Source organism: Rufibacter soli, assembly GCF_054781795.1.
In genome coordinates, this window is record NZ_BAAGTS010000002.1 from 1,150,572 (window position 1) to 1,611,944 (window position 461,373).

371 protein-coding genes, 4 tRNA genes and 2 other RNA genes (2 of these 377 running past the window's edge) are annotated in these 461,373 nt (G+C 50.6%); 151 read left to right on the forward strand and 226 right to left on the reverse strand.

The window, feature by feature from the left end; all coding sequences use genetic code 11:
* The 8 genes from hrpB (ACYVJQ_RS06750) to ACYVJQ_RS06785 form a co-directional block, all read right to left on the reverse strand.
* A protein-coding gene (gene hrpB / locus ACYVJQ_RS06750; protein WP_460892308.1) for an ATP-dependent helicase HrpB crosses the window boundary here: on the reverse strand, positions 1–561 show its 5' end (the start). It extends 1,878 nt beyond the left edge of the window; the window shows 561 of its 2,439 coding nt (coding positions 1–561); the start codon lies at positions 559–561; the stop codon falls past the left edge of the window.
* A 205-nt stretch (positions 562–766) separates the two neighbouring features.
* Positions 767–1,735 carry a caspase family protein gene (locus ACYVJQ_RS06755; protein ID WP_460892309.1) on the reverse strand — a complete coding sequence of 323 codons (969 nt, stop codon included), beginning with the start codon at positions 1,733–1,735 and terminating at the stop codon, positions 767–769.
* 119 nt (positions 1,736–1,854) lie between these two features.
* Positions 1,855–2,673, reverse strand: coding sequence for a hypothetical protein (locus ACYVJQ_RS06760; RefSeq protein ID WP_460892310.1), 819 nt, complete (start codon positions 2,671–2,673; stop codon positions 1,855–1,857).
* Between the two features lie 19 nt (positions 2,674–2,692).
* Positions 2,693–3,169 carry a hypothetical protein gene (locus tag ACYVJQ_RS06765; RefSeq protein ID WP_460892311.1) on the reverse strand — a complete coding sequence of 159 codons (477 nt, stop codon included), beginning with the start codon at positions 3,167–3,169 and terminating at the stop codon, positions 2,693–2,695.
* A gap of 10 nt (positions 3,170–3,179) precedes the next feature.
* The gene (locus ACYVJQ_RS06770; protein WP_460892312.1) at positions 3,180–3,560 is read right to left on the reverse strand and encodes a TIR domain-containing protein; all 381 of its coding nucleotides are present in this window, start codon (positions 3,558–3,560) and stop codon (positions 3,180–3,182) included.
* Between the two features lie 21 nt (positions 3,561–3,581).
* On the reverse strand, positions 3,582–4,103 hold the full coding sequence (locus ACYVJQ_RS06775) for a hypothetical protein (RefSeq protein ID WP_460892313.1): 522 nt from the start codon (positions 4,101–4,103) through the stop codon (positions 3,582–3,584).
* Positions 4,104–4,196: 93 nt separating this feature from the next.
* Complete coding sequence (locus ACYVJQ_RS06780; RefSeq protein ID WP_460892314.1) at positions 4,197–4,772, reverse strand: TMEM175 family protein; 576 nt, start codon at positions 4,770–4,772, stop codon at positions 4,197–4,199.
* 392 nt (positions 4,773–5,164) lie between these two features.
* Positions 5,165–5,752, reverse strand: coding sequence for a hypothetical protein (locus ACYVJQ_RS06785; RefSeq protein WP_460892315.1), 588 nt, complete (start codon positions 5,750–5,752; stop codon positions 5,165–5,167).
* A gap of 519 nt (positions 5,753–6,271) precedes the next feature.
* Here ACYVJQ_RS06785 and uvrA point away from each other — a divergent pair.
* Positions 6,272–8,815, forward strand: coding sequence for an excinuclease ABC subunit UvrA (uvrA, locus tag ACYVJQ_RS06790; RefSeq protein ID WP_460892316.1), 2,544 nt, complete (start codon positions 6,272–6,274; stop codon positions 8,813–8,815).
* Positions 8,816–9,785: 970 nt separating this feature from the next.
* Positions 9,786–12,581 carry a T9SS type A sorting domain-containing protein gene (locus tag ACYVJQ_RS06795; RefSeq protein ID WP_460892317.1) on the forward strand — a complete coding sequence of 932 codons (2,796 nt, stop codon included), beginning with the start codon at positions 9,786–9,788 and terminating at the stop codon, positions 12,579–12,581.
* Between the two features lie 164 nt (positions 12,582–12,745).
* Here ACYVJQ_RS06795 and ACYVJQ_RS06800 read toward each other — a convergent pair whose 3' ends face one another.
* Entirely contained in the window at positions 12,746–13,618 is an 873-nt protein-coding gene (locus ACYVJQ_RS06800; protein ID WP_460892318.1) for a hypothetical protein, read from the reverse strand.
* 1,468 nt (positions 13,619–15,086) lie between these two features.
* Here ACYVJQ_RS06800 and ACYVJQ_RS06805 point away from each other — a divergent pair.
* From ACYVJQ_RS06805 to ACYVJQ_RS06815, 3 genes are all read left to right on the forward strand, one after another.
* Entirely contained in the window at positions 15,087–17,300 is a 2,214-nt protein-coding gene (locus tag ACYVJQ_RS06805; RefSeq protein WP_460892319.1) for a T9SS type A sorting domain-containing protein, read from the forward strand.
* A gap of 697 nt (positions 17,301–17,997) precedes the next feature.
* Entirely contained in the window at positions 17,998–18,480 is a 483-nt protein-coding gene (locus ACYVJQ_RS06810; protein ID WP_460892320.1) for a hypothetical protein, read from the forward strand.
* Positions 18,481–18,692: 212 nt separating this feature from the next.
* Positions 18,693–21,035, forward strand: a complete 2,343-nt coding sequence (locus ACYVJQ_RS06815) for a TonB-dependent receptor domain-containing protein (protein WP_460892321.1) — start codon at positions 18,693–18,695, stop codon at positions 21,033–21,035.
* Positions 21,036–21,142: 107 nt separating this feature from the next.
* Here the strand turns inward: ACYVJQ_RS06815 and ACYVJQ_RS06820 are convergent, their stop codons facing one another.
* Complete coding sequence (locus ACYVJQ_RS06820; protein WP_460892322.1) at positions 21,143–24,541, reverse strand: DEAD/DEAH box helicase; 3,399 nt, start codon at positions 24,539–24,541, stop codon at positions 21,143–21,145.
* A gap of 273 nt (positions 24,542–24,814) precedes the next feature.
* Here ACYVJQ_RS06820 and ACYVJQ_RS06825 point away from each other — a divergent pair, with 273 nt between their 5' ends.
* Positions 24,815–27,052 carry a M3 family metallopeptidase gene (locus tag ACYVJQ_RS06825; protein WP_460892323.1) on the forward strand — a complete coding sequence of 746 codons (2,238 nt, stop codon included), beginning with the start codon at positions 24,815–24,817 and terminating at the stop codon, positions 27,050–27,052.
* A 175-nt stretch (positions 27,053–27,227) separates the two neighbouring features.
* Here ACYVJQ_RS06825 and msrB read toward each other — a convergent pair whose 3' ends face one another.
* Positions 27,228–27,680, reverse strand: a complete 453-nt coding sequence (msrB, locus tag ACYVJQ_RS06830) for a peptide-methionine (R)-S-oxide reductase MsrB (protein WP_460892324.1) — start codon at positions 27,678–27,680, stop codon at positions 27,228–27,230.
* A 233-nt stretch (positions 27,681–27,913) separates the two neighbouring features.
* Between msrB and ACYVJQ_RS06835 the strand changes: the two genes are divergently transcribed.
* Complete coding sequence (locus ACYVJQ_RS06835; protein WP_460892325.1) at positions 27,914–29,473, forward strand: DUF3943 domain-containing protein; 1,560 nt, start codon at positions 27,914–27,916, stop codon at positions 29,471–29,473.
* A gap of 390 nt (positions 29,474–29,863) precedes the next feature.
* Here the strand turns inward: ACYVJQ_RS06835 and ACYVJQ_RS06840 are convergent, their stop codons facing one another.
* The 4 genes from ACYVJQ_RS06840 to ACYVJQ_RS06855 all read right to left on the reverse strand — a co-directional run bounded on the left by ACYVJQ_RS06840 (position 29,864) and on the right by ACYVJQ_RS06855 (position 35,881).
* Positions 29,864–31,231, reverse strand: coding sequence for an MBL fold metallo-hydrolase RNA specificity domain-containing protein (locus tag ACYVJQ_RS06840; protein ID WP_460892326.1), 1,368 nt, complete (start codon positions 31,229–31,231; stop codon positions 29,864–29,866).
* A 21-nt stretch (positions 31,232–31,252) separates the two neighbouring features.
* Positions 31,253–32,104, reverse strand: a complete 852-nt coding sequence (locus ACYVJQ_RS06845; RefSeq protein WP_460892327.1) for an ATP cone domain-containing protein — start codon at positions 32,102–32,104, stop codon at positions 31,253–31,255.
* A 3-nt stretch (positions 32,105–32,107) separates the two neighbouring features.
* Positions 32,108–34,816: a cation-translocating P-type ATPase gene (locus ACYVJQ_RS06850; protein WP_460892328.1), complete on the reverse strand. Its 2,709-nt coding sequence runs from the start codon at positions 34,814–34,816 to the stop codon at positions 32,108–32,110.
* A 303-nt stretch (positions 34,817–35,119) separates the two neighbouring features.
* Positions 35,120–35,881: a VIT1/CCC1 transporter family protein gene (locus ACYVJQ_RS06855; RefSeq protein WP_460892329.1), complete on the reverse strand. Its 762-nt coding sequence runs from the start codon at positions 35,879–35,881 to the stop codon at positions 35,120–35,122.
* A 316-nt stretch (positions 35,882–36,197) separates the two neighbouring features.
* On the opposite strand from ACYVJQ_RS06855, the gene ACYVJQ_RS06860 reads away from it, so the two are divergent.
* Together ACYVJQ_RS06860 and ACYVJQ_RS06865 are read left to right on the forward strand one after the other, a co-directional pair.
* Entirely contained in the window at positions 36,198–36,629 is a 432-nt protein-coding gene (locus ACYVJQ_RS06860) for a hypothetical protein (protein WP_460892330.1), read from the forward strand.
* A gap of 211 nt (positions 36,630–36,840) precedes the next feature.
* The gene (locus ACYVJQ_RS06865) at positions 36,841–37,317 is read left to right on the forward strand and encodes a hypothetical protein (protein WP_460892331.1); all 477 of its coding nucleotides are present in this window, start codon (positions 36,841–36,843) and stop codon (positions 37,315–37,317) included.
* A gap of 63 nt (positions 37,318–37,380) precedes the next feature.
* Here ACYVJQ_RS06865 and ACYVJQ_RS06870 read toward each other — a convergent pair whose 3' ends face one another.
* From ACYVJQ_RS06870 to ACYVJQ_RS06880, 3 genes are all read right to left on the reverse strand, one after another.
* Positions 37,381–38,307 carry a nucleotidyltransferase family protein gene (locus tag ACYVJQ_RS06870; protein WP_460892332.1) on the reverse strand — a complete coding sequence of 309 codons (927 nt, stop codon included), beginning with the start codon at positions 38,305–38,307 and terminating at the stop codon, positions 37,381–37,383.
* Positions 38,308–38,691: 384 nt separating this feature from the next.
* Positions 38,692–39,039 carry a hypothetical protein gene (locus tag ACYVJQ_RS06875; RefSeq protein ID WP_048919990.1) on the reverse strand — a complete coding sequence of 116 codons (348 nt, stop codon included), beginning with the start codon at positions 39,037–39,039 and terminating at the stop codon, positions 38,692–38,694.
* A 164-nt stretch (positions 39,040–39,203) separates the two neighbouring features.
* The gene (locus ACYVJQ_RS06880; RefSeq protein WP_460892333.1) at positions 39,204–39,905 is read right to left on the reverse strand and encodes a hypothetical protein; all 702 of its coding nucleotides are present in this window, start codon (positions 39,903–39,905) and stop codon (positions 39,204–39,206) included.
* A gap of 322 nt (positions 39,906–40,227) precedes the next feature.
* On the opposite strand from ACYVJQ_RS06880, the gene ppsA reads away from it, so the two are divergent.
* The 4 genes from ppsA to ACYVJQ_RS06900 all read left to right on the forward strand — a co-directional run bounded on the left by ppsA (position 40,228) and on the right by ACYVJQ_RS06900 (position 44,931).
* On the forward strand, positions 40,228–42,660 hold the full coding sequence (gene ppsA, locus ACYVJQ_RS06885; RefSeq protein WP_460892334.1) for a phosphoenolpyruvate synthase: 2,433 nt from the start codon (positions 40,228–40,230) through the stop codon (positions 42,658–42,660).
* A 179-nt stretch (positions 42,661–42,839) separates the two neighbouring features.
* Positions 42,840–43,289, forward strand: coding sequence for an Hsp20/alpha crystallin family protein (locus ACYVJQ_RS06890; protein ID WP_460892335.1), 450 nt, complete (start codon positions 42,840–42,842; stop codon positions 43,287–43,289).
* Positions 43,290–43,510: 221 nt separating this feature from the next.
* Positions 43,511–43,894, forward strand: a complete 384-nt coding sequence (locus tag ACYVJQ_RS06895) for a DUF202 domain-containing protein (RefSeq protein WP_460892336.1) — start codon at positions 43,511–43,513, stop codon at positions 43,892–43,894.
* Between the two features lie 377 nt (positions 43,895–44,271).
* Positions 44,272–44,931 (forward strand): phosphoribosyltransferase, encoded by a 660-nt coding sequence (locus ACYVJQ_RS06900; protein ID WP_460892337.1) that lies wholly within the window; start codon positions 44,272–44,274, stop codon positions 44,929–44,931.
* A 188-nt stretch (positions 44,932–45,119) separates the two neighbouring features.
* On the opposite strand, the gene ftsH is transcribed toward ACYVJQ_RS06900, so the two are convergent.
* Positions 45,120–47,078 carry an ATP-dependent zinc metalloprotease FtsH gene (gene ftsH, locus ACYVJQ_RS06905; protein WP_460892338.1) on the reverse strand — a complete coding sequence of 653 codons (1,959 nt, stop codon included), beginning with the start codon at positions 47,076–47,078 and terminating at the stop codon, positions 45,120–45,122.
* 320 nt (positions 47,079–47,398) lie between these two features.
* Here ftsH and ACYVJQ_RS06910 point away from each other — a divergent pair, with 320 nt between their 5' ends.
* Positions 47,399–49,450: an acetate--CoA ligase family protein gene (locus tag ACYVJQ_RS06910; protein WP_460892339.1), complete on the forward strand. Its 2,052-nt coding sequence runs from the start codon at positions 47,399–47,401 to the stop codon at positions 49,448–49,450.
* 379 nt (positions 49,451–49,829) lie between these two features.
* Here the strand turns inward: ACYVJQ_RS06910 and ACYVJQ_RS06915 are convergent, their stop codons facing one another.
* The 14 genes from ACYVJQ_RS06915 to ACYVJQ_RS06980 form a co-directional block, all read right to left on the reverse strand.
* Entirely contained in the window at positions 49,830–50,174 is a 345-nt protein-coding gene (locus ACYVJQ_RS06915) for a hypothetical protein (protein WP_460892340.1), read from the reverse strand.
* Between the two features lie 7 nt (positions 50,175–50,181).
* Positions 50,182–51,585 (reverse strand): NADH-quinone oxidoreductase subunit N, encoded by a 1,404-nt coding sequence (locus ACYVJQ_RS06920; RefSeq protein WP_460892341.1) that lies wholly within the window; start codon positions 51,583–51,585, stop codon positions 50,182–50,184.
* A gap of 40 nt (positions 51,586–51,625) precedes the next feature.
* A complete protein-coding gene (locus tag ACYVJQ_RS06925) occupies positions 51,626–53,113 on the reverse strand; it encodes a complex I subunit 4 family protein (RefSeq protein WP_460892342.1) in 1,488 nt (495 codons plus the stop codon).
* Positions 53,114–53,122: 9 nt separating this feature from the next.
* The gene (nuoL, locus tag ACYVJQ_RS06930; RefSeq protein ID WP_460892343.1) at positions 53,123–55,042 is read right to left on the reverse strand and encodes an NADH-quinone oxidoreductase subunit L; all 1,920 of its coding nucleotides are present in this window, start codon (positions 55,040–55,042) and stop codon (positions 53,123–53,125) included.
* Positions 55,043–55,054: 12 nt separating this feature from the next.
* Positions 55,055–55,372: an NADH-quinone oxidoreductase subunit NuoK gene (nuoK, locus tag ACYVJQ_RS06935; RefSeq protein ID WP_460892344.1), complete on the reverse strand. Its 318-nt coding sequence runs from the start codon at positions 55,370–55,372 to the stop codon at positions 55,055–55,057.
* Positions 55,373–55,389: 17 nt separating this feature from the next.
* Positions 55,390–56,016, reverse strand: coding sequence for an NADH-quinone oxidoreductase subunit J family protein (locus ACYVJQ_RS06940; RefSeq protein ID WP_460892345.1), 627 nt, complete (start codon positions 56,014–56,016; stop codon positions 55,390–55,392).
* 3 nt (positions 56,017–56,019) lie between these two features.
* Positions 56,020–56,496 (reverse strand): 4Fe-4S dicluster domain-containing protein, encoded by a 477-nt coding sequence (locus ACYVJQ_RS06945; protein WP_460892346.1) that lies wholly within the window; start codon positions 56,494–56,496, stop codon positions 56,020–56,022.
* 5 nt (positions 56,497–56,501) lie between these two features.
* Positions 56,502–57,566 (reverse strand): NADH-quinone oxidoreductase subunit NuoH, encoded by a 1,065-nt coding sequence (gene nuoH, locus ACYVJQ_RS06950; protein ID WP_460892347.1) that lies wholly within the window; start codon positions 57,564–57,566, stop codon positions 56,502–56,504.
* A 12-nt stretch (positions 57,567–57,578) separates the two neighbouring features.
* A complete protein-coding gene (locus ACYVJQ_RS06955; protein ID WP_460892348.1) occupies positions 57,579–58,700 on the reverse strand; it encodes an NADH-quinone oxidoreductase subunit D in 1,122 nt (373 codons plus the stop codon).
* Positions 58,701–58,706: 6 nt separating this feature from the next.
* Positions 58,707–59,183, reverse strand: a complete 477-nt coding sequence (locus ACYVJQ_RS06960) for an NADH-quinone oxidoreductase subunit C (protein WP_460892349.1) — start codon at positions 59,181–59,183, stop codon at positions 58,707–58,709.
* A gap of 12 nt (positions 59,184–59,195) precedes the next feature.
* Positions 59,196–59,771: an NADH-quinone oxidoreductase subunit B gene (locus ACYVJQ_RS06965; protein ID WP_460892350.1), complete on the reverse strand. Its 576-nt coding sequence runs from the start codon at positions 59,769–59,771 to the stop codon at positions 59,196–59,198.
* Positions 59,762–60,112, reverse strand: a complete 351-nt coding sequence (locus ACYVJQ_RS06970; RefSeq protein WP_460892351.1) for an NADH-quinone oxidoreductase subunit A — start codon at positions 60,110–60,112, stop codon at positions 59,762–59,764. The genes ACYVJQ_RS06965 and ACYVJQ_RS06970 overlap by 10 nt, the downstream gene beginning before the upstream one ends.
* Positions 60,113–60,190: 78 nt before the next feature.
* Positions 60,191–61,207, reverse strand: coding sequence for a 2-oxoacid:ferredoxin oxidoreductase subunit beta (locus ACYVJQ_RS06975; protein WP_460892352.1), 1,017 nt, complete (start codon positions 61,205–61,207; stop codon positions 60,191–60,193).
* 2 nt (positions 61,208–61,209) lie between these two features.
* A complete protein-coding gene (locus ACYVJQ_RS06980) occupies positions 61,210–63,063 on the reverse strand; it encodes a 2-oxoacid:acceptor oxidoreductase subunit alpha (protein WP_460892353.1) in 1,854 nt (617 codons plus the stop codon).
* A gap of 173 nt (positions 63,064–63,236) precedes the next feature.
* On the opposite strand from ACYVJQ_RS06980, the gene ACYVJQ_RS06985 reads away from it, so the two are divergent.
* The 3 genes from ACYVJQ_RS06985 (at position 63,237) to ACYVJQ_RS06995 (ending at position 67,718) form a co-directional block, all read left to right on the forward strand.
* A complete protein-coding gene (locus tag ACYVJQ_RS06985; protein ID WP_460892354.1) occupies positions 63,237–63,587 on the forward strand; it encodes a 4Fe-4S dicluster domain-containing protein in 351 nt (116 codons plus the stop codon).
* 148 nt (positions 63,588–63,735) lie between these two features.
* Positions 63,736–67,272: a pyruvate:ferredoxin (flavodoxin) oxidoreductase gene (gene nifJ, locus ACYVJQ_RS06990; RefSeq protein WP_460892355.1), complete on the forward strand. Its 3,537-nt coding sequence runs from the start codon at positions 63,736–63,738 to the stop codon at positions 67,270–67,272.
* Between the two features lie 56 nt (positions 67,273–67,328).
* Positions 67,329–67,718 (forward strand): HEPN domain-containing protein, encoded by a 390-nt coding sequence (locus ACYVJQ_RS06995; RefSeq protein ID WP_460892356.1) that lies wholly within the window; start codon positions 67,329–67,331, stop codon positions 67,716–67,718.
* A gap of 491 nt (positions 67,719–68,209) precedes the next feature.
* Here the strand turns inward: ACYVJQ_RS06995 and ACYVJQ_RS07000 are convergent, their stop codons facing one another.
* Complete coding sequence (locus ACYVJQ_RS07000; protein ID WP_460892357.1) at positions 68,210–68,443, reverse strand: YgaP-like transmembrane domain; 234 nt, start codon at positions 68,441–68,443, stop codon at positions 68,210–68,212.
* A 299-nt stretch (positions 68,444–68,742) separates the two neighbouring features.
* Complete coding sequence (locus ACYVJQ_RS07005) at positions 68,743–69,423, reverse strand: RNA polymerase sigma factor (RefSeq protein WP_460892358.1); 681 nt, start codon at positions 69,421–69,423, stop codon at positions 68,743–68,745.
* A gap of 115 nt (positions 69,424–69,538) precedes the next feature.
* On the opposite strand from ACYVJQ_RS07005, the gene ACYVJQ_RS07010 reads away from it, so the two are divergent.
* Together ACYVJQ_RS07010 and ACYVJQ_RS07015 are read left to right on the forward strand one after the other, a co-directional pair.
* Positions 69,539–69,961 carry a tRNA (5-methylaminomethyl-2-thiouridylate)-methyltransferase gene (locus ACYVJQ_RS07010; RefSeq protein WP_460892359.1) on the forward strand — a complete coding sequence of 141 codons (423 nt, stop codon included), beginning with the start codon at positions 69,539–69,541 and terminating at the stop codon, positions 69,959–69,961.
* A 377-nt stretch (positions 69,962–70,338) separates the two neighbouring features.
* The gene (locus tag ACYVJQ_RS07015; RefSeq protein ID WP_460892360.1) at positions 70,339–71,583 is read left to right on the forward strand and encodes an OmpA family protein; all 1,245 of its coding nucleotides are present in this window, start codon (positions 70,339–70,341) and stop codon (positions 71,581–71,583) included.
* Positions 71,584–71,732: 149 nt separating this feature from the next.
* Here the strand turns inward: ACYVJQ_RS07015 and ACYVJQ_RS07020 are convergent, their stop codons facing one another.
* Positions 71,733–72,551 carry a hypothetical protein gene (locus ACYVJQ_RS07020; RefSeq protein ID WP_460892361.1) on the reverse strand — a complete coding sequence of 273 codons (819 nt, stop codon included), beginning with the start codon at positions 72,549–72,551 and terminating at the stop codon, positions 71,733–71,735.
* A 394-nt stretch (positions 72,552–72,945) separates the two neighbouring features.
* Between ACYVJQ_RS07020 and ACYVJQ_RS07025 the strand changes: the two genes are divergently transcribed.
* The 4 genes from ACYVJQ_RS07025 (at position 72,946) to ACYVJQ_RS07040 (ending at position 77,702) form a co-directional block, all read left to right on the forward strand.
* The gene (locus ACYVJQ_RS07025) at positions 72,946–73,398 is read left to right on the forward strand and encodes a MarR family winged helix-turn-helix transcriptional regulator (protein ID WP_460892362.1); all 453 of its coding nucleotides are present in this window, start codon (positions 72,946–72,948) and stop codon (positions 73,396–73,398) included.
* 84 nt (positions 73,399–73,482) lie between these two features.
* Positions 73,483–74,760, forward strand: coding sequence for a TolC family protein (locus ACYVJQ_RS07030; protein ID WP_460892363.1), 1,278 nt, complete (start codon positions 73,483–73,485; stop codon positions 74,758–74,760).
* A gap of 20 nt (positions 74,761–74,780) precedes the next feature.
* The gene (locus tag ACYVJQ_RS07035) at positions 74,781–75,854 is read left to right on the forward strand and encodes an HlyD family secretion protein (RefSeq protein WP_460892364.1); all 1,074 of its coding nucleotides are present in this window, start codon (positions 74,781–74,783) and stop codon (positions 75,852–75,854) included.
* A gap of 273 nt (positions 75,855–76,127) precedes the next feature.
* Positions 76,128–77,702 carry an MFS transporter gene (locus ACYVJQ_RS07040; RefSeq protein ID WP_460892365.1) on the forward strand — a complete coding sequence of 525 codons (1,575 nt, stop codon included), beginning with the start codon at positions 76,128–76,130 and terminating at the stop codon, positions 77,700–77,702.
* 304 nt (positions 77,703–78,006) lie between these two features.
* Here the strand turns inward: ACYVJQ_RS07040 and ACYVJQ_RS07045 are convergent.
* A tRNA-Glu gene (locus ACYVJQ_RS07045) sits at positions 78,007–78,078 on the reverse strand.
* 292 nt (positions 78,079–78,370) lie between these two features.
* On the opposite strand from ACYVJQ_RS07045, the gene yiaK reads away from it, so the two are divergent.
* Entirely contained in the window at positions 78,371–79,354 is a 984-nt protein-coding gene (yiaK, locus tag ACYVJQ_RS07050; protein WP_460892366.1) for a 3-dehydro-L-gulonate 2-dehydrogenase, read from the forward strand.
* A 10-nt stretch (positions 79,355–79,364) separates the two neighbouring features.
* Here the strand turns inward: yiaK and ACYVJQ_RS07055 are convergent, their stop codons facing one another.
* Positions 79,365–81,968 (reverse strand): M1 family metallopeptidase, encoded by a 2,604-nt coding sequence (locus tag ACYVJQ_RS07055; RefSeq protein ID WP_460892367.1) that lies wholly within the window; start codon positions 81,966–81,968, stop codon positions 79,365–79,367.
* A 174-nt stretch (positions 81,969–82,142) separates the two neighbouring features.
* On the opposite strand from ACYVJQ_RS07055, the gene yjjX reads away from it, so the two are divergent.
* Genes yjjX through ACYVJQ_RS07080 form a run of 5 tightly spaced genes read left to right on the forward strand, consistent with a single transcriptional unit; the run spans position 82,143 to position 86,417 of the window.
* Entirely contained in the window at positions 82,143–82,685 is a 543-nt protein-coding gene (gene yjjX, locus ACYVJQ_RS07060; protein WP_460892368.1) for an inosine/xanthosine triphosphatase, read from the forward strand.
* 16 nt (positions 82,686–82,701) lie between these two features.
* On the forward strand, positions 82,702–83,463 hold the full coding sequence (gene pxpB, locus ACYVJQ_RS07065) for a 5-oxoprolinase subunit PxpB (protein WP_460892369.1): 762 nt from the start codon (positions 82,702–82,704) through the stop codon (positions 83,461–83,463).
* Complete coding sequence (locus ACYVJQ_RS07070; protein WP_460892370.1) at positions 83,453–84,460, forward strand: 5-oxoprolinase subunit C family protein; 1,008 nt, start codon at positions 83,453–83,455, stop codon at positions 84,458–84,460. The genes pxpB and ACYVJQ_RS07070 overlap by 11 nt, the downstream gene beginning before the upstream one ends.
* Positions 84,457–85,230: a LamB/YcsF family protein gene (locus ACYVJQ_RS07075; protein WP_460892371.1), complete on the forward strand. Its 774-nt coding sequence runs from the start codon at positions 84,457–84,459 to the stop codon at positions 85,228–85,230. Before ACYVJQ_RS07070 ends, ACYVJQ_RS07075 begins: the two co-directional genes overlap by 4 nt.
* Entirely contained in the window at positions 85,227–86,417 is a 1,191-nt protein-coding gene (locus ACYVJQ_RS07080) for an NRAMP family divalent metal transporter (protein ID WP_460892372.1), read from the forward strand. Before ACYVJQ_RS07075 ends, ACYVJQ_RS07080 begins: the two co-directional genes overlap by 4 nt.
* Before the next feature lie 244 nt (positions 86,418–86,661).
* Here the strand turns inward: ACYVJQ_RS07080 and ACYVJQ_RS07085 are convergent, their stop codons facing one another.
* A complete protein-coding gene (locus ACYVJQ_RS07085; RefSeq protein WP_460892373.1) occupies positions 86,662–87,261 on the reverse strand; it encodes a DapH/DapD/GlmU-related protein in 600 nt (199 codons plus the stop codon).
* A 93-nt stretch (positions 87,262–87,354) separates the two neighbouring features.
* Between ACYVJQ_RS07085 and ACYVJQ_RS07090 the strand changes: the two genes are divergently transcribed.
* Positions 87,355–87,636 carry a hypothetical protein gene (locus tag ACYVJQ_RS07090; protein WP_460892374.1) on the forward strand — a complete coding sequence of 94 codons (282 nt, stop codon included), beginning with the start codon at positions 87,355–87,357 and terminating at the stop codon, positions 87,634–87,636.
* Positions 87,637–87,697: 61 nt separating this feature from the next.
* Here the strand turns inward: ACYVJQ_RS07090 and ACYVJQ_RS07095 are convergent, their stop codons facing one another.
* From ACYVJQ_RS07095 to ACYVJQ_RS07115, 5 genes are all read right to left on the reverse strand, one after another.
* Complete coding sequence (locus ACYVJQ_RS07095; protein WP_460892375.1) at positions 87,698–90,943, reverse strand: S41 family peptidase; 3,246 nt, start codon at positions 90,941–90,943, stop codon at positions 87,698–87,700.
* A 234-nt stretch (positions 90,944–91,177) separates the two neighbouring features.
* Positions 91,178–92,305: an endo-1,4-beta-xylanase gene (locus ACYVJQ_RS07100; protein WP_460892376.1), complete on the reverse strand. Its 1,128-nt coding sequence runs from the start codon at positions 92,303–92,305 to the stop codon at positions 91,178–91,180.
* 172 nt (positions 92,306–92,477) lie between these two features.
* Entirely contained in the window at positions 92,478–93,236 is a 759-nt protein-coding gene (locus tag ACYVJQ_RS07105) for an SDR family NAD(P)-dependent oxidoreductase (RefSeq protein ID WP_460892377.1), read from the reverse strand.
* A gap of 20 nt (positions 93,237–93,256) precedes the next feature.
* Positions 93,257–95,422, reverse strand: a complete 2,166-nt coding sequence (locus ACYVJQ_RS07110) for an alpha-glucuronidase family glycosyl hydrolase (protein WP_460892378.1) — start codon at positions 95,420–95,422, stop codon at positions 93,257–93,259.
* Positions 95,423–95,582: 160 nt separating this feature from the next.
* Positions 95,583–96,635: a LacI family DNA-binding transcriptional regulator gene (locus ACYVJQ_RS07115; RefSeq protein ID WP_460892379.1), complete on the reverse strand. Its 1,053-nt coding sequence runs from the start codon at positions 96,633–96,635 to the stop codon at positions 95,583–95,585.
* A gap of 618 nt (positions 96,636–97,253) precedes the next feature.
* Here ACYVJQ_RS07115 and ACYVJQ_RS07120 point away from each other — a divergent pair.
* The 6 genes from ACYVJQ_RS07120 (at position 97,254) to ACYVJQ_RS07145 (ending at position 110,349) form a co-directional block, all read left to right on the forward strand.
* Positions 97,254–100,361 carry a SusC/RagA family TonB-linked outer membrane protein gene (locus tag ACYVJQ_RS07120; RefSeq protein WP_460892380.1) on the forward strand — a complete coding sequence of 1,036 codons (3,108 nt, stop codon included), beginning with the start codon at positions 97,254–97,256 and terminating at the stop codon, positions 100,359–100,361.
* Between the two features lie 164 nt (positions 100,362–100,525).
* On the forward strand, positions 100,526–102,328 hold the full coding sequence (locus ACYVJQ_RS07125) for a RagB/SusD family nutrient uptake outer membrane protein (RefSeq protein ID WP_460892381.1): 1,803 nt from the start codon (positions 100,526–100,528) through the stop codon (positions 102,326–102,328).
* A 228-nt stretch (positions 102,329–102,556) separates the two neighbouring features.
* Positions 102,557–104,134: a glycoside hydrolase family 43 protein gene (locus ACYVJQ_RS07130; RefSeq protein ID WP_460892382.1), complete on the forward strand. Its 1,578-nt coding sequence runs from the start codon at positions 102,557–102,559 to the stop codon at positions 104,132–104,134.
* A gap of 136 nt (positions 104,135–104,270) precedes the next feature.
* Positions 104,271–105,443, forward strand: a complete 1,173-nt coding sequence (gene uxuA, locus ACYVJQ_RS07135; RefSeq protein ID WP_460892383.1) for a mannonate dehydratase — start codon at positions 104,271–104,273, stop codon at positions 105,441–105,443.
* Between the two features lie 152 nt (positions 105,444–105,595).
* Positions 105,596–108,526 carry a glycosyl hydrolase 115 family protein gene (locus ACYVJQ_RS07140; protein WP_460892384.1) on the forward strand — a complete coding sequence of 977 codons (2,931 nt, stop codon included), beginning with the start codon at positions 105,596–105,598 and terminating at the stop codon, positions 108,524–108,526.
* Between the two features lie 98 nt (positions 108,527–108,624).
* The gene (locus ACYVJQ_RS07145) at positions 108,625–110,349 is read left to right on the forward strand and encodes a glycoside hydrolase family 43 protein (RefSeq protein ID WP_460892385.1); all 1,725 of its coding nucleotides are present in this window, start codon (positions 108,625–108,627) and stop codon (positions 110,347–110,349) included.
* 227 nt (positions 110,350–110,576) lie between these two features.
* On the opposite strand, the gene xylA is transcribed toward ACYVJQ_RS07145, so the two are convergent.
* Together xylA and ACYVJQ_RS07155 are read right to left on the reverse strand one after the other, a co-directional pair.
* On the reverse strand, positions 110,577–111,908 hold the full coding sequence (gene xylA, locus ACYVJQ_RS07150) for a xylose isomerase (protein ID WP_460892386.1): 1,332 nt from the start codon (positions 111,906–111,908) through the stop codon (positions 110,577–110,579).
* A 27-nt stretch (positions 111,909–111,935) separates the two neighbouring features.
* Positions 111,936–113,417 (reverse strand): xylulokinase, encoded by a 1,482-nt coding sequence (locus tag ACYVJQ_RS07155; protein ID WP_460892387.1) that lies wholly within the window; start codon positions 113,415–113,417, stop codon positions 111,936–111,938.
* A gap of 492 nt (positions 113,418–113,909) precedes the next feature.
* Between ACYVJQ_RS07155 and ACYVJQ_RS07160 the strand changes: the two genes are divergently transcribed.
* From ACYVJQ_RS07160 to ACYVJQ_RS07190, 7 genes are all read left to right on the forward strand, one after another.
* The gene (locus ACYVJQ_RS07160; protein WP_460892388.1) at positions 113,910–114,929 is read left to right on the forward strand and encodes a LacI family DNA-binding transcriptional regulator; all 1,020 of its coding nucleotides are present in this window, start codon (positions 113,910–113,912) and stop codon (positions 114,927–114,929) included.
* A gap of 987 nt (positions 114,930–115,916) precedes the next feature.
* Positions 115,917–116,786 (forward strand): MBL fold metallo-hydrolase, encoded by an 870-nt coding sequence (locus ACYVJQ_RS07165; protein ID WP_460892389.1) that lies wholly within the window; start codon positions 115,917–115,919, stop codon positions 116,784–116,786.
* A gap of 263 nt (positions 116,787–117,049) precedes the next feature.
* Complete coding sequence (locus ACYVJQ_RS07170; protein ID WP_460892390.1) at positions 117,050–117,379, forward strand: hypothetical protein; 330 nt, start codon at positions 117,050–117,052, stop codon at positions 117,377–117,379.
* Positions 117,380–117,736: 357 nt separating this feature from the next.
* Positions 117,737–118,192, forward strand: coding sequence for a CsgE family curli-type amyloid fiber assembly protein (locus ACYVJQ_RS07175; protein ID WP_460892391.1), 456 nt, complete (start codon positions 117,737–117,739; stop codon positions 118,190–118,192).
* 30 nt (positions 118,193–118,222) lie between these two features.
* Positions 118,223–118,651 (forward strand): curli production assembly/transport component CsgF, encoded by a 429-nt coding sequence (locus ACYVJQ_RS07180; RefSeq protein WP_460892392.1) that lies wholly within the window; start codon positions 118,223–118,225, stop codon positions 118,649–118,651.
* A 62-nt stretch (positions 118,652–118,713) separates the two neighbouring features.
* Positions 118,714–120,123 (forward strand): CsgG/HfaB family protein, encoded by a 1,410-nt coding sequence (locus ACYVJQ_RS07185; RefSeq protein ID WP_460892393.1) that lies wholly within the window; start codon positions 118,714–118,716, stop codon positions 120,121–120,123.
* A gap of 69 nt (positions 120,124–120,192) precedes the next feature.
* Positions 120,193–121,695 (forward strand): carboxypeptidase regulatory-like domain-containing protein, encoded by a 1,503-nt coding sequence (locus tag ACYVJQ_RS07190; RefSeq protein WP_460892394.1) that lies wholly within the window; start codon positions 120,193–120,195, stop codon positions 121,693–121,695.
* Positions 121,696–121,843: 148 nt separating this feature from the next.
* On the opposite strand, the gene hrpB (ACYVJQ_RS07195) is transcribed toward ACYVJQ_RS07190, so the two are convergent.
* The 5 genes from hrpB (ACYVJQ_RS07195) to ACYVJQ_RS07215 form a co-directional block, all read right to left on the reverse strand.
* Positions 121,844–124,390, reverse strand: coding sequence for an ATP-dependent helicase HrpB (hrpB, locus tag ACYVJQ_RS07195; RefSeq protein WP_460892395.1), 2,547 nt, complete (start codon positions 124,388–124,390; stop codon positions 121,844–121,846).
* Between the two features lie 167 nt (positions 124,391–124,557).
* Positions 124,558–125,049 carry a YciE/YciF ferroxidase family protein gene (locus ACYVJQ_RS07200; RefSeq protein WP_460892396.1) on the reverse strand — a complete coding sequence of 164 codons (492 nt, stop codon included), beginning with the start codon at positions 125,047–125,049 and terminating at the stop codon, positions 124,558–124,560.
* A 341-nt stretch (positions 125,050–125,390) separates the two neighbouring features.
* Positions 125,391–125,960 (reverse strand): hypothetical protein, encoded by a 570-nt coding sequence (locus ACYVJQ_RS07205; RefSeq protein ID WP_460892397.1) that lies wholly within the window; start codon positions 125,958–125,960, stop codon positions 125,391–125,393.
* Complete coding sequence (locus ACYVJQ_RS07210; RefSeq protein WP_460892398.1) at positions 125,961–127,208, reverse strand: LVIVD repeat-containing protein; 1,248 nt, start codon at positions 127,206–127,208, stop codon at positions 125,961–125,963.
* Positions 127,209–127,482: 274 nt separating this feature from the next.
* Positions 127,483–127,674, reverse strand: coding sequence for a cold-shock protein (locus ACYVJQ_RS07215; protein ID WP_460892399.1), 192 nt, complete (start codon positions 127,672–127,674; stop codon positions 127,483–127,485).
* 413 nt (positions 127,675–128,087) lie between these two features.
* Between ACYVJQ_RS07215 and ACYVJQ_RS07220 the strand changes: the two genes are divergently transcribed.
* From ACYVJQ_RS07220 to ACYVJQ_RS07235, 4 genes are read left to right on the forward strand one after another with little or no spacing between them, the layout of a single operon-like run.
* Positions 128,088–128,531, forward strand: a complete 444-nt coding sequence (locus ACYVJQ_RS07220) for a hypothetical protein (RefSeq protein ID WP_460892400.1) — start codon at positions 128,088–128,090, stop codon at positions 128,529–128,531.
* A 4-nt stretch (positions 128,532–128,535) separates the two neighbouring features.
* Entirely contained in the window at positions 128,536–129,630 is a 1,095-nt protein-coding gene (locus ACYVJQ_RS07225; RefSeq protein WP_460892401.1) for a toxic anion resistance protein, read from the forward strand.
* The gene (locus ACYVJQ_RS07230; protein WP_460892402.1) at positions 129,630–129,806 is read left to right on the forward strand and encodes a hypothetical protein; all 177 of its coding nucleotides are present in this window, start codon (positions 129,630–129,632) and stop codon (positions 129,804–129,806) included. Before ACYVJQ_RS07225 ends, ACYVJQ_RS07230 begins: the two co-directional genes overlap by 1 nt.
* Complete coding sequence (locus ACYVJQ_RS07235) at positions 129,803–130,618, forward strand: hypothetical protein (RefSeq protein ID WP_460892403.1); 816 nt, start codon at positions 129,803–129,805, stop codon at positions 130,616–130,618. Before ACYVJQ_RS07230 ends, ACYVJQ_RS07235 begins: the two co-directional genes overlap by 4 nt.
* Positions 130,619–130,777: 159 nt before the next feature.
* Here the strand turns inward: ACYVJQ_RS07235 and ACYVJQ_RS07240 are convergent, their stop codons facing one another.
* From ACYVJQ_RS07240 to ACYVJQ_RS07250, 3 genes are all read right to left on the reverse strand, one after another.
* Positions 130,778–131,845: a COX15/CtaA family protein gene (locus tag ACYVJQ_RS07240; protein ID WP_460892404.1), complete on the reverse strand. Its 1,068-nt coding sequence runs from the start codon at positions 131,843–131,845 to the stop codon at positions 130,778–130,780.
* A gap of 541 nt (positions 131,846–132,386) precedes the next feature.
* On the reverse strand, positions 132,387–136,475 hold the full coding sequence (locus ACYVJQ_RS07245) for a chemotaxis protein CheB (protein WP_460892405.1): 4,089 nt from the start codon (positions 136,473–136,475) through the stop codon (positions 132,387–132,389).
* A gap of 49 nt (positions 136,476–136,524) precedes the next feature.
* Entirely contained in the window at positions 136,525–138,081 is a 1,557-nt protein-coding gene (locus ACYVJQ_RS07250) for a GAF domain-containing protein (RefSeq protein WP_460892406.1), read from the reverse strand.
* A 539-nt stretch (positions 138,082–138,620) separates the two neighbouring features.
* Between ACYVJQ_RS07250 and aspA the strand changes: the two genes are divergently transcribed.
* Positions 138,621–140,033, forward strand: coding sequence for an aspartate ammonia-lyase (gene aspA, locus ACYVJQ_RS07255; RefSeq protein ID WP_460892407.1), 1,413 nt, complete (start codon positions 138,621–138,623; stop codon positions 140,031–140,033).
* Between the two features lie 445 nt (positions 140,034–140,478).
* Here the strand turns inward: aspA and ACYVJQ_RS07260 are convergent, their stop codons facing one another.
* The 13 genes from ACYVJQ_RS07260 to ACYVJQ_RS07320 form a co-directional block, all read right to left on the reverse strand.
* Positions 140,479–140,952, reverse strand: a complete 474-nt coding sequence (locus ACYVJQ_RS07260) for a hypothetical protein (RefSeq protein WP_460892408.1) — start codon at positions 140,950–140,952, stop codon at positions 140,479–140,481.
* Between the two features lie 272 nt (positions 140,953–141,224).
* On the reverse strand, positions 141,225–142,442 hold the full coding sequence (locus ACYVJQ_RS07265) for a DUF3570 domain-containing protein (RefSeq protein ID WP_460892409.1): 1,218 nt from the start codon (positions 142,440–142,442) through the stop codon (positions 141,225–141,227).
* Positions 142,443–142,451: 9 nt separating this feature from the next.
* Positions 142,452–142,676 carry a DUF4266 domain-containing protein gene (locus tag ACYVJQ_RS07270; RefSeq protein WP_460892410.1) on the reverse strand — a complete coding sequence of 75 codons (225 nt, stop codon included), beginning with the start codon at positions 142,674–142,676 and terminating at the stop codon, positions 142,452–142,454.
* Positions 142,673–143,632, reverse strand: coding sequence for an FAD:protein FMN transferase (locus ACYVJQ_RS07275; protein WP_460892411.1), 960 nt, complete (start codon positions 143,630–143,632; stop codon positions 142,673–142,675). Before ACYVJQ_RS07275 ends, ACYVJQ_RS07270 begins: the two co-directional genes overlap by 4 nt.
* 4 nt (positions 143,633–143,636) lie before the next feature.
* Positions 143,637–144,065, reverse strand: a complete 429-nt coding sequence (locus ACYVJQ_RS07280; RefSeq protein ID WP_460892412.1) for a thioredoxin family protein — start codon at positions 144,063–144,065, stop codon at positions 143,637–143,639.
* Positions 144,066–144,525: 460 nt separating this feature from the next.
* The gene (locus ACYVJQ_RS07285; RefSeq protein ID WP_460892413.1) at positions 144,526–145,341 is read right to left on the reverse strand and encodes a DUF4349 domain-containing protein; all 816 of its coding nucleotides are present in this window, start codon (positions 145,339–145,341) and stop codon (positions 144,526–144,528) included.
* A 205-nt stretch (positions 145,342–145,546) separates the two neighbouring features.
* Entirely contained in the window at positions 145,547–146,851 is a 1,305-nt protein-coding gene (murA, locus tag ACYVJQ_RS07290; protein WP_460892414.1) for a UDP-N-acetylglucosamine 1-carboxyvinyltransferase, read from the reverse strand.
* A 6-nt stretch (positions 146,852–146,857) separates the two neighbouring features.
* The gene (locus tag ACYVJQ_RS07295; protein WP_460892415.1) at positions 146,858–147,526 is read right to left on the reverse strand and encodes a DUF4290 domain-containing protein; all 669 of its coding nucleotides are present in this window, start codon (positions 147,524–147,526) and stop codon (positions 146,858–146,860) included.
* A 206-nt stretch (positions 147,527–147,732) separates the two neighbouring features.
* Positions 147,733–149,973 carry an ATP-dependent helicase gene (locus tag ACYVJQ_RS07300; RefSeq protein ID WP_460892416.1) on the reverse strand — a complete coding sequence of 747 codons (2,241 nt, stop codon included), beginning with the start codon at positions 149,971–149,973 and terminating at the stop codon, positions 147,733–147,735.
* Between the two features lie 207 nt (positions 149,974–150,180).
* Positions 150,181–152,652 (reverse strand): hypothetical protein, encoded by a 2,472-nt coding sequence (locus ACYVJQ_RS07305; RefSeq protein ID WP_460892417.1) that lies wholly within the window; start codon positions 152,650–152,652, stop codon positions 150,181–150,183.
* Between the two features lie 10 nt (positions 152,653–152,662).
* A complete protein-coding gene (locus ACYVJQ_RS07310; protein WP_460892418.1) occupies positions 152,663–153,805 on the reverse strand; it encodes a DUF4249 domain-containing protein in 1,143 nt (380 codons plus the stop codon).
* Positions 153,805–156,585, reverse strand: a complete 2,781-nt coding sequence (locus ACYVJQ_RS07315; RefSeq protein ID WP_460892419.1) for a TonB-dependent receptor — start codon at positions 156,583–156,585, stop codon at positions 153,805–153,807. Before ACYVJQ_RS07315 ends, ACYVJQ_RS07310 begins: the two co-directional genes overlap by 1 nt.
* Before the next feature lie 52 nt (positions 156,586–156,637).
* Positions 156,638–157,513, reverse strand: coding sequence for a hypothetical protein (locus ACYVJQ_RS07320; protein WP_460892420.1), 876 nt, complete (start codon positions 157,511–157,513; stop codon positions 156,638–156,640).
* 328 nt (positions 157,514–157,841) lie between these two features.
* Between ACYVJQ_RS07320 and ACYVJQ_RS07325 the strand changes: the two genes are divergently transcribed.
* Both ACYVJQ_RS07325 and ACYVJQ_RS07330 read left to right on the forward strand, forming a co-directional pair.
* A complete protein-coding gene (locus ACYVJQ_RS07325; RefSeq protein ID WP_460892421.1) occupies positions 157,842–158,252 on the forward strand; it encodes an STAS/SEC14 domain-containing protein in 411 nt (136 codons plus the stop codon).
* A gap of 125 nt (positions 158,253–158,377) precedes the next feature.
* Positions 158,378–158,962 (forward strand): DUF3109 family protein, encoded by a 585-nt coding sequence (locus ACYVJQ_RS07330; protein ID WP_460892422.1) that lies wholly within the window; start codon positions 158,378–158,380, stop codon positions 158,960–158,962.
* Positions 158,963–159,121: 159 nt separating this feature from the next.
* On the opposite strand, the gene accC is transcribed toward ACYVJQ_RS07330, so the two are convergent.
* From accC to ACYVJQ_RS07375, 9 genes are all read right to left on the reverse strand, one after another.
* The gene (gene accC / locus ACYVJQ_RS07335) at positions 159,122–160,465 is read right to left on the reverse strand and encodes an acetyl-CoA carboxylase biotin carboxylase subunit (protein WP_460892423.1); all 1,344 of its coding nucleotides are present in this window, start codon (positions 160,463–160,465) and stop codon (positions 159,122–159,124) included.
* 160 nt (positions 160,466–160,625) lie between these two features.
* Entirely contained in the window at positions 160,626–161,114 is a 489-nt protein-coding gene (accB, locus tag ACYVJQ_RS07340) for an acetyl-CoA carboxylase biotin carboxyl carrier protein (protein WP_460892424.1), read from the reverse strand.
* 4 nt (positions 161,115–161,118) lie between these two features.
* Entirely contained in the window at positions 161,119–161,682 is a 564-nt protein-coding gene (gene efp, locus ACYVJQ_RS07345) for an elongation factor P (RefSeq protein ID WP_460892425.1), read from the reverse strand.
* A 126-nt stretch (positions 161,683–161,808) separates the two neighbouring features.
* Positions 161,809–162,807 carry a beta-ketoacyl-ACP synthase III gene (locus ACYVJQ_RS07350; RefSeq protein ID WP_460892426.1) on the reverse strand — a complete coding sequence of 333 codons (999 nt, stop codon included), beginning with the start codon at positions 162,805–162,807 and terminating at the stop codon, positions 161,809–161,811.
* Positions 162,808–162,844: 37 nt separating this feature from the next.
* Entirely contained in the window at positions 162,845–163,786 is a 942-nt protein-coding gene (gene plsX / locus ACYVJQ_RS07355) for a phosphate acyltransferase PlsX (protein WP_460892427.1), read from the reverse strand.
* A 64-nt stretch (positions 163,787–163,850) separates the two neighbouring features.
* Positions 163,851–164,045, reverse strand: a complete 195-nt coding sequence (rpmF, locus tag ACYVJQ_RS07360) for a 50S ribosomal protein L32 (protein WP_192821236.1) — start codon at positions 164,043–164,045, stop codon at positions 163,851–163,853.
* A 33-nt stretch (positions 164,046–164,078) separates the two neighbouring features.
* Positions 164,079–164,630: a YceD family protein gene (locus ACYVJQ_RS07365; protein ID WP_460892428.1), complete on the reverse strand. Its 552-nt coding sequence runs from the start codon at positions 164,628–164,630 to the stop codon at positions 164,079–164,081.
* 259 nt (positions 164,631–164,889) lie between these two features.
* A complete protein-coding gene (gene pdxA, locus ACYVJQ_RS07370) occupies positions 164,890–165,897 on the reverse strand; it encodes a 4-hydroxythreonine-4-phosphate dehydrogenase PdxA (RefSeq protein WP_460892429.1) in 1,008 nt (335 codons plus the stop codon).
* Positions 165,898–165,900: 3 nt separating this feature from the next.
* Positions 165,901–167,337: a leucyl aminopeptidase family protein gene (locus tag ACYVJQ_RS07375; protein ID WP_460892430.1), complete on the reverse strand. Its 1,437-nt coding sequence runs from the start codon at positions 167,335–167,337 to the stop codon at positions 165,901–165,903.
* Positions 167,338–167,393: 56 nt separating this feature from the next.
* On the opposite strand from ACYVJQ_RS07375, the gene rsmA reads away from it, so the two are divergent.
* From rsmA to ACYVJQ_RS07390, 3 genes are read left to right on the forward strand one after another with little or no spacing between them, the layout of a single operon-like run.
* Positions 167,394–168,176: a 16S rRNA (adenine(1518)-N(6)/adenine(1519)-N(6))-dimethyltransferase RsmA gene (gene rsmA / locus ACYVJQ_RS07380; RefSeq protein WP_460892431.1), complete on the forward strand. Its 783-nt coding sequence runs from the start codon at positions 167,394–167,396 to the stop codon at positions 168,174–168,176.
* Positions 168,166–169,518 carry a magnesium transporter gene (gene mgtE, locus ACYVJQ_RS07385; protein WP_460892432.1) on the forward strand — a complete coding sequence of 451 codons (1,353 nt, stop codon included), beginning with the start codon at positions 168,166–168,168 and terminating at the stop codon, positions 169,516–169,518. The genes rsmA and mgtE overlap by 11 nt, the downstream gene beginning before the upstream one ends.
* Positions 169,519–169,558: 40 nt before the next feature.
* A complete protein-coding gene (locus ACYVJQ_RS07390; protein WP_460892433.1) occupies positions 169,559–170,518 on the forward strand; it encodes an NAD(P)-dependent oxidoreductase in 960 nt (319 codons plus the stop codon).
* Positions 170,519–170,865: 347 nt separating this feature from the next.
* Here the strand turns inward: ACYVJQ_RS07390 and ACYVJQ_RS07395 are convergent, their stop codons facing one another.
* From ACYVJQ_RS07395 to ACYVJQ_RS07415, 5 genes are all read right to left on the reverse strand, one after another.
* On the reverse strand, positions 170,866–172,197 hold the full coding sequence (locus tag ACYVJQ_RS07395; protein WP_460892434.1) for a type IX secretion system plug protein: 1,332 nt from the start codon (positions 172,195–172,197) through the stop codon (positions 170,866–170,868).
* A 162-nt stretch (positions 172,198–172,359) separates the two neighbouring features.
* Complete coding sequence (gene abc-f / locus ACYVJQ_RS07400) at positions 172,360–174,288, reverse strand: ribosomal protection-like ABC-F family protein (RefSeq protein ID WP_460892435.1); 1,929 nt, start codon at positions 174,286–174,288, stop codon at positions 172,360–172,362.
* A 166-nt stretch (positions 174,289–174,454) separates the two neighbouring features.
* Complete coding sequence (locus tag ACYVJQ_RS07405; protein WP_460892436.1) at positions 174,455–174,811, reverse strand: SxtJ family membrane protein; 357 nt, start codon at positions 174,809–174,811, stop codon at positions 174,455–174,457.
* Positions 174,812–174,815: 4 nt separating this feature from the next.
* Complete coding sequence (locus ACYVJQ_RS07410; protein ID WP_460892437.1) at positions 174,816–174,959, reverse strand: DUF5989 family protein; 144 nt, start codon at positions 174,957–174,959, stop codon at positions 174,816–174,818.
* Between the two features lie 8 nt (positions 174,960–174,967).
* A complete protein-coding gene (locus ACYVJQ_RS07415; RefSeq protein ID WP_460892438.1) occupies positions 174,968–176,770 on the reverse strand; it encodes a carbamoyltransferase family protein in 1,803 nt (600 codons plus the stop codon).
* A 50-nt stretch (positions 176,771–176,820) separates the two neighbouring features.
* Here ACYVJQ_RS07415 and ACYVJQ_RS07420 point away from each other — a divergent pair, with 50 nt between their 5' ends.
* Entirely contained in the window at positions 176,821–177,963 is a 1,143-nt protein-coding gene (locus ACYVJQ_RS07420) for a hypothetical protein (RefSeq protein WP_460892439.1), read from the forward strand.
* A gap of 17 nt (positions 177,964–177,980) precedes the next feature.
* On the opposite strand, the gene ACYVJQ_RS07425 is transcribed toward ACYVJQ_RS07420, so the two are convergent.
* The gene (locus ACYVJQ_RS07425; RefSeq protein ID WP_460892440.1) at positions 177,981–178,430 is read right to left on the reverse strand and encodes a DMT family transporter; all 450 of its coding nucleotides are present in this window, start codon (positions 178,428–178,430) and stop codon (positions 177,981–177,983) included.
* Positions 178,431–178,666: 236 nt separating this feature from the next.
* On the opposite strand from ACYVJQ_RS07425, the gene ACYVJQ_RS07430 reads away from it, so the two are divergent.
* Positions 178,667–179,242, forward strand: coding sequence for a 2'-5' RNA ligase family protein (locus ACYVJQ_RS07430; protein WP_460892441.1), 576 nt, complete (start codon positions 178,667–178,669; stop codon positions 179,240–179,242).
* 28 nt (positions 179,243–179,270) lie between these two features.
* On the opposite strand, the gene ACYVJQ_RS07435 is transcribed toward ACYVJQ_RS07430, so the two are convergent.
* The 4 genes from ACYVJQ_RS07435 to hslV all read right to left on the reverse strand — a co-directional run bounded on the left by ACYVJQ_RS07435 (position 179,271) and on the right by hslV (position 183,455).
* On the reverse strand, positions 179,271–180,707 hold the full coding sequence (locus tag ACYVJQ_RS07435; RefSeq protein ID WP_460892442.1) for a pyridoxal phosphate-dependent decarboxylase family protein: 1,437 nt from the start codon (positions 180,705–180,707) through the stop codon (positions 179,271–179,273).
* Between the two features lie 177 nt (positions 180,708–180,884).
* Positions 180,885–181,478: a DUF4136 domain-containing protein gene (locus ACYVJQ_RS07440; RefSeq protein ID WP_460892443.1), complete on the reverse strand. Its 594-nt coding sequence runs from the start codon at positions 181,476–181,478 to the stop codon at positions 180,885–180,887.
* A gap of 368 nt (positions 181,479–181,846) precedes the next feature.
* The gene (locus tag ACYVJQ_RS07445; protein ID WP_460892444.1) at positions 181,847–182,818 is read right to left on the reverse strand and encodes a deoxyhypusine synthase family protein; all 972 of its coding nucleotides are present in this window, start codon (positions 182,816–182,818) and stop codon (positions 181,847–181,849) included.
* A gap of 97 nt (positions 182,819–182,915) precedes the next feature.
* The gene (gene hslV, locus ACYVJQ_RS07450) at positions 182,916–183,455 is read right to left on the reverse strand and encodes an ATP-dependent protease subunit HslV (RefSeq protein WP_460892445.1); all 540 of its coding nucleotides are present in this window, start codon (positions 183,453–183,455) and stop codon (positions 182,916–182,918) included.
* 541 nt (positions 183,456–183,996) lie between these two features.
* Between hslV and nagB the strand changes: the two genes are divergently transcribed.
* Positions 183,997–185,919, forward strand: a complete 1,923-nt coding sequence (nagB, locus tag ACYVJQ_RS07455) for a glucosamine-6-phosphate deaminase (protein WP_460892446.1) — start codon at positions 183,997–183,999, stop codon at positions 185,917–185,919.
* A 394-nt stretch (positions 185,920–186,313) separates the two neighbouring features.
* On the opposite strand, the gene ACYVJQ_RS07460 is transcribed toward nagB, so the two are convergent.
* Complete coding sequence (locus ACYVJQ_RS07460) at positions 186,314–188,038, reverse strand: pyruvate dehydrogenase complex dihydrolipoamide acetyltransferase (RefSeq protein ID WP_460892447.1); 1,725 nt, start codon at positions 188,036–188,038, stop codon at positions 186,314–186,316.
* Positions 188,039–188,153: 115 nt separating this feature from the next.
* A complete protein-coding gene (locus tag ACYVJQ_RS07465) occupies positions 188,154–188,780 on the reverse strand; it encodes a histidine phosphatase family protein (protein WP_460892448.1) in 627 nt (208 codons plus the stop codon).
* A 52-nt stretch (positions 188,781–188,832) separates the two neighbouring features.
* Between ACYVJQ_RS07465 and ACYVJQ_RS07470 the strand changes: the two genes are divergently transcribed.
* From ACYVJQ_RS07470 to ACYVJQ_RS07500, 7 genes are all read left to right on the forward strand, one after another.
* Positions 188,833–189,255 (forward strand): hotdog fold thioesterase, encoded by a 423-nt coding sequence (locus ACYVJQ_RS07470; RefSeq protein WP_460892449.1) that lies wholly within the window; start codon positions 188,833–188,835, stop codon positions 189,253–189,255.
* 79 nt (positions 189,256–189,334) lie between these two features.
* Positions 189,335–190,549, forward strand: coding sequence for a chorismate-binding protein (locus ACYVJQ_RS07475; protein ID WP_460892450.1), 1,215 nt, complete (start codon positions 189,335–189,337; stop codon positions 190,547–190,549).
* Positions 190,546–192,258: a 2-succinyl-5-enolpyruvyl-6-hydroxy-3-cyclohexene-1-carboxylic-acid synthase gene (gene menD / locus ACYVJQ_RS07480; RefSeq protein WP_460892451.1), complete on the forward strand. Its 1,713-nt coding sequence runs from the start codon at positions 190,546–190,548 to the stop codon at positions 192,256–192,258. The genes ACYVJQ_RS07475 and menD overlap by 4 nt, the downstream gene beginning before the upstream one ends.
* Before the next feature lie 106 nt (positions 192,259–192,364).
* A complete protein-coding gene (locus ACYVJQ_RS07485) occupies positions 192,365–192,853 on the forward strand; it encodes a DoxX family protein (protein WP_460892452.1) in 489 nt (162 codons plus the stop codon).
* Positions 192,854–193,265: 412 nt separating this feature from the next.
* Entirely contained in the window at positions 193,266–193,733 is a 468-nt protein-coding gene (locus ACYVJQ_RS07490; RefSeq protein ID WP_460892453.1) for a DoxX family protein, read from the forward strand.
* Positions 193,734–193,832: 99 nt separating this feature from the next.
* Positions 193,833–194,657, forward strand: coding sequence for a 1,4-dihydroxy-2-naphthoyl-CoA synthase (gene menB, locus ACYVJQ_RS07495; protein ID WP_460892454.1), 825 nt, complete (start codon positions 193,833–193,835; stop codon positions 194,655–194,657).
* A gap of 200 nt (positions 194,658–194,857) precedes the next feature.
* Entirely contained in the window at positions 194,858–195,949 is a 1,092-nt protein-coding gene (locus ACYVJQ_RS07500) for an AMP-binding protein (protein ID WP_460892455.1), read from the forward strand.
* Positions 195,950–195,986: 37 nt separating this feature from the next.
* Here the strand turns inward: ACYVJQ_RS07500 and ACYVJQ_RS07505 are convergent, their stop codons facing one another.
* The 3 genes from ACYVJQ_RS07505 to ACYVJQ_RS07515 all read right to left on the reverse strand — a co-directional run bounded on the left by ACYVJQ_RS07505 (position 195,987) and on the right by ACYVJQ_RS07515 (position 200,598).
* Positions 195,987–196,676, reverse strand: a complete 690-nt coding sequence (locus tag ACYVJQ_RS07505; RefSeq protein WP_460892456.1) for a hypothetical protein — start codon at positions 196,674–196,676, stop codon at positions 195,987–195,989.
* 329 nt (positions 196,677–197,005) lie between these two features.
* Entirely contained in the window at positions 197,006–197,662 is a 657-nt protein-coding gene (locus ACYVJQ_RS07510) for a hypothetical protein (protein WP_460892457.1), read from the reverse strand.
* A gap of 269 nt (positions 197,663–197,931) precedes the next feature.
* Complete coding sequence (locus ACYVJQ_RS07515; protein WP_460892458.1) at positions 197,932–200,598, reverse strand: FG-GAP-like repeat-containing protein; 2,667 nt, start codon at positions 200,596–200,598, stop codon at positions 197,932–197,934.
* A gap of 890 nt (positions 200,599–201,488) precedes the next feature.
* On the opposite strand from ACYVJQ_RS07515, the gene ACYVJQ_RS07520 reads away from it, so the two are divergent.
* From ACYVJQ_RS07520 to gldC, 3 genes are all read left to right on the forward strand, one after another.
* On the forward strand, positions 201,489–202,184 hold the full coding sequence (locus tag ACYVJQ_RS07520) for a hypothetical protein (RefSeq protein ID WP_460892459.1): 696 nt from the start codon (positions 201,489–201,491) through the stop codon (positions 202,182–202,184).
* Positions 202,185–202,470: 286 nt separating this feature from the next.
* Entirely contained in the window at positions 202,471–203,595 is a 1,125-nt protein-coding gene (dnaN, locus tag ACYVJQ_RS07525; RefSeq protein ID WP_460892460.1) for a DNA polymerase III subunit beta, read from the forward strand.
* Between the two features lie 243 nt (positions 203,596–203,838).
* Entirely contained in the window at positions 203,839–204,198 is a 360-nt protein-coding gene (gldC, locus tag ACYVJQ_RS07530) for a gliding motility protein GldC (protein ID WP_460892461.1), read from the forward strand.
* Between the two features lie 70 nt (positions 204,199–204,268).
* Here the strand turns inward: gldC and ACYVJQ_RS07535 are convergent, their stop codons facing one another.
* The 8 genes from ACYVJQ_RS07535 to guaA form a co-directional block, all read right to left on the reverse strand.
* Complete coding sequence (locus tag ACYVJQ_RS07535; RefSeq protein ID WP_460892462.1) at positions 204,269–204,640, reverse strand: hypothetical protein; 372 nt, start codon at positions 204,638–204,640, stop codon at positions 204,269–204,271.
* A gap of 321 nt (positions 204,641–204,961) precedes the next feature.
* Positions 204,962–205,498 carry a dCTP deaminase gene (gene dcd / locus ACYVJQ_RS07540; RefSeq protein ID WP_460892463.1) on the reverse strand — a complete coding sequence of 179 codons (537 nt, stop codon included), beginning with the start codon at positions 205,496–205,498 and terminating at the stop codon, positions 204,962–204,964.
* Positions 205,499–205,708: 210 nt separating this feature from the next.
* The gene (locus ACYVJQ_RS07545; RefSeq protein WP_460892464.1) at positions 205,709–206,374 is read right to left on the reverse strand and encodes a formylglycine-generating enzyme family protein; all 666 of its coding nucleotides are present in this window, start codon (positions 206,372–206,374) and stop codon (positions 205,709–205,711) included.
* Positions 206,375–206,411: 37 nt separating this feature from the next.
* Positions 206,412–206,813, reverse strand: a complete 402-nt coding sequence (locus tag ACYVJQ_RS07550; RefSeq protein ID WP_460892465.1) for an acyl-CoA thioesterase — start codon at positions 206,811–206,813, stop codon at positions 206,412–206,414.
* A 151-nt stretch (positions 206,814–206,964) separates the two neighbouring features.
* A complete protein-coding gene (locus tag ACYVJQ_RS07555) occupies positions 206,965–207,663 on the reverse strand; it encodes an SDR family NAD(P)-dependent oxidoreductase (RefSeq protein WP_460892466.1) in 699 nt (232 codons plus the stop codon).
* 169 nt (positions 207,664–207,832) lie between these two features.
* On the reverse strand, positions 207,833–209,131 hold the full coding sequence (hemL, locus tag ACYVJQ_RS07560) for a glutamate-1-semialdehyde 2,1-aminomutase (protein ID WP_460892467.1): 1,299 nt from the start codon (positions 209,129–209,131) through the stop codon (positions 207,833–207,835).
* Positions 209,132–209,261: 130 nt separating this feature from the next.
* Positions 209,262–210,950, reverse strand: a complete 1,689-nt coding sequence (locus ACYVJQ_RS07565; protein ID WP_460892468.1) for an ABC transporter substrate-binding protein — start codon at positions 210,948–210,950, stop codon at positions 209,262–209,264.
* Between the two features lie 26 nt (positions 210,951–210,976).
* Positions 210,977–212,506 (reverse strand): glutamine-hydrolyzing GMP synthase, encoded by a 1,530-nt coding sequence (gene guaA / locus ACYVJQ_RS07570; RefSeq protein WP_460892469.1) that lies wholly within the window; start codon positions 212,504–212,506, stop codon positions 210,977–210,979.
* 205 nt (positions 212,507–212,711) lie between these two features.
* On the opposite strand from guaA, the gene ACYVJQ_RS07575 reads away from it, so the two are divergent.
* From ACYVJQ_RS07575 to ACYVJQ_RS07600, 6 genes are all read left to right on the forward strand, one after another.
* Positions 212,712–213,359: a hypothetical protein gene (locus ACYVJQ_RS07575; protein ID WP_460892470.1), complete on the forward strand. Its 648-nt coding sequence runs from the start codon at positions 212,712–212,714 to the stop codon at positions 213,357–213,359.
* Between the two features lie 176 nt (positions 213,360–213,535).
* An RNA gene (gene ffs, locus ACYVJQ_RS07580) (signal recognition particle sRNA small type) lies at positions 213,536–213,635 on the forward strand.
* A gap of 320 nt (positions 213,636–213,955) precedes the next feature.
* Positions 213,956–214,615, forward strand: coding sequence for a fructose-6-phosphate aldolase (fsa, locus tag ACYVJQ_RS07585; protein WP_048920107.1), 660 nt, complete (start codon positions 213,956–213,958; stop codon positions 214,613–214,615).
* Between the two features lie 84 nt (positions 214,616–214,699).
* Positions 214,700–214,903, forward strand: a complete 204-nt coding sequence (locus ACYVJQ_RS07590; RefSeq protein WP_460892471.1) for a fructose-6-phosphate aldolase — start codon at positions 214,700–214,702, stop codon at positions 214,901–214,903.
* Between the two features lie 88 nt (positions 214,904–214,991).
* Positions 214,992–215,702 (forward strand): cell division ATP-binding protein FtsE, encoded by a 711-nt coding sequence (locus ACYVJQ_RS07595; protein WP_460892472.1) that lies wholly within the window; start codon positions 214,992–214,994, stop codon positions 215,700–215,702.
* Complete coding sequence (locus ACYVJQ_RS07600) at positions 215,692–216,579, forward strand: glycosyltransferase family 2 protein (RefSeq protein ID WP_460892473.1); 888 nt, start codon at positions 215,692–215,694, stop codon at positions 216,577–216,579. Before ACYVJQ_RS07595 ends, ACYVJQ_RS07600 begins: the two co-directional genes overlap by 11 nt.
* A gap of 98 nt (positions 216,580–216,677) precedes the next feature.
* Here ACYVJQ_RS07600 and ACYVJQ_RS07605 read toward each other — a convergent pair whose 3' ends face one another.
* Complete coding sequence (locus ACYVJQ_RS07605; RefSeq protein ID WP_460892474.1) at positions 216,678–217,526, reverse strand: DUF6565 domain-containing protein; 849 nt, start codon at positions 217,524–217,526, stop codon at positions 216,678–216,680.
* Positions 217,527–217,775: 249 nt separating this feature from the next.
* Between ACYVJQ_RS07605 and ACYVJQ_RS07610 the strand changes: the two genes are divergently transcribed.
* The 4 genes from ACYVJQ_RS07610 (at position 217,776) to ACYVJQ_RS07625 (ending at position 221,872) form a co-directional block, all read left to right on the forward strand.
* The gene (locus ACYVJQ_RS07610) at positions 217,776–218,906 is read left to right on the forward strand and encodes a DegT/DnrJ/EryC1/StrS family aminotransferase (RefSeq protein WP_460892475.1); all 1,131 of its coding nucleotides are present in this window, start codon (positions 217,776–217,778) and stop codon (positions 218,904–218,906) included.
* A 72-nt stretch (positions 218,907–218,978) separates the two neighbouring features.
* Positions 218,979–220,004, forward strand: coding sequence for a Gfo/Idh/MocA family protein (locus tag ACYVJQ_RS07615; RefSeq protein ID WP_460892476.1), 1,026 nt, complete (start codon positions 218,979–218,981; stop codon positions 220,002–220,004).
* A 98-nt stretch (positions 220,005–220,102) separates the two neighbouring features.
* Complete coding sequence (locus ACYVJQ_RS07620) at positions 220,103–220,789, forward strand: class I SAM-dependent methyltransferase (protein ID WP_460892477.1); 687 nt, start codon at positions 220,103–220,105, stop codon at positions 220,787–220,789.
* A gap of 21 nt (positions 220,790–220,810) precedes the next feature.
* On the forward strand, positions 220,811–221,872 hold the full coding sequence (locus tag ACYVJQ_RS07625; protein WP_460892478.1) for a glycosyltransferase family 4 protein: 1,062 nt from the start codon (positions 220,811–220,813) through the stop codon (positions 221,870–221,872).
* A gap of 24 nt (positions 221,873–221,896) precedes the next feature.
* Here the strand turns inward: ACYVJQ_RS07625 and ACYVJQ_RS07630 are convergent, their stop codons facing one another.
* From ACYVJQ_RS07630 to ACYVJQ_RS07640, 3 genes are all read right to left on the reverse strand, one after another.
* Complete coding sequence (locus ACYVJQ_RS07630; RefSeq protein WP_460892479.1) at positions 221,897–223,396, reverse strand: lipopolysaccharide biosynthesis protein; 1,500 nt, start codon at positions 223,394–223,396, stop codon at positions 221,897–221,899.
* A 119-nt stretch (positions 223,397–223,515) separates the two neighbouring features.
* The gene (locus ACYVJQ_RS07635) at positions 223,516–224,841 is read right to left on the reverse strand and encodes a polysaccharide deacetylase family protein (protein WP_460892480.1); all 1,326 of its coding nucleotides are present in this window, start codon (positions 224,839–224,841) and stop codon (positions 223,516–223,518) included.
* 82 nt (positions 224,842–224,923) lie between these two features.
* Positions 224,924–226,243, reverse strand: coding sequence for a glycosyltransferase family 4 protein (locus ACYVJQ_RS07640; RefSeq protein ID WP_460892481.1), 1,320 nt, complete (start codon positions 226,241–226,243; stop codon positions 224,924–224,926).
* Positions 226,244–226,457: 214 nt separating this feature from the next.
* Here ACYVJQ_RS07640 and ffh point away from each other — a divergent pair, with 214 nt between their 5' ends.
* On the forward strand, positions 226,458–227,795 hold the full coding sequence (gene ffh / locus ACYVJQ_RS07645) for a signal recognition particle protein (protein ID WP_460892482.1): 1,338 nt from the start codon (positions 226,458–226,460) through the stop codon (positions 227,793–227,795).
* 297 nt (positions 227,796–228,092) lie between these two features.
* Here ffh and ACYVJQ_RS07650 read toward each other — a convergent pair whose 3' ends face one another.
* The 7 genes from ACYVJQ_RS07650 to ACYVJQ_RS07680 form a co-directional block, all read right to left on the reverse strand.
* Positions 228,093–228,578 carry a nucleoside deaminase gene (locus tag ACYVJQ_RS07650; protein WP_460892483.1) on the reverse strand — a complete coding sequence of 162 codons (486 nt, stop codon included), beginning with the start codon at positions 228,576–228,578 and terminating at the stop codon, positions 228,093–228,095.
* A gap of 74 nt (positions 228,579–228,652) precedes the next feature.
* A complete protein-coding gene (locus tag ACYVJQ_RS07655; RefSeq protein ID WP_460892484.1) occupies positions 228,653–229,174 on the reverse strand; it encodes a DinB family protein in 522 nt (173 codons plus the stop codon).
* Between the two features lie 64 nt (positions 229,175–229,238).
* Positions 229,239–231,581, reverse strand: a complete 2,343-nt coding sequence (locus ACYVJQ_RS07660) for a response regulator (protein WP_460892485.1) — start codon at positions 231,579–231,581, stop codon at positions 229,239–229,241.
* A 77-nt stretch (positions 231,582–231,658) separates the two neighbouring features.
* Positions 231,659–232,087, reverse strand: a complete 429-nt coding sequence (locus ACYVJQ_RS07665) for a response regulator (RefSeq protein ID WP_460892486.1) — start codon at positions 232,085–232,087, stop codon at positions 231,659–231,661.
* 41 nt (positions 232,088–232,128) lie between these two features.
* Entirely contained in the window at positions 232,129–232,542 is a 414-nt protein-coding gene (locus ACYVJQ_RS07670) for a response regulator (protein ID WP_460892487.1), read from the reverse strand.
* A gap of 78 nt (positions 232,543–232,620) precedes the next feature.
* Positions 232,621–233,355: a sensor histidine kinase gene (locus ACYVJQ_RS07675; protein WP_460892488.1), complete on the reverse strand. Its 735-nt coding sequence runs from the start codon at positions 233,353–233,355 to the stop codon at positions 232,621–232,623.
* Positions 233,352–234,860 (reverse strand): sensor histidine kinase, encoded by a 1,509-nt coding sequence (locus tag ACYVJQ_RS07680; RefSeq protein WP_460892489.1) that lies wholly within the window; start codon positions 234,858–234,860, stop codon positions 233,352–233,354. Before ACYVJQ_RS07680 ends, ACYVJQ_RS07675 begins: the two co-directional genes overlap by 4 nt.
* 387 nt (positions 234,861–235,247) lie before the next feature.
* Between ACYVJQ_RS07680 and ACYVJQ_RS07685 the strand changes: the two genes are divergently transcribed.
* Positions 235,248–235,964, forward strand: a complete 717-nt coding sequence (locus ACYVJQ_RS07685; protein WP_460892490.1) for a class I SAM-dependent methyltransferase — start codon at positions 235,248–235,250, stop codon at positions 235,962–235,964.
* A gap of 195 nt (positions 235,965–236,159) precedes the next feature.
* Here the strand turns inward: ACYVJQ_RS07685 and ACYVJQ_RS07690 are convergent, their stop codons facing one another.
* The 3 genes from ACYVJQ_RS07690 to ACYVJQ_RS07700 form a co-directional block, all read right to left on the reverse strand.
* Positions 236,160–236,564 (reverse strand): hypothetical protein, encoded by a 405-nt coding sequence (locus ACYVJQ_RS07690; protein WP_460892491.1) that lies wholly within the window; start codon positions 236,562–236,564, stop codon positions 236,160–236,162.
* 123 nt (positions 236,565–236,687) lie between these two features.
* Positions 236,688–237,671 (reverse strand): pyruvate dehydrogenase complex E1 component subunit beta, encoded by a 984-nt coding sequence (locus tag ACYVJQ_RS07695; protein ID WP_460892492.1) that lies wholly within the window; start codon positions 237,669–237,671, stop codon positions 236,688–236,690.
* Between the two features lie 147 nt (positions 237,672–237,818).
* Positions 237,819–239,615 (reverse strand): tetratricopeptide repeat protein, encoded by a 1,797-nt coding sequence (locus ACYVJQ_RS07700; protein ID WP_460892493.1) that lies wholly within the window; start codon positions 239,613–239,615, stop codon positions 237,819–237,821.
* A 125-nt stretch (positions 239,616–239,740) separates the two neighbouring features.
* On the opposite strand from ACYVJQ_RS07700, the gene ACYVJQ_RS07705 reads away from it, so the two are divergent.
* Positions 239,741–239,959 (forward strand): PspC domain-containing protein, encoded by a 219-nt coding sequence (locus ACYVJQ_RS07705; protein ID WP_460892494.1) that lies wholly within the window; start codon positions 239,741–239,743, stop codon positions 239,957–239,959.
* Here the strand turns inward: ACYVJQ_RS07705 and ACYVJQ_RS07710 are convergent.
* From ACYVJQ_RS07710 to ACYVJQ_RS07760, 11 genes are all read right to left on the reverse strand, one after another.
* A complete protein-coding gene (locus tag ACYVJQ_RS07710; RefSeq protein ID WP_460892495.1) occupies positions 239,924–240,976 on the reverse strand; it encodes a glycosyltransferase family 2 protein in 1,053 nt (350 codons plus the stop codon). The two genes, ACYVJQ_RS07705 and ACYVJQ_RS07710, sit on opposite strands and share 36 nt — an antisense overlap.
* Entirely contained in the window at positions 240,966–241,301 is a 336-nt protein-coding gene (locus ACYVJQ_RS07715) for a YbaB/EbfC family nucleoid-associated protein (protein WP_460892496.1), read from the reverse strand. The genes ACYVJQ_RS07710 and ACYVJQ_RS07715 overlap by 11 nt, the downstream gene beginning before the upstream one ends.
* 222 nt (positions 241,302–241,523) lie before the next feature.
* Positions 241,524–243,062, reverse strand: a complete 1,539-nt coding sequence (locus tag ACYVJQ_RS07720; RefSeq protein WP_460892497.1) for a T9SS type B sorting domain-containing protein — start codon at positions 243,060–243,062, stop codon at positions 241,524–241,526.
* A 98-nt stretch (positions 243,063–243,160) separates the two neighbouring features.
* Positions 243,161–244,666, reverse strand: coding sequence for a histidine ammonia-lyase (hutH, locus tag ACYVJQ_RS07725; RefSeq protein WP_460892498.1), 1,506 nt, complete (start codon positions 244,664–244,666; stop codon positions 243,161–243,163).
* A 1-nt stretch (position 244,667) separates the two neighbouring features.
* Entirely contained in the window at positions 244,668–246,044 is a 1,377-nt protein-coding gene (gene hisS, locus ACYVJQ_RS07730) for a histidine--tRNA ligase (RefSeq protein ID WP_460892499.1), read from the reverse strand.
* Between the two features lie 185 nt (positions 246,045–246,229).
* On the reverse strand, positions 246,230–247,501 hold the full coding sequence (locus ACYVJQ_RS07735) for an O-antigen ligase family protein (protein ID WP_460892500.1): 1,272 nt from the start codon (positions 247,499–247,501) through the stop codon (positions 246,230–246,232).
* Positions 247,473–248,594, reverse strand: a complete 1,122-nt coding sequence (locus ACYVJQ_RS07740) for a glycosyltransferase family 4 protein (protein WP_460892501.1) — start codon at positions 248,592–248,594, stop codon at positions 247,473–247,475. Before ACYVJQ_RS07740 ends, ACYVJQ_RS07735 begins: the two co-directional genes overlap by 29 nt.
* 60 nt (positions 248,595–248,654) lie before the next feature.
* Complete coding sequence (locus ACYVJQ_RS07745; RefSeq protein ID WP_460892502.1) at positions 248,655–249,779, reverse strand: glycosyltransferase family 4 protein; 1,125 nt, start codon at positions 249,777–249,779, stop codon at positions 248,655–248,657.
* Complete coding sequence (locus ACYVJQ_RS07750) at positions 249,760–251,064, reverse strand: O-antigen ligase family protein (RefSeq protein WP_460892503.1); 1,305 nt, start codon at positions 251,062–251,064, stop codon at positions 249,760–249,762. Before ACYVJQ_RS07750 ends, ACYVJQ_RS07745 begins: the two co-directional genes overlap by 20 nt.
* Entirely contained in the window at positions 251,061–252,098 is a 1,038-nt protein-coding gene (locus ACYVJQ_RS07755) for a glycosyltransferase family 2 protein (RefSeq protein ID WP_460892504.1), read from the reverse strand. Before ACYVJQ_RS07755 ends, ACYVJQ_RS07750 begins: the two co-directional genes overlap by 4 nt.
* A complete protein-coding gene (locus ACYVJQ_RS07760) occupies positions 252,099–253,382 on the reverse strand; it encodes an oligosaccharide flippase family protein (RefSeq protein WP_460892505.1) in 1,284 nt (427 codons plus the stop codon). It abuts the gene before it with no gap.
* A gap of 270 nt (positions 253,383–253,652) precedes the next feature.
* Between ACYVJQ_RS07760 and ACYVJQ_RS07765 the strand changes: the two genes are divergently transcribed.
* On the forward strand, positions 253,653–254,552 hold the full coding sequence (locus ACYVJQ_RS07765; RefSeq protein WP_460892506.1) for a hypothetical protein: 900 nt from the start codon (positions 253,653–253,655) through the stop codon (positions 254,550–254,552).
* 87 nt (positions 254,553–254,639) lie between these two features.
* On the opposite strand, the gene ACYVJQ_RS07770 is transcribed toward ACYVJQ_RS07765, so the two are convergent.
* The 11 genes from ACYVJQ_RS07770 to ACYVJQ_RS07820 all read right to left on the reverse strand — a co-directional run bounded on the left by ACYVJQ_RS07770 (position 254,640) and on the right by ACYVJQ_RS07820 (position 267,167).
* Complete coding sequence (locus ACYVJQ_RS07770; protein WP_460892507.1) at positions 254,640–256,193, reverse strand: GNAT family N-acetyltransferase; 1,554 nt, start codon at positions 256,191–256,193, stop codon at positions 254,640–254,642.
* A gap of 245 nt (positions 256,194–256,438) precedes the next feature.
* Positions 256,439–257,092: a CoA transferase subunit B gene (locus tag ACYVJQ_RS07775; RefSeq protein WP_460892508.1), complete on the reverse strand. Its 654-nt coding sequence runs from the start codon at positions 257,090–257,092 to the stop codon at positions 256,439–256,441.
* A gap of 60 nt (positions 257,093–257,152) precedes the next feature.
* Entirely contained in the window at positions 257,153–257,512 is a 360-nt protein-coding gene (locus ACYVJQ_RS07780) for a four helix bundle protein (protein ID WP_460892509.1), read from the reverse strand.
* Positions 257,513–257,573: 61 nt separating this feature from the next.
* Complete coding sequence (locus tag ACYVJQ_RS07785; protein WP_460892510.1) at positions 257,574–258,266, reverse strand: CoA transferase subunit A; 693 nt, start codon at positions 258,264–258,266, stop codon at positions 257,574–257,576.
* Positions 258,267–258,383: 117 nt separating this feature from the next.
* The gene (locus ACYVJQ_RS07790; RefSeq protein ID WP_460892511.1) at positions 258,384–258,782 is read right to left on the reverse strand and encodes a hypothetical protein; all 399 of its coding nucleotides are present in this window, start codon (positions 258,780–258,782) and stop codon (positions 258,384–258,386) included.
* A gap of 95 nt (positions 258,783–258,877) precedes the next feature.
* Complete coding sequence (locus tag ACYVJQ_RS07795; protein WP_460892512.1) at positions 258,878–259,804, reverse strand: bifunctional riboflavin kinase/FAD synthetase; 927 nt, start codon at positions 259,802–259,804, stop codon at positions 258,878–258,880.
* A complete protein-coding gene (truB, locus tag ACYVJQ_RS07800; RefSeq protein ID WP_460893585.1) occupies positions 259,801–260,493 on the reverse strand; it encodes a tRNA pseudouridine(55) synthase TruB in 693 nt (230 codons plus the stop codon). Before truB ends, ACYVJQ_RS07795 begins: the two co-directional genes overlap by 4 nt.
* Complete coding sequence (locus tag ACYVJQ_RS07805) at positions 260,493–261,332, reverse strand: undecaprenyl-diphosphate phosphatase (protein WP_460892513.1); 840 nt, start codon at positions 261,330–261,332, stop codon at positions 260,493–260,495. Before ACYVJQ_RS07805 ends, truB begins: the two co-directional genes overlap by 1 nt.
* Entirely contained in the window at positions 261,329–261,553 is a 225-nt protein-coding gene (locus ACYVJQ_RS07810; RefSeq protein WP_460892514.1) for a DUF3098 domain-containing protein, read from the reverse strand. Before ACYVJQ_RS07810 ends, ACYVJQ_RS07805 begins: the two co-directional genes overlap by 4 nt.
* A gap of 12 nt (positions 261,554–261,565) precedes the next feature.
* Positions 261,566–262,465 (reverse strand): cell division protein FtsX, encoded by a 900-nt coding sequence (locus ACYVJQ_RS07815; protein WP_460892515.1) that lies wholly within the window; start codon positions 262,463–262,465, stop codon positions 261,566–261,568.
* Positions 262,466–262,595: 130 nt separating this feature from the next.
* Positions 262,596–267,167, reverse strand: coding sequence for a translocation/assembly module TamB domain-containing protein (locus tag ACYVJQ_RS07820; RefSeq protein ID WP_460892516.1), 4,572 nt, complete (start codon positions 267,165–267,167; stop codon positions 262,596–262,598).
* A gap of 93 nt (positions 267,168–267,260) precedes the next feature.
* Between ACYVJQ_RS07820 and tsaD the strand changes: the two genes are divergently transcribed.
* The 5 genes from tsaD to ACYVJQ_RS07845 all read left to right on the forward strand — a co-directional run bounded on the left by tsaD (position 267,261) and on the right by ACYVJQ_RS07845 (position 274,339).
* Entirely contained in the window at positions 267,261–268,265 is a 1,005-nt protein-coding gene (tsaD, locus tag ACYVJQ_RS07825) for a tRNA (adenosine(37)-N6)-threonylcarbamoyltransferase complex transferase subunit TsaD (protein WP_460892517.1), read from the forward strand.
* 784 nt (positions 268,266–269,049) lie between these two features.
* On the forward strand, positions 269,050–270,543 hold the full coding sequence (locus ACYVJQ_RS07830; RefSeq protein WP_460892518.1) for a M14 family metallopeptidase: 1,494 nt from the start codon (positions 269,050–269,052) through the stop codon (positions 270,541–270,543).
* Between the two features lie 94 nt (positions 270,544–270,637).
* Positions 270,638–271,711: a DUF1611 domain-containing protein gene (locus tag ACYVJQ_RS07835; RefSeq protein ID WP_460892519.1), complete on the forward strand. Its 1,074-nt coding sequence runs from the start codon at positions 270,638–270,640 to the stop codon at positions 271,709–271,711.
* Positions 271,708–272,775, forward strand: coding sequence for a mandelate racemase/muconate lactonizing enzyme family protein (locus tag ACYVJQ_RS07840; protein ID WP_460892520.1), 1,068 nt, complete (start codon positions 271,708–271,710; stop codon positions 272,773–272,775). Before ACYVJQ_RS07835 ends, ACYVJQ_RS07840 begins: the two co-directional genes overlap by 4 nt.
* A 331-nt stretch (positions 272,776–273,106) precedes the next feature.
* Complete coding sequence (locus ACYVJQ_RS07845) at positions 273,107–274,339, forward strand: nucleoside recognition domain-containing protein (RefSeq protein WP_460892521.1); 1,233 nt, start codon at positions 273,107–273,109, stop codon at positions 274,337–274,339.
* 101 nt (positions 274,340–274,440) lie between these two features.
* On the opposite strand, the gene ACYVJQ_RS07850 is transcribed toward ACYVJQ_RS07845, so the two are convergent.
* The 3 genes from ACYVJQ_RS07850 to ACYVJQ_RS07860 are packed head-to-tail and all read right to left on the reverse strand — an operon-like array spanning position 274,441 to position 279,527.
* Complete coding sequence (locus tag ACYVJQ_RS07850; protein WP_460892522.1) at positions 274,441–274,920, reverse strand: hypothetical protein; 480 nt, start codon at positions 274,918–274,920, stop codon at positions 274,441–274,443.
* Positions 274,921–274,940: 20 nt separating this feature from the next.
* A complete protein-coding gene (locus ACYVJQ_RS07855; RefSeq protein WP_460892523.1) occupies positions 274,941–276,404 on the reverse strand; it encodes a SusD/RagB family nutrient-binding outer membrane lipoprotein in 1,464 nt (487 codons plus the stop codon).
* 9 nt (positions 276,405–276,413) lie between these two features.
* Positions 276,414–279,527: a SusC/RagA family TonB-linked outer membrane protein gene (locus ACYVJQ_RS07860; RefSeq protein ID WP_460892524.1), complete on the reverse strand. Its 3,114-nt coding sequence runs from the start codon at positions 279,525–279,527 to the stop codon at positions 276,414–276,416.
* A 381-nt stretch (positions 279,528–279,908) separates the two neighbouring features.
* On the opposite strand from ACYVJQ_RS07860, the gene ACYVJQ_RS07865 reads away from it, so the two are divergent.
* Positions 279,909–280,898 (forward strand): MBL fold metallo-hydrolase, encoded by a 990-nt coding sequence (locus tag ACYVJQ_RS07865; protein ID WP_460892525.1) that lies wholly within the window; start codon positions 279,909–279,911, stop codon positions 280,896–280,898.
* Positions 280,899–281,086: 188 nt separating this feature from the next.
* Positions 281,087–281,323, forward strand: coding sequence for a hypothetical protein (locus ACYVJQ_RS07870; protein ID WP_460892526.1), 237 nt, complete (start codon positions 281,087–281,089; stop codon positions 281,321–281,323).
* Positions 281,324–281,383: 60 nt separating this feature from the next.
* Here ACYVJQ_RS07870 and ACYVJQ_RS07875 read toward each other — a convergent pair whose 3' ends face one another.
* The gene (locus ACYVJQ_RS07875; RefSeq protein ID WP_460892527.1) at positions 281,384–282,646 is read right to left on the reverse strand and encodes a serine hydrolase; all 1,263 of its coding nucleotides are present in this window, start codon (positions 282,644–282,646) and stop codon (positions 281,384–281,386) included.
* A 102-nt stretch (positions 282,647–282,748) separates the two neighbouring features.
* On the opposite strand from ACYVJQ_RS07875, the gene ACYVJQ_RS07880 reads away from it, so the two are divergent.
* The 9 genes from ACYVJQ_RS07880 (at position 282,749) to cphA (ending at position 292,016) form a co-directional block, all read left to right on the forward strand.
* Complete coding sequence (locus ACYVJQ_RS07880) at positions 282,749–283,144, forward strand: thioesterase family protein (protein ID WP_460892528.1); 396 nt, start codon at positions 282,749–282,751, stop codon at positions 283,142–283,144.
* The gene (gene smpB / locus ACYVJQ_RS07885; RefSeq protein WP_460892529.1) at positions 283,145–283,618 is read left to right on the forward strand and encodes an SsrA-binding protein SmpB; all 474 of its coding nucleotides are present in this window, start codon (positions 283,145–283,147) and stop codon (positions 283,616–283,618) included. It begins immediately after the preceding gene.
* Positions 283,619–283,727: 109 nt separating this feature from the next.
* On the forward strand, positions 283,728–284,507 hold the full coding sequence (locus tag ACYVJQ_RS07890) for a C40 family peptidase (RefSeq protein ID WP_460892530.1): 780 nt from the start codon (positions 283,728–283,730) through the stop codon (positions 284,505–284,507).
* A gap of 93 nt (positions 284,508–284,600) precedes the next feature.
* The gene (locus tag ACYVJQ_RS07895; protein ID WP_460892531.1) at positions 284,601–285,110 is read left to right on the forward strand and encodes an HNH endonuclease; all 510 of its coding nucleotides are present in this window, start codon (positions 284,601–284,603) and stop codon (positions 285,108–285,110) included.
* Positions 285,111–285,126: 16 nt separating this feature from the next.
* Positions 285,127–285,531, forward strand: a complete 405-nt coding sequence (locus ACYVJQ_RS07900; RefSeq protein WP_460892532.1) for a hypothetical protein — start codon at positions 285,127–285,129, stop codon at positions 285,529–285,531.
* 435 nt (positions 285,532–285,966) lie between these two features.
* Positions 285,967–287,862: a 30S ribosomal protein S1 gene (gene rpsA, locus ACYVJQ_RS07905; RefSeq protein ID WP_460892533.1), complete on the forward strand. Its 1,896-nt coding sequence runs from the start codon at positions 285,967–285,969 to the stop codon at positions 287,860–287,862.
* 134 nt (positions 287,863–287,996) lie between these two features.
* A tRNA-Cys gene (locus ACYVJQ_RS07910) sits at positions 287,997–288,067 on the forward strand.
* Positions 288,068–288,451: 384 nt separating this feature from the next.
* Positions 288,452–289,333: a cyanophycinase gene (locus tag ACYVJQ_RS07915; protein ID WP_460892534.1), complete on the forward strand. Its 882-nt coding sequence runs from the start codon at positions 288,452–288,454 to the stop codon at positions 289,331–289,333.
* Between the two features lie 43 nt (positions 289,334–289,376).
* Positions 289,377–292,016, forward strand: a complete 2,640-nt coding sequence (cphA, locus tag ACYVJQ_RS07920; RefSeq protein WP_460892535.1) for a cyanophycin synthetase — start codon at positions 289,377–289,379, stop codon at positions 292,014–292,016.
* Between the two features lie 149 nt (positions 292,017–292,165).
* Here the strand turns inward: cphA and ACYVJQ_RS07925 are convergent, their stop codons facing one another.
* Positions 292,166–293,131: a hypothetical protein gene (locus ACYVJQ_RS07925; protein WP_460892536.1), complete on the reverse strand. Its 966-nt coding sequence runs from the start codon at positions 293,129–293,131 to the stop codon at positions 292,166–292,168.
* 107 nt (positions 293,132–293,238) lie between these two features.
* Here ACYVJQ_RS07925 and ACYVJQ_RS07930 point away from each other — a divergent pair, with 107 nt between their 5' ends.
* Positions 293,239–293,856, forward strand: a complete 618-nt coding sequence (locus ACYVJQ_RS07930) for a methyltransferase domain-containing protein (protein ID WP_460892537.1) — start codon at positions 293,239–293,241, stop codon at positions 293,854–293,856.
* Positions 293,857–294,012: 156 nt separating this feature from the next.
* On the forward strand, positions 294,013–294,831 hold the full coding sequence (gene kdsA, locus ACYVJQ_RS07935; protein ID WP_460892538.1) for a 3-deoxy-8-phosphooctulonate synthase: 819 nt from the start codon (positions 294,013–294,015) through the stop codon (positions 294,829–294,831).
* 66 nt (positions 294,832–294,897) lie between these two features.
* Here kdsA and ACYVJQ_RS07940 read toward each other — a convergent pair whose 3' ends face one another.
* Both ACYVJQ_RS07940 and apaG read right to left on the reverse strand, forming a co-directional pair.
* Positions 294,898–295,668 (reverse strand): O-methyltransferase, encoded by a 771-nt coding sequence (locus ACYVJQ_RS07940; RefSeq protein ID WP_460892539.1) that lies wholly within the window; start codon positions 295,666–295,668, stop codon positions 294,898–294,900.
* Positions 295,669–295,696: 28 nt separating this feature from the next.
* Positions 295,697–296,083 (reverse strand): Co2+/Mg2+ efflux protein ApaG, encoded by a 387-nt coding sequence (apaG, locus tag ACYVJQ_RS07945; protein ID WP_460892540.1) that lies wholly within the window; start codon positions 296,081–296,083, stop codon positions 295,697–295,699.
* A 107-nt stretch (positions 296,084–296,190) separates the two neighbouring features.
* On the opposite strand from apaG, the gene ung reads away from it, so the two are divergent.
* The gene (ung, locus tag ACYVJQ_RS07950; protein ID WP_460892541.1) at positions 296,191–296,853 is read left to right on the forward strand and encodes a uracil-DNA glycosylase; all 663 of its coding nucleotides are present in this window, start codon (positions 296,191–296,193) and stop codon (positions 296,851–296,853) included.
* A 51-nt stretch (positions 296,854–296,904) separates the two neighbouring features.
* Here the strand turns inward: ung and ACYVJQ_RS07955 are convergent, their stop codons facing one another.
* The 12 genes from ACYVJQ_RS07955 to ACYVJQ_RS08010 all read right to left on the reverse strand — a co-directional run bounded on the left by ACYVJQ_RS07955 (position 296,905) and on the right by ACYVJQ_RS08010 (position 310,110).
* On the reverse strand, positions 296,905–297,594 hold the full coding sequence (locus ACYVJQ_RS07955; RefSeq protein ID WP_460892542.1) for a polysaccharide deacetylase family protein: 690 nt from the start codon (positions 297,592–297,594) through the stop codon (positions 296,905–296,907).
* 8 nt (positions 297,595–297,602) lie between these two features.
* A complete protein-coding gene (locus tag ACYVJQ_RS07960; RefSeq protein WP_460892543.1) occupies positions 297,603–299,429 on the reverse strand; it encodes a glycoside hydrolase family 9 protein in 1,827 nt (608 codons plus the stop codon).
* Positions 299,430–299,586: 157 nt separating this feature from the next.
* Complete coding sequence (gene lepB / locus ACYVJQ_RS07965) at positions 299,587–300,687, reverse strand: signal peptidase I (RefSeq protein ID WP_460892544.1); 1,101 nt, start codon at positions 300,685–300,687, stop codon at positions 299,587–299,589.
* 10 nt (positions 300,688–300,697) lie between these two features.
* Positions 300,698–301,414, reverse strand: coding sequence for a 4-hydroxy-tetrahydrodipicolinate reductase (dapB, locus tag ACYVJQ_RS07970; RefSeq protein ID WP_460892545.1), 717 nt, complete (start codon positions 301,412–301,414; stop codon positions 300,698–300,700).
* A gap of 4 nt (positions 301,415–301,418) precedes the next feature.
* Positions 301,419–302,063 carry a DUF5683 domain-containing protein gene (locus tag ACYVJQ_RS07975; protein WP_460892546.1) on the reverse strand — a complete coding sequence of 215 codons (645 nt, stop codon included), beginning with the start codon at positions 302,061–302,063 and terminating at the stop codon, positions 301,419–301,421.
* A 1-nt stretch (position 302,064) separates the two neighbouring features.
* A complete protein-coding gene (locus ACYVJQ_RS07980) occupies positions 302,065–302,979 on the reverse strand; it encodes a ParB/RepB/Spo0J family partition protein (protein WP_460892547.1) in 915 nt (304 codons plus the stop codon).
* Between the two features lie 24 nt (positions 302,980–303,003).
* A complete protein-coding gene (locus ACYVJQ_RS07985; RefSeq protein WP_460892548.1) occupies positions 303,004–303,783 on the reverse strand; it encodes a ParA family protein in 780 nt (259 codons plus the stop codon).
* An 8-nt stretch (positions 303,784–303,791) separates the two neighbouring features.
* A complete protein-coding gene (locus ACYVJQ_RS07990; protein ID WP_460892549.1) occupies positions 303,792–304,472 on the reverse strand; it encodes a metal-dependent hydrolase in 681 nt (226 codons plus the stop codon).
* Positions 304,473–305,142: 670 nt separating this feature from the next.
* On the reverse strand, positions 305,143–306,978 hold the full coding sequence (gene yidC, locus ACYVJQ_RS07995) for a membrane protein insertase YidC (RefSeq protein WP_460892550.1): 1,836 nt from the start codon (positions 306,976–306,978) through the stop codon (positions 305,143–305,145).
* 16 nt (positions 306,979–306,994) lie between these two features.
* Positions 306,995–308,617, reverse strand: coding sequence for a CTP synthase (locus tag ACYVJQ_RS08000; RefSeq protein ID WP_460892551.1), 1,623 nt, complete (start codon positions 308,615–308,617; stop codon positions 306,995–306,997).
* A 157-nt stretch (positions 308,618–308,774) separates the two neighbouring features.
* A complete protein-coding gene (locus tag ACYVJQ_RS08005) occupies positions 308,775–309,353 on the reverse strand; it encodes a hypothetical protein (protein WP_460892552.1) in 579 nt (192 codons plus the stop codon).
* A gap of 19 nt (positions 309,354–309,372) precedes the next feature.
* Complete coding sequence (locus tag ACYVJQ_RS08010; RefSeq protein WP_460892553.1) at positions 309,373–310,110, reverse strand: hypothetical protein; 738 nt, start codon at positions 310,108–310,110, stop codon at positions 309,373–309,375.
* Between the two features lie 204 nt (positions 310,111–310,314).
* On the opposite strand from ACYVJQ_RS08010, the gene ACYVJQ_RS08015 reads away from it, so the two are divergent.
* Positions 310,315–311,829, forward strand: coding sequence for a hypothetical protein (locus ACYVJQ_RS08015; protein WP_460892554.1), 1,515 nt, complete (start codon positions 310,315–310,317; stop codon positions 311,827–311,829).
* A gap of 70 nt (positions 311,830–311,899) precedes the next feature.
* On the opposite strand, the gene ltaE is transcribed toward ACYVJQ_RS08015, so the two are convergent.
* Complete coding sequence (gene ltaE / locus ACYVJQ_RS08020; RefSeq protein ID WP_460892555.1) at positions 311,900–312,928, reverse strand: low-specificity L-threonine aldolase; 1,029 nt, start codon at positions 312,926–312,928, stop codon at positions 311,900–311,902.
* 76 nt (positions 312,929–313,004) lie between these two features.
* Between ltaE and ACYVJQ_RS08025 the strand changes: the two genes are divergently transcribed.
* Positions 313,005–313,187, forward strand: coding sequence for a hypothetical protein (locus ACYVJQ_RS08025; protein WP_460892556.1), 183 nt, complete (start codon positions 313,005–313,007; stop codon positions 313,185–313,187).
* Between the two features lie 100 nt (positions 313,188–313,287).
* Here the strand turns inward: ACYVJQ_RS08025 and ACYVJQ_RS08030 are convergent, their stop codons facing one another.
* Positions 313,288–313,785 carry a metallophosphoesterase family protein gene (locus ACYVJQ_RS08030; RefSeq protein ID WP_460892557.1) on the reverse strand — a complete coding sequence of 166 codons (498 nt, stop codon included), beginning with the start codon at positions 313,783–313,785 and terminating at the stop codon, positions 313,288–313,290.
* A 192-nt stretch (positions 313,786–313,977) separates the two neighbouring features.
* Positions 313,978–314,616, reverse strand: coding sequence for an orotate phosphoribosyltransferase (gene pyrE / locus ACYVJQ_RS08035; RefSeq protein WP_460892558.1), 639 nt, complete (start codon positions 314,614–314,616; stop codon positions 313,978–313,980).
* Between the two features lie 113 nt (positions 314,617–314,729).
* On the opposite strand from pyrE, the gene ACYVJQ_RS08040 reads away from it, so the two are divergent.
* Positions 314,730–315,413, forward strand: a complete 684-nt coding sequence (locus ACYVJQ_RS08040) for an NUDIX hydrolase (RefSeq protein WP_460892559.1) — start codon at positions 314,730–314,732, stop codon at positions 315,411–315,413.
* On the opposite strand, the gene coaD is transcribed toward ACYVJQ_RS08040, so the two are convergent.
* The 3 genes from coaD to ACYVJQ_RS08055 form a co-directional block, all read right to left on the reverse strand.
* Positions 315,367–315,846, reverse strand: coding sequence for a pantetheine-phosphate adenylyltransferase (gene coaD, locus ACYVJQ_RS08045; RefSeq protein ID WP_460892560.1), 480 nt, complete (start codon positions 315,844–315,846; stop codon positions 315,367–315,369). The two genes, ACYVJQ_RS08040 and coaD, sit on opposite strands and share 47 nt — an antisense overlap.
* Positions 315,847–316,181: 335 nt before the next feature.
* Positions 316,182–316,919, reverse strand: coding sequence for a response regulator transcription factor (locus tag ACYVJQ_RS08050; protein WP_460892561.1), 738 nt, complete (start codon positions 316,917–316,919; stop codon positions 316,182–316,184).
* 41 nt (positions 316,920–316,960) lie between these two features.
* Positions 316,961–319,069: a sensor histidine kinase gene (locus ACYVJQ_RS08055; RefSeq protein ID WP_460892562.1), complete on the reverse strand. Its 2,109-nt coding sequence runs from the start codon at positions 319,067–319,069 to the stop codon at positions 316,961–316,963.
* A 145-nt stretch (positions 319,070–319,214) separates the two neighbouring features.
* On the opposite strand from ACYVJQ_RS08055, the gene ACYVJQ_RS08060 reads away from it, so the two are divergent.
* The 3 genes from ACYVJQ_RS08060 (at position 319,215) to ACYVJQ_RS08070 (ending at position 323,062) form a co-directional block, all read left to right on the forward strand.
* The gene (locus ACYVJQ_RS08060; RefSeq protein ID WP_460892563.1) at positions 319,215–320,294 is read left to right on the forward strand and encodes a T9SS type A sorting domain-containing protein; all 1,080 of its coding nucleotides are present in this window, start codon (positions 319,215–319,217) and stop codon (positions 320,292–320,294) included.
* A 176-nt stretch (positions 320,295–320,470) separates the two neighbouring features.
* Positions 320,471–322,375, forward strand: a complete 1,905-nt coding sequence (locus tag ACYVJQ_RS08065; protein ID WP_460892564.1) for a M1 family aminopeptidase — start codon at positions 320,471–320,473, stop codon at positions 322,373–322,375.
* 210 nt (positions 322,376–322,585) lie between these two features.
* Complete coding sequence (locus ACYVJQ_RS08070) at positions 322,586–323,062, forward strand: hypothetical protein (RefSeq protein WP_460892565.1); 477 nt, start codon at positions 322,586–322,588, stop codon at positions 323,060–323,062.
* A gap of 104 nt (positions 323,063–323,166) precedes the next feature.
* Here the strand turns inward: ACYVJQ_RS08070 and ACYVJQ_RS08075 are convergent, their stop codons facing one another.
* Positions 323,167–323,595, reverse strand: coding sequence for a DUF2147 domain-containing protein (locus tag ACYVJQ_RS08075; protein ID WP_460892566.1), 429 nt, complete (start codon positions 323,593–323,595; stop codon positions 323,167–323,169).
* A 1,038-nt stretch (positions 323,596–324,633) separates the two neighbouring features.
* Positions 324,634–325,236, reverse strand: a complete 603-nt coding sequence (locus ACYVJQ_RS08080; RefSeq protein ID WP_460892567.1) for a C40 family peptidase — start codon at positions 325,234–325,236, stop codon at positions 324,634–324,636.
* A 123-nt stretch (positions 325,237–325,359) separates the two neighbouring features.
* Between ACYVJQ_RS08080 and ACYVJQ_RS08085 the strand changes: the two genes are divergently transcribed.
* On the forward strand, positions 325,360–327,162 hold the full coding sequence (locus tag ACYVJQ_RS08085) for a M61 family metallopeptidase (protein WP_460892568.1): 1,803 nt from the start codon (positions 325,360–325,362) through the stop codon (positions 327,160–327,162).
* 415 nt (positions 327,163–327,577) lie between these two features.
* Here the strand turns inward: ACYVJQ_RS08085 and ACYVJQ_RS08090 are convergent, their stop codons facing one another.
* Positions 327,578–329,524, reverse strand: a complete 1,947-nt coding sequence (locus ACYVJQ_RS08090; protein WP_460892569.1) for a KUP/HAK/KT family potassium transporter — start codon at positions 329,522–329,524, stop codon at positions 327,578–327,580.
* 375 nt (positions 329,525–329,899) lie between these two features.
* On the opposite strand from ACYVJQ_RS08090, the gene ACYVJQ_RS08095 reads away from it, so the two are divergent.
* Positions 329,900–330,319 (forward strand): hypothetical protein, encoded by a 420-nt coding sequence (locus ACYVJQ_RS08095; RefSeq protein WP_460892570.1) that lies wholly within the window; start codon positions 329,900–329,902, stop codon positions 330,317–330,319.
* A 486-nt stretch (positions 330,320–330,805) separates the two neighbouring features.
* Here the strand turns inward: ACYVJQ_RS08095 and ACYVJQ_RS08100 are convergent, their stop codons facing one another.
* The 3 genes from ACYVJQ_RS08100 to ACYVJQ_RS08110 form a co-directional block, all read right to left on the reverse strand.
* The gene (locus tag ACYVJQ_RS08100; protein ID WP_460892571.1) at positions 330,806–331,429 is read right to left on the reverse strand and encodes an FKBP-type peptidyl-prolyl cis-trans isomerase; all 624 of its coding nucleotides are present in this window, start codon (positions 331,427–331,429) and stop codon (positions 330,806–330,808) included.
* An 801-nt stretch (positions 331,430–332,230) separates the two neighbouring features.
* On the reverse strand, positions 332,231–335,638 hold the full coding sequence (locus tag ACYVJQ_RS08105) for a methylmalonyl-CoA mutase family protein (protein ID WP_460892572.1): 3,408 nt from the start codon (positions 335,636–335,638) through the stop codon (positions 332,231–332,233).
* Between the two features lie 367 nt (positions 335,639–336,005).
* Positions 336,006–336,323: a hypothetical protein gene (locus tag ACYVJQ_RS08110; protein ID WP_460892573.1), complete on the reverse strand. Its 318-nt coding sequence runs from the start codon at positions 336,321–336,323 to the stop codon at positions 336,006–336,008.
* A gap of 386 nt (positions 336,324–336,709) precedes the next feature.
* Between ACYVJQ_RS08110 and lepA the strand changes: the two genes are divergently transcribed.
* Positions 336,710–338,497: a translation elongation factor 4 gene (gene lepA, locus ACYVJQ_RS08115; RefSeq protein ID WP_460893586.1), complete on the forward strand. Its 1,788-nt coding sequence runs from the start codon at positions 336,710–336,712 to the stop codon at positions 338,495–338,497.
* A 292-nt stretch (positions 338,498–338,789) separates the two neighbouring features.
* Here the strand turns inward: lepA and ACYVJQ_RS08120 are convergent, their stop codons facing one another.
* Positions 338,790–339,428, reverse strand: a complete 639-nt coding sequence (locus tag ACYVJQ_RS08120; protein WP_460892574.1) for a carbonic anhydrase — start codon at positions 339,426–339,428, stop codon at positions 338,790–338,792.
* Positions 339,429–339,606: 178 nt separating this feature from the next.
* Here ACYVJQ_RS08120 and ACYVJQ_RS08125 point away from each other — a divergent pair, with 178 nt between their 5' ends.
* The 6 genes from ACYVJQ_RS08125 (at position 339,607) to ACYVJQ_RS08150 (ending at position 345,475) form a co-directional block, all read left to right on the forward strand.
* Positions 339,607–339,768: a hypothetical protein gene (locus ACYVJQ_RS08125; protein ID WP_460892575.1), complete on the forward strand. Its 162-nt coding sequence runs from the start codon at positions 339,607–339,609 to the stop codon at positions 339,766–339,768.
* Between the two features lie 14 nt (positions 339,769–339,782).
* Complete coding sequence (locus ACYVJQ_RS08130) at positions 339,783–340,430, forward strand: TetR/AcrR family transcriptional regulator (protein WP_460892576.1); 648 nt, start codon at positions 339,783–339,785, stop codon at positions 340,428–340,430.
* Complete coding sequence (locus ACYVJQ_RS08135) at positions 340,414–341,781, forward strand: TolC family protein (protein WP_460892577.1); 1,368 nt, start codon at positions 340,414–340,416, stop codon at positions 341,779–341,781. The genes ACYVJQ_RS08130 and ACYVJQ_RS08135 overlap by 17 nt, the downstream gene beginning before the upstream one ends.
* A gap of 20 nt (positions 341,782–341,801) precedes the next feature.
* Positions 341,802–342,842: an HlyD family secretion protein gene (locus tag ACYVJQ_RS08140; protein WP_460892578.1), complete on the forward strand. Its 1,041-nt coding sequence runs from the start codon at positions 341,802–341,804 to the stop codon at positions 342,840–342,842.
* Positions 342,843–342,845: 3 nt separating this feature from the next.
* A complete protein-coding gene (locus ACYVJQ_RS08145; protein WP_460892579.1) occupies positions 342,846–344,393 on the forward strand; it encodes a DHA2 family efflux MFS transporter permease subunit in 1,548 nt (515 codons plus the stop codon).
* Between the two features lie 200 nt (positions 344,394–344,593).
* On the forward strand, positions 344,594–345,475 hold the full coding sequence (locus tag ACYVJQ_RS08150) for a bifunctional 5,10-methylenetetrahydrofolate dehydrogenase/5,10-methenyltetrahydrofolate cyclohydrolase (protein WP_460892580.1): 882 nt from the start codon (positions 344,594–344,596) through the stop codon (positions 345,473–345,475).
* Positions 345,476–345,926: 451 nt separating this feature from the next.
* Here ACYVJQ_RS08150 and thrC read toward each other — a convergent pair whose 3' ends face one another.
* The 3 genes from thrC to ACYVJQ_RS08165 all read right to left on the reverse strand — a co-directional run bounded on the left by thrC (position 345,927) and on the right by ACYVJQ_RS08165 (position 349,728).
* A complete protein-coding gene (gene thrC, locus ACYVJQ_RS08155) occupies positions 345,927–347,246 on the reverse strand; it encodes a threonine synthase (protein WP_460892581.1) in 1,320 nt (439 codons plus the stop codon).
* Entirely contained in the window at positions 347,243–348,205 is a 963-nt protein-coding gene (locus ACYVJQ_RS08160; protein WP_460892582.1) for a homoserine kinase, read from the reverse strand. The genes thrC and ACYVJQ_RS08160 overlap by 4 nt, the downstream gene beginning before the upstream one ends.
* Before the next feature lie 116 nt (positions 348,206–348,321).
* The gene (locus ACYVJQ_RS08165) at positions 348,322–349,728 is read right to left on the reverse strand and encodes an aspartate kinase (protein ID WP_460892583.1); all 1,407 of its coding nucleotides are present in this window, start codon (positions 349,726–349,728) and stop codon (positions 348,322–348,324) included.
* 592 nt (positions 349,729–350,320) lie between these two features.
* Between ACYVJQ_RS08165 and ACYVJQ_RS08170 the strand changes: the two genes are divergently transcribed.
* Positions 350,321–350,902: a 7-carboxy-7-deazaguanine synthase QueE gene (locus ACYVJQ_RS08170; RefSeq protein ID WP_460893587.1), complete on the forward strand. Its 582-nt coding sequence runs from the start codon at positions 350,321–350,323 to the stop codon at positions 350,900–350,902.
* A gap of 9 nt (positions 350,903–350,911) precedes the next feature.
* Positions 350,912–352,840 (forward strand): OmpA family protein, encoded by a 1,929-nt coding sequence (locus tag ACYVJQ_RS08175; RefSeq protein ID WP_460892584.1) that lies wholly within the window; start codon positions 350,912–350,914, stop codon positions 352,838–352,840.
* 215 nt (positions 352,841–353,055) lie between these two features.
* Here ACYVJQ_RS08175 and ACYVJQ_RS08180 read toward each other — a convergent pair whose 3' ends face one another.
* The 4 genes from ACYVJQ_RS08180 to ACYVJQ_RS08195 all read right to left on the reverse strand — a co-directional run bounded on the left by ACYVJQ_RS08180 (position 353,056) and on the right by ACYVJQ_RS08195 (position 358,526).
* Entirely contained in the window at positions 353,056–353,988 is a 933-nt protein-coding gene (locus tag ACYVJQ_RS08180; protein WP_460892585.1) for a gamma-glutamyl-gamma-aminobutyrate hydrolase family protein, read from the reverse strand.
* Positions 353,985–354,995: an amidoligase family protein gene (locus ACYVJQ_RS08185; protein ID WP_460892586.1), complete on the reverse strand. Its 1,011-nt coding sequence runs from the start codon at positions 354,993–354,995 to the stop codon at positions 353,985–353,987. Before ACYVJQ_RS08185 ends, ACYVJQ_RS08180 begins: the two co-directional genes overlap by 4 nt.
* Positions 354,996–355,889: 894 nt before the next feature.
* The gene (gene ligA, locus ACYVJQ_RS08190; protein WP_460892587.1) at positions 355,890–357,941 is read right to left on the reverse strand and encodes an NAD-dependent DNA ligase LigA; all 2,052 of its coding nucleotides are present in this window, start codon (positions 357,939–357,941) and stop codon (positions 355,890–355,892) included.
* A gap of 213 nt (positions 357,942–358,154) precedes the next feature.
* Positions 358,155–358,526: a GxxExxY protein gene (locus ACYVJQ_RS08195; protein ID WP_460892588.1), complete on the reverse strand. Its 372-nt coding sequence runs from the start codon at positions 358,524–358,526 to the stop codon at positions 358,155–358,157.
* A 133-nt stretch (positions 358,527–358,659) separates the two neighbouring features.
* On the opposite strand from ACYVJQ_RS08195, the gene ACYVJQ_RS08200 reads away from it, so the two are divergent.
* Positions 358,660–359,805 carry a DEAD/DEAH box helicase gene (locus ACYVJQ_RS08200; protein WP_460892589.1) on the forward strand — a complete coding sequence of 382 codons (1,146 nt, stop codon included), beginning with the start codon at positions 358,660–358,662 and terminating at the stop codon, positions 359,803–359,805.
* Between the two features lie 99 nt (positions 359,806–359,904).
* On the opposite strand, the gene ACYVJQ_RS08205 is transcribed toward ACYVJQ_RS08200, so the two are convergent.
* A complete protein-coding gene (locus ACYVJQ_RS08205) occupies positions 359,905–360,621 on the reverse strand; it encodes a 3-ketoacyl-ACP reductase (RefSeq protein WP_460892590.1) in 717 nt (238 codons plus the stop codon).
* Between the two features lie 359 nt (positions 360,622–360,980).
* On the opposite strand from ACYVJQ_RS08205, the gene ACYVJQ_RS08210 reads away from it, so the two are divergent.
* Both ACYVJQ_RS08210 and ACYVJQ_RS08215 read left to right on the forward strand, forming a co-directional pair.
* Positions 360,981–361,799, forward strand: coding sequence for an alpha/beta fold hydrolase (locus ACYVJQ_RS08210; RefSeq protein WP_460892591.1), 819 nt, complete (start codon positions 360,981–360,983; stop codon positions 361,797–361,799).
* Positions 361,800–361,893: 94 nt separating this feature from the next.
* Positions 361,894–362,253, forward strand: coding sequence for a hypothetical protein (locus ACYVJQ_RS08215; RefSeq protein ID WP_460892592.1), 360 nt, complete (start codon positions 361,894–361,896; stop codon positions 362,251–362,253).
* Positions 362,254–362,341: 88 nt separating this feature from the next.
* On the opposite strand, the gene ACYVJQ_RS08220 is transcribed toward ACYVJQ_RS08215, so the two are convergent.
* The gene (locus tag ACYVJQ_RS08220) at positions 362,342–363,085 is read right to left on the reverse strand and encodes a TapB family protein (protein ID WP_460892593.1); all 744 of its coding nucleotides are present in this window, start codon (positions 363,083–363,085) and stop codon (positions 362,342–362,344) included.
* A 163-nt stretch (positions 363,086–363,248) separates the two neighbouring features.
* Between ACYVJQ_RS08220 and ACYVJQ_RS08225 the strand changes: the two genes are divergently transcribed.
* The 3 genes from ACYVJQ_RS08225 (at position 363,249) to ACYVJQ_RS08235 (ending at position 364,638) form a co-directional block, all read left to right on the forward strand.
* Complete coding sequence (locus ACYVJQ_RS08225; RefSeq protein WP_460892594.1) at positions 363,249–363,455, forward strand: hypothetical protein; 207 nt, start codon at positions 363,249–363,251, stop codon at positions 363,453–363,455.
* 3 nt (positions 363,456–363,458) lie between these two features.
* Complete coding sequence (locus ACYVJQ_RS08230; RefSeq protein WP_460892595.1) at positions 363,459–363,809, forward strand: hypothetical protein; 351 nt, start codon at positions 363,459–363,461, stop codon at positions 363,807–363,809.
* Positions 363,810–364,062: 253 nt separating this feature from the next.
* A complete protein-coding gene (locus ACYVJQ_RS08235; RefSeq protein WP_460892596.1) occupies positions 364,063–364,638 on the forward strand; it encodes a cytochrome c oxidase subunit 3 in 576 nt (191 codons plus the stop codon).
* 202 nt (positions 364,639–364,840) lie between these two features.
* Here ACYVJQ_RS08235 and ACYVJQ_RS08240 read toward each other — a convergent pair whose 3' ends face one another.
* From ACYVJQ_RS08240 to ACYVJQ_RS08270, 7 genes are all read right to left on the reverse strand, one after another.
* Complete coding sequence (locus tag ACYVJQ_RS08240) at positions 364,841–365,728, reverse strand: DUF3822 family protein (RefSeq protein ID WP_460892597.1); 888 nt, start codon at positions 365,726–365,728, stop codon at positions 364,841–364,843.
* A gap of 364 nt (positions 365,729–366,092) precedes the next feature.
* Entirely contained in the window at positions 366,093–367,229 is a 1,137-nt protein-coding gene (locus ACYVJQ_RS08245; RefSeq protein ID WP_460892598.1) for an FAD-dependent monooxygenase, read from the reverse strand.
* A gap of 50 nt (positions 367,230–367,279) precedes the next feature.
* On the reverse strand, positions 367,280–368,365 hold the full coding sequence (locus tag ACYVJQ_RS08250; RefSeq protein ID WP_460892599.1) for a 3-oxoacyl-ACP synthase III family protein: 1,086 nt from the start codon (positions 368,363–368,365) through the stop codon (positions 367,280–367,282).
* 645 nt (positions 368,366–369,010) lie between these two features.
* Positions 369,011–370,294 (reverse strand): PepSY-associated TM helix domain-containing protein, encoded by a 1,284-nt coding sequence (locus tag ACYVJQ_RS08255; protein ID WP_460892600.1) that lies wholly within the window; start codon positions 370,292–370,294, stop codon positions 369,011–369,013.
* Between the two features lie 67 nt (positions 370,295–370,361).
* Complete coding sequence (locus ACYVJQ_RS08260; RefSeq protein WP_460892601.1) at positions 370,362–372,782, reverse strand: TonB-dependent siderophore receptor; 2,421 nt, start codon at positions 372,780–372,782, stop codon at positions 370,362–370,364.
* A 250-nt stretch (positions 372,783–373,032) separates the two neighbouring features.
* Positions 373,033–373,377, reverse strand: a complete 345-nt coding sequence (locus ACYVJQ_RS08265) for an MmcQ/YjbR family DNA-binding protein (RefSeq protein ID WP_460892602.1) — start codon at positions 373,375–373,377, stop codon at positions 373,033–373,035.
* Positions 373,378–373,451: 74 nt separating this feature from the next.
* Positions 373,452–374,285: an ion transporter gene (locus tag ACYVJQ_RS08270; RefSeq protein ID WP_460892603.1), complete on the reverse strand. Its 834-nt coding sequence runs from the start codon at positions 374,283–374,285 to the stop codon at positions 373,452–373,454.
* A 377-nt stretch (positions 374,286–374,662) separates the two neighbouring features.
* Between ACYVJQ_RS08270 and ACYVJQ_RS08275 the strand changes: the two genes are divergently transcribed.
* Complete coding sequence (locus tag ACYVJQ_RS08275; RefSeq protein ID WP_460892604.1) at positions 374,663–376,480, forward strand: glycoside hydrolase family 10 protein; 1,818 nt, start codon at positions 374,663–374,665, stop codon at positions 376,478–376,480.
* Positions 376,481–376,642: 162 nt separating this feature from the next.
* Here ACYVJQ_RS08275 and ACYVJQ_RS08280 read toward each other — a convergent pair whose 3' ends face one another.
* The 13 genes from ACYVJQ_RS08280 to rnpB form a co-directional block, all read right to left on the reverse strand.
* On the reverse strand, positions 376,643–377,059 hold the full coding sequence (locus ACYVJQ_RS08280) for an SRPBCC family protein (protein ID WP_460892605.1): 417 nt from the start codon (positions 377,057–377,059) through the stop codon (positions 376,643–376,645).
* A gap of 207 nt (positions 377,060–377,266) precedes the next feature.
* Positions 377,267–377,632, reverse strand: a complete 366-nt coding sequence (locus tag ACYVJQ_RS08285; RefSeq protein WP_460892606.1) for a DUF2200 domain-containing protein — start codon at positions 377,630–377,632, stop codon at positions 377,267–377,269.
* Between the two features lies 1 nt (position 377,633).
* Positions 377,634–378,026, reverse strand: a complete 393-nt coding sequence (locus ACYVJQ_RS08290; protein WP_460892607.1) for a DUF1801 domain-containing protein — start codon at positions 378,024–378,026, stop codon at positions 377,634–377,636.
* A gap of 96 nt (positions 378,027–378,122) precedes the next feature.
* On the reverse strand, positions 378,123–378,650 hold the full coding sequence (locus tag ACYVJQ_RS08295) for a DUF4269 domain-containing protein (RefSeq protein ID WP_460892608.1): 528 nt from the start codon (positions 378,648–378,650) through the stop codon (positions 378,123–378,125).
* 183 nt (positions 378,651–378,833) lie between these two features.
* Positions 378,834–381,776, reverse strand: a complete 2,943-nt coding sequence (locus ACYVJQ_RS08300; RefSeq protein ID WP_460892609.1) for an FAD-binding and (Fe-S)-binding domain-containing protein — start codon at positions 381,774–381,776, stop codon at positions 378,834–378,836.
* Between the two features lie 298 nt (positions 381,777–382,074).
* Positions 382,075–384,930, reverse strand: coding sequence for an outer membrane beta-barrel protein (locus tag ACYVJQ_RS08305; RefSeq protein ID WP_460892610.1), 2,856 nt, complete (start codon positions 384,928–384,930; stop codon positions 382,075–382,077).
* Between the two features lie 174 nt (positions 384,931–385,104).
* Positions 385,105–386,100 (reverse strand): alpha/beta fold hydrolase, encoded by a 996-nt coding sequence (locus tag ACYVJQ_RS08310; protein WP_460892611.1) that lies wholly within the window; start codon positions 386,098–386,100, stop codon positions 385,105–385,107.
* 509 nt (positions 386,101–386,609) lie between these two features.
* Positions 386,610–387,725, reverse strand: a complete 1,116-nt coding sequence (locus ACYVJQ_RS08315; RefSeq protein ID WP_460892612.1) for a chorismate mutase — start codon at positions 387,723–387,725, stop codon at positions 386,610–386,612.
* Entirely contained in the window at positions 387,722–388,912 is a 1,191-nt protein-coding gene (locus tag ACYVJQ_RS08320) for a pyridoxal phosphate-dependent aminotransferase (protein ID WP_460892613.1), read from the reverse strand. The genes ACYVJQ_RS08315 and ACYVJQ_RS08320 overlap by 4 nt, the downstream gene beginning before the upstream one ends.
* Positions 388,909–389,802 (reverse strand): prephenate dehydratase, encoded by an 894-nt coding sequence (locus ACYVJQ_RS08325; protein WP_460892614.1) that lies wholly within the window; start codon positions 389,800–389,802, stop codon positions 388,909–388,911. The genes ACYVJQ_RS08320 and ACYVJQ_RS08325 overlap by 4 nt, the downstream gene beginning before the upstream one ends.
* Before the next feature lie 347 nt (positions 389,803–390,149).
* On the reverse strand, positions 390,150–392,735 hold the full coding sequence (locus ACYVJQ_RS08330) for a zinc-dependent metalloprotease (protein ID WP_460892615.1): 2,586 nt from the start codon (positions 392,733–392,735) through the stop codon (positions 390,150–390,152).
* A 230-nt stretch (positions 392,736–392,965) separates the two neighbouring features.
* A complete protein-coding gene (locus ACYVJQ_RS08335; RefSeq protein WP_460892616.1) occupies positions 392,966–393,595 on the reverse strand; it encodes an START domain-containing protein in 630 nt (209 codons plus the stop codon).
* A 280-nt stretch (positions 393,596–393,875) separates the two neighbouring features.
* An RNA gene (gene rnpB, locus ACYVJQ_RS08340) (RNase P RNA component class A) lies at positions 393,876–394,265 on the reverse strand.
* 262 nt (positions 394,266–394,527) lie between these two features.
* Here rnpB and ACYVJQ_RS08345 point away from each other — a divergent pair.
* The gene (locus tag ACYVJQ_RS08345) at positions 394,528–396,411 is read left to right on the forward strand and encodes a pyruvate kinase (RefSeq protein WP_460892617.1); all 1,884 of its coding nucleotides are present in this window, start codon (positions 394,528–394,530) and stop codon (positions 396,409–396,411) included.
* A gap of 146 nt (positions 396,412–396,557) precedes the next feature.
* Here ACYVJQ_RS08345 and ACYVJQ_RS08350 read toward each other — a convergent pair whose 3' ends face one another.
* Positions 396,558–397,520, reverse strand: coding sequence for a Smr/MutS family protein (locus tag ACYVJQ_RS08350; RefSeq protein WP_460892618.1), 963 nt, complete (start codon positions 397,518–397,520; stop codon positions 396,558–396,560).
* 192 nt (positions 397,521–397,712) lie between these two features.
* Between ACYVJQ_RS08350 and ACYVJQ_RS08355 the strand changes: the two genes are divergently transcribed.
* Positions 397,713–398,381, forward strand: coding sequence for an acetoacetate decarboxylase family protein (locus ACYVJQ_RS08355; protein WP_460892619.1), 669 nt, complete (start codon positions 397,713–397,715; stop codon positions 398,379–398,381).
* Positions 398,382–398,384: 3 nt separating this feature from the next.
* Here the strand turns inward: ACYVJQ_RS08355 and ACYVJQ_RS08360 are convergent, their stop codons facing one another.
* Positions 398,385–399,332 carry a DUF2279 domain-containing protein gene (locus tag ACYVJQ_RS08360; protein ID WP_460892620.1) on the reverse strand — a complete coding sequence of 316 codons (948 nt, stop codon included), beginning with the start codon at positions 399,330–399,332 and terminating at the stop codon, positions 398,385–398,387.
* Between the two features lie 410 nt (positions 399,333–399,742).
* Between ACYVJQ_RS08360 and ACYVJQ_RS08365 the strand changes: the two genes are divergently transcribed.
* The 9 genes from ACYVJQ_RS08365 (at position 399,743) to ACYVJQ_RS08405 (ending at position 409,011) form a co-directional block, all read left to right on the forward strand.
* The gene (locus tag ACYVJQ_RS08365; protein ID WP_460892621.1) at positions 399,743–401,155 is read left to right on the forward strand and encodes an anthranilate synthase component I family protein; all 1,413 of its coding nucleotides are present in this window, start codon (positions 399,743–399,745) and stop codon (positions 401,153–401,155) included.
* A gap of 95 nt (positions 401,156–401,250) precedes the next feature.
* A complete protein-coding gene (locus ACYVJQ_RS08370; RefSeq protein ID WP_460892622.1) occupies positions 401,251–401,874 on the forward strand; it encodes an anthranilate synthase component II in 624 nt (207 codons plus the stop codon).
* Positions 401,841–402,887 carry an anthranilate phosphoribosyltransferase gene (gene trpD, locus ACYVJQ_RS08375; RefSeq protein ID WP_460892623.1) on the forward strand — a complete coding sequence of 349 codons (1,047 nt, stop codon included), beginning with the start codon at positions 401,841–401,843 and terminating at the stop codon, positions 402,885–402,887. Before ACYVJQ_RS08370 ends, trpD begins: the two co-directional genes overlap by 34 nt.
* A gap of 51 nt (positions 402,888–402,938) precedes the next feature.
* On the forward strand, positions 402,939–403,754 hold the full coding sequence (gene trpC / locus ACYVJQ_RS08380; protein WP_460892624.1) for an indole-3-glycerol phosphate synthase TrpC: 816 nt from the start codon (positions 402,939–402,941) through the stop codon (positions 403,752–403,754).
* Between the two features lie 224 nt (positions 403,755–403,978).
* Complete coding sequence (locus ACYVJQ_RS08385; protein WP_460892625.1) at positions 403,979–404,614, forward strand: phosphoribosylanthranilate isomerase; 636 nt, start codon at positions 403,979–403,981, stop codon at positions 404,612–404,614.
* Positions 404,615–404,682: 68 nt separating this feature from the next.
* Positions 404,683–405,879: a tryptophan synthase subunit beta gene (gene trpB / locus ACYVJQ_RS08390; RefSeq protein WP_460892626.1), complete on the forward strand. Its 1,197-nt coding sequence runs from the start codon at positions 404,683–404,685 to the stop codon at positions 405,877–405,879.
* Complete coding sequence (gene trpA / locus ACYVJQ_RS08395) at positions 405,866–406,642, forward strand: tryptophan synthase subunit alpha (RefSeq protein ID WP_460892627.1); 777 nt, start codon at positions 405,866–405,868, stop codon at positions 406,640–406,642. Before trpB ends, trpA begins: the two co-directional genes overlap by 14 nt.
* 9 nt (positions 406,643–406,651) lie before the next feature.
* Entirely contained in the window at positions 406,652–407,665 is a 1,014-nt protein-coding gene (aroF, locus tag ACYVJQ_RS08400) for a 3-deoxy-7-phosphoheptulonate synthase (protein ID WP_460892628.1), read from the forward strand.
* 590 nt (positions 407,666–408,255) lie between these two features.
* Positions 408,256–409,011 carry a hypothetical protein gene (locus ACYVJQ_RS08405; RefSeq protein ID WP_460892629.1) on the forward strand — a complete coding sequence of 252 codons (756 nt, stop codon included), beginning with the start codon at positions 408,256–408,258 and terminating at the stop codon, positions 409,009–409,011.
* Between the two features lie 119 nt (positions 409,012–409,130).
* Here the strand turns inward: ACYVJQ_RS08405 and ACYVJQ_RS08410 are convergent, their stop codons facing one another.
* From ACYVJQ_RS08410 to ACYVJQ_RS08420, 3 genes are all read right to left on the reverse strand, one after another.
* Positions 409,131–409,724, reverse strand: coding sequence for a DUF417 family protein (locus ACYVJQ_RS08410; protein ID WP_460892630.1), 594 nt, complete (start codon positions 409,722–409,724; stop codon positions 409,131–409,133).
* A 76-nt stretch (positions 409,725–409,800) separates the two neighbouring features.
* Positions 409,801–410,631 carry a helix-turn-helix domain-containing protein gene (locus tag ACYVJQ_RS08415; RefSeq protein WP_460892631.1) on the reverse strand — a complete coding sequence of 277 codons (831 nt, stop codon included), beginning with the start codon at positions 410,629–410,631 and terminating at the stop codon, positions 409,801–409,803.
* A 229-nt stretch (positions 410,632–410,860) separates the two neighbouring features.
* Complete coding sequence (locus tag ACYVJQ_RS08420) at positions 410,861–411,541, reverse strand: arylesterase (protein ID WP_460892632.1); 681 nt, start codon at positions 411,539–411,541, stop codon at positions 410,861–410,863.
* Between the two features lie 147 nt (positions 411,542–411,688).
* On the opposite strand from ACYVJQ_RS08420, the gene ACYVJQ_RS08425 reads away from it, so the two are divergent.
* Together ACYVJQ_RS08425 and ACYVJQ_RS08430 are read left to right on the forward strand one after the other, a co-directional pair.
* Positions 411,689–412,378 (forward strand): ABC transporter ATP-binding protein, encoded by a 690-nt coding sequence (locus ACYVJQ_RS08425; protein ID WP_460892633.1) that lies wholly within the window; start codon positions 411,689–411,691, stop codon positions 412,376–412,378.
* A 118-nt stretch (positions 412,379–412,496) separates the two neighbouring features.
* The gene (locus ACYVJQ_RS08430; RefSeq protein WP_460892634.1) at positions 412,497–415,034 is read left to right on the forward strand and encodes an ABC transporter permease; all 2,538 of its coding nucleotides are present in this window, start codon (positions 412,497–412,499) and stop codon (positions 415,032–415,034) included.
* 82 nt (positions 415,035–415,116) lie between these two features.
* Here the strand turns inward: ACYVJQ_RS08430 and ACYVJQ_RS08435 are convergent, their stop codons facing one another.
* The 4 genes from ACYVJQ_RS08435 to ACYVJQ_RS08450 all read right to left on the reverse strand — a co-directional run bounded on the left by ACYVJQ_RS08435 (position 415,117) and on the right by ACYVJQ_RS08450 (position 421,121).
* Positions 415,117–416,370, reverse strand: a complete 1,254-nt coding sequence (locus tag ACYVJQ_RS08435) for a sialidase family protein (RefSeq protein WP_460892635.1) — start codon at positions 416,368–416,370, stop codon at positions 415,117–415,119.
* A 129-nt stretch (positions 416,371–416,499) separates the two neighbouring features.
* Entirely contained in the window at positions 416,500–418,797 is a 2,298-nt protein-coding gene (locus ACYVJQ_RS08440) for a TonB-dependent receptor domain-containing protein (RefSeq protein WP_460892636.1), read from the reverse strand.
* A gap of 104 nt (positions 418,798–418,901) precedes the next feature.
* On the reverse strand, positions 418,902–419,309 hold the full coding sequence (locus ACYVJQ_RS08445; protein ID WP_460892637.1) for a hypothetical protein: 408 nt from the start codon (positions 419,307–419,309) through the stop codon (positions 418,902–418,904).
* 351 nt (positions 419,310–419,660) lie between these two features.
* Complete coding sequence (locus ACYVJQ_RS08450; protein ID WP_460892638.1) at positions 419,661–421,121, reverse strand: hypothetical protein; 1,461 nt, start codon at positions 421,119–421,121, stop codon at positions 419,661–419,663.
* 290 nt (positions 421,122–421,411) lie between these two features.
* Between ACYVJQ_RS08450 and ACYVJQ_RS08455 the strand changes: the two genes are divergently transcribed.
* Positions 421,412–423,586, forward strand: coding sequence for a dipeptidyl-peptidase 3 family protein (locus tag ACYVJQ_RS08455; protein ID WP_460892639.1), 2,175 nt, complete (start codon positions 421,412–421,414; stop codon positions 423,584–423,586).
* 117 nt (positions 423,587–423,703) lie between these two features.
* Here ACYVJQ_RS08455 and ACYVJQ_RS08460 read toward each other — a convergent pair whose 3' ends face one another.
* From ACYVJQ_RS08460 to ychF, 3 genes are all read right to left on the reverse strand, one after another.
* The gene (locus ACYVJQ_RS08460; RefSeq protein ID WP_460892640.1) at positions 423,704–424,219 is read right to left on the reverse strand and encodes a DinB family protein; all 516 of its coding nucleotides are present in this window, start codon (positions 424,217–424,219) and stop codon (positions 423,704–423,706) included.
* Positions 424,220–424,304: 85 nt separating this feature from the next.
* Positions 424,305–425,798: an OmpA family protein gene (locus ACYVJQ_RS08465; RefSeq protein ID WP_460892641.1), complete on the reverse strand. Its 1,494-nt coding sequence runs from the start codon at positions 425,796–425,798 to the stop codon at positions 424,305–424,307.
* A 282-nt stretch (positions 425,799–426,080) separates the two neighbouring features.
* A complete protein-coding gene (gene ychF, locus ACYVJQ_RS08470) occupies positions 426,081–427,178 on the reverse strand; it encodes a redox-regulated ATPase YchF (protein ID WP_460892642.1) in 1,098 nt (365 codons plus the stop codon).
* A gap of 599 nt (positions 427,179–427,777) precedes the next feature.
* Between ychF and ACYVJQ_RS08475 the strand changes: the two genes are divergently transcribed.
* Positions 427,778–428,515, forward strand: a complete 738-nt coding sequence (locus ACYVJQ_RS08475; protein WP_460892643.1) for a YoaK family protein — start codon at positions 427,778–427,780, stop codon at positions 428,513–428,515.
* Positions 428,516–428,802: 287 nt separating this feature from the next.
* Here the strand turns inward: ACYVJQ_RS08475 and ACYVJQ_RS08480 are convergent, their stop codons facing one another.
* The 5 genes from ACYVJQ_RS08480 to ACYVJQ_RS08500 form a co-directional block, all read right to left on the reverse strand.
* Positions 428,803–430,236 (reverse strand): TolC family protein, encoded by a 1,434-nt coding sequence (locus ACYVJQ_RS08480; protein ID WP_460892644.1) that lies wholly within the window; start codon positions 430,234–430,236, stop codon positions 428,803–428,805.
* The gene (locus tag ACYVJQ_RS08485) at positions 430,229–433,429 is read right to left on the reverse strand and encodes an efflux RND transporter permease subunit (RefSeq protein ID WP_460892645.1); all 3,201 of its coding nucleotides are present in this window, start codon (positions 433,427–433,429) and stop codon (positions 430,229–430,231) included. Before ACYVJQ_RS08485 ends, ACYVJQ_RS08480 begins: the two co-directional genes overlap by 8 nt.
* Positions 433,430–433,454: 25 nt before the next feature.
* Complete coding sequence (locus tag ACYVJQ_RS08490; protein ID WP_460892646.1) at positions 433,455–434,537, reverse strand: efflux RND transporter periplasmic adaptor subunit; 1,083 nt, start codon at positions 434,535–434,537, stop codon at positions 433,455–433,457.
* 292 nt (positions 434,538–434,829) lie between these two features.
* Positions 434,830–435,120 (reverse strand): hypothetical protein, encoded by a 291-nt coding sequence (locus ACYVJQ_RS08495; RefSeq protein WP_460892647.1) that lies wholly within the window; start codon positions 435,118–435,120, stop codon positions 434,830–434,832.
* Positions 435,121–435,646: 526 nt separating this feature from the next.
* The gene (locus ACYVJQ_RS08500; RefSeq protein ID WP_460893588.1) at positions 435,647–435,979 is read right to left on the reverse strand and encodes a DUF3276 family protein; all 333 of its coding nucleotides are present in this window, start codon (positions 435,977–435,979) and stop codon (positions 435,647–435,649) included.
* A 129-nt stretch (positions 435,980–436,108) separates the two neighbouring features.
* Here ACYVJQ_RS08500 and ACYVJQ_RS08505 point away from each other — a divergent pair, with 129 nt between their 5' ends.
* Positions 436,109–436,507: a septal ring lytic transglycosylase RlpA family protein gene (locus tag ACYVJQ_RS08505; RefSeq protein WP_460892648.1), complete on the forward strand. Its 399-nt coding sequence runs from the start codon at positions 436,109–436,111 to the stop codon at positions 436,505–436,507.
* Positions 436,504–437,421, forward strand: coding sequence for a DUF58 domain-containing protein (locus ACYVJQ_RS08510; RefSeq protein WP_460892649.1), 918 nt, complete (start codon positions 436,504–436,506; stop codon positions 437,419–437,421). Before ACYVJQ_RS08505 ends, ACYVJQ_RS08510 begins: the two co-directional genes overlap by 4 nt.
* An 82-nt stretch (positions 437,422–437,503) precedes the next feature.
* Here the strand turns inward: ACYVJQ_RS08510 and ACYVJQ_RS08515 are convergent, their stop codons facing one another.
* Both ACYVJQ_RS08515 and ACYVJQ_RS08520 read right to left on the reverse strand, forming a co-directional pair.
* Positions 437,504–438,706 carry a hypothetical protein gene (locus tag ACYVJQ_RS08515; protein WP_460892650.1) on the reverse strand — a complete coding sequence of 401 codons (1,203 nt, stop codon included), beginning with the start codon at positions 438,704–438,706 and terminating at the stop codon, positions 437,504–437,506.
* 120 nt (positions 438,707–438,826) lie between these two features.
* Entirely contained in the window at positions 438,827–439,453 is a 627-nt protein-coding gene (locus tag ACYVJQ_RS08520; RefSeq protein WP_460892651.1) for a DNA-3-methyladenine glycosylase family protein, read from the reverse strand.
* Positions 439,454–439,576: 123 nt separating this feature from the next.
* Here ACYVJQ_RS08520 and ACYVJQ_RS08525 point away from each other — a divergent pair, with 123 nt between their 5' ends.
* A complete protein-coding gene (locus tag ACYVJQ_RS08525; protein ID WP_460892652.1) occupies positions 439,577–440,428 on the forward strand; it encodes a hydroxymethylglutaryl-CoA lyase in 852 nt (283 codons plus the stop codon).
* A gap of 4 nt (positions 440,429–440,432) precedes the next feature.
* Complete coding sequence (locus ACYVJQ_RS08530; protein ID WP_460892653.1) at positions 440,433–441,170, forward strand: (Fe-S)-binding protein; 738 nt, start codon at positions 440,433–440,435, stop codon at positions 441,168–441,170.
* 99 nt (positions 441,171–441,269) lie between these two features.
* Here the strand turns inward: ACYVJQ_RS08530 and ACYVJQ_RS08535 are convergent, their stop codons facing one another.
* The 5 genes from ACYVJQ_RS08535 to ACYVJQ_RS08555 form a co-directional block, all read right to left on the reverse strand.
* Positions 441,270–442,223: an alpha/beta hydrolase gene (locus ACYVJQ_RS08535; RefSeq protein WP_460892654.1), complete on the reverse strand. Its 954-nt coding sequence runs from the start codon at positions 442,221–442,223 to the stop codon at positions 441,270–441,272.
* Between the two features lie 32 nt (positions 442,224–442,255).
* A complete protein-coding gene (gene dapA, locus ACYVJQ_RS08540) occupies positions 442,256–443,134 on the reverse strand; it encodes a 4-hydroxy-tetrahydrodipicolinate synthase (RefSeq protein ID WP_460892655.1) in 879 nt (292 codons plus the stop codon).
* Between the two features lie 109 nt (positions 443,135–443,243).
* Entirely contained in the window at positions 443,244–443,876 is a 633-nt protein-coding gene (locus ACYVJQ_RS08545) for an RNA-binding domain-containing protein (protein WP_460892656.1), read from the reverse strand.
* Positions 443,877–443,892: 16 nt separating this feature from the next.
* A complete protein-coding gene (locus tag ACYVJQ_RS08550) occupies positions 443,893–444,750 on the reverse strand; it encodes an SDR family oxidoreductase (protein WP_460892657.1) in 858 nt (285 codons plus the stop codon).
* Between the two features lie 147 nt (positions 444,751–444,897).
* A complete protein-coding gene (locus ACYVJQ_RS08555; protein WP_460892658.1) occupies positions 444,898–445,281 on the reverse strand; it encodes a DUF3127 domain-containing protein in 384 nt (127 codons plus the stop codon).
* Positions 445,282–445,468: 187 nt separating this feature from the next.
* Here ACYVJQ_RS08555 and ACYVJQ_RS08560 point away from each other — a divergent pair, with 187 nt between their 5' ends.
* A complete protein-coding gene (locus ACYVJQ_RS08560; RefSeq protein ID WP_460892659.1) occupies positions 445,469–446,404 on the forward strand; it encodes an isoaspartyl peptidase/L-asparaginase family protein in 936 nt (311 codons plus the stop codon).
* Between the two features lie 42 nt (positions 446,405–446,446).
* On the opposite strand, the gene ACYVJQ_RS08565 is transcribed toward ACYVJQ_RS08560, so the two are convergent.
* Entirely contained in the window at positions 446,447–447,334 is an 888-nt protein-coding gene (locus tag ACYVJQ_RS08565; RefSeq protein WP_460892660.1) for a cyanophycinase, read from the reverse strand.
* 170 nt (positions 447,335–447,504) lie between these two features.
* Between ACYVJQ_RS08565 and ACYVJQ_RS08570 the strand changes: the two genes are divergently transcribed.
* Positions 447,505–448,011, forward strand: coding sequence for a YciE/YciF ferroxidase family protein (locus tag ACYVJQ_RS08570; protein WP_460892661.1), 507 nt, complete (start codon positions 447,505–447,507; stop codon positions 448,009–448,011).
* A 160-nt stretch (positions 448,012–448,171) separates the two neighbouring features.
* On the opposite strand, the gene ACYVJQ_RS08575 is transcribed toward ACYVJQ_RS08570, so the two are convergent.
* The gene (locus ACYVJQ_RS08575; protein WP_460892662.1) at positions 448,172–449,959 is read right to left on the reverse strand and encodes a M1 family metallopeptidase; all 1,788 of its coding nucleotides are present in this window, start codon (positions 449,957–449,959) and stop codon (positions 448,172–448,174) included.
* Positions 449,960–450,246: 287 nt separating this feature from the next.
* Between ACYVJQ_RS08575 and ACYVJQ_RS08580 the strand changes: the two genes are divergently transcribed.
* Together ACYVJQ_RS08580 and ACYVJQ_RS08585 are read left to right on the forward strand one after the other, a co-directional pair.
* Positions 450,247–451,914, forward strand: a complete 1,668-nt coding sequence (locus ACYVJQ_RS08580; protein ID WP_460892663.1) for a L,D-transpeptidase family protein — start codon at positions 450,247–450,249, stop codon at positions 451,912–451,914.
* A 646-nt stretch (positions 451,915–452,560) separates the two neighbouring features.
* Positions 452,561–452,980 carry a helix-turn-helix domain-containing protein gene (locus ACYVJQ_RS08585; protein ID WP_460892664.1) on the forward strand — a complete coding sequence of 140 codons (420 nt, stop codon included), beginning with the start codon at positions 452,561–452,563 and terminating at the stop codon, positions 452,978–452,980.
* Positions 452,981–453,226: 246 nt separating this feature from the next.
* Here ACYVJQ_RS08585 and ACYVJQ_RS08590 read toward each other — a convergent pair whose 3' ends face one another.
* The 3 genes from ACYVJQ_RS08590 to ACYVJQ_RS08600 form a co-directional block, all read right to left on the reverse strand.
* Positions 453,227–453,769 carry a heme NO-binding domain-containing protein gene (locus ACYVJQ_RS08590; RefSeq protein WP_460892665.1) on the reverse strand — a complete coding sequence of 181 codons (543 nt, stop codon included), beginning with the start codon at positions 453,767–453,769 and terminating at the stop codon, positions 453,227–453,229.
* Between the two features lie 341 nt (positions 453,770–454,110).
* Positions 454,111–454,184, reverse strand: a tRNA-Asp gene (locus ACYVJQ_RS08595).
* Positions 454,185–454,405: 221 nt separating this feature from the next.
* A tRNA-Asp gene (locus ACYVJQ_RS08600) sits at positions 454,406–454,479 on the reverse strand.
* Positions 454,480–454,712: 233 nt separating this feature from the next.
* Here ACYVJQ_RS08600 and ACYVJQ_RS08605 point away from each other — a divergent pair.
* The 5 genes from ACYVJQ_RS08605 (at position 454,713) to ACYVJQ_RS08625 (ending at position 458,670) form a co-directional block, all read left to right on the forward strand.
* Positions 454,713–455,660, forward strand: a complete 948-nt coding sequence (locus ACYVJQ_RS08605) for an acetyl-CoA carboxylase carboxyltransferase subunit alpha (protein WP_460892666.1) — start codon at positions 454,713–454,715, stop codon at positions 455,658–455,660.
* Positions 455,661–455,717: 57 nt separating this feature from the next.
* Positions 455,718–456,557 carry an MBL fold metallo-hydrolase gene (locus ACYVJQ_RS08610; RefSeq protein ID WP_460893589.1) on the forward strand — a complete coding sequence of 280 codons (840 nt, stop codon included), beginning with the start codon at positions 455,718–455,720 and terminating at the stop codon, positions 456,555–456,557.
* Positions 456,557–457,324, forward strand: a complete 768-nt coding sequence (locus ACYVJQ_RS08615; RefSeq protein WP_460892667.1) for a patatin-like phospholipase family protein — start codon at positions 456,557–456,559, stop codon at positions 457,322–457,324. Before ACYVJQ_RS08610 ends, ACYVJQ_RS08615 begins: the two co-directional genes overlap by 1 nt.
* 107 nt (positions 457,325–457,431) lie before the next feature.
* Positions 457,432–458,043, forward strand: a complete 612-nt coding sequence (locus tag ACYVJQ_RS08620; protein ID WP_460892668.1) for a hypothetical protein — start codon at positions 457,432–457,434, stop codon at positions 458,041–458,043.
* 78 nt (positions 458,044–458,121) lie between these two features.
* Positions 458,122–458,670 carry a 1-acyl-sn-glycerol-3-phosphate acyltransferase gene (locus tag ACYVJQ_RS08625; RefSeq protein ID WP_460892669.1) on the forward strand — a complete coding sequence of 183 codons (549 nt, stop codon included), beginning with the start codon at positions 458,122–458,124 and terminating at the stop codon, positions 458,668–458,670.
* A 492-nt stretch (positions 458,671–459,162) separates the two neighbouring features.
* Here ACYVJQ_RS08625 and smc read toward each other — a convergent pair whose 3' ends face one another.
* Positions 459,163–461,373 carry the 3' portion of a chromosome segregation protein SMC gene (gene smc, locus ACYVJQ_RS08630; RefSeq protein WP_460892670.1) on the reverse strand. Its footprint extends 1,350 nt past the window's final position, so only the last 2,211 of its 3,561 coding nucleotides appear in the window; its start codon lies off the right edge, out of view; its stop codon occupies positions 459,163–459,165.

Here is a 461,373-nt window from a genome sequence, read left to right on the forward strand (position 1 = left end):
GTATTGCCGGCCCTGGCTCTCTACGGCGGGGGCGTTGAGCAGGCGGGTGAGCTGGGGCATGTTGAGGGTGGCGCTCATGACCAGAATGCGCAGGTCGGGGCGCTGGGTTGACTGGGCCTCGCGCGCCAGGGCCATGGCCACGTCTGCGTGGATGCTCCGCTCATGGAACTCGTCAAAAATGACCAGCCCCACGCCCTTGAGGGCGTTGTCTGAGTGGAGCATGCGGGTGAGAATGCCCTCGGTGACTACCTCCAGGCGGGTCTTCTCTGAAATGCGGTTCTCAAACCGGATGCGGTAGCCCACGGTCTGACCCACCTCCTGGCCCAGCAGTTGCGCCAGCCGTTCGGCAATGGTGCGGGCTGCCAGCCGGCGGGGTTCCAGCATGATGATTTTCTGCCCCTTCAGCCAGGCCTCGTCTAAGAGGGCCAGCGGCAACAGGGTACTCTTGCCCGCCCCCGGAGGCGCGTTCACAATCAGCGTGTTCTGGGCGGCAAGGTGTTCCCGCACGGAAGGGATAATCTCCCGAACGGGCAGGTCTATGGTAAATGGGTCGAAAGGCAAGGGGAAAAGTGTTTGTTAAAGTTAACAGTATAAAAGTCTGCTATTCCAATTGCAAATTTACATAAAGTTGTAACAAGCTAGGCGGAATTAAATATGCCCTTATACTTATAATTTTAATAAACATTATTTTAATGTTTCCTTTTTACAATATAATTTCGGCTAAGTAATTTATTTGTATTAAAACTAAAAGCGTATTACTTAGATACTAAATCCTTTTGTCTTTAACAAGCCTCCAATAGTGATATCCTAGTGCTGTAAGTCTGCATGATTTGGAATTGATTGCTGCATAATACATAAAAGGCTCATCAACTGGTATAACTAATCCTACACTTTGGAATTTTTGAAGGTCTTTAAATTTAGCAACATTTTCAGGTAAAGCAAATGGCTTAATAATTTTGTGTTGGATGTCAGGGGAGTTAGAATCTTCAAATGAAGGGTCTAGTGAAAAATGTTCTTGTGGTGTTGGGAAATATTCAATTAACTTTCTTAATGAATCTAAAGGTACTTGAGGTGTAATATTCCTAATAGATGTAAACCTAGTAATATTTGTTTTAAAAACTGGCCTTTGATCCCATGCACCTAATGCTTGATCTATGTAGGCATATATACTTCCTGGAGTTATATGGCCCCTTAAATCAGCTGCTCCACCTTGCAAAGCATCTAGTAGTAAGTTTGTGAAAACGCCATGGCCGTTTACTTCATAAGAAGGTTCATTGTTCTTGCTAGAAGTTAAAATAGAAATTCCTTCAATTAAATGAGCTTCTCTTCCTCCGATGGACTTTGGTGAACCAAAATTTCCTGAATTACAGCAGTCTAAAATAATTATTTTATTTTTTGCTTTTGAATCATTGGCTAAGATTAAAATTTCATCCATTGATACCCCTTCATCGTTAGGTTTGTAATCAGGGGTTATTAAATAACCCCCTATTTCATTTATAACGCCATGACCAGCAAAATAAAATAAGGCTGTTTCGCAATCGCCTGAAAACAACTCTATGAGAAGTGTCTTTAATTCAGACTTAGTCTCAATGTCAGTTTTTAGTCTTACATCAAAGTTAGGTGAGCCATCGCCATTTGTTTCAATAATTGTGCTAAAGGCAGTTGCATCATTTATGCATCCTTTTAATTCAGCGTTTGGATAATTGTTAATGCCTACTATTAAAGCTCTTTTCATTTTTATTAAGTATTAAATTGTTTTGAAAATAAAAGGTTGGAACCGCAATGGTTCCAACCTTTTATTTTTGCTTGGGAGGCTTTGGGGAGGTAGGCTTTGGGATAGGCTCTTTTATCTCTCTAATTAGTCTTTCTGGTGGAGGCGGAGGAGGTAGTGGTGGTCTTTGGGAGTTTAGAATTATCATAATTTTGCTTTTTATTTTTAGGACCCTTTAATTCGTAAATTTTTATTGAGTCATTTTTTATTGGTGCAATTAGAGTGTCTTGCTCTTTTGGTTGAGTCGATTTTTTATTAAATTGTATTTTTCTTAATGAATCATTTGAAATAGAGTTATTAATCCCTAAGTTAATTGGAATTTTATTTTTAATTTCAATAAAATGAGTTTTATCAGGTTTTGTAAAGTAGTTATAAAAAAAAGGAAAAAAACCAAAAACAAGTAAAGATAGACTAATACTTAGAAGTAGTTTTGTGATATTTAACTCCTTTAATTTAGTGTCATTTATTCTTGTATTAGAAGATGTTTGCTGAATATATAAATCAGTTAAATAGTTTAAAAAAAGAGCCTCTGCTGTAGTGTGTGATAAAGTTTGTAAGTTAGTAGTATAATAGTTATTTAAGCTTATCCTATAATTGTCAAGTTGATTAGCATAGGGAATAGCTCTATATGGGTCATGATTAATACTCACATAAGCTTTAATTAGGTAATAAAGGCCTATTAAAGTTAGTACTGATGCTATTATAACAGGAAGGTAAAATAAAACATTTAAATAAATATTTTCATCTTTATATTCATATTCTGAAAGTAGGAAAAATATTAAAATTGCAACTGCTGTTGTGATAGTGATGGGAATATTAACAGAGTTTTCGATATTTTCTTTTCTTGTGAATTCTTTATCATATAAATCTTTAAAGAAATCGTGCCTCTCTTTATCGTTCATGCAAAATCTGTGAAAAATTTTATCTTATTAATCCTTGAGGCCAAATAATTATTACTTCTTTGTTTAATTTTTTTGCGTATTCTACAATATCTGCAGTTCCTCCTTTTCCTTTCGATCTCTTGCCATCCCAAATAGCAACAACTTTATTACTCAATTCTGCCACTCTTTTCCCAGCTTGTAAAAAAGCTAATTCAGAGGGTTGGTCATAGTCTAATATTTCAACTAGATGAGATCTCTCCTTTAGTGAGAAGAATGAGCGTTTTGATACATCATCTTTAAAAGTAAGTTCGTAATCTTTGCAAGGAATGATTGAATATAGCCTTATGCCTTTATTGAGTGAAGTTTCTGCAAAAAGTTGATCTGCCCCTGCTGCCAATGAAGATAAGGATATATCAATTTTATTTTTATCTAAAATCTTTTCAATTTCAGATTTTATGTATGTATACCCTTCTTGAGGAATGTTTTGATGGCCAGTCACGCCAATAGAATTTTGCATCGACTTAATATTAAAGGCTATTTATGAAAGATGCTATGCCTGCCCAGGTCCAGGGTATGATAGATGTGCCATTTATAAAAACTGGAATTGTTCTGTCATTATTGTATGCCCAGATACCTAGGCACTTTTTGCCTGCAAGTTTAGCTAACCTAAATTCCTCTTTTTGACCTGTTGAAGCTAAAGAGTTTCTGCTTATTAAAAAGATAACGCCGTCTGAACGACGTATCCGTGTTAATACTTTTTGCTGCCAATCATTATCGTAAGCTTCCTTTACGGACATATCAATATATTCAAAAGGAGTGTTGGTATTTAAAGATTGACCTTTTAGTAAGTTTCTTTGAGCTTCATCTTCTATTGCAAATGCAATGAAAATAACTTTTTTGTCTGGCATGTTTAGTTTATGTTTAATTATTTAATCGATTGATTCTGATTCTCTATAGTATCTCTGTCGCACTCTAGCTGCCCATCTTAAAAATACTTGCCTAATTGCATTTGATTGTTCTAAAGAAAGGTCACTATTGGGTAAAGTATGAACAAAAACATCACTACTTCCAACATCGAATATACCCCCCTCTACTCCCTCTTCCCGAAATATTAGCATTGGTAGATTTAATGCGTACATTATTCCTGCTTCTAATTGATTCCATGCTGTTGGAAAACTAACAAGCTCAGTTTGATTTCTTTCTCTTTCTGTCCCTTTTTTCCAAATACCATCCTTTGTTTCAAATTGCCGAAATCCTAAAACGACACCTCCGACACAATGTCTGGTAATACTTAAAACTTCTCTTAAAGGAAGAAGAGTAGGGTAATCACTCCTGCCTAGCGACCTTGGTTCTAAATGTTGGTTAAGAAGTTCGTTTATCATAAAATCAAACTTCACCTTTTGGCCAGCATTTAGGGCAGATGGGTGAGATATGAATACAGGAATGTTCATTTCTAATAGAATGCTGTTATTTAAACTTCTAATATAGTGTATTTTCTATTTAAAATTTGATAGGTAAGTTCTTTAAATAAATTTAGCATTAAATCAGTTTTCATAAACCCGCTCAATCCTTCTATCCGGTATCAACCACATCAACGCTACCAGCACATAGACACCGTTCGCGGCCCAGGGGCTCCAGAAGGAGAGGGCTATGCCGGTCAGGTACAAGAGCGGGGAGAGTTTGCCTTTCAGGTCCTGGCCAATGGCTTTGGCGAGGATTGAGTCTTTGCCGTTCTTTTGAATGATGGTCTGCTCCAGCACCCAATAGGCAATAGAGCAGAAAAGCAGGATGCCGCCATACAGGGCCGTAGCCGCCGGCGCGAAGCTGTTTTCACCCATCCAGCCGGTGGCAAAGGGAATCAAAGACAGCCAGAAGAGCAGGTGCAGGTTGGCCCAAAGCACAGAGCCGTTCACATACTTGGTGCTGTGCAGCATGTGGTGGTGGTTGTTCCAGTAAATGCCAATGTAGATGAAGCTAAGCACGTAGCTCAGGAACACGGGTAGGAGCGGGGCCAGGGCGTGCCAGTCGGCGTGGTGCGGTACCTTAATTTCCAGAACCATAATGGTGATGATGATGGCCAATACGCCATCACTGAATGCCTCTAACCTTCCTTTTTGCATGTTTGTGGGGGAGCGCCCAGGTGGGGTGCATGTTCTGTTCCTGGAAGGGAAGGTACTACTTTTTGGAATACGTAGAAACAGCCCGGTAAATTTCTGGGGCTGGGTTGAACCACCCGTTTCTGTTTCGGGCCCGTTTTCTGAAAAACAGGCTTAAAACGGAAATGAAGTGGTCTTTACTTTTCAGAACCGGGCAAAGGGTAATGTCTTTGGTGGGATCATCAGTAGCAGGCTAGAACGGAAGATTTTTTTAGGCGCAAGCACCTTTGGGGCGTTTTAGAACAGGCCTAAGAAATGGCTAAGGTCCTCTAAAGGAAGAGCTCCCGTTTTGAGCCTGTTTTTCTAAAAACAGGTCCAAAACGGGAGCTCCAGTTTTTGGCTCTTCTAGTGGGTGCTTACGACAGCAGGTCTTTGATCTGCAGCTGCATCCAGAGGTCTTCGTGTTCTTCCTGGCTCAGGATACCCATTTCCCGAAGCCAACCAAACCGCTCTATGAGCACGTCCTGGGGCAGGTGGGGTTCTATCACGCCGTACTTGTTTTTATAGTAGGCCTGAATATGAGCGTGAATAGACAAGATAAAATTGTCTACCTCCATGTTAGAGGGCTTCCCCCGGAACAGCTCCAGCGTCTGGGAACCGCCGGTGAGCAGCACCAGGTCGCGGTTAGTGCGGGAGAAAGCCAGGACCGCCAGTACCATAGAAACAAGCGTGGCGGTGATCCAAAGCAGCGCTACCGGGCCGGCCCCTTCGGTCAGAAACGAGGTGGTAAAGGCGTACAGGCTAAGGCCGGTCAAGAAGGTAAAGGCACAGGCGGGCAACAGGGCAGCCTTCTCGCGTTTCTTCACCAGTTCAAAGCCCAGGTCCTCGTACCTAATGCGGTATTCCAGGTTCTCTTTCCAGGTTTTGGTAATAACCCTAATCCCCGATTTCCGGAGGGTGAATTCTTTACTGCTAAGGAGGTGGCGCTGCTTTAGCTCTTTCATTATTCTTAGATAGAAAACGTAACCGTATATATGTAATGGCTTAATTGTGCAAAAAGGTAAGAAGAAAAAAGTAGCATGCAAGCAGTAGAGGCTAATATTTGTAATTTTCTTTCACGTTATAGTTAAAAATATGGTTTTTCATATTTAACCGTAGGATTGGAGAAAGAGTAGAATTCTTAGAGAGGGTCAACAGGCGAGAAGGGTAAATAGGACCGGAATGGCAGAAGCTCCGTGACGTGTTCAACTGTCCCGGCAGGCAGACGGCTGGGCCGATGGAAAAGGGAGCTGGGTCAGGTTGCAAACCTTCCTGCTAAGGGCCTTCTAATTCATTTATAAAGAGAGTATAATTAATGGTGTAGGGAAGTGCAGTAATCCGTCCCTTTCCAGCTTATTTGTTTTTGGTCAATTTTAGCAGCACAACCCGTCACCGGCCGTCCATAACCGGTTTTGTTTTGTATTCCGTACAACAGCCGCTTTCTGGCTTGCGTAAGGGCAAATACTCCTTTGGTTTACATGAACATGGCAAAAGATACCCACGCACCTGCTTCTTCAGACTTTACCGGCTTTGTGACCGTTCGCGGCGCCCGCGAGCATAACCTCAAAAACGTAGACCTTTCCATTCCCAGAGATGCCTTGGTAGTGTTCACCGGCGTGTCGGGTTCGGGTAAGTCCTCGCTGGCCTTTGGCACGCTCTACGCCGAGGCCCAGCGCCGGTACCTGGAAAGCGTGAGCCCCTATGCGCGCCGGCTGTTCCACCAGATGGCGGTGCCCGAGGTAGACGCCATTGAGGGGCTTCCGCCGGCGGTGGCTTTGCAGCAGCAGCGCGGCACGCCTACTACCCGTTCCAGCGTGGGCAGCGTGACCACCCTTTCTAACCTGGTGCGCATGCTCTATTCCCGGGCCGGAGATTACCCCAAAGGCCAAGGTATCATCTACGCCGAGGCGTTTTCGCCCAACACCCCTGAAGGTGCCTGCCCCACTTGCCACGGCCTGGGCCGCATCTATGAGGTAACCGAACACAGCATGGTGCCAGATCCCAGCCTTACCATTCGGGAGCGGGCCATTGCCGCCTGGCCCACCGCCTGGGGCGGCCAGAACCAGCGCGACATTCTGGTAACCCTGGGCTTTAATGTAGATATCCCCTGGAAAGACTTGCCCCAGAAAGACCGCGACTGGATCCTGTTCACCGAAGAGCAGCACGTGGTGCCCGTGTACCCCGGCTATACCCCAGAGCAAACCCAGCGCGCCCTTAAACGCAAAGAGGAGCCTAACTACATGGGCACCTTCAGTAGTGCCCGGCGGCACGTGTTCCATACGTTTGCCAACACCAACAGCCCCCTCATGAAGAAGCGGGTGATGCAGTACATGCTCCATACAGATTGCCCCACCTGCCACGGCAAACGCCTGAACCCCGCTTCCCTCTCGGTGACCTTTGCTGGCTATGATATCACAGAATTGTCAAGGCTGCCATTAAAGCGGGTGGCAGATTTACTTTCGCCTTACGGTAACGCTCCTGCCGGCAAGCCCTCCCGTCATGATGAAGAGCACCCCGAGCAGGTGATTGTGAAACAACGCATTGCCCAGGATTTGGTGGCTCGCATTCAAGTGTTGCTGGATCTGGGGCTAGGCTACCTTTCTCTGGAGCGTAGCACGCCCACGTTGTCGCCCGGCGAATTGCAGCGCCTGCGGTTGGCCACCCAGTTGTACTCGCATCTTTTTGGGGTAGTGTATGTGCTGGATGAACCGTCGGCGGGCCTGCACCCCAGTGACACGCTAGCCTTGCTTACTGCCCTGGAGAACCTAAAAAAAGCGGGCAACTCCTTGTTTGTGGTGGAGCATAACCTGGACGTGATCGCTAAAGCCGATTGGCTCGTGGACGTGGGGCCGGCGGCCGGGGAGAAAGGCGGCGAGGTGCTCTACAGTGGTCCGCCCCAGGGGCTGCAGCAGGTAAGTGCCTCCCAAACTGCGGCCTATCTTTTTGGGGCTACGCCGGTAATAACGCACCAGCGCCGAACGCCTACTGGTTGGCTTACCCTCAGTGGCGTGACCCGCAACAACCTGCAGAACTTAACCGCCGAATTTCCCCTGGGCGTGTTCACCACCGTGACCGGCGTGTCGGGCTCGGGTAAGTCTAGCCTGGTGAGCCAGGTGCTGGTAGAATTGGTAGCAGAACACCTGGGCCATGAATTGCCCCCCGAGGAGGAAGAAACAGATAGCTTGGACCAGCCTGCCCCGCAGACCACCGGCGGCCGCATAGTAAGTGGCCTAGAGCAGATCAAGCGCCTGGTACGGGTAGACCAGAAAGCCATCGGGCGCACGCCCCGCTCCAACATGGCCACCTACACCGGCTTGTTTGACCACGTGCGCAAGCTTTTTGCGGCCACTCCTTTGGCCAGAAAGCGCCGCTATGACGCTGGTCGGTTTTCGTTTAACGTGGCCAAGGGTCGCTGCGAGAACTGCACCGGCGAGGGTTTTGTGATGGTGGAACTGCTGTTTCTCCCCAGCGTGTACGCGCCTTGCCCGGTCTGCCACGGTGCCCGCTACAATGCTCAGACCCTGGAAGTCACCTACCGCGACCTGAACATTGCCGAAGTGCTGAACCTGACCGTAGATGCCGCCCATGAGTTCTTTGACGAGGAGCCTGCCATTCATAGAGCCCTGTCTGTTTTGCGCGAAGTGGGCCTGGGGTACCTGCGCCTGGGGCAGCCGGCCACTGAACTATCGGGCGGTGAGGCCCAACGCATTAAACTGGCCACCGAACTGCAACGCCTGAGCCGCGGCAACAGTCTGTATATTCTGGATGAGCCTACCACCGGTCTGCACCCATCAGACGTGGAGAAGCTCATGGCCCAGCTGGAGGTTCTAGTAGAGGCCGGCAATACCGTTATAGTGGTAGAACACACCATGCGCGTGGCCGCCGCCAGTGACTGGGTGCTGGACATTGGTCCCGGGGCCGGGGAAGAGGGAGGCACCATTGTGGCCGCAGGCACCCCAGAGCAAGTAGCCCAAGTCAAGAAAAGCAAGACAGCTCCCTTTTTGGCCAAAGAGCTGGGCAGTAAGTAGAAGGTAAGTCAGGCCTTTGCGTTTCAGGGCTGTTTTTCAAAAAACAGCCCTGAAACAGAATTTGAGAAATCATTGGGTATTTCTGGGGCAAGTGGGCGCACTATATTTCAGGTAGTTGAACCTTGGTGGTCTTTGGTGTCTTTGCCTGAGGGCCTCGTTTTCGTCTCCCTTATGGGCTACCGAAGAAGGAGAGGTGATATTAGGGTTGTCACCTAATCCTTAAAAAGGGAACCAGGAGCTGTTGCCTCTAATATCAGTACCTACTACTAGGTAAAGGCTTGATTATCATTTGTTAAGATCTGGTATTTCTAGCAGAAACGTCTTGGAGGTTCAAGGAGCTATATTAAAAAAATGTAATTGTTAAAGTAGGGGGAAATCTAAACTCCTTCTTTGGGGCTACGTTCATAACCATACATAAGGATCTAAAATATTATATAAAATAATAAATTAGTTATATATAAAGTAAGTATATAGCCTTTTACGATACCTATTTGAGGTTTTGCTTTACTCCTAATGCCAGCTAGATGAGGCTGGTAGAACATGGTTTGATGCAAACTTGCTGTTTGTACCCTGTTGCATTCCCCCTTTCCCCCGTTACAAATTTCCTTAACGCAAATGGGAGCGTTTTCTTCTCCTTTGCCGAAAGGATTGTCCCCTCCTTGGCTCTAACGTACTAGTGACTTCTGGTAGGGTGGTGTGCCTTTTTACGGGTTATAACGAACTTACCTATTTTCAAAAGCTTACTCCTTAGGTTGGAAAGGGCTTATTGCATTAGGAGGCCTTAGGCTTTACCAGAAGGCTTTGCCTCCTGGCTGGGGTTTGCCTACAGGTAGCCTTAGATTCTTTCAGTGGGTCCAGCACCATTTCCATTCATGTTTGATCAACCACTCTTCTCCAGGGCGCCCACTGGTGCTCTTGCTGATCACTGTTGCCAAAATATTCATCCTTTCATTCTTAAACACCTTTCATCATGCAAAAGAATTACGATTACACGAGCAGGACAGGATTTGTCATGCCGCGGGATGTAAAGAGTTGTTGGCGGTTTTTTATGGTGGTGATGGCTTTTTTCCTGTTTACAGGGAATGCTTGGGCTCAAATTCCATCAAGTTATTGTGATGGAATTCCTGACACTTACACTAGCCCATTAAGTTACTATTTAGTAGATAAAGCTAATGCTAGTGATGACAGTCAATTTACACAAGGATCCAAAGACGGAAATCAGATCTCTGCAAATGCATGGGCCTCTGGAAATGCTAATGATAAGGGGGATATAACTAATGCCAGTGCCTCCTTGGTACAGAATACATCTGGTCAGTATTGCATTTTAAGATTCTCTGGAGATAGGACTGCCGATAACGGTGACGCCGCTATCGGTTTTTGGTTTTATAAGGACCCCACGGTGAGTGCTAACCCAGACGGAAGTTTTACAGGTACTCACATGGATGGAGATATCCTGATAATAAGCCAATTCACCAATGGCGGTGGAACTAGCACACCAGTAGCATATGAGTGGCAAAATGGCCAACTAGTTCCTTTGACTTCGGCATCAGGCTGCAGCCAAACAAACACTACAACTATATCTGCAGCGCTTACCCCTGATAATTATACAGGTAAATTTGCTCCAACCAATCAATATCGCCCAGGTACTTATTTTGAAGGATACATTAACCTCTGTGGAATTTCAGGTGTTGATCTTTGCTTTAGCAAATTTTTAGTTGAAACAAGAAATTCCCAGTCTATTGATGCTTCACTACAAGATTTTGTACTGGGTAACTTTAATATAAGACCTAACTCTTATGCTTTGACTGGTGGTAGTTATTGCCCTGGCGGATCAGGTGCTGCTGTGACCTTAGCTGATTCAGATCTAGGTGTAAGCTATCAGTTACAGCGTCTGGGTGGGGCCAGTCCGGTAAATGTTGGCTCTCCGATACTAGGTGATGGTGATGATATAAGCTTTGGTGTGCAACCTGCTGGAACCTATCAAGTAGTTGCTACAACTACAGGCACTACTTGCTCCAGCACCTTTGGGAATGCTACTGTTCAACCTTACCAGGCGGAAGTGGCGAATGCGGGGGGTGACTTCACCAAGACTTGTACTAGCAACCCAAATGGCAAAACTATTGGCGAGGCGGCACAAGCTGGTTATACCTACTCCTGGAGCCCTACCGCCGGTCTGAGTGACCCAAATGTGAGTAACCCCACCGCTAACCCAACCGTGACGACTACTTATACTGTCACTAAGACTAATACCACAACCGGTTGCTCTGATACTGATGATGTGACTGTTACGGTGGACAAACCAACGGTTACCGCCAACGCTGGTTCTGGTTTCACCATCTCCTGTAGTGACAACACCAGCGGCGGTTCCATTGGCGAGGCATCGCAAACGGGTTATACATACTCTTGGAGCCCTATTGCGGGATTGAGCGACCCTAATGTGAGTAATCCTACGGCTAACCCAAGCGTGACCACTGTTTACACTGTAACTAAAACCCATACTGCAAGCGGCTGCTCTGATACAGATGAGGTGACAGTGACCGTGAACAAGCCTACCGTAGTGGCGGTTGCTGGTGATGACTTCACCAAGACATGTACTAGCAATCCGAATGGTAAAGCCATTGGTGAGGAAGCACAAGCTGGTTATACCTATTCATGGGTGTCTTCACCTACCGGCTTTACCTCGACAGATGCTAATCCTACTGTGAACCCGACCGTTACGACTACTTATACCGTTACCAAGACCCATACAGCAAGCGGTTGCTCTGATACTGATGAGGTGACTGTTAACGTTGACATTGCTTTACCAAGTGGTACTGTAACAGGTGGAGCATTAGACTGTACTTCTGGAACCTTTACAATTAGTGCTGCAAATGTATCTCCTGCTGGTGCTACCTTTACTTGGTATGGGCCGGCTTCTGTGGGTGGTGCAAATGGAGGCAAAGGTCCAGTTATAAATAATCTTACTGCTAGTCTAACAGTAAGTGCTATTGGTACTTATACGCTCCGGATAACCAATCCTTCTAATGGATGCTCCATTGATGTTACTGCTGTGGTAACTCCAGCTGTAAATTGCAACCCGGTTCAAGGTTGTACTCTAGGCTACTGGAAAAACCATGTGGATAGATGGTGTGATACGTATTCTACTGCCCTGCATCCAGATTTAACCTATGGAGATGTTTTTGCAAGTGCTCCTGCTGAGCTTGAAAACCTTACGCTGCTACAAGTACTCAACTTAGGTGGCGGAGGTATTTACAATCTAGGCCGGCAATCTGTGGCTGCGTTGCTTAATATTTGTAGCTCAGAGGTGAATTATACATCAGCTTATCCTACTACTGCTTCGTTGATAAATGCCGTGAATGCGGCCTTTGCATCAGGAAGCAAAACCAGGATAGCCAATTTGGGAACCTTACTGGATACCTATAACAATGCGGGTTGCCCATTGGGTGGTTCACCTGCCACAACGTCTGCTACATCCAGTTCTTCTTCTTCTTCGCTGTACAGCAATGAGAATAGCCTGAGGCTGCATCCTAACCCATTCTCAGACAAAACCACTATAGAATTCACCAGTGAACAGGGTGGTACCTATGAGTTGGTGCTGTATGACATGAGTGGACGTCTGGTGAAAAAAGTAAGTTCTGGCTTGGCCGAAGCCGGTAAACCGTACAGTATCACCATACGGAGTGCCATGCTTAAAGAGGGCATGTACCTGGCCCGCTTACGCGTAGGAAATGTAACTAGATCTGTGAAGGTAATTCTGAAAAGGTAGTCATTGGCTTCTTTGAACCAGGCATGAAAAAGGCCGGAGCAGTGCTCCGGCCTTTTTTACGTTAACAAAGTATCGTTTTCACTGTCTTTATCCTGTGGTTTAGCCCTACTTTAAAAAAAACGGCCGCAAAACAGAATTCTGACTTCTTAAGGTGTAGCCGTTTTTTAGGCTACCATGGTTGATGCGCCCGTCTTTATCTGGCTGTTGATCACCTCCAGGATAAGGCGTTCAATCACGTCATTGTCAAGCTCTGGGTTGGTACTGGTAATGAACTCAAATACCTTGTGTTGTAGGCGCTGCTTCTCTATAACAGATCTGTCTTGCAGGCCTTCCATTTTTACGTACTGGTCAATCTTGTAAGAGACAAATATCTCCAGGTTCTCTGGTCTCAGGAAAATTTCAGTGAGGTTGTTCAGGCCTACCTGTGGAGCGTGGGAGGGAGCCGCCGGGGTGGCTTCCGTATGAATAAAGTTTTTGAGTGTTTTCACCTCCTCCATCAATTTCTCAATAGAGTCAAGCATGAACTTCTCAGATGATTCTTTTTCAGGTTCAGGTTCTGCTTTTACCGTTTTGTAGCCTTCCAGAATTTCCAGGAAGGTACCGATAGTGGCGTTCTCCCTAATCTGGGTAGCTGTTTCCTCAATTTTGCGCTTTAAGGTTTTCTGAAAGGCCAATATAGAAGTGAACCGCAAATCTCTGGGATAGGTAATGGGTTCAATAGGGAAAGAGTCAAAGGTATAGTTGGTGGCGTCGTCTTTGATAATAATGGTGGGTTTATCAAAGGCCAAACGCATACCTAAGGCAAACATTACATTAGGGTTTTTGCCGCTCACATCAAACACCATTAAAGGGTTGGCGTACATGGTCTGTATGATGTCCTTTTTCATAAGGCAGGCCTCATCTGCGTGGCAGGTTACCTGTGGTGCAAACTCTGAGTCTTTGATCACGTCCGTCACAATAGACAACACCTCTTTCCAGTGCTCAGCGGTAACCCCGTCAATAGCAGAAGAAGGCATGACCAACCCACAATTTTCCATTGTCTTTTCTTTCCCGTTAACTCCTATTTCAACTTGAACCTTAGTGTTCATATTTAATGGGCGATGTATAAATATATTATAATTTTTCAGCCTTAAAGAAAGATCGGGGGACAACGCTTTCTTCATTATTTATAAACAATATCTAAAAAAATATTCAGATTCTGGTATAACCAGGCAAGTTTTTGCAACAAAAAAGCTTCTAATACGTCGGGTAGGAGAAATACCCAGACAAAAGTTGGTTTAAAGATAATAGGCGCACTTTTCTGTTTAGAGCCAAAATATGGCCTCTAGGGATATGGTACTTTTGGATTCTTTACTTTGAATTTTAAAATACTTAGAACTAAGTATTTAAATGCAGGTTGGCCAAATTTATGCGCCAGACAGTATTTAGGAAGTAAGTAATCGTTGCTAAAGAATTATTCCTACTCTTGAATAAATTTTTATAAGTGAATGATGAATCTGATTAATTTGAATAGTCCAACAAATAAAAGGCAAATTTCTACCTTTTACGAATAAATATAAGTGTTTCTTGATATATAAATACCTAACAGAAGCGCTACGATTGAAAGGGCTTTTGATTTCCAGGCTATCTGCAGATTAGGTGACCTAGGAAAGCAGTAAGGCTTTTAACATGCAAGTGCTTGTTGTTAGAGGCCCAATTAATGTTGGGCATTCATCATAGATCTTTGGCTGGCAAGTGTTTAAAAGAGCCAGCCTTTGGTTATCAAATTAATCTGGGTAAATAAAACAAACCTTATAAATCATTAGGTTAAGGAGCACATCAAAGCTTGTGCGTCGGAGGTTCCTATTTTCCCCGAGATGGCTTTTAGAAGGCCTTTATTAATCAGGAAATTTTGAAATGTTAAAAACCGAAAATCTGTCAACATGTTCGCAACACTACCGTACAAACAACATATCCTAATGAAAAACTTATAAAATAAATTTGAATAATTTTATTTTTAGAGCCTTTAAAGTTAACTGATATAGAGTTAGATAGGTTAGTGCGGTTTCTGCCTTTAACAGTTACTTGGTGATAGGATTGTCAATCCCCCCATTTATTCCCCCTCGGTTTTTTTGATTATTACCACTAGTAGTAGCCAGGTTGGCTTACTCAGGCAATAGTGGTATGCACTTTTGGCTCTAAAGAACGCGCTCAGTCTGGCCTAAAGCTGGATTCCTTTTCCTTTACTTACCCGGTCACGTGCAGGTAAGAAAGAATTTGGAGGCCTTGCTTCACGTCTTTCCTGGCGATGGGAAGAGATCGGCTGTCAGATTATTTCTGTCCTTCCATGTAAACACTTACCGTATGTAGCATTTCCTTCTCATATTATGGTTTGTCTTAACCACCAGTTTGCAGGGTTAGGATTTTCATCCTTTTCTCTCGCCAACACGCAAGTATCCATTCACTTTAGTTAAAAACCTTTTTATGAAAAATCATTACCCATGCAAAAGCATGACGGGGATCGTTATGCCTAATTTTTTCGCATCCTTTCTGGGCCGTATTACTTTTGCGGCTCTGGCTTCCTTATTTATGGCAGTAGGAGCTTATGCCCAAGTGGCACCGGTTAATCCACCTATAAATGGTTTCCATATTGATGGCGGGCTAAGGGCGAATACCCCAACCGTGAATGTGGGAGACTGGGTTTTTGGCACCCCTTTGGTACCTGGTACGGGAGGACGCGTGTTCAATAATGATGGTACTATCCTTGACGGGCTAAACGCAGACCTTAAAAGAGACCCTTATAACAGTGCAAGCGATATTATTTTTACGGAGGGCAGTAAATTTAATGCGAACCCTAATTCCTGGGCCTGGACTGCCAGCAGCGCCCCAGATAAGAATGATATTAACAATGCCATGTACCTGGTGACCAAAGGCACCAATAATGATGACTGGTTAATTGTAGGGGGCGACCGCTTGTCAACCAATGGTACTAGTTATATTGACATTGAGCTGTTCCAGAACACGGTTACCCGTAATACAAACAACAATGGGTTTACGTCTTTAGGAACAGATGGAGGTAGAACTGTAAATGACCTTGTCATCTCCATGGAATACAGCAATGGGGGAGGCAAGCCCAATGTAGCCATTTACAAATGGACCTCCATTGGCGGCAAATTTGGGTATCAGTTGATTCCAGGGTCCACAGTTATTTCTCCTGGGGTTACTTTAAATGATATTGCCTTTGCTGAAACCAACAGAACTGGTACTGAAAATGTGCCTTTTGAAGCGTTTGGGAGCACTACGTATAAGCAATTCGCGTTTGTGGAGGCGGCCATTAATATGACCAAGTTAATTGGAGCCTTAGGAGATCCATGTCTGGGTTTGAGCATTAAAACCGTTTTCATCAAAACCAAAGCCTCAGATTCTAACACAGCCGCCCTGAAGGACATGATTGAGCCTATACAGGTATCAATTTCATTTGGTTCTGCCACTATCGCGTATGCGGGTCCGTTTTGCAATACCGGATCAGCCACAGTCAATCAGACAGGGACAGGGGGAGGAACCTATTCTTACGTGCCTAAATCACCTACTCCAAATGGCAATACCCTCTCCATAAATTCAACCACTGGGCGAATAGATCTGGGGGCCAGCATGGCAGGTACATATACCGTTACCTATTCATTTAACACCAATGGCTGTGCCAAAACAGCCACGACTGATGTCACTATTAAGGCAAGTACTTCGCACACCAGCTACGCTACTGAATGTACCAGCTATACTTGGGCCCAGCCTTTAGGAAATGGTAACACCTATACGCAAACAGGAACCTACACCAACCAAACCACCAACGCAGATGGCTGTACCCATACTGAAACGCTGGATCTTACGATAACCGGCTCACCTTTAGGTACTAATACAAGCATGTCAGACTGCCCTACCACGGCGGGAGGAACCACGGCGGTATTTGACCTCACTACCAAGGATGCCACCGTGACTGGCGGGGCGGCCGGGGTAACCGTTGAAGGGTGGTATACAGGATACAACAGCTCCACCAAGGTATTCTCCGGCCTTATTTCCTCGCCTTCCACCTACTCTTCTGGCTCCGGAACCGTGTATGCTAAGCTAGCGAAAGGTACCTGTTATGGTGTAGCCAGTAATGCCCTTACAGTTAATCCTTCTCCCGTTAAACCGTCTGTCACCTATAATGCCCCGGCTTGCGATGAGGTAGTTTTCAGTGTGACCGTTAACTCCCCAACCGAAGGTGCCGTTTATAAAATTACCGACAAGGATGGCCAGAATGCGGAAACCATAACGGCGGAAAGTGGCAAGGCGGTCATCTTTACGGGGAGAGCGGCAGGGTCTGGCTATATTGTCAATGCTAAAATAGGCAACTGTGAATCTGATGCAGAGGTCTGCGGGGTGTCTTCCCTTAAATTGGCACCTGCTGAGAAAACCCTTCAAACGGAGAAAATAAGGACTGAGGAAAAAACCGTGGCGTATCCTGTTCCTTTCCATGACAAGGCAACTATTGAATTTACCGCAGAGCAAAGCGGTAAGTATGTGATCAACCTGTATGACATGAACGGGGAACTGGTGCGCCAGGTAAAAGCTGGAAATGCCAAGGCCGGTGAGAGAAACGTAGTGGAGTTAGATGGAAATGATCTATCTGATGGCATGTACGTGGCCAGAATCTTAAGTAGCTCTGGTAAGAAAACAGTGAAGCTGTTAAAACGGAGATAGCATTTAAAGTCTGCTGAACACAGATGCCGCCGGAGAGTTGCTCTCCGGCGGCATCTATGTTTATAGCCTACTGCGACTTTTTAGCTTTGCCCTTAATCCTTTAATAAGATTATAGTGCACAATGACTTACATTGGATGGGGCGGTAATTTATTGCCGCTTTTCTTAATCTAGACGGATTATATGCTACCCTAGTATTGTATTTTTAAATCATGGTATTGTTAAGTGTTAAAGTGTAACTATGGTAATAAGTGTTTATGATCCCTTGGCCAGATTTAACATTTAGATGCTTGTCTTATAGGATGAGTAAAGAAATGAAGGCGTGGTATTATCTAGTTTTTTAGTAAAAAATGAAAAAAAAATATTACCCATTTGGTTTATGTTAAGTAATTATATAATATTGTTGCATTGAAGGTGCTGAAAGTAGTAAGGTTATAAATGCCAGACGTTATTTTAGTAAGTACTTGATTTAATTCCTCCCCCTATCTTTTTTTCTTTGCTTTGAGTTTTGGTTTTCTGAAATCTCATAGGATAAGAGTGTGCTTATTAAAGCAGATTTTCACTGTACCGCAAGAACTTTTGAATACTTAGGCCTATGGCTTTTAAGGCACATGATGTTGCGTCTTATTTAAGAGAATTTTGTCACATATCCATTTTAAAATTTTTATAAACCTTAAACCATTTCAAAAACAAACCTTTATGAAAACAAAAGTTACTACCCTTGTGATTGCCCTTATTGCTTTTTTCAGTGTTAACTCGGCTTTTGCCCAGAATGCACACCTTACCGATGTACTGGTAGACGGGTTAACTGTTACTGGTAAAGTGGCTGGCCTTGGCAAATTTTCAGGTACTGTTAATGTAAAGTATGTAGCCTCTGTACAGGTTACCAAAACCTGTGTAACTAAAGAGAATCCAGGAAATGGAGGGGAGAAAGTAGTGCCAGGTCAATCTAAAACGGAAACTATTGAAAACCTTGTAGTTGGTATGGTTCCTGGTAGAAACGGCCATGTTAATTTCTCCTTAACTTTAAATGACAATAATGTGAACGTAGAAGCAGATTGCCCTGGTAATTTGGTTCTTAAAGAATCTTCTGTTGTGCCAGGAACAACAAATGGCGTTTATTTCCAATTGGTTCCTAAAAATGGAGTAGCCGGAGAGTGGGTATTCATGCCTCTTCTCTAAGGGTAAATTTCCCGTTGAGGTGACATTCAATAAGAGCAGGGGAAGAAACCTTTCCTTGCTCTTATTTATTTTCTTTGCCCTATTCAAAGGGAAATTTCGTTTTAACAGAAGTAAAAATTATTTCTGATGCCGTAAAATCCATGCGGATTCTGTTTTTGGCCCTTCTGGGCTTTTTTTCTTTTTCGTTTACGTATGCTCAGGCCCAAAAGGCAGTGAAAGAACCGTCTATAAACGTGAGGGGTGTGGTGGTGGACGCTACTTCGCAAAAGCCATTGGGGTATGTGCTGGCGGCGGTGTTTGAGGGGAGCGATAAAGAACCTTTCAAAAGCGTTATAACCGACGGCAGCGGCTCCTTCCTTTTTTCAGGTTTATCTTCCAAAAAACATTATCGGTTACAATTATCCTACTTGGGGTATGAAACCAAAAGCCTTTTTCTTCCCCCGTCTGCTGAATCAGTTCTTGATGTAGGCAAGATCACATTAACTACTAGCACCACTTTCCTTCAGGAAGTACAGGTGGTTTCCCAAAGACAATTAATAGAGCAGGATCATGATAAGGTTACCTATCACGTGGAGGATGACCCAGACAGCCAGACCCTCTCGGCTTTGGAAATGCTCTTGAAAGTACCCCTGCTCTCTTTAGATGGAGAAGATTACCTTCAGCTCAATGGCAAGGAAAGCTACCAGGTGCTCATCAACGGCAAAACCTCCTCTCTGTTTGTGCAAAACCCAGGTGAGGTTTTCAAAACCATGCCCGCCAGTTCCATAAAAAGCATTGAAGTCATCACTAATCCCCCGGCCCGGTATGACGCTGAGGGTGTGGGCGGTATCATCAACATCATTACCCACGGGAAAGCAGTGAACGGTTACAACGGTTCCGGAAATGTGGGCGCATCATCCCCCCAGGGAATTACCGTTACCGGGTATTTGTCCGCGAAAAAAGGAAAGGTGGGGGTGTCTACCCATGTAGGAACCACTTCCTCCACAAGCCCGGTCTCCCGCAGCCAATTGCTAAGGCAGGACCATATCAGGAAAAGCAGGTTAGAGCAGGAAGGGGAAAACAACAGCCAGAACGTTTCTAGGTACCTGAGCACAGAGCTAAGCATGGAGGTCAGCCCTTATGACGTGTTCAAAGTAAGCTATAGAGGGAACGCGAACCTGGGAACAAATAAGTACGGTCAGCAGGTGAGTTTACGCAACCAGGCCAATGAGCTTTCTCAGGCATACTTTAATGCCAGTGCCGGTGAACAAGAAAGGCAAAGCACCGACCTGGGGGCCGACTACCAGCGGAGCTTCAAGAAGAACAGCCGGAAACAGTTGTCCTTCTCCTATAAGCTTAGCACCAGTAATAGCATAAGCTCCTCAGCCTTTGAAGTGCTTCCGCAGTTAGACTACCACAGTAGAAAAAGCCAGACTAGGAATCAAGGCCTTTCCCGTGAGCATACCTGGCAGGCAGATTATGTGCAGCCCATCAAAAAGCATTCTCTTGAAGTGGGGACTAAGTCTACCAGCATGTACAGCCAAAGTAATTATACGGTGCTGAACCAAATCCAGGAAACCGGTGACTTGGTGCAGGACCCAAGGCTGTCCAATAACTTTGATTACCGACTGCGGATCCTGGCCGGGTATTCCTCCTTCAGCTTAACCGGCAAAACCTGGGGCCTGCGGGTAGGAGGAAGGGTAGAGCAAACGGCTGTTGCGGCAGATTTCAGGTCTAACGCTACCCAAACCACCCAAGGGTACCTGAATGTGATCCCTACCCTTAATGTTTCGCACAACCTAAAGGGTGGCAGCAGCTTCAGGGCCAGCTACAGTCAACGGTTAGAGCGGCCAAGCCTGTATCAGCTGGACCCCTATGTGAACGTAACTGACCCCCGAAACATCAGCTTCGGGAACCCGGCGCTGGAGCCTGCCCTCAACCACGTGTTCAACCTGGGGTTTAATACCTATAAAAATAACACGTCTGTGAACACTAGCCTTTCCTATGATTTTACTGGAAACTCTATCCAGCGTTACACTACCCTAGGGGAAGACACGGTGGCGCGCAGTACCTTCGCCAACATTGGCCAGAGGCAAAGCTATTCCCTTACGGCAGGCCTGAATACCACTGTGCTTAAGAAATTAAATATTAGCTTGAACAATAGCTTGCAATACACCAGTATTACCAATGTGTTGCAAGGCAGCCAGCAAACCAATAAAGGCCTTGGCTTGAATGCCGCGAGTAACCTGAGTTACCGGGTGAGCAAAACGTGGCGGGTAAGCGGGCAGGTGAGCTATACCTCCCCGCAGATACTGTTGCAGGGCAAATCCATGGGGTTTATGTCTAATTCCCTTTCTGTGAACAAAGATTTGTTTAAAAAGCAGAACGGCAGTATCAACCTGCTGGTGCGCAACCCTTTCCAGAAATATCGTCAATACCTGACTGAGTTTAATGACCCTGCCTTCTACCAGCGGGTAGAATCGTTTTCAATGATCAGGCAATGGACTCTGGCCTTCAGTTACCGGTTCAATAAAGTGGTGGCCAACCCCGCTCTGCCAAAAGTGACCATTGAGTAATCCATAAACTGAAAAGGAAAAACATTTAAGGCGGTTGCTCATATTAGCCGGAAGCCGCGTTTTGTTTTAAGGCCGTTTTCAAGAAAACAGGCTCAAAACAGAAATGCCTACCCCAATAACCCCAGTAACTCTTGTTTGGTCATAGCCTTGAGAATGGCGCCATCGGTTTTTACCAGGTCTTTCACCAATTCTTTTTTAGTAGCCTGCAGCTTCATGATTTTTTCCTCAACGGTATTAGGGCAGATGAGTCGCACGGCCACCACGTTCTTTTCCTGCCCAATGCGGTAGGTGCGGTCAATGGCCTGGTTTTCGGTGGCCGGGTTCCACCAGGGGTCCACCAGGTACACGTAGTCGGCGCGGGTGAGGTTGAGGCCGGTGCCACCTGCCTTGAGGCTGATCAAAAATACCCGCACGTCTTCCTGCTCCTGGAACTTAGCCACCGCGGCGGCCCTGTTCTTTGTCTGGCCAGTCAGGAGCGAGAACTTGATGCCTCGGGCGATTAGCTCTTTCTGGATGAGCGCTAACATAGACACGAACTGCGAGAACACCAGTATTTTATGGTGGGGTGCCTTGCTTTCAATCTGTTCCAGCAACACGTCCAGCTTGGCAGAGTCACTACTACCTGATGTGGCTTCATGTTCGGGTAAAAGCGCCGGGGAATTGCAGATTTGGCGCAGCTTGGTAAGGCCCCGCAAGACATGCATGCCGTTTCTGGGTATTTCCTCCTCGGCCTGGGCCGATATATATTCCCGGACCTCCCGTTCATGGATGGCATAAACCTCACGCTGCTCTTTTTCCATCTCGCAGTACAAGACCATCTCGGTTTTTTCTGGCAGCTCCTTAGCCACCTGTTCCTTGGTCCTTCTTAACAGAAACGGACTGATCTTGCGTTGTAGCTCGGTGGCCCGCTTGCTGCTCTTGAATTGGTCAATGGGTTTGGCGTAATGGTCTCTGAAATACCGTTTGTTGCCCAGTAGGCCAGGGCAGGCGAATGAGAGTTGCCCATATAAGTCATAGGTGCTGTTCTCCAGGGGCGTGCCTGTGAGCACCACCCGGTTACGGGCCTGCAGCAGGCGCACCGCTCTATACCGCTGCGACTCTGGGTTCTTAATAGCCTGCGACTCATCCAGAATCACGTACTGGAACGTGTAATTTCTTAGAAGCGCAATGTCAGATAAAAGCGTACCGTAAGAGGTGAGTACCAAGTCATAGCTGTCCAATTCTTTAAGAGTCTTGATGCGGCTAGTGCCATAGAGGGTCATGACGCGGAGCGACGGGGCAAACCGGGCGATTTCCTCCTGCCAATTGAATAGGAGGGAAGTAGGCACCACCACCAGATTAGCCGCAGAAACACCTTTGCTTTTGAGGGACAACAGAAATGCCAGGACCTGTAGGGTCTTGCCCAGGCCCATGTCATCTGCCAGGCAGCCCCCAAAGTTGAACTGGTCCAGGAAATGCAGCCAGTTCAGGCCCTGGCGTTGATAAGGCCGAAGCGTGGCATTAAGGTCAAGGGGCACTTCTACTTCTTCAATGGCCTCAAACCTGGAAAGTTTCTTCCGGTAAAGCGCCAATTCCTCCCGTACTTCCTGGCTAAGAACCTCCGTTTCATAAAGGTCCTCAATGCTGGCGAAGTTCATCTTGGGGGTGCGTAGGCGTTCGCCAACCACCTCAGCGGTTTCAAAGAAGGACTTTAGTTTGTCTAGCCACTCTTGCGGCAGAATGCCCTGGGTGCCGTCATCTAGGGTAACAAAGCGGGTCTTGTGCCGAAGGGCTTTGTGCAGGTGCCTTAAAGATGCTTTCTGTGCCCCGAAGGAAACCTCAAGGGAGGTGTCAAACCAATTGATGCCACTGGTGACCAAGATTTTAACGGTGGCTTTGTGCGGGTTGAGGTTCTGCTGTTTCAGGTCTTTGAAACCCAACAAGGTGATGTCCTGTTGGCGCCAGGTATCAAAGGCCTCCAGAAACCAGTCATGGGCCAAAAACCGGTCGCGGTGCAGGTAAAAGCAGTCCAGATGCAGCTGTTCTTTGAAAAAGGGATGCTGCTTCAATATCTCAGCGGTGAACTGCAATTCTGCTTCCTGGTCGCGGGCTACAATAAAGGGTTTGCCCTGCGCATCAGTGGCGTGTATCTGTTTTTTAGATAAGATTGGCACTTCCACGTGCCCATACCGCATCACGGGTGTCAGTAAGATATAATCTTCAGACTCAGAAAGGTAAAGCAGCCGCTCGGTATGCTCGGCAAACCCCTGCTCCTGGAGCTGCCGGGCGGTGGCAGGCTTCAGGAAGGAATAGGAGATCTTAATCCTGGCTTCCAGATTGGCCAGAATGTTCTGCCGGAACTCCTCAAACTTAGACTCGTGTACCAGTACCTGGTGCCCCCGTTTCTGGAAGAAATCTATGACCCGGCGCAAGTCTGGGTTATGAAGCAGATACAAGTGGTCCTGAACCTGCAGGAAATGGCCATACTTCAGTTGCAGGTGCCGCAGCAGAAAGGTTTGGTCTTCTATGTGCAACTGGGCGTGTACGGCGTAAAATTTATCTTGGTAGTCTACCTCCAGCACCAGTTCCAGGTTGGTCTTTTTCAACTGTACCGGCACCACCGAACTGGCCGTAATGTTTGGGGAGACTTCGGTGTTATGCTGGTACACAGACAGTTGGAAGGGGTTCTGCACCAAGGCTTTCAAAGCTTCCAGGTCTGCCTCTGTGGGTTCTGCGTTGTAGTTGTTCTGGAATCTAGCTAGTGCCGTGTAGAATTTCAACTCACTGGGTTGGTCTGTCTGCCAGATAAAATCCAGGGGATTTAAGGCTTTAAGCGGATTCTTGACCTTTCCTGCCTGGGTGGTGGTGGCCTCCAGCAATTCAACGGTAAGGTGCCGGTAGTATTTATGTTCGCCCAGCACCACTATTCTAACGGTGTTGGGGGTGGCCTCGCCACCGTTCCTCCGGAAAGGCAGTCTTTGAGGGGCTATCAGTTTCTCCTGTAACAGGGCCTGCGACTCTGGCGTGATGGGCAATAACTCTGGGTTGCGGGGCGATATCTGCAAGCCTTTGTTCTGGTAGGCCAAGGTGAAATACTGGTCAAGGTTATCTTCCTGGGCCAGGCCATACGTTGCCGCTACCGGCATTATCTTTTCCTTTCGTAAGCCAGCATCAAAAAAGACCCGAAGTTCCGGACGGTTCAGCAAGGTCTGCAATACTTGGGCCTGGTGTTCGCACAAACCTTTTTTAGGGATGGGGCAACCGCAGGCCAGCACTAAGCCCTCTGGCTGCTGCACTACCGTTACCTCAGGAAACCGGCCAAACGGCGAGATGCCCGAAATGGTAGCCTTGTTAAGTTCTATGTGGGAGGGTTGCAGGGCAAAACCAGAAGTGCCGGCCGCCATGGCCTCGGCCGAGGAATGCCGCGCAATAATGGCATATGTGAGCGAAGAAACGGTAACACCGGCCAGGAGATAATGCGTTGCGTGGGGTATTGTCTTGGCCTTTGGTCCTTCTTGCTCCGGCATATTGCTGTCTGGTTACTGGAAAATAAAGGTACGCAGAATCTTTGGGCGGGTAAGCTAGAAGGAAAACACTAGAAAATAGATAATAAAGGTAGTCTCTAGGCTTTTATTGGAAGTACTAGTCTACCTTCTTCTTTGGTTTACAGGTTGATATCTCCTATATATGGTTTATAGAGTCCTTCTTTGCTCCCCCACTATTTCTAAATTTTTACTATCTTTAAGATTGTACCATGAACAGAAGCACCCAAAACTTCTGACACCATTTCTCAAGTTTAAATGAATAACAACATAAAATCCCAAGCCAAGAAACCCAGTATGCTGGTGATGCTGGCGCTAGTGGGCTGTACCTCCTCTCAGCCACAGCAGAGTAACACTAATACCACAAGTTCGCAAGCCACCGAAGCAATGGAAACCAAAGACGTTGACAATACCGCCTTGCCAGTCAACACCCTGTTAAAGGAATGGACAGGCCCTTATGGCGGTGTACCAGCTTTTGACAAGATGAGCCTCACAGACCTGGCCCCGGCCATGGAAGTGGGCATGAAAATGCACCTGGCAGACATTGACGCCATTACCAGCAACCCGGCCGCGCCTACCTTTGAGAACACCATTGTGCCTTATGAAAAAGCCGGCGAGCCTTTGAGCAGGGCCTTTACGTATTATGGCATCTGGGGAAGTAACCTGTCTACCCCTGAGTTCAGGAAGATACAAGGCGAACTGGCGCCTAAGATCTCAGACTTCCGGTCTAAGATCTCGCAAAACAAGGCCTTGTTTGACCGCATTAAAGTGGTGTATGACAACTCGCAGAAGACACCATTGCCCTCTGATCAGCAGCGCGTGGTGCAGTTGATCTATGAAGAATTCGCTATGGAAGGCGCTGGTCTGGACGCTGCCGCCAAAGAGCGGTACGCCGCCATCAACAAAGAGCTGTCTACCCTGTACACTACCTATGGGAACAACGTGCTAGCCGATGAGGAAAAGTACGTGACCTACATTACCAAAGACCAGTTGGGTGGCCTGCCCGAATCCTTTGTGAAGGCCGCCGCCAAGGCTGCCACAGACAATGGCAAGTCGGGTATGTATGCCATCACCAACACCCGTTCCAGCATGGACCAGTTCCTGACTTACTCAGACAACCGGGCCCTACGTGAGAAAGTCTGGAACACCTATTACTCCCGTGGCGACAACGGTGATGCCAATGACAACAACCAAAACATCACCAAGATCCTGCAACTCAGAGATGAGCGCGTAAAACTGCTGGGTTATGATACCTACGCCGACTGGCGCCTGCAGAACCGCATGGCCAAGAACCCGCAGAACGCCATGAACCTGATGAACGCCGTTTGGCCGGCTGCGCTGGCCCGGGTGTCACAGGAAGTGAAAGACATGCAGGCCGTGGCCAATGCCAGCGGGGCCAAAATCACCATTGCCCCCTGGGACTACCGCTACTACGCTGAGAAAGTGCGCAAGAAAAAGTATGACCTGGACTCAGATGAAGTGAAGCAGTACCTGGAACTGGGCAACCTTACGCAGGCTATTTTCTTTACGGCCGGAGAACTGTTCAACTTTAACTTCAAACCGGTACCCGAAGGCTCTGTGCCCGTGTACCACCCAGACGTGAAAGTGTGGGAAGTAACCGATAAAACCACCGGCGCGCATGTTGGGTTGTGGTACCTTGACCCTTTCGCCCGTCAAGGCAAACGGTCTGGGGCCTGGGCCTCGCAGTACCGCAGCTTCTCTACCTTTGACGGTAAGAAAACCGTACTTGCGTCTAACAATTCCAACTTCATTAAGCCCGCCCCAGGCGAGCCCGTACTGGTGTCCTGGGATGATGCCACCACGTTTTTCCATGAGTTTGGCCACGCGCTGCACTTCCTTTCATCAAACGTAAAGTACCCTACGCTCAACAGCGGCGTGCGTGACTATACAGAATTCCAGAGTCAGTTGCTGGAGCGGTGGTTGTCTACAGATAAAGTGATTAACCAGTTCCTGAAGCACCATAAAACCGGCAAGGTAATGCCCCCTGAACTGGTCGCCAAGATTAAGAAAGCCGCTACCTTCAATCAAGGCTTTGAAACCACAGAGTTCCTGGCCTCGGCACTGATGGATATGAAATTCCATACTGTGAAAGACCCAACCGGCCTGGACCCAGACAAGTTTGAGCGAGAGACGCTGGCAGCGTTAAAAATGCCTAAGGAGATTGTAATGCGTCACCGGTCGCCGCACTTCACCCACGTATTCTCTGGGGAAGGCTACGCCACAGGCTACTACGGGTACCTGTGGGCCGATGTACTTACCGCAGACGCCGCTGAGGCCTTTGAGGAAGCTCCCGGTGGATTCTATGACAAGGCAGTGGCCGCCAAACTAGTGAAGTATCTATTCGCGCCGCGCAACTCTATGGACCCCGCTGAGGCCTATCGCCTGTTCAGAGGCCGTGACGCTAAAATTGATGCCCTCATGCGCGACCGCGGCTTCCCGGTACCTGCCCAGAAGTCCCCTAAGGCAAAGAAATAAGCAGTAGTTAGACCTTCTGTTGATTATCAAAATCCCGTTTTGGGCCTGTTTTTCAGAAACTAGGCCCAAAACAGGATTTTTCTTTTGCCCCATGTCTTAATCTCTCAGGAAACAATTAATCAAGTTCCCAGTTCATTCATTCCCCACTCATTCACTCCATCACTCAATCACTCATTCACTCATTAACCAACCGCAGGCTCTCTGAGTTGATGCAAAAGCGCAGGCCATGCGGCGCTGGCCCATCCTGGAAAACATGGCCAAGATGTCCACCGCAGACGTTGCATTGAACTTCAATCCGGTGCATGTGGTGGCTGTCGTCAAACAGGAAGCGAAGGGCGCTTTTAGTAAGGGGCTGGGTGAAGCTTGGCCAACCTGAGATGGCGTGGTATTTTTCCTGGGAAGAGAATAAGGCCTCGCCACAACCTGCGCAAGCATAGGTACCCGGGGCATAAGACCGGCAATAAAGGTTGCGGTAGGGCGGCTCTGTTCCTTTCTCCCGAAGCACGTGATACTGGGCCGGGCTAAGCAGATTCCGCCACTCGGCGTCAGTTTTTTCCACGGTTAAGGGAGGCTCTGGGTTGCTGTATTTGGCATATTTAAGCACGTCAATCCACCGGAGCATAGGCATTTGAATAAGAAGGTTGTTTGTTTCCTCCCGCTGATATGGACCAGTTAAAATCTGTTTTGAGGGTGTTTTTCTGAAAACAGGCTTAAAACAGATTTCCTCTGGTTGGTCAATACAGGACCGTTAATGTACCAGCGCGAGGGTTATCCCGTATGTAGGGCTAAAAACACAGGGCTTGGAGCAGTGCAAGCTACGCTTGCTTTGGGCCGGTCCTGTCAATACCATACCTGTTTTACATGAGATTAGCTTTTACGTTTGTTTTAATTATTTCCCTGGCTTTTGGAGCCCAGGCGCAAATCATTACGGCGCCAGAAACCATCAAGCCCGGCATAGGTACCCGGGAGCAACAGCTAGATAAAATAAAATCGCGCAAAAATCGTCTCTTCACTGATTCTTTGGGCGGAAGCGAGCCCGCCAATGCCGTTCTGCTGGATACCACTTTGTTTAATAAATACGGAGATTTGCTGCATGATGACCCGGTGTACAATCCTCGGCAGCCCCTCTGGAAACCCGCGGCACAGGTAGTTGGCATCAATGCCGTGGTTATGGGCTTTAACCGGTACGTGGCCAAAGCAGATTACGGCTATGTTACCCTTGATACCTGGAAAAGGAACCTGAAATCTTCGCCTGAGTGGGACACCGATGAGTTTGGCATCAACTTTATTGGCCATCCGTACCAGGGCACGCTGTATTTTAATGCCGCCCGATCCCAGGGCTATTCTTACTGGCAATCATTGCCGTTTGCGGTGGGTGGCAGCCTTACCTGGGAGTACTTCGGGGAAAACACCCGGCCCTCTTACAATGATATGATCTACACGCCCTTAAACGGGGCCGCTTTAGGGGAAATCCTCTACCGGGTAAGCTCTAACATTCTGGATGACCGTACCACTGGCCGTGAAAGGGCCGTGCGCGAAATAGCTGCTGGTCTGGTGAACCCGGTGCGGGGCCTGAACCGGTTGTTGCAGGGCAAAACCTTTCAGGTGACCAACAAAGAGGTGTATGAGAAAGAACCCATTAACATTACGCTGTTTGCCGGGGTGCACCGGCAGAACACCAGGCAAGATGATATCTTTGGGGCAGGGACTAGCAACGTGATGCTCAACGTGCAACTGGACTACGGAAATCCCTTTGAGTTGCAGAAGCGCAAGCCTTTTGACTTGTTCAGGTTACGCGCCGAGTTGAGTGAAAGCAAGCAAGACACCGTTTCTGGTATCATAAATAACATTACCGGGTATGGCATTCTCCTGGGGCGCAACTCCCAGATTGGCAAACTGGACCTACTTACCGGCTTTTTCCAGTATTATGATTACTGGAATACCCGCAACTTTGACCTTGGCGCACTGGGGTTTGGGGGTGGTCTCTTTACCCGGTACCCACTGTCTAAGCAAGTGAATTTATACACCAACGCGCACCTGGGCGTCATACCGTTGGCCGGCAACAGCACACGTTTTGCCCCCAATCAAAACGGCCTCCGGGATTATGTATACGCTACGGGTTTGCACGGTAAACTGGAAACAACTCTTAGCCTGGGCAAGTACGCCTCGGCGGCCTTTGTCTATTACCACTACTGGCTCAAGTCTTTTGAGGGACTGGCAGGAAGCAATTCGGTGGGCATTGTGCGGCCCCGCCTTACCGTAAACCTGTTCAGGAATGTAAGCCTGGGCTATGAGCATTTTGGGTATACCACCAACCGCCGCCTGGAAGCTTTCCCCACGCAACGGTCCACTATCACAGACCAGAAAATCTTCCTGCAGCTTTTCCTCCAAGACCCTCAACGGAAGGGGAGGTATAATTAGAAAGCCTGAAAGGCTTCAAGTCCTGAGTTCTGAGTCTGGAGTTCTGAGTCTGCACAATAGTAAAACCCGTTTTGAGCCTGTTTTCTGAAAAACGTGCCTAAAACGGGGGTTTACTATTTTGGGCTAATTTTTCATGGGCTACTAGTAAGAAAGGCACGGAAGTAAATCCGCGCTATAGTTGGGCAGAATAAGTAGAAGTACGTTTTGAGCCTGTTTTCCGGAAAACAGGCCCAAAATGGCTTTCTCTTCTCATTCTGACTCCTCCTCTTCTGTCATCCTGAAAGGACCTTGTGGGCGAACTAGAAAAGCGCTGTAGCAAATGCTATTACCGTTCGCTCACAAGATCCTCCCAGGATGACAGAAAAAAGAAGAAGATTATTTCCACTTCTCTTACAAATCTACTAGTTCATTGCGTTGCGGGATATGGCAGTCCCAACCCAGGTGTTCTTTGATTTTTTCTTTCATGGTTTGGGCGGCGGCTGGTTCTCCATGCACCAGGAAAACCTTTTTGGGTGGGGTTTTTAGATCACTAAGCCAGTCCAGGAGTTCTTTCTGGTCGGCGTGCCCGGAGAGGCCTTCCAGGCTGAGCACCTCTGCCTTAACTGCATAGGTCTTCCCGAAGATCTTAAGTTCAGGCGCCCCTTGCTCAAGTTGCCAGCCCCGCGTTCCTTCGGCCTGGTAACCGGCCAGCAGAATGGTAGTGGTGGGGTTATCCAGGTATTTGGTGAGGTAAGTGAGAATACGGCCGCCAGTAAGCATGCCACTGCCGGCAATCACAATCTTGGGCCCTTTGCGGTCAATGATTTCCCAGGTTTCGCGGTAAGAAGTCACAATCCTGAACTGGGCAAACATCTCCAGACATTCCTCGGCAGAAAGCTTGTGCCAGGCCAGCGATTGGTAGAAAACTTTGAGGGTGTCTGCGCCCATGGGCGTGTCCAGGATAATGGGCTGTTCTGGGATAGCACCTTCCAGCTTTAATTGCCAAAGCAGGTACATCAGCGACTGGGCCCGTTCAACGGCAAAACTAGGAATGAGCAAAGTGCCGTTTCTGCTATGGGTTTGGTTCACCACCTTTTTCAATAGGGTCTTGGTGTCTTCCTGGCGGTGCAGCCGGTCTCCGTAAGTAGTTTCCAGGAGCAGGACATCTGCTTGGTCAGGCTTCTCTGGGGCGTGCAGCAGTAAATCCTGGGGCCGACCAATGTCTCCGGAGAAAACCAGGCGTTGGTCCTCTACCTCCAGCTCAATAAACGTGGCCCCCAGCAGGTGACCATTGTACCGGAACCGGCAACGCACTTTCTCCGCAATAGGAAGCCAGTGGTTAAGGGGTTTCATCCGGAATTGCCGCAGGATTTTTTCCACGTCTTTAAGGGTGTAGAGAGGCAAGGCGGGCCGATGCCTGGAGAATCCCTCCTCATTGGCCTGCCGGGCCTCTACCTCCTGTATTTTGGCGCTGTCTTTGAGAATAATCTCCGCAATATCCAGGGTAGGGTCGGTGCCCCAGACTTCGCCGCGGTAGCCTAGTTGCGCCAGTTTGGGCAGGTACCCCGTGTGGTCCAGGTGGCCGTGAGTGAGCAGAACCAGGCTGATGTCCTTGGGGTCAAAAGAGGGCCGTTCCCAGTTCAACTGCTGTACTTCCTTGAGGCCCTGGAAAAGACCGCAGTCAATCAGGACTTTCTGCCCTTTTACAGTAAGCAGGTACTTGGAGCCGGTTACTGTGCCGGCGGCCCCTAAAAATTGAAGAGAGAGATCTGAGTCCATGGTGGAAGAAGAAGTGATGGGTTAACTGGGTTGGCAAAGGTCATAGGCTTCCCGCATGATGCGGTGCAGGCGCTCAGGGCCAATGCCCAGGTCCTCCAGCAGGGCGGGGTTATGGCAGAGTTCCTTGCAGAGTACCACCTTTTCTTGCAGCAGGTGCTGTTTCTCTCCGGTGGTGAGCGTGGTAAGGCTGGTAATAGGGTGAATGCCACTTTGCTCTACCAGCTCTTTGAGGCCTCGGCCCTCTGGATAATTCCAGCCCAGCAGGTGCAGGCCAGCGCAAGTGCCGTAGGCAATGGCATCTGAGGTGAAGCGGGTATTGGTGACAGCCCAGCCCTGGTATTCTATATTATCGTGGCCATGTCTTTTCTTGAGTTCGGTTTCCATGTCTCTGAACCTGGAGTGGATGTAAAGCGGGATTTTGACGTTGCATTGGTAATTGGCCTGGTTATGGAACTTGCACTCAATGAGGAGCTGCTGATTGCCACGGGTGGCCATGACGTCTATTTCATGGTTCACGCAGTGGCCCTTCATTACCTGTCCTATGGCCACCGTGTACCCCTGCTGTTTAAAGATCTCGCCCACAAAGCGCTCAAAAGGATACCCCGAGGGGCCCAATTCCATTATGGCGGCCTTTAGTTTATACCGTGCTGCCAGGGCCCCTGGCTTACGCTTTAGCAGGGCAAAGGCTTTTTTGTAAATTTTGTGGGTAGAAATGCCCTGATACAGTTGGTCTTCTATCTGAGCGATGATGTCTTCAATGATCCTGGGGCTGGCCCCAGCCGCCGCCAAAGACTTTTTTAGCTTGCTGTAAGAGAAGGGGGCCGTTTCTCCGGATGATTTGGTAATGACGTAGTTGGCTTTCTGCTTTTTCATAGGTTAATAGATGATGTGGAGTTTCCGTAAGGCCAGGTTCAGGAAGAAAGACAGCAGGCTGAACCCTAGGATGACGGCCGCCATCTCTTTGTCAAAGGAACTGAGGCGCAGGGCCTGGGCCAAGGTGGGCACCAGCAATGCCAACGCCAACACAACCAGGCAAAGAAACAAGGCTAGCCAAACGTATTTATTGGTGAAGACCTCATTCCTGTAAAAGGCCCCTTTGGAACTTCCCATGTTAAACACATGCCAAAGCTGGCACATGATAAGCGTGAAAAACAAAATGTTGTTGGAGTGGTTGGGGTCCCAGTTGCTCTGGTCATAGACTACCCAATACCCAAAGGAAACGGCACCTATCACACAGGCAGAGATGACGGCCGCATATACCACCAGAGATATCCAGTGGGCAGTTTTAAGGATTGGTTCTTCCAGGTGCCTGGGCTTGTGCTGCATAACGGTGCGGGTACCCGGGCTCACCCCTAGGGCCAGGGCCGGCAACACATCGGTTACCAGGTTAATGAACAGAATCTGGATGGGCAGCAACTGAAAGTTGAACCCCAGCAAGGACACCATCGTGACCAGGAAAAGCTCACTTAAATTACAGGAGAGCAGGAAAATGACGAATTTACGGATGTTGTCAAAGATGATGCGTCCCTGCTTAATGGCCAGCACAATGGAAGAGAAAGAATCATCCTGCAAGATCATGTCTGCCACCTCCTGCGCCACCTGCGTGCCCCGTATGCCCATGGCAATGCCTATGTCGGCTTTCTTGAGGGCCGGTGCGTCATTGACCCCATCGCCGGTCATGCCTACCACCATTTGGTTGTCCTGCAGCAACGTGACCAGGTCCAGTTTCTGCCGGGGGCTTACGCGCGCGAAGACAGAAGATTGGAGCCATTCTTTTTTCTGCTGCTCAGATAGCTGCTCATACGCCGGCATATTACTGCCATGAATGACCAGCGCCTCCAGCCCTTGAGAAATTCCCACCTGGGCCGCAATGTTACGGGCAGTGGCCGGGTGGTCGCCGGTAATCATCTTTACGTCAATACCCGCCGAGGCGCATTCGGTGAGAGCTTGTTTCACGTCTTCGCGGGGCGGGTCCAGAAGGCCGGTTAGCCCCAGAAACACCAGGTCCTCCAGTAACATGTCTCTGGTCTCCTGGGTATTCTTATAAGCAAAGGCTAGTACCTTGAGGCCCTCCCTGGCCATCTGCTCTTCTTTTTCCTGCCATTCTTCCCGGTCCTGGGGGGTAAGTAGTCTGGGTTGGCCGTCTACCAGCACGGAGGTACAGCGTTGAAGCAGTTCTTCCATGGCTCCTTTGGCATAAATGATGGCCTGGCCCTCTTTTTGGTGCAGGGTACCCATCACTTTGGTTTCTGAGCTAAAGGATTCTTCGGCCAGTTTTGGGTATTGGGCTCTAACTTCCTCTACCGGCAGACCCGCTGCCAGCGCAAATTTCAGGAGTCCCGTTTCCACCGGATCACCTACCTCTTTCTCCTGCTGGTTGACAATCTCGTACCGGGCGGTGTTGCACAGCACGGCGCAGAGGAGCAGCTGCCGGTAACTTTCAGTCTGGGGCAATTGCGGGTTCTCCAAAAGCAAGGTAATGTTTCCCTCCAGGGGAGGAGAGGTAAGATCAGCTTGGGTGCCCGGTACGGCCACACGGGTTACTTCTATCCTGTTTTTGGTGAGGGTGCCGGTCTTGTCAGTGCAGATTACGTTGGTGCTGCCCAGCGTCTCTACTGCAGACAGCTTTTTGACAATGACCTGGTGCCGGGCCATCCGCAGCATGCCCTGGGCCAGCGCCAGCGTGGCCACAATGGTTAACCCTTCAGGAATGGCCGCCACCGCCAGCGCAATAGCTGTACTGAGGCTTTCCATCCAGGGCCGATGCTGGAAAAGGCCTGCCCCAAAGACAATGAAACAGAGAACAATGGTGATTTTAATGAGTTTATGGCTGAATGATTCCAGCTTCTTCTCGAGAGGGGTGGCCGACTGGCTGGCGCTCTGCACCAGGCTGGCAATCTGGCCTAGTTCTGTGCTCATGCCCGTGCCAATCACCAGGGCGTAGCCATTGCCTTTGGTCACGAAACTGCCTTTAAACACCATATTCAATCGCTCGGCCAATGGCTGAGCCGGGGGCAAGACCTCTATTCTCTTGGCTATGGGGATTGATTCGCCCGTGAGGGCAGATTCATTTACTTCCAGCTGCTGGGTCTGGAAAAGGCGCGCATCTGCCGAGATCATGTCGCCGGCCTCCAGGAAAAGCACATCACCGGGCACAAGGTGCTCAGACGAGATTTCCTCCAGACGGCCACCCCGCAACACTTTAGCCAGTACCAGGGCCATTTCCCTGAGTGCCTCCATTGATTTGCGGGCATTGTACTCCATGAAGAACCCAATAAACCCGTTGACCAGGATCACCAGTAAAATGGCAATGCCGTCCAGCCACTCCTGAAACAGAAAGGAGAGACCCATGGCGGCCATGAGCAGAAAGGTGATGGGTCCGGTGAACTGGTGCAGCAGCACCAGAAGCAGGCTTTCCTGCCGCTGCTTCTCAATTTGGTTTGGCCCCCACTGCTGCAAGCGGCCAGCTATTTCCTCGGCCTTCAGGCCCTGGGGCAAGGAACTGCCCAAGGCGGTGGCCAGCTCTTGGGGCGTAAGGGCGTGCGGATTGGGGAGGGAATGCGGGAGCGCGCTAGTGTTGGTCATGGATGTTCTTGCTAACAGCCTGAAGCCCAAGTTTTACCAGAAAGGTTGCCACTTCCTTTCATACGTTTCTGGTGTTTTTATAGGTACCCGTATGGCAGCCTGATTTATGAGGTATTCAGCTACCCTAGCAAGTAGATTTCCAATCTGTAAGGAGCCAATCATCCTTTGCCTTTAAAGGCGTTTTAAGCCTGTTTTTCTAAAAACAGGCCCAAAACGGAAATCTAAACCATCCCTTCAGACAAAGGAGCAAAGACACTTACCGCCAGCCACCCTATGTTTTAAGTACTGAAGCAAACATGCTTTCTACAGGTCTTTCAGCAGGATACCCACCAGGTACGCCAGAGCGGCGGCGGCCCCACCCAGGAAAAGGGTTTCCAGGCCCGAAGTGTACCATGGCTTATACACAAACTTGCTTTTAAGGGCGCCAATCGCGAAAAAGGCCAGGCCGGTACCAATGCTGCTCCAAAGAAACGGCGACTGGAGACTTCCCTTGAAATAATAGCCAACCAGGAAAGGCGCCACCGGAATGAAACCCACCAGGAGAAAGGCCGTGAAGGTGGCAAAGGCCGCTTTCCAAGCCGACATGGGGTTGAGGGACATGCCGTGTTCCTCCTGCAACATGGTTTCACACCAGAGATGCTTGTCTGCCGTAATGGTTTGCACTATCTGTTCCAGCATGTCACCGGTGAACCCTTTAGCCGCATAGATCTGCCTGATTTCTTCCCTTTCCCCATCTGGAAACAACTCTATGTGTGTATGCTCATCGGTGCGGGTTTTTTCCAGGAGTTGAAGGTCAGTGTTGGTACCTAAGTAGTTGCTCACCGCCATACTGAACCCGTCTGCCAGCAGATTGGCCAGGCCCATGATAATCACCACCTGAGGGGCCAGGTTAGCCCCCGCAACTCCAGACACCACCGCAAACGTGGTCACGGTGCCATCTACGGCCCCATACACAAAATCTTTCAGGTAACTGTGCTTTGTCTGCCGCAGGAGTCGCGACTTCACCTGCTCCGGCGTGTGGGAGGCTTCCAGTTGTTGCCGTGTGAGGTCAGCAGATGTGGCCATACATAGAAAGGTGACCGAAGTTAAGAAGGTGGCCTGGTTCTGATCGAATTATCTGTGCCAGCCCCAAGAAACTACCCTCCTTTTTTACTAGAAAGAACGAGGGTGGGTTGTTCTGGAGGCCGCTAAGTAGCTAATTCAGAAAGATTACAAGTTATAGAGCTTAGGAGAAGGCACTTCTAAACAGAGCTTTCAACCGTAAAGAGGGGCAATGACTGGACCAAGTGGATTTCTATCACGAAGTACCCGGCAAGGCCGTATCTTGCGTACCTTTAAGCAACAACGCAGAGGTACCCGCCTTTGCCCACACGGCAGAACCATGAAAGTAGTAGGCAACATTAAAAGCATCACCCCGCAAAGAAGCACCAAAAAGAAGGCCATTGAACTTCACATTGACCGGGTAGAATACGTGACCAGCAAAAAAGACGGGCGCTACTTCCAGGATTTCAACTACATAGAAGACCTGGATACCCCGCTGGTCATAACCGGAGACTGCCTGGCCTTATCTACTGATAAAAAGCTGGAGGAAGGCGAATACGAGTTCCATGTTTATGACAAGGAAGGCGAGGAGTACGTGCTGAACAAAGACAAATACCTGTACCTGAACATGGTGTATGATTTTGACGAGGACCAGGACATTCTAAGCGAGGTAGACTATACCGTCACCCTTGCGCCAGAGGTCTTTGACCAATACAAGAAAGAGCGGGAGAACGAGAAAGCGCTGAAGGCACTGGGGAAAAAGCGAAAATAACGCTGCCAGGAAGTTGAAAGTTGGCCTATGGTGCCACATTATCTTTTACTCATAGGAAGTGGTTTTCCGTTTTAAGCCCGTTTTTTGGAAAACAGGCTTAAAACAGAAGTACGGCTAGCAATGGCTTTTCCGAAAGGATAGGATACGCTTTCTTTTGGCCTCGTTGCTTGGCTACTGGTTTATGAACAGAAAATTTAAGGTCTAGAAACAAATGGGAGAAAGTACCCGGCTTGAAGATTTTAAAAAATGGATTGAAAAGGAGCTATTTAAAAGCTTCGGTTTTAATGAAGAATACTTCCTGGATAAGGAATGTTTGTTTTCTATTCCAACGTCACACTTGTTTCTTGAGACTTTAATACACTCTTCCTATAAGCCAACCTCTAAGTATTCACAAGAAGAAATTAATGAAATAATATTCACTGAAAATAGAAAGGATTCAAACCAAGACTGGGCAATATGGTTTCATGTGCCATATCATGACCAAATTTATTTTGGAGTAACCGATGTGGGGATATACGACTTTGGACTTGGCAATGCACCTGTTCTCTCTCCCTTATATTACCTTATGGAGCATAAAAGAGCAGAGCAAAATGGGATTATCTATGCAGGAATTCTATCAAATGAAAAAAAATGGTGCCTTCTGATGGAATACAATGGAGAGTCGATTGAAATGAATTTGTACAAATAAATAATTACAACTGATTAACTAGGAGCTAATCTAACTACCTCCCCTAGAATTATATAAAGCCCATTACACTTGAGGAAACCCGGCCCAAAGATTCTCTGGGTACACACCGGTTTCTACCAGCGCCGCCAGGTTCTGGATGGTGGTGGGTTTATCTTCTGGGTACGTAACCCCAAACCATTTCTCAGAAGACGGCAGCACCTTTACCCGGGCCTGCCCAGAAAGAATCATCTGGTCTAAGACCGTAGACAGTACGTATTCTTCCTTGAGCGATTGGCCGTGAATAGACAGAAATTTTTTGAAATGTTGTTCCAGGTGTGGTAACAGGCTGGGCTTGAACCCCATCAGGTTCATAGACACTATTTCGTTTCCGGTGAGAGATATCCCGGCCGCTTCCTGGTCCTGCGCCTCAATACCGGTGGCAGACTTTATAATCTGCTTGAGCTCAGTAAGTTTGGTCAGGTAGCCGTCTCGAGAGAGGTCACAGAGCGCGCGGGAGACGGCCCCGAAGTCAGAGAGGGTATTCTGCAGGTGAAAGCCTACCAACGCATGTTCCTGCGGCGCCTGGTTTTCCTGGAAGAATTGGGCCACCAGGTGAAAGGAGGTCCGGCCGTAGAAGTCATCTCCGTTGATTACCGCAAAAGGGCTTTTTTGCAAAGCTGAAACTGCCACCCAAATAGCGTGAGCCGTGCCCCAGGGCTTCTGCCTTCCTTCCGGAACAGTAAACCCTTCGGGTAGAATATCCAGTTCCTGCCGGACGTATTCCACCGGTACATTGGCCGGCAAACGGGGCTGCAGAACAGCTTTGAATTCCGCCTCTATGGCCTCCCGTATCACAAATACCACTTTCCCAAAGCCGGCCTGCAGCGCATCATAGATGGAATATTCCATAAGCGTTTCACCGTGCGGGCCAAAGGGTTCCAGTTGCTTCAGGCGGCCGTAGCGGCTAGACATGCCAGCCGCTAACACTAATAAGGTGGGGCGTTGTTGCATAGTAGTTGTTTTACCGGAAAGTTGGGGGTAAAAGTTCGGTAAGTTTAGGGCAGACCCCATGATGGGTAAAAGTGGGGGGCACTTTATTACAAAAGAATTAGCCGGGAACCGGAAGAGAGGCGAGAAGAAGCCTTAGTCTGTCTGCCGATTTCTGTTTTGGGGCTGATTTTCTGAAAACGGCTCTAAAACAGAAAGGACTGGTACTTAAAAAGGGAAGATTGGGGCAAACAACGCTGTAATGCAGCTACCCTGAAATCTTAGCAGTTTTAAAGAGGGAAGTGAAGCTCTGGAGAAAAGGAGCCTAAAAAAGGCTATTTGGTGTTTTAGGCTTGTTTTAGGAAAAGTAGCCTCAAAACAGGAAAGGGGAGGTAATAGGAAAGAAAGCTATAGTTGCAAGTGACAAGGCAGTTCCATTTCCTGGCCGGTCATGACAAAAAAGAAGTTCTGCAGTTGGTGTACATAGGCCACGGGGGCGCTGGTGGCAATATAGCCGCCGTTAAAGACAATCTCTTTGTACTTAGGGTCCAGGGCCCACTGGCTCAGTTCCGGGAACATGAACTCATCTTCCAGCTCATCATAGTTGGCCCCCGACAGCCATTCATCTGTCAAGGGGATAGGATCATACAAAGCCGCCTCGCCGCTAAGAATAGCCATCATGCGACCTGCATCAATGACCACATAGGTCCCTGCTTCAGAAACTATATTACCAAGCCGAAGTTCATTTGCAAACATGCTGCAATATACGGGTTATCATTTTTAGAAATACACAATTGGCTCCAGTCTTGGGTAGAACCCCAGCTAAAACCAAAAATTAGGGAAGGCAACCGTCTACTAGCCAGTAGATTCCCTTAAAAGAGCCTTTTACAACCGGCCTCAAGGGGAAAGCCAACTTCATTTTAACGGCCTTCGTCTTCGCTTTCGTCTTCGTCAGGCAGGTTTTTTTCTCCTAGCAGCTCGTTTACCAGGTCCTGGTGGGCGGGTTCATAGATGAGTTCGCCTTTGAGCAGGAACTTGTGCACGTCCATCATCACGTCATAAATGGGGGTGTGCACGTGCATGGGTATCTTGAACAGGCGCTCGTCCCGTTTGTCAAAGGGGGTGGGCACCTTGGCGTCATAGAGGTAGGGGAGCAGGGTCTTGGAGCAACTGATGGCCACGCGGTGCACGGAATGGTCTTCAAAATACCGCTGCAGGCGCTCATTGATATTCTCGAAGAATTCCAGGGCTTCGCCCAGACGCACCCGGGAGCCGGCCCTGGACTTGCCCTTGGTCTTGAGGTACTTGATCTGGCTTTTGCCCTGCTTTTTGCGCACCATGTAGGACCGGAACACCTTATGGTCCAGGTTAACCCCGTCTTCAAAGTAGCCCACCGCGCAGTTCCCCGCCTGTATAAGCAGCAGCACATAATGCACTGGTGCGGCCTCCTTTCGGCCCACGGCCGGAAACACAATGGGCAACCGGAAGATCAGGTGCTCCTGGCCCGTAGCATCTAAAAGCAGCAAACGGTGCTTCTCCTGGTCATAGACAAACGGCACGGCCCCGGCCAGAATCTTTTGGAGCAGGTGGGCAGCGGTGTCTCTGGAAAGGTAACGGTTCATAAAACGGATTAGGCCTCTGTGAAAGTAAGCAAAAAGCCGCTCTACACGGCAAGTCACCCACAAGAGCAAAAGTCAAATATACACTAAAAGCCCCACGAGAGCTCCCATATTCCAGAACCTGGCCCTGACAGATACGTTACTAAATATAGTATTAACAATAGAACCCCTGGTACTTTCCCTGCGCCCTGTGCTATTGGGAATCCAGCTTCCGCTTTGCGCCTCCTGCCCAAGATGCCCTCTGTCTGGTGTCTTTACATGATCTGCCTGCCTGTTTCACTACCTCCTTATTGCCAAGGTACTAGTACCTAAAAGAGTCCAAGCCATGGAGCCATTCATCAAGCTGTTTAACGAAATCAGTTACCAAGACCTGGGGAAAGTGGGGGGCAAGAACGCCTCGCTGGGCGAAATGTTCAATCAACTGAACCCGGTGGGGGTAAAGGTGCCCGACGGGTACGCCACCACGGCAGACGCTTATTGGTTTTTCCTGGATAACCAGAACCTGCGGCAACAACTCACCCAGGTATTAAGCAGCCTGGACCTGGACCAATTCTCTAATCTAGCGGCCGTGGGCGAGAAAGCAAGATCCCTTATTCTGCAGGCTACCCTTCCGGAGGAGCTTTGTCAGGAAATTGAGAAAGGCTATGACTTCCTTAAAAAGCAATACGGGGAGGAGATTTCCTTGGCTGTAAGGAGCAGCGCTACCGCCGAGGACCTGCCGACGGCCAGTTTTGCCGGCCAACTGGAGACCTACCTGAATGTGCGCGGCCTGCGCCACCTGCTACTGGCCTGCCACCACAGCTATGCTTCCCTGTTCACAGACCGCGCCATCAAATACCGGGTAGATAACGGCTTTGACCACATGCAGGTAGCTTTGTCAGTGGGCGTGCAGGTGATGGTGCGGTCAGACAAAGCCAGTTCCGGGGTTATGTTCACCCTGGACCCAGATACCGGTTTTGAGAACGTGGTGGTTATCTCGGGGGCCTGGGGCCTGGGTGAAAACGTAGTGCAAGGAGCGGTGAACACAGATGAATTCATGGTGTTCAAACCTTTGCTGGAAACCGCCTCCCAACCCGTGATTTCACACAAACTGGGCAGCAAGGCCAAAACCATGGTCTACGCTGACCCCGCCGAGGGAGAACTGCAGAGCCCGGCCGACGCCATCCTGAACCTGGACACGCTCCCCGAGAAGCAGGAGCAATTAGTGTTGCAGGACCAGGAAGTAGTGCAGCTGGCCAGGTGGGCCGTCAAAATTGAGGAGCACTACCGCCAACCCATGGACATTGAATGGGCCAAAGACGGCCTCACCCAGGAACTGTTCATTGTGCAGGCCCGCCCCGAAACCGTACAAAGCCAACACAAAAATCAGGCGTTTTTCACGGAGTATACCCTGGAGGAAAAAGGCGAGGTGCTGTGCGCAGGCATTGGGTTGAGTAACCGCATTGTGTCCGGAATTGCCAGAATTTTGCACTCGCCGGCAGAAATAGACAAGCTGCAGGAAAGAGAGGTGCTGGTAACCCGTAAAACCGACCCCGACTGGGACCCCATCCTGAAAAAGGCCATTGCCATTGTCACCGAGCAGGGCGGCCGCACCAGCCATGCCGCCATTGTGGCCCGGGAAGTGGGTGCGGTGGCCGTGCTGGGCACCAACAACGCCACCCAACAGATACAGGACGGCCAGGAGGTCACTGTCTCCACTGCCGGCGGGGAGACCGGGTACGTGTACGCCGGCAAACTGAAGTGGTCTGAAGTAAAGACTGATCTCCAGCACCTGGAAAAACCGCAGACCAAAGCCATGTTGATCCTAGGCGACCCAGAGCAGGCCTTTAAATATTCCTTCCTGCCCAATGACGGCGTGGGGCTTATGCGCATGGAGTTCATCATCAACAACTCTATCCAGATTCACCCCATGGCTTTAAAGCATTTTGAGAAAGTACAGGACCCGGCGGCCCGCGAAAAAATTGCCCAGCTTACCCGCCAGTACGCCAACAAGGAAGACTTCTTCGTGGAGAAACTGGCGGAGGCCACCTCGCTCATTGCGGCCGCTTTCTATCCCAAAGACGTGATTGTGCGCATGAGTGATTTCAAGTCTAATGAATATGCCAACCTCATTGGCGGCCGGCAGTTTGAGCCCGATGAATCTAATCCTATGATTGGATTAAGGGGTGCCTCCCGGTATTACCACCCGCTGTACCAGGAGGGGTTTGAGATGGAATGCCGGGCCATGAAAAAGGTGCGCGACGAGATGGGGCTCACCAACGTGAAACTGATGATCCCTTTCTGCAGAACCGTGGAGGAAGGCCAGAAAGTAATCTCCTTAATGGCGGACTATGGGCTTCGGCGGGCCGAAAACCAGCTGGAAATCTATGTTATGGTGGAAATTCCGTCTAACGCCTTGCTCGCCGAAGAGTTTGCCCAGCTGTTTGATGGCTTCTCCATCGGCTCTAATGACCTTACCCAACTTACCCTGGGCGCCGACCGCGACTCTGGGTTAATCAGTGATATTTTCACGCCCTTTGACCCGGCGGTGCAGCAATTGATTGTCATGACCCTGCAAAAGGCCCGGCATACCGGCACCAAAACCGGACTCTGCGGCCAGGCCCCCAGTGACTACCCGCAATACGCCTCTTTTTTAATTGAGAATGGCATAGACAGCATTTCCTTCAACCCAGATGCGTTCTTCAGGGGGCTGGAGAACATGCTGAAGGCAGAGAAAAAACGGGCCCAACAGCCCAGGCATTTAATTGAGGTAGGCTGATGAACCACTTACTAGTTCTAAATACTGGCTTGCCATAGAAAGATAAGCTTTCTTTCAACTTTGGAATTTTGCCAACGTAAAATATAAAATAACATTAAAAATATTATATTTTAAATGTTTACTGCCTAGCTTATAAACGGGAATGTGTTACCTAAAACTTTATTACCATGGCTAACCTAATGAAAAGAAAAGGGGGGATGTCTGCCCCTACCAGGTCTGGTTTTCCAGATTTTTTCTCAGACATGGACCAGTTCTTCGGCATGATGCCTATGCCCATGTCCATGCGGCGCCAAATGGAGATTAATGTACCGTCCGTGAACATTAAGGACCGAGAAAAAGACTACCTGATAGAGGTGGCTGCGCCGGGTATGAAGAAAGAAGACTTCAACATTGACCTGGAGCGGGGTGTGCTCACCATCAGCAGCCAGAGAGAAGATGAGAAAAACGAAGATATGGAGAACTACCACAAACGGGAATACAATTACTCGTCCTTCAGCCGCTCCTTCAGCCTGCCAGAGAATCTTAAGCCCGAGGAGATCAAGGCCCACTATGAGAACGGCATTCTGAGCCTGGTTGTGCCTAAAAAAGAGACGGGAGAAAAGACTAAACAGCGCATTAAAATTGACTAAACCGGTGTAACGGTTCTCTTATAAGCCGAGGTCATTTTATGGCTTCGGCTTATTCTGTTTTGGAGCCCATTGCGCTGATACTTAGTGGCTTCTATGCTGTCTATTTTCCTTTTTTTCCAGTCCCCATTTTCTGAATCTCTGTCTAAATTTGCCTGCGTTTGGGGCGGCGGTTTTGGGTAAATTCTTCATCTTTGAAAAAGGGCTTTCTAACCTTAAGCGCTATGTCTGAAAAGGAAGAACAGGAAATAAAGAAGCTGAAGAAAAAGCTGAAGGTGCAGGAGAAAAAGAACATTGAGATACGGGACAAACTGGCCCTGCAACGCACCATTTTCGCCAACGAGCGCACCCTTATGGCCTACCTGCGCACTGCCCTAACGTTTCTGGTGGCGGGCCTTTCCTTTATTAAGTTCTTTGACATGAAAGCGTTTGATATTGCAGGAGGCATTTTGATTCCTGTGGGCCTGGTGGTCTGCGGCTATGGGGTGTTCAGGTACTTCCAGAAATCAAAGCACATTACCCTGCACCAGGAAGAGTACGCCGAGACCAGCCATATGCACGCCCACATCCATGAAAAAGAAGCCTCGCGCTACGGGAATATAGATTAAGCCACCCTTTCTGGAAAAATTGAAACCTAGAAGCAGTAGTCAGTCCATAAGTAGTCTGTAGGGGTTCATTGTCATTTTCATCTGCTTACCCACTTCTTACAGGCCGGTTTTTATGGCTGAAATTCCTTTATACCGTACTTATAAAGACAGGCGCTCTTTGCCCAAACATAGTGCTTCCTTAGAATGTCAGGTTTTAAACCATTGTAGCGTTTTAAGCCTGTTTTGGCTAAAACGGGCTTAAAACAGGAATTGACCTTGTGAAGTGAGGGAGGTCGTTGTGGGCACGTTTTTCTGAAAACAGGCTTAAATCGGAACCGCGCTACAAAGGCTTCATTCCCTTTGACGGTGGCCTTGCATAACAGGTTGTTTTGGATTTCATGTGTTCACCTCTAACTGCTACTCCCATGTTCAAAGACCGTAAAGACGCCGCCCTCCACCTGGCCAAAGCCCTGGAGAAATACAAAGGCTTAGGGGTAATTGTGTTGGGCATACCCAGAGGAGGAGCTGAAACCGGCTTCTATGTAGCGAAGTATTTAGGGGCAGATTTCTCCCTGCTGGTTTCCCGGAAACTGGGCCACCCCAATAACCCCGAATACGCCATTGGCGCCATTGCCGAGGACGGCAGTTTTTACCTTAATGAGAAGGCGCAGGCGGGTCTCTCGCCGGATGTGCTGGAGCACACCATTGCGCTGCAGAAAAAAGAGATAGCGCGCAGGATTGACGTTCTGCGGAACGGGGAGCCGTTGCCCAAAATCAGGAACAAGACCGTGATTCTGGTAGATGACGGCATTGCCACCGGGTCCACCTTGTTTGCTTCCATTAAAATGTGCCGCAACCAGGGCGTGGGCAAACTGGTGGTAGCCGCCCCCGTGGCCGGGCCCGAGATGAAAAGCAGGCTGTTGCGGGAAGTGGAGGACGTGGTCATTTTGGAAACCCCAGATTATTTCCAGGCAGTATCACAGGCCTATAAAACTTTCTACAACCTCTCTGATGCGGAAACCATAGAATTGTTTAACCGCTGGAAAGAAAACAGATAGACCGCATTTATCCTCAGGCTTTTCAGAAGCCTTTACACAAAAAGGAAGCTCAAACCCTTTTCTGTAAGGTGTAATCATGGGCTTCCCTTTCTTCAATCTAAGCTATATCTCATTAAAAGGGCAATAGTTGCTGGAAAAGCCTGCAGGGGAAATGGGAATAAGCAAGAAAAGGCGGATTTAGAAGGGAGTTACACCTCCTGCAGCACCGGAAGTCCATTTAAGGGAGCATTGCGCTTACCCAGAATTTCCTCCAGGTCTTCCTTGAAAATGACTTCTTTTTGCAGGAGCCGTTCGGCCAGTTTGCCCAGTGCTTCTTGGTGTTGCACCAGAATGTTTTTGGCCTGGTTGTAGGCGTCGTTAATCAGTTTCATTACTTCGGTGTCAATCAGTTTGCCGGTTTCCTCGCTGTAGGGTTTGGAGAGCCGGGTGTCCTGCTGGCCAGTAGAGTCATAGAAACTGATGTTGCCAATCTGTTTGTCAAACCCGTAATAGGCTACCATCATATAGGCCTCTTTGGTGGCTTTCTCCAGGTCATCCAGCGCCCCGGAGGTAACTTCGCCAAAGGTGATTTCCTCGGCGGCCCGGCCGGCCAGAATGGCGCTTAGGTGCTCTGAGAAGGCCGTGGCAGATTTGAGTTGGTGTTCCTCCGGCAGGTACCAGGCCGCCCCCAATGACTTGCCCCTGGGAATAATGGATACCTTGATGAGCGGGTCCACGTGTGGCAGCAGCCAGCTGACCAAGGCGTGCCCGGACTCATGGAAGGCAATGATTTTTTTCTCTTCGGGTGAAATGATCTTGCTCTTTTTCTCCAACCCAGCCACTATCCGGTCCATGGCATCCAGAAAATCCTGGCGGTCAATGTGCTCTTTTTTCTTGCGGGCCGCTATGAGCGCGGCCTCATTGCAGACGTTAGCAATATCGGCGCCCGAAAAGCCTGGCGTTTGGGCCGCCAGAAAAGCCGGGTCAATGCTCTGGTCAATTTTGAGTGGCCGCAAGTGTACTTTAAAGATCTCCTCCCGGTCTTTAATATTGGGCAGTTCCAGGTAAATGTGGCGATCAAACCTTCCGGGCCTGACCAGGGCGGGGTCCAGCAAGTCGGCGCGGTTGGTGGCCGCCAGCACAATCACGCCGCTGTTGGTTTCAAAGCCATCCATCTCGGTCAGGAGTTGGTTAAGGGTACTTTCGCGCTCATCATTTGACCCGGAGAACAAAGCCTGTTTGCCCCTTGACTGGCCAATGCTATCTATCTCATCAATAAAAATGATACAAGGGGCTTTCTCCTTGGCCTGCTTGAATAGGTCGCGCACGCGCGAGGCACCAACCCCCACAAACATCTCCACAAACTCAGAGCCAGACATGGAAAAGAAGGGAACCTGAGCCTCGCCGGCCATGGCTTTGGCCAGAAGCGTTTTACCAGTGCCCGGCGGACCCACCAGAATCACCCCTTTGGGGATTTTGGCGCCCAGTTTAGTGAACTCCTCGGGGTTCTTCAGGAAGTCCACCACCTCTTTCACTTCCATGGCGGCCTCTTCCAACCCGGCCACGTCCTGGAAGGTAATCTTGCTTTTATGCTCCTGGTCAAAGAGCATGGCCTTAGACTTCCCGAAACTGAAAATAGAACCACCACCCATGCCACCCGCCCCGGCGTTGCGAATTAAAAATTGCCAGAACAGAAACATCAGAAAAATAGGGAAAACCCACAGTAGCAGGTTACCAAGCCAGTTACCCTGTTTCATATAGACCACGTCCACCCGCTGGTTTAAGGGCACGCCCTGCTGCGCCTGCTCCAGGTTGTGCTCAAAACTCTCCACAGAGCCTATGGTCATGGTATAATGGGGCCCCGGAAGCACTTGCCTGGTGTTACCCGGTTTCATGACGTCTTTGAAGGGAAGGCTATCGGCAAACTCCTTTTTGATGAAGATGCCGGCCTCCTCGCCATTAAGGACCTCAATCTTATCAACGGCCCTGCGGCTGAGCATGTATTTCTCTACCTCCAGCCAAGAAGTGGTTTCCTTCGCCGAATTGCCGGAGTTATACATCGTGAAAATCAAAATACCCATGAACACCACATACAACAGCAAGGGAGACACCCGTGATTGGGGCGGCTTATTGGGAGTTGGGTTTGTATGGGGTGTAGGATTTGCCACGGCGTTACGGTTAGCCCTATATTCTTTTACTTGTGCAGCCAAGAAGTGGACGTGGCTTTTGGTAAATTATTCTTCCTTTTAGGGTAAGGTTGGCTGAAAGGAATCTTGAAAGAATGGGGCTGATCCTGAATGAGATAGGAGAATAAAAGCATATGAAAATGGTATCCGGGTTTTCGCAATAAGGGATGGCAATGGGTAAAAGCAAAAGGGTGGTGAAATACCTGAGAACCACAGGCCAGGAACTGATTCTTATCAGCTTTTTTAAGCCTCGTATTGCCTTACTTTGGGCTCGGCCTATGGCCCCACCCAATTGCCCAAAAATGATAACAGCCCAACTACTGAACCCCAGCAGCATTGCCATTGTAGGCGCCTCTAATGATATCTCTAAACCCGGCGGCAAAGTGCTGTACAACATCCTGGCCAACGGTTTTGAAGGGCAACTTTATGGGGTGAACCCCAAAGAGCAGGAGGTGCAAGGAATACCCTGCTACCCAGCCTGCGCGGCGTTACCGGAGGTGGACCTGGCCATCATTGCGGTGGCGGCCCAGTACGTGGAGGAGGCCTTGCGCACCCTGGCCTATGAGAAGAACTGTAAAGCGTTTATCCTGTTTTCGGCGGGCTTCAGTGAGACCGGGCCCGAAGGGGAAGCCCTTGAAAAGCGGTGCGTAGACATAGTGAATGCCGTGGGCGGAACGCTCATCGGACCCAACTGTATTGGGGTTTTGACCCAAAAATACAAAGGCGTATTTGCCGGCCCGGTGCCCGAGTTTGATGCCATGGGCTGCGACTGCGTGTCGGCGTCTGGGGCTACCATGGTGTATCTGCTGGAGATGGCGATACCAAGGGGATTGAAATTCAGAGACATTTTCTCGGTGGGCAACAGTGCCCAGATTGGGGTGGAAGACGTGCTCCAATACTGGGACGAAACCTTTGACCCCCAGCAAAGCTCCCGGGTCAAACTCCTGTACATGGAGCAGATCGCGGATCCTAAACGGTTCCTGAAACATGCCCGCTCTCTGGTGCAGAAAGGCTGCCGGATTGCCGCCATCAAAGCCGGAAGCACTGAGGCAGGTTCCAGAGCGGTATCTTCGCACACGGGCGCTTTGGCCGGCTCTAATTCCGCGGTGAGTGCCTTGTTTAGAAAAGCCGGAATTATCAGGTGCTACAGCCGAATTGAGCTGGTGTATGTGGCCGCTATCTTTTCCATAAAACCATTGAAAGGCGACCGTCTGGCCGTCATCACCCATGCAGGCGGACCCGGCGTCATGCTCACCGATATTCTGGTAAAAGGCGGCATGCAGGTTCCCCACTTGGAAGGACCCAAAGCAGACGCCTTGCTCTCCAAATTGTATCCGGGATCTTCGGTGGCCAACCCCATTGATTTCCTGGCCACCGGCAACGCCACGCAGCTGGGAGAAATCCTGGACTTTGTAGATAATGAATTTGACGAGATTGACGGCGCCGTGGTGGTGTTTGGCACCACCGGCATGTGGCGGGTAGACGACGTGTACCAAGTGTTGCATGAAAAAATAAGGACTTGCCGGAAGCCTATCTTTCCCATTCTTCCCTCGGCTATTCAGGCCGCTGAAGAGGTGAGTCATTTCCAGGCCATGGGGCACGTGAATTTCACAGATGAAGTCAGCTTTGGCTACGTGCTAACCCGGGTAAACAAAATGCAGCCCCTGTACCCAGACCCGGTTTTGCCCGCGGTAGATACCCAAAAGATACGGCAAATAGTGGAAGAGAACCCCACCGGGTATTTACCCCCGGCCCAGGTATTTGACTTACTGGCGGCGGCCGGAATCTCTACCGTGCAACAAGCCACGGTCACGTCTAATGAGGCAGCTTTGACGCAGGCAGAGGCACTGGGGTACCCATTGGTGATGAAAGTGGTAGGACCGGTCCATAAGTCAGATATGGGCGGGGTAGTGACCGGGATTACAAATGCGGAAGAAGTGGCCCAAACCTATGATACCCTCATGGGCTTAGAAGGGGTAGAAGGCGTCTTGCTGCAGCAACAACTCAAGGGCATTGAAGTCTACATGGGCGCCAAGGCCGAGGACAACTATGGTCACCAGATTCTATGCGGTCTGGGCGGCATCTTTGTAGAGGTTTTTAAGGATGTGTCTGCCGCCCTGGCTCCCGTGGGCCAGGAAGAAGCCAGCCGCATGATCAGGCGCCTGAAATCCTATCCCATTATTCAGGGGGTGCGCGGCAAGGAAGGAGTGAGCGAAGAATTACTGGTGGCCACCCTTATGAAACTAAGCGCCCTGCTTCAGGCTGCCCCTGAAATAAGGGAAATGGACATTAACCCTTTGTTAGGCACCGCACACTCTTTGGTGGCCGTGGATGCCAGAATCATGATCGGTTGACTTTTATTTCTTGCCTTCAAGACCAGGTTTGCGTTTTAAGCCTGTTTTTAGAAAAACGGCTCTAAAACAGAATTCACCCAGCTCCTGACTAGGTCTATTCTAAATGCCCTCACATAGAAAGAGCCATTTTAGTATGGCCAATAAATAGCTGTGTATAGGCTTGCTCTTGGGTTAATTCCGGTCTAAAGGTCTGTCTGTTTTAGGCCTGTTTTTAGAAAAACAGGCCTAAAACAGACAACCGCTTAAATGGAAAGGTTTAGGCGGACGCTTCTCTCAAAAAAAATCGTTGTTGTAGGAAAAGACCAAACGCGAAGCGCCTGTCAGATAGCTATCTGACAGGCGCTTCCTTAGACAGTAAAGTTGGGTAAAGGGCTAGTTGTCAATTCACATCAAGAGCCTTGTACCTTAGGTTCCAGTATTGCGGTTCGGTGTCCTGGGTTTTCTGTAGCCAGTAGTCTTGGGTTACCTTTCGGCCGTCAAACGTTTTCAGGCGGCGCTCAAACACGTAGGTGGTGGGGTTAAACACCATATCCGTTACGCCCACGGTGTAAAGGGTGGGGTCTGTTTCGGCTTTCTTCTTTTCTTCCTCAATCAGCACCTCAAACCCATTATGCTCCAGCAAGTCTTTTAAAAAGCCTTTCCGACCTTCGTTTACCTGTTTTTCTACAAACGTGACTCTGGTTTCTCCTATGCTTCCAAAAGCATGTTTTCCTTCTAAGGCCATAGCTTTATTAGTTAAAGACGCCGCTTAATTCAAAGATGTAATCATACAATGGGCTGTAAAGCCCTAGCACCAGAATGCCTATCACGGTAATACCTAGACCCAGGCGCATGTAGATTCTGTTCTGGAACAAGGGAATGGGGTTATCGCTTTTGCGAAGGAACATAGCCCGTACCACCAGTAGGTAGTAGAACAGGGATATGGTCACGTTTACCACCGCCAGGAACACCAGTAGGTAATACCCTTGGCTGGCGGCCGCTGTGAATAGGAAGAACTTCCCGAAGAAACCTGCCACGGGCGGAATGCCCGCCAAAGAGAACAGGGCCAGCATCATGACCAGGCTCAGTTTAGGGTTGGTGCGGTAAAGGCCGTTGTAATCATCCATGTTCTCTTTGCCGGTTTGCAGCGAGATGGCCTGCACCACCCCAAAGGCGGCCAGGTTAGAGAAGATGTAGATCATGACAAAGTACACCACCGTGGCAGTCCCTAACTGCGTACCCGTGATCAAACCCAGTAGAATGAAACCTGCCTGCGAGATAGAGGAGAAAGCCAGAAACCGCTTCATGTTCTGCTGGCGCAGGGCAAACAGGTTGCCCAGGAACATGGTGGCCAGGGCCACTACGTAAATCAGGTTTTCCCAAACCGGCATTAAGGGCTTCAGCACCGTGAAGAGCAAGATCATCAAGATGAAGGCCGCGGCTCCCTTAGAGATCACAGACAGGTATGAGGCCACGCTGATAGGGGCGCCTTCGTACACATCGGCGGTCCAGAAATGGAACGGCACCAGGGAGATCTTAAAGGCCAGCCCGGCAAAGAACAGCACAAACCCCAACACCGACAGATGCGCGGTAGTAATGACCTGCGCTACGTCCTTGAAATAGATAGAGCCGGTGGTGGCATAGAGCATGGAGATCCCAAACAGGGAAACCCCGGAAGCCAGGGCCGCCGACAAAATTAGTTTGATCCCTGCTTCACTGGAGCTTCGCTTCATCAGTTCATAAGAAGCCAGGGCAGCCACCGGCAGGGTAGAAAACTCCAGTCCAATGTAGAACATCAGGAAGTCGCCGGCGGAGATCATGAAATACATGCCCAGCAGCGAGAAGAACAGGAGAATGAAAAACTCCGTGCCCCGGTTCTGTTTCACAATTTTTTCCTGCAACCAGTCCGCGGACTGTAACAAGAGTACCAGTACCCCAATGTTCAGGACGTTTTTAAAGAAATGGATGAGGCTGTTGGTCCGGAACATGCCCCCAAACAAGCTGTCCTCGGCTATTGGCAGAAACCCCAGCGCGGTATGCACCCCAAACAAAAGAATGGCTAAATGCACGATACTGCCTTTCCTGTTGGAAGGAATAAATATCTCAGCTATTACCAGGAGCAAGGCGATCCCTAGTAATAATACTTCGTGCCGCATGAGTAAAAGGCTACTTGTATCCATTGCCGTAAAGTTAGAATTAAAGAACTCCCTGAATGAAGGGCTGAATGCTTTTGGTGATCATTTCACTTAGCCATAAAGGAGCCACCCCAATGGCCACGATAGGAATAAGCAATAAAAGAATGCCGGTGGTCTCATACCAGGTAGCCTGGGGCAGGTGCAGGTATTCCTCGTTTTTCACGGGGCCCATGAGCATGATGCCTACTACCCGAAGAATATACACGGCCGTGATCACAATGGCAGAAACAGACAAGATGGTGGCCACGCGGTAGAACATTTCCTCTTGCTGGAACGCCCCCACAAAGATGTTCATCTCGGCCACAAAGCCGCTGAACCCCGGCAAGCCTAAAGAAGCCATACCGGCAATCACGTACACCACAGAGATGAATGGAATTACCTTCAAAAGACCGCCTAGTTTGGTAATGTCACGGGTGTGGGTTCTGGAGTAGATCATGCCAATCAAGGCGAAGAAAAGGGCCGTCATAAACCCATGTGACAAAGACTGCAGAATAGCGCCGTTCCAGGCGGTTTTGTTGAGCATAAGCAGCGCAAACAACACCATACCTAGGTGACTTACGGAGGAGTAGGCATTGATGTATTTCAGGTCGGTTTGCTTGATGGCGGCAAAGGCCCCGTACACCACGCCCGTAGCCGACAGGATGATAAAGAACCAGGACCACTCCATCGCCCCAGCGGGTAACAGGAACATGGCTATCCGGAACACCCCATACCCACCCAGTTTCATTAGCACGCCGGCGTGCAGCATTGATACCGCGGTAGGGGCCGAGGCGTGACCGTCTGGTGACCAGGTATGGAAGGGAAACAAGGCACCCAACACCGCAAAGCCTACAAACGTAAGCGGGAAGAATAATCGCTGCGCCTCCATTGGAATTTTGACTTTGGCAATCTCCAGAATATTGAAAGTTAAGGGGCCGCCGTCTGCGTTGGAGTTGAAGTAAATACCCAGTATGCCTACCATCAGCACCGCAGAGGCGCCCATCAGCATAATGGTGAGTTTCATAGCCGAATATTCCTTTGGACCAGAGCCCCAGATGCCAATGAGCAGGTACATAGGGATCACCGCAATCTCATAGAACACGAGCATGGTAAAGAGGTCTATGGAAATAAAGAACCCGTAAACCCCGGTAGACAAAACCAGCAAGGAGATGAAGAATTCTTTGGGCAGTTCCTCTATTTTCCAGGAAATGAATACCCCCGCCAGCACTATAATAGCGGTGAGCAGAATCAAGGCCACCGAGATGCCGTCTACCCCTATGTTGTAATGGATATTGAATTCCCGGAACCAAACCACATCACGGGTGAAGAGCATCACGCTTCCATTCACCGCTCTTTCCTGAAGGTAAGCATAGAGCAAATTAATGGCCATACCCAGTTGGATAAGGCTGCCCACCATAGACACCAGGCGGGCCTGGGATAACCCTTTGGTGAAAACCAGCGCGGTAATAACCAGGACAGGGAAAACGACGAAGAGAGATAGAATATCCATGGTGATGCGTTAATTAGTCCATAAGTAAATAAACACCGCGGCAAACACGACCACCCCGCCAATGAAGCCGAAAGCGTAATCCTGCAGCCTGCCAGATTGCACGCCCATTATTTTTTTGGAGAGGCTCATGGTCTTGTTGCCAATGCCCTCCATGGTGCCGTCAACCACCTTTTTGTCAAAGAAGGCGATAGGCGCAGAGATGCGTTTGAAGATGATCTGCCGGGTAACAAAGAGGTAGAACTCGTCCAAATAGAACTTGTGACTGGTCCACTTGTAAAACACGCCAAAGGCGTTGGCGAACCGGGTAGAAAGATTGTTTTCCTTTTTGTAGAAGATCCAGGCCAGTGCAATCCCCAGGGCTCCCACCGCCACCGCAATGGCCGCCAAGGGGTAGTTGAGGTGGGCTTCAAACCCGGCTTTATCAGCGGTTACAAATTGGCTGAAGGGAATAAAACCGACTATGACACTCAGGAAAGCCAGGATGACTAATGGGATGGTCATGCTTAAGGGTGATTCATGGGGAGCGTGTTTGTAGGTGGTTTCCTTGCCCCAGAAGATCCCGAAGTACAGCCTAAACATATAGAAGGCAGTGAGTCCGGCCACAAACACGGCCACTCCATAGATGAGCGGGTTGTTGTGATAGGCGGCCACCAGTATTTCGTCTTTGCTCCAGAAACCGGCCAGCGGAGGTACCCCTGCAATGGCCAGGGCGGCAATCAGGAAGGTAACGTTGGTCACGGGCATGTATTTGCGCAGGCCGCCCATGTCTTTGAGGTAGTTGCTGTGCACAGCGTGGATGACAGAGCCAGCTCCCAGGAACAGCAACGCCTTGAACATGGCGTGGGTAAACAGGTGGAACATGGATGCCATGTAGCCCACCCCGTCATGCCCCTCATAGCCAGAGACGCCCAGCGCCAGCATCATGTACCCAATCTGTGACATGGTGGAGAAGGCTAGCACCCGCTTGATATCGGTTTGGGTAACGGCAATCACTGCGGCAAACAAGGAAGAGAAGGCTCCCACATACGCCACTACCTGTAAGACAAAGCCGTCTTCCACAAAGTAGTAGAGCGGGAACAGGCGGGCTACCAGGTACACCCCGGCTACTACCATGGTAGCGGCGTGGATCAGGGCAGATACGGGGGTAGGACCTTCCATGGCATCTGGCAACCAAATGTGCAACGGAAACATAGCCGATTTACCCGCACCGCCCATAAAGATGAGTAGCAGGGCCCAGGTGATCACAGAGAGCCCCATGAAGGAACTGGAGGCCCAATTGAGAATGGCGCTTCCCTGCGGGTTGTTGAGCGTCTCAAAATCAAAGGTGCCGGTGTAGAACCCGATGATCAGAATGCCAATCAGGAAACCAAAGTCCGCGAAGCGGGTGACTATAAAGGCTTTTTTGGCTGCCGCCACGGCAGATTCCTTAGTGTAGTAGTAGCCAATCAAGAGAAAAGAGGAAACCCCTACCAACTCCCAGAAAATATAGATTTGGAACAGGTTAGTGGCCAGCACCAGCCCGTACATAGAGAAGGTGAAGAGGCCCAGAAAGGCAAAGAACTTAGTATACCCGTCATCGCCTTTCATGTAGGCTCTGGAGTAAATGTGCACCATCAAAGAAACCGTGGAGACCACTAGGAGCATCATCACGGAAATTGGGTCAATGAGCACGCCTAGGTCAATGTGCAGGGTCTCGGTGAACTTCAGCCAGACGGTTTTGTTCACGATGGCCTGGTAAGCGCCGTTGACCTTGCCCACCACAAAGAAATACTGGAACGCGGTGTAGTAAGACAGAATAGTGGAAGTCGTTAGACCAGCCACGCCTATGTACCCGGAAACCGCCGGCCTAATTCTCCGGTGAAAAATACCCAGCAGCAGAAATACCGCCAGCGGGATAAGGGGAATAAGAAGGGTATAACCTGTATTCATGATTTCCAGGGTTTAGAATTTCAACGTTTCGGTTTCCTTCACTTCTACAGAGCTTATTTGCTTGTAAAGGTTGAATATGATGGCTACTGCCAGCGCCGTTTCTGCCGCGGCTACGGCAATGATGAAAACAGAATACACCACCCCCTGCAGAATGTCTGGGTACAGGTATTTGTTGATCACCACAAAGTTGATGACCGAGGCATTCAGGATCAGCTCCACCGAGATAAGGATAGAGATGAGGTTTGTTCTGGTCATGAACCCATAAACCCCTATGAAAAAGAGGATAGACGTGACAAGTAGGATTTCAGTAATGCTGATGCCGGGTATCATCTTGGTAAGGAGTTAGGTTAATGGATGGTCTCCAACAGGGTAGACTCTTTGTAGGAAACAGCTATTTCTTTTTCCAGGGGTTCTTCCAATAGCTCTATGGGTAGTTCCTCAGGGGTAGGCGTGGAGATCTCTGTTTCTTCCAGCTGGGCCTTGCCGGTGCGGGCAATGGTAATGGCACCTATCATAGCCGCCAGCAGCAGCACGCTTATCACCTCAAAGGGAAGAATAAAGCCTCCTGCGTCATAACTCAGGAGTTTCATCCCAATGTCACCGGTGGTGGTAGTGATAGCGTTTGGTACTGCCTTGAAAGGATGGGCGATGATGGTAGTGGCAAAGACAGCCAGCCCAGCCAGGCAGGTGAGGGCGGTAAGAATTCGCTTGGTTTTGCTGGGTACTTCCATCTCCATATCAATGTGGTGCACCAGTAACACGGAGAAGATGATCAGCACGATAATCCCCCCGGCGTACACGGTCAGCTGAATGGCAGCCAGGAAGTTATAGTCGGCCATGAAATAGACGCCCGCTATGCCAATCAAGACGAAGAGCAGGTAGACCACGGAGCGGAGCATTTTGCGGCTGGTCACCGAGGCGATAGCGAAGCCGATCATGGTCAGCGCTAACCCATAAAATAGGAACTTTTCCATAGCTTATTCTTCTACTCCTGCTTTTACCTTAGATCCTGGTCTGTTCAGCACCCGGGTAAGCTGGGTTCTGTCATACACTGAGTTTTCAAAATTCTGCGCCCATTCAATGGCGTTGGAGGGGCAGGCGTTCACGCACAAACCGCATTGGGTACACATGCCAAAGTGGTAAATGTGCTTGTCAATCATCTTCTTCTTTTTGCCGGTCTCCGGGTCCAGACCGCGGTCCCAAATGATCTCAATGCTGCCGTTAGGGCAGGCCAGTTCGCATTTCTGGCAACCGGTACAGCTATGCTCGTTGTTTTCATCATGTACCATCACCACCTCACCCCTGAAGCGCTCAAACATCTGGAGTGTGTCTCTATTGTCTGGGTATTGCTGGGTAATGGCACCTTTGCCAGAGGTTAAGAAGTATTTACCGGTGACTCCCATTCCCGTGAGCAGGGTCTTAACTCCTTGATAGATGTCTGAGAAGTAACTCATAGCCGTTACAATTGAATGGTTAGGTTAAGCCACACCACAATGGCCATTAACACAATGTTCATCAGGTTCAAAGGGAGCAGGTACTTCCATTCCAGGGTCAGCAGCTGGTCAATGCGCAGCCGGGGGAAAGTCCACCTGAACCACATCATCAGGAACACAAGCACCAGCGCTTTTGCCAGGAACCAGAACAGGCCCAGCCAGGGGAGAGACTCCGTAATCCCGAAGGGGGAAAGGTAGGCCCCGAAGAAAACAGTGACCGCAATGGAGGCAATAATGAACATGTTGATGAACTCAGCCAGGAAGAAGTAGGCGAACTTCATACCGGAGTACTCGGTGTGGAAGCCGGCGCCCAGTTCAGATTCTGCTTCCACCAGGTCAAAGGGAGCCCGGTTGGTTTCGGCGGTGCCGGCAATCATGTAGATCATGAAGGCAAACACTGCCGGTATGTGGCCTTGCACAATCAACCAGCCGTTGCGCTGTACCTCTACAATCTCAGAAAGCTGCAGAGAGCCGGTAATCAGGATCATGGTCAGCAAAGACAAGCCCACAGACAGTTCATAACTGATGGTCTGTACCCCGCTGCGCATGGCGCCTATCATGGCAAACTTGTTGTTACTGCCCCAACCGGCCAGCAGAATACCTATCACCCCAATAGAAGAAAGCGCGATAATGAAGAGAACCCCAATATTGATGTCAAAAGCCTGGAAATACCCCGCGAAGGGGATAACCGCCAGGGCCATTAAGGCGGTGATGATGACAAAGTAAGGCGCCAGATTGTAAAGGAACTTATCTGCCTTAACCGTACCCGTTAATTCTTTGGACACCAATTTCAACGCATCTGCCACGGTCTGGAACCACCCTTGGAACCCAACCCGGTTAGGACCCAACCGCAACTGGAAACGGGCGGCTACCTTTCTTTCCAGCAGTACCAGAAAAAGACCGGCAATGGCAAAAAAGGCAAGATAGACCACGGCAATAAGAACCATTTCTACTATGCTGGCAACACTAGGTGGCATGAAGCCAGAAAGCAGCTCATGCGTCTTTTCTGAGAGGGTAAGTGATATATTCATCGCCTTAGTGGTTTATCGGTCTATATCAGGGATTACAAGATCTAGGGTGGCCATGGAGGCTACCAGGTCTCCTACTTTTCCGCCCACGGCTATATGGTTTAATAGCGACAGGTTGGAGAGGCCCGGCGAGCGGAACTTGAGCCGGTACGGGTTTTTGGTACCGGTACTGATGATGAAGACCCCCAGCTCGCCGCGGGCCGTTTCTACTTTCTGGTAGAACTCGCCTTTGGGCAGTTTAATGACGGCATCGGTGGCCACCTGGAAATTCCCGTCTGGAATATTGTCTATTAGTTGCTCAATGATGGAAAGGGATTCCCACATCTCTTCAATCCGGACCTGGTAGCGGGCGAAGGTGTCGCCCTCTGTTTTCAAGACTTCATTGAAAGTAACCCTGTCCAGAGCGCTGTATGGGTGGTGTTTTCTCACGTCACAGGAGTAACCAGAGGCACGGCCTACCGGTCCGGAAGCTCCGTAAGAGATGGCGGCTTCTTTGCTTAAAATCCCCACGCCTTTGGTTCTTTTCTGGAAGATGACGTTGTTGGTCAGCAGGGTATCGTACTCCGGTAATTTGCTTCTGAAGTGGGTAATGAAGGCTTTGACTCTGGAGGCAAAATTGGGGTGGATATCAAACATCAGTCCGCCGGGCAAGCTATAATTCATGGTCAGCCGCGCGCCACAGGTTTCCTCAAAGATGTCATTGATCATTTCGCGGTCCCTGAATCCGTAGAAGTAGGTGGTCAAGGCTCCCACGTCCATGCCCAACACGCCCCACCACAAGCAGTGCGAGGCAATTCTGGTCAATTCCCCAATGATGGTTCTTACCACCTTGGCCCTATCGGGTACCTCTACGCCCAGCGCATTCTCTACCGCCAAGCACACCGCCTCATTGTTGATGTGGGCAGACAGGTAGTCCAGCCGATCGGTTAAGTGGATGATTTGCTGGTAGCTGTTGCGCTCACACATCTTTTCTATGGAGCGGTGAATGTAGCCCAGGTCTGGTTCTACCTTCTTAATGACCTCGCCGTCTATGGTTAACAGCAACCTGAGAACCCCGTGGGTGGCAGGGTGCTGGGGCCCCATATTGATGAAGTATTCTTCAGACTTAAAGGTGGTATTGACAGTAGCGGTTTCCATATGCGTTTACTTAACTATCATGTTCACTTCATCTGAAAAATCTTTTCGGAGCGGGTAACCCACATAATCTTCGGTGAGGAAAAGCCGTTTCATGTTGGGGTGGCCGGTGAATCTGATCCCAAAAAAATCAAACACTTCCCGTTCATGGAATTCCGCGGTGCGCCAGAGATCAGATACCGTTTCTAGGGTGGGTGTTTCCCGGTCTGGGGTGGTGACACGTACAGCCAGCATATGGCGGTGAGTGGTGGATTCCAGGTGATAGATTACCCCTAGCTCTTTGCCCCAGTCTACCCCAGTCAGGCAGAACAGGTAATCAAAATGCGTTTCGGGGGTGTTTTTCAGAAAACGCATCAAAACCAGCAGATGGTCTGGGTCAATGCTTACATTCAGAAATTGTGATCCTTCTGTGGAGAACTTAAGTTTAACTGCCTCAGGCTCCGGGAACCAGTCTTCTATCAGGTATTGTAATGCTTCGTTCGTCATAGCGCCTGTAGGTTAAAGGCCTTCATCAAAACCGTCAATAGGATTTTTCTTGTGCTTCATGCTTTCCTGCCTGATCTTGTCTTGCAGCATGAGCATGCCTTCCAGCAGGGCCTCGGGGCGGGGCGGGCAGCCGGGCACATACACATCCACCGGAATAATATGATCGGCCCCTTTTACTACCGAGTAGGAATTGTAGAAGAACGGTCCCCCTGAGATAGCGCAGGCGCCCATTGCGATGACGTATTTAGGCTCGGCCATCTGGTCATAGAGGCGACGGAGCACCGGGGCCATTTTGTTGGTAATGGTGCCGGCAATCACAATCAGGTCTGCCTGGCGGGGCGAAGGCCTGGCCACTTCAAACCCAAACCGGGAATAGTCATGGCGGGCCGCCCCGGTCTGCATCATTTCAATGGCGCAGCAACTGGTGCCAAAGTACAGCGACCATAAGGAATTGGCGCGGCCCCAGTTAATGATCTTGTCCAGGGAAGTGACGACTATGTTGGCCCCATTGCCGGCCGGAATAACCTTGCCCGGAAAATCTGCCGGCATGGTGGGCGCGGCTGGTGCGGTGGTGGTTTCTACTGCCATTTTAAAGCTCCTTTCTTCCAAGCGTACAACAGGCCTAAGCCCAGGATAAATAAGAAGATGAATATCTCCACCAGCGCAGCGGTACCCACCGTTTTGAAGACCACGGCCCAGGGGAATAAAAAGGCCACCTCTACATCAAAAAGGAGAAACAGGATGGCGAACAGGTAATAGCCCACTTTGAACTGCACCCAGGTGGGGCCAATAGTGGTCATGCCACTTTCATAGGGCTCGCGTTTGCGGGGATTGTCTGACTTTGGAGAGATTAAATTGGAGAGGAAGTTGGCCCCGGCCACCAGTACCACGCCGGCCAGAAAGAAAACTATCAATGCTTCTGAACCCATTTCTTTACTGCTTTACTTTTAAATAATATTACCAGAAATGAAGGGGAATAAAACTGATGAAAATCAGTTGCCAGCATGCTATTTTACCTGGTAGGTCTCTCCTGAGAAGAAGAGATCATCGGTTTTGGAAAAGGAAGACCTGGCTTTTACTTCTGCGGTCAACGCGTCTTCTCTTTCTTCCAGGGTAAAGTCCTCGTAGCTTCTGATCACCCCGGTTACCATGGGGTGTTCCAGGCGTACCAGCATCTGGTGGAGGGTAGGGTCTTTCTCCTTGGCATCATGCACCAGAATATCTTCCAGGGTCACACCGTTTTCACCTAGCGTAACTACCTCCAGCTTAAGACCCTTCAGCATCAAGCCCTTTTCTTTGTCCTTTCCAAACAGCATGGGTTTGCCGTGCTCTACAAAGATCTGCTTGTCTTCTTTCACGTCTTTGTTGGTGATGTTGTCAAAGCAGCCGTTATTAAAGATCACGCAGTTCTGCAGTACCTCAATCAAAGACGTGCCTTTGAATTGATGGGCCTCAATCAGGATCTGGGAAATGACTTTGGGGTTGTTGCCGGCAATGCGGGCAAAGAAACGGGCATTGGCGCCCAGGGCCAGCTCACCAGGAGAGAAAGGCGGCTGGGTGTTACCGTAGGGTGAGGATTTTGTTTTCTGGCCCAAGAGGGAAGTAGGAGAGAATTGGCCTTTGGTTAAACCGTAGATCTCATTGTTGAACATGACAATATTAAGGTCCACGTTCCGGCGCAGGGCATGGATGAAGTGGTTACCGCCAATGGCCATGGAGTCTCCGTCGCCAGTCATCACCCACACGCTCAGGTTAGGGTTGGCCAACTTCACGCCGGTGGCAATGCCCGGGGCCCGGCCATGGATGCTGTGCATGCCGTAGGTGTCCATGTAATACGGGAAGCGCGAGGAGCAGCCAATACCCGAGATAAACACCACGTCTTCTTTTCTAACCCCCATGTCTGGAAGCGCCTTTTGCATAGACCGCAGAATCACATAATCATCGCAGCCAGGGCACCACCTTACTTCCTGGTCACTGGTGAAGTCTTTAAAAGTATAGGCCGGTATAGGTGTAGTAGTTTCCATAATTACATGAGCTTTTTAAATTCCTGGATGAGTTCATCATTGGCAAAGGGCAGGCCCTGAATCTTGTTGAACTGCGCGTAAGTATATTGCCCGAAGTTCATGCGCAGGATACTGGCAAACTGCCCGGCGTTTAGTTCACAGACCACAATGGTTTTGAATCTGGAGAAGATCTCAGCGGTGTTTTTGGGCAGCGGGTTGATGTAGTTGAAGTGCGCCAGGCCAATCCCCTCATGTCCTTCTTTGTTCAGTTGTTTCACGGCAGAGTAAAGGGAACCATAGGTGCCTCCCCAGCCTACCACCAGCAGGTCACCGTACTCCGCGAACTCGGTTTTAAGCTCCGGAATATTCTCCTGCACGCGCCGTACTTTCTCGGCTCTGATAAAGGTCATGGTCTGGTGGTTTTCCGGAACGTGTGACACGTTGCCTGTGATGGAGTCCTTTTCCAGACCGCCAATCCGGTGCTCTAAGCCTGGCGTGCCCGGCACGGCCCAATTGCGGGCCAGGGTCTCGCCATCCCTCTGGAAGGGAGCGTTCTTTTCAGAGCAGTCTGTGATCTTGCGGTTCTTTATCTGAGGCATCTCTGCCACTGATTTGATTTTCCAGGGGGCTGAGCCGTTGGCAATGTACCCGTCGGTTAACAGAATGACCGGGGTCATGTGCTCCAGGGCCAGCCTAGCCGCTTCATAAGCATAAGTAAAGCAGTTGGCCGGCGTGCTAGCTGCCAGCACAATCACAGGGCTTTCCCCGTTTCGGCCGTACATGGCCTGCATGAGGTCAGATTGCTCGGTTTTGGTGGGCAGACCTGTAGAAGGGCCGCCCCGCTGCACGTTAATAATCACTAGAGGCAATTCCGTCATCACGGCCAGGCCAATCGCTTCCCCTTTCAGGGCCAGGCCAGGGCCAGAGGTGGTGGTCACTGCCAGGTCTCCGGCAAAGGAGGCGCCAATTGCCGAGGTAATGCCGGCAATCTCATCTTCGGCCTGGAAGGCTTTCACGCCAAAGTGCTTGTGTTTCACCAATTCATGTAGGATATCGGTGGCCGGGGTGATGGGATAAGACCCCAGGAACAGTTCCAGGCCGGCCTTTTCGGCGGCAGCCAGCAGGCCCCAGGCGGTAGCGGTGTTACCCATGATGATGCGGTAGGTTCCCTCCCGCATTTTGGCCGGTGAAATGGTGTAAGAATTAGGAATGAGCTCTAAGGTCTCAGCGTAATAGAAGCCGGCGTTCAACACCTTGGTGTTGGCCTCAATTAAATGGTCTTTATTCTTGAATTTCTTTTGGATGAAGTCAATGGTATGCTCTGTGGATCTGTTGTACATCCAGTAGATCATGCCCAGAGAGAACATGTTCTTGCTTCTGGTAATGGCCGAGTTATCCAGGCCTACCACGTCTTTTACCGCCTCTTTGGTAAGGGAGGTCATGGGTACTTCAATCACCTTGTAGTTGTCCAGGCTGCCGTCATGCAGCGGATTGGTGGCATAAGCCGCTTTCTCCAGGTTCTTGGAGGTGAAGGCGTCTGTGTCTACTATAATGGTCTGCTTGGGCTTAAGGGCATGCAGGTTGGCCTTTAAGCCGGCTGGGTTCATGGCTACCAGCAAATCCACGTTGTCGCCGGGGGTGCTTACCTCCACGCTGCCAATATGTACTTGAAAACCAGAAACCCCATACAGGCTGCCTTGGGGGGCTCTAATCTCAGAAGGGTAGTTGGGGAAGGTAGCCACATCATTGCCAAACATGGCAGAGGTGTCTGTAAACTGGGTGCCGGTCAGTTGCATGCCGTCACCAGAATCGCCCACAAACCGAACAACAACTGCTTCCAGAGCTTCGGGTGGAGTTTTGGTTTTCTCTGTAATCATGGCTGGACTTAATTAAGGTGGAAGGGAAGGAGAGGGGGGTAATTAGATGATCAAATCTCCTTTCATTTAGAATTAATCCAAATGACTATAATCAAATTATAAAGTGACCGTCATCATGTTTTTTGGCTGGATAGAACTCTAATTTCATTCCGTCTAACCAAACAATTAAAGTCATGGCACTAATAATTACCGATGAATGCATCAACTGTGATGCCTGCATTTCTAAATGCCCAAATAATGCTATTTCAGAGCCAGATGCCGAGTGGTCTTTTGCAGACGGAACTACCTTAAGGGGGCTGGTAAAATCATTAACCGGGGTAGATCTTGACGCTGACGCTAAAAATGCGCCCCTCTCAGATGAGTTTTATTTCATTGTTTCTGATAAATGTACCGAGTGCCATGGGTTCCATGAAAAGCCCCAATGCGCCTCTGTATGCCCGGTTGACTGCTGTATAGTAGATGACAGCCACGTAGAATCTGAAGACCAGCTGCTCCAGAAAAAAGTCTGGATGCACGGCGAATAGACAAGCCATAACAGCTACCGCACAGTTGCTTATTACTGTTCTTTAGGGATAAAGAATGATGCTTTTTTATTGCCTTAAATCAGCGAAATACTATTGATATTCTTTCCTTATTAAAGGACGGAATTAGTAGGGTACCAATAAAATTTTCATGATGAAAAAAGAATTCCCAAAACTGATTTGCGACGCTAATGAGGCGGTAGCCATTATAGCGCACAAAACAAATGAAGTGTGCGCTATATACCCCATTACGCCGGCGTCCCCCATGGGGGAACACGTAGATGTATATAGTGCCAATAAAAAGAAAAACATCTGGGGGAATATTCCCCGGATTGTGGAAATGCAGAGTGAAGGCGGGGCGGCCGGCGCAGTGCACGGCTCCTTGCAGGCGGGGGCCTTGACCACCACCTTCACGGCCTCACAGGGCTTGCTGCTCATGATCCCTAATATGTTTAAGATTGCCGGTGAACTCCTGCCTTCCGTGATACATGTGGCCGCCAGAACCGTGGCCACCCACGCCCTCTCCATCTTTGGGGACCACTCAGACGTGATGGCCGCCCGGCAGACCGGGTATGCCATGCTGTTTGCGGGCTCGGTGCAGGAGGCCATGGACTTCGCCTTGATTTCACAGGTGGCAACTTTTCATACCCGGGTGCCCTTCCTGAATATTTTTGACGGTTTCCGCACCTCGCATGAGATCTCCAAAATTGACGGCATTCCAGATGAGGTAATCAAAGCCATGATGCCGGAAGACAAGGTGTTGGAGCACCGGAACCGGTCCCTGGACCCAGATCATCCCGTGATCAGGGGTACGTCACAAAACCCAGATGTCTTCTTCCAGGCCCGTGAGGCGGCCAACCTCTATTACAAACGGGTACCAGGTATTGTGCAGGATGTCATGGATGAGTTCTATGGGCACACCGGGCGCAAGTATGAGCTCTTTGACTACGTGGGCCACCCAGAAGCAGAAAGAGTCATTATTATCATGGGCTCAGGTGAAGGCGCCGTGCGTGAAACCGTTGAGGCGTTAACCGCCCAGGGCGAAAAGATAGGGGCTTTGTTTATCCGGCTTTTCAGGCCTTTCTCCATAGAGCATTTCATGGACAAACTGCCTGCTACCGTTACCAAGGTGGCGGTGCTGGACCGTACCAAAGAGCCGGGCAGTACCGGAGAGCCGCTGTACCTGGATGTGATCACCGCCTTCGCTGAAAGTGACCGGGAAATGCCACTTATTATTGGCGGCCGCTACGGGTTGTCTTCCAAAGAATTCAATCCGGCCATGGTTAAAGCCGTGTATGATGAGCTGGATAAAGACAAGCCCAAAAACCACTTCACCATTGGTATTAAGGATGACGTGAGCTTTACCAGCCTGGAGTATGACCCGGCGTTCAGGGCCAGAAAAACTACCATCAACTGCCTGTTCTACGGCTTAGGAGCCGATGGTACAGTAGGGGCCAATAAGAACTCCATCAAAATCATTGGTGACACCACTGATAATTATGTGCAGGGATATTTTGTGTACGACTCTAAAAAAGCCGGGGCCCAGACGGTGTCACACTTGCGCTTTGGCAAAGAGCCCATCCATTCTACTTACCTGATTGAGGAGGCCGATTTCATTGCCTGCCACCAGTTCAACTTTGTGGAGAAGTATGACCTCTTACGGAAGATAAAACCAGGGGGCACTTTCCTGCTCAATTCGCCCTTTTCCAAAGAGGAAGTCTGGGAACAGTTGCCACAGCATTTACAGGGAATGATTGTAGAAAACCACCTAGATTTCTACGTGGTAGACGCCTCCAAAGTAGCGCAGGCTGCCAACCTGGGCAAGCGAACCAACACGGTGCTGCAAACCTGTTTCTTTGCTATTTCAGGGGTGCTGCCTAAAGAAGAGGCTATCCAGAAAATCAAAGATGCCATTGTGAAATCCTACTCCCATAAGGGTGAGAAGGTGGTGAAAATGAACTTTGACGCGGTAGACGCTTCCCTGGAGAGCCTTCAGAAAGTAGACTACCCAGCCATGGTCACCAACAGCCGCCAGCTAAAACCCATGATGTCTGGCAACAGCAGCGCTTTTGTGCAAGAGGTGTTGGGCAAGATTCTGGCGGGCACCGGCGACGAACTTCCTGTGAGCGCCTTCCCTATAGACGGCACGTTCCCAACGGGTACGTCGCAGTTTGAGAAACGCGGCATTGCAGATTTTGTGCCTGTGTGGGATGACGCCAACCTGTGCTCGCAATGTAACAAATGCGTGGTCATTTGTCCGCATGCCGCTATTAGGGCCAAGGTGGTGTCTAATGATCAATTGCTAGGCGCCCCGGCTTCCTTGAAAACCGTTCCCGCTAAAGGACGGCCATTCAGCGAGGCAACAGAGTCTTACATCTTGCAGGTATCCCCTGAAGACTGTACCGGCTGTGACCTGTGCGTGGCCGTTTGTCCGGTAGAGAGCAAGGAAATCCCTAACTCCAAGGCAATTAACATGCACAAAAAGCTGGAGGTACAGGCCAATGAAAACCTGCACTGGGACTACTTCAACAACCTGCCGGAGTACGACCGCAAAGAACTGCAGCTTTCCAACGTGAAAGGGTCTCAGTTCCTGGAGCCGTTGTTTGAGTTCTCTGGTGCCTGCTCTGGCTGTGGGGAAACGCCTTATGTGAAACTACTTACCCAGTTGTACGGAGACAGTATTCTCATTGCTAACGCCACCGGCTGTTCCTCTATCTATGGCGGTAACCTGCCCACCACTCCTTATAAAACCAATTCATGTGGGCGAGGACCGGCCTGGGCTAACTCCCTGTTTGAAGACAACGCTGAGTTTGGCTTGGGTATGAGGCTGGCGCTTTCCAAAAAGCAGGAGATTGCCGTTAGCCTGCTCAAGGCGGTAGAACCCCTGGTAGGCAGTGACCTGGTAGCAGATATTCTCAACAACCCAGAAGCCAATGAAGCCGAGAAGGCCCAAAAACTGGTGGACATTGAGCGCCTCAAACTGGCCCTGGATGGGGTGGGGGATAACCCTGATGTAGTAAAACTCCGGCACTTCACAGAGCACCTGCGCAAAAAAGCAGTCTGGATTCTGGGCGGCGACGGTTGGGCCTATGATATTGGATCTGGCGGGGTTGACCATATTATGGCCTCTGGTGAAGACATCAATATCATAGTGCTTGACACTGAGGTGTACTCCAATACCGGTGGTCAGAAATCTAAGTCTACGCCGCTGGGGGCTAGTGCCAAGTTTGCGGTGGCTGGTAAGCGAAGCAGCAAAAAAAGCCTTGCCCTCCAAGCCATCTCCTACGAGAATGTGTATGTGGCGCAGGTGGCCATTGGGGCCAAAGACCTGCAGACCCTCAAAGCCATTGAGGAAGCCGCTGCGTATCCAGGCCCATCGCTCATTATTGCCTACTCCCACTGCGTAGAGCACGGCTATGAGCTCAAGCACGGGGTGTCACAGCAGGAGAAAGCGGTAGAGACAGGGTACTGGCCACTCTTCAGATTTGATCCATCTAAGCCCAAAGGCAGCAGGTTCAGGTTAGACTCCAAAGCACCCTCTGCCCCGGTAAGTGAGTTTATGTACAAAGAAACCCGCTTTACCCGCGTGGTAAAAGAGGATGCTGCCCTAGGGGCAGAGCTACTCCAGCGTGCCCAAGAAGAGGTTGAATCTAAATGGGAGAAACTTGATTTTCTGAAGAATTCATAAAAACCATGAAGCCAGCTTACCCCTAAAAAGGTAGGCTGGCCTTAACCTCTACTGTTATGGAACCAAAAGCCAATGCCCAGGCCAGTCAATTATTCTATGAAGCCATTGACAAGCTTAATCGGGCCAAAGAAGAGTATTACAAGCCAGAAGAAGACCTTATGGCTTACATGGTGTGCAAGAATGCCCAATTCTCTATTGAGAAGTTTCTCCGGGGGTTTCTCCTGCAAAACGAGATTAACCCAGGTGAGGGCACCAGTGTGAGTAGCCTGTTTGAGGAATGCAAGAGAATAAACAAAGGGTTTGAACAATTAGATTTTACGGCGCTGCACTGCAAAAACGAGAACCTGGACACCCGGTTCTGCAATGATGCTCCCAGAGCCTGTAACTGCCTGAACGTATCCACCAACCTAGAGACTTTCCTGAGAAAGGAAAACGTGATTGCTTGAAAACACCTTTGGCCTGTCTTAAAATGAAAAGCCCCAGAACTTTGGGGCTTTTCATTTTAAGTGCTCTTCCTATATGTTGGATGTTAATTACATTCTATTTCTACCGATAGAGTTTTGCGCGGCTTAGCTGCAGTTTAGGCGGGTTGGACACAAACGCAGGTTTTGGCAGTAATCTTTTGCCTTTATAATGGTTATTTCACTTTATTCAAGTAGCCGTTGGAAAGCTTGGTAGAAGCCAACGCCCTTTCTGCAGACTTGCCCCAGCAAATGGAATGCTCCGTCTGCAATCGATATAGAAGCCCTCTCTGAACAGACCAAAGCCGGTTGGCCTTACTTAAATCCTCCATGTTTCTAACCCTGAAAAAGCTGTCTTTGCGTTTCGGGCCTGTTTTTCAAAAAACAGGCCCGAAACGCAAAGACAGCACGAATGATGGTTGGGTTACACCAGATCAAGCGCCCCAGCCCTTTGTCCATAATCTTCTAGCGTAAAATTAAAGTGCCAGATTGAACTGATGGGCTTCGGGCAAATCTGGGTTTGTGCTGACATGGGTGGCCGCATAGGCCGGGCAATGGCCAACAGAACTGGTAAGGCCCAGCATAAGGGCAGCGGCCCCTAATGCGTAGGCTGCCCTTGCATGAATTTTATTGGTAGCAATGAAGGCAATGGCCCCTGCCGCTGCAGAGAACCTGATAATGCGGTCCAGACTTCCTATGTTCTTTTTCATCTTATGGGTTTTTAATGGGTAGCGTTCTTTCTTTCCAATAAAGTATCTGCTGGCTGGCGCTTGAGAGATCAAAGGTATAAAAGTGACGCGGGTAGCCTCTTGCAAAAACTTATCTCTATCACTAACGGTTTGCGAAGCTTTGTGTTTCTGGCCAGAACCCACAATTAAAGGCATTGTCGGTTGCTAGCGCCCAAGAAAAGAACGGTCCTGTTTTGGGCCCGTTTTTGGGAAAACGGGCCCAAAACAGGAATATCCTACAAGGCAATTTGTTGTCGCTTTCTTTGTTATTTCCAATGGGGCTATGAAGGCAAGGCACTCAGAACCTTCGCCACCAGGGCATCACAACGGTGGTTACCAAACTCAAATACTTCTTTGCTAAGGGAGAGCCGGTAAAGATTTTCCTTGAGTAGGGCTTTGGCTCGGTGCAGCCGTATTTTTACATTGCTTTCAGAGATACCCAGGCAGGCCATTACTTCACTCAGGGGCATGCCTTCTACTTCCCGCAGGACGTAGACAATTCTGTATTTTTCTGGCAAGTGGCTAATGGCTCCTTCCAGGAGCTTCTTCACTTCGTCTCTGATAGCCATGTTTTCCGGGTTCAAGAGGTTTGATTCGTCGGTAGGGGAAAGGTCTAAATGCCTGAGGTCCCCCTCTGCATCTATGGCTGGGGCAAGCCGTTTGCGTTCCCGCAGTTTGCCCAACGCCACGTTTATTCCTATCCTGATCAGCCAGGTGGAGAAAAGCGAATCTTGTCTGAATTGGTGCAGCTTTTGGTAAGCCAACAGGTAAGTGTCTTGCATGGCGTCCTCGGTGTCCTGTTCTGCTTTTAGGTAACTCCTGAGGGCACGGTAAAGCTTTTGGTTATGCCGTCTCATCAAAAGCTCATACCATTCTTTTTCCCCGCCTAGTACCCGCGCCACCACCTCTGCGTCGGGCACCTGGTTTTTATTGGCAAGGGCTAAATGCGCTACTTTTTCCATGTGGTTAAACTTTAAGGTTAGATGAGATTGGCCCCAAAGGGTTACATATTTTGTAACGGTTTTCTTTTTAATCCATCTAATGGGAAAAACAATTTAACAAAAGGAGGATAAAACCATGGAAAACACCTTAACAACAACCCTAACTGGATCTACCAGAGAAACCAGGGCCACTGGCAGTCGCGTACACACTGTCATCACTTTGCTGCGGTACACCTATGGCCTGGTACCTATAGTAGCTGGCCTGGACAAGTTCACGCACCTACTCACCAACTGGGATAAATACTTGGCCCCGGTTGTAACAGACATTCTGCCAATTCAGGCCCACACCTTCATGTCTGTAGTGGGCGTGATAGAGATTATAGCCGGGTTTCTGGTGTTGGTAAAACCTAAAATTGGCGCATTGGTAGTTGCCCTTTGGTTGGTGGGCATTGCTTTTAATTTACTTTTAACCGGCCAATACTTTGATGTAGCAGTACGGGATGTAGTCATGGCCATTGGCGCTTTTTCGCTGTACCTATTGCTTGACCACCATGATTAAATTCTAACTGATTGACCTTAGGTGAAACGAGGCAACCTATTTTTTTAACTGGAATGCGAATGCAGGAAGGATATACTTAATGTTAATGTGATAATGCGTTTTTAAAAGAGCCTCTTTAGCAACAGTTAAGGAGGCTCTTTCACGTTGAAGGTTACCACGTGAAAGTAATACAGGAAAGCCTATAGGTAGCCCTCGTCAGCAAACCATTATGGTTCCAGACGTAGGAGTAAGTTTTTGATTATCAGTTATAATGATTGAAAAATCCTGATTCAGGTAATTGGATAAGTCGAAAGGGTAACCGTACCATATTTACAACAAAATAATATGGGAGAGGTATATAGTAAAAGGGAATTGGTAAACTTTAACTTAGAAAAATTATGGCAGATTTACTAGAGTCATTAAGGAGATTCATTACTCCTGATCTCATTTCAAGAACCAGCAGCCAGTTTGACGAGAGTGAACCTGCAACGGCCAAGGCATACGAAGGAATTATCCCTACTATTTTAGGTGGATTAATACACCGCGCTTCTGAACCATCTGCGCGGTCATCCCTCTTTAACCTGATTAGGCAGAGTGATGCCAACCAGTTGTCCACCTTCGGGAATACAGTGCCGGGGGCCATGGGCGTTACTCCACCTGCCAGCAACCATTTTCTTTCTGAGATCTTTGGCAACAATTTATCTGCAGTCAGTAATACGCTCAGTAGTTACGCGGGCGTAAAACCATCCTCCATTTCCGCCATTCTTGGGTATGTAGCTCCCTTAATATTAGGCTTCTTGGGCAAAAAGACGCATGATGACGGCCTAGACGAAGGCGGGTTTACTAATTACTTAAGCAACCAAAAGTCAAGTATCATGAGCGCGCTACCTGCCGGTATAGGTAGCCTGTTGGGTTTAGGAGGAATGGGCGCCGCGGCTAAGGCGGCCATGCCCCACATAGACCGGCCCCTCAATACCAACACGGGAGAAAGAATACGTGAAGCAGCGGTGGTCACTGAAAAGAAAACAAATTGGCTTTGGCCTTTGCTGCTTGGTTTGGCGGCTGTCTTGATCCTGTTTTTTGGCCTTCGTTCCTGTAATGATGACAATGATACCGATGTAGCGACCACTGAAACCACCACTACCACTACAGAAACAGAGACCACAGAACCAGCCCCAACAGCTAACGGCCTTACCGAAAGAGAAATCCCGGGTGGCGTGAAGCTAAATATTGCCCCTAATGGCATAGAAAGTAAATTGGTGGCCTTTATTGAAGACAAGAACAAAGCAGTTGATAAAACCAGTTGGTTTAGCTTTGACCGCTTGAACTTTGAAACCGGAAGCGCCAGAATTGATTCTAACTCACAGGAGCAGATAGAGAACATAGCCAAGATATTGAAGGCCTATCCACAGGTTTCTATCAAAATTGGGGGCTATACAGATAATGTTGGCCAACCGGCCTCTAATCTAAAATTGTCTCAAAGCAGGGCCGTTGCCGTGAAGGAAGCCCTCCAGAACCAAGGGATTGATGCCAGCCGTTTAGCGGCAGAAGGGTACGGAGAGCAACACCCTGTCGCTGACAATACCACAGAGGAAGGACGCGCCCAGAACCGACGAATTGATGTACTGGTGACAAAAAAATAGAACGTATTCTTTTATAATGAAAGTATTGAAAGGCTCTCTGCAACAGCAGAGAGCCTTTCAATTTTAATGGAGGCAGCGGCTTGCCCACAGCCAATAATTTACATAGAGAGGTAACCTGTCTTTTTCCCCTTCAGCTAAGTTAATTGTGCTTACGCAGTAGCATTCCCTTGTAGCTTATGCTGGCTTTTCATCATTTTATAGAGGACCCACAGCACCACCAAACTTACCGCAGTTAAACAGACCCAAGCAACCGTGATGATCTGAGGGCTTTCCGGAAGAGTTAACCCTTGGTGTTTTATTTTGATACCGTAAAGGGCCCAAATACCTACTAAGCCCACAATAGGGTTAGACCTGGCCAAGACCACAAATACCACAATGCCTGTGGCCACCAGAATCATAATCATGGTCCAAACCGGCTCGGTTAAGGGCTGGCCATTCCAGCCTAAGCCTACCAAAGCGGCACTTACGTTGGCTACGGTGGCAATTATGATCCAACCAAAATACAGGCTAAGCGGCACCTGCGTGAACCATTTAGAGGCCGCTGAACGACTCTTATTGAAAATGCCCAGCCGCAGGTGAATAGCTAGGAGCGTAGCCAATTGAATAAAAATAAGCCCCACTGAAAGCACCAGCCACTCATTGACCCATGCAAGGGTCCAGGCACCAGTAGCCAGGTTGTTAGCCATGAACAGGTAGCCCATCTTTTGCAGGTCTACGTTTGCCTCATTCCCGGCAGGTTCTTTAAAGGCTTTAACCAGATGGTAAATACAAAAGAGCACCAGCCCCAGGTAAATAAGGCCCCAGATAGCGAAGGTGACCCCCGCCGGGGTAAAGAGAGCCGGGTACTTGGCAGAAACATCGCCAATGGTCTGGTTATTAAATACCTTAAGCTGGGTAAGTTGTGAAGGCGCTAAATGCAGCAGGAAGAACAGCGTGTTCAGTACCGCCAGTGCTTTGGGGTTTTTCATAGGTTTCTAGAGTGGTAACCTGTTTGTACGGTATGCACCAGATTACATATTGACAATAACCATTGACTACGCTTAATGTTGAAACACCCTTCAACTGCTTTTGCCTGTTAACCGGATGAGTAAATGAAACGGGCCTTTTACTGCCACTTTGTTAAGATCTGGTAAGACTTTCCTAATAGCGGCTTTCAGAGTGTACAGGTAAAAGCTTTATAAAAGGAATATCCCCGGATTTTACGAGACTCTGCTAGCTTCTGAGGTTTTACTTTTAAAAGGAGGCCAAACGAAAGTATAAGTCAAGGGGCATTTAGGAAATGAGAACAAAATAAAAGGAACTATTATAAAAGGTTTGGCATTTAACTATTATACCTTTAACTTTGCACGCAAATTCTAGGAAATGACCCCGAGCCAGAAAGAAAACGCCATCCAGTTCCTGCACCAAATGTCTAAGATGACCTTGGTGCTTAAGGGATTCATGCGCCAAAAATTCAAGGCCCATAACATAGACATCACGTTTGAAATGCTGCAGGTACTTCGGTTTCTGTGGCAGAAAAATAGTGTAAACCAGCAGGAGATCGCGGATGCGATCAATAAAGACAAAGCCAGCCTCACGTACCTGATTGACAATCTGGTGCGCCGAAACCTGGTGCAACGTACCGAAGACGGAAAGGACCGCCGAAACAAAATCATCACCCTCACTAAAGAAGGAGAGAATTTGGAAGGCCTCATCTTGCCCTGGCTAGAGGAAATGTACCAACGGGTAGCCGAAAGCGCTTCCAATGACGCTGTGGAAAGAGGCCTTCGCCTTTTTGAGGCAGTCATTAAAAATTTCCAGACCGCAGAAGAATAAATTTTTTTTGCCAAAATAGTTAAACATTTAACAGTAAAAGGCTTTATGATTAAAAGGCAAATGATAGGAGTAATACTGCTCCTAATGTCTATCACAGCAATACAGGCTCAAGACATAAGCCCCAGGGTTCTGTCGCTGGACGAGCTTTTTTCGCTCGCCGAACAGAATAGCCAGCAACTGCAGGTCTCACGCACCGGCATTGAGATAGCCAACCAGCAGCAGGAGGTGGCCAAGACCCAGAAAAGGCCTACCCTTAGCGCCTCCGCCACCGGCAGTTACCTGGGCAACGTGAAAATCCTGAACCCAGATTTCTCAGAGGCCAGGAGCGTGGAGATGCCCCACTTCGGGAACACATTTTCCTTGCAGGCCAGCCAGGTGGTGTTCAGGGGCGGTGCCATCAATAACAGTATTGATCGGGCTGAGTTAAACCAGGAAGTGGCCAAACTGACCTTTGATAAGAACCGCGCCGATATCAAGCTTTTGCTGGTGGCCCGTTATGTGGACCTATACCGCTTAGAACGGCAGCAGCAGGCCTACCAACGCAACCTGCAACTGGCCCAGCTGCGCCTGAAGAACATCCAGAACCTGTACAAGCAGGGAATGGTGACCCGCAATGACCTGTTAAGAAGCGAGCTGCAGATCACCAACCTGAACATGGCCCTGTTGGAGGTGAACAACAATCTGGCTATTTCCAACCAACAGCTGCGCCAGATTGTGGGGTTGCCCTCTGGCACGCGCATTGTACCGGACTCTACCTTCCTGCAGGCCCAACTGGAGACCCGTGACTACCCAACGTACCTTAATCTGGCCCTGAACCATTTCCCGGATATCAAAGCCTCGCAGGTGAATGTAGACATAGCCGGCAAGAACCTGGAAATAGCCAAGGCCGACCGCCTGCCTACCATCACGCTGCAGGCCGGTAACTCCCTGGTCCGGCCGCTCACTACCGCAAACCCGGCCTTGGACCTGTATTCCCGGGGCTGGAACATGGGTGTGGGCATCAACTACAACATTTCCTCGCTCTACAATGCCCGCCATTCTATTGGGGTGGCCCATGCGCAGGTAACTCAACAGCAGCAGGTGTTGGCCTTGCAACGGCAGAATATTGAGAACGAGGTGAACAGCGCCTTCATCAAGCACCATGAGGCCCGGGAGCGGAGCGTGAGCTTTGCCAAGGGCGTGGAGCTAGCCAATGAAAACTACCGCATTGTAGAGAAGAAATATTACGGTAGCCTCGCCCTGATCGTGGATTTGCTGGATGCCACCAACGCCAAGTTGGACGCAGAACTCCAGAAAGCGAACGCAGACGCAAACATCTTCTACACCTATTACCAATTACAACGCTTAGCCGGAAACCTCTAATAAGAAACTATCCTTTTACCATGTCACAGCAAAAAGAACAAGAAGAACATCATCACCCTAAAAAGCGCAAGAAGGGGCCCATCATCATGAACACGCTGTTATTGCTAGCCGTTGCCGGTGGGCTGTTCTGGGTGGCTACGCTCTTCTTTGATTTCAACAAGAATGAGATCACCAATGATGCGCAGGTAGAACAGTTCATTACGCCCATTAACGCCCGCGTGGGCGGCTACATTGAGGAGATAAGGTTCACCGAGCACCAGCCCGTGAAAAAAGGCGATACCCTGGTGATTATCAATGACAACGAGATCAGGATACAACTGGCCCAGGCCGAAGGCGCTTATCTGGATGCGGTAGCCAACAAGACCGTGACCAGTTCCAGCGTGAACACCGTGAGCAACAACGTGGGGGTGTCTGAGGCTAACATTATGGAAGCCAAAGCCCGCCTGCAGAACCTGGAGGCCAATTACAGACGCTATGAGAGCCTACTTAAAGACGAGGCCGTTACCCGCCAGCAATACGAACAGGTGAAAACCGAATATGACGCCGCCCAGGCCCGCTACCGGGGTTTGCAGAAACAGAAAAAATCGGTGCAGTTGTCTACCAAAGAGGTGACTTCCAGATTGGCTGTGAATGAGGCGAACATCAAACGCGCCTCCGCCGCCCTGGACATGGCCAAACTGAACCTGAAGTACACCGTGATCACCGCGCCTTATGACGGGGTGGTGGGCCGGCGCAATATCCAGGAAGGCCAATTAATCCAGCCGGGGCAAGCCCTGGTGCCCATTGTGCGCGCAGACCAGGTATGGGTGGTAGCCAACTACAAAGAAACCCAGACCGAACATCTGGCCATTGGGCAGAAGGTGGAGATTGAGGTTGACGCTATAAAGGGCAAGAAGTTTGAGGGCCAGGTAACCGCTATCTCAGAGGCCACCGGCGCCAAATACTCGGCGGTGCCAACAGATAACTCCACCGGCAACTTCGTGAAGATCCAGCAACGCATTCCCGTCCGGATAGAGTTTTCCTCCAGCAACCAGAAGTCTGATCTGGAGAAACTGCGGGCCGGTATGAACGTGGAAGTGAAAGCCTTGCTGTAGAAGACCAAACGTGGGCCACATTTTCCTTTTCTGGCCTTGAACGCCTTGCCTGCCTCCCCATTTATGGACGGTGCGTTTTAAGCCTGTTTTCTGAAAAATGGCCCTAAAACAGCCGTTCACTACCCTAAGCCCAGAGCAGGATTGCTGAGGCAAAGACAAAAGCAGCCACCAGATAATTTCTGTTTTGGGCCTGTTTTTCCAAAAGCAGGCCCAAAACAGAAATAGCGAAAAATTAAACCTATCGGCCTGGCGCCGAAATTCTAGAAAGAGATTATGTCTGAAGTTAAAAAAGGCTTGTTCCATGACTGGGTTCCCAAACCCGTGGGCCTGTTGGTGATCCTGTTCCTCACCCTGGTGGTATTGACTACCAATGGGCTTTACACCGCCAACATCTCTGACATGGTGGGCGGCCTGGGCACCATGGCGGAATACCTGACCATGGCCAATTTCGCCTCTTCCATTGGCATGGTGCTGGCCTTCCCGGTTCTATTTACCGTAAAGGGCCAGTTAACGGGACGGCAGATTTTATTGATCTGCCTGAGCGCCACAGTGGTGCTTACAATGGTCTGCGCCACCACCACATCCCCGGGGGTGATTATTGGGGCCAACTTCCTGCTGGGGGGACTCAAAATGTTCTGCATGATTGAGGTCATCATTCCCATTATGATGATGATTAGCCCAGACGGGAACAGGGGACGGTTCTACGCTATTTTCTACCCCGTCAGTATTATAGCAGGGCAGGTATCTGGGTATTTCACTACGCAGTTGGCCTATGCCTACAACTGGCAGATGGTGTATTACTTTATGCTGCCTGGTTTGCTCATCAGTCTGGCGTTGGTTACTATCTTTTACCACAACGAACGTACCATGCCCAAAGCCCCCTGGGTGCCCATTGATTGGCTAAGTATGGTGCTGTTAGGTACTTCGCTCATGCTTCTGAACTACCTTCTGTGCTTTGCCCGGGTAGAGGATTATTTCCATTCTTTGCACATGCAGGGTGCGGGTATAGCTATGGTGGTGTTGGCGCTGTGGTTTGTGAAGCGGCAATTTTCCCTGCCCAAACCTTTCCTTGACCTGACTATTCTAAGGCTTCGTAATGTCTGGGGTTCTTTGCTGCTGGTCTTTTTTGTGGGGCTTTTCATGGGCACAGGTTCTATCCAGAGCGCCTTAACCGTGGGTATTTTGAAATTCAACCCAGTCACCAATGCGCAGATTAACCTTTGGATGGTTCCGGGAATTATAGCGGGAGGGGCTTTCCTATTTTTCGCCAACAAATACAACTGGACTTTCAAACAAATGATGTTGGTGGGCTTTCTAGCGTACACGTTAGGGCATGTGTCGCTCTACGTGAACGTGCATCCTGGGGCCGGGGTGCAGGACTTTTACCTTTCCTCTGTCCTTAAAGGTTTCGGGATGGTGACGCTCTTTGCTGCCCTGGGGCTCTACGCCTCTGATAAGCTCCAGATGGTGGAAATGTTCGCCGCCTCCACGTTTCTGATTATCATTCGATCCTTTGTAGGCCCGGCTTTTTTCTCAGCGGTAATCTCTTATGGCATGTACTATGGCCAAATTGACAACCTGAACCAGCTGGCCCAGAACATGGACGCCCTGAACGCGAACGTAGTGGCCAGATCTTTGGGTGCTGGGACCTTGGGTCTCTACGGTGCCGCTACGGCACAGGCGGTTCTACTGACGGCGCAGGAAATGCTGGGCTACGTGGTGCTGGCGGGTATTTGTATCATGGGATTTGTGGGCCTGTTCCGCTTCGGGAAAGTGAACCGCCGGAAACTAGTGAACATCCGCAAGCGGTGGAGAAGCGTGGTAGCTTTCCAGACTATCACCAGCTAAGCCTTTGGCGAAGGAGATTTCTGGTCACTGCCCTGGTTGAAAAGGCCGCTCTTTCGCCCAAGCCATTCTTGTCCTAGATTCAATCAACGGTAGAAGGGCATTAACTTTCTTTGGAAGAACCTTGAAGGAAATTGAAAAGGTTACCTGAGTAAATAGGCACCATGATCTTTAAGCGGAAACATACCCATATCACCAGCCAAGGGTAAGGACCTTTGATTAAAAGAAGGGGAACAGGGAATACCTGTTTTCTTTGGTAAGGACATAAACGAAAAAAGCCGCTCAGTTTTCACTGAGCGGCTTTTTGTAGTCCGTAGGGGAATCGAACCCCTGTTACCAGAATGAAAATCTGGTGTCCTAACCCCTAGACGAACGGACCATTTTCCGTTTTGATGGTGCAAATATAGAAGTCGCTTTTTTATTTGCCAAACTTCTGCCACAAAAAACTTCAGGTTTTTGAAATAATGGGTTGTAAGGCGCAAATAAAGTTCTGGAGTAATCAACCTGTAAAATTATTACCGCTTAAGGGTAAGCGTTTTAAGCCTGTTTTTCAAAAAACAGGCTTAAAACGGCCGTGGGCAAAAAAGATAGGACGCCGCCAGGGTTGGGCCGTATAAAAGAGAAGATTCAACCTTCTAAAGTGGTGGACCTGGTCTTTTATCTTTTTACCCATGCGTATTCCTTACTCTAAACTGAAATCCGAACTGCAACTAATCTTGGAAGCCCATGGCATGGCCAGAGACCGGGCTTCTCTCTGCGCCGGAATATTTGCTGACAATAGTCGGGATGGGGTGTATTCCCATGGGCTCAATCGGTTTCCGGCCTTTCTGCAGTTGGTGAAAGAAGGGGTGGTGCACGCCATGGCAGAACCAGAACGCATAGGAGGCAACAAAGCCATAGAACAATGGGACGGCCATCTGGCCCCCGGCATGTACACCGCCACCCTGGCCATGGACCGGGCCATTGACCTGGCCAAAGAGTTCGGGCTGGGGGCGGTAGCAGTCAGAAACACCAACCACTGGATGCGGGGCGGCACCTATGGCTGGCAAGCCGCCGAAGCGGGTTGCATTGCCCTCTGCACCACCAACACCATTGCCAACATGCCTCCTTGGGGCGGCACCCAGCCTACCCTTGGCAACAACCCCCTGGTAGTGGCCGTGCCACGCGCCAAAGGCCATGTGGTCCTGGACATGGCACTTTCTCAGTATTCTTACGGTAAAATGCAGGAGTATGCCCTTCAGGAACAGGAGCTTCCTTTGGCGGGCGGTTATGATGAAACTGGTGAACTCAGCCGGGACCCCAAAAGAATAAGGGAAGCGGAAAGGCCCTTGCCCATTGGTTTTTGGAAAGGATCGGGCTTGTCATTAATGTTGGATGTGCTGGTGGCCTCCATGAGCGGCGGGCGTACCGTGGCCCAGATTTCAGGTGAGGCCCAGGAGGCGGGCGTGTCACAGCTTTTCCTGTGCATTCACCCGCCCTTCTTAGATGATCAGGTATGCGACCAGATTATAGAATTCACCAAAACCAGCATGCCCGTCCATCCAGACGGTAAAATCAGGTACCCCGGCGAAGGGACCCTGCAAACCCGCCTGGAGAATGAAGCCAACGGCATTCCGGTAGAAGAAGCCATCTGGAACCAGATCCGGAAGATGTGATTTCCTGCCTTTACTTGGTTTTCTGCACCAGCTTCTCGGCTCTGAACAGGTTATCTGCGGCCTGCAGCACCTTGGCTTTCAGCTTAGGGTTATAATTAGGGTTTTTAGCCAGGAAAGCGCGCACGGTGGCCGCGGCCGAAGGGCTTTGGTAAGACCCAAGCGAGGTAGACAGCCACCCGTAAGGGAAGAAAATATCGCCGGTGAGCTGAATCTCCTCCAGCAGTTCCAGGGTTTGGGGCAGGTATTTCTCAGAGGTAGTGGCCCTGAGCGGATGGTGTAGGTACCCCAGCGCCGTGAGCACCCAGGACTCTTTTTCCCGGTTGGCTTCCTGGGCGAGGGAGGCAAAGAAGGCATCACGGACGGCCACATCAGGAGAAAGCGCTGGCTTCAAAAACTCCATTCTGGCTTTTCTATCGGGGTTGGAAATGCGTTGGGTTTGTTTCTCTAGTAGGTTAAGGCCCGGTTTATAATCGCGTACGGCCAGCGCCATAGCCAGGGAAATGTAATCCTCTTCGGTGAGCGTGACTATGGCCGGGGCCTTCTGGGTTTCCCAGATCTGGTACAATTGGTCCAGCGCTGCGGGGGTAAGGGCAATGCTCTGGTAGGTTTTGAAAAGCAGCTTTTTAGAATTTGGCGCTTTGTTCTGCTGCATGGCTAGCCACAATTCCTTTTCTAGAGCCGGGGCCAATTGGGTGCGCTGCTGCGGGGTTAACAGGCGCCAGAAAATGTCAGAGAGGTGCCCGGTGAGCAACTTAAGATTCAGTTCTTCGGGCTCCTGGGTCAAGCCTTTGCGCGAGAATTCCAGTAAGGCCGATGGCGAAACAGAACGGCCGTTCAGCATGTTTTCATACAAGGCAATGTAGGCCGAGGCCCTGGCCACCGGATCTTTGACCTCGTACAGGTGAGACAATGCTTTTTCATCTGTGGGGAAGACACCGTAGCCCTGCCCATTGGTATTGAACAGCACATATAAAGGTGCCGCCGCGCCCTGGGCCTCCGGAAGGGTGATTTCGCGCTGGTTCATGTTCACAGTTAATTCCTGCACCCGGTCTGGGTACACCAAAGATACCTCAAAGAACTGCGGCCAGATACGGGTAGAACCGTCTTCGGCGCGCTGCGAAATCTGCAGCTTCTCAATTTTCTGGTTCTGGGTTTTTAGTTCAAAGTCAAACACCGGCCGGCCCGGTTCATTGACCCACACCTGATTCCAGGCCTGCAGATCAGTGGGAGTGTGGGCGTCCAGGATCTGGATGAGGTCGGGCCAGGTGGCATTGCCGTTTGCGTATTTTTTAAGGTACTCTTGCAGCCCTTTCCGGAAGGCTTCTTCGCCCATGACCCGCTCCAATTGGCGCATCATGACCGGGGCCTTGTGGTAGATAATGTTACCGTACATGGTGCCCGCGTCCTGCAGGTTTTCCAGCGTCTGCCGGATGGGGTTGGCACCGGTGGTGCGGTCCACGCCGTAGGCCGCCGGCAAATGGTCCACCAGAAACTTGAGGTCAAAGTTGGAATTGGCCAGCGAGACTTGGGTGATTTTATCGGCCATGAAATTGGCGAATACCTCTTTCATCCAGACATCATTGAACCACTCCATAGTCACCAGGTCGCCAAACCACATGTGGGCGGTCTCGTGGGCAATGAGGTTGGCGCGGGAAATCTTCTGGTCCTGGGTGGCCCCTTGGTCCAGAAACAAGGTGGACGCCTTGTATTGGATGGCCCCCACGTGCTCCATGCCGCCATACTGAAAATCCGGGATGGCCACAAAATCAAACTTCTGGAACGGGTAAGGAATCTGCGTGTATTTCTCCAGAAAGGAGAGGGCGCTTTGGTGCAGAAGGAAAACGGAATCCTGGCTCAGGGCAATCTTACTGGGGTCAGTTTCGCGGTGCAAGAACGTGAATTTGCGGCCGTTCAACTCCCGGGCGACGGTCTGGAACTTGCCGGCGGCGAAGGAAAACAGATAGGTAGGGAGGATATCTGAGGGCGCATAGCGTAACGTTTTGGCATCCCCCTGCGCGGTTTCTTCCTGCAAAAGGCCATTGGCGATGGCGCTCCAATCTTTGGGAATGGTAAGGGTCAGTTGGAAAGTGGCCTTCAGGTCAGGTTGGTCAAAACAGGGGAAGACGGTGCGGGCACGGTCCGGCACTAGCAAGGTGTAGAGGTAATCCTGGTTGCGGTTCAAGGACAGGTCGCCGGCGATGAATTCAATCTCCACCTGGTTCTTGCCTTTCGCCAGCGCCTTGGCCGGGAGCACGAGGTGCTCGTTTCTAAAATCAACGGCCACCGGCTGCCCGTTCACCTTCAGGTTCAGCAGATGGTCGGCTTTCTCCTTGAAGTCCAGTTGCAGGTCTGAGTGGGTGTCTTTTAGGTCAAAGGAAAGGATTTCCTGGCCTTTGATCGGCGCTTGCTTAGAGGCAGGAATGGTGAGGTTGAGTTGGTAGGTTATATTCTCTAAGCGGCTTTTCCGCTCCTGGGCTAAGGACCTGGAAACCCCGGTTTCTACCGCCACCGCTGGACGGGAAGAGGAGAGGGGTGTTTTCTGGCAGGCCATCGGCGAAGTCATGGCCAATATTAAGGCGGCTTTTAAAAAGCTTTTGGTAATTTTAGTTTTCATGCTTTCCAAAAATACAAAGTTCTCCTTACTTGCCGGCCTCCTTTCTTTACCAAATGAAAGAGAAGGGTATGGGACGTTTTGAGGCTGTTTTTAGAAAAACGGCCTCAAAACAGGATTCGTTGAGAACAGGAAAAACATGGAACAGGCCGTAGCCGGAAAGTAAAAAACAGTACGATGACCGAAACCCAAAGTAAGAAAATAGTAGTAGCCTCTACTAACCCGGTAAAGGTGAGAGCCGCTTTAGCGGGGCTGCAACGCATGTTCCCCGGGCAGATGTTTGTGGCCGAAGACATTTCGGTGCCCTCTGGCGTGGCTGACCAACCCCTGTCTGACGAAGAAACCCTGCAGGGTGCCCTGAACCGGGTGCAAAGAGCCCGCGAACTGCACCCTGATGCCGATTTCTGGGTTGGCCTAGAAGGAGGCGTTCAATCCATGGGAGATGATCTAGCCTCTTTTGCCTGGGTGGTGGTGCAGTCCGGCGAGAAAATTGGCAAAGCCCGTTCCGGCATATTTTTTCTGCCTACCCAGGTAGCGCAATTGGTAGCCGGCGGCATGGAGTTGGGCCACGCCAATGACCAGATCTTCAGCCAGGTGAATTCCAAGCAGAAAGGCGGGGCTGTGGGTATTCTTACCCAGGGCGTGCTGGACCGGCAGGAACTGTACGTGCAGGCAGTGCTGCTAGCCCTGGTGTCCTTCAAAAGTCCCGAGTTGTACTAACCTGAAACTCTTTCCTTTGGACAACCTGCCTTCTTCGCCTAATCAGCAGCCCCTGGACAACTCACTGAAGTACCGGCTTTATCCGCTAGGTGATAGCGCCCTGGTGGTGGAGTTTGGCGAAAAGATTGCGCCGGAGGTGTTTGACCGGGTGCAGGCCTTCTCCAGACACCTGGCCCTCCATCCTTTAATAGGCATGGTAGAGCAGGTGCCGGCATTTACCACAGTTACGGTTTATTATGACCCTCTGGCCTTGTTCAAAACGGGCGCGGTTTCTCCTTACCAGGCAATGGCTCAGGCCCTAGAGCAGTTGCTGCAGGATAAGCCTCCGGCGGCCACTGCTTTTACGCCTAGCCTGAAAGAAATACCCGTTTGCTACGGCGGTATTTATGGCCCCGATCTGGATTTTGTGGCCCAAACCAACGGCCTTACGCCAGAGGAGGTAATCACCTTACATACGTCCGTAGATTACCTGGTGTATATGATTGGGTTTGCGCCGGGGTTCCCGTATTTGGGGGGCATGGATGAGAAAATTTCAACGCCCCGCAAAGCCACGCCCCGGGCGAATATTCCGGCCGGATCGGTGGGCATTGCCGGGTCCCAGACCGGTATTTACCCGCTGGAGACGCCCGGCGGTTGGCAGCTGATTGGTCGTACGCCGGTGACGCTTTTCAGGCCCCAGGATGCATCACCCAGTTTATTGAAGGCCGGAGACACGGTTCGGTTTTACCCTATCACCGAAGAACAGTTCAGGCACTGGAAGGAGGAACATGAGTCTTGAGGTTGAAAAGCCGGGCCTCCTGACCACGGTGCAGGACCTGGGTCGTTGGGGCTTTCAGCAGGAAGGCGTGCTTGTGAGCGGCGCCATGGATGCCGTGGCCCATAGAACCGCCAACCTGTTGGTCGGGAACCCAGAGGCGGCCGCCACGTTGGAATTCACGGTGTTGGGGCCATCGCTTCGGTTTGAGCAGGACCACCTTATCTCCATCACCGGCGGCGCCTTTTCGCCCAGGGTCAACGGGCAGGAAATTGACTGTAACAGACCGGTTTTAGTCCGGAAGGGGGCACTGCTGGAAATAGGGGCCGCTAAAAACGGTTGCCGGGGCTACCTGGCCGTGGCCGGGGGCATTCAGGCGCCCTTGGTGATGGGCAGCGCCTCTACCTATCTAAAAGCGGGAATTGGCGGTCTACACGGCAAGGCGCTCAGCGAGGGTGAGACAGTGCCTTGTCTTTCCCTATCCTCTACCGATTTTCATTATCTTGAGGTGCTGCAAAAAGGCGCTCAGGAAGATTGTTATGCGCAGGCTTTGTGGTATAACACTCCTGCGGCGGTGCCGATGAAGGCGAAAACCCCGATCATCAGGGTGATGAAAGGACCGGAATATGATTGGTTCTCCCAAGAAAGCCAACGCGCGTTTTGGGAACAGCCATTTAAGATAACTGCCCAGTCAGACCGCATGGGTTACCGGCTGGAAGGTCCGGTATTGGTTTTGACCCGGGAGCGGGAGTTGCTGTCAACGGCAGTCACTTTTGGGACGGTGCAGGTGCCGGCGCAGGGAAATCCCATTGTGCTGCTCGCTGACCACCAGACTACCGGCGGATACCCCCGGATTGCCCAGGTTATCACCGCGGATTTTTCGGCCCTGGCTCAGGTGTGCCCGGGTCAGCAGATTACGTTTCAGGAAGTGACCCTGGCGGAGGCGCAGGCCTTGTACTGGGAACAGGAGCAGCACCTGGCGCGCCTGAAATCGGCTATTGCCTTAAAACTTAGAAAATGAAAGAGCAACTTTCCGTAGACCTGAACTGTGATTTGGGCGAAAGCTTCGGCGTTTACCAGCTAGGCAATGATGAGGCCATTCTGCCCTATGTCACTTCTGCCAACATTGCCTGCGGGTTTCATGCCGGTGACCCGGGGGTGATGAAGAAAACGGTGCGGCTGGCCCTGGCGAAGTACGTAGCCATTGGCGCGCACCCCGGCTTCCCGGATTTGGTGGGCTTTGGGAGAAGGGATATGGCCGTCACCCCAGAGGAAGTGTATGACATGGTGGTCTACCAGATAGGCGCGCTCTCCGCGTTTGTACAGGCCGAAGGCGGTCAACTGCACCATGTAAAACCCCATGGCGCGCTGTATAACATGGCCGCGGTAAACCCTGGGCTTGCTGAGGCCATTGCCGAGACGGTTTACAAAGTCCAGCCCTCGGCCATACTGTATGGTCTGGCGGGCAGCGCCCTCATCCAGGCCGGGCGAGGCCTTGGCCTGCGTGTGGCGCAGGAAGTCTTTGCGGATAGAACGTACCAGGCAGATGGCACCTTAACCCCACGCAAATTTCCCAATGCCCTTATCAGTGACCAGCAAACAGCCGTCAAGCAGGTCCTGCGCATGGTGAAAGAAGGCAAAGTGCAGACGCAAAGCGGAGAGGATATTATCATACAGGCAGATACCATTTGCCTGCACGGCGATGGCGCACATGCCCTGGAATTCGCGCGCATTCTGCACCAAACCCTTACCCAGGAAGGCATCACGCTCAAAGCCATGGCCACCGTATGAAAACTTCTAAAAACTGGAGTGTCCTGCTAGGGGCGGCTTTCCTGATGGCCACCTCGGCGGTGGGGCCTGGCTTTTTGACGCAAACTACCGTGTTCACGCAGAAGCTTGGCGCCAGTTTCGGGTTTGTGATATTGGTGTCTATTCTCCTGGACATTGTGGTGCAGCTGAATGTCTGGCGCGTGATTGCCGTCTCTGAAAAGCGCGCGCAGGAGATTGCCAACCTCGTTTTGCCCGGCCTGGGCGTCTTCATCTCAATCTTGATTGTCCTGGGCGGTTTTGCCTTCAACATTGGTAACGTGGGTGGGGCCGGACTTGGCTTTCAAGTGCTGTTGGGCCTTACGCCAGAGACAGGCGCAATTCTGGCCGCGCTCATGGCTATTATTATTTTCCTGGTCCGTGAGGCCGGTAAGTTGATGGACCGCTTTGCCCAGGTCATGGGCCTGCTCATGATTCTGCTGATCATTTACGTGGCCGTGGTTTCGGCCCCGCCGCTGGGGGAGGCCGCCGTAAAGACCATCTTGCCAGACCAATTGGATGTTATGGCCATCATTACATTGGTGGGCGGTACGGTGGGTGGGTACATCACCTTTGCCGGCGGTCACCGGTTGCTGGATGCCGGAATAAGGGGCGAGGCTGCTTTGCCAAGTGTCAATGCCAGTGCCGTGTCGGGGATTACTATCGCCTCTATAATAAGAGTATTTCTGTTCCTGGCCACCCTGGGGGTGGTAAGCAAAGGCTTGGTGTTGGATGAAGCGAATCCGCCGGCTTCGGTGTTTCAATTGGCCGCGGGCGCGGTGGGCTACAAGTTGTTTGGGTTGGTGATGCTGGCCGCGGCGGTGACGTCTATTGTAGGTTCTGCCTATACATCGGTCTCGTTCCTAAAGTCTTTCCATCCGCGCATTGCAACCCATGAGAAGTGGTTCATCATCGGGTTTATTGCCATCTCCACCATCATCTTCGTGCTGATTGGAAAGCCGGTGCACCTCTTGATCCTAGCCGGTTCCCTCAACGGCTTGATACTGCCCATCACCTTGGCCACGATCCTGATTGCCGCCTATAGGTTCAGGATTATAGGCAATTACAAACACCTGCTTTGGCTGACGGTGCTAGGGGCGATTGCGGTGCTCCTGATGGCGTACATGGGCGGGTATACGCTGGTGCAGCAGTTACCGCAGTTGTTTGCCTAAGCATTGATTCTGCCTTGATTAATAATTGCTTAGGTATCAGCTTTTGTTAACTACTATTCTTTAGGCATTGCTTTTATGCTCTGGCTGGGTTGAACCTTGCCTGACCTTTGGTCAACCTGTTGCCCTTTCTCTTTCATTTGGGCAGTAGGCTGCTCAGCTATCATGAGGTTGACTAAGGCTAAAAGAGGTGTGTTTTTCTTACTTCTTATTTGTTGAATTTGAAGGAGTGAGAAGGAATGCCAGATTATGCCTCAATGGTTTTGATGAATTTAGCGGGCACGCCCCCTACAATGGTATTAGCAGGAACGTCTTTAGAGACTACGGCGCCAGCAGCTACAATAGCGTTTTCCCCAACGGTGACACCGGGTAAGATGGTAGCGGCCGCCCCTATCCAGGCATTGCGTTTAATGAGAATGGGTTGGCAGAGAAGGGCTCTCCTATCAGAGGGATTGGTAGGATGGTTTTCAGTAATGAGGTTGACCTTGGGGCCAAGCAGCACATGGTCTTCAATGGTGATACCTCCCATGTCTAGAAAAGAGCAGGCATGGTTGATGAAAACGTGTTCTCCTATCTTGGTAAACCGCCCGAAGTTGGTGTAAAAAGGCGCAAATACGGTAGTGCTCTCTGGTAGGTCAGTTCCTAGCAGTTCACTTAGTTTCTCCCGAATCTGTTCTACCCCAGTGGCGTTGTTTACGCCTACTATAAGCCGTAAGGTACGGGAAACTACTTCCTGTACTTTATGGTATTGCGGGTCGTCTAGCCTAATGGGCTCTCCGGCTTTCATCCTGTCAAAGATGTCTCTATCAGGATGGGTAACACCATCTTCTTTTTCTACCTCTTCCATCGGCTCTGCTTATATGATTACAATACACAGGTACGTAAGCCTTAGGCTAGTGGGTAAAGTGAATTGAACCGGTAGTTTTGAGAAACAAACCTAATGCGTTCGCAGGGCGGTGAGGTTGGTGCCCGTCAGGAGTTTGAAGTAGGTATTGAAATGGGAGAGGATTCTAAAAACAAGGGCGTATGCAATATCAGCCACTATGCAGTTAGTGTGTTGGAGGAGAGCTCTGATTACTGTATTGATGCGTTAGAGATGTGGGAAGTAGTGGTCTTGCCTGTGACCTCTTTTATGGTTAAGGAAGTGCACGTGCCCGTTCAGTTGGGCAGTTTGGTCTTCAGCTTAAGCTGCCGGGCTATGGTTTCAACCAAAAAGGCCTGAGAATTCTCTCAGGCCTTTTCTATCCTCTACAGACAAAATTCTTGCGTCTTATGTCCTTTGTCTATTTTACTTCTTTCAACAACTCTTGCACGGCGGCTTCCAACTGCTGGTCTTTGCCTTTGGCCACCAGTTCGTACTCGTTGCGCACTTTCACGTCTGGCTCGGTCTGCAGGTTCTCCAGGTAGCGGCCCTGCACGTCTTTCACGCCCAGTGGCGGCACACCCCAGCGCAGGCTGTTGTCCTGCAGAGATTCCCAGCCGGCAAACGTACAGGTACCCGGTACCGGCATACCCACTAGTTTGCCCAGTTTCAGGTTCTGGTAGCTAAAAGCGAAGCAATGACCGTCTGAGTAGTTGGCTTCATTGGCCAGGGCAATACTAGGCTTGGTCCACCGGAAGGAAGGTTCAAAGCCAGTAGAGCGATTGTCAGTGGTGTAGTTCAGGAACATTTTTCCGCTCAGGAACATGGCCAGGTCGGCTACCAGGTCACCACCACCGTTATTACGGGAGTCTACCACCATGGCTTTGCGGTTGGCGTACTTGCCCATCACCTCTTCATACACGGTGCGGTAGCTGGGGTCATTCATGCTTGGTATGTGCACGTAGCCTAATTGGCCGTTGCTCAGGCGGTCAACCTCCTCGGCGTTGCGGCGTACCCAGCGCTTATAGAGCAGGGCGTTCTCCTCTCCACTGGAGATAGGTTTTACGGTGATGTCACGGCGCTTTTTGGTGGCGGGATCATAAATGGTAAGCAGGGTGTTCTTGCCGGCCTTGCGGTTCAGGAACTGGGCGTAGTCTTTGTCTGCGGTAAGGGTTTCGCCGTCTATTTTCTCAATCACCATGCCTGGGTTTATGTCCAGACCTGCCTTTTGCAATGGGCCTTCCATTATCACTTCGTCTATTTTCATGCCATTGCCAGTATGGTTCTGGTCAAAGAAAACACCCAAAGAAGCGGTGGCATCGGCGTTCACGGGCACGTTAGAGAAGCTGGCGCCTGAGTGGGATACGTTCAGCTCACCCAGCAATTCGCTCAAAAGCTCAGAGAACTCATAGTTGTTGCTGATGTGGGGCAAATACCGGTCATAATCTGGCTTTAGGGCTTCCCAGTTGGCACCGTGGAAACCGGCCGTGTAGAAGGTTTTCTGCGTGCGGCGCCACACATGGTCCAGCATAAAGGCACGCTCGGCGGCCACGTTCAGGTTCATGTCACCGCTAATAGCCACCGTTTCCTGCTTGTTGGCGGCGGGGTCTAGTTTGATCACCTTGCCGTCTGCCAACAGGAAAATGTTTTTTAGGTCCTTGTCCCAGTCCATGCTGGCGCGGTTGGCGTTGAGCGTCACGGCCATTTTGGTTTCCTTGGTGCGTAGGTTAGTGGTCCAGAGGTTGAAGCCTTTCTCAAACTTGGCCAAATAATACAATGTCTCGCCGTCTTTAGACACCAGGGCGTCTGAGAGGGTAGAGGAATGCAAAGTCAGGCGGGCCTTACGGTTTTTAAGGCCTTCCCAGTCAATAGGCAAGGAGGCGGGCTCGTCCTTCTTCTTTTTGTCTTTGTCTTTCTCCTTCGCTTTTTCCTTTTCCTTAGCGGCTTTCTCATCGGCTTCCTTGATGAGGGCGTAGTCTTCCTTGCTCATCCTGAACTTGTCAAAGGCCTCCTGAGTCAGGAACATGGCGTAGATATCTGACTGGGCCCCGCCGCTGTTGGCCTGGGCACGCATACCCTCCCGCGTACTGTGCCAGATGAGCATCTTGCCGCCCATCATCCACTGCGGCTGTGAGTCCTGGAATCCGCTTTCGGTCAGGTTGATTTTCTTACCTTTGCCGTCGGCGGCGATGATGCCTACTTCGCCATTGGCGAAACCGGGTTCAGAGAACTCAAACGAAAGCCATTTGCTGTCGGGGCTCCAGGTGAAGTACTGGTCGTTCTCGCGCATGGAAAACAGCTCATTGGTGGTTAGCAGGGCCCGCACCTGCTTGCTGGCCAGGTTGTAGATTTTCAGGATAATGCGGTCTTCTACAAACGCGATTTCTTTGCCGTCTGGCGAGAATTGCGGCTGGTAATTGTCTTTGCCGTTGTCAATGAGAGCGGTTTCCTTCACTAGCGTGGAAGCGTAGAAATACGGCTCCTCTTTACGCTCAATTTGGGCCTGCATGATCTTCCAACCTTTGCCACGCTCGCTGGCGTACAGCAAGGATTTGCCGTCTGGCGAGAAGCTCACGTTGCGCTCCTGCTCCGGGGTGTTGGTGATGCGTTTGGTGGCGCTGCCCTCCACGGCAGAGACAAAGACCTCGCCGCGATAGATGAAAGCCACCTCTTTGCCGTTAGGCGACACGGTCAGGTCTTGGACGCCGGTTCCGGCCACAGGCACTATACGCTCATTGTTGGTTTTGGCATCAGAGGCAATGGTCAGGTTCACCTTCTGCGGCTCGCCGTTAGGGGCCTTGGTGTATAGCTCGCCGTCAAAGCTGAAGCACAGCAGACCGTTGTTGGCGGCCGTTAAAAAGCGTACCGGGTGTTTGGTGAATTTGGTGACCTGGGTACTCGCCGAGGTAGGCTGGTCGGCGGCCATGCGGTGCACGTTGAAGGTACCGCTGGCTTCGCTCAGGTAGTAGAGAGTCTTGCCATTGTCTGCATACACGGGGGTGCGGTCTTCGCCGGCATAGTTGGTGAGTTGGGTATGTTTGCCGGTTTTCAGGTCCAACTTCCAAAGGTCACGGGCCACGGAAGACACATGGTGCTTGCGCCACTGGTTTTCACCGCCTTTCTTGTCTTGGTATACCAGGCTCTGGCCGTCGGGGCTCAGGCGAACCTCCTCGGCAGGTGTGGTGAGTACCTGCTGTACGCGGCCGCCGGTCAGGGCTACTTTGTACAGTTCAGGTTGGTAAAAGGCAGGGTACTGGCGGTTACTGGCGGCATCCAGGCGGGCAGATCCGAAGTACACCATCTTGCCATCCGGGCTCACATCATAGGGGAATTCATTGCTGGAGTGGAAGGTCATGCGCTGGGCCTCGCCACCCGTGGCCGGCATCTGGAACAGGTCAAAGTTGCCGTAGCGGTCAGAGGCGAAGACCAGGGTCTTGCCATCGCGGCTCCAAACGGGCATGAAATCATGGGCTTCATGGGCGGTAAGGGCAGTGGCAGTACCGCCGGTGGCCGGCACCCGGTACAGGTCTCCTTTGTAGGTGAAGACAATGGTTTGCCCGTCGGGCGAAATAGATGGGTATCGCAGCCAGGAAGGCGCATTCTGGGCGGTGGCTGCCCCAGCCGCGCAGGCCAGCAAGGCGCCGGTATACAATAGTTTTTTGATCATAGGTTTTGGAAATTGGCCTTAAGTTACGGAGCTGGCGGGGAATAAGAAAATGTTTCCGGTTGGCTTCTTTCTTTGGAAAAAAGGCCGGCTTTCACCCTCGCGTTTTGAGCCTGTTTTCTGAAAAACAGGCTCAAAACAGAAACCCTAACCTCTTAAACACAGCGGTGCCCTGCAAGTGGGCTGTCCTTAAAACAAACCACCAGCTGGGCACCGGAAAAAACCTTGGGCAATTACTTACTTCTTCTTCACGGCCTGCACTATGGCTTGAAGGGCGGGCTTAGGTTGGTAGTTGCGGTCAAAGATGAGGGGATAGCTAGTACGGCCTTTAATGGGCCAGTCATTCAGCCAGGAATCTTTGTCGGTCACGCCCCAGAGGGTGACGCGGGTGATCTTGTCGCGGTGCTTGTGGAACAGCGCGAAAAGGTCTGCGTACCGTTGCGCCAGTTTCTGCTGCACGTCGGCGGGAAGACCGTTGGTGTACACGTTGTATTTCTTGTCAAAAGCAAAGGTAGCGTCAATGTCGGCGCCCTGGCGATTGCTGGGGTTGGGCAGTACGTCAATGTCCAGTTCAGTAAACATCACCTTGCCTACTTTGGAGAACTTGATAATGCTTTCCTCAATCTGCTGGATTGAAGGGCTTACTAAGCCGTAATGGCCCTGCATGCCAATACCGGTTACTTTCAGTCCTTTGGCCTGTAGGCTTTTCACCAGGGCCAGGGCTCCGTCTGCTTTGGCAGGTTTCCAGAGGTTATAGTCATTGTAATACAGTTCGGCTATAGGGTCAGCCTGTTGGGCGGTTTTGTAAGCGTTGGTCAGGTACTCTTCGCCGGTGATCTGGTACCATTTGCTTTTGCGCAGGGTGCCGTCATCATTGAGCGCCTCATTGACCACGTCCCAGCCGTTGATCTGGCCTTTGTACCTTCCGGCTACGGTCATAATGTGTTCTGTCTGGCGCTTAAGAAGCTGCTCCTTGGTGGCAGGTTGGCCAGGGGCCGATTCAAATACCCAGGCAGGGGTTTGCTGGTGCCAGGTAAGGGCATGGCCTACAATGAACTGGTTGTACTTTTTGCCCAGGGCCACGAAATCATCGGCGGGCTTAAAGTTGTATTTCTCTGGCTGCGGGTGCACACTTTCCCACTTGAGGAGGTTCTCTGGGGTAATGGTGCTGAAATGCTTGGCAATAATGGCCTCGGCTTTAGGGTCTTTACCGCTTGCCTGCGCATAATTAAGGGCAGCACCCACGTAGAAATCCTTTTTGAACGCGTCTTTCAAAGAAGGTTCTTCCTGGTTCATGGTGCCGGCCACGCATCCCCAGGAGGCAATTGCCACTCCGGCCGCAAACAAGATTCTGCTCTTTCTCATGAATAAAATATAGGATAATGTAAGTGAGATAAGGTGTTATGCCAACGTTGGCGTAAAGAAAGCAAATTGTGGCGAGACTTTCTAAAAGGAGAGGATGCGCTTTTCCGTTTTAAGCCCGTTTTTTCAAAAATGGCCTTAAAACGGAAAAGCGTTCTGTCTGGAAAAGCCGTGGTTAAAACCCGATGGAGTTGCCGCCATCTACCGGTAACACCGTGCCCGTGATGTAGTTGGCGCCTTCGGTGGCATAGAAATACACGGCGTCAGCTACATCGGCGGGCGCGCCCAGTTTGCCCATGGGGGTACGGCCCAGGACCTTGTTCTTCCGCTCGGGGTCGTTGTCCAGGGCTTTCGCCGACATGTCCGTAGCAATGAAGCCGGGGGCCACGCAGTTCACCCGTATGCCCAGCGGCGAAAGCTCAGTAGCCATGGCGCGGGTCATGCCTTCAATCCCGGTTTTGGCCGCGCTGTAGGCAATCACTTTGGGTAAACCATACTGGGCGGCCATGGAACTGATGTTCACAATGTTGCCCTGGCCAAAGGGGAGCATGGTTTTGACTACCTCGCGGCTAAGGGCAAACACAGCGGTGAGGTTAGTGAGTAGGATATTCTGGAAATCCTGGTCAGTTACTTCCACAAAAGGCTTTTTCTGATTGATGCCGGCGTTGTTCACCAGAATGTCAATCTGGCCATGCTGCTGTACCAGGTCCTGCACCAACGCGGGAATTTCGCTCAGGTTATTCAGGTCAAAGGCTACAGGCAGGCACAGGTCCCCGAATTTCTCTTTTACATGCCGGAGTTTCTGCTCATCGCGGCCAATGACAATGGTTTTGATATTATGCCGGATAAACTTCTCTACTATGGCCAGGCCCAGCCCAGAGGCGCCGCCAGTGACAATAGCTGTTTTGGATGAGGTTGTATTTTCTTGATTCATAAGGTAATAAGCAATGAATTTTAGATGCCGGGCACAAACTTAGGGTCCAGCTGCTGGTAATAGTCTAGGGTATGCGCCGGTTTTTCCAGTCCCGCGGGAAGTGGCCTTTTTGAAAACGTCTGGAAATACAGCAGGCAGGCGTCCCGCCACCATTTGGCGTCATCATGCTGGATCTTGAGAAAGGTAGTGACCTGTTTGTGCCTTTCGGGGTCTACCTGGTTGGCCAGGCCGGCCCAGGTCTGCTGCATGGCTTTCACGGAGTCTACGCCGGCGGTGTATTTGTAGCAAAGCTCGTCCCAGAGTGTCCTCCCGGAGGCCAGCTTCTGGTCCCAGGCCACGTGGTGGAACCAAAGCAGGTATTTCTCTGGGCAGGTTGCCAGGTCTTGCCATTGGGCCTGCACCTCTGGGGCGTATTGCGCCAGGGCATTGCTGCCGGTTTTAGTGCGGTTAAAGCCCAGGCCTTTTTCATCGGCTTTATGGAAGTAAACCGAAGTCCAGTCGGCGCGGGGTTTGTCTTTGATCCAGGGGCCAGGGCCGTAATGGTGGTTCCAGCCCATGAGGTGGTGCAGGCCCAGCGGCGTCATGTAATTAACCACGGCCTCGCGGGAGCCCATCATCATGTTTTTGATGGGGTTGATCAGCTTGGCCTCATTGGAAAACGTCATCCTGATCCACTCATCCGCGATCTGCTCTGAGGAAAGGGAATGGTCCCAGGCCAGCCGCCCGAAGGTATACCAGTTGGCCTGCCCAAAGGGATGGCTGGTCCAGTTGCGGTCTGTACCAATATTGGCCACGCCGGCCATGGCCGAAAGCGAATGGCCGTTCAGGCTGCCGTCAATTACTTTGGCTACGGTAGAGCCCTTTCCTTTGGCGTAGGTGTCTGACTCCAGGGTTTCCTTGAACATAGGGGCCAGGTAAGCCAGGTGCGTGCCTTGCCCCAGGTATTCCTGCGTGATCTGGAACTCCATCACCAGCGGGGTTTTGGGCATGGCCCCAAAAAGCGGGTGAAAGGGCTCGCGCGGCTGAAAGTCAATGGCCCCGTTTTTCACCTGTACCATCACGTTCTTCCGGAAGGTGCCGTCCAGGGGTTTGAACTCTGAATAGGCCTGCTTGGCGCGGTCATCAGGTACGTTGTTGTCATACACAAAGGCGCGCCACATCACAATGCCGCCTTTGGGCGCGAGGGCGTCTGCCAGCATGTTGGCGCCGTCTGCGTGGGTGCGGCCGTAGTTCTGCGGACCAGGCTGCCCCTCTGAGTTGGCCTTCACCAGAAAGCCCCCAAAATCTGGGATAGATTGGTAGATTTCCTGCACTTTGGCTTGCCACCAGGCTTTAACCGCCGGGTCTAAAGGGTCTGCGGTTTTCAATTTGCCAATCTCAATAGGCGAACTAAAACGGGCGGTTAGGTAAACCTTCAACCCATAGGGCCGGAAAGCATCTGCCAGGGCCGTCACTTTCTTTAGGTACTCGGGGGTAAGCACCAGGGAATTGGCGTTCACGTTGGTAAGCACGGTGCCATTAATACCAATAGAGGCGTTGGCGCGGGCGTAATCTAAATAGCGTTGGTCAATATAGTCGGGTAATTTGTGCCAGTCCCAGAGGGAGAAGCCGGCGTAGCCGCGTTCAACGGTGCGGTCCAGGTTGTCCCAGTGGTTTAGGATGCGGCGGTCAATTTTGGGGCTGCTTTTCAGGGAAAGGCTTTTTATGTCTTGCTGGGTTTGCAGCAGCCTAAGGAAGTGGAACGTGCCGTATAAAACGCCCAGGTCTGTATTGGCTACAATGACGGTGTAGTGATTGCCATTGGCCTTGTGGCTGAGGAGCAGGTAACCCTCAGGGCCCACTGCCTTCAGGTCTTTCTCCAGGCCCAGTCCTTTTACCAGGGCAGACCCGGCAGGGGTGCCGGCCAGCAGTAGGTTTTTCTTGCCCGCAGACGCCTTCACTTCCATGGGTTTCCCCAGCAGTCCGACCAAGCCCTTTTGTAACTCGTTCCTTACAATTTGCAAGGTAGGGGAGTTGCCCTGCACCACGGTTTCCTCCAGCAGCTGGCCGTATTGTTTTAACGTCTCAGGATTAGATACTCTTTTATAGCGCTGCCAAAGTTCATACCCGTCTTCGGCTTGCGCGGTTTGCAGGGTAAGGAACAGGCAAAGAAAGAGCAACGAAAAATAAACCGACTTTTTGTGCATGGCGTCAAATTTAAAGTGGGGGCATTTCTTTTGGGGACGTGTCTTCTTCCTTCCCGTTTTAGGCCTGTTTTTGCAAAAACAGGCCTAAAACGGGAAGTGGTTTTTTGTGCTCACGCCGGTTGGCGCAATAGGCGGGCCCCAGCATGCGCAGTCAGTAGGGTTAAGCTACGGCAGACTTTTTCTTGCTCTTGACTTTGCTTTTCAGGGAAGATTCCCGCACCACCAACTCAGACCGCAGATTAATGGTATTGCTGGGAGCGCGGTCACCGGTCCCTTGTATCTGAAGCAACAGAACCTTAACAGCCATTTCACCCATTTCCTGCCCCGGGTAATCTACCGTGGTCAGGTTTGGCTCAATAACCCGTGAAATTGGGTCATTGTTGAAACCAACGACCGCTATATCGCCGGGCACAGAGATGCCGGCCTGCTTGAGGGCCTTGATGCAGCTTACGGCGCAAGTGTCATTGGACACGAAAAGACCATCTGGCAACTTGTCCATGCTCAGGAGTTTCTTGGCGGCCTCCTCCCCGGCTTCCTCGCTCAGGTTGTTGATGATCACGTTGCTATCCTTAAAAGCCAGATGATGGTCAATAAGGGCGTACTTAAAACCTTTGAGGCGGTCTGCGTAGACGTTGCGTTTGAGGTTACCGGTAATATGGGCAAGATTGGTGCAGCCCTGCTCAATGAGATGCGTGGTGGCCTTGTAGGCCGCCTGAAGGTTGTCAATCACCAGGCTGGTGCAATTGCGGTGGTCTGCCACGCGGTCATAGAAAATTACCGGAATACCGCGGTTGATGAAGGGCTCGAAATGGTCCAGGGTGTCGGTTTCATAGGAGAGGGAAACCAAAACGCCGTCCACGCGGCTGTCAAACATGGTTTTGGCGTTGGCTACTTCCTTCTGCAGGGTTTCCAGGGACTGCGAGATAATCAGGTTATAGCCCGCTTCATTGGCCACTTTCTCCATGCCCGCTATCACACTTGACATGAAGTTGCTGTTAAGCCGGGGAACAATCACGCCAATGGTGTTGGTGTGCTGCTTTCTAAGGTTGCTGGCAAAGAAATTGGACCGGTAGCCCATTTGCGCGGCGGCATCTGAGATGCGCTGCTTGGTCTTTTTATTTACGGCCGGATGGTCATTTAACGCCCTGCTGATGGTAGTAGGGGATAAATTCAACTCCCGGGCAATGTCATATATGGTGATATCTTTTTCCATGCCACTTCCTTCGTTTACTAACAAATATATGAAATCGGTTTCATAAAAACCAAGCAATTTATGCGATTAAAGTTTGGGGAATGTAAGTAGGTGAGGGGATTGAAAATAGAGGTAGATTTAAATTTTACGAATAAAAAGGCTAAAATCAAGCCAAATAGGAAGATAATTACCCTGTAAAACAAAATATCAATGAATTCGGCAATTGGTTCTGAAATTTTGTGACGGCCCTTCTAGGTGCTTGCTTGTTAAATTTGGAATTATGATGCAGGAAATAGGCAGGTTTTTAAAAATTATTTATGCAATCGGTTGTAATGATGAAAAATAATTTTCATGTTTGTAAGGTCACCTAGAGCAACGGAAGCCAAGTCCTTGTCTGCAGCGGTGACTACTCCCTGGAAAACTACTGACTCTCCAAAAGCTCAGGGTTTTGTTAAGAAACGGAAGGCGGATGACCCTTGCTTTGTACAGGGTTATTTAGAGGACACCCAAGCGGCCGCACGTAGAGATGGCTGCTCCCGGAGAAACTGATTTTCACATACGTTCTTACCCTTACTAGCACAATTCACCTCAAAAAATTAAAATTTTATGAAAGGTAATTTTACCCAGAATCCTAGATCTATGATTTCGCTCCAGAAAGGAGCTGAGATCCTTAAGCTGGCCCTGCTGCTGGTGCTTGCTCTTGTAGTAAGTGGTCAGGCCTATGCACAGTCTGGTGCCGTGACCATCTCTGGAAAAGTAACGGACAATGCCGGGGTGGGGCTGCCAGGGGTGACCGTACTGCTGAAAGGGACCTCTACGGCTGCACCTACAGACGTGGAAGGAAATTATTCATTAAAAGTGCCTTCCGCCACAGGCACGTTGGTTTTCTCTTACATTGGGTATCTGCCCCAGGAGGTAGCTATCAACAACCGTACCTCCATAGATGTGAAACTGCAATCTGACCAGCAAACGCTGGGTGAGGTGGTAGTAGTAGGGTATGGTACCCAGCGCGAGGAAGCCGTGACCGGTTCAGTGGCCTCCATAAAAGGTGACGTGCTGCGCGAGGTGCCTTCGGCTAACATCTCACAGGCCTTGCAGGGGCGTTTGCCTGGTGTAGAGTTCTCGCAGTCTTCTTCCCAACCGGGTGCCACCATGCAGATTAGGGTGCGGGGCTCACGGTCACTTACCGCCAGCAATGACCCGTTGGTAGTGCTGGACGGCATTCCATTTGCCGGTTCTATTGGCGACATCAACCCCAGTGATATTATCAGTGTTGATATCTTAAAAGATGCCTCTGCTACGGCTATTTATGGTTCCCGCGGCGCGAACGGGGTAATCCTGGTTACGACCAACAGGGGCAAACAAGGGCAAAAAGCCAGGTTAAGCTATAGCACTTTTGTGGGCGCCAAATCTGTGTTCGCTAAATTCCCCATGATGAACGGCCCCGAGTTTGTGGCCCTGCGCAAAGCAGCCGGCCAATACACCAACGCGCTAGATGAAGCTAATGATGTGAACACAGATTGGCAGGACATGTTATATAAAACCGGTATCCAGATGAACCATGATTTGGGTATATCTGGAGGCACCGAACAAGGGAGCTATAATTTCAGCGCGGGATACTACAAAGAAGAAGGAGTCATTCCTACGCAGCAATACACGCGTTATTCTATGCGGGGTGCTCTTGATCAGGGTATTGGCAAAAACCTGCGCTTCGGCTTTACTACTTACAATAATTACAATATTACAGAAGGCAATAACGTGGGCTTGTATGGGGTGCTCAGCATGTCTCCAATTGCCAACCCCTATAACGCAGATGGTACTTGGAAAAGAACCATTAAAATGCCTTTAGATGAGCAATGGTCTTACAACAGAGACATTGTGGAAAGTTTAAGTGACAGCTGGTTAAGCCAATCCAGAGGATTTGGCACGTACAACACCCTTTACGGTGAGGTAAAAATCCCAGGAGTTGAAGGTTTGAAGTATCGTGCCAACCTTGGCATAAACTTCCGCCAGAATAATGGCGGGTCGTACACCGGGAAAGGGATTGGCAGTTCTAACGCCTCTACCATATCTACCGCTTCTATCAGCAATTCCCAAACCACCGATTGGACCATAGAGAACCTGATTACCTATGATCGCACGTTTGCCCAGAAACATATGGTGAACGTGGTAGGCCTTTACTCTGCCTCAGAGAATACCTTTAACCGGTCAAGCGTAGCTGCCAAAGATATTCCATCAGATGCTTTCCAGTTCTACAACCTTGGTCTGGCGGCCGGTGAAATTTCTGTTGACCCAAATAATCAGCCGTATGTCAAGTCTGGCTTAATGTCCTGGATGGGACGGGCCATGTACTCTTATGATGACCGTTACATGCTTACCGCCACCGTGCGGTCAGATGGTTCATCAAGACTTGCCCCCGGAAAAAAATGGCATACCTACCCAGCCGTATCCGTGGGTTGGAATATTGCCAGGGAATCTTTCATGGAGAACCTGAAAGTGGTAGATCTATTGAAACTGCGGGCGGGCTATGGGCAAACCTCCAACCAGGCCATTGACCCCTATGCCACTCTTGGCCGCTTGAGCACCAGACCTTATAACTTTGGCGATACCTATGCCACTGGCCTGTATGTGTCTGAGTTGCCAAATGATGACTTGGGCTGGGAGTTTTCTGAGACCTTTAACTACGGGTTAGACTTTGCTGTGCTGAACAACCGCCTGTCTGGTACTGTGGAGTACTATGTGACCAAAACCAATGATATCTTGCTGAGAGTAGGGCTACCGCCAACTACCGGCGTGGGAAGCTACATTGCTAATATTGGTAAAACCCAAAACAAAGGGGTGGAGCTTTCTTTGAATGGCTTGATCCTGGACAACCTAAATGGATGGACCTGGGAAGCCGGTGTGAACCTTTATGCGAACAGGAATGAGCTGGTGGCACTTGCCGGAAGCCAACCAAGAGACGAGGCTAACTGGTGGTTTGTAGGACACCCTATCAACGTTATCTATGACTATGAAAGAATAGGGCTTTGGCAAGCCGATGATCCGTACAGGACCATTCTGGAGCCAGGCGAGAGTGACCCTAACAAAGCCAACACCATTATCGGCTCTATTAAGGTGAAATATACCGGTGAGTATAATGCAGACGGTACCCCGGTAAGAGCCATCAACTCCTCTGACCGCCAGATCATAGACGTGAATCCTAAGTTTCAGGGTGGTTTCAACACCCGGGTAGGCTTTAAAGGATTTGACTTGAGCGCGGTGGGTGCTTTCCAAAATGGGGGTATCCTGAACAGCACACTCTACGGGACCGCTGGCTATTTGAACATGCTCAGTGGCCGTCGCGGCAACGTGAAAGTAGACTACTGGACCCCAGAGAATACAGACGCCAAATACCCTAACCCTAAAGGGGTAAGAAGTGGTGATAACCCTAAATACGGCAGTACCCTGGGGTACTTCAATGCCTCTTACCTTAAGATCAGAACCATTTCCCTGGGCTACAACTTTGACAATAACGCATGGCTGCAAAACGCCGGTATTGGTAAATTAAGGCTGTATGCCACGGCTCAGAATCCGTTTGTTTTATTCTCTCCTTACCACAAGGAAACCGGTATGGACCCAGAGACCAACTCCTTCGGGAATGAGAATGCGGCAGTGCCCCTGTCTGATAACCTGAGAAGGTTGCTGACCCTGGGAACGAATGCGCCCGCTACCCGCAACTACCTGGTTGGTTTAAACATTACCTTTTAAATTAGACTCATATGAGACGTTTTAATATAAAATCTTTAGTAGGAACGGCCGCATTAACCATGTTCCTGGTGGGTTGCTCTGATATTTTAGAGGAACAGCCGCGAAGCCTTTACGAGCCAAACTTTTTCAAGACTGAAAGAGGGGTTCAGGGGGGATTAACCTCTATGTATGCCCACTTGCGCTACATCTATGGCCAGGCTTATTACTATAACGCCACGCTTACCGGTACAGATGAAGTAACGTACGCCCGTGACGCAGATGAAAACTTTAGGGTAATGGACCTGTCTGGTCAAGGGTTGTTAACGGCTACCAATAGCCGGGCAGATGTGCTCTGGGGCGCAGCTTTCCCTAACATCAACACGGCAAGTGGTGTGATTGAAAACGCAGGTGCGGTAGGTACTATTTCCAACGCTTTAATTGCAGAAGCCCGTTTTTTTCGGGCGTTTGATTACTTCCAGTTGGTACAAACGTTTGGGGGCGTACCTTTGGATTTAGGGGCTGGTGAGCTGAAATTCAATACGGTTGCCATCCGGACCTCTGTACGTAATACGGTTCCTGAGGTCTACACCAAGGCCATTTTCCCAGACCTGATCACGGCTATTAACGATCTGCCTACTACCGGTAGAGTAACCGGGGGTGTTACCAAAACCGCAGCGCGTCTCTTTCTGGCTAAAGCGTACCTGACGTATGGTTGGTGGCTGGAAAACCCTAACAATATTCCAACCTATCCGGCTACTCCCCGGACTGACCCTAACGGTAAAAATGCGCAGTGGTACTATCAACAGGCCTATGACATAGCTACCGAAGCTATTGACAACCCAGGTACTTTCTTCAAGTTACAACCCACCTATTATGATGTAAACGTGGGCTCCAATGACCGTAACAGTGAAATTCTGCTGTACGCTGACCACACTGAAAAAAGCGAGTTCTACAACGCCGGTAGCTTGACTTTTGGTAGTGGTGGTGCCCCAGATAACTTTGTGGGCTGGATGATGACCTGGAACTACACCAACCTCAGAAGTTACCTGAATGCTGATGGTACCGGTGCCATGAGCTCTGTGCAGCGGGAAGCCTCCCAGGACCTAGGCCGTCCCTGGACCCGGATGGCACCCACCATCAACGTAGTGGAGAATACCTTTGCAGATAAAACCAATGACTCCCGATATGATGGTACTTTCACCACCGTGTACCGCGCCAACTGGCCTAAAGCAGGGGGTACCAACATCCCTTCGGTGGTGTACAATGCCAACAACCTGCCGGTGAAGCCGGGTGAACCAGTGCTTACTTTCCTGAATGAAAACATGCCAATTACCTATCCTTCGGGAGCCGGTAAAAGTAACATAGGGGCAGGAGAAGTAGCCGGAAGGGCCGACTACGTGATCGCACCCAGCGGTATCAGCCGGATTGTGTATCCTAAGTTGTGGAAACTGGGCACCTACCGCACCGACAACGCCGGTGGCTTGGGCCAGCCAAACGCAGGCAGCACCCGTCCGTTCAACATCGCCAAATTCTCTGAGCTGTACTTCATCGCTGCCGAAGCCGCAGTGAAAGGAGCCAGCACCAAAGCTGGTAAAAGCGCCCGTGACTTGATCAACGTGATTAGAGCCCGGGCTGGTAAATGGCGCTTTGATAACAACGGCAATGTGGCCAAGGTAGTAGACAACAGCGCCGCAATGGTGGCCGCCACGCCCGCTACCATTGATATTAACTATATTCTGGCTGAACGTTCCCGCGAGTTCTATGGCGAGGGTTATCGCTGGTTTGACCTGGTGCGTACCCAGAAATGGAATGAATTAGCTTCTACCTACAGAATTGCTGGTAATAACTACGGGGAACATACGCCTGTAACCGTGAACCGAACCATTAAACCAGAGCACTATCTGCGGCCAATCCCGCAGGGCCAGTTAGATGCCATGGATATGACCGCTGCTCAAAAAGCTGCTTATCAAAACCCTGGGTATAATTAATCTTTCCTGACGTTACTTAAAAAGATTGGCTGCTCTAATGAGGGCAGCCAATCTTTTTAAGTAACGTCAGGAAATAAAAAGGATTTTTACCCTATCACTACCTGCCAATATACAGGAGTCTAAAATTACCAATACCAACAAAGTTTAAGTGAAAAGGTAGCCTACATTAGGGGCTGTTTTTTCCTAATATTCTTCCGCTTCTCTATCACCAGTAGACTAATAGTAGAGATGAGAAAAACGCTTCTCCTAACCAGTTTCCTTTCCATTTTATGTTTCCTGCTTGCGCTGGCAGCACAAGCACAGAAAGCCCGAAATCCTATTATCTATGCCGATGTGCCAGATGTAGCGATAATACGGGTAGGTGGTACCTATTACATGAGCAGCACCACTATGCACATGAGCCCGGGCCTGCCTATCATGAAATCTAAGGATCTGGTGAACTGGCAACTGGTGAACTATGCGTATGCTACTTTGGACTCACTTGATGAGCTAAACCTTACCAACGGGAAAAGCAACTACGGAAGAGGTTCCTGGGCGAGCAGCCTTCGGTTTCATAAGGGGTTGTTCTATGTGACCACTTTCTCCCAAACTACCGGAAAGACCTATATCTATACCACCAAAAATCTGGAGAAAGGACCTTGGGAAACACACTCTTTTAAACCCTCTTACCATGATCACTCCTTGTTCTTTGATGAATACGGGCGGGCTTTTATGGTCTACGGCGGCGGTACCCTCAGATTGGTGGAACTCAAAGAAGATTTATCCGGACCAAAAGAGGGAACTGACCGGGTACTTATAGAGAATGCGAGCGCACCCGCCGGGCCCAACATCAATCTTCCAGCCGAAGGCTCCCAGCTCTTTAAAGTAAACGGCAAATATTACCTGTTCAACATTGTTTGGCCAAAGGAGGGCATGCGGACCGTTCTGGTTCACAGGGCAGATAAAATCACTGGCCCTTATGAAGGGAAAGTAGTCTTGCAGGACAAGGGCGTGGCCCAGGGCGGATTAATAGATACGCCAGAGGGCAAGTGGTTTGCCTATCTGTTCCGGGACTTTGGAGCAGTAGGGCGCATACCATATCTGGTTCCGGTAAAGTGGGAAGCCGGTTGGCCGGTCCTGGGCAAAAATGGTAAAGTGCCCGAAGAGTTGGACCTGCCCCCAAGTAAAGGCCTTATCCCCGGAATTGTGGCCTCAGATGAGTTTGCCCGGAAAAAGGGAGAGACAAGCCTGCCTTTGGTTTGGCAATGGAACCACAACCCTGATAATGCGCTATGGTCTGTGGCCAAACGGAAAGGCTACCTTAGGCTAACGAATGGGCCTGTAGCCTCAAATTTTCTAGCAGCCAGAAACACCCTAACCCAACGCACCATTGGGCCTGAGAGCACCGGCTCCACCATGCTGGACGTGTCAAATATGAAGGAAGGGGATTTCGCAGGGCTTTCCCTGTTGCAAAAAGAGTATGGGTGGGTAGGGGTGAAATATGAGAATGGCACCAAGTTCCTTGTAATGGTGAACGCCCCATCTGGCAAGCCAGTGGAAGAGGAAAAAGTGCCCCTCCAACAAAAGTCGGTGTACCTCAAGGCAGAATGTGACTTCACTAATCGTCGCGATGTCGCAAATTTCTATTACAGTCTGGATGGTACTTCATGGAAAAAAATAGGGTCGCCTTTGAAGATGGTATACACCCTTCCACATTTTATGGGGTACCGGTTTGGGTTGTTCAGTTACGCTACCAAAACCCCGGGCGGCTACGTTGATTTTGATTACTTCCGCATTCAACCGAAAATCTCTGAAAGGAAAGAATAGCCAATGCCTCGCTTGTGCCAAACAGTTGCATTTGCTGGTTTAAGCTTGAAACTTAAGATAGTCTCAAAATCTTAGAAGTACATTAAATTAAGAATAACACTCATTTTTCTAGTGCCTATTAACTAATTAACCTTTTATGTCATTACTACAAAGCTGGCGGTGGTACGGCCCCCAGGACCCCGTTTCCCTGCAGGATGTGAAACAAGCCGGCGCCACCGGCATCGTAAGCGCCTTGCACCATGTGCCGCACGGAGCCATCTGGACCATTGAGGAAATACAGGAGCGGAAAGATATTATTGAAGCCGCCGGTCTTACCTGGGCGGTGGTGGAAAGCGTGCCCGTACACGAATCCATCAAGACCCGCGCCGCCGACTGTGAGCAGTACCTGGAGAATTACCGCCAGAGCCTGCGCAACCTGGCCGCCTGCGGCCTGAAAACCATCTGCTACAATTTCATGCCCGTGCTGGACTGGACCCGGACCAACCTGGCCCTGGAACTCTGGAACGGCGCCAAAGCCCTGTACTTTGACTGGGCCGACCTGGCCGTGTTTGACCTCTTCATCCTCAAGCGGGAAGGCGCCGAGCAGGATTACGCTGAAAGCGTGGTGCAGAAAGCTCGTGAACGCCATAAGGCCTACTTCTCAAAAGAGCTGGAAGAGTTGAGTGAGATCATCCGGATGGGCGTTCCTATGGAAGGCTACATTCCGTTGGAGCAATTGCGCCAGAGCATTGATACCTACAAGCAGATCGGCCACGCCGGCCTGCGCGAGAACCTCGCCTATTTCTTGGAGTCCATCATGGATGTCTGCGAGGAGAACGGGCTGAAGATGACCATTCACCCAGATGACCCGCCGTACCCCATCCTGGGTCTGCCGCGCATTGCCTCTAACAAAGAAGACCTACTTTACATTATCAACCGCGTGGACCGGGCGCCTAACGGTATCTGTTTCTGCACCGGTTCCCTAGGCGCGGGGCGTCACAACAACCCCGTGGAGATCCTAAAGGAAGTGGGCCACCGTGTGTACTTCGCGCATTTGCGAAATGTGCTCAAAGACCCGGAAGGCAACTTCTATGAGTCTGACCACCTGGCCGGCGACGTGGATATGTATGGCGTTATGAAGGAATTGGTGCAGATCAACGCCACACGCCAGGAGCCTTTTCCGTTCCGGCCAGACCACGGCCACCAGATGCTGGACGACCTGCACAAAGTCACCAACCCGGGCTATTCGGCCATTGGGCGCTTGCGTGGGCTGGCAGAGCTGCGGGGGCTGGAAATGGGCATTGCCCGGTCTTTTCAGGAAATTAAATAAGAAAATCCATGGTAAAGCCTTTCACAAAACCGCCCGCTGGTTTGGACCTGTTTTCCAAAAAACAGGCTGTTTTGGGAAAGGCTAATATAGCCCGCTTACATTAGAAAAAGCCACCCGGTTTATTACTAGAAGGAAATCCCCACTTCATGAACATGTCATCCACTACATTTCATACTCATAGAAATAAGGTCTGGACTACCACCTACCTGAAGGCCATGGTACTTTGTCTAGCCCTGCTGTTGCCGGTAACATCGGCCTTTGCGGTAGAAGATGTCAAATACATTTCAAGCCAGAAAAAGGACAACTCCTTTACTCTGGCGGAGGCTGGAAAAGCGACCTCTTTCTTTATTCATGAGCAAGATTTTCCTGGGGTGATCAGGGCCTTAAAAGACCTGCAAGCCGATGTAAAGCGCGTCACCAGCGCCGAGCCTGCGTTCACTACCGGAAGGAAGGTCCCCAAAGCGGAACGGCTGGTATTGGTAGGTACCATAGGCCAAAGTCCGCTGATTGACCAACTGGTGAAAAGCAAAAAGCTGGATGTGAAAGACCTGGCCGGCAAGTGGGAAACCTTTGTGGTGCAGGTGGTCAAAAAGCCCATGAAAGGCGTAGATGAAGCCCTGGTGATTGTGGGCAGCGACAAGCGCGGCACCATCTATGGCATCTACGACGTGTCGACGCAGATAGGCGTGTCCCCTTGGTACTGGTGGGCCGATGTGCCGGTAGCCCAGACACCCAACCTGTATGTGCAGGAAGGTCGCCACACCAAAGGTAGTCCGGCCGTGAAGTACCGCGGCATCTTCATCAATGACGAGGCCCCGGCGCTTTCCAATTGGTCTAAAGAGCAGTTTGGCGGTTTCAACCATATCTTCTATGAGAAGGTGTTTGAATTGATTCTTCGCATGAAAGGCAACTACCTGTGGCCCGCCATGTGGGGAAGCGCCTTTAACGACGATGACAAGATCAACCCCGAGGTAGCCGATATGTACGGTGTGGTGATGGGTACCTCGCACCATGAGCCGCTCATGCGCGCGCATGATGAATGGCGCCGCTACGGCTCCGGCCCCTGGAACTACAACACCAACCCAGAGAAACTGCGTGAGTTCTGGCGCGGCGGCATCCAGCGCATGGGCTCCAAGGAAAGCATTGTCACGGTAGGGATGCGCGGCGACGGGGACGAGCCCATGAGTGAGCAAAGCAACATAGGCCTGCTGGAACGCATTGTGAAAGACCAGCGCCAGATCATCTCTGAGGTTACGGGAAAGGATGCCTCTAAAACCCCACAGCTGTGGGCCCTTTACAAAGAGGTGCAGGATTATTATGACAAAGGCATGCGGGTGCCAGATGACGTGACCCTACTATTAGCCGATGACAACTGGGGTAACATCAGAAAACTGCCCAAAGTAGGTGAGAAGCAACATTCCGGAGGCTACGGCATCTATTACCACTTTGACTACGTAGGCGGTCCCCGTAACTACAAATGGCTGAACACCAATCAGATCTCCCGCGTCTGGGAACAAATGCACCTGGCCTATCTGCACAAGGCAGACCGCATCTGGATTGTGAACGTGGGCGACATCAAACCCATGGAATTCCCCATAGAGTTTTTCCTGGATTACGCCTGGAACCCTGAGAAGTGGCCCGCTGAGCGCCTGGGTGAATATACCCGGCTTTGGTCTGAGCAGAAATTCGGGACTGAGCATGGGGTGGCCATTGCCGATATCATGGCCAAATACACCAAGTTCAACAGCCGCCGCAAGCACGAGCTTCTTTCCCCAGATACTTATAGCCTCACCCATTACCAGGAAGCGGAGCGGGTAGTGAACGAATACAACGCCCTTACTGCTGAGGCTACCCGTTTCTATAAGGCCTTGCCAACTCAATACAAAGACGCCTATTACCAGTTAGTATTGTTCCCGGTAGCGGCCAGTGCCAACCTCAATGACCTGCACGTGACGGTAGGCCGCAACCGCCTTTATGCTCAGCAGGGCAGAGCCGCCACCAATGACCAGGCCGCCAAGGCCAGAGACCTCTTCGCGAAGGATGCTGAGCTGACCCGCTTTTTCCACAAAGAAATGGCCGGCGGTAAATGGAACCACATGATGTCACAGACCCACATCAGCTACACCTACTGGCAACAACCCGAGAAGGACGTGATGCCTGAGGTGAAGGAGTTGACCTTGCCCATGGCCGCCAGTATGGGCGTGGCCGTGGAAGGTTCTAGCAAGTGGTGGCCCCAGGAAAAAGAGGCGGCGATTTTACCAGAGTTTTCCCCGTACGGGGTGCAAAGCCATTATCTGGAGATCTTTAACCGTGGCCAACAGCCGTTTGATTACACGGTAACTGCCGGGGCTCTGTGGTTGAAGGTTTCACAGTCTACCGGCACCCTAGACAAAGAACAGCGGGTATGGGTGAGCGTAGACTGGGCCAAAGCACCAACAGGCATGCAGCGGGTTCCGGTGACCATTTCCGGGCCTAAAGGAGCCAAAGTGGTAGTTCAAGCCGTGGTACAGAACCCGTCTATGCTTCAGCCCAGCAAGGTAGATGGTTTTATAGAAAGCAATGGCTACGTGTCAATAGAGGCGGAGCACTTTACCAAAGCAGTGGAAGCCAATAATATCAAATGGCAGGTAATTCCAGATTTGGGCCGCACAGCTTCGGCTATGACCACCCTGCCAGTGACTGCGTCCAACCAAACGCCCGGCGGCAACAGCCCGCATTTAGAGTACAAGCTAAACCTGCAGAAGGCTGGTGAGGTGAGTGTACAGGTGATGTTGTCGCCCACCCTGAACTTCCATAACACCCAGGGCCTGCGCTACGCCATCTCCTTTGATGACCAGGCACCGCAGATCATCAACATTCATGCTGGCAAGGGCGAAGGCGAGTGGAACAGGAACGTAGCCAACAACATTAACCTTACCATCTCCAAACACCAACTCGCCCGGCCCGGGGCGCACACGCTCAAGTTCTGGATGGTAGATTCGGGGGTGGTAATGCAGAAAATTGTGGTAGACGCTGGCGGCCTGAAACCTTCTTACCTGGGGCCGCCAGAAAGTACTTTTGTGCCTGTGAAGGAAGCCAAATAACACCTTCTGTTTTAGGTCTGTTTTTGAGAAAACAGGCCTAAAACAGAAATTCACCTACCCTTATGGTAGGCTGAGAACCTGGAAACCAAAATACAGATATGAATAGAAAATTACTGACCAAAGCCCTCACCCTTGCCGCAGTGGCGGTTTTAGGCTTTGCCAGCGTCCTGCCCACGGCGGCCCAGCAAAAGCAGACGTTCCAGAACCCTATCTTCCCGGGATTCTACCCAGACCCCAGCGTGCTGCGGGTGGGGGAGGACTATTACCTCATACATTCGTCCTTCGCCTATTTTCCAGGGGTGCCCATTTTTCACAGCAAAGACTTGGTGAACTGGACCCAGATTGGCAACATTCTGGACCGGCCCGAACAGCTGAACTTAGACGGCCATGACGTTTCCCGGGGGATCTTCGCACCCACCATTTTCTACAAAGACGGCACCTTTTACATGGTCACCACCCTCATTGACAGGGGAGGTAATTTTGTAGTGACCGCCAACAACCCGGCCGGCCCCTGGTCTAATCCCCAGTGGCTGCCAAATGTGAACGGCATTGACCCTTCCATTTTCCATGACGAGGACGGTAAGAGTTATATCATGTATAACTCAGACGCCCCAGACAATAAACCCTTGTATGATGGGCACCGCACTATACGCATGTTTGAGATTGACTTGAAAACCATGAAAACGGTGGGTCCGCAGCACCTGCTGGTTAATGGAGGCGTGGATATCTCCAAGAAACCGGTCTGGATTGAAGGACCGCACATCTACAAAGTGAAGGGCTATTACTACTTAATGGCCGCCGAAGGAGGCACTAGCGTAAACCACTCAGAAGTGGTCTTGCGCAGCAAGACCGTGACCGGTCCGTATGTGCCGTATGAAAAGAACCCTATCTTAACCCAGCGTCATTTGCCCGGTGACCGCCCTAACCCCGTATCCGCCACAGGCCACGCAGACCTGGTGCAGACCCAGAACGGCGATTGGTGGGCCGTATTCCTGGCTACCCGCCCGTACAGCGGCGCCCAGGACCACTACAACACCGGCCGCGAGACGTTTCTGGCGCCCGTGACCTGGAAGGAAGGCTGGCCCATCATCAACCCAGACCATGACCTGGTGCAATACAGCTATCCCGTACCCAACCTTCCGGCCCAAAGAAAACCCGCTTTCCCGCTTACCGGCAATTTCACGTACCATGAAGAATTCAAAGGCACTACCCTGCCCATTTATTGGCTGCAACTGCGTACGCCACGCCACCAGTGGTATAGCCTGGGCAAGCCCCTGGGGAAATTAACCCTGGAGGTGCGGCCCGAGAATTTCTCTGAAAAAGTGAACGTCTCCTTCCTGGCCCGTCGGCAGCAGCATGTGAAGGGGAGCGCCAGTACCGAGTTGGAGTTTACCCCGGCCAAAGAAAACGAATTTGCAGGGTTGGTGGCTTTCCAGAACAGTGAGCATTACTACGCCCTTGGCAAGACCATGAAAGGAAACCAGCCGGTGGTGCAACTGCTTAAGGCAGACAAAACAGTGCTCGCTGAAAAAGTGCTCACGGAGAAAGAAGGCAAAAAACCAATCTACCTAAAAGTGGGCTTTAACGGTGACACCTATGCCTTTTACTACGCTACCAAAAAAGGGAAATGGCAACTGCTACAAGACAACGTAGACGGCAAATACCTGAGTACCCGAGTGGCCGGCGGCTTTGTAGGCGTAACGCTTGGCGTATACGCTACTTCCAATGGACAACCTTCTACCAACAGAGCATCCTTTGACTGGTTTGACTATGAGGGTAATGATGAAATTTTTGAAAAGCCTTCCTTGACTAAAGCAAAATAAGGACAACAAAATGGAAAAGCGGGCTCTACCAGAGTCCGCTTTTTTTGTGCCTGTCAATTCTGTTTTAAGCCTGTTTTTCTAAAAACAGGCTTAAAACGCAAACTTCAAAACCGCCTAACCCGGCCTCCATAAAAAAAAGGCTGCCCCTTGTTGAGGCAGCCTTTCCGTGAACTAAAATGAAAAATATTTTCCAGGGCCCAGCTTTAACTGAGCATTATTTCAAGGGGTTAAATGAACCGGTTAATGAGGTTCTCCAGGTATTCCTGACGACCGCTTTTCACGGCTGGCTCACCTTGCTCAATGGCGTAGGCACGAAGGTCTTCCAGGGTTAGTTTACCTTGCTCGTATTCTTTCCCTTTGCCGCCGTCAAAAGAAGCGTAACGCTCCTCGCGTACTTTCAGGAAGTCTGATTTCTGCAGGATATTGTCTGCCGTGATCAGGGCGCGGGCGAAAGTATCGGCGCCGCCGATGTGGGCATAGAACAGGTCTGCGGGGTCAGTAGAGTTTCTTCTGATCTTGGCGTCAAAGTTCACACCGCCGCCTTGTAGGCCACCGGCCTCCAGGAAAATCAGCATGGCCTCGGTGAGTTCATTCAAGTTGTTCGGGAACTGGTCGGTGTCCCAGCCGTTCTGGTAGTCACCGCGGTTGGCATCTACAGAACCTAGTACGCCGGCATCAGCGGCCACCTGCAGCTCATGCTGGAAGGTATGGCCCGCCAGGGTAGCATGGTTTACCTCAATATTGATTTTGAAATCGCCCAGCAGGTCATGCTGGCGCAGGAACCCGATTACGGTAGCGCAGTCGTAGTCATACTGGTGCTTGGTAGGCTCCATAGGCTTGGGCTCAATAAAGAACGTACCTTTGAACCCTTGCTGGCGGGCATAGTCTTTGGCCGTGTGCAGGAATCTCGCAAAGTGCTCCTGCTCGCGCTTCATGTTGGTGTTGAGCAGGGTCATGTAGCCTTCGCGGCCTCCCCAGAACACGTAATTCTCCCCGCCAAGCGCAATGGTGGCGTCCAGGGCGGCTTTCACCTGAGCCCCGGCATGCGATAACACATGGAAATCTGGGTTGGTTGAAGCGCCGTTCATGTAACGCTCATGCGAGAATACGTTGGCCGTGCCCCATAGCAGTTTCACGCCGCTTTGGGCTTGTTTCTGCTTGGCGTATTCCACCATGGTCTGCAGGCGGCGCTCGTTCTCCACAATGTCATTGCCATAGTCTACCACGTCCACGTCATGGAAGCAATAGTAGGGCAGGCCCAATTTGGTGATGAACTCAAAGGCGGCGTCCATTTTGGCTTTGGCGCGGGTAATCACATCTGAGCTCTCGTCCCAGGCGAAGTTGAGGGTAGGGCCCCCAAATGGATCTGAGCCATTGGCATTGAAGGAGTGCCAGTATGCCACGGAAAACTTGAAATGTTCCTTCAAGGTTTTGCCGGCCACCACCCGGTTTTCATCATACCAGCGGTACGCCAGCGGGTTGTCAGACTCCAGACCCTCAAACTTGATTTGTCCTATGCCTTTGAAAAATTCTTTGTCACCAATTGTAAGATTTGCCATGGTTTTGATTGTATGGAATGTAATGATTTAGTCTTGTAATTGTTTCTGCAGCAGCGCTTTCCAGTCCTGGTAAACGGCTTCATAGGCTTCTGCCTGATTGGGTTCAATGAGCCGGAGGCGTTCAAACCGGCTGAAGGCTTCCTGCGGCGAAGAGAACGCTTTCGCGCCTATGCCCGCGCCTAACGCAGCCCCCACGCTGCCATCGTTCTGGTACAGCTCCACCGGTACGCCCGTCGCATTTACGAAGGCCTCCGTAAACAAGGGACTCAGGAACATATTGGCGTTGCCGGCCCTGATCACCTTTGGGTTCATGCCATTTTCGCGCATAATGTCCAGGCCGTACCTAAAGGTGAAAGCAATGCCTTCCTGCACCGCCCGGAACACGTGCGCCTTGGAATGTAAATTGAAATTGAGGTGATGGAACTGAGCGCCAATGATTCGGTTGTTGAATACCCGCTCGGCGCCGTTTCCGAAGGGGAAAATGCGCAGGCCGTCGCTGCCTACCGCCACTTTCTGGGCCTCAGCGTTCATCTGCGGGTAGTCCAGCCCGTGGCCCAGATTTTCCTTTACCCAGCTGTTCAGGATGCCCGTGCCGTTGATATTCATGAGCACACCCACCCGCTTGGCATTGGGCTGGTAGTTCACGTGCGCGAAGGTATTCACCCGGGACTGTGGGTCATAGGTGAGTTGGTCGCTCACACCGTAAATCACGCCAGATGTTCCGGCCGTGGCCGCTACCTCACCAGGGTTAAGCACGTTCAAAGACAGCGCATTATTAGGCTGATCCCCTGATTTATAGCTCACCGGAATACCCGCTTTCAAGCCCAGGGCTTCGGCTACCGCCGAAGTAACCCGGCCATGCTCTGAGAACAAGGGCTTCACCTCTGGGATAATATCCGGGCTAAACCCAAAGAAGTCCATCACATCTTCAGACACCTGGTCTTTCTGGAAATCCCAGAAAATACCTTCAGACAGGGCAGAGGCGCTGGTAGTAATATCACCGGTCAATTTCATGGAGATGAAGTCGCCGGGCAGCATGATTTTATGGATTTTGTCAAAGGTGGCGGGCTCGTTTTCTTTCACCCAGGCCAGTTTGGCGGCGGTGAAATTACCGGGCGAGTTGAGCAACCCTTCAAGGGCTTTTTCCTGACCTATATGCTCCAGGGCTTTCTGGCCGTAGGGCACCGCCCGGCTATCGCACCAGATAATAGAATCACGCAGCACCTGCTGGTCTTTGTCTACCACAACCAGACCGTGCATTTGGTAGGCAATGCCAATGGCCCCAATTTCCTGAGGGTTAAAAGTCCCGGAAGCGTTCACTTTTTTAATCGCTTGCTTCGTATGCTCCCACCACATCTCCGGCGATTGTTCAGCCCAACCGGGCTGAAGTGAAGTGATTTTTGATTCCGTTTCGGGAAATTGCGCAGAGGCCAGGCTCTTCTGCGTGGCGGCATCCACCACCGATACTTTTACAGAAGAAGTGCCTATGTCTATTCCTAGTAAGAGCATAAAAAGCGTTGTTTGGTATGGTTGGTACAGGAGGCTTTCATAAGGTACGATGGAAGTTAAGGGCTTCCAAAATATTAATCATGCCAACGTTGGCATAAGTTTAGGGTTTTATTCTGAGAATTGAAAATTTATGGCCCTTAATCTATTTATTTTTAAGCCAAGAAAAATTCTCGGGCCTTAGAAAAAAGGAAAAATGTAGGGATGAAAGATTGTCCTTCAGCCTCCAATATAGAAGTGATCCAAAGGAGTAGGTGAACAATTTGATTAGTTTGTTTTAAGCCTTTTTTCCTTAAAACGTACCCCAAACAGGAAACGCAAAAGTAGCCCCTTACCAAGCCCGAAAACAGGGTAGGATGATTGACAGATTGGTGATTGCTGTTATAAGCCTGATTTTCTGAAAACGGGCCCAAAACAGGAGTGCGAAAGAGGCAAGCGTCAATTCCACTTTACAAGAAAGCAATTGCCTATATTTAGGGCGCTAAAGAAGTAAAGTTGAAGAAGACCACCATCCATGATATTGCTCGGGAATTAGACGTGACGTTCTCTACCGTCGCCCGGGCCCTGAACGACCACCCCGCCATCAGTGCGGCCACCAAAGCCGCCGTGCTGGAAACCGCCAAACGCCTGAACTACCAGCAAAACAAGCTGGCTTCGTCGCTGCGTTCCGGTAAAAGCCATGTGATCGGGATTATTGTGCCGAGCTTAGACACCAGCTTTTTCAGTTCCGTGGTGCATGGCATGGAAAAGGTTCTGAATGAGAATGGATACAGCGTCCTTTTGTACCAGACCGGCGAGTCCATTAAGCAGGAACAAAAGGGGATAGGTACTTTCCTGCAATCCAGGGTGGACGGCATCATCTCTTCGGTGTCTTCAGAAAGCGATGGGGTGGAGATTTACTCTGAAATAAGAAAACGCCAGGTACCGCTTCTGTTTTTTGACCGCGCCATTAAAGAACTGGAGGTGCCTTCGGTTACTATCAATGATTACCAGGCGGGCTTTGCGGCTACTGAGCATTTAATCAACCAGGGGTTTACCCGCATTGCACACATTACGTCAGAAAAGAACCTGACTATTTTCAAGGAGCGTTTCAGGGGCTACCGTGAGGCCCTGGATAAATACGGCTTGCCCTTTCACGAAAGCATGGTTTTCAAGGGCACCGTCGGGCTGGAGTTAGGGCAGGAATCTGTGAAGCGCTTGCAGGCGGAGGACATTCCCTTTGATGCCATCTTTGCCGCCGAGGATTACACTGCCATGGGAGCCTTGCAGCAACTACTGGAAAGCGGAGTTCAGGTACCGCAGCAAGTAGGTGTAATCGGGTTCGCGAATGAGGCGTTTGGGGCATTTGTGACCCCGTCGCTTTCTACGGTAGACCAGCAAACGATCAAAATGGGAGAAGAAACCGCGCGTCTTTTTCTAAAGCTCACTGCTACTAAGGATTATTACGGCCACGCGCCGGAGCACATTGTCCTGGATCCTATTTTGATAGCGCGTAGGTCGTCGCAGCCTTTATAAAATTAGCTTTTGATTTTAGAATAGGGATGACTTTACTCAGATTCAGTTTTAGAGTATGGACTTAGTCTGTTGGAAGTTTCTTTCTTTAATGGGTAATGAAGGGAGGACTTTAGGGATAGATAGTTTCTGCTTTTTTTCAGTAGTTTCTTGCTTAACCGCCTTTGTTGGTGTTCCTAAGGGTTAACGATTTAGCCTGCCTTTTAATCTGCAACTGCCTTGTGCACGCCTTTCCGCCTGCTGCTGGCGTGGTGTCCGCTGTCGCCTTAAGCCCTTATGCTTTGAAGTTTCATATTCTCCCTCCGAGCGCTCACGGCCGCGGGGCCCCGTCTTTCCCCCTCGCACTGCCCTTGCGGCCGGGTTGCAGTCTGCCCTTAGTAAAGCCACTGCAGGGCCACAAGCGAGGCGCTCTAAGTAAAGACTGGAACTGGGAAATGCGTGGGAAGGAGTGAAAAGCGTTTTAGGCACGTTTTTCAGAAAACACCCTCAAAACGCAGTAATGCCCTACAATTCTCAGTATCGCTTATTAAGCGCAGACTCCCCCCTTGAGGGGGGCAAAGAGGGGTGTTTACAACAGCAGACATCTCCCTGGTTCAAGTTTTCAACTTGGACCCACCATTCGGGAAGTTTCCAACTTCCCTGAGGCCTTGGCCTTACTCCACGCATTGCATCCCCCTTTGAAGGGTATAGGGGGGGATTACCACTTCTGCAAGCCATTCCCGTTTTAAGCCCGTTTTTATGAAAGTTGCCTTAAAACAGAATTGTTTATCTATAGCAGTCTTCTTTAAACCTATCAAGTCCCTTGCCCAATTAAAGACTATAATTCGGCCCTTTCCCAGATTGCATCATAAGAAGTGTAGAACCTTTTTAGAAAAATTAATGGCCATATCTTAAATAATATGTTAAATAAATTTTGCTCTAAATTAAATAAGACATCTTCTCTCATATAGGAACAAGAGTGAGAAAAACATGTGTTAATTTTGTAGATCTATGGGACTGTTCATCACATCGTTGGCATCGGGGAGTAATGGGAATTGTTATTACATTGGTAATGAGCAGGAAGCGGTACTGGTAGATGCCGGTATCTCTTGCCGTGAAACCGAAACCCGTATGCAACGGCTGGGCCTTCATATGTCTAAGGTGAAAGCCATCTTCATCTCCCATGAGCATTCAGACCACATTAAAGGCTTATCGGTGCTGGCTAAGAAATACCGGCTGCCCGTGTACATTACGCCGGGTACCCGGCAGAACCTGCGCTTCGGACTGGATCTAGAGCTGGTGCGGTCCTTTGAGGCGTATGTTCCGGTGCAAGTAGGGGAGCTTTCTGTACTGGCTTTCCCAAAGTTGCATGATGCCGCAGACCCGCACAGTTTCATGGTTTCTGGCAATGGTATCAATGTGGGGGTGTTTACAGATATTGGGGCCCCTTGTGACCATGTAATCCAGAATTTCAGGCAGTGCCACGCCGCCTTCCTGGAAACCAACTATGATGAGGATCTCCTGGAACGGGGGCATTATCCGTATCATTTAAAAGCCCGTATCAGGGGAAACCACGGCCACTTATCTAACCGGCAGGCCATTAATCTGTTCACAGGCTATAGACCTAGCTGTATGAGCCATGTGCTGCTGGGCCACCTTTCTAAAGACAATAACTGCCCCAACCTAGTACAGGAGCTTTTCTCCACCCACGCCAATGGCACAGAAGTAGTGGTCGCTTCGCGGTACCAGGAAACCAAGGTGTACCATGTGGAAGGCGAGGCCTTGCCCTTACCGGTAACGGCTCCTTTGGTGGTGAAAAAAGTCACGTCGGTTCCTGTTTCAAAACCCAGGATTCAGCAGCTTTCACTTGATTTCTTTTAGCGCCCAATCCAGCGAGACAGTTTAATAAGCAGCCTCTTTGGCTGGGCAAAAATTCCCTTGGCTTTTTAACCTTGAGGAACAGTTAGAAGTTGCTTCTTTCCTGTCTACCAAGGAAGGAGTTACCTTTACTTTAAATAAGAAGTAGGCGTAAAAACCCTGATTTTTACACTGTTCCAAAGATTTACCTGCATTTTTTGCCAACCCTAGAATTACTTCCTACGTTTTCATATCCAAGTATCTCATCTAATAATAAAAATAACACTATGGAAACAAGAGACCTAAAAAACGAAGCTAGAGAATTAAAGAACGCAGCTGATAATTTCAATCCAGAACATAAAGAAGGTCCTGTTGCTAGGACTATTGAAGAGTATACCGCTAAGTTACCTTCAGACTTATTCCTATGGGCAGCCCTGGGATCCATGGCAGTTTCTGCCACCCTCAAAATCATGAAAAAAGATGATGAAGCCTTATTTGTAGGTCAGTGGCCAGCGCCTTTCCTGTTGCTGGGGCTGTATAACAAAATTGTAAAAGTAGAAGGCCATGAAGGCGAGAAAACCGCTGGCAGACGTCCAGCCGGTGCCGGAAACAGATAAGCCTTTCACTTACATAAGTTGAAACAGAAGAGGGAGCCCAGGCTCCCTCTTCTGTTTTCAAGGCTATTCTGTAATGTATAAAGCAAGGTTTTACCATAGGTGATTCTCTTTTAATCAAGGAGTGAGTTGCTCCTTTTGTCCAGATTATCAGTACCCAGAGATGAGTACTTAAAAGTAAGTATCTATAAGGAATTAAATAAAAATTAGTCCTTTATATAGGTTATTTGAAATTTTTATTTTAAATATGTAATACTAACTTGTTAAAGTCTAGTAAATATAGCTAAGGCCACTTACGTACTGCACATGATGGTAATAGGCGCTTTTGGTAGGGTTTGCTTCAACTGTTTCTTTACGGCAATGCTTCTGCTAGCCTTTACCGGGGTGGCGATAGCCCAGGTGGAGACCAAGCAAGACTCCACTTCCAAAAGCCTGGTCAATGAACAGCAGAACCGTTTGACCGAGCAAAAACTAAAGTCATCAGCAGATCTGGAAATAGACGGGCTTATAGTTGATGAAACTGTCACCAAAACCGGACGGACTTTTTATGATATCTTCCACATGCAGTGGGAGGCCCCGGTAGGGGTAAAAAACTTTTCCATTACCATTAAAGAAAAACCGGCCAGGGGCAACTTCTCTCTATTATCTGTAGAGGTAAATGAGGAAAGCATTTTTGAATACCAATTACAGCCCCGGTATGAGATGATTGAAGAAGCGGCTAATTACGTGGTTTCGTTGGTGTATGATTATCTGGTCAATGACCAGTTAACAAAGCTGTTGGAAGCAGAAGGCAAGAAGTTGCGCGAAGTGTATTGAATTCCTTCCCCTAATTTATAAAGCTTGGCTATGAAAAAACTTTACTCTTTCGCGGCGCTCACTTTGCTTCTTTTCCTGTCTCACACCCGTGTATTGGCGCAGGATTTTGTGTATGAGCCCAAGAACCCTGCCTTCGGCGGAAACTCGTTTAATTATCAATGGCTGCAATCCTCGGCTCAGTCACAAGACAAACTCAAGGACCCCACCGCTACCACCCCAGGCTCGGCGGCCAACCAAGACCCTTTAAAACAGTTTCAGGAAAGTCTTAACCGGCAAATCCTTAGCCAATTATCCCGGCAGTTGGTCACTTCCCAGTTTGGCGATGATGGGCTGGCTCCCGGTAAGTATGTGATTGGCAACTACCAGATAGATGTGTCAGAGGGCACAGGCGGCATTTCAGTGGTGATTGTAGACCAGGGCACAGGCAACCAGACCACTGTTACCATTCCTTATTTTTAGCGGGCCGCAGGAAAAGGCGCGTCATTATTTCTTCTCCCTTCATTGAGCATATCCCCCTTTTTATGCTGAATCGCTCCCTTAAGTTCTTTTCCAAGGCCTTTCTTGCGGGCCTTCTTCTTGCGGTAGGTTCCTGCACGCCTTTTTTTAACAACGCCTTTCACACTTCCAGGGCTAAACTAGGAGTACCGGCTCCTGGTAATGAGGCCTTGGTGAACCTGCCGGCGCCGCAGCAAAAAGTGGTGGCAGCGGTGTATAAATTCCGGGACCAGACCGGGCAGTACAAACCCTCTGTGAACGGCAACAACTGGTCAACGGCCATCACGCAGGGCACCACTACCATTCTTTTAAAATCATTGGAGGAGTCTGGCTGGTTTACGCCCATAGAGCGCGAGAACCTGGGGAACCTGATAAATGAACGGAAAATTGTGCGGTCTACCCGCGCCGAGGCTGAGGCCATTACCGGAAGAAAAGAGCCGGTGCTACCCTCCTTACTTTTTGCCGGTATTATCCTGGAAGGTGGCATTATTTCCTATGACGCCAACGTGGTCACCGGCGGGGCGGGGTTGCGGTATTTTGGCGCCGGAGCCTCTGGCCAGTACCGGGAAGACAAAGTCACGGTGTACCTGCGCGCCATCTCTACCAGTACCGGCGAAATCCTGAAAACGGTCTACACCTCCAAAACCATTCTGTCGCAAACCGTAGACTTCGGGCTTTTCCGGTACGTGAAGTTTAAGCGGCTGCTGGAGGCCGAAACCGGTTTTACCTATAATGAGCCTTCAGAAATGGCAGTGAAAGAAGCCATTGACAAAGCGGTGCAGGGCCTTATCATTGAAGGCATTCAGGCCGGTTACTGGAACCTCAAAAACAAAGCCGATCTGGAATCTCCCCTTATCAAAGAATACCAGCAGGAAAAACTAGACGTGAAAAGCACCAATATACACGGGGAGTTAATGGCTGCCAGGCGGGGCCTGGTTGGCGTTAGCGCCGCCGGTGGGGGCATGTACTACAACGGGGATTATACCGGGTCTCAAGTGGAACCCATGGCAGAAATAGGTGTGAAGATTAGCTCCAGAAAAAACCTCGCCGCCGATTTCAAGTTTGGCCGGGGAGCCCTTTCCACCACGGGGGATGTCTACCATAGAACCGTGAACTACGCAGAGCTTAACCTTAATTACCTGCTTTCACCCAAGCTTAAATACTCACCCTACGTGCAGGTAGGGGGTGGTGTGATTGGGGCCAGTTCGTCGGGGAAAAGTGTTTTCAGTGTCTTTGACCAGGAAGGGCTCCAAAGTTACATTAAGGCAGGCATTGGCTATGAATATCTCCTTACCCCACATATTGGTTTGGACCTGAGCGCGCACAGTTCCTATATCCTCAATGACCGCATAGATGGGGTGAGCCAGGGCCGGTTCAATGACTACTTCTGGACGGGTAAACTGGGGGTGAATATTTACCTGGGGGTGTTCAAGTGAGCCGGCCTTCCTTTCGCGGGTGATTTTACTTAAGAGATAGCATATATTCTACATCATATCCTTTTACCCATGCCTAAAATAGCTTCCTTCCTCCGGCTTGCTTGCTTCTTATTTCTAGTTGTTTCCTGTAATGAAGATACCATCAATCCCATTGGTGAGGGCGCTATTGTGGGGGTGGTGCTAGACGCCGAAACTGAAAAGCCTATTGCTGCCGCCACTATTAAAACCAGCCCGGCCACCTCATCCATCATTACTGATACGGAAGGTAAATTTCTCATGACCGACATACCGGACGGGGATTATTCCATCACGGCCAAGAAAACCGGCTACAACTCAGAAACGGTGACCATTGCGGTAAGGGACCAGAAGCAGACCACCGTATACATCCAGTTGGAGCCCGGCACCGGCAATGGCTCTAACCACGCCCCAAGTCCCGCCTTTAACCCAAGCCCGGGCACCGATACCCAAAACCAGCCCATTTCCGTCACGCTCAGGTGGCAGGGCGCAGACCCAGACAAAAGAGACTCCTCCCTTACCTATGATGTGCTCTTATACGAGGCGGGGTCTACCCAAAAAAAAAAGTTAGCTGAGGCTACCAAAGACACTACCATATTGGCCAATGGCCTCATGTATAATACCACCTATTTCTGGCAGGTAATCAGCAAAGACGCCCAGGGAGACAGCACCATGGGCCCCGTCTGGAGTTTCAAAACCATAGACATCCCAGATTTCAGGTTCTTCTTTGCGCGGTCAGAGAATGGCAACTATGATATTTACAGCTCCTCTGGCACAGAGGCTTCCAGTGCCCGTTTAACCAATGCCTTTACCCGCGAGTGGTGGCCGGTTATGAGCCCGGCCCGGGATAAGATTGCCTATTCCTCTAATGCAACCATAGAGCCCCAGATTTTTACCATGAACCGGGACGGCTCCGGCAAAAAGCAGATTACCTCTTTGCCGGTGATCGGGAACCATAACCTGGGCATTGGGTTTGCCTGGTCACCAGACGGCGGAAGGCTGGTGTACGCCAATTATGACCATCTCTATACCATTGACCATGACGGTTTTAACTTAACCCTGGTGGCCACCGCCCCAGCGGGGCGTCACTTCAGAATGGTAGACTGGACCGGCCAGGGCAATAAACTGGTGGTACAAACCATTGGCACCAACATCAATGACTCTGAAATTTACCTCCTGGACGCCGACGGGACCAATATGCGGTTATTGGTGGAGAACTTGCCGGGTCGGGTAGAAAGCCCTACTTTTTCCATTGACGGCAAATACGTCTTGTTTACCCGTGATGTAGATGGCTTTGAGAACAGCACCGGAAGGCAGTTGAATTCGCACATCTTTATGGTAAAGACTGACGGAACCGGATTGGTAGATCTTTCCACCTCTAAACCCAACGGCACCAATGACCTGTTCCCCAGATTCTCCCCAGACGGCTCAAAGGTTATTTTTGTGAACACCAACAATGACGGCCTGGGCGAACGCAGCATCTGGACCCTGGACGTCGCCAACAAATCTACCCGGGTTAAGCTGTTCTCTAACGCAGAAATGCCAGAATGGAAATAACCCAAAGGGCAGGGAAAGCTTTCTGTGCACTTTTATTGTCTAGACAAAAAAAGGGATTGGCGTTTTGGGCCCGTTTTTTCAAAAACGGGCCCAAAACGCCAATCCCTTTTTTTAATAAAATTACAAGCCTTTAAACCAGGTCACAACCTTATTGCGGGCGTTTTTTAGTGCCCCGGGTGGGTGGGGCCGAAAGAGGATCATCTGGCCAGTAATGTTTTGGATAGCGACCACGCAGGTCTTTGCGCACATCAAAATAACCGGAAGCCCAGAAACTTCGCAGGTCTTTGGTCACCTGCACGGGCCGCGAGGCCGGGGATAGCAAGTGCATAAGCACCGGCACTTTGCCGCCGCCAATTCGGGGCGTATCCAGTAGACCAAATACTTCCTGCAACCTAACCGCCAATATTGGTACCGCTGGGTCTGCATAGTCAACGGCAATACGTGAGCCGCTGGGTACTTCCAGGTGGGTAGGCGCCAGACGGTCCATTTCCTGCCGCTGTTCCCAGGAAAAATCTGTGAGTAATATCTCCTGGAAGTTCAGCCTGGCCACCTGGTCCAAGGACCTAAGTCCTAACAGATGTGGCAATAGCCAATCCTCCAGGGTAGAGTCTAGCACAGATTCAGAGACATCGGGCCATTGGGCGGGACTTAGCGAATGCAGAAAGGCCAGCCGTTGCAGAGTACGTTTGGCTTCCTCAGACCAGGGCAGCCGGAAGACGCCTTTTTCCCGCAAAGCCTCCAGCAGAGCCTGAGCCACCAAAGTAGGGTCTGGATTGGGGTGTTGGGCTTCTGCAAGGGTAAGCGCTCCCAATCGGGTTATCTGCCGGCAAACCATGCGCTCAGTGGCGGCATCCCAGCGCACCTCTTCCAGTTGCTCTACCTGGGTTTTGAAATGGTGCAAAATTTCTTCCTTTGAGATAACGGCGGCCGTTAAAACCCTGGGTTTGTTGCCCAGTTCCAGGTGCGCCACGGCGTAGAATTCGGCTTCGCCCAGGAGCTCTGTCTGTAGCGATGCCCGCTGCCCCGAGATGAGCCGTATCCGCCCTGAGGATTCCCGTTGGGCCAGCCGGTCTGGGTAGGCCAGGGCCGTTAATACGCCTATGGCATCTGCCTGCAGTGGCGCCCGCTTCTCCCGAATGCGTTGCCGGAGATTCTGGGCCTGCTCCCGTACTTTTCGCACCGTATTAGCGTCTACCAAATACCCCGGTGTGGGCGGTGACTGCCCGTCCAATATCTCCAACCGAAGGGTTAAATCGGGGAGGGGCTCGGCCCAGGATAGCTGCACGGGTTTTAAGAGGTCGCGGTCCGATAGCAGGGCTGCCAGGTCACAGGCGGTGGTGCCAAAGCCCAGGCCCTGCCCTTTAAGTACCAGGTGCCCCAGGCGGGGGGAGAGACCCAAGGCAGCTAAGGCTTTTCCGTGGGCCGTAGCTTTACCTGTCGTGTCCAGGGCTTCTAGCCGCTGTAAAAGTTCACGGGCCAGGGTGAGGGCCGCAGCCGGGGGCAGGTCCAGCCATTTAAGGGCGGAAGCATCCTGAATGCCCCAGATGGCCAGTTCCAGGGCCAGCCCGGTCAGGTCAGCCTCGCAGATTTCCGGGGTTTGGCGGTCTGCCAGCTGCAATTGGTCGGCGGCGGTCCAGAGGCGATAGCACACTCCAGGCCCCAAACGTCCCGCGCGGCCCCGGCGCTGGTCTGCGGCGGCTTTAGAAACGGGAATGGTGGCCAGGGTGGTGAGGCCAATGCGGGGCACAAATTTAGGGACTCGGGCGTAGCCGCCATCAATGACCACTTTCACGCCTTCAATGGTTAAGCTGGTCTCCGCGATACTGGTGGCCAGCACCACTTTCCGGCGGCCAGCCGGAGCGGGCCTGATAGCGGCCAGCTGCTGGGTAAGGTTCAAATCTCCGTGTAGCAGGTGCAGGTCTACCGTGGCGGGGAGCTTATCTTCCAGGGCCTGGGCTACGCGGCGCATTTCACCCATGCCCGGCAGAAATACCAAAAGGTCTCCTGTGGGCTCCTGGGCCAGGCCCTGCCTGATGGCTTTGGGAACTAACGAATTCAGGCGTTCAGCGGGCCTCTGGCCGGCGGCGGCCACCTCAGCCGGCGACAAGTAATGGGTTTCCACCGGGAATTGCCTTCCCGCACTGGTAATCACGGGGGCCTCCAACCAATTGGCCACGGAGGTAGCGTCTAGGGTCGCACTCATGACCAGCAACCGCAGATCAGGGCGAAGGACCGCCTGGGCATCCAGGGCCAGGGCCAACCCTACATCGGCCTGCAGGCTACGCTCATGGAATTCGTCAAAAATAATGGCGGCAATGCCTTCCAGGGCGGGGTCATTCTGCAGCAGGCGAGTCAAGATGCCTTCGGTGACTACCTCAATCTGGGTTTTCTCAGACACCATGTGCTCCATGCGTACCCAATAACCCACGGTCTGGCCCACGGGCTCACCCAATAGGTCAGACATGCGTTGGGCGGCGGCGCGGGCTGCTAAGCGCCGGGGCTCCAGCATGAGAATCTTGCCCCCGGCGCGCCAATCGGTCTCCAAGAGCGCTAAAGGAACCAAAGTGGTTTTACCGGCTCCGGGCGGCGCCTCCAAAACCGCACGGGTATAGGTGTTTAGGGCTTGGACTAACCGGGGCAGGGCTTCTTTGACCGGCAGATCTGGTAAGGTGGAAAGGATAGGTGAGGAAGGCATAGACAGCCAAAGTTCAGGATTCTTCTTTGTATTTCTTGCGACGGGCAGCAGGAAGTTTTCTCTAACGCTGGCAATCGGCACAGGGAAGAAGCCACACCGCAGAAATTCTGGAAAACAAAAAAGCCTGCCCCGTACAGGGCAGGCTTCTGGTGGTGTTGGTAAATTCTCTACTCGGCTTTCTGGTTGATATACCCTTTGGCGAGTTTGTTGAGGAGCGTATCTGTTTTTTGCTCTTCGGCTAAAGTTACTCTCAATAATTGGGCGGCCTCTACGTGGCCCAGGCGCTCTGCATAATGGGCGGCAGTACCGTAGCCGGCAATTTCATAGTGCTCTATGCGCTGGGCGGAGGCAATGAGGCCGGCGTCTTTTACCTCTGGGGTAGCATCTTCCTCAATGGTTTCCTCGCCTTCCTCTACCAGGCCTTCCATGGCTTTGCACTTTATGCGGCCCGGGCTGATGCCTACCAGTTCGCACACTTTTTCAAGGCGCGCTTTCTGTTCTTTGGTTTCCTCCAGGTGGGTCTCAAAGGCCTTGCGAAGTTTAGCGTCTTCGGTGGCTTTGGCCATTTTAGGAAGCGCCTCAATCAGCTGCTTTTCGGCGCTGTAGAGGTCTTTCAGTTGATGCTCAAATAAATCATCTAAGGTTTTTAATTTAGCCATAGCGGTATAGGTTCTGTTGGTTAGTAATCTCCAAGTCTATACGGGGCGGTCTTTAAAGGGTTAGTGCTTTCAAGGCAGGAAAAAGGGTTTTTTACTCAGCCCAAGGAATAGGGCAAAAGTGAGTTCACTGGACCTAAGTGCTTTCCAACCACTGTTTTTCATCTATTTTCCACGGCCTTTTTTCTGGCCAGAATAGTTAAGAAGGAGAGGTAAGGGCGTAAGAGAGAAGACGTTTTGAGACAGTTTTTAGAAAAACGCCCTCAAAACAGAAATTGCTTTTGTTTAACAAAAGTGGGCTTGTTTGGGCAATGGGTTTTAAGCCTGTTTTTTGAAAACCGGGCTTAAAACAGGAACCCCATTCTGACGGAAAGCCTCTTAAAAGAGTACTCATTGTTAATCAAGGAGCCGTTCCATAAGGTGGTCTGGGTACTGGCATGCTGAAGTTTATATCCCAGGTGAAAAGTGAAGGCGGTCTCATTGCCGGTATTGACCCGGACGCCTAACGCAGGGTTCACCATCCAGCCCCCTGAAGCTTTGCTCTGGTCAGGATTATCATGGAGGAAGGTAGTGCCATAACCGGCATCCAGGCTATAAGTGGGGCTTACGCGCGTGGCAAACAGACTGCCGCGAAGCCCTAAAGCCACAGGGGCTATCAGCACTGCGTTGTAAAAATCCAGCCCTATGGTGGGTCCCACACTCAACATCCGGTGGAACCGGTACCCATTAAAGATAACTAGCGAAGGGGAGGCATCTGAGGTGTTAGGCTGGTTGTTATGGTTCTGTTGCAGCAGGTACCCAATTTCAATCATGCCCATATATTTTTTGGCAGGAGCGGCAGCGGGAATTTCCTGGGCTTGGGTTCGAAAACACAACAATACCAGAAAGGAGAGGAGTAGCGCGTATTTTTTCATTTAGTTGCTTAGGCGGGCCACCGGTATTTTACTGAGCAAAGAAATTTGGGCGGGGTTGCGGTAGTCATATTGGTAAAGACCGTCCTTGCCCACCATTAACAGTGTGAGGCCCAACGGAATCACGTCATAGGCATCCTGATCTTTGTAATGCTTCAGTTGGTTATCTGCCAGTTTGAGCGGGTCTTTGATGTCAAATACTTTGAGGCCGTAAGCACCTTCACACAGGAAAAGCAAGGATTGGTCAATGCCCAGCCCGTGGGGATTTTGCATAGGGAACGTCTTCACCAGTTGAGGGCTGCGCGGATTACTGATGTTGATGAGTTCCAGTTGGTTGGTGAACCCGGCGCAGGCGTTGCCAGACCGTAAGGTTACCCAAGCCAGGTCGCCTTCCACTACCACTGGGTCGCAGGCTCTTACGTGGGCGTAGGTAGACAGGTGCACCGGGCTGGCAGGGTTGCTGTTGTCATAGATGTGCATACCGTTATTAGACCCTATAAAAAGTTTATCCAGATAAGGGAAGATAGTTTCCACGCCCCAGGGAAGGGTAATTTTCTGCCCTTTGGTGGGGTTGGTAGGTTGGGCAATATCAAAGAGCTGCAGCGAGTTGGTGCCTACGGTGTATAGGTGGTTTCCCGTAACCGTGAACCGGGCCATGGACCCACCTTTTCCGCTTGCTCCCCCCGCCGGCATACCCGCCGATGAAAATGTATTGATACCGCTGCTGCGTGCATCAAAGGACCATAACCATGGGCTTGGGTTCCCATTGCAATCTGAGCTATAGGGTTGGGTTACCGTCTTTTCTTCAAACCGGGCCAGAAACGTATTACTGGTCATGTTATTGAAGTAGCCGTACAGGTCAAAGACATTTTCTACCCGTTTCACCAATTGCACCTCTTTTGGGTTGGTAATGTCAATGGCCACCAGGTCAATGTAGTTGTCGGCGTACAGGATATTGTCTTTTACGGCCATGTCTACGTTCCCTGCAATGGCAATAAAACTCAGGATTTGCGGGGCGGCTGGGTTGCGGTTGTCTATGATATGGATGCCCTCCTGTACCTCATTGATGAAAAGGTAATCTCCGAAGGCATAGATTTTTCCGGGTTTGCGCAGCTCGCGGGCCGCCTGCACCTTCACCGAAGAGCGAAGCTCTGCCTTAGTCATGTACACCGGTTCCTGTACCACATAGGTAATGGTAGATTCACACTCATCTTCACAGGAGGCCAGGAAAAAGGGAAGAAACGCGAGCAAAGACAAAAGTGCCCGCCTTTTAAGGAGTAAAAGTTTTGGGTGCATAGGAGTTAGTTTGGAGATGGATTTAAAGGAGCAGGCGAAATCTGCGCATTTATAAGGAAGAGCCTCCTGCTGCCTGAAAGGTTGCACGCCAGGGAGTTAGCGAGAAAATAAATTTGTTTTGGGCCTGTTTTTATAAAAATGGGCCCAAAACAGGAGTGGCGTTAGAGCATAAAAAAAGCCCCTCCTTTGCGGGGAGGGGCTTTTTGTTGATGGTGTTTATGGCGAAAGACTAGGCCAGCTTTACGTTGATGGCGTTTAGTCCCTTTCTTCCTTCCTGAAGTTCATAGACCACCTCGTCGTTCTCTCTGATTTCGTCTACCAAGCCAGATACGTGCACGAAGTACTCTTGATTGGTGTTGCTGTCTTTGATGAAGCCGAAGCCTTTGTCATCATTGAAGAATTTTACTGTTCCTTGATTCATATTGTTGTTATTATAGCTTGAAGACACTCCTATACGGGCAAACGTTCAATAGAGTACCATAAAAATCTTAAAATTTTTCAAATAAGGGTTTAGGGCCGTTAAAGGGTGTTTTAAGCACGACCTTAATTTCTCCAGTGCAGGATATGCAGATAAATTACCTTTCAAACCCTAATTTTTCCTTTGCCTAAGCGACTAATAGGAATGGGAGAGAAACATACTCCTGTACAGCCAAGTTGAGGACAAATTTTCCTTACGCTCAAATTGGGCTTCCTATTGAAAAGTAGGAGGATGGGGTAGTAAGCAGAGGAGGCTGCTTTTTTGAGGTGTCAGACGGCACAGCAAACAGAAATGGTTTCGCGTATACATAGAAAGAAAACGCAGAGTTATTCGTTACTTGTAAAACAGAAAGACTTATGATATTCCTTCTTATATTTTTTATTGGGGCCTTTGCCGGATACCTCTACGGGTTTAAAATCAGACCTGACCAACAGTTGCGCCACGCGCTGCAGGAGATTAGGGAGAAAGGTACCCTATTATTGGAAGATGCCCGTAAAGGCGTCTATAAAACCATTGTCACAGACCAAAACGCTTCCTCTGAATTAGTGGTGGAAGTGAAAGAATTGGCCCTTACCCAAGCTGGGCAGGTGAAAGTAGAGTACTTGAGTGCTTTCTACAAGAACCCGGCATTCAGGACCAGGAAAGGCGAGGCCCTTCTCCAGGAAGTGCAGGGCCTCCTTGGCGATTACCTGCCCCAGAATGAGATTGAATGGTATGATACCTCGGCCCGCCAGGAAAACATAAAAGAATTGATCCAAACCTTAGACCAGGTGCAAACCACCCACCTGGCAACCAAATAAACCTATGGAGAACCAAGAAATCACCCTGTCTGAAAATAAGGAGCTGGTACAGCAGAAGGCGCTGGAAATCTCCAAGACCATAGACCCCACCAAACCCGAAAGCCTGAGCGCCTTCGGCGTGGAAACCCAGCGCAAACTAGGTTACTACTCCAATGAGTTGCTCACCAAAGTGAAGGCCAAAGATTCGGGAGACGCCGGGGCGGCCATCAATGAGCTGTTGGCGCAGATCAACATGATCAAAATAGATGAGACCGAAAAACCCGGTTTCTTCTCGCGCCTGCCCTTCATGAAGAAGATCACCGACAAGTCTAAAAAGCTGGCCAGCCAATACAACTCCGTTTCTGAGAACGTAGATGACGTGGTGGTGAAACTGGAGAAAACTCGTCAGAGCGTCTTAAAAGATACCACCGGCCTGGAAGTGATGTTCAAGCAAGTGGTGGAGTACATCCATGAGGTGCGCGCGCTCATTGCGGCTGGCAAAATGAAGATTGAGGAGATTGACAGCACCATTATTCCGCAGTTGCAGGCAGAAGTGGAAAGCAGCGGACAGGACGAACTTGTGGTGCAGAAACTAGCCGACATGGTGGCCTTTAAGGAGCGTCTGGAAAAGAAAGTGCATGATTTCCTGCTGTCGCATACCATTGCCACGCAGTCTATGCCCCAGATCAGGATGATCCAGACCACCAATGACGTGCTGGCCCAGAAGATCCAGAACTCCATTGTGACCGTGATTCCGGTTTGGCGCCAGCAGGTGGCCATCGCCCTGGGGCTTGAGAAACAGCGCAAGGCCCTGGAAATCCAGAAAAAGGTGACCGATACTACCAATGAAATGCTGATCAAGAACTCCCAGATGCTTAAAACCAACGTGGTAACAGCGGCCCAGGAGAACGAGCGAGGCATTGTGGATGTAGACACGCTCAAGAAAGTAAACAAAGACATGGTGGAAACCTTAGACGCCGTGCTCAAAATCTCTGAGGAAGGCAGCCGCAAACGTGCCGAAGCCGTGAAGGAGCTGGCCCTGGTGCAGGAAGAGCTTAACAGTAAAATAATAGGCAGCCTGAGCAGCGGCACCAAGTCCAAACAGATTGAAACCGAATAATGACCCCCGAACAACCCAATGAAAGTACCAAAGCGGGCATCCTGACGCATGAGCAGGATGCCCTGCTTGATTTATACCTAAGTCACCTTGACATGTATTTTGAGAATCTTAAAACCTCTGAGAAAATTCAGGTGGAAATAGAGACGCTCCACCTTAAAAGAATTTTGTCTGCATGATAGATTTTCTGCGTTCTCTTTTTGGGGTGCAAGACGAGGCTGGCGAACGGATGGTAGTGGGGGCACCCGTTGATTTCGGGCTGAGGGATGTAGCCTACATTAAAGATTCCAACCAACGCTTAACCCAACTGCAGGACCTGGCTGCCCGGTACCATGCCACCCCCCACGAGGCTAAACTGAAGGCGGTGTATGAAAAAACCAGGCATATCCATACCTATCTGGTTTCCAGAAAACGGGTACACGACCTGGAGATTTTCCACCTGCAGAATACAGACCATTTCATTAGCACCTACACGGCTATCATAGACGTGCACCACCGTCCGGCAGACCCGGGGAAAAGTGCGGCGGAATCTCCTCTGCAAGGGAAACCCGGTAAACCGTCACGAGTAAGGTTATCTGAGAAACGGGCCGATTTGCCAGATTTGGTAAAGCCCATCCAAACCTCGGTGCAGAAATATGACGCTGGTGAAGCCAGGGTGCAGGTGCCCCGACTATTGATACCTGATATTTCCATTAATACCTTTGAGAAGGTCACCTATTATACAGAAGACAAGACCGGTAACCTTGTACCAAACCAGGTGGGATTTACCTCTTCAAAGGGAGAGAAAGAAGCCTTTCAGCACTACATGGCAACTACCTTGGGGCTGGAAAATGTGTCTTATGTAGGAAATACTTTAGTTACCATTCCTAACAGCAACGGCATTACGCCTACCGGCTTGGTGCCTGTTCTGCACTGGGAAAGTTTTCTGTACGCCGTAAACCTAAATGACATGCGTCTCTTCCCGGTGCGTATCTACCGCAAGGGTACCTAGCGAAAAGACATTTAGGAACTCTACGCTGTCTTCTTTTGAAGTATAGTTATTGTATTACTAGGCATTCAGTAAAAAGGAGGAAGGCTTTTCAAGAGGGTAAATACTTTTACTTTTGAAGGTGCCTTAGGCCTGAGCCTCTTTGCCACTTTAACAAATTAGTTAGCGGTAACTTTTCTTGAAGGAGGATATTGAAAGATCTTGCTTGGGTGAGTTTTGGGTTAACCGGTGCACTAGCAAAAGTGCCACGGCAAATAACCCCACAGCTACCACTTGGTGCAAGACACCTAACACCACCGGAACCTGCCACAGCAACGTGATTACCCCTAACGCCACCTGCAATAGAACCGTCGCCAATAGAAGATTGCACAGGTTCATAATTCTGACGGAAAGGCTTATTTGCCTTGATTTGCTCCAAAGCCAGCCCACCAAAACCAGTACCACTACGGCTATCCAGCGGTGAATGAATTGCATGAAGGGGCCGTTCTCCATAAAATTCTGTAAAGTAAGCGCTTCCAGTTCGGTATTAGGGAATACCTCTCCGTTCATGAGCGGATAGGTGTTGTAGGAGAATCCGGCTTTGAGCCCGGCCACAAAGGCCCCTAAGGTTATTTGTAGAAGAATAGAACCCAGAACCAGCTTTGAGAGAAAGCGCAACTGCCTGGTATCAGGTTGGTGGGGTTGGGGAAGGGGCCGTAAATCAGTTACTGTCCAGAGAATGACTCCTATTAGCGCTAATGCCAGAAAAAGGTGGGCCGCCAGGCGGTAATGACTCACGTGTGGGTTGTCTACCAAGCCGCTTTTCACCATAATCCATCCCATCAGGCCTTGGCCCATACCCAGCAGTAGCAAAAACAGCAAGCGACGAAGCAGCCAGCCTTTCACCTGTTTTTTAGTCAGGAAATACAGAAAGGGTAAGATAAAGACCAACCCAATCACGCGGCCTAGTAGTCGGTGTAGGTATTCCCACCAGAAAATCTGCTTGAAACCTGAAAGGGTCATGTGAAAGTTGACCTTTTGAAACTCCGGGAACTGCTGGTATTTATGGAAAACCACTTGCCACTCGGCCTCATTTAAGGGCGGGATTGCCCCCGATAAGACTTTCCATTCTACCATTGACAGGCCTGAGCCGGTGAGCCTGGTGATGCCACCTATCACCACCATGGCCAAAATCAGGAAAGCCCCCACCAAAAGCCAGATTATTATTGCCCTGTTCTGTCTGTTTTCCATTGTGTCTTGAAAAATAAAGTAAATCTCTGGAAAACAAACGGACCAAAAGGTGAGCAAAGTCAGCATGAAAAATGACGAAAGTCAGTTTTTCTGGGTTTGCTGTCTGCGTGGTAAGTGTATGTTGAATAAAATGGCCTTAGGTGATAATATATGTTAAGTAGGGGTGAAGAGTTTATGAGTCTATCGTCAAAAAGCTTGAATCTTTAAACCCAGTAACTCATTAAGACCTAATGCTCGTTTACAGTAACCCTACTCGGGAAAGATTAGAGTTACTTAGGTTATTGCGATAGATACCATATAAGTCATGAGCAAAGGAGGGTAGTGTCCAAGGAAAGGAGGTAAGCGTGAAGAAGCCTATCATCCAATTCAGTTAGGGAATTGAGGTGGAGAAGGGAAAGCATAAAAAGTCAGGTGGGATGGACGCATGCCTTTTTAAGAACAATGAATTCCTTAGTAGAAAGTAAAACTCCTGTTTTGAGCCTGTTTTTCAGAAAACAGGCTCAAAACAGGAGTTGGCAAAAAGCGGGAGGGACTGATCTTCCTAATCACGTTTAAAGTAAACGCAGAAAGAGGAGCCGTGATCCAGCTCACTAGTAACCTTTATTTTGGCCCCGGCATTGTCTATGATTTTTTTCACCATGTAAAGGCCAATGCCAGATCCGTCAACGTGGTCATGGAAACGCTTGAACATGGTGAAAAGCTGTTCCTGGTGTTCTTTGCTCATCCCTAAACCATTGTCTTTCACCTCCATTACCACATAATCTCCCTCCAGGTGGCAGGTAAGGGTGATTACCGGCCGCCGGCTGGGGGAGCGGTACTTGATGGCGTTAGACAACAGATTGTAGACAATACTGCGCAAGTTCTTCTTGGAAAAGGAAATAAAGGTCTGCGGCGGAATTTGGACCTCCAGGTGGGCATCGGCTTTTCTGATGCTGCGGTCCAGGTCCAAGGTTACTTCTCTGGTTACCTCCGCTAAATCAACGGTGGTCGCCTCAGGGCTGTTTTCATTCTGGAGCTTGGTGATCTCTGTCAGGTTGCCAATGGTCCGTTTAAAGCGTTCTACGGCCCCGTCCATCATGCCCATTATAAGCTTCACACTTTCGGTTTCCACGTTTTCTTTGGGCAGCTCAATCTGCAGTTCCCGTAGAAGCGCCTCAATGTTGTGGATGGGGGCCTTCAGGTCATGCGAAGCGGTATAGACAAAGTTGTCCAGGTCCTCAATTACCCTAAGCAGGTGGCTGTTGGTATCCTGCAGTTTCTCCTGGGTATCTTTCAGGTCAGACAAATCAATGAAGGAGCCCAGCACCCGGTGAGGGATCTGATACTCATTGTGCAGAATGTAGGCGCGGTTGTAAAGAGAGGCGTAAGAGCCATCGGCGCGGGCCATCCTGAACTCGTCAACCCATTGTTCCTGCCCCTGGTTGATGGCCTCGTAAATACCCTGCTTGATGCGCTCCCGGTCCATGGGGTGCACCTTCTCAAACCAGGCATTAATACCGTTGCCCATCTGGCCGGTGCTGTAGCCCAGAATGGTCTGCAGCGTCTCACTCCACCAAAGTTCATTGGAAATCAGGTTCCAGTCCCAGACCACGTCATTGGTGGCCATAGAAACCAACCTGAAGCGCTCCTGGCTGTCGGTGAGTTCTTTGGTGCGGTCGGCCACGCGGCCTTCCAGTTGGCTGTTGAGTTTAATCAGGTCTTCTTCGGCCCTCTTGAGGTCATCATAGGCCAAGTGGATCTTTTCCTCACTGATCTTTTTCTCCGTAATATCAGCCATGGTAATGGTGAGACCATTGCCCATTTTAGCACAAGCAATCTCATACCAGGCCTTTTGGCCGTTTATGTCAAGGTATTGTTCAAGGTGGAGTGGTTGCCCGGTTTCTACCACCTGAATGAATTTCTTGAATAACCCCGTTTTTTTCAGGAACGCCATCTCAGGTTGAATGCTGGAGTATAGCAGTTGGGCCTGTGATTTGCCAATAAGCTGCTCGGCCTGCTTGTTGAGCAGGGTCCACTTAAAGTCCACAATGACCTGTTCCTCATTCCGCACGGCCTGGAAAGCCATGATGTTGTTCAGAGAACTGTTCAAGACGCCTTGCACCACGTTGCTTAGGGTCTTAAGGGTAGTGATCTCTACAAAGCTAAGCACCACCCCGTCTTTGTTGCCGTTATGCTTGAGGTAGGGGATAATGCGCATGAGAAAATACTTGCCGTCATTGGTCTCCAGTTCCACCTCTACCTCAGCCAGCGAATTGTTCACGTGCTGTATATCTTCCAGTAACCGCGAGTACCTGAAATTATGGGATAAGTGGTGAATGGGCCGGCCCAGGTCAATATCAATGATATTGATAAGATTCCGCACCGTTGGCGTAAACTTACGGATGACCAGGTGGTGGTCCAGGAACAATTGCGCAATGTTGGAGCTCCGGATATAGTTATCCAGGTCTTCATTGAGTTCCTGTAGCTCCTTGATCTTAAGTTGATGCTCAGAGTTAACCGTGTGCAGTTCTTCATTCAGAGACTGCATCTCCTCATTGGAACTTTGCAGTTCCTCATTGGAAGACATAAGCTCCTCATTGGTAGACTGCAGTTCTTCATTTGAGGTACTCAGGTCCTGTACCGTAAGGTGCAGGTTTTCCTTGGCCTCCTTTAATTCCTGCTCCAGGGCAGAGAGCTGTTGGTAATACTCGGTGTCATCTGGGGCGGCAGCGCTGGCCTCCAGGTTTTTAAGCGACGGACTGGCCTGGCCAACCTCCTGCAACAGTACCAACAGCACCTTAGGCAGATCCTTTTCAATAGCAATAGGCTTCACCGATATCTGGACCCGTACGTTTTTCTTGTTCAGGTTTACCAATACCTGGCGACTTACGGTCCTTAGGTGCTTTAAGACCTTTCTAATATCAACACTCAGGGTGACGGCCAACTCTTTGGGCACCATGTGCAGGATATTGAGCTGGAGCCGTTTTTCCGGTAACTTAAGAAAGCGGTTATAGTCACCCAGGCCGTGCAGCAACTGGTAATTTTCATCAATGAAAAGACCAGTAACCTTAAAGTCTTCGGCCAGGGCGTCTACAAACAGATTGTTGTAGCGCGACAGCTGGTTGTTTTTAAAGGAGGCGCTATTGGCCTGGGAATAGGAGCCCCCTTGCTGGGTAACACCAAAGTTCTGCTGAATGCCTTTGCTTTCCTTTATCTTCTGGAAGAGCTTCCACTTACGGTTACGCTCCGTAAAGAACACTTTAAGGTCACCTATGTGCTCACTTGGGCCCAACAGCAAAAAGCCGTTCATTTTAAGGGCATAGGGGAACACAGACAGTACTTTGGCCTGTAAGTCTGGGTTAAAGTATATGAGCATATTGCGGCAGGTGATCAGATCAATCCGGCTAAAGGGCGGATCTTTCTGCAAATCATGCTGCGCAAACACCACCAGCCGCCTTATATGGTCTTTGATGGTGTATTTATTATGGCTGAAGGTGAAAAACTGAGACAGTCTTTCTGGGGAGATATCCTTGGAGATAGAGCTGGGGTAAATGCCCTTTGACGCTTGGGTAATGGCCCGCTGGTCTACATCCGTGGCAAAGAGTTTCACCAATGGCTCACGGCCCAGTTTCTCAAAGTTCTCCCAAAAGAGCATGGCCAGGGAATAGACTTCCTCCCCGGTGCTGCAGGCCGTAGCCCATACTTTTATGGTTTCGTCTTCAGGGGTATTGTTAATGATCTCGGGAATAGTCTCTTTCTCCAGCACCTCAAATGCCTCTTCATCCCTGAAAAACTTGGTTACTCCAATCAAGAATTCCTGGCAGAGAATCTTGATCTCAGCCGGGGTCTCATGGAGGTAATTAAGGTAATCTGTGAGGCTGTAGACCTTAAGGAGGTCCATGCGCTTTTGCAGCCTCCGGTAGATGGTGGCCTGTTTGTAGTTCTTGAAATTGGTCTGGGTATGGGTACAGATCAATTCCAGAATCTCTTCTAGTACCTTCTCGTCTTTTATTTCTCCCTCACTTCGCTCCACCAATTCTTTTACCAGCGGAATCTGGCGGGTGTATTCAATGATTTCATTGGGCATGCGCTCTGGTGTGAACACATAATCTACATACCCGGTCTCAATGGCACTTTTGGGCATGCCATCAAACTTAGCCGAGGCTGGGTCCTGCACCATAACCATTCCGCCGGCCTCCTTGATCTTTTTAACGCCTTTGGTTCCATCTGTGCCGGTGCCAGACAATACTATGCCAATGGCGTAGGGACCACGGTCTTTGGCCAGGGAATCAAAAAAGACGTCAATGGCAAAGTTAGGCTCCCTGGTGCGTACTTGGTCTGTGAGATGAAGGCGCCCGTTTTTAAGGGTGAGGGCCTTGCCGCTGGGCAGTACATAAATGCAGTTAGGCTTGGTGCGCATGTTGTCTTCTGCCTCCTGCACCTGCATTTGGGTGTGCTTGGTCAGCAGTTCCGCCATCAAGCTTTTATGGTCTGGCGAAAGGTGCTGAATGATGACAAAAGAAAAGCTGGAATTGCTGGGGAAATGATCAAACAATCTGTGAATTGCCTCTAAGCCACCGGCAGACGCGCCAATGCCAATGAGGTAATGATCAGTTTTAGGAGGAGTAAACGGCTTATTCTTAGATTGCATGCGGTAAATACGGACATTCTTTAGATTTTGGCTGAAAACGGCCAGACATCTAGTATCTTTCTTTTATTATCTTTTCCAGTACAGCCGCCTTCAAAAGGTCAGCCGCCTCCAGTTCCTCTTGTTTCCAGGGAAGGGAGGTGTTTTGCACAGTCTGCTGGTAGGTGGCGAAGGAATTGCGCGGGTGGTAGGTTTTTCCGTCTGGCTCCATCTGGATGGCATTGTCAGGATTACCTCCCCAGCTTATGGTCTGCAGCACCTCGGGCCTAAAGCCCAGGATATACTCGCCCTGTTCAAAGTTGATGGGAATCACCAACAGGCCACTGGCCACGTCTTTGTAATCTTTGGCCCGTACATATTGGGCCGGCAGCGTGTCTGATGCGAAGATGCGGTCTGAATTATTTCTCTTTAGCCAGTAAAGCAATTCTTTGATCTCCTGCGGAGTGGGAACCTGCCCAGTGGTCCAGACGCCTCCTTCAAAAATAACAGCGGCCCCTGATAGGTTAAAGAGTTCCTGCAAAAGCCCGTTGTCAGACGCCAGCACCTCTGCAAAGTTAGAGGTGGTGTAGATCTGTTCCAGTAGCTTGGCGTGAATGCCCCTCAAATGCGACCGAAGCTCTATGGCCACCTCCCGCTCCTTGGCAGCCAGTTGCACCGACACTACGTTGCACAGTAACTCCATAGCTGCCCGTACTTCAAAGCTGGGGTTCTTGGGTGTTTTATTATGGCAACTGATCAGGCCCCACAAGTGGTCATCAATGATTAGCGCTACAGACATAGAGGCCTGTACTTTTAGGTTGGTAAGATACTCTAAGTGCACGGGGGCTACACTTCGCAGCCTGGAATCAGACAAATCAGTGAATTGGTGCGTGGCAGGGTTGATGACCGGCAGCAGGCGTACCGGCTGGTAATCACGGGCCGGAATTAACCGGTAAGGCGTATTGAAATACAGGTCACGGGCCTGCTTGGGCACGTCAGAGGCCGGGAACCGGAGGTCCATGTAATCATCCATGTCCTCTTCCTTGCTTTGGCCAATCACAATGCCGTTCCAATTAGGGTCAAATTGGTAGGCCAAAACCCTGTCAAAACCGGTAAGCCTTTTAATCTCCTCGGTGACGATCTGGGCAATTTCCTGGGTGCTCCTTGATTGCTTAAAGAGCGAGGTGATGTGCTTGATTTCCTGGTAAAGGGCCATAAACGAATCATGGCCTACGGGTTGCACGTTTTCCTCCAGCTCCAGCAGGATATATTCCGGCTTTTGGTACACCTGGCCAATAAAGTGAATCTCTTTGGAGGCTCCTTTTAAGGTCAGGTGAAAAGGTATTTTATTGCGGCTGTTTTGGGTTTCAAATTTGGCTTGCAGCACCTCAAACTGGCCAGGGACCAGGTAGTCTGCAATGGGGTTGCCAAGAATCTCATTAACGGGAATACCAAGAAACTGCTCCAGATTCTCACTTACCTGCACCAGGCGCAGGCTTTGCTTTTCCAAGACCAGCAACAGCCCGTGCGGCTGAATCAAATTGACCAGGTGCAAAGGAATGCTTCCGCAAAGCGCAGAGTCATAGTTCTTCTCAATATTTACGCCAAGGGAGGCTTTTTTACTTTCCATAGTGGGGTAGGGCAACAGGGCACGCATTCAACAGGGGCTACCTAAACCTAAACAGCCCATTTATAATTTTGTTGGCAGAGCCCTTAGTTGGTTTCCCCGCTTTAAGCTCTTCATCTTACTGGCTATCTTATAGAAGGTAACGGGCAAAATAATAAACAATGTACAATGATATGTTAAATTAAGCAAGTTGGCAGGGAGGAGCAGCTGCCTGCCATCCACACATGCCCACTTCCAAAATCTACTCATGCCTTGCCGGCAAACGCCTGATTAGCGATCACTTATCTGGCAAGGTAAGTGATTGCTATTCCTTAAATACCTTAACCTTCCCTCTTTAAAGAAAAGTATTTGTACAAGGGAAGCTGTGCGTCTTACGCCCCGGTAGCCCACAAGTTTCTGGTTTAGGGCTGTTTTCAGAAAAACGGGCTTAAAACGGCCTGCCGGTATTACGGCAGGCCTTTGCCTGCACCCTAAAACAGGCTACAAAACAAAGTGTGCTAAAAACCGGTATCTATGGCTGTATTCACCAATGGCAATGTGGCATGGACGCACCGTTTAGAATTGAACATGATTTTCTGGGTGAAAAAGAGATCCCCAACACTGTGTATTATGGCGTGCAGACGCTAAGGGCCTTAGAGAACTTCAATATCACAGGCATCACCAACGCCTCTGAGCCCCTCTTTATCCAGGCGTTTGCCTACGTGAAGAAAGCGGCGGCCATGGCCAACTGTGACCTGGGAGTCCTGGACCCTAAGTTAGCTGACGCCATCATGTTCGCCTGTGATGAGCTCATAGCTGGCAAGTACCATGACCAGTTTGTAACTGATTTGATCCAGGGTGGGGCCGGTACTTCTGTGAACATGAATGCCAATGAGGTGATTGCCAATATTGGCCTGGAATACCTGGGTCACCAAAAAGGGGAATATGATATTCTGCACCCCAATAACCACGTCAACTTCTCCCAGTCTACCAATGATACGTACCCTACGGCCTTGATGCTGGCCATCCATTTAAAGCTGGATGCCTACCTCAAAGCCCTCGCAGATCTACGCAAGGCCTTCCTGAGAAAATCAAAGGAGTTTGACCGGGTTTTAAAAATGGGGCGCACCCAACTGCAGGATGCCGTTCCGATGACCCTGGGCCAGGAGTTCCATGCCTTTGCCACCACCGTAAATGATGATGTGCTGCGGCTGCGCGAGGCCCAGCGGAAATTAACCGAGTGTAATATGGGTGCCACGGCCATTGGTACCAGCATCAACGCCCCGGCCGGTTACCCAGCGCTTTGTACCCGTTACCTGGCAGAGATCACCGGCTTCCCGATGGTGTTGGCCCCCGATCTGGTGGAGGCCACCTCAGACATGGGTACTTACCTGCATGTGTCTGCCATGTTGAAACGGAGCGCGGTTAAAATCTCCAAGATCTGTAATGACCTGCGGTTGCTGGCCTCAGGGCCCAGGGCAGGCTTGAACGAGATAAAATTGCCGCCCATGCAACCGGGTTCCTCCATAATGCCCGGCAAGGTGAACCCGGTTATTCCGGAGGTAGTGAACCAGACGGCTTTTTACGTGATAGGCGCCGACGTGACAATCTCCATGGCCGCCGAGGCCGGGCAGTTGCAGCTGAATGTGATGGAACCGGTTATTGCCTTTAGCCTATTCACCTCTCTCAACTACATGACCCGGGCGGTAAATACCCTTAGGGTAAAATGCGTAGACGGAATTACCGCCAATGTAGAAACCTGCAAAGAAATGGTTATGCACAGCGTTGGCATTGTGACGGCCTTAAACCCCATTCTAGGATATGAAACCTGTGCTAGCATTGCCAAGGAAGCATTGGCCACCGGTAAATCCATCCACCAGATAGTAGTGCAAGAGCGCCGCCTGTTGGACCAGCAGAAGTGGGATGAAATTTATTCCTTTGAGAATATGATCCACCCGGTGTTCATTAACAGGTAAGGCCGTTTTTGCGTTTTGAGCCTGTTTTGGACAAAACAGGCTCAAAACGCAAAAGATTAATACATGCAACAGAGAGACTTAAGGGAATCTGGCAGGCAGCTCAAGGCTTTTTTGTTGAAGGGAAAAGCCAAAAGTGCGGGGAGGAATGAATACCATCCTGGAAACTAAAAAGCAGCATTTTGCCTTATGAGAGAACACCGTACTTCTGGTCTCTACCCAAAATAAATGTCAGTACTGGAACACTCTCTTTTTGAAAAGCTTCCCCCCTGGAACCAGGCCGAGATTCTGGCGCAAAAGGGGAGAGAATTAGCGCAACGGCAACACCTGGATTGGCCATTACCCTGTTCTCTTTAGATAACCGTTTGGTAGAGGTGTGGTCCAGACAAGAGCTTAAGATCATCAGTTCCTTTAAAGCTACCGCCCTTCCCCTGGCTATTTATGAGCCTTATCTTAAGGCTATTGAAGTACCTGAAGCCTGAGCCAGTAGTTGAGATTGGCGGCTCTGCTCCATAATCCATTCCTGGGCATCTTCCTGGCTTAAAAAGATGTGGGTTTCCAGTTTTTCCTGCAGTTCTGGCATTTTTTGCACCAGATCACTAATGCGGTAAATATCCATCATGTCATAACTGGCGGGACTAACCACGTACGCAATGGTGAATTTGTCATCCCGGGCCAGAAGAGGGTACACTTGCTGGGCCAGAAAGTTCTGGGAAGAGATGTCCAGGTACAGGATTTTACGGCTGTCTGAAATCAGAAACCGAACCTGATAGTCCTCCAACAATTTAGGCAGTTGTTCTACCGTAGATTTAAACTCACTGTTATCTGGATGTTTAAGCCAGACAAGACTGAGGTATTGATTCGCCCGTGAAACCTCAATAATGACCAGGTCATTCTCTAGGAGCGTAGTGAGCTGAAACATAAAAAAATAAAGAGCCTGGTTAAGGCAAATAAGTAAAAATCAAACCAATTTCTTACTTCTGGATTAGGGTAAATCTTTGGTAATGTGCAAAGATCGCAGGTTATGAAGGATTTAAAAAATAAACAACGAAGTATCTTAAATTTGATGATGTTTTAGGATTAAAACAATGTTAATCTAAAATGATAGAATTCTTAGTCCTATCCCTTTCTTAAAAAAATGAGGCTGGCTTTTCTTCTAGGAGAGCCAGCCTCATTTTTTTAAAGCCTTTGAGTCTATTTAATGGTAGCTGCCAGGGTGAGTGCGTCTGAAACCAACCCGGTGCTTCGGTTATAGTGGCCGTAGCGTAATTCAAGGGTATTCAATTTGCTGATATGGAATATACCGGAGGCAGAATTAAACCTCACGTTAACGCCAAACAAATGGCTGCTGAATTCAGAGAGGTCATAGTCACTGGTATAGAATTCCTCCTGGGCGGTATGCTCCCGGTACGGGGCAAAATAGTCAGCGGCAGTTTGGGTGTAAAACCGGTAAAAGGGACTGACAGACAGAAAAGGGGTGACTTTATAAGGGACTTCCAGTTCTGCGGTATGGGCCGAAATGCCCCAGTCATCTTGGTAAAACCGGTAAAAAGACCTTAGCAGAATACGGTCTGTGGCAAAGAAATTGAACCGGGCCCCAATAGGAAGCTTTGACCGGCTGTCTGGCAGCTTCTCTACATGTACAGAGTTGTCTTGAAAGTAAACGCGCTGGTACGGAGTGGCTAACTGACCCGTTTGGTGGGCCAGGTCCAGGATAAAGGCTACCTGCATGCGCTGGTTAATAACCTGGGCTAAGGTAAAGGAGCCGTTGTAAGAGTTCCGCGGATTGGTGCCATGCGCATCTGGGTTGTCAATACGGCCGGAAGGGGTTTCCAGGGTGCGCAACTCTATAGGATAAATCATGCTCCAACTATCCAGAAAGGCACTTAACCCTATCCCAAATTCCCGGTTACGGTCTTTAGAGTACCGGGTATAGTTGACATTCACTCCCTTTGAAAAGTAATCATATTCAGTAGACACCGAAATACCTGCCCCCACAGCGTAATTCCTGTCGTCATCTTGCATGGTCCAGTTCAGAGAGGGATAAATGCGGTTGTCTGCCGCTGAGGCGGAAGAGATGGTGGTAGGGTCAATGAGATCTGAGGAGGCAGAAGAGTAATGGTCAAAGCCCAGCTCAAACCGAAAGGAGTGCAACCGGTTCCGGAAATCCCCTTTGGTCATGGTGATGTCAAAGGTGGTAGCAATGTCAGTGAGTTCTTCAGTGCCAATACCGCCGGTTACCGCAGAATGGTTACCGTCTTGGGAATAATAGCTGGTGACAAAGTTGATTTCCTCCGTTTTGAGTTTCCGGCTCCTAAAAATGGTGCTGTCAGGCGCTGATGGGGCGGTTTGCGCAAAGGAACTGAGAATGGAAAGGAAGAAGAACGAGGCGGACAGATAGATCTTTTGCATGGGTCAGGGTTAGTTACAGCCGCAGCCACCGCCGGTTTTGCCACCGTTCGCCCCAGAGGCCCCCTCACGGTACAGCAGGAAGTTCATCTCGGTTTTCTGCACCTTTCGGGCTGCCAGGCCCATTTCAGCGTCATTCAGGTACATCTTGTTGTATTCCTTTACGCTCTGGCATGAATAAATGCTCCCTGCTGCTAAAAGCAGAAGCCCTACCATGGCCTTTTTTTTGAAGATCATCTGTTTAACCGTATGTTATGAGAACAATGAACGTGGTTATAGTCATCCACCAGAATGCAGGCAATGTCTCTCATTTGATTGATGAGTTCCAGGCCTACTTTCACCCCCATCACCATGACGGGGGTGGCCATGGCGTCTGCCAATTCAGCATTGGGGCAGATGATGGTCACGCTCTTTATTCCTGTAACGGGTAACCCGGTTTTTGGATTAATGGTGTGGCTATATTTTTTACCGTCAATGACCACGTACTTTTCATAGTTGCCTGAGGTGGCCACGGCCATGTCTGAGATATTGATCTGGGAGAAGGGTGTTTGCTTGGCGTTGGGGTCGGCAATGCCAATGGTCCAGGGCTGACCGTTGGGTTGGGAGCCCCAGGCGCTCAGGTCACCGGCGGCGTTGACAATACCGCTTTTCACCCCCATATGCTTTAACACGGCTTTGGCCCGCTCAGCGGCATAACCTTTGCCAATACCGCCAAAGCCTATGCGCATGCCAGGGTATTTCAGGAAAACGCTTTTCTCTTTGGGATTAAGCAATATGTTCTTGTAATTGACCAGGCGTACCGAAGCTTTCGCTACTTCAACAGAAGGCAAAGCTGTCATATGTTGGTCAAAGTTCCAAAGGCTCTTGTCTACGCCACCGTAGGTGATGTCAAAGGCGCCCTGGGTCAATTCTGAGATGCGGAGCGACCGGTAAATGAGGTCGTAGACTTCGGGGGAGGGGATGACCGGGGCAAGGCCGGCCATGGCGTTAATGTGATTGGTCTCGCTGGTATCTGCGAAAGTAGTGAGTAGCGCCTCAATGCGCTGGATTTCAGCTATGGCTGCGTCCAGGGCCGTGTTAGCTTCTCCTTCAGAGGCGCCTTGCACGGTCAATTCAAAACGATTGCCCATCAGCTTCTGCACCCGCCGATATAAGCGGTTGGTCAGCTCCTGATGGGCAATGGCTGGTGTCACGTATTTATTTTATGGTTTGTAGCTGGGCAATAAAGCCTTGGGCTTCCTTGGCCGGAATGCCTTCCCAGCGCTTCACAACCTTACCATTTTCATCCAAAAGAATGGTTAGCGGGAAAACACCGGTTTTGTTGTACTGTTCGGCTAGTTTCTCATTCAGGCTTTTTTGCTTGGGGTCCAGCTGGTGCTTTTTCTGTCTCGGGAAATCAGCGTTCACTAGCACCAGGTTCTGGGCCGCATATTCCTGAAAAGTAGGATTCTCAAAAATCTCCTTTTCCATTTTGATGCAGGGCCCGCACCAATCTGAACCAGAGAAGTTCACCAGAATGTATTTATGGTTTTCCTTAGAAAGCTTTTTGGCCTGCTCCAAATCTTTCACCCAAGCCGGAGGCCCAAAAGTAAACAAACCACTGAAAATTAAAACAAGTAGGTTCATAGTTTTAAATTTAAGATAAGGTATAAAAAGATTTGGACTGATGGCAAGGTTTGTCAGGCCGCTGCTACTTTACAGACAATTCTACCAATTCTCTAGTTCCAGGGCTGCCTAACTGCTAATGACAATACCGTGCCAAAACCCAAAGAGAGAAAAAGTATAGAGGAGTATATCTAATTGATACTAAACGATTTGATTTGAATCTAGGTCCGCAAGTTTTTCAAATAGACCGCATTCGCCACTGTAAATTTGAAATTGGACCAATTCCAGTTATCTAGACCTCAATACTTGATTCTGAACGAAAGGAAAATGGTTGTTAGAGGCTCACCGTTAGGAGGGTTGTCAGCAAAAGGAGAGAGGGTAAGCCTGGGAGTTGAGATGGTAAAGGAAGACGGCTTTTCCTTTGAAATTTCCTTTTCTGTTTTAAGCCTGTTTTACCAAAAACAGGCTTAAAACAGAAAAGCTACACTAAGCCTTTTTTGCGCAAGGCCCAGAAGCCACCCATAAGCACCCAAGCCGGCCATAGGTAACACAAGCCCACCACCAGGGTGAGAAACAACTCCCAGCCCGTCCCGAAGGCATTGTAAAGGCGGGTACTCAGGCCAATGCGCTCCGTGAAGCTCATGGGCACCAATTGGTAAATACTCAGCCTGATGGTACTGTACGAGGTCTGGTCTTGGAGATAGCGCATTCTGGCCTCTGCACTTTCAATCTCCTCTCTTACCGCCTGAATCTGTTGCTCTACTTCAAAGATTTCTTTGAGGTTCTTGGCCTGAGCCAATAAGGCCAGATATCGTTCCTCTACTTTCCGTTTAGCCTGAATTCTAGCCTGTACATCAACGTACTCAAGTCCCACGTCATCTGAGGTAAGGTTACTGTAATCTAGTTTTACACTTTCCTTTTGCAACTGGTCCAGCAAGCGGGAGAATTGGGCCGGCCTTACCCGTATCACAAAATCGGTTTGCTGTTCGTCGCCGCTACTGGTTTGGCTGGTATTGGTTAACAACGCATCTGTCTGGCGAACGGCCTGCTCAATGCGTTGGGTGCTGCCCTGCAGGTCCTTTACTTTAAACCTCACTTCGGCATTCTTGATGAGCAAGGAAGCGGGCGCTTTTGCTGGATCCTGCTTTTCATTGGTTTCAGGCGAGGCAGAAGCCTCAGCGGTGGCCATCTCCATGTCTTTTGAAAGAGAAGGATTTTGGGAGGATTCACAGCCGTTGAGCACTAAAGTTGTGCAGCAGGCCAGCAAAACAAAATAGTGATTGAATGAAGTTTTCATAGGCAGGTAGGTTTGCCCTTAATCCCCTCAGGTACAGAAAGTAACCCGCCCAGCTGCCAACAATAAACACAGGTGTAAACTCGTTTCGAGCCTGTTTTTTCCAAATCAGGCCCGAACCAGAATTGACTGTTTAGACATAAAAAGAGGGAGCCTGACAGGGCTCCCTCTTTAGAAATTTATGGTCAGGCTTGCGCCAGCCTATGTTTTACAGACGCGTGATTTGCGCACCCAAAGCGTTCAGGCGGCCGTCAATGTTCTGGTACCCGCGGTCAATCTGCTCAATGTTGTGGATCACGCTGCGGCCTTCGGCAGAAAGCGCGGCAATCAGCAACGCCACCCCAGCCCTGATGTCAGGAGAGGTCATGGAGATACCGCGTAACGGCACCTGCTTGTTCTGGCCAATTACGGTAGCGCGGTGCGGGTCACAAAGGATGATCTGAGCACCCATGTCAATGAGCTTGTCCACGAAGAACAAACGGCTCTCAAACATCTTCTGGTGAATGAGCACGGTACCTTTGGCTTGGGTAGCCACCACCAGGGCAATGCTCAGCAAATCTGGGGTGAAACCAGGCCAGGTGTGGTCAGAAACAGTTAAGATACTACCGTCAATGTACGTGTCAATTTCATAGGAATCCTGGGCTGGGATGAAAATATCGTCCCCGTGGAATTCCATGTTGATGCCTAACCTGCGGAAGGTATCTGGGATTAAGCCCAACTCTCTGATCTGCGCGTTTTTGATGGTGATCTCAGAACCCGTCATTCCGGCCAGGCCGATAAAAGACCCAATCTCAATCATATCTGGCAGCATGCGGTGCTCGGTACCACCCAGGCTTTCCACGCCTTCAATGATAAGTAGGTTAGAGCCAATGCCGCTGATCTTGGCACCCATGCGGTTCAGCATCTTGCAAAGTTGTTGCAGGTAAGGCTCACAGGCGGCGTTGTAGATGGTAGTAATGCCTTCGGCCAGCACGGCAGCCATTACAATATTGGCCGTACCCGTTACAGAGGCCTCATCCAGCAGCATATACGTGCCTTTCAGGTTTTTGCCTTCCAGGTGGTAGAAGCTGTCATTGGCGTCATAGGTGAACTTGGCACCCAGTTTCTCAAAGGCCAGAAAATGCGTATCCAGTCTTCTGCGACCAATTTTGTCTCCGCCGGGTTTAGGCAATTTTGCCACCCCAAAACGAGCCAGCATAGGACCCAGAATCATCACAGAGCCTCTAATGGCACGAGCCTGCTCAATGAACTTGTCTGTGGTGAGGTAGTCTAGGTTGACGTTCTCTGCCTTGAAAACATAGGTGTCCGGAGCAGTCTGCTCCACGTCTACGCCCATGTCCCGTAACAGCTCTATCAGCTTGTTGACGTCCCTGATGTTGGGGATATTGGAAATAACTACTGGCTCTGCCGTGAGCAGAACCGCGCAAAGAATCTGTAATGCCTCGTTCTTCGCCCCCTGGGGGGTAATTTCGCCGTGTAAAGTACGGCCGCCTATTACTTCAAAAGACGCCATGCGTTCTTATTTATTCTTACTTCGGTTTTGATTCTGATTCTTGTTGCTCTTGTACTTCTGCTCCCTAGGGTCCCGTTGTTCCCGCTGAAAGGTGTTGTTGGGGCCTTGCTGGGTTTTGATGTTGCTTTCAAACAAACCGCCTTTTTCCACCAGGGCCAGGTCAAGATCCAGCTCCCCTTTAGATAAGTCACGCAGGTTTTCCATGATCACCTGGTCAGAGACGCTGTCTTTGTTGTAGGTGCGGTAAAGCACTTTCATAAGCTTGCCCACCGAGATAATGGCGGCTTCGCGCTCCTGCGGATCATTGATCTGCTTGGCCTTCTCAATCAGGCGCTCCAGGTTAGAGCCGTAGTGTTTGTATTTGGGGGTCTGGCTAGGGTAGTCTACGCGCTGGGGCTTCTCATTGAGGTACTCCATGGCGCTAAGGGTATAAGGCGCATCCACGTCCAGCTTACCGTCAGACATAACATATAAGTGGTTCCAAAGGGTTTGCTGAGCATCCTGGATGTCTTTCACGTTGGGGTTTAGCCTTCCCATCAGGTTCACCAGCAGCTGGGCCAATTGGGTGCGTTTGGTACGATCCTCCACTGTAAGAATGTACTGCACAATGTTTTGCACGTTGCGGCCGTACTCCCGCAGCAATAGCTCTTGTTTAAAAGTGGAACTGGCTACCATTTAGTTAGGTGTTTTGCAAGGTCAAAAATAGGGAAAATTAGTTGTTTGTTGTTAGTTGTTCGTTTTTAGGAGGAAATTAAAGAGAGTGTCTTTAAACCAAAAGGTGAGAGGCTTCTGATTGTTTTGGGCCTGTTTTTGAGAAAACAGGCCCAAAACGGAATATCATATTTATCAGAATCTAATAACTAACAACTAATCGCCGACAACTAAGAAGCGTGTATTTTCAGTTTGGCGAAGCTCAGGAGCAGGGTTTTCTCGCCCACACCTTCAAAATCAATGATGGCCTTGGTAGAGTTGCCCTGGGTGTCCATCTTGGCCACCACGCCAAACCCGAATTTAGGGTGCTCTACGCGCATACCCGCCTGTAGGTTAGACGTGTCACTAGGCGTAAAGTCAGCAGATGGGGTGTAGGACGGGGCCGCGGCGGGTTTGCGGGCCGGGGTGATCAATTGCGCCGCCGGTGTTTTGCGCTGCAGCACTTTCTCAAACGGACCGCGCTCGTCCCCGAACTTGAAGTTCAGGTACGTGGGGTCAATTTCATCTATGAACCGGCTTTTCTCGGCGGCCCGCAGGTTGCCCCACTGGTAGCGGCTGGTGGCGTAGGAGAGGGTCAGCTTCTTTTCGGCGCGGGTTATGGCTACATAGAACAGACGGCGCTCCTCCTCCAGATCAGCGCGGCTTTGCAGCATCATCTGGCTGGGGAACAGGTTCTCTTCCATACCCACAATGTACACGTTCCTAAACTCCAGACCCTTAGCCGAGTGAATGGTCATCATGGTCACGTACTCGCCTTCCTCTTCCTTCTTGGTATCAGAGTCGGTGAGCAAGGCAATGTCCTGCAGGAACAGGGCCAGTGAGTTGTCTTCCTTCTCCGGGTCATCCACAAACTCCTTGATGGCGTTCAGCAATTCCTGGATGTTCTCATAGCGCGCCAAGCCTTCCACAGACTTATCTGAGTAAAGGTCATCTACCAGACCTGAGTGCTTGGCAATGTAGGTAGCGGCCTCAAAAGCGTCCTTCTGCTCGGCCATCACGGCAAAGCTCTTGATCTTGGTAGCGAAGTCCTGAATAGCTACCCCGGCGCGGCCGCCCACCAATTGGTTGGCGTTGCTCACCACCTCCCAAATGGAGTGGTTCATCTCATTGGCCGTAACAATGAGTTTCTCAATGGTGGTGTCCCCAATGCCGCGCTTGGGGTAATTGATCACGCGGCGTAGGGCCTGTTCGTCATTGTGGTTGATGGCCAGGCGCAGGTAAGAAATTAAGTCTTTGATCTCCTTGCGTTGGTAGAAAGACAAGCCGCCCACAATGCGGTACTTGATGTTCATCTTGCGCAGGGCCTCTTCCATCGCCCGTGACTGGGCGTTGGTACGGTACAGGATGGCAAAGTCCTCATAGGAGAGGTGGTGGTTCATCTTTTCCTCAAAGATAGCGTGCGCCACCAGCTTGCCTTCCTCATTGTCTGAACTGGCCTTGATCACGTCAATGAGCTGGCCCTCCTCGTTTTCTGAGAATACGCTCTTGCGCAGCTGCGCCTTGTTGTTCTTGATCACAGAGTTGGCCGCCTTCACAATGTGTTGGGTAGAGCGATAGTTCTGCTCTAACTTAAACACCTCCAGCTCTGGATAATCCTTCTCAAAGTTGAGGATGTTACTGATATCGGCGCCCCTAAAGGCGTAGATACTCTGGGCATCATCCCCCACCACGCAGATATTGCGGTCCTTAGCTGATAGTTTTCTGGTGATCAGGTACTGGGAGTAGTTAGTATCCTGGTACTCATCCACCATGGCGTACTTGAAGATGTGCTGGTATTTGTTGAGCACGTCCAGGTGGTCTCTGAAGAGTACGTTGGTATTGAAGAGCAAGTCGTCAAAATCCATGGCGCCGGCCTTAAAGCAGCGCTCAGCGTAGGTCTTGTAAATCTGCCCTATTTTAGGTCTTAATGCGGCCTCGTCATCGGCCTGGATAGCTGGGTCCCGTAGGTACTGGGCTACGGAGATGAGTTTGTTTTTGGCCGAGGAGATCCGTCCCAATACCATGTTGGGCTTGTAGAGCTTATCGTCCAGGTTCATCTCCTTCACAATGTTCCGGATGAGCGTTTTAGAGTCATCAGAGTCATAGATGGTGAAATGGCTGGGGTAGCCTATCTTCTGGGCTTCTGAGCGAAGGATACGGGAGAAGATAGAGTGGAAGGTACCCATCCAGAGGTTCTTGGCCTCGGGGCCTACCACTTTCTCAATACGGGCCCGCATCTCCTTGGCGGCCTTGTTGGTAAAAGTAAGGGCCAGGATATTGAACGGATCTACCCCTTTGCTAAGCAAATGGGCAATGCGGTAGGTGAGCACTCTTGTTTTACCGGAACCAGCGCCGGCAATAATCATACAAGGGCCCTCAGTATTTAAAACAGCGGCTCGCTGTGACTCATTCAGAAGTTTCAGGTAATCCATGCGCTACTAATCGTTCTTTCTAAGGAAGACTACAAAATTAAGCAATTATGCCCGTATTCACAGACGGTCTCACCAGGTAAAGGAAGCCGCCCCCAGATTTGAGCTAAAATGATTTTTGGGCTTGAAAGGGGCGGGCCCGGGAAGTTCGTTGAAACTTCCCGGGCCCGCCCCTTTCAAGTTCTTCACTCAGGAAGAACATACCAACCGTTAAAGTGGTTTCTTAACCTGGAAGGAAACGGTTTTGCTTCCGGGTAAACCACCGGCGGTGATTCCCTGCACCAGTATGGTATAGGTGCCTGGTTGATCTGCCGTGTAAAAGTGCATACTGGCTTTGCCCTGGCTGTCAGTGTCTGCCGTGGGGTTCCAATACAGTAAGTTTCGCCAGTCTGGGAGGCGGCTATTTTTTTGTTCCTCGGTTTCATAAGTAGGGGCGTAGAACTCGCGTTGCAGTTGAAGGCCGTCATACTCCTGTAACAGGGCTTTAGGGTCTAAAGGGAAATTAGCCAGGTCTCCTTTGTAGGTAGTAAAACTGACTACCCCCGGAGAAGCCAGGGACCCCGTAAAGAAGTTACTGGTTACCACGTCCAATCTCTTTATTTTCAAAGGATCAAAGGCCATGACTTCATTAATATTAAACACCGGTATGGCATCTATCAAGACCAGAGGATCTTCCTGAAAAAACAACTTCCGCTGATGGTCCATCACCCTGAAATGGAACCCGTCTTCCCGCTTTCTCACCATGACGCCTGGCACGTATTCGCGCAGCACCTCTTCCAATACCTTAAACCGGGTGAAATTATCCAGGAAGTATAGTTGATTGGGTGCTCCATAGATAGGTAAGGTGTCTATGGCTGGGGCTTTAAATTGGTTTAGATACTTTTCAAAGTAAATGTTCTGGGCCTGGATGTCTATGTGGCGTAAGGAAAGCGCTTGGCCTAGGTTTTCTGCCACATCAAAGAAGGGAAGGGGCCGGGCCGCATAGGTTTCTGAGAAAGGATTGCTTAACTCAAAGCTATAGGTGCTGTCTTTCCGGAAATTGGTCTGCAGGATTACCTCCCTTGGCCCGTAGAAATCCTTCACATCAAAAAGGACGTTTCCGTCTACTCCGCTTACGTTCGTATTGAATTTTACCTGTTTGCCCGGCGAGGCCAGAAAAGTTCTTATTCCTTTGGCAGGGGCTCCGGTGGCTCTATCCTTGACGGTAGCCTGCACCAGGTGGCCGTTAAATTCTGGGAGAAAGGAATAGGTGGGGGTGGTTTGTCCCAGCACGCTTTGCCAGGTAAACCGGGTCCAACCGTGGGTTAGCATCAGGTTGTCCAGGTCTTGGTCTGCCTGTGGGCCTTTGTTTTCCAGGTAAGCAGCGGCATTCTCAATACTTCCTTTCAGATCAGAACTTAACCATAAAAAGGCCTTTATGTCATTGCTGCTGGCGGGGAGGCTATCTGTTTTGAAAACAGACACCGAAAGATTGGCGGGAGTGGCCATGCCGGGCCGGGCGCTGGAAAGAAGCGTAAGCGTCACTTTTTCCCGTACTCCCACTTGGTTATGCGAGAGGGCGGCGTCAATCTCTAACTGTTCTGTTGGCCTTTTAAAGTATAGACGTTCCGCTACCGGTTTTTTCTGACTGTTAAAAAGGGTGAAGTGGGTGATACCTGCCAACAGGGAATCTTTCTTGACGAAAAAGCGGGTTTTGCCGTTCTCTATCAAACCCGTGGCCGCCAGTACCACCTGTTGCCTGGAGTGGCCCAACAGATACACCTGTTCTGCCTGCTGGGTGTTAGATTGGGCAGAAATAGTGAGCATTTCAGGCGCGTCTGAAGTAACTTCTAAGGTGTAGCCGTACACCAGAATAGCAGGCAACTTCTCCTGCAATACCTTTCCATTGGCAAAACGGGCTATGGCGGTATATTCTTCCCCAAGCACCGGGGTGAAGGTGAAATGCCAAATTCCGTTTCTGGCGGAGGCGAAGGAGGCGATTACTTTTCCCTGGTTATTGAGGATTTCACCCTGACAGTCTGCGCCTTTACCGGTTTTCTGGTTTAGCGCCTGGAAGGCTACCTTGCCCCTCAAACCATTCACCAAATTTCCGCCTTCCGGGAAGAACCGGAGCGAGAAGGCACTGGAATCTTTCTGCTGCCTAAGGCCCAGAGGCTGAAAGGTATTGATAATGGTCACCTGTTGGTGGAAATAAAACTCCGGACTGAAATTTTTCATCCAGTTGGTATAGGCCCGGAGGGTGTAATAGCCAGACGGTAAGGTAACCGGCAGCGCAAAAGACCCGCTGCCCGCTCCGTTCTTAAGGTCAATCTTGCCTTGTAAAACGGGTTTATTAGTGCCATCCAGCACTTCTACATACGCTACCTTGCTCAGATCTGAAGGCCGGTGGTGCGTTCCTTCCACGTTGTACAGCTTCATCCACATGACCTCGCCGCAGACATAAGCGGTTCTATCTAAATGGACAAAGAGTTTTTCCTGGAGGTTTTTTTGCTGGAACGCTTTGAACTGGGGTTCTAAAGAGGCAAATGAGGTGAGTTGCGCCCAGGCAGAGAGGGAGGTTCCGGTTACCAGCAGAAATCCCAGCAGGAGGCTATAAAGGGAGGTTCGGGTGTTGAGGGTCATGGGGAAACGAGAGCAATTAAACTGGGATGGATAATCTGAGGGTTCTTGAGGCAGGCTCATGATTAGATGCTTATTGCCAGTAGGAGGGCCTTGTTTTAGTACCGTACACACGGCAGTCAACGCACATAGAAGCAGCTCCTGAATACCCAATGATGCCGCCTTGCTCAGATACTACTACTGAAACAGGAGTATAGAGTGGGGAAGAGAAGTACTCGCCTAGTTTGTTTAAAGGAATAGTGTCTAACTCACAGTAGGCGGTGTAAGGTCGCCAATCGCCTGGCAGTTCTTTTCTAGCTACAAAGATTCTCTTTTCAGACCCTGCCCCAGCAGTGATAAAGCCAATTACAGGTTCTGCCGGGTCACTTAACGAGGTGATATTGCCCGTTAGCTGAGTTGGAAGCGGATCAAACAGGGTTCCTATATTCTCTGTGTTTTTCTGTAGGGCTTCATAGTATTCATAGGCCTCCTTAGAAAGCGCAAATTGCTTTAGCAGAATGCTGTACTTGTTTTTAATTTTATCTGAGCCGGAATGGAGTTTATGCAGCGGGAATTTGCTTATCACATCCTGGCTTAGTTTAGTGGAGTTGGCAATATAAATCTTATTGCTTTTATCTTCCCGCCAGCACAAATAGATATCATTTTCTATGGTACGAGCCTCCATTTTGCCGTTTTTGTACTCAAACTGAGAGTAATAATAGGGGGTGTATTCCCAGGTTTCTTCAAACTCCCAACGGTAATATCTGGAATTGTTCAGCGGATCTCGGGTATCTACAAAGAACTGGAGACCATCCTTATCTGCCTGCCAGGTAATGTTCTCTATGGGAGGCGTAGTTTTCACGGCCACATATTCTGAGGCATATTCCTTATTGCCTGTTTTTATATACAGCCGGTATCTTTTACTGGGGTTGGCTTGGAACTTAGCCAGTGTGTAGGTGCCCGTCTGGGTTTCCTGTAGGGTGAATTTGGTCCCATTTTCTTCCTCTACCCGTACCACGGCGCCTTTTTCTAAAGCTGGGTTTTTGGTTTCAGAAATATTCTGGGAACGGGAAAGTTTTATGACCGTGGGCCCGTTGGTATTAATAAAGCCGTTCACCACCAGAAATTTGTTGGGCTGGTCAATCACCTCCGGGGAATAAGGCTCTTCACAGGCGGTAAGAAACAAAGTGGCCAGCAGGAAAAGCGTACTCTTCCCATATTTTAAAAAGAGATTCATCAGAATTTGAAGTTATAGGTAATGGTAGGGATAGGTTGTCCGAAGATGGACAACTTGTACCCGTTGATTTTTCCGTTTTCGGTCCTGAAATACACAGAGTAGGGGTTTTTACGACCCGTTAAATTATAGACGGCCAGGGTCCAGGAACTGTGCGCCAGTTTCTTAACCTTATGGTTGCCCTCTATGTTCATAGCGAAATCTACCCGGTAATAATCTGGCACACGGTACTCATTGCGGCCTGAGTAGAAGATACGCATGGCGTTTCCGTCTGTGTATTTGGCTATGGGCAAAGTAATGGGGCGGCCGGTACTGTAGGTGAAGTTAAGGGAGGTACTGAACCGCTGGCTGAACCGGTAATTGCTGATAAGGGTAAAGTCATGCGGTTTGTCAAAGTTACTGGGGTAGAATTTTCCCTGGTTGATCACCTCAGACACGGCAGGGTTGTTCAGGCGAACCAGCGTTCGGGAATAGGTATAACTCACCCAGCCATTCAACTTGCCCGTTAACTTTTTAAGCATGATCTCTGTGCCGTAGGCCTTGCCTTCGGCGTTGGCCACATCTGTCTCAATGGTATGGTTCAGGATAATATTGGCACCATTGCGGTAATCCAGAAAGTCTTCCATCTTCTTGTAGTAGGTTTCAATGGAAAGCTCTATGGTATTGGCCCTGAAATTCCGGTAGTACCCCAAGGAAATCTGGTCGCCCACCTGCGGCCGGATGTTGTTGTCACTTAATTTCCAGGTATCAGTAGGGGAGATGGAGGCAGTATTGGACAGCATATGGATGTATTGCCGCATGCGGTTGTAACTCATCTTAATAGAGGAGTTATCTGTTATCCCCAGTCTGGCCGACAGCCGGTACTCCGGGCCATGGTAAGTGGCAAAAGATGATCCTGACCCATAAGTTCGGGTTTCTAACAGAGTGCTTTCTGCCTTGGGCACATTAGGCGCGTAAAAGTTTACCTGACGAGGGCCCAAAGCGTTAAATAAAGAATACCGCAACCCTACATACACAGAGAACCTGGGAGAGATGTCAATCAAGTCAGAAGCATAGATGGCACTCTCCAGAGCCTTTTCATCCTGTAAGATATCCTGAAGGACTAATGATTCCTGGCCCAGGGGTACTACAGAACCCGGTGAAACATGGTAGAGAATAGAGCTGGCCCCAAAGTCCACGGTATGCTTTGAGTTGAGGTAATAATTGAAGTCGGCCTGCAAGTTGGCTTGTTGCATCTTAAACGTAAGTTCAGAGGCATTGACCGGGTTCCCGTCTGAGTGCATGCCGTAGCCATATTTGCTAAACGCACCCGTTAACACACTATAAAGCTTGTTGTTGAAACTGTGCTTCCACTTGAGGCTGGCGTTTTGGTTGGAGAATTTATAAAGGGTGTCACTGCCCAGCCTAAACTGATCTTTGCTTAGGTACCCAGACAGGTACAACGTATTATTGACGTTTATCTCATGGTTGATCTGGGCGTTGAGGTCATAGAAGGAAGCCGCGCTTTTCTGGAAAGATTTGCCCGGAAGCTCCTTTAAAAGCCAATCTGAGTAAGTGCTTCGGCCGGCCACCAGAAAGGAAGTTTGGTCTTTAAGGATAGGCCCTTCCAGGGAAAGACGGCTGGTAAGAAGGCCTATGCCCCCGGCCCCGGCCAGCTGTTTCTTATTTCCGTCTTTGGTGGTGACCTCCAGCACAGAGGAAAGCCTACCGCCATAACGGGCCGGAATATTGCTTTTATGCAGCTCAACAGATTTGACAATGTCTGGGTTGAACGCCGAGAAAAACCCGAACAAATGCGAAGGGTTGTACACCGTGGCATCATTGTACAGGATAAGGTTCTGGTCTGTGGAGCCGCCCCGTACGTTCATGCCTGTACTGCCTTCCCCTACAGATTTCACCCCCGGTAAGGTGAGGACTACCCTAAGAATATCGGTTTCGCCAAAGGCGGTGGGGACCTGCTTGATGGTCCGGATATCCAGGCGCTCCATGCCCATTTGCATGCCGGCTACGTTCCGGTCTTTTTCGGCTTCCACCAGCACTTCCTTCAAAGACCGCACGTCTTCCTCTACCTCAATATTCAGCTTTCCGTCCGAGTTTAGCAAAATCAGGCGTTTCACAGTCTTAATGCCAATACCTTTCACCAATAGTTCATGCTGGCCAGTGGGCAGGGTAAAAGAAAAATAGCCGTATTGGTCGGTCATGGTTCCCACCGCCGGGGACAGAATATACACCGATGCCCCAATTACCGGCTCTCCGGATTTGACGTCACGCAGGTACCCGGCCAAGCTGGCGGTGCCTTTGGCATTTTCGCCTTTCTGGCCAATCACGTAGAGCCTTGAGGCAGCATTGGTTGGCTTTTTTTCGGGTTGGGCCGCAATGTAGGGCTGGTTGGCTGGGGCTCCGGTAACTGCCGGGGCGGTAGCTTCCCGGTTAAAGAATCCAGTGGGCAAATCGGCCATCAGCTGTTTTCCTTTGGTAATAAACACGCTGCCATCAGGGGAGAGGGCAAAGGAAAGTGCGGTGCCCTGGAGCACCTGTTGCAACACAGTGGCCAATGGTTTCTGGGCCACCTGAACAGAAACCCTGAAACTGTCTACATCAGCCTTTTCAAAGTAAAACCTGATCTTGGCCTGGGCTTCAATGCCGCGGGCAAATTCCTCAAAGGACGCATCATTCAATCGTAGGGTGATAAGTGCAGATGAACTGGACTGGGCATGCCCTCGGGGGGAGAAACCTAAAAGCAAAACTGCCAATAGGAAGACAAAGTGGGGTAAAGACTTCATTATAAAAAGAGATATTCTTTATTAGGAAAGGGCAGAAAAGGGCAGGCAGGCCTTAGTGGCCTAAGGTCTCATAATGGGTCGCCAGCGCCAGAATGGCTTGTTCGCGCTGTTTTCTAAAGTTTAGCTTCTTTTCCCGGGCAAATTGCTTAAGTTCTTTTTTCCTGTCTTCAAAAACGTCCAGCACTGAATTCCGGCTTTTCACCTTCACATACTGCCCTTTATTTTTCAGGAAAAACTGCTCATCCAATACAAATTTCTCCAGGATGAGGTTGGGCTCTTTCTCCATCTTAATTGTTTTGCGGCGCTTCACCAGCATTTTTACGTTCTGGTCCAGCAGCACGTCATAGTACCCCGTGCGCAGGGGGGCTCCGCTTAAAGAGTCCGGCACTACTATTCTTACAAACGTGTGACCGCCTAAGGAAAAGCCTTTTACCTTTTCACTGATGAGTTTCTGCTTAAGGGTGCCCTCCCGCATGATAATGGCTTCATCCAAGTACGCATCATACAGCATAGGCACGTTTTCATATACCCCCCCGTCATACCAGACCGTGGCCGGAGTGGCTACATCTTTCTCATAGTACTGGTGCCAGTCCCGGATGGCTTTGCGGTAGTCCACGTATTCTGGGCCGTTATACAGCGGGGCATCAATGCCAATGGCTTTCTGGTAAAGGGTAATTGGGAATTGGGTCTGATCCTGAGCCGGAAGGGTGGCAGAAGGGCTTTGCGAGAAACCCGGGAAAGCCCAGAAGAAGGCTAGTGCCGAAAGCAATACTAATTTGGCCGGAAAGCCTAACCGCCTTGAAAAGGCAAAGGAAATCACCTTAGGAGATTGGTCATTTTGCATGTCAGAAACCAGGCAAAGGGGGAAGGAAAACGCCGCTGAGGCCGTAGTTGGGGGCGGCTCTTGCTGTAGTAAGTGGGGATGCATTCTCAAGGAGTTGTGCTTTCAATTATATTTAAGCTTAAATTTAGATAATAATCTGAGCTATTCCTCTGTTCTCCCGTATATTTCCTGCCTTGGGTTGGTGATAGTACTTAAATCATGGAAAGTAAGTAGTTTTGCTAAGCCTACTCCGTATTTATGCTAGGTGCGGGCACTTTTTTCCAATCCCTAGGTGTTGACTTCCAGATGATTACCCGCACTAATAAAATTTGGCATTTTATTAGCTTATGGAGTATCACTGAAAGCTTGTTTCCGCCCAAGGTGCCTTTGGCAGAAGGAGTGGGGTACATTTAAACAGACAGCATTTAAAAGAATGGTATACTTTCGTAATGACACCATCACCATTAAGTATGATGAGGAACTTCAACTGGTGAGAACCCAATGGCACGGCTACGCCGGCAGTGAAGAATACCGCGAGATCCTGACCATGTACCTGCAGCTGGTGCGGGAAAAGCCGGTGACCCGCTGGATTGGCGACAACACCAAGGCCAAAGCCATCAGGCCCGTTGACCAGGAATGGACCACCAAAGAATGGGCCCCCAAGTTCTCTCAGGAAGGCAACGTGAAGAAACTGGCCGTGATTGTCTCCAAAGACATCTTCAATAAAATGGCCGTGGAGAACATGATCATGAAAGCTGAAGGCGTGATTGGGTTTGATACCCAGTATTTTAGCAATGAGGAACAGGCCTATGCCTGGGCCATGGAAAAAGAAGTGGAAGCCTGAGCGTTTTACGCCTGTTTTTTGAAAAGTAGCCCTAAAACGGAAAATGTAGGGTAACCTGCCTTCGCTCTTTTTGCGGCCGAACTTAAATAGCGGTACTTTTGTCTTTCTGCTGTAAGAAATAGCTCATGATTGTACTGCAAAACACCGTTTTATCTGATGACCTCAAAGACAAATTCTTTGTCTGCAACCTGGAGAAATGCAAGGGGGCCTGCTGCGTAGAAGGCGACCTGGGTGCACCCCTTGACCAGGACGAACTGCCTGTTCTGGCGGAGGTTTATGAACATGTAAAGCCCTACATGTCTGTAGAAGGCGTAAAGGCTATTGAGGCCCAAGGCCTGTACGTAGAGGAATTCAACGGCGACTTCAGCACGCCCACCATTGGTAACCGCGAGTGCGCCTATGCCATCTATGATGAGAACCTTACGCTCAAGTGTGCCATTGAACAAGCCTACCTGGAAGGGAAAATCTCCTGGAAGAAACCCATTTCCTGCCACCTGTATCCCATCAGAATCACCAAATATGACGGCTTTGAGGCCCTCAATTATGATCGCTGGGAAATCTGCAACGCCGCCTGTGCCTTTGGCGTGGAATTGGGCGTGCCGGTTTATAAATTCCTGCGTGAGCCTTTGGTCAGAAAGTACGGCGAGGAGTGGTTCCAGGAACTGGAGGAGATTGTGGCCACTGAGGATGCTCCCAAGACGTTAGCCTAAGCTTCTAGAATTTTATCTTAATCCCGTTTTGAGCCTGATTTTTGAAAACAGGCTCAAAACGGGATTTGTATTTTAAGCCCCTGAAGTAAAATCAGGAACAAGCCATAAACAGAAAAAGCAGCCATCTGGCTGCTTTTTCTGTTTATGGCTTGTTCCTGATTAAAACTTAGTGAAATCGTAATTGTCCAGGTAGCTGGTGGTGAAGTCGCCCTCGTTGAAGTTTTTGTCTTCCATCATGGCCAAGTGGAACGGAATGGTGGTTTTTACGCCTTCAATCACGAACTCACTCAGTGCGCGCTTCATCTTAACAATGGCCTCCTCACGGGTCTGGGCACTCACAATCAGCTTAGCGATCATGGAGTCATAGTTGGCCGGAATAGTGTAGCCCGCATATACGTGCGTGTCTACGCGTACCCCGTGGCCGCCAGGGATGTGCAACACCGTGATTTTGCCGGGGCTTGGGCGGAAACCTGCCTTTGGGTCCTCAGCGTTGATGCGGCACTCAATGGCGTGCATCTGCGGATAGTAGTTCTTGCCAGAAATAGGAATACCGGCGGCTACCTTGATCTGCTCCTTGATCAGGTCATAGTTCACTACTTCCTCGGTGATAGGGTGCTCCACCTGAATACGGGTGTTCATCTCCATGAAGTAGAAATCCTTGTGCTTGTCTACCAGGAACTCAATGGTGCCCACGCCTTCATACTTAATGGCGGCGGCACCGGCAATAGCGGCTTGGCCCATGCGCTCGCGCAGGTCGTCATCAATGAAAGGGGAGGGGGTTTCTTCAATCAGTTTCTGGTGACGGCGCTGAATGCTGCAATCACGCTCAGAAAGGTGGCATACCTTGCCGTATTGGTCACCTACTATCTGGATCTCAATGTGGCGGGGCTCCTCCACGAACTTCTCCAGGTACATGCCATCATTCCCGAAAGCGGCTTTCGCTTCCTGGCGGGCATCGGCCCAGGCCTTGTCAAACTCATCCGCTGATTTGATGATCCGCATGCCGCGGCCACCACCACCGGCGGTAGCTTTGATAATCACGGGGTATTTGATCTTGGCAGCCAGTTTCTTGCCTTGCTCAGCAGATTCCAGCAGACCCTCAGAACCCGGAATGGTAGGCACGCCGGCTTTCTTCATGTACTCCTTGGCCGATGACTTGTCGCCCATGGAGTTGATCATCTCTGGGGAGGCACCAATGAACTTAATGCCGTTTTCAGCACAGATCCTGGAAAAGTCAGCGTTTTCAGAAAGGAACCCGTAGCCTGGGTGAATGGCATCAGCGTTGGTGATCTCCGCGGCCGCAATCAGGTTAGGGATGTTCAGATAGGACTGGGCGCTGGGCGCAGGCCCAATACACACCGCTTCATCCGCGAAGCGCACGTGCAGGCTTTCCTTGTCTGCGGTAGAGTACACAGCTACCGTCTTAATTCCCATTTCTTTGCACGTCCGGATTACCCTTAGCGCTATTTCGCCACGGTTGGCAATTAGTATTTTTTTGAACATGTAGTTAATGTGCTAATGTGTAAATGTGCTGATGTGCTAATGATTCACAAAAATAATGTGCTGATAAGCCAATTATGGGGTGGTGGGAAGCATAAGAATAAACTTAAAAGAATCCCGCCGTAGCCAAAATAGCACATCAGCACATTAAAGAATTAGCAAATTAGCTAGGATCTACCAGGAACAGCGGCTGATCATATTCTACCGGGCTGGAATTGTCTACCAATACCTTCACAATTTTACCAGACACCTCAGACTCAATCTCATTGAACAGTTTCATGGCTTCAATGATGCAGATCACCTGGCCTTTTTTCACCTCATCGCCCACGTTTACAAACGCCGGCGACTCTGGGTTGGCAGAACGGTACAGGGTACCAATCATTGGGGCCTTAATGGTGAGGTACTTGCTGCTGTCATCCTGGGCAGGAGCCGCGGCCGGAGCTGCAGGAGCATGGGCTGCTGGTAGCTGGGCGGGGGCAGGAGCCGGGGCGGCAGGGGCTGACTGCTGCGGAGCTCCCTCAGACACATACTTTGTTTTTTGGGTGGCTTCGCGTTGCACAGAGATCTTGAATTCTTCTGTCTCAATGTCAACTTTGTTCAGGCCTGATTTCGCAATGAAATCAATCAGATCTTGGATTTCCTTAGCTTTCATAGTTCTATTTTACTCGTTCGGCGTAGGTGTAGGTACGCGTGTCTACCTTTATTTTTTCGTCTTGGCCAATAAACAACGGCACCGAAATGGTGGCCCCTGTCTCTACCGTGGCTGGTTTGGAGGCGTTGGTGGCGGTGTCGCCTTTGATGCCGGGTTCTGTATACGTAATAGTAAGCTCTACATACGTAGGAAGTTCAGCCGTTAAGGGGGTTTCCGTCTCAGCGTGGAACAGGATAGTTACCTCCTGGCCTTCCTTCATCAGGTCTGCAAAGGGTACCATTCTTTCCTCCAGGGTTACCTGCTCAAAGGTATTGCTGTCCATGAAGTTGTAGCCGTAGTCATCTTTGAAGATAAACTGGTGCGGACGCTGCTCTACACGGGCCGTGGTCACTTTTATACCGGCGGTAAAGGTGTTGTCTACTACTTTGCCGGTTTTGATGTTCTTTAGTTTAGTGCGGACGAAAGCGGGACCTTTACCGGGTTTCACGTGCTGAAACTCAGAAATGATCCAAAGGTCGCCGTTAAATTCAATGCAAAGCCCGTTGCGGAAATCAGCGGTGGTTGCCATAGCAGTTGTGTGTGTTTCGGTTTGAAAATGTCTGTCGGGTTTCTCCCAATTTGACATAAAAAAATTCGGCCAAAGATAGCCGAATTTTTTTATTGATTTCAGAAATATGCCTTAAAAACAAAGCGATTACTTAGGGTCATAGGCCCATTTAAGGTACATGGCCCCCCAGGTAAAGCCTCCACCAAAGGCGGCTAAGATCACGTTGTCTCCTTTTTTCAATTGGTTCTCATACTCCCAGAGGCACAACGGAATGGTTCCGCTGGTGGTATTGCCGTATTTCTGGATGTTAAGCATTACCTTCTCTGCACCTACGCCCACGCGGTTGGCGGTGGCGTCTATAATGCGCTTGTTGGCCTGGTGGGGCACTAGCCAGGCAATGTCCTCAGCGGTGAGGTTGTTGCGCTCCATCACCTCGGCGGCCACGTCTGCCATGCCTTTCACCGCGAATTTGAATACCTGCTGGCCTTCCTGGAACGCGTAGTGTTCGCGGCGGGCCAGGGTCTCAGCGGTGGCTGGTCTGCGGCTTCCGCCGGCTTTCATGTGCAGGAACTGGGCACCGGTACCGTCAGATTTAAGGATGCTGTCTTGCACGCCAAGCCCTTCTGTGTTGGGCTCCAGCATAACGGCCCCGCCGCCATCCCCGAAGATGATGCAGGTGGCACGGTCTGTATAATCCACTATGGCTGACATTTTATCTGCGCCCACCACAATCACTTTCTTGTACTTGCCGGTCTCAATAAACTGTGCGCCGGTAGACAACGCGAACAAAAAGCCGGAGCAGGCAGCCTGCAGGTCATAGCCAAAAGCGTTGACCGCACCTACCTCGGCACAGATAATATTGGCCGTAGCCGGGAACACAAAGTCTGGGGTGGTGGTGGCACAGATAAGCAGGTCTACTTCCTCTGGCCGGGTGTTGGTCTTTTTGAGCAGGTCTAGCACCGCCGGTATGGCAATGGCCGAGGTGCCCTGGTCTTCGCCCTTCAGGATGCGTCTTTCCTTGATACCCGTTCGGCTAACAATCCATTCGTCGTTGGTTTCTACCATGGTCTCCAACTCCTGGTTGGTCAACACGTACTCGGGGGCATATCCGCTTACTCCGGTGATGGCGGCGGTAAGTTTGCTCATATTGTTAAGAAGGATTGTCTGGTGAAGGGCCGCGCCATTAGGCGCTGAAATATTTTCTCAATTTCTCTGCCATGTGCGACTCTGCCATCTTGTTAGCCAGATGCAGCATGTTGCAGATAGCGGTGGGGCTGGATACGCCGTGTCCAATGACCGCGTTGCCATTGACGCCCAGAATTGGGCTGCCGCCTACCGCCTCATAGTTGAAACGGTCAAAGAAAGGATCAGTGATTTTTTTCTCTGAGAGGATGTCATAGATAGACTCCGCCAATTTTAAGACCACGTTACCGGTAAAACCATCACATACAATCACGTCAGCCTTGTCATTAAACAGGTCGCGTCCTTCTATGTTCCCGATAAAGTTGATGTCTTTGTTTTCTTTGAGGAGTTTATAGGCGGGTTGGGTCACCATGGTGCCCTTGCCTTCTTCCTCGCCCAGGTTCATGAGACCAACCTTGGGGTTTTTGATGTCTAATAAGAACTCGGCGCAGATAGAGCCAATTTCTCCAAACTGCTCCAGAATCTCTGGCTTGCAGTCAGCAATGGCGCCCACGTCCAGCATAACGGCCAGGCCGCCTGAAAGCTTAGGGACAAAGCTGGCCAGCGCCGGCCGAAGGATACCTTCTACCTGTTTTACGCTGAAAACCGCGCCCACCAGCATGGCACCCGTATTACCGGCGCTGCAGAAAGCATCTACTTTTTTAGTGGCCAGCATGCCATACCCCACCGCAATGCTGGAGTCTGGCTTCTGGGTAAGGGCTTTAGTAGGGTGTTCACCCATCCCAATCACTTGAGATGCGTGAACAACCTTTACTCTGGAACCTTTGTAGTTGTGCTTTTGAAGGAGGGTATGGATTTTGTCTTCATCTCCTATCAGGAAAATCTCAACTTCATCCGTTAATGTCTCAGCCGCCAAAAGTGCGCCTTCTACAACTGCTTCGGGGGCGAAGTCGCCGCCCATTGCGTCCAGAGCTATTTTCATGTAAAGCGTATTACGTAAATTATCCTACAAGTAACTAAAATAAAGCCTGACTTGGCAAGCTTTATTAGGCAACAGAGGTATAATTTTTAATGGCCACTTTACCGTTGCGGTATAAATCGCCGTCTACCACGTATGCTCTGTGGTACTGGTGCACCTCACCGGTGTTAGGGCAGATAGAAATCGCCTTAGGAGTAATTTTGTCGTGCGTTCTTCTCTTATCTCTTCTGGTTTTGGAGATTTTTCGCTTAGGATGTGCCATCTCAGGTAATTATTACAAAATTGGTTTAGAAACTTATTTTAACTTTTTAAGGGCGGCAAAGCGAGGGTCCACCGGACCATCATCGTCTTCGTCATCCTCATTTTCTTCGGCAGGGCCGGTAGAGTAAATCAAAAGGCCTTCTGCCTCTGGGTTGTCCTCTAATTGCTTGTCTTCTTCTACAAACCGGGGGTGCAGCTTTTTCATGGGTATTGCCAGGCCTATGTAATCATACAGGTGTTGGGCAATATTGATATACTGGGTTTCCGGTACTATCTGCAGCACGTTTACGTCTAATTCCAGGTCTTCCTGGCCGTAGCGCACCAACAGGGTCTGTTTCACTTCCAGGGGGTGCTCAAATTCCTCTAAGCTCCGGTCACAGGTCAGGCGCACCGTTCCCGTGATATGGAAGTCAAACTGCAAAAGAAGCTCAGACTTGTGCAGCTCTACCTCTGCTTTCAAGTTGCCGCCCAGGATCAGTTCCTGGTCAAACAACTCAAAGAAGCGGTCATCCAATTCAAACTCATAGCTGTGGCTTTTGTTGCCCAGCTTCACGAGGTTGATATCGTATTTCTTAATCTCCTTCACGTTGCCTCTTTTTTTGCAAGTCGCAAAATTAGCAGAAATATTCGGTAAATAAAATACAAATGCCCTTTTTTGCTACCTGTGGTGAATACCCGTTTTGGGCATGTTTTGGGGAAAACAGCCTCAAAACGGTTGTGGTTCATTTACAGGAATATACCTTTAACCAGATTGTAAAAATGGGATTAAAAGCGAAATGCGTTTTAAGCCTATTTTTCTGAAAACTGGCTCAAAACGCATTTTCTTCCTAATTGCCTGCCAAAGATTAGGCCTCAGCGCGAGCCCTTAAAATGTCTACGGCCGCAAAAAGCGCCTCCCTGAAAGAGGTCTCATCTGCCTTGTTCTGGCCGGCAATGTCATAAGCGGTACCGTGGTCTGGCGAGGTGCGCACAATTGGCAGCCCGGCCGTGAAGTTCACGCCGCGCTCAAAGGCCAGGGTCTTGAACGGGATCAGGCCTTGGTCATGGTACAGCGCCAGGGTGGCATCAAACTTCAGGTAACTGCGGGTGCCAAAGAAACCGTCGGCGGGAAAGGGCCCAAATACCAGGTTGCCCTTGTTCTTGAGTTGCTCTATGACCGGAAGTACGATCTCGGCTTCTTCGGTGCCCAGCAATCCGTTTTCCCCGGCGTGCGGATTCAGACCTAGAACCGCAATCTTGGGTTTCTGAATCCCGAAGTCCTTGCGCAGAGAGGCATCCAGAATGGATAGTTTCCTGATCAAAAGCTCGGCGGTCAAGACGTTGGCTACTTCTTTCAACGGCAGATGACCGGTCACCGTCGCCACTCTTAACCCATCGGCCACCAGGAACATGAGACTCTCCGGTGTGTTAAAGAAGGTGGTAAAGAACTCGGTGTGGCCCGGGAACTGGAAGCCTTCGCCCTGGGTGTTGTCTTTGTCAATGGGGGCCGTCACTACGGCCTGTATGTGCCCGTCTTTCAGGTCCTGGGCAGCCCGTAGCAGCGCGGCGCGGGCCAGGCCCCCGGTGGCTGGGGTAGGGGTGCCGGGTGTAAAGTCAATCTCTTCCTCCAGGCAATTGAGCACGTTCACCTTTTTGGGGTGCAGCTGGTCAAAGGCCGTGATCTGCTGAAAACTGAAATTCTCCAGGTTCAGGAGTTTGCGGTACTTGTTTACCACTGAGGCCATGCCATAGATCACGGGCGTGCAGTAATGCAGCACCCGGCTGTCGGCCAGGGTCTTTAAAACTACTTCAGGGCCAATGCCGGCAATGTCTCCAATGGTGATGGCTATGCGGGGCTTAGTCTTATGCTCCATGGGTTAGGCAGTGGCTTGGGAAGAAAGGAAATGGTACAACAGGCGTACGCTGCTGCCGGTGGCGTGCTTGCCGCGGTAAGAATCTGGGCTTAACAGGTAGGCTGTGCCGGCGATGTCCAGGTGCATCCAGGGGTAGTTGGTGAAGAACTCCAGGAACTTGCCCGCCGAGATTGCGCCTGCTTCGGCCCCGCCGATGTTCTTCAAATCCGCAATTTCAGATTTCAGGTGTTCCTGGTACTCGTCCCACAGCGGGAACTCCACCAGGCGCTCATGGGCCAACTCCCCGGCCAGTTTCAAATCTGTTTTCAATAGATCATCGGCAGTGCCCATCATGGCAATGCCCTCGCGGCCAATGGCGCGGGCAGCGGCGCCGGTTAAAGTGGCGATGTCAATTACCAGCGAAGGGTTGTAGCGCTTGGCAAAGTGCAGGGCATCGGCTAAAATCAATCGGCCCTCAGCGTCTGTGTTCAGTACTTCCACGGTGTGGCCGCTGTGCATGGTGATCACATCGCCGGGGGCGAACCCTTTGCCACTGATGAGGTTATCCGTGGCCGGAATAAGGCCGATCACGTGCAGGGGAATGTTGTTTTTGGCCAGGGCGTACATGGTGCCGGCCACAGCGGCAGCGCCAGACATGTCTGACTTCATGAAATCCATGGAGTTGGGCGTAGGCTTGATGCTCAGTCCGCCAGTGTCGTAGACCACGCCTTTCCCTGCCAAGACAACCGGTTGGGTGTTGGTGGCCTTTTCAGGCTTCCATTCCAGGATGTTGAAGGTGGGGGCTTCGTCAGAGGCCTGGTTCACGGCCAAAAGGCCACCCATTTTCAGCGACTGGATCTGCACCAGGTCCAGCACCTCCAGCTTCACGCCGGTTCCTTCCAATAGCTCACCAATCTGCTCGCTCAGCATCACGGCCGTCTGCATGTTATGGGGCGTATTGATGAGGTCGCGGGTATGGCAAACGGCCTCCAGCAGGTTAGAAAGCTCTGTTACCTGGGTCTGCGAGATGCCTTCCCCGGTAATGCTCACAGTTTTTAGGGTGGGAGGGGTGGCTTTCTCTGTTTTGTAACGCTGGAACGAATAGTTGGTCAAGACCAGACCTTCAGCTACGTACAGGGCGGCCTCGCCGCCGGCACTGTCCAACAATGCCACGTGCTCTACTTTGTCAGCAGCAAGGCGCAGGTGCAGGGCGTTTCCGGCTTTGCGGAGGGCTTCCTGCGTTTGGGTTTCCTTGCGCTGCGGCTCTGTGAGGACCAGGTAAAGCTGATGGGTAAGTCTATTGATAGTGACCAGGGTGCTCTTTAGCTCCAGCTGGCGCGTGATATATTCCTGTTCCTGGGGGGAGAAAAGATCCCCGGGAATTTGCTCGCGGCCCGCCGCCAACACAGCAGTGCTGGTATTTGCGGGTAATGTTGCGGCGTAGGTCAGTTCTGTGCGCATAAGATGTGTATCTTTGAGCTGCAATATAGCCTTAACAAACGGAAAACCGAAAACCAGTGAAGCCCGTCCAGCCCAAGAAACACCTGGGTCAGCATTTCCTGACTGACCTCAATATTGCCCAGCAGATTGTGGGCGCCCTGCGCCTGCCCAATGGCGTAAAGGACGTGCTGGAAGTGGGGCCCGGCATGGGCGTGCTCACCCAGTACCTGGTGCAGCATCCAGAATACCAGACCACTATCGTAGACATTGACCGCGAGTCCGTGGCCTGGCTTAATGAGCATTTTCCGCAACTGGAAGGCCGCGTGCTTTTAGCCGATTTTCTGAAAACCGACCTCAAAACGCTGTTCCAGGGGCCGTTTGCCGTGATTGGCAATTTCCCGTACAATATCTCTAGCCAGATCTTCTTCAAGGTGCTGGACCACCGCGACCAGGTGCCTGAGGTGGTGGGCATGATTCAGAAAGAAGTGGCCGAGCGCATTGCTGCCCCCCATGGCTCCAAGACCTACGGCATCATGAGCGTGTTGCTGCAGGCGTTCTACACCATTGAATACCTGTTTACCGTACATGAGCACGTGTTCAACCCACCGCCAAAGGTGAAATCTGCGGTGGTAAGGCTCACACGCAACGGGGTGGCTCAATTACCTTGTGATGAGAAGCTGTTTTTTAAAGTGGTAAAAGCTAGTTTTGCTACCCGCCGTAAAACCCTTCGCAACTGTTTGAAGCCCTTTAACCTGCCCATAGAGGTAACCCAGGACACCCTGTTTGACAAACGGGCCGAGCAGTTGTCTGTGAATGATTTTATTAACCTGACCCTACTGATCCAGCAGCATGCAGTCTGAAATCACCCGTGAGTTCATTGACCAGATAGAAGACGCCATTGAGCGCCGTGATACGGAGTTCCTTCTCTCCAACATGGAGGAAATGTACGCCGTGGACATCACCACTGTCTTGTATGAACTCAACACCGAGCAAAGCAAATATGTGATGGACGTGCTGCCCTCTGAGGTGGGCGCGCAAATCCTGAGCGACCTGGACGCAGACGTACGCATAAATTTCCTGAAGAACTTCACCACCGAGGAGATTGCCCGCTATATAGGCGAGATGGACTCTGATGACGCCGTGGATTTGCTCAACGAGCAGCCCGTGCAGCGAAAGGAAGAGATCATAGCTCTGCTGGAAGACCAGGAACACGTAGCCGACATCATTGACCTGCTGCACTATGACGAGGACTGTGCCGGCGGGCTCATGGCCAAGGAGTTGATCAAAGTGAACATCAACTGGCGGGTAGGGCAGTGCATTGAGGAGATCAGGCGCCAGGCCGAGGAAGTGGAGAAAGTCTACGCCGTCTATGTGGTGGATGACCGTGACAAGCTGGTGGGTCGGCTGGGCATGAAAACCCTCATCCTCACCAATGATAACACGCCTATCTCAGAGGTATATGAACCGGAGGTAATCTCCATTGAATCCTATAAAGGCGACCAGGAGGTGGCTGCCGTTATGCAGAAATATGACCTGGATGCCATTCCGGTAGTGAACATCCAGGGCCGACTGCTGGGCCGCATCACCATTGATGACGTTATTGACGTGATTCAGGAGCAGGCCGAGCTGAGCCGCCAGCTGATGACCGGTATCACTGAGAACATTGAGGAAGATGACAGCGTGTTCCGGCTGTCGCGCGCGCGCCTGCCCTGGCTTATGGTGGGCATGGTGGGCGGTTTGCTGGGGGCCCGGTTCATTGGGCTCTTTGAGGGCGACATTGCCGTTATCCCGGCCCTGGCCATGTTCACACCGCTCATCACCGCCACCGGTGGGAACGTAGGCATCCAGTCCTCTTCCATCATCATCCAGACGCTGGCCAACAAGACCATCATGTTTGACAACTTCACCTCGCGTATCATCAAGGTGCTGCTGGTGGCGCTCATCAATGGCCTGGTTATGTCTGGGCTGGTGCTGGGCTTCAACGTGCTGTTTGGCGTGCAGCTCACCCTTTCTATTGTGGTAGCGGTGGCCCTGTTCAGCGTGGTGCTGCTGTCCTCGTTTATGGGAACGGTCACGCCCATGATCCTGGATAAATATGGGGTTAACCCCGCCGTGGCCGCTGGGCCGTTTATCACCACTGCCAATGACCTGTTGGGGCTGGGGATCTATTTCCTGGTGGCGCACCTGCTGCTAAGTCTTTAATTTAATTCCCGGCGGCGTTGAGCCCCGGACCCGAAAGCGTATGACCCCATCTGCTGTTTCCCCCTTCCGCTGCCTGGTGGTTGACCTCATGCACGAGAGCCTTATGCCCATGCTGGAGGCCCTGAGGGTAGAGGTAACCTATGTGCCGGACATCAAAAAGGAAGAGGTGCCCGCCCTATTGCTCCCGTACCACATGCTGGTGGTGCGCAGCAAACTGCGCATCACCGCTGAGTTACTCACCCATGCCCCGAACCTGCAGGTACTGGCCCGCGCCGGGGCCGGGGTAGACAATATTGACGAGGGCGTGCTGGAGGCGCGCCACATCACTCTTATAAACGCCCCCGAAGGCAACCGCGACGCCCTGGGCGAGCATACCCTGGGCCTACTTTTAACCTTGTTCCGCAAGATCAACCAGGGCGACCGCCAGATCAGGCAGGGCCTGTGGCTACGAGAGGACAACCGGGGTGAGGAGATAGGCGGGAAGACTATTGGATTGATTGGCTATGGCCACATGGGCAAGGCGTTCGCTAAGCGCCTGATGGGGTTTGACTGCCAGGTACTGGCCTTTGACCACCAAGCCGTGGAGAACCCGTACCCGCATGTGCGGCTTGCTTCGCTAGCTGAAATTCAGGAGAAAGCCCAGGTGCTCAGTCTGCACATTCCCTACACTAAAGGAAACCACCATTTTGTAAACGCGCCTTTGCTGGCCGGTTTTAAGCACCCGCTCTGGCTTTTGAACACCGCCCGCGGCGAAGTTTTGGACCACTCGGCATTGGTGCAGGCCATGCAGACCGGACGCGTTCTTGGGGCAGCCCTGGATGTGCTGGAAAACGAGAAACTGCCCTCGCTTACGCCCCCGCAGAAAGAGCGGTTGGACTATCTCCTGCAACACCCCCGCGTGATATTGACCCCCCATATAGCCGGCTGGACCCACGAATCTTACGTGCGCATCAACGAAGTGCTGACTCAGAAACTGCAGGCCTATTTGGCCGGAAAGTAAGCGACCTGTTTTAGGCCTGTTTTGCGGAAAACGGGCTTAGAACGCTTCTATCCTTTACTTGGTTCAAGTTTCCTTTCCCTAGTTCAAGTTCCAGTCTCCTGGTTCAAGCTTCCAGCTTGGACCTATCATTTTGGGAAGTTCCAACTTCCCAAACGCTCTAGCCTCATCCCACGTATTCCGTCCCCCTTTGAAGGGGGTAGGGGAATGACGCACGCATTTCCTTCCAATTCTAGACTCAGAATTCGGCGCAGCCGTTTTAGGCTCGTTTTCCCAAAAGCAGGCGCAAAACAAAAGTGGTCTGGCGAAATGATAGCATTTCGCCAGACCACTTTTTACAACTTATAAAATTACCGCTGCGGGTTAAAGGTGATAGTGGAGTAGCCGATGATTAGGTCTGCCCGGGTGCCCGGCGGACGGTAATACACCAGCACGTCATACACGTTTTCGGTACTGAAGTGGCTGCCCTCAAAATAGCGGGCATCGGCCTGGCCGTTGGTGCCTTTAACGGCGAAGTAGTAGTTATAGTAGCCTTGCTTTAGGAGCGAGGTACCGGAGTAGAGTTGTTTCTCTGGGTCATAGGTGAGCTTGAAGGGTTCCTGCAGTTGCCAGTCAGAGAGGCCGCCAAAAACGTAAACCGGACCAGGGGCGGGTTCTGGGGAGAAAAGCTGGAAGCTGACCTGCTGGTAGTCGGCGTTGAGGGGGGCGTTGCCGTACTCGCGGCTCCCGAAAAGGAACTTGCCATTAGCGTCTGGCTGGGTACTGTACACCTGCTGCGCCCGGCTTTTGCCGGTAAGGGCCAGGACCCGGTCTGGCGAGGTGGAATTGTCCCGGCGCTCCACGCCAATTCCGCTGAAGCGCTCGCTGCGGGTGTCCAGAGCCCTGAACTCATTGAGCCCCAGGAAGGCCTGCTCTGGTTCAAACAACTGGTACTCCAGGCGCCGCTGCGCTTCCTGCACGTAGGTGGGCCGGTTGAAGTACTTAGCGTTGTCCCAGCGGTGGTTCTGGCGCAGAACTACCTTGATTTCTTGGGAGGGGTTCACCAGAGGATAGTTGGCGTAAAAAACGTTGAAGTCCAGTTGCTGCCGGACGTAGCGATCACCGGCGCCGGGCGTGGCCACGGGTTTAAGGGCCACGTTCACTTGCTCCTCAAACACCACAAAGCGCCGGCTCAACAGGCGGTTGCCACCTTCCTCGGTCACTTCCAGGAGGTAGTTTCCGCTCAGCTTCACGCGCGGCACCTGGAACCGGTAATGCCAATAAGGCACTTTGGTGCCCGCTGAGGGCTCTACTTCCATGATAAAAAACTCATTAAAGTCCTGCAAAAACTGCAAGGGCTGCAGCTGCGAAGGACGCCAATTGATGTCACAGTGCTGCAACTTGACCACCGCTCTCGCTCGCGGCGCCGAAAGCCGGTCAAACTCCAGAACCAGCGGACTGGATTGTTCTATGGAGATCACAGGCGGTGCCAACACATCTCCTACACTATAGTTTCTGGAATACAACTGCACCGATTTTACATCTGCCGCATAGACGGCATCTTCATACCGAAGGTCAGCCGTAGTGCTAGTACTGCCAGTGCCGCCAGTACTAGTGCCCTCAATAGGTACGCAGCCCGTGAGGGAAATGGCCGCCAGGGCCAAGGAGAATAGTGCCTGTTTCCAGGAGGTAGGGTGAATCATAGGGCGTGAATCTGGTAGCAAAGAGGGACTATTTAAGAAACGCGTTGGTAAGGGCCAAAGGCAGTTTAATACCTTCATTTGCGTTTTGGGCCTATTTTCTGAAAAACAGGCCCAAAACGCAAAACCTCACAGATCTAAAGATCCGTGAGGTTTAACTTGATTTTATTTCAGTTGGTTTTCCAGGGCATCGGCTTGCTCCATGAGGGTTTCCCAAGAGGTTTGCTCTTTGTCCAGCTGGGCCTTTATCTTATTGAACTGCTGGGTGGCCTCGTGCAGGGCGTTGGGATCAGCGTAGGTGCTGGGGAGGGCGAGTTTGTTTTCGCAGTTCTTCAGCTTGCTTTCCAGCTCATTTACCAGGCCTTCCACCTGCTTCAGTTTCTGGTTTACCTTTTTGAGTTCCTGCTCCAGTTCCTGCTGTTGGCTGGCGGTGGGCTTAGGCTTGGGCTGCGCCTTTGGGGCGTTGGCCGCCGACGGGGCGTAGCGTTTGCCAGTCTTCTCTTTCTGCTCCAGCCAGTACTCATATTCATGGTAGGTGCCGGGGTACTCCTTCAGTTCATGGTCCTCAATGTACCAGATCTTGTTAGCCACGTTCTCCACGAAGTACCTATCGTGGGAAATGACTACAAACGTACCCTCATACTGCTCCAGGGCCTGGATGAGGATGTTCACCGACTGCATGTCAAGGTGGTTGGTAGGCTCATCCAGGAGCAGAAAGTTGGCCTCTGAGATCAGGGTTTTGGCCAGGGCCACGCGGCTTTTCTCACCCCCAGAAAGCACTTTGATCTTTTTAAAGACCGTGTCACCGGTGAACAGGAAGGAGCCCAATACGCCGCGCAGTTCCATTTCGGTACGGCGGCTGCCGGCCTGTACCATTTCCTGCAGGATTTCATTCTCCACGTTCAGGCTTTCCAGCTGGTGCTGCGCGTAGAAGGCCATGATCACGTTGTGGCCCAGCTGGCGCTCGCCTTTGATAGGCTCATCACCGGCGATGATACGCATGAGCGTAGATTTACCCTTTCCGTTGGCGCCAATAAGGGCGATTTTATCGCCGCGCTCAATATTCACGTGGGTGTTTTTGAAGATCAGCTTCTCGCCGTAGCTTTTGCCCACGTTCTCCAGGCGCAGAATGTTGCGGCCCGGCTGCACCGTGAACTGGAACTTGAAGTTCACCACGGGGGCATCGGCGGCCACGTCTTCAATGCGCTCCATCTTGTCCAGGGCCTTCATGCGGCTCTGGGCCTGCTTAGCCTTGGTAGCCTTGGCCTTGAAACGGGCAATAAACTGTTCGGCCTGTTTTATCTGCTGTTGCTGGTTCTCAAAAGCGCCTTTCTGAATCTCGTTCCTAAGTTCTTTCTCTTCCAGATAGAAGCTGTAATTACCGGCGTAGACGTTCAATTTACCGCCAGAAACCTCTACAGTGACATTGGTGGTTCTATCCAGGAATTCGCGGTCGTGGGAAACAATCACCAGGGCCCCTTCATACGCGGCCAGGTAATTCTCAATCCACTTAATGGAAGGTAAGTCCAAGTGGTTGGTAGGTTCATCCAGGAGCAGGAGGGAAGGCTTCTGCAACAGAATTTTGGCCAGCATCACGCGCATGCGCCAGCCCCCTGAGAAGGTTTTGAGCGGTTGCTGCAGCTCCTCTGTGCTAAAGCCCAGTCCTTCCAGGATCTCCTCGGCCTTTACCTGAATGTTGTAGCCGTCCAGGGCTTCAAAGTGCTCTTGTAGCTTGGCCAGTTTGTCAATGTGCTCGTCCTGGTAATTGGTTTCCATCTCATGCAGCACCTCGTCAATCTTGTGCTGGATCTGGATCGCCTCTTCAAACGCCTGCATGGCCACCTTCAGGATGCTCTCATGGGTGTCATAAGACAGCAGATCCTGGTTCAGGAAGCCCAGGGTAGTCTCACGGCTCATCTGGATGCTGCCGCCGTCTGGCTTGTACTCGCCCACCAGCAGGCGCAGCAGGGTAGACTTGCCAGTCCCGTTCAGGCCTACCAAGCCTATTTTGTCTTTGGGCTTAATGTGCAGGTTGGCGTCTTCGTACAGCGTGCGGCTCCCGAAATGGAATTGGAGGCTATTTATGGAAATCATGGATCAAGGCGTATCAAAACGCAAAGGTACTGATTTTGGATAGAAACTTTAGGATGAAGGAAGTGGGACTGAACTCGCTGATGAGGAAATGCTTTGGATTAAGACTATTAATAGAGCCACTAAAGACGAAGAAAAGCAGTCTTTAAAGAGAAGGCGATTCTTCAATTTAAAAAGTATGCTCAAAGTCCTTGGCCCCAAAGGAATGGTTTCGCTCTACAAAGTTTGACTCCTTTTTCGCGTCTTTTTTTGTGAATAGGCGGTAAACAAAGGCTATAGGGGTAAGCACCCCAAAAAAGATCAGGCCCAAAAGAATCTTAGTGTTTACTACGCCTACACCATGCAAAAACCTCATCCATTGCTTTAAAAGCCAGGGAATAGGAGGCACCGCAAATAAGGCAAGAACAAGAATGGCGGCAGCCAACCATACCAAAGATGAGGCGGGAACCCAAAGTATATAGACAATGAGTAAAAGCAGCGCCATAGAAATGGCGGCCTCCAGGGTTTGAAGCCGTTTTTGGGGCATTTTCTTAAAAAAGGGCGTAAATGAAAGACGCGGCTGGTCCTCCTACCACTACCAACAATCCTAAAAGAAGCAGCAGAAATAAGATAGGGGTGAGCCACCATTTTTTGCGGGCTCGCAGATAGCGCCAAAGTTCTTTAAGAGAGTCCATGAAAGGAATTATGGTTTTGTGACTACAAAGTTACCGATTACCAGCTTATCTATTTCAGTTCCTTTGAAACACCTGATCGCATCTTCTGGCGTAGCTACAATGGGCTCCTCATTAATGTTAAAACTTGTATTGACTAAAACCGGGGTTCCAGTCTGTCTTCCAAAGGCATGTAAAAGCTTCCAGAATCGCTCATTAGTATCTTTGGTTACGGTTTGAACCCTTGCAGAGAAATCTGCGTGGGTAACGGCGGGAAGGGAGCTTTTAGGAGTAGTGAGCTTTGTTGTAATGTCTGCCTCCGAAAAATGCGGGACCACGCCCTCGCGGTGTTCCGGGCGAAGGAGGGTAGTAGTGGTCATATACGGCGAAGGAAAACCATTCTCAAAGTAATCCGCTTTAAATTCCAACGGAATGGCCGGGGCAAATGGCCTGAAGTCTTCCCGGTGTTTGGTTTTCAGGTTAAGGATAGATTGCATTTGGGGATTACGGGGATCAGCCAGAATACTTCGGTTCCCCAGTGCCCTGGGCCCCCATTCCATCCTGCCCTGGCACCAGCCAATTATTTCTCCAGCGGCTAGTGCGATAGCAGTGGAATCAAAAAGTACCTCTGTGTCATCATAAAACTGGAAAGGGAGGTCCTGAAGGACAAGGGCTCTTCTAATATCCTCCTCAGAAAACGACGGACCCAAGTAGGATCCTGACAGAGAATCATAGCCATTGTGGGCTAACCGGGGCGCTTGAAGGTAAAGATGATAAAATGCCAGGGCGGCTCCCAGCGCCCCTCCCGCATCTCCGCTGGCCGGCTGGCTGTATATATGATCAAACAAGCAAGCACTCTCCAACTTGCCGGTAGCTACGCAATTAAGCGCCACCCCACCTGCCAGACAAAGATTTTTGCTACCGGTCAAATTTTTGGCCGTCTTGGCCATCCTGAAAACAATTTCTTCAATGAGTTGCTGAATGGCCAAAGCCAGGTCTGCGTGGTGTTGTTCCGGGGGGGTAGAAGCAGATCGGACCGGAAATCCCCAGAGATGTTCCCATTTCTTTTCCTCAATCATTTTCAACCCGGTAGAATATTGGAAATACTCTTGCCGTAAGGTAATAGAGCCGTCGGGGAAAAGGGTTACCAGTTCCTTTTCAATGCGCACTCTAAATTTATCAGCCTGTGCAGGCCTGCCGTAAGGGGCCAGGCCCATTAGCTTATATTCGCCGCTGTTTACTTTAAAACCCAAGAAATAGGTGAAGGAGGTATAGAGTAGTCCTACAGAATCTGGGTATTTCATCTCTACCAGGGTTTTGAGTTGGGTTCCCTGGCCGTGGTGGATTCCAGCAGTGGCCCATTCACCCACCCCATCAATAGTGAGAACGGCGGCTTCCTCAAAGGCAGAAGGATAAAAGGCGCTGGCGGCATGGGAGAGGTGGTGTTCTGAAAAGTAGAGGGGGCAATCCGTATCTGGAGAGATTTCCTGGAGCGCCTTTTGTATAGTAGTTTTGAGGAAAAGCTTGTCTTTGAGCCAGATGGGCATGGAGGCCTGGAAAGAGGAAAACCCTTGTGGGGCGTGGTGGTAATAGGTCTCCAGGAGCCGCTCAAACTTTAACAATGGCTTGTCATAAAAAACCACGGCCCTTACGTCGGCCAGGGTGATTCCTACCTCAGCCAGGCAGTACCGGATGGCTTTCTCCGGGAATGCGGCATCAAACTTTATTCTGGAAAAGCGTTCCTCCTGCGCAGCCGCCCATATTTTTCCCCCACCCACCAGACAAGCAGCAGAATCATGGTAATACGCTGAAATGCCCAGAACAAAGTCCTTCATTATAATTACCGTCTTAAATTTTACAAATTGCAGGCGGAAAGATAAGGCTTATGTTTAAGAAATGGGTGTCTGGTTATCAGTTCGTGGCGGTGCAGGTGTTTACCTTGCTCTTGCTACTTCTGTTGCTAAACGGGGTTATGGCTGTTTTTTACAACTACAAAGACCAACAACTGAAAGCCACCAATCCCATAGCGCAGAAATACGGTAGAGAAGCTCTGCGAGCCATTTACCCCGGATACTCAGACCAGGAGCAAGATGCCCTACTAACTGAAACCTGGACCCGGAAGCAGGAATATGAGCCTTTTACCGGGTTCAAGGAAGCCGCCTACCAAGGAAAATACTTAAACGTTCACCCGGCAGGTTTCAGGCTAGGGTGGGAACAGGGTTCCTGGCCCTTGGACACGGCCAATGTCAATGTCTTTATTTTTGGAGGCTCCACTACGTTTGGGTATGGGGTGGCAGATACGGAGACGTTGCCGTCTTACCTGCAACAGGCCCTAAAGACACAGAGCAAAAGAGTGAAGTGCTACAACTTTGGCAGGGGGTTCTATTATTCTGTGCAGGAACGCGCTCTTTTTGAAAAGCTACTGCTAGAGGGAGTATACCCCAATTTGGTCCTTTTTGTAGATGGCCTGAATGAGTACGCCCAACCTGAACCGGAGTTCGTGGCCCAAACCCAAGCTTTGTTTTCCCAGAAACCAGGCACTTTGCTTCAGTTTTGGACAAAGAGCCTGCCTATAAGCAGATTAGCCACTTCTCTACGTTACAGGCTATTAGGAATCTCCCCAGAAGCTCCTGAGATGGAGAAGTCCTGTGCTCTTGATTCTCTCCAGATTATACACAACCGGTACTGGCAAAACCGCCAAATGATTGAAGCTGTAGCCGAACAAGCAGGGATTCCCTGTTATTTTGTGTGGCAGCCTATTTCCTGTTTTGCCTACGCAGCTAAGGATGCTTATTTCTTATCCCCCAAAGAAACTGGCTCTTGCTACCCAGCCTGTGGGTACGTTCAAATGCGCCAGGAATGGCAGCAAATGAAAGCAGGGGAAAATTCAATCTGGCTGGCAGATATCCAGCAAGGACATCCCGCCAATAACTACGTAGATAAAGTACATTATACTGCCGCTTTCCACCAGAAAATGGCAGATACTTTGGCCATTATCTTATCTAGAGACAAGGTGTTTAAACAGTAAAGAAAGTCTTGATTTTCTTACACCTTCCGGAGCAAAAACACACCTGCCAGCAGAAGCACTACTCCCAACACTTTACTCCAATTAATTGGCTGCACCGGAAACCCAAGCCACCCGAAATGGTCCAGCACGATGGCCATCAATAATTGACCGGCTACAATAATACCCAAGGTATTGGCTGCGCCGATGCGCGGGGCGGCCAGGATTACGGCTGTTACGTACAGCACGCCCAGAAGGCCGCCTGTCCACTTCCAGGCACTGATGCCCTGCATCTGTTGGAGAGAAGGGAATTCCTGGCGGTAAGAGACTAAAACGACCGTCCCTAAAATGAGGGTGCCAATGCAAAAGGAGAAGAGGGCTGTTATAATGGGGTTGCCTACCGCCAGTTTCAATTCTGAGTTCACGCCCGCCTGAATGGCCACGGCTACGCCCGCTAATAGCGCCAATAAATAATAAAGTTCTTTGCCCATGTTGAAAAAGATAATCTTGGCAAGGTACGCAGATCTGCTTCAATTGCGCGAGCTGGGTTGGGAAAAGTAAAGGAATTGACCAGCCATTTTGCACAGCAGGAGGACTGATTCCTGGAAGGAAAGCAAACAAAACACGCCCTGCCTAGTTTTTTAAGAAAGGTTTCTTTGAATTGAAGCAGTGTGTTTATAGCCTATTTTTTGAAAAACACGTCTAAAACGGTAAACCTTATCTCATTATGGTAGCCATTGTCTCTTTGCTTGACGCAGAACACTCAGATAAATTAAATGAGATCACTTTCCAGTTGGATCGGGAATTTGGGTTAAAGGAAGTGCAGATGACGCCTTTTCCCCACCTTACCTGGCTAACGGTAAATGACGGCAGCCTCCACAACCTACAGGAAACCCTGGGCAATGCCGCCGGAATCTGCTGTAGGCTGCAATTGGTTACCAGCGGACTGGGAATTTTCACGGGGAGTAAACCGGTGCTTTACATTCCGGTGGTACGCTCTGGCTTCATTACTAGGTTTCACCGGCAGTTACATGATGGAGTCAGCCTTATCTGTAATGAAATTGGACAGCATTATAGCCCCTCCATCTGGATGCCTCACCTTTCCCTGGCGCTGGGTGATACCACCCCCGAACTAGTGGCAGAGGCGTTCCTGTATTTAAACAACCGAGATTTCAACTGGAACATAGAACTAGACAACCTTACCCTGCTTACCAAGCACGGCGACCTTTTCCTGAAAGATGGGGTGTTCCCATTGGTAGGGGTAGAGACCAAGGATGCCTTCAAGCAAAGCGCAGTAGATTGAAGCCTTGCGCTTTGCTTGAAAGAAGCAGTTAGGGCTGCGTGAATTCCGCTTCCAGGGCCAAGGCTTTTTCCTGTAACACCTGAAGGGCCAGATCAATAGTGTCTTGGTGGGTCCTGAAGGAGAGAATGGCCAGGCGCAGCATAAAGGCATCGCCTAATTTGGTGGACGAAAGGAAAACCCTGCCGTCTAGCTGTACCTCCTGGGTTAACTGTTGGTTAAAGGCATTGGCGTCTATTCCAGGTTTGGGTAGGTACCGGAAAATGACCACAGATAATGCCGGAGCCACTGGGGTCTCAAAGCCGGGTAAAGCCTGGAATCTGCTATAGGCGTATTGCGCCAAAGAAAGTTTTTCCTCTAAAGCACTTCTAAAGGCTTTCACCCCATGTACCTGTAGCGGGAGCCAGATGCGTAATCCCCTGAAATGTTTGCTGAGCTCCGGGGAGACATCGGCGGGAGAGACTTCACCCATGGAAGAAAGGGTGTCCTGCATGTAATTGGCCTGGTAATGGTGCGTCTCTGCCAGTTGCTTAGAGTTCTTGATCAGTACTGCCCCGGTTCCATAGGGGATAAACAAACCCTTGTGGGGGTCCATCACCACCGAATCTGCTAGTTCAATGCCTTTCAATTTTGCCTTTCCTGAGGGAGCCAGGGCGAAGAATCCGCCGTAGGCGGCGTCTACGTGGTACCACAGGCCATGCTCCTTCGCCAATTGGCCCAGGGCAGGCAAGGGGTCTACCGCGCCCACGTCTGTGGTGCCCGCCGAAGCGATCACCAGCCAGGGCGTTAGGCCGGCTTGCTTATCAGAGAGAATGGCTTTCTCCAGCGCCGCCGCCGACATCTGGTAGGCGGCATCCATTTCTATATGACGGACCGGGCATTCGCCTAAACCCGCAATACGTAAGGCTTTGTCCAGGCAATGGTGGGCGTGGGCGGTCATGTACACCACGGCATCCGGAATCATGCGGGACGTGATTTTCTGGGCATCACGGGCAGTGGCCAAAGCAATGAGGCTGGCAATGCTGCCGCCGGAGGTAAGGTTACCGGCCGTATCTTCGGGGAACCCGATCAGGCCCGCCATCCAGCGCAGGAGCATGTTCTCCATGCGCACCGCCCCTGGGGCGGAAAAGAAAATACCAGCGTATTTGTTGGTCACCGCGGCCAGGTAATCACCCAGGGCAGAGGTATAGAGACTACCCCCGGGAATGTAGCCCAAGTGGTGGCCAGAGGCCGAGGTGATACCAGGGGTATCTACCTGCTTTTGGAGAATCTGCAAGGCCTCTTCTATGGCAATAGGTTCTTCCTGAATAGGAGTTTCCAGCAGACCCGCCCCCATGTCTGGTTGCGCTACAAAGGCTGGGAGGGAAGGTAACTCCTGAAGATAGGTTTGGGCGTATTGTTCAACAGCTTTCTGGAGGCGTAGCCGTTCTGTTTCATCTGGCTCTAATAAGGAGCGAAAAGCATCCATGAGGGGCAATGGTTATAAATAGGTAAATGCGGACCCGAAGGTACAAATAACTAACAAACCTAGCCTTTCTGAAAGAAGATAAAGTTGTCCGAAAAAAGCATAGCGTTTCGGGGCCGTTTTCATAAAAACGGCCCCGAAACGCTATGCTTAAAAAAAGGTAGCCTTAGCCTCTTTACTTTAATTGGCAGTAGAATGCTCTCTTAGGTAGCCTTTCCGGAATACGCGGTATTGGTCAAAGATAGTGCGAACGGCCCGGTTAAGGTAAGCAGTGCTTTCAGAAGTAGGGTCTGCCATCACGCCAGAGGTATAGCCTTGCCAGACGGCATTCTGCTTTTTATGGTCCAGAAGCGTCACCAGCAAGGTGCCCTGGGTCATATAGACTTTAATGGGGCGGTAAGCCTCATGCTCAGCAGTGGGTTCTTCATTGTTCACGAGCCAAATGTCAAACTCTTCCTGCTCATACCCCTTCATGTTGAGGTCATTGTAATAGATGTAGTAGCTAACCAGAAGATCGGGTTTGGTTTCTGAATACTCATACCCCTGTATCTCCAGCCGCTCCCTTATGTACTTTTTAATCACTTCATAGTTCTGCAGGGTAGCAGAATCATTTTCTGAGGCATGGGTAATGAAATTAAAGGTTTTGTACTTGTGGAAAGCCCCTGAGTAACTATAGTCTGAACCAAATTTACGGTTCCCGAATCCCAGGCAACTGCTCATGGTACCTGCCAGGAGCAATAAAAACAGATGTGTTAGAAAGTAGCGATTTTTCATTTTGTCTTCAGTTTTAATGTCCTGTCCCTCCGGTATTTACGGGGTAACATTCTAAGAAGATTTTAAAAATTTATAAAAAAATGAAAAAAAGTATTTCTACTATAAGGTAAGTATTTTATTAGGGGCACTGTGGGCTAAAAGAGCCCTTTAACCAATAAAAGGAAGGTGTTTTATGCAACAGGAACTGTGAATTGCCTCAGAAGGGCATTGGAAGGGTAGTGGGTAACGCTATTTGGTGTTAGGAGAGGAAAGCAATTGCTTGTTAGATTATGAAATAAAATTAAAACGATAATAAATATAGTTATATTGTGTAGAAGCAAAAAAAAGCGGGACAATTTGCCCCGCTTTTCCTATTTTTTTAAAATTCCCTATTTATCCAGCACTATGGCGAAGATCAACGGGGCCACAATGGTAGCGTCTGACTCAATCACGTACTTTGGCGTGTTAATGCCCAACTTACCCCACGTGATTTTCTCATTCGGCACTGCCCCTGAATAGGAACCGTAGCTAGTGGTAGAATCTGAGATCTGGCAGAAATAGCCCCACAGCGGAACCCCGGTGCGTTGCAAATCCTGGTGCAACATAGGTACCACGCAGATAGGAAAATCACCGGCAATACCGCCGCCAATCTGGAAGAACCCAATAGTGGACTCATCTTTGGCAGTGGCAGTGTACCATTCAGCCAATTCCATCATGTATTCAATACCGGTGCGCACGGTGTGCACGTTCTTCACGTCGCCGCTGATCACGTGCCCCGTGAAAATGTTGCCCAGGGTAGAATCTTCCCAGCCCGGAACGAAGATAGGCAGGTTTTTCTTAGCCGCTTCCAGCATCCAGCTATGCTTGGGGTCAATCTGGTAAAACTGCTCCAACTCGCCAGAGTTCAGGATCTGATAGAAGAACTGGTGCGGGAAATAGGCCTCTCCGGCTTGGTCTGCTTTCTGCCAGTATTTCAACACCACGTGCTCCAGGCGGCGCATGGCCTCCTCTTCGGGAATACAGGTGTCGGTTACCCGGTTCAGGTGGCGGCCCAGGAGGTCCTGCTCATCTTGCGGGGTAAGGTCACGGTAGTTAGGAATGCGCTCATAGAAGTCATGGGCCACCAGGTTGAAGATATCTTCCTCCAGGTTGGCGCCGGTACAGGTAATGGCCTGCACCTTGTCTTCTCTGATCATCTCGGCGAGGATAATGCCCAGCTCAGCGGTACTCATGGCACCGGCCAGGGTGATCATCATCTTTCCGCCATCATTCAAGTGTACTTTATAGGCTTCAGCGGCATCTACCAGAGCGGCAGCGTTAAAATGCTTGTAATGGTCTTTCAGGAACTGCGTTACCTTCATGCTTTGCAATGGTTATTTAAATGGATGTGATTACGGTTGTTAAAACGGAATCCTTTGGTAAAAGATATTCCTGGGCTTTAACCCCTAAAAAACGGGGTTAGTTCGGCTTTTCTATGATGAAATTATGGTTGGTATAAATGCAGATATCTGCCGCAATGGTCAAGGCCTCGCGCACCATTTCCTCGGCAGTAAGGTGAGGGGCGTGTTTCTTGAGAGCCAGGGCCGCAGATTGGGCATAAGTGCTACCAGAGCCAATGGCGGCAATTTGATGGTCGGGTTCAAGCACATCGCCGGTACCAGAGATGATGAGCAGCTCCTCTTTATTAGCCACCACCATCATGGCTTCCAGCTTACGCAGGTATTGGTCTTTGCGCCAGTCTTTGGCTAATTCAATGGCCGCCCGCTTCATGTTGTTGCCGTAGGCGTTCAATTTCTCCTCAAAGCGTTCCAGTAGCGTGAAGGCATCGGCGGTGGAGCCGGCAAAACCGGTAATGATCTTCCCGTCCTGCAGCTTCCGGATTTTCTTTACGTTGCTTTTGGCAATGTATTTATCCATGGTTGCCTGTCCATCGGCCCCAAGGGCAACTTCTCCATTATGGTACACACCTAACACGGTGGTAGAGCGTATTTTGGTCATAATCTTCCTCTCTAAATAGGTTAGACGTTCTTTCTACCCTTTGGGCCGCGAAAGTACAACAAACTTACGTAAATGCCGAAGACTTGGCCCAAGCCTGCCGTTTCCGGCATTTCCCATCCGGTTCAGCCTTTGAAAGCCCATATGGTAACAGGTTATTTCTGCCTAGTGGAATTCTAAGACTATTCTGTTTTAGGCCTGTTTTCGAGAAAACGTGCCTAAAACGCACACTCTGAGGTTTAGGTTAAAGAAGCAGATGTGATCAGGGCGCCAACTCAAAATTTACTAGAAATGATTCCTTACTGGTGCCTTTGTTCGATGTATTGAAGCCAAAGAAAAGGCGGATAATTTATGGCAATAACCTACTGTGGAAATACGGGTAACTGGGCTGAAATTCTATAAAACAGGCTAAAACCGATAAAATTCTGAGCTTCTTCAGGACTTTATAAAAAAAATAAAAAAGTTTTTTATTTTAAAATTTGCGCTTTGCCGGGTCTTTATACCTTTGCTGTTTCCATACAAGGTATAACTAGCTAACCCTACTATGAGTCGTTTAAATCTCCTTGAAGAAACGCGTTTCGAAAAACTTCCTGTTACCGTTTACCCAGACCAGCACGAGGCCTCCCGCACGGTGGCCCGCCGCATCTCAGACCTAATCAAAAGAAAGCAGCAGAACGGCGAGAAGACGGTGCTGGGGCTGGCCACTGGGGCCACGCCGGTGGGCGTGTACGCCGAGCTGGTGCGCATGTACCGGGAGGAAGGGCTGAGCTTCAAGGACGTGGTCACCTTCAACCTGGACGAGTACTACCCCATGCAGCCCACGGCCCCGCAGAGCTACGTCACGTTCATGAACGAGAACCTGTTCGACCACATTGACATAGACAAGAAGAACGTCAACATCCCGGACGGCACACTGCCGCTGGAGGAGATCCCGGCCTTCTGCCTGGCTTACGAGCGCAAGATAGAGGAGCTGGGCGGGCTGGACCTGCAGGTGCTGGGCATTGGCCGGACAGGCCACATCGGCTTCAACGAGCCCGGCTCGGCGCCCAACTCTGGTACCCGGCTGGTGACCCTGGATGACCTGACCCGCCGCGACGCCTCCCGTGATTTCGGGGGCAAGGAGAACGTGCCCACCAAGGCCATCACCATGGGTATCGGGACCATCTTCAAGGCCCGCGAGATCATTTTGATGGCCTGGAACGGCAAGAAGGCCTCCATCATCAAGAAGGCCGTGGAAGGGGAGATCTCCTCTGAGGTGCCGGCCACCTACCTGCAGCTCTCAGACAACGTGGAGTTCGTGCTGGACCAGGACGCGGCCTCGGCGCTCACCCGCTTTGATACCCCTTGGCTTACCCGCGACTGCGCCTGGGACGAGTCCCTTACCAAGAAGGCGGTCATCTGGCTGTCCAACAAGGTGAAGAAACCTATCCTCAAGCTCACCGACGAGGACTACAACACCCACGGTATGGCCCAGCTGGCCGTGGACCGCGGCCCGGCCTACAACATCAACATTGACGTCTTCAACAAGCTGCAGCACACCATCACCGGCTGGCCCGGCGGAAAGCCCCACGCCGACGACACCGACCGCCCGGAGCGCGCCAACCCGGCCCAGAAGCGCGCCATCATCTTCTCGCCGCACCCCGACGACGACGTGATCTCCATGGGTGGTACCTTCATCAGGCTGGTGGACCAAGGACATGACGTGCACGTGGCCTACCAGACTTCTGGCAACACCGCCGTGTGGGACGACGACGTGCTGCGCTACATGGAGTTCGCCATTGACTTCAACGGCAGCATAGGCGACGAGAACAGCCGCTTGAAGGCCATCTATGAGGACATGCGCCGGTTCATTGAGCAGAAGCAGCCCAACCAGGTGGACACCCCCGAGATCCAGAACGTGAAGGCCTTCATCCGTAAGAGCGAGGCCATTGCAGGCGCGCGCTACGCCGGTCTTTCTGATGACCATATCCACTTCCAAGCGTTGCCGTTCTATGAGACAGGCAAGACCCGCAAGAACGCCGTCTCTGACCTGGATATCCAATTGACCATGGACCTGCTGCGTCAGGTGAAGCCCCACCAAGTGTTCGCCGCCGGAGACTTCGAGGACCCGCACGGCACGCACATTGTCTGCTTCAACATCATCCTGGAGGCCCTGCGGAGGCTGCGGGACGCCGGCGAGGGCTGGGTAGAGGATTGCTGGCTGTGGATGTACCGCGGCGCCTGGCACGAGTTCGCCGCCCACGAGATTGAGATGGCCGTGCCGCTCTCGCCCCTGGAGGTGGAACGCAAGAGGAACGCCATCTTCAAGCACCAGAGTCAGAAAGACCGCCCCGTGTTCCCCGGCGACGACGAGCGCGAGTTCTGGGTGCGCGCCCAGGAACGCAACCGCGAGACCGCCCGCCACTATGACCGCCTCGGCCTGGCCGATTACGAGGCCATGGAGGCCTTCGTGCGTTACCATTACTAATTCTGTAAGGTGCTATATGCAAAGCCGCTCCTGTTTTCAGGAGCGGCTTTGCTGTTTTAAATGGGTCCTGTTTTGAGGCTGTTTTCGTGAAAACGGGCTGTAAACAGCTGCTCTGAGTTTTGAGTTGATCTGGATTCAGACATCTTCCCCTTACCACCTGCAATGGGAATGGAAAGCACGGGATGAGGTTGGCGCCTCAGGGAAGTTGGAAACTTCCCGCTATGGAAGGTACAAGTTTGAAACTTGAACCAGAGAAAGGGGGAGAGATAGTTTAGGGCTGTTTTTGAAAAAACGGGCTTAAAACGCAAAAGAGCCGATGGATTTCTCCACCGGCTCTTTCTTATGTAAACTTCGTTTCAAACAACGAACAAATAATTACTAAAAGCTAACTAGATCACACCAGCATGGTTACCGGGTTCTCCAGGAAGGCTTTCAAGGTCTGCAGGAAGGCAGAACCTACGGCGCCGTCTACCACGCGGTGATCGCAGGAAAGGGTTACTTTCATGACGTTGCCAATCTGAATCTGTCCGTTTTTCACCACTGGGGTCTGTTTGATACCGCCCACAGCCAGGATACAGGCATCGGGTGGGTTAATGATGGCGGTGAATTCCTCAATCCCGAACATGCCCAGGTTAGAGATGGTGAAGGTGCTTCCTTCCCAGTCTGAAGGCTGGAGCTTCTTGGATTTGGCTTTACCTCCTAAGTCTTTCACCTCGGCAGAGATGGTAGACAGGGATTTCTGGTCAGCGTTGCGGACTACCGGTACCAGCAGACCTTCTTCCACGGCTACGGCCACGCCAATGTTCACCACGTTGTTATAACGGATCTTGTCACCTAACCAGGAAGAGTTCACGGCTGGGTGCTTACGAAGGGCAGCGGCGCTGGCTTTAATCACCATGTCATTGAAAGACACTTTCACAGGGGCTATCTCGTTCATGGCCACGCGGGCTTCCATGGCTTTGTCCATGTCAATTTCCATGGTGAGGTAGAAGTGCGGAGCGGTGAACAGGCTTTCTGACAGGCGGCGGGCAATCACCTTGCGCATCTGGGTAACCGGAACCTCTGTGAAGGCTTCGCCTGTTTGGGCTGGAGCAGCAACTTGGGCAGCGGGAGCAGCGGCTTTAGGGGCTTGCGCTGCTGGAGCGGCGGCAGAGGGAGTGAAATTCTCCACGTCACGCAGGACAATGCGGCCATTCTCACCAGATCCTTTGACCTGGGAAAGGCTTACGCCTTTCTCCTGGGCTACTTTTTTGGCCAAGGGTGAAGCCAACACGCGGCCCTGGTTTTCTGACCCGGCGGCAGGAGCGGTACCCTGGCCTGGTACCGGAGCACCGGCGGCCTGGTTTACCCCGTCGCCAGACTGGGACTGGGCTTCGGTTTTATGTTCTTCTACACGGGTGGCTTGTTCCTGGGAACCGGCTTGGGCTGGGTTAGTATTTCCGCCGCCCTGGCTACCACCGTTCAATAATGCTTTGTAATCGGCGCCGGCTTCGCCAATAATGGCCAGAACGCCATCAACCTGCACAGAGGCGCCGGCTTCCACGCCAATGTAAAGGAGGGTACCGTCTTCATAAGACTCCAGCTCCATGGTGGCTTTGTCGGTTTCCACCTCGGCCAGCAGGTCACCAGCTTTAACTTTATCGCCTACTTTTTTGTGCCAGGCTACTATGGTGCCTTCCTGCATGGTATCGCTCATCTTTGGCATGGTCACCACAGTGGCGTTCACGTTAGCGGCGGCGGCAGGTTGGGCGGCAGGGGCAGCTTCTTTGGCTGGTTCTTCCGTTTTAGGTTGCGCGGCGGGGGCTTCTTCTTTTTTAGGCGCCTCTGCAGGGGCAGGGGCGCTTCCGCCAGCCTCGGCCAGCAGGCCAGAAATATCTTCGCCTTCTTTGCCAATAATGGCCAGCACACCATCTACCGGTACAGATTCACCGTTCTTTGGTCCAATATATAATAAGGTGCCATCTTCATAAGACTCCAACTCCATAGTGGCCTTGTCGGTCTCTACTTCGGCAAGAACGTCCCCAGATTTTACAGAATCACCAACTTTCTTTAACCATGAGGCAATGACCCCCTCGGTCATAGTGTCGCTCATCTTGGGCATTCGGATGATTTCAGCCATAGTTTTTTAGCTCGGTTTTAAGACCTCAAAAATAGAGGCAAAATTGGTGTAATACAAATATGGGGGAAATACGTTTTTACCCTTTTTTCAAAAAAACGGCTTATAAACGTAAATTTCATCGGTTTACCTCCGCCAGGTGTGAAACATCTGCAAAGCGCTCCACCCAAAACATAGAACCTGTGAATTGCAGCTGGTACAGGCACAGATTGGCATGCACAAACTGATCCATCTGCGAGAGTGGGTAATGCAGCAGCTGGGCCAGGAGCATGCGCATGGCGCGGCCGTGCATGCAGATAAGAATGGTCTTCTCCTCTGGCCTTGACAAAATGAGGTCAATGACGGGGCGCTGCCGGGCCGCTACCTGCACGGGGCTTTCGCCGCCCTCAACGGGCAGGTCTATCTCACCTTCCTGCCACCGCCGCAGCACCTCAAAATAATAGGCGTCTTCTTCAGGGGTGATGCGCGTGCCTTCCCGGTTCCCCCAGCTGATCTCATTGAGACCCGCGTGCTGCTCATGCGGGAGCCCCAGGTCAAGGAAGCCCTGCACCGACTGGATGCTCCGCTGCAGCACGGAGGTGTAAACCTTGTCAAACGCGATGTCTTTGTAAGCCTGGAAGAATTTTTGGGCTTGCCAGCGGCCGGTTTCATTGAGGGAACTGTCAATCCCGCTTCCCTGCACTATACCCTGCAGGTTAAGGTCGGTCTGGCCGTGGCGGATAAGGTATATTTTTTTGAGGCTCAATTTTACGCTAATTTGCAGGCCCTAAGTTAGGCCATAATTACGAGAACTACGGATGAAAAGACGCGCAGATGTGACCCTGGAACAATTGAACGCCTGGAACAAGAACACGTTAGGCGAGCACCTGGGCATGGAGTATACAGAAATTGGCGAAGATTACCTCATTGGCCGTATGCCCGTAGACCACCGCACGCACCAGCCTCTGGGCCTTTTGCACGGGGGGGCCTCCGTAGCCCTGGCCGAAACCCTGGGCAGCGTGGGGGCCACCATGTTCCTGGACCTGGACAAACAATACTGCGTGGGCCTGGAGATCAATGCCAACCATGTAAAAGCAGTGCGCAGCGGGTATGTGTACGGCAAAGCCACGGCCGTGCACGTGGGCCGCAAGACCCAGGTCTGGGAAATACGTATCACCACAGAATCTGGAGGCCTGGTCTGCATTAGCCGGATTACCATGGCCGTTCTAGACAGGGCATAGGCCTTGCCGGTCATGAATCCGGCCCGGTTTTACCCCATCTCACCAAATATCGTGTCTGCTGTCTGCGTTCTATACCTACATGTCTCAGGAGAGTTCATCATTTACACCGCCGGTTACTTTAGCTGCCTCACCGGTAGAAACAGCCCATGCCTTGTTTACAGCGGCCCTTACCGCCCAACTGCCCGTAGCCCTCTGGCGGTTACCCTTCACCCAAGAGGTGCAGGTGCTGGTAGCCAGTAAAACAGAAACAAAGCTGCCGCCGCTGGAAGGTCCAAAGAAGGGATTTGCGTTCTGTCCCTTCACCGCCTCCGAGGCTGCTGGGGTGACCTTCCTTCCCGCCGACCTTTATTTTTCCGGCAAAGCCGACAGTGAAGTAGAACTAGGGGAGAATAAGTTGCCGGAGCGTTTTAAGCCTGATTTTCAGAAAACAGGCTTAAAACAAGAATTAACGTGGCCCAGCCATCCGCAAGGCTTACCCAAAGCCATTACCCGCGATGCCTTTGAGCAAACGGTGGCCACTGCGGTAAAGGCCATGCAGGCTGGTTGCCTGGAGAAAGTGGTGCTATCTAGAACCAAAACGCTGCCGCTCTTTGAGGGCTTTGACCTGGTGACGGCCTTTACCCAGCTTACCCACTTATACCCCAACGCCTTTGTTTCTTTGGTGGCTGTTCCGGGGGTAGGTACCTGGCTGGGCGCCTCGCCGGAGGTGTTGGTGCAGATTGACCGGCATCATGTCTTTAAAACCGTGGCCCTGGCCGGCACCCAACCCCTCACCGATGGCCTTACGCCCGCCGATGCCATCTGGCGGCAGAAGGAAATAGAGGAACAGGCCCTGGTACAACGGTATATAGTGAGTTGTTTCCGGCATTTACGCCTGCGCGAATACGTGGAGATGGGTCCCCGGACCATGGCGGCGGGTAACCTATTACACCTGCGCACTGATTTCAGCGCCGCCATGGATGAAGTGGGGTTCCCTAAATTGGGCACCCAGATGCTGGAGCTGTTGCACCCCACCTCGGCGGTGGGGGGTATGCCCAAGGCCTCTGCGTTGCACATGATAGGGGAACTAGAGCTCCATGACCGCCGCTATTATAGTGGCTACCTGGGACCAGTGCAGTTGGGCCAGGAAACCAATCTTTACGTGAACTTGCGGTGCGTGGAACTAGGGCCAGAAACGGTGACGGCTTATGCGGGGGCCGGCATGACCCCAGACTCCAACCCGGCCAAAGAATGGCAGGAAACCGAACTCAAAATGCAAACCGTGCTCCGTCTCTTCCAAGCCACAGAATCATGATTTTACAGTCTGTTATAGATATTGCCGAAATTTGCGCCCGCAAGGGGGTACAGGATGTGGTTCTCTCCCCAGGATCACGGTGCGCGCCTTTGACCCTGGCCTTCGCCCGCCATCCAAAACTGCGGGTACGAACCGTGCCAGACGAGCGCAGCGCCGCCTTTATTGGGTTGGGCATTGCGCAGCAGACCGGCCGGCCGGTGGTGCTGGTCTGTACCTCAGGCACAGCCGCCTATAACTATGCGCCCGCCGTAGCTGAGGCCTTTTACCAGAATATTCCGCTGTTGGTGCTTACCGCAGACCGTCCCCCCGAATGGATTGACCAACTGGACGGCCAGACCATCCGGCAGTCCCATATCTACGCCGCCCACGTAAAGCGTAGCCTTGATTTCCCGGTAGATACCAGCCACGCAGACGCGAAGTGGTACGCCTCCAGAATGATCAATGAAGCCTTGAATGAGGCCACGGCCTTCCCGGAAGGACCCGTGCACGTAAATGTGCCCTTACGGGAGCCTTTTTACCCAGAGCCAGGGGAGGAGTTCGTCTATAACCCAGACGTCAAGATTATTGAGGAGATTTCCTCGGGGTACGGGTTCTCAGACCATTTCTGGGATGCGTTGCTCCAGGAAATCTCTAAATACAAACGGGTGCTGGTGGTACCTGGCCAGGGGAAAAAAGACCAGGCGCTGCAGGAGAGATTGGTCGCCTTTTGCCGTGCTACCGGCGCTGTGATGGTCACTGATATTATCAGCAACCAACAAGTAGCAGGAGATAGCATTTCATACCATGATGTTTTCCTGGGCGCCAAGCACCTGCATTCAGAAGCAGCCCTGCGGCCAGACCTGCTAATTACCTTCCATAAATCGCTGATCTCCAAAAACCTGAAGCTGTTCTTGCGTAAGCAACCGGGCCTGCAGCACTGGCACGTGCAACCAGCCGGGCAGGTTGCAGATACGTTTCAGGCCCTCACCCGCATCATCAGAACCACTCCTGAGGCGTTTTTCTTCCAACTACGCCAGGGAGAGGAGCTGTTAGCCGTAACGCCAGCCTTTACGCAAGCATGGCATGAGCTGGACTACCAGGGTAGGGCCGTTTTAACCGGTTTTCAGGAAAACGGCTCGTTTTCAGAATTTGCCGCCTGTTACCAGACCCTTAGAAAACTCCCAGCGAACAGTGTGCTGCACTTGGCCAATAGTATGAGTGTGCGGTACGCCAACCTGATAGGGGTAGCTGACCTGGTGGATGTGGAGGTGTTTGCCAACCGGGGAACCAGCGGCATTGACGGCAGCACTAGTACTGCTGTAGGGGCGGCGCTCAGCACAGACAAACTGGTGACGTTGGTAACCGGCGACATGGCCTTTCTCTATGACCGCAACGCCCTTTGGCATAATTACCTGCCCCAGAACCTGCGCATATTAGTGCTCAATAACCATGGCGGCGGCATTTTCAGGATGATAGAGGGCCCCCGGTCACAGCCAGAACTGAGACCTTTCTTTGAAACGGAACAAATGCAGACCGCCCAGGCCACTGCCCAGGAAATGGGATTTAATTACGGTAAGGCTACAGACCAGGCCTCCTTGGAAGTGGCGCTGGCCACCTTCTTTGATGCCCAGGCAGGCCCGCAACTTCTGGAAATAGAAACGGACAGTAGTGCCAATTTTACCGCTTTTGAAGACTACAGGCAGCAGGTGCGAACCCAAGTCCGCCTGTAGAACTTGAGGTTGAAGTATTTTAAAAATATTAACGTATCCTTTGATTACTTAACATAAAATATGACGTAAATAAGGTAGGAGACGCCAGTGAAAGGGCGTTACTATTATGAAATTTACAAATAAAGTAGAAAAATGGCAGCACAAACACCACCCGGTGCTGTATGACTATGGCAGAATAGCCTTAGGGGGCTTTCTCTTGTTCAAGGGCGCTTCCTTTCTATTTAATATTACACCGCTGGTGCAAATTTTATTGGATAGCAGGCTATATTCTGTGGCTACTTACCTGGCGTATTTTATTGCCTTGGTACACGTGATTGGGGGAGCCATGATGATGGTAGGGTGGCATACCCGGTGGGCTAGTATCGCTCAGATTCCTATTGTGCTTTCTGCCCTGATCTTCTTTACCCCGGCCCACGACCTTTATTCCATCTATTCGCCATTTGCGGTAACCGTTTACACCCTGTTACTTCTGGTATTCTATGCGGTGGGTGGTTCTGGCTTTTATTCCTTTGACCACCGGTTTTTCATTCATGAGAGAAAAGAACATAAAATGAAAAAATCTCATGTGTTGGACAGAAACCTTCACCATTCCTAAGAGAAGGCCTTTTTTGCAATTTATAGTAAGCAACCCCTTCCAGATTTCTGGAAGGTACCCAATGACCAAAATACCTACCAAAAGTATCCTCATCCATTAGACCATTAAGGTCTAGCCGCCTGAAGATCCCTAAGCGCAAAGGATAACTTCTTCCTTCTTTCCTCCGAAGCAAAAACCTTTCTTTATCTACCCTAATCAAAACGAACCCAAGACAGCGGACCAATTCCTACTTTCCGCTGTAGGGCCGTTTTTTCCTACACATTAAGTCCAGAGTCCTTTTTTGTTAAATTAGAACTGATATCGCCTTTCTGAAAAGGGGCTGTCTGGGTTAAATTAACTGATATTTCAGGTATAAGATATTGGCTGCCAACGTATAATATCTTGGAGACGCTACTCTAACGGCGTTTAGAAAATGACATGGGTACAAAAAATTGATGCATGGCAGAACAAGCATCACCCAGTGCTGTATGACTACGGCCGAATCCTGCTAGGGCTTTTTATCCTGTACAAAGGCCTGATGTTTATTTCTGATACCTCTGGTCTAGCCCAGATTCTGCAAAACAGCCAGTTCAGGTTTGTGGCTTTCGGGTTGGCGCACTATGTGGCCTTTGCCCACCTGGTAGGCGGTATCTTAATTGCCATTGGGCTTATCACCCGGGTCGCCATCGCGTTCCAGATTCCTATTCTGGTAGGCGCTGTCTTCTTTTCTACGCCGGGACAGGGCTTTTTCTCCAATGAAACCCAGTTGATCCTCTCTTTGGTCACCTTATGCGCCTTGATTTTTTATTTTATTGGCGGCTCAGGCTACTATTCCGTTGACCACCGGTTTGAAGCCAATGAGCGCCGCTTGAACGAGAATAACCGGCACGCCATGCCCTAAGATTTTTAACCGTAGATCCAATTCACCGCTTACCTTTGCAGAATCTTGTAAGGGCTCCTTACCTTTATGCCCACATTGTTCTACCCTAACAAAAGGTTCATGCAAAGCAGATATAACTGGACTACTCTCAAAGAATACCAGGAAATCCTTTTCCAATTTTATAATGGTATAGCCAAGATCAGCATTAACCGGCCGCATGTGCACAACGCCTTTACCCCCCGCACAGTAGCTGAAATGATTGACGCCATGAATATCTGCCGTGATAACGCAGAGATTGGTGCCATTATCCTTACCGGCGAAGGCGGCAAGGCTTTCTGTTCTGGCGGTGACCAAAGCGTACGCGGCCACGGGGGCTACGTTGGCGAAGATACCGTTCCGCGTTTGAACGTGCTGGACCTGCAAATGCAGATCCGTCGCATACCTAAACCGGTGATTGCCATGGTGGCCGGCTGGGCCATTGGCGGTGGCCATGTGCTGCATGTGGTGTGTGACCTGAGCATTGCCGCTGAAAACGCCCGTTTTGGGCAAACTGGCCCCAAAGTAGGTTCCTTTGACGGAGGCTTCGGGGCTTCTTACCTGGCCAGGGTTGTAGGGCAGAAGAAAGCCCGCGAGATCTGGTACCTCTGTGACCAGTATGACGCCCAGGACGCCTTGCAGATGGGGTTAGTGAACAAAGTAGTGCCGTTGGTGCAGTTAGAGCAAACCACGGTAGAATGGTGCGAGAAAATTCTGGAGAAAAGTCCGCTGGCTTTGCGCATGCTCAAAGCCTCTTTCAACGCCGAACTGGACGGCCAGTCTGGCATCCAGCAATTGGCCGGAGACGCTACCTTGCTATACTACCTGTCAGATGAATCGAAAGAAGGCAAAAACGCCTTTATGGAGAAGCGGAAACCAGACTTCTCTAAGTTTCCTAAATTCCCGTGATCTGTACCAATTTATACGTTTCAGGTCTCACATTTTTTGAGACAGTAATATAATATAGCTTAAAAGCGGAGCAGTTCTGGGTGAAAACTCAAGGGCTGCTCCGTTTCTTTTTAAAGCTTTCTGTTTCTTTGCGTATAGTCATAGAAACTCCAGCACAAAATTGCTGTCCTGGTACTTGATACGCCCAATTTGATACGCTTATGGACCACCTGCTCCTCAACGGCAAGAAATTCTATTTAGATGAGATTCAGCACTATTCGTTCCGGGAAAGCATTCCTTTGAACGGCTATGAGGCCAAAACCCTGGAATTCTGTAAAAACTGGCTGCAGGGGGTACAGGAGTTTCCGGTGCAGACCTCGGGCAGTACGGGAGCGGCCAAAATGATGGAGCTAAAACGCGACCGCATGGAGGCAAGTGCCCAACGTACCCTGCGCATTTTTGGCCTAAAGCGTGAAGACCAGGTCCTGGTTTGCCTGAATACCGAATACATTGCCGGCATGATGATGTTGGTGCGGGGCTTTGTAGGCCAGCTGAACATGACCATTATAGAGCCGGTTGGCAACCCCCTGGCTGGGGTAGACCCAGAGGCGGAGTTTGATTTCGTGTCATTGGTACCGCTGCAGTTGCAGACCATTTTGGAGCAAACCCCTGAGCAAATAGAAAAGCTCAACACCATGAAGGCGGTTTTACTGGGCGGGGCCGCTATTGGGGGCCGGCTGGAGGAAATGGTGCAGGAGTTAAAGGTGCCCGTTTACCAAAGCTACGGCATGACCGAAACCATTTCCCATGTGGCGGTCAGGCGGTTAAACGGGCCTGAGAAAACCAGCTTTTACGTGGCTCCGCCGGAGGTTACTTTAGGTTTGGATGAACGCGGCTGCCTCACCATTGCCGCAGAAGTAACCGGCGGCGAAACCCTGGTCACCAATGATCTGGTGGAGCTTTTAGGTAACAATTCCTTCCGGTGGCTGGGCCGCGCCGATAATACCATCAATACAGGGGGAGTGAAAGTGCAGCTGGAAAAGGTAGAAGCCGCTCTGGAAACCGCCCTTAATAGCTTTGGCATGCACCGCCGGTGTTTTGCCGCCGCCTTGCCAGATGAAGCCCTGGGGGAACGCCTGATAGTGGTTTTGGAAGGTAGCCCGCTTACGGAGGAGGAAGAGGCCAATATCAAAGGCAAACTAAGCGAGTTATTAGGTAAATATGAACAGCCTAAACAATTTGGGTATCTGCTGCGTCTCCCAGAAACCGCCACCGGAAAAGTTGACAGAAGAGGCGGCATAGCGCTTCTTTAAGATCGTTAGGCTTGTACTGGACAAGTAGGCACCAGTATTATTTGCCCGCCCGTTTGTTGAAAAGCACAATAGCCTCATGGTATTTCTGGGCTTCCGCTAGTTTGCTGGCTTTAGGGTCTGTTTTTACCATTTCAATCACAGTTTCGGGGCTAAACACTTTCACGGGTCCACCTTCCAACTGAAGGTAATGGTAATGGCTGTTGGAAGGATATCCAAACACCGGTAAAAATCCGTAGCCACTAATTCTTCCTTTGGTCACGGGGAACAGCCAATTGTCGTCTACCGGCAATCCTACTACTAAGATGGCCCCATCTGAGGCTACTCGGGCTATTGATTTGGTGTCAGAAGGGTAAATTCTCTTAAACCTGGCCGGAGAATGCCTGCTCTCAGACTCATCCTCAAAGGTGATGAAGGATTTGTTATTTTCTCCTAAGAAGATCTTGGAAGTAGTGCCAATCACTGTTTTGTCCTGCAACTCTATGAGGTAGGAATTCTTCGCATGTCTAGCTGAGGAGAGGGTATTGGCGAAATGCGTTTTAAATAGTTCGGGCGTGAACGCAAGAAGGGCCAGTTGACTCAGATGATCATTCCTGAAATCTGGGATTTTAAACTTTTCTAGATTAGGGGCTTGTACCTTTTCTAATACAGTTTCCACCTGCGCCGAAGCATAAAATGGAAGGCTAAAGAAAGTCGCAATGCAAGCGGTAATAAGTAAATGTTTTTTCATTTGACATTAATGAGGGTAAAAGGGATTTACTTTCGTATTCCACAGGACGTGAACCTTTGAAATCACCTTCAATTTCTGAATGCTTTTCCTTGTCGTAATTTCTTTCCTTTTAGGAGATGAAATCATACAACAAATCACCTTCCAAGTGTATTCTTGAATAGCTAGTAAAAACGTTTTGAGGTAAAGACGCTCAGGCAGTTTAGCTAATTAGTATTGTACCTAAGTCCTGGTCGAGAATTTAGACCCCCAAATTAAATATATCTCTATTTTGCGTTTTGAGCCTGTTTTTGAAAAACAGGCTCAAAACGAAAGAACAATTGATCCCGACCTTAATAACCAGCCACGGCTCGGTTAAAGGTTAAGAGGGCATCATACAGTTTTTCTTTTCTGGCTAATTTCAAGGCTTTCTCGTTGCCTTCCAGAAGCGGAAGCAGTTCTTTGGTTTCAGCTTTTAAAAGCGGACCGTTACCTTTCTGGATAAATTTAAAGTACCCTGAGTGCACCTCATAAGGGGCCGGTAGAAAGGAATACCCGTTTATTTCACCGGCCACTAATTTAAACAACCAGCAGCTGTCGGCGGGGAGACCAGCGGTAGACAAAGCGCCTCCGGGCCCTTTTCTCCTGATGGAGTAGGTTTCACTGGGGTAAATGCGTTTGAGGCGGTTAGGAGAGTTTTTTTCTGCGGCTTCGTCCTCAATTTCTATATAGCTTCTATTGTCCTTGTCAAATTTTATCTGGGTTCGGGTTTCCTTTACGGTACTGTCTTTGAACATTATCTGGTAAAGGTTCCTGGGGTTAGACAGCGAAGCGCTTCTATGCCGCATGCTCATCTGCATCATGGCGTTAAAGTTCATTTGCATCATCTGCTGCATGTGGGCCTGGCCTATGGCGGCGTTTACAGCGCCCATGTTGGGTTGTGCCGAAGCAGGAGTGGCTAACCAGATAACGGCAATACCTAAGGCCAGCATAAGGGAAGAGGGTTTCATGGAGGGAAATAAAAGGGTTTAGGTTGGAACGGTAGAGGAAAGGTACAAAAGAACAGGAAGGAGTTATTATAAGAGGAATCATTTTTGGCTTGCGCACTTTATTTTCTTCTATCAGCCACCATGCCGCAAATGGGTTGGCTAGTGCAAACCGGCTTTCAAAAAGAAACCCCGTTTATGGCCTGTTTTTTAAAAAACAGGCCATAAACGGGGTAAGGTGAATAGGTTGGGTGAACAATGTTCAGGAAAGAAAAACTTACTCTCCCTGGTGGCTAGTTCTTTACCACTTTAGCTACATAGGTAGTGGAGCCTTTGGTTAGTTTTACCACGTAGAGCCCAGGCGGTTTAGGAAGAATTAAAGTAGTTTCTTCTTGTTTTACTATTGTCTGGAAAAGCACCTGACCATGGACATTTACAACCTGCACCAGGGCCCCAAGGAAGGCGGACCGGTTGCCCGAAGACAAGATAACCCGTTCAGTGTGGCTGGGGTTAGGGAAAAGTTGAAGCTGTCCTTCTGAAAACTCTTGTATTCCATTGGGGTTGCTATAGGCGAATACCGGTGAAACAGAACACCCGCTGGCATGGGTTACTTGCACCTGGTAGTTACCGGCGGTAGTGGCCACTATTTCGCGGGTAGTGAAAGAAAGCTCCTGCCCGTTCAAAAACCATTTATAGGTTGTTCCCTCAGAAGCGGTCAGTTTATTGCCGGCCTGGGTAATGGTAGCCGCTATTCCCGCTGACACCTGAATGGTGACAGGGGCAGAGGTAACGGCTGGATATTCCCCGTTTTTGCTGATTACCTTATAGCTACCGGCCTCTGTGGCGGTATAGGAGGCTGAAGTAGCCCCGGCAATAAGTTGGTCATTTTTGAGCCATTGGAAGGTATACCCAGCCGCAGAGAAAGTAGAAAGGGCGGTGCTCACCGTGGCTCCCGCGCAATAGTTGGTCTGGCCAGCAGCCGTGATATGGGCAATAGAGTTTCTGTAGGGTTTAATGTTTTCCAGTACGTAGCCAGTCATCCAGTCAACGGCCATTATATCCTGGTCACCGTCCAAGTCAAAGTCACCGGCCCTGAACCCACCCCCGGCGGAGAAACCGGCTGGTAGAATATGAGTCATGTCCTGGAAAGAGCCACCATGGTTGATGAAAAGCTTACTGTTGTTATTATTTCCCTTGGTGATCAGGTCCACCCAACCATCTTTATTGATGTCTACGGTATCTACCCACACCACCCAATCCTGAGTAGATGTGTTCTGGGAATAAACGGCGGGCAGAAGGGTAGACTGATCCGTAAAGCCGCCAGTACCATCATTTAAAAGCAGCTGCAGGGATGCTCCCTGGTAGAAAGGGTTGCCACGGGTATTGTTGCTCACCAGATCAATGTCGCCGTCGTTATCAAAATCAGCGGCGGCCACGCCAACGCCAATCCAGGTATTGTCCGGTAGCTTGTTGAGTTTACTTTTGGCGGTTACCTCAAATTTGCCTTGTCCGTTGTTAAACAGAATCAGGTTTTCCCCGGCACGTTCATCGGCACCCAGGTATAGGTCCAAGTCTTGGTCCTGGTCAAAATCTACCAAAATACTGGAGGTGTACACCTTGCTTTTGTTGGCTATGTCTGCGGGTAAGCTGCTTGACTGCGCCGTGAAAACCCCAGACCCGTTGTTGATTAAAAACCGGGGGCCATTGGTGCCACCGCCAATATTGGCGAAGTATAGGTCCAGGTCTCCGTCTTTGTCAATGTCACCCACGGTAACATGGTGCGTGAAATCATTGGCCAGCGGAAGGCGGGTGGCGGTTTCATCCCGTAGGGTGCCGTCTGCCTGCTGTATGAAGATGCGGCTTTGCTCCCCCGGAAAGGGGTTCACATCAGTGCCATGCCCAATCAGGATTACGTCATTCCGGCCATCCCGGTTAAAGTCACCCTGCGCGGAATGGCGCACATGTACCATCTGGGGCGCTCCGGGAAGCATCTCGGCGGTCTTTACCTTTACCTGGTGGTTCTCAATGGCCAAATATTCAATTGGCCTGAAAGCCCCGGGAGGGGGAGAGGGGGGCCATTGGATAGAAGCCCCTAAGAAGGAAGGGCTTTGGGAGGCGTTCTTTGTGAAGGGGAAAATTTCCACTAACCCATAAGGAATGGCTAGTGAGTTTTGATGTAGGGTGAAGAAGGGACCTTGGTTAAAGATGAAATTGCTGGTCCAGATGGGGTCTTGCGCATCTTGGGCGGCAGTGGTGCCCAATTGCAAAGTAATGTTGTTCCCTGATGCGTCTGCCACCGTTTGGCCTTTGCCTTCGTCCATTTTCCAGTAGGCGACTAGACCGGCGGCATTGGCAACTGGTCCGGTTTGGGCCAGGGCACTGATTTCAGCAGCCGTAAGTGCTTTGCTCCACACGGAGGCCTGCATGAGGTTTCCTTTCATACCGCAGCAATAATTAGCCCCGTCTATAACGCCGCCAATAGTGAACGGAACCTGGTTTACGGGCGGAGTGCCTGCGCTCGCAGTAGAGCCCACTTCCAGTCCGTTTATAAAAAGCCGCATGGTTCCATTTTGTAGGGTGGCGGCCACGTGGGTCCAGGCATTCAAAGGAGCATCTGTAGGAGCCGTGACGGCCCGGTAACTGCCTGCCGCACCTGTAGTAAGGACAAACTCTAACCGGGCTCCGCTTTGGCTCCAGCCAATGGTGTAACTCATGAATGGGTCCTGCCCCCGGTTAGGGGCCGGTTTGCCCATGACTATGGCATACGGTTCCCTAGCCGATGGATTCACCCAGCAACTCATGGTGAAGGCAGTGCCCAGTTTTAATTGATCATTAACTGGAGCCAGAAGAAACTGTTGGTTGAATTGCAGGGAATAGTCTTGTTTGGGCAATACCAGTTGCGCCTGCGCCGAGGAAAGTAGAAAGAATAAAAATAGGAGGAAGGGTAGTCGTTTCTTCATACACGTGCGGTAGGGTTCAAAATCTTTTGACAGGGTTAAAATGTAGAAGGTGGGTGCTATAAAAAGGAGACAACCCAATGTAAAAGGAAGTCATGCAGAAAGAGGAATGACTAATAAGTACTTAACAAGGAAAGCGATTGAGACTAATAGGCAAAATTGAGGCAAGTGCCTAACAATTAAAATACTTACTGGTAAGTATTCTATGCTACCTAAACCTGGTAAAGTGGCAGTCAAAGAAGGAAATAATCATAATTACATGTCAAGGGGTGAGGGCGCGGCTTATCTGAGGGACTTTTTCGTGTTTTAATTTGTAAAAAGGTAAAAAGCTGTTATTTAAAGTAATATGATGTATGAAGTAGAGATTTCAACTGTTATGAGCATGGCCATGCGCGAGCAAAAGAATGGAAAGCTAGAAAAGGTGTGTTGAAAAATTGCAAATTTTAACCTTCCTTAAAACCAAATTGCCGTAAACTAATAGTAAGAGCATTCCTAATTTTTACGACTATGAAACGGTACCTAATGATTACTTGCTTAAGCTTGGTTTTCCCTTTTCTCTTTTCCTGTGAAAAAGAAGACGTAAAGCCAAATGACCCTACCATTACCCAAACTAAGCCCGCTGACAATCCCTCTTAAAGCCAAAGTTGGCAGAAAATGTAAGGCGTTTGTGCAGCTCTAGCCAGTGACGTATCAAGCCACTGGCTGGTTATTTTTTGGGTGTTTTTAGGAACCCGCTAAGGAAAGATTTTAATTTAGTGCCAACCTTGAAATATATAAAACATTAACCAATGGAAAGCAGTATGTATGGTTTTCTGTTGAAAAATTGCAAAAACATATAAATAAGGCCTTTGCAGAAAAAGGCAGAAATAAATTAATGATCCTATTTAAGTAATATGAGAAAATCTTTATCTATCGCCTGCCTTGCCCTTTGCCTTCCGTTTTTGATGTCCTGTGAAAAAGAAGACATTGCGCCCAATGATCCCTCTGTAAACCAACTTCAACTAGGCCGGGAAACTGGCACTTGTACCACTTTCGCTTATACCACTAAAGACGGGAGCACGGTCACTTACGGCAACGCCTTAGGGGATGTAGTCCTGGTTTCTTTTGTTGCAGGTACGCCAGCCAGAGAGATAAAGAAGATCTTATCAAAATATCCTGAGTTTATCAAAGTAGAAAGCGAATTCGCCACCGAAACGAAAGTGTTCACGGTGCTGCGCCTAACCCCCAATACCTCTTGCTATACCGCTGAGCAGATTATCAACAGCCTGGAAACACAGCCAGAGGTAGTGCTTGCCGTGCCGGCATTTGATAACGGGGCAGATGAGCAAAAGAACAGAAGGCTCCTGGCTATGACAGATGAAATTCTGGTAGGCATTGAGCCAACCCCAGAAGCTTTAGCTCAACTACAGACCTTTGTCGCGTCCACCAACAGCCAGATAGTTTTCTCCTATTCAGACGAGTTTCACCTGCTAAGCGTAGACAAGGCCTCAACGGGTACTATCTTTGAGCTTAGCTCTTTGCTAAACCAACAAGCCTACGTAGTTGGGGCGGATCCTAGCCTGGTAGTTCAGGCATTGAAACCCCTGTAAATAACTATACTGGTTCTGCCTTTATAAAAGAAGATATCCCTACCAAGCTGCTGTCCGCGGAGTTCAGGCAAGAACTCCGCGGACAGCAGCTTTTTTATGGGTTTCAAGCTTGTCAGGCACTTTTTGCAGAGGTGCGGCTGTCAATTTTATGGAATAAGGCAGAATTATAGATGGCTACTGTAGAATTTAGGATTCCAGAAAACAAAACAGCGGTTGGCCGTAGGAAAAAATCCATTTTTGGTTAACTTTGCCTGGTAAAATGACCTTATCCAAACCAAAATAAAGGATGAAATTTATTGTATCTTCTACGGCGCTGCTGAAGCAGCTTACCAGCATCAACGGGGTAGTGGCCAACAACCCGGTGGTGCCGATTCTGGAGAACTTCCTGTTCGAGATAAATGATGGCGTTCTAACCATCACTGCCAGTGACCTGGAGACATCCATGATCACGGAGATACATGTGGAAGCCCGCGAAAACGGCCGTATTGCCGCTCCGGCCCGTATCCTGATTGATACCCTTAAAAACCTGCCCGATCAGCCGGTGACCTTCACCATTGACGAGGAGACCTACACCATTGAGATCAGCTCTTCCAATGGTCGTTACAAGCTGTCTGGCGAGAATGCTACTGATTTCCCTAAGGTACCGGTAGTACGCGGAGGCAACGCCATTGAGATCCCGTCAAACGTATTGAGCCGGGCCATCAACAAAACCATCTTCGCGGTGAGCAATGATGAGCTGCGCCCAGCCATGACCGGTATTTTTGTGCAGTTGAACAGTGATAACATCACGTTTGTAGCCACAGATGGTCACCGCTTGCTGCGCTACCGCCGGCAGGATGTGACCAGCGACAATGCCGCTTCAATTATCATCCCTAAAAAAGCGTTCAACCTGCTTAAGTCTACCTTGCCTAGCGAAGCTACGGCGGTAAGGGTAGAGTTCAATACCTCTAACGCTTTCTTCAGCTTTGACAACATCAGAATGATCTGTCGCCTGATTGATGAGCGTTACCCAGATTATGAGAACGTGATTCCGGTGCAGAACCCTAATAAACTGACCATTGACCGGTATGATTTCCTGAGCTCCGTGAAACGGATCTCTATCTACTCCAATAAAACCACCCACCAGGTGCGCCTGCGCATTACCGGCAGTGAACTGCAGATCTCTGCCGAGGACCTGGATTTCTCAAATGAGGCCAGCGAGCGTTTGACTTGCCAGTATGACGGTGAGGACATGGAGATTGGCTTCAATGCCAAATTCCTGACGGAGATGCTCATCAACATGGACTCAGATGAGATCACCCTGGAGCTTTCCACCCCTAACCGCGCCGGTCTGCTTATTCCGTCTACCAATGACGAAGAAGAAAGCATCTTGATGCTGGTTATGCCAGTGATGCTGAACAATTACGTATAAGGATCCTCCTTAAAAGTTAAAAGGCCTCTCCGGTAAATGGAGGGGCCTTTTTTTATAGGTCATGCTTCCTTAAAGCCTGTGGGAAGGGGAATGCAAATGGTCAAAGCCCGTTTTGGGCGCGTTTTTGTAAAAACAGCCTTAAAACAGATGCCGCCAGGAACCTCTGGCTTTTAGCAGTAGAACTCCCAAAAACGTTTTACCTTTGTGCTTTGGTAAACTGGCGCCACCAAGCGCTGTAGAACAATGAAACAGATGAAAAAATCAGAGATACACTTCAGTATTGCCTTAGATGACCAACGCGTGCCAGAAGCTATTAGCTGGACCGCCACTGACGCCGGCACGGATATTCACTTCGCCAAGGCCATCAACATTGCCCTTTGGGACCGCAATGACTCCGGAACCATGAAAATTGACCTCTGGACCAAAGACATGCCCGTTGATGAGATGAAATACTTTTACATTGACACCATGGGCGCCATGGCGCAGAGCATTGAAACCGCTACCAATGATAAATTGATGGCTGAGAAAATGCGCAACCTGTGCCAGGAACTCATGCAGCACGTAGAAGAGCAGCAAAAGCGTAATGCTCAAAACCCGCAGTAAATTACCCTAACGCCCATAAAAAAAGCCGCTTCACATAGAAGCGGCTTTTTTTATGGGCGTTTACCCTATATTAGTTCTTAAGGGAGGTCTCTTTGATAACAGCCGCCTTAGGAGCCGGGAAGCTACGTCTGGCATCTGTTTTGTCCTGGGCTACCAAGGTGCTGGCCACTTTGGAGTCCTGGCGTCTTTGCTTCAGGGCATACTCCCGGTCATAGGAGTTAAGGGTTTTCCGGAAGCTGTAGTATTGTGAATACTGGGCAGTGCTGAGAAGGTTCTCCAACTGTTGGTCACGCTCCTTACAAACCCCGTTGATACATCTTTCCAGCTCAGTAGGATTGTTGGCATGCTGCGCCTCAAAGGCCATCATTTTCTGAGCATTTTTCAGGTTGATCTCTCTGACCTTACGGGACTGATAATTATTCAGCTGTAGCTCACGGATCATTTTGTCAGATAGGTTCTTAGAACGATCTTCCGCTGTTTGCGCAAAGCAGTAGAAAGTCCCAAAAAAGAATATTGCCAAGGTGCTCATTAACGTTTTCATAGTCTTCCAGTTTTGTAAGTTGTAACTACACAATTCCCGTGCCATCTATTCCTAAACAAAGCCTCAGGCAAAATAGTTGACTTCACAGTAAAAAAATAACGTGCCCTATGGCAGATTGTTTCCTTAAACCTGTAAATAACTCCTTGGTTTTCAATTCTCTTAGCACACTCCAACCTCCCTTACGGAATCCTCCTATTTAGGAGAAATATCCAGAGAAAGGCTTTAGAATTTGTTTTTCCACATCATGGATTCTACCGGGAACACCGTGCGGTCATTGTATTTGGCGTTGCTCTTTTGGTTGTAGTAGTTCTCAATGCCGCCATTCACCACAAAATAGATTAATTGGCCTATGGGCATGTTATGGTAAACGCGCACCTTTTGGCTCACAGAGATTTCCAGGGTCCAATGGTTGCAGAAGCCTACGTCTCCCTTGCCAGCGGTGGCATGGATATCAATACCCAGGCGGCCTACGCTGGATTTACCCTCCAGGAACGGCACGTGGGCGTGCGTCTCCGTGTATTCTTCGGTTACCCCCAGGTATAGCTTGCCGGGTTCCAATACATAACCTTCCTCAGGAATCTCAAAAACAGTGATTTTATTGTGCTGGCGGGCATCCAGTACCTCATCATTGTAGGTGGCCAGGTACTTGCCTAAATGGACATCATAGGAATTAGTGCCCAGGCAGGAGCGCTCATAAGGCTCAATAAGGATGGTGCCTTTCTCTATCTCTTCCAGAATCTGACGGTCGGTGAGGATCATGTGGGTACGAAGCTATTTTTTACGGCTGCAAGGTACGGGTAAAATCCGGTTCTTGCCATGGGAAGAAAGCATAAGCCGTTTCGGGCCTGTTTTTATGAAAACAGGCCCGAAACGGCTTTAATGAAAAGAATCTTACCTGAAAGGCAGCTTTCTTACTAGCAATGGATTATGGGGTTGGGCCAGCCAGGGGGTTATTTTAAGGGAGGTTTTTTATTGGGCTTTGCCCACTACCGCTACACACCTAAAGCCCAGGTAAGGGTTAGGTTCACTGTAGGTGCTGGTTTTCATGAGGACTTCTGGGGCGGCGCTGCCATTAAGCTTATACAGGTCATAGTTGTTTCCGCCCATGGCCGTTCCTTTTTTAAGCGTCATCTCAGAGACGTTGTCCAGGAGGTGGTAGAGTTTGTCTTTGGGGTTTTCTGAAGCAAGCAAGGTATAGGCACCATCTACTTTGGCCATTCGTTTCTGGGCGTCTTTGAGGTCCTTTTCGGTTTGGCTGGCGTCTGAAGCCACGGTTGCCTGGGCGATTTCCTCCCATTCCTGCGGAGTAGGAAGGCGGTAGGTGATTTTGCGGTTGTAGCGCTTGCTCACTACCTCAGAGCGCCATTGGCAATACTCCACGGCTTGTTCATAGGTAATGAGCACCACGGGCTTGAATTTGTTCTCAGGCAGGGAGAAAACCTGGTGGGGAGTATGGGGCAATAGCTGGGTTACTTCCTCAGGGCTTAGGTCTTTGCCCTTCAGCCGCACATATTCATCCCAGTGCACATTCAATATCTCTGTTTTGTCAACGTAAAAGTCGTTCACCTTAAGCGTACCGGCCGGAGGGTCAGACGCCAGAAGAATTAGTAAAACCTGTAGAAAGCCAAATATCATACTTTACTGTACCAGCGCTGGAGCATTAAGTTTTCGATTACAGCACTTTTAACACATCTTCCTCAATACGCCTGGGGCGCATGGTGGCGGCATCTAAGAGGCACCAAGTGGTTTTGGCCGAGGCCAACAGTTCCTCACTGTCACTTCTTTGCAAAGTCACGAAGCGCTCAAACTTGGCGCCATGATGACCTCCTACCCAGGTAGAGCCTTTAATAACATCGCTTTGGAAGGCAGGTTTATGGAAATCTATCTCATGCCTGAGCACTACCCACAGGTATTTGTCCTGCAACTCCTGTGGGGCCACCGTTGCCCAGTGGGCGGCAGATACTTCCTGTACCCACCGCAGGTACACCACATTGTTCACGTGGCCCAGCGCATCAATATCGGCTTCGGTTACTTTTATTTCAATGCTGAATTTCTCTATGGGAGGGGTAGACATGGTGGCTGGAGAACTGAAGTAAGGAATTTAAAACCTGTTTTAAGCCCGTTTTACGGAAAACAGCCCCAAAACAGCAAGCTACTTGCAAAGTAAATCAAGTGAGCTCACCACGTTTTTCCTTCATATATCTATTTATGCTGGAGGCGAACTGCTAGTTCCTGATGCTGGAAATGCCTCCGTCCACGTGCAGGATCTGGCCCGTCATCCAGGAGGATTTATCAGAAAGTAAGAAGGCGGCCGCTTCAGCAATGTCTGTAGGGGTACCAATCCTTTTCAAGGGGTGTTTCTTGGCGTTGGCCGTTAGTTTCTCCTGCGTATTCAGGAATTTGGCTGCCAACGGCGTATCTGTAATGGAAGGCGCTACGGCATTGACCCTAATTAAGGGCGCAAGTTCAGCGGCCAGGGAGCGGGTGAGGCCTTCCAGGGCACCTTTAGAGGCCCCCACCTGCGCATGGAAAGTAAAGCCGGTCTCAACGGCCACGGTAGAAAAGAATACCACCGAGGCCTTTTGGGAGGCCTTCAATTGCGGCAAGGTGGCTTGCAGGACTTTTACCGCGCCCACCACCTGCAGCTCAAAATCTCTGGTGAAATCAAGAGGCTTGATGCGAGCGAAGGGCAATAACTGGATGCTTCCGGGGCAATAAACCAAGCCATCCAAAATGTTGGGCAAGAAAGAAAGGTCTATCGCTTCGGCCTGTACATCCAGGGGGAAATAATGCACGCCGGGTATTTCCTCCTCCGGCGGATGCTGAAAGTAAGTGGCATACACCTGATGCCCCTGCTGGGCCAGTAAATGCACCAATTCTTTCCCTATGCCCGATGAGCCGCCAATGACCAGGATATTTTTCATGCGCTTGAACGTAAATCTGTAAAAACAGATAACACGCCAAAGAAGCACTTGTTTTAAGAAAGGGAGGGAAGCAGGTGAGTGTCTCTCCTTACCAAAAGGCCTTCAAGCAGGAAGCGGCCCCAGAACTTTCTCTGGGGCCGCTTCCTGCTTGAGCGTATAGTTGTGAAGATTAGCTGTGAATGGCCCGCAGGGCTTCCAGGTTAGCGGCCAGGTAGGTGTCCACCAGTTCTTCTGTAATGGCATTAGAAACGAAGAGGGTCTCAAATTGGGAAGGGGCCAGGTAAATACCGCGCTGCAGCATCTCATGGAAATACTTGCCAAATAATTGCAGGTCAGAAGTCTTGGCCGAGTCAAAGTCAGTAACGGGTTGCTCCGTGAAGAACAGGCTATACATAGAGCCAACCTGGTTAATGGTGTAGTTGAGCCCCAGTTGCAGCATATTTTCCTTGATGCCGTGCACCATTTTGTCTGAAACATGCTGGAGGTGGGTGTACACCTGAGGATTATCATTCAGGTAAGACAGCGCCGCTATGCCCGCCGACATGGCAATGGGGTTCCCGGAAAGGGTGCCCGCCTGGTAAACCGGGCCTGCTGGAGCTACGGCGTCCATAATGTCTTTCCTTCCGCCGTAGGCGCCTACGGGCATACCTCCGCCAATGATTTTACCCAGGGTAGTCATGTCTGGGGTAACCCCGAACAGTTCCTGGGCACCGCCCCTGGCTAACCGGAACCCGGTCATGACCTCGTCAAAAATAAGCACAATGCCTTCCTTGGTGCATAGTTCCCGCAAGCCTTCCAGGAAGCCCGGCGCCGGGGGCACCAGGCCCATGTTGCCTACCACCGGTTCCAGAATGATGGCCGCAATTTGGGAGGGGTTGGCGTCTATGAGGGCCTGTACGGCGGCCAGGTCATTGTAAGGCGCGGTAAGGGTGTCATTGGCGACTCCTTTAGTAACCCCAGGGCTGTCCGGTACCCCCAGGGTAATGGCTCCGCTGCCCGCGGCAATTAAAAACGAGTCGCCGTGGCCATGGTAGCAGCCTTCAAACTTGATCATTTTGTCACGGCCGGTAAAACCACGGGCCACCCGTATAGCCGACATGGTGGCCTCAGTACCGGAGTTCACCATTCTTACCTTCTCAATGCCGGGCACCATGGAAATGATCAGCTCGGCCATTTCCACCTCCCGGCGGGTAGGAGCCCCAAATGACAGGGAACCAGGCAAGGCTTCACGCACGGCCTTTTCCACCACCTCATGGGCATGACCCAGAATCATAGGTCCCCAGGAGTTGATTAGGTCTAAGTATTGGTTATCATCTTCGTCAAAAAGAAAAGCACCTTTGGCGGCTTTCAGAAACAAAGGCTGTCCGCCTACCGCCCTAAAGGCCCTTACCGGCGAGTTAACTCCACCTGGAATTAGGTGCTGTGCGCGTTTGAAAAGTTCCTGGCTGGTTGTATGGGTTAGTGACATTTGGATTTAATGAGTGATTGAATGAAGGAGTGAATGAGTGAAAGAAAAAGGCGAATGTTTAAATGAGTTTTCCCATAAAGAAAATTATCTCATTCACTCATTCTCTCACCCACTCATTCACTCATTAAAATTAGAATACTGGGTTAACGACCAACAGGCGACCGTTGTCTAATTTAAGAATTGGCAGATACTGATTATCCTGCTGCTGTTTGGCGCTAGTGTTGGATTGATAGCCAATACCCTGGTAGAAAGAGCCAGGTTGTACGCCGCTGAGCTTAGGCGGGGCAGAATAGCCTTTTTCCTGAAGTTGACGCCCAAAATATTGTAGCAGTTCAAAACCGGCATAGGTGAAGGAAGAAGGCGGTAATCTGTATCTGGAGCTATAGGCCTCCTTGAACGCCTGCACCTGGGGACTCTCGTTGTCAATAAACTTGGGAGCCATAAAGTACATCTCCAGGAAATCTAGTTGGGCAAAGCCAATCTGCGGGTTTTCCAGCCAAGCCTGCGGCACTAGAACAGGCACCTTGGAGGCCCGTTGCTCCAGGAAACTTACCGTACTGGTGGCCACGTTTTGGGCAGCCGACCTGATAACCACTACGCCGGTCTCTTTCAGGTTGACAGGCCCCAGAATACCCCCTACGTTGCCGCTGGTTTTGGAGTTGATCTTCTGGAAGACGGTTACCTTTCCGCCTAAAGCCAGATACGTCCTCCTGAAATTGCCGGCAAACGTGGTATCATCTTTTTGGCTGTCATAGATCACCACGGCCGTTTTCTTGGGGAAGGCCTGGTAGGCAAAGGCCGCCGCTTTTTGCCCCTGGGTGGCCACACTGGTCTCCATCAAATAGAGGTACGGGTTGCCTTTCACCACGTCAGCATCATCTGAGAAGGGGTTAACCATGTTCAGGTTGCGTTGCTGGGCAATTTTGGCGGCCATGGCGCTGTTGTTCTTATACACCGGTCCAATAAGGAGATCCATGCTGCCTAATTCAGGTTCCTGCATGATCTGCTTAAGCACAACGGTATCGTTTTTGGTGTCATAGGGGTACAGGTTCACCTTAACCCCTTGCTTCTGGAGGGAGTCCTGCGCGGAAAGAAGCCCAGCGTAAAAATCTGTGAGGAAGAGGTTCTTCTTGTCAATGCGCACCCCCTGGTCTGCCACATTAAAAGGCAGCAAAACGGCTACGTTGTACTCCGGCTTCTTTAAAGAGGCAGAACGTTGCAGGTAGCTTTTGTCCAGGTTAAACTGCTTCACCAGGCTTTCCAGCTGGGGCCGGTCTTGTTCAGTGAACCAACCGGCCATTAATTTGTCTGCATAGGCCTTACCCAAGGTAGCATCCTCTGGAAACTGGCGCAGCAGGTACTGGAAGGTGGCTTTGTCTGAGAGCTGCATCATATAATGCCGCTTCATGGCCCCTACTTCCGTCTGCAGACTACCGCTCTGGATAGGGGCGAGGGCGTTCAAGGCCCTGAGGTATTCCTTTTTCTCAAACAGTACCTGCCCGTGCAGGAACTGCGCGTCAGGAAGGCCTGCCCATTTGCCCTGGTCAGCGGTGAGTTGGGTAAGCATGCGGTCGGCCTCGGTCCATTTCTTCTGCCTGGCGGCCGCAACACTGTACAGAAAGGCAGCATCTGCGGCATAGGCTTTCCCCGCGGCGGAACCCGTGATAGGGAGGAGCTCGGCCATGGCCAGCTCATACTTCTGCTGGTCTACCAGAAGGCGCCCATTCTGCAGCCGCGTATTGAGTTCTGCATTGGTCTGGGCCTGCACATTCCAGCACAGGGCCAGGCCCGCAAAGGCAAGTACTATTCTTTTTTTCATGCTTCTTTATATCTAGCCCCTAACGCTTATTCCCATTCTATGGTAGCGGGTGGTTTGGAGCTAATGTCATAGACCACGCGGTTTACCCCGCGCACCTTATTGATGATCTCATTGGAGACATCCGCCAGGAACTCATACGGCAAATGGCACCAGTCGGCGGTCATGCCGTCAATGCTGGTCACGGCCCTTAACGCTACTACGCGCTCATAGGTACGTTCATCACCCATCACGCCCACGCTCTGGATAGGCAGCAACATGGCCCCGGCCTGCCAAACCTGGTCATATAGGCCTGTTTTTTTCAGCGAAGAGATAAAGATGTGGTCTACTTCCTGTAAGATGGCTACTTTTTCCGGGGTAATATCTCCCAGGATTCTGATGGCCAATCCGGGCCCTGGGAACGGGTGACGCCCGATGATGTTGTCAGAGATGCCCAGCGTTTTACCCACTAACCGAACTTCGTCCTTAAACAAGGTCTTAAGCGGCTCTACCACTTTCAGTTTCATGAAATCTGGCAACCCGCCCACGTTGTGATGCGATTTGATGGTCGCGCTTGGCCCCTTCACTGACACGGACTCAATCACGTCTGGGTAAATGGTGCCCTGGCCCAGCCATTTGGCGTCTTCCACTTTATGTGATTCCTGATCAAAGACATCAATAAAGACCTTGCCAATGGCTTTCCGCTTGGCTTCTGGGTCTGATAAACCGGAAAGGGCAGTATAGAAAAGATCTTTGGCATCAACGCCTTTCACGTTCAAGCCCATGTCCTTATAGGAGTGCAGCACGTCCTCAAACTCGTTCTTACGCAGCAGGCCGTTGTCTACAAAGATGCAGTACAGGTTCTTGCCGATGGCCTGGTGAATGAGCATGGCCGCCACCGAAGAGTCTACGCCACCCGAGAGGCCCAGAATCACCTTATCAGTGCCAATCTGCGCTTTCAGGTCGGCTACGGTGCTTTCAATAAATTGGTCTGGGGTCCAGTCCTGGGAGCAACCACAGATGTGCACTACAAAGTTGCGGAGTAAAGTTTTGCCCTCAGTGGAGTGGGTCACCTCTGGGTGGAACTGGATGCCGTAGGTTTCCTGGTCTTTGATTTTATAGGCGGCCACATGCACCGAGTCAGTGCTGGCAATCACCTCATAATTAGCGGGAATCTGTTTGATGGTATCGCCGTGGCTCATCCAAACCTGGGAGTCTAGGGAGATTTCCTTGAGCAGGCGGTTATGCTGGTCTACGTGGCTAAGCTTGGCCCGCCCGTATTCCCTAATAGTAGAGGCAATGACCTCGCCACCGCCTTCCTGGGCCATAAGCTGCGCGCCGTAGCATACGCCCAGGACTGGTAACTGGCCTAAAAAAGCGCTGATGTCTGGGTTGGGGTAGTTTTCTTCGCGTACCGAGCAGGGACTTCCGGAGAGGATTACCCCTTTCAGGTCCTGGGTGAATTCAGGAATCTTGTTGTACGGATGAATTTCACAGTAAACGTTGAGCTCGCGCACGCGGCGGGCAATCAGTTGGGTGTACTGAGACCCAAAGTCAAGGATGAGAATCTTTTCTGGCATGTGCAAAGGTACACGGGGGAGTTAAAAGTTGAAAGTGAAATATTAAGTAGTGCAGGCCCGCGTAGGGGAGAAGACCTTTCTGGTGGTCTAGGGAATGACCTGGATATAAATATTATTTTAAATTAATATTCAGATTCCGCAAAAAAGGGCACATTCTTTGTAAAGAGGTTTCTATCTTTTATAACACCGCGCAAACCTAAAACTGATGAAAAAAACTTTACTCCTCCGCACCCGTCACTTTTTCATGGCCTTGGCGCTGCCTTTGCTGCTGGTCTCCTGCGAGAGCGATCCTTCTGAGCCAACCCCAGTGGCGGGGCCCACCACCACAGAATTTGCCCTGGTGGACTCTATAAAAGTAGACGCCTTCTTCCAGAGCTCTAATCCAGAAATCTTCCAGAAGTACCAGGACAAAACGTATCAGGTGAAATCCCAAAACAAAGTGGAAACCTATTTTGTGGCGGAAAACAATTACGTGTACCTGTATTTTAAGGAGAATTCACAGGAAAAGGAGCAGCCTTGGATAGCCATAACGTTTCAGAACCGTACCCTGGAAAACCTGCCCCTCACTTTGTCCTTAAAGGAAGCGTCTATGGTTTGCGTACAGCAGGGGCAAGGTTTTAAAGATGGATCGGCGGTGCTTTCACCGGGTTGCATGACCATTCTAGACGGAGTGATTTCCTTGCAATATGACCCAGCCACTAAGGTTATCAATGGGGCTGTGACGAACCTGAAGTTCGGTATTGACTTTTATGTGCCAGATTATGCTTTCCCAAATTGGAATGGAAATATATTTAAGGCCAGCGGCTCTTCCCGCAACCTCAACATTAAGTTTGAAAACGTAAAACGCAAGTAATACTACGCGGAGGCCCATTAAAGTAAAAAGTGGGAGGCATTCCTTCTTTATAAAAGGAAGGGAGCGCCAAAAGCAGTTAACTATCTTATCCTTAGGGTGTATAGCTGTTTTAAGCCTGTTTTTAGAAAAATAAGCTTAAAACAGCTTGCCCCAAAGAAAAGGCTTTGTATCTTTGCAACGGCAAATCGGTACGGCCAGCTCCTGCTGAACTCCCCCAGGCCCGGAAGGGAGCAAGGGTAGGTGGTTGAGCGGCGCGATACTCGATTTGCCGCTTTTTTTTGCCCCTACCTCAACGGAATCCCCTCCTCCGAAAACCCTTCCCAACCCAAACTTCTGTTTTAGAGCCGTTTTTCAGAAAACAGGCTTAAAACGCTATTAACCTCAAATTGCTTTCCTGCTTTTTAAGGTAAAACCCCCTTCTTGAGGTGGTCACCTTTATTTCCTATAGCAGCAGTGGTTGGTTTATGGATAATAGGGGGGGCATGGCGTAACAGGGTGCAACTTTTCTGGTTCCAGCTTAAAATACTTGGGTTGCCGGGTGGGTTTTAAGGGAGATTGAGCTAGATTTGTGTTTCCTAACTATCAGCTATTCTGCTATGAAATTTTTCATTGATACCGCAAATCTGAACGAAATCCGCGAGGCATATGACTTAGGCGTGTTGGACGGGGTAACCACCAACCCTTCGCTTATGGCCAAGGAAGGCATTGTAGGGTATGACAATGTCATGAAGCATTACAAAGACATCTGCGAGATTGTTGATGGCGACATCTCTGCTGAAGTAATTGCCACCGATTTTGAGACCATGGTGAAAGAAGGGGAAGAACTGGCCCAGTTGCACCCTAACATTGTGGTAAAGGTACCAATGACCAAAGACGGCGTTAAGGCCATTAAATATTTCACAGACAAAGGCATTAAAACCAACTGTACGCTGGTGTTCACCGCCGGGCAGGCCTTGTTGGCTGCCAAAGCTGGTGCTACCTACGTGTCTCCGTTTGTGGGTCGTTTAGATGACATCGCTACTGACGGTATTGCCCTGATTGAGCAGATCAGACAGATCTATGACAACTACGGCTACCCAACAGAAATCTTGGCGGCCTCTGTACGCCACGTCATGCACCTGTTGCAATGCGCTGAGATTGGCGCCGATGTGGTGACTTGTCCTTTGAACGTGATCACTGCCCTGTTGAACCACCCGCTAACAGACAGCGGCCTGGCTAAATTCCTGGCAGACCACAAGAAAGCCAACTCTTTATAATTAATAATTTAGAAGTAGAAATTAAGAATCAAGGGTGGTAAAACCAGTCTTGCTTTTTAATTCCTAATTCCTAATTACCAGCCCGTGTACATCATTAAAGTCAAAGGCAAGGCCAAGATTCCGGATTACATTCAGCTGCGCGATGATCATTTCGTGCTGATTGCGTATTTCCGGGCAGACCGTCCCCTCAAAAACATAGACCGCTACGGGTTGGAGGGTAAAGAGGAGGCCTTGGCCACCGTGATTGAAGGCCTGGAGTTTGGAAAACTACAGAAGCTCGATATTTAAAGCTTTACCGGAAGCATCGCCTTTTGATTTACTTTTTAGGATAGTCTTGATACTAGTATCTTGATACCTGTGTCTCTTACAAATTGCTATGGAATTCTCTTCTAACCCAGTGGTCATGCTTCATAATGTTTCCATCTTCCAGGAAGTGAACACCATTTTGAGTGAAGTGAGTTTTACCATTGAGAAAGGCGAGTTTGTGTACCTGGTGGGCCGTACCGGCAGCGGGAAAAGCTCACTCCTTAAAACCCTGTACGCTGATCTTCCTTTGAAAGTAGGCACCGCCCAGGTGGCAGGGTTCAACATTCATTCCCTTACCTGGAAACAGGTGCCTTTCCTGCGCCGCAAGATTGGCATTGTTTTCCAGGATTTCCAGTTGCTCAATGACCGCACCGTGGCAGACAACCTTAAGTTTGTTTTAAAGGCCACCGGCTGGGGCGATAAATCCAAAATCAAAAACCGTATCTCTGAGGTGCTTATGCGCGTGGGGCTGGATGCGGTGGCCAATAAAATGCCGCACCAGTTGTCAGGCGGCGAGCAGCAGCGCGTAGTGATTGCCCGGGCCCTACTGAATGAGCCAGTGATCCTATTCGCTGATGAACCTACCGGAAACCTGGACCCTGACGTGACCCACGGCATCATGGACCTGTTCCAGGAGATCAACAACAGCGGTACGGCCGTGCTCATGGCCACGCACAACCACCATATCTTAAAACGCTATCCCCGCCGCATTCTCAAGTGTGAGCGAGGCCGTGTGTTAGACTCCACCCGTGAAGAATTCACGCTGGTAGATGGTTTCTGAGATTTCCATTCTCATCCCCGTTTATAACCGCAACGTAACCGCGTTAGTTGAATCCGTGCTCGCGCAGGCGACCACGCTTTCTATTTCCTTTGAGATACGGGTGTATGATGATGGTTCTGCCCCAGAAACTCTAACTCATAACCAAGCCTTGGAGAACTTGCCGCACGTCTTATACCGGCAACTACCAGAGAACGTGGGCCGGTCGCAGATCAGGTATCTTCTGGCGCAGGAGGGCCTTTACGACACGCTTCTTTTCCTGGATAACGATGTGCTGCCCCAGTACCCTGATTTTCTAAGCCGGTACCTGCAGCAGTTTAACGGTCAGGTGACGGTAGGCGGTATCGCCTATCAAGGCAAAGCGCCTGTGGGCACAGAGCTCCGTTGGAAATACGGCAAGGCCCGCGAAGAAGCCAAGGCAATGCGGCGGCAGAAAACCCCTTATCAGCGCGTTTTTTCCAGTAATTTAATGGTAGAACGGCACCTGTTTCTCAATCTATTCCCGCGCCAGGAAGTGCGTGGCTATGGACATGAAGACACCTTGTTCGCTCACCGGTTACAGCAAAACCTTATACCGGTGCAACACATTGATAATCCTGTTTGGCACCTGGGCCTGGAACCGGCTTCATTGTTTCTCCTTAAAACCAATGAAGCCATTCTTAACCTGGTCAGGCTGAGCCGGCAAGGGCAGCTAGGGGAGGATAGTCGGTTATTCAAACTTTACCGGCGTTTAAAAAAATGGAAAGCCGATGCCTATTTAAAAGAGAATAGTAGCTGGCTGTTACCCATGATCAAACGCAACCTGGTTTCCCGGTCGCCCAGCCTTTATCTTTTTGATTTGTACCGGCTTCTACTGCTGGACCGGTACCTTAGAAAGTAAAACTGTTTTGGGGCTGTTTTTACAAAAACAGCCCCAAAACAAAAGAGCCCTGTCTAATGACAGGGCTCTTCTTAATCATGCACTTTGTGGGATTGCTACTAATTATCCTTTTTATCGTCTTTGAAGACCTCGCCCACCTTTTGGCCGGCTTTTTTAGCGGTGTTACCCACGGCTTTACCAGCATCTTTGGTGGCTTCGCCTACCTTGCTATTAGAAACGTCTTTTCCCACTTCTTTTACATCAGATCCAACGTTACTGGCGGTGTTACCGGTTTTGCTGCCGGCTTTCATGGTCTGGTACTTGGTTTTGGCCTTGGCAATTTCCCATTTGTCTTTGTCGCTCAACTGGCTCTGGATGGCGTTTTTACGGTCATCCAGTTGGCTCCAGTACTTGTCAACGATTTTCCAGTCATCATTGCTGAAGTTTGATTTGTTGGCCTCAACATGCTTTACAAAATCCTCATAGGCCGTTCTGATATTAGTGGCGGTATAAGAAGGAATTTTGCTCTCGTTATAAGCGGACATGTCTACCTTTGAAACTGAACCTGCTCCCTGGTGCGTCTGGCGCCAGGTGTTATATTGCTGTTCCCGGGTAGCCCAGGCGGTGTTATACCGGCTTTGCAAAGAATCATATTCCTGGCGGCGGGTGTCATCAAAGTCACCTTCATACTGTGCTACGGCAGAACGTCTGGTTTCATAATCGGTCTTCCATTGGGCCATTTTCTGGTCCGCATCCGTAACCGTGGTATCCCAGCCCCGCTCCACGTCAGACTCAAGGGTGGTTACATAGTTTTTATAGTCATCATACGCCTGATCCCTAGTGGTGGTGGTAGACCTAGTGGTGGTGGAAGTCTCTGTTTTCTCAGTTTTGCTGCAGGCTACCTGCGTAAACGCCAAGCCAAGGGAAGCAGCAAACACAAAGGTTTTTTTTTGAAATAAATCAGACATTTTCATAGTGTAGTGGATTGGGTTAGGTAAATTCTTATAAAAGCACAAATATGCTTGTTACAGGTTACTTGAACGGGTGAGGAGTCATATTGTTGCAAATCAAATGTATTCGCGCTTTTTGATGGAGTTATATTGACCTTTTCCGGGAAAGCGGCGGAAATCCAGTTAGTTGGTCCATGTCCTATTACTATCCCTTGCTGCATCAGGATCCGGATTCAACTTCCTATATTTGTCTTTTCCTTTTTGCCCATGAACCAGCTCCAGATGGTAGACCTGAAAGGTCAGTACCAGCGCCTGAAACCTGCCATTGACGCCGCCATGCAAGCCGTGGTGGACAGCACCGCTTTTATCAATGGACCAGAAGTGAAGGCCTTTAGCCAAAATTTAGGCCAGTACCTACAGGTGGAGCAGGTGATTCCGTGTGCCAACGGCACAGATGCCCTGCAGATCGCGCTTATGGCTCTGGACCTGCCGGCAGGCGGCGAGGTAATAGTGCCGGCGTTTAATTATGTGGCTACCGCCGAGGTCATTGCCCTGCTTGGCCTGAAGCCGGTCTTTGTGGACGTGCTGCCCGACACCATGTGCCTGGATCCGGCCAAAGCCCGCCTGGCCCTTACGGAGAAAACGGTGGCCATCATGCCCGTGCACCTGTTTGGGCAATGCGCGCCCATGGAGGAGATTATGGACCTAGCCCTGGCGCAGGAACTGTTCGTGATTGAAGACAACGCCCAGGCTATTGGCGCCCAGTACGTAGACGCCGAGGGCAATACTTCCTTTGCCGGAACCATAGGGCACGTGGGCACCACTTCCTTTTTCCCCTCCAAGAACCTGGGCTGCATGGGCGACGGCGGCGCCATCTTCACCCAGGAGGAAGAGCTGGCCACCATCATCCGGCAGATCGCCAACCACGGGCAACAGAAGAAATACCATTACTCGCGTATTGGCGTGAACTCCCGGCTGGACACCCTGCAGGCGGCCCTGCTCAACGTGAAACTGCAGCACCTGGACGATTTCATCCTGCGCCGGCAAAAGGCGGCAGCCTTCTATGATGCCCACTTCGCGCAGCTAGAACAGATCAAGATCCCGGCCCTGGCCCCCTACAGCAGCCACGTATTCCACCAGTACACCCTGCAGGTGCCGGCAGACAAGCGAGATGCCTTAAAAGCCTCCCTGCAGGAGAAAGGGATCCCGAGCATGGTGTATTACCCGGTGCCACTGCATTTGCATGAGGCCTATGCCTATCTTGGCTACCAGGCGGGTGATTTCCCGGTATCTGAAAGCCTCTGCGAGCGCGTGATTTCTTTACCCATGCACACGGAGTTGACGGAAGAACAGCAGACCTACATTGCACAGGCGGTGGTCAGTTTTTTCAACGCATAAGTTTAGACTCATTAATTTATGTTTTAAGCCTGTTTTCTGAAAAACGGGCTTAAAACGCACAAAAGACATTACATGTCAGAAAAGATAAAATTTGCAGTGATAGGGGCCGGCCACATTGGCAAGCGCCACGCCACCATGGCCCAACGCCACCCTGAGGGGGAATTAGTGGCCATGGTAGACACTGACTCGGCCCGCAGAGATGAGGTAGACGCCTACGGCGTGCCTTTTTTCTCCAGCATGGAGGAGTACCTGGCCACCGGCCCCAAGGCCGATGTGATCTGCGTATGCACCCCTAACGGCTTCCACGCGGAGCAGGCCATGCTGGCGCTGGAGGCGGGCTGCCACGTGGTGTGCGAAAAGCCCATGGCCCTTTCCAAAGCCGACTGTGAGCGCATCATTTACAAATCCCTGCAGACCTCCAAACTGGTGTTCTGCGTGATGCAGAACCGTTACAGCCCGCCTTCTTTGTGGCTGAAGGAAATGGTAATGGAAAACCGCCTAGGCGCCATCCACCTGGTGCAGATCAACTGCTACTGGAACCGCGATGAGCGCTACTACAAGGCCGGCACCTGGAAAGGGAACCAACAACTGGACGGGGGCACGTTGTTCACGCAGTTCAGTCACTTCATAGACATTATGTACTGGTTGTTTGGGGATATCAAAAACATCACCGGGCGGTTTATGGACTTCAACCACCATAACCTCACCGACTTTGAAGACAGCGGTCTGGTCCAGTTTGAGTTCATGAACGGTGGGGCGGGTACGCTCAATTATTCCACTGCCGTCTGGGACACCAACCTGGAAAGTAGCATTACCATCATAGGCGAGAAAGGCAGCATTAAAGTGGGTGGGCAGTACATGAACGAGGTGGAATATTGCCACGTGCAGGACTACGTGATGCCCCAGTTGCCGCCTAGCAGCCCGGCCAATGACTATGGTCACTACAAAGGCAGTGCTGCCAACCACCACTTCATCTTTGAGAACGTGATTGACACCCTCAAAGGCAAAACCTTCGCCACCACCAACGCCCTGGAGGGCCTGAAAGTAGTGGAGATCATTGAAAGAATTTATGCGCTGAGAGCGCCAGTTAAAAGTTAAGAATTCAGAGTTAAAATAAGGCTTCATCTTCTTTTAACTCAATCTTGCTTATCAACCCAACTCTCAACTCATAACTTTTAACTCATAACTTAAAAAAAATGGCCGTCTCAGACTTTTACGACGAATATACCGAGCAGCAGTTCCAGAAAGGCATCCATATCCGGCACCGGACCATACTCAAGAACCTGAAGGATGCCGGCTTGAAAGCAAATTCCAAAGTGTTGGAGATTGGCTGCGGCATTGGCACCGTCACGCACCTGATTGCCAAGGCCACTCCGCAGGGGAAGGTGCTGGCTGTGGACATCAGCCCCAAAAGCATTGAGATGGCCCGCAAGTTTAACCTGCAGTTCAACCACCTGGAGTTCCTGGTCTCTGACATGACCGATTTCCGGCGGCCCGAGAAGTTTGACTTTGTGGTATTGCCCGATGTGATTGAGCATATTCCGCTGGAGCAGCACCCGCATCTGTTCCAGGTCTTGGCGCAGCACCTGCATGAGCATTCAGTCATTGCCATCAACATCCCGCACCCGCTGTACCTAACGTGGGTACGCGAGCACCAGCCGGAGTTGCTGCAGGTGATAGACCAGCCCATCCACACGGATGAATTGCTGCGCAACACCTACGCCGCCGGCCTATACCTGCACAAGCTGGAAAGCTACTCACTCTTCTCGCAGGTGGAGGATTACCAGTGGATTTTGCTCAAGCAGCGCCTAGTGCCTAAAAACGTGCAACCCAAATCTAAGGTAGACCTCAAGCTCCAGGACCTTTCCTCTAAGTGGCTCTAAGCCGCTTGCACTCCTTTTCCTATGCCTGCCCATAAGCCCGTTCTCCTTTATTTTTATCCGGCGCAGTCGTCCTTTGTGGTAAAGGACCTGCATTTGATGGAGCGGGAATATGAGGTGCGGCACCGGGGCTTTTTGCCCGCCCAGAAATGGCAGACACCGCTGGTTTGGCTGGGGCAGTTCTGGTTTCTGCTGGTCAATATCTGGAAAGCCGAAAAGCTGGTCTGCATGTTTTCGGGCTACCATTCCTTCTTTCCCGCCCTTTTTGGGAAAATGGCTTCAAAACCCTGCCTGATTGTGGCCGGCGGCACCGATTGCGTGGCCTTTCCGAGTATTGGCTACGGCTGCTTCGCGAAACCTATTCTAGGCAAGTTCACCCGCTGGTCTTATGAGCTGGCGGCGCACATTGCCCCCGTGCATGAGAAACTGGTGTGGCAAGACTATACCTATCAACCCAATGATTTCCCGCACCAGGGCTTCCGGTACCATTGCCCGGGCCTCAAGACGCCGCATACGGTGGTGTACAACGGCTATGACGCGCAGTTTTGGCAACCAGAGCCTGCTATCCTTCGGCAACCCCATTCTTTCCTCACCGTCTGCGCTGGCCTGAACATGCGCTTCACGCAGCGCCTGAAAGGAGTGGACCTGATTCTGGAAGTAGCCAAAAAATTACCGCAAGCCACATTTACCATTGTTGGCGCTCCCTCCGGGTTTACTTTCCCCGGGCAGCCATCCAATATGAAACTGCTGCCCAAAATGCCTCTGGCAGATTTGAAAGCCGTCTACAGCGCGCATACTTTTTACCTGCAACTGTCCATGTCTGAGGGGTTTCCCAATGCCTTGAGTGAGAGCATGCTATGCCGCTGCGTTCCGGTGGTTAGCCAGGTAGGGGCCATGCCCGACTTAATCAATGGGAGCGGCTTTGTGCTGGAGAGGCGGGAGGTATCTTTACTGGAGCAAGTGCTGCAGCAAGCAATGGCCGCAGACGTGGCTGCACTAGGCGTCCAGGCCCGGGAGTTGATGGCAGGGCGGTACCCCGAGGAAAGGCGGGAAAAAGAACTGATGCAGCTTTTAAAGAAACTGTAAACACCGCCGGCCGGCGTTACCTGGCTATAACCATTTTACCGCCGGTAGGCCAAAGCGAACTAGCGTTTTCCTGATTCCGTTATTCACTTCAGGTGATACTCTAAACGCCACCAGCAGTCCCCCGTAAACGGCCGTAATTAAGAGAGACCGCACCGCAATGTCCAGGAGCAGGTGCGGCATCTGGGGCAACAGCCAGGAGGCGCCAAAGGCCACTAATGAAATTACCACAATCTGCAGCGAGTCCCACCCGAAGGGCTGCATTTTGAAGACCTTGGCCACCACTACCACCCTGAAGAAATTGTAAATGATGAAGACCACCATAGAGGCGAAGGCCGCGCCGCTGATGCCGTACTCCGGGATGAGCAGGTAGTTGGTATAGGCTACTAAGGCCATCATGAGCAGGTTGAAATACAGGTCGTAGCGGTACTTGTGAGAGGTAAGCAGAATCATGCCGTTAATACCCGTAGCCAGGTCAAAGAGGCGAGACAGGCCCATGAACAGAATCACGTAGCGGCCCTGGCTGAAGTCCTTGGGCATGAGCGCGAAGATATTGTCCACGTTGCACCAGATCCCCAGAAACAGCAGAAAACCCACCACCATGTTCACGCGGGTCATGTTCTTGTAAAGCCGGGCCAGGGCCTCAAAATTGCCGGCCTTGAAATAGTCGGCTACCTGCGGCGAGGCAATCTTGTTCAGGCCCCGGGAAGGCACCATAATGGCCGAGGTAATGAAATAACCGGTGGTGTAATAGGCCACGCCGTCCAGGCCCAGATAATGCGCGATCATGGCTTGGTCAATAAAGCTGATCACAGAGGAGGACACGTTCCCCAGAAAAGAATAAAGCCCGTACTGCACCACTTCCCGCATGGGCACTACCTGGAACATGTTGCGGTTGGGCGTCACAAAGAACTGGCGCAGCCACAGCAGGTATACAATACTGATGAAAGAAATAGCCGAGTTGGCGCCTATAAAGAGCACCAGAAACCACTGGAAATCCACCCATCCCCAGGCGTAACACAGCACGGACACCAGCATGAGAATGCGCTCCATAAAATCCTTCAGGAAAGACTGCACCACCGTCTTGTACAAAGACCGCAGGTAGGCGTCCAGGAGCATGAAAAGCAGGGTGAAGAAACTGAGCGGGATAATGTAATAGTAGTACTCCACGGCCAGCGGCGAGTTCTTCCCAAAATAGTCCACCACGGCCGGCTGCAGGAGCAGAAACAGAAGCGTTACCACCGCAAACCCGGCCAGCGGGATGAGGAGCATGAGAAACAGGAAGCCGTTATGGGCCTTGTCGCGGTTACGGAAATACGGGAAATAGCGGGCACTGATGTTGGTGAACCCCAACGCCGCCACTTGGGAATAGATCGCCGCCACCGAGACCAGAAAGCGGGTAAGGCCCAGCTCGTCGGCATCCGGTATGAGCACCGGGAAAAGGAGCACTAGGTTCACATAGCCCACCACCATGCCCACGTAGGAGATGATGGTATTGAGTAAACCCTGCTTGCGGATGACATCCATGGTGTGCGCGGGGCGTTTTGGGGCCGTTTTTCAGAAATCAGGTCTAAAACGGCTTTCGCCCGAAGGGCAAAAATAAGCGCTTCTGCGGTGTTTAGCGCTATGTTATTTAAAGAGTAACGCTAATTCTTTTCGGCCTGAGCCACGGCCTGGCCGGCCGTAAGAAAAGCGGTACCCTTTTTCTGGAGGTACTCGGTGATTTCCCTAAAGATTTGCAGGCCCCCTTCCAGGCCGTACGGGCTGAAGTTCTCATTGTGCCAAAGCAGCGTGAAGACCCCCTGGAATTTTTCAATCTCCTCCAGCATGGGCGTGAGCGCGGGCAGGACCTCAGTGGGCGAGAGTTGCAGGTAATTGGGGTGGTTCAGGGTCACGTCCATCAGGTTAAGCGGCAGTTCCCAGACCGGTGTCATCTGCCGCTCCTTGAAGTTGAATAGCCTGAAGGGATGACAGAAACTATTCCTGAACCCGAAGCGCTCGGGAAAGCCCAGGCTGCTGTCATAGGCAAAACCCAGCTCCTGCAGCAGGGCCAGCGATTTCACGGGGTCAAAGCGCAGGTAATGGAAACGGTTGCCCGCCACCGAGGCCGGTAGTTTGGCTTTTTCCGCTTTCAGTTGCCGGGCCTGGGCGCCGCTCCCGTGGCTGCCATGCAACCCAATCTCATGCCCGGCCCCGGCCAGCCGGTTGATTTCTTTCTGGAGGGCAGGAGAGGCGATATCGTAGTCGGCGTTGGGGTGCCCTTCAAACGGGGCAGATTCAGTAAGGAAGAAAAAGGTGCCTTTGGCGTCTAATTGCTTTAATTCCTTTTCTACTTCGGGTAAGTTAAACCAGGCGTCTTTTCCCTGGGCCTTTTGCAGGACCAGTTTCAGAAAAAGCTCGAGGCTGCCTTTTTTAAGGGCGGGTTTGCCGGCCACTTTCCAGGCGCTCTGGCAGAAGTCAATGTCATGGGTGAGGCAGGTGGCAAAGGGTTTCCCGTCCCAGAGGCGCGGCGCCACGGGTTGCCCGTAGGCTTTCTCTACCGCCTCGCGCAGCACCTCAAAGTAGTAGTTCACCAGCGGCTTGGTGATCATCCGGTGCCTGGACTGCTGCGAGGCCCGGAAGGGGTACCGCCCGAAGGAATCGCGGTCCTTGCCATAGTATTCCTGCCATCCGCTCAGCAGGTAGAAAGCCGAGGCCACCAGGTCATAGTGGAGAATGACATTGCCCTGGGCGTCTTGGGTAAACCAGGGCTGCTCAGGGTCCTCGTCAAAGAAAAGGGGCAGTTTTTGGCCTTGCCACTCCTTCCAGACCACCTGCACCGGCACGGGTTGTTGGCGTTCAAAGAAGGTGCTTTGGGTGGGGGTTATCTGCACTCGGCTTCGGCCATCAATGCCATAAGTTACCTCCAGGGAGGCGGGCAACTGGTAGAGCTTGCGGAAATGGAAAAGGACGTATTCAAAAATGCTGTTCACGGGGTGAAAACGAAAGTCCTCCGGATTATTATATACGTTTCGGGGCTGTTTTTGAAAAAACAGCCCCGAAACGCCATGTCCTTTAGGAGAGAATTAGCTTGGAAAGCTGCTCGGTGAGCGATCTGCGCGAGTATTGGGTGTAGTTGATGATGGGCAAATCAAGGTTGGGGTTTATCTTCCAGGTTTTGCTCAGCTGCATCAAATAATCCAGGATCAACTCATAGCCCGAGTAGTGGAACACGCGCCCGGCGCCGCACTCATCCAGGATTTTATCGGCGTCGCCGTGAATGGGCCCAATGCAGATAATGGGTTTGTTGGCCGCCAAGTACTCAAACAGCTTGCCGGTCAAAATCCCGAAGTTGTTGGCCACGTCCGGTATCGCCATGAACAGAACCGTGCTGGACATGAGGTACTGGATGGAGACATCATGGGGCACGTAGTCAATGTACTCGGTAATTAAGGGCAGTCCGGCGGCCTCAATCTGCTTTCTGATCTGGGCCGACACCTTGCCCACGAACCGCAGCCGGTAGCGCATAAGCGGGTTACGGGTCATGGTCTCGCAGAGGGCCTGGAAAAAGCCTTCCACGTTGTAGGCCTCCGTGAGGGTGCCGGTGTAGGTGATCACAAACTCCTCAGAGGAAGGCTGGGATGGGTGCACGAAATCGGCTTCGTCATATCCGTTCGGGATCACGTGTATCTTGTCTGGGTTAAGCTCCGGGGATTTGTTCAGGAACAGGCGTTTCATGTCCTCGCTCACCACCAACACCGCATCAGCAGACTCCAGCACCTCGCGCTCGTATTTGGCGTCCAGTTTCTGGGCCAGGGCGGTGTGGTTCAGGTCCTGGTAGTAGTAGATGTCAGTCCAGGGGTCACGCATGTCGGCAATCCATTTAACGCCTAGCTGCTTTTTAAGCTTTAGGCCAATGAGCTGGGTGGAGTGGGGCGGGCTGGAGGTGATGATGGCTTTGACGGGCTGCTGCTGAATGGCTTTCTTGGCCGCGGCCAGCGCATAGCGGTTCCAGCCCACGCGGGGATCTGGGATGAAGAGGTTGCCGCGCAGAAACTTGAAGAGCTTCTGTTTCCAGGTTTCCTGGCCGGTGTTGGCAAAGCCCCCGAAGGGGATATCCTGCTTGCCGGTGAGCTTCTTGTAGAACTCAAACGGCTCACGAGTAGAAGTCCTGATCACATTTACCTGGGGCGGCACCTCGGCTAGCAGCGAGTTGTCCAAGATGGGGTAGGAGGCCTGCTTGTCATCTACGGTAAGTACGGTGGGCTGCACCCCAAACTCCGGCAGGTGCTTCACAAATTTGAGGCAGCGCTGTACGCCGGCCCCGCCCGAAGGCGGCCAGTAATACGTGATGAGCAAGGCATGTTGGGGCGTGGGTACTTCTGGAGCTTTCAAAGGCGTGCAGTCTTTCTTGTAAAGTTGAAACGAACAGAAACTGGTTTTGATGTGTTTTCAGGAAAACGGGCCTGAAACACACCGGCAGAAACAACAGTATAGTTACCGCCGAATATACGCAGGTCTGGCTAAAAGATGCTGAACTTCCGCAATTTCTGCGTATTTTTGTCTTTGTTAGTCTTAGAAAAAACATTCACTCAGTCATATACCACGCATGTTTGAGAATTTAAGTACCAAGCTGGACCGCGCCTTCAAAACCCTGAAGGGCCAGGGCAGCATCACCGAAATCAACGTTGCCCAAACCATCAAAGAAGTTCGCCGCGCCTTAGTTGACGCCGACGTGAACTACAAGGTGGCCAAGACCGTGACCGACAAAATCAAGGACGAGGCCATGGGCCGCGACGTTCTGATTGCCGTATCACCGGGCCAACTGATGGTGAAAATTGTGCACGAAGAGCTCACCGAGTTGATGGGTGGTGAGAAAAAAGACATCAACATCACCGGTTCTCCGGCCATTATCCTGATTGCCGGCCTGCAAGGTTCGGGTAAAACCACCTTTACCGGTAAACTGGCCAACTACCTAAAGAAACAAGGCAAAGGTGTTCTGGTAGCAGCCTGTGACGTATACCGTCCGGCAGCTATTGACCAGTTGAGCGTATTAGCCGAGCAGGTAGGGGTGGAGTTCTTCGCGGAGCGCGAGTCTAAAGACCCGGTGTCTATTGCCCGCAACGCCGTAGAGCACGCCAAGAAGACCGGCAAGAAAGTAGTTATCATTGACACCGCCGGTCGTTTGGCCGTTGACGAGGCCATGATGAAAGAGATTTACAACATCAAGGAGGCCATCAAGCCAACCGAGACCTTGTTTGTGGTAGACTCCATGACCGGCCAGGATGCGGTGAATACCGCCAAAACCTTTAATGAGCGCATCAATTTTGATGGCGTGGTCTTGACCAAGCTAGACGGTGACTCAAGAGGTGGCGCCGCCCTTTCCATTAGAGCCGTAGTAGAGAAGCCTATCAAGTTTATCTCTACCGGTGAGAAAATGGAGGCGCTGGATCTATTCTACCCAGACCGTATGGCCCAGCGTATCTTGGGTATGGGGGACGTGATCTCCCTGGTGGAGCGCGCGCAGCAGACCTTTGACGAGGACGAGGCCAAACGGATCAACAAGAACATCCGCAAAAACCAGTTCAACTTTGATGACTTCCTGTCACAGTTGGAGCAGATCAAACGCATGGGGGATATCAAAGACCTGGTGGGCATGATTCCTGGCGTAAGCAAGATGCTGAAAGACGTGGACATTGACGAAAGCGCATTTGCCCCTATTGAGGCCATCATCAAGTCCATGACCAAGGAAGAGCGCCAGAACCCAGATATGATCAGCGGCAGCCGCCGGAACCGTATCGCTAAAGGCTCTGGAACGACTATTCAGCAGGTAAACAACCTCATGAAGCAGTTCAATGACATGCGCAAGATGATGAAGAGCATGAACAAAATGGCAGGAACCAAAGGCGGCCTGGCCAAACTTGGCAGCATGATGGGCCGTCGGTAATTTTTAATTGCTGATTGTCTATTGTCAATTGCTTGATATAGAAGAAGCCCGAACCTTCAAGTTCGGGCTTCTTTCGTTTTGGGCCTGTTTTTAGGAAAACAGGCCCAAAACAGTTACTAATGCCTATGGCCTCTTCTGTCAAACCACTGTGACTTAAGGCGCAGGCTAATTTTTCTAGAGCTGGTTTTTCGTTGCCTGATAGGAATTTGTGATCTGCTGTTGCCGTGCCTTGCCTTTTAAGGCATTTTTAGTTTAGGGCAGTTTTGCTAAAAACAGGCTTGAAACGGGAAACACAAATTAGTATTCCGTCTTGCCTTCCAGCTTTTCCCATTCCTTGAAACCTTCTAAGGCTTCTTCCGGCAGGAGTTGCTCCATGGGCAGGGACCGGGCGTGCAGGGGTAGTTCCAGTTCCTCGTAAATAAAGGCGTCATCAAACCCAATGGCGGCGGCGTCTGCCTTGGTGTTACCATAGAAGACGCGGTCGGGGCGGGCCCAGTAGATGGCGCCCAGGCACATGGGGCAGGGCTCGCAACTGGTGTAGAGCTCGCAGCCGGTGAGTTGGAAAGTTCCTAGGGCCTGGCAGGCTTTTCTTATGGCATCCACCTCGGCGTGCGCCGTGGGGTCATTGCTGGAAGTGACGTTGTTGAAGCCACGGGCAACAATCTGGCCGTCCTTCACGATGACCGCGCCAAAGGGACCGCCTTTGCCCTCTTTCATTTTGTCAATGGAAAGCCGGATGGCTTCGCGCATAAAGGTTTCTTTGGAGGAGGTAGCATCAGGCATAGCGGGCAGTGTTTTATGGTGAAGGTAGTTTTGGGGTAATACGGCAAAAGGGCCGCAAAGATAAGCAACTACCGTTAAGAAAGAAGCCTCTTCATCTGCCGGCGGTGGTGTTCGGTGTGCTCTACCATAAACCTCAGCGTCTGAGAAAGAGTGAGCATCCCAGATCTGGGGTGGAAAAAGACCTCCTTGTCAAGGTTTTCCGGTTTATATTGAGCGAGGAAGGTTTGCAGTTGGTTGCGGGTCTCTTTCCATTCCTGAATGACATTTGCAACCACCACTTGAGCCGGCATTTCCTGTACCACGGCCGGAGCCTTAAATTTAATAGGAAGCTTTAGGAATAGGTTTAAAAGGAAACCCCTAATCTGTGTTCCCCAACGGTAAGGCCGCAGGGGTTTGGGGCTGGCCATTCTTTTCTGCAGCGCCGTCACCACCAAACGGTCAATCTCCGCCAGATGATACAAGACCTTCGCCGCAGACCATTGGCCCGGGCCCGGTGACTGCATCTGCTGAGAAGCAGGAGCATTGGCTACCCAGGCGCTGAATTCCTGCCGTTGTTGCTCTAATTGGTTAAAATATGGTATTAGGGAAGGGTGCATGGCCTTTTCTATCGTTAGGGATGGTGGAGCTTGGGTGCAAAGAGCCTTTTACCTGCGGGCCCATTTATCTTTTAAGCCCTTTTTTCTGTTTCTTGAGCGCCTGTACTTCCTCTTTCAAAGCAAAAACTGCCTCCTGAAAGAGGGACTTCATCTTTTGGACCAGCGCAGGGAGTTGCTCCAGGTTGGTTTGGTTCAAGGCCGACTGCTCAATGGTAGCGTTGACTTCTTCTAATTGCCAGATGCCCACCAATGACAAAGAAGGCTTTATTTTATGGGCAATGGTGCGGGTCTCAGCCCAGTTGGAAAGGGCCACGGCGCGGGCCAGTTCCTGGATAAGCCCGGGCGTCTGGTTCATGAATAGCGTAAGGATATCCAGCATGAACTCAATGTTGCCATTCGCGAAATCCTGTAGGTAGGAAAGGTTGACCTGTAGAGGTTCTTCCTCAGCTTCTATTACGGGTACAGGTTGGCTATTGAGATCCTTTGCCTTCAACAAGGCAGAAATTTCCTTGAGTAATTCTTCGGCTTTAAACGGTTTGGAGACATAGGCATCGGCCCCGGCCGAAAGGCACTTCTGGACCTGCCCCGGGGAAGTGTGGGCCGTAAGCGCTATGATAGGTATGTCTTTCTGGGCCGGCATCTGCTCTCTGATGTATTGCATGGTTTCATAGCCATCCATCAAAGGCATCTGCATGTCCATTAAGATAAGGTCAAATGCCTCCCGTTGAAGCAATTCAAGCACCTGCTGCCCGTTTGTGACGGTTGTCACGTGCATGTTGTGCTCTTGTAAGACCTGGTGCACCAGCATTTGGTTTACCTTGTTGTCTTCTGCCAGTAGAACATGAGCCTGCTGCAGGTGGGTGTATTTTTCCAGGGCCTGCCCCGGGAGGAATGATTCGGGTTTTGGGGCCGTTTTTCTGAAAGGAAGCACAAACCGGAATGTACTGCCTTTACCCGGCTCGCTGGCAACGGCAATTTGGCCGCCCTGCACTTCAATTAGTTCTTTGGCAATGGAAAGGCCCAGACCGGTGCCGCCAAAACGCCTGGTGGTATCTGTGCTGCCCTGGGTGAATTTCTCAAAAATAGTGTCCAGTTTATCTTTCTGAATCCCGATGCCGGTGTCTTGCACGGTAAACTCTATCTGCAGCGTTTCCTCCTCTTGGGCCACCACCTCCACCTGTAACCGCACTACGCCGTTTTCTGTGAACTTAAGGGCATTGCCTAAAAGGTTATTCAGGATTTGGCTTAGCCTAAAAGGGTCACCGGCAAGGAAGGGGGGGATTTCTTCGTCAAATAACAGCTTTAAGGAGTTTTTGTGGTCTTTGGCCTGTATCTCCAGAATGGTAAGTAGCTGTTTCAGGAGGGGTTTCAATTCAAAGGGAATCACCTCAAAGGTTACCTTGCCCGCTTCAATTTTAGAGAAATCCAGCAGGTCATTGATGATAACCATGAGGTTGTTGGCCGAGGTCTGGATGCCCTGCAGGTATTCTTTCTGGTTTTTTGTAAGTTGGGTTTTGGCCAAGACTTCGGTGAGCCCTACAATCCCGTTCATGGGAGTCCTGATCTCATGGCTCATGTTGGCAAGGAACTGCTCCTTAATCTGGGCCATGGTCAATGCTTGATCTTTCGCCTTCTTTAGTTCCTCCTCAATTTCTATGCGCGGGGTAATGTCATAACTCACCCCAATCATGCCGGTTACTTCTTGGTTGGCATTTAGCTGGGGCAGGAACAGGCAGTCAAACCAGGTGCCTCTTATGTTAACGGTGCACGTGGAGGGGTGGCCCTGGAGGGTCCGGCGGGCGCAGGTCAGTACAGGCTGGAATTCACTATAGGCCTCAAACAAGGAAGTACCTACGGATTCCTGTTCCTGGCGGCCAATCAAAGACAGGCCTTTCCCGCGGGCCATGGTAAAAATGCCTTCCTGGTCTACGGCCCATAAAATTATGGGTGCCCCGTTAATCACCGTGTCAAGTTGTTTCTGGGTCTTGATTAATTGCTCCTGGGTATGAAGGCGTTCCTGCTCAATCTTATGCAGGCGAACGGCGTTTCTAATGCTCTGGGAAATTCCCTCGGGGGTGAGTAAGGTTTTGGGCAGGTAATCTGAGGCGCCGGTTTTCATAGCCTCCACGGCAATGCGTTCGTCTCCTTGGGAGGTTACTACCTGTACGGGGGTGGTGATGCCTCTCTCCCTTATCTGTTGAAGCAGTTCCAGCCCGTTCATGTCTGGGAGCATGAAGTCAATAAAAATGAAATCAAAGGTGGTTTGCTCCAGGGCAGATAGGGCTTCAGCCCCCAGCGTGGCCGTTTGGATGTCTGCAGCCACTTGCGCCGTCCGCAGAGACCGCTGAATTATCATGCGGTCTACCTCATCGTCATCTACAATCAGAAGTTTTACGGAAGGCTCCATAGGGGGAGGGGATAATGAGGTAATTCTGTAAGGCTTTTTCCCAAAGTGCGCACCAAGTTTGGACCGGGAGAGGGAATTTAATTAGGTAGTTCTATCAGGTTCCAGTAGGACTGTAAGGTAGCCACCATTTCCTGGATAGAGGCGTACTGCACGGGCTTTTTGATAAAGCCCGCCACATTGAAATCATAGGCTTGCAGTATCTGCTGGTTGGTGCTGGAGCCAGTAATCACAAAGACGCAACTGGCCCGCCATTTAGCCTCTTTTCTGAGGGCCTCTAAGACATGAAGGCCGTTCATTTCAGGAAGGTCCAGATCCAGCAGAATGATTTTAGGAATAGGGGAGAGCGCGGCATCCCCTTTTCCCTGTACCCTTTCCAGGGCCTCCCTGCAGTTGGTGACCACGTGCACGGGGTTATCTATTCCCAGCGCCTTGAAGGCGTGCAGCAGGTTGGAGACCACTTGTGGGTCATTTTCCACTAGTAAGATATGGGCTTCTCTGTTTTTCAAGGGGCGCTAGTTCTTGCTCTAAACTAATAAAAATTTGGTAATTAAGGACGCTCACATAATTTCCAGTACCGATCAAGGGTAGCCACCGCCGACACAAATTTCTCAAAGGAAAGGGGTTTTAGGATGTACCCGGCCACGTTGAGGTTATAGGCTTTTATCTTGTCGCTGTCTTCATTGGAGGTGGTCATCACAAAGACACTAATGCGGTTGAGCACCGGGTCTTTGCGTATTTCCTGCAAGAACTCAATGCCGTTCATCTTGGGCATGTTAATGTCCAGAATGATGATGGGGGGCATAGAAATGGTGCCAGACCGCAGCATCTCCAAGGCCTCCAGCCCATTATTGGCGATATGCAAAGGATTGTTAATGTTGTTTTTCCTGAAGGCCCGCTGCACATTCATAATGTCAACTTCGTCATCTTCTACCAACAGGATATTTACTACTTTCTCTTCCATTTTACTAGTTTGTGCTGAAAAGGAGGGGCCTTATGAAAGGCTGAATTCTCTCCTTGCTGCTAATATTGTGTGCGCTAGTTATTCTTCTTTTGTAGGGTTGGCCAAGGAGGGGAGCAAAGGCCAAAAAACGGTAACCACCGTACCCATGTCTTTCTCAGACTGCACTGTCACAGAACCGCCTACTACCTGCAGGATCTTTCTGGTCATGGTCAGGCCCATACCCAGGGTTTCCTGCTGGTCTTTGGGCTGCACGGTGTAGAATATCTTAAAGATTTTCTCCAGGGCATCCTCAGAAATGCCTATACCATTGTCTTTAACGGTAAAGGTGACAAATTCTTCTGTGGTCTGTGATTCTATCCACACTTGGGGCTGGGGGTGGTCATTGAACCTTACGGCATTCTGCAGGAGGTGGCTGAAAACCGTTTCCAGTTTTTTGGCATACGTGTGCAGAGTAGGGAGGGAGCCCAGGTGCAGGGTAAAAGGCTGGGTTTTATGAAGGCCGTCAGCTACCTGCTGCACCAATTCTCCCACGTTCACTTCTTTTAGGTCCATCTCAAAACGGGCAATTCTGGAATAGACCAGCAAGGCATTGATCATCCGCTCCAGACGCTCGGTCCGGTTTTGCAGCAACTGGATGTTATGCTTTATATCCTCCTCCAGGTCATCGCCCAGGTCTTCGCTGATCCAGCCGGAAAGGTTGTTGATGGCACGTAGCGGCCCTTTCAGGTCATGTGATACTATATAGGCAAACTCGTCAAATTCGTGCTGAAGGTTCTCCAGTTGTTGCTGACAGGGTATCTTTTGTTCCTTCATGGGCGCATGAGGTTGGGGTTAGGTACAGTGGCAGTCACTTTAGGCCAGGTAAATAGAAACGTGGTGCCTTGGGCTCTATCAGATTCCACCCAGATGCGACCGCCTTTTTCCTCTATGATCTTTTTAACAATGGAAAGGCCTACCCCCGTGCTTTCTTTGACATCACGGGATTCCATGGTCTGGAAAATCTTAAAGATTTTGGAGTGGTATTCCTTCGGGATGCCGGGGCCATCGTCATGAACCTGAAACTGGAAAAAGTCCGGAAGGTCCTGGTAACTCACCTCCACTCGCCCTTGTGAGGAGTGGTGGTATTTAAAGGCGTTGCTGAGCAAATTAGACAGCACCTGGTAAAAGAGGGTGCGCTCTCCGGTAATGGCAGGCAGTACGGTGGGGGTGACTATCTTAAAAGAAGCGGGCGGGGCCAGATTCTCCAGGGTTTCCCGTAAGACCTCTTGTACAGAGAACGTGGTGAGGGGTAGTTCCTTGCGGCCTATACGCGAGTAATCCAGAATACCGTTGATCAGGTTTTCCATGCGTTGTACCCGGCCCCGTAGAATTGCCAGGTTCTTATGGATCTCCGGGGCTTCATTGGTCATGTCTTCACTGATCCATTCTGCCAAATTGTTGATGGCCCGCAGGGGGGCTTTCAAGTCATGGGATACCACGTAGGCAAACTGATCCAGCTCGCTGTTCATCTTGGTTAAATGGGTAAAACTGTTCTGCAGCTTTATCGCCATAATGTTCAAAGACTTGGTAAGCGTGCTGATTTCATCTTTCCGGTCATCCTCCAGGGTAACATCATATTCCCCGTTGGCAATGCTCAAAGCCAGGTTATTCATCTTCCTGAACCTTCTTTTAATGGTTTTGCCTAGAATAACCGCCGTAAGCACCCCGGTGATAATTGCCATAAGGGTAAGGCCAATGGCTACTTCATTGGTCCTGATCAGGGATTGGTCTGTATTGGCTACCCGTTCATTCTTGATGCGCTCTTCCTCCCGCCGTATTTTCCTGATGGTGTTTCTAGCCTGGTCCATAATGTTTTTGCCGGTTCCTTGCTGCGCAGTGGCATTAAACAAGGAATCATAGTAGGCTTCATTCTCAGGGTGGAGGTTCTCGTTTCTTTTCCCTTCAATTAAAGGGGCCGCAAACTCATTCTCCCACTTGAAAACCTCAGTTTTAATCTGGGCCAATAATTGATTTTGAGTAGCATTTTGAGCCGTCATGGAATCTAACCGGTCTATGCTTTGCACCAGACGGTGTTGCCCTTCATAGAAAGGCTCCAGGAAGGGCTGTTTCCCGGTGAGCAAATACCCCCGCAAACCCGTCTCCATGTCCAGCATAAACCGCTGAGCCGCCTCTGCTTCTTTGATGACATTGGTAGTGGAAAGCACACTTTCAATATTATGCCGCACGTTCTGGGTTTGCTGCACATAACCAATGGTTACAATGCAGAACATGGCCAGTATAAAACCTATGGCTATATAAATGGTGGTAATTAATTTCATTGCTAGTAAGCCCGTGCGAAACCGGCCATGACTTGGTTCTTCCCAAAGATAACCTTTGCCGGCAAAGCATCTTCCTCTGGCCGCGTTATTTTCAGGGGTCCAGACAGGATGCCTTATCACATCAGACGTACGTGGTGCAGCCTTTCATCTCTTGCCCGCAACCCAAAACGGCAGCCCACTCTGGCCTTAGCTGAAAAGAAGCCAAAGTCTACCCCAAGTTGGCATAGAATAAGTTTGCCTTGTCCTTAATTTCGATGAAACCCTTCTTTTGCCCGTTTAAAATACTTTTTAGTCGGGATATCCAATTGGTCAGGCATGGGAGTACAACAGGAAACCCACTCCGTACAGGCATATTGTGTACCTTTGGAGCTTTAAAAATCAGATAACATGGTAGTACAACAGGAAGATCCCATGGGCTTGGCCATTGAGGCGTATTGGAACGGCAATAAAGAGGCGGCGGTAGTGGTGTATTCAGACCAGATGGAGCCGGATGAGTTGCCGGCCGCCTATCTTTTCCGGGAACCCCAGGAGATGCCGGAACGGGAACAATTTGCCCTGACCCAAGCCCATGGAAGGGTTCTGGACGTAGGGGCCGGGGCTGGTTCTCATGCCCTGGCGCTGCAGGCGACGGGAGTAGAAGTAACAGCCCTTGATATTTCTGACCGGGCCTGCGCCGTGCAGAAAGCGCGCGGTGTTAAGCAGGTAGTGGCCGGAGATTTCTTCACTTTGCCCGCTAGCCCTTATGATACGTTACTGCTGCTCATGAATGGGATTGGCATAGCCGGTACCATAGAAGGGTTGCCGCATTTTCTGGAGGTCTGTAAAGCCTGGCTGGCCCCGGGCGGGCAAATCATCTTGGAGTCTTCTGATATACTGTACTTATATGAGGAAGAGGATGGGTCTGTCCTGTTAGACTTAAATGGGGCCTACTACGGTGAAATGACCTACATGATGGAATTTGAAGGCCAGCGGGGAGCCGCCTTTCCGTGGCTATTCATAGATTTCAACCTGCTGCAGCAATATGCTCAGGAGGCTGGCTTCACCGCCGAACTTCTTTTGCAGGAAGAAGACGCACATTATATTGCCCGACTTACCCTAAACTAAGCGCGACCGTTTTAGGCATGTTTTCTGAAAAACGGGCTTAAAACAGGATTTACTCACACTCATTGCCCAATTGAATTCACATTATAAAGGGGGTAGAGAATAGGAGTTTTGAAGCGGTAATCTTTTCTTGTTATGCTTCTTTGGGAAAACTGGCGGTGGTGGCAATAGCAGACTTTTATTTCCGAACCCAGCCCTTTATTTCACTTCCACCACTTCTTCCAGGTATTTGCCTTCGGCTTGCCAGAACCTGAAATAGTGCTTACCCGGCGTGGTGGTCCTATAATTAAAGGTGACGGTATTCAGTTTAGCCACGTCTGTGCACACCGCATTCATTTCTTGGGTGGGGTAAGCGGCAAAAAGCTTAATTTCGGTGACTTTGTCGGTTTTAACCGAATCAGCGCGGGAGAAACGGCCACAGCCGTTAGCAGGCTGGAACAGCACCTTTAAGCTAAGCGTAGTATCTACTCTCACCGCTGCCTTGGGGAACCCGGCCGTTTGCACAGCTGCCACCGGCAATTCCACCTCCTGTAACTCAGAGGTTTCTTCGCAGCCCACAAGCAAGAGGGCCAATAGTGCGGCAGGAAGGAGTTTTGCTTTCACTTTAATGGTGTTGGGTTATACTGGTTTACGGCAGTTTTTAGAAAAACAGGCTTAAAACGCCTGAAAGCACAAGAGCCGCCCATAGAAAACGGTCGGCTCTTGTATTCAGTTGTGTGTATTTGCTTACGCTTTGGCGTAGGTTACAGATTTAACGGCCTCAATTACGCGCTTCACGTTGGGCAAGGAAGCCTCAATCAATGTAGGGGCGTAAGGCAATGGAACGTCGCGGCAGGTAACGCGTTTTACCGGGGCATCCAGGTAGTCAAAGGCGTTGTGCTGCACGTTGAAGGCAATCTCAGAAGAGATAGAGGCCAGTGGCCACGCTTCTTCCACTACCACCAAACGGTTGGTTTTCTTCACAGATTCCAGAATGGCGTTATAGTCAATAGGGCGCACAGAACGCAGGTCAATCACCTCGGCCTCTACACCGTCTTTAGCTAGTTCTTCAGCGGCCTGCAGGGCCACTTTCATCATCTTCCCGAAGGAAACAATAGTCACGTCTTTACCGGCGCGCTTGGTATCGGCTACGCCGATGGGAATCAGGTATTCTTCTTCCGGAACTTCTCCTTTGTCACCGTACATCAGTTCAGACTCCATGAAGATCACCGGGTCATTGTCACGGATGGCTGATTTCAAGAGGCCTTTGGCGTCATAAGGGTTAGAGGGAACCACTACCTTAAGGCCTGGGGTGTTGGCGTACCAGTTCTCAAAGTTCTGGGAGTGCTGGGAAGACAGCATACCGGCATTACCGGTAGGGCCTCTGAACACCATAGGGGCAGAGTACTGTCCGCCGGACATAGACATAATCTTGGCGGCCGAATTGATCACCTGGTCAATGGCAACCAGAGAGAAGTTGAAGGTCATGAACTCAATGATGGGGCGAAGGCCATTGATAGCGGCACCTACGCCAATCCCGGCAAAGCCAAGTTCAGCAATAGGCGTATCAATCACGCGCTCGGGGCCAAACTCATCCAGCATGCCCTGGCTTACTTTGTAGGCACCGTTGTACTCGGCAACTTCCTCGCCCATCAGGAACACCTTTGGGTCGCGGCGCATTTCTTCGCTCATTGCCTCACGCAATGCCTCTCTGAATTGTATGGTTCGCATAGTAAGATTTATCTTCGTCTATCTAAGGGGTAAAATTAAGACATCAGGCACAAATAAAAAAACGCATCTGGCTTTGAGGGCAAGTAAGTGCAAAGGCAGGCTGTTTTAAGCCTGTTTTCCAGAAAATAAGCCTAAAACAGCTGCTTTTTAGGGCTTAAGCGCGTTGGCAAACGCCTCAGATTTGTGGTACTTCTTAAATTCCAGGTCGTCAATGGCCTTGGCGGCCAGGGTTGGTTTGGCCTTGATGGCTTGCTTGAGGTGTTGGGTAAGCAGGGGTTCTTTTTGAGTTCGGGCCCCTATCACGGCCATGAGGTAATGGGTGTTGGCATCGTCTGGGTATTCCTGCAAGAGTTTCTCCCCGAAACCGGCGGCGCCTTCATAGTTCTCTTTCAGGAAATACAAAAGCATGCGGTTGAACTGGGCGGCGTAGCTGGAACCGGCGTAGGCCAGGCTGCCGGCAGCGTCGTCATATTGGCCCACGCTAAGTTCCAAGGCGGCCTTATCAGTGAACACCTGTTGCAGAATGGGCAGCGGGCCGCCAATGCGGACAGCGTAATCATACGCCTGCAAGGCCTCCAGGGCATCGCCGCGTTGGTGGTGAGCCACGGCCAGGTTATAGAATTGCTGGGCCGTAGGCTTGCGGTGGGCGGCATACTTGAGGTTAAGGGCGGCGCTGGCCAGCAGGGCACTCTTCACCTTCGGCTTCAATTCTTTCTGGGCCTGCTCATAGAACACCATGCCCAGGTTGTTCAAAGATTGCCAGTTCATGTATGTCTCCACCGCCGACTCATAGATTTTCCGTTTCTCGGCTAACAGTGGAGTGAGCGAGGCGGCGTATTGCATTTCCTCGGCATTGAGGGCATCGGCGTTGGCCCGGTTCTCTACAATCTTCTTGGAAAGCAGGTAAATTTCATAGTCGCGGCGCAGGTTGGGTACGTAGTCTACGGTCACGTTGGTGTAGCGTAGCACGGGGTAGACGTACATCTCCAAGTACTCATAGGCGGGGAGTTCCTGCAATTGCTTCTCTTTCTCTGAGAAGGAGCCGGTGCCGTTGACAATGTCCAGAATCTGCTGGACCTGGTCCTCAGGCAGCGCCGAGTTCTGCACGCGTCCCAGGAACGCGTCCCAGTTCTGTTGGATCGTTTTCAGCTCAAACTTTATGTCTGATACCTTGTTGGTATAGACCTCGGTCTCTATTTTCTGCTTGATGAAGCGCTCCACGGCCTGAGCCCGGCGGGCGGCCAGGTTGCGGGTGGTGGTCTCCGTGGCGTCAGGGGAGTGGGTGGCCAGAATGCTTATTTTTTTGGTTTTCTGGTTGGACTTGATGAATTCCTCCAGCAATTGCAGGTTGGTGCCATACCCGTGCCGAAGCGTGGCCAGCCCCTGGTCAAAAAAGATGGGGAAGCTGATGGGGCCTGGCGCCTCGTTCTTGAACACTTCCGGCACATAAGCCGGGGCATGAATCGTCTGGATAAGATGGGGCGTGGTCAAGATGCCCGGGGCCAATACCTTGGCCTTGGTGTATTTTTTCCGACCTTTGGCATCTGACACTACTCCTTGCGCCATGAGGTTGCCGGTGATTTTAGAGGGAGTATAGGGAAACGAGAAGGAACTTTGCATGGTGGGTTTACCGTCTTCATACAAGTAATTCCCGAAGTCAAAGCCCAGAGAGCCAACGTGTTCCTCTACGCCTTTGTCTGCCTTGTAGTAGATTCTGATGCCGTACCGGTAGCCTTTGCGCAGCAGGTCACGGGGCAATTGGGCGGCCACTTCTACCGGTACCTGGTCACCTCTTACTATGAGGACCTCGGGCTGCACGGTGATCTTTTGGCCGCGCTCTGCTTTTCTGGCCATGCGGGGCAAAGTACAGCCGGTGGAGAGCAGAAAAAGGCAGAAAATAGCAATATAATGACAGGTACGCGCAGTAGAGAAAACTGAAGGCATATCTAAATATAATAATGAGCCGTATACCAACGTTACCTAGTCCAAGTAAGAGACTACCATTGGAATGGGAAAGTTACGGTAGAAATTGTGATTTTATTTATCTTAGACGTTTAACTTTTCAGAATATGAAACAAGTTCAACTTTTCCTGGAAAGCCAAGCCTTTGGGGTATGTACCAAATTAGGGGAGAAATTAGGGTTGGCTACCAGTAGCATTCGCCTTTCGTTTATTTATTTATCTTTCTTAACGTTTGGGTCACCGGTATTGGTGTACCTGGTACTGGCTTTTTGGCTCAATATCAGAAAACACTTAAGAAGAGAGCGCAGCACTGTCTGGGACGTTTAAGCTCTTAAACGTCTTTTTTCCTTTTATAAAGTACTGCCAAACCACGCTTTCTGGGTACCAGCCGGTGAGCTGGGCTGTGGGCTTTTTCTCAATGGTTTCTTGCTGCTGATTTGCCCATTCACTTTTCTGTTTGAAAAAGGCCCGGTGCGCCCGCCAGATGGCGTTTACCTGCTTGAAATCTCCCTTTAACATGTATTGCCCCGCAGCCACACCATCCAGAATCATTCTGGTATACAGGATTCTATTCAATTCTTTAGGCGCCAGGTTTCTGTAAAGCAGGGCTACGCCGTTCCTGAAATTTAGAAACGTTTTTCTGGGATTTGCCTTGGGCAGGGTTCCGCCGCCCACGTGGTACACCGTGCTACCGCCGTGGTAATAGATCTGGTAACCCAGGTTCTGCAGGCGCCAGCAAAGGTCAATCTCCTCCATGTGCGCAAAGAATTCCTTCTCCAGGCCCCCGGCTTGCCAATAGGCACTGGCCCTGATGAAAAGGCAGGCTCCCGTGGCCCAGAAAACCGGAACCACGTCATCATACTGCCCCTTGTCTTCCTCCACCGTATCAAACAAGCGTCCGCGGCAAAACGGGTAGCCATACGCATCCAGGAAACCTCCAGCGGCGCCGGCGTACTCAAAGTGGGTAGGCTGCAGAAATGATTTGATTTTAGGCTGACAGGCGGCAATGGAAGGCTCTTTCTCCAGCAAATCCACCATTGGGGTAAGCCAGTTAGGAGTTACCTGCACGTCTGAGTTTAGGAGCACGTAATACGTTGCTTCTACCTGCCGAAGCGCCTGGTTATACCCTTCACAGAACCCGTAATTCTCTGGTAACTGAATGAGTCTGATCTGGGGGTAATGTTCCCGGAGGAAACCCACAGAGTCATCTGAGGAGGCATTGTCTGCCACCACTAGTTGGGCCCCGGCGCTGTGTTCCAGCACGCTGGGTAAAAAATGCTCTAACCAACGGCGGCCGTTCCAGTTAAGGATGACCACCGCCACTTTTTCCAAATTATAAGCCAAAGTTGCTCAGGTCTAGTCCTGGGATATTAGGCATCATGCCGGCGGTTTGTTTCTTGATTTCCTCTTTGCCGCGTTCGCCGGCCTCGTCCATGGCTTTGTTCACGGCAGCCACCACTAAATCGGCCAGCATTTCTTTATCGGCGGGGTTCATGAGGGTTTCATCAAACTCTACTTTCAACAGGCGGCGGTCACCGCTGGCGGTGGCTTTCACCATGCCTCCGCCGGCTTCGGCAGAAACAGTGATGTGACGAAGGTTGTCCTGGGCCTCTTTCATTTTGGCCTGCATTTCCTTCACCTTATTCATCATTCCCATCATGTCAAACATAAGCGCTTCTCTTTATAGGTTTACTGGCATAACGGCAAAAACAGCCCCAGAGATATTTTCAGGGGCCAATTCCTTTGCCTGGGCCAAAAGTAACCTATTTCAAGGAAAGTTGACAGGCAGAATAAGTCAGGAAGTTCAGGGAAGAGATAATTGAATTCCGTTTTAAGCCTGTTTTTGGAAAAACGGGCCCAAAACAGGAAAGTGCCTTTTGGATAGAAATGGCTACCGAAGTAAGGTCACGGTGCCTTTGCTGGTCACCTTTTTCCCATTCACGTCTGTGGCCTCAAACCGATAAAGGTACGTCTCTGGCGGCGCGGGCTTACCGGCATACGTACCGTCCCAGCCTTGTTTGAGGTCTTTGCTTTCAAAAACCACCTGACCCCAGCGGTTGAGTACCTGCAAGTGAAAGCTGGAGGCAAAGGGGGCACCCACGGCCCGGAAGATGTCATTCAGGCCGTCCTGGTTGGGGGTAAAGGCCGTAGGGAAGTGGAACTGGAAGCCCTGGTCAAGGGTGGCGGTGCTGGAATAGCTTTGATAGAACCCATCCTGAGAAACGGAAAGCAGGCGATACCTAAGCCTTTGGAAGGTTTTCTGCGGCTGCGCATCCAGGAAACTATTTCCGGTTACCGTCTGGCTCCAGTACACTTCTCCCTGCTCATTGACCAATTCCAGCGTCTGGCGGCCCACGCCAGAGGGAAAGCCTTCATACGCATTCCAGTTCAGCTGCACCGCCCCGTTGGCCTGTAAGGCAGCAGTTAAAACGACGGGACATCCCACATTGCTGTGCGGTGACACCAATTGGCAGGAATCTGTATAAGAAACCTGGTAACATAAAGGACCTGACAGATTACCGGCAGTGGCATCAAGTGCGTTTTGAGGCTGTTTTTCTGAAAACAGGCTTAAAACGCCGTTGCTCTGGCTTCGGTAGATGGTCTGTTCTTTGAAGGTTTCCTGGGCGGGAACCATGGTTTGGAGCGTTACCCGATTTTGCAGGTCAAAGCTGGTCAGCAAGAAAGGCGCTGCGGGGGGCGTGGTTCCTTTAGTTTCTACCTGCACCGGCAGAGAGGCGCTTTGTGAGCTGTTCTGGAGCAGCGCCACTACCTGGTAGGAATACACCCGGCCGCAGGATACCTGGGCATCTGTGAAGGAAGTTTGGGTACCGGGCAGGTTTTGGTAGGGTTGGCCGCCCCGCAAAACCTGATAGTTCACTACGCTCCCGGGGCTTTCATTCATTGACCAGGAAAGCTGATTACGGCGGTCTCCGGCAGTAACGATTAGGCTTTGGGCGCAAACGGTATTAGAGAAAATATCCTCGCGGCCCGAGCAGATGTTGGTGACCCGTACCCGGAAGCAGCCAGTAGGATTGGGAATGTTTATTGTATGCTGGCTTCTCCCGGTAGGTACGTTGGACAAGGTTTGCAGTACCGTAAATGGTCCGGCAGAAGAGGAAGCGCGTTCTACTACCAGGTCATTGACTCCGCTGGTCTGAATTTGAAGAGCGGAGGCCTGGAGCGTTATTTTTTCCAGAACGGGGGCAGAGGGAGGGGCGGCCGCCTTTACCGTGAAGGTGCGCGGACATTGGTTAAACCCATTGGCCAATTGGGTGACCACATAAGTACCCGGCGCGTTAAAGGTATGGGAGGTTTGTTTAGCAGAGAAATCAAGCCCATTGCGGTTGTCAAAGTCATAGAACTCAGCCACGTTGGTCTGGCCACTGTTGTCTTTGAAGGTAATTTGTTCTCCCACGCAGAAGGTCTCCACGGGTTGGTTCTGGGGATTATACGCTAAAAAGCATTGACCGTGCGCTCCAGAAAAGAGTGCCCCGGCTAGCCAGAAAAGCAGAAATCCTCCAAATTTTCTCACGCCAATAAATTCTCAAACGGAAACTCCCTGATAAACCTGATGCTCTTTTCTATATCGGGCTGCAGTACCCGGTCGTGTTCCAGGGCGGGTACCTGGGCCCGGTAAGCGGCCACTAGTTTCTCCAATGCCGGAGAGGTCTGCAAGGGCCTTCTAAACTCCAGGGCCTGCACGGCGGTCATCAATTCAATGGCCAAAATACGCTCCACGTTCTGCACCACCTGATAGGCCTTAGTGGCCCCGTTGGCGCCCATGCTTACGTGGTCTTCCTGGCCGTTAGAAGACACAATGGAGTCCACGCTTGCGGGCGTGCAAAGCTGTTTATTCTGGCTAACGATAGAGGCGGCCGTGTATTGCGGAATCATGAACCCGGAATTGAGGCCAGGCTCCTGGATCAGGAACTGAGGCAGGCCCCGTTGCCCGGAGATCAACTGGTAGGTGCGGCGCTCTGAAATACTTCCCCATTCCGCCAGGGCGATGCTTAAGAAATCCAGCGCCAAAGCCAGGGGCTGCCCGTGGAAATTGCCTCCTGAAAGAATCAAGTCCTCGTCAGGGAAAACGTTGGGGTTGTCGGTCACGGCGTTCACCTCGGTGGTAAAGACCTGCTCGGCGTATGTCAGGACATCCAGGCTGGCGCCGTGAACCTGGGGCACGCATCTAAACGAATAGGGGTCTTGCACCTGGGCTTTGGGTTGCTGCTGGAGCTGGCTGCCAGCCAAAATCTGCAGAATCCTTTCCGCTGTCTTCACCTGCCCGGCGTGGGGCCGGATGCGATGGATCTCAGGGGAGAACGGTGCCTGCAAGCCATCAAACGCTTCCAGTGAGAGAGCCGCCAGAAAATCGGCGGCCAGGGAAACCTGCCGGGCCCTAAGGCAGATAATAGCCCCGTATGCCGACATTAACTGGGTACCATTCAACAACGCTAGCCCTTCCTTGGCCTGTAGTTTAATGGGCTCCCAACTGAAAATATCCAGCACTTCATGGCCCTGGAGTTTAAAGTCCTGGAACCGTACTTCGCCTAAGCCAATGAGCGGAAGGCAAAGGTGGGCCAAAGGAGCCAGATCGCCGCTGGCGCCCAAAGAGCCCTGCTGGTAGACCACCGGGAAAATATCGCGGTTAAAGAAGGTGAGCAGCCGTTGCAGCGTGGTTAACTGTACTCCGCTGTGCCCGTAGGCCAAGGACTGGGCCTTTAAAAACAGCATCAGTTTTACCACCTCCTGCGGTACCTCCTCGCCGGTGCCACAGGCATGTGACATCATGAGGTTGCGTTGTAGGGTCTCCAGGTTCTCATTGGAGATAGTGGTATTGCAGAGCGCCCCGAACCCGGTGTTTATCCCGTACACTGGCTTCTGGGCGTTTTTGAGGTGCTGGTGGAGAAAGGTATGCGCCCGCTCTACCCGTTGCTGGGCTTCCCCAGAAAGGGCCAGTTGCGTGGAGCCCTGCAGCACCTGTTTTATCTGCGCCAGGGATAGGGGTTGGGGAGAAATAAGGTGCTGCTGGGCCATTTTAAGTGGTTGGGGATAATGTTTGAAGGATCTGCTCTAAGGTAAGGCTTTGCTGCTCACCAGAGCGCATGTTCCGCAGATTCAGCAAGCCACTGGCCATTTCCTCTGAACCAATCAACAGTACATAGGGGATCTGTTTCTGGTCTGCGTACGTCATCTGCTTTTTCAGTTTGGCAGACTCCGGGTAAAGCTCCGTAGAGATGCCCGCGGCGCGCAACTGCTGTAACACTGGCAGGGCGTACCGCATAGAGGCTTCATCAAAGTTGGCAATGAGTACCTGCGTAATGGTCTGGCTTTCCTGTGGGAACAGGCTGAGTTCTTCCAAGACGTCAAAGATACGGTCTACCCCGAAGGAGAAACCTACCCCAGAAACACCAGGCAACCCGAACATCCCCGTGAGGTTATCATAGCGGCCACCGCCGCTGATACTGCCCATCTGCACGTTGTTCACCTTCACCTCAAAGATACAGCCAGTGTAATAGGAGAGGCCCCGGGCTAAAGTCACATCTAATTCTACCTTGGCGTTTTTCAATTGAAAACTTTCCAGGAACGAGAGCATTTGTCGAATGTCCTGCACCCCACGCTGGCCTTCAGACGAGCCTTCCATCAATTGGTCTAATTGGGGAAGTAAATCAAGCACGTTCCCGGAAAGGCCCAGGATGGGCTGCAGTTGGGTGATGGCGTCTTCCGAGATACCCTTCTGTCTCAGTTCCTCGTTTACCGCTTCCTGGCCTACTTTGTCTAATTTGTCAATGGCCACGCATAGGTCCGCTTCTCTTCCTTTGGCGCCAATCACCTCGGCCATGCCGGATAGTAAACCTCGATGGTTAAACTTTATGGTGAAATCATCTAGCCCTAGGGTGCTCAGTACCTCGTCCATCATAAGAATGATCTCAGCTTCGCAGAGCAGGGAATTAGTGCCCACTACATCGGCATCACATTGGTAGAACTCCCGGTAACGGCCCCGTTGCGGACGGTCGGCGCGCCATACGGGCTGAATTTGGTAGCGTTTGAAAGGGAAGGCAATCTCATTGCGGTTCATGACCACGTAGCGCGCAAAGGGCACGGTAAGGTCATAGCGCAGGGCTTTCTCAGAGATTTTGCGGGTCAGTGGCTTGTAGCCGGCTTCCAGGTCCTGAGTAGAAACCTTGCTCAGGAAATCACCGGAGTTGAGGATTTTGAAGATAAGTTGGTCCCCCTCGTCGCCGTACTTACCGGTGAGCACCGAGAGGTTTTCCATGGCCGGGGTTTCCAGGGGCAGGAAGCCGAATTTCTCAAAGGTGCGCTTGATAACGGAGAAGATATGATTGCGTTTCACCACCGTGGCCGGCCCGAAATCACGGGTGCCCTTGGGGATGGAAGGTTTTTCTTTGCTCATAGGTTTTATTCTGAACCGCGAAGATAGCAAATTCAGCCATGCGAAAGGACGCCCTTCACCCGTCAAGCGATTTCTGTTTTACCCCCGTTTTTCCAAAAACACCCTCAAAACGCCCCGCTAAGGAAACTGGATCTTAGAATAACCTTTTCTTCTTCAGGCTAGGCAGAGGTTGCCTGATAAGTTGCTTAGGAATTAGAGGGCACCTCTTCTTCTCTTTTTGGGGCGAACTGTAGCAAAGCGACTACAAAGGAGAATAGTAAGACGCCGTCCTGCCGCTGAAAAATGGATTCTGTGATACAACATAACCCTATGGTAAGCACAGAACAGAAGAGAATGTAATTGCCCTTCCGGAAAGCAAATACCAAGGAGCTGAGCAGCATGGCAAAGAACAGAGCCATGCCCGGAAAACCAAGGGCCACACCCGTATCCAGAAACTGGTTGTGGGCATTCAATTCCAAGGCAAGGCCCTCTTGGAAGTGCATTGCCTCATAGGCTTCCATTAAACGGTTCTGCCGGTCGCCAATCCCCACACCCGTGACGGGGTTTTCCTGCAGAAGGTCGCGGGCCACATTCCAAATGAAGGCTCTTTCTGAAAAGCCGGCCTTGCTGCTTAACTTGATTTGAAGGTAGCTGACATTCTCATACAATACATAACCCAACCCGAAGGTAAATAGCAACACCGCGCCCACCAACGCATATTTTTTGGCTTCCACGGCGGTATAAACTCCCGCCAGAGAAATTACCAAAACCGTGGCCACTAAGGCTGTTCGGGAGGCTAGCAACCCCTGGAAAGCCAGAAAGAAAATGCATAAAAAAAAGTAGAAGAGCCATCTTTTATTACTCTCTCCCGGAAAAGCAGTGTACAGGTAGTAAGAAGAGATGATCAGGCAAACGCCAATATACAAACTGAAGAAAGGCGCGTGAAAGTCAATTTTTTGGGGCAGGAAATAGGAGATGTACGTCCAGTCCACCACCTTCCAGAGGCCAGGATCAGAGAAAATGTATACGTGCCCCGGAAACTCCCTTAAATAACTCCCCAACACTACCCCCAGAGAATACAGGCAAAGTAGAAAGCAACTGCCCATGAAAAGGTGCAGGGTTATTTTAACCTGGCGTTGATTTAACTGTTGGTAATACACCAGGGGCAAAAGTGGCAAGGATACCTGTAAAAGGGAGAACCTAAAACCCGCGGAAAGGTCCTCACTCCACAAAACGGATAACAGGCAAAGCAGGAAATAAGCACCTATAAACCAAGAGAAGGGACTTTTGAAAAGGGTCTTAATAAGGCGTTTTTTCCCTTGAAATTGCTGGTACCCGAAAACCAAAAGCAGGGCTATGAAAACCGGGGCCTTTGCATTGAACCGCAGGGGCAAAAAGATGGCATGGGCATAAATAAGGAAGGGGATGAGACCTGCTCCGGATACCAGCCTATCTTTGAGCGGTTTGCTGAAATTCATGGTATTTTTCTAAAACAAACTGTTTTATCTGCTCCGTAAACCGCTCACTGTTAAACCTGACCGACTTTTTACAAATAATTGATTTGTCAAAGGTAAGATGATTTTGCTCGAATTGGGCAACCGCCTCCTGAATGGCTTCTTTGGTTTGGTGAGGAAAGAATATTCCTGTTTCTGAGGTAACGGTTTCCAGGGCACCGCCTTTCCCGTAGGCAATGACCGGCGTGCCGCAGGCCTGGGCCTCTACGGGGGTAATGCCAAAGTCTTCCTCGGCGGCAAAAACAAAGGCTTTGGCCCGCTGCATGTAATCCTTTAACACGGCAAAAGGTTGGTACCCTAACATGAGAACGTTTGCCTGCGCCTTGGCCTTGATTTTATCGTAATCGGGCCCTTCTCCAATGACTACCAGTTTTTTTTCAGGCATGCCGTTAAAAGCTTCCACTATCAAGTCTATCCGCTTGTAAGGCACCAAGCGGGAGGCAGTCAGGTAAAAGTCTTCCTTCTGGGCAATGAGGCCAAATTTCTCTACTTCTACCGGCGGGTAGATCACGGTAGCCTCCCGGGCGTAGGCTTTCTTAATTCGGCGGGCAATGTAGTTGGAGTTGGCAATGAAGTAATCTACCCGGTTGGCCGTGCTCACATCCCATATCCGGAAACGGTGTAAGATCATTTTGGCCAAAAAGCCTTTTAGCCCGGTGGTTAGGCCAGCTTCTGCCAGGTACTGGTGGTACAGATCCCAGGCGTAACGGGCAGGGGAGTGGCAATAGCAGATATGCAGTTGGTTTGCATGGGTAAGTACGCCTTTGGCCACCGCATGGCTGCTGGAAATAACCACGTCAAAGCTAGACACATCTAACTGCTCTATGGCCAGGGGCATTAAGAATAAATAATTTCTGTAATGGTTCTTGGCGAAGGGAAGGTTTTGGATGAAAGTAGTAGTGACCGGCTTGCCGAAGATATGCTTCCTGAGTGGCTCAGGCATGAAATCTATTACAGCAAATAGGCTGGCATCTGGGTAAATATGCAGCAGTTGCTCAATGACTCTCTCTGATCCAGAATAATTTACAAACCACTCATGTACAATTGCTACTTTCACAAAGAGAAGTTAATGAGGTAGATGAAAGCCCGTTAAACCGGCTTTCCTGTTTTAGTCTATTTAAGTGCCTGGGGCCACCATTTCTTTGAAAACCTGCAGATGTGCTTGGCCTGCCTGTTGCCAGGAATAGGTCTGGCTTTGTTTTACGCCAGCTTGCACCAAAGTGTCTCTGGTTTCTTCATGGGTAAGCACTTTCTCCATCTGCTGCGATAAACATTTCCAATCCAGAGGATCAAAATATAGGGCGGCATCTCCGCAAACTTCCTGGATGCTGGCCACATTGGAGGTTACCACCGGGCAACCGCAGGCCATGGCCTCCAAAGGAGGAAGTCCGAACCCCTCATACACCGAGGGAAAAACGAACAAAGATGCGGAATTATATAATAAGGGCAAGGTTTCACCTGGTACGTACCCGGTGAAAAAACAATTCGCCTCCAGGGTTGGGTCTTCTTGAAAACGCTGGGTAAGCTCCCCGTCTGGGGTAATAAAACCATCTTTCTTACCTACAATCACCAATTTATATTGGTCTTGTAACTCAGGAGGTAAGGCAGCATACGCCTGTAGTAAGGTCTTCAGATTTTTATGTGGCTTCACGTTGCCCACAAATAAAATAAAGGAAGCAGGCAGGGCCGGTAAATGTTGTTTTAGTTTTTCCTTACTGGGCCCTTCTCCCAGAACTTGGAAGGTGTCATGATCCAGCCCATTAGGGATCACCTTTATTTTTGCTGCAGAGACTTGGGTATACTTCTGAATTTCAGCTTTGGAAAAGGTAGAAACGGTGATGATCTGGTGGGAAAGCCGCACTGCCGCATTCAGAAAAGTAGTGGCAAAGGCTTTTTGAGCCAGCGTTAGCGTGTGTTTATAGGCCAGGTGGTAAGTGTCATGGATGGTGACAACCCTGCGACTGGCTTTGATAGGCAACAACGGGATATTGTAATGTGGGCTCCAAAATAGATCTGCCTCTGGAATAGCCTTTACTAAGGACCACTGCTCTTTTATGGAGTAAATAGGGGCAAAAGCAGGTATGATTTGCACTTGTGATAACCCCTCCAAAGCCTGTAGCTTAGCAGGATCACCTAACAAGGTTACCTTAAATTCCTCTGCCAGAAAAGGAATCATATGCCTGAGGTAAACGCCAATACCGGAGGCATCTATCATTCTGGCATCAATGACTAGCAAGGGCATGGTTCCTGTCTTTAACTATGAAGTTCTGGGCTAGAATAATACTGAAGATTACCCAGTATAAAATAAAGTTAACCCGCCCAACAAAAGCTGAATTGATGAAATTGGCCAGGTAGAAATAAACACTGAACGCCACGAAGGCAATGCATAACTCTTTCAGAAAAGGGTCTTTAGCTGAGAAAAGGGTGAAAAGGGCGTACAGAAAGCTTATAAAATAAAACGCCAGGAAAAAGAGGCCCAGCACAAAGCCGTTCTCCAGGAATAATTGAAACCAATAACCGTCTGTGATGATCTTATGCTCAATATTTCCCCCTGGGCCCTGAGTGCCTATGCCCGCGCCCGCCCATGGGTGCTTCCGTAAATAGTCAATGGAGCTATTAATCTCTTCAAAATGCTGATTAGTAGAAGAAACCGTACTGGCCTCTGTGCCGGTTACCCTCCTTACCAAAAAAGAATCTTTGTATAAATATCCCACCAGCAAAACAGCACTTAAGGCAACTGCTACCACCAGGAAAATCTTAATGATAAACTGGAGCGAGAGTTTACCATAATGCAAAAAGAGGACAGTGCCTCCGGCCAGTGCTAACCCTACCAAAGCCGCCCTGGTATACGTGAGAAAATTAGCGGTACAGGCAATAGCCATAAAGACTAAATACAACGTTCCCTTGGTGTGCAGATACCGAATCAGGAAGAAAGAGAAAAGGATAATGGTGAAACTGGAGAAAATAATGGTGTTCCCCAGCAGCGCAGTGGGCCTTACCAATGATTTATTAAAAAACGTGAAAACCCCTTCGCCGCGTAACGCCAGCATAGACAAAGGCAATTTTGCGGAGAAGGTAAACTGAAAGATAGCAAACAGGCAGAGTAGAAGGCCCAAACCCAACATCACGTTAATAATGGATCGGTTAGCCTGCTCTTTGTTGAAAAGCAACGGAATATACAGCAGAAAGGAGCAATAAAACAGGTTGTTCCTTAACCCCAGAAGCCGTTCACCCAGAGGGTTAGTATCTACCAAGGCAACCTTTAGAAGCGAGGCCACCAGCAGGAAAAACCAAAGACAGGCGAACAGAAAATAATCTTTCTTAATGGTTGCCCGGTTATAATACCCCCATAGTACCACTAATACAAAGTGGCCTAGCATAAAAAAGACCAAACTGTCTACTGCCAGGGTGCTTAGACTTATTGCTTTAAAAGACAAAAAGTTGGTGATAAACCCGCTGAACAGCAGAAAGACAAGCAGTAAAGAAACCGCCGTTAAGGAAACTGAAAGCCTTGCCCGTAGTTTCATCCTTTCTGGGGGCTAACCATGAGCTTTAATACCTGAAATGCTTTCCCAAAGTCTCTACGCACCAATCTCAACACCGAGGAAGCCAGCAACAAGGAATAAAGTTGTAATCGCCGCTGGGGGTAGTAGCTGGTAAAGTAGATGATTTTACTTCTAATGCCGTGGTAATCTGCTAGAGCGCTTTTTTTGCTGCCGTTAGAGCTGGAGCCAGCGGCTCTACCTTCTTTGTGGTACACACGACATTGCCAGACGTAGCCCAAGCCGTAGCCTTTTTCTTTTCCACGCGTGGCCCAATCTAGCTCTTCAAAATACAGAAAATACGCCTGATTGAGTAAGCCCACATCTGCCAGAAAGGCTTTGCTCACAAACAAAGAAGCGCCTACCACATAATCCTGGTCCACGGTTTCCGTATTGAAGGCAGGCCCATCGGGTAAGCCTTCGCCAATGTGGCTGGTAGAAAGGGTCTTAAGGTTTAATTTTCCACCAATGGCCTGTAACGTATCGGGCTGGTCATAATAGAAAAGCTTGGCCCCCCAGATACCTATTTTCTGGCCCAAGTCTGCGCTCGCTTGCGCCCGCGCCACCAACTGTGATAAGCTATCAGTAGCCACCACCGTATCATTGTTCAGGAGCCAGACAAACTCTGGGGAAAAGTGCCCAAGTGCATAGGTGATGCCTACGTTATTGCCAGAGGCAAACCCCAAATTCTGGCCCGCCTGAATAGTGGTGATAAACGCAGGAGTACCCAGGCCGCTCATCCAATCCTTTTCTGTTGTATAAGATAGGTGGGCATATTCCTGACCTTTTCCAAAAGCTACAGGGGTAGGGAGAGCCGCCAAAGAGATTTTCTCAGAAAGCCAGTCCTGTATATGCGCCAGGGAGTTATCTGAAGACTGGTTGTCTACTACAATGATATTGAACGACCGGTGCTCGAGCTTTAGCAGGCTCTCCAGGCACTCAATAGTATCCTGGAAGCCATTGTAGTTTAATAATACAATGCTTACCCAAGGAGAGGTGTTGGTTCCGGTGTTGCTCATTTACAGTAGGCCTTTTTCATTAGAAAGGAAAGTCCCTTTTCCTGCCGTTTTGGAGGCGAACAGATTTGTAAAGGTAGGACTGTTTTTCTCAAGCATAACGTAAAGACCGACGGTTATAAACACTTCTGTGAGCAGGACCGAAACCGCCGTGCCTATGGCCAGGAAATAATAGCTTAAGGCCAGGTTTAAAAGTAAATTCAGTACAGAACCCGCCATAAGAATACGGCTGTAGGCCTTTTTAAGGTTAAGCGCCAGTAATAATTGATTGGCCGGTATGTTGAGCACTACAATAAATGGCACAAAGCTTAACAACTGTATAAGAGTTATGACCTCTTCCTGAGGATAGTCTGCAAAGTAGATGGTAATGTATCTGGAAAGGGCAAATACCCCCGCACACCCAACCAACACCATAAGCGAAAAGGGTACATGAATTTTCCTGACGAAGGCCCTGATTTCTACTTTTGATAATAAGACTAGCCGGCAAATGTGCGGGTAAATAGCCTGGAAATAGACCACCAGCACCTGCCTTACAATGTTAATGACCCCTTCTGCAATGCTATAAAACCCTACCACCTCTTTTGAGGCAAAAAGGCCCAATATCACAATATTAGATTTGATGTAGAGAGTAACAGAAAAGTTGGAGATGAAAATGTGCCAACCTTCTTTTAACTGAAAAGCAATGGCTGCCCATTGACTGAACCTGAACCTAAGATGGTACCTGCGCTGCGCCAACCCCAGGCTGGCAATTCCCGCTACAATAAACCCACACCCGTACAGCAGATTGACATACACATAATCGGTTTGCCCCTTCACCAAAAGCAGAATCAACACCAAGGTCACTACTTTAGACAAAGCATTGATAAAACTAATGTATTTCATCTCCTCCATTCCCTGGAACAGCCATACCGAGAATAGGGACTGGCCCACCACCATGGTATAGCTTAACAGGTAAAAGTACACTGTCTCAGGCTCCTTGGACAGAAAAAGGACCAACGCCAGAAACACCAGAAAACCCGCTACCAGCAGAAAGGCTTTGGTGGAAAGAGTGTCACAGTAAATCTGCTCTATTTTACTTCTGTTGTTTTTGTTTAGGGTAATTTCCCGGGTAGTGCTTAGGTTAAAGCCGTAATCATTGAGGGTTACAAAATAGGTGATCAAAGCTTGGGAGAAAGAAATTAACCCGAAGTGATTAATGCCCACCACCTGTATTAGGTAGGGGGTGAGTAACAGAGGAAAAAGGAAATTGAGGACCTGAATAGAACCCAGCGATACAAAATTCTTCATGATCCTGTTGTTCAGGAGGTCAGAATTCACTAATTGGCGCTGTATAAAATTCTTCAGGTTCCGGATCAAAGCCTTGGCGTAGGGTAGAAGGGCTCCAAAGTTACATAAAAATTACTTTCCTCCTTTTTAGGCCTTGCCCAGTGGCCTAGCCTGAACAGGAACGGCTTTTTACCTAATTTATCTACCTATTTAGAAGCCACCTTTTTTCAGTAGGATTTTATAGCTTTGTGCAGAGAGAATTGGTTTCTTAGACTCTATACCGCCACCGTAATGCCTGAAACGAAGTCCACCGATGAGATTGATTTGAGAGAAGTCTGGAGAAAGTTGAAAGCGCTTTTTTCTGGCCTTTGGGCGTTCATTGCTGGCGTTTTCAGGCTGATTTTGAGAAAATGGGCTTATTTTCTAACCGTAACCGCCTTGGGTGCAGCCCTTGCCTACGGGATTTACCTAAATATCCGGCCCTATTACGCATATTCCATGACCGTGCTGGTCTCTGAGTTCAGGAATGATTTAGTAAGAGACCTGGTGGGGAATCTTTCCCAGATGGCCAGCGAAAAAAACCACCAGGAGCTGGCAAAGAAACTCAGGATAAGGGTAGAGGATGCCGAGAAGATGAAATCTGTTCAATACCGAAGTCTTGATCAGGGTAAGATAAAGGAAGACAGTATTTTGGTAGCCGCCCCGTTTGCCATAGACGTTGAGTTATACAGCAACTCCATTCAGGACACCATAGAGACCGGCATTATCCATTATCTGGAGACCAACCCCTATTTTTCTAAACAGAGACAAGTTAAAAAAGAGCATCTGGAGAGCCTGGTAGCCAAGCTGAAGAAAGATATTGCCTCCATAGACAGTATCAAAGAAGCCTCTGTTACCCCCAAAGGACCAGTAAATGGGTTTGTGTACGGGGAGGCTCTGGACCCCGCCGAACTCTACAAGGAAAGTGTGGTGATGTATGAACGCCAGACCCATTTAGAAGCCACCTTGAAAAGGATGGAAGTTTTTGATCTGGTGGCAGGCTTTGCCCCGAAGCTTGCGCCAACAGGACCCAATCTGAAAAAATACCTTTTGGTAGGAGCCCTCACCTCTTTTCTGCTGGGTTTACTCTTTGCCTTGTACCAGGAGAGACGAACTATAAGACCCGCGTCTAATTCCCCAACCCGTTTCTAGCCCGTTTTTTGAAAAACAGGCCCAAAACAGGAAAGGCCGCTCATTGAGCGGCCTTTCCTGTTTTGGTATATGCCTGGAATGCCTGGCTTAGATCTCAGTTAAATCATCCTCTTTTTGGTGCAGCCAGCTTAGGTTGTACAAGTCCTTCCGGCGGTCTCTGAGGTTACGCACGCTGCCCGTGGTGTTCAGGTCCTTGAGCAGGTCCAGGTCTAGGTCGGCAATGAGGGTCATCTCTGTGTTAGGCGTGGCCTCAGCAATGATGGCATCATGCGGGAACGCTACATCTGACGGAGAGAACACCGCACTTTGGGAATACTGGATGTCCATGTTCTCTACCCGCGGAAGGTTACCCACGCTGCCGGTAATGGCCACGTAGCACTCGTTTTCAATGGCGCGGGCCTGGGCGCAGTGCCTTACGCGCAGGTAAGCGTTCTTGGTATCGGTCTGGTAGGGCACAAAAAGGATTTTCATCTCCTGATCAGACAACATACGGGCCAGCTCAGGGAACTCCACGTCATAGCAGATCAACACGCCAATCTTCCCGAAATCTGTGTCAAACACGTTAAGCTTGTTGCCTCCGCGCATACCCCAGTAATGCGCCTCATCTGGGGTTACGTGTAGTTTGTACTGCTTGTCATAGGTCCCGTCGCGGCGGCAGAGGTAACTAACGTTGTGCAGCTTGTTGTCAATGTACTCGGGCATGCTGCCCGCAATAATATTGATGTTGTAAGAAAGGGCCAGGTGAATCAACCGCTCCCTTATTCCGTCGGTATAATCGGCTAGCTTTCTAATGGCCGCCGATGGTGATTTCTCATCGGTCAAAGCCATCAAAGGGGCGTTGAAGAACTCGGGGAACATGACCATGTCTGCCTTGTAGGAACTAACGGTATCCACGAAGAACTCCAGCTGCTGCTCAAAGTCCTCCAGGGAGGTCATCTGGCGCATCTGCCATTGAATTACGCCAATACGCACCACCTTCTTGGTACCACCTACTAAGGTCTCTTTTTCCTCATAGTACACGTTGATCCACTCCAGCAGCGAGGCATAGGCCTTAGATTCTTTGTCTTGGGGCATATAGCCTCTAATGATCTTTCTCACGTGGAAGCCATTGCTGAGCTGGAAGGTGAGGATGGGATCATAGATCTCCTTGTTGCGCACCTGCTCAATGTACTTGCCGGGTGTCATGCGGTCAGCGTACTGGCGGTAGCCCGGGATGCGACCCCCCAGGATAATGCCGCGCAGGTTCAGGTTTTCGCAGAGTTCCTTGCGGGCGTCATACAGGCGGCGTCCTAAACGAAGGTTGCGGTACTCCGGGTGCACAAACACGTCTACGCCGTAAAGGGTGTCGCCGTCATTGTCGTGGGTGTCAAACTTTCCGCCGCCTACAATCTGTTCGTAGGTGTGCTTGTCGCCGTATTCAGAATAGGCTACAATCAAGCTCAGGGCGGCAGCCACTACACGGCCTTTGTCTTCAATACACAGCTGTCCGTCCGGGAAGCGCTTTAGCAGGGAGTTATATTCTTTCTGGGTCCAGGAGCCGCCAATGGTGGTGTAGACCAATTCCATGATCTGTTTCACCTCTTTGTAATCGGTAGGGGTAAGGGGGCGAAGTATTAATTTATGCTCTGTAGTCTCACTCATGGTGTTGGGTGTGTTGTTTCAATTAAGGCGGGCCAGGGCTAAAATAGAACCGGAAAGACACCAAAACTTGGTCTCTTCTGGTTTTTAAGCCGGCTGCATTTATTTCAAAGTTACGAAACCCGTCCTAGGATTCCGCTTTACGTTGTACCCGTATACGGTGGTTTTGGCCTTATTTCCGAAAAACGGGCTTAAAACAGAAAAGGCCCCTGCAAGAGAGGGCCTTTTCTGAGGATGATGTGGAGGAGCTAGGCGTTGATCTCAGGTATTTCCCCTTCCACCAGTAGCGTGCCTTCGGTGGCTGCCTGAATCTGCTCTACCGTTACGCCCGGTGCGCGCTCCAACAACCTGAAGCCTTCTTCAGTTACCTCCAGCACGGCTAGATCAGTGACTATTTTCTTTACGCATTGGAGCCCGGTAATAGGCAGGCTGCATTTTTTCAGAAGCTTGGATTGCCCGTCGCGGGAGGTATGCTGCATGGCCACAATGATATTCTTGGCCGAAGCCACAAGGTCCATGGCGCCGCCCATGCCCTTCACCATTTTACCCGGAATCTTCCAGTTGGCAATATCCCCTTGTTCAGATACCTCCATGGCACCTAAGATGGTCAAATCCACATGCTCGCCCCTGATCATGGCAAAGCTCTCCGCGGAACTGAACAAAGCCGAGCCGGGTAGGTAGGTAACCGTTTGCTTTCCGGCGTTAATGAGGTCAGGGTCCACCTGGTCCTCGGTAGGGAAGGGGCCCATGCCCAGCAAACCGTTTTCACTCTGCAAAACCACGTTCATCCCCTCAGGGATGTAATTGGCCACCAGGGTAGGAATCCCAATCCCCAGGTTCACATAATAGCCTTCCTTCAATTCCTGGGCTATTCTCTTGGCAATGCCGTGTTTATCAAGCATAATGTGCTAATTAAGAATGTGCTGATGTGCTATTTTAAAAACTTTTTAAGGTGTAAAGTGCTATTTTCCTTTTGCAGTAGAGATGATTTTGGATAACAGCTTCTGGAGTTCTAACAACTTGTCTAACCTATCCTCAATGTCAGGGTACTGCTCGCTGTGTTTACACAGCAATAGCCAATACTCCGTTTCATTGGCTTCTTTAGCGGCAATTTTGAGTTTATGGATAAAATCTGCTCTGCTTTCAGCATGTTGGGCTTCCCAAATATTCGCACCAATGGAAGTGCCGCTTTTCAATAGTTGATTTGCCACTACGTACTTGCGTAATTGTTCTAATGCTTCTGAATAAGCTACAATGGACAAAGCAAAGTCAAATGACTTGGCCACTATGGCATTTCCTTTTCCAACAGATTCACGTTCCATTAGTAATTAATTAAATCATGTCTAATTGAATAGCACATGAGCACATTAAAACATTAGCACATTAACGCGTGGTTCTCTGCTCTATCCGTTTCTCATAGTCTTTGCCCTGGAAGATGCGCTGGACATAGATGCCGGGGGTATGGATTTGGTTCGGGTCCAGTTCGCCTACGGGTACTAGTTCCTCTACTTCAGCAATGGTGATCTTGCCGGCGGCGGCCATCATGGGGTTGAAGTTGCGGGCAGTGCCTTTGTAGATCAGGTTGCCGGCCGTGTCTCCTTTCCAGGCTTTGACAATGGCAAAATCGGCTTTGAGCCAGGTTTCCATTAGGTACATTTTACCGTTGAACTCACGGCTTTCCTTGCCTTCACCTACCTCGGTGCCATAGCCGGCGGGAGTGAAGAAGGCGGGAATGCCGGCTCCTCCGGCCCGTATGCGCTCGGCCAGGGTGCCTTGGGGGTTCAGTTCCACTTCCAGTTCCCCGGAGAGAAGCTGCCGTTCAAACTCGGCATTTTCGCCCACATAACTGGAAATCATTTTCTTCACCTGCCGTTTCTGCAACAGCAGACCGATGCCAAAATCATCTACCCCGGCATTGTTGGAGATGCAGGTAAGCTCTTTCACGCCTTTGCGCAATAATTCCTGAATGCTGTTCTCTGGAATACCGCACAACCCAAAACCACCCAGCATAAGCGTAGCGCCGTCCGGAATATCCTGGCAGGCAGCGGCGGCATCTTGTACCACTTTGTTTATCATAAAAATCTGTAAAGTGTTTGATGAAAGGATTAATCAATCAAAGGCCCATGGCCAAGGCCAGTTTAAACTGAAACCTGTTTTGGGCCTGTTTCTTAAAAAACGGGCCCAAAACAGGTTTCACGGCATTCTGCGGGCCGACATATTGCCACCGAAAAAGGACATGGGCAGGAAAACCAATAAGGAGGCCACCAAAAACCAGGTAGGATGGGGGAGGGCCACCAGATTGGCAATGCCCATAGCCATTAGAAGCAGGCCTACCAAAAGGGCGTGCAGCACCGGCCTTGAGGATGCGTAACGGGCCGCCACCATACCGCCAAAAAAGGAACCCAGCGCATAGGAAAACAAAGCCAGCAGCAATGCCGGGGTAGGGGCATTGGTAAGGCTGGCCGTCACGGCTTCCGTTTCCTCCAGATTCAGGTCGGGAGGGTATATCTGTTGGCTCAGGTACTGGATAAGGCTAATGGAGAATACCCCAATAGCGGTTCCTCCTAGCACAGCTAGAATGCTTTTGAACATAACAAGACCAAGGTTTGGTTAGAAACTGAATACAGGGCTGCATCCCCTCTGTCTCTTTCGTGAAAGCCCGTGGTGAAGTTACGGATTTAGAAGATTTATCCTAACACTTGTAAGGCCAGGGTTCGGTCTTGCCGCAGTTGCAGGGTAAGTGCCTCTACCCCTGAAAACTTCTGTTCGGGGCGAAGATAGGCCATAAAGGAAACGGTGATTTCCTGGCCGTACAGATCTGCCTGAAAGTTAAACAGGTGTACTTCAATGGTTTGATGGGTGCCGTCTACTGTGGGCCGGGTGCCAATGTTAAGCATACCCTTGTAGTCGCCTTGGCTGGTTTTCACCTTTACGGCGTATACCCCATGGGCAGGAACCAGTTTGGTCTTTTCTGACACCTCTATATTGGCCGTGGGAAAACCAATGGTGCGGCCCAGCTGTTTGCCCTGCACCACAGTGCCGGTAATAGAATAGGGGCGGCCCAGGTAGCGGGTGGCCGTTTCTACGTCTCCCATTTCAAGGGCTGTCCTGATTTTGCTGGAACTCACTCCCACGGCATCTACATCCTGACGGGGAATCTCCTCTACCTCAAATCCGTAACGGCCGGCGTTCTGCTGCAGGTACTCAAAACCACCCTCGCGGTTTTTCCCGAACCGGTGGTCATAGCCAATCACCAGTTTTTTAGTATGAATGGTGTTGATGAGAATCTGCTGGATGTATTCTTCAGAAGAAAGTTGGGCAAATTCACGGGTGAAGGGAAGAATAAGCAGGTAATCCACGCCAAAAAGGCGGAGGGCCTCAATGCGTTCCTCAATGGTGGAAAGTAACCGCAGGGAATTATCTTCGGGGTGCAGGACCATGCGGGGGTGAGGCCAATAGGTAATAACCACGCTTTGCCCGTGGCTTTGGCGGGCGGTTTCTATGAGCCGGGATAAGATTTTTTGGTGGCCCACATGCACGCCGTCAAACGTGCCCGAGGTGACCACCGCATGCGCAAGCGAAGGAAATTGACTAAGCTCCCGGATAACGATCATGCTGATCCCAGTTGTTTTTCGCGGAGTTCCTGAAGTTGGGTTAAATCCATGGCATCTTCCAGGCGGTATTCCCCAATACGGGTACGCACCAACTTAGACAAGTAAGCGCCACAGCCTAACTTCAAGCCAAAATCGCGGGCCAGGCTCCTGATGTAGGTGCCCTTGGAGCAAACTACTTTAAAATGGATCTGGTTGCCCTCTATGCCCGTCAAGTCAAAAGATTTGATGGTGATGCGTTTAGACTTGATCTCAGCGTCTTCGCCCCGGCGGGCCAGCGCATAGGCACGTTCCCCGTTTATTTTTACGGCCGAGTAAATAGGGGGCACCTGGTCTATTTCGCCCACAAAAGATTGCGCGGCTTCCTCCAGCATGGCTGGGGTAATGTGCTCGGTATGGAAGGTGGTGTCTACTTCGGTCTCCAGGTCAAAGGACGGGGTAGTGGCGCCAATGGTAAACGTGCCGGTATATTCCTTTTCCTGCGCCTGAATCTCTTCAATGCGTTTGGTGAACTTACCGGTGCACATAATCAGCAAGCCGCTGGCCAATGGATCCAAAGTACCGGCGTGGCCAATCTTTTTAATCTTAAGGGCAAACTTGGTTTTTTTTACCAGGTCAAAAGAGGTCCAGGTAAGGGGTTTGTCCAGGAGCAGGATAGCGCCTGCTTCAAAGTCATAAGGAGCTTCTTGCATCAAATTTTAATTTCAATACCCAGACCCAATAACAGCAGAATTACCAGCCCCACCACTATGCGGTAGTAGCCAAATAATTTGAAGCCGTATTTGGTCAGGAAACCCACAAAAAACCGGATGGCTGCCATGGCTACCAGAAAAGCCACCACGTTGCCAATGGCCAAGGCCTGCCATTCCTGAGCCGTGATAGCATCCAGGGCTTTCCCTATTTTGGGAAAATCCAGCTTTACCACGTCAGAGATTTCCAGGTGCAGCAGGTCTTTCAAAACACTGTAAGTGGCGGCGGCCAGCATGGTGGGCACGGCCATAAAGAAAGAGAATTCGGCGGCGGCCTTGCGGGTCATGTTCTGGGTAAGGCCCCCAATGATGGAAGACGCTGAGCGGGAAACGCCGGGGATCATGGCAATACACTGGAACAAGCCAATAATAAGGGCGTTCTTGTAACTGGGCGTAGTCACCGGGTTCTCCTTCTCCTTGAACCACTTGTCCACGAAGATCAGAATCACACCACCAAGAAGTAAGCTAATAGCCACCACTTCCACGCGCTCTAGCATGGCGTCAACGTAATCTTTCAGCACAAAGCCTATGGCCAGGGCCGGTATTACCGCCACCAGCAGTTTCTTGTAGAAATCAACGGAGTTAATGAACCGTTTCCAGTACAGCACCACTACTGACAAGATAGCCCCAAATTGGATAGTGACCGTGAACATCTTGGTGAATTCAAAGGCACTGATCCCCATAAGGCTGCTCGCGATGACCATGTGCCCGGTAGAGGAAACCGGAAGAAATTCGGTTAACCCTTCAATAATGGCCAGGATTATGGCTTGCCAAATACTCATTTAATCGTCTTATGGGGTTTAACCAAAATGGCAAAGAACTGGATCACAAATCCTATCACCAGCACAATAGGTCCTAAGGTTAAGCCCAGAAAACCATAGCCGTAGGGTTCGGTGTCCAGGGTCATGATGATAAAACCAATGGCCATAACCAGTATGCCAACCAGCATGATGCGGTAATTACGCTTGCCGAAGGCAAAGGAGGTGGGGTTCTTGTTTTCCATAAAGGATATCGGTTAATAAAGATCGTCTAAAGAGGACCGCAGGTATTTCTTGACCGCACGGTAAGAGCTGAAAAAACCCAGAACACCGCCCAGAATCATAAGCGAGGCCATGAGAATGAGCATTTGCTGCTCATCACGCAGTACATATAACTCACTAATCTCATGATAGGCATACTGCAGAAGGCCAAATAGCAGGAGGGAGGCCAGAATGCCGCTTACTACTCCCTGGAACGTGGCCCGGTTCAAAAACGGACGCTGGATAAAGAAAGAGGTGGCACCCACCAATTGCATGCTCCTGATCAGGAAACGCTGTGAGAAGAGAGCCAGTTTTATGGTGTTGTTGATCAAAATAATTACCACCAGTACCAGAATAGCCGCAAACCCAATGAGTACAATGCTCAAACGCTTCAGGTTTTGGTTGATGGAATCTATAAGGCTTTCTACGTAGTCCACCTCATACACCCCCAGCGTATTCTGCAGGTCCTGTTTGATTTTCTTTAGTTGGCCAGAGGTAGAAAAATCTGGGTTAATGCGCAGGATAAAGGCGTCCCGCAGAGGGTTTTCGCCCAGGAAGGAAAGAAAATCCTCGCCGCTCTCCTCAATGAACTCCCGTGCGCCTTCCTCCTTAGAAAGGAAACTTACCTGGGGCGTAGTGCCTTCGTAGGCAATGTATTCTTTGCGGGCCAGGGTCTTTTTGAGTTTCTCAATTTCCAGGGGGGTAATATCGCGGTCAAGGTACACCTGCACCTCAATGTTGCGTTTTACCATGTTGGAAAGCTTGTTGGCATGGATGAGCAGTAACCCAAAGGAGCCTATCACAAACAACGCCAGCGTGATGCTGAACATCACCATGGTGTGGGGGTAATTGCCCAGTTTTTTCTTGCGGGTATGTTTAAGCGGTTTTGCTGCCATAAAGAAGTATGCTCGCAAAAATAGTAATTATTTAGAAGAAGCACCGGGCGCCGGCTGTTTTTAACCTGTTTTCTCAAAAACGGGCTTAAAACGCCCGGTATAAACCTTGGTGCTGGACAGGGCTTTTCACCTATTGCAGCACCTTGGGCGGCACCGGTGTACGGTTATCCGGGTCTATGTTATAGTCAGGTTGCTGGCGTTCCAGGGCCCGGCGGGCGCGTTTACTCAAATTCCGGCGGCGGAACAATTCCCCAAATTGATCAAAGTTGGCCTGATGCAAAATGCTTATGGTTTGGCGGCTAGCCGTGGTGTTGGCCTCAAAGTCACGTGGGGTGGTTTCATAGGTGGCCCGTAGCCGCAGTTGTCCGCTTTTGCTCAGGTAGTATTCCACAGACCAGTCGCCGGCGGCGGTGGAGCGGTTGTTTCCGAAACGGTTGTTGTTCACGCTTCCCTCGCGGGTCACTTTCAGGCGGCCTTCCAAAAAGGTGTAGCTCAGGCGCAGCTGCACATCATCCAGTACCTGGTCGCCGTAGCCGCTCACCCCAATGTCTACCTCCAGGTTGGTGTCTATCTGCGAAAGCCAGTAACTGAGCTGGTTAGAGAAAAGCTCGCCTACGCTACTGCCCAAGTCGCCTACCAGACCCACCTGGAACTCATCCTGTGCCGAAAGGCGCTTGAACGCCAGTAGCGAAAAGACCTGGCGGTTCAGCTCCTGCTCATCATTCCTAATGTTGTTCAGGTAACGGGTAATCTGGTCCTCCAGCAGGTTAGGGGTATCCGGGAACTCCAGGTTCAGACGGATCTGGGGAGTAGTCAGGGGGCCGTCCAGGTCCATTACGGCCATAACTGGGTACCGTGACCGGGCCGCGGCGCTCTGGGACTGCTGCTGGCTTAAAGCTAGAATAGGCTCTAGAGATACCCGTTGGGTATAGGTAGCGGTGATGTTGAGCAGGCCCTCCAGCGGGTCTCCGTTCCAGGTGACCGTACCGCCGGGCCGTACGTTAAATTCCTTGTTCACCAGCCCTAGCATGGTAAAGTTGTAGCGGCCCTGCAAGATCTCATAGTTGCCGTACATGGCAAATTCGCCGCGGGTGTCAATTTCCATGCGAATGTTCCCCCGGCCGCGGCCCCTAATGATATCACCCGTACGCTCGTCAAAGATCAGTTCAATATAGGCGTTCTCATTCACGTCCAGGTTAAAGTTCAACCGGATGCCGCTCAGGTCTGGCCCGGTTTTCACCAGCGGGGTGGCGGTGCCCGTACTGTCCTGCTTGGCTGGGTTGCGGTTCACGAACGTGACAAAATTCTGCCGTTCCAGGGCGGTGGTATTGTCCAGGGGAATGGAGATACTGGTTCTTTCATCACTGCGGGCCGTGATATTGACCTGCAGGTTATCTGTAGCGCCCAGGGCGGTGACCTCACCTGTGGCGAAAGCGGTTCCATAATACAGCGGGTTATCGGCGCGGGTGGTGTTCAGGACCATGAAGCGGTTGAACCGGGCCCGTAAATCCAGCACCATGTTGTCAAATCCATCATGGAAAATGCCGCCATTCAGCACTGCTGTGTTATTGTAGATATCTCGCAGGCGCACGTTCTGGAAGGAAATCTCATTTTCACTGAAATACACACGGTCTGCAAACGTATATTTAGTGTTGAGGTAATTGAAGACAAAAGACCCCTCAGAAACCATCACCGAGCCTTTTAGAATTGGGCCACTTAACCGGCCGGTAATGCGCACGCGCCCGTCCATGGTGCCGCCCATGTCAGACATAATGGTTTTGAGGAAAGGCTCCACCAGTTTAAGCTGGGCGTCATCCATCACGGCCAGCATGTCTAGTTCCTGTTTGCCGCCAGAAGGATTATAGGTGCCGGTAAGGGTTAAGACTTTCTGCTGCTCACGGCTTATGCCCAGGTCCACGTTCATCCGTTTCTGCCCATTGTCCCAGGTGGTGGTGCCGGCCACGTTGCCTATGTACTGGTTGCCCACCGTAAAGGAGTCTACCGCCAGCCGTGACGAAAGCTGAATGTCTTTGTAGAGGTCTTTCAGGTAAAGCTCACCGTTAAGGTTGCCGTTGATCTTTTCTGGCAGCAGTGGGTTGAGGTTTTCCAGCCGGAAGTTGGTGAGGTTAACGGTGACCAGGTCTTGCGGATTGGGGGAGAGCGTACCCGAGATGTTAACGCTTTGCGGCCCGTTAGACAAGGTGATGTTGTTGAAATTGATGGTTTTGCCCCCAAATACAATGGTGTTGTTGGGGGAGATGGTCCAGACCTTGTCCAAAATGTTGATGTTAGACTGGTTAAAGACCAGGTTCACCTTGTTCAGGGCGAAGGCCACGTTCCCACTAATGTTGGCCCGGTTGGTAGTGCCTGTTTGGGCTATGTTGCTGGAGAAACTGATGAGCCGCTCATTCCAAACCCCTTCCACATACAGTTTCTCTGTATTGCCGGCGCTGCCCAATTTCTGGCGCTCTGAAGTAACAATGGCGTTGGCCAGCACGTCTGGGCTGTTCCAAAGCTTAGAGGAGGTTATTTCTATGTTGTTGTGGTAGAACTCATTGTCTTTGTAGAGAACGGTGTCTATTTGACTGATAAGGGTAAGCACCGAGGTGGGCCCATTCCGGAAGGTGCCGTGCATGGTGGAGAAGTCTGAAATAGAGACATCTGGGGCAAAAGCATGCAGCACGGGGTTGATATGGCGCAAATGCACTGACAAGTCTACTTCATAAGAAGAGGGTGGGGTAGCGGGTTTTCGGCGGTAATAGCTGGCTATGCGCGCCGGGTTGTTTTCCAGGTTCAGCAGGTATTCTTCGTACAGGGTTTCCAGGTCCTGGAAAAACCGGGAGTAAAGGAAATTTCCTCCGGCCTGCAGGGCCAGCACCTCTGAGCCTACGTGCAGTTCCCTTATCCCGTCATGGAAATGGGACTCCACGGAAAGTGAGTCAATGGCCACTTCCTTGCCGCCGTAAAGGAGGCGGGTATTTTTGAAATCGGCTATGCCGTAGATTTTGTCCAGGTCAATGCCATTGAAATCCACATCGGCGGTGGTAGAGAGCACCACGCCTTGTTTGGTGAGGCCCAAAGCCCGCAAATCGGCGCGTTTGATGTTGGTCTTCAGGTCAAAGACGTGCTGGTTGTTCTGCAGGTTGATGATCCCAGAGGCGGAAAGGCTTAGGTTTGGGTCATTGATCTTGATGTCGCCGTCAAAAGTCTGGCGGCTCAGGTCAGCGTTGACCACAATGTTGCGGAAGTTGTAGTTGTTCAGGTTTAAGGAGTTGATGGTGGCATCTGCTTTGAGATGGGCCGTCTTAAGACTAAAGCCGCTGCCCTGCACCCGCCCATCCATAGCCACCGACTTGATCACGCTCCGGTCCCCCAGCAGCCCGCCCACGTCAAAGCCGCTCGTTTTCAGGTAGCCTCTGTAAGAGGATTGGTCAGCGTTATTCTTATCAAATTTGAGGTTAATGTCAGACACCAGATTCCCGAGCGGGGTTTTAAAAGAGCCGTTGGCCACAAAGTCATTGTAGAAGCCGGTGAAATCGCCCTCCAGCCGCACGGTTCCGGCCCGGGCCGCCATGGGATAGGCTTTTGCGGGAATAAACTTGCGCAGGTCGCGGGCGTTGAGGGTGCTGGGCCCTAGATGCAGATCCGTGAAGGTGTTCCTGAAGTTGGGCAGCCCCTCGGCGGCAATGTCACCGGTAATGTGGGTGTATTGCCCGTAGCGGATGTCTACGTCCTGCGCCCTGAAGTCTTTTACCTTTCCCTTCGCCTTACCGGAAAGCAGCACTTCCTCGTTCCAGTCTTTAAGTACCGGGGCAAATAGAGCAATGTCATCTGAGGTCACGTAGGTGCTGTCAAAGGTGGCCGTCACGTTCATGCTGTCATTGAACTGCGCAAAATTGCCGAACCGTTGATAGTCAAACCGCACATAGTTGGCCAGGTGGCTGTTGTTCACCCGCAGGTTAAGCTTGTCCCATTCCCAAAACGTGGGGGCAAACGTCATGCGCGTATCCAGGTCCTTGAGGTAGGTGCCAGACGTACGGTCTTTGGTGGTAAGACTCGTGACCAACACCTGAATGGTATCACCTTTCAGGTTGATGTCAGAGAATTTGCCGTTGATCTTCTCCAGGTCCATGTGCTGGTAATCCAGGCCATAGTCAGTGAAAGGCTCATTGTAGTCATGGTAGGTGAAAAGCCCGTTTTTAATGACTACTTGGTCTATCTTAAAATGGAAGGGTTTCTTGGCCTGCGTGGAATCGCTTTTGATAAGCTTGGCTAGGGAAGAAATAAACGTGCTCATGTTGAGCGAGTCTGTGCCTTTGTACTGGATGAGGTTAGCCTCTGGGTCTGTGAGGGTAAGGGAGGTGATATCCAACCGGTTGGGTTGCACCTTTATATAGGGCAAGGGCACTTGGATTCCCAGGATAGGCACCTGCTGCCATCCGGCTTCAAACAACCTGAAAAACCCGATGTCGGCCTCGGCCTGGCCAACGTAGAAAAGCGTTTTCTTTTGGCGGTCCAGCACGCGTACGGTGTCTAGCACCACGCTTTTGAAGAACTTGACGTCTACAGATTTAATGGTGACCTGGTGGTCAATGGTTTCTGAGATAATGCCGGCTGCTTTTTGGGCTATTCTGGTCTGTACCCCCGGAAAACGCAAAGCGATAGCGAGTCCCCCCGCTAGCATCACTACCAAGATAACCAAGCCCAGGATTATTTTTAACAGAGCTTTTGCTATAACTTTGGGGTAGTTTTTCTTTTCTTCTTGCGTCTCTTGGTCTTGCGTCTCCAACGGAATATGAACCCTACGATATTAGCGATTGAATCTTCATGTGATGAAACGTCAGCCTCTGTTATACAAAACGGGCAGGTGCTGTCAAACATTGTGGCTACGCAGGCGATCCATGAGCAATACGGCGGCGTGGTGCCAGAGTTAGCCTCCAGGGCCCACCAGCAAAATATTATTCCGGTAGTGGCCCAGGCGCTGCAAAAAGCAAATATAGCAAAATCTGAGTTGGATGCAGTGGCCTTCACCAGGGGGCCCGGACTGCTGGGCGCCTTGCTGGTTGGCTGCTCCTTTGCCAAATCCTTCGCGCTGGGCTTGAACCTGCCTCTTATTGAGGTAAACCACATGCAGGCCCATATTCTGGCCCACTTCATTGAAGACCCCAAGCCCCAGTTCCCGTTTCTGTGCCTGACCGTAAGCGGCGGCCACACCCAGATAGTACTGGTGCGCAGCCATCTGGACATGGAAGTGCTGGGCCAGACCACCGATGATGCCGTAGGCGAAGCCTTTGACAAATCGGCTAAGCTTCTGGGCCTGCCGTACCCCGGCGGGCCCATGCTGGACAAACTGGCCGCCGGCGGAAACCCAGACCGTTTCCAATTCCCCATCGTGAACCTGGACGGCTACGATTACTCCTTCAGCGGAATAAAGACCTCTATCCTTAACTTCGTGAAGAAGAACAGCGCCGCCAATCCAGATTTCGTGCACCAGAACCTGGCCGATATCTGCGCCAGTATCCAGAGCGCGCTCATTCAAACGCTCATGAAAAAGCTGGTCTTAGCCGCCAAAGACCTGGGCATAAAGGAAATTGCCATCGCCGGCGGCGTATCTGCCAACACTGGCCTGCGCGCCACCCTGCAAGACTACGCCAAACGGCTAGGCTGGAACGTCTACATTCCCGGCTTCGAATACTGCACCGACAATGCCGCCATGATCGCCATGGCCGCCCACTTCCAATACCTGGCCGGTGATTTTACGGACCAGTATGCCAGCCCAGATCCTAGATTGAAGGTTTAAATTAAAGAACGGTTTTATTGGTTAGGGAGCATTTGCGTTTTGAGTCCGTTTTTCGAAAAACGGGCCCAAAACGCAAATGCGGCGTTAGGATGATTTGCTTTGGAAATGGATCGGGAGTAGGCCATTCAACTGTCTGGAGATTACTTTTTCCCTTTTTGCTCTCCTTTGTAAACACCCCCCTTCGCCCCCCTCAAGGGGGGAGTCTTTGGTTTTTAAGCAGAATTGCGTTTTGAGCCTGTTTTTCCAAAAACGTGCCTAAAACGCTTTTCGCCAAATATCCACCACGCATTCCCCCGATTCCAGTCTTTACTTCGAGCGCCTCGCTTGTGGCCCTGCAGGGGCTTGGCTAAGAGCAGACTGCAATTCGGCCACAAGGGCAGTGCGAGGGGGTAAGACGGGGCCCCGCGGCCGTGAGCGCTCGGAGGGAAAAGATGAAACAAGAAAGCATAAGGGCTTAAGGCGACAGCGCTCACCACGCCAGCCACAGGCGGAAGGGCGTGCACCAGGCAGTTGCAGGTTAAGCCGCAGTCTTGGTCGATTGCCCTTAGGAACACCAACAATGGCAAATGCAGCACAATCAATTAATTCAATCCAAACTAGCTATAGCACCCGCTATCAACCCTTCTAAAAGAAGAAAAAAGAAACATCCTCTGGTAATAAACTCCTTTTCTTTTTCGTAACCCATAAAACCTACTTACATTAACCGCTGCAAAGGTAGAAGGGCCCACCCTGAGGCAGGAGCCCTCTTTCCGGGACAAGCCCAAGACCCTTAACCTGTGGTAAAATGCGGAAATCCATCCTTTTTATTATCATCCTCATGAGCCTTCTGGAAGCCCAGTGCCAATCAAGCAAAATCAATAGAGATAGTACCATCCAAGAGATAGCCAAGTCCACCTACAAGAAACATGCAGACTACAAGCAAGCCAGCCTGAAGAACCGGCGCTTCAAGCACCAGGACATTGTGCCTCTGCTGGAGAAACTGAAAGGCAATCCGCTGTTTGAGGTGAAAGTGGTGGGCCAGTCGGTGGAGAAGCGGGACATTTACCTGGTGAAAGTGGGTACCGGCAAGACCAAGGTGATGCTGTGGTCCCAGATGCACGGCGATGAATCTACGGCCACCATGGCGCTCTTTGACTTCTTCAACTTCCTGCAGCAATCAGACCAGCTTGACCCGCTCAGAAAGCACCTTCTTGAGAACACCACCTTATACATAGTGCCCATGCTCAACCCAGACGGGGCCGAGGTGTTCACCCGCCGCAATGCGCTGCAGATTGACCTGAACCGCGACGCCATCAGGTTACAGAGCCCGGAGGCACGTTTGCTCAAGAGCCTGCGCGATAGCCTTGACCCCGAATTTGGGTTTAACCTGCATGACCAGAGCCGCCTGTACACGGTGGGCACTACCTCTAAACCGGCCACCATATCGTTTTTGGCCCCAGCCTTTGACCACGCCCAAACGGTGAACACCGTGCGCGACCGTGCCATGCGCACCATTGTGGGCATGAACGAAGGCCTGCAGGAACTTATCCCTGGGCAGGTAGCCAAATACTCAGATGAGCACGAACCGCGGGCGTTTGGTGACAACATTCAGAAGTGGGGCACCAGCGTGATCTTGATTGAGTCTGGTGGATATCCCGGCGACCCGGAAAAGCAGGTCATCCGCCAGTTGAATTTCGCGTCTATTATTTCAGCGCTGCATTTGATTGGCGCCCAAGGGTACACCAACTACAAACTGGAAGACTATTTCAAGATTCCGCAGAATGAGCGCTACCTCTATGACCTGGTGGTACGAAAGGTGAAATACCGGCAAAACGGCGTAGATACCCTGTTGGATATAGGCATCATCAGAGATGAGACCAGCGCCCGTACCCCCCAAGGCTTCTTCCACCGCAGCAACGTGCAGGAAATAGGGGACATGAGCGTGTTTTACGGCTATGAAGAATTGAACGCCGACGGTCTGAAACTGGTACCCGGTAAAGTGTATGGCACACCCTTCAAGAACCTGGGTGACCTCACCCCAGACCGGACGCGCCAACTGCTGCTGGAGGGCTACACTACCGTACGGCTGGAAACGGCCCCAACCAACGTGAACCCCGTAGACCTGCCCCTGAACATTGCCAGTGCCTCCGCTAAGGTGACACATGAGCTGGGCATGGGCAAAGGCGCCAATTTTGTGCTGCAGACCGCTGACGGCCAAACCCGCTACGCCATTGTGAACGGTTTTGTCTATGACCTGCAAGGGCCCAAACCTGCGCTGTTCCATGGGCTGGTGCTTTAACCTTAAAAAACCTGTTTTGGGCCTGTTTTTGAAAAAACAGGCCCAAAACGTAATTCCTGACTTACAACAAACCCATAACTAACAAACTACAGCAATGGACGGAAATGCCATCATCCTCACCGGGGGGTTGCTACACCAGTACCCCGCCAAAACCGCACACGGCCTTATTAGAGGCACAGAACGCTACAAAATAATTGGAGTCATTGACTCAGTGTCAGCGGGAAAAGATGCCGGCGAGGTAGTGGACGGCAAAAACCGCAACATTCCGGTGTATGCAGATTTAGCCGATTTTCTGAAAAATAGCCCCGAAACGGCGCAGTACTGTCTGGTAGGCATCGCCCCGAAGGGCGGTAAGCTTCCGGAAGCCATGAAAGCCACTATTGCCGAGGGCATTACCAACGGGATCAACATTGTAAGCGGCCTGCACGAGTACATCAGTGACATGCCAGACCTGGCTGATCTGGCCCAAAAGCACAAGGTGCAGATAACGGATGTGCGCAAGCCCAAGCCTAAAAGCGAGCTGCATTTCTGGACCGGCAAAATCAAAGACATACCCGCCCCACGCATAGCCATCCTGGGCACCGACGTGCGGATGGGCAAGCGTACCACCACTCGCCTGCTCACCCAGGCCGCAGAAAAGGCTGGCTTCAAGGCGCAGATGATTTTCACGGGCCAAACCGGCTGGATGCAGGGCCGCGGCAAAGGCTTCATCCTGGATTCTACCTACAATGATTTCGTGTCTGGGGAATTGGAATATGCCATCTTGTCCAGCTATGAAGAGAGCCAGCCAGACGTTTTCTTTATTGAAGGCCAGGCTGCCTTACGTAACCCCAGTGGTCCCTGCGGCTCTGAGTACCTAGTATCTGGCCAGGTGAAGTATGTGGTGTTGCAGCATGCTCCCGCCCGGGTGTATTTTGATGACAATGAAGAATTGGGCATCAAGATTCCGCCGGTGTCTACCGAGATTCAGTTGATTGAGTTGTATGGCGCCAAGGTGCTGGCCGTGACTTTGAATACCGCCGGGCTTAGCCTGGAGCAGGCCCGGGATTACCAGCGCCAGTATGAGGCCGAGTTGGGCTTGCCGGTGGTGCTTCCGTTGGAAGACGGGGTTGACCGAATCATTGACCTGGTGAAGGAAGTGCTGGAAAAAGAGACCTCTGCGGTATGAGAATCAAAGAAATAAATGTCTGGAAAGCCAATCTGGAGTTAACCCGCCCGTACACCATCGCTTTTAAAACAGTTTCGGCGGTAGAGAATGTGCTGGTGGAACTGGTAGCTGAAAACGGCCTGACCGGAATTGGGGCCGGCAACCCCAGCAAGGAAGTAACCGGCGAGGCGTTTTCCTCCACCTGGGATGCCCTGCAACCCCAGCACCTGGACTGGCTTAAAGGCCGAGACCTGCGGGAGTTCCAACTGCTCTGCGATGAATTGCCCCAGCGTCTCCCGCACAACCCAGCCGCCCGCGCGGCCCTGGATATTGCCCTGCATGACCTTTTCAGCAAGTACCTGGACGTTCCGCTGGTTTCTTTCCTGGGCCAGCACATCCAGGAGATGCCTACCTCTATCACCATTGGTATAAAATCAGTGGAGGAGACCCTGGCCGAGGCCGAGGAATACGTGGGCCGGGGCTTTACGCACCTCAAGGTGAAAGTAGGGGAGAGCGTAGAGCAGGACCTGGAGCGATTGGTGAAGTTGCGGGAAGCCCACGGCCAACGGGTCACCCTAAGAATTGATGCCAACCAGGGCTGGACCACCTATGATCTAGCCGATTTCTGCACCCGGGCCCAGGCCCTGGAGATAGAGTTGATTGAGCAGCCGCTTCCGGCTCCAATGGTAGATGATCTGCGTGAACTCCCAGATGCCGTGAAAGACCTGGTGGCCGCCGATGAATCATTATTAACTCCGGCAGACGCTTTCAGATTAGCCGCAGCGCCTCGCGCCTGCGGAATCTATAACATCAAACTCATGAAATGCGGGGGCGTGTATGCTGGCCGTCAGATTGCCACCATTGCCCAACAGGCCGGCATTGACCTGATGTGGGGCTGCAATGATGAAAGCATCGTGAGTATTTCGGCGGCCCTGCACGCGGCGTTCTCTTGTCCCAACACCCGCTATATAGACCTGGACGGCAGCCTGGACCTGGCCCGCGATGTGGTCTCCGGGGGCTTTACCCTGGAAAACGGCATCATGCGGCCCAATGGGAAACCAGGTCTGGGCGTAACACGGCTATAGTGAGTGAGTGAGTGAGTGAGTGAGTGAGTGAGTGAGTGAGTGAGTGGATTTTAAATTATACTCTATCAAACTATCAATTTTTAGCCGTTTTCTGAAAAGTAGCTTATAAATGACCTTACTAGAATGGGTACTCATGAGCTGAAAAATAAAAAGCAGAAGTTCTTCTTTGTATAAAACCGCAGGTATGGCTATGCAGACCTGCGGTTTTTATTTTTGGGCTGTGTATATTTCCGTCAGTTTTGCCATAAATTAGGGCGATGAAAAGAGCTGGCGAAACCCTTTCTGAGCATCCTCTCAATCTCTCAATCATTCAATCACTCATTATCATAGCATGGTTTTAAATTATCTGTGGGCGGCGTTTTTCATCATTGCCTTCTGCATCGCGCTCTTCAAGCTCATTGTTTTTCAGGATGTTGAGATTTTCCAGAAGCTGGTGGCCAGTACCTTTGACAACGCCAAAACCGGGTTTGAGATCTCCCTTGGTTTAACCGGGGTCATGACCTTGTGGCTGGGTTTGATGAAAGTAGGGGAGCGGGGCGGTATCATTGCCCTTTTTGCCAAGGCAGTAGGTCCGTTCTTTAACCGCCTGTTCCCCGAGATCCCCAAGAACCACCCGGTGTTCGGCTCTATCCTGATGAACTTCTCGGCCAACATGCTGGGTCTGGACAATGCCGCGACCCCTCTGGGCTTAAAGGCCATGAAAGAGATGCAGGAACTGAACCCCGAAAAGGAAACGGCCTCTAACGCGCAAATCATGTTCCTGGTGCTCAACGCCTCTGGGCTCACTATCATCCCTATCAGCATCATGGTGTTCCGGGCGCAGATGGGCGCCGCCGATCCCTCAGATATTTTCATCCCAATTTTATTGGCCACGTTTTTCTCCACCCTGGCCGGGCTTGTTTCGGTTGCCCTGTATCAGCGCATCAACCTGTTTGACAAGGTAATTCTGGCCTATCTGGGCACCCTTATCCTGTTGATTGGGCTCTTGATCTATTATTTCTCCACTATCTCCCAAGAGCAGATCGGTACTATTTCAACGGTGGCCAGTAACGTGATTTTGTTCACCATCATTGTCTCTTTCATTGGCTTGGCCCTCATTAGAAAGGTGAATGTGTATGAGGCCTTTATTGAAGGAGCCAAGGAAGGTTTCTCCGTGGCTATTACCATTATTCCGTACCTGGTGGCTATACTGGTGGCCGTTGGCGTGTTCAGGGTGTCTGGGGCCTTGGATTTGATTGTCGGGGGAATTGGTCAACTGTTCGCCTGGATGGGCATGAACACAGACTTTGTGCCGGCCTTGCCGGTGGCCTTCATGAAGCCTTTAAGTGGCAGCGGGGCCCGTGGCCTGATGGTGGAAGCCATGCAAACCTACGGCGCAGATTCCTTTGTAGCCCGGGTAGCCGCTACCATTCAAGGCTCTACCGAAACCACTTTCTATATTTTGGCAGTGTACTTTGGGTCTGTGGGCGTGCGCAAGACTCGTTACGCCCTGGTTTGTGGTCTGATAGCCGACTTGTTTGGGGTAATTGCCGCCATTTGCCTGGCCTACCTCTTCTTCCATTAAAAACCGTTTTAGGCCTGTTTTTGGAAAAACGGCCTTAAAACGTAAAAACAGAAAAGGCTCCCACTAAATGGGAGCCTTTTCTGTTTTTACAACCTTACTGTTTACTGCTTAATCCTAATCCAGAGGGTGCGCAGCACGTTGAGGTTGTTTTGGTTTAGGACCTCGGTTTCTATTCTCACGTTGGTACCCACCGGGGCCTGGGGCACCGTGTAAGACACAATCAAGGTATCGGTGCGGTCCTGTTTGGAGTAAGCCGCCACGTAGGGGTAGGTCTGTACTTTGGTGCGGGCACCGGCGCCAACTGTCTGGTACACGTTAATTTCCTTCACCGGTGATTCTGAGAAGAACTGCAACTCAAATCTGATCTGGGAACCCACGGTGTACTGGCTGGTACTGGCATTATTTACCGTAGAGATAAGGGTGTTTGTGCCCAGGTCACGAAGGTCATTGGCGCTTACCGGGGCAGTGCCTACGCCGGTGGGCGTGGTATTGTCTTGGATGAAATCTGGTTCATCATAGCAGGCCGTGAGAGAGAAACTTCCCAGGGCCAGCAGGCAGATATAAAAGGTTATGTTTTTCATCTTGGTTTCTTGTTAAGCGATTATAAATCCCACCACATTTTATCGGCTAAGCCTTTAGCCACCTTTGCCACCTCATCTGAGTTGCGGGCCACCTCGGTCTCTGGGTACAGCACCCGCCGGATAAACTGACCGCCCAGCGCCGGGTTGTGGTTGACCGGTAGAGCCATGCCCGGATAGATCTGTGGAGAGTAGTCATAACGCCGGACGTCTACCCAGGCCTCGGGGTTGAGATAAAGGGCAATGAGTTTCTCCTTCATGATCAGGCTTAGGGTAAGGTTGGTGGCGCCCACGGCTACCTGCGGGTTGGCCAGATAAGTGGTAATGTCACCGGCGGCCACGCCCAGTTTTTCCATGTGTGCCCGGATGCCAGCCAGGTAGGCCTGGTAGGCTTCAGGGGTACTTCCGCGGGAGGTGCGGGTGCCCCCGTTGGCAATAAAGCGGGCCTCGGCCTCTATGAATTTCACCTCACTGTAGGTAACCATAAGCATGGGAGAGGCGGGTTGCGCATAGAATGTTTTGGCCGTGATGTTGGTGTTGCCGCCTAATCCTTCCCCGTTTCTATATCCTGTATACTGGGCAGTGCTGGTGCCTCTGTCTGCCATGAAGGGCAGCCGTGGGTCTACCAGCCCGGCGTAGGTATTACCGTTCATAAGGTTAATGAGGGTAGAGGACGGGGCCACAATAAAGTTACCGGTAGTGGTACCAATGGCGATGTTGCGGTTCCAGGGGTTCAGGTTTTTGTCATTAAAGGTCACCTGCATGTCATCTGCGTTTGAGGTGAAGGCCTTGGCCACATACCCAAGCGCCGCGGTGGCCGCCGGCACGCCTTGTTTCTCTACCAGATGAATGGCGTACCGGGCGTTCAACGCATTAGCGGCCTTAATCCATTTAGGGATGTTGCCTCCGTAAATGAGGTCATCGGCGCCGGGCCTTACTTTGGAGTCTGGTTGCTGCAGTTGCACCAGCGCCTCATCCAGGAGCCGGTTAATGGTGGTATAAATCTGTTCCTGGGAGTCAAAGGCGGGAGTGAGGTCTGCCGGGCCCTGTGAGGCCTGAGAGAAGGGAACGTCGCCCCAGGTATCGGTGAGCATGCCCAGGTTAAGCGCCTGCAATACCTTGGTTATGCCGGCGTAGTGCAGAGATCCTTCCGCAGTGGCCTGGTTCACCAGGAAGTTGGCGTTATTGAGGTTGTTCAGGTAAATGGTGTTCCACGCAGTGTTGACCCGTACGTCAATGTGCCGGTCTGCTATCTGGGGGCCAGAGGTATAGGCGGCCAACTGCTGAGAGAACAGGCTGGTATACAACCCCAAAAAGTAGTGGGCATCTGCGGTAGAGACAATGATAGGGGAAAGGAGCGCGTCTGAGCTAACGGCGGTGGCGCGGTTAGGGTCATCGTTCACGTCCAGGAAAGAGTCACAGCCTGCCAGAGACAGGAAACCCATTAACCCCAGGGCGGTGTATTTTCTGGTTATATGTAGCATCATCAGGTTCAATTAAAGAGTTACGTTTAAGCCAAAGGTGAAACTTCTGACCGCCGGTATACCATAGCCAGTATAGCCCAGGGCGTTGCTGCCAGAGCCATAGGTAGGGGTTTCGGGGTCAAAGCCTTCAAAGGGCGTAATCAGGAAAAGGTTGTTGCCAGTTAAGCTCACCCGCACCAATTTGAAGGGGGTTTTGCCGGTAAGGCTATTGGGCAGGGTGTAGGCCAACTGCGCGTTTCTGAGCCGCACCCAGGAGGCATCCTGCAGCAAAACATCTGAGGCGTCATTGAAGCTATTGCCGTTCCGGTAAAAGTTCTCATCCAGTACCACGGGTACGGTATTGGGCTCGCCGCTGGCATTCACCCCCTTGAATATGATCTGCTGGTACCGGTTTTCAGTCCTGATGTCTATCCCGTTCCTGATCCGGTTGCGCATGCTCACATCATACACGTCTCCGCCCTGCCGGATATCAATCAGCGCCGAAAGGCTCAGTCCTTTATAGGTGATAGTGTTGGTAATACCCCCTTGCCAGTCTGGAAGCGCGTTACCCACTTTCACGTAGGGAATGGTAGAGGTGGTGGGTAAACCGTTGGCCCCAAGCGGGGAAAGGGTAGGCAAGCCGTTGGCCCCAATGATCAGGCGCCCCTGGCCGTCACGCTGGAACGGGCGGCCGTACAGGTCACCGGCAGAGCCTCCCACCACCAGCTTGTTCATGATGCGGTCATCCTGGAAAATGATCTCAGGTACGGCCTGGGTGATGGAGATTACTTCGCTTTCATTGGTAGACCAGTTCACCACCACATCCCAGGAGAAATCCGCTAATCTAAGCGGGGTGCCGGAAACCAGCAATTCCAGACCGGTATTCTGGATTTCGCCGGCGTTAGTCACATAATTCACAATTCCGGAGGTAACGCTGGTAGGCACCGGAATGATCTGGTCCTTACTGTTGGCTTTGTAATAGGTAGCGTCCAGCGTGAGGCGGCTCTGGAAGAAGTGAAGCTCCGTCCCGAACTCAATAGAAGTGGTTTTCTCAGGCCTTAGGTTGGGGTCTCCTACAGAGGTGCTGGCCACAAACCCGTTCCGGTTCCCAAACGGGAAGCCACTGGCGGAGCCGTAATAAGTGCCCACCTGATAAGGGCGGGTGTCTTTTCCTACTTGCGCCCAGGAGGCCCGTACCTTCCCGAAGTTGAACACTTTATTTTCTGACAGGCCCAAAACCTCTGAGAACACAAAACTGGTGCTCACTGAGGGGTAGAAGAAGGACCGATTCTTTACGGGTAGGGTAGAGGTCCAGTCGTTGCGGCCTGTCACGTTCAGGAACAGCATATCCCTGTAATCAAGCTTCACGTCAAAGAAAGCGCCAATAAGCCGGCGTTGCCCAATGTCATTGGTGGTGAAGATGTTAGAGGTGTTGGAGATATGATAAAACTGCGGAATAGTAAAGCGCTCGCCGCGGGTATTGAGAATGTCAGTAGCCTGGCTTTCCACGCTGTTGCCCAGCATGAATGAGCCATGGAAAACCTCAGAGAAATTGTGTTCAGCGGTCAGAAACGCATTGGAAGTGACCTCGCGGTAATTAACCCGCTCCTCAATGATAAACCCGCCGGTGCCCGCGGCAATATCCAGCGTAGGCGCTCCCTGGAAAATGGGTCCCGGCACTAAGCGGTTGCGGTTGTCACTGTACACATCGGCGCCTATCTTATAGTTGAACCGTAGCCAGTCTGTAAAGTTGTAGTTGAAACCCACATTGCCTATCACCCGGTTCACGTCATCCTTCAGGGTGCTGTTCTCTGCCAGGTAGCGCGGGTTGTCAATCACGCCCGGGGAATATACCTTCATGGTGCCGTCTGGGTTAAGGTAATCATTCACATCAAAAGAGGTGGTGTGGTAATTCAACGCCGACATGATTCCTTTATCACCGGAGGCGGCCTTGTCACCGCCAGATTGGCTGTAGCTGATGGTGCCCGTCACGGCAAACTTCTCTGAGAAGTTCACGTTTCCGCCCAGTTTCACGGTAGTGCGCGACCAATCTGAGTTAGGCACTATCCCTTCCTGGTTGTATTGCGAAAGTGAGGCATGGAAGGTGGCTTTCTCATTTCCGCCTGAAACACTGAGGTTGTTGTCAAACCGTTTGCCGGTCTGGAAAAAGTCTTTGAAGTTGTCGTAAACCGGGTCATCTGTCACGGGCGGGCCAAAGGTCTGGAACCGGTTGGGAGCCCCGGAGGAGGTATAGCGTAGCCGGCCGCCCAGCCCTTCACGGTACTTGGTTTGGTAGGTAGGGGTCTTGTTGATGTTGTCTATCCCGAAACTGGAACTGAACGTAACGGCTGTAGCGCCCGCCCTGCCTTTTTTGGTAGTGATGATGATGGCCCCGTTGGCCGCCCGTAACCCGTACAAAGCGGTGGCCGCGGCCCCTTTCAGCACCGTCATGCTTTCCACGTCATCTGGGTTAATGTCGGCGGCGCGGTTGGTAAAGGCGAATTGCTCTGCACTATTCACGGCATTGGAGCCCGCGCTGGGGAGTTGGTTGCCACTAATGGTTTCATTGCTGATGGGAATGCCGTCAATCACGAAGAGGGGTTGGTTGTTGGCCGTGGGCGAAAGGGAATTGATGCCCCTGATCTGGATGCGGGAACCCGCCCCGGGACTTCCCCCGGTACCCAGCACCTGCACCCCGGCTACCCGCCCCTGAATGGAGTTGACCACGTTAGGGTTCTGGGTCTGGGCTATTTCACCGGCTCCTACCTCTTGCACGGAGTACCCCAAGGTTCTTTTCTCCTGCTCCCGGCCAAAAGCGGTGACTACCACTTCTTTCAACTGCTGCACGTCTGGTTGCATCTTAATGTCAATGGAGGTTCGGCCGCCAATGGCTACTTCCTGCGCGGCGAAACCAATAAAGGAAACTACCAGAGTGGAAGCGGTGGGGGGCACTGAAATGGTGTAGGCGCCGCTGGCATCTGTGTTGGTACCTACGGTTGTGCCCTTCACCACCACACTGGCCCCAATAACGGGAGTGCCGTCACTCGCAGACAAGACCCTCCCTGAAATCTGCCGGTCCTGGGCTGCCAGGTCTCCCATAGAGCAAATGGCCAGGAAAAGCGTTAGCATTGTGTAAAGTTTTTTCATACAAAGGTTGTTAGGTTAGCGGTAAAGGAAGAAACAGGCAATTGGCAGCCATGCCCTGGTAGGGCACTAGGCTTTATTTTAAACGGATAGTCAAAAAGAGTTTGGGGGAAAAGGACTTAAAATATAGCCTGATTATTATATTTAAAGTGATATACTACCTTGATACGAGGAATGAAGAATTAAGGAAAGGAATTGGAGGATTTTGTTCTCGGTTTTACCTCCTTAATAATCAGATAAACAGGCAGGTACCTGCGCAAGACGGGCACTTTAATGAAAGATGGGAGGCCGGAAGTACACCTAGCCTACATAGGAAGATTTAAAAGGGAGTAGTTTAGTAACCAAATCATATATTGGACGGGGCTGCCACAGCCTCTTTTCGTTATGTCAGACACATTTCAATATAATCCACAGTTACCCATCATTAAGCCAGGTTGGCCCGGGAACCAGGTTAGAAAGGGACGGTTCCAGAACCAGTTCCAACAGGCAGACCATTCTATGTGGCTGGCTTTGAAATGGCAGTTCACCAAGAATCCCCAGCGCCAGGAAAAGAAACAAGACCATTGGGTACCGGCGGTACATAACCCCCGGGAATTTTTGAACGGCACCCAGGACGGATTAGTCTGGCTAGGCCATGCTACGTTCTTTATCAGGATGGGCGGCGTTACTTTTCTCACCGACCCGCTCTTCTATGGCGTTTCCTGGTTGAAAAGAAGAGTCCCTTTCCCGGTTCGCCCAGAAGAACTACCGCCCATTGATTATGTATTGCTGTCACATGGGCATTTTGACCACTGTGACAAGCCTAGCCTGAAGGGCTTGCGGGAACACCATTCTTTTGAAGTTCTAACGTCTTTGAACATGAGCGGGCTTATTCAGCCCTGGCTGCCGCAAACAACCGTGCAGGAGGCGGGCTGGTACCAGCCATACCAATTGCCTGCCGGTACGCCCCAGGTTTATTTTCTGCCGGCCTACCACTGGCACAAAAGGGGCCTCATCGACAATGACCGCATCTTGTGGGGCAGTTTCCTGCTGCAAACCCCTGAAAAGACCCTGTATTTTGGCGCCGATTCTGGCTACCAGCCGCATTTCAGCGAGATTCAAACGCTCTTCCCAGCCATTGATATTTGCCTGTTAGGGGTAGGAGCCTACAAGCCGTCTTTTATTATGCAGCCCAGCCATACCAGCCCAGACGAGGCCGTGCAGGCCTTCCAAGACCTGAAGGGCAAAACGTTCATTCCCATGCACTATGGTACTTTTGATCTGTCTGATGAGCCGGCCGGCGAGCCTTTTAGAAGGTTAAACGAATTGGAAGCCCAAGGCAAGATACCGGGCAAACTGGCCATGACAGGCATTGGACAGCCGTATTATTTTTAAGGAGAAGACGTTTAATAACCAAAGCTTATAATTACTGTTTTGGTCCTGTTTTCCCAAAAACGGCCTCAAAACAGGAATTTGGTAAACCGCCATGTTGGTGGCTTTTAGGCTTATTAGTTATAGGCCAAAGTATCCGTACTGGCCAAGCTCCCGTATTTAAGGGAATTAAAAACTTAAACACTACTGCTATGGCAAACGAAACAAATAAGAACCGCGACGATAGAAAAGACAAAGTAGGGAACCCAGGCTCTGGCACCTCAAAAGATAATATGAGCGGCAAAGCCCCCTTGACTGGTGATGTCTCTGGGGCTGATGTTCATACCGGTGATACCCCAGGCATCCAAAAGCAAAACAGTGGCAGCCGTGGCGCCAACAGTATAGAAGATGGAGGCCAGGATAGCGGAAGCTCTGCCGGCAGTCACTAATTTAATTTTTCTATAAGAAACGGGAAGCCCCGCCTGAGTGACAGGCGGGGCTTCCCGTTTCTAGAGTGCTTTGTCATAGGTGCATCTGAAGGTGGTTAGGTCGGGCACATGTTTCCGTTTGCGCTTGAGTTCCAGGTCATAGACCACTTGGCCCAGGTCCCGAAGAAACGGGAAGCCAATGGAGTCATACTCATACTTACCGTCATTGTAAATCTGATCTTCATTTACGTGCACGGTGGCGCTTAACAAGAACTCTACCTTGTTATCAAAATCCACCACGTAGGCATTGTCTGTGAGGTACCCAAACGACTGGCCAATCTTGTTGAAGATTCTGATGTTGGCCGGTACACGCTCCTTTCGGGTTGGGCCTCCATAAAGCAAGTATTTTACAAATGAATCTGGGTACTCTTTTTCGTCATACGCCGGGTAGGCAGTTTCCAGGGGTAGTTGCGAGAGGTATTGGTAAAGGAACCGGTAATCTTCGGGGGTTAGCTGAAACCGGTTTTTGGCCGGCACAGACTCCGGGAACAGCACCGCCCGCAGCATCAGTTGCTGGTCTTCCAGGGCAAAGGTGTTGGAATAGGCAAAATCCCGGGGCTCCATGACCAGTTTATCGTCATTGGTATAATTGCCTATGCCTTTTAAGATGGGAGTAGGGTTCTTGTAGTTTTTGGTGCTCTTGACCAATCCTTGCTGGTAAATCACTTTTCCGTCCTGCAGAAAACGCATGGGGTTGGTGTACTGGTCCAACTCAAAGGGCAGAAACGTAGCCAACCGGATAGGAAGCCGCAGGCTGGAATAGCCCTTGGCTTTCAAGCCCTCGTTTAACGGTTCCTGCCCCACAAATTCATAGAGCCTGTTGTAGGCGTCATTATCTGAGGTGACCAGAATCTTCTTGATGTAATGCGCAATGGACGGGAAGCCGCTGGCCGCGGTGGGGTCCTGGTGTACGCTGGTCTGGCCCTGCCAGGCACTGTCGGTGAGCATGGTGGTTTCCCGGGTGAGGCCAGGTATTTTCAACTTGTTCAGTTTCTCCAGGGCCATGAGCACGCCGGGTAGTTTTACCGTGCTGGCCGGGTTAAAGTACTGCTGGGGATTCACCTGGTACCTGTAGGTGGTAAAAGAGGGTTTGTTGTGCTTGTCGCGGTCTATCTGGGTGTAGAGGATCTGAATTTCGTACTTCTCAGGGTGTTCCAGCAGCTTCCCGAATTTTTCCGGGTGCTTCTGGAGCAGTTGTTCCAGGAGTTTATCTGTTTTGGTCTGGGCGGAGGTTACCATCTGGTTAACAAGTAGAAGGAACAGAAACGGCAGGGCGGTTTTCATGGCAAGGCAAATTGTTTGGGCGAACCGGCTTGAAATTGCGTATAAATTTCTAAACTTCACCACGCCCTTTACCACATTTATACTTCCTCTCTTTTCAACGGCATGCACAACCCTTTCCAGGCCCAGGATACCAAAGTCTACCTGAAAAACGTAACAGACCAGGACCTGGCGCGTTTTGAGGACGGACTGGTGCACCCTGTTTGCTCTACGTTCTCCCTGGGCCAGGCCATGGAATGGGCCAGCCGGTTATTTGTGCTGGAGATGAAAGACGAAGACGAGGAAGGCATTGGCACCATGCTGCACATAGACCACGTGGGCCCGGCTTTCCCTGGGGAAACCCTGCAGGTAGAGGCCCTTTTCAAGGAGCTTACCGGCAATAGCCTGGTCTGTGATATCACCGTGAAGGTAGGGGACCGGCTGGTGGCTACCGGACAAACCGGGCAGAAGATTTTGAAAAAAGAGAAGATCCACCGACTTTTGACGAACAGTAGAAACTAAATGGCGAAGAATAAGGACAAGGACAGGTTGCAGAAAACGGTGAACATTTCTAACCGGCGTGCCTCGTATGAATATCAGTTTCTAGCAAAATACACTGCCGGCATCATGCTGCGCGGCACCGAGATAAAATCAATCAGGGAAGGCAACGTGAACCTCTCAGATGGATATTGCACCTTTCATGGCCTCGAACTCATCCTGCACCAGGTTACCATCTCTAAGTACACTGAAGGCACCCATTACAACCATGAACCCACCCGTGACCGCAAGTTGCTGCTGAACAAGCGCGAGCTCAAGCAATTGAAAGAAGGGGCCCAGGAACAAGGCGTGACTATTATTCCTACCCGGCTCTTCATCTCTGAGCGGGGCTTTGCTAAGGTAGACATCACCCTGGCCAAAGGCAAGAAACTCTTTGACAAGCGCGAAGACATCAAAGAGCGCGACGTAAAACGCGAAATGGCCCGCGAGCGGTACTAAAGCGTTTTAAGCCTGTTTTTACTAAAATGGCCCTAAACTAAAGCTAAAGCCATTCATACCTACCCTTTACCATTCATTCATTGTCTCAACCACTCATTCACGCATTACTTTGAACTTCGGGATCTGTAAATTAAGTCTGGTGCCGGTGCGCCGCGAGGCCTCTGATAGAAGCGAGCAAACCACGCAGCTTATCTTTGGCGAGTGTTATGAGGTGCTGCAGACCCAGGAGAAATGGTATCAGGTAAGGAACGCCGCCGACGGGTATGAAGGCTGGATTGACTTTAAACAGCATTTCCCGGTAACGGAAGCCTATTTCCAGGAGTGGAAGGCGGCCACGCACCCCCGGTCTATGGATATTCTGCAGACCGTGAGCGGCACCACGGCTGTCACTCCCATTGGTATTGGTAGTGTTCTGCCTTTCTTTGACGGAATTACCATACGGGTAGGGGAGGAGAAAATGCTCTACAATGGCCGCGCCACTAACCCTGCTTTGCCATACCGTGACAATTTCCTGCAGAAGATTGCCCAACAGTTTCTGCGGGCGCCCTACGTGTGGGGCGGCAAGTCCATCTTCGGGATTGACTGCTCGGGCTTTGTGCAGCAGGTGTACGGCCTGTGCGGGCACCAACTCCTGCGCGATGCCTACCAGCAGGTGGTGCATGGCCAGGAAGTACATTTTGTAGCGCAGGCCCGCCCCGGCGATGTGGCTTTCTTTGACAATGACGAAGGCCGTATTGTGCACGTGGGCATTGTGCTGGAAGACCAGAAAATCATACATGCCTCTGGTGAGGTGCGCATTGACCAACTGGACCACTACGGCATCTATAACCGGGACCTGAAGCGCTATTCCCACAAATTGCGCATCATTAAACGTATTCTTTCCGCCTGATTCCTGTAACACTACTGCCTGTTAATCAGTTAGAAGTACCATTGTAAGGAATTTTTATTTACCTTACAGGAGCAACTCTTGAGCAGGAATTGTATGAACGGGAAAGTGCTTTTACTTAATCAGGATTATACGGCCATTGCCACGTGCAGCCTGAACAAGGCCTTTGTCTTGTTGTACCTGCAGAAAGCCGAACTCATTGCCCAGGACCAGGTGCACCACCTGCACACGGTAAACGCGGTATATCCCTGGCCTGTGGTCATCAAATTGCAGCATTACGTGCGCGTGCCCTACAAAGGCATCTCGCTTACCCGGCAGAACATCATGCGCCGTGACCGCAACCAGTGCCAGTATTGCGGCTCTACCAGAAACCTTACCTTAGACCATTTGGTGCCACGGTCCCGCGGTGGCGAAAGCTCCTGGTTCAATCTTACCACCGCCTGTGCCCGCTGCAACTCCCATAAAGGAGACCGTACCCCAGAGGAAGTCTCCATGAAACTTTTCCGGAAGCCCTATAAACCCTCTTTGGTTTCTTTCCTGCGTGATAGCATTGAAGACCTTAACCACGCCTGGATGCCATTTCTAGCCGAACGGGCCCGGGCATAAATTTAAACTTACCACCATGACTAAATTAATGGCCGTTGCCTTTTTGGTGACTTTGGGCTTTGCCACCTCTGCGCAGGCGCAGGAAAGAATGATGCCCGTGCAAAAGGGAGCTGTCCAGATTAAAAGCACCCAGGAGCCTGTCAAATACAAACCTTATGTCATCATCGTCATAGGGGAGAAGAATTATCCGGTTCCCGCAGATTCCGTGAACAGTATAGACCCTGAAACCATTAAAAGTATCAATGTCTTAAAAGATGAAAGTGCCACGAGCCTCTACGGGGAGAAAGCCAAGAATGGGGTGGTACAGATCAAGTTAAAGGCCGAAGCCGAAAAAGCCTTCCTGGAGCGGGTAAAGAACAGTGTTGGCAAGCAAATAAAGTTAAGAGGGCCACTGCTCACCAATGAATCGCTGGGGAAATAACTCATCTGGCAAAAGCGGCTCTGCCGAAGGGAAATGCGTTTCGGGCCTGTTTTTCCAAAAACAGGCCCGAAACGCATTTCTGGTTTTTGGCCTTAAATGAAGCCTTATACCGTTTCCATTTGGCTTGTTCACGCCCAAACCGTCCGCTTAGGCCCGAGGGCGTTTTAGAGCCGTTTTTCTGAAAACCGCCCCAAACCATTTCAACCAGTTCTTAAATTACACAACTCAGGACTCAAGATTCACAACTCAAGACTCAGAACTCTTCCAAGGTTAAATCTGCTGGTAATGAAGGTTTTTACGGGAATGTTTAGTACTTTTGCGCCGCCTTCAAGGTGAAGGCATCTGGGGTGCAAACCGCAGATACGTTAAAATAAAGCACCTTTAGCTAAGTGGCTCTGTGGCTAGAGGTTATAAAAGGTGAGCCAGCATAGTAATATGGCAAATGTAGATGATTTTAACTGGGACCAATTTGAGTCTCAGGGTTTCGGTGGAAGCTACTCTGCTGCGCAGAGAGCCGAAATGGAACAAATGTATGCCGACACCCTGAACACCGTTCAGGAAGAGGAAGTGATTAAAGGTACCGTTGTTGGTATCACTGATCGCGACGTTATCCTGAACATCGGGTTTAAATCTGATGGTCTGGTGCCGGTATCAGAATTCCGTGACATGCCGGATCTGAAAATCGGTGACGAGGTTGAGGTTTTCATTGAAGACCAGGAAGACCCTAACGGTCAGTTGATCCTGTCTAGAAAGAAAGCCAAAATCGTTAAGGCTTGGGAAAGAATTTATAGCGCGCTTGAGAACGACACTGTTCTTGAAGGTGTTGTGAAGCGCCGTACCAAAGGTGGTTTGATTACTGACCTTTATGGTGTTGAGGCCTTCTTACCAGGTTCACAAATTGACGTGAAACCAATCCGCGACTTCGACATTTATGTTGGTCGTAAGATGGAAGTGAAAGTGGTGAAAATCAACGCCGCTTTTGATAACGTAGTAGTATCGCACAAAGTCCTGATCGAGAAAGATCTGGAGCAGCAGCGCGCCGCCATCCTGAACAACCTGGAAAAAGGTCAGGTTCTGGAAGGTGTGATCAAAAACATGACCAACTTCGGTGTGTTCATCGACCTTGGTGGTGTAGACGGTCTGTTGCACATCACGGATATTTCATGGGGCCGCATCAACCACCCGCAAGAGGTGTTGGAGCTAGACCAGAAGGTAAACGTGGTAGTTCTGGACTTCGACGACGACAAGAAACGTATTTCTTTGGGTATGAAGCAATTGACTGCTCACCCTTGGGATGCCCTTCCAGCCGAAGTAGAAGTTGGCTCACGCGTGAAAGGCAAGATTGTAAACGTAGCCGATTACGGTGCGTTCTTAGAGTTGATGCCAGGCGTAGAAGGTTTGATCCACGTGTCAGAAATGTCATGGTCTCAGCACCTGCGCAACCCACAAGACTTCATCAAACAAGGTGATGAGATTGAGGCTGTTGTGTTGACTATGGACCGTAACGACCGCAAAATGTCTCTGGGCATTAAGCAATTGTCTGAAGATCCTTGGACCAAGCAAGATGTATTGACTAAGTATGCCGTTGGAACTAAGCACACAGGTGTGGTTAGAAACCTGACTAACTTTGGTCTGTTCATTGAGCTGGAAGAAGGTGTAGACGGTTTGGTACACGTATCTGACCTGTCTTGGACCAAGAAAATTAAGCACCCATCTGAGTTTGTGAAAGTTGGTGACAACTTAGACGTAGTAGTTCTGGAACTGGACGCTTCTGCCCGCCGTCTGGCCTTAGGCCATAAGCAACTGGAAGAAAATCCATGGGATACTTTCGCGTCTGTCTTCACTGTAGGTTCTACCCACAAAGCCACCGTATTGGAGAAATCTGACCGTGGTGCCACCCTGGAACTGCCTTACGGTATTGAAGGATTCACTTTCCCTAAAGGCTTGACCAAAGAAGACGGTTCTGCCGTTGAAGCTGGTGAGCAACTTGATTTCAAAGTAACTGAGTTCTCTAAAGATGACCGCAAAATCATCTTGTCTCACACTGCCATTCACACTGCCCAGCCAGAGGATGCCAAGCGTAAGAAATTTGAGAAGAAAGATGCTCCTGCCGCTGGTACTGCCAAAGCAGCTGCTCCTGCCGCCCCTAAGAAAGACGAAGTTCGTTCTACTTTAGGTGACCTGGATGCCCTGTCTGCCTTGAAAGACCAGATGATGGAAAACGAAAAAGAAGCCGGTGAGAAGAAGTTAGCTGCCGCGGCTCAGGCCCGCACTGCTAAACCAGCCGATGCTGAATCTACTGAAGCAGAATCTACTGAAACTGCTGAATAATTTTTGGGTAGGTAACTACCTGTCTATAAGGGAGCCCCTGTTTTACAGGGGCTCTTTTTTTGGTCCTTACCCAAAAAAAGGGCCCTCAGGTTGTGCCAGCATTAAAAGATGTGTATATTTGCATTCCCAATCACGGTAACGTGGCCGAGTGGCTAGGCAGAGCTCTGCAAAAGCTCGTACAGCGGTTCGAATCCGCTCGTTACCTCAACAAAGGAACAAAAACCCGCTTGGAACCACTCCAAAGCGGGTTTTTCGTTTTCAAGGCCTTTTATTGGTAAAGAATTGGTAAACATTTTTCCGTTTACTTTTTCGTCTCCATTTCTGCTTTCTCCCTGTCTCTCTTACACTTGGGTTGTTCGTTTTAAAACGGCCTTCGTAGTTTCCACAGCGTGGTTTTGTGGTAAAACACATATATAGCCGCTGGCTAATCTTTTGAGGTTATTTTTCGTAATCAAACCATCAATTATCAAATTCATGTGAGAAGGATTGGCCTTTGCGTTTGGATTAACATTTTTTGAAAAAGCGTAAGCCTTACCAAGAGTTGTTAACCTACAGGAGAGCCCAAAAAAGAATTTAATACGGCAAGCGCGTGAAAGTTTCTGAACAAGAGAAGAAGCCTAGGCAATCTATAGAATACAAGACCCCCAATGGAACGGTCATAGCCATAGGAGGGAAGGAGAACAAGGGAGAAAGCCCCGAGGAAGAGGACAATCAAGGACGTAACATCAATTTTGAAAAGACTGAAATTCTGGAGCGTTTTCTCCAGGAACTCCACGGGAAAAACCCTTTAATAGTTGTGATCCCCACCGCCTCCGCCGCCCCCGACGAGGTAAGCAAAACCTATGTGGAGGTTTTCAAAAAGCTGAAGGCAAAAAACGTAGAGGTGCTGGATATTAGGTCCAGAGAAGATTCCTGCAAACCGGAGTATCTTAAAGTAATTGAAAAAGCAGCCGGAATCATGTTCACCGGCGGTGACCAGCTGCGCCTCACCTCCATTTTTGGCGGCACTGAAATTATGCGCCTGATAAAGGAACGGTATTACAAGGAAAAGCTGGTGGTGGCGGGAACCAGTGCCGGGGCCGCCGCCATGTCTACCCAAATGATCTACCAAGGCAGAGATGATGCCGGTTTCATCAAAGGAACCGTAAGCATTACCACGGGGCTGGAGCTGTTGAATGATGTAGCCATTGACACGCATTTTATCTCCCGGGGGCGTATTGTGCGTATGTCACAAATGATTGCCACCAACCCCTCTTTTATTGGCATTGGATTAGAAGAAGATACGGGCGTGGTGGTGAAGAAAGGCCGTGAGATGGAAGTAGTAGGGAGCGGGCTGGTAATGGTGGTAGACGGAAGATACAGTACTAACACCAACATTTATGATGTAAAAGAAGGAGTGCCCGTCACCATCAGAGACATGACCGTGCATCTGCTGGGAAAGGGAGATACTTATACAATTGAGGTTTTTTAAAGCAACTCTTAACTATTCACCCTCCTTGGGGTGAAGCCTTTTTATGAAAATCGCGGAATTACGCATCATGCGTGGGCCAAATTACTGGTCAGTTAAACACCCAAAAATTGTAGTGCTCAAACTGGACATGGAAGAATACGCCGGTGTTCTTACCACGCAGTTGCCTGGCTTTGCCGAACGGCTACAGCAGATGTTCCCGGGCATAATTGAACACCGCAGCACCGAAGGCCATGAGGGTGGCTACATGAAACGCGTACAGGAAATTGGGGTGCCGCTGAGTAACGTGTTAGAACACGTGGCCCTGGAACTCCAAACCCTGGGCGGGATGAACTCAGGCTTTGGGCGCAATTACCATGCCCCGCAACCAGGGTTTGAATACGTGGTCTTTTCCTACCAGGAAGAAAAGGCCGGCGAATACGCCGCCCATGCCGCATTGCGCATAGTGCTGGCGCTAGCCAAAAATGAACCCTATGATATTTCACCGGATGTAGACAGGCTGCATGAGATACGCGAAGATGAACACCTGGGCCCTAGTACTTACTCCATTGTCTCAGAGGCCGTAGCCCGGGGCATTCCTTACATCCGGTTAAACAAGAGCTCGCTTATCCAATTAGGGTACGGCGTAAATCAGAAGCGCATTCAGGCTACCATGACCTGCCGTACCGCCTCTTTTGCGGTTGAGATTGCCGGTGATAAAAACGCCACCAAAGAAATGCTCTATGAAGCGGGCGTGCCTGTGCCCAAAGGAGATATCGTGTATGACCTAGCGGAACTCAAACAGGCCGTGAAGGACCTGGGTTTTCCGCTGGTGACCAAGCCCCTGGACGGCAATCACGGCAAAGGAGCGGGGATCAACCTCAAGACCTGGGAAGAGGTCGTGAGCGGCTTTGAAGTGGCCCTGCAGTACTGCAAAGACGAGAAGGCCGTGATTGTGGAGCAATTCATAGAAGGGTATGACTTCCGCTTGCTGGTGGTGAACAAAAAGTTTGTAGCAGCGGCCAAACGCACGCCGGCCATGGTGCTGGGAGACGGCACCTCTACGGTGCAGCAACTCATTGACCAGGTCAACAGTGACCCGCGCAGGGGGGTAGGCCACGAGAAGGTGCTTACCAAAATCACCCTGGACAAAGACACCTATGGCATGCTGGAGAAGATGGGCTACACCCTGGAAAGCGTGCCGGCGGCGGGTGAGGAGCTCTTCCTCAAAAGCACCGCCAACCTCTCCACCGGGGGCACCGCCACTGACGTCACCGACCTCATTGACCCCTACAATGTGCTCATGGCCGAGCGGATTGCTGGTATCATCGGGTTGGATATCTGCGGCATAGACGTGGTTACCTCAGACATCGCTATTCCCTTGCCAGAGGCGCGGGGGGCAGTCATAGAGGTGAACGCGGCGCCCGGTTTCCGGATGCATACATCGCCCACAGAGGGGCTTCCCAGAAACGTGGCCGAACCTGTCATAGACATGCTTTTCCCGGGGCAGTGCCCGTCCCGTATTCCTATTATCGCCATTACCGGTACCAACGGAAAAACCACTACCACGCGCCTTATCGCACACATGGTCAAGTCCAAAGGCTTCAAGGTAGGCTACACCACCACAGACGGCATTTACATCCAGGACAAGATGCTGGAAAAAGGAGATACCACCGGGTCTAAAAGCGCGGAATTTGTGCTGCGAGACCCCACCGTGAACTTTGCTGTGCTGGAGTGCGCACGGGGCGGCATGCTTCGCTCCGGCCTGGGCTTCCGGCAGTGCGATATAGGCATTGTAACCAACGTGGCCGAAGACCACATGGGTCTGCGCGACATCTACACCCTGGAAGACATGGCCCGCGTGAAGGCGGTGGTGCCCAAAAGCGTGAGCAAGAACGGGTACGCCATCCTCAATGCAGATGATGACAACGTGTACGCCATGGCCACTGACGTTGAGTCAAAGGTGGCTTTCTTCAGCATGGATGAAAACAACCCGCGTATTCTCAAGCATGTGGCGCAGGGCGGTCTGGCCGCGGTATTTGAGAACGGCTTTATCTCTATCTTTAAGAACACCTATAAAATACGCGTAGACCGCGTGGCAGACATACCGCTTACCTTTGGGGGCAGGGCCAAATTCAACATTGAGAACGTGCTGGCGGCCACCCTGGCAGGCTATATCTCCCAATTTGAGATCTCTGAGATCAAGACCGCTTTGCGCACCTTTGTGCCCTCGGCGGCCAAGACCCCGGGACGTATGAACCTCTTTAAGTTCCCAACCTTTGAGGTGCTGGTGGATTATGCGCACAACCCCGCGGGCATGAAAGGCATCGCTGAGTTCCTGCAGAATGTAGACGCACGCAAACACGTGGGCGTGGTGGCTGGGGTAGGAGACCGCCGTGATGAGGATATCCTGGAACTAGGGAAACTGTCAGCCTCTATGTTTGATGAGGTCATCATCCGGTCAGACAAAGACCTGCGGGGCCGTTCTGCAGAAGACATCAACAAAATAGTGTTGGAAGGCATTAAGCAGGTAGACCCGGCTAAACCAGTGAAGGTGATCCAGCAGGAAATGATTGCCATTGCCTACGCACTGGAGCACGCCGAGAAAAACTCCTTTATCACCATCTTCTCAGAGGACATTCCGGAAGCCATCAAGCTAATTGAGAATTTCAAAGTAATCCAGGACAGAAGAGTTATGCTGGACTAGTTTATTGAATGATTGATTGAGTGAATGAGTGAATGAAATAAAATTCTATTTATTCTCTCAATCACTCATTCACTCCATAACTCATTATAAAAAGAGCCCCGAAGCATTTCTGTTTCGGGGCTCTTTTTATAAAAACGGGCTTAAAACGCTTATTTCAACGTGAAGGACGTGGTCCCGATCAGGTAGCCTTCAGTATACAATTCTACGGTATGCTTGCCGGTTTTGAAAGGGGCGCCTTTAGAGTAGATGAAGGTAACCTGCTGTTGCGTGTTGTCAAAGACGATATCACGTTTAGCGGTATAGAACTGCTCCTTGCCTTCATACTCAAACGTGCCGGAGCCGGTAGCCAGGTTGTAAAGCGCAGACCCGTCTGGCTCAATCAGACGCATAAGAATCTCTTTGTTCTCTTTGGCGGCTACCTCATTTTTGCCCAACCTGAACGTCAGTTTGATTTTATCTACGCGTTTGGCTTTGTATTCTTCTTCGTCATCGGTTTTCTCCTTGCCGCGGTCGTTCAATATACTCACAGATAGGTTCTGGGCTTCCAGCTTAGACGCCAAAGCTACCTTCTCAGAGAGGGCAGTGTTATTGGTGGAAAGCGTGGTAATAGAATCTGCGAGTTTGTTCTGGGTGGTTTTCAGGCCTTTCACCTCCGTAAACAGTTCTTCGTTATCGGTTTGGAGTTTGGCTACTTCTTCGTCTTTCTTTTTTAGGGCCATTTCCAAGCTCTGCGCCCTTTGCTGGAACCGTTTCTGATCTGCCACGGTGAAGGAACTGTTCCTGAAGGATCTCAACTGGGCAAGGTCACTGTTGATGGCGGCAATTCTGGATTCCAGAGAATCATTGGTGAGGCCCATAGACTTCAGTTCGGCGCTCTGGCGTTCGTAGTCAGATTTCAGGGTCTCGTACACTTTGATCTGGTTTTCCAGTTCGGTGCTCTTTACTTTGATGATCTCCTTCTGCTCCTCGTTCTCCTGGGTTTTCTGCTGCTGCATATAGATCAGGATGCCGTTGATGCTGAGCAAAACAATGATCAGGCCTACAACTAATAGTTTTCGGTTGCTATCCTTCTCAGGGGTACGGTTGTTTTCCTTCTCAAGTGTGTCGTTCGCCATGGCGGGTTTTGGGATGGGTTAATGGAATTTAGGCACTAGCTATTCTTACAAAAATACGGTTCTCCTATTCCTTTGCAAATTATGAGGTAAAATACTTACTTCAGCCCATGAGCCAGGAAGCCAATCTAGACCAAGACTATTGGGAGCAACGGTACCGCCAGCAACAGACCGGGTGGGACGTTGGCGCCATCACGCCGCCCCTTAAAGCCTACGTAGACCAACTGCCAGACAAAAGCCTCAAAATCCTGATTCCGGGCGGTGGAAACGGGTATGAGGCCGAATACCTCCACCTCCAGGGGTTTACCCAGGTGTACCTACTGGACATTGCCGCCGACCCGCTGCGCCATTTCAGGGAGCGGGTGCCGTCCTTTCCGGAAGAGCACCTGCTGCAGAAAGATTTCTTTGCCTTGCAGCACCGTTCCTTTGACCTGCTTTTGGAGCAGACGTTCTTTTGCGCCTTGCCCCGGTCTATGCGTCCCGCCTATGCCCGCCAGGTTTTTGAGGTGCTTAAGCCGGAAGGCAAATTGGCTGGTGTGCTGTTTACCCTGGAGTTTAATGCCCCCGGCCCCCCGTTTGGGGGCAGCGCCCCCGAATACCAGGCCTATTTTGAGCCTTACTTCAGGTTTCTGCATTTTGAGCCCTGCTACAATTCCGTGAAGCCCCGCCAAGGGAGTGAGCTCTTCCTGGAACTGGAAAGAAGGGAACGGCCTCAGTTTATCGCGTAAGATTGCGTACTTTTGGCCTGCGGCTGTTTTGGGCCTGTTTTCAGAAAAACAGCCTCAAAACACTTGTAGCAATTAAGGGAAGCCACATTGGCCCTTCACTTCTTTTTTTCACGCGTACAGTACTAAGTTTACACAGGAAATAACGAGTAAAACGATATGATCATCAGCATTCCTAATTTACAGCATACCACCTCCGGTAACTTCTTTCTCATGGCCGGCCCCTGCGCCATTGAAGGCGAAGAAATGGCCCTGGAGATAGCCGAGCAACTGGTACAGATCTCTGACCGCCTACAGATTCCGTTGATTTTCAAGGGGTCTTACCGCAAGGCCAACCGATCCAGAAAAGACTCTTTCACGGGCATAGGCGATGAGAAAGCGCTTCGCATTCTAGAGAAAGTGGGCAAGACCTTCGGCATTCCTACGGTTACCGATATCCATGAGGCCCATGAGGCAGCCATGGCCGCAGAGTTTGTAGATGTGCTTCAGATTCCTGCGTTTCTTTGCCGCCAGACAGATTTGTTGATTGCCGCCGCCGAGACCGGCAAGGTAGTGAACATTAAGAAAGGCCAATTCCTGTCTGGGGAGTCTATGCGCTTTGCCGTGGAAAAGGTGAAGGAATCTGGCAACGGGAATGTAATCCTCACAGACCGGGGGAACTCCTTCGGGTACTCAGATCTGGTCGTGGATTTCCGTAACATCACCGTTATGCGCGAGAACCAAGTGCCCGTGGTCATGGATGTAACCCATTCACTGCAGCAGCCCAACCAGTCTTCTGGCGTAACCGGTGGCCGGCCCGCCTTGATTGAGACCATTGCCAAGGCTGCCATTGCAGTAGGTGCTGATGGCCTTTTCATTGAAACGCACCCAGACCCAATGTCGGCGCGGTCAGACGGCGCCAATATGCTGCCCTTGGCGCAGCTAGAGGGGCTTATGCGCCGCCTGATCAGGATTAGAGAAGCCATTAAGTTTGAATAGCCATAATGCGTTTCGGGCCTGTTTTTGGTAAAACAGGCCCGAAACGCATTCTTAAAGAAAGTAAGACTAGAAGCGCAGCGTGAAATGCTGCTTGGGTTGGTTCTTTCTAAAGAAGACCAATCCCATATAGAAAAGGTCAACTGTGAGCAGCACCCGCGGGTGCTGCTTTATTTTTTGCCAGGCTTGCTCCATTTCCCCAGACCAATAGATATCATCAAAGATGAACACGCTGCCTTCGTGGGCTTTGGTGAGGCATTCCTCAAAGTACCGGAGCGTAGGCTCAAGACGGTGGTTACCGTCAAAAAATACAAAGTCTACTTTCTCTAACCTTTGCAGCGTCTTGGAAAGGGTCTGGTCCAGATTTCCCTCCACAATCTTTACCTGGTTCAAGCCCAAGGCGTCCAGGTTTTTTCTGGCTTGGGCGGCAATGGCAGGGCAGCCCTCAAAGGTATACAAGTCAGAGTTTTGGTGGGCAAGGCCCAGGTAGGCGCTGGTGAGGCCCAAAGAGGTACCTAACTCCAATATAGTGGCCGGCTGAAAATGGTTGGCCAACCGGAAAAGCAGTTGCCCCAGGCGGGCGGGTTTGGCGGCCGTGCGGGCAATGTCAGCCACCTTTCTTTGGCGGGTAGCGCCCACGTGGGAGCCAGCCCCGAAGTCAGTGACCTCCAGTACGGTTTGGTCCTCTAACAACCGTTGGCGCAGGGCTTCTACCGTGTCATAGGCCGGAAAATGGCCCTTGTGATGGATGATGTGGCAATAGAGATTGAAGACAAAAGGGGAGTGCAAACCATGCGCATTCCCTGAACGCCACCAGAAGGAGGCGTACCTGTAAATCATGGCGGCGTGCTGCAAACCAGAAGTGGGATTAGTTGAGTTTATACGGGATGATAAGGGTGAACTCCGGAATGGTAACCTGAAACTGCTTGCCATCTACTAGCCGTTCCATTAGGTACGTGCCGGCCATCTTGCCAATGCTGGTTTTGAGGTTACAGCCAGAAACGTACTGGTGGCTTTCACCGGGCTCCAGCACGGGCTGCTGGCCTACTACGCCTTCGCCCTCTACTTCCCTTATTTCATTGTTGGAGTCAAAGATATGCCAGTGGCGGCGTAATAACTTTACCGTAAATTCGCTGTTGTTCTGTATGGTGATCTTGTACGCGAAGACAAAGTGCTGCTGGGCCGGACTGGAATAGTCAGGGAGGTAATTTGTCGTGACGTTGACAGTGACTCCTTGGGTGGTTTTCGTATCCATGCGTGCCTTTATTTTGTATACTAGGAACAGGCTTTCTGGCAGATTAGTTTTGCCAGCCGGATTCTTCCCTAAAAATACGCTAAAAACCTTAAAAAAGTATCTCCTCTATGCAGGTAAAAATTGAAAGTAGCTGGCAGAAGGTGCTGGAAGACGAATTCCAGAAGCCTTACTTCCAGGATCTCATCCAATTTGTAAAGTCTGAATATGCCAACACCGAGGTGTACCCACCGGGCAAGCAGATCTTCCACGCCTTTGAAGAATGCCCTTTTGACAAAGTGAGGGTGGTGATTCTAGGGCAGGATCCTTATCACGGGCAGGGCCAGGCTAACGGCCTGGCGTTCTCGGTGGCAGAAGGCATGCGCTCACCCCCGTCCCTGGTTAACATATTCAAAGAGATAGAGGCAGATCTGGGTAAGCCCATTCCCAAGACCGGCAATCTGGAGCGCTGGGCCGAGCAGGGGGTACTACTTTTGAATGCCACCCTTACCGTCCGGGCCCACCAGGCCGGTTCGCACCAAAAGAAAGGGTGGGAGGAGTTCACAGACGCCGTCATCAAGAAAGTGTCTGATAAGAAAGACCACGTGGTGTTCATGCTCTGGGGCGCCTATGCCCAGAAGAAAGGCCTCATCATTGACGAGAAAAAGCACCTGGTTCTAAAAGCTGCGCATCCATCACCCTTCGCCGCTGACAAAGGCTTCTTCGGGACCCGGCACTTCAGCAAGGCCAATGCCTACCTGAAAGCGCATGGGCAACCCGAGATTGACTGGTAGCAGGAATTCTGTTTTGGGCATGTTTTTCTGAAAACAGGCCCAAAACAGAAGTTATTGTAGAACCTTCTGCAGGGAGACAAAGGAATAGCCTCGTTTCTTCAGCTCAGTAAGCAGGGAATCCAGCTGCAGGTAAAATTTATCGGTGCGCTGTGGATCTGTGCCCAGGTGGAGGAAAAGCAGATAACCGTTCAGCCCTTTGGGGCTCTTCTGCTCCCGGTCCAGAATAGAATCCAGAATTACTTGGCTAGACCGGTATTGTTTACCCAGGCTGGGAAAAGTGTAGTCTGCGTGCGACAGCGTGCCTGGGGTATAGTTAACCAGGGTTAGGCCCATTTCCTGCGTCCAGTCGGCTATTTTCTGATTGTACCACTCATAGGGCGGCAGGTAATATGGGGCTTGGGCCTCCTTTATCCCGAAGCGTTCCATCTCAATGTAGTTGGAGAGCAGGTCTACGGTAAATTGCCCTTTGGTGACCAGTAAGGAGTCTCGCTTCTGCCAATCGGCGTACAGTAGGTGTTTGTCTGAGTGCGCCCCCAGGTAGTGCCCGTCCTTTTTCAAGCCTTTGATCACCGTTGCGAAAGCAGGGTTGCGGTAAAAGTCACCGGTAAGAAAGAAGGCCGCCTTTACCCGGTGCTTCTTTAGAGCTTTTCTAATGGACACGTAGCCATCAGCAAACTCATGGCCGGTAAAGACCAGGGTCAGCTGCTTTTTTGTGCTGTCGCCCCTGGTTATGGCCCCCAAGTAGGTACTTACTTTTTTCTGGCACCTCCGGCCTTTCCTTTGCCTTCCATCTGAAGCGCCGACAAAAGGTAACTCAAACTGGCGGTCCCGTCCATGGTAGGTTCGTTGGTGGAGTAATCACCATTGTCATCGTGGTACACCACCAAGTCAGATTGGAAAGGCGCGAACTCATCTGCCTGATGCAGCCGCAAGTACTGCAGGTTTTTATAGATGCTGCCGTACACGGGGCCGTCCACCAAGCCGCCGTCTAACCGGTACTGGTGTAAAGTGGTGAGCGCGGAATGTGGGTCTTTGGGATAGATGCCGTTTTCAGGTAACCCAATGATCATGCTGGTTCCCCAAGGGTTGGCCCCAAAGAGCCAATCGAGCAAAGAAGCCTCCAATTCTACAAACCGGTTGTCATTGGTAAGCTGGCGGTAAAGCTTGGCTTGGGTAGCCAGGCCGGTAACCAGGTTATTGGAGCACCAGATAAAAGGCACGCCCATAAGGAAGGCGTTGCCCTGGCCGCGCTCCTGCACCGCTTCCAGTCCTTTCCGCAGATTAGCGATGAACTCCTGCCTTACCTTGGCATCCTGGGAGGCGCCCAGGTAATAATGGCCCACGTTGATGAAGGGGTACCACTGGTAATGGCGGGCAGTATCCTTGCCTAGCCAAGGGGTAAGGGGTTCCTGGCGTCCAAATTCGGCGGCCTTCTGCAGCAATTCGGGTTTACCCGTGAGTTGGTGCAGTTGCACGGCGGCCAGTTCCATGTCATCTACCCAGTTGTCTTCCTCATAGAAATAAGGAGCCTTGCCGGGGGCCGTTTGGTTTACGCCGGGGCGGGCCAGGCCGAAGGAATAGGCTTGCTGCGCTTTTTCCTGCAATTGGCGGGCATAGGCAGGCATATGGCTAGCCAATACCTGCGCCCCTAACCCAAAGGCTGAGGAGAACTTGCCAGCGGTAGAGGCTACCCCCGTAGAACGGTTCTTGTTTTTAAAGGAGCCTTGCGGCTTGCCGGTCACGGCATACACGGGGCGACCGTTGCCGGGCCCTTTGCCATAGTCTACCAGATCTTTATTGGGAAGGCGGTACCCGGCGTGGTCCCGGTCATCGGCTATTTGGTTGTACATGACGTCTGCCGAGGGATACATTTTCAGGAGCCAGTCCAGGCCCCATTTCGCTTCATCCAGTATGTCTGGGATGCCGTTTTTTCCAGGTAGCCCGTTGGCCTGGAACGCATCACCAAAGGCCTCTGGGTTTTGTTGGTAGGCAAAGAGCATTTGGAATGTGGCATTGGCCGAGGTGGTCACATACTGCAGGTAATCACTGGCATCATGCCAGCCACCGGTGGCGTCTACGTAAGAGGAGTCACGGGCGGGGTTAGGGTGGAATACCGCAAAACCGTCTTTGGTATGGCAGGAATCCCGCAGGAAAGGGTTGAAGCCGCAACGCTGCTGGCGCATGTACCGCAAGACAAAATCAGCGGACTGGTCATACACCTTTTGGTCAATTAGGAAGTCTGGGGACCGTGTGCCATTGACTTTGAGGTAGTAGGTGCCTGGTTTGGTAAACCCAGAGAAGTTTAACCTGTAGGTGTGGGTAAATGCTGTGTATGCTCCGTAGGGTTTCACCTTATTGCTTTTATGCACCACCTTGTTGGTGCGGGCATCATGCACACTGAAAGAAGGGGCACCCATATCTTTTTTGGCGGCCAGCACGGCTACCTTGGTGGCGGAGGGCAGATACCCCAATTGGTTAACCCTTATCCAGGAATCTGCTACAGCAGAAGACTGGCTGAAGGAGGGGAACCCGAAGCCAATAGCCAGGACCAGCAGAATTGAATGTAAAACGCGCATAGCATAAACCCATTAGTTGCCGCCAAGTTAACTTTAATCCTGAAGCCAGGAAAGTACCAAAACAAAATAGCCGGCAAGGGCCGGCTATTTTGTTTTGGGTAAAAGCGGGAAGCTGTTTTGGGCCTGTTTTTAGAAAAATAGCCTCAAAACAGGTCCATTAATCAATGGTCTTGAAAATACGGTTCCACCTGATTTTGTTGAAAAGGGTTTCCGTAGGGTCTGCCGACATCCAGATCATTACCGCCTTGCCTACAATATGGTCTGCCGGTACAAATCCCCAGTATCTGGAGTCTTCTGAGTTGTGGCGGTTGTCACCCATCATCCAGTAGTAGTTCTGTTTGAAGGTGTATTGCTTGATTTCCTTTCCGTCAATGAGGATTTTGTCATCGCTTACCTCCACTTTGTCATGTCCTTCGTACTTCCGGATCACCATTTCATAGAAAGGAATGGTTTTGGCATTTATGTCAACGGTCATGCCTTCCTTAGGGATCACGAAGGGCCCGAAGTTATCCTTATTGTACGGGTACATAGAGGGCTTGAACGGGAAGATATCTGCTCTGATTGACCCAATGCTATCTTTGTACAGCACCACTTCCTTAATAAAGTCAAAGGTTTTGAGCTTAGCAGCTGTGGCTGGGGTGGTGTTGATGATGTAGGCTTCGCCCCCGTAGGCGGGTTGCACATCTGTGATGTCGTTTTCCTTAAAGAACTTAGGGTTGATAGGCGTGTTGGCCAATATCCCGTAAGCGTACTGTACTTTGTCTGGTTCGGGCACCAATTTGTCATTGATGTACACCCGCATGTCTTTCATCTGAATTTTATCGCCCGCAATGCCAATACAGCGTTTGATGTAGTTCATTCTAAGGTCGGTGGGGTGACCGGTGTCTGCTGGCCAGTTGAAGACCACCACGTCATTGTTCTTTACCGTGGTAAAACCAGGCAAACGGTAAGACTTCAGTTGAATGGCGTCTGAATAGGAGGGAATGTTAGTGCCCCAGATGGTCTGGTGGGTAAGCGGCACCTGCAATGGGGTGATGGGCGTGCGCGGGCCGTAGTGCAGTTTGCTTACAAACAGATAATCGCCTACCAACAGAGACTTCTCCATGGAGGGGGTAGGGATGGTATAGGCTTCAAAAGTGGCCCACCTGATAAGGGTGGCGGCTACAACGGCAAAGAGAATGGCGTCTCCCCATTCTCTGAAAAAGCCTTTCTTCTTTTTAGGCTTGGATTCTTTCTTGGTCCAAAAACGGATACTCATGCAAGGGTGATTAGAGTTGTAGCAGATCGGTCATCCCAAAAATTCCCTGGCGGCCGGGCAACCACTCGGCGGCCAAAAGGGCGCCTGCGGCAAAACCTTCGCGGGTGTGGGCAACATGGTGCAATTCAAAGGTATCATTTTCTGAGGTGTATTTCACTATATGCGTACCCACCACTTCGCCTTCGCGCTCAGAAACAATGCCCAATAAACCTGGTTCAGAGCTGGCATCGTTGATCCAACCCTGCTTCTCTGGGTATTGCTTTAAAATGCCGTCGGCGATGGTAAGGGCTGTGCCGCTGGGTTTGTCCAGTTTGTGCACATGGTGAATTTCCTTTACCTCTACCCCATAGGCAGGGTACTGCCGCATTTTCTGGGCAATGTACTCATTAAAGTGAAAAAACAAGTTGACCCCCACGCTAAAGTTAGACGCATAGAAAAGGGTACCTTGCAACTGCTGGCATTTCTCCTTTACCTGGCCCAGGTGCTCCAGCCAGCCCGTGGTGCCCACCACCACAGGTATCTTTTTCTCAAAGCAGGTAAGAATGTTGCCCACGGCCGCATCTGGGCTGGTGAACTCAATGGCTACGTCTACCTGGTCTGCGGTATAGGTGGCTAGCTTATCTGCATCCTGCACGGTAAGGGCCCCCACTATTTCATGGCCTTTGGCTACAGCCAACCGCTCAATGGTTTGACCCATTTTGCCGTACCCGATGAGAAGAATGCGCATAGTTTTATTTCAAAGTAAGATGGATGCGGACACCTCCTGCATAGGAAGACGTTCCGGTAAGCGGGTTGAGGGCGGGGGAGAAATGTAAAGAAAGGTCTTCGCTTACGTCAAAGGCCTTGAGGTGGGCGTCTACGTGGGCTTCCAGCACGTTGAGGCCCCAGGCCAGCACGGCCAGAATAATGTCCAGATCACGGTACTTCCGGAAGAAGTCCTTGGAGGAGCGCAGGTTGCGGCTTCCCTGGTCATTGGCGCGGCCTTCCCCGTAGACGTTGTCCTCAGCGTATTTGTCTATGGTTAAAGGGTCACCATCAAATCTAATGCGCAGCGCCTGGGAATAATCCTGGTACTTGCGGTTGTTGTCATAGATGAAATACCCAATCAACCCACCGGTGGCATACACCAGAGGGATTTTCCAGTAGCTTTTGTTGTAGGCCTGGCCCAGGCCGGGCACCACCGCTGAATAGAAGGCAGCTTTGGCAGGGCGGCTCCAGTGACTGAATCCTTTTTGGGCAGTATCTGCCTTGGCCAGGGCCGCCGGAGTGGCGACCTTGACGGAGTCTGGGCCAGCAGTCACTACTTGCGCCTGGCTTTGTGGAGCAGAAGCCAGATAAAGGAAAAGACAGAAAGAAAGAGCCGCCAGCAGCCGCATGTTACGCGTAGTTTAAGATTTCCAGGATCCGGTTCAGTTCATCTACAGAGACAAAGGGAATCTTGATCTCGCCTTTTCCTTCTGCTGATGCCTTGACATGGATACGGGTGCCAAAGTAAGAGGATAGCCTTGATTCAACCCGCTTCACTTCATTCTCAAACGGATGCAAGTCTAGTTTGGTCTGTGGATCTGGTTTTTTGTTGGCCAGGTTCAGGTTACGTACCAACTCCTCTACCTTACGCACAGACAATTCCTCGTTTACAATCTTGCGGTACACCTCCAACTGCTTCTCCACGTCATCAATGTTAATGATGGCGCGGGCATGGCCCATGGAGATAAGGTTGTCCCGGATACCGATCTGGATGTCTGGCGGCAATTTGAGCAGGCGCAGGTAATTGGTCACCGTAGTACGCTTCTTGCCTACGCGGTCGCCTAGTTCCTCTTGCTTTAGGCTACACTCAGACAGCAGGCGCTGGTAGCTGAGGGCAATCTCAATGGCGTTGAGGTTTTCCCGCTGAATGTTCTCAATCAGGGCCATTTCCAGCATCTGCTGGTCATCGGCTTTCCTGATATAGGCTGGAATGGTGTCAAGCCCGGCCAGTTTGGCGGCCTGTAAACGCCGCTCCCCAGAGATCAGCTGGTACGTCTCGGCGTTCAGCTGCCTAACGGTAATGGGCTGGATAATTCCCTGGATGCGGATAGATTCAGCCAGTTCTTCCAGGGCCACTTGGTCAAAGTGGGTACGCGGCTGGAAGGGGTTGGTCTCAATCTGAGATAAAGCTATATCTGCGATGGTGTTAGCAACGTTAAGATGAGTGGGTGTTGATTCTGGTTTTCGGTCATAACTGCCCGAGATAAGCGCATTCAGGCCTCTTCCAAGGCCCCCTTGTTTTTTCTTGGCTGAATTATCAGACATGTACTTCTCCTCTTCTAAAAAATATTACTGGGCAACCGCCACGCCGTTCTTTTCTACAATCTCGCGGGCAAGGTTGAGGTAGCTGATCGCCCCTTTACTTTCGGCGTCATGCAAAATGGCGGGAATCCCAAAGCTGGGCGACTCGCTCAATTTCACGTTACGCGGGATAATGGTATCAAACACCATCTGCTGGAAGTGCATCTTCACTTCCTCTACCACCTGGTTAGACAGGCGCAAACGCACGTCATACATGGTCAGTAACAGGCCCTCAATCTCCAAATCTGGGTTTAGGCGGCTCTGGATGATCTTGATGGTGTTCAACAGCTTTCCTAAACCCTCCAGGGCGAAGTACTCACACTGCACCGGAATAATCACTGAGTCTGCGGCGGTAAGCGAGTTAACTGTGATAAGGCCCAGGGAAGGAGAGCAGTCAATGATAATGAAATCATATTTCTCCTTCAGGGGCACCAGCACCTGTTTCATCTTGTCTTCGCGGTTGGGCAGGTTGATCATCTCAACCTCGGCCCCCACCAGATCAATGTGCGAAGGGATGAGGTCCAGAAAATCAATAGGCGAGGAAAGGATGATGTCCTCCACCTTGATTCCGTCTACCATGCACTCATAGATGCTGTTTTCAATGTCTTTGGGGTCAAACCCTATGCCAGAGGTGGCGTTGGCCTGCGGGTCAGCATCTACCAGCAGGGTCTTAAATTCTAAAGCGGCTAAGCTGGCTGCCAGGTTAATGGCCGAGGTGGTTTTCCCTACCCCGCCTTTCTGGTTGGCAACGGCAATTATTTTTCCCATTCTACAGGTTACAGTTCTAAAGTTTGACCAATCTCCATCAAAATCAACTCCTTCTGCTGGCGCCGGGCTAGTTCCAGCGCCTCCACATGATCAATTTCTATGTACGGGAAGGTGTCATAGTGCATCCCGATAATTTTCTTCACATTCACGTAATTGGCGGCTACCAGGGCATCTTCCACATCCATGGTGAAGTTGTCACCAATGGGCAGCAGCGCAAAATCCAGGTGGAAACGCTCGGCCAGTAGTTTCATGTCCATGTGCAGGGCGGTGTCTCCGGCGTAATAGAAAGACTTCTCAGCACTCTCCACCACAAAACCTGCGGCGGTGCCGGCGTAGGTACCGTCTGGCAAAGAACTGGAGTGGATGGCGTTCACCATTTTCAACGTCCCGAAGGGAAGGTGCACCTTGCCGCCCACGTTCATAGGGTGTACTTTCTTTATGCCTTTTTTCTGGTACCAACTCACAATCTCAAAGGTAGCTACCAGGGTAGCATCAGTTTTCTTAAGAAGGTATTCTGCATCTGCCACGTGGTCTGCGTGCCCGTGCGAGAGCAGTATGTAATCGCATTCTATAGAATCAATGTCTATCTCAGAGGCCAGGGGATTAGGAGTGATGAAAGGGTCAAAGAGAACTTTGGTACCCCCCAGGTCCATGAGAAAACAAGACTGTCCGTAATAAGTAATTTCCATCTGTTATAAGCAAAAGAAAGCGTTTAACCATGAAATATAGCAGAAGCTACTGCAAAGATACGGTAATTTAGAGAGACTTGTAAGCCTGACTTATTAACACTTAGCGGTTATTTATCCCCAATTTGGCCCTTGGTTCAGGCTTGCCCATTGGTTGAGCAAATATGGTTTATCTACTTGATAGCGATCTTTTTAGCCAAAACGTTATAAGCGCTGCAGGCAACCATGGTCAATCGGAAGAAATGGCAGGTTTTGGCTTTCCCTTCTCTAAACGACGGGCCGGCCAGCCTAGTACAATCGTCCTCAAATTCACTACCAGAAAAGCCTCTAGGTTCTGGTATGAGTTACTATGAAACTAAGCCGTAATATGCGTTTTAAGCCTGTTTTCCTAAAAACAGGCTTAAAACGCAAAGTTGGTTGCAAAAAGAAAAATGGGGCAGTAGAAGCCTTCTACTGGTTTAGAGCAAAAGCATGGGAGGTGGAAGGAGAGAACCGGGAACGTCCTTTGAGAAGGTGCCTGGAAAAGGAGATATGGGTGTTTTTATTATGAAGTAAGGAAAGATGTAGAAGGTTTTAAATCGCTGTAAATCAGTTACGATATAAATTTCGTTTGAAAGGTTTGGTGCATAAAAAAGCCCGGTGAAGACCGGGCTTTTTTATGGGTTAATCTAAACTATTTAGCGCCTTTCTTGCGCTGGGCCTCTTGTTCGGCGGCTGCTTTCATGGCGTCCTGAATGCGTTTCTGGAAGCCGCCTTTCGGCTCTTTGCCTTTGTTTTTCTCCTGATAGTCTTCCAGGTTCTTCCGGATCTTTCCTTCGTCTACAAAGTACCGGATCAAGGCTTGCTGCCCAAAGGTGACAATGTTAGACACGAAGTAGTAGAAGCTTAGACCGGCCGGGAAGCTGTTCAACACGAACATGAAGATGATAGGCATCAGGTAGGAGTAGAACTTCATAGGGCCCTGCACCGTGCTCACCTGGTTGTTGGACCACGTGTACAGAATGGTGGAGGCCGTCATAAGCAGCGTGAACATACTCACGTGGTTGCCATAGAACGGAATGGTGAACGGTAGCATGGCAAACACATCATAGGTGCTTAGGTCATGCGCCCACAGGAAGGGTTCCTGCCGCAACTCAATGGAGTTAGGGAAGAAGTTGAACATGGCGAACAGGATAGGCATCTGCAGCAGCATAGGAATACAGCCGCTCATGGGGTTCACGCCCATCTTGGAATACAGGGCCATGGTCTCGGCCTGCGTCTTCTGCATGTCTCCGTCGTGCTTCTCCTTGATAGCATCAATCTCAGGCTTCAACACCTTCATCTTGGCCATAGAGATGTAAGACTTGTACGTAAGCGGGCTTAGGAGCAACTTGATGTAAAGCACCAGCAAGATGATGATGATGCCGTAGGAGCCAATAAAGTCCTCCAGGAAGTCAAATGCCGGGATGATCAGGTATTTGTTAACGTAGGCGAAAATACCCCAGCCCAGTTCCAGGTTGCGGTCAAATTCATCGGTTACCCTTTTCAGGATATCATAGTCGTTAGGCCCGAAGAAGTAGGAGAAATGACCTTTGCCGCTCAAAACATCCTGTACCGGGATGCTCAATTTTGATTGCAGGGTTTTTACCTGAGTCGTGTCCTCGGCGTTGAACTTGCTGGAAACCTCGGCGTTGGCGAAGCCATTATCTGCGATGATAGCGGCCGTAAAGAAGTTCTGCTTGTTCGCCACCCATTTCACCGGCTCTTCCAGTTTCTCTGTTTCAGGGTCTGCCGAGCTTGCCGATAGCTTGTCAAAGCTACCTTCTACCGTGTAGTAGTTGAGGGTGGAGTGGTTGCGGTTCTGCTTGATGTCTTTTTCCAGGCGCTTCAGTTCATCGATCCAGGTAAGAAGCACCGGCTGTTGGGCTACCAGGGCGTCCATGCCCCTGAAGTTAAGCTGGTACCCTACCTGGTAAGAATCATCCTGCAGCGTGTACACCTGTTCAATTGACTGACCAGGGGCAACCTGCGCTACGAATGTTACCGATCTGGCAGGCTTGTCCTTTACAGTAAGGTTGGCCACGGCAGACGGCTGGAAATACAGGTCTGAAAGCTTGATGGTACGACCGGATTTGGTCTGGAACGTGAATTCCTGGCGGCTGCTTTTGGTGTCAAACAACACCAACGGCTTCTGGTCCCAGGTTTTGTAGTTCTTCAATTCTACTTCCTCCACCTTTCCGCCCTTGCTACCCAGCGTTACTTTAAGCTCCTTGTTCTCCAGCACCACGTTCTGGTTCTGGCCGGTAGCCAAAGCCCCAAACTCTCCTAGCTGGGCCGTACGTTGGGCATTGGCCAAGGAGTCATCTGCCGGGGTAGAAGCAACAGACGAAGAATCTGGCGCCATAGAGGCAGCCGAGGTCGCTTTTTTAGTTTCTGGCCCTTTTTGCTCAGGGCCTTTCATGAAGAAAATACTGTAAACCAGTATGATAACGGCAATCAGGCCCATGCCTATTGCGGAATTCCTATCCATAAGTGCTAGTAAGTGGTTATTTGTTTTTGAGTTTTGACTGCGTGATAGCGGCCTTGATGAAGCGCACAAACAGCGGGTGCGGGTTCAACACGGTGCTTTTGAGTTCTGGGTGATATTGGGCGGCCACAAACCAAGGGTGGTTCTGCAACTCAATAATCTCCACCAGTCCGGTGTCTGGGTTAGTACCAGAGGCGATCATGCCGGCCTCGGCAAAAGCCTCCAGGTATTGGTTGTTGAATTCATAGCGGTGACGGTGGCGCTCAGAGATGTGGGCCCGGCCATACGCCTGAAACGCTTTGGAGCCTTTCTTCAAGTCGCACTGGTAGGCGCCCAGACGCATGGTGCCGCCTTTCTGGGTCACGCTCTTCTGTTCCTCCATCATGTCAATAACAGGGTGGGGGGTGGCAGGGTTCATCTCAGTAGAGGCGGCGTCTTTGAGGCCCAGCACGTTGCGGGCAAACTCTACGGCCGCCGTCTGCATGCCCAGGCAAATCCCGAAGAACGGAATCTGGCTTTCCCGCACGTAGCGAATGGCCTCCAGCTTTCCTTCAAAGCCGCGTTCACCAAAGCCAGGGGCTACCAACACGCCATCCAAGCCTTGCAGGTGCATGTGCACGTTTTCCGCGGAAATGAATTCAGACTGAATGAACTTAAGATGGACTTTGCACTCATTAAAGGCCCCTGCGTGGATGAAGGATTCAATAATGGATTTATAGGCGTCTGGCAGTTCCACGTATTTTCCTACCAGGGCAATGTGTACTTCCTCGGTAGGGTTTTTAAGACGGCCCAGGAATTCCTTCCAGGTATCCAGGTTGATTTCCTGGCGGCTGGTCAGTTTCAGTTTTTTGATCACGCGCTCATCCAGCTTCTCTTTTTTCATGAGCAGCGGCACGTCATAGATGGTCTCGGCGTCCAGGGACTCAATCACCGAGTTGGTGGACACGTTACAGAAAAGGGCAATTTTCTTGCGCATTTCCGCCGGAATGGCGTACTCAGAGCGGCATACCAGAATGTCTGGCTGCACACCCGCCTCAGAAAGGGCCTTTACAGAGTGTTGGGTAGGTTTGGTTTTCAACTCGCCGGCCGCCTTCAAATAGGGAAGCAGGGTCAGGTGAATCACCACGGTGTCATTGGGGTTCAGGTCCCAGCGTAGCTGGCGCACGGCCTCAATAAACGGCAAAGATTCAATATCACCCACGCAACCACCAATCTCAGTGATCACCACGTCAAACTCGCCAGACTCGCCCAATAGGAGCATGCGGCGCTTAATCTCATCAGTAATGTGGGGAACCACCTGCACGGTCTTGCCCAAGTAAGCACCCTGGCGTTCCTGGGTGATCACGTTGTGGTAAATACGGCCGGTGGTGACGTTGTTTGCCTGGGAGGTTGGGGTGTTCAGGAAGCGCTCATAATGGCCCAGGTCCAGGTCCGTCTCAGCGCCGTCTTCGGTCACATAGCATTCGCCGTGCTCATAGGGGTTGAGCGTGCCGGGGTCAATGTTAATGTAAGGATCAAATTTCTGGATAGTGACCGAGAAGCCCCTCGCCTGCAGAAGTTTAGCCAAAGAAGCAGAGATTATGCCTTTCCCTAATGAGGAAGTCACGCCCCCTGTAACGAAGATGTATTTAGCAGAAGCCATAAGTAGTGTTTGTCTTATGGACTGCAAAGTTACTGTAAATAATGAGAACGGCCGGGAAAATGTTTGGAAGCCATTCCCACATTGGCATCCTGCAGAGGGCAAAATGCGTTTCAGGGCCGTTTTTGCAAAAATAGCCCTGAAACAGAAGTTGGTACTTTTATTTGCCGGGTGAAATGGAGGTCAGCATGATCAGGCCTAATAGCCCAACCGCGCCTCCAATGGCTACTTTCCCCAATTTCTTTTTGTGTGCCTGGCTTCGGAAGCCTTTGTAGTAGTAGGGGTTGGAAAGCAACTGATGGTCAGGTACGTCATTCAAGGTGATCTTAGGCGGGACCGCGGCAATTACAACAACGGCAGGGAAAAACAAGAAGCCGGTTAGGGCAGCCCCCGTAATGGCTTTATTGCCGGTATAGGACCTTCTGGCATCAAGGCGGCCCAGTTGAACCAACTCAGCGGGAGACCGTTCTACGGCAGCCGGACTTATTTCCTCTACTTGGTCCTGCAGCAATTCCTTTGCACCATTGGCGTATTTTACCATAAACACATCCTGGCGGGCCAGGGAAAAGAGGCTATCGGCAAACAAGTCGGGCTGCTTATATAAAACGCGGGTGGGGTTGATCTCTATTACTTTGGCCTTAATTTCCTCTCCTGAGGTTTTGTAGATGATATCCTGCGCCAGGGCAGACAGGCTGCCGGCGAATAGCAGGGCAATTAAAAGGGCGTAGCTTAATTTCATGGCGTTAGTAATGGCTAGATTATAGTTTTCTGGAGTTGAAGCCAAAGAGCAAGCTAAACCGCATGCCGCCATTGCCGGGCACCACCGCAAAGTTCACCGGGAAGTTGACGCCCTCAGACTGGAAGTTGGTGCCCACCGCAAAGACCAGCCCGGCTCCGGCCGGCGATACGTTAGGGCCTACCCCAAACTCAAAGCCTTTGGAGCCCCGCAGGCCAATCAAGGCATTTAGGCTGGGTAAAAATTCGCCCTGCTCCAGGCCGCCAATAAGGGGCACAAATTCTACCAAGCCAGACAGGCCATTGCCGGTGGTAAAGATCCTGGTCTCAAACTGCCAGCCAAACTGCGTGATAAATGGGCTTATGCCTATTTCCTCTTTGGCTTTATCGGCTACGCCGCCAGACAATATGGTGAACCCAAGTCTGGGGCCGCCCAGTTTTACCGCAGTCTGCAGGGCAATGCTTTCCTCATCTGTGGCAGCGCCCGGTCTTCCGGTGGCCTGGTAGGCGGGGGTGTTGGTGATAGGGGCATTAAAGGTTTCCTTGGTGCCGTTGGCGTATTTGATCATGAACACGTCTCTTTTTAAGAGTGAGATGGTAGGGCCTTCCTGGTAATCAAAGCGCTTATACTTGATTTCATTTGGGGTTAGCTCCAGGATTTTAGCGCTAATCTCGTCGCCGTTCCTTTTAATAATGATGTCCTGTGCCTGGCTAATCTGCCATACCATTAAGCAAAAAAAGAGGAGTAATAAGTTTTTCATATTGGGTTTGTTTTAGTGTGTTTGACTTTACTTATATAAAGATAGGATTGGCCTTTTGGCGAAACATATTAACTTTGGTAAATACTTACTTTTAAAAAGGGATTTGCAAGTATTTAAGTTACTGATAGATAATTAAATACAGGTTGTAAAACTTACTTTTTAAATGGAGTCTCCACATGCCAGAAAGCCCTAAAACCTAGCCTTATGGATGATTTAAAAGTCACCATTCATACTTTCTCCCCGGAAGACACTAAGGAGTTCACGCTGTTTATCCAGCGAAACAAGAAAAAGAAGGACCGGAAGGATTTTGAGTTGTTTAAGTTGTTGCAGCAGAAACAGGTACTTTCCGGGCAGCAGATCATGGAGCGGCTTTACCCAGGCGAGCCCAACCCCTCTGCGTATTATGCGCTGCGCAAGCGGCTCATGCAGCACCTCACCGATTTCATTGTGCTCAAGCAGATGGACGAGGACCCCACCGCCGGCTCTACCATTATGGGTCAGTTGTCCATGGCGCGATACCTGTTAGAGGTGGGGGCGGAGCGGCTGGCCTGGAACACCCTCAGGAAAGCCGAACGTCTGGCCTCGGAAAATGAGCAGTTCGGGCTGTTGAATACTATCTACAACCTACAGGTAGAACGCGCCGACAGCGAATTTGCCAGCGACCTGGATGAAATTATTAGGAGACGGAATCTAAATAAGGAGGCCGCCGAGGAAGAGGAACGGGCCAACATTGCCAGCAGCCTGATTTACCGCCGCCTGAACCAGTCCCGGGGGCAGGGCCGTAACCTGCAGTTTGATGCCGTGGTACAGGCGGTCTTACAGGAATACGGCCTTACCCAAGCGGTTAGTCAGCGCCCCGCGCTTTTCTTTAAACTTATGGCCATCACCAGGACCGCCGTGCTGGCCCGCCGCGATTTTTTCTCTTTTGAGCCCTTTATCATAGAGCAATACCAGGCCATGGCCGCCAGTCCGGGGTTTTCGCTGGCGCATCAGTTCTATAAGATACAACTGCTCTATATGATAGCGCACGTGCTCTATCGCAACCGCAAGTTCAGCCAGTCCAACACCTACCTGGAAGAACTTCACCAAACCCTGCAGGGGCCGGCCAAAAACTATTTTACCGTTTTCTACCCCAAGTACCTGTTCTTGAAGACCGCCAATGACGCCTTTCTGAATAACCTGGCCCAGAGTGTGCAATTGCTGGAAAATTTGCTGAGACCGAACAAGATCACCTTGCCGCCCAAGGAATTCCTGACGGCGCGCCTGGGGCTCAGTTTCCTGTATTTCGCGCAGGACGCCTATTCCAAGGCCAACAACTGCCTATTGCAGATCAACCACTCAGACAAATGGTGTGAACGGATCATGGGCCGCGAATGGGTCTTGAAGAAGAAGATGGGGGAGTTGATTATCCAGTATGAGATTGGGAACCTGGACCTGGCCTTGGATTGGGTAAAGGCGCTGGAGCGATCCTTTGAAGATTTGCTGTGCCAGGAGGTCTACAAAAACGCCCGCTCTTTTCTGCAGTTGATCAGTTTCCTTATTCTGCAACCTAACATGGCTACCCGCAAAGATTTCTTTCAGCAGGTAGAAGAATCCTTGGACTTTGTGCCCCCGGAACATGAAGACCTGCAAGCCATGAGTTTCTATGCCTGGTTAAAATCAAAGATGCTGGGGCGTAAGTATTATGAGGTATTGCTGGAACTGGCGCACGCGGCCTAAAAAAAGCCAGTGGCCTGGATTTTCTGTTTCGGGGCTGTTTTTTGAAAAACGGCCCCGAAACAGAAATTACCTATCCTTTATATTCTGTAATGGCCTGAAGGATGGTTTGAACCATCTCCTCCGTCAGGTCCAGGTGCGTGACCAACCTGATCTGCTGCGGCCCAAAGGCACTGGCCAAAATGCCAAACCCGGCCAGGTACTGCAGGAATTCAGTATCCTTTACCTGCGGGGCCAGCCTGAAAATAACAATGTTGGTTTCTACGGGCATCACGGCTTCCACGTAACTTGCTTGTTGTAAAGCTGCCCCTATCTGAGCGGCGCGGTCATGGTCCTGCTGCAGGCGCGTCACATTATTCTGGAGCGCATAAAGTCCGGCTGCGGCCAGATAGCCCGCCTGGCGCCAACCGCCGCCTAATACTTTGCGCACCCGCTTGGCTTGCTCTATCAGGTTTTTAGGGCCTAGCAGCAATGAACCCACCGGCGCACCCAGGCCTTTGGAAAGGCACACCGAGATGGTGTCAAAATAGCGGCCGTAGGCTTTGGCGTCATCGCCTGAAGCCACCAGGGCGTTGAAGACCCGGGCCCCGTCCAGGTGCAGGGCCAGGTTGTTTTGCTTGCAAACCGCAGAAATGGCCGCAATCTCCTCTATAGTATAATAAGCCCCACCGCCTTTATTACAGGTGTTTTCCAGGGAAACCAGCCGGGTAATAGGGAAGTGGATATTGTCTGGGTTAATGCCGGCTTCCACCAGCTGGGGCGTGATCTTACCCCGTACCCCATCAATTAAGTGCACAGAGGCCGCCGAGTTAAACGCGATGCCACCCCCTTCATATACATAGATATGGCTAGTGCGGTCACAGATCACCTCCGTGAGGGGCTGGGTGTGTAGTTTAATGGCAATTTGGTTGGTCATGGTGCCGGAAGGGCAGAAGAGCCCGGCATCCATCCCAAAGAGAGACGCCCCATACACCTGTAACTCATTGACCGTGGGGTCTTCCCCGTACACGTCATCACCTACCGGGGCCTTGAACATGGCCTCCAACATGGCGGGCGTAGGTTTGGTAACAGTATCGCTTCTTAGGTCTATATAAGGTTTCATGTGTTTTTTTAAGCTGAGATATTGAGAATGTAAAAGTAATAACTTACTTTTGCGATTCAATTTTAAATATTGACCGATGGCAGTTACTAGATTAAAAAGAAAAGACCGCAAGAATAAAGCAAGACAAAACAACAAGCAACGCGTTATTAAGCAATTGTTGTCTACTCCGGTTATTAAGAACGTAGATATTGAAGAGCTGAAGGCTCGCTTCACTACTTCTGCTCCAGCCGCTACCAGCGCTGCGACAGCCGCTGAGTAATTCTGCGTTTTTCGTTCGCCTACTGCCTTTCGGCAAACTGTACGCGATTACTCCAATTACCCCATAGTTGAAAGTGTAGCCAGAACTGGTTACACTTTTTTTATGCCCTTTTGCCTAGCTCAATGGCCTGCAGGTGCTGCACCTTGCCCTCGTTTACCTCAAACCGGAGCATTGTGCGCATAATATGGAACCCATGCTTTCCGGCCGCGCCGGGGTTCAGGTGCAGCAGGTTGCCGTGCTTGGGGTCTTGCATGACTTTTAGAATGTGGGAGTGGCCACAGATAAACAGGCCAGGCGGGTTGGCCTTAACCATCTCTCTTACCTCTGGCGCGTACTTGCCGGGGTAACCCCCAATGTGGGTCATGAGCACGTCCAGTCCCTCTACGGTAAACCGAAGGTTCTTAGGATGGAGCGCCCGCACGTCTGGCCCGTCAATGTTCCCATACACGCCGCGCAATGGAGCCACCGCGGCCAGCCGCTCTGAAACAGCCGCCACGCCAAAATCACCGGCATGCCAGATCTCGTCACATCCTTTCAAATGCGCCAGAATTCGGTCATCCAGGTAACTATGGGTGTCTGAGAGCAGGCCTATTTTCATAATGAGAGATGGAGTGATTGAATGAGTGAGAGAATGAAAAATTTTAAAGTAAGAAGTAGTACGAAAAGGAAAGCGTTTTGAGTCTGTTTTCGGGAAAATAGCCTCAAAACGCTTTGTCCTTCATTCCTTCAACATACCATTTAACCATTCACTCATTCACTCATTCACTCATTCACTCCATCACTCATTAAATTACTTCCCCCAGGTCTCAGGTGACTGGCGCCATTGTTCCAGGGTAGCGATAGCATCCTTCGAAATGTAGCCTTGTTGGGCAGCGGTTTCTAAGAGGGCGTTATAGTTGCTAAGGCATACGGTGGGAATGTTGGCGGCGGCAAAATTGGCGTCAGCCTGGCTAAAGCCATAGGTGAAAATGGCGGCCATGCCAATAACTTCCCCGCCGGCAGACTGCACGGCTTTGGCGGCCTTTAAAGAGGAGCCTCCGGTAGATACCAGGTCTTCAATAAGCACTATGCGCTGGCCTTTTTCCAGTTTTCCTTCAATTTGATTTCCCATTCCATGGCTTTTTGGCTCAGGACGGACGTATAAATACGGCAAGTCCAAAAGGTCTGCCACCAAGGCACCCTGGGCAATGCCGGCAGTGGCCACGCCGGCAATGGCTTGCACACCTTCAAAATGCGCTTTTACGGCCTGGGCCAGGGCTTTTTTAATAAAGGAACGAATATGCGGATAAGAGAGCGTGACGCGGTTATCGCAGTAAATAGGGGAGTTCCAGCCGGAGCTCCAGAGGAAAGGTTGCTCCGGACGAAGCTGAACGGCCTGGGTTTCCAGGAGGTAAGCCGCAATCTGGGCGGCGGTTTCTGTATGTGGCATGGGCGAAAATACGCAAATAGTCCGTATCTTTTCGCAGTGGGAGCACCTTGTGCCATCTGAAATTTCTTTCTTATTTTGTATCTGTTTACGCTTCCTACATTAGCGCCTACTTCATGAATGTCTTTATCAACGACATCCCACTGATTATTAAAAAAAGCAGTGAAAAGATCTTTAAGCACAAATATGATTTGGTGCTCGGTAAAGATGACCAGTTTACGTCAAAGGACTTGGTGGGCGATGTGCTCTTCAAAGACGTAGATTCTGGGCTTGTAGACCGGTTGGCGCGCCTTATGGAAGTGAAAAAGCTGAAGAAGCTGGAATCGCTTACCCTGGTCACCGATAAGAAGAAGAAGCTCATTGAGCACCTCAAAGACCAGTTCAAGATCATTAAAGCCGCTGGCGGCCTGGTCATTAAAGACGGGAAAATCCTGATGATCTACCGCTTGGGCATGTGGGATTTACCCAAAGGGAAAATCAAGAAAACCGAGGAAACCCGCCTGGGCGCCCTCAGGGAGGTGGAAGAGGAGTGCAATATCAAAGTGGCCATTACCGGTGAGTTGCCCAACACCTGGCATTCCTATGCCTACAAAGGCAACAAAATCCTGAAGAAGACCAATTGGTACACCATGCAATGCCTGGACGACTCCCTAATGAAACCGCAGGCCGAAGAATACATTGAGGAAGTGCGCTTCATGACCCCAGATGAGGTGCTGGAAGTGCTTCCTGAATCTTATGCCTCCATCCAATTCATCATCCGGGATTATTTGAAGGCAGTGAAGAAAGGTGGAAAGGGATAAAATCCTGCACGTTGCCCCCAAAGCGGTGAATCTCTCTTATAATAGAGGAGTTGATGGCCGCCAGGCTGGGCGAGGTGATTAGGAAAACCGTTTCCAGGTCTGGGTTCACGTGCCGGTTTGCCTGGGCAATGGTGTTCTCATACTCAAAGTCGGTGGTGTTTCTAAGACCCCTCAATAAGAACCGGGCGCCTACTTCTTTGGCGAAGTCGGCGGTGAGGCCTTTGTAGGCCTGCACCCATACTTTGGGATTATCTTTGAACACATCCTCAATAATCTCTACCATGTCTGGCACTGGAAAATAGCGGTTCTTGCTGCTGTTGTTTCCTATGGAAATGATAATGTTGTCAAAGAGTTCGCAGCCCCGCTGCACTACGTCATAATGGCCGTTGGTGAATGGGTCAAATGAACCTGGGAAAAGGGCAATGCGCTTCATGGGGTAGGGTGCCAATTTATTTCTGAAAAGGAACAGGACCCTAAGTTGCTGAAAAATTTCTTTTCCTGATTGGTTTCTACTTTATTTAAAAGCCATAAATCCTGTTTCAGGGCCGTTTTTCAGAAAACAGCCCTGAAACAGGATTTCCTTTTTTTGTACTGCCAGAGATTGAGCCTTTTACTTTTTCTGGGCTACCTCTGGAGGGCAAGTTGGTGAGAGATGCGTTGTCTAGGAAAGAGAGATTGTGTTTTGGGGCTGTTTTGGCCAAATCATGCTGGAAACGTCTTTTTCAAAAGATCTGGTTTCTAATACCTAGGCCATTAAATGAAAGACCTTTAATGGGTAGGCGCCAATTCCTCTGGTTCACTCACGGGGGCCACTAGCCTGAACCCATTGCCGTGCACGTTCACAATCTCCACCCGTGGGTCTCCTTTCAGGTATTTGCGCAGCTTGGTGACAAACACATCCATGCTGCGGGCGGTGAAATAGTTGTCTTCTTTCCAGATTTTGCTCAGGGCGGCCTCTCTGGGCAGCACGTCATTAAGGTGTTGGCAGAGCATGAGCAAAAGCTCAGATTCCTTAGGCGATAGTTTCTGGTCCTGATCGCCCAGGGTGATATGCCGGGTTCTGGGGTTGAACACGTAATGGCCCAGGTGGTATTCGGGCACTTCAGGCTTTTCAGGAGAATGCTGGGTGGCCTTGCGGTGCAAGATGGCTTTGAGTTTGTACAGCAGAATCTCTGAGTCAAACGGCTTGGTGATATAGTCGTCGGCCCCAATCTTAAAGCCCTCCAGCATGTCGGCCTTCATGGCTTTGGCGGTCAGGAAAATGACGGGCATGTCTGGTTCTGCCTTCTTGATATCCTCTGCCAGGGAAAACCCGTCTTTGAGCGGCATCATTACATCTAGAATACAGACATCAAACGGAGCTTTCTGAAACATGCGCAACCCCTGCATCCCATCTGTGCACAGCGTTACGTCATAGTCATGGAGCTCCAGGTAGTCTTTCAAGACCATCCCGAAGTTGGGGTCATCTTCTACCAACAGAAGGCGCGTGTTATGTTGTGCACTCATAGTTTTTAGGATTACAGGGTGAGGTTTATGCGGTGTCTCTGTCATGGAAGCCACAAGGTGAACCTGCTGCCTTTGCCAAGCTCACTGCGGAGGTGAATGGTGCCTGAGTGGGCTTCTACCATGGTTTTGACATAGCTTAACCCTAACCCGAAGCCCTTTACATTGTGAATGTTACCGGTAGGTACCCGATAGAATTTCTCAAACACCTTTTTCTGCGCCTCTCTGGACATACCAGTTCCCTGGTCTTCCACAGAAATGTGCAGCCCTTTTGGGGTAGCGGCGGTTTGAATGGTGATTTTGGGGGCGTTGGGGGAGTATTTGTTAGCATTGTCCAGCAGGTTGCCAATCATGTTAACCAGGTGCGACGGGTCTGCTACTATGATAGGATTGCTGGCGTTTAATTTTAGGTCCAGCTGGCCCTGCCGTTTTTCAATGTGCAACTGAAAGGGCTCTACGGCCTTCTGGATCAATTGGTGTACATCTACCTGCTCTAAAGCCAGTTCCAGGTTCTGGCGTTCCAGTTGGGCGGTCTGCAGTACTTTCTCCACCTGCTGGTGCATGCGCTTGTTTTCATCTTTGATGATGCGGGCGTAATAATTGACCCGCGCGTCATCTGCCCGCACTTTGGGGTTTACGAGCGCATCCAGGGCTAGGGAAATTGTGGCAATGGGCGTCTTGAACTCATGGGTCATATTATTGATGAAATCATTCTTGATTTCAGAGGTTTTTTTCTGCCTGATAATGGTGTACAATGTAACCGAGAAGGTGAGCAGAATGATAAGTGTAAAGACCAATGACATAGCAGAGGGTAACCACAGGCTTTGCCAGACATACAGCTGGCGCCCCGGGAAGTTGACCTGCAGGTAACTGGGCGCCGTCAGGATGTCATTGGGGAAAAGGCGAACCGTGTATTCATTGCCGGGCAAGTGCCCGGAAGGCGGGGTAGGCACAAAGGAAGCGGTAAGCATAATGTGTTCCCTGGCTTTTCCGGCAGCCGTCTGCAACATGAAGCGGTAGGGCAAGGTGATGCCCCGGTCCCGAAGTTCGGCAGAGAGCATTTCCTGTAACTGCAACTGGTGCAACCGCTCCTGCAGCGGCTTTTCTTTGCGTACATATTCCACGGCCATCTGCTGCATGACCTGGTTCAGGTGCTGGGCTTTGGTCTCTGCTTTGAGATGCAGTTCTTTCTCTACCCTTGCCCGTTTGGCAGGGGGCATCAAAGGCGCAGGAGGGGCCGGAAGGGGGGCGGGCACGGTGGTCACAAAAATCCTTTCCGGGGATGGGGGAGGACTCACCAAGATATTACGGCCACCCACATTTGTATAATAGCGCACCACCTCCGTGATGGAGTCATTAGAGAAGGAGATGGCCTGCTGCTGGGCCCGGCGTACCATTGAATCTGTTACCACCCGCAGGGACTTCCCTTTTAGGCTAATGGCTTTAACAGACGGTGAACCTGTTATGCGCACCACCTCAAACCTTTGACCGGCGGCCAGGGAGTCTGTTGGTAAGTTCTGGGCCCAGGCCGAATCTAGAGAAGCCCTATGAAAGAGGCGCGCGCGCCCTTTTTTTGCCAGAGAATCTGCCTGCTTTGCCTGCGAGGCCAATATGTTCCAGACCACCAGGGAGTCTGTTGTTCCTTTTCCAAATACCTCCACCGTTTTTGCGGGGGAGCCAGAAGCCTGCGCGGTAGAAACCCAATAAGAATCCCTTCTACTGCCTTGGCCTTTTTCAAGGGTGATGGTCCCCACGCTGGGCCTTCTGTCGATCGACGCCAGGCTCCTATTTTCAGCAGGCACCTCCCTAGGAAAGTTTTTTGGCTCCGGACGGCTTACTGTTATTACAGTAGCCCGGTCACTTGTTAAGTTGTTGTGTGGTTTTGCTGTTTTGGCAAAGGTGGCAGGTGGTGTAGCAATAGTGGGAGACAAGGCGGCGGCCCTAAGCTGGGGAGCCTCTTCTTTCAGGAACTGTACGGCCTCCTGCCTTTCTAGTTTGCTTACCACCTTGTGGAGGGCCTCCTGTACATTCCGGTCAAAAACCTGCTCCTCCATTTTTACGGCATGGTGGATCCAGTAGACCTGAAAGCCTATCAACCCCACCAGGGAAATACTCATGAGGGCTATGACCAGAATAAGCGTTTTCTTTCTCATCTTAACAAAGATAAAGGCTCCGGTAAGCGGAATCTTTACTTTAACTTTTTATTAACAAACTTTAACCAAGCCTTAACCTTACTTTGGCTCAATACCCGGTAATATTGTGTTCTACCTTTTAAGTATTAGCTAAGTTAAATTATTTATGAGAAAAAACCTATACAAAACCCTAAAAGTTCCTTTCTTAGGTATTTTAAGTTTGTGGGCTTGCACTTTTCAGGTAAAGGCGCAGAGAACTGGTCAAGGAAGTAAAACTACCCGGCAAGCCAAGGTAAAGATAGTGCGGGCCGTAGATGGTCAACAATATGTGTTAGACACCACCTTTACGCTGGCGGAGGGGCAAGCAGTAGAGCAGGTGATTAAGAAAATGCAGGAAAGCAATCCAGAGTTTAAAGACCTAGGGTTCAAGCTGCTGGAAAGCCAGAGGCTAAGTGGTACCCAAGGAATGAAAATAGTTGTCCTTCCCAGTGCGGCCGCGTCAGATTCTTTGAAGGGTAGGATATTCAGGACCATCACCTCTGATTCCCTTTTCATTAGAAGGGCAGGGGCACAGCAATTTAAAGCGATTACCTTTTCCGGCGAGGCCATCAAAGAGCTGAAAGGAAAAGAAGGAACCGGGGAAAAACGGGCCATTACTATTTACAGAACCCTGGCAGGAGACTCTCTTTCACATAACGCCCGGGTATTCCGGATAGACAGCACCATGAACCTCAGGGTAGACTCCCTGCTTCTGAAAAACGGCATTAGAATAGATAAAAACGGGAACAACCGGGAGATAAGGGTGATCAGGATAAAGGAGGGGGCGAATGGAGCCCATTTCCAGGATGGGAACTTTGAATTAATCAAACCCAGCATAGATGGGGCTGACCAGATCTTTATCCTGAGAAAGGGCAACGCCAGCCTTACAGGCAAGAAAAGCAAAACACTTAAAGCCGAAAGCAAAAGCGATAAGAAAAGTGCCGAAACCATTTCCAGCCTGAACCTTCAGTTTTCGCCCAACCCTACCAGCGGAGCGGTGCAACTAAGTTTTAATGCGCAGAAAAAAGCCAAAGCGCAGCTGCGGGTAGTAGACGGTCAGGGCTTAACCAGGTATGAGGAAGACTTAGGCATGGTGCAGGGTGCTTTCTCCAAACAGCTGAATCTGAGTGCGTACGGGCCAGGTGTTTATGTAGTACAAGTAGTGGTGGGCAAAGTAGCCCAATCAGGGAAAATAGTAGTGCAGTAGGTATCCACTTAGTGGAGTATGCAAGGGCCTGAAAAGAAATTTTCAGGCCCTTGCGCGTTTTGTTAGTATCTTCCCATTACGCTCATTTCGTACATACTCCTATGCTAGCTCCTTTGTCTTTCTTGGCCCGGATTTTTAGGCTCTTATTACCTGGGCTGCTTCTGCTTTTAGGCAGTATGGCTCAGGGTTGGGCGCAGGCTCCTCAAAAAGAAGAGCACCCATGTGCCGTGACCAGAACCACTTCTCCTTCACTGTTGCTGGCAGATGGCATTACCTCATTGGGGCACCGGGACCTGATGCGGCAGTATGACCTGCATTGGTATAAACTAGACCTCCAGCTGGAGAATACCTCTTTAAACGTGGCCGGAAACGTGGTATTAGTGGCTTCTTCGCAGATTAATGCACTTTCACAGTTTGGTTTTGAGCTGCATCCCAACTTCACCATTGAGCAGGTATTGGTAGATGGGTTGCTGTGTAGTGTTAGGCGCTCAGGTAGTGAGGTGGTGGCAGACCTTCCGGTGGCAATTGGGCTAAAACAAAAGTTCAAGGTGCAGGTATTCTATGCGGGTAAGGCTCCCTCAGGGGCGAGTGCCGCTATAGGCAATGGCTACAATACAACTAAAATCCCGGAAGGGTCTTTTTCCTGGAGTTTGAGTGAGCCCTTTGCCGCCTCAGAGTGGTTTCCGGTAAAGCAATTGCTGGAAGACAAAGCCGACTCTTTAGACGTTTGGGTTACTACCGCTACCTCCAACAAGGTGGGGTCTAATGGGCTTATCCAACGGGTAACTCCCATGGGCAATCAATTGCACCGGTATGAGTGGAAGTCTACCTATCCCATTGCTTATTACCTTATTTCGGTGGCGTTAGGGCCCTATGAGGAGTATTCCTACCCCGTGCCATTGCCCGGGGTGCCGCAACCTATGTTGTTCCAGAACTACATTTACCCTCAGTCGCTTTCTTCGGTAAAGGCTGGTATTGACAACACTGCCTCCTTTCTCCAGGTTTTTTCTGAGCATTTTGGCCTGTACCCGTTCTACAAAGAGAAATACGGGCATAGTATGGCACCCATAGGCGGCGGCATGGAGCACCAGACCATGACCACCCTATCTAGCTTTGGGTTTACGCTTACGGCTCATGAATTGGCCCACCAATGGTGGGGAGATGAAGTTACCTGCGCCGACTGGAGCCATATCTGGCTGAATGAAGGGTTTGCCACTTACAGTGAGTACCTGGCCTTGGAGAAATTGCGGCCTTTAGAAAAAAAAGGGTGGCTGGTAGGAGTGCGATCCAGTGCTGCTTCCGTTGAAAACGGGATGGTCTTTGTAAAAGACAGCACCTCGGTTTCGCGGATTTTCAGTTCAGCCTTGACTTATAGGAAAGGAGCCATGGTGCTGCATATGTTACGGCATGCGGTAGGGAGTGATGCGCTATTCTTTAAAATCCTGCAGGCCTATAGAAAAGAGTACCAATACAAAGTAGCTACCACCCGCGATTTTCAGAAAATAGTGGAACGGGAAACCGGCAAACCCTACAAATACTTTTTTGACCAGTGGGTATATGGGGAAGGCCTACCTGTTTTAAATGTGGCCTATGCCCAACGCGGCGACAGCTTGTATATCAGAACTAACCAAACCGGAACCAGTCCGGTAACCCCGTTCTTCCAAACGGAGGTAGAGTTTAAAATCACTACCACCGTGAAAGATACCCTGGTGCTGGTGCAGCAGAACAAGGGCCAGCAAGATTATGTTTTCAAGGTGCCCGGTAAGGTAACCTATGTAGAAATAGACCCCAATACCTGGTTGCTATACGCAGGATTTTCCAATGCGAAGGAAGATTTCTCCATTGTGCCGCCAGGGCGGGAACCGTCGGGGATTTTCCCTAACCCAACTTCTGGCCTGCTCACTTTAAATGGGTGGCGCACGCCCTCACAGGTGACTATCTATGATGTGCTGGGGAAAACGATGAAGGTGCTAAAACCAGAAAGCCGCACTATCTCAGTGGCAGATTTACGGGCCGGGGCTTATGTAATAAAGGCGCAGTATGGGGCAGAAGAGATTACTTACAGATTCATAAAGCTGTAATAGAATAAAATCTTGAATTTTAATTGATTTATCCTAAACAAAATCTTATTTTTTGAGTTTAAAGCTTGCAAGTCACTTAGGATCTTGCAGCCGTTTTGAGCCTCTTTTCTTCAAAACACCCTTAAAACAGTTTTTTAAAGGTGCCCTGATTCTAAAACATGTAAGAATTTTGCTTTAACATTTACTGACAAATCCTTTATCCTCAAAACTATGTCTACTATTACTGAAGTTTCTGTTGATCTTGATATAAAACACAGATTGTTAGATGAATGCCTGCGCCAGCAAACAGACTTTGTGGAAAACGCTAGGTTGGCTATGGAAGATGCCCAGGCCAGCGCCAACGAAAGCCAGGGAGCCATTGAAGATAAATTTGAATCGTTTAGGGAGGCCTGCCATATCCAGCGTGATATGTTTGCCAAGCAACTAGATGAGGCCATTGGCAAACTGGGAATCCTGAAACGGATTGTAAGAAACAAGGTGAACGAAGACATCTCTCTGGGCTCTATAGTGAAGACAGATGCCCAAAATTACTTCATCTCGGTTAGCCTTGGTGAGATTGAGGTAGATGGGAATAAATACTTTGCTATATCCCCGGCCTCGCCGGTCTTCCAGGCTATGGCCGGTAAGACCAAAGGCGATTCCTTTACCTTCAGAGACAAGAAAATTCAGGTCCTGGACTTGTTCTAGTACTTTCTGCTGCCTTACCCCAGAAAGGGAAAAGGGAACTTCGCAGGTATATAAAAGAAAAGGGGCTACCGCGGTAGCCCCTTTTCTTTTATAGGAGGGTTGGTTTATTTCACCCTGGTCCAGACCTGTGAACGGCCTATCAAGGAAATACCAATGTAGCCTTTCACTTCCAGTTTGTCATTGCCTACCAACTTCATGTAAGAAGAGTAGGTTTTACCGGTTTTAGGGTCATAGATGGTACCGTCATCCCATTTGTAGGCCTCATCGGGCGCAAAGTTTTTCAAGAAAACCAGCCCAATCACGGGGCGTTTCTGCAATTTAGGGTCTGGGTTAAACTGGTCTACCTTGGGCTTGCCGTCTCTGTCGGGCTCTTTCAGCCAGATGATTTTTCCGCAAAGTTTATCGCCGCACTGGTAGATTTCAAACCGGGCCTCTTTCTCCTCGTTGGTCCAGATGCCAAGCGGAGATTTTTTCTGAGCCATCCCCAACGTGGACAGGCAAAGGAAGAGCGCAAATAAGAAGACTTTTCTCATACTGGTGGTTTTTTGAAAGTAGTTAGTTTGTTTGTAATCTAAATATAAGCAAATAGTAATCCAAAAAAAGCCAAACCCCTAAGTTTCTTGAGCTAAACAGAAACAAGTGGCTGTTTCTGGCCCTTTCTCTGATAGAAAATCTTTGAGAAAAGTACTATTGCGGCACCAAGGAGATTAAAAAGGACTTTCCTGTAATCGGGAAGTTTATTTACCTGCTTGGATTCTAACCTTAGGCGGAATCAAAAAAGAAGTCTGGATGGTAATAGTAGTTTATTTGCTGGTACTGACCTTGGGCGGAACTGTTCTTTACCCTCTTAAATAAAGCGGGAGGAGAAGTGAGAGGTTTTGTGCATTTATAGGGCTGTTGGGAGACAAGGTATCGACAGTCAGCATCGCGCTTATAACCTAATCCTGCACGTTACCATATTGAGGTCGCCGCTGATTATCTGATGGCTTTGGCCTGGGTTTTAGTTTTCTTTTGGCCCAACCAAAATACATTCCTTCAACCAAAAAAAACCATAAAACCTTTTGAACTATCCTTCCGTCTTTTATCTTTATCAAACGGAAGCGAGTGCTCCGGGCCCTTCTCCTCCGCCATAAGTTATTTGGCAAGCGGGTAGTCGGGTTTATGTCGGACTAAAAGAAAGGAGGTAAAAGTGTCTAATCCCAGTAAAAATGTATTAAGCCTAGCTCATGTGTCAACCGTTAACCGTGTTGAAGCTTGCTAACTAGACTTTGTCTACTGGCGAATCCGGCATGAGGTAGCCCAATGCGACTGAGGGGCAGTTCTCTTTCGTGTCGCTTGATACCATTTCAAAGGATTCCGTACCCGGCTACTGCAGTGGCCGGGTATTTTTTTGCCCCATTTTTTTAAAAGACTACTCCATTCATCCTAAATTTATGGAGTAAGCTATTATCCCTGGCTAAAAGAAATAAACCGCCCTTCCGTTTTGGGCCTGTTTTTCGAAAAACAGGCCCAAAACGGAAGGGCGGCTTTAGTGAGGCTATAGTAACGGATGGGAAACCTTATGCCTGAGGCTACTTAAGCACGCGGCGTACATCCAGGAACCGTTTCTGGTAAAGGGTGCCTTCCACTTCGCTTACCTTCACACCGCCGTTAGAAGAAGAGTGCACAAATTGCACGGCCTTGGGCGGGTTGGTGATCACAATGCCCACGTGGCCCGGGGTACGGTCCTCCAGGTTGGTGCCTGTGAAAATGAGCAGGTCACCTTTTCTGGCTTGCTGCAGGGGTACGCTTTCCCCAATCTTAGACTGCAGGGTAGACCCGTGGGGCAAATCCATCCTGAACTGGCTGTAGACATAGGTGATAAACCCAGAGCAGTCAAATCCTTCCTCGGTTACGCCGCCATAGGTATATTCAGTGCCGTAGCGCTGCAGGGCAAAGGCCACCAGGCTGTCGGCGGTAGAGGCGTAGTTGCCTTCCAGTACGCCTAAACCCGGGGCGTCTCTGCCAGCCTCGTTGGCGCTATGGGCGGCGGTGTCATTGTGGAAGGCTTTATCGCGGCCATCCAGGCTGGTTCTTTTCACGGCGGGCCCAAGCGGGTCATCGGGCCCAAACATCGCCTTATAGAATAGTATCAAAAGGAGCAGGGCCCCAAAAATGATCCAAATTTTCTTCATAGTTCTCCTTTCTTTGGCATACGTTCAACCTACGGGCTGTGGTTGCTAAAAGGGCTAAATCCTTGGATTCAACGCTTTTTAACCGTATTATTCGGTTTTAAATACCATCATTTATCCTTCTCTATGCAAAAAATAATCCATTCTTGGGCGTTAGGCTTTTTAATGCTCCTGGCCTTGGCGGTTTCCTCCTCCGCTATGGCCTCGCCCACCATCACGTACCGTCTTTCCATGCCAGAGCCCTATACCCATTACTTTGAGGTAGAGATGCGCCTGGCAGGATTTAAGGGGAAAAACCTGGACCTTACCATGCCCGTGTGGGCGCCAGGCTCTTACCTGATCAGGGAATTTCCTAAGAATGTCGAGGCGTTTGAGGCAGTAGTTGGGGGTAAAAAAGTGTCTTCCCCTAAAATAGATAAAAACACTTGGCGGGTGGCCTCGGGCGGAAAAGACGTGACGGTTACCTACAAGGTGTACGCCTATGAATTGAGCGTGCGCACTAGTTTTATTGATGCCAGCCATGGCTACCTGAACGGCACCAGCGTGTTCATGTACCCCGAAGGCCATAAAGACCTGCCTTCTACCTTAACCGTTGTCCCGTTCAAAGGCTGGAGCAAGGTGTCTACTGGCTTGCCTTTAGTTGCTGGACAGCCTTTTACCTACCGGGCCGAGAACTATGATGTGCTGGCGGACTCGCCTATTGAGATTGGCAACCATGAGATTTTGACCTTTGAGAGCAACGGGGTACGGCATGACGTGGCCATGTACGGCGATGCCAACTATGAGCCCAAACGCCTCACCGCTGATATGAAGCGCGTGACCGAGGAAGCCGCCAAGGTGTTTGGCGAGTTACCGGTTAAGTATTACCTCTTCATTGTCCATAACCTGGCCGCCGGCGGGGGCGGGCTGGAGCACCTGAACTCCACTACCCTGGGAGCCACCCGCACCGCCTATGGCACCGAGCGCGGGTACAAAGGATTCCTGAACCTGGTAGCTCATGAGTATTTTCACCTCTGGAATGTGAAGCGCCTTCGGCCTAAGAACCTGGGGCCGTTTGACTATAACCAGGAGAACTATTCCAATTTGCTGTGGGTGTCTGAAGGCTTTACGTCTTACTACGCAGACCTGATCACCCGCCGCGCGGGAGTTACCACAGAGCGTGAATTTCTGGACAATATTGCCAGTGACATTACCAGTGTAGAGAACACTCCGGGCAACAAGGTGGTTTCGGCGGCAGAGTCCAGCTTCAATACCTGGATCAAGCAATACCGCCCAGATGAGAACTCCTACAACACGCACCTCTCTTACTACAGCAAAGGTGCCATTCTGGGCATGCTCCTGGACTTGGAAATACTGAAAGCCACCAACGGTACCAAAACCCTGGATGACGCCATGAAAGGCCTGTATGACCAATATTACAAAAAGCTGGACCGCGGCTACACCGATCAGGAATTCCAGAAAGGCATAGAGAAGTTTACTGGCCGCTCCATGGATGATTTCTTTGCTAAGTACGTGTATGGCTATGAAACCCCCGACTACAACTCCTTCCTGGCCACTGTAGGTGTGACGCTCACGGATGTGAACAAAAACCAAAACGTGCCCTTGTTGGGCGCAGCCATCTCCACTACCAGCGGCAAGCCTATGGTCACCATTGTCACCCGTAACGGTAGTGCCTGGCAGGCCGGCCTGAACGTGAACGATGAGATCATTGCCATGAATGGCTACCGGGTAACAGATGACATCAACAAATCCATTCCGGCCTATGAAGTAGGGGATGTGCTGGAGCTGGTGATCAGCAGAGGAGGCCAGGTGATGATCATCCCCGTGAAACTCCTGAAAGACCAGACTGTGAAATACCGCGCCGATAAAGTGGCCACGCCAACAGAGGCTCAGGAAAAAGCCTACGAAAAGTGGACTTCCAGCAAATAACGTTTTGAGCTCGTTTTTCTAAAACCACCCTCAAAACAGCTTTTATCAAAAAGGCCTCCTACTTCAGGAGGCCTTTTGTTTTTAAGGAATGGTTACCTACTGGGACCTACCCCAAGTTTAGCGCTAGTGTAACTTGGGGTTAACCACTGAGTAAGTTTATAAACTTAACTTGGATTCAACCTTTCATCCTTTTAAGGGCCTTTCTTTGGGCAAAAATAAGGGAGTTGATAAACTCCCTACAATGAAAAACCACAAGTTACGCTAGCGCTAAACTTGCGGAAGAGCCTTTTATTTCGAGGCTGTTTTTCCAAAAACAGCATCGAAACGGCATTTGGCTTCCCACCTTTCCTAAATGCAACAGTGGCTCCCAGGAAAGTCCTGGGAGCCACTGTCTTTAAGGGTGATAAAGGAGAGACTAGACAATGCGTTTCATCTCTAGTTGGCGGGCTGGTTTAATGATGAGCGGTACCTTTTCAATTTTCACTGAGCTGGTATCTAGGCCAAACCATTTGCCTTCTGAGGTAGTGAATTCCTTGATGTAGAAGTATGATTGCATGATGGTGTTTTCCCAGAAGGGAAGGTCGTTCTCGTAGCTCAGGAATTTTTCCAACACCACAAACCGGAAGTCTCCAATCACGTTCTGCTTGCTCAAAGAACTATATCGGCTGGTAATGTCTACCTCGCCGTTCTGCACCAGGTCTTCCACCACTTTCCTGAAGAATAGGTTAATGCGCTGCTCTACCCTAAAGCCTAACCTAAAGTCAATCCGGACCACATCCCGCTCGGCCAGCACGTTCACCTTGTACTCCATGGTGTAGGGCTCATCCATGGTGTTCACGTGGATAAACCAGTAGATATCAGCGCGTTTAGGCCTTTTCTGGAAGATGGAATAGATGATTTTAGACTCTATCTCAGAAGTACGCTCAGCGCTGGTCATGAACACCAGGTGGGTGGTGTATTTAGGGATAGACTCATCTTCGCTCAGTTCGCGCAGGGCTGGCACGTATTCTTTAATGGGCACGTATTCAGTCAGGCGTTTCTTGATGTAGTAGGCCCTGAGCCAGATATACATCACGGAGATCAGCAGAAGCCCAATGACCAGGGTTACCCAGCCGCCATGCGGGAATTTAATGAGGTTGGCCGCCAGAAAAGAACCTTCAATGGTTAAGTACACCGCCAAGAACAGCCCAATCCAAACTCTGGCCACTCGCTTCATGAGCAGGTAATAGCTTAGCAGGGTGGTGGTCATTAACATGGTCACGGTAATGGCAAGGCCGTAGGCGGCTTCCATGTTAGCAGACTCTTTGAAGTAGAGTACCACGCCTACACAACCCAGTAACAAGAGCCGATTAATGCTGGGCACGTAGATCTGGCCCTTGACATTGGTAGGATAGATAAGGCGCACCTTGGGCCACATATTCAACCGGATAGCCTCGCCGATGAGGGTAAAGGAACCCGTAATCAAGGCCTGGCTGGCAATAACGGCGGCAATGGTGGCAATGGCAATCCCGAAGATTAGGAACCAGTCTGGCATGAGGCCATAAAACGGGTTGTTGGTGGAAAGCGACGTGAGGTTCTTGCCCTCAAACTGCATCAACCAGGCGCCTTGTCCGAAGTAATTCAACAGCAGACAGGTTTTCACAAAGGCCCAACTGATTCTAATGTTGCCTTTTCCGCAATGCCCCAAATCTGAATAAAGGGCCTCAGCCCCCGTGGTACAAAGGAATACGGCCCCCAAAAGCCAGAAACCGCCCGGATAGTTCACGAGCAGATCATAGGCGTAATAGGGGTTAAGCGACTTGAGAATCTCTGGGTGCTCCAATACGGAAAGGACCCCCAAAAACGCCAGCATACTGAACCAGATGAGCATCACCGGGCCAAAAGCCTTGCCTACAATCTGCGTCCCGAAACTCTGCAACAGGAAGATAAGCGCCAGAATACCGATCACGATAGGTACCGTGGGGATTTCAGGGTAAATGATCTTAAGACCCTCAATGGCCGAAGACACCGAGATAGGGGGCGTGATAATTCCATCTGCCAGAAGGGCGCTACCGCCTAGCATGGCCGGAATAGTCAGCCACTTGGCATGCCGGCGCACCAGCGCGAAAAGTGAGAATATGCCTCCCTCGCCCTTGTTATCGGCCCGAAGGGTCAAAATCACATACTTGATGGTGGTTTGGAGCGTAAGGGTCCAGACAACGCAGGAGATTCCGCCGTACACCAAGGTACCATTAATGGGCGTGGACCCAATAATCGCCTTCATTACGTACAGGGGAGATGTGCCTATGTCACCGTAGATGATGCCAAGGGCAATAAGTAAACCGGCCCCCGAGATACGGTGGGCATGGCTAGTCTGGTTCATTTTGAAAGATAAAAACAGTCCCCCGGTCAGCGCTTTCCTTGCTTGGCCATACTCCTTGATAGGAGGTACACCAGCCCGAAAGCGGCACCCATGGTTGAAGCGTCAAAAATACAAGGTACTTACCAATTTAAATATAGACTTGGGGCATTTTTTAAGAACCGCCTACTTTTCAAATCCAATACCCGGTTTCAGGTATTTAGCCAGAAAAAAACGCAGACAGTTTTATGAAAATTCTCTTTTACAGATGATTTTTCACTAATTGTAAGTATTTGTTATGGTGCACAAACACAGTAATTTACTGCTCATTACATGATGTAAACTTTATTAGCCTTATTTATAAAAATTATTATATTTGAAAAGCTATATAGAAATGATATGAATTCTTCTGAGAATGATTTCTGTACCGTGTCCTTAGATAATTCAAGGCAGGTGGCCACTTTGGTTTGGAAAAGAGACGTGAAACTTCATGAATATCAGGAGGGATGCCGGCAGTTGGCCTCGCTTTTTCTGGACCATAACATAAGTAGGTGTCTGATTGAATCTACGTACCGTGGTAACTTGTCTGCAGAGGCCGAAGAATGGCTGAACACGTTGTATTCCAGTGTAACCCTGCGAACAAACCAACTACAGGTGGCCTTGGTGATGTCTGAGGAGCGCTACCAGAACCTAATCTATAATTATTCTTTAAGACACACGCAGCAGTTAAGTCTCCCTATACAGTTTAATTATTTTACGTGTATAGAAGACGCCAAGGATTGGCTTTTTCAGGAACAGCCGTCCCAGGCAACTGCCTAGCAAATCTTTTATCCCGCGTTCTTTGTAGGGCTTTCCTTTTCTATAGATTGTAGGCCCATTTTGGTTTAGAACCTTAATTTCCATAGCATGGGGAATGTGTGCGCTGATTCCCGTCCTAGTGTTTAGCTTCTTATTTGTCCTTTCTCCTTTTACGCCATCGTCGTCCTCTTTCACCATTATCACCTTTTCCTTTTTGTGCATACAATCCGTTTCTGTCCTCTTGAAAGGTTCTAAGCAGCGACTGGTAATGGCTTGAAAAGTGGGTTACTGCCGTTTTCCCACAAGGCCCTTTTAGGATGACAAAGTGGAATTAAGAGGCCATTGAGGGAAAAAATGAGGGTAGTTTTCCTTAGGCGTGATCCATCAATCTGCTTTCTTTTACCCCGAGGCGGTTTGAGGCATGGCTGAATCTTAGAAGTTCCTATACAAAAAGAGCGCGTGCCTTTGCCAGACACGCGCTCTTTTTATGTAAGAGGTAGGTAGACCTTAGTTGTTCACTGAGATAAGTTCCACGTCAAAGATGAGGGCCGCATTGGGTCCAATATCAGAACCAGCGCCACGGGCTCCATAGGCCAGGTTGCTGGGGAGGAATAGGCGCCATTTGTCACCTTCCTTCATGAGTTGCAAGGCTTCGGTCCAACCGGCAATCACGCCGTTTACCGGGAACGTGGCGGGCTCGCCGCGCTCATAGGATGAGTCAAAAACGGTACCGTCAATAAGGGTGCCATGGTAGTGGGTAGTAACATGTGAGGTCTGGGAAGGGGTTTTACCAGAACCGCTTTCCAACACTTCATATTGCAAGCCGCTTGGCAGGGTTTTTACGCCTTCCTTGGTCTTGTTGCTTTCTAGAAAGGCCTCGCCCTCTTTTTTGTTCTGCTCACCACTGGCCCCCGCCGAAGCCTGCTGTTTTTCCTGCATTTGCATCTGTAACTGCATCATCACAGACTGCACCTCGTTCTGGTCAAGTTTGGAAGGAGAACCTTTCAAGGCCTCTTTTAATCCAAATAGGAGGGCCTCTGGCTCAATTTCAATTCCTTGTTTGGCAAAGTTGGCGGCCATGTCCCGGCCAATAATGTAGCTGATTTTCTGGGTGAGGTCTTTTAATTCCATAGTTTAAGATTTTGCTAAAGGTACGGTTTCTATCTTGAAAGGTATAAATGTAAAGCAGGAGGCCCCTTTAAAAGAGCCTCCTGAGCTACGGTCACCCAACCGTTTACAGGTAAATGATAGGATCTTCGCCGGAAAAGTCTAGAGTGACCTTCCCGGAATGAAGCCATTTGGTAAACAAAAAATAAACCATGCCAATTGCAAAAAGGGACGATATCGTAGTGATGGTTTTCATGGCTTTCTGCTTTGTGAGGTTTATCCTTTAAACGATGATTACTGCCTCGGGTTAATGGCCTAAAATCTCTAAGGTAAGTTGAATTGCAGTAAAGTATATTGTTTAAAGCATTGATAAATAAGGTGATGTGTGGTATTTGAAAAGAAATGATTTAAGCGGGAATGGGCTTGCTGCAAGATAAGGAGCAAGGTAGCACCGTTCATAAAATTACATGGTCACCAGTATCGACTTGGACGTTACCTTTGGGAAGAAGTAAGGCTTTTTAAGCCTGTTTTTGGAAAAACGGCCTCAAAACGGATTATTTGTAAAACGATAATCTCAAACCTTCTAAAGAGAATGGAAGGCATGGGGTGAGCCTAACACTTAAGGGAAGTTAGAAACTTGCGCCATAGTAGGTCCAAGCTGAAAGCTTGAACCAATTTAAAAATGGAAAGTGTTTTAAGCCTATTTTCCGGAAAACAGGCTTAAAGCAGCTCCTGCCATTCAACCAAAGCCCCACAGAAAAAGGGAGCCGATTTACATCAGCTCCCTTCCCTTTAAAATCAAGACTCAAGACTCAGGACTACCATTTACATATTGCGTCTGTACTGGCCGCCTACTGAGAATAAGGCATTGGTGATTTGACCCAGAGAACAGTATTTAGAGGCTTCCATCAAAGCCTCAAAGATGTTGCCGTTCTGCACCGCCACTTCCTGCAAGCGTTTAAGGTGCGCAGGAGCGGTTTCCGCAAAGCGGGCATGCAGTTCTTGCAGCTTACTGATCTGATACTGCTTCTCTTCCTCAGTAGCCCTAATCACCTCAGAAGGTAACACCGTAGGAGATCCAGTACTGCTCAGGAAGGTGTTAACGCCAATAATAGGGTATTCACCGGTATGCTTGAGCGTCTCATAGTACAGGCTTTCCTCTTGGATCTTGCCACGCTGATACATGGTTTCCATGGCGCCCAGGACGCCACCGCGCTCAGTGATGCGGTCAAATTCCAGCAATACGGCTTCCTCTACCAGATCCGTCAACTCCTCAATGATGAATGAGCCTTGCAACGGGTTCTCGTTTTTGGCCAGACCCAGTTCGCGGTTGATGATGAGCTGAATGGCCATGGCACGGCGTACTGAAGCCTCTGTTGGCGTCGTGATGGCCTCATCATAGGCGTTGGTGTGCAGCGAGTTACAGTTATCATAAATCGCATACAGTGCCTGTAGGGTGGTTCTGATATCATTGAAGTCGATCTCCTGGGCATGTAAAGAGCGGCCTGAGGTCTGGATATGGTACTTCAACATTTGCGAACGGGCATTGGCGCCGTACTTCAGTTTCATGGCCTTCGCCCAGATTCTTCTGGCCACCCGGCCAATTACCGCATACTCAGGGTCAATGCCGTTGGAGAAGAAGAAGCTCAGGTTAGGCGCAAAGGCGTTAATGTCCATGCCGCGGCTCACGTAGTACTCCACAAACGTGAAACCGTTGGCCAGCGTGAAGGCCAGCTGCGAAATAGGGTTGGCGCCAGCCTCTGCAATGTGGTAGCCCGAGATGGACACCGAGTAGAAGTTGCGGACGTTGTGGTCAATGAAGTACTGCTGCACATCACCCATCAAACGCAAAGCGAACTCTGTGCTGAAGATACAAGTGTTCTGGGCCTGGTCTTCCTTCAGGATATCGGCCTGCACCGTACCGCGTACCGAAGCCAGCGTACGTTCCTTGATTTGGCCATACACGGCGGCCGGCAGCACTTGATCACCGGTTACGCCTAATAACATCAAGCCAAGACCGTCGTTGCCGTCTGGAAGCGGGCCTTGGTACGTAGGGCGTTTCTGGCCTACTTTTTGGAAAATAGCCTCAATCCGTTGGTTTACCTCTTCCTCCAGGCCGTTCTCTTTGATGTAGAGTTCGCACTGCTGGTCAATGGCGGCATTCATGAAGAAGCCCGTGAGCATAGCCGCCGGACCGTTAATGGTCATGGAAACGGAAGTCATGGGGTCTGCCAGGTTAAAGCCCGAGTACAGCTTCTTGGCATCATCCAGGCAAGCAATGCTTACCCCGGAATTACCAATCTTGCCGTAGATATCGGGGCGTAGATCTGGGTCCTCGCCATATAAAGTAACGGAGTCAAAGGCGGTAGATAAACGCTTGGCGGGTAAGCCTTTACTTACGTAATGGAACCGGCGGTTAGTACGCTCTGGCCCGCCTTCGCCGGCAAACATACGGGTAGGGTCTTCGCCTTCGCGCTTGAACGGGAACACCCCGGCCGTGTACGGGAACTCGCCCGGTACGTTCTCCTGCAGGTTCCATTTCAATAGGTCGCCCCAGGCCTCATAGCGTGGGGTAACCACCTTTGGTATCTGTAATTGCGAAAGGCTGGTGGTATGGGTTTTGATCTTCAATACCTTGTCGCGCACCTTGAACTCGTAGAACTCATTCTTGTAGCTCTGGCGCTTCTCGGGCCAACCTTCCAGCAGTTTCTTGTTCTGTCCATCCAGACGCAGGGCGGTTTCTTCGTAGGCATATTCCAGGCCTTTGATCAGGCGGTCTTTGTCTTCCACCTCAATGGCCTGAATGGCTTCAATGGACTGCCGGATGCCGTACAGTTTCTGCGCCACGCTGGCCTGGTCCAGCACCCACTTGTCATAAGCGCGGTTGTTTTCAGAGATCTCAGAAAGGTAACGCGTGCGGCTAGGAGGGATGATGTAGACTTTCTCAGACATCTCACCGGTGGTGCTCAGGTTGGAGGCAAAGGCTACGCCGGTTTTCTCAGAGATCTTGGCAATCACGGCCTTGTACAGGCGGTTCATGCCCGGGTCGTTGAACTGTGAGGCAATGGTCCCGAACACTGGAATATCGTCATCGTTCACGTCCCAGAGCTGGTGGTTGCGCTTGTATTGCTTTTTCACATCGCGGAGGGCATCCAGGGCACCGCGTTTGTCAAATTTGTTCAGGGCAATGATATCCGCGAAGTCCAGCATGTCAATCTTCTCCAGCTGGGTGGCGGCTCCGTACTCTGGGGTCATCACGTACAGGCTGGCATCTGAATGCTCAATGATTTCGGTGTCTGACTGACCAATGCCCGAGGTCTCCAGAATGATCAAATCAAACTGGGCGGCCTTTACAATGTCCACGGCATCTTGCACGTAGCGGCTCAAAGCTAAATTGCTCTGGCGGGTGGCCAGGGAACGCATGTACACACGGCTGTTGCTGATGGCGTTCATCCGGATTCTATCGCCTAACAAAGCCCCGCCGGTTTTGCGCTTAGACGGGTCTACTGAGATGATGGCAATGGTTTTCTCCGGGAAATCTGCCAGGAACCGGCGCACCAGTTCATCTACCAGTGATGATTTTCCGGCCCCGCCAGTACCAGTTATACCCAGCACGGGAGTGGCTATTTGCTGGTTGTTAGACTCCAGGGAATCTACGCCGGCCAGCAATTGCTCTTTCACCTTGGCATATTCCTCCGGGAAGTTCTCGGCGGCTGAGATAAGACGGGCAATGGATTTAATGTCTTTTTCTTTCAGGTGCTTCACCTCGCCGTTCAGGTTCTGGCCGGTAGGGAAGTCGCATTTCTGCAGCATGTCATTGATCATGCCCTGCAAGCCCATGGCGCGTCCGTCGTCTGGGGAATAGATGCGGGCGATGCCGTAGCCGTGCAACTCCTCAATCTCTGAAGGCAGAATCACGCCGCCGCCGCCGCCAAAAATGCGGATATGACCACAACCGCGCTCTTCCAGCAGGTCATGCATGTATTTGAAATACTCCAGGTGACCGCCCTGGTAGGAGGTGAGGGCTATGGCCTGGGCATCTTCCTGAATGGCGCAGTCCACAATCTCCTGCACGGAGCGGTTGTGGCCCAGGTGAATCACCTCGGCCCCGGAGGCCTGGATGATCCGGCGCATGATATTAATGGCCGCGTCATGGCCGTCAAACAAGGACGCCGCCGTGACAATGCGGATATGGTTTACCGGTTTGTAAGGTTGTACAGAAGTAACGGACATTTGTTAGGTAGCTGGTGAACGTTTTGCGAAAGTACGAATTTTCCGGAAGAACCGCAGAAGGGCACGCTGGTCTAAAAGGGTAGGGAAACCACTGCCCGGAATCCTGGTTTCCGCCTGTTTTAAGAAAAACGGTCCCGAAACAGGAATTGTTATTAATGGTATACAAAAGAGGGGAAGCGCCTGCCAGTTCTTATTCTGGACCATTATGTAAAAAGAAGGCCCGCCCTTGCTGGTGACAACACACAGCGGGGGCAGGGCCTGTTCTTTTAACCATTGAAGGGCGTGGAGTATTTAAGCTCTCAGAATCCATTCTACCGGCTGGACCTCACTTTAGAGAGCGGGTCCAGCCGAATAGAGGTACAAATAACTATTCCAGAATCTTCACTGAAATAGGATCCAGGCGATTGCCAACTTTTTCAACCTGCACTTCCACCTTTCCGCCTTCTTTCAGCTGGTCAAACGGCACAGCATCACCGTTGCGGGTAAGCATAGTAGTCTCAGTGAAATACAGCTCCAACACTTTGTCATCGTCTGTTTTCACGTAGATCTCAGATTTGTCTGCTTCTACTTCTTTTAAAGTCCCCTGGTAAGTGCCAGACTCTACAATATCAGTCTTGTCTCCGCAGCCATAGAAGAACGGCGCCACCGCTACCAAGGCGGGCAGAATCATTTTCGTGATTTTCATAGTTGGTTGTAGTTAGGTGGTAAAAAGGTAAATATAGGTTTTATTTAGTATGAAACGCTAGTTTATCACAGGTGGCTATTTGAGAGAAAGCGCTCATTTTGAATATGATGGTAAAAGGGAAATGGTGCTTAAAGGCTTTTGGCAATCCCAGACAAAAGGCAATAGATAAAGGGACAGTTGCTAGGTCCATAGCTGGTAAATAGGGCGTTTTTCCGTTCTGGTCCAAGTTCGTTTGATTAGAAAAGAAATGGCGTTTAGAGGCTATTTTCTGAAAAACGCCTTCAAAACGCAACCATAAGGAATGAAAAAGTAGCCTTGCCGGCGCCTAATCCATTCCCCCGGCCCGCATTATTTAGTATATTTGCTCTTTGTAATTGATTTCTATGATGAAGAACATTCGCAATTTTTGCATTATTGCGCATATTGACCACGGCAAGAGTACCCTCGCCGACCGTTTACTGGAGTTCACCTCTTCAGTGACCGAGCGGCAGATGCAGAACCAACTTTTAGATAATATGGACCTGGAGCGCGAGCGCGGCATCACCATCAAGAGCCACGCCATCCAGATGAACTATCACTATAAAGGAGAGGATTACGTCCTTAACCTCATTGACACCCCCGGCCACGTAGACTTTAGCTATGAGGTTTCCCGGTCTATTGCCGCCTGCGAGGGCGCTCTGCTTATTGTGGACGCCAGCCAGGGCATTGAGGCCCAGACCATCTCCAACCTGTACCTGGCCATTGGCAACGACCTGGAGATCATTCCGGTGTTGAACAAGATTGACCTTCCCCACGCCATGCCCGAGGAGGTAAGCGACCAGATCATTGACCTCATTGGCTGTGACCGCGAAGACATCGTGCACGCCTCCGGTAAGGCCGGCATCGGCATAGCCGAGATCCTGGCCGCTATCTGTGACCGCATCCCGGCGCCTAAAGGCGATCCAGACGCGCCCTTGCAGGCCTTGATCTTTGACTCGGTATTCAACTCATACCGCGGTATTGAGGTGTACTTCAGGATCATGAACGGCACCCTGCGCAAAGGCGACAAGGTAAAGTTCATTGCCACCGGCAAGCAATACGAGGCCGATGAGATTGGGGTATTAAAGCTCAACCAGGAACCCCGGCAAGTAATGGCCGCCGGTAACGTGGGCTATCTGATCTCAGGTATCAAGAACGCCAAAGAGGTAAAGGTAGGGGATACCATCACCCACGCCGCCAACCCAGACACTATCCAGATCCAGGGCTTTGAAGAGGTGAAGCCCATGGTATTTGCCGGTATCTACCCGGTAGAGACCACCGAGTACGAGGAACTGCGCTCTTCCATGGAGAAGCTGCAGCTCAATGACGCTTCTCTGGTGTGGGAGCCTGAGACCTCGGCGGCCCTTGGTTTCGGGTTCCGTTGCGGGTTTCTGGGCATGCTCCACATGGAGATTGTGCAGGAGCGCCTGGAACGCGAGTTTGACATGACCGTGATTACCACGGTACCTTCTGTGCAGTTCAAGGCCTTTACCACCAAAGACGGAGAGATCAAGGTGAACGCCCCGTCTGAGATGCCGGAGCCTAACTTTATTGACCACATTGAGGAACCGTTCATCAAGGCGCAGATTATCTCCAAGGCCGAGTACATTGGCCCCATCATCTCCCTGTGTATGGACAAGCGCGCCATCCTTAAGGCCCAGAACTTCCTGACCTCAGACCGCGTGGAACTGATTTTTGAGATGCCACTGGCTGAGATCGTGTTTGACTTCTTTGACAAGCTCAAAACCATCAGCCGCGGCTACGCCTCCCTGGATTATGAATTGATCGGATTCCGGGAATCGCATATGGTTAAGCTGGACATCATGCTCAACGGTGAGAAGGTAGACGCCTTGTCTGCCATTGTGCACCGTGACAAAGCCTATGACTGGGGCAAGCGCCTCTGCGAGAAATTGCAGGAACTGTTGCCGCGCCAGATGTTTGAGATCGCCATCCAGGCGGCCATCGGGCAGAAGATCATTGCCCGCGAGACCGTGAAAGCCCTGCGTAAAAACGTGTTGGCCAAATGCTACGGCGGGGATATCTCCCGTAAACGGAAGCTCTTGGAAAAGCAGAAGAAAGGTAAGAAACGTATGCGCCAGGTAGGTAACGTGGAGATTCCGCAGGAAGCCTTCCTAGCCGTATTGAAGTTAGATTGATATCTATTTAGGATAAATAAAAAGCCCCGGCAGCAATGCCGGGGCTTTTTATTTATGTCTTTGGCTGACTAAGAATTCCTGTCAATCTGCTGGCGTAACTGCTTATCTGCTCCAGGAAAAGGCATTATTTCTGCTTTAAAAGGTTTTTCCGTTTTGGGCCTGTTTTCCAAAAACCAGGCTCAAAACGGAAAATGAAAAGTGCCACGTTCTGCCCCGCACACCCGTAAGGCCATTCTAAGAGGATAGGAGCGGGGCTTTGAACCACCAACAATTAACAATCAGCAACAAGCCATCAACTATTTGTCAAGTTGTAAATGTCCTTGATCTCCTCCAGGATCTGACGGAAGTTAATTTCCAGGTCGATGATTTTGCCGGTATGCAGGTCAAAAACCCAGCCGTGCACTTCGGGGTAGCCGTTTTCCTGGTAGCTGAGCTGGAGGGCGGCGGTTTTGATGATATTGGTGCACTGTTCCAGTACGTTAAGCTCCACCAGCCGGTCATAGCGCTTGTGCTCGTCGGTGATGGCGTTCAGCTCTGCTTTGTGGTGGCGGTACACGTCCCGGATGTTGCGCAGCCAGGGGTTAAGGATGCCCAGGTCTTTGGGCTGCATGGCAGCCTTCACGCCCCCGCAGTTGTAGTGGCCGCAGACAATGATGTGCTTCACCTTCAGGTGCCGAATGGCGTAGTTGAGCACCGACATCACGTTCAGGTCCACGTTGTTGACCAGGTTGGCCACGTTGCGGTGCACGAAGGCCTCGCCGGGTCCTAAGCCCATCACTTCCTCAGCGGTCACCCGGCTGTCTGAGCACCCGATATAGAGATACTCGGGGTTTTGATCCTTGGCTAGTTGGCTGAAAAAATCTTTGTTGGTACTAGTCTTCTCCGCAATCCATTTGCGGTTATTCTCAAATATTTCTTCGTACGACGGCATAGTATATAGTTAGGTCTACTTCCAGTAAATGCACCTAAAACTAAAGAATGAATTGCTAGGGCTAAAGAACAGGCCCCACATTTTTTAATTTTTCGTCACTTCACCTTTGGCGTAGCGACCTACCAAGGAAAGAGTCAAGGTTCCGTTTAGGGCATGTTTTTAGAAAAACAGGCCCTAAATGAGATTGTTTCAACAAAGCCAATTACAGGTTCAAGAATTAAGGGTAGAAGCTACAGGTACACTGTTTTCATCAAAATTAGCCCCACCAAACAAGGACAATGCTCAAATTCCTGAAACAAAGGAAAGCGGTAGCTTGTTTATTAATCAATCGATTGATTAATTTTGCGCCCGCAAATGAAGGAAGAGAAAGATAAATCAGAAAAAAGGGAGCATCTGCTCAATGTGGCCGAGCGGGTGTTCGGGGAGATGGGCTATGAGGCGGCCTCTACCCGGCTTCTGGCCCAGGAGGCCGGCGTGAACATGGCCATGCTCAACTACTACTTCGGGTCTAAGGACGGCTTGCTCAAGGCGGTGGTAAGTCGCCGCATCAATGGTATGAAGGAAGGCTTTGAGGAAATTGCGCGGCAAGACCTGACGAATTGGGAGAAGCTCAACCAGCTTCTGCAGTTCTACATCAGTAGGGTGGCTCGCAACAAGTACTTCCACAAAATCCTTTTCCGGGAGATTTCCATGGTGCGCACCTCCAATGAGGTGTCAGACTTTGTGGTGGAGAACGTGCATTACAACATTGACCTGGTGCAGCAGGTGGTGAAGGCGGGCGTGGCCGCCGGGGAGTTCAAGCCGGTTGACGTGGAAATGACCGTGGCCAGCATCTTTGGGACTATCTATTACCTCATCAACTCGCGGCGGCTTGCTTCTAAGATGCTCCACCTGGACATGCTGGATAATGATGTGCTGGAAAAAGACGTGAAACCCCGCCTGCAGGCCTATTTACAGGATAATTTAAAAGCCTATTTACTTAAGGATGAGAGTGAGAAATAATTACGTGCCCGCCCCGCCCGCCTGGAAAAAGGCGGTGGGCGTAACCGTGGCGGTCATTTTGCTGGGGGGCGGGCTATCGTTTCCGGCCCTGTCGCAGAATACCACCCCTTTGAATTTAACCCAGGCGGTTCAGATGGGGCTGCAGAACAGCAAAGCCCTGAAACTCTCGCAGAGCAGGGTAGACCTGGCGGTGGTGCGCTACAACCAGGTTCGGGACCAGGCCCTGCCCACAGGCAGCGCCAGCTATACCTATAACCACGCCGAGATCCCGAGCAACGTGCTCCAGCTCTCCAAAGAGGCCAACCCCCTGTATCTGCCCAAGCGAGCCAATGCGCTCCTGGGCACTCTTTCCCTGCAGGAGGTGGTCTTTGCCGGCAACAAGCTCAAGTACGCCCAGGAGTCCACTGACCTCATGACCCAGGTGGCCCGACTGGATGCCGAGAAAGACAAGGAGGAGATCGCCTTCCAGATCACCAATGCCTACTTCAGCCTCTACAAGCTACAGCAGAGCCAGAAAGTGGTGGCCCAGAACCTGGAGGCCATCAACAAGCAAATAAAGCAGGCGCAGCGCTTCTTTGAGCAGGGTATTGTCACCAAGAATGACGTGTTGCGCTTCCAACTGCAGCGGAGCAATGTGGAGCTGGCTGGCGCCGAAGTGGAGACCAATCGCAAGGTGGTGGCCTACAACCTGGCCGTGTTGCTGGGCCTGCCTGAGAACGCAGAGGTGGCGGCGGCGGAACCTGCCACACCAGACGGCAGTGCTTTCTCCCTGGCCGCGCTGGTAGACAGCGCCCTGGCCCACCGGAAGGAGCTGCAGGCCCTGGCCCTTAATGCCAAAGCCTCCGAGACCAACATCAAGTCCATCCAGGCCGATGCCCTACCCGCCCTGGTGGCCTCAGCGGATGCCTACCACATCAATCCCAGCGGCAGCGTGTTGCCGCCCAAAAACGGCGCCCTGTTGGTGGGCACGGTGGGCCTTACCGCCGCCTGGAACTTTGACCGCCTCTGGACCAATAAAAACAAACTGAGCGAGGCCCGCCTGCAGCGTAGCCAGCTGGACCTGACCCGCGACGTGACCATTGACCAACTGAAAACCGAGGTGAACCGGAATTACCAGAACTACCTACTGGCTCTGAACCGCATCCAGATGCTTCAGACCTCCATTGTGCAGGCCCAGGAAAATGACCGCAGCGAGGCGTCCCGGTACACCAACAAGGTGGCCACCGCCACCGAGCGCCTGGAAGCCCAAACCCAACTGTTCCAATCCCTCATCAACCTGGAGATGGCCAAGGCAGACGCTGGGCTGGCCTACTTCGCCTTACTTAAATCAACCGGAGACTTACTTCCCTAACCCGCACTGTACACCCTTATATGAAAACCGAGAAAAAGAAATCAAAGAAAATACTGCCTTTTGTGCTGGGCCTTATCCTGCTGGTGGGCGGCTTCCTGGGCATCCGGGAATACCTCTACCTGAGCAAGCACGAAGACACTGATGATGCCCAGATAGACGCCGACATCAGCCCGGTGGTGGCGCGTGTGGGCGGGTACGTAGACTCTATCCTTTTTGAGGAGAACACGCACGTGAACCAAGGCCAGGTACTGGTAAAGCTGGATGACCGCGACTACGCCATCAAGGTAGAGCAGGCCCAGGCCAACCAGCGCGGCGCCAGCGCCAGCACAAACGTGGGGCAGGCCCAGATCACGGCCACGGCCGCCAACGCCTCCACCGCCAAAGCCAACATTGAGACCGCCCGGGTTCGGCTCTGGAAGGCCCAGCAGGATTTCAAGCGCTTCGCCAACCTCATCCAGGACGGCTCCATTACTCAGCAGCAGTTTGACCAGGCCAAAGCCGACCGTGACGCGGCCCAGGCCACCTACAACGCCGCCAAAGAGCAATACCACGCCGCGCAGGAGCAGGTGAGCACCACCCGCACACAGCTGGCCGTCACCAACACCGGCGTAGACGTGCGCCAGGCCGATGTGGATTTCGCCAAGCTGCAGCTTTCCTACACCACCATCACGGCCCCCGCCAGCGGCATTGTCTCCAAGCGCAACGTGCAGAAGGGCCAGCTAATCCAACCGGGCCAGAGTCTGTTCGCCATCGTGAATGACAACAGCATTTTCGTGACCGCCAACTTCAAGGAAACCCAGCTGGAGAACATCCGGGAGGGCCAGAAGGTGGATATTAAGGTAGACGCGTTCCCAGACGAGCACGTGGAGGGCACCATTTACAATTTTTCCCCGGCCACCGGCGCCAAGTTTGCGCTGCTGCCGCCAGACAACGCCACGGGCAACTTCGTGAAGGTGGTGCAGCGCGTGCCCGTGAAGATCAAGATCAACGCTAAGAAAGATTTACTGTCAAAGCTGAGGCCGGGCATGAGCGTGAAGGTCTCGGTGTTGACTAAACCATAACCAATGGCAGAGCAAGGGTTTAAAAAATGGATCATAACGGTGACGGTGATCACGGCGGCGCTGCTGGAGCTCATTGACACCACCATTGTGAACGTGGCCATGCCCCAGATCCAGGGCAACCTGGGAGCCACGCTGGAAGACATTGCCTGGGTAGTGACCGGGTATGCGGTGGCCAACGTGATCATCCTGCCCATGTCCGGGTGGCTGGGCGGCCGGTTTGGCCGGAAGAACTATTTTCTGGCCTCTATCATCATCTTCACGGTGGTTTCCTTTCTCTGCGGGAACGCAGACAACCTGGATGAACTGGTGGTCTTCCGGATTCTGCAGGGCCTGGCCGGCGGCGGGCTTCTTTCCACGGCCCAGTCCATTTTGCTGGAGACGTGGCCCAAGGAGCAGGTGGGTACCGCCACCGCCTTGTTCGGTCTGGGCGCTGTGGTGGGGCCAACGCTGGGGCCTACCATTGGCGGCTACATCACAGACAACTTCTCCTGGCCCTGGATCTTCTACGTGAACATTCCGGTGGGTATTTTGGCAGCCGTGGCCACCTATTTCTTTATTAACAAAACGCCCAAAGAGGAAAGCGGCAAGCCCATTGACTGGTGGGGCATCGTGCTGCTGGCCGTCTCGGTGGGCAGTTTGCAGACGGTATTGGAGAAAGGGGAGAGTGAAGACTGGTTTTCGGCTACCTATATTGTGGTGCTGAGTGCCGTGGCCTTTGTGGGGGCCCTGCTCTTTGTCTGGCGCGAGACCAGCATTGACCACCCAGTGGTAAATTTCAAGATCATGCGGCACCGCAGTTTCTCGGTGGGCATGTTCACCTCGTTTGTGCTGGGTTTTGGCCTCTACAGCTCCATGTTCGTGTTTCCGGTGTTCACGCAGGGGCTGTTGGGCTTTACGGCGCAGCAATCCGGGAAACTCTTGTTGCCGGGCGGTTTGTTTACTATTGCTATGATGCCTTTTGTGGGCAAGATGCTGCAGAAAGGCGTGCCGGCGCAGTTTATGGCCACGGTGGGCATGTTCCTGTTCTTTGTGTTTGCCATGATGATGAACGAGTCCACGCTGGCCTCGGGTACCGAGGAGTTCTTCTGGCCGCTGGTGATCCGGGGCATCGGTATGGCGCTCTTGTTCGTGCCCTTGACCACCCTGGCCATCCAGGACCTGAAAGGGGCTGAGGTAGGGCAGGGGACGGGCCTCAACAACATGATGCGGCAACTGGGAGGCTCCTTCGGGATTGCCGCTCTCACCACCCTCATCCATGTGCGTCAGGGCTTGCACCGCAACAACCTGCTGGTGAACATCAATGAATACAATCCGGCCTTTACGCAGCGTTTCAATGGCCTGGTGCAGAACTTCATGAGTAAGGGCTACTCGCTCCTGGATGCCCAGAAAGCCGCCTACAAAGCCATTGAGGGCATGGTCATGAAACAGACCGCGCTGCTTTCCTACACAGACGCCTTCTGGGTTTCGGGTATGGTGATGCTCTGCTCCATTCCCTTGCTCTACCTGCAGAAGTTCAAAAAGAACGTGAAGCTTCCCGTAGACGCCCACTAAAAAGGCGGTTTTCTTAGGCAAATCCCGTTTCGGGCCTGTTTTCCCAAAAACAGGCCCGAAACGGGATTTGCTTTTTCTTGTCTTGGCCATTGGGCTGGGAAGGAGAAATGGGGCGTTTAAATAACTTAGAATTTTCAAGGAGCTTTCAACTGAGGCTTGTACTTTTGGCCTTCGTTTCACCTCTTCCTTTTCTTATCTCCATGATTCTTTTAGACGGAAAGAAAACCTCCGAAGCCATTCAAAGTGAAATTGCCGCTGAAGTGGCGGAAATCAAAAAGCAAGGCGGCAGAGCCCCTCACCTGGCTGCCATCCTGGTAGGCAACGACGGCGGGTCCATGACCTACGTGAACAACAAAGTATTGGCCTGTGAGCGCGTGGGCTTTGAATCTACCCTCATTCATTATGAAGCCCAGATCACCGAGGAAGAGCTGTTGGAGAAGATTAAGGAGATCAACCAAAACGATGATATTGACGGCCTGATCGTGCAGCTGCCCCTGCCCAAGCACATCAATTCTGACCGGGTGCTGGAAGTGATGGACTATAAAAAAGACGTAGATGGGTTCCACCCGGTGAACGTGGGCCACATGGTGGTGGGCATGCCTTCTTACCTGCCGGCCACGCCCTACGGCATCATGGAACTGCTGGACCGCTACAAGATTGAAACCAAAGGCAAGCACTGCGTGGTGGTAGGCCGAAGCAATATTGTGGGCCTTCCGGTGAGCATCTTGATGAGCAAATGCACCTTCCCAGGTGATGCCACCGTCACCATCTGCCACCGCCATACCGTGGACCTGGCCTCGCACACCCGCCAAGCCGATATCCTGATTGTGGCCGTGGGCCAGCCGTTGATGATCAAGGCAGACATGGTCAAGGAAGGCGCCGTGGTCATTGACGTGGGCACCACCCGCGTACCGGACGCCACCCGGGAAAGAGGCTGGCGCCTGCGCGGCGATGTGGACTTTGACAACGTGGCCTCCAAGTGCAGCTACATTACCCCGGTCCCCGGCGGCGTAGGTCCCCTCACCATCTCTATGCTACTCAAGAACACCCTGCGAGCTGCCAAGAAAGAAGTACACGCGTAGCTAATGCTAAAAAAGAAGAGCCGCCCTGTTTGCAGGGCGGCTCTTCTCTTTATGGGTAGTTGTTAGTTTTCCGTTTTTAGTTTTTAAGGGGGAAAGTGGTATTGGGTGTTACATCTGTGAGTAGCTCTATATAACGTGGTTTTGCGTTTTAAGCCTGTTTTCTGAAAAACGGGCCCAAAACGCAATACCGCAGTTCCTTCTCCCTCTGGGAGAAGGGTAGGATGAGGGGAATGTTTCCAGTTTGAACAGCTTTGGTATACAACAACTTCCTTTGAAGGAATCCCTCCGGGTGAGAAGCCTTAACCCAAGAATTGCCGCTGCCCCCTCACCCTAACCCTCTCCCTCAAGGGAGAGGGAATCCCGCACTTTCCGTTTTGGGCTTGTTTTCCAGAAAACAGGCCCAAAACGGAAAGTGCGCCTGAGCTAACAACTAATTACTAGCAATTAACAACTATAAAGTCCCTACTTTATTTTTCTGCCGGAGCAGAAGGGCCAGGGCGGCGTAGTCATTGGGGAGGTCGGTGACTTGTTTGGTTTTTCCCTGGAAGGCTTGGAGTTGGGCGGGTAATTCCAGATCCTGGCCCAGCACGGCTTCCATGCTTTCCTTGAATTTGGCGGGGTGGGCGGTTTCCAGGAAAATGCCTTGGGTCCCTAGCACAGGAAGTTCTTGCTTTAAGCCTAAGTAGCCAATGGCGCCGTGGGGGTCCAAAAGGTAGCCTTTGGAGTGGTAGAGGTTCCTGATGGCATGTTTAATGGCTTCGTCATCGGCCCAGAAGCCTTTCACCACTTGTTGCAGGGCCTCCAATTCATGGCCAAACAGCTCCAGAATACGCGGGAAGTTGTTTGGGTTGCCCACGTCCATGGCGTTGGCGATGGTGGCCACTGACGGCGCAGGACGGTACACCCCGCTAGCCAAGTACTCGGGCACTATCTTGTTCAGGTTGGTGGTGGCCAGGAAATAGGTGACGGGCAGGCCCATGCGGTAGGCCAGCAACCCCGCCGCTAGATTCCCGAAATTCCCGCTGGGCACGGCAATGGTCAGTTCCTGGGAGGCCGGGTTCAGCTTTTTCCATTGGCCCCAGGCGTGGAAATAGTATACCATCTGCGGGAGCCAACGGGCCACGTTGATGGAGTTCGCCGAAGACAGGTTCATTTCCCGGTTTAGCTCTTCATCAGAGAAGGCTTGCTTCACCAGGGCCTGGCAATCGTCAAAGGTGCCATCTACGGCCACAGCGCTAATGTTCTGGCCAAGGGTGGCAAACTGCATCTCCTGGATAGGGCTTACGCCGTCCTCGGGGTACAGCACCACCACGTCAATATTCTCCAATCCCAGAAAACCGTTGGCTACGGCGCTTCCGGTATCGCCGGAGGTGGCCACCAGCACCGTGACCGGTTGGTCAGGGGCGGCCACCGCCTGCAGACACCGGGACATGAACCGGGCGCCCACATCCTTAAAGGCGCAGGTTGGCCCATGGAACAACTCCAGCGCATACACGCCTTCCTCCACGGCCACCAGCGGGATAGGGAAGGAGAAGACATCGGCGCAGATTTTCCGCAGTTCCTCCTCCGCAATATCAGGGGAAATAAATTGCTTCAGAACCTCCACCGCAATCTCGGGTAGGGCCAGGGAAGGGAGTTGCTCAAAAAAAGAGGCTGGCAGCGCGGGAATCTCTTTTGGGAAGAACAGGCCCTTGTCTGCAGGCAGGCCTTTGATCACGGCCTCCTGAAAACTCAATTCCTTTGCTTGTCTGTTGGTGCTATAGAAGTTCATGCCTGGGCGGGTTGTAAGGTAGAGGATTCCACTAACCGGACCCCTTGTTCCGGTACCTGAGATACGTAGGTTTTGGTGTCAATGCCGCTGTGGGCGTACACCTTTTCCATAGCCTGCTGTACGGCCTGGGCCTGGCCCAGCGACGCCGATAACGCGAAAATGGACGGCCCTGACCCCGAGATGCCGGCTCCTAGCGCCCCGGCGGCCAGCGCGGCGGCCTTCACCTGGTGGAAGAGCGGGATGAGGATGGAGCGCTCCGGCTCAAAGATCTCGTCATGCAGGCTTCGGCCCAGCAGCGCATAGTCTTGCAGGAGAAGCCCCGCCATGAATCCGGCCAGGTTTCCCCACTGTTTGATGCCCTGCTTCAAAGGTATTTCTTGCTTGAGGATGCTACGCGAAAGGGAAGTTTTGAGCTCAATCTGGGGGTACAGAATGGTGCAGTACAGCTCCAGGGGCACGCCCAGCGGCACTACATCCAGAGGGGCGTAGTCACGCACCAGCACAAAGCCGCCCAGCAGTGAGGGGGCCACGTTGTCGGCGTGGGCTGAGCCCGAGGCTTTTTTCTCGCCTTCCATGGCGTACAGCACCAGTTCCTGGGTGGTGAAAGGTTTACCCAGCAGCTCATTTATCGCGAAAGCCGCCGCCGCCGAGCTGGCCGCGCTGCTGCCCAGGCCGCTGCCCACGGGCATGCCTTTGTGCAGCTGTAACTCCAGCCCGTGGGAGAGGTGCAGGTCTGTGAGCATTTTCTGGGCCACCACCCCAATCACGTTTTCGGAGGGGTCACTGGAAAGGCCCTCAATGCCCTGGATGTGGGAGATGGTAATGCCTGGCGCTTCTTTTTTCCTTGCCCATACCTCATCGCCGGGCTGGTCCAGGGCGAAGCCCAAAACGTCAAAGCCGCAACTGACATTGGCTACGGTGGCAGGCGCGTAGGCTTTGACAAATTCATTGTTCTGCATGATAGTAGGTGCTGGTATAGGCACAAAAAGCAGAGCCCTAATTCGCTCCAGGTCTTGTGCTGTGGTTTAAATGCAAGCTTTATATAACATTATGTGATGTATTGCTGATTAATGCGTTACGCGAAAGCTTCTTCTGATTCTCTTACCGGCAAAAAGAAGCGGTCATGAAGCAGGTTCACGGCGCGGTGGGCATCTTGGGTACTTAACACGACAGAGATAATCCGCTCGGTGGCGCCCTGGGCAATGGCCCTAATATTGAGGTTATGGTCTCCCAGGAGGGAGAAGGCCTGGCCCGCGATTCCGGGTTGCCGGATCATGCCGTTGCCTACCAGGGCCACGATGCTCATGGGGGTCTCCAGGCACACCGGGTTCAGCAATCCCTGGGCCAGGTCATCGGTAAATTCCAAGGAAATAGCCTGCACCGCTTTCTGGCCGTCGGCCTCGGCCAGGCCTAGGGTAATGCTTTGCTCAGAGGAAGACTGCGTGATAAAGTAGATGTTGATGTTCTGGGTGGCTACGGCCTTAAACAGGCGCATGGCCACGCCCGGTACCCCCACCATGCCACTGCCGCTCAAGGTAAGCACCGCCATGTGGTCAATGCAGGAAATGCCTTTTACCTGCTGCGCGCTGGGCGCCGGGGTTGCGGAGATCAAGGTGCCTTTATGGCCGGGGTTAAAGGTGTTCTTGAGCACCAGCGGAATCTTGGCGGCCACCAGCGGGGCAATGGTGGGCGGGTACAAGACCTTCGCCCCGAAATACGCCAGTTCCATGGCCTCCTCGTAGCTCAGTTCCTCAATGGAATAGGCGGCTGCGGCCTTGCGAGGGTCTGTGGTGTACATGCCGTCCACGTCTGACCAGATTTCCAGTACCTCTGCCTGCAACGCTGCTGCGTAGAGCGAGGCCGAGTAGTCAGAACCGCCCCGGCCCAGCACGGTGGTTTTGCCTTCCGCGGAGCGGGAAATGAACCCGGGGGCCACCATCAAGGAAGCCTCGGGCAATTGGGTCTGCAGAAGGTGATAGGTTTCCTTTAGGTTAACCTTGGCATTGAGAAAATTGGCATCGGTCTGGATGTAGTCGCGGCTATCTAACAATATGTTGGGCAGGCCGTGGTGCTGCAGGGCCACCGAGACCAGGGCAGAGGAAAGTAACTCGCCGTAGGCCATCACCCGGGCCTTGGTACTGTCACTGAGCTCATCCAGCAGGTAAATGCCTTTGGTCACGTCTTCCAGCTCACGCAGGATCAATTTGATCTTGCCTTTAATTTCTATCTGCTGGCTCATGGGCACCAACTCCTCAATGGCCTGCATGTGCTTGGCTTCCAGCGTCTGGATCACCTCCTGGTACCCCAGGTCATGGGCCGAGGCCTTTTGGTACAGCGAAATGAGCAGGTCGGTCACCTTAGACATAGCCGATACTACCACTACTTTTCTCTCAGAGGAATCTTTGGTCCCCACAATGGAGATTAACTGACGGATGGCCTCCGCGTTCGCAACGGAAGTGCCTCCAAATTTTAATACCAGCATACCAGATGGTGCTTTTGGAAGAATAATTATAAGGAAGGGTGCCCAAACGGGCTTAGATAGCCACCAAGGCTATACAGGACAGGACGATATGTGTAGCTATACCCCCGTAGGGGTAATCGTGAAAATGGTACCCGTAAAGGAAATACCAAACCCAAAGGAAACGCCAGCCCGGGCCGTGCAAACGGAGGGGAGAGAAAGGGATATGGGGCGTGTTTGTCTCATTGGTGCCGGTAATATCTGAAAATATTTTATAGAAAAAGAAGTAAATATGAAAAATTTCTATAAACGAACGCTTGTTGTTGCTAATATGGAAGTCATAAGGCAAGTCTGTTTCTTATCTGTTATCTTTGTAGCTTCCGTTTCAGCCTCTGCAGCGGCTATCCTGAGGGCCCCTGGCGCAGCACCTGTGCGGGCCGGTAAACTTATTAGGCGGCTGGGCTGTTACGGTACTTACCATTAACCCTGTTTTAGCCCTGTTTTCCAGAAAACGGGCCCGAAACGGAAAGAGGAGACGTTGATTTTGGAAGAGACCATAGAAAGAAAGATTGCCTCTGTACACACGGTGCCTAAAGACGGGACCAAACTGCCCCTCATGGAGCATTTCTACACCATTCAGGGCGAAGGGTACCACTCCGGAAAAGCCGCGTATTTTATCCGGTTGGGTGGCTGTGACATTGGCTGCCACTGGTGTGACGTGAAAGAATCCTGGGATGCCAACCTGCACCCGCTCACCGACACCGACTGGATTGTAGAGCAAGCCGCCCAATACCCTGGCAAGGCCGTGGTGGTGACCGGCGGTGAGCCCCTGCTTTACAACCTGGACTACCTCACGGCCCAGCTGCAAATGCGCGGCATCCAGACCTTTATTGAAACTTCCGGCGCCTACCCCTTGAGCGGCTCCTGGGACTGGATCTGCCTTTCTCCCAAAAAATTCAAGGGCCCGCACCTCAGTGTGCAGCCGCACGCCGGTGAGCTGAAGGTGATCGTGTTCAACAAGTCTGACTTTGCGTGGGCCGAGGAGCATGCCGCCCAGGTAGGGCCAAATACCCGTTTGTACCTGCAACCGGAGTGGAGCAAAGCCGACCAGATGATGCCCCTGATTGTGGAGTATGTAAAGGAAAACCCTAAATGGCAGGTTTCGTTACAGACCCATAAGTTCCTGAATATCCCCTAATTACGCCCCATGCTTTCTTTCTTTCGTTTATTGCTGCTTGTTCTGTTTCTGGCTAGCTTTTCTGCCCACACGTTTGCCCAAAAAGCAACGGGCAGCACAACCAATGGCAAGGCCCAGAAAGCGTTTGAGGAGGGTAGTAAACTGGTGCAGGCCCGCAATTTCCCTAAGGCATTGTTGTCCTTTGAGGAGGCAATTAAGCGGGACTCTACCTATGGAGAGGCCTACCTACAGGCGGCTGGGCTGTACCGCATCATGCAAAAGCCAGAGGAGGCCTACCAGAGTTACCGAAGGGGTCTTCCGTTGCTTCCTGAGCAGGGCCGGCTGGCAAATGACTATTTCAATTATGCAGATCTGGCTTTCGCCCGTGGGCAATACCAGGAAGCCGGCACCTATTATGAGAAATTCCTGAAGTTGGGCCGAAAGAACACAAAGCAAGCCACCCATGCGCAGCGACAGGTCCAGAATGTGGCCTTCGCACAGAAAGCCATCAAAGAACCCGTAGATTTTAAGCCCCGCTCTTTGGGGGAGGTCATCAATAAACTGGGTTTGCAATATTCCCCGGTACTTACCACAGACCAGCAGGCACTTCTCTTCACGGCCAGGCAGGGGAGCGGCGAACTGGATGACGAAGACCTCTACCTGGCCTACCGCAAAAATGGGGAGTGGCAGGAACCGGTCTCCATCTCCAAGGCCATCAACACGGATCTTAATGAAGGCGCCGCCTCCCTTTCCGGCGATGGCCGCACCCTGGTGTTCACCACCTGCAACCGCCAGGATTCCTATGGCTCCTGCGATCTGTATATCAGTTACCGTGAAGGGGATGAATGGAGTACGCCTAAGAACATGGGCCGCACCGTCAACTCCAGCGCCTGGGATTCCCAGCCGAGCCTCTCAGCAGATGGACGCACCATATATTTTGCCTCTAACCGGCCGGGCGGGCTGGGCGGTGATGACCTCTGGATGACGCAACTGAAAGAAGATGGTTCCTGGGGCAGCCCCGTTAACCTGGGAAACAAAATCAATACCACTGGCCGCGAGAATTCCCCTTTCCTGCACGCCAGCGGCAACACGCTGTATTATGCCACTGATGGGCTACAAGGCATGGGCGGCCTGGATCTGTTTAAGGTAAGCCGCGAAAAAGGCGGTTGGGGCACTCCTCTGAACCTGGGTTATCCCTTGAACACGCACCGCGACGAAAGCTCCATCTTCATTTCCCCGGACAATAAAACAGGTTACTATTCAGGCGGCCAATCGGCGGGGTCTGGTAAGGCAGAAGTGGCCTTACTGCAGTTTGAAGTGCCAGACATCTGGAAAGGCAAAACCATCAGCACCTTTGCCCAGGGAAAGGTATTTGATGCCGTCTCTAAAAAGCCCCTCAAAGCCACCGTGCAGGTGTATGACCTAGATTCTACGGGCGTGATTTCCCAGCAGGTCAGCTCAGATGCCAGTACCGGTGAGTACACCATAGTCCTGAACCAAAAGCAACGGTATGCGCTTTTTGTGACGGCGCCCGGGCACGTGCTGGAAAGCCGCCATATTGCCGCTACCTCCACCACCGCGCCCCTAGCCCTAGATTTTTACCTGCAACCCGTGAACAAAGGAGCCAAAGCCGTGCTGAGTAATATCTTCTTTGACACCGGAAAATCTGAACTTCGGTCTGAGTCCCGCACTGAGCTGGACAAGCTATTTCAGTTCCTGAAGGCCAACCCCAAGATAAAGGTGGAGATTGCGGGCCACACAGATAACGTGGGCCAGGCAGCCGCTAACCAAAAACTCTCTGAGGCCCGCGCAAAGGCAGTGGTGGCCTACCTGGTTTCCAAAGGAGCCCCGGCTACGCTGTTCCAGGCCAAAGGCTACGGCCAGACCCAACCAGCTGCCCCGAATACCACAGAAACCAACAGGCAATTGAACCGCCGGATAGAACTTAGGATTCTTTAAAGAATTTTCACTTTATCTAAACCTTCTCTTTCTATTGGGGTTTAATAAAGTAGGTTTAGAGTATTAGTTTACTAGTTTGTTTAATGTGAGCCAGAAAGGCGGCCGGGACAACCCGACCGCCTTTCTGTTTTAAGCCCGTTTTTTATAAAACGCCCAAAACCATGGTTTTGGTAATTAGCAAGGGTGCTTAAATGGCCTCGTTTTAACGACGTAGGCTAAGGATTCTGCCGGGAGAGGAAAATTTCTTCTTGCTTTTCAATTTCCACCAGAGCAGAGTCTTTGGGCTGCGCCAGGGCCGTTTGCATGTCTTGGGCTTCAATTTGCCGGGTCACCTCGCGGGCTTTCTGCACCAAGGTCTGAAAAATAAGCCGTTGCTTGCGGCGCTGGGGAAGGTACTCCGGGTGCCATTGTACCCCCAGCATGAATTCCATTTCTACGTGCTCAATGGCCTGCACAATCCCGTTTTTTTCCTGTGCTACTATTTGCAGGCCCTTGCCCGGGGTGTGCACCGCCTGGTGGTGCAGGGCATTCACTTTCATTTTCTGGCAGCCAAGCATCTGGGCCAGTTTACTGCCCGGCTTTATTCTTATTTTCTTGACCGGGAAGATGCTGGAGGGATTGGGCTCCTCCAGGTAGAATTCATTGATGTCATTGTGCAGGGTGCCCCTGAAATACACGTTCAGGAGTTGCGAGCCCCGGCAGATACCTAGCACCGGTAGGTTCATTTTAACGGCCTGGTCAATAAGCTGAAACTCCAGGTGGTCGCGGGCTTTGTCAAGGGACCATTTGGGAGCGCCGCTTAGCCATTTACGAACGTAAAAAAGGGCCGGAAAGTAAAACCACCTGATAAAGCGCCACATCCGCTGGAAGTACGTTTTCTTATGATTCTGGAGGGTTCGTTTTAGGTATTCCGAAAGCACTGCGTCTTTCTGGTAGGTCTCGGGGTCTACATCGGCCCCGCCGCCCACGACCAAGCCTTGAAGACCATCAGCGGTTCTGGGGAAGGAAGGCGTGATGTGAACGGGTTTGCCGCCGGCTAGCCAAATGCCCATCGCCGTAAAGAGCCAGGCTACTTCGCCGCCCTTGTCTGGGCCGGTAACGCCAATGGTGGGCCTATTGCGGTTTATGGTAGCCGGTTGGTGTTTCATGCTAGCCATTGCTCCGTCTCCTTTACCCATTTTTTCTCAAAATCTGAGTGTGCGGTCTCCTTTACCTGCAGATAGGCCTCACTCATTCTGCGTAATTTTTCCGGCTGGTTGGCCAGTTCCTCTATTACTACCCAGTTGTTCCATTCCTGGGCGAGGGTCCAGTTGGGGTCAGATACACAGGAGTTGGGTAGACGGTAATGGAAGGTGTTTCGTGCTTTGACACTTCCCAGATGCTGATAATGGGCTATTTTGTCCTTTATCAAGTAGGCAAACACCGGGTAAAGATCCAGCGGGCGGTTGCGGTCAGGGTTATAGGCATGGTAGTCTTCTATCAGTTGGTCCAGGGATGGCTGGTAGGTGGGCGGAAGCACCAGAGCCGTGAACTCGGGTGGGAAGGGGTTGATGAAGGAGGTAAGGTGAAGTCGGGCGAAATCTGTCTCGCCTACTTCCAACAGCCACGGGTACAGCACCAGAAACGCCCGCAGGTACCGCAAAATGGTTTCCGGCTCGGCATCTGGCAACTCCGTGTTGATGTGCGTCCCGAAGGCATTGGTGAGGAAGGCCTCCGTTCCTTTAGCGTGGTGCTGATAAAGTGCCTCCCGAAGCTCTTCTACTTGTTCTAATTGGGTGAAAGGCAGCGGTGGTACCCCAATCTCATAAGGGATTACCCGTTTAATCACACTTTCCAGGGTATCGTCAATTCTCTCTTCCAGCGTTTCATGGCCCAAATGGATGTGCTCAATGTCTATGTGCAGTTTGTCAAAAACAGCTTTGTATTGCTTATGGGTCAGTAACTTGAGGTCAATCTCTACACTGAAGTCCCCCAGGCGGGTAAACAGCACCTTGGCAGAGAACCTGTTCTCCCGCTGTATCCGGCCCCCGTACAGGTCTTGCACTATCTGCAGGCACTCCTCAATTCCCACATTGGCGAACTCCAACTCAAAGCCCACTTTCCGCAGCTTCCCGTCCTGGTTTTTTGCAATGGGCAGTGGTTTAAAGGCTTCCATTTCCTGTTTCTCTGCTTGTTTGTTTTTCCAACGGGAAAGAGGTTTAAGTGTTGCCGAAGTGAGGAGGGATGGAGTAAGTTGATTTGGAAGGATATAGGCCTAGGGCTAGAGGTTTTTGTGCAATATTTTTCCGCTTTCAAAGTCTTTTAAGGTGGCCAAAGTTGGTGTTCCTAGGGACCAACGACTTGAACTGCCTCTCCATTACTATTTGGTTTTGTGCACGCCTTCCCGCCTGCTGCTGGCGTGGTACTTGCCTTAGCCTTAGTCCTTATGCTTTGTTGTTTCATGGTTTCCCTCCGAGCGCTCGCGGCCGCGAGGCCCCGTCTTTCCCCCTCGCACTGCCCTTGCGGCCGTATTGCCTTCTACTCTTAGTAAGGCCACTGCAGGGCCACAAGCGAGGCTCTCGAAGTAAAGACTGGAATCGGGGGAATGCGTGGGGGGATGATGTTCTTTAATAATCGCATTGGGCCGGTGGCGTTTTGGGAGCGTTTTTGGAAAACAGGCTCAAAACGCACTTTCTCTTCACTATACCCAATACCATATACCAAACGCAGACTCTCCCCTTGAGGGGAGATTAAGAGGGGTGTTTACATAGGAGAAGACATTTTCCTGGTTCAAGTTTCCAACTTGGACCCATAATTCGGGAAGTTTCCAACTTTCCTGAGGCGCAAGACTCACCCCACGCATATCGTCCCCCTTTGAAGGGGGTAGGGGGATGATGCACGCATTCCCTTACAACTCTGAACTCAAGACTAAAAGCTCAGAACTCAGCGCAGCTATTTTGTTTCCAGCCCGTTTTTTCAAAAACAGGTCCAAAACGCCTCCGCCCGTGCTGTCAAAAAAGAGAAGCACGGGCGGGACGTTTTAAAAGTAACAAGCTAAATCATCAATGCTCTAGGCCAGCATCAAATTGAATTCTTCCTCGGTCACGATTTTCACACCTAACGTGGTAGCTTTTTCCAGCTTGCTGGGGCCCATTTTTTCACCGGCTACCAGGTACGAAAGTTTTTTGGAGATGGAGGAGACAATCTTTCCGCCGTTAGCGATGATCGTGTACTGGAGTTCTTCGCGGGAGTAGCCAGAGAAGACACCGGATACTACGAAGGTGAGGCCAGCTAGTTTATCAGAGGCTGGTTCTACTACGGTTACCTCGCCTAAGTCCAGTTGCAGTCCGTGGTGGCGCAGGCGTTCTACCAGGTGCACATTGGCCAGGTCCTGGAAGTATTCGCGCACCGAAGCGGCTATACGCCCCCCAATCTCGGGGACGGCAATCAGTTCTTCTTCGGTAGCTGCCTTGAGAGCATCAATATTGCGGAAGTGTTGGGCCAGCTTCTGGGCTACCGTATTGCCTACGAACCGAATTCCTAGCGCAAACAGCACCCGGTCAAAAGGAGCTTCTTTGGATTGCTGCAACGCCTTTAGAATATTTTCAACCGTGGTTTTCTGGAAGGTGACTACCCGGCTTTTGCCCGTCTCCTCGTTCACAAAGGTCTTTTTCAACCCGAAAAGCGTGTCATAGGTAAGGTCATAGAGGTGGTCTGGGCTGGTAACCAGGCCTTGCTCCACCAAAAGCTCAATTTTGCCTTCGCCCAGGCTCAAGATGTTCATGGCCTTCCGGCTGATGAAATGTTCCAGCTTGCCTTTCACCTGCGGCGGACAGCCTTTTTCGTTGGTGCAGTAATGGTTGGCCTCGCCTTCCTGGCGCACCAGGGCCGTACCGCACGAAGGGCAGACCGTAGGGTAGACAATAGGCTCGGCATTAGCCGGACGTTGCTCTGTTTTCACCGCTGTCACCTTAGGTATGATTTCGCCGCCCTTTTCTACAGTCACAAAATCATGCAGCATAAGGCCCAGACGCTCTATCTCATTGGCGTTGTGAAGTGAGGCCCGCTTAACAGTTGTTCCAGCTAACAGCACCGGTTTCATAAGAGCCACTGGCGTGACGGCGCCTGTGCGGCCTACATTGTACTCAATGCCCAGAAGCTCCGTAACAGCCTCCATGGCCTTGTATTTATAGGCCATGGCCCAGCGCGGGCTTTTGGCGGTATAGCCCAGTTCTTCCTGCTGGGCGTAGGAATTCACCTTTACCACAATGCCATCGGTGGCGATGGGCAATTCAAAGCGTTTGGTTTCCCATTCATGAATAAAGGCCATCACCTCTTCAATGGTGCGGCACTTGCGCCAGCTGCTGGACACGTTTAGGCCCCAGCGTTGCAGAGCTTCCAGACTCTCAGAGTGGCTTTCAAACAGAGTGGGCGTGCTCAGAAGGCCATAGGCGTACATGCTCAAGCGGCGTCGGGCTACTTCTTTGGAATCCTGCAGTTTAAGGGTTCCCGAGGTTGCATTTCTGGGGTTGGCCATGAGTGCTTCGCCTATTTCCTCGCGCTCCTTGTTCAATTCCTCAAATACATGGAACGGCATGAACACCTCACCCCGCACTTCTACCTCGGCTGGTATGTCTGGGCCTTGCAGATGCAGGGGCACGGTCCGGATGGTGCGCACGTTGGGGGTAATGTCATCGCCGCGGGTCCCGTCGCCGCGGGTGACGCCGGCGGTAAGGGCCCCGTTGGTGTAGGTGAGGCTCATGGCCACGCCGTCAAATTTCAGTTCGCAGATATATTCCACGTAGTCGCCGGTCACTTTGCGCACGCGGGTGTCAAATTCCCGTACCTCGTCTTCTGAGTAGGTATTGCTCAAAGAGAGCATGGGATATTTGTGCTTGACCGTAGGAAAGTTCTTGGTGATGGTGCCGCCCACGCGCTGGGTAGGGGAGTTGTCTGAGCGGAGCTGCGGGTTTTCCTCTTCCAGTTTCTGCAGTTCCACCAGCATCTGGTCAAACTCATAATCGGTTACCTCAGAAACGCTGTTTTGGTAATATTGGTAATTGAGGTAGTTCAGTCTATTGGTCAGCTCTACAATACGGGCTTCTGGGTTCTGCTCAGGCATGCGGTGTTGTGGTTGATTATGGGGAACAAAGATAAAGCAGGATTTTCTGGATTAAGGTAATTTTCAGGATTGGATTACTGATTCTGATGGTAGTTATGATTCAGGATTTAAGAACTGAGTTTGAGGGTAATTATGAATTGAGATTTTAATACTGGATCAGGTGGTGGCACTGGGCTCAAAAACATGGTTTATTTTAAAAACAGGTATAGCCGCCTATTTTTTGTTTGGGTAGATTTTCTTGTATTGGAGGCTGGTGCCGCCAAAGTTGATTAGTAGACCCACTGGGACAGAGTATGCCGATAAATAATTTTTGGCTTGGACCAGATGCAAATCTTCTAGGGTGCTCAGGGCCTTCAACTCTACTATCACTTTTTCATCTACCAGAAAATCGGCACGTCTGGTGCCAACAGGCAAGCCTTTATAGAAAATGGTCTGCTCTTTCTCCCGCTCAAAAGCTATACCTTCTTTATCCAACTCAATAGCTAAACTACGCTGATACATAATTTCCTGAAATCCCGCGCCCAATTCATTGTGGACACGCATGGCACATCCAATGATCTGATAAGTCAATTGATCTAAAGACAAAGGCCATCTTTTCAAATCAAGCCCCTTATACGTAACTAAGTTTAATTCTTATAACATACCTAATCCTGAAAATTACCTTAATCCTGAAAATCCTGCTTTATCTTTGTCTTTTATAATTCCTTTCCTTTAGTCTATGTCTTTTGCCCAACTAGGTTTATCTGCGGCCCTCTTGAAAGCGGCCGCTGCCCAGCAGTTTACCCAACCAACCCCTGTGCAGCAGGGCGTGATCCCGGAGGTGTTGAAGGGCAGAGACGTGTTGGGCATTGCGCAGACAGGCTCGGGGAAAACGGCGGCCTATGCCTTGCCCATCCTGGACAAGATGCAGACCAGCCGGGCTTTCAGGAACCGGTATGTGAAGACGCTGGTGCTGGTGCCCACCCGTGAACTGGCTTTGCAGGTAGGTGAAGTTTTTCTGGGGATCAGCGCCCATATGGTCATACAGATCAAAACGTTATCGGTGTTTGGAGGGGTGTCTATTAATCCCCAGATGATGAAACTGCAGGGCACCGATATCTTGGTGGCCACCCCAGGGCGTCTATTGGATCTGGTGGAAAACAAAGCTGTTCACCTATCTGACGTGGAGACCCTGGTATTGGATGAGGCCGATAAAATGCTAAACCTTGGTTTTGAGGAAGAATTGCGCCAAATATTAGCTCTGCTGCCCAAAAAGCGCCAAAATCTGCTTTTCTCGGCTACCCTGGATAACAAGGTAAATGCCATCCAGGAAACCTTGCTGCGGGAGCCGGTGACCATTGAAATAAAGGAAGAGGAAAGCACCGTTTCTGACCAAATCACCGAACTAGCCTACCTGGTAGACACAGAGCGTAAAGGGCCATTCTTGCGGTATTTGATCAAGCACCACCAAATGAAACAGGTACTGGTCTTTGTTTCCGCTACCCAGCGCGCCGACCACCTGGTGACCAAGCTGGCCACCAATGGCATAAAGGCCGTGGCCCTGCACAGCGGCAAAAGCCAAGGCGCCCGAACCGAGGCATTAGCGTTGTTCAAGAAAGGAAAAGTAGCGGTGTTGGTGGCTACTGATCTGGCGGCCCGGGGTATTGACGTGCCGGAGCTTCCGTACGTAATCAATTATGATTTGCCCCGCTCCTCAAAGGACTACGTGCACCGCATTGGCCGCACGGGCAGGGCGGCCGCCACTGGGGAAGCCCTCACGCTGGTTACCCCCGAAGATGCGCACCATTTCAAGATCATCCAGAAACAGACCAAGCGGGTTATTCCAACGCAAGAGACCAAAGACATTGATCTAAAGGGTTTTTAATCAGACCCCAAGTAGTTGCTTATAACGCAAAAAGCGTTTTGGGCCTGTTTTTAGAAAAACAGGCCCAAAACGCTTTTTGCGTTACTATCTGGCTTAATCCTATGGGTTAGTAGACCAGATGCCGGCATCCTTGATGAAAACCCGGCGGTTCAGTTTAAGCTGGCAAACCAGAAACTCAGCGAAGTCTTCGGGTTGCATCACTTTTTGAGGGTTTCCATCGGTGAGTTTCAATTCAACGGCCAGTTCGGTGGCCACAGTGCTGGGCGTCAAAGAAGTAACCCTGATATTGTTTTTCCTAACCTCCTGCATCAGAGACTCGGTTAAGCCAATAAGCCCGAACTTAGAGGCACTGTAGGCACTGGTAACGGCCGCCCCGCGCTGACCGGCCGTGGAGGAAATATTCACAATATCGCCGGTGTTTTTAGCGATCATGGCTGGCAACACGGCCCGTGTCACGTAGTAGGGCCCCATAAGATTTACCTTAATAATATTTTCCCACTGTTCGGGTTCCAGCTCTAAGAACTTGCCAAAGGTGGCAGTGCCGGCGTTGTTGATGAGAATGTCAATGAATCCCAGTTCTTGCTGTACATGCTCCACGGCCTCGTTCACGCTTTGGATATTCGTCACATCGGCGGTTACAATGGAGGTTTCCACGCCCAAGGCTTCAATTTCTTTGGCCACTTTTTCCAAATCACTTTTGGTTCGGGCCAGCAGGCCCACGTTTACCCCTTCATGGGCAAGCGCCAGGGCTACCGCCTTGCCTATCCCTTTACCGGCCCCTGTCACCAAGGCAGTTTTTCCTTTTAAAGATTCCATAATTGTAAGTAAATTCTGAGCAAAGTTAAAAGTTGTGCCGCAGCTTCCCTATGTGGGGGCGGTACCCTATGGGAAACGGTTCTGTTTCTAATAAGGTTAAGAATGAGAAAACCCCAGCCTTGCTCTTAGGTTCATACTACTTGGTTTCTTTAGCACCATTTTAGCTTGCGCCTATAGGGAATAAGACTTACTTGGCACACCTGACTCGGTATAATTTGGGGCAATTCCCTTGATTTTTGTCGGTTGGGTTCCATTTAACCCAAAAAATGGCGCCAGGCACGATGATTGGGAAAACAGGTTCGTATATTGCTAGGAGAGGGGAAGCAATGGGGCGTTGATTAGGTAAAAGCGAAAGTTCTATGAAGGCGGTTAAAAGAAACAATGTCACCATTAAGGGCAAAGGTGATAAAACCATGCTGTTTGCCCATGGGTACGGATGCGACCAGAACATGTGGCGGTACATCACCCCGGCCTTTGAACCAGACTTTAAGATAGTGCTATTTGACTATGTGGGATTTGGCAGGGCAGACACCACGGGTTATTCTTCCCAGCGGTATTCTTCGCTGCAAGCGTACGCAGATGACGTACTGGAGATTTGCGCCGAACTGGATCTGAAGGACGTAATCTTCGTGGGTCATTCGGTGAGCGCCATGATTGGGGTACTGGCTGCCATTAAGGAACCTTCCCTCTTTTCTAAGTTAGTGTTGATAGGCCCGTCGCCCAGGTATATCAATGACGATGATTACGTGGGGGGCTTTACCCAGGAAGGCATTAAGGGGCTGCTGGCTTCTTTAGACAGTGATTACCTTTCCTGGGCCAATGCCACCGCGCCTGCCATCATGGGAAACCCCAACAAGCCTGAACTGGGGCAGGAACTGGCCCAAAGTTTCTGCCGAAGCAACCAAGCCATCGCCAAGGATTTTGCCCGCGTCACCTTCCTTTCTGATAACCGCCAGGAGCTACAGGATCTGAAAACCGAGGCCCTTATTCTACAGTGTTCTGAAGACATAATAGCCCCGCAAGAAGTGGGCGAATATATGCACCAACAATTACCCAACAGCACTCTAGTGGTGCTGAACGCAACCGGCCACTGCCCCAACCTGAGCGCACCGGCAGAGACCATAGCTGCCATGAAGGCGTTTTTATCAGGTACTCTAGCCCAGCCAGTGGCTAACTAAAAGACAGCCTGGACTTTTAAGTCCTGAAAGAGGATACATGGATAAAAAGGAATTAAAAAAGGCGAATGGCGATGTATTTTTTGAGGCATATAGAATGCCGCACAACTCTTTTGTCTTTGTAAACTGGGTAGGCATTCAATCACTGGAAACCATGGTGATGGGTAGCAACCTGGTTCTTTCCTTGCTGCGGGAGAAATCCTGCCCCGGCCTTTTAAACAGTAACCGTGAACTTATCGGCCCCTGGGAAGTGGCCGTTCCTTACCTGGCCCATAAATGGGCGCCCGCGGCCAGAGAGTTAGGTCTCCGTAATTTTGCCCATGTCTTGTCTCCGGGCATTTTTGGGCAACGGTCTTATGAGAAATTCAGCCAGCAGGTACAGGATAGAGTCCTGCATGTAAGGGCATTTGAAGAGCAGGCCCAGGCAGAGGAATGGTTGCTTCTGCACCTGGTGTGAACCTTTCGCATGGCTTTTTGAGAGGTAGTAGGGGCTGTTTCCGTTTTGGGCACGTTTTTGTAAAAACAGGCCCGAAACGGAAACAACCTTATTTCTTAACCGACTGCGGACTATTTCTGAAGGAGATTAACTCCAGGCCTTTGGCTTTTTTACCGGTTTTGGTGGTAAATTGGCATTTGATGAGCCCGTGCTCAAGGGAGAAATACTCTTCTACCTTGTAAGTGTCTTTCAGGGCCATGCCCATAGCGTCCATGACCACTGCATATTCATAGGTAATCTTAAAGCAGTCAAAGGTGCCAGCCGGCGTTTTAATGGTCTCACGGCCCACCACTTGCCGGTTCTGGGCGACCATAGACATTTTGGTGATGGTGGTATTCGCGGAACGCACGCGCACGCCCAATCCGCCATTTGGCAATCTCTGGCCTACCTTCAGTTGTTGGGGGTAGGCAATATCAGTGGGGAGGTAATCAAAATCTTTCCCTTCAAACGCTTTCAGGGCCTGTTCGCGCAGCAGAAGCATGGCATCCAGATATAGAGTATCATTGGTGCACCGTATTCTAAATTCCTCCGCTGACTGGGACCGGTTGGTCTTGCCTTGCCGGGTACTCTTGAACGTGGTGACATACGCCCCATCTTCCGCTTTAGCTTGTTGGGTCACCTGGTTACTGAGCGTTCCTTTGTTGCGGCCCTTTTCCGTTACCTGGTACACAAATTGGGTTCCTTTGGTCAGCCCCAGGGGTTGCAGGCAATCCTGGGCCCAGGAAGCAAAGGGGGAAAAGCTAAATAAGAAGAGGAAGGTGAAGCCGATGCTTGAAAAGTATGGGTTTTTCATATAAGGTTCGCTTGCCCTAGATGGCGAGAAAGTTGAAAGGTATACGTAAAAGCACCCTTCATAGATATATTGTACTTTTCAGATTTTAAAAGGGAAAGATAACGGTCCGGGGCAGGGGCCGTACCTAATAGATACACAACAACAAAATCTACCTTAGGGCTTTATGGAAAACTCTACTCAAATAATTAATAAACTTTCTGAGCTGGCGCAGGTTGTTATTGAAACCCTGAAAACCCAGGAGAAAGACGTCACCCTTGATTTTCAGGACCTGTCTGTGGAAGGGCCCGGCCCCAAGGGCCAGCCCGGCAGTTGGCGGTTAAACGGGAAACTCACCTTGAAAACGAAGTCTAAAGGATCGGAAAGCAATTAAGCCATGGGCACTTTTCCATTTGACCTTTCGGCCCAGTTGGTATTGACTATTCAGGAAGACCACGTTTTGGTGGTAGCAGAGGAGAATTACGTTATTCTAAACTTTCAGGATCACCTGGCCCTAGAGCGGGTGCTGGAAAATATGCTTCCGGCCTCTTCGGGTAAAAGCAGCGGGGGCTTGGTACAAAGCCTGGAGAAATCTAAGGAATTGAACCAAATGATCTTGCGGGCAGGCCTTGTCATAGACATTCGGGTAAACAACAAAACCTATCTCCAGTTTGGCACGTCGGCCATGCCTAAAATCACGGCCAATGCCGTTCTGGGGAAAGTGGGCTCCTGGTTTAAAAAAGGCTAGGGCTGCCAGATTCTGGACAAGGCTGCAAAAATACACAGACCAAATCTGATATAAGGATTGCCCCATACAACGTTTTATACAGGAAAGGCATCTATTATAGAAAATAGAGTACCCGGCTAGTCTTCAGAAAGCAGGAAACCCCTGGGAATACCTGTAAGAGCAGGCCCGGCGCAAAAATCAGGAGTAGAAGAACGTCATGAAATCTGAGAATCAAAACAAAATAGGGACGGGCCAATCCTCTGGGTTTAAGAGAATGGAGAAGCTACCTCCGCTTAAAATGCTCCTGTATGTGAGCATGGCAGGCATGGGCATTCTCTTCTTCATCTTAACGCTTATGTTTTTGGCCAAAGTAGGGGCAGAAGAAACCGGGGCTACGTTTTCGTTGCCTAAGCTTTTCTCTGTGAGCACGGTGGTGCTTTTGCTGAGCGGTTTTTTTATGCAGCACACGCCCGGGCATTACGCCCAGGATAACCTACCTGCCTTAAAACGGGATTTGCTTTGGTCTTTGGTGCTGGGGTTTGCCTTTACCCTGGCCCAGGTAACGGGCTGGTATGAAATGGCCAATTCAGGGATATTCTTTTCAGACAAGGCGGCGGGTAGTTTCCTTTACCTCTTGCCTGCCCTGCATCTGCTGCACATTGCCGGTGGCTTGGCGTTCTCTTCCTACCTATTCATAAAGGTAAACAGGGCCGCGTCTGACCCCATTAGATCGCTAATCTTCAACCGTGACCCTTACCGCCTCATGCAACTGCAGATGCTACGCAGTTATTGGCATTTCCTGGACGGTATCTGGGTGCTCCTTTATTTTATCTTCCTCTTTGCACTCTGAGTTTAATGAGTGAAGGAATGATTGAGTGAATGAGTGAATAGAGGGGGGAATAAAAAGGGAATGCGTTTTAAGGCTCTTTTTTGGAAAACAGCTCCAAAAGAGGAGGGTGGTTTATTTGAAGTGTGCTGGTGAAGTAATTATCCAATCACTCACTCATTCACTCACTCACTCATTCACTCAATCACTCCTTCACTCATTAATATTAATCACAAAAGTGAAGGCTGTAGAGGTCAAAGTTACGGTGGTTGAAGAGGGTGTCGAACCGGTAACTGTAGCCTACACCGGTGGGTTTTTTACCGAACTGCACGTTTCTGATGTATTTTCGGAGCACCTCATGCAATTCTGAGTTTAACAGGAGTTCGCCCCAAACTACCACCTGATCCAGGTCTGGGTTCATTTTTTTCTCCTGTAGCACAAACAGCACATAGTAGATGAAGTCCTCTGAGCTGGAGAAGAAGAAGGAATTACAGAATTCCAGCCGAAGGTTCTGCAGCACCACCAGGGTTACGTAGTTATTGTCTACATATATGGAAAGCTGCGGGCTGGTCTTGCGTTCAGACATATGCAGGAAACCTTCCATCAACCCCGAGGTTTGGTGCATGAATTCAATGGGGCTATCCTGAAAATGGGAACTAAGCCAGGAATGCAGTTGGGTAGGTACCGTGAAAACGTTCACCAGCTCCAGGCGAGGATGTTCATGGTGAAATATCATTTCCTGCTCAGGCTCCACCACCGCATTCAACCGTAGGTATTCTTCTCGGGCATTGACCACAAAAAGCGCTTCGGGAATAAGGGTAAACTGCTGGTTTTTGATACCCACGCGAATTTGCTGCCATTTACGCTCCTGAAATAAGGGATTGCTTTGGCCCAGGCGCTGCAAGGCGGCAACGGCTCCTTCTACTGTGGCCAGTTTTTCAGACTCATAGTCTTCCAGGGCCACAAATTTATTACGTTGCGCATCTAATACTCCTACCCGAATACGATGGGCACCAAAACTGATGTACAAATGGGCGCTGGCACTGTGGCTGGGTTCAAAAGCATCGTCTAAAACGCGTTGCGTCTGTCTGAAAGCCGGCACGGACGTTGTCAAGGGTAGGGAGTCTAATGAGAGGTTCACTGCAATATTACTGAATTTATGCCTACTCCCCATGCAGCGGTGCCAGATAGAAAGGAAAACTGCTTCCTGGAAAATTCCTTAGGCTCAGATAACCTTAAGGTTAGAAAAAATTGCCATAGATGGAAAATTGACAGATTCAAATGTAGACTTTCCGTTAGGCCATTTGTTTCCTCACTTTTTGAGGCTTAATGAAGCCAGCCTATCGGTTAGGGATTTTCCTGATTTCGCATAATCACCTTAAGGACACAAAGTACTTTACTTCTACTGATTTGCCGCTTTGGGCCTGTTTTTCAGAAAATGGCCTCAAAACGCAAATGGCGAATTGAATTGACCTTTGTTAAAAATCTACGCGGTACACTTTCTCTAACTGCTTTTCATTGACCCAGGCGGGTAAATGCCGCAGCGCAAAATTACGGGCTCCAATGAAGAGAGGATTCTGGGCCTGCGCTACCTCTCCCAGGAATCTGGACTGACGGGTGATCCAATGGGTACGGGGCCGGCGGCGTGTTTCAAAGCGCTTGGCCGCCAGGTTAAAGTCGAAATCCTTCGCCAGTTCATCAGCAAAAACCACGGCATCTTCTACGGCCTGGCAAGCCCCTTGGCCCATATTGGGGGTGGTGGCATGGCCGGCATCGCCCAGCAAGAGCAGGTTTTGGAAGGCAAACTGGTCTATGGGGGCCACGTCGTACAGGTCATGCCAGAGCAACTGCTCGGGTTTGGTATGGCTAAACAAGTCTGGGATAGGGAAGTGGTAATCCTTAAAGTGGTGCTCCAGGTCTTCAACCCGCATGGCTTTCATGGCGGGGCTGTTCTGGGGCGCATTAATGCAGGCAAACCAGTAAATCTTGTTGTTTTTAAGGGGAGTCCAGCCTACGCGGCCAGCTTTTCCCCAGGTTTCTGAGGCATAGATGCTTTCAAAGCCAGGGTTGTCTATAATGGCCCGCCAGCAGGTATAGCCCGCGTACCGGGGGGTAGCAGTAGGAATTAGTTGTTGCCGGATACTTGAGTTGATGCCATCTGCCACCAGCACATGGTCAAACGTCCGGTGGTCGCCGTCCAGGAAATGAACGGTGGCCCCGGAAACAGAAAGATCTACGTGGGTAGCTTTTTTGTTGGGATGCAGGGCCGTGGTCGGAAGGTGGCGCAAAAGCACTTGGTGCAGGTTGGCCCGATGAATCACAAAGTTGTCCAGGCCGTATTTCTCACTCATAGCCCGGCTATCGGTGCGGTTGATCAGGCGGCCCTGCGCATCAAAGATATGGAAGCCATCCAGGCAATTGCCTTCGGCTATCACTTCCTGAGCCATACCCAGCCGCTGGAATCCTTTTATAGCGTTGGCCGCCAGGGCCAATCCGGCACCTACGGGTTCAAACCGGGGAGCGGCCTCAAAGATCTCCGCATGAATGCCTATTTTCTGCAGGGCCAAAGCGGTACAAAGGCCGGCAATGCCGCCCCCAATAATGCCAAGGTTCATTTTTGGTGCGGTGGAAGCGCTGGCCAAGAGAAAGGTTGCTTTATAATTGGTTAAGGAATTCTATAAACCACTGCATTGGCGTTCATACCGGCCCCCACAGAAGCAAACACCACAATATCGCCGCGCTTAAATTGGTGCCCGGGCTTTTCGCCCCTGGAGATCAGGTCATAGAGGATGGGCAGGGTAGCCACAGAATTGTTGCCCAAGGTATTGATGGTCATGGGCATGATGTCCTCAGGGATGTTTTCTTCCTGGTAGAGTTTGAATAAGCGCTCCAGCATGGCCTCATCCATTTTCTCGTTAGCCTGGTGGATCAATACCTTTTTCACCGAAGACAGTGGAATATGGGCTTTGTCCAGACAGTCTTTGATTAACTGCGGAACGGTTTTAAGGGCGTACTCATAAATTTTACGCCCATCCATTTTAATATAAAGGTCTTCCTGCGGTGCCTCTGGGTTATAGGAAGGCGAGGAGTTAAGCCAAAATGACTGGGTAAGGGTATCTGATACGGTCAGATGCTGAAGCACGCCGCTTTTTGACTCTGCTAGGCGGGCCTCCAAGATTACGGCACCGGCACCGTCTGAGTAGATCATGCTGTCGCGGTCGTGGGCGTCAGACACGCGGGAGAGGGTTTCGGAGCCGATGACCAGAATCTTTTTGGCATCACCAGACAGCAGAAAATAGTGCGCTTGAATGAGGCCTTGCAACCAGCCGGGGCAGCCAAATGGCAAGTCATAGGCCACGGTATAAGGATTGGCAATCTTAAGTTTATGCTTGATCCGGGAGGCCAGGGGCGGCATCATGTCCACGCGGCGTGAATTGGCTTTTACGTCACCGAAGTTGTGGGCCACAATAATGTAATCCAGGGTTTCGGGATCTATTCCGGCATTTTGGATAGCTTCCTGTGCAGCCATAAAACCAAGGTCTGAGGCTACCAATTCTTCTGAGGCGTATCTTCTTTCCTGGATGCCGGTTATCTGCTGGAATTTCCTGATGATGATTTCATTGGGGCTATCCATCTGTTTACCGGCGGCGTCAAAGAAAACGTGGTTCAGGAAAGCCTCATTTGGAACTACCTGGCTGGGAATGCATCTCCCGGAGCCGGTAATAACAGTGGAATGGGTAAGGGGTGCCATAAAGGGTGTACTAGGTATGGGGTAAAAGGAGCAGGAAAGGTTGGGTTTCTGTTTGGACCACTTAAGGGCTTTTCATCAGGCCAACCTTTCAGGCCAGGTATTTTTCAGGTAGGCCTTTCTGCCATCCGGAGCGGAAAGGTGCAGAACAAAATCTAAAAATAAAAGAGAACCCGAAAGGAAAACGGAGATTATGGACGCATAAACGCTTGTTTGGCACTTTTGCATTGGTAGCCTTTGGGAAAGGAGCTGGGGCAGAAAAACCATAAAAAATAAAAGCCCCGCAGCAGCGCAGACCGGCTTCTGCAAAATTCCTAAGGGAATAAGAGGGGTTGTCTTAGTCAAACAGAAGTTTGGCGCCCCCTACAAAAATAAAGATCCAGACCAGGCCCTTGATCAGAAAGAACAGGAACCCTGCCAGCCCAAACCTTTTCAACACTTTTTTCCAATTAGTCATTTTCATCTCTCTGGAAGAAATATCCCCGGCGGTTACCGGAGGTTGGCTTTCGCTAAGTTCGGGTTTTAAGCTTGTTTTTCAAAAAACAGGCCCAAAACAATTCTTGGCGCTAACAATTGCATACCATTCTAAATGCGAAGGTGGTCCAGCACCATTTAAAGGCACTGGACCACCAGAAACTGCATTTTTCCTTAGCCCGCCAGCGCCTGCGCCCTTTTACGTTTTTTGCCTTCTTCCTTTCGGCGGTTCTTAAGTAGCCGGTTTACCCATAAAATAATACCGGTAATAGGGAAGGTAGTGCCCGCTATACAAGCCAGGAAGGCAATGATCCTGCCCGGCAATCCGGCAATGGACCCCACGTGCACCGGGTAAAAAGTAGCTCTCACTTGTTGGCCCAGGTTTTTATCTGCGAACCGCTGCTGCCCCAGTACCTCGCCGGTATAAGGGTCTAAGAACAACTGGTTGGAGGCCCGTTCATGCACTGCGTTTAGTGGCATCACCGAAATGCTAATGGCATCTTCGGGGGCTTTAGGTGAATTGATGCTGATGAACTCTGCCGCCGGTTCCCAAGACTTCGCTTTGGCCAGGGCCTGGTCAAGGGAAAGGGTAGCTGCTTCGCGGGCCTGGGTGGTGGGAGGTTCTGGTCTGGTGTTTTCGGTGCCGGTTACAGTGTAGATAGCGTTGTTGAACCATTCAAAAGACCAGGCTAGCCCGGTAAACGCGAATACAAACAGGAAAATGGCGGTGTAAAAGCCAATGACAATGTGGAGGTCATGATTGAGACGCTTCCAACCACCGTCCCATTTCAGTTTAAGGCGCTGTTTTAAGATCTTCTTGTTTTTAGGCCACCAAAGCACAATGCCAGTGACCAGGATAAACAGGAAAAAGACGGTGCTAATGCCCACGATCAACTTTCCGGTGTCCTCGGCTAATAACCAGCGGTGCAGCTGGAACATGGTAAAGAAGAAAGACTCGCGGTGGTTGTAGGTGCCCAGGAATTGCCCCGTGTAAGGGTCCATGAAGGCCTGGATAGAAGCTTCTTTTCCGCCGCCGCCTTTGCCTCCCTTGCCGCCGGCTCCTTTGCCTTTGCCGCCTTCCTTGTGCCCGGCACCCGCCTGGGCCAGGGCTTTCCCGTCTACTTCTTTTCCAGGACCGGCCTTGCCTTCTTTTTTACCTCCTTCTGATTTACCTTCCGCCTTGGGGTCTTTAAAGCTTAGTTCCACCGAGCGGGTAGGGTCTGCGTACACTTTCACAGAGGTCACCTTAACTTCCGGCATTTGCCGCTGCAAAGCAGTTACCAGGTGCTGCAGGGGCAGGCGCTCAGTGCCTTTCTCCACAGTATAGCGTTCCGGGTGAAAGGCCATTTTTAGTTCTTTCTCAAAAACCAGCACGGCACCCGTGAAGCAGACAATGGCAATGACAAACCCAGAAACCAGGCTTAGGTATAGGTGAATGTTGCGAAAGAAAATTTTCATGTAAAGATTACACTTAGGTTAAGGCGTGGCGACAGGATTTGGCATTTGCCGCTCTAAAAATAACGGTTTATAGCTTATAGGAAATGGTGGCCATGAACTGGCGCGGCGCAATAGGGTTGACGCTATTGTCATCATGGGCATTATAGCTCAGTTTGTCCAGTAGGTTTGACAGTTTCAGACGGACAGACAGGCGTTGCAGGGTATAGCCCACATGGGCATCAAACAGCACATAGTTAGGGAGCGCGATCAGGCGGTAGGCGTCATTGGCCACGGTAAGGCGGGTGTTACGGCCGGCCATCCGGTCCCCGGCAAAGAAGGAACTGAGCCCTACGTTCAGGCCACTTAATTTCTCGTTCTGGAAGGCATAGTACACGCTGGCATTGGCGGTGTGGGCCGGGTTGTAGCGCAGGCGGTCGTTTTTCGCGTAAATATTGCTTTTGGTGTAGCGGGTGTCATTGTAGCTATAGCCGCCAATCACGGACCAGCCATTAATCGCTTTGCTCATCACATCCAATTCAAGGCCTTTGCTGGTCACCTCGCCGGCCAATTCCTTAATGGTGGAGTTGGTATTGGGAGTCCCCTCTGCGGTAAACAAGGCGGTTTGCGGGGAGGCGCTGTTCTTGATTTGGTACACCGTTAAATTAGCCGAAAGCAGCCCCTGGAACAACTCATTTTTAATTCCCGCTTCATACTGGTCAATAATAGAAGGGTCTAAAGGACGGAAATTGATGTCGGTGCCGGTGTTGGGGGTAAAGGAGTTAGCATAGCTGACAAACAAAGACGTGTTCTGGGTAGGCTGGAACACCACGCCGGCCCTTGGGCTAAAGGCATAGTCATAGCTGGAGGTTAGGGTGCGGGTGTCCTGGTTATTGACCACGGTGTTGGCTTCCCCTTCTATATCAATGGCGCTGTAGCGTAACCCGGCCAACACTTTCCATTTAGTAGACAAGGAAATCAGATCCTGGGCATAGATGCCGTAGCGGTTGGTAAGGGTTTTGGTGTCAAAGGTGCGTTTGGCAAACTGCGGAATGCTGCTTTTCTGCTCAAACTTACCCAAATCATAAATGTTGATTTTATCATAGGCTGCCACCGAAAGGAAGGCCGGACTCACTACATCATACTGGTCTACATCGGCGCCAACCAATAGCGTGTGCTCCACTTGTCCGGTTTTGAGATTCCCGGTAAGATCAAGCTGGGTGAGGTAATACTTTTCCTGGGAGGCACTTTTCTGCAGGCCCCGATTCAGGTCACCGTTGTAGGTGCCGTCAGAGCCTTTAATAAACCCGGTGGGGCGGGTAGTGCTTAGCTGGGAGGCCTCGTACTGCTGGAAGGAAGAGGTGCTCTTGATTTCCCAGTTAGGGCTAAGCCGATGGGTGAGGGTAGCCATGAGGCTCTGTTGATCCACATTGTTCTCCGCGAACGACACGCCCAAAAAACGGCTGCGGGGCACCGCGGCTATCTCATAATTAATGGCGCCAACGCCAAAATCCGGGGTGCGGGTATCTTTAAGGTAATCGCCTTCCAGTAAAATAGAGGTGCGGGTGCCGGCCTTAATAAGCAACGATGGGTTGATGTAGAAACGCTGGGCCTGTACCTGGTCTCTGAAACTGCCCGAGGTCTGGTAGGAGGTGTTTACCCGGTAGGCCACATGCTCGCTATTGTTCAAGGCACCATACACATCCAGAGAAGGTTTGTAAAAATCATAGCTGCCCACGCGCATGGTCACTTCACCGCCATTTTCAAACCTTGGCTTTTTAGTGACCAGGTTAAGAACACCCCCGGCGGCTACATTCCCGAATAAAATGGCGTTACTGCCTTTCATCACCTCTACGCGCTCTAGTCCAGACATTTCTGGCATAGCGCTGTTGTTGTAGCGGGCCCCGTTTTTAAACGTGTTGCTGCTCCCGAAGGAGAAACCACGGCCTGCTATCTCTTCCTGCGTACCGCCGGTGGTGCCAGCCAGGTACACGCCATTCACGTTCTGCAGCACCTCGCTCAAGACCTGGGTCTGCTGGCGTTCCAGCACTTCAGCGCCAATAATGGTCACGCTCTGCGGAAGGTCTAACGGCTGAATGGCCATTTTACCAATACTGAGCGGCTTTTCATTGAGGGACTGTTTACCTGTGACCACCACTTCACCCAGGCGCTTGGCATTTTTTACCAGCACCAGGTCAAAAGGGGCGTTGCTGTCTGAAGTGAGGTGGCAGGTACGCTCCTGGGGGGCAAACCCCAGGCAGCTGGCAATAAGGGTGTACTCCCCGGCAGGCACATTCCTGAAAACAAAGGCGCCTTCTTCTGTGGTTACAGTTACTTTTTCCAGTTCCTTGATCATGACGCTGACATAGGCCGCCGGTTCGCCATCCTGGGTGGTGACCCTTCCTCTCAGATTAGTGGTTTGAGCCTCGGCAAAGCCGCAGGAAACTAGAAGCAAAAAGATGGAGAGAAAGAGGGTATGAGGTATTGAGGAGGTAGGGTAGAGTGGACGCATACTAGGTCATTTTTATTTAGACTAATTCTAAACTCATGCAAATGAAGTAGCTATTTAGAAGCATTACAAATAATTGGCTGAAAATATTTTGGAATGCTATATTTAAAGAAAGTCAGGCAAACAGGGCCCTAATACCTATCTGCCTGAAAGAAAGAAGGTAAACAATAGAGTAGGCCTTGGGGCATCTAAACGAAAAGCCAGAAGGAATTACCTTCTGGCTTTATATGGAGGAAAATAAGGGGAAAGTATTTTAGAGACCGGCCGCTTTGAGGTCCTTTTTGGAAAGTTTTGCCTTCACCAGTTCATAGGACTGCCGCAGGTACTTCTCCAGTGTAGGGGCTGGCACCTGATGTCCTTCCTTCAGAAGCACCCAGTGGTAGCGGGCCAGGTAAGGGGCAGGCACCACCCCAGGCAAAGCTACTAATTCCTCAAATTCCTCGGGAGTCACTTTCATGGAAAAGCTAAACGGAGGTTCCATACTGCCCACTGAAAACATCTTTCCGCCGATGGAAAAACAGAGGTCGTGCTCCCATTTCACGTCTTCAGTAACGGCAGGGAAAGAAAGGCAAAGAGCGCGTAAAGATTCCAGGTTCATAAGGTAGGGTGGTTTGTACCCCAAAGGTACTCTAGTTTAGGGCAATTTTTGCCAAAACACCCTTAAAACGGAAATTACCGGGCCGGGCTTCCCAGCTGACGGCCACAGTTGCTGCAGAAATTGGCTTCGGCCTCTACCGGTTGACCACACTGCAGACAGCGCACAGAAGAGGCAGGAGGGGCCGTCTCCTCCGCTGACCTTATTTTGGAAAGCTCCACGGTTACTATGCCCGTGGGGACCGCAATAATGGCATAGCCCAGTAGCATGACCACAGAAGAAATTACCTGGCCCAGGGCGGTCTGTGGGGTTATGTCGCCGTAACCCACCGTAGTAATGGTGACAATGGCCCAGTAGATACTCTGCGGAATACTGGTGAACCCGTGCTCTTCCCCTTCCACCACATAGATAAGGGTGCCCACCAACAGCACCAGCGTGCAAACGGCCAGAATGAACACCGTGATCTTATGGAAACTGGCTATCAGCGCCGCTTTGATCACTTCCCCATTTTTCACGAAGCTGGTGAGCTTTAAGATCCGGAACACCCGCAACAGGCGCAACACCCTAATGGTCATGAAGAACCTGATGCCGGGGCTGAGAATGGCCAGGTAGAAAGGCATGACGGATAGAAAGTCTATGATGCCGTAAAAACTCAATATGTATTTGAGAGGCCGATGATGGCTGTAAATCCTAAGGAAATATTCAAGGGTAAAGGCCAGCGTGAAAATCCATTCCAAGCCCTGGAAGTAGGGCAGGTAGAGTTCCCGGTACTTGGGAACGCTTTCCAGGATCACGGTTAAGGTAGAAAGCAGAATCAACCAGAGCAACACCACATCAAACCTTCGGCCGGCCTTGGTTTGGGTGCCATAGATCACCTCATATAAATGCCTTCTAAGGGTATTTTTTCTCATAGAACCTGGTGCCTGCTCCTTTTACTGTTTTAGGACTGTTTTGTTAAAAACGTGCTTAAAACGCCCTTTTATCCCAAAAGCAGCCTTTGGGAAATCTCAAACATAGGGAAAATAAAGATTTAAATACGATGGGCCTCAGAAGGTTTAGAAACCAAGGCCGCCGTTTTGCAAGCCGAATCCTTATCTTTGAACTTGCTTTAAAGGGAGTTAGCCCAGAACCTTACCTTGTGGTGGGTTTAAACCAAATGGCAACCTGGTGCCTGCATCAGATAAGGAGGGTTTTTGAAAACCTTCGGCGGATGACTTCTTTTATGGCCAGTCTAAACAGTTTTTTGCCACACACCTTTCGTCCAGGTGAAGTATTCTTTAGGATTTTTATGCCCAGGTTTTTCCAAGTATTGCTTTCGTTTTGCCTTCTGATTTCTTTTTATCCGGTTACGGCCCAGGAGCTTCCTAACCGGGAGTTCAGGGGAGTGTGGGTGGCCACGGTAGCTAATTTAGACTGGCCAGTACAGGGCGCCTCGCCTGAAAAGCAAAAAGCCGCCCTGCGCGACATGCTGGATAAAATAAAGGAAGCCAACCTGAATGCCGTGTTTTTTCAGGTAAGAACCGAGTGCGATGCCTTTTATAGATCCAGCAAAGAGCCTTGGTCCAGATTCCTGACCGGCACCCAAGGCAAAGACCCCGGCTATGACCCCTTGGCCTTCGCCATAGAGGAGGCTCACGCCCGCGGGCTGGAACTGCATGCCTGGTTTAACCCCTACCGCGTGAACACCGTCAATACTCCTGGCACCTACCATGCACAGCACGTTTCCAAAGCCAAACCAGAGTGGCTGCTGACCTTTGCCAACGGGAAAAAGATCCTGAACCCCGGCCTGCCCGAAGTGCGCCAATACATCACCTCCATTATTAAGGAAGTTGCCCAAAACTACGCCATTGACGGGGTGCACTTTGATGATTACTTCTATCCTTACCCAGAGGGCCCTTTCAAGGGGATTTCCAATGAAGATGCAGCTACCTTCCAGGAGTTTGGCAACGGTTTTTCTGGGGTGAGTGACTGGCGCCGCTTTAACGTGAACGAGACCATGCGCCTGGTCCATGAAGCCCTGCAGCAGGTAAACCCCACGGCGCGGTTTGGGGTAAGCCCCTTCGGGATCTGGAAAAACGGCGAGCCGGCCGGCATTTCGGGCATGGACTCCTACAATGCCATCTACGCCGATCCGCTGTATTGGCTGGATCAGAAATACGTGGATTACCTCACCCCGCAATTGTACTGGCCCATAGGCGGGCGCCAGGATTACCGAAAACTGTTGTACTGGTGGTCAGACAGGGCCTATGAGGCAAGCCGCCACCTGTACGCCGGGCACATGGTGCAGAAAAACTATACCCTGGATGAACTGCCCCAGCAGATTGAAATCACCCGCTCCAACCGCGACCGGCATGCCTTAGGCAGCGTGGTATTCCGGGCCTCCAACATTACCAATAATACCCTTTTGACCGGTACCTCTTTCAAGTCGGCCACCTTCCGGTTTCCGGCAGCCCCACCTTCCATGGCCTGGAAAAATGGGAAAGAACCGGCTGCACCCCAGGGATTAACCGTCACCCTGAACGAACAAACCGGAAATTACGAAATCACCTGGGCCAGAAGCCCGGCTAACACCCATTCTTTTAAACGGTACCTGCTGTACACCACCAACACCATGCCGGCCACCGGCGCCTTAACCCCCGAAGGAGCCGTCAGAGCCTTTACCACCCAGGAAAAGGTAATAATTCCGGCGGCAGAGGTGCCCTCACCGGTTTCTTTTTGGGCCGTGAGCGAGGTAAGCCCCGGTAACCACGAAAGCCCACTCAGTAACGTGGTCATTCTAGGCAGCCCAGTGCCAATGCTGGCAGAGAATGCCCAGAAGCCAGTTTTAACCATGGAGCAACCCACGGAAACACCAGTTGCTGAAGTGGGCCCGCTTTCCACTATTACCAACAAACTATTGGTGCCCATAGAGCTCACCAAAAAATCTGGGGTGAAAGCCGAGCTTTACACGTTGGATAGAAAAAAGAAAACCAGGGTAATCAAAGAGAAATACAAACCCGGAAAACACACGTTAACCATCCCCAGAGGTAAATTTGCCAAAGGCACTTATCTGCTGGTACTGGAGTATGGAAATGAAAGAACGGTGCAAAAGGTGGTATTCAACTAAAGTGAGGGCTGGAAATCAATAAAGGAATTGTACCAAAAAGCGGGTTGTTAACGCGGGCTTTAAATAGGTTACCCATTCCTGAATATCCATCTATAGATGTACTTGGGGATGGAGGCGTTTTAGAGGCGTTTTTCCAAAAACAGGCTTAAAACAGAAAAATCCTTATACCAGTACCCGCTTCTCCATTTTAAGGATTGGATCCCAGGCATTTCCTTCCGCCACCTCTTTGAGCAACTGGTTCCTTTTCCTCAACAACCGGGTCATATAACGTTGCAGAAAAAGGTAATCAGCCAAATTCCCTAACCACCAAAAGGGGGAGGTATAGTCAAATTGATCTTCCATCAAGGTGGCGGCACTATTTAAGGCCTTAAAGGAATGTTCATGACGGAAGCGCTGGAAAGCTCCTGTCACCATTTCATCCACAAATAAAACAGGCCGCTGAAATTCAGTAATTCTGGTCTGAAGGTACTGCCTTACCCCAAAGTGGGTCGCTTGCCAGGTTACCGTTTCATCTAAGCCAATCAGGCCAGATAGCACCCCACGCACAGCACGTTCCTGGGTTTGCTGTGTAGAAGCCATATGCAGGTCAATGCTTCTAGCTAGGTCAAAGCAAATCTCAACAGGGGCTGGGATGGTTGTTTGCAGGTGAATTATTGGCACAGTGATATCTGTATTAGTAATTTCTGTTTTGAGGCTGTTTTCAAAAAAATGAGCTCTAAACGGACATTAGGTGATTAACTTTTTCTCCTGCCATGACTCCCTCTCTGACCTTCATAGCCGTTACGCTTAGACCTGGCGCAGAATCTTCTCCAGCTTTTTTCCTTTGGCCAGTTCATCAACCAATTTGTCTAGGTACCTGACTTGCCTGGTCAACGGGTTTTCAATTTCTTCAATCTTATAGCCGCAGATAGTGCCGGTAATCAAGTCAGCATTGGGGTTCAGGTTGGCCTTCTGGAAGAAGTTTTCAAAGGTGGCTTTTTGGTCTACCAATTCCTGTAAATTTTGCTCAGTAAACCCGGTGAGCCAGGCAATGACCTGGTGCAGTTCTTCTTTGGTGCGGCCTTTGCGCTCTACTTTGGTGACATAATGAGGGTACACAGCCGCGAAGGTCATGCCGGCAATCTTGGCATCATGGGCAGGGGTGGTATTCATGTTATTTCAGTCTTTCCAGGTGGCCTTTTCTTTTCACCAGATTCTTATAGTCCCATTGAATGTCCCGCGCTTTCTGCAGCCATCTTTGGAGATCAGCAAGTTCAACCTGGTCTGGAACAGAATAGGTGATGGAGGCATCCCTGAATTTACCCGTGCTGGGTTTAAGCCCTTCCTCACCAAAATCTGCGCCGCTCCAGAACATGAGCCGTATGCCTGCCTTTAGTTTGCAGTACCCTACCACAGGGTTGCCCTCCAGAAACCAGACCGGGTGGGCGTGCCATATCTTGCTTTCCGCCTCGGGCAATTCCGCATCAATGGCCGTGGCCAGCAAATCGCATAGTTCCTGGTGGGCAGGAGACTGGGATTGGTGATAGGTCTGGAGGTCTTCTTTCATGGGTGGAGAGGTCTTTTACTTAGGCTACGATTAGTAAAAACAACGGGCAAGTCTGTGGGCCGGACCATGAGTTTTATACCTTGTTGTACACCAGTTTTATATTTCAAATTTCAACAGTTCTGCATAAGGATCTCCAACCAAACCCAATAATTTGGCAAAAGCAGGCTCTGTCTTTAGTCCTTCTTTTTTAAGTCGTATGACTTCCTCTCTGAACTTATCATCTTTTAAACTCAAGATTTTATGTTCAATTAGCATATGCTTGAAGGCACTTTGCTCTTTGGTAGGGCAATCCTGTCCAAAAACTTCTACTTCAAATTCGCCTGCTCGAAAGGATACAATTGTTGAGAATAAGTTATTCCAAGTATTTGTCTTGATTTCAAATTTGTCTTTGTCTGAGTACAAACTAGTGAGTGTCTTTGCAAATTCATTGTGGTTGGAACATTCACAAATAATATCTAAATCACTTTCTGGTAGGTCAATCCCAATAGGTATAGTTCCTGTCAATATTGGACTATAAGCTTGCAAATCCTCAAAGATTAATAGCTTAGTCAATTCTATATAGGCTTGTCTCTGACGTTTATTCCCTTTTTTAAGATATTCAATATTTGTAAAGTCTGGCATCATTGTTTTAAATAGTATACAACGAAAGTCTATATGTTCCTCCTACTGTTATCTGCCTTAAAACAACGTAAAACATGGCTATTCCCCGCCGTTACTAATCAATACATATAATTAGATTTCCACTTATTTCTCAAATTCGATACCTGTTTAGAGGCTGTATTCCAAAAATAATCCCTAAACAGAAACCTACCGCAACGCCTCAAACAACACCTCTATCGGATGCTTAGCATCCCTTCCGGTCCCGTCATGAATTTGGTGGCGGCAACTGGTACCAGGGGCAGCGATGATGACCTCATGGGCCGCAGCCCGCACGGCAGGGAAGAGCACCAGTTCGCCTACTTTCATAGAGACCTCATAATGCTCGGCTTCATAGCCAAAGGAGCCGGCCATACCGCAGCACCCCGAGGGAATGGTTTCCACCTTGTAATTAGCCGGTAGGCTCAGCATCTGCTGAGTGTAGAGCACGCTGGAAAGGGCCTTCTGGTGGCAGTGGCCATGTAGTTTAATAAGGCGGGCCTCGGTTTTGAAGAGGTTACGGTCGATATTCTTATTCAGGATCTCGCGGGCAATGAACTCATCAAACTGGAGGCAGTGAACAGATAGGTGTTTGGCATTTTCTGCCTGGTCTTCGTCTACTAGGTCCAGGTACTCGTCTCTAAAGGAGAGAATGCAGCTGGGTTCAATGCCAATGAGCGGCGTCTCCGCTGACACCAACTTGTGCAGCATCGCCACATTTTTCTGGGCCAGTTTCTTCGCTTCGCGTACCAAGCCCTTGGAGAGGTAGGTCCGGCCACTTTCTTCGTGTTCGGGGATTATTACCTCATAGCCCAGTTTCTCCAGCAACAGCACCGCCTTTATGCCAATGGGGGTGTCATTGTAATTGGTGAACTCGTCACAGAACAAGTACACTTTCTTTTTAGGCGCTCTGCTTTCTTTCCCTTTTGCCACCTGGTGCTTTTTAAACCAGCTGCGTAGGGTGGTGCTGTGCAGGAGCGGGAGGGACCGTTTGGGCGCGAAACCTACGGCCTTTTTAAAGGCATTGGCGGTAAAAGAGCTCTTAAACAACAGGTTATAGGCCCCGGGCAACAACGAGGCCAGTTTGTTGGCATTGTTAAAATTACTGATCAGGCGAGTACGGAAGGGTACGCCGTTGGCGTCATAGTAGTGCTGCAGGAACTCGGCTTTCAGTTTGGCCACGTCTACGTTAGAGGGGCACTCAGATTTACAGCCCTTGCAGCTTAGGCAAAGGTCCATGGCCTCTTTTATTTCCTGGTGGTCAAAGCGGTTGGCTTTAGGCGAACGGGTCAGAAACTCGCGCAGGACGTTAGCCCGACCGCGAGTGGTGTCTTTCTCGTTGCGGGTCACCATGTAACTGGGGCACATAGTGCCGCCCGTGAGCTGGGTTTTGCGACAGTCGCCGGAGCCGTTGCAGAGTTCAGCAGCCCGGAGAACACCGCCTTGTTCTTTGAATTTGAAGACCGTGTCAAACTCCGGGGTTTCCTGGCCGGGATCATAGCGCAGGAACGTGTCCATGGCTGGAGTGTTCACAATTTTGCCCGGGTTGAAAATATTGCCGGGGTCCCATACGCGTTTCACTTCTTCCAGCAGGCGGTAATTCTCCTCCCCAATCATGTAGGGGATGAACTCGCCCCGCAGGCGCCCGTCACCGTGTTCGCCGCTTAGAGAGCCGCGGTATTTCTTGACCAGGTGCGCAATCTCTGTGGCAATAGTCCTGAAAAGCTCGTTTCCTTCCTGGGTTTTCAGGTTGATGATGGGGCGCAGGTGCAGTTCCCCGGTTCCGGCGTGGGCATAGTGCACGCAGTACAGCCCGTACTGCTCCAGGGAAAGGTTAAACTCCCTGATGAACTCCGGAAGGTCTTCCACATCTACGGCGGTGTCTTCAATCACAGCCACCGGTTTGGCATCACCAGGTATGTTAGATAATAAGCCCAATCCTGCCTTACGGAGCGTCCAGACTTTCTTGGTATCTGGGCCCAACACCAAGGGGTAATGGTAGCCTAATTGGTTTTTCTCCAGGTCCCGCACCAGAGCTTGGGCGCGTTCTTCAATGGCCGCTTGGGTATGGTCTGACAATTCCACCACCAGAATAGCGCCGGGGTCTCCCTGTACAAAGAACCGGTTTTGGCTTTGCTCAATATTGGTTTTGGTACACTCTAACACATAATGGTCCATGAGCTCGCTGGCCGTGGGGTTGTGGCGCAGCGCCACCAAATTAGCCCTTAAGGATTCATCTACCGTCTGGCAATGGATGCACAACAGGCCAATCTCTTTGGGCGGCAAGGGGTTTACGTGCAGGGTGATCTCCGTGAGGAAAGCCAGCGTGCCTTCAGAACCGGCAATGAGTTTACAGAAGTTGAAAGCCTCTTTGCCGGGCGTAAAGGGCTCGGTTTCCAGAAGCAGGTCTATGGCATAGCCGGTATTGCGGCGCTGAATACTGGGTTTAGGGAATTCGCTCCTTATGTTTTCCTGGGTAGGCCCGTGCGAAAGCATTGCTTTGGTGGCCTGGTACAGGCGCGTCTCCAGCGGGCCAGACGTGTTCTCACCGTGGCACTTGGCTTCAAATTCAGCGGCAGACAAAGCAGAGAACTCGGCCTCTGAGCCATCGCTTAAAAGGGCTTTCACAGACAGCAGGTGCTCCCGGGCGCTGCCGTAGACAATAGAATTGGAGCCGCAGGAATTGTTGCCAACCATGCCGCCAATCATGGCGCGGTTGGCTGTAGAGGTCTCGGGCCCGAAGTAAAGGCCATAGGATTTCAGGAACAGGTTCAGTTCATCTCTGATCACACCCGGCTGTACGCGTACCCAACCTTCTTCTGGGTTTACTTCCAGTATCTTAGTGAAGGTGCGGGAAACGTCTACCACAATGCCATGGCCCACCACCTGCCCGGCCAGAGAGGTGCCGGCCGTTCTAGGGATAAGGGATGTGCCTTCCAGGCGGGCAAACGAAATAAGGGTTTTGATGTCTTGCTCGTGGGCCGGAAAAGCCACTGCCAGCGGTACCTCACGATACGCCGAGGCGTCTGTAGCGTAAAGCGTCCGCATGGTGGAATCAAAATGTAATTCCCCGTCCAGTTTCTGGGCGAGGTACTGAAGTTTCTCTGGATTCATGGGCGTACCAAAGTCTCACACGGCCTATGGGCAGGCAAGCTTCTCTGGATAAAAGGTAATGGGTGGATAGGCAGCAAAGCGTTAGGTTCTCTTACTGGTTGAATTCCTGGCAAATGCCTGTCTATCTCAAATTTTTAAGGTGGCAATGTAAGGAGTGAGGCGGGAAAGTCAAAAACAGATTTGCCCCGATTTACTATTTCTGGATTGATTACCCAGTTATTTGCAAAGCCCTAAAAACAGTTTGGGCCTCTTTTTTCAAAAAGAGGCCCAAAACAGAAAGGTAGGAGGGTTACGCTAATTAATTCATGCCGCCTCTATAGTAGTTTCCAGGACCTTGAGGTTGGCTAGCCGGACGGGCATTCGCACCGCCAAACATGCGCAGGTTGTAGACAAAACTCAGCATGAAATAGCGCTGCAGTACATTGGTCTGCACATCTTCAAAATAGGTATTATTGATGTTACGTTGAATGCTGGTGTTTTCTCCCAGGATATCAAACGCCGACAATCTGATCTCGGCCTGGCGGTCTTTCAGGAATTTATAGCCAATGCTGCCATTCCAAAGCAGGAAGGTTGGGTCAATTCCCTTAGCCAGGCCGCCGTTGTATTGGTGGTTCAGGTCTGTGGTAAGGTTTAACCCTTTCCATAGAAGCCAATTCAACCTGAACTGGCTGCTTTGGTTATAGTAGTTGTTGTTCTGCTTAGAATTCAGGGAATAAGTAGCCTCATTATACGTGGCGTTGGTAGAAAGCAAAAAGTCAAAGTTCTCACTTATGTTAGAACTCAAGGTAATGCCGCCGCCCACATTAGCCGTGGTATTGTTGTTCTCCTTGCCATCCTCCAGGCCTGGAGTAAAGTTATAAGAGGCGTTGGTGTTCAGGTTGATGTTAGACTTGATGAAGGGTACCGGCAGGCCATATACCAAAAAGGACCTCAAAGAGTACTGTCCATCCAGGTTCACCGGACGCGTTAAGCGGGTGTTTCCGGTAAGAGCATCATCCCCAAATAGGCCAGAATTGCCTTTGGCGGTAATGGTTTCCCGGCCTATGTAGTCCTGGGCTGCTGATCCACCCAATACAATAAAGAAAGAGGAGGATTTGCCTGGGTTGGCAGCAGAGTAGCGCACGTTAAAGTTGTGGTTAAAGCTTTGCTGCAACGAAGGATTTCCCTGGGTCCAGAGTAGGGTATTAGATTTGTCAATGGCACTCTGTAACTGATCAACAGAAGGGGTCTGCGAGCGGCCATTGTAGAATATGCGCACGTTGCGGTCTGCGTTGAAATTGTAGCGCAACATACCAAACGGCAACACATTGTGATAGCTGTAAGAAGGATTCATGACCGTGGGCAGCACTTGGTCCGTCTTCATGTTCAAATATTGGTAGCGGGCGTTCAACATCACCTGGAAGTCTTTGGTGTTGTAGCGCCAGCCGGTGCCAAACTCCTGGGTAGTGGTTTTGTTCTCTACCAAACTTGATTGGCTAGCCAGCAGATTGTTGTATTCCTGGCTGTTCTCATCGCGCTCATACGTCCTGAAATCTCCGTCAGATTTGTTGTAATTGGTGGAGTAGGTGAGCTGCAACTGGGTTTTGTCTGATAAAGGCTCGGTGTAGTTCAGGTTGGCGCCCAGGACCGTGCCGTTGTTGTCCAGGATGGAAATCTGGTCTTGGCGGGTAATGCGCTCTGGGTCTGTGGTCACGGAAAAGAGGTCTCTGTCTGCCTCATTGCTGTTATAGCCGGTAGTTACATCCAAGCTGATGGTACGGCCTCTTTTAGGGAAGCTGTGGCGGAACAAGATGTTGTTGTTGAAGTTCAGGCCGGTCAGGTTGGAGTTGAACAAGCGGGAAAGGCTGGTCACAGGATCACCGCTAATGGTGTTTCCGTTCTCATTGCTGTCGCCTTCATTTTGCTGCAAGCTTAAACGGGGCCTTAAGATAATGGAGTTAGCCGAGTCAATGGCATAGGTAATGCGCATGTTCAGGCGGTGGTTCTGGTTAAAGGTTTGGGCCAGGCCGTTCTCCCCGTAAATGCTGGTAGTTTCGCCGTCTTCCAGGTAATTTCTGAAGAGCGAGTAGTTGGAGTTGTTTTTGGAGTGGTTGTAGAAATAACTGCCTTGCACGTCTACTTTTTTACCCCATTTGTCCAGGTAGTTCAACCCAATGGCGTTGGTGCGAGCAATACCGTTGTTGGTGTTCACCAGGAAGTCGCCGGTGTTATTGCCACCGCCAAAACCTCCGCCCCCACGTGGGCCGCCACCACCTCCGCCGCCGCGGTTTCCGCCACCGCCCCGGCTAGAGGCACTGGCTACGCCTACCAGGTCTTCTGAAGAGAAATTCTGTTCGTTTACGTTGTTGCTCAGGCCCACAATGGAAACCCGGCGGTCGCCATCAAACTGATTGATGTTCCCGCTGATGCGGTAGCGGTTATCTGTGCCAGCCCCGGCACTGATCCGACCGAAGCGACCGGTTCTAAACTCAGGTTTGGTGACAATGTTAATGGTTTTCTGCTCGTTGCCGTCGCTGAAACCAGTGAATTGAGACTGATCACTTTGGCGGTCAAACACCTGAATCTTGGAAATCACCTCGGCGGGCAGGTTCTTAAGGACTGCGCTGGGGTCTTCCCCGAAGAACTCTTTCCCGTCTACCAATACGCGCTGTACCCGTTCGCCCTGGGCCTGCACCTGTCCGTTCTGGATGGTTACGCCAGGCATTTTCTGGATCAGGTTCTCGGCATTGGCATCTTTGTTTACTTTAAAGGCGGCGGCGTTCATTTCTGAGGTATCTGCCTTGGTAATTACCGTGGCCGCTCTGCCTACTACCTGTACCTCGCGTAACGTAACCCCCTGGCCTAAGGTAAGCGTGCCTAACTGAATAGGGGCGCCCGTGGCAGTAATAGGTCTGAATAAGTCTGAAAAGCCCAGATAGCTTACTTTTAAAATAAACCGTCCGTTTTTAACGCCGGCTAATTCAAAGCGGCCGTCTGCGTCTGTGGCTGCCCCGCGGTAAACGCTGGAATCCTGCGCGTTCAAGAGCGCCACAGTGGCCCCAATAAGAGGAGAACCGGCGCCCACGGCCTGTCCTTTTATGGAAGTGGCCGTCTGGCTAAAGCTGAAGTGCGCTACTAAAAGAAAAAGGAAAACTAGTAAAGAAGCTTTTTTCATTAGAAAATTGGTTTTGCTTTAGACCGTATGGTATTTAAAAGGTTTAATGCAGAGGGTAACTTATCTTTGGGTAGTTGAAAGCAAAACGGGACTTTTATATCTAAAACCTTGTTTCTGTGTAGCTACAGTTAATTTTAGTCAGAAAAAAAATATGGCGCTTCCTGTAGTTTTACCCTACTTCTTCAAGAAGGATAGCAAGGGCTGTAGAAACCGGTCATATGCTTCTATATGGGGGAGGTGCCCTACGTTGTCTAATTCCACCAGCGTAGCTTGCGGTATTTTCTTGGCGGTGGCCTTACCTAAGGCGGGATAGTTGCCTAGTTTGTCCCGCATGGCCGCGGGGGCGTTGGCTTTGCCCAAAGCGGTTCGGTCCCGTTGACCAATGATCAGGAGCGTGGGCATTTTGAGTTGGTCAAATTCGTAGACTACCGGCTGGGTAAAGACCATGTCATAGGTGAGGGCGGCGTTCCAGGCAATTTTTAGGTTATCGGGGCCAATGGTCCAACCGGCCAGTAGATCTGCCCATTTATCATACTCCGGTTTCCATTGCCCTCCGTAGTAATTTTCCAACTGGTATTTCTTGATGCCGGCCTGGGTTTGCTTCAGCTCACCGGCGTACCATTTTTCTACTGATTGATAAGGCACCCACTGTTTCCAGTCTTCCAGGCCAATGGGGTTTTCCAGAATGAGTTTTTGCGTCATGTCTGGGTACATCAAAGCGAAACGGGTAGCCAGCATCCCGCCCATGGAATGCCCCAGCACCGCCACCGATTTTACGCCAAGGCTATCCAACAAACCCTTGGTGTTTTGGGCCAGCATCTGGAAGGTGTATTGAATGTTCTGCGGCTTAGAAGACTTCCCGAAACCAATCTGGTCTGGAATGATCACCCGGTACCCATTTTTAGCCAGGTCTTTGGCGGGTTGATCCCAGTAGGCACCATTGAAGTTCTTGCCGTGCAGCAAGAGAACCGTTTTACCGTTAGGGGTCTGGGGTTTCACCTCCATATAAGCCATCTTAAAAGACTGCCTCTGCACGTTCACCGGGTGGAAGGCCACGGGAAAAGGATACGTGAAGGAAGTAAGCTCGGCGTCTAAAGGCTTTAACTGGGCTTGGGCATCCAGAAACCCAAAGAGTAATACAAGAATGGGAAACAGAAATTTAGCGGTCATTTTGACAACGAGTTAGTAAGAAGGAAACAGTAGGAATCGCAAACTGTTTTAAGCCTGTTTTACGGAAAACACCTTTAAAACGGGAAAAGATGGTTTTTATGGCTTCCAAACTGTTTGCGGTTTAGGAAATGAGGCTCATTGATTATCTGAAAAGATATCAGGTACAAGCTGAAGCGGTAATCCTATAGCTGCTTATATAGTTGAATAGGAGGATTTATGGAGCCTGAGAGAGAGTTCATGCCTGTAAATTCTTCTCGCTTCTTTCCTTAGGATTTAGCATAAGCTATTGGAATATCATAAATGAGTGGTAAGTAGAAAAAGCAGCAAAGGCGCAAAGAGAATTGCTTAAACAAAGAATAAAGCCCGAACATAAGGTCTTGCTGTTTTGAGCCTGTTTTCACAAAAACAGGCTCAAAACAGCATTTTGAAATTCTAGCATTAGCTGATCTTGGGATAACAAAAAGCCCCGGCTGATAGGGCCGGGGCTTTAGATTAAGGAAGGATAATCCTTATTTTAGGTTAGTTACGGGTTTGGCTTCCACAGCCGCTGCTGCCTGCACGTGCAAGGAGTGCTGGTGAATTTCCTGGAAGATCGCTTTCACAAAGTCTTCGGTAAGGCCTTCGCGCAAGGCCAGTTGCATGCGCTGCTCCATTACCTGTTCCCAACGGCCGGTCTGCAATAAATTAATCTTGTTTTCCTTTTTCAAGATGCCTATTTCCTTGGCCACTGCAGACCGTCTGGCCAGCACGTTGATCAATTCATTGTCCAGGTAGTCAATCAGGTTACGGAGCTCACTCAATTCTTCCTCATTGGCAGTGGCCGAAGAAGAAACGCGCTCTACAATGAGAGAGGCCAGTAATTGTCTTAAGCCTTCAGGGGTTACTTGTTGGGCGGCATCACTCAGGGCCACGTCTGGGTTGCAGTGGGTCTCAATCATGAGGCCGTCTACCTGCAGGTTAAGGGCCTCTTGGCTTATCTGCTGTAACAGGGAACGCTTACCGGCTATGTGGCTGGGGTCACAGATCAAAGGCACCTCGGGCAACAGCTTCTTGAACTCATAGGCCATGTTCCACTTGGGGTGGTTTCTGTACGGACGGCTGTCAAAGGAAGAGAATCCCCTGTGAATAGCGGCCAGGTCCGTGATTCCGGCGCGGTTCAATCGCTCCAGGGCCCCCAGCCAAAGCTGCAGGTCTGGGTTAACCGGGTTTTTAACCAATACCGGTACGTCAACGCCTTCCAGGGCATCAGCGATCTCCTGTACAGAGAAAGGATTTACCGTGGTGCGGGCTCCTACCCACAGAATATCCACGCCTTGTTTCAGGGCATCATTCACGTGCTCGCCGGTAGCCACCTCGCAGGCGGTGAGCATGCCGGTTTCTTCTTTCACTCTTTTCAGCCATTTCAGGCCTACTTTCCCTATGCCTTCAAAAGCACCTGGCCGGGTACGGGGTTTCCAGATTCCAGCCCGGAAGATTGTGACTTCCGGTACTGACTGCAAGCCACGGGCGGTTTCCAGCATTTGTTCTTCACTCTCGGCGCTGCAAGGCCCTGCTATGATAAGCGGCTGTCCGTCAGCACGTTTAAAGATGGTGTTGTCAGACAGGTTCAGGTGTTTTGTGGTCATAAAGGTAAGGTGGCCTTAGCCGATAAATGTTTGTTAATTCGTTTAGTAGCTTCTTCTATGGTGTTTTCTGGTAGGCAAAGCGACACCCGCAAATAGCGCTCGCCCTGCGTCCCGAAAATTTTTCCGGGGGTTAGGAAAACTCCGGCTTCATACAGGACCTCGTCTAAAAAGGCCTCTACGTCTGTCACGCTGTCCGGCACCCGGGCCCACACAAACATGCCCACGGCTTCTTTTTGGTAAGAACAATGCAGTAGGTCAAGCAGTTCATATACCTTATTGCGGCGCTGGGCATACACCTCATTGCGCGCCTCATGCCAAGCATCTGGGTTGGAAAGAGCCTGAATGGCGGCATGCTGCACCGGTTGGAACATACCGGAGTCCAGGTTGCTCTTTACCCGCAGCACGCACTGCAGATAATCTTGCCGGCCCAACACCATGCCCACCCGCCAACCGGCCATGTTATGGGATTTGCTCAAGGAGTTGAATTCCAGGCAGCATTCTTTAGCAATGGGCAGCGAAAGCAGGCTTAAAGGCTTTTTATTAGGCAGCACCAGGCTGTAGGGGTTGTCATTGGCCAGAAGGAACTTATGCTTTAAGGCCAGGTCTACCAGGCTTTGCAGGGCCTCGGCGGTAGCCTCGGCGCCGGTTGGCATGTGCGGATAATTGATCCACATCAGTTTCACGTCTCCAGGTTGTAGCAGCTGCTCCAGTTCTTGCAGGTCTGGCAGCCAGCCGTTCTCTTCTTTTAAAGTGTAGAAGATTGGTTCGGCCCCTACCAGGCGGGCAGTGGCGCCATAGGCGGGATAGCCGGGGTTGGGCACCAATACTTTGTCACCGGGGTTCAGGAACGCCATAGACACATGGAATATCCCTTCTTTAGAACCCATGAGCGGTAAAATCTCTTGTTCGGGGTCCAGGATAACAGAATAAGTGCGTTGGTACCATTTGGCGATGGCCTGGCGCAATGGGGCAATGGAGTTGTAAGGCTGGTACCCGTGCACCCCGGGGCTCATACTGGTTCTTACCAAGGCACTGATGGTGTCTTCTGAAGGAGACATGTCTGGATCGCCTATGCCCAGGTTGATGATGTTTTTGCCCTGGGCGTTCAATGCCCGGACTTCGGCCAACTTGCGGGAGAAATAATACTCCTGTACCTGTTGTAGCCGGTTTGCAGAAGAGATGATCATACCAGTTCTGGTTGGGCTTGAAGAATTTCTGACAGACAACCCGCCAACCGCTCCTGCGGAAGGGGAGACTCGGCTTTAGGATAATGCCCCAGCACGGTAAGTTTAGGAGAAACGGTTTGTAAGGCAGCCAAGGCTTGCGTGATACAGGCTGCTTCCTCGGCTTCCAGTTCCACCACCCAAGCGGCCGGCTGGCCAGGGTTAAGGGCCGGCAAAGACTGTAGCATGGTCAAATCCAGCTGGCAATTCTCTACTTTCTCCAGGACGTTTTCCAGGGAGAATTTAACCACCGGGTAGGGGAGCAGCAAAGTTACTTTATTGGCCACCTTGGTAGGCTGTTGGCGGCTGAGCACCACAAAGCGGGTGTAGTTCTCTACGTCATTGGCCACGTTGTCATGCAGCACTTCCATCCCGTACAGCTCAGCGGCTTTACGGCTGGCAATGGCCGCTACGCCCTTGATCTGGCCTTCTTTGATGAGGCGGGCCGTATCTGCGGTATCGGCTGTTTCTTTGGTGCTAACCCCAGCCAGGTTCTCCAAATAATCACAGCATTGTAACAAGGCAATGGGGTGGGACCAGATTTGGGTAATGTCTTCCAGGTTTTGGCCAGGCAAGGCCATTAACGTCTGGTCCAGCAACAGCCAACGCTCTGCGGTGATAGACAGGCCGTGTTGGGCCATCAAGCGGTAGTTGGGTAGCAATGGTCCGGCCAGCGAATTCTGTACAGCCATCACGGCATAGTCTACCAGGCCAGATTCCAGGGTTTGGCAAAGCTCCGGAAAGGAGTCGCAGGGCAGCGTGCTGATGGCAGAGTCTGCAAACAGCTCTTTGGCGACAGTTTCATGGAAAGAGGCGGGGCCTCCCTGGATGGCGATTTTTAAGGCTCTGTTCATAACGAAAAAAGCCCCGCTATTGGCGGGGCTCTGAGGTTGGCTTATTTGTTTTTAACGCAAAGTCTTACCTGTTGAGCCCCGGCTGAGGTCCAAAAAAGTAAAAACCATAAAAGTAAGAATTGCGCTGAATCATTGTCTTGCTGTAAGGATGCTCAAACATACGGCCTGCGTTTTTTACTTCCAAACAAAGGGTCAATATTTTTTACTAATTTTTAATAAAACGCTTGTTAGTTTGAGAAAATTGAAGTATATGACAACAAGGGCAAGCCCACCAACAGCCACAGATAAGGTCAAATAAAAAAAGCTGCACCGATAGGTGCAGCTTTTCAATAGAGATGCTTTAAGAATTAAAGCGAATTCTGGTTTTTGTAATTCAGGCTTTCCGTAATACGCTCTATTAAATCCATTAAATGGTAGTTGCTCAACGCATCTGACTGTGACGCCAAAGACCCTTTAATCAGGTTATTGATGTTTCGCAGTTCAGCTTTCGCTACAGAGATAACATCACTGTTTCTGAGGTCCATGGTAGGGGCAGAGCCTTCTCTACGCCCGGTTGGGGCAGCAGAGGCAGCAGTTGGGGCAGGCGCTGGTTTCACAAGGCTGATCAATTGCTCCACGTAGATCTTCTGCAGGTTCCGGCGATATACATCAATGGGCTGGTTGCTCTTCACCTCTTTAAAGATGGAGCCGTTCATGTCCGTAAAGAAGTCCGTCACCTTATAGGCTTTGGTGCCGTCCAGCGCTTCTGCCGCAATAAGCTTAGACAGGGTGTTGTTGCTGATAAGGCGATCCACCACGTTTTCCTGGCTTCTGGAAACCAACATCAAAGGGTTGCTACCCGTGTTGTTGAGTACCGTTTGGTTCAGGAGCCAGGTTGGAGTAGTAAACAGGTTTTTGTCTAAGAACGCCATAGCCTCTTTTTGGGTAGCGGCCGGGGTGCGCTCATACACATGACCATCCTGCTCCACGGTTTTAGGGTTCTCATACACACCGCCAATGTTCTTAGCCACGTGGCCCATGTACCGGTTGTATTGGCCAGACACCTGGCTGTACATGTTTCTCAGGTTGTCATACCCTTCGTTAGACTCTTTGGTCCACTCTGGTAGCTTCACAATGATGCGCTGCAGGTTTTTAATACCGTACTCGCTGGCTTTCATGGAGTTATCCCCTAAGTCCTCATTCTGGGAATGCGGGTCATCTGGGTTGGTTTCCGTCCCGAACCAGTTGCGGCGGTTCTTCAACTTCTCCATGGTAAGCTTGTTGAGGGTCTCTACCTCATCAAACGCGTTTTTGGCGTTAGGAAGTAGTTTATAACCCCACTCAATAGCCCAAAGGTCATAGTCGCCAATTCTTGGGTAAATTCCTTTAGGGGTGATGTTGTCTTCTGGCTGGGCCACGTAGTTAAAGCGGGCGTAGTCCATGATAGAAGGGGTATGGCCATTGGCTTCCACCCATTTCTTGTTGCGCAGGTTTTCTACCGGCACCGTTGAGCTGGAACCGTAGTTGTGGCGCAGACCCAAGGTGTGGCCTACTTCATGTGAGGACACAAACCGGATCAAATCACCCATCAGTTCATCACTGAACTCCATTTTGCGGGCCCGTGGGTCAATAGCTGCCGCTTGCACAAAGTACCAGTCATGCACCAGTTTCATCACATTGTGATACCAGTTAATGTGGCTTTCCATGATCTCGCCGCTACGGGGGTCAGAAATGCTGGGTCCGCTGGCGTTAGAAATCTCAGAAGGCTTGTACACGATTGCCGAATGGCGGGCATCGTCTAGGCTCCAGTCTGGGTTTTCCTTTGGAGAAGGGGCCATTTTGCCAATCACGGCATTCTTGAAACCGGCTTTCTCAAAGGCTTTCTGCCAGTCATTTACGCCGGCAATCAGGTAAGGCACCCATTTTTTAGGTGTGGCGGGGTCGATATAGAAGATGATAGGCTTTTGGGGCTCTACCAGTTCACCGCGCTTGTACTTGGCCATGTCTTGGGGCTTCGGCTCCAGTCTCCAGCGCTTCACCATCTCTATTTCCTTCACGCCTTGTGGGTTAGCGTCAAAGTCGGTGTAGCCTACGGTAAAGTAACCAACCCGTGGGTCAAAGAAACGCGGCTGCATGGGTACTTTAGGCAGAACTACCATAGAGGTGTTAAGCTCAATAGTAGAGGAACCGTTCAGGTTACCGCCACCGGCTCCGCCTGAAGAAGGGGCACCAGCGCCAAACCCGGTGGTAGGAGGCGTCAATACATACGTCTTCACGGTGGTCACTTCCACATTGGTAGGGAAGCTGCGCACGTTCTCAATATAACTTCTGTCCGGCACAAAGTTTCCTAACCTGATTCTGGATTTAGCCGCCGAAGAACTGAAGGAGAAAATCTCGTTTTCGCCGTTGATATAGTCCGTGATGTCAATCACGCTGCCTTTGTTGCCAGGGGCATACGCGGCCACATTAAACGCCGCCACAATAGCCTGAATGTTAGACCGCTGCACCGCCTGATACATAGACTTAGTGCTGTCTGGGCTGTAGGTGCTGTAAGAAACTTTACGCAGGAAGATGCGGTTGTTAGGCCCTTTCTCAAATTTCACGATAGAGGAACCCACTTGGTCTCCGGCGTAGCCAGAAGCGGCACGAACCTCGGCACCGGCTTTGGAGATACGGTTTACTACCAGAATCTCGCGGCCTAATACGGCGTCATCAATCTCAAAGTAGTATTTGTCATCTACTTTGTGGGTTTTGAAAAGACCGTCTTTAGAAATGGCCTTAGCGGTGATTACCTGATCATACGGTTTTGGCTGGGCCTTTTGGGTGGCCGAGCCCTGCATGCCGGCAGCCCCAGCTACCCGGCGGGTAGAATCTGCCACCTGGGGCCGTGTCTGGGCAGCCGCCACCCCCGCCAGGGAAGTGCAAAGCCCCAGCGTAAGTAAAAAGTTTTTCATTCTGTTTGTTTGGTTGTTTGTAATAAAGGGTGAATTGGAAGGTTTGCTACAGTAATTTGCCTGTAAAGGCCAATTAGACAAAGCGAAAGGCCCTTGGTTTAAAGGCCCGTGAAAAAAGATGAACTCCTTTGGGTAAGAAAGGAAGGACAGCTGAAAGCAATAGCCGGGGGAGGATAATTATTGGACAAATTAGAAGTAATTCTGACAAGATGCCAGCCCAGGCCAAGGTATTACTTTATTTTTTGAAGCTGCTTATTAGCTAAAAGCTCCCGTAGCCGGGAAAAAGTGATGGAGGGGCCGGTAGCTACCGTGGCATTCACCATCCAGGCCGGTATTGAACCGCCTGGGTCTACGCTAAACGTGTACTCTACTTTTATGTGGTCAGCGGCAACTGGGGTAATCTCCCATATGGCCAGGGAATAGGGTATTCTGATGAGGTGCTCCTTTTTGGGCAGGTACATGGGTAATCCGGTCACTTCTACCCGTACTGTTTTATTTTTGGAAGAAGGGAAGACCTTAGTTTCCGCCACCATATCGCGGTCAGTGAGGGGCCAGGGCATGTCGGCTTCTGTGTAGTATACGAAGGTATTGGGGTCTTTCTGCTTGACGAGAATGGTCTTCCTGTTGAGGTACACCCAATCTGAATGGTGCTCTACGTTCTTAAGTACCTTTACCAACTGGCCAGGAGTGCCGGGCAACTCACAGATTACTTTTATTTGCTTAATTGGCAGATCTGCTGTTTTGCGGGTATAAACGGCTATGCCGTCTTCGTTTTTCTCCAGTTTCCACTTCTCCTGCGCCTTTAAGGGAATCTGGAACCCTACCCAAAGAAAGAAAACGATGAAGATTGAACGTGGCATTAGAATAAAAGGCAAGGCATATGCTTCCTAACGAACCTGTCAGGCATTTCTTATTAAAACGAGTTTTTGAGTGCTTTTGATGGCCCGGCTATGGTTCTTCAATGTGTTTTAAAGCCGTTTTTTGGAAAACAGGCCCAAACCAGAAACCGATGCCAGGCAATCCTCAATAGAAAAACAAAAGGCAAAGGGAAAGTCTTGTTCTCTAGCAGCAAGTAAGCCGCTACAGGAGCAACAGAAACTACCTTTAGCCAGTGCCTTCACCAGAAGAAAAGAAAAAAATAAAACCAATAAGCCTGTAAGCCGGGTTTTGTCCTCTGCCCGAAGGCAAATGGCTTATCATTTATCTAGGCCCACCCTCACGGAGGGGCTCCATCAACCTACCCACTGACATCGGACGAGCAGTCCTTAGCCTTACCCTAAAGCAAGACGCTGTCAGCCTATTTGGTCTTTCAACTCCTGAGGTTTACCCAGCCGGTCTGGTCGCCCAGCCGCTGGTGCGCTCTTACCGCACCTTTTCACCCTTACCGACCAAAGCCGGCGGTTATTTTCTGTGGCACTGCTGTCACCCGGCCGTCGCCCGCCAGGTGCCTTCCCGTTAGGAAGCAGGATGCTCTGCGTTGCCCGGACTTTCCTCCCCGCCCGAAGGCGCAGCGATAAGCCGGCTTACTGATTTCCCTCAAAGATAGGCTTTTCTGCCTTTATTAGGAACGACCGTTTTCTGTTTTGAGGGTGTTTTACTAAAAACGGGCCCAAAACAGAAAAGGCAGGAAAAACTAGTGGCTAGAAAGGCAGAGTCATTTTTGGGACCCAGTAAAAAGAAGGCGGTATGACGGAAGGCAAGCTAAGAAATTGCAAATGCCGTATCATTAGGTGAGTTTCCCGCTTATATTGGCGAAAACCGGAAGGACGTTTAACCATTTTAATATAGGGCAATGGCAGAGACAGAAGAAAGCCTGATCACCACAGACGGACAAGTAACCTCTTCGGAATTGGCCAAACTGGCCACCCAGGTGCAAAGCCTGCTGCAAGAAGCCGCGGCGTTGGAGGAGGTGTATGCGCCACTTATCAAAAAGGTGCACCCGGCTTTTGTTAAAAGCGCCCAGAACCTGCTCCACTATCTTTCATTACGCAACCATGACCTCCGGCGCCTGCAAACGCAACTCTCCAGCCTAGGTCTCTCATCACTGGGCCGTGCGGAAAGCCATGTGGTGGGCAACCTCACCGCCGTCCTGAACCAACTGCTTCTTCTGCAGGCCCACCTGGAAAAAACCACCTTGCCGGAAGAACCTTTTTTGCCGGTCCAATCACCCTTGAAAACGCACATTGAGGAGCTTTTAGGCCAGCAATCGCCCGGCCGGGAAAACAGGATCATGGTTACCTTCTCCACTGATCTGGCCAAAAACTACGACTTGGTGCGCGACATGGTCAAGGCCGGTATGAACTGTGCCCGCATTAACTGCGCCCATGATGATAAAAAGGTGTGGCGTAAAATGGTAAAGCAGATTAAAAAGGCAGAGGCAGAGCTGGGCCAGAAATGCATGGTACTTTTTGACCTCATGGGTCCCAAACTGCGCACCGGCCCCTTAAAACCCGGGCCCGAGGTGGTACCTGTACACCCTATCATTGATGAGGTAGGGCAGGTGCTATCTCCCGCTAAAGTATGGCTGGCCCCCGCCGGAAGCATGCCGCCCGTACCGGTAGATGCCACCCTCACGGTTTCTGAAGAATGGCTGGCCCTTGTAAAGCGCGGCGATGAAATTAAATTCCTGGATACCCGCCGCCGCAAGAGAACGATGCCGATTGTGCAGAAAAGAGGGGCTGGTCTCATCGGGCACCTGTTTAAATCGGCTTATCTGGCCTCTGGTACGGTCCTGCATGTAGCTGGCCATGACCTGCCTGAATACCAGCGAACCTTGACGGGGGTACCGCCGCTCGTGCTTCCGTTGGTGCTTCGCCAAGGCCAGGAACTGATTCTGCACAAAGAAAATATTCCCGGGGCCGCTGCCGTCTATGATAAAAAAGGCCAGATACTGGAGCCGGCGCATATTTCCTGCACCTTGCCAGAGGTTTTCTCGCGCGTGAAAGCGGGAGAACCTATCTTGTTTGATGATGGGGAGATAGAAGGAGTCATTGCCGAGGTAAACCCAGATTTCCTGCGGGTGAAAATTACCTCCGCCGACGAGGCCGGCAGTAAGCTGAGGCCCGACAAAGGCATTAACCTGCCCGAAAGCGACCTGGGCCTGGACCACTTAACCGAAAAAGACAAGGAAGACCTCAGCTTTGTTGTAAAGCATGCCGATATTGTGAACCTGTCCTTCGTGAGCCACCCCCAAATGGTAGAGGAACTGCAGCATGCCCTGGCCAAACACAAAGCCGACCATGTAGGCATCATGCTTAAGATTGAAACCAAGGCGGCATTCAGTAACCTACCTCATTTATTGCTCACCTTAATGCGCACGCACCCGGTAGGCATCATGATTGCCCGCGGCGATCTGGCCGTGGAGCTGGGCTGGAAACGCTTGGCCGAAGTGCAGGAGGAAATCCTCTGGATTGCCGAGGCAGCCCATTTACCCGTGGTCTGGGCCACCCAGGTGCTGGAAAAACTCACCAAAAAAGGCAGGCCTTCCCGGGCCGAAATCACAGACGCCGCTATGGCCCAACGCGCTGACTGCGTGATGCTCAACAAAGGCCCCTTCATCCTGAAATCCATTGCCATGCTAGATGATATCATGCGCCGCATGCAGGAACACCAATACAAGAAAACGGCTTTGCTCCGCATGCTCCAGGTATCTGAAATAGATGGGCAGTTGAAATAATTGTTGGTTGCTAATTGTAGATTGTTTTTTGAATATTTTAATAAACGGAAGCGCCGCTTAATTTCTTAAGCGGCGCTTCCGTTTTAGGGCTGTTTTAAGAAAAATGGCCTTAAAACAGCTTTGGATGTTTTAGCAGGCACAAATCATTACTTTAATTGAACCCTGGTGGCGCCGTAGCCGAATTTCTCTTTGCGGGCGTCTTCATAGAATTTGATGTGCGGGTTGCGGCTCAGTACCTTCTGGATTTCCTTTTTCAAGACCCCGTTGCCCGTGCCATGGATGAAGATGATCTCGTGCATGTTGGCGGCCAGGGCGCGGTCCAGGTTATCCTGGAAAACAGCCAGTTGCTGGCGCAGAATCTCTGAGTTGCTCATGAGTTTGGGGTCCTCATTGGGTAGGATCTGCTCAATGTGCAGGTCCACCTCGTGGTTAGGGACTGCCATCTTGATGTTCTCACCGGCACCGGCAGATTCCGTTAATTGCTCTTGGATCAAATCTGGGTTGACTAAGGTTGGCTTAGAGTCCAATTGGAAGACATAACCTTCTTTTTGCAGGACCGGAGCAGTCTTTTTGCTTTTGTAGAACGATGAGGCCTTGAATTTAAGCTTCCGGGTTACGGGCTCCAGGAGGGTGTTGGCCCCAGGTTTGTGTTGCAGGTATTGGACTACCAGGTCGGGCCATTTGTCAAAGTCATTGAGGTGTAGGTGGGCCACCGGCTTGGTTTTCTTGGGCGGGAGTTTGTCGTTGTGCTGGGCTTTGTAGCCTTTCTCGGTTTCCTCGCCGTAGGTGAACAGCAGGTCAAACTCAGAGTTGTTAACAATGTGTACGGCCAGCAATTCATCGGTTTGGTGCACTAGGGCAATGTAGATGCCGGCCACTGCGGTGGAAGGCACCACGGGCGGGGTATTTTTCTTTGGGGCTTCAGGGGCGGCAGGGGCATTCCGGAACATCTCGCCTTCCTCGGCAGCAATCACTACTACCTCGCGGCGCATGACCGGTATGGTGAAATCATTGTCAATGGCTACTTCTACCAGGTTATTATCTAAAAAGCGGGTGATGATGCCTTCTTCTTTGCCGTGCATTAACCGCACGCGATCTCCTATATTCATGTGGTTTGGGTCTTGTTATGAAAAAACGGGCTTAAAACGCCCGGGCTTCCACAAAGATACGCAAAAGCTAGGCGAGGGGCTTACATTCTGTTTTGCGCCCGTTTTCATAAAAACAGCCGCAAAACATGCCGCTAAATACAACCACCCTACTAGATTGGCGTTTCCATTAGAAGCGACTAACTCCTTAAGTAAATGGAACTTGTGCCAGATATCATAGCCCCCGCCCCCTGGCAACTGGAGGGATCCGGCGTGATCTGGTGTTATCGGTTAACCAAGGCCTTCAACCAAAAGTATGGGTTTATGGCCCCGTACCAGGATGCTTCTTACCTGGCGGGGATAGGGGCGGTAATGTATGTCAATTACGCTTCTTCGGGGGTAGGTCCTTACCAGGAGTTACTGTTTATTCCGGGGCTTTTCAGAATGAAAGGGAAGCTCACTTTCTCCATTTCCAAGATTTACGTGTCTAGCTATGACAGCGTCTGGAACGGCCGCGAAAACTGGGGAATTGCCAAGGAAAGGGCTGTCTTTGATAGGCAAACCAATAAACTAGGGGGAATGGAGATCGGCGTGAGCCGTGAGGGGCAAACCTTTTTTGAGGCCCAGGTACAACCCAAAGGCCCTAAGTTTCCGCTATACCCCTGGCTTTTTACCTGGTTAAAATTGATGCAATTGAAAGGCCCGGATATGCTGTTAACCAAACCAACCCTGGAAGGGCATGCACAGCGCGCCACCAGTAAATTGCAGGCTGCTGACCCAAGGTTATTCCCACCGGTGCAACAACTAAATCCCTTCCTGACCCTCTATATCCCAGATTTTAAAATGGTGTTTCCAGAGGCGCAGGTACTTCCTTTTTTACTGTGAGGTTTAGTGATAGAGGGCATGCGCCCGGAGGCCTTTCCTCTTGCTGTATTCCAGCGCCGGGGCCGGGAACTTGAAGATAGACAGCACATAGAAAGCACTTTTTAGGAGTTTGTTTCGCGTAGGAATGGCCTGCCAGTTTAAATCTACGCTGAGGTAATACTGCCGGTAAGCGTCAAGTCCCAGGGCCCGATTGGCGTCTGGATCATTGAAAACCATTTCTTCGGCGCCCAGGCCTAGGGCTGGGTTCAGCCATTTAGGGAATTTACTCTCAGGGGAAAGGAATTTGGCCAAGTCCACGCTGAGCCAGTACGTTTGCCCATTGTAGTCTTTCAGGAATTCCTCTGAAGGCCCCTTGCCCAGCACGTTGGGCCGAAGCGGCGCGTACCGGGTGCGGTGAAACGAGAATTTGGGCTGCAACCTGAGTTCGCCCCAGGACAGCTGTTGCGCGATTACGCCCAGGGAACCGGCGGCATTGGCGGCAATGTCAGAGAGCGAAGCGCCGTAATCAGGAGAGCGGCCGTCAAAGTACTCAATGGGAGTCTGCAGCAGAAAACCCAGGGCCCCGCCGTACCAGATGGCTTTCTTTTGGGGCACGCCCGCTTTCCGTAGCAAATCAACGCCCAGCCGGCTTTCATGGAAGGAACCCCAGAAGTGGCCCACCTTGTCCATCTGTTTCCATTCACGGGCATCATCAAACCAATGGAAATTCGTCTGAGGCTTGTCCTGGTACCAGGCTTGGTTGAGCAGGAGCAACCCGCCACCATAAAGCGCGGTACCCCCGGCCGCCAGCCAGGGCAACCGTTGCGAGAAGCGGTTCACGGTGTCTGCCGGAGGTCCGGCCAGGGTATCAAGGGTGTAGGTAGACTGCGCCTTGGCCGCTGAGGAAGCAAGGCTTACCCAAAACAGGAAGAGAAGCAGGTAGCCAGGGAAGGGGGCACGATGGGTTTGCACGGTTAAAAGTACAGAATCCTGGTCAGAATGTTTCTTTTCCGGTAACAGCCATATTTTTTGTGGAATTTATTTGCGAAAGAGAAACCAGCCGGTATATTTGCAACATGAATATGACCCAATTCCTGCACAACGCCTGGTGGCATGCACGTCAAATCTGATGGGTGAACCGCTTGCTGTGCAGTAATGCAATATAGAACAAGGCTCGGATTCACCCGGGCCTTTGGTGTTTTTAAGAGGGTACAAATTCAAAATAAAAGAGAAAATGAAATCAGGACAGAAAAACGCAATGCAGTGTTGGTGGCACCAATCGGAAGATTCGTGAACAGCAGGCTATTGCCTATTCTAAACTTGCCCATACCCAAAAAGGCTTGCTGTTCATATAAAACGGCAAGCCTTTTTTAATGCACTTTATGAAAACCTACACCTTACAAACGCAATACCGCCACCTGCTGGCAGACACCGTGACCCCGGTGGGCATTTACCTGCAGCTACGCGACAAATACCAGAATTGCCTGCTGCTGGAAAGCTCTGACTACCACGGGCATGAAAACAGCTTCAGCTATATCTGCTGCGAGCCTATTGCCGAGTTTAAACTAAAGGATAGCGTCCTGCGCCAGACTTTCCCAGACGGCAGCGTGGAGGAGCAGACCCTGACCAATAAACGCGATGCCGTTGGGTTGCTACAGGACTACTGCGGCAGGTTCAAATCTGAGGCCAAGCCTTTTGGGTTTATTCAGAACGGGTTATTTGGTTACATGTCTTTTGAGGCAGTGCAGTACTATGAACAAATAGAACTGCAGGAGAAGGAGACGGCCCACCCAGAAATGCCCGAGGTGTTGTACCAGGCCTTCCGGTTTGTGATTGCCATTGACCACTTCAAGAACCAGCTTTATATTTTTGAGCACTTTCTGGGACACCAGCCCCTTACCAACGGTCTGGATGAACTGGAAAACCTAATCCGGAACAAGAATTTCCCAATGTTCCAGTTCTCTTTGGCCGGGGAAGAGACCACCAACCAGACGGATGAGGAGTTCCTGAAGGTAATTGAGGAAGGAAAGCGCCATTGCCACCTGGGCAATGTTTTCCAGATCGTGCTTTCCCGCCGGTTTTCTCAGGCCTTCCAGGGCGACGAGTTCAACGTGTACCGGGCCCTGCGCTCCATCAACCCCTCGCCGTACCTGTTTTACTTTGACTACGGTAACTTCAAGATATTTGGGTCATCTCCAGAAGCGCAGTTGCTCATCAAAAAAGACACGGCCAGTATTTTCCCTATTGCCGGTACCTTCAAGCGTACCGGTAATGATGCGGCAGACGCTGAATTGGCCCAGAAGTTGTATGATGACCCCAAAGAGAACGCCGAGCACGTGATGCTGGTAGACCTGGCCCGCAATGACCTGAGCCGCCACGGCGATGACGTGAAGGTGGAGGTGTTCAAAGAAGTGCAATACTACTCCCACGTGATTCACCTGGTCTCTAAAGTGACGGCCCGGTTACCCAAGGCCAATGGTTCTTTGCAAATGGTGGCGGACACGTTTCCGGCGGGTACGCTGTCGGGGGCACCCAAGCACCGGGCCTTGACGCTTATAGACAGTCTGGAGCCTACGGGCCGCGGGTATTACGGAGGCTGCATCGGGTACCTGGGCTTCGGTGGCGATTTTAACCACGCCATCATGATCAGGTCTTTCCTGAGCGTGAAAAACAAACTGCATTACCAAGCCGGGGCAGGGGTAGTGGCTAAGTCAGATACCCGCTCTGAATTAAATGAGGTACACCACAAACTGGCGGCCCTGCGCAAAGCCTTAGAACGGGCCACCACTATTTAGTGATAAAATGATTTATTTTCGTTTTGAGGGTGTTTTAACAAAAACAGGCTTAAAACAGATTTTCCAGCCAAAAAACAGACAGACCCTTTATTGCCATGAAAATCCTAGTCTTAGATAATTACGATTCTTTTACCTATAACCTGGTGCAACTGCTCCGGGAACTAGGGTACGGGGACCAGGTAGAGGTACACCGCAACGACCAGATCAGCCTGGACGCGGTAGACCAGTTTGACGTGATTTTGTTATCGCCGGGCCCGGGTGTACCTAGTGAGGCAGGCATTATGCCCGAGCTTTTAAAGCGGTACGCTCCAACCAAACGCATCATGGGCGTTTGCCTGGGCCACCAGGCCATTGCCGAAGCCTTTGGGGCAGAGCTTTCCAACATGACAGACGTGTTGCACGGCATTGCCTCTACCTTGCGGGTAGTTGATAGTGAAGATCCTCTATTCAATAAGTTGCCTGGCACGTTCAAAGTAGCCCGTTACCACTCCTGGACCGTAAAGCCGGAATCTGTTCCTTCAGCCCTGCACGTAACCGCGGTAGATAAGCGCGGCGAAGTGCTGGCTATCCGGCATAAAAAATATGACGTTTGCGGCGTACAGTTCCACCCAGAATCCATCTTAACCGACTACGGCAAAGAAATGCTCCAAAACTGGCTGCGTAACCCTACCAAACGGGTAAATAAATGGACTTCTTACGCCGCTTCCATTACTCTATGAAACAGGTACTGCAACAACTAATAGAACATAAGACCCTGTCTAAGGAAGTAGCCCGCGAGGTGCTTTTGAACATGACCCAGGGCCAATGCAATCCCAGCCAGATGGCGGCCTTTATGACCGTTTACCTCATGCGCAATATCACGGTGCAGGAGCTTGAAGGATTCAGGGAAGCCATGTTGGAACTCTGTCTGCTCCCAGACTTGGGCACTGACCAGGTGATTGACCTCTGTGGCACCGGCGGCGATGGCAAAGACACCTTCAATATCTCTACCTTGTCCTCTTTTGTGGTGGCCGGGGCTGGCTATAAAGTGGCCAAACACGGCAACAACGGGGTTTCCTCTATCTGCGGGTCTTCCAATGTGATGGCACACCTGGGCTATGAATTCACCAATGATAGCGCGGTTCTGCGGGCTCAATTGGAGCAGACGAACCTCTGCTTTATGCACGCCCCGCTGTTTCACCCGGCTATGAAAGAAGTGGCGCCCATAAGAAAAGAACTGGGCGTGAAGACCTTCTTCAACATGCTGGGCCCTATGATCAATCCGGCCAAGCCACATTTCCAATTGGTAGGGGTTTTCAGCCTGGAGTTGCTGCGCCTGTACACGTATCTCTACCAACAGACCGGAAAGCGCTTTGTACTGTTGCACGCCCTGGATGGCTATGATGAAATCTCCCTGACAGGCGCTTTTAAAATGGTAACTCCGCAGGGCGAAAAAATTCTGCAACCGTCAGACTTGGGCCTGCCCACCTATCAGGCCAGCGATTTAGCCGGTGGCGATACCGTGGAAGAGGCAGCCGCTATTTTTATGCAGGTATTGGAAGGCCGTGGCACTGCCGCCCAGCAAGATGCCGTAGTGGCCAATGCTGGACTGGGGATTTTCTGCGCCGATGAGCGGTTAACGTTGCCCGAGGCCTTGCAAAAGGCCCGGCACACCTTGACTAATGGCCTGGCGCTCAAAACGTTCGAAGATTTACTGGCCATCCAAAAAACATTACAGCCGGAAAACGCTTAGCACATTAACCCTTGCTTCTTTTTCCCTGACCTTTTCTTTACGCCTTACTTTATGTCATCCACTATACTAGATCAGATTGTCGCTCATAAACACCTGGAAGTAGCAGACCGCAAAAACCTGGTACCCACGGCCCTGTTGGAGCGAAGCCTGTATTTTAACTCCCAGCCGGTATCTCTGCGCAAGTACGTGCAACGCCCCGACCTGAACGGGATCATTGCTGAATACAAGCGCAAGTCGCCTTCCAAAGGGATGTTGAATGCTTACGCGCCGGTAGAGCGAACCACCATTGGGTACATGCAGGCAGGAGCCTCGGCCTTGTCGGTGCTTACAGATACCGCCTTCTTTGGCGGAAAAAGCGAAGATCTGACCACGGCCCGTAAATTCAATTTCTGCCCCATTCTGCGCAAAGATTTTGTGGTGGAGGAGTACCAGATCCTGGAGGCCAAGTCCATTGGCGCCGATGCCATTCTGTTGATTGCCGCTATTTTGACCAAAGAAGAAGTGGAGCGCCTGGCCCAGTTTGCTCACTCCCTTCAACTGGAGGTATTGCTGGAAGTGCATAACCGGGAGGAGTTGGAGCGCACGCTTACCCCGCACGTAGACCTGGTGGGGGTGAACAACCGCAACCTGCATGATTTCTCAGTGAGTATTGACATATCCAAAGAATTGGCTAGTTTCATTCCCAATGAATTTGTGAAAATTTCTGAGAGCGGTCTAAGCGAGGCTTCCTCCATAATTGAATTGCGTGCGTATGGCTACGAAGGATTTTTAATGGGAGAAACCTTCATGCGCCAAACCAGGCCAGAAAAAGCCTGCGCTGCCTTTATTGACGAACTTAAAAAGCTGCGGCAGGCGCAGCCAGTTTAACCAACCTGAGGTTTAATTTAGTATTCTTGTACTATTATGGGGATAAAGGCAAAGGGGAAAATTGCCAAGTAACCTTATAGAACCAACCGTTTTAAAGCCGTTTTTCTAAAAACAGCCTTAAACCAAACACCACGCTTACACTACCAGTGGCTGGATTTAACTGACAAGTATCTTCTGCAACTGCCACAGACTGACTACACAGACAAACTTCAATACAACAAAGAATGCCAAATAGAAACCTTAAAATAAAGGTATGCGGCATGAAGTACACAGAGAACATAGAAGAACTCTTGTTGCTTCAGCCAGACTATGTGGGCTTTATTTTCTACGAAAAGTCCCCCCGTTTTATTACCACCCAGTGGGCCGTTTTCTCCTCCATTTTCAAGCAGGGCACCAGCAAGGTGGGCGTGTTTGTAGACGAAGAGGTAGAGGTGGTGTTACAGAAAGTAACCGACCTGGGCCTGGAGATGGTACAGCTCCACGGCCATGAAACGCCCCAAATTTGTCATGAACTCAAAGACTCTGGCCTCACCGTCATGAAAGCCTTTAGGGTTGGCGGAGACTTTGACTTTAGCCAACTGGAAGAATACGTGCAATGCTGTGACTATTTCCTGTTTGACGCCAGCGGGGCTAACCCCGGCGGAAACGGCCATCGCTTTAACTGGGATTTATTACAGGGCTACACCTACCAGGTACCTTTTTTCCTAAGCGGGGGCATAGACTTGGAGCACCTGGACGAGATCAAGGCCTTGCGTCTGCCGCAACTGTACGGCATTGACCTGAACAGTAAATTTGAGATCCAGCCGGGTCTGAAAGACGTGCAAAGGGTGCAGGAGTTTATTCAGAAATTAAGGGCATAACCATTTGGCGATACTTCTACTAGCAACAGGTCAGCAATAGCGGGCCACACTACATTAAAGCTAAAACCATGGAATACGGAGTTAATGAGCGCGGCTATTACGGCCAGTTTGGGGGAGCTTTTATCCCCGAAATGCTCTACCCCAACGTTGAAGAGCTGCGGGAAAAGTATTTGACCATTATACAGGAAGAGAGGTTTCAGGAGGAGATGCAGGATCTGCTGCGCGATTACGTGGGCAGGCCTACGCCCTTGTACCTGGCCAAGCGCCTTTCTGAGCGCTACAACACCAAAATCTACCTCAAGCGTGAGGACCTGAACCATACCGGGGCCCATAAAATCAACAACACCGTAGGGCAGATTCTGCTTGCCAAGCGGTTGGGCAAGAAACGCATCATTGCTGAGACTGGCGCCGGTCAACACGGCGTGGCTACGGCCACGGTTTGCGCCCTGGCCGGCCTGGAATGCATTGTGTACATGGGCAAGATTGACACTGAGCGCCAACGGCCCAACGTGGAGAAAATGCGCCTGCTTGGGGCTACCGTGGTGCCGGTTACCTCGGGCAGCCAAACCCTAAAAGACGCTACTAATGAAGCCATCCGGGACTGGATCAACCACCCCGAGGATACCCATTACATCATAGGTTCTGTGGTAGGACCACACCCGTATCCAGACATGGTGGCCCGTTTCCAGAGTGTGATCTCAGAAGAAATTAGAAAACAACTATTGGAGAAAGAAGGCCGCGAATTGCCAGATTACGTGGTGGCCTGCGTTGGCGGTGGCTCTAACGCCGCCGGTGCTTTCTATCATTTCCTGGATGAGCCCAGCGTGCAACTGGTAGCCGTAGAGGCCGCTGGCTTAGGCGTCAACTCCGGGCATTCGGCGGCTACGTCTATTCTGGGGAAAACCGGCATCATCCATGGCAGCAAGACCTTGCTTATGCAAACCGAGGACGGCCAGATCACAGAGCCGTATTCCATTTCGGCGGGCTTAGATTACCCGGGCGTGGGGCCGCAGCACGCGCATTTGGCCCAAACCGGTCGGGCCCGCTTTATAGCTATTACAGACGCTGAAGCCATGGAAGCCCTGCGTGAACTCAGCCGGCTGGAAGGCATCATCCCGGCCATTGAAACCTCACACGCCTTGGCTGCCTTGAAAGAACTGAACGCCGGCCCAGACAAGGTGGTGGTAATCAACCTCTCAGGCCGCGGCGACAAAGACCTCAATACCATTCTTACTTATTTTGAACAACAAGATGGCCAACAATAGACTTACCCGGCTGTTCCAGGAGAAAAAGGGCAACCTGCTGAACGTATACTTCACCGCCGGCTTCCCTAAGCTGGAAGACACGGTCACTATTCTGGAAGAACTGGAAGCCTCCGGGGCAGATATGGTGGAAATTGGCATGCCCTTCTCAGATCCTCTTGCCGATGGGCCTACTATTCAGGCCAGCAACCAGGTAGCCCTGGAAAATGGCATGTCAGTGAAGAAGCTGTTCCAGCAACTGGCCGGCGTGCGGGAAAAGGTAACGGTGCCAGTCATTTTGATGGGGTACCTGAACCCGGTGCTGCAATACGGCTTTGAGGAGTTTTGTGAGGAAGCAGCCCGGGTAGGGGTGGACGGCCTTATTCTACCTGACCTTCCGTTTGCCGAGTATGAAGAAGAATACAAGCCTGTCCTGGAGAAGCATGGCCTGAGCCTTATTTTCCTGATCACGCCCCAGACGTCAGAGAACCGCATCCGGCAGATTGACGCCCTCACAGATTCATTTATCTACATGGTGTCCAGCGCCAGCACCACGGGCGGTGCCGTACAAACCGGCGATGCCCAACAGGCTTATTTTTCAAAAGTAAGGGGCATGGACCTGAAGAACCCGCTGTTAATTGGCTTCGGGATAGGGGACAAACCTTCCTTTGAGCTGGCCTGCCAGTCGGCGAACGGGGCTATTATTGGCAGTGCGTTTATCAAAGCACTGCAACAGCCCGGCGAACTGAGGGAAAATGTGCGGGGCTTCTTGCAGTCCATCAAATAAACCAGAACCATGCTTATTCAATTACAACCCAACATAGGGGCCGCGGAAAAAGAGGCGATCATTAACAAGGCCAACGCCCTCAAATACAAAACCACCGAAGTGATTACCCAGGCCGGCCATTACCTGGTGGGCACCGGCAAAGCCGAATTTGACGTGCGCGCCATCGGGCATTTGCCCGGCATCAAAGACATTCACATTGTCTCAGATGACTACCGGCTGGTATCCCGTAAATGGAAGGTGAACCCCACGGTGATTGACTTCGGCGATGGCCTGCAGATCAAGGAAGGCGAACTGGCCCTCATGGCCGGCCCTTGCTCTATTGAAAGCGAAGAACAGATTGAGAAAACCATCCAGCATCTGCTCAGCCAGAACGTGCGCTTTATGCGGGGCGGGGTGTTCAAGCCGCGCAGTTCCCCCTACTCCTTCAGAGGCATGGGCTTAGAAGGCCTGAAAATGTTCTATGACATGTGCCGGCAGGCCGGGATAAAAGTAGTCACCGAGGTAATGCAGGTATCACAAATTGCGCCCATGGAGCCGTACACCGATATTTTCCAGGTGGGGGCCAGAAACACCCAGAACTTTAACCTGCTAGACGAGCTAGGCAAAGTAGACAAGCCCGTGCTTCTGAAGCGCGGCATTTCCGGTACCATTGATGAGTTGCTTTATTCCGCGGAATACATTTTCTCCGGGGGCAACGAGAAACTCATGGTTTGCGAACGCGGTATCAGGACCTATGAGACGGCCAGCCGCAACACCTTAGACCTCAACGCTATTCCAATCCTTAAGGAGAAGACGCACCTGCCCGTGATCGTGGACCCTTCGCACGGCATAGGCATACGCGAGTACGTGGAGCCCATGGCCCTGGCCGCCATCATGGCCGGCGCCGATGGTATCATCTATGAGACTCATGAGAAGCCTGAAGAAGCTGCCTCAGACGGCGCCCAAACCTTGAGCTTCACAGAATCTGAGCGCATGATCAAGAAAATGCGGAAAGTGTTTGAACTGCGGAAAGAGTTGGTTTAGCTTTAATAAAATATCCTCTCTATTCTGTTTTACTTACTTACTTACTTACTTACTTACTTACTTACTTACTTACTGAATAGCCTCTGACTCTTGTTCTCACTTCCTCCCTTACTACTCATTGACTGCTTCTTTCTCTTTGTCATCCTGAAAGGATCTTGGTAGCGAAGGGTAATACGGTTGATTAAACGCTTAAAAAGGAAAAGAAAAGGCCGGAAATAGGAGGGAAGAAGCGCTACTTCGCCGCTGAAAGGAATCATAACTATTCTAACTAGCTCACAAGATCCTTTCAGGATGACAAAAAAATACTAGGCTTATAATCTATCTCACCAATTAGAATCCGCAAGGATTTAGCTTAGTCAAATAAATTTGCGATAAAAAATTTGCATTCCTAAAAGGTATTTTTGATATTGGCATCAGTTATGAAAACATGCACCCAAATTTTTATGATTGTCAATCTGAAACCGTACGCAGGGCGTACCGGAGCGGGGACAATATTGGGTGAACATTGATTGAGATAAACCAGAAATCAAGAACCTACAATACAGCCTGGCTCCGGAAACGGGGCCAGGCTTTTTTTTATGCCTACTGCCATGTATCAGCAACCTTATCACCTGTACACCATCCAGCAACAACAGACCTGGAACATCTTGTACACCAAACGGTCAGAAGCTCTTTCTGCCGTGGTTTCTGCGCCCTTCTGGGCCGGAGTCAATGCGCTGGAGCTAAAGGCCTATTTCATTCCTGATTTCCAGAAACTCAATTTCCATTTACGCGAGCAGAAAAGCGAGTGGGAGGTAATAGCGGTAGAAGAACCGTTGCGGCCCCGCCAGGTACTGGCCAAATGGGCGAAACAGAAGTTTCCGGCCGTTACCTCTTTGCGCCTGCACCCAGACGCTGATTTGCGCCTTCAAGGTAACAAAGACTTGTTCCAGGATATATTCGGGCAATTGCCCTGGTTGCTCCAACCCGAGGTGGCCAGCTTTATGGAGCGGATAGGCCGGTTGTCTCTGCACTACAAAGACCCCGCCGCCACTGAACTCCTGTGGCGTCTGGCCCAGCATGTGTTGGGCAACGGCTTGCTGCGCGACCAGGAGGGGAAAGTGACCTTATTTGGTGCCTACTTGCTCTCCAACACACCACAAGGAGAAGGTGCCCTCAAAAGCGAGAATGCCTGGCAACCGGCTGTTCTGGAAGAGATCTTAGGCCAACCCTACAAAGCCGGGGAAACAGACCGGTACTTTGTTTTGGAAAGCCTTTCTGACCTGGACGCCTTGGCCACCCAGTTAGAGAAGGAAGGCATACCAGTGGTAGAAATCTCGGCTCAGTTACAGTTAATAGCTGGGTAATTGCTTTTTCTGTTTCGGGGTTGTTTTTCAGAAAACAGCCCCGAAACAGAATTAGTGAAGCAATAAATCACTTGAGAGTAAGGCCTCAGAAAGTAGAAATGCTTTGCTTATCCTAATTGTCAATGCTTAGCTAAGAAGCCTTGAGTTTTTGCCAAAAGCCTTCTGGCTCCGTCTGAGGCCACTACTAATCCTCCGGCCATCATGATGATATCCTTTAGGACCAGTCGGCCGGCGCCTGACAGGTAGGGGAAGCCGAAGTCGGGGGTAGGGAAATCGCCCCCTAGGTTAGGGACATACACTTCGGGGGTGGTGATGAGAAACGTCAGGGTCACAAAAGACATGATCACCGTTAAAAGTCCCCCCAGTATCCCAAGTTTGGTATGCCAGATGCCTAGCAGGGTCAAGGTGCCAATCAGAATAATACCCGTACCCAAGGCATAGGAGAAAAGGTAGGTTCCGTTTTGTTCATGCCAGTCTATATGCTTCTGGACTGTCTTGCCCTCAGGGTTCTTATAGGCCTGGTATTCTGGGGCTTCTTTTTGATAGAAGAAAGACATGAAAGGGCTGTTGGCCACGAAGGGCACTATGCCGTCGGCCTCATACTGGAAAGCCTTTAGGCCCCCAATCCAGGCCATGACCACAAAAATGGCAATCCTGATGAAGTGTATGTAATTGGCTTGGTTAGCCGCTAAAATGTGAACTACCTTATCCATTTCCTTTAAGTTAATATCTGCAAAATTACCGCCGGTAAAGGCGGCTGGAAATGGACAGGAGTGGTTTTACCATAGACTATTTGGCCACAATGGAAATCCCCACGTCCTCACGGTAGTGCAGGGGAGACAAGCCCACGCTTTTCTTGAAGTACCGGCTGAAATAGAATTCGTCCTCGAAATGGAGCTCGGCGGCTATCTCCTTCACTGATTTGTGGGTGAGGTGCAGCAGCTTTTTCGCTTCCAGAATTACCCGGTCCTGGATAAGCTGGGTGGGCGTTTTGCCAAACTGCCTTTTTATATTCTTCCCGAAGGCGCCGGCAGACAGCCTGGTCTTTTCGGCGTAAAAGGCGGGGCTCCTTTCCTTGATGAAGAACTGTTCCAGCAGGTTCTGAAACTGAGTTATCTCCTGCCTTCCAGTGGCATCTCTCTGGTCCATTTTAAGGGAGGTGTTTTTCTCCTTACTACACAAGGCCAGGATAAGCTGTAGGTACGCTTTCAAGATGGCGGCTGAAAAATCATTCCCCTCTTTTTTCTCCTTTGCTATTTTGGAGAAAAGCGTTAGGATTTCCCCGTACACGCGGTCTTCAACGGCAATATGCGGGCGCAAATAGATATTGTTGAATAGAAGGCCGTTGCAGGCTACCTCTTTCTTGTGGTACTCTATGCAGTAAAAATCCCCATGGAAATCGAGGCAATCCAAACGCGTCCTCGGGGCGCCCTTCCACTGAAAAACCTGGTAAGGGGAAAGGAATAAAATGGTATTCCCAGAAAAGGTAAATTCCGTGAAGTCTACTGTAAAAGTACCATCGCCTTTAAAGAGCAATATCTGGTAAAGCGGCGTTTTGAAAGGCTCCAGAAAATTGTCGCTAGGCCGGGTGTTTATGTCAATCTCTTGTTCTGCTTCCATAAAACGGTCCTCTATTAACAACGTCCTGGAGCGCGTGATTATGTTTTCCGGGGCAAAGGTATTTTAATTCCTGCCAAAGGTAAACGGAAGCGATATTTTAGGAGAAGCCATTGCCAAGGAGTATCAGCCTTGTTTCGGAAGGGGCCTTCTAAAATTTAAAATCCCGTTTTGGGCCTGTTTTCCGGAAAACAGGCCCAAAACAGGAAATCCAACCAAAGCCAACCTTTCGCTATAACACGGTCTGAAGTACCTCCCACACGTTGTTGGCCAGGATCTTCTGCCCTTCAGCGGTGGGGTGTACGCCGTCCTGTTGGTTTAAAGTCCGTACCCCGCCCACGCCTTCCAGCAGGAACGGCACCAGGGCCATGTTGTTTTGCTCGGCCAGCTGCCTAAAAATTACCCTAAACTCGCTGGCATATTTTCCACCCATGCTGGGCGGGACTTCCATGCCAGCCATGACCAAAGTTGCCTCTGGGTATTTAGCCTTCACCTTGTCAATAATGGCCTGCAGGTTTTTCTTGGTCTCAGCTGGAGAAATGCCTCTAAGGCCGTCGTTGGCCCCTAGTTCCAGCACAAACACGTCAATCTTCTGCCTTAGGAGCCAATCTATACGGTTAGCGCCTGCCGCCGATGTCTCGCCACTCAGGCCGGCATTCACGGCTTTATAAGGGAGGTTCAGGCTGTCAATTTTCTTCTGGATAAGGGACGGGAAAGACTCTGAAGGGTCCAGGCCGTACCCGGCCGTAAGGCTATTGCCAAAAAAGAGGATTGTTTTCATAGCGGTGGCAGCATTTGCGGTTGTTTTTTCTGAGGATCCGGCCTGTTCCTTGTGGGTAGATTCCCCCTGGCCAGAGCAGCCTGCCAGCAGACCGCCCAGAAGCAATACGTACAAAAGAGGTAGCTTATACATAGTATTTGGGTTTCTTGTGGGTACAAAGAACATACATTTAACTTGGTTTGCACGTTACAGGTTTAAACAATGTAATTAGCGGCTTGTTCTGTAACTTTCCGCGGACATCAGCGCCTTTCGGGCTTCCTTTCCATCTAACCAACGCTTGTGACACCTATTCTTCATATCCAGGACCTCACCAAAACGTACCAAAGCACCGGCCAGACCCTTACGGTGCTGGACCATATCAATTTCTCTATTACTGAAGGTTCCACCGTGGCTATTGTAGGGCCCTCGGGCAGCGGAAAAACCACGCTATTGGGCTTGTGCGCGGGCCTGGACCGCTCTACCTCGGGGCTGGTGGAATTGAACGGCATTCGGTTAGACACGCTCAGCGAGGACGCCCGGGCGCAAGTCAGAAACCAGTACGTAGGCTTTATTTTTCAGAATTTTCAGCTGTTGCCCACGCTCACCGCCCTGGAGAACGTGATGGTGCCGCTGGAATTAAGGGGAGAGAAGCATATTAAATCCCGGGCCCTGGAACTGCTGGACAAGGTAGGGCTGGCCAACCGGAGCCACCATTACCCGGCGCAGCTTTCGGGTGGCGAGCAGCAGCGTGTGTCCCTGGCCCGCGCGTTTTCCAACAGCCCCAAGATCCTCTTCGCCGATGAGCCCACCGGTAACCTGGACACCGAGACCAGCGAGAAAGTGGTCAAGCTGATCTTCGACCTGAACCGCGAGGCCGGCACCACCCTGGTCTTGGTTACCCATGACGTGGAGCTGGCGGCCAAAACCCAACGCATTCTCAAGGTGAAAGGAGGCATGCTGATCTCTGATGAGCCTACCAAAGCAATTTGAAAATTTGGAGATTAGGTAATTTGAAGATGGTCTCTGTTTTGAGCCCGTTTTCGCAAAAACAGGCCCAAAACAGAGACAGTAAGTCTTCCTTTAGTAACAGCACCTTAGCACCTTAAAAATGAATAAATTGAACCTGCCTTGGTTAGTGAAGATGGCTTGGCGCGACAGCCGCCGGAACAGGTCCCGGCTGTTTTTGTTCGTGTCTTCCATTATCCTGGGTATAGCGGCGCTGGTGGCTATCTTTTCCTTCGGGTATAACCTGCGCGAAGACATTGACAGCCAGGCCAAGGAACTGATAGGCGCAGATCTTGTGATCAGCAGCAACCGCCCCGTAGACGCCAAAATGCTGCCTCTCTTGGACTCGCTGGGTACGCGGCGGTCCCAGGAGCGGAGCTTCGCCTCCATGGTCCTATTCCCCAAAAGCCTGGGCACCCGCCTGGTGCAGGTGCGGGCCCTGCAGGGGGAGTTTCCATACTACGGCCAGTTAGAGACCACCCCAGCGGCGGCCGCCCAAAGCTTTAGAGACGGGCAGCAGGCCCTGGTGGACAAGACGCTCATGTTGCAGTTCAACGCCCGGGTGGGGGATTCCATCAAGGTGGGCGAGCTTACCTTCCAGATTGCGGGCATTTTGAACAAAGCCCCCGGGCAGACTGGTATCTCGGCCACGGTGGCTCCGGCGGTGTATATTCCCCTGCAGTACCTTGCCAAAACCGGGCTGGAGCAGAAAGGCAGCCGCATCAATTACCTGTTCTACTACAAGTATGATAACCAGGTAAACGTCAAAAAGCTGGTAGAGAAGCTGGAGCCCCGCCTGGAGAAGGAATCTTTGAATACCGAGACCATTGAAACGCAGCGCGAGGAAATGGGCCGCTCGTTTAAGGACCTCACTGGTTTCCTGGCGCTGGTGGGCTTTATTGCCCTGCTGTTGGGCAGTATTGGGGTGGCCAGCGCCATCCATGTGTACATGCGCGAAAAGCTAAGCTCCATTGCAATTCTGCGGTGCCTGGGCGTGAGCGGGAGCCAGGCGTTCCTGATCTACGTCATCCAGATTCTGGGCATCGGGCTGATTGGGTCGATGATAGGCGCCTTTCTGGGAACCGCCGTGCAGCAATTGCTTCCGAAGGTACTGCAGGATCTGCTGCCTATTGAGATCACGGCGGGCATCTCGTGGCTGGCAATTGTCCAGGGCATAGGACTGGGGCTGATGATCTCGCTGCTGTTCTCTTTGCTGCCTCTGGTGAGTATCAGAAACGTGTCTCCGCTCAATACCCTGCGCCTGTCCTTGGAGCATACCAGCCTGTTTAAAGACCCCTTGAAGTGGGCTGTGTACGGGCTAATCCTGCTGTTCATCTTCGGGTTTACTTACCTGCAGACCCAGAAATGGAAAGAAGCGCTCTATTTCACGGGCGGCGTGCTGCTGGGGTTTCTGGTGCTGGTGGGCCTTGCGGCGGGGCTCATGTGGACCGTTAGAAGGTTCTTTCCCGAGTCCTGGAGCTACTTGTGGCGCCAAGGATTGGCCAACCTGTTCCGGCCCAATAACCAAACGCTTATCCTGATAGTCTCCATTGGGCTGGGCACGGCCTTTATCTGCACCTTGTTTTTTGTGCAGAACATTCTGCTGGACCGCATTACGCTGGCCGCCCGCGAAAACCAGCCCAACATGGTCCTGTTTGACATCCAGACCTCCCAGCGTGAGGCCGTGGCCGCTTTGACCCGGCAGCAGGGCCTTCCCGTAATCCAGCAGGTACCCATCGTGACCATGCGCATTGAAGAGGTGAACGGCCAAAACGCCGAAGCCGTCAAAAAAGACAGTACCTCGGGCCTCTCCATCAGAGCCTTCCAGCGGGAGATAAGGTCCACCTTCCGGGATACCCTCACTTCAACCGAAAAAATCAGCCAGGGCACTTGGCGGGGAAGTGTACGCTCTCCTGAGGACACGGTATATGTATCTGTGGAGGAAAGCTACGCCGAGCGGAGCAAACTCAAGATTGGGGACCGTATTGTCTTCAACGTACAAGGTGCGCTCATTCCCACGGTAGTGGGCAGTTTTAGAAAAGTAGATTGGAACCGCATCCAGACCAATTTCAGGGTGGTCTTTCCGGCCGGCGTGCTGGAGGGGGCCCCGCAGTTCCATGTGCTCATGACCAAAGTGCCATCCGCGGCCGCCTCGGCCCGGTTCCAGCAAGCGGTTGTGCAGCAGTTCCCCACGCTTTCCATTGTGGACCTGGAGCTGATTCTGAGCGTGATGGATGAGCTCTTGACCAAGATTGGGTTTGTGATCAGGTTCATGGCAGGCTTCAGCATCATGACCGGGCTGGTGGTGCTCATCTCCTCGGTGCTCATCAGCAAGTACCAGCGCATGCAGGAAAGCGTGCTTCTGCGCACCCTGGGCGCTAGCCGGCGGCAGATCTTTGCCATTACCGCCCTGGAGTATTTCTTCCTGGGTGCTCTGGCAGCCGGGACCGGCATTGTGCTTTCCCTGGCCGGAAGCTGGGCGCTGGCCAAATACAGCTTTGAGACCACCTTCACGCCAAACCTATGGCCAGTGCTGGTCTTGTTCCTAATTATCTCATTGCTCACGGTGGCCATTGGGCTGTTCAATAGCCGGGGCGTGGTGAACCGCTCGCCGCTGGAAGTGCTGCGGTCAGAAGCGTAAATTCCGTTTCGGGGCTGTTTTCAGAAAAACAGCCCCGAAACGGAAACAGGTTTCTTCTTTGAGGGGAAGGGTAAGACTGATTTTACTTGCTTGGGTCTGGGACTGCTTGGTACCAGACGGAAGATTCTTTTTCTCCCTTTTGGGTATAGGACACTAAGAGGGTAGAGGGGGAGACGCTTACCAGTACCGGGTGGGTGGCCTGTACGGAGTCTTGGGTTAGAAAAGTGGTTCGCATGGGTTGTCCGGTGGCTGGGCGTATCTGCAGGCCTATCCGGGGTTTGGCAGTGCCCGCCGGAGAATTCGCGCGTTCATCCCAGACAATGGCCAGGCTGCCATTGGGCAAAGCCGTGATCTGGGGATGCTTGGCAGAGGCCAGCGTACTTACCGCCTGGCGGGGCGCAAAGCCACCCGCTTCGTTTCTAGCGCTATAGAATACTCCGCTTCCGCCTCCCATGGTGTACCACGCCACATGCAGCCCGTTTTGGTTCCAGGCCAGCGCCGGCCCGGTGTGCGGACAACCGTTTATGGCCCAATTGTCCGGGCTGATCCGTTCACGGGGACCAAAGGTCTGGCCGTTATCAGAGGACACCAGGTGCATCATGTCCCGAATGCTGTCCTGGAGAATGGCCCGGTAGGCGGCATGGAGTTTCCCGGTGCCGTCCACAAACAGATCTGTGCGGCAGCATTGGCAGAGCTGTCGGTCAATCACTTTCTCATAGGTGAACCCGTTGCGGCCGGTGGTAGAGGAGAAGTAGAGCGAGGAACCTTCCTTGGGCGTGTCCTTGCGGGAGTCCAGCCAAATGGCGGCCACCTCATCATTGGGTAGCAACGCAATATCAAAGTAGCGTTCATCTATGCTGTTTTGTGCGTCCTGCGCCAGCTGTTTGGCTGCCGTCCAGGTTTTACCCCCATCAAAGGATTGGGTATAGTTCACCAGGCCGGCGTAACTGTTCTCTGGGTTAGGGTTCTGCACGGCAAACATGGCCAGAATATCACCATTCTTCTTGAAGACCAGCTTAGACAGATTCTCATCATGCGGGTAAACGCCAGCGGAGGTGGGAATTTGAATGGTTTTCTGAAACGTTTTCCCGCCGTCCAGGGAGCGGGCGAAGGCCAGCACAAAATTACTACTGGTATCCTGCGCCTGCACCCAGGCCAGCACCGGGTGGCCTTGCTGGTCTTTGGTAAGAAACGGACAAGAGGCCGCAACCCCTTCCGGGGATATTCTGGCGGCACCGTTTGCCTTTTCACCAGCAGGCTGCGGCGTTTGGCATCCGGCCAAGGAAAGGGTGAAAATCAATTGGATAACGAAGGCGATATAGGTATTTCTTTTCATGGCGTTCTTTGGTTAAAGGAAAGCAGCGTGCCTTAGGTCTTTAGCGCTAGGGGCAGAAGCGGTGGCAGTAGGCGAAAGAGCCGCTAACGATACTGAGCGCAGAAATTTGATTTGGCTGATGGCGGTTGGTTAGGGTTGCTTATTTTTAGCGGTGAACTGGTACCCCAGCCCCACCTGCAGCGTGATGGGTAGCCCGGTGCGGTAGCTTTTGCCGTAGGCGTATTTATCAACCGTGGTGGCATAAAGGGTGTTAGTGAGGTTAAGCACGTGGGCCCAGGCCTCAAACCCGTGATAAGCGTACGAGGCCCGGGCATGAAGGAGGTCATACCCGGTATAGCGCTCTGTGTTGGCGGGGTCCATGAAATAGCCACCTACGTGTTGCCATTCCAGGGCCAGCCGAAGGTTAGGCAAGAAGGATGGCTTGTAGGCCATTTCAGCATTCCCGATGAAATCTGGCGCGGTGGCCATTTCCTTTCCCGAGTAATTTTGGCCTCTCTCTACGTAGTTCAGGAACAGGTGCCGGGCATTGGTACCGCTGAACTTAAAGGAAAGCGATTTTATGGGGGTAATAGTCAGGGCATATTCCAAGCCGCGGTGCCTGGTCTGGCCGGCGTTCTGGTTTTGGTAAGAACCATCTTCCAACCGGGTGGAGATAATCTCATTAGTGCCATCCATCTGGTAGAGGCTAAGCTCTGCGTATGCGTTCTGCTGCCAGAAACTCCACCACACGCCTGCCTCATAGTTGCGGTAGTCAGAGGGCTTCAGCTGGGGTACTTTCATGCCCCGGTACAGTTCCGTGATCTGGGGCGGGGCAAAGCCCACGCTGTAATTGACATACAGGCCAAGGTTTTTCTGAAAGGCATATGTGAGCCCCAATTTGGGGGCGACCTGCCTGAACCCATTTTTCTCATCCGGTGCTCCCGTAAAGGCAGAGGGCGGCAGGAAGTTATCAAAGGCGTAGTCCAGACGGTCATAGCGCAGGGCGGCCACCAGCTTTAAGGCATCTACAGGGGAGACCTCCAGTTGGCCATACGCGGCCGTGTTGAGCAGATTTACCGCATAGTGGGTGAGCAGGGAGTCTGAAGCGGCAAAGCCGGTGTAAACGCCTTGCTCATTCCGGGTCACGTCAATAAAGTGGGCTGTATAGGTGGCAGGGCTATAATCCAGGCTGGTTCCCGCGGTAAGGTTGGCGTTCAGGAACCCCAGGGTTTTCCGGTGCTGGGCCAGAAAACCGTAACTGGAGAAGCGGTCTTCGTTGATCTCGCCTTTCGCCTTTAGGGGGTTGCCTTTTACGTTTGCAATAGCGTAGAACGGGTTCTGGCCTATGGCGTTGCGGCGAAAAAAGACCGTTGCCTGCGTCTGGTTAGCAGGGTTCCAGGCATGCTCCAGGGTGCTTCTCACGCGTAGGGCGTCCACTTTTCTATAGGAAAACGTGTGCAGGCTGCTGTAGTCTTTCCGGAAGAAGTGGGTGCTATCCAAGCCGCCTGTCTGGTCTGTCTCATATTTCACCAGGCTGGCCGAGGTGGTGAGTTGGCTGCGATGGTTGATTTTATAATCGGTTCTGAGGGTGAAGGCGAGCTTCTCAAAATCACTGTGGCTCATGACCCCGTGGCTCTGGGCGGCAAAATAGCCCCCGGCGTAGACCCCTACTTTGCCAAAAGTGCTGGAGGTGCTGTAGTTGGTGCGCCGGTAGCCCCGATTGCTACCTTCCAGCTGCACCTGGGCGGCTGGCACCGAGGCCGGTGCCTTGGTTATGAAATTGACCGCCCCGCCAATGGCCTCACTCCCATATAGAGAAGAGGCGGGACCTTTGATCACCTCAATGGTTTTCAAGGCGGCCATGTTCACCTCTATCAACGCATTATGGTTGAAGTCGCCGGAGGTTCTGATAGGGATGCCGTCTTCCAGGTACAGGAAAAGACTTTTATAGCCAATGGGTTGCCTGATGGCCATGGTGTGCTGCTCATTGCCCAGGTTAACCATATATACCCCGCTCACCTTGTTGAGGACCTGGTCTAGGGTAATAGCTTTGGTTTCCTGAAGCACCTGGCTGGAGATAGTACTGATGGCCACCGGGGCCTCAGACCTTAGCTGGGCCGCTCTGCTGGCTGAGACCACCACGTGGGCCAGTTGGTTGGCCGCAGGGGTAAGCTCAATGATCAGGGCGTTTTCCGCTACCGGAACCTGCCTGGGTTCATAGCCCAGGTACGATACCAGAAGTTGGGCGGCGGGCGCCTTGGAAGTAAAGGTAAAACGGCCATCTACGTCTGTAGTGACACCCAGGGTGGTATTGGGTAGAGTAATGCTGGCGCCAACCAGCGCTTCCTTGGAGAAGGCGTCTACCACACGGCCTTTAAGGGTTACTTGGGCATGGGCACAGGTGCAAAGCAACACCAGGAGCAAGATGCCGGGGAATGAGGTTCGCATAAAATCAAGAAACTGTAAAGTGAGAACATAGCGGCCCAGTCCAGCATTTTCAAAATGCAAGACAACGCCAGGGAATGGGCGACTGCCCAAACTCGAACTACAACCTAAACAGGTTCCTGGGGTGGGTGGAAGATGGAGAAGGAAAGCCGACGAGGGTGGCCGGAAAAGTCAAAAGGCAAGGCGACGGCCAGGGGCTGCCCAGAGGTACAAGTATAGGAAACCAGAGCCTGGCAAAACAACGTGAGGTCAGCCTTTTGGTTTTGCCCCTTTGAGGAAGCGTCTTTTTCGGCCTGCCCGGCTTTTTTAAGTTGTTTGGAGAGATAGCATTTGCCGTGGCACTGCATCTGCGGCTTGTCCCGGTTGATGCAGAGGTAGGTAGTGATGAAGGCCTCATTTGCCTCATAGTCTGCCAAAATGATCACCTTGCTAAACATCTGCGTCAGCATGGCAAACAAGAGCAATATGGTGGCAAGCTTGGTCAATGGGTACTTCTTTACAGCAAAGGTAGGCAAGGTTTTTAGTACCTATAGCTAAGAAAAATCAAAACTGACAAGGATCATCCTCCAATTTGGCAGCCTACTTCAATATGGGCCCGCTACAAAAGCTCTGAACTCCTCTATAGCGGTTTTGCGCGATATTTTTCCAGCAGACGCACCGCAAAAATGACTAAAATCATTAATCACCTGGCGCCTTGGGGAAAGGCCAGCACTAAGAAGAAGCCCTTTACGGGGAACGGATTTAAACGCTTGGTAATGACGTACCACAGGCTACTTATTCAGCCAATAGAAATTTACGCCTCCAGAGTATTCTGGAGAAAATAGAAAAGCAAGTAGACGGTGGTTTTAAGGTAATTCTAGTCGAGCTTACGGGTTATTTTCTGAACGAGGGTATATCACATGACTGAGGCCCTTTTCCCCGTAAAAAGTGGGGCAGGAGGTGATCCTTTCCAATTGAAATTCCTTAAAGAACCCGGGGGCAGTTCCTTTCCTTAAAAGCCAGGCCCGGGAAATGACCGGTGGCGCCAGGGAGAAGTCTGTCACGACAGGCCGTTTCTCCTGCCTTGCCAAGTTAATAGCGTTCTGTAAAACAGGCGGGGAAGCCTCTGTCTCAAATGCCCGGGGATGGTACTTTCCGGTATGGTAAAATAGATAGGCGTCAAAGGAGTTCTTATCCTGGAGCAATAAGGTAGCCTGGGGGTATTGCTGCGCAAATTGCTGCACGCAAGCATGGTTAGAGAAGGTATAATAAAAATTGGGCACTACGGCGTAACTCATGTTCCATACAAAAAGCGCCACGCCCGTCAAGAAGAGGGCTTGGGGTTGCGGGAACCTAAAACAGCCGGCCAGAAGGGCAACCAGGAAAGGAACCATTACCATGAACTCGGCATTGCCCACGGCAAACCACGCAAAGAGCAGCTGCAGGAACAGAATAAGGAAGAAGATCTTTACCGGGAAGGAATGGATGAGAGAGATTGATTTCCATTGGGTAGCCAACCTGAAAGCGAACCAGGATAATAAAGATAATGACCCAATTGCAGGTAATATGTAAAGTAAATTCACCTTTACCATAAACAGTTGTCGCCCATGTAGCTCCAGAAATGTGCGGAAGAGGGAAATAGCCGTGAGCAGGAAATTGTGCAAGGATATTGTGGTTTCCACCTCGCCTTTATAGAAATCCAGGAAAACAAACCGATGGGCCTGAGAAAGCGGGATGCCCTGAATAGATAGCACTACTAAATACACCAACGGCACTACCAAAGCTGGTAACGTGAACAGCGCCGCTTTTCGCCAGGGATGGGTTTTGACAAACAGGAAAGACAGTCCTAAGCCTAGCCACCAAAAGAAATGAATCTGATGGAAAAGGCAGGCGAAAGCTGCCCAGAAACCACTCCAAAAAATATCTTTGGTTCTTCCCTTTAAGTAGTTCCGCAGCCAGTAAAAGGTACCTGTAAGCGAAAAGAAGACAGGGAGGATATAGGTTTCGTTTTCGGTGGCGTAGCGCATAGTTCCCAGACTGGCTCCGGCCAACAGGAGGAGGGCAGCCTGAGCCTTAGGGGGTTGTTCCAATAGAATCAGAGACCGCCACAAAACCCATAAACAGCCCCCAGCAAACAAGGCATTCATGAACTTGAGCAACTCCAACGGGGGAAGGGAGAATCCTGCTTTCTCAAAGAGGGTGTACAGGCCTAACCCTGTCACATTATAAAGCAGGTGGTGGGGTTGCCAAAGATCTACGCGCCACCGCACACAAGCGGCATAGTCATAAGCGTCTGAGGTGGAGTTCTGCGTAGGGAAAATCAGATAAACCAGGAGCAATCCTCCCATAACGCTTAGCGGAAGCCCATGCTTTTGAAAAAAGGAATCTGGACGGAGGGCCATGGCAGTGACGCGGTATGAATAGCGCAGAGAGTGGTATGCGGTTTAAAGATATTTGTTTCCGGCGGTATTACTGGCATGCTGCCAACCAGAGGATGTCTAAGTTGGCTTCTGGTTTAGACCTCTTTTCCAAAAACGGCTCTAAAACAGTCAGAGAGGTATTACCGAAGGGGATATGGCCAGGTTTTTGCACCCTTAGTCAAATTGCTTAGTTTTAAGTCATCATTACACCCTTATCTATGAGAAAAGCACCTATCGCCGCTTCGGCGTTTTTATTGGCTTCTATCCTGGCCGGAGGCTGTGCTAAAAAAGCGACTACTTCCTCTGCAGAGACGCCAGCAGCTTCCGCCACTTCCACTACCGCTAGCGCGAAAGCGGCCACAGGAACTAACCCCGTCCAGGTGACCGCTGAGCAGACTTCTGCCCCTCAGGTCCTGGATGACGACAAAGGTTTCAACTACGTAGCCGAGCAGTTCGCTGACCTTAGGATCCTGCGCTACCGCGTTCCTGGCTTTGAGAATCTTCCGGTAAAACAGAAAGAGCTGCTCTATTACCTTTATGAGGCCGCCCTCTCCGGCCGTGACATCATCTACGACCAGAACTTCAAGCATAACCTGCGTATCAGAAGAACCCTGGATGCCATTGTGCAGAACAAGCGCGACCGCTCCACCTCGCCTGACTGGGAGAAGTTCATGGAATACACCAAGCGGGTGTGGTTCTCTAATGGTATCCACCACCATTACTCAGCTAACAAGATTATGCCCGAGTTCAGCAAGGAGTTCCTGGCCGCCTCCATCACTAAAATTCCTTCCTCACAGCTGCCCTTGAAGGACGGCGAGACCCGGGATGCCTTTATTAAATGGATTACGCCTATCCTTTTTGACCCTAACATCGCGCCTAAGCAGACTAACAAAGCCGCCGGGCAGGATTTGATCAAAACCTCGGCGGTGAACTTCTATGAGGGGGTGACCCAGAAAGAGGTGGAGGCCTATTATGCCAAGCAAACAGATGCAGACAAGACCAGGCCGGTTTCCCATGGCCTGAACTCCAAAGTGGTGAAGGAAAACGGCCAGCTGACGGAAAAAACCTGGAAGGCCGACGGCATGTATGGTCCAGCTATCCAGCGCATTGTGTTCTGGCTGGAAAAAGCCGTGGCCGTGGCTGAGAACGACAAGCAGAAACTAGCCCTCCAGAAACTGGTGCAGTTCTACCGCACCGGTGACCTGAAGGTGTTTGACGAATACAACATTGCCTGGGTCAAAGACGTGGACTCCAAGGTAGACGTGGTGAACGGCTTCATTGAGGTCTATGATGACCCATTGGGGATCAAAGGTTCCTATGAGTCTGTAGTGTCTTTCAAAGACGAAGAAGCCACCAAGCGCATCAAGGCCATAGGGGACCAGGCCCAGTGGTTTGAGGACAACTCGCCGCTGTTGCCTAACCACAAGAAAAAGAACGTGGTAGGTATTACGGCCAAGGTGATTACCACGGTGGTAGAGGCAGGAGACGCGGCCCCGGCCACGCCTATTGGTATTAACCTGCCCAATGCCAACTGGATACGCAAGGAGCACGGCTCTAAGTCTGTGAACCTGGGCAACATTGTTCATGCCTACAATGAGTCTGCCAACACCGGCGGAAGTGCCCTCACCGAGTTTGCCTACAGCCCCGAGGAGATTGAGCGTTCCAAGAAATACAGCTCCTTGGCCAGCGACCTGCACACCGACATGCACGAAGTAATAGGCCACGCCTCTGGCCAAATCAATCCAGGCGTGGGTACGCCCAAGCAGACGCTTAAGAACTACGCCAGTACCATTGAGGAAGGCCGCGCCGACCTGGTGGCCCTATACTACGTGATGGACCCTAAGCTGGTAGAAATGGGCGTGATGCCTAACCTGGAAGTAGGCAAGGCCGAATATGATGGCTACATACGGGGCGGTTTAATGACCCAACTTTCGCGTATTGCGCCCGGCGAGGTGATTGAGGAAGACCACATGCGTAACCGCCAGATGATTGCTGCCTGGGCCTTTGAGAAAGGTAAGAAAGACAACGTGATAGAGCGAGTGACCAAAGACGGCAAAACGTACTTCAAGGTAAATGACTACCAGAAGCTTCGCGCTTTGTTTGGTCAATTGCTGCGCGAGACCCAGCGCATTACATCTGAAGGCGATTTCAACGCAGCCAAGAATCTGGTAGAAACTTATGGCGTGCAGGTAGACAAGGCCTTGCACCAGGAAGTGCTGCAGCGCTACGCCAAACTGAAGATTGCCCCTTACAGCGGCTTCATCCAGCCTAAGCTTACGCCGGTGGTTAAGGATGGCAAGATTGTAGACGTGCTGCTGGTGTACCCAGATAACTTCACGCAGCAAATGCTGGAATACGGCACCGTGTACAACCTACTGCCTCATTACAACTAAAAGCGTTTTAAGCCTGTTTTTACAAAAACGGCCCCGAAGCAGAAACTGCCTGGCATTTGACCAGGCAGTTTCTGTTTCGGGGCCGTTCTGTTTATGGTGGAGCTTTTCGCTTTACTTCTAGACGCCGGCCTGTAAGATGCGGCTGGTGACCAGCAGTTGGCCCACGTGGCGCTGGGTATGCTCAGCGGCGTGGAAGATGAGGCCCAGCATCGTGGACGGAAGCTGGGCGCGGCCCACGCCCCTGAACTGGGTAAGCGTAGAGGGATCTGTGCCCTTTAGCTGGGCCAAAGATTTTTGTACCTGGCCTTCAAAAGCCTTTACCAGATCAGTTACGGTTTGGTTAGGCTGCTCTGTACCTTCTGCCTGTAGGTAAGCCAGGGCCTCTTTAGAAAGGGCCTCGGCGCGGGCGTAGGTAAAGAGGCGGTCCAACACCCCAGCCAGGTGCTTCAGGTGGAAGCCTACAGAGGCTACGTTGGCGGGTCTGCTCCAAAGCAGGTGCTCCGGGAATCCCTCCATATATGTTTTTACTTCGGCCTGGGCCTGTAGCAGGGCATGGGCCACGGGCTGCAGCAAGGCGGGTATCTCTGGCAAGGGGCCTTGCAGCCAAACCTCTGGTTTTTTTCCTTTTTCCATAGGGGTAAGTAGTTGTTATGGGGCTAAACGTAAAAATGCCCGACCAAGTGGCCGGGCATTTTTTAAATATCAATCCTAGTTTCCGTTACTGGATGAAGAGACGGAACTCAGCGCGGCGGTTTTTAGCACGGCCGGAGTTGGTGGTGTTAGGAGCAATTGGACGCTCTTCGCCAAATCCTTCAGTGATCACACGGTCAGAGCTAATGCCTTTGGTGTTGGTGAAGTAAGACTTGGCAGATTCAGCTCTGCGTACAGACAGTTCCTGGTTGTACTCATTAGAACCAATGTGGTCAGCGTGGCCAGAGATACGCAGGTTGTAGTGCGGATATTTACCCAACATGGAAGCAATTCTGTCTAGGGTTGGGTAAGAAGTTTTCTTCAGAACAGCTCTGTTGAACTCAAACTCAATCTTAGGAACGCGGGCCATGTAAGTGCTGTCTTCCATGTCAAGTGCTGGGCAACCCATGTTAGAAGCAGAACCGGCTACGTCTGGGCAACGGTCTACGTCATCATTCACACCGTCACCGTCTTTGTCAAGTACCACTGGGCAACCATTGGCATCAACGCGGGTTCCGGCTGGAGTACCTGGGCAAGTGTCATTTTTATCAGCAACACCGTCACCATCTGCATCTGGGCAACCTCTGGTAGCAGCAGTACCGGCTACATCTGGGCACTCATCTTCTGAGTCACGGATACCGTCACCGTCTTTGTCAGGGCAGCCTTCTAAAGCGGCAGTTCCGGCTTCAGTTGGGCATTTGTCTAAGTAATCGGCCACGCCGTCTTTGTCACCGTCAAGTGGGCAACCTTCTTTGTCAACTTGTACACCGGCTGGGGTGTCTGGGCATTTGTCGCGGCGGTCAGAAACACCGTCTCCGTCTGTGTCTTTGGCTTTACCTAAGCCAAAAGAAAGACCAAACTGGTGTTGCAGGTAGCGGTCCATCAACTCATCAGAACCGGCAGTAGAAACACCGTCTAATAAGTTAGTGGTTGGGTAGTTTAAAGTGGTCTGCGCGAATAAGCTAATACCGTCTGTGATTTTGAAGCCAATACCGGCACCACCCATGTAGTTCAGGCGCAGTTGGCCTTCATCATACTTGAAGGTGTTGGTTCCGCCTGGTCTGGCTACTGGCAGGTAGGCCTCTACGCTAGCGTAATGGGCGCCCAAACCGGCAATCAGGTAAGGCTGCAGGAACGACGTCTCACTCAGGATTTTCCCGTTGTTCAGTTTCAGTTTAAGACCGAAGTTGGCGGTTCCTACCTCATCATCAAATCTACCAAAGCCATACCCGGTTTTATTATAGGTAACCGTGTTGGACTCCTGCTTCATGTTGAAGTAGTTGAGTTGCAGCGTAGCGTCAAAGGAAGGAGAAATGTATCTATTGATTCCCAAACCTCCGCCCCAGCTAGAGTTGCTCATGTCCCACATGTCATTCCGCATATTGGTTCTGGCTTGAATGGCGTTCGCGTAGATCGAAAGTCCCCAAGGCCTGTCGGCTGACTGGGCATTAGACTCTGTTGGGGCTACCATAGACAGCATCATCGCGCTGATTACAGAAGCTTTAAGTAAGGTTTTTTTCATAGTTTTAAAGAGTTGAAATATAGTATTCTGCACATATTTACAGATTTTAGAATAAAATGTTGCCTCTTATCAATAAAAAGAAATCCTAATATTGGGTAAATGACACAGAGTGAGGGGGTTAAATTTGCTAAAAGTTATAATTGTTCAATCGGGAAAAGCATTAAAATCATTAATTTGGGGTATATGCGTAGGCTTTGTATAAAATAATCCTATTCCTTTCCAGGCATAAAAAAAGGAGAGCAAATTGCTCTCCTTTTTTTATGCCTGTATGGTGGGTAAGGCTTATACGTTAAAACGGAAGTGCATTATATCTCCATCCTGCACCACATATTCTTTGCCTTCCAGGGCCATCTTGCCGGCCTCTTTGATCTTGCCTTCGGTCTTGTATTCTACGTAATCTTTGAGCTTGATCACCTCGGCTCTAATGAAGCCTTTCTCAAAGTCTGTGTGAATTACGCCGGCCGCCTGTGGGGCTTTCCAGCCTTTTCTAATAGTCCAGGCCCGTACTTCTTTGACGCCGGCGGTGAAGTAGGTCACTAGGTCTAGTAGGGCATAAGACGCTCTGATCAATTGGTTCAAGCCAGATTCTTTGAGGCCGTACTCGCCCAGGAACATTTCTTTTTCCTCGGGCTCAGTGAAATCTGCGATCTGCTCTTCAATAGCCGCTGAAATCACCACCACTTCTGCCTTTTCGTCTTTCACGTGGTCTTTCAAGGCATCCAGAAACTTGTTTCCGGTTAAGATGGATTCCTCGTCTACGTTGGCCACGTAGATCACAGGCTTAATGGTGAGCAGTTGCAGGTCTTCTACAGACTGCAGGTCTTCTTCTGAAACATCAAGGGAGCGGGCATTCTTGCCGCTTTCCAGGTGCTGCTTGAAGCGCTGCAAAGAAGCGAACTCTTTTTTGGCGTTGGCATCACCAGATTTGGCAGTGCGCTCTACCTTGGAGATCTTCTTGTCAATAGACTCCAGGTCCTTCAGCTGCAGTTCAGTGTCAATGACATCTTTGTCAAAAACCGGGTCTACGCCGCCGGCCACGTGCACTATGTTAGGGTCATCAAAGCAACGGATTACGTGAATAATGGCGTCAACTTCTCTGATATTGGCCAGGAACTTGTTGCCCAGGCCTTCGCCTTTGCTAGCACCTTTCACCAGACCGGCAATGTCTACAAATTCCATTACGGTGGGCAACACGCGCTCTGGGTGTACCAGATCTTCCAGCACCTTTAAGCGCTCATCTGGCACCGTGATCACGCCCACGTTGGGCTCAATGGTACAGAAAGGGTAATTGGCAGATTCTGCTTTGGCATTTGACAAGGCATTGAACAGCGTAGATTTACCTACGTTTGGCAAACCCACTATTCCACAACGAAGTCCCATAAATATAAGGTTGGTCTAATTTCAAGGTTGATGTTTGCGCCTCTATCAAGGTTTTGGTGACTGATACCTACTTTTTTAGAAGCGGGTGCAAATATACGCAATCCTTGGGGGACTATTTCTATAATAGTAGCAGGGGAGTGGAGTAAGCAGGATTGGAGGTAAGTCGGAAAGGATTTGCTTTTGGTAGTGGTCCGGGTTTTGGATTACTATAGGCCTCTTTGTTTTGCTAGAAAAGATTTTCTGTTTTAAGGCCGTTTTTTGGAAAACAGGCTCAAAACAGGTTTAGCAACCCAATGGCTTTTAATAAGAGAAGCAACCCGTTTTTGCTGGGGATAGGAAGGAAGAAAGAAGCATCTTGGGCCTCATTGCCTTCACAAGAACTTTATTTCTTTTTACCTGGGCCAACAAGGCACACAAGCTTTGATCAACCTATAGGTTTGATGTCAAGCCAAACCAAACCTTCTTTTCTTCCCTTTAATCTTTCCTGAAAATTCCCTTGCAACTAGTCTGCAAAAACGCGTAGTTGCCGCTTTCTAGCGCACTTTCCCGCCCTCCTGATTTTGTCTAAAAAGAAAGCCGGGCTTATTAAGTAAACAACAATGTTTCGGCATAGAGGTAAAACCAGAACCCTGCAGCACAATCTAAGAATTGCTTCTTTGTTGTCTTTTGTGGCGGGAATGGTGAATGTGTCGGGGTTCTTGGCGGTGCAAAGGTTAACCACCAATGTGACAGGGCATTTTGCCTACCTGATAGATGAGGTTTTCCGGCTGAAATGGTGGCAGGGATTCATTTATTTCCTGTATATCTTTTTCTTTTTCCTGGGGTCCTTTGTTTCCAATTTCCTGATTGAGCTGCTTTCCCTCAACAAGAAGACCTTAAGTTTTACGATTCCAATTCTCTTGGAGAGCCTCATTCTTCTTTCCCTGGCCTTTTCGGGAGAGTTGTTCCTGCATCAAAACCCTGATGTATTGGCTTATGCGCTGCTTTTTGCCATGGGTATGCAAAATTCCCTTGTCACCACCATCTCCAATGCCACCGTTAGAACTACCCACCTGACCGGTCTGTTCACCGACCTGGGGATTGAGTTGTCACAGCTGTTTTTTTATAGGGAAAAGACGCAAAGACAAAAGCTATTTGCCTCTATTAAGCTGCGCGGCACCATCATCTGTTTCTTCTTTTTTGGCGGCTTAACCGGCGGAGTGCTTTATTCTTCCCTAAAGTTAAAGGGATTAAGTCTGGCGGGGTTCATCTTACTGGTAGCCCTTATGTATGACCATCTCAAGTTAAGGGTAATGTTGTCAAAAAGAAAGAGGAAAACCTTGAAGCAGAAGGAGTAGAGGCCTGGCAATATTTCGGCAGTTTCATTCACCTTTATCTTTTTATTCGCCAAAGAATGTTGGCAACTGCAGCAACCAAAAGTACCTTTACAAGGCGAAGGACCTAAAACACTAAAACTCCTTTTCTGTTTTAGAGGCGTTTTTCTAAAAACAGGCCTAAAACAGAAAGCTGATAGAATAAGGCCTTGCCAAACCCAGTGGACATATAAAAAAGAGGCCCTTTCCAGAAGTAGGAAAGGGCCTCTTTTAATTTCTACCCTAGGTGAATAGGGAAGGGCACTTAAAGATTATTGATTCCAGCCGCCTCCCAAAGCACGGTACACATTCACCGTGGCATTCATTTGCTGCATTTTGGTTTCAATAAGGTCAAATCTAGATTCAAGGGCATCGCGCTGGGTAAGGAGTACCTCCATGTAATCTGCCCTGGCTGAGTTGAAAAGGGTGTTTGAAATGTCTATAGACTGGGTAAGTGCCTCCACTTCCCGGGCTTTCAACTCATAGCTCTTCTGCAGGTTACTGATGCTGGACAAATGGTTGGTCACTTCTATGTACGCATTAAGGATGGTGCGCTCATAGTTGTATACCGCCTGTATCTGCTTGGCATTGGCGCTGGTATAAAGTGCTTTAATAGCGTTCTTATTCACCAGTGGCGCCATAACATCTCCGGCAAGCGAAAACAGCATAGACTCAGGTTTTACCAAAAAACTGGGATTAAAGGCCTGCAAACCTACTCCCGCCGAAAGCCCCAGGGTGGGATAAAACTGCGCCCGGGCTACCTGCACATCCAGTTTGGCGGCCGCCAAATCCAGCTCGGCTTGCTTTATGTCGGGCCGATTGGCCAGCAGTTGGGCTGGGGTGCCGGTGGTTACCTGCGTGGGCGTGAGGCTTAACAATTCCTGGCTGGTACGCTGCACCGGTTGTGGGAACCTGCCTACTAAAAAGTTAATCCTATTCTCTGTCTCCGTGATTTGCTGCTGGATCTTGTATTGCAAAGCCTGGGTGTTAAGCACCTGGGCCTGGAACCGGCGCACGGGTAATTCTGTGGCCCGGGCGGCCTCTTTCTGCAGCTTCACAATGCGCAGCACGTTGCTCTGGATGTCAATGTTCTGCTTAATGATGGCCAATTGGTTGTCCAGGGCCAGCAGTTCATAGTAAGAGGTGGCAATTTCAGAGATGAGGTTGGTCACCATGAAATTCCGGCCTTCCACAGAAGACAAATACCGGTTGGTGGCTGCCTGGCGGGCATTGCGCAACTTGTGCCAGATGTCTACCTCCCAGTTAGCAAAAGCCCCTATCTGGTAATCCTGCAAAGGCTCGGGCATCTCGCGGCCTGGTTCAATTTCAGTGGTGGCCTCTAACGCCCCAATGTTGGTGAACCGGGCTACTTTGTCTACCCCGGCTCCGGCCCGTAATCCCACTGAAGGCAGGTATTCGCCTTTCCTGATTCTCACCTCATTGCGGGCTATCTCAATTTCCTGCAGGGTGATGTTCAACTCCTGGTTATTCTGCAGGGCGGTGTCAATCAGAGCCGTAAGGTGCGGGTCTGTGAAGAACTGCTTCCAAGGCGTCTGCACCGTGTTGGTGGTGTCCTGCGAGTTATTAAAACTCGCAGGTACCGCCGTGTTCACTGATTTTTGGACTAAAGTGGGTAAACTACAGGCCGTAACAGACAAGGACACAAAAGCAATCCCCATCCATTTCTTTGTTCTGTTCTTATACATGGTCTTTGCTTTCATCAATTAAAGAGAGTTCCTCGTTGGCATACACATAGCCTTCGGTGAGTGGGGTCTCGTGTTCATCTCTGATCAGGTGGCGGCCGTCTGCCATCTTAGCGAAAATGTAGTACAGGCCCGGGATGATCACCACCCCGAAAATGGTCCCGAACAACATACCGCCTAGGGCTGAGGCTCCAATGGTCCTGTTTCCGATGGCCCCGGCACCTGTGGCCACGATTAACGGAATCAAACCAGCCACAAACGCGAAGGAAGTCATGAGGATTGGACGGAAACGCACGCGGGCCCCTTCAATGGCTGCTTCCAGAATAGTCGCCCCTTGCTGCCGCTTCTGCACGGCAAACTCCACAATCAACACGGCGTTTTTCCCTAGCAAACCTATAAGCATGATCAAGCCAATCTGCGCGTAGATGTTGTTTTCCAAGCCCATCAACTTGAGCAGTAAGAAAGAGCCGAATACCCCTACCGGGAGGGAAAGCACTACCGCAAACGGGATAATGAAACTCTCATACTGGGCTGCCAACACAAAATAGACAAACAGCAACACCACCAGGAACACATAAAGCGACTCATTCCCCCGTATGGATTCATCATAGGAAAGGCCTTCCCAAGCAATGTCATAGCCTTTGGGCAGGGTATTAGCCGCCACTTCCTGAATAGCCTTGATGGCGTCTGCCGTGGTATAACCCTTGGCCGGAAGCCCTTGGATAGCCGCTGAGTTGTACAGGTTAAAACGCGTTACCTCATTAGGGCCCTGGGTCTTTTTAAGTTTCATGAACGCAGAGTACGGTACCATCTCGCCCTGGTCGTTCTTCACAAACAGGTTAAGGATGTCAGACGGCAATCTTCTGTATTTAGGGTCTGACTGCACGTATACCTTAAAGAACTGGTTGAACTTAATGAAACCCTGCTCATATGTACTACCAATCAAGATGTTCAGGTTTTCCATGGCTTTGCCAATTGACACCCCTTTCTGCATGGCCAGGTTGTTGTCAATCTCCAGCTCATACTGCGGGTAGTTGGCCGCGAAGAACGTGAATAAGCCTGTCAGTTCTTTTCGCTTACCCAATTGGGCCATGAACTCCTGGTTGATCTTGTCAAACTCATGGTAGTCTGTGTCTGAGTTTTTGTCCAGCAAACGCATAGAGAAACCACCGGAAGATCCGAAACCCGGGATTGCGGGTGGCTCAAAGAACTCAACCACCGCGCCCAGTCCTTTAGATTTCTCTTCGAGCTCTTCCATTATCTCTTTCACGGTATGCTTTCTGTCTGACCAGCTTTTTAAGTTGATCAAACAGGTACCGGCGTTAGAGCCCCGGCCTTCGGTCATGATCTCATAGCCTGCCAAAGAAGACACAGATTCTACCCCTTCAATGCTTTCGCAGACTTTCTGTAGTTTCTGTGATACTTTGTTGGTGGTCTCCAGAGTGGAACCCGGCGGGGTCTGCACAATGGCGTAAATAGTACCCTGGTCTTCATTCGGGATAAAGCCAGAAGGCAACACCTTGTTCTCAATGAAAATACCCACCCCGAAGGCCAACAAAATAGCCCACGTAAGCCATCTTCTGCTCACAATATTCCGGAGCAAGCCCACGTATTTACCGGTCAGTTTCTCAAAACCGGTGTTGAAGCCATCCAAAGCCCTGGTAAGCGGGTTCTTTTTCTTCGGCTTGCCGTGGTTGTTCTTTAACAGCATGGCACACAGTACCGGGGTAAGGGTAAGGGCAATCACCGCCGAGATCACAATAGAGCTGGCCATGGTGATGGAGAACTGGCGGTAGAAGATACCCACCGGACCAGACATGAACACCAACGGCACGAATACCGCGGTCATAACCAGGGTAATGGCAATGATGGCCCCACCAATTTCACGTAATACTTCAATAGTGGCCTTGTACGGGGAGAGGTTGGTTTCTTCCATTTTGGCATGGACCGCTTCCACCACCACAATGGCGTTGTCTACCACAATACCAATGGCTAGGACCAAGGCAAACAGCGTAATCAGGTTAATGGACAACCCAAAGAACTGGATCACAAAAAACGCCCCCACCAAAGAAACCGGCACCGCCAGAATAGGGATAAGGGTAGAGCGCCAGTCGCCCAGGAAGATGAATACCACAATAGCCACCAGAATAAACGCATCCCGAAGGGTGTGAATTACCTGATCAATGGACGCGTCCAGAAACTGAGACACGTCATAGCTAATTTTGTAGTCCATGCCGGGAGGGAAGGAGCCTTTCATTACTTCCAGCTTGGCTTTCACCTCAGCAATTACGTCACTGGCGTTACTGCCGTAGTTCTGCTTTAACACAATCGCCGCCGATGGCTGGCCGTTCAGATTGGAGTAAATGTCAAAGAACTCACTGCCCAGCTCCACGGTGGCAATGTCTTTTAACCGAATGCTTTCGCCTTCAGAGTTGGCCCTGATGATGATGCCTTCATATTCTACCGGCTTGTTGTAGCGGCCTTTGTAGGTAAGCACGTATTCCAGAGACTGAGCGGCAATACCAGAGCTTTGGCCCAAACGGCCTGGGCGGCCAATGATGCTTTGCTCGGCTAAGGCCTCCATCACTTCCTCCACTGATATTTTATAGGCGCGCATACGGTCTGGGTTCAACCAAACACGCATGGCGTAGCGACGGCTACCCAAGATCTGCGCCCGGGCCACCCCTTTGATCCTCTGGATTTCCGGGATCATCTTCACGGTGGCGTAGTTGAAGAGGAACTTCTCATCCATGCTTTCCCCCTTAGAATAGAGGTTCACATACATCAACATACTTGGCTGGATGGGTGTGATCACTACCCCTTCGCGTTGCACCAGTTCTGGGAGCAAGGGCATTACCTGGTCTACCCGCGTCTTGACTCGAATTACCGCGTCATTGGGGTCGGTGCCGGGTTCAAAAATGATCCTGAGCGTGGCTTCCCCGGCACTGGTGGCATCTGAGGCAATGTAGCGCATGCCCTCCACGCCGTTAATGGCCTGTTCAAGGGTAATGAGGGTAGAGTTTACCAGTACATCGGCACTGGCACCAGGGTAGGCGATGAAGATATTGACCGTGGTTGGCGCAATATCCGGGAACTGCGAAATAGGGAGCTGCTTGATGGCCAAGCCCCCCACAAAAACGATCATGACCGATATTACAATCGCAAATACGGGTCTATGTATGAATTTACTAAACATGTTTTCTGCTTTCTAGGAAATAGGGTTACTCCGCGTATAATTCTAACTGAGAGAGCGCGGTGGCAGGCTCCACGAACTTGGGATGGATCTTCTCATTCTCATGCACCAGGCGCAGACCTTCCAACAGGATCTTGTCGGTTGCCTTCAGGCCTTTCTCCACCACATACAGGTGAGGTAACTCAGCGGCCACGGTGATCTCTCTGGATTTTATCACGTTGTTCTGGTCCAGCACATAGACGTATTTCTTGTCCAGCACCTCAAAAGTGGCTTTCTGTGGAATAAGCAATGCGTGGTGCATAGGTACTTCCATGAGAATGTTACCGGTAGCCCCGTGGCGTAGCAGGCCATTGGGGTTAGGGAAAGTGGCCCTGAAAGCGATGTTACCCGTCTCGTTATTGAAGTCGGCCTCAATGGTTTTTACCTCACCGGGGTATTCAAATATCTGCTGGTTGGCCAGCTCCAGTTTTACTTTCTGGTTTTTGGCGCTTTTCTGGCTGGCTTTGTAGTCCAGGTACTCAGACTCAGGTACATTAAAATACACCCACATCTGGCTGTTGTCTGACAGCGTGGTGAGCAATTCGCCTTCGTCAACCAGGCTGCCGAGCCTTACTTCTAAATGGTCCATGATGCCGTTAAAAGGCGCTTTTACCTGAGTAAACCCTAAATGCACCTGGGCTACTGAAACCTCGGCTTTGGCCTTGTTCAGTTTGGCTTTGGCCATGGCCAGTTCAATAGGAGATACCACGTTGCCGGTAGCCAGCTTTTTGGTGTTCTGGTATTCAATGTTGGCGAAATTGGCCTCGGCCTGGGCTTTTTGCAGCTCGGCTTGGTACATAGCGGGCATGATCTGGAACATCATCTGTCCTTTTTTGACCAATTGGCCTTCGTCTACAAAAATCTTCTGGAGGTAGCCTTTCTCCAGGGCCCTTACCTCAATATGACTAATGGCGTGGATTTGACTCACGTATTCTTTGGTAATCAAGGTGTCTTTTACCAAAGGGCTGGTCACCAGGAACTGGGTGGCCTCTTCTTTCTTTTCCTTCTTAGATTCACAGCCGGAATTAGTAAACACGGCGCACAAGGCCAGGAGCATGAAAATTCGATTCATGGAACTTCTAAATTATTTAAATGGAAAATGGATGATGACGATGGAAGCGTAGAGGCCTACACTAGTGCCCGCCCAAAGCAGCGGCCATGGGAGACAGGCAAAAAATAAGACTATGGAAAGGGTCAGCAAAGGGATTGCCAACAGGGCGCATTTTCCATTCTGGAGGAATAGAAGCAGCGCGCGCTTAAAAAATAATTAAATTAAAAAGAGAGTTACCCCATAGTGGCCGGTATAGGAACGGGCAGGGTAAAGGAAAGGAGGCCCGGGAGCGGGCCAGAAAAGGAAACTTAAATCAAATCTGGAATACCCTGAAAAGAAGGTACCATCTACGGTAAGAGAAGTAAGCTAGTTGCTTACAGGCCCGTAAAATTTGTCTTAAATGGCCTAAAAGATACGCTAGGAGAAAACCGGAGAAAAGAGAGGAAAGGAAATCACCGTCCAGGATGAATTTTCTAAAGGAAACAGTGTCTTCCTCGGTTTGAGATTCTGAAATAGCAACCCGGGTAGCTGGTTTCTCTGCGGCAACGGGGCTGTAGGTGAAATCATGCGCCTGCTGGGCAGATTCTGAATGAGAGAAGGACACTCTCTCCTTTTTGTGCTTAGGTAGGAAGGCAGACGTATCCTGGCGTACCTGTGTAAGGTAGGGGTTATATGCCTTTAAAAAGACAATACACAGTGCAAGTAGAATAGTATTAAAGGCCTTTAGCATCCTGTCGCAAAACTACGTCGCGTATTTGTTAATGACAAATAGTACTTTTAAATAAAAGATTTTTCTTAAAAGCGATTGCCAGGTGCACTTTCCTTCTACTAAAAGAGCCACCAAATTGTCTTTACTGTAGCGCCTTCTACTGGGCCAGCAGCGCAACAAATGGTTAAGGGAGAGGGATTTTGATTAGAAACAGAAACGGAAAAGACGTTCAGAAGAGTAGAAGGCTACCTTAATGGCAGACTTGCCATTACTAAAGAAAGGAATGGACTAGAGAATGCCGGAAGAGAAAAAATAGGTGAATGGCTTTTTTAAAGGCGTTTTTGAGAAATAAGGCCCAAAACAGAAGGCATAAAAAAAGCTCACGCCAGGCATGAGCTTAAGGGAAAAGGAGCGAGGGGGCTTATTCCCACTTCAGTTCTTCATCCACGGCCGCTTCTGTTTCTGCGTGTTCCAGGCGGTCTAGTTCTGCTAATGCCTCTTCAGACAATAATTCACCTTTTACGTGGTTAACGGTATCCTGCAACGCTTCCATGAACTTAGCGAAATCTTCTTTGTACAGGAAAATTTTGTGCTTTTCATAAGAATAGTTGTCATCCTTAAACTTGCGTTTGCTCTCCGTGATGGTTAGATAATAATCATTGGAGCGGGTTGACTTCACATCAAAGAAATAGGTGCGCTTTCCTGCCCGTACTCTCTGCGAGTAGATTTCTGCTTTGTCGTTGTTCTCTTCCACCATAACTTGAAGGTTCCTTATTTATTTGAAGTAGCCAATTTAAAGCAACAGATTCATATCTAAAAATTTTTAAGATTAATTTTAATAGTTAAATTCGAATGTACTAATGTTCTGAAAGAACAAACCTACATGTCTAAAAAGCTATTCTGTCTTTTCCTTTGTTTCCTGCCCCTTTTAAATTTTGCTGAAACACCCATAAAGCAAGGAAAAGCTACCTTTTATGCCCGTTCCTTTGTAGGGAAGAAAACCACCAGCGGCGAACGCTATGACCCTGAGGCCTTAACTGCCGCGCACGCCACCCTGCCGCTCCACAGCTATGTGCAGGTGCGTAACCTCCAGAACGGCAAAAGCGTGATAGTCCGGATTAATGACCGCATGAGCCGCAATTCACGGTTTGTGATTGACGTTTCTAAGAAGGCCGCCCATCAATTGGGTATTGTAAACGCTGGCATGGGCAACGTGAAAATCTCCAGAGTGGACAAAGAAACGGCCCTGGCCCTCCAAAAAAAGGCAAACGAAGAGGTATGAGTAAACTAACCGTGGATTTAGACAGTGTACGCCATCTGCAGAACCTGGAACTGTTGGCCAAGCAATTGGTGGAAGGGTTCATTACGGGCCTGCACAAGTCACCCTACCACGGCTTCTCAGTGGAATTCTCAGAGCACCGTCTTTACAACAGCGGTGAAAGCACGCGCCACATGGACTGGAAAGTCTTCGCCCGCACAGACAAGCTCTTTGTAAAACGCTACGAAGAAGAGACCAACCTGCGGTGCCAGCTTCTGCTGGATGTCTCAGGATCTATGTATTATCCTTCCCACAATTATGGCAAGCTGGCCTATGCCGTCTTAAGCGCCGCGGCCCTGGCCACCCTGTTACAACGCCAACGCGACGCCGTAGGCCTTACCACTTTCTCAGACCAGATTGAATTACAGACCCCCATCAGGTCTACGGGTGCGCACTTGCATACGCTTTTGTTGGCCCTGCAGCAGCAACTGCAGAAACCGGCGCCCCCGCAAAAAGAGACCAGGGTGGCCGGCATGTTGCACCACAATGCCCAGCAGTTGCCCAAACGCTCCCTGGTTATTCTCTTCAGCGACCTGCTAAGTCAATACGAGCAGTTGGATGAGATTTTCCTGGCCCTGCAGCACCTGCGGCACCAGCAACATGAAGTGCTTCTGTTCCACTTTACCCACGGCGAAACCGAAGAAGACTTTAACTTCCCGGACAAACCCTTCTTGTTTACCGGCCTGGAAAACGGCGAAAAGATAAAGGTACAGCCCTCTGAGATTCGCGAAGCCTATGTACAGGCCATGCGCCAGTTCAAGAATGATCTGAAGCTGCGTTGTGGCCAATACCGCATAGACCTGGTTTCCGTGGACCTGCGTGACCCTTTAGAAAAAGTTCTTCAGTCTTATCTGGTCAAGCGCCAGAAGATGCGTTAGCGTTTTAGGCCTATTTTTCCAAAAACAGGCTTAAAACGGTTTTTTGCACCTTTATAGGTATTGCGTTTCCTTGCGCCTAGCTTTATTTTGAGACCTTCCAAAATGGAACAACCACAGAAACGGTAGAATCGCTTTTGCGCTGAAGGGTGAGTGTATGTGCCCCCAAAGGAAGCTGATCAATTGGAATCATGGTGGTAATACCCAGTTGGTCATAAGACCGGTTCCAGGTAGGAAACCACTCTAAAGCCTGGTAGACGCTATCGTCTATCTTGACCAGGGCCAGATCGGTAAGGTACCTGTTGCGGGTGTCTTTTTGCTTAAAGTCCTGGTCCCAGAATTTCCGGTAAACCACAAAAAGCTCCAGCACATCTGTGTCAATTAATTTAGAGGGAATAGCCACGCCCTGCACTTTTTCAGACCCTAATTCATCTTTATAATAACCATAATTCATGACAGGGTTATCGGCTAGTTGAAACCTGAACTCCCGTTGGTCAAAGATATTATGCCATTTAAAGGTTTTGTAGACAGAGGCATAACTATAAAAAAACGCTATGGTCACAAACACGCTAATGGCGGCAAATAACTTCCATTTATTTACATTGGTGTTGTATACCCAAAGCGCTTTCTGGTACACAAACCTTAAGGAAAGGATATCAAAAAGCCTGAAAAAAGGGTACAGGAGATAAGATAAATAAGGGATTTTCCTTAAGCCCCCAAAAGAGAATAAATCTATAAAGTAAAAGAAGGATACCCAGGAGAAAATGGAAAAGTACGTTTCCCAACCCGCGCCCAGTTCAAAATTAAACAAAACCGAAGGCAATGAAAGTAACAGAAATGCTACCAGGATATAACCAGCTAATATAAAGCTAGATATAATAGATAAATACATGACCATGCTGCAAAGCTTGTTGGTGCTAAGAATGAGGTCATATAAATCTGAGTTTTCAGTAACGTTAATTTTAAAAGGCCTTTTCCATTTTATTTTACTGGTTTTTACGCCAGTGGGGTAGGCATAATTGGCGCACACCAAGCTTACCCAAAAAGCACGTAAAGCCAAGTGCAGAATAAAGCCCACCGTTAAAATCTTTACCCCAAAAGTTGCCAAAAGCAGTAGCATGTCTGTCCCTACCAGACCCGTGGTGATCTTAATAGATTGCACGCTCTCAATTAAAAAATCTGAGGCCTGAATCAAAGAGAAAATAGCCCCACCCGAAATCAAAAGCTCAAGCTCCCAAGAGCTTTCCTGTAAATTATGAAGCCATTCTGGGGTTTGGTTTTCTTTCATGGCAAAGCGCTAATCGTTTAAATTGAAAGATAATATAATCTCCTAATTGTAAGGAATATTAGAGGGAAAGCTCTCTTGGTTTATTATCCAGCCTATGGGACAAAGCTTATCACCTTTAATTCAAGGCTCAGGATTGGTCAAAGGCATATTGTCCAGTGAATGCCAGAGGTATCTGCAGGCCAGGGTGCGGTGGGGGCGCCAGGCCTGGGAGAGTTCCAGCATCTTTGCTTTGGCCGGTTTCCCGGTCTCCTCAAAGTGGTACAGCCGTTTCATGGCATTGTAAATGCCCAGGTCATCTACCGGCATCACATCTGGGCGGTGCAGGGCAAACATCAGAATCATTTCGGCGGTCCAGCGGCCCACGCCTTTGATCTGGACCAGCCTTGCCAGCAATTCCTCATCTGGCAGATGCGCCAATTCCTGGTCTTCCAGTTTCCCTTCAGACTTATGGGTCGCCACGCTTTTGATATACCCGGCTTTCTGGCCAGACAACCCTACCGCCCGCAATTCCTCCAGGGGGAGGGCAAGCACAAAGGCCGGGTCGGGTTCTTCCCCGGGAAACAGCCCGAAAAAACGCTTCTTGATGGTGGCCGCTGCCTTCACTGACAATTGCTGCGAGATGATGGAACTGAGCAAGGCCTCATAAATGGGTTTGGCGCTGGATGGTTCTGGTAAAGGAGCCGTATGCATTACCAACTGGTAGAGGAGCGGATCTTTTGAAAACAGGGCAGCGTGCGTATGGTTCATAGAGTGGTGTTTTAAGGAGGTCGCGTAAAACAGGCCAGACCGTTTTTTTGTACAGCCCCAGCGAAAAAGACTTGCTAAAGATACCTACCTTCACGTATTCATGGTTTGTAAATCCTCTTCTTCATGAAAATTATTGAATGCCCCCGTGATGCCATGCAGGGAATGGCCGACTTTGTGCCTACTGACCTGAAAGTAACCTACCTCCAGGCTCTGCTACAGGTGGGGTTTGACTCCCTTGATTTCGGGTCTTTTGTCTCTCCTAAGGCCATCCCGCAGATGCGCGATACCTCTGAGGTGCTGGAGCGGTTGGATACTTCTTTGTCACAGACAAAATTGCTGGCCATTGTGGCCAATGTGCGGGGCGCCGAGCAAGCAGCTGCCTTTGGGCAGATCCGGTACCTGGGTTTTCCTTTGTCTCTGTCTGAAGAGTTCCAGCAACGCAATACCAACAAAACCATTGCCCAGGCGCTGGATGAGGTGGCCCAAATGCAGGAACTGTGCATAAAGGCAGGCAAAGAGTTGGTGCTGTACCTGTCCATGGGCTTCGGGAACCCTTACGGAGAAGCCTGGGAGCCAGCCCTGGCCGGCGAAATGACCCAAAAGCTGGACGCGCTGGGAGTAAAAATCATTTCCCTGTCAGATACCATTGGGGTTTCTACGCCCGCCACCATTACGAGCCTTTTCTCTGAACTCATTCCCGCTTTCCCGCACATTGAGTTTGGCGCGCACCTGCACACCAACCCCAATACCTGGCGCGAAAAAGTGGAAGCCGCCTATGAAAGCGGGTGCCGCCGCATGGACGGGGCCTTGTTGGGGTATGGGGGCTGTCCCATGGCCAAAGACGAGCTGGTAGGCAACATGCCCACTGAGAAAATGCTGTCCTATTTCCAGGAGAAAGGCGTACCTTTGGGCCTAGATAGCGAGGCGTTTTCCAGGGCCATGGCTTTGGCGTCTCAGGTTTTCCATTCGCTCTAAACCTATGCCACAACCGGTAGTAGATATTTTCATTCCCTGCTTCATTGACCAGATGTTTCCGCAGACTGCTTGGAACATGGTCAAACTGCTGGAGTCCCTTGGCTGCAAGGTGCGCTATAATTCAAACCAAACCTGTTGCGGCCAGCCTGCCTACAACGCCGGCTTCCAGAAAGAGTGCCGTACCGTGGCAGACAAGTTCCTGGAAGACTTCAGCAACGAGGACAGTGATTACATAGTGGCGCCCTCAGCCAGCTGCGTAGGCATGATCCGGAATGCTTATGCCAATATCTTTGTAACCTCCTCCAACTTCACGCGCTACCGCACCATGGAGCGTAAGGTGCTGGAATTAACAGAGTTTCTCACGGATGTCCTGCAGGTAACCCGTATCCCGGGGGCCAAACTAAACGCCAAAGTCACCTACCACGATTCCTGTAGCGCCCTGCGCGAATGCGGGATTAAAGAAGGCCCGCGGCGGCTGCTGGAAATGGTGGAAGGCCTGGAACTGGTAGAGATGCGCGATACGGAGACCTGCTGCGGCTTTGGCGGCACTTTCGCCGCTAAGTTTGATGCCATCTCCGTGGCTATGGCCGAGCAGAAGGTAGAAAACGCCTTGAGCACCGGGGCCGAGTACATTGTCTCTACAGACACCAGTTGCCTCATGCACCTGGAGGCCTACAGCAAGAAGAATAACAAACCTATTAAAATGCTGCACATAGCAGACCTGCTGACCACCGGTTGGTAAAAGGGCCAGTATACCCAGATAAAAAGAGGAATCCCGTTTTGGGCCTGTTTTTCAGAAAACAGGCCCAAAACGGGATTCCTCTTTTTAATTCCTTTACGGTTAGTTCAGGCCTTTTATAAAATTAACCAAGGCTGGCATCAGTTCGGGGGCCAGCGGGAGGGTGGGGTTAGAGTAGGTGGCTATATTGGCCGTTCTATCTCCTATTATCTCTTTAAGGACATGGTTCATACCATTTATTTCCAGCAGTTTCGCCTTTGGCTGCGCTTCTGCCAATCGTTTGGCTTCCTGCATACCCACTTGTATGTCCTGGTTGCCCTGGACCAGAAGTACAGGAATGGTAAGTTTCTTTAGCTCCACTTGTGGGTCAAGCTTAAACCAGGAAATAAGGTAAGGCTGCACGCTGGGCCGGAACAAGGAAGCCATCATAGGGTTAACATCAGCCACAGTTTGGCCCAGAACTAACTGGTCCAGCACCGGAAAGGCCATGTCTTTCACCATCTGGGGCTGCGGGGCCAACTGCTCCCGTATCACCTTGTCCGCCGATTGACCAGCGCCTGCCACTGAAATCAACCCATTGGCTTTGGCTTCCCGGGCCGCAATCATGCCAATCAAAGACCCTTCGCTGTGGCCCAGGATAATTACCTTGTTAAACCGTTTGTCTTGTTTGAGTTTCTGCGTCCAGGCGGTGGCATCCTGCACATATTGATCAAACCGAAGGTCTGCCTCAGATAGTCCGGCCGCTTTGCTTTCGGCAATGCCGCGTTTGTCATAGCGCAAAGAGGCAATGCCCTGGGCTTGCAGCGCCTCGGCTACCATTCTTAGGCTGTTGTTTTTCATGGCCGGGTTGTTCCCGTCCCGGTCCGTGGGGCCTGACCCTGAAATGAGCAGGACCACCGGCATCTTTTTGGCACCCGCCGGGATAAGCAAGGCACCTTTCAGGTTCCCATTTTCGGTAACCAGTTCCGTGGCCTCACCTGGGTTTGAAGTCTGCGCCCGTAAAGACTGGGTCAGCAGAAGGCAGCAGGCGGCCAGCCATAAGAATTTGTTTTTCATCTGTTTTTAGAAAAATGGCTTAGAAACGCAACTTAGGCCAGGAGGGGAGCGGCAGCCTCTTTCACGCGCTGTACCAGGCTGGCAGAAGCTGGCGCCAACGGCAGACGCACGTAAGGACCACAGATGCCTACTTGGTCCAGGGCCACTTTCAAGCCCACTGGGTTGGCTTCTTCATACATAAGCGGATTAATCTTGCCAAAAGAACGCTGCAAAGGGGCGGCTTCTTTAAAATTTCCTTCCAGGGCCAGGCGCGTCATCCGGCTGAACCGCTCTGGAAAGGCATTGGCTAGTACCGAAATAATTCCGTCTCCACCCACAGAGATCAAAGGTACGGTATGCATGTCATCGCCACTGATCACCAGGAAACCTTCTGGCCTACCGTCTAGAATAGCCATGTATTGCTCCATGTTTGCGCTGGCGTCTTTGGTGCCAATGATGTTGGGGTGCTGCGCCAGCCGCAAAGTAGTGGCCGCCGTCATATTGATACCGGTTCTGCCGGGCACGTTATAGAGAATCACGGGCACAGGGCACGCCTCAGCTATAGCGGTGTAATGCAGAAATACTCCTTCCTGTGATGGCTTGTTGTAATAAGGGCAAACCGAAAGGATAGCATCTATGCCCGTAAAGTCCAGCTTTTTGATTTGGTCCAGCACATATTGGGTGTCATTGCTCCCCAAGCCGTACACCAGCGGTTTGCGGCCTGCTATGCGCTCCTTAGCAAAAGCTAGCAACTGGGTTCGCTCCTCTGGGGTAGTGGTCACCGACTCGCCGGTAGTACCGTTCACCACCAGGTAATCTACGCCATTATCTAAGGTAAAATCAATCAAACGGCCAAAGGCCTCTATGTCCACGGAAAGGTCGGCTTTGAAGGGAGTCACCAAGGCTACACCTGTTCCTCTTAATGCTTGCATAGTAATAGGTTTATGGATTTTTCTTTGCCAAAGATAGAGATTAGCTGTAATTATTCAGGTGCATGACGAACGCTTGTTCTGATAAAACTGGTGTTTAAACCCGCCATAGCTAGCTTAACGTGAAAAAGGGCTCTTTTTCCTTGTCATGCAATCGTATACGGCCCTGCAGCACTAACTCTACCAGCAACCGGTGCGCCCGCCTCCTGGAAAGGTTGGCCAGCTGCATTACCTGCTTGATGGTGAGGCGCCGGTGCTTCTGGAGCAGTTCCAGGAGGCGAGCCTGCTGGTAATCTTCCTTTTCCTGGATGGGCTCTGGTTCGGGTTCAAGGGTAAGGGATTTCTCCACCAGGCGGCTGGTTTGCACGCTTTCGTCCTTTACCCTCACGTAGCCGCGCCAGTCATTTTCCTTAACCTTGGCTAAATGGGGTTTGGTGGTGCTTTCAGGAATATGCACTTTCAGAACGGTGCCTTCGTCCATGTCCACTTCCTGGTAAAAGACCCTAACGGGCGGGTCGCAGAAAAAATTGGCCGCCAGGTCCAGGGAATAGATTTCCTCATCAGGGTCTACGCCGCAAACAGAGCCATCGTCCTGCACGCCCACCAGAATCTGGCCACCGCGGGTATTGGCAAAGGAAACCAGGGTGCGGGCGATGCGGTCTGGCCGTGAAATGGTTTTCTTGAACTCCAGCGTGTCGCCTTCCCCCTGGAGGATAAGCAAGGTTAAGTCATGGATGCCGTGCATGGATCAGGGAAAAACGTTAGGCAAGGTCGAAACCGGTTTGCTCGGCACTGATGTCCCAGAGGCGGCGGGCAATGTGGGCGTTATAAGAGTCCTTGGAGGAGTTTGCCTGCTGTTTGCCTTTAAAGTACTTGCCGCTCAGTTTAGTCACATACGGGGAGGTGGCCAGGTGCACAGAGCCGCGGGCCCCCGCCGCCGGCGATTTCATGAACAAACGTCCTAGCCTGAAAAAATGCCGGATAAAGAAATTACTGTTCTGCCCGAAGTTGGAAGCCACCACGCCTGGGTGCAGGCAGTTCACGGTAAGATTGGTGAATTCTGTGCGGCGGGCCAGCTCATAGGTGAAAAACACGTTGGCCAGCTTGGAATCTGCATAGGAGGTCAAAGCGCTGTACTGCTCGGGCAGGCCGGCGCGGGTAAAGTCAATCTGCCCCAGGCGGTGCGCCTCTGAAGTGACATTGATGACCCGGCCCTGCGGCGAGGCCAGTAGCTGGTCAATAAGCAGGTTGGTGAGCAGGAAAGGCGCCAGGTGGTTGGTGGCCCAGCCAATTTCAAACCCCTCGGGTGATAATTCTAGTTGCCCCGGTATAAGGCCTGCGTTATTAATGAGCACATCTATCACCGGAAAGGCCTCCTGCAGTTCATTGGCCAATTGCCTTACCTCCTGCATAGAGGAAAGGTCGGCTAGGTGTAAAGAAAGGTTGGCCGCCGGGGCTTTTCTTTTTATCTCGGCCATGGCTTTCTGGCCCTTGGCTTCGTTTCTGCAGACCAACGCCACCTGGGTGCCTTCCTGGGCAAGGGCCTCGGCCGTGGCCTTGCCAATGCCAGAGCTGGCGCCGGTGATGACAATTACTTTGGTTTCAGGTGGTTGGTTCATGGTAGGCAAGGCTCTAAAAGGAGCAGATAAGAGGCACTACGGAAATTATGGGGTTTTTGCTGCCTTAAATTCCGGCAGCCAAAAAGAAACAAAAAAATGCGGCCCGTAAAGAGCCGCATTCCAATGAAGTGTATGGGTGGAATTTCCTTAGAAAGGAAGGTCGTTGTCCATGTCATCGCTGATGAAGGAGCTGGACTTCACCGGAGCTTGTGCGTAAGATCCGCCACCGGCCTGCGGCTGCGCCGCGCCCGCAGAAGCGTGCTCTACTCTCCAGGCCTGCAGGTTGGTGAAGTACATAGTGGTACCGTTTTTAGTGAAAGGCTTGCCGCTCAGGTTAAAGGCCACCTTTACTTCATCGCCTGTTTTATAGTTGTCAAGAATACCGCACTTGTCTTGGGTAAGCTGAAACTTGGCGTATTGCGTATAAGAGCCATCTGGAATCTCCAGTACGAATTCACGTTTCCGGAATTTTTCGCTCACTTGGGTTTCGTCAAAGATTTCGTGCAATCTTCCCTGTACATCAAAAGACATAGGTGATAAATTTAATAGATTAGTAAAGTAAACTCATACAAAGATACAAAGAATAGCAGGTTAAGATTCCCTGTCAGGCACTTAAATTTATCAACGTTTCAGGAAAACAGACAAGACACAGACCCGGGGGAAAGTGCAGCCGTATATCAAGCCACCCGCCTTTTCCGTAGAAGAACCTTAAAGGATTATGGAGACATCTGAACACTTTTCACTGGCCTTGCACGGTGGGGCCGGCACCATTACCCGGGCCATGCTCACCAAGGACCAGGACCTTGATTACCGGGAAGCCCTGCAACGGGCTTTATCAGCGGGTTATGAAATTCTAAACGGCGGGGGCACCGCTCTGGCAGCCGTAGAGACGGCGGTGGCAGTCATGGAAGATTGTCCGCTGTTCAATGCTGGCCGGGGCGCGGTCTTCAACAAAGACGGGAAACACGAAATGGACGCCGCCATCATGTGCGGGATAAACCTGGAGGCCGGCGCGGTGACGGGCGTGCGTAACGTGCGCAACCCTATTTTACTGGCCAGCCAGATCCTTTTCCATTCAGATCACGTGTTTCTGGGGTACCCTGGCGCCGAGGAGTTTGCGCGCAAGCAAGGCCTGGCCTTTGAACCAGATTCCTATTTCTATACCCAGCAACGCTTTGAGCAATGGCAACAGCTGCGCGACTCAGACATTTTCATGCTGGACCATTCCCATGACAAAAAATTTGGCACGGTAGGCGCCGTAGCCCGCGACAAAGCCGGAAACCTGGCGGCGGCTACCTCCACAGGCGGCATGACGAACAAAAACTACAACCGCATTGGCGACACGCCTATTATTGGGGCCGGCACCTACGCCAACAACCGCACCTGCGCCATTTCCTGCACCGGGCATGGTGAGTATTTTATCCGGAACGTGGTGGCCTATGACATTTCCTGCCTAATGGAGTACAAAGGCCTTTCCCTGGCCGACGCGGCTTCTTTGGTAGTGCATGGCAAGCTGAAGGAACACGGAGGGGAGGGCGGCCTGGTGGCCGTGGCCGCCAACGGAGAAATAGCCATGCCGTTCAATTCTGAGGGCATGTACCGTGCCGCCTGGGTAAGCGGGAAGGCCCCGGTAGTGGCGATATACAATGATTAACCTGTTTTGAGCCTGTTTTTCTGAAAACGGCCCCAAAACGGGTTAGCTTTTCTTGGCCGGTTCCTGGTTTTTACCCGGGCAGAATTTCCGTTCCTTTATATCATAATGGTTCCCGAAGGCCAGCACGTGTACCTTCAGGTTTTCAATGGAAAGGGGCGTGCCCGGCTCAGCATACGGGGTGTTGTTGTGCTTGATGTGGTGACCGTCTACGATAATGACCAGGTTGGAGCCGATGGTTTCAATCACGTTTCCCTGGCTGATCAATACGCCGGTGTCTTCCCCCAGTCCTATGCCAATCTTAAAGGGGTGCATGGCAACCGCCTCCATTAAGCGACCAAAACGGCCGCGCTTCACAAAATGGGAGTCAAAAATAACGTTTTTCTGAAAGGCCAGCCCCCGGTCCAGTTTCACGGAGTTCTTGAGCAGGGACCGCGGGCTGCTGCCGCCTTTGATCATAATGTCAGACATGGCCATGGCCCCGGCGCTGGTACCGGCAATCACAAAATTATCTTCGTTCTGGTAGCGTTCCTGCAGAATCTGGTGAAAGGCCGTCCCTGAGAAAATCCGGAAAAGCCGGGACTGGTCGCCGCCGGTGAACATAACCCCACTGGCTTTCCTGAGCCGGTCCAGGTTCTCGGGCAGCTGGGCTTCCTCCTCTTCCCTTATGTCCAGGATATTGACCTGCTGGCAGCCCAGCACCTGAAACGCATTTAAGTACAGTGCCCCAATTTCCTCCGGAATCATAGAGGCCGAGGTGATGACTTCTATTCTGGCCTGTTTGCCCCCCATCTCGTCAATGATGCGGCGCAGAATTCCCAGTTCAAAGAAATTAAGGCCGTACTTCTTCTTCCGGATGGGGTAGGTGCCTTTGTCTTCGTTTCCGCCCACGGCGATGAGAATGCCCTTTGGAGCCTGCTCAAATATGGTCATAAAGGATCTTCCTTAATATTGAATGTTGCTTATACGGAGTAAAGGAGGGCGTAGGTCTACTTCTGGCAGCGCAGTAGTGCCACCAGGTTCTGGTAAATGTCATGAACTAGCCCCTTTGCCTGCCGTATAGAAAAGGTATCTGTTTGATTGTCAACTAAAAGATAAAAGCTATGAGACTAACATCCTTAAATGACCTGTTCATTCACCAAATGCGCGATCTCTACAACGCGGAGCAACAAGCCATGAAAGCCATGCCCGAAATGATGGAACGGGTCACTAACCCCAACCTGGCCCGGGCCATGCAGGACCACATGATGGAAACCCAAAATCAGGTAAAGCGGTTAGAGCAGTGTTTTGAGATACTAGGCATTAACGGCCACGGGGAAAAATGCATGGCCATGGAAGGCATCATCAAGGAAGCCAAAGACTTTATGAAACATGAAGCAGATGCTGAGGTAATGGACGCCGGAATCATTGCCTGTGCCCAACGGCTTGAGCACTATGAGATAGCCGGCTACGGTACCGCCTGCACCTATGCCAAATTCTTGGGCCATACTCAAGTACTTAACCTGCTTCAGGAAATCCTGAGTGAGGAAAAGAAAGCTGATGAGAAACTGACCTTCATTGCCGAGACCTCAGTGAACATGCAAGCCGAAAACCACAAACGGAGAATGTAATTTCCACTAGTTTGGCTTCCTGGCCCTGGTTTGCGTTTTAAGCCTGTTTTTGTAAAAACGAGCTTAAAACGCAAACCAGGGCGAAGGGCCTTTCAGAAATTGCCAATTTACAAGAAGAAGCCCGTTTGGTAAGGCCAAACGGGCTTCTTCTATTTTAACCTCAGGCCTGGAGCAAGGGATCCAAGCTGGCGGTAGACACGGTATGGTAATTGTGCCGGGCCTTTTGGTAAACCTGCCGGGCAAAATGGGCGCCAGTCTCGGTTTTCAGGAGGGCTTTGTAAAGGGGCAATATAAATTTCCGGCGGCCTACGTGCAGCAGGAAAGTCTCCAGGGCCGGGTAGGCGGCTTGGTATTGGTGCCGGATGGCGTGCTGAAACCACTCGGCCTGTATTTCGGCGTTGCCAGAGGCGGTGAACTCGAAGGCCTGGTCCAGTTCCTGCAGCTGCGCCTGGGTAAGGTCTGCGGGGAGGTGGCTCAGGAAGAAAAGCCATTCATGGGTGCTCCAACCGGTAGTGGGAAGATCCTTGGCCGGAGTCCCGGCCTGCCAGGCCGACAGTTCTTTTTTGACCTTCTGGAAAAGGGCGGCCTCTATGCCGGGGGTGCCGGCCGGAAGGCCAGGCTCATAAATCCAGGCATGTGCATTCACTTTTTGGCGTAGGGCCTCGTCTCCGTTTATGAGCTGTTTTTCCAAAAACTGCTCAAAACTAGCCGTATCCATGGAGGTAAACTTAAAGGTGCTGAAGTAGGCATTTACAAAGGCATCAAATCGCTCGCGCCCTACCAGCCGTTCCAGGTGTCGCAAAAAGTAATTCCCTTTCTCGTAGGCTATGTCATTCATGCCATCATCGGGGTCGCGGTTTTCCAGGTTAAGCTTCAGGCAAGTGTCCTGGGGTTTGTCTCGTAAGGCCTGCAAGGTATTCAGCAAATCCTGGTACCCCAGGGTATGGAGCATCTCAGCATAATCATGCCCGTACAGGGCCTCCATAATACGCCGCTCAAAATAGACCGTAAAGCCTTCATTGAGCCAGAAATCATTCCAGGTGGCGTTAGTCACCAAATTCCCCGACCAGGAATGGGCCAATTCATGGGCCACCAGGCTGGTAAGGGACCGGTCTCCGGCAATGATGGTGGGTGTTGCAAAGGTAAGCCTGGGGTTTTCCATTCCCCCGAATGGGAAGCTAGGCGGCAGTACCAAAAGGTCGTATCGGCCCCAGAGGTAGGGTCCGTACAGCTTTTCGGCGGCCAGAAGCATTTTTTCTGTGTCAGCAAATTCATAGGTGGCCGCTTGCAGGGTGCTTGGCTCAGCGTACACACCGCAGCGTTCACCCACCGGGGCAAACACCAAATCACCCACCGCCAGAGACAGCAGATAGGAGGGGATGGGTTGCTCCATTTTAAAGTGATAGGTGCCCTGGGCATTCTTCTCTTGCGGGTTTTCGGCGCTCATGAGCGGCAACAAGTGCGCTGGAACCTGTACCTGGGCCGTGTAGGTAAACCGGATGCTGGGGCTGTCCTGGCAAGGCAACCAGGTGCGCGCCAGAATGGCCTGCGATTGGGTGAAAAGGAAAGGATACTGCTTGCCCGCGGTTTGGGCGGGTTCCAGCCACTGCAGGGCCGCTGATGCTGGGGTGGTCTCAAAGGATATTTTTATTTGGTCGGCGCCCTGCGCAAGCGGAATACGCAGCCCCTTGCCCAGAAAGGGCTTTTCCTGGGTAAAGGCAAAGGGAATTTCCTCGCCAGAGTCAGGCAGGGTTACGCTGGTAATGTGCAGGTGATGGGTGTCAAAGATGATCTCTGGGGCATTTTCATGGGTAAGAAAGTAAACTCCCCAGCCTTTTATTTTCTTGCTTTCAAAGTCAATCTGTAGGTTCCAATCCACGTGGTGCAGCCTGGCTACCTCTGGTGCCGAAAAGCTATGCACGTCAAGGGGCTTTAGATTAGTGCTCATGTTAAAATTATCCATTTTAGTGCTTAGTTAAGATAGAGCAGTTACTTTCTGCTCCTTTTTGTAAAACAAAAAAGGCAAGGTCTATTTTAGCGTTAAAATATAGATTCAATATATAGTCAAAGCCTTTCTATACCCTTTAGAAAAGCATGTTTGCTAATATCTAATTTGGTTTATATTCTGATCTATCATTATTTTTTTTATCCTATTTTGGGTTTAACCCTGAAAGTCAAACTTTTTGTACAGGGTATTAGTATAAGTACCACATCTCAATGATAGGAACAACCTCTATGAAATCAAATAAAGCCTTTATTCCCTTTTTGCTTTTTTTAATGTGCTTTCTGGTGGTCTCTGCCTGTACCAAATCTGGCGACAAGCAGAAAGCCAAAGTAGCAAAAGCCGCCGCCAAGCAATACCCGCAGCAAACGGATAGTGTGTACGTGGTGCAGTTCACTAAAAGCGACCCTGAGTTTAAAGAACACCTGGACCTGATGAAGCTTTTCTACCGGGAGCGCCAATATCGCTTTGCCTGGTTTAAAGACGGCGCCCTGGTGCCCCAGGCCCAAAAACTGGTGGACGTGATCAGCAAAGCCCACCAGGAAGGACTCAACCCCAATGATTACGCTAAAAAAGACCTGAAAGCCATGTTCCAGGCTCTAGACCAGGCCAAAAATGATTCTACTCGCCATAAGTTACAGGAAGAGCTGGACGTGACCTTAACGGCCTCTTACTTTAACTACGCTTCAGACTTTTATAAAGGTACTGTTGACCCCCGTAGCCTGGACAATATTGAGTGGGAGGTGAAAAGAAACAAAATAAAGCTGCACAAGGCCCTGCAAACCATTTTGAAGGAGCGCGATAGCCGCTACCCTTACTATGAGTTTGAGGCGCTGCACCCGGGCTATATTCGCTTGCGCGAGGCCTTAAAGCAGTACCGTCTGGCCAAGCAGCAAGGCGGCTGGCCTAAGATTGAAAACGTACAGAAGCCGCTCAAGCCCGGTGACTCCTCTCAGGTAGTACTGTCGGTGCGGGCCCGTATTTTGGGGAAAAATGCCCCGGGCGCTACCAGCCAGGTATATGATGACCGTTTAGCCGCAGAGGTGAAAAACTTTCAGATTCGCCACGGCCTGAAGCCAGACGGAGTGGTAGGCGGGGAGACGCTTAAGAAAATGAACGTGCCGGTAGAGGAAAGAATTGACCAGATAATCATTAACATGGAGCGGTGGCGCTGGGTGCCTAAGCGCTTTGAAGATAAATATGTACTGATCAATATTCCGGAATACATGATGCACGTGATGGAGAAAGACAAAGAGGTAATGAGCATGAAAGTGGTAGTAGGAAAAGAAATGCATGCTACCCCGGTATTCAGTGATAAAATGGAATACATTGTCTTTTACCCTTATTGGAACATTACTCCCCAGATTTTAACTGAGGAAATCGCGCCGGCCCAGGCCCAGAACCCAAATTATCTGGCGCAAAATGACATGGAAGTGGTGAAGGATATTGGTAACAATAAGGTAGAAGTCTTGCCTGCCTCTTCCATTGACTGGTACTCTGTAAATGAAGAATCAAAATTTAGAGTGCGTCAGCGACCTGGTAAAAAGAACCCTTTGGGTTTTGTGAAATTCATTTTCCCAAATGAGAAAAACATATACCTGCATGACACTCCGGCTGACCACCTTTTTAACCAAACCGAAAGAGGCTTTAGCCACGGCTGTATCAGGATTGAAAAGCCGTTTGAGTTAGCGCAATATCTGTTAAAAGACCAGAAGCAATGGAACGCTTCTTCCATAAATGCAGCTATGCATGGCGGGGCTGAAAAATACGTAAACCTTACTGCTAAGGTACCCGTGTACATTGTCTATTTCACGGCCTGGGTTGATGCCAATGGTGCGGTACATTTCCGGGATGATATCTACAACCACGACCGTGACCTGGAGATGGCCTATTTTAGATAAAACCTGGTTTTAAATACTGGGTTCCTTAGAGGAAACAGAGGCCCGGGTGCTGCTCAAATTTTGAGCAGCACCCGGGCCTTTTCATTGCGAACTTCTCAATGGAATTGAAAGGCTAATAATAGTGCAAAAAAGGCAATCAATCCCTAAGCTTCTTTTACCTTACTTAAAGTTTGAGAAAGCTGGATGAGAAGGTAAGCTGGCGTAGGAGGGAGGAATTCTAGCTGGATGGCAAAGTAATTGAATGCACATTGTTTAAAACGTTCATATGGACAATGACCAATAGCAAGAGAAGTTGATGTCAGGATGTCATATCTAGAATAGAAGAATTAAATAGGTATTACTTGTGAAGGTTAAGGTGGAAAAATCGGCTAACGGAACCGTGGAGAGGGGAAAGAACAAAATTAAACCCAGTTTACATTTGTAATACAAATGTAAACTGGGTTTAATTTTGTTAAATTGCGATTATATTAGGAAGTTTCAATTTGAGAGATAACAAGTAAAGTGTTTGTAAATAAGATACTTAATGGAATGTAGGTGAAGTATGTCTTCTGCTTGGTTCCTTAAGTAATCCACAACAAACAGTCCTAGGGAAATGTACTCCTTCTTTTTAGTTTAGATTAAATACATTGTTTCAGTGATAGAGCTATTGCCTAGAATTAAAGAGATCCTGGATTGGTGCGGCTTGGGGCCGGCTGCGTTTGCGGATGAGATTGGGGTCGCGCGGCCGGTGATCAGCCACGTGGTATCCGCTAGAAATAAGGCCAGCCTGGAGGTGGTCCAGAAAATCTTAACCCGGTATCCTGATCTTTCTCCGGCCTGGCTTTTACTGGGTGAGGGCCAAATGCTAAAAGGATTAGAGCAGGAACCTGTCGTAATATCTGGAAGTGACGGAGTATCTGAATCTCCTATTGAAGAGGAGAAAGCCCCCAAGCAGAAAGAAAAAGTGCAAGAAGGTAAAAAGGGTTCTGCTTCTCTTGACCAGGCTTCTTCCGTAGATGGGAAGCAATTAGTGAAAGTGATTTTGCTTTATTCAGATGGGAGCTTTGAAAACTTCAGCCAAGGGTAATGGTATTATTTAGAGGGTAGAGGTGAATCAGGTTACACTAAAACAGGCAAGCCAGGGAATTACTTTTCCTGGCTTGCCTGTTTTAGTTTGGCTTCTACTTTGGCAGTTGTTAAACTCCCAAATACTGTGTTGACTAAAATTTCATTAAGGCTTTCTGAGAAGCTAAGAAGCTATCTATTAACTGAATTACACGTAACCCATTAATTAAAAAGGAAGGCAGAGAATAAGGAGAAATATGGGGAATGTTTAGGCGGAAAGTTCTACGTCAAACCTGTAAGTTCCCTCTTCCTGACAAGGAGTTAGAGTAATATATAGCCTAGGTAATTCCCCAAAATAGGCTGCAATTCCTTTAATAATCCCCAGGCCCAACTGTGGGATGTTGCGTTTAGACCGGTAAATAATCTCCATGGCTTTGCTTGATTTTCTGGTGATTTCCAGAATAGGAGGCGTCACATTGGGGTTATTGGTACGGACGGCATGGTGCATGGTGTTCTCCGTGTTTTCAAGAATATCCAGCGTTTTCCAGGAAGGGTCAATATAGGCTTTGTACACCTTGAGCAGATTGGGTACCAGGGCCTTTCCAAACTGTTCTAAAAAGGTGCCAGGCTCCATCTGAATGTATTCCACAGCCTCTGTTACCAATGTAAAGACCATGGCATCGGGGTAAACCTGGTTGCCATCAATAGAGATATTGGTTGCATTGGCTTTTTTGGAAATAGCGTTCCAGGCGGTAAAGCCATACTGGGTCATGATAAATTTCTCTAACTCCAGAACTATAAAGCCATGCATATACAACGGTATTGGTGTAGGGCAAAAGATGTAAACCCGCTGGCCGACGCCCTCGGCTTTTGTTTAATGGGTATGGGGCAATTTAAAAAATAAATCTCCTACCCGGTTATAATACACGGTTTTCTATAATGAAAGGGAAGTTAATTGAAATGGATAAGGTCTTGCCTTGCAAGAGAAATGGAAGGCAGTTTTGCGGAAAAAATCTAGCTGCCTTTGGCAGGTGGCATTAGGAACTATCCTTCTAATGAATTGAATCCAAGCTTTTTGGCTCCTTATTTAAAATGTAAAAAGCATATAAAAAGCAAAAGCCCTCTCTCAGTTTCCTAAGAGAGGGCTTCTTGCGGTCCGGACGGGACTCGAACCCGCGACCTCCGCCGTGACAGGGCGGCATTCTAACCAACTGAACTACCGGACCAATTATCTTCCAGAACCTGTTGTTCCGTTTTGATGGTGCAAATATGTAGACTTAAATTTTATGATGCAACTCTCTCTTCTTTAAAACTAAAAAAAAGTAAGCCTTTTCTGTTTAAAGCCTGTTTTTAAGAAAATTGGCCTAAAACAGAAACCCACCACCAGAATAGGGCAGGCCCTTCAAAGCAAAAGCCCTCTCTCAGTTTCCTAAGAGAGGGCTTCTTGCGGTCCGGACGGGACTCGAACCCGCGACCTCCGCCGTGACAGGGCGGCATTCTAACCAACTGAACTACCGGACCAACTTTTCTTACAAGGCCATTTGCCCTGTTTGATGATGCAAATATGGGGGGCTTTATGTTACCACACAACAGGCAGGCCTAAAAAAGTGAGAAAGAAAGCCGCTGGTGCAGGTAACCGCTTCATTCTCAAACCGAAAATTTTCCAGTAAACAAGCTAAAACTCCCACTACTAAACTATGCAAGTTTCGTTTACCTTTGTAGCCACACTTTAGCAAAACGTAAGGGGCATACCTATGCTGTTAGATTTTGAACAACCCATCGCTTCCCTTGAAGGGAAACTAGCCGAAATGAAAAAACTGGCTTCTGAAAGTCAGGTAGACGTAAGTGAGGCGGTACAGGCTCTGGAGGAGAAAATAAAGTCCCTCAAAAAGGAGACCTACGCTAACCTTACCCGCTGGCAGCGGGTGCAGCTGTCACGGCACATAGACCGGCCCTATACCTTAGACTATATAAAAGGAATTACGTCCTCGTTTATTGAATTGCACGGTGACCGTAACGTGAAAGACGATAAAGCCATGGTGGGCGGTTTTGGGCAGATAGAAGGCCAGACCGTGATGTTCATTGGCCAGCAAAAAGGCCGTAACACCAAAGAGCGGCAGTTCCGTAATTTCGGGATGGCCAACCCTGAAGGCTACCGCAAGGCCCTGCGTCTGATGAAGCTCGCTGAGAAATTCAATAAGCCTATTGTAACCCTTATAGATACCCCTGGTGCCTTCCCGGGCCTGGAGGCCGAAGAAAGAGGGCAGGGAGAAGCCATTGCGCGTAACCTTAAAGAGATGTTCATGCTCAAGGTGCCCGTGATCTGTATTATTATAGGCGAAGGTGCTTCGGGCGGCGCCCTGGGGATTGGTATTGGCGACCGCGTATTCATGCTTGAAAATACCTGGTATTCTGTGATCTCACCTGAGTCTTGCTCCTCTATCTTATGGCGCAGCTGGAACTTCAAGGAGCAGGCCGCTGAGGCCCTTAAGCTTACCGCCAAAGATATGCTGGGCAACAAGCTGGTAGACGGCATTATCAAAGAGCCCCTGGGCGGCGCGCACGTGAACCCAGATAAGATGATGAAGCTGCTTCAGAAAAAGATTCTTTCTACCCTGGAAGAACTGGAGGCCATTTCTCCCGAAGACCGGATCATGCAGCGCATTGAGAAGTTTGGGGAAATGGGCGTAGTAGAAGAGTAATTCCGTTTTACCCCTCTTTTTCTAAAAACACCCTCAAAACGCACGCAGGCTATGGCTCTGACTCTGTACCCTATTAATACCGGAAACTTTAAGCTGGACGGCGGCGCCATGTTTGGCGTGGTGCCCAAAAGCATTTGGCAGCGCACTAACCCCGCAGATGAGAATAACCTCTGCACCTGGGCCATGCGTTGCCTGCTGGTGGAAGACGGCAACCGCCTGGTGTTGATCGATAACGGGATAGGGGACAAGCAGGACGCCAAATTCTTCAGCCATTATTACCTGCACGGCGATGATAGCCTGGAGAAATCTTTGCGGTCCGCTGGGTTTGACTATTCAGATATTACAGACGTTTTTTTGACCCACCTGCATTTTGACCATTGCGGCGGGTCTGTGAAAAACGGCCAGGACGGCACTCTGGAAACGGTCTTTCCCAATGCCCGGTACTGGAGCAACCAGGACCACTGGCAATGGGCCACCGTGCCTAACCCTCGTGAAAAGGCCAGTTTCATAAAGGAAAACATCTTACCTATTCAGGAAAGCGGGCAGTTAAACTTTGTGCCGGTGGGGCAGGAGACCTTCTCCCCAGGATTTGATATTACTTACGTAGACGGCCATACAGACAAAATGATGGTGCCGCGCCTCCAATACAAGGGCCGCACTGTTTGCTTTGTGGCCGACCTTTTACCGTCGGTGGGGCATTTGCCCTTGCCCTATGTCATGGGGTATGATACCCGTCCGCTGATTACCTTACAGGAAAAAGAGATTTTCCTGAACCGTGCGGCAGAGGAGCAATGGGTGCTGTTTTTTGAGCATGATGCCCAGCACGAATGCTGCACCGTGAAAATGACTGAGAAAGGCGTGCGGGTTGACCAAACCTTCCGGCTTTCTGAGTTATAATGGGATCGGTTGGGCTTTGCTTGTCTGGTGGCGCTGCCCGGGGCATTGCCCATTTAGGGGTCTTGCAGGCCTTGACAGAAATAGGGGTGCCTATTACTGCCATTTCGGGGGTTAGTTCCGGGGCCATTGCCGGTGCTTTTTTTGCGGCTGGGTTCCCGCCTTCAGAAGTCCTCAGGATTATCTCTGATTTATCTATGCAACGGCTGTTTAGGCCTGCCCTGCATACCGGGCTGTTGCAAACCCAGCCCCTTCACAAGATTTTTGAAGAATACCTGGGCGGCACTTCCTTTGAGGAGCTGCCTATTAAACTCATAATCTCTGCCCTGGACCTGGTAGAGGGCAGCACAGTTTATTTCACGCAGGGATCTTTGGTAGAAGCCTTGAAAGCTTCCTCTGCGGTTCCTATTCTCTTTAAACCGCTGGCCCTGGGTCACAAGTTATTGGTGGATGGCGGTATCCTAAACAATTTTCCGGTAGAATGCCTGAAAGGGGAGTGTGACCAAATCATTGGGGTGCACGTGAACCCCACCCACCGGAAAGCCAACATCAGAAACATACGGCAGGTCACAGAGCGGATTTTCCATCTGGCCATCTTAAGCAATGTGCAACAGCGCCTTACGCTCTGCGATCTCTTCCTGGAGCCTCCGCTCCTGAAGGAATACCCCGTCTATGCGCTAAACAAAGCCCAGGAACTGTATACTATTGGGTACGAACACGCGTTATCCCTTTCAAAAGAAATAGAGGCGCTCCTGTCGCCAAATAAATAGTTTCTGTATATATAAATAATACCATTCTTTAATTTGAAAAATTAACTTTTTACGATATTAAGAATCGTATAAGGCGAAAGGTATTATTCCACCTAATTAAAAACTGTATGAGAAAGTTACTTTACGCGGGTATATTTTTATTGGGGATTACCCAAGTGAAAGCCCAGGAAAACAGAGGTTTTTTGATACCGGCCAAGGTGATAAAACATTCAGTGATGGTGGGGGGAAGCGTGGCCGGTTCCTATAGCAGAGTCTCGGAAACGACCATTGATGATAAAATTACGGGCAACAAGCAAAATTTTTCGCTGGACGGGAAAGTAGGTTACTTTGTTTGGGATGACGTGGCTTTGGGTGTAAGAGCCTCTGTAAACCATGAGCGGCTGCAGATGGAAGACCAGGCCGGCACCAATAGTACCGTTGCCTTGGCCGGACCATTTGCCAGGTACTATTTAGACAATGGCATTTTTGGGGAAGGCAGCGCCGCCCTGGGCAAAATCAACAAGCCAGGCAGTACCAAAAAGCAAGCCCATGAGTTTAGGGCCGGCGTGGGCTATGCCATCTTCATTAACCCTAAGGTAGCGGTAGAGCCCGCCCTGCTGGTTTCTTACTATGAAGAGGTAAACCAATCAGAAGCCAAATCTAAGCGTACTGAAATTGGTCCCCTGCTGAACATAGGCGTCCAGATTTATCTCTTCCAGGAACGACGGTTCAAATTATAACCTTTCCTAACTCAGGATTGAAAACCAGCTTTACGCTGGTTTTTTTGTATAATTGTATTTGAATCCTATTATAAAAGTATGTTTGGAAAGGCATTAGCAAAGGTCATCTTTAAGGTAGCTGGTTGGAAACTGAAAGGCGGCATGCCGCCTAACATTAAGCAAGCCATTATGGTGGCCGCACCGCACACCAGTAACTGGGACTTCGTGTTTGCCCGTGCTGCCTTTTACCTCATGGAAGTCCCCGTAAAGCTTACTATCAAGAAAGAAGCTTTCTTCTTCCCGATGGGGTATCTCTTAAAAGCCATGGGGGCGGTGCCTGTAGACCGCAAAAAGAACAACAACCTGGTGGCCGCCATGATTGATATCTTCCGGAATAACGAACATATGGTGATGCTGGTCACCCCTGAAGGCACCCGCAAATACCAACCCCGCTGGAAAAAAGGCTTTTACCACACCGCCGTGGGCGCCGGTGTTCCTATCATGCTGGGCTACCTGGACTACGCTAAAAAAGAAGCGGGCATAGGCCCCGCCATTTACCCCACCGGTGACTTTGATGCCGATATGGAAAAAATCCTGGCCTTCTACCGAACTGTTACCCCCAAGTACCCCAGCCAGGGCGTACGGTAAAAATGAGCATGAATATCTAAAGCGTTTCGGGCCTGTTTTTCAGAAAACAGGCCCGAAACGCTTTTTGTTTATGGTTGAAAATTGGTTGATCCTAAAAAGGGACTTCAGAAATGTTAGCTCCTGTAATTGCTCATACTCCTGGCGACGGCACTCACTGTTGTTGGTGAGAAAACCAACAAAGGTGAGCGGGATAAGTAGATTCCCATATAAACTCATCTTCAGTCATCCTGTAAGGACCTTGAGGGCGACCAAGACACCATTTATCTAACCGCTATTGACGTTTGCTACCAATATCCTTCCAGAGTAGCAAAAAAGGGAATGGTGATTCACTGGTTTTGTCTCTGTCCTTAATAAATGTCCTAAACTTTATTTAAAGGGCGTATACCCAAAACAGAAAAGCCGCTACTCTTAGATGAGTAGCGGCTTTTCTGTTTTGGGCCTGTTTTCTGGAAAACAGGCCCAAAACGTATTTCGGCTTTCGCTTTTGTTAGGCTAGGCAGATAAAGCAGTTTCCGTCTCCGGCTCAGGGGCCAACTCGCGTAAGTCCACGGGGATGACCCTGGACACGCCGGCCTCCAGCATGGTGATGCCGTAAATCACATCAGTGGAGACCATGGTGCGTTTGTTGTGGGTTACAACAATGAACTGCGAATCACCGGAGAACTTCTTCACAATGTTGTTGAACTTGTCAATGTTGGCATCATCCAGCGGAGCGTCCACTTCGTCAAAGATACAGAAGGGGGCGGGTTTGAGAAGGTAGATGGCAAACAGCAATGAGATAGCCGTTAACGTTTTCTCCCCGCCTGACAGCTGATTGATGGTGAGTGGGCGTTTTCCTTTAGGTCGGGCCATGATCTCAATCTTAGACTCCAGCGGGTTGCTCGGGTCGGCAATGTACAGATCGCAGGTGTCCTCCTCGGTGAAGAGCGACCGGAACACCCGGATGAAGTTCTCCTTGATCTGGTCAAAGGCCGTGAGGTATTTCTCCTTGGCCACGGTGTCAATCTCGGCTATGGTATCCAACAGCTGTAGCTTGGCGTCTACCAGGTCATTTTTCTGGGTAAGGATAAACTGGTGGCGGGTTTCAATCTCAGAATAGGCCTCGGCGGCCATTGGGTTCACCGGACCCACGTTATCAAGTTTCTGCTTCACGGCGTGCACCTGCTGGCTCAATTCCTCGTTGCTGATCTCCAGCTGCTCGGTAGGGGCCTCAGACAGATCCTCGGGGCTCATGTTGAACTCCGCGGAAAGGCGCTCAATCACAGACACCAGTTTGATGCGGGTATCGGTTATGGCTTGCTGCATAGACTGGAACACCTCGTCGGTATTTTCCTTTTTGCGCTGCAGTTCCCTTATGGCTTTTTCTTTCTCATCAATCTCCCCGCGCAGCTGGAAGTAGGCTTTCTCCACTTCCTCCAGTTCTTTGGCCAGTTCTTTGCGGGCCACCATGCCTTCTTCCAACAGCTGGTTCTGGTCTTCCACAAACTGGGTCAGGGCCACGGTCTCGTCCTCGGCGCGGTTCAGCTCATCTTGAAGCTGCACCAGGCGCTCCTGGTGGTTCATGACGGTTTTCTGCTTGTAGGCCAGTTCCTGCTGAATGCTCTGCAGGCGGTTCTTCAACTGGTGGAACTTGATGTTCTCCTGGTTGAAGATGGCGCTTACCTCCGTGATGATCTCGTTTTGTTTCTCCAGTACCTGACCTAAACCGGCTAAGTCCTGCTCGAAACTCTTCAACGCCAGGTTCTTGCTTTCCGCATCGGGGAGGAGCTCGGCCAGTTTATCGCCTAGTTCCTGCACCTTCTCAAACAGCTCGTCTTTCTTGCTTGCCTGATTCTGCTGATTTAAAAGGAACTGCTCATAGCGCACCTTGTGGCTCACCAGCTCCTGCTGCAAGGCATTGATATCACGCTCCTGCAACCTAATCTGGTCCTGTAGGGTGCCTTCCTTCTGGTTCTGCAGTACCTGCTGCAGGGTACTGATCCGGATCTTCATCTTTTCCTGGTCCTCTTTCAAGGTCTCCAGTTCCTCTTCCAGTTTCTCCAGGTTCTGCTTACGTCCCAAACGGTTGCCGTCAAAAAGGCCCTGGGACCCGCCCGAAAGGCTCAACGGCTTCTTGATCACCGAGCCATCCGTCAGGATATAGGTGCGACCATCGCTCAGGAAAAGCTCCGTGTCTGCGGTCTCACTTAGATACACCTCATTGAGCATGTAGCGCAGCAGCGGGTGGTATTTCTCCTCAGAGGCCACCACTTCCAGGGCGGCTTTGTACTTAGGGGTGCTCAGGGTGGCCGGCATTTCCAATTCCTCCACCTCAGAGAGGATGATGAAGTTGGCGCGCCCCTTGTTTTCCTCTTTCAGGAGCTCAATGGCTTCCACGGCCTCGATGGCGGAGTCTACCACGAAGAAGTTCATGTACGGCTCCAGGTACGTCTCAATGAGGTTCTTGTACTCGGGCTCGCAGGAAATAATATCTGAGAGGAGCGGGGCCGGCTTCTGCCAGTTCTCTGACTTGTATAGGAACTTGATGGCCTCCGGGAATCCTTCCAGGTTATCAACCAAGGACTTCATGAGGTTGTACTGGTTCTTCTTGGCGTCCAGCTCCCGGTTTAAGTCAATGAGTTGCTGGCGGTACTCCTGCAGGGTATTTTCCGTGTTGGTCATTTCCTCGCGCAGCAGGTTCTCAGCCTCTTGCAGGTGGGTCAG

Coding starts and splice junctions, on each gene's coding strand:
- ACYVJQ_RS08230 (WP_460892595.1), top strand. CDS start 363,459: ATGGGCACTTTTCCATTTGACCTTTCGGCCCAGTTGGTATTGACTATT.
- ACYVJQ_RS06900 (WP_460892337.1), top strand. CDS start 44,272: ATGTGTTCACCTCTAACTGCTACTCCCATGTTCAAAGACCGTAAAGAC.
- ACYVJQ_RS07985 (WP_460892548.1), bottom strand. CDS start 303,783: ATGGGAAAAATAATTGCCGTTGCCAACCAGAAAGGCGGGGTAGGGAAA.
- ACYVJQ_RS08320 (WP_460892613.1), bottom strand. CDS start 388,912: ATGATCATCTCTTCTGCAAACCGGCTACAACAGGTACAGGAGTATTAT.
- ACYVJQ_RS08615 (WP_460892667.1), top strand. CDS start 456,557: ATGGGATCGGTTGGGCTTTGCTTGTCTGGTGGCGCTGCCCGGGGCATT.
- ACYVJQ_RS07460 (WP_460892447.1), bottom strand. CDS start 188,038: ATGGCTGAAATCATCCGAATGCCCAAGATGAGCGACACTATGACCGAG.
- ACYVJQ_RS08160 (WP_460892582.1), bottom strand. CDS start 348,205: ATGCAGAACAATGAATTTGTCAAAGCCTACGCGCCTGCCACCGTAGCC.
- ACYVJQ_RS08335 (WP_460892616.1), bottom strand. CDS start 393,595: ATGCCACGTTCAATCTTCATCGTTTTCTTTCTTTGGGTAGGGTTCCAG.
- ACYVJQ_RS08200 (WP_460892589.1), top strand. CDS start 358,660: ATGTCTTTTGCCCAACTAGGTTTATCTGCGGCCCTCTTGAAAGCGGCC.
- ACYVJQ_RS07485 (WP_460892452.1), top strand. CDS start 192,365: ATGAAATTTACAAATAAAGTAGAAAAATGGCAGCACAAACACCACCCG.
- ACYVJQ_RS08325 (WP_460892614.1), bottom strand. CDS start 389,802: ATGAACAGAGCCTTAAAAATCGCCATCCAGGGAGGCCCCGCCTCTTTC.
- ACYVJQ_RS08480 (WP_460892644.1), bottom strand. CDS start 430,236: ATGTATAAGAACAGAACAAAGAAATGGATGGGGATTGCTTTTGTGTCC.
- ACYVJQ_RS07880 (WP_460892528.1), top strand. CDS start 282,749: ATGCACAACCCTTTCCAGGCCCAGGATACCAAAGTCTACCTGAAAAAC.
- ACYVJQ_RS07775 (WP_460892508.1), bottom strand. CDS start 257,092: ATGCTTGATAAACACGGCATTGCCAAGAGAATAGCCCAGGAATTGAAG.
- ACYVJQ_RS06925 (WP_460892342.1), bottom strand. CDS start 53,113: ATGGATATTCTATCTCTCTTCGTCGTTTTCCCTGTCCTGGTTATTACC.
- hutH (WP_460892498.1), bottom strand. CDS start 244,666: ATGGCCCAGCAGCACCTTATTTCTCCCCAACCCCTATCCCTGGCGCAG.
- plsX (WP_460892427.1), bottom strand. CDS start 163,786: ATGAAAATAGCTCTGGACGCAATGGGCGGCGACTTCGCCCCCGAAGCA.
- ACYVJQ_RS07205 (WP_460892397.1), bottom strand. CDS start 125,960: ATGAAAAAATACGCGCTACTCCTCTCCTTTCTGGTATTGTTGTGTTTT.
- ACYVJQ_RS08295 (WP_460892608.1), bottom strand. CDS start 378,650: ATGATGCCAGACTTTACAAATATTGAATATCTTAAAAAAGGGAATAAA.
- ACYVJQ_RS08270 (WP_460892603.1), bottom strand. CDS start 374,285: ATGAGAAAAAATACCCTTAGAAGGCATTTATATGAGGTGATCTATGGC.
- ltaE (WP_460892555.1), bottom strand. CDS start 312,928: ATGAAACCTTATATAGACCTAAGAAGCGATACTGTTACCAAACCTACG.
- ACYVJQ_RS06765 (WP_460892311.1), bottom strand. CDS start 3,169: ATGCAAAATTCTATTGGCGTGACTGGCCATCAAAACATTCCTCAAGAA.
- ACYVJQ_RS08100 (WP_460892571.1), bottom strand. CDS start 331,429: ATGGAATTAAAAGACCTCACCCAGAAAATCAGCTACATTATTGGCCGG.
- ACYVJQ_RS08010 (WP_460892553.1), bottom strand. CDS start 310,110: ATGAAAAACTTATTACTCCTCTTTTTTTGCTTAATGGTATGGCAGATT.
- ACYVJQ_RS06985 (WP_460892354.1), top strand. CDS start 63,237: ATGGCACTAATAATTACCGATGAATGCATCAACTGTGATGCCTGCATT.
- hemL (WP_460892467.1), bottom strand. CDS start 209,131: ATGTCACTAACCCATACAACCAGCCAGGAACTTTTCAAACGCGCACAG.
- ACYVJQ_RS06800 (WP_460892318.1), bottom strand. CDS start 13,618: ATGGAAAATTGTGGGTTGGTCATGCCTTCTTCTGCTATTGACGGGGTT.
- dapB (WP_460892545.1), bottom strand. CDS start 301,414: ATGCGCATTCTTCTCATCGGGTACGGCAAAATGGGTCAAACCATTGAG.
- ACYVJQ_RS08275 (WP_460892604.1), top strand. CDS start 374,663: ATGCCCAGGTTTTTCCAAGTATTGCTTTCGTTTTGCCTTCTGATTTCT.
- ACYVJQ_RS08575 (WP_460892662.1), bottom strand. CDS start 449,959: ATGAGCACTAATCTAAAGCCCCTTGACGTGCATAGCTTTTCGGCACCA.
- ACYVJQ_RS07760 (WP_460892505.1), bottom strand. CDS start 253,382: ATGAAGAATTTTGTATCGCTGGGTTCTATTCAGGTCCTCAATTTCCTT.
- ACYVJQ_RS07745 (WP_460892502.1), bottom strand. CDS start 249,779: ATGCCCTTGCTAGTCATTGATGCCAGAATGATAGATGCCTCCGGTATT.
- rpmF (WP_192821236.1), bottom strand. CDS start 164,045: ATGGCACATCCTAAGCGAAAAATCTCCAAAACCAGAAGAGATAAGAGA.
- ACYVJQ_RS06955 (WP_460892348.1), bottom strand. CDS start 58,700: ATGGAAACCGCTACTGTCAATACCACCTTTAAGTCTGAAGAATACTTC.
- ACYVJQ_RS08180 (WP_460892585.1), bottom strand. CDS start 353,988: ATGAAACACCAACCGGCTACCATAAACCGCAATAGGCCCACCATTGGC.
- ACYVJQ_RS07475 (WP_460892450.1), top strand. CDS start 189,335: ATGTCTCAGGAGAGTTCATCATTTACACCGCCGGTTACTTTAGCTGCC.
- ACYVJQ_RS08120 (WP_460892574.1), bottom strand. CDS start 339,428: ATGCCGTCGTACGAAGAAATATTTGAGAATAACCGCAAATGGATTGCG.
- ACYVJQ_RS08300 (WP_460892609.1), bottom strand. CDS start 381,776: ATGAATCCAGAGAAACTTCAGTACCTCGCCCAGAAACTGGACGGGGAA.
- ACYVJQ_RS06945 (WP_460892346.1), bottom strand. CDS start 56,496: ATGAGTTACTTCTCAGACATCTATCAAGGAGTTAAGACCCTGCTCACG.
- ACYVJQ_RS07300 (WP_460892416.1), bottom strand. CDS start 149,973: ATGGATTACCTGAAACTTCTGAATGAGTCACAGCGAGCCGCTGTTTTA.
- ACYVJQ_RS07410 (WP_460892437.1), bottom strand. CDS start 174,959: ATGGACTCTCTTAAAGAACTTTGGCGCTATCTGCGAGCCCGCAAAAAA.
- ACYVJQ_RS06880 (WP_460892333.1), bottom strand. CDS start 39,905: ATGAACCGTTACCTTTCCAGAGACACCGCTGCCCACCTGCTCCAAAAG.
- ACYVJQ_RS07790 (WP_460892511.1), bottom strand. CDS start 258,782: ATGTTCAAAAGCATTCTAGCTGTGCTAGGAGGAACCGCTATTGGGGTA.
- ACYVJQ_RS07425 (WP_460892440.1), bottom strand. CDS start 178,430: ATGGGCAAAGAACTTTATTATTTATTGGCGCTATTAGCGGGCGTAGCC.
- ACYVJQ_RS07165 (WP_460892389.1), top strand. CDS start 115,917: ATGGGACTGTTCATCACATCGTTGGCATCGGGGAGTAATGGGAATTGT.
- ACYVJQ_RS08205 (WP_460892590.1), bottom strand. CDS start 360,621: ATGGAATCTTTAAAAGGAAAAACTGCCTTGGTGACAGGGGCCGGTAAA.
- ACYVJQ_RS07310 (WP_460892418.1), bottom strand. CDS start 153,805: ATGAATCTCTTTTTAAAATATGGGAAGAGTACGCTTTTCCTGCTGGCC.
- ACYVJQ_RS08220 (WP_460892593.1), bottom strand. CDS start 363,085: ATGAAAAACCCATACTTTTCAAGCATCGGCTTCACCTTCCTCTTCTTA.
- nifJ (WP_460892355.1), top strand. CDS start 63,736: ATGATGAAAAAAGAATTCCCAAAACTGATTTGCGACGCTAATGAGGCG.
- ACYVJQ_RS08315 (WP_460892612.1), bottom strand. CDS start 387,725: ATGACCACAAAACACCTGAACCTGTCTGACAACACCATCTTTAAACGT.
- ACYVJQ_RS07405 (WP_460892436.1), bottom strand. CDS start 174,811: ATGCCCCAAAAACGGCTTCAAACCCTGGAGGCCGCCATTTCTATGGCG.
- ACYVJQ_RS07490 (WP_460892453.1), top strand. CDS start 193,266: ATGACATGGGTACAAAAAATTGATGCATGGCAGAACAAGCATCACCCA.
- ACYVJQ_RS07375 (WP_460892430.1), bottom strand. CDS start 167,337: ATGCGCACAGAACTGACCTACGCCGCAACATTACCCGCAAATACCAGC.
- coaD (WP_460892560.1), bottom strand. CDS start 315,846: ATGAAGCGCATTGCCCTTTTCCCAGGTTCATTTGACCCATTCACCAAC.
- ACYVJQ_RS08130 (WP_460892576.1), top strand. CDS start 339,783: ATGAAGGAAGAGAAAGATAAATCAGAAAAAAGGGAGCATCTGCTCAAT.
- ACYVJQ_RS08110 (WP_460892573.1), bottom strand. CDS start 336,323: ATGAAAATCACGAAAATGATTCTGCCCGCCTTGGTAGCGGTGGCGCCG.
- gldC (WP_460892461.1), top strand. CDS start 203,839: ATGAAACAGATGAAAAAATCAGAGATACACTTCAGTATTGCCTTAGAT.
- ACYVJQ_RS07785 (WP_460892510.1), bottom strand. CDS start 258,266: ATGATAAACAAAGTGGTACAAGATGCCGCCGCTGCCTGCCAGGATATT.
- ACYVJQ_RS08625 (WP_460892669.1), top strand. CDS start 458,122: ATGTTTGGAAAGGCATTAGCAAAGGTCATCTTTAAGGTAGCTGGTTGG.
- uxuA (WP_460892383.1), top strand. CDS start 104,271: ATGTCATTACTACAAAGCTGGCGGTGGTACGGCCCCCAGGACCCCGTT.
- ACYVJQ_RS07575 (WP_460892470.1), top strand. CDS start 212,712: ATGAAAAAAACTTTACTCCTCCGCACCCGTCACTTTTTCATGGCCTTG.
- ACYVJQ_RS08415 (WP_460892631.1), bottom strand. CDS start 410,631: ATGGAAGCAGAACAAGAGATTGACATAAACACCCGGCCTAGCGACAAT.
- ACYVJQ_RS07565 (WP_460892468.1), bottom strand. CDS start 210,950: ATGAAAAAAAGAATAGTACTTGCCTTTGCGGGCCTGGCCCTGTGCTGG.
- ACYVJQ_RS07650 (WP_460892483.1), bottom strand. CDS start 228,578: ATGCCTGATGCTACCTCCTCCAAAGAAACCTTTATGCGCGAAGCCATC.
- rpsA (WP_460892533.1), top strand. CDS start 285,967: ATGGCAAATGTAGATGATTTTAACTGGGACCAATTTGAGTCTCAGGGT.
- ACYVJQ_RS08250 (WP_460892599.1), bottom strand. CDS start 368,365: ATGGCACCCCTTACCCATTCCACTGTTATTACCGGCTCCGGGAGATGC.
- truB (WP_460893585.1), bottom strand. CDS start 260,493: ATGCAAGAAGCTCCTTATGACTTTGAAGCAGGCGCTATCCTGCTCCTG.
- ACYVJQ_RS07395 (WP_460892434.1), bottom strand. CDS start 172,197: ATGATTCACCCTACCTCCTGGAAACAGGCACTATTCTCCTTGGCCCTG.
- ACYVJQ_RS07200 (WP_460892396.1), bottom strand. CDS start 125,049: ATGGCTAAATTAAAAACCTTAGATGATTTATTTGAGCATCAACTGAAA.
- msrB (WP_460892324.1), bottom strand. CDS start 27,680: ATGCCTATGCTCCGGTGGATTGACGTGCTTAAATATGCCAAATACAGC.
- ACYVJQ_RS06910 (WP_460892339.1), top strand. CDS start 47,399: ATGATAACAGCCCAACTACTGAACCCCAGCAGCATTGCCATTGTAGGC.
- ACYVJQ_RS07705 (WP_460892494.1), top strand. CDS start 239,741: ATGAAACAAGTTCAACTTTTCCTGGAAAGCCAAGCCTTTGGGGTATGT.
- ACYVJQ_RS06980 (WP_460892353.1), bottom strand. CDS start 63,063: ATGATTACAGAGAAAACCAAAACTCCACCCGAAGCTCTGGAAGCAGTT.
- ACYVJQ_RS06780 (WP_460892314.1), bottom strand. CDS start 4,772: ATGCAAAAAGGAAGGTTAGAGGCATTCAGTGATGGCGTATTGGCCATC.
- ACYVJQ_RS07510 (WP_460892457.1), bottom strand. CDS start 197,662: ATGAAACCCTCTTCCCTTATGCTGGCCTTAGGTATTGCCGTTATCTGG.
- ACYVJQ_RS08030 (WP_460892557.1), bottom strand. CDS start 313,785: ATGAAAATAGGCCTGCTCTCAGACACCCATAGTTACCTGGATGACCGA.
- ACYVJQ_RS07780 (WP_460892509.1), bottom strand. CDS start 257,512: ATGGAACGTGAATCTGTTGGAAAAGGAAATGCCATAGTGGCCAAGTCA.
- ACYVJQ_RS07895 (WP_460892531.1), top strand. CDS start 284,601: ATGAACGGGAAAGTGCTTTTACTTAATCAGGATTATACGGCCATTGCC.
- ACYVJQ_RS07020 (WP_460892361.1), bottom strand. CDS start 72,551: ATGAAAAACCCCAAAGCACTGGCGGTACTGAACACGCTGTTCTTCCTG.
- ACYVJQ_RS07515 (WP_460892458.1), bottom strand. CDS start 200,598: ATGAAGAAACGACTACCCTTCCTCCTATTTTTATTCTTTCTACTTTCC.
- ACYVJQ_RS06875 (WP_048919990.1), bottom strand. CDS start 39,039: ATGTTTGCAAATGAACTTCGGCTTGGTAATATAGTTTCTGAAGCAGGG.
- kdsA (WP_460892538.1), top strand. CDS start 294,013: ATGATCATCAGCATTCCTAATTTACAGCATACCACCTCCGGTAACTTC.
- ACYVJQ_RS08330 (WP_460892615.1), bottom strand. CDS start 392,735: ATGAAAAACTTTTTACTTACGCTGGGGCTTTGCACTTCCCTGGCGGGG.
- ACYVJQ_RS07960 (WP_460892543.1), bottom strand. CDS start 299,429: ATGCGCGTTTTACATTCAATTCTGCTGGTCCTGGCTATTGGCTTCGGG.
- ACYVJQ_RS08505 (WP_460892648.1), top strand. CDS start 436,109: ATGTCTAAAAAGCTATTCTGTCTTTTCCTTTGTTTCCTGCCCCTTTTA.
- ACYVJQ_RS07190 (WP_460892394.1), top strand. CDS start 120,193: ATGCCTAAAATAGCTTCCTTCCTCCGGCTTGCTTGCTTCTTATTTCTA.
- nuoL (WP_460892343.1), bottom strand. CDS start 55,042: ATGAATACAGGTTATACCCTTCTTATTCCCCTTATCCCGCTGGCGGTA.
- ACYVJQ_RS07610 (WP_460892475.1), top strand. CDS start 217,776: ATGAACCAGCTCCAGATGGTAGACCTGAAAGGTCAGTACCAGCGCCTG.
- ACYVJQ_RS07850 (WP_460892522.1), bottom strand. CDS start 274,920: ATGAAAAACATAACCTTTTATATCTGCCTGCTGGCCCTGGGAAGTTTC.
- ACYVJQ_RS06860 (WP_460892330.1), top strand. CDS start 36,198: ATGAAAGTAGTAGGCAACATTAAAAGCATCACCCCGCAAAGAAGCACC.
- ACYVJQ_RS06965 (WP_460892350.1), bottom strand. CDS start 59,771: ATGGCAGTAGAAACCACCACCGCACCAGCCGCGCCCACCATGCCGGCA.
- ACYVJQ_RS08530 (WP_460892653.1), top strand. CDS start 440,433: ATGCCACAACCGGTAGTAGATATTTTCATTCCCTGCTTCATTGACCAG.
- ACYVJQ_RS08465 (WP_460892641.1), bottom strand. CDS start 425,798: ATGAAAAAAACCTTACTTAAAGCTTCTGTAATCAGCGCGATGATGCTG.
- ACYVJQ_RS07235 (WP_460892403.1), top strand. CDS start 129,803: ATGATAGATTTTCTGCGTTCTCTTTTTGGGGTGCAAGACGAGGCTGGC.
- ACYVJQ_RS07630 (WP_460892479.1), bottom strand. CDS start 223,396: ATGGATGTCATCCGCAAGCAGGGTTTACTCAATACCATCATCTCCTAC.
- ACYVJQ_RS06770 (WP_460892312.1), bottom strand. CDS start 3,560: ATGCCAGACAAAAAAGTTATTTTCATTGCATTTGCAATAGAAGATGAA.
- ACYVJQ_RS06755 (WP_460892309.1), bottom strand. CDS start 1,735: ATGAAAAGAGCTTTAATAGTAGGCATTAACAATTATCCAAACGCTGAA.
- ACYVJQ_RS07750 (WP_460892503.1), bottom strand. CDS start 251,064: ATGAAACTACGGGCAAGGCTTTCAGTTTCCTTAACGGCGGTTTCTTTA.
- accC (WP_460892423.1), bottom strand. CDS start 160,465: ATGTTCAAAAAAATACTAATTGCCAACCGTGGCGAAATAGCGCTAAGG.
- ACYVJQ_RS08090 (WP_460892569.1), bottom strand. CDS start 329,524: ATGAACCAGACTAGCCATGCCCACCGTATCTCGGGGGCCGGTTTACTT.
- menD (WP_460892451.1), top strand. CDS start 190,546: ATGATTTTACAGTCTGTTATAGATATTGCCGAAATTTGCGCCCGCAAG.
- ACYVJQ_RS07830 (WP_460892518.1), top strand. CDS start 269,050: ATGCGGAAATCCATCCTTTTTATTATCATCCTCATGAGCCTTCTGGAA.
- ACYVJQ_RS07875 (WP_460892527.1), bottom strand. CDS start 282,646: ATGAAAACCGCCCTGCCGTTTCTGTTCCTTCTACTTGTTAACCAGATG.
- mgtE (WP_460892432.1), top strand. CDS start 168,166: ATGCAGTCTGAAATCACCCGTGAGTTCATTGACCAGATAGAAGACGCC.
- ACYVJQ_RS07075 (WP_460892371.1), top strand. CDS start 84,457: ATGAAAGAGCAACTTTCCGTAGACCTGAACTGTGATTTGGGCGAAAGC.
- aroF (WP_460892628.1), top strand. CDS start 406,652: ATGCTTATTCAATTACAACCCAACATAGGGGCCGCGGAAAAAGAGGCG.
- ACYVJQ_RS06835 (WP_460892325.1), top strand. CDS start 27,914: ATGAGATTAGCTTTTACGTTTGTTTTAATTATTTCCCTGGCTTTTGGA.
- murA (WP_460892414.1), bottom strand. CDS start 146,851: ATGGCGTCTTTTGAAGTAATAGGCGGCCGTACTTTACACGGCGAAATT.
- pyrE (WP_460892558.1), bottom strand. CDS start 314,616: ATGCCACATACAGAAACCGCCGCCCAGATTGCGGCTTACCTCCTGGAA.
- ACYVJQ_RS08475 (WP_460892643.1), top strand. CDS start 427,778: ATGTTTCGGCATAGAGGTAAAACCAGAACCCTGCAGCACAATCTAAGA.
- ACYVJQ_RS07770 (WP_460892507.1), bottom strand. CDS start 256,193: ATGAGTGAGACTACAGAGCATAAATTAATACTTCGCCCCCTTACCCCT.
- ACYVJQ_RS08385 (WP_460892625.1), top strand. CDS start 403,979: ATGCCAAATAGAAACCTTAAAATAAAGGTATGCGGCATGAAGTACACA.
- ACYVJQ_RS08175 (WP_460892584.1), top strand. CDS start 350,912: ATGCTTTCTTTCTTTCGTTTATTGCTGCTTGTTCTGTTTCTGGCTAGC.
- hrpB (WP_460892395.1), bottom strand. CDS start 124,390: ATGCCTTCCTCACCTATCCTTTCCACCTTACCAGATCTGCCGGTCAAA.
- ACYVJQ_RS07660 (WP_460892485.1), bottom strand. CDS start 231,581: ATGGAGCCTTCCGTAAAACTTCTGATTGTAGATGACGATGAGGTAGAC.
- ACYVJQ_RS07735 (WP_460892500.1), bottom strand. CDS start 247,501: ATGAATTTCAGCAAACCGCTCAAAGATAGGCTGGTATCCGGAGCAGGT.
- ACYVJQ_RS07325 (WP_460892421.1), top strand. CDS start 157,842: ATGGTATACTTTCGTAATGACACCATCACCATTAAGTATGATGAGGAA.
- ACYVJQ_RS06855 (WP_460892329.1), bottom strand. CDS start 35,881: ATGGCCACATCTGCTGACCTCACACGGCAACAACTGGAAGCCTCCCAC.
- ACYVJQ_RS08420 (WP_460892632.1), bottom strand. CDS start 411,541: ATGTATAAGCTACCTCTTTTGTACGTATTGCTTCTGGGCGGTCTGCTG.
- ACYVJQ_RS06995 (WP_460892356.1), top strand. CDS start 67,329: ATGGAACCAAAAGCCAATGCCCAGGCCAGTCAATTATTCTATGAAGCC.
- dnaN (WP_460892460.1), top strand. CDS start 202,471: ATGAAATTTATTGTATCTTCTACGGCGCTGCTGAAGCAGCTTACCAGC.
- ACYVJQ_RS06915 (WP_460892340.1), bottom strand. CDS start 50,174: ATGGCCTTAGAAGGAAAACATGCTTTTGGAAGCATAGGAGAAACCAGA.
- ACYVJQ_RS08350 (WP_460892618.1), bottom strand. CDS start 397,520: ATGAATATAGGAGATCGCGTGCGGTTAATGCACGGCAAAGAAGAAGGC.
- ACYVJQ_RS08255 (WP_460892600.1), bottom strand. CDS start 370,294: ATGAAAATTTTCTTTCGCAACATTCACCTATACCTAAGCCTGGTTTCT.
- ACYVJQ_RS07870 (WP_460892526.1), top strand. CDS start 281,087: ATGGCAAACGAAACAAATAAGAACCGCGACGATAGAAAAGACAAAGTA.
- ACYVJQ_RS07555 (WP_460892466.1), bottom strand. CDS start 207,663: ATGAAAAATATCCTGGTCATTGGCGGCTCATCGGGCATAGGGAAAGAA.
- ACYVJQ_RS07085 (WP_460892373.1), bottom strand. CDS start 87,261: ATGGAAGAGGTAGAAAAAGAAGATGGTGTTACCCATCCTGATAGAGAC.
- uvrA (WP_460892316.1), top strand. CDS start 6,272: ATGGCAAAAGATACCCACGCACCTGCTTCTTCAGACTTTACCGGCTTT.
- ychF (WP_460892642.1), bottom strand. CDS start 427,178: ATGGGACTTCGTTGTGGAATAGTGGGTTTGCCAAACGTAGGTAAATCT.
- ACYVJQ_RS07940 (WP_460892539.1), bottom strand. CDS start 295,668: ATGATTTACAGGTACGCCTCCTTCTGGTGGCGTTCAGGGAATGCGCAT.
- ACYVJQ_RS08515 (WP_460892650.1), bottom strand. CDS start 438,706: ATGAAAGAAAACCAAACCCCAGAATGGCTTCATAATTTACAGGAAAGC.
- ACYVJQ_RS06975 (WP_460892352.1), bottom strand. CDS start 61,207: ATGGAAACTACTACACCTATACCGGCCTATACTTTTAAAGACTTCACC.
- ACYVJQ_RS07090 (WP_460892374.1), top strand. CDS start 87,355: ATGCGTTCGCAGGGCGGTGAGGTTGGTGCCCGTCAGGAGTTTGAAGTA.
- ACYVJQ_RS07835 (WP_460892519.1), top strand. CDS start 270,638: ATGGACGGAAATGCCATCATCCTCACCGGGGGGTTGCTACACCAGTAC.
- ACYVJQ_RS08210 (WP_460892591.1), top strand. CDS start 360,981: ATGAAGGCGGTTAAAAGAAACAATGTCACCATTAAGGGCAAAGGTGAT.
- ACYVJQ_RS06760 (WP_460892310.1), bottom strand. CDS start 2,673: ATGAACGATAAAGAGAGGCACGATTTCTTTAAAGATTTATATGATAAA.
- ACYVJQ_RS08185 (WP_460892586.1), bottom strand. CDS start 354,995: ATGGAAGCCTTTAAACCACTGCCCATTGCAAAAAACCAGGACGGGAAG.
- ACYVJQ_RS07500 (WP_460892455.1), top strand. CDS start 194,858: ATGGACCACCTGCTCCTCAACGGCAAGAAATTCTATTTAGATGAGATT.
- ACYVJQ_RS08310 (WP_460892611.1), bottom strand. CDS start 386,100: ATGACCGCTAAATTTCTGTTTCCCATTCTTGTATTACTCTTTGGGTTT.
- ACYVJQ_RS07505 (WP_460892456.1), bottom strand. CDS start 196,676: ATGAAAAAACATTTACTTATTACCGCTTGCATTGCGACTTTCTTTAGC.
- ACYVJQ_RS08015 (WP_460892554.1), top strand. CDS start 310,315: ATGGATGATTTAAAAGTCACCATTCATACTTTCTCCCCGGAAGACACT.
- ACYVJQ_RS08245 (WP_460892598.1), bottom strand. CDS start 367,229: ATGAACCTTGGCATTATTGGGGGCGGCATTGCCGGCCTTTGTACCGCT.
- ACYVJQ_RS07925 (WP_460892536.1), bottom strand. CDS start 293,131: ATGGCGAACGACACACTTGAGAAGGAAAACAACCGTACCCCTGAGAAG.
- ACYVJQ_RS08510 (WP_460892649.1), top strand. CDS start 436,504: ATGAGTAAACTAACCGTGGATTTAGACAGTGTACGCCATCTGCAGAAC.
- ACYVJQ_RS07615 (WP_460892476.1), top strand. CDS start 218,979: ATGTCAGAAAAGATAAAATTTGCAGTGATAGGGGCCGGCCACATTGGC.
- ACYVJQ_RS07695 (WP_460892492.1), bottom strand. CDS start 237,671: ATGCGAACCATACAATTCAGAGAGGCATTGCGTGAGGCAATGAGCGAA.
- ACYVJQ_RS08370 (WP_460892622.1), top strand. CDS start 401,251: ATGAAAATCCTAGTCTTAGATAATTACGATTCTTTTACCTATAACCTG.
- ACYVJQ_RS08235 (WP_460892596.1), top strand. CDS start 364,063: ATGGAGAAGCTACCTCCGCTTAAAATGCTCCTGTATGTGAGCATGGCA.
- ACYVJQ_RS06820 (WP_460892322.1), bottom strand. CDS start 24,541: ATGCCGGAGCAAGAAGGACCAAAGGCCAAGACAATACCCCACGCAACG.
- ACYVJQ_RS07315 (WP_460892419.1), bottom strand. CDS start 156,585: ATGAAGTCTTTACCCCACTTTGTCTTCCTATTGGCAGTTTTGCTTTTA.
- ACYVJQ_RS07545 (WP_460892464.1), bottom strand. CDS start 206,374: ATGATATTTGGCTTTCTACAGGTTTTACTAATTCTTCTGGCGTCTGAC.
- ACYVJQ_RS07215 (WP_460892399.1), bottom strand. CDS start 127,674: ATGAATCAAGGAACAGTAAAATTCTTCAATGATGACAAAGGCTTCGGC.
- ACYVJQ_RS07805 (WP_460892513.1), bottom strand. CDS start 261,332: ATGAGTATTTGGCAAGCCATAATCCTGGCCATTATTGAAGGGTTAACC.
- ACYVJQ_RS07285 (WP_460892413.1), bottom strand. CDS start 145,341: ATGAAAACTTCATTCAATCACTATTTTGTTTTGCTGGCCTGCTGCACA.
- ACYVJQ_RS07100 (WP_460892376.1), bottom strand. CDS start 92,305: ATGAGAAAGAGCAGAATCTTGTTTGCGGCCGGAGTGGCAATTGCCTCC.
- ACYVJQ_RS08280 (WP_460892605.1), bottom strand. CDS start 377,059: ATGGCTTCTACACAGCAAACCCAGGAACGTGCTGTGCGTGGGGTGCTA.
- ACYVJQ_RS08070 (WP_460892565.1), top strand. CDS start 322,586: ATGTCTACTATTACTGAAGTTTCTGTTGATCTTGATATAAAACACAGA.
- ACYVJQ_RS07000 (WP_460892357.1), bottom strand. CDS start 68,443: ATGAAAAAGAACATAGGAAGTCTGGACCGCATTATCAGGTTCTCTGCA.
- ACYVJQ_RS08290 (WP_460892607.1), bottom strand. CDS start 378,026: ATGAAAGAAGACCTCCAGACCTATCACCAATCCCAGTCTCCTGCCCAC.
- ACYVJQ_RS08560 (WP_460892659.1), top strand. CDS start 445,469: ATGGAGACATCTGAACACTTTTCACTGGCCTTGCACGGTGGGGCCGGC.
- ACYVJQ_RS08105 (WP_460892572.1), bottom strand. CDS start 335,638: ATGTCCGTTACTTCTGTACAACCTTACAAACCGGTAAACCATATCCGC.
- apaG (WP_460892540.1), bottom strand. CDS start 296,083: ATGGATACGAAAACCACCCAAGGAGTCACTGTCAACGTCACGACAAAT.
- ACYVJQ_RS08485 (WP_460892645.1), bottom strand. CDS start 433,429: ATGTTTAGTAAATTCATACATAGACCCGTATTTGCGATTGTAATATCG.
- ACYVJQ_RS07035 (WP_460892364.1), top strand. CDS start 74,781: ATGTCACAGCAAAAAGAACAAGAAGAACATCATCACCCTAAAAAGCGC.
- dapA (WP_460892655.1), bottom strand. CDS start 443,134: ATGCAAGCATTAAGAGGAACAGGTGTAGCCTTGGTGACTCCCTTCAAA.
- ACYVJQ_RS07005 (WP_460892358.1), bottom strand. CDS start 69,423: ATGGAAAAAGTAGCGCATTTAGCCCTTGCCAATAAAAACCAGGTGCCC.
- ACYVJQ_RS07520 (WP_460892459.1), top strand. CDS start 201,489: ATGAGAAAATCTTTATCTATCGCCTGCCTTGCCCTTTGCCTTCCGTTT.
- ACYVJQ_RS08430 (WP_460892634.1), top strand. CDS start 412,497: ATGAATAAATTGAACCTGCCTTGGTTAGTGAAGATGGCTTGGCGCGAC.
- ACYVJQ_RS07655 (WP_460892484.1), bottom strand. CDS start 229,174: ATGCACCCTTCCCTAATACCATATTTTAACCAATTAGAGCAACAACGG.
- ACYVJQ_RS08095 (WP_460892570.1), top strand. CDS start 329,900: ATGAATTCTTCTGAGAATGATTTCTGTACCGTGTCCTTAGATAATTCA.
- nuoK (WP_460892344.1), bottom strand. CDS start 55,372: ATGATACCCGGCATCAGCATTACTGAAATCCTACTTGTCACGTCTATC.
- ACYVJQ_RS08085 (WP_460892568.1), top strand. CDS start 325,360: ATGCAAAAAATAATCCATTCTTGGGCGTTAGGCTTTTTAATGCTCCTG.
- ACYVJQ_RS07120 (WP_460892380.1), top strand. CDS start 97,254: ATGATTTCGCTCCAGAAAGGAGCTGAGATCCTTAAGCTGGCCCTGCTG.
- hisS (WP_460892499.1), bottom strand. CDS start 246,044: ATGAGCAAAGAAAAACCTTCCATCCCCAAGGGCACCCGTGATTTCGGG.
- ACYVJQ_RS08145 (WP_460892579.1), top strand. CDS start 342,846: ATGGCAGAGCAAGGGTTTAAAAAATGGATCATAACGGTGACGGTGATC.
- ACYVJQ_RS07115 (WP_460892379.1), bottom strand. CDS start 96,635: ATGGAAAAAGATATCACCATATATGACATTGCCCGGGAGTTGAATTTA.
- lepB (WP_460892544.1), bottom strand. CDS start 300,687: ATGAGTATCCGTTTTTGGACCAAGAAAGAATCCAAGCCTAAAAAGAAG.
- ACYVJQ_RS08525 (WP_460892652.1), top strand. CDS start 439,577: ATGAAAATTATTGAATGCCCCCGTGATGCCATGCAGGGAATGGCCGAC.
- ACYVJQ_RS07980 (WP_460892547.1), bottom strand. CDS start 302,979: ATGTCTGATAATTCAGCCAAGAAAAAACAAGGGGGCCTTGGAAGAGGC.
- ung (WP_460892541.1), top strand. CDS start 296,191: ATGCAGGTAAAAATTGAAAGTAGCTGGCAGAAGGTGCTGGAAGACGAA.
- guaA (WP_460892469.1), bottom strand. CDS start 212,506: ATGCCAGAAAAGATTCTCATCCTTGACTTTGGGTCTCAGTACACCCAA.
- ACYVJQ_RS07535 (WP_460892462.1), bottom strand. CDS start 204,640: ATGATCCGTGAGCTACAGCTGAATAATTATCAGTCCCGTAAGGTCAGA.
- ACYVJQ_RS06940 (WP_460892345.1), bottom strand. CDS start 56,016: ATGGAAAAGTTCCTATTTTATGGGTTAGCGCTGACCATGATCGGCTTC.
- ACYVJQ_RS07145 (WP_460892385.1), top strand. CDS start 108,625: ATGAATAGAAAATTACTGACCAAAGCCCTCACCCTTGCCGCAGTGGCG.
- ACYVJQ_RS07855 (WP_460892523.1), bottom strand. CDS start 276,404: ATGATGCTACATATAACCAGAAAATACACCGCCCTGGGGTTAATGGGT.
- ACYVJQ_RS07990 (WP_460892549.1), bottom strand. CDS start 304,472: ATGGAAATTACTTATTACGGACAGTCTTGTTTTCTCATGGACCTGGGG.
- ACYVJQ_RS08545 (WP_460892656.1), bottom strand. CDS start 443,876: ATGCACGGCATCCATGACTTAACCTTGCTTATCCTCCAGGGGGAAGGC.
- menB (WP_460892454.1), top strand. CDS start 193,833: ATGCAAAGCAGATATAACTGGACTACTCTCAAAGAATACCAGGAAATC.
- ACYVJQ_RS07140 (WP_460892384.1), top strand. CDS start 105,596: ATGTCATCCACTACATTTCATACTCATAGAAATAAGGTCTGGACTACC.
- ACYVJQ_RS07900 (WP_460892532.1), top strand. CDS start 285,127: ATGACTAAATTAATGGCCGTTGCCTTTTTGGTGACTTTGGGCTTTGCC.
- ACYVJQ_RS08135 (WP_460892577.1), top strand. CDS start 340,414: ATGAGAGTGAGAAATAATTACGTGCCCGCCCCGCCCGCCTGGAAAAAG.
- ACYVJQ_RS07765 (WP_460892506.1), top strand. CDS start 253,653: ATGCCTGAAACGAAGTCCACCGATGAGATTGATTTGAGAGAAGTCTGG.
- ACYVJQ_RS07225 (WP_460892401.1), top strand. CDS start 128,536: ATGGAGAACCAAGAAATCACCCTGTCTGAAAATAAGGAGCTGGTACAG.
- ACYVJQ_RS07080 (WP_460892372.1), top strand. CDS start 85,227: ATGAAAACTTCTAAAAACTGGAGTGTCCTGCTAGGGGCGGCTTTCCTG.
- ACYVJQ_RS08170 (WP_460893587.1), top strand. CDS start 350,321: ATGGAGCATTTCTACACCATTCAGGGCGAAGGGTACCACTCCGGAAAA.
- ACYVJQ_RS07250 (WP_460892406.1), bottom strand. CDS start 138,081: ATGGAAAGTAAAAAAGCCTCCCTTGGCGTAAATATTGAGAAGAACTAT.
- ACYVJQ_RS07700 (WP_460892493.1), bottom strand. CDS start 239,615: ATGCCTTCAGTTTTCTCTACTGCGCGTACCTGTCATTATATTGCTATT.
- ACYVJQ_RS06840 (WP_460892326.1), bottom strand. CDS start 31,231: ATGGACTCAGATCTCTCTCTTCAATTTTTAGGGGCCGCCGGCACAGTA.
- ppsA (WP_460892334.1), top strand. CDS start 40,228: ATGGAGCCATTCATCAAGCTGTTTAACGAAATCAGTTACCAAGACCTG.
- ACYVJQ_RS06970 (WP_460892351.1), bottom strand. CDS start 60,112: ATGGGTTCAGAAGCATTGATAGTTTTCTTTCTGGCCGGCGTGGTACTG.
- ACYVJQ_RS08405 (WP_460892629.1), top strand. CDS start 408,256: ATGTATCAGCAACCTTATCACCTGTACACCATCCAGCAACAACAGACC.
- ACYVJQ_RS08620 (WP_460892668.1), top strand. CDS start 457,432: ATGAGAAAGTTACTTTACGCGGGTATATTTTTATTGGGGATTACCCAA.
- ACYVJQ_RS07860 (WP_460892524.1), bottom strand. CDS start 279,527: ATGAAAAAACTTTACACAATGCTAACGCTTTTCCTGGCCATTTGCTCT.
- ACYVJQ_RS08025 (WP_460892556.1), top strand. CDS start 313,005: ATGGCAGTTACTAGATTAAAAAGAAAAGACCGCAAGAATAAAGCAAGA.
- accB (WP_460892424.1), bottom strand. CDS start 161,114: ATGAAAGCTAAGGAAATCCAAGATCTGATTGATTTCATTGCGAAATCA.
- ACYVJQ_RS08065 (WP_460892564.1), top strand. CDS start 320,471: ATGGCTCAGGGTTGGGCGCAGGCTCCTCAAAAAGAAGAGCACCCATGT.
- ACYVJQ_RS07220 (WP_460892400.1), top strand. CDS start 128,088: ATGATATTCCTTCTTATATTTTTTATTGGGGCCTTTGCCGGATACCTC.
- trpB (WP_460892626.1), top strand. CDS start 404,683: ATGGAATACGGAGTTAATGAGCGCGGCTATTACGGCCAGTTTGGGGGA.
- ACYVJQ_RS07305 (WP_460892417.1), bottom strand. CDS start 152,652: ATGAGCCTGCCTCAAGAACCCTCAGATTATCCATCCCAGTTTAATTGC.
- ACYVJQ_RS06810 (WP_460892320.1), top strand. CDS start 17,998: ATGAAAACAAAAGTTACTACCCTTGTGATTGCCCTTATTGCTTTTTTC.
- ACYVJQ_RS07265 (WP_460892409.1), bottom strand. CDS start 142,442: ATGCAAAAGATCTATCTGTCCGCCTCGTTCTTCTTCCTTTCCATTCTC.
- ACYVJQ_RS07715 (WP_460892496.1), bottom strand. CDS start 241,301: ATGTTTGACATGATGGGAATGATGAATAAGGTGAAGGAAATGCAGGCC.
- ACYVJQ_RS07675 (WP_460892488.1), bottom strand. CDS start 233,355: ATGAAGGAACAAAAGATACCCTGTCAGCAACAACTGGAGAACCTTCAG.
- ACYVJQ_RS07930 (WP_460892537.1), top strand. CDS start 293,239: ATGAGCCAGGAAGCCAATCTAGACCAAGACTATTGGGAGCAACGGTAC.
- trpC (WP_460892624.1), top strand. CDS start 402,939: ATGTCATCCACTATACTAGATCAGATTGTCGCTCATAAACACCTGGAA.
- ACYVJQ_RS08005 (WP_460892552.1), bottom strand. CDS start 309,353: ATGAAATTAAGCTACGCCCTTTTAATTGCCCTGCTATTCGCCGGCAGC.
- ACYVJQ_RS07605 (WP_460892474.1), bottom strand. CDS start 217,526: ATGTCTGATTTATTTCAAAAAAAAACCTTTGTGTTTGCTGCTTCCCTT.
- ACYVJQ_RS07865 (WP_460892525.1), top strand. CDS start 279,909: ATGTCAGACACATTTCAATATAATCCACAGTTACCCATCATTAAGCCA.
- ACYVJQ_RS07125 (WP_460892381.1), top strand. CDS start 100,526: ATGTATGCCCACTTGCGCTACATCTATGGCCAGGCTTATTACTATAAC.
- ACYVJQ_RS07095 (WP_460892375.1), bottom strand. CDS start 90,943: ATGATCAAAAAACTATTGTATACCGGCGCCTTGCTGGCCTGCGCGGCT.
- ACYVJQ_RS07680 (WP_460892489.1), bottom strand. CDS start 234,860: ATGAAATTAATTACCACCATTTATATAGCCATAGGTTTTATACTGGCC.
- nuoH (WP_460892347.1), bottom strand. CDS start 57,566: ATGAATATATCACTTACCCTCTCAGAAAAGACGCATGAGCTGCTTTCT.
- ACYVJQ_RS07755 (WP_460892504.1), bottom strand. CDS start 252,098: ATGAGCAACACCGGAACCAACACCTCTCCTTGGGTAAGCATTGTATTA.
- ACYVJQ_RS08365 (WP_460892621.1), top strand. CDS start 399,743: ATGAAAACCTACACCTTACAAACGCAATACCGCCACCTGCTGGCAGAC.
- ACYVJQ_RS07030 (WP_460892363.1), top strand. CDS start 73,483: ATGTCTATCACAGCAATACAGGCTCAAGACATAAGCCCCAGGGTTCTG.
- ACYVJQ_RS07350 (WP_460892426.1), bottom strand. CDS start 162,807: ATGAGCAAACTTACCGCCGCCATCACCGGAGTAAGCGGATATGCCCCC.
- ACYVJQ_RS06785 (WP_460892315.1), bottom strand. CDS start 5,752: ATGAAAGAGCTAAAGCAGCGCCACCTCCTTAGCAGTAAAGAATTCACC.
- ACYVJQ_RS08165 (WP_460892583.1), bottom strand. CDS start 349,728: ATGCTGGTATTAAAATTTGGAGGCACTTCCGTTGCGAACGCGGAGGCC.
- ACYVJQ_RS08490 (WP_460892646.1), bottom strand. CDS start 434,537: ATGAATCGAATTTTCATGCTCCTGGCCTTGTGCGCCGTGTTTACTAAT.
- pdxA (WP_460892429.1), bottom strand. CDS start 165,897: ATGGAGCATAAGACTAAGCCCCGCATAGCCATCACCATTGGAGACATT.
- ACYVJQ_RS07040 (WP_460892365.1), top strand. CDS start 76,128: ATGTCTGAAGTTAAAAAAGGCTTGTTCCATGACTGGGTTCCCAAACCC.
- ACYVJQ_RS07445 (WP_460892444.1), bottom strand. CDS start 182,818: ATGAAGGTAACGCAGTTCCTGAAAGACCATTACAAGCATTTTAACGCT.
- ACYVJQ_RS07600 (WP_460892473.1), top strand. CDS start 215,692: ATGGTTTCTGAGATTTCCATTCTCATCCCCGTTTATAACCGCAACGTA.
- abc-f (WP_460892435.1), bottom strand. CDS start 174,288: ATGATTTCCATAAATAGCCTCCAATTCCATTTCGGGAGCCGCACGCTG.
- ACYVJQ_RS06805 (WP_460892319.1), top strand. CDS start 15,087: ATGCCTAATTTTTTCGCATCCTTTCTGGGCCGTATTACTTTTGCGGCT.
- ACYVJQ_RS08060 (WP_460892563.1), top strand. CDS start 319,215: ATGAGAAAAAACCTATACAAAACCCTAAAAGTTCCTTTCTTAGGTATT.
- ACYVJQ_RS07390 (WP_460892433.1), top strand. CDS start 169,559: ATGACCCCATCTGCTGTTTCCCCCTTCCGCTGCCTGGTGGTTGACCTC.
- aspA (WP_460892407.1), top strand. CDS start 138,621: ATGGACGCACCGTTTAGAATTGAACATGATTTTCTGGGTGAAAAAGAG.
- ACYVJQ_RS07180 (WP_460892392.1), top strand. CDS start 118,223: ATGAAAAAACTTTACTCTTTCGCGGCGCTCACTTTGCTTCTTTTCCTG.
- smpB (WP_460892529.1), top strand. CDS start 283,145: ATGGCGAAGAATAAGGACAAGGACAGGTTGCAGAAAACGGTGAACATT.
- ACYVJQ_RS08520 (WP_460892651.1), bottom strand. CDS start 439,453: ATGAACCATACGCACGCTGCCCTGTTTTCAAAAGATCCGCTCCTCTAC.
- fsa (WP_048920107.1), top strand. CDS start 213,956: ATGAAATTTTTCATTGATACCGCAAATCTGAACGAAATCCGCGAGGCA.
- ACYVJQ_RS06870 (WP_460892332.1), bottom strand. CDS start 38,307: ATGCAACAACGCCCCACCTTATTAGTGTTAGCGGCTGGCATGTCTAGC.
- ACYVJQ_RS07440 (WP_460892443.1), bottom strand. CDS start 181,478: ATGAAAAATCGCTACTTTCTAACACATCTGTTTTTATTGCTCCTGGCA.
- ACYVJQ_RS06775 (WP_460892313.1), bottom strand. CDS start 4,103: ATGAACATTCCTGTATTCATATCTCACCCATCTGCCCTAAATGCTGGC.
- ACYVJQ_RS07170 (WP_460892390.1), top strand. CDS start 117,050: ATGGAAACAAGAGACCTAAAAAACGAAGCTAGAGAATTAAAGAACGCA.
- ACYVJQ_RS08080 (WP_460892567.1), bottom strand. CDS start 325,236: ATGAAGAAAATTTGGATCATTTTTGGGGCCCTGCTCCTTTTGATACTA.
- yjjX (WP_460892368.1), top strand. CDS start 82,143: ATGACCGAAACCCAAAGTAAGAAAATAGTAGTAGCCTCTACTAACCCG.
- cphA (WP_460892535.1), top strand. CDS start 289,377: ATGAAAATCGCGGAATTACGCATCATGCGTGGGCCAAATTACTGGTCA.
- ACYVJQ_RS07245 (WP_460892405.1), bottom strand. CDS start 136,475: ATGCAATCTAAGAATAAGCCGTTTACTCCTCCTAAAACTGATCATTAC.
- ACYVJQ_RS06825 (WP_460892323.1), top strand. CDS start 24,815: ATGAATAACAACATAAAATCCCAAGCCAAGAAACCCAGTATGCTGGTG.
- ACYVJQ_RS07845 (WP_460892521.1), top strand. CDS start 273,107: ATGGTTTTAAATTATCTGTGGGCGGCGTTTTTCATCATTGCCTTCTGC.
- ACYVJQ_RS08580 (WP_460892663.1), top strand. CDS start 450,247: ATGAAATCAAATAAAGCCTTTATTCCCTTTTTGCTTTTTTTAATGTGC.
- ACYVJQ_RS08140 (WP_460892578.1), top strand. CDS start 341,802: ATGAAAACCGAGAAAAAGAAATCAAAGAAAATACTGCCTTTTGTGCTG.
- ACYVJQ_RS08225 (WP_460892594.1), top strand. CDS start 363,249: ATGGAAAACTCTACTCAAATAATTAATAAACTTTCTGAGCTGGCGCAG.
- ACYVJQ_RS06920 (WP_460892341.1), bottom strand. CDS start 51,585: ATGCGGCACGAAGTATTATTACTAGGGATCGCCTTGCTCCTGGTAATA.
- hslV (WP_460892445.1), bottom strand. CDS start 183,455: ATGACCAAAATACGCTCTACCACCGTGTTAGGTGTGTACCATAATGGA.
- ACYVJQ_RS08055 (WP_460892562.1), bottom strand. CDS start 319,069: ATGAGAAAGAAAACGCTTATTCTGGTCATAGCCCTCATGAGTATTTCC.
- ACYVJQ_RS07620 (WP_460892477.1), top strand. CDS start 220,103: ATGGCCGTCTCAGACTTTTACGACGAATATACCGAGCAGCAGTTCCAG.
- ACYVJQ_RS07295 (WP_460892415.1), bottom strand. CDS start 147,526: ATGGTAGCCAGTTCCACTTTTAAACAAGAGCTATTGCTGCGGGAGTAC.
- ACYVJQ_RS08570 (WP_460892661.1), top strand. CDS start 447,505: ATGAGACTAACATCCTTAAATGACCTGTTCATTCACCAAATGCGCGAT.
- ACYVJQ_RS07810 (WP_460892514.1), bottom strand. CDS start 261,553: ATGGAAAACAAGAACCCCACCTCCTTTGCCTTCGGCAAGCGTAATTAC.
- ACYVJQ_RS07670 (WP_460892487.1), bottom strand. CDS start 232,542: ATGGAAGAGAAAGTAGTAAATATCCTGTTGGTAGAAGATGACGAAGTT.
- ACYVJQ_RS08260 (WP_460892601.1), bottom strand. CDS start 372,782: ATGCGTCCACTCTACCCTACCTCCTCAATACCTCATACCCTCTTTCTC.
- ACYVJQ_RS06895 (WP_460892336.1), top strand. CDS start 43,511: ATGTCTGAAAAGGAAGAACAGGAAATAAAGAAGCTGAAGAAAAAGCTG.
- ACYVJQ_RS07110 (WP_460892378.1), bottom strand. CDS start 95,422: ATGCACAAAAAGTCGGTTTATTTTTCGTTGCTCTTTCTTTGCCTGTTC.
- ACYVJQ_RS06960 (WP_460892349.1), bottom strand. CDS start 59,183: ATGACGAACGAAGCATTACAATACCTGATAGAAGACTGGTTCCCGGAG.
- ACYVJQ_RS08555 (WP_460892658.1), bottom strand. CDS start 445,281: ATGTCTTTTGATGTACAGGGAAGATTGCACGAAATCTTTGACGAAACC.
- ACYVJQ_RS08605 (WP_460892666.1), top strand. CDS start 454,713: ATGCTGTTAGATTTTGAACAACCCATCGCTTCCCTTGAAGGGAAACTA.
- ACYVJQ_RS07070 (WP_460892370.1), top strand. CDS start 83,453: ATGAGTCTTGAGGTTGAAAAGCCGGGCCTCCTGACCACGGTGCAGGAC.
- ACYVJQ_RS08550 (WP_460892657.1), bottom strand. CDS start 444,750: ATGAACCAACCACCTGAAACCAAAGTAATTGTCATCACCGGCGCCAGC.
- ACYVJQ_RS07840 (WP_460892520.1), top strand. CDS start 271,708: ATGAGAATCAAAGAAATAAATGTCTGGAAAGCCAATCTGGAGTTAACC.
- ACYVJQ_RS08460 (WP_460892640.1), bottom strand. CDS start 424,219: ATGGAAAAAGGAAAAAAACCAGAGGTTTGGCTGCAAGGCCCCTTGCCA.
- ACYVJQ_RS07430 (WP_460892441.1), top strand. CDS start 178,667: ATGGTAGCCATTGTCTCTTTGCTTGACGCAGAACACTCAGATAAATTA.
- ACYVJQ_RS08265 (WP_460892602.1), bottom strand. CDS start 373,377: ATGAACCTGGAATCTTTACGCGCTCTTTGCCTTTCTTTCCCTGCCGTT.
- tsaD (WP_460892517.1), top strand. CDS start 267,261: ATGAACCCTACGATATTAGCGATTGAATCTTCATGTGATGAAACGTCA.
- ACYVJQ_RS07795 (WP_460892512.1), bottom strand. CDS start 259,804: ATGATCGTTATCCGGGAGCTTAGTCAATTTCCTTCGCTTGCGCATGCG.
- ACYVJQ_RS07320 (WP_460892420.1), bottom strand. CDS start 157,513: ATGCATCCCCACTTACTACAGCAAGAGCCGCCCCCAACTACGGCCTCA.
- xylA (WP_460892386.1), bottom strand. CDS start 111,908: ATGGCAAATCTTACAATTGGTGACAAAGAATTTTTCAAAGGCATAGGA.
- ACYVJQ_RS07625 (WP_460892478.1), top strand. CDS start 220,811: ATGCCTGCCCATAAGCCCGTTCTCCTTTATTTTTATCCGGCGCAGTCG.
- ACYVJQ_RS06845 (WP_460892327.1), bottom strand. CDS start 32,104: ATGAAAAAGCAGAAAGCCAACTACGTCATTACCAAATCATCCGGAGAA.
- ACYVJQ_RS07105 (WP_460892377.1), bottom strand. CDS start 93,236: ATGAATCAAGAAAATACAACCTCATCCAAAACAGCTATTGTCACTGGC.
- ACYVJQ_RS06865 (WP_460892331.1), top strand. CDS start 36,841: ATGGGAGAAAGTACCCGGCTTGAAGATTTTAAAAAATGGATTGAAAAG.
- ACYVJQ_RS08345 (WP_460892617.1), top strand. CDS start 394,528: ATGGCAGAGACAGAAGAAAGCCTGATCACCACAGACGGACAAGTAACC.
- ACYVJQ_RS07025 (WP_460892362.1), top strand. CDS start 72,946: ATGACCCCGAGCCAGAAAGAAAACGCCATCCAGTTCCTGCACCAAATG.
- lepA (WP_460893586.1), top strand. CDS start 336,710: ATGAAGAACATTCGCAATTTTTGCATTATTGCGCATATTGACCACGGC.
- ACYVJQ_RS08285 (WP_460892606.1), bottom strand. CDS start 377,632: ATGAATACCACCCCTGCCCATGATGCCAAGATTGCCGGCATGACCTTC.
- ACYVJQ_RS08410 (WP_460892630.1), bottom strand. CDS start 409,724: ATGGATAAGGTAGTTCACATTTTAGCGGCTAACCAAGCCAATTACATA.
- ACYVJQ_RS07010 (WP_460892359.1), top strand. CDS start 69,539: ATGGAAAACACCTTAACAACAACCCTAACTGGATCTACCAGAGAAACC.
- ACYVJQ_RS08440 (WP_460892636.1), bottom strand. CDS start 418,797: ATGCGAACCTCATTCCCCGGCATCTTGCTCCTGGTGTTGCTTTGCACC.
- ACYVJQ_RS08455 (WP_460892639.1), top strand. CDS start 421,412: ATGAGAAAAGCACCTATCGCCGCTTCGGCGTTTTTATTGGCTTCTATC.
- ACYVJQ_RS07415 (WP_460892438.1), bottom strand. CDS start 176,770: ATGAAGGACTTTGTTCTGGGCATTTCAGCGTATTACCATGATTCTGCT.
- ACYVJQ_RS07595 (WP_460892472.1), top strand. CDS start 214,992: ATGGAATTCTCTTCTAACCCAGTGGTCATGCTTCATAATGTTTCCATC.
- ACYVJQ_RS07685 (WP_460892490.1), top strand. CDS start 235,248: ATGGTAGTACAACAGGAAGATCCCATGGGCTTGGCCATTGAGGCGTAT.
- ACYVJQ_RS07240 (WP_460892404.1), bottom strand. CDS start 131,845: ATGGAAAACAGACAGAACAGGGCAATAATAATCTGGCTTTTGGTGGGG.
- efp (WP_460892425.1), bottom strand. CDS start 161,682: ATGGCAACCACCGCTGATTTCCGCAACGGGCTTTGCATTGAATTTAAC.
- ACYVJQ_RS08050 (WP_460892561.1), bottom strand. CDS start 316,919: ATGAGTGCACAACATAACACGCGCCTTCTGTTGGTAGAAGATGACCCC.
- yidC (WP_460892550.1), bottom strand. CDS start 306,978: ATGGATAGGAATTCCGCAATAGGCATGGGCCTGATTGCCGTTATCATA.
- ACYVJQ_RS08435 (WP_460892635.1), bottom strand. CDS start 416,370: ATGAAAAGAAATACCTATATCGCCTTCGTTATCCAATTGATTTTCACC.
- thrC (WP_460892581.1), bottom strand. CDS start 347,246: ATGAACTTCTATAGCACCAACAGACAAGCAAAGGAATTGAGTTTTCAG.
- ACYVJQ_RS08125 (WP_460892575.1), top strand. CDS start 339,607: ATGAGATTGTTTCAACAAAGCCAATTACAGGTTCAAGAATTAAGGGTA.
- ACYVJQ_RS07435 (WP_460892442.1), bottom strand. CDS start 180,707: ATGGATGCTTTTCGCTCCTTATTAGAGCCAGATGAAACAGAACGGCTA.
- yiaK (WP_460892366.1), top strand. CDS start 78,371: ATGCGTATTCCTTACTCTAAACTGAAATCCGAACTGCAACTAATCTTG.
- nagB (WP_460892446.1), top strand. CDS start 183,997: ATGAGTCGTTTAAATCTCCTTGAAGAAACGCGTTTCGAAAAACTTCCT.
- ACYVJQ_RS07420 (WP_460892439.1), top strand. CDS start 176,821: ATGTTTAAGAAATGGGTGTCTGGTTATCAGTTCGTGGCGGTGCAGGTG.
- ACYVJQ_RS08040 (WP_460892559.1), top strand. CDS start 314,730: ATGAATGTCTTTATCAACGACATCCCACTGATTATTAAAAAAAGCAGT.
- ACYVJQ_RS07260 (WP_460892408.1), bottom strand. CDS start 140,952: ATGTTTCAGCTCACTACGCTCCTAGAGAATGACCTGGTCATTATTGAG.
- ACYVJQ_RS07185 (WP_460892393.1), top strand. CDS start 118,714: ATGCTGAATCGCTCCCTTAAGTTCTTTTCCAAGGCCTTTCTTGCGGGC.
- ACYVJQ_RS07230 (WP_460892402.1), top strand. CDS start 129,630: ATGACCCCCGAACAACCCAATGAAAGTACCAAAGCGGGCATCCTGACG.
- ACYVJQ_RS08215 (WP_460892592.1), top strand. CDS start 361,894: ATGCCGCACAACTCTTTTGTCTTTGTAAACTGGGTAGGCATTCAATCA.
- ACYVJQ_RS07280 (WP_460892412.1), bottom strand. CDS start 144,065: ATGAACCTACTTGTTTTAATTTTCAGTGGTTTGTTTACTTTTGGGCCT.
- dcd (WP_460892463.1), bottom strand. CDS start 205,498: ATGATCCTCACCGACCGTCAGATTCTGGAAGAGATAGAGAAAGGCACC.
- ACYVJQ_RS07270 (WP_460892410.1), bottom strand. CDS start 142,676: ATGATCTTCAAAAAAAAGGCCATGGTAGGGCTTCTGCTTTTAGCAGCA.
- trpD (WP_460892623.1), top strand. CDS start 401,841: ATGGACTTCTTACGCCGCTTCCATTACTCTATGAAACAGGTACTGCAA.
- ACYVJQ_RS07330 (WP_460892422.1), top strand. CDS start 158,378: ATGATTGTACTGCAAAACACCGTTTTATCTGATGACCTCAAAGACAAA.
- ACYVJQ_RS08590 (WP_460892665.1), bottom strand. CDS start 453,769: ATGCATGGCTTTATAGTTCTGGAGTTAGAGAAATTTATCATGACCCAG.
- ACYVJQ_RS07015 (WP_460892360.1), top strand. CDS start 70,339: ATGGCAGATTTACTAGAGTCATTAAGGAGATTCATTACTCCTGATCTC.
- ACYVJQ_RS06890 (WP_460892335.1), top strand. CDS start 42,840: ATGAAAAGAAAAGGGGGGATGTCTGCCCCTACCAGGTCTGGTTTTCCA.
- ligA (WP_460892587.1), bottom strand. CDS start 357,941: ATGCCTGAGCAGAACCCAGAAGCCCGTATTGTAGAGCTGACCAATAGA.
- ACYVJQ_RS07550 (WP_460892465.1), bottom strand. CDS start 206,813: ATGTCTACCCCTCCCATAGAGAAATTCAGCATTGAAATAAAAGTAACC.
- ACYVJQ_RS06795 (WP_460892317.1), top strand. CDS start 9,786: ATGCAAAAGAATTACGATTACACGAGCAGGACAGGATTTGTCATGCCG.
- ACYVJQ_RS08000 (WP_460892551.1), bottom strand. CDS start 308,617: ATGGCTTCTGCTAAATACATCTTCGTTACAGGGGGCGTGACTTCCTCA.
- ACYVJQ_RS08450 (WP_460892638.1), bottom strand. CDS start 421,121: ATGGGAGGATTGCTCCTGGTTTATCTGATTTTCCCTACGCAGAACTCC.
- ACYVJQ_RS06850 (WP_460892328.1), bottom strand. CDS start 34,816: ATGACCAACACTAGCGCGCTCCCGCATTCCCTCCCCAATCCGCACGCC.
- ACYVJQ_RS08075 (WP_460892566.1), bottom strand. CDS start 323,595: ATGAGAAAAGTCTTCTTATTTGCGCTCTTCCTTTGCCTGTCCACGTTG.
- ACYVJQ_RS07175 (WP_460892391.1), top strand. CDS start 117,737: ATGCTTCTGCTAGCCTTTACCGGGGTGGCGATAGCCCAGGTGGAGACC.
- ACYVJQ_RS07815 (WP_460892515.1), bottom strand. CDS start 262,465: ATGGCAGCAAAACCGCTTAAACATACCCGCAAGAAAAAACTGGGCAAT.
- ACYVJQ_RS07055 (WP_460892367.1), bottom strand. CDS start 81,968: ATGAAAACTAAAATTACCAAAAGCTTTTTAAAAGCCGCCTTAATATTG.
- ACYVJQ_RS07470 (WP_460892449.1), top strand. CDS start 188,833: ATGAAAAGACGCGCAGATGTGACCCTGGAACAATTGAACGCCTGGAAC.
- ACYVJQ_RS07130 (WP_460892382.1), top strand. CDS start 102,557: ATGAGAAAAACGCTTCTCCTAACCAGTTTCCTTTCCATTTTATGTTTC.
- ACYVJQ_RS08535 (WP_460892654.1), bottom strand. CDS start 442,223: ATGAAAAACAAATTCTTATGGCTGGCCGCCTGCTGCCTTCTGCTGACC.
- ACYVJQ_RS07155 (WP_460892387.1), bottom strand. CDS start 113,417: ATGCTCTTACTAGGAATAGACATAGGCACTTCTTCTGTAAAAGTATCG.
- ACYVJQ_RS08150 (WP_460892580.1), top strand. CDS start 344,594: ATGATTCTTTTAGACGGAAAGAAAACCTCCGAAGCCATTCAAAGTGAA.
- trpA (WP_460892627.1), top strand. CDS start 405,866: ATGGCCAACAATAGACTTACCCGGCTGTTCCAGGAGAAAAAGGGCAAC.
- ACYVJQ_RS08565 (WP_460892660.1), bottom strand. CDS start 447,334: ATGACCATATTTGAGCAGGCTCCAAAGGGCATTCTCATCGCCGTGGGC.
- ACYVJQ_RS08305 (WP_460892610.1), bottom strand. CDS start 384,930: ATGAAAAAAGCTTCTTTACTAGTTTTCCTTTTTCTTTTAGTAGCGCAC.
- ffh (WP_460892482.1), top strand. CDS start 226,458: ATGTTTGAGAATTTAAGTACCAAGCTGGACCGCGCCTTCAAAACCCTG.
- ACYVJQ_RS07975 (WP_460892546.1), bottom strand. CDS start 302,063: ATGCGGCTGCTGGCGGCTCTTTCTTTCTGTCTTTTCCTTTATCTGGCT.
- ACYVJQ_RS08355 (WP_460892619.1), top strand. CDS start 397,713: ATGGAACTTGTGCCAGATATCATAGCCCCCGCCCCCTGGCAACTGGAG.